Source organism: Rhizobium rosettiformans, assembly GCF_016806065.1.
In the GTDB taxonomy this organism is placed as follows: Bacteria; Pseudomonadota; Alphaproteobacteria; order Rhizobiales; family Rhizobiaceae; genus Allorhizobium.
Genome location: NZ_CP032405.1, coordinates 852,501 through 1,308,148 on the forward strand (window position 1 = coordinate 852,501; position 455,648 = coordinate 1,308,148).

Consider the following 455,648-nt stretch of genomic DNA (forward strand, 5'->3'; position numbering starts at 1 on the left):
ACCGCGACCTGATGCGCTCGCTTGGTGGTGAGCCTCCGATCCTGGCCGACGGTCTTCGTGCGCCCGATCGCCGGGAGATCTCCCTGCGCTGGCTGTCCGGCACCTTCCTCACCGGCATCACCTCCTGCATTCTGATGGGCGTTGCCTTGTTTGCCGCACTCGACGGCCGCCAGCAGCTCGCCATCCCGGCCGAAGCCTTTGCCGTGGTGCCGCCCGATCTCGGCGACGGTTCCGCCGAGGAAACCATGCGTGGCGACAGGATCTTCGCCCCCAAGATCGCCGCCCGCCCGGTCGACAAGGCCATTCTCGACGTGCCAACCGTCTTCAAGGACGGTGAGCGCGAGGTGGTCCGCAAGCTGCCCTTCGCCCATGTGAAGATGGTTCTTGCTGCCGACTATGCCAATCAGGAGCGCTATCCGCGTTTCGACCCGCTGGCGATCTTCGCCACCGACGACACGCCCCCGGCGGTCGCCAATCGCACCGGCTCGCTTTATGGTTCGGATGTCGAGTCCGAGGTCATCCTGAAGTCGAGCCCTTTTCCGACGGTTCCGAACAAGCCACTGGCCGGCGAAATGACTTTCGACGAGGTCGAAGAGAATGTGCGCTCGAACGGCTCCGTGCTGACCGACGGCAATGCCCAGGTCGCGGCCCTCTACTATATCGATCCGCGTCGCTTCGATGCCGAGGAAACGGGGCTCGATCTCTCCGTCGGCATGGCCGCGCGCATCGTTGAAGAAAACATGAGCGTTGCCGAACCGGAGATCATCACACCGATGACACCGGAATATGCCGACGACATCCTGCCGGTCCGACGACCGCAATCGGTGGCCGCGCTAATGCAGGCCGCCGGCTACCCTGAGTCCAAGGCCGAGGATGTCGGCAAGGCACTGGCGCCTTTCATGAAGGGCGACGAGCTCGTCGAGGGCGACGTGATCCGCGTCGGGCTCTTGCAGCGTGGTGAAGAGGTCCGCCTTGTGCGCTTCTCCCTCTACCACCGGGCCGATCATATCGTGACGATGGCCGTCAATGACGTAGGCCGCCTCGTCGAGGGTGCCGAACCGCCGGAACTCGATGCCGTGGCGGGTGCCTTCGAGACCTCCCAGCCGGCGCTGATGTCCGGCCGCGATCTGCCACGCGTCTATGACGGCATTTATCGCGCTGCCCTGTCCTACGGGATGAACCAGGATCTGACGGCCCAGGTCATCCGGCTTCTCGCCGCCAATGTCGATTTCCAGGCACAGTTGAAGCCGACCGACATGCTCGAAGCCATCTTCTCCGTCACCGACGATGAAGGTCGCGCGACCGAGGACAGCGATCTCCTCTATGTGCGCGCCCGCTTCGGCGACTCGATCACCCAGTTCTACCGCTTCCAGGATCCCGAAGACGGATCGATCGACTATTTCGACGAAAACGGCAAATCGATCCGCCAGTTCCTGCTGAGAAACCCCGTTCCGAACGGCCGCTTCACCTCCGGCTTCGGCATGCGCCGACATCCGATCCTCGGTTACTCGCGCATGCATACCGGCGTCGACTGGGCAGCTCCGCGCGGCACGCCGATCATTTCCGCCGGCAATGGCGTCGTCGAGAAAGCCGGCTGGGCATCCGGCTACGGCAATCAGACGCTGATCCGCCATGCCAATGGTTATGTCACCTCCTATAATCACCAGAGCGGCATCGCCAAGGGAGTCGTACCCGGCGCCAAGGTCACTCAGGGCCAGGTGATCGGCTTCGTCGGCTCGACCGGCGCATCGACCGGCTCCCACCTACATTACGAACTGATCGTCAACGGCACGAAGGTCGACGCGATGAAGGTCCGCCTGCCGGGTGGCAAGGCGCTCGAAGGCACAGCACTTGCCGCCTTCCAGCAGGAGCGCCAGCGTATCGACACCCTGTTGCAAACCGGTGGACGCCCGGCCCAGGTCGCAAGCCGGTGAATTGAACCATCAGCGCGTCGGACAAACGAAAAACGGCGGCCCACAAGGACCGCCGTTTTGGTTTTGTGCAGACGAAGCGATTGGGCTTAAGCCGCAGCGCTCACCGAAGCCTTTGGAGAGATCAACAACCGGTCGCTGCCCGCCTCGATCGTCACATCGGATCCATCGAGCACCTGACCGGAGAGGATCTGCTCGGCGAGCGGGTCCTGCAGGTATTTCTGGATCACCCGCTTCAGCGGACGAGCACCATAGACCGGGTCATAACCCTTGTCGGCGAGCCAGGCGCGGGCGTCCGGAGCGAGATCGATGCGGATTTTGCGCTCCGAAAGCAGCGACAAAAGCCGCTTCATCTGCATATCGACGATCGCGCCCATCTCCGTCCGGCGCAGCCGGTGGAAGAGGATAATCTCATCGACACGGTTGAGGAATTCCGGTCGGAACGAGGCCTTGACCACGTCCATCACCTGCTCACGAACCTGGTCGACATCCTGATCCTCGCCGAGGCTGGTCAGATAATCGGCCCCGAGATTCGAGGTCATGATGATGATCGTGTTCTTGAAGTCGACCGTCCGGCCCTGCCCGTCCGTCAGACGCCCGTCGTCGAGCACCTGAAGGAGAACGTTGAAGACGTCAGGATGTGCCTTCTCGATTTCGTCGAACAACACGACCTGGTAGGGCTTGCGCCGCACCGCTTCCGTCAGCGCTCCGCCTTCCTCGTAACCGACATAGCCCGGAGGCGCTCCGATCAGCCGGGCGACCGAGTGCTTCTCCATGTATTCCGACATGTCGAGGCGAACCATGGCCGTCTCGTCATCGAACAGGAAGCGCGCAAGCGACTTGGTGAGTTCGGTCTTGCCGACGCCGGTGGGGCCGAGAAAGATGAACGAGCCGATCGGCCGATTCGGATCCTGCAGACCGGCACGCGCACGGCGCACCGCACGCGACACCGCTTGCACCGCATCCCCCTGACCGACGACCGATTTGGCCAGGTCGTCTTCCATTCGAAGCAGCTTGTCGCGCTCGCCTTCCAGCATCTTATCGACAGGGATACCGGTCCAGCGCGAGACGACATGGGCAATGCCGTCGGGGTTGACCACCTCCTGTACCATGTTGCCGGCGGCCGAACCATCCTGCGCTTCGGCATCCACCAGCTCCTTTTCGAGCTTCGGGATCACGCCATAGGCGAGTTCGCCGGCGCGCTGGAATTCACCCTGACGCTGCGCGATCGCAAGCTCGTTGCGGGCTTCGTCGAGCTGCCGCTTGAGATCGGCGGCAAGGCCGAGCTTCTGCTTTTCCGCCTGCCAGCGGGCCGTCAGTGCATCCGCCTCTTCCTCAAGCGAGGTGAGCTCGGTCTCAAGACGCGCGAGCCGGTCGGCGGAGGCCGCATCGGTTTCCTTCTTCAGCGCTTCGCGCTCGATCTTCAGCTGAATGATGCGGCGATCGAGTTCGTCGAGCTCTTCGGGCTTGGAATCCACCTGCATCCGGAGCCGCGAGGCGGCTTCGTCCATCAGGTCGATCGCCTTGTCGGGCAGGAAGCGGTCGGTGATGTAGCGGTTCGAGAGCGTCGCGGCAGCAACCAGAGCGGAATCGGAGATCCGCACCTTGTGATGCTGTTCATACTTTTCCTTCAGGCCGCGCAGGATCGAGATCGTATCCTCGACCGTCGGTTCCTCGACCATGACAGGCTGGAAGCGCCGGGCAAGCGCCGGGTCCTTTTCGACATGCTTGCGGTATTCGTCGAGCGTGGTCGCGCCGACGCAGTGGAGTTCACCGCGCGCCAGCGCCGGTTTCAGGAGGTTGGAGGCATCCATGGCGCCATCGGCCTTGCCGGCACCAACAAGCGTGTGCATCTCGTCGATGAACAGGATGATCTCGCCGTTTTCGGCCTGCACCTCGTTGAGCACGGCCTTCAGCCGCTCCTCGAATTCGCCGCGATATTTGGCACCGGCAATCAGGGCACCCATGTCGAGTGCCATCAGCTTCTTCTCTTTCAGGCTTTCCGGCACATCGCCATTGATGATGCGCAGCGCCAGACCCTCGGCAATCGCCGTCTTGCCGACGCCGGGTTCGCCGATCAGAACGGGATTGTTCTTCGTGCGACGCGACAGAACCTGGATCGTGCGCCGAATCTCGTCGTCACGTCCGATGACCGGATCGAGCCTGCCTTCGCGCGCTTCAGCCGTCAGATCCCGCGCATATTTCTTCAAGGCGTCGAAGCCCGCTTCGGCATTGGCGCCGTCAGCGGTCCGGCCCTTGCGGACCTCGTTGATCACCTGGTTGAGCGCATTCGCAGTCACGCCGCCCTTCTTCAGCGAAGCCGAAGTAGAAGCGGAAGACTCGATCGCAAGCGCCAGCAGAAGACGCTCGACAGTGACAAAGCTGTCGCCGGCCTTCTTGGCCGCGTCTTCTGCGGTCGAAAACACCTTGGCAAGCGGCTGCGCCAGATAGACCTGGCCATTGCCCCCGGACACTTTGGGCAGCTTGGCAAGGGCTGCATCATTGGCGATCCGCACGGCCTTGGCATCACCGCCAGCACGGCTGATCAGCGAGGAGGCCATGCCCTGCTCATCATCGAGCAGAACCTTCAACACATGTTCGGGTGTGAACTGCTGGTGCCCTTCCGACAGGGCATAGGTCTGCGCCGATTGCAGAAAACCGCGCACGCGTTCGGAATATTTCTCGATATTCATAGTCACTCTCCGTTTCCCCGCCCTGCCCGCAATCGGCACAGGTCGGTTGGTGTGGATGAGGTCCCCGGAAGCGGCGGACCCCGGAGCGGAAACCGCTCCCCTGACCGAGATATGGGAGCGGGATTTTGCCCTTTAAAGAGGCAGATAAACGAAAAACTCCGGGTCTGAGCCCGGAGTTTTGCAATCGTCAAATCGAGCTCGAAAAGCTCATTCCGAAGCGGCTTCGGCAAGAGCGGGTGCTTCGCCGCCGTCGCCGTTTCCACCTTCGCCAGCTTCACCACCTTCGCCGCCTTCATCACTGGCAGCGCTGCGGCGCGGCTGACGACGCGGACGGTTGCCGGCATTGCGACGGCGCGGCTGGCGCTCGGCACCGGCTTCCGCCTGGCTCTCGGCAGCAGCGGCTGCGGCTTCCACCGGCATGTCTTCGATGACCGGCTGCGGCCCCGTACCGGCGATTTCCGCCTGCGGCTGCGGCTGGGCCTGTGGCTCGCGCGGCTCCCGCTGACGACGCTCGTGCTGCTGACGGTTTTGTTGCTGCGGCTGCGGGGCCTGCTGCTGCGGACGCTCGCTGCCCTGGGCGGCATTGTCGTCCGAGCCGTCGAAATCTTCGCCGTCCCGTTCGTTGTAGTCCTGTCGGTCGTCGCCGCCATCGCGGTCGTCACGCTGGAAGCGTTCCTGCATCTGCGACTGAGCGGCCGCAATGATGCGGTTATAGTGCTCGGCGTGCTGCAGGTAGTTTTCCGCCATGACGCGGTCGCCGGCGCTCTGGGCATCGCGAGCGAGCGTGGAATATTTCTCGGCGATGTGCTGGGCGGTGCCGCGGATCTTCACATCGGGGCCGGAGCTGTCATAGGTCCGGGTGAGCGGGTTCTGGCCCTTGCGGTTGAAATTGTTTCCACCGCCGCCGCCACCGCCGCCATTGTTGTTACGCCCCCGACCACGCTTATTCTGCTGTCCTGGCCTCATAGATGATTCACCTGAATGTCTTTGTTGTGCTGATAAAGGGCAACGTCATTGGCTCTGGTTGAACCGGACCAAGTCTCCACGCGCCGCCGACAGACCGCGCTCTCGCCTTGCTCGCCGCTGGTGAAAGTCGAGTTTACTGAGTACGCAACAGTCCCGTCGTGCTTCGCCGAGTTCGACAGCGAACCTTTTTCGAAGCCGGCCCAGTCGCGAACGAATCTTCGTTCTTTCCCCGCCGCCCGTTGCGTGCCCGCAAACTATTACGCTTCATCCGGAAAACCAAGCCTTTTTCTATGTTTCCCGTAATTATCCTTAGCAGCCGCAGCAAAGGCGCTAATCAAGCCGCTTCGCAAACACCAGGACACGGTCGTTATCGCCGTAATCGCGGCGCTCTTCGACAAGGGAAAAACCTGCCAGTTCAAATATTTGCGTTACGTCCTCGCGCTGGTCGAAACCGATCTCCAGACCGATGAGCCCTTGATCTTCGAGGTGTCTCGACGAGCCCTCGGCAATCGCGCGATAGGCGTCGAGCCCATCCGGACCACCATCCAGCGCGGCCATCGGATCAAACTTGGTTACTTCCGGTTCCAGTCCCTTGACCACATCGCTGCGGATATAGGGCGGATTGGAAACGATGAGGTCGAAGCGTTCGGTCGTCTTGTCGAACCAGGGACCTGCCAGCGTGGCAAACCGTGACGCCAGCCCGTTGCGCTCGGCATTGTCAGCGGCTGTCTTCAAGGCATCTTCGGAGATATCGATCCCGACAGCCTCGGCCTCGGGACATTCGTGAAGCAGCGCAAGCGCGATTGCTCCGGTTCCCGTTCCAAGATCGACAAGTCTCGGCTTGCGACCTTGCGCCACCATAGAGTTGAGATGTGGCAGGATAACGTCAACCAGGATTTCCGTATCCGGTCGCGGTTCGAGCGTGCCGGCCGACAGCGCGAGATCGAGCCCGTAGAATTCACGCCGGCCGAGGATACGATGGACCGGTTCGCGAGCGAGCCGCCGAAGTACGCCCGCCTCCACCCGTGCCGCGCCTTCGGATGAAACCGGCTTCTCATCCTCGAGCAACAGGGACGTGGGGCTAAGCTCGAGAAGGCCACAGACAAGAACCCGCGCATCACCAGCAGCATCGTCCAATCCGGCCGCCTCGAATCGCCGCCGCGCCTCCACGATCAGAGACTTAGCCGAGGGCGCGGCGTCCATCACTGGTTTTCGCCCAGCTGCGCAAGCTGCCCGGCCTGGTAATCCGAGATCAGCGCATCCAGCATTTCGTCGAGATCGCCTTCGATCATCCGGTCGAGCTTGTAGAGTGTCAGGTTGATCCGGTGATCGGTCACGCGCCCCTGCGGGAAGTTATAGGTGCGGATACGCTCGGAGCGGTCGCCCGAACCAACCTGGCTCTTGCGGTTGGCCGATCGCTCGCTGTCCAGCTTCTGCCGTTCGATGTCGTAAAGCCTCGAGCGCAGTACCTGCAGGGCCTTGGCGCGATTCTGGTGCTGTGATTTCTCCGAGGATGTCACGATCAGTCCGGTCGGCAAATGCGTGATGCGCACGGCCGAGTCCGTCGTATTGACGTGCTGGCCACCGGCACCCGAGGCGCGCATCGTGTCGATCCGGATGTCTTCAGGCTTGATCTCGATGTCGATGTCTTCGGCTTCAGGCAACACTGCAACGGTTGCTGCAGAGGTGTGAATACGTCCGCTCGCTTCAGTCTCCGGCACGCGCTGCACGCGGTGTACGCCGGACTCGAACTTCAGTTTGGAAAACACGCCACGACCGCTGATCGTGGCGATGATTTCCTTGTAGCCGCCGGCTTCCCCTTCGCTGGCGGAGAGCACTTCGACCTTCCAGCCCTTGGTCGAGGCAAAGCGCTCATACATCCGGAACAGGTCACCGGCAAAGAGTGCTGCCTCGGACCCGCCGGTTCCGGCGCGGATTTCGAGGATCGCGCTCTTTTCGTCGGCCGCGTCCTTCGGCAGGAGCAGGATCTGCATCTCGTCTCCGAGTGCCTCGATCCGGCTTTCGAGTTCGGGTAGCTCCATCTCCGCGAGCTCGCGCATCTCCCGGTCTGTCGCCTTGTCGGACAGCATGGCGCGCAAGCCGTCGGCTTCGTCGATCGCTGCCTGGTATTCGCGGATCTTCTTCACGACCGGCTCGAGTTCTGAATATTCCGATGCGAGCTTCACATAGACGTCGGCTGCCGGTCCCGCAGACATTCGCGCTTCGATCTCGCCGAAGCGGCGTTCGAGTTCGCGCATTTTCTCGACAGGAAGCTTCGCCACCCTTCACTCCAAGGTCAGTCGTCAAAGTCAGACGGGGATGTTGTGCTCTTCCGCATGGCGAAGGAGCAGGTCGCGCACTGACACGCCCGGGGTGTCGTCGTCAAGCGCAGCCATCAGAACCTCGGAGAGCTGACCGATGTCGAGACCGAGCAGCATTGCCTTGACCGGACCGATCGCGGTCGGCGACATCGAGATCGAACGGAAGCCGATGCCGAGCAAAGCCATGGCCGAAAGCGGCTTCGACGCCATCTCACCGCACAGCGTCACCGGCGTCTTGTTACGCTCTCCGGCCCGAACGATATCCCTGAGGATCCGGAGGAACGGCCGCCCGAGCACGTCGAAGCGGTCCGAGACCCGGGCATTGCCGCGATCCACGGCCATGGAAAACTGGAACAGGTCGTTCGATCCGACCGAGACGAAATCCACCTCGTCCATCAGCTCGTCGAGCTGCCAAAGCAGCGCCGGCACTTCGAGCATGGCGCCGAATTGCAGCTTTTTCGGCAATTGATGGCCGAACTTGGAGATGTGCTGGATCTCCTTCTGCATCAGTTCGCGCACGGCCCGGATCTCCCAGACCTCTGTGACCATGGGCAGCATCATCTTCAACTCGGCGCCGGAGGCTGCCTTCAACAGCGCGCGCAGCTGCGTGCGCAAAAGTCCCGGCCGATCGAGCGACAGGCGGATCGCCCGCCAGCCAAGCGCCGGGTTCTCTTCTTCCTGGGAGCGAAAATAGGGAACAACCTTGTCGCCACCGATATCGAGCGTGCGGAAGGTGACCGGACTGCCAGCGGCCTGTTTCAGCACACTGCGGTAAAAGCTCTCCTGCTCCTCGCCCTTCGGCATGGTCGAGGAAATCATGAACTGCAACTCGGTGCGGAACAGCCCGATGCCATCGGCACCGGAATCGGCCAGTTGCGGCAGATCGACCAGAAGGCCCGCATTCATCTGCAGCTTGATCCGGTGACCGTCCTTGGTGACAGGCTCGACATCGCGCAGCGCGCGGAACTGTTCCTGCCGCTTGGCCCGGAGCTTGACCTTTTCCTCATAGGCCTTCTGCAGGTCGGCGACCGGGCGCACATGCACCTTGCCGTCGTCACCATCGATGATGACGGGATCACCGTTTTCAGCGAGCGCCACGGCACCCGCCGCCTGGCCGACGACCGCAATGCCCATGGCGCGCGCAACGATCACGACGTGGCTGGTGACGGCGCCTTCTTCGAGCACGAGGCCGCGCAAATTCGCACGCGGATAGTCGAGCAATTCTGCCGCCCCCATCGCGCGGGCAAAGACGATCGCGTCGTTCGGGAAGCCTTCGGCAGCACTGTGCGGCGAAAAGCCGGTGAGCTGGCGCAGCAGGCGGTTCGCGAGATCGTCGAAGTCGTGCATGCGTTCGCGCAGATAGGGATCGGTGAGGCGCATCATGCGCGCCTTGGTGTCGCTCTGCACCTTCTCGACCGCAGCTTCCGCCGTCAGGCCGTTGTGGATCGCCTCTTCCATGCGCCGCACCCAGCCCTGATCATGAGCGAACATGCGGTAGGTTTCGAGCACGTCGCGGTGCTCGCCTTCCATGGAAATCTCGCGCCGCGACAGCATGTCGTCGATCGAGATGCGGAGCGATCCGAGCGCCGTTGCCAGACGGCGTATTTCCGTCTCGCTGTCTTCGTTCAAAAGATTGGTGACGACGATGCGCGGCTCGTGCAGCACGACGTAGCCGAGGCCGATGCCCTCGGAATAGCTGTCGCCGTCGATCGAAACGGGTCGTGTCAGATCAAGTTCGAGGCCAGGACGAGTGATCTTCTTGAGCTCGCCGGTGGCGATCATTTCCGCAATCACCATCGCAGTCGTTTCGAGCGCTTCGAGCTCGTCCTCGCGATAATTGCGCTGCGCCTTGTTCTGCACGACGAGAACGCCGAGGCTTCGCCCGGCGCGCAGGATCGGCACACCAAGGAAGGAGTGGTAGATCTCTTCGCCGGTTTCCGGCAGGTAACGGAAGGCCGGATGCGCCTGGGCATCCGAAAGATTGAGCGACTGGGCAGAGGCCGCGATCGTGCCGACGAGACCCTGACCCATCTTCAGCTGCGCCAGGTGAACAGCGTCCTTGTTCAGACCTTCGGTCGCATAGAGTTCGAGAACGCCGTCGGAGCGCAGCACATAGACGGAGCACACCTCTGCGACCATGTTGTTCGCGATCTGGCGAACGATCCGATCCAGTCGCTCCTGCGGCTCGAGCGGCTCCGCCATCAATTCGCGCAGCCGCTTGAGGAGGACGCGGGGACCCGCAGAAAGGTCTCTCATCCCGATTTTGCTCCACTTCCCATTGGTCAGCGGATTGTTACCCTTACCTTTTCAGGGGTCGGGTCACGCGAGTCCGCTCTCAGGAATCAATTCTTATCCAGACCGTAGCAGGAATGCAAAGTGCGAACCGCAAGCTCGGCATAGGGGCCGTCGATCAGGATCGAGATCTTGATCTCGGAGGTTGTGATCGCCTTGATGTTGATGCCCTTCTCGGCCAGCGCCCGGAAGGCGGTCGCGGCAACGCCTGCATGGCTGCGCATGCCGATACCGATGACGGAAACCTTGACGAGACCCTTCTCGCTCTGGACGACGTCGAAGCCGATCTTCTCCTTGTTGGAGCCGAGAACGGCGAGCGCCTTGTCCACGTCACCAGATGGCACGGTGAAGGTCATGTCGGTCTTCGAACCGTCTTCCGAGATGTTCTGGACGATCATGTCGACATTGATATGGGATTCGGCCAGCGGCCCGAAGATCGCAGCGGAAACACCCGGCCGGTCGGCCAGACGACGCAGCGAAATCTGGGCTTCATCCTTGGCATAGGCAATACCGGTGACGACTTCCTGTTCCACGATCTCTTCCTCATCGCAAATCAACGTACCGGGCGGGTTCATCAGATCACCCATGCCCGGCGCATCGGGATCTTCAAAGCTGGAGCGCACAAAGGTGCGGACCTTGTGTACCATGGCGAGTTCGACGGAGCGGACCTGCAGCACCTTGGCGCCGAGCGAGGCCATTTCGAGCATTTCCTCGAACGCGATCTTCTTCAGGCGACGCGCCTTGGGCTCGATGCGCGGATCGGTCGTGTAGACGCCATCGACGTCGGTATAGATGTCGCAGCGGTCGGCCTTCACGCCAGCGGCAATCGCAACGGCCGAGGTATCCGAGCCACCACGGCCGAGCGTCGCGATGCGGTTATCAGGGCCGATGCCCTGAAAACCGGCCACGACTGCCACCTGGCCCTCGCCCATGCGGCGAATGATCTCGGTGCCGTCGATCTCCTGGATGCGAGCCGCACCATGAGCGTTGTCGGTCTTGATCGGGATCTGCCAGCCCTGCCAGGAGCGCGCATTAATGTCCATCGACTGGAGCGCAATCGCCAGCAGGCCAGCAGTCACCTGTTCGCCCGAAGCCACGACGGCATCATATTCACGCGCATCGTAAAACGGCGAAGCGGCGCCGGCGACCTTGGGCATATTCTGCACCCAGTCGACCAGCTCGTTGGTCTTGCCCGACATGGCCGAGACGACGACGGCCACTTCGTGACCCGCATCGACTTCGCGTTTCACATGGCGCGCGACGTTATAGATGCGATCCAGATTGGCGACGGATGTTCCGCCGAACTTCATGACGATGCGAGCCATAGACTTGAACCATATGCCCTTGAAAGACGCCGGAACCCCGGCACAGAAACACCGACCTGGGCGGAAAGCCTCAGGTTGCGGGGCTTTTAGTCTATATGTTCCCGGGGCGCAACGGCCACTTGCCCCCCAAACGGTACGGTAAAGCGCGGTTTTTTCGATGCAGCAACGCCCCTGGAACCCTGCCATAATTTGGATCGAATTCGGGAGCCAACCATGACACGACGCTCAGGCTGGGAGGCTGGGCTGTCGCATACGGGTCGACCGATACCGGACAGGGCGTCATGAAAGTTGCAGACGAATTTCCCGAGGCTCTCGAGGGTGACACGCTCCCGCCGCCCTCTTTCTTCAACAGGCATGCGAAGTCGATCGCAGCGATCATGGCTTTCGTCGTCTTCGCCGCCGTCGGCTATGCCGTTTACCGACTGACGGAAGAGGTCAGCTACGCGGATGTCCTGCGGTCGCTGGCCGCGACGAGCGCCGCCTCGATCGCACTTGCGATCATCTTCACCATGCTGAGCTTCTTGACGCTTTGCTTCTACGACCTGAACGCACTCTCGTTCATCGACCGCAAGCGCCCCTGGCCGGAAGTCGCGCTCACCGCCTTCAGCGCCTATGCCGTCGGCAATGTCGCTGGTTTCGGAGCCCTGTCGGGCGGCGCGATCCGGTACCGCGCCTATTCCCGCGCCGGCCTCTCACCGGATGAAATCGGCCGCATCATCGCTTTCGTCACGCTTTCCTTCTCACTTGGCCTCGCAATTTTGACCACCGGAAGCCTGATACCGATGGCGGGCGAAATCGCGCCGCTCCTCGGCATGACCTCCGAGACGCTTGCGACGGTCAGCACCGTGATCCTGCTCGCGATCTTCTTGCTTCTCGGCATCGCCCGGCGCGGCCGTCTGAAGATTGCCGGCCGTACGCTGAACCTTCCCGATACCGGCACCCTGTCGCGGCAATTCTTGGTGACCGTTCTCGACGTCGCCTTCGCCGCCTCCGTACTTTACGCTCTGTTGCCGACAGAAGCGCAGATCTCCTGGCCGGCCTTCTTCGTTGTCTTCGCGGTTGCCATCGGCATCGGCGTCGTCAGCCATGTACCGGCAGGTCTCGGCGTCTTCGAAGCCGTCATGCTCGCCGCCTTCGGCTCCGAGGTACCGGCCGATGCCTTGCTAGCCTCGCTCGTCGTCTACCGCGCGATTTACTATGTCCTGCCGCTCGTCATCGCGATCCTCCTGGTCACGGTGACGGAATTGCAGCGGCTGAAATCGAGCCCGCTGGCATCGGGTGCGGCAAGAACTGCCGGCCGCCTTGCGCCGACCCTTCTCGCGGCCCTCGCCCTCGTTCTTGGCGCCATGCTCGTCCTGTCGAGCGTCACGCCGACGCCCGGCGACAATCTCGACCTGCTCGCCAGGTTCCTGCCGCTCCCCGTGGTCGAAGGTGCGCATTTCCTCGCCAGCATTCTCGGCTTGATGCTGGTCATCGTCGCCCGCGGCCTCGCCCAGAGACTGGACGGTGCCTGGTGGGGCGCCCTCGTTATCGCGCTGCTCGCTCTGGTCCTGTCGCTTGCCAAGGCGGTCGCCATCTATGAAGCGGCCCTTCTGGCCATTCTGGTCCTCGCGCTCCTGCCGAGCCGCCGGCTGTTTCATCGCAAGGCGTCTCTCGGCCAGGCGCTGACGTCTTCCTGGCTGCTCGCCGTCGCCGTCCTGATTGGCGGCGCGATCATCGTGCTGCTCTTCGTCTATCGCGATGTCGAATACAGCCATGCGCTCTGGTGGCAGTTCGCCTTCGATGCCGAAGCGCCGCGCTCGCTGCGCGCCATGCTCGGCCTCACCGTGGTTGCCATGGGCATCTGCCTCTTCAGCCTCATGCGCCCGGCAGCCCCGGCCATCCGTCCCGCAAAAGAGGAAGAACTGGCCAAAGCCGTCGCCATTTCAGACCGGAACGACGTGGCCGACGCCAATCTCGTGCGCACCGGCGACAAGTCGGTAATGGTCTCGCCCGATGGCGAAGCCTTCCTCATGTACGGACGTCAGGGGCGCTCGCTGATCGCGTTTCTCGATCCGATCGGGCCGAAAGCCTCTCGCGACGAACTCGTCTGGCAGTTCGTCGAGAAAGCCCGCGCGAGCGGATGCCGCGCCGTCTTCTACCAGGCGTCACCCGCCATCCTGCCGGTCATTGCCGATGCCGGCATGAAGGCGTTCAAACTCGGCGAAATGGCCGTGGTCGATCTCCAGCGCTTCGACCTCAAGGGCGGCAAATGGGCAGGCCTGCGCCAGACCGCTGCCAAGGGCGAGCGCGACGGGCTCACCTTCGAGATCATCCGGACGGAGAGTGTCACTCCGATAATCGATGATCTCCGCCAGATCTCCGACGCCTGGCTCGACCATCACCGGGCGAAGGAGAAGGGCTTTTCCCTCGGCGCCTTCACCGATGCCTACATGACAGCACAACCGGTCGCCATCCTGCGCCACGAAGGCCGCATCGTCGCTTTCGCCAATCTGCTTCTGACGGACACCCGCGAGGAAGCCTCGATCGATCTGATGCGCTTCGCCCCGGATGCCCCGAAAGGCGCGATGGACTTCCTCTTCGTCCGACTGATGACGACGCTCCGCGATCAGGGCTACCGCCATTTCAACCTCGGCATGGCGCCGCTCTCCGGTCTCTCACGCCGCGAGGTCGCCCCTGTCTGGGACCGCGTCGCCAACACCTTCTATGAACACGGCGAACGCTTCTACAACTTCAAGGGCCTTCGCGCCTTCAAGTCCAAATTCCATCCCGACTGGCAGCCGCATTACCTTGCGGTCGCCGGTGGTCTCAATCCCGTACTGGCCCTGCTCGACGCGACACTGCTGATCGGCGGCGGCCTGAAAGGCGTAGTGAAGAAATGAAATTCCTGCTGCGGACGACCATCCTCGCTCTTCCTCTCCTCGCGGCTCTCACGCACCTCATCCCGCACAATGCCTATGCGGAGGGTCCCCCGCTCGACACCGGCATGATCCCCTCGCCCCTCACTCTCATGCCCGACGGTGATCCCCAGGCGCTCGTGGTGCTGCTCTCCGATGCACCAGGATGGCAGCCGTCAGACCAGCTGGAAGCGGAAGGGCTCCAAGCCAATGGCGCAATCGTCGTCGGCATCGACACACCCAAATACATCGCATCCCTCTCGCAGGACAAAGGCGACTGCATCTACACGGTTTCGGATATCGAGGCACTTGCCCACCAATTGCAGCGCAGGGCCGGAAATTCCAATCTCCTCCCGCCCATCATCGCAGGTCGCGGCGAAGGCGGCGCTCTCGCGCTTGCCATCCTCGCCCAGACACCGAAGGCGACGATCGGCCAGACGCTCGCCCTCGATCCCGAGGCCGGCATCCCCCTCACCAAACAGTTCTGCACCCCGGCGGAGAAGAAGGTTGTCGGCGACAGGATGATCTACGGCCTCACCCCGGGCGACCTGCCCGATCCCGCAACCGTCCTGTTCAGTCCGGCAGCCAAGGCCGATGCCCGCGCCCAAGTGGCAGCGCTCGAAACCAGCCATCCGGACATAGACCAGCGCGACGTCGGCAGCGATCCGTCGAAATCCTTCTCCGACACCATCGACGAATTGATCGCCGCCGGCAACGCCACCGAAACGCCGCTCGGTCTGCCGCTCACTGTCCTCGACGCTGTGCCGACCCGTGACACGATGGCCGTGATCTATTCCGGGGATGGCGGCTGGCGCGACCTCGACAGCCAGGTCGGCACCCATCTCCAGTCGTCCGGAATCCCTGTCGTCGGCGTGGATTCGCTGCGTTATTTCTGGACGAAAGAGACACCCGAACAGACAGCCGCCGATCTCGCCACGATCATCCACACCTATGAGAAGCGCTGGAAGGTGAAGCATGTGCTGTTGATCGGCTATTCTTTCGGCGCAGACATCCTACCCGCCGCCTACAATGGCCTGCCCGAAAAGCTAAAACCGCGCGTCACCCAAATGAGCCTGCTCGCACTCTCGCATCAGGCAGACTACGAGGTCTCGGTCTCCGGCTGGCTGGGCACAGGCAACAGTGGTGGATCCGATCCGCTGACAGACGTGGCGAAGATCAATCCGTCGATCGTTCAGTGCATGTTCGGAACGGAGGAAGAAGATGATGCCTGCAAGCAGCTGGTCGGCGGACCGGTCGAGACGATCGGCATCAAGGGTGGCCATCACTTTGACGGGGACTACCCGGCGCTCGCGAAGCGGATCCTCGACGGCCTCGACAGTCGAATGGCCAAATAGAAAGAGGGAGCGTCTCGCTCCCTCTCCAAGTGATGGTCGATAGCCTTAGCGGCAGGCGCTCGGGTCCCGTTCGCAACGCTGCTGCATCATTCGACCGGGTGGAAGCCGGCCGCGGTCCTCCTGCTGTTGCATGTTCTACCGCGGACGCCGGTCTTCGTCGCGGTCGCGCCGGTTATCGACGCGACGATCACGATCACGATCACGACGATCGTCGCGCCAGCCGTCACCATCCCGCCAGCGATCCCGATCACGATAGAACGGTCGGCTGCGGTAATGATCATCCCAATAGCGACCGATGCTGAAGGTCACGGTCGGAATGCCGAGCGGGCGATAATACTGCGGCCCAACATTGACGCGACGCTGCGAATAGGTCGTTTGCAGGTAGGAGCCGGAAACCCAGCCACGATAGCCAGCAAAGGCCACGTCGCACCAGTTGGCGCTGGAGAGGCAGCCCTGAATGTTCACGCGGCTGCCCGACGGGATCACGATGACCGCCGGATACTGCGTGCTGGGCCCTGACCGCATGTTGACATTGGCCGTCGAGAAGGCCGGGGCCGCTTCGGCAACGGCCGGCAAACCTCCTGCGGATGCAGCCAGTGCTGCAGCGAACCAGATTGACTTCATGATGGTGATCTCCTGTCTGCGCAAAACCGGCGAACCAGTGTTGTCTAGCCGACCAACGCATGATCGCGTCTGCCGGTTCCGCTTAGGCGACGCACCTGCGACGTCTCCACCCTTGACTTTAAAGGTCATCGAGACGACTTCATGACCAAACGCGCCAGGAGGTTCCGTCATGAGTGCAGAGGCCCGCACCACCATCGATCAGTCCGAAGTCGACCGCTTTTCCGCCATGGCGGCCGAGTGGTGGGATCCGACCGGCAAGTTCAAGCCCTTGCACAAGATCAATCCGGTGCGCCTTGCCTATATCAGGGACAAGGTGGTCGAGCATTATGGCCGCGATCCGAAGAGCCCCCGCCCGCTAGAGGGCCTGCGCATCCTCGACATCGGTTGCGGCGGCGGCCTTCTGTCCGAACCCGTTGCCCGCATGGGTGCGAGCGTGCTCGGCGCCGACGCCTCCGAGAAGAACATCAAGATCGCCATGACCCACTCCGCCCAGAGCGGCGTGGAAGTCGATTACCGTGCCGTGACGGCCGAAGCGCTCGCAGCCCAAGGCGAGACCTTCGACATCGTGCTGAACATGGAAGTCGTCGAGCATGTTGCCGACGTCGATTTCTTCCTCTCGACCTGCGCCTCCATGGTACGCCCCGGCGGCCTGATGCTCGTCTCTACCATCAATCGGACGCTGAAAGCCGCAGCCCTTGCCATCGTCGGCGCCGAATATGTCCTGCGCTGGCTGCCTCGCGGCACCCATCAATACGAGAAGCTGGTCCGCCCCGAGGAAATCGAACGGCCCCTCTCGGCAAATGGCATGCAGATCCTCGAAACCAAGGGTGTCTTCTTCAATCCACTGCAGAACCAGTGGAACCTCTCGGCAGACATCGATGTCAACTACATGATGCTGGCGAGCCGCCCGGGATCGGCGACATGACGACACCACAGACGATCATCGACTTCTGGCTGCGCCACGGCCCGGAAGCCTGGTTTTCGCGCAACGAAGCGCTCGACGCCGAAATCGAAGCGGACTATGCCGAGCTGCATTTCCAGGCTTCGCGCAACGAATTGTCGGATTGGCAGGAGACCCCGGAAGGCACCCTCGCTCTTCTCCTGCTGCTCGACCAGTTCCCGCGCAATCTCTTTCGCGGCAGCGCGCATTCCTATGCAACCGATCCGCTCGCCCGCACGATTGCGCATCACGCTTTGGCCAAAGGTTTCGACAAGCAAGTCGAGCCGATCCTGCGGCCCTTTATCTACCTGCCATTCGAACACTCGGAAGACATGGAAGACCAGCGCTACAGCGTCTCGCTTTTCGAGAAGCATCGCGACGAGACCGGGGACGCAGAAGCGCTGAAATGGGCCGTTCTGCATCTGGATCTGATCGAGCGCTTTGGCCGCTTTCCACACCGCAACGCCGCTCTTGGCCGCAAAACGACGCCCGAAGAGCAGGCCTATCTCGACGAAGACGGTTTCAAGGGCTGAGCCCTTGATCAGACGGGCAAGGCTTTGACGGCTGACATCAGATCGGCCTGCGCTTCGAGATTTTGAGCGGTCAGCTGCTTGATGCGCTCTCGATTGACGAGATAGGGGTCACCGTCGGCAGTGAAGGCACTTTTGAAATTGAAGGCGTCCGGACAAGGCCCCTGATCTGCCAGAACCTCGAAGCGCCGCACCGCCTCGCTCCAGCCGGGTGTCTCTCCCGCCTTGACCCAGAAGAGCACCAAAGGCGGCCAGGCCTGCCGCTCGTTCCACTGACGCGCATGCTTCAGGGCATCCGCATGCACCCCCGCATAGGTGAAAGCGACAAGGCTTTCGATGTCGAGCCAGAGCGAGAGTGACGACACACCGCTCTCCCGACCGATCTCCCTCAGAAAGCGTGGAAAGACCTGTTCGCCCCAGCTTTCAGGCCCCGGCTCACCCGCATAGCCCGAGCGACCGACAAAACCGGTCGCACGGCTTGCAGCCTCGAAGTTGAAGGGTTCTCTGAGCGAAAACCCCTGCACAGACCCGGTGAGATAGGCGTCCGTATGAACGCCGAAGTTATAGATCGCGAGATGATGCGAGGCGGTTGTCAATTCACGTCATCAGGCAGGACCGGCAGCGGCGCGATCTCGATGCCTTCCTCGATCAGCGATTTGACCTCCACGGGCGAGGCCTGGCCGATGATCCCGCGTGCTTCCGCCTCGCCATAGTGGATCTTGCGGGCTTCCTCGGGAAACTTCTCACCGACATCCTCACTGCTCGCGCGGATCTCCCGGATCGCTTCCTTGAGCTTGACGAAGGCCTGTTTCTGCACCTCGGAGACGGCCAGTGCCTGGGTCTCTTCCTTCTGACGCGCCGTCGAGACTGCCGGTGCCATCAGCACCTTGCCCACCTCGGCCGATCCGCAGACGGGGCAAGTCAGGTAACCCGAAGCCTTCTGCCGGTCGAATTCGGCACTCTCCGAGAACCAGCCCTCGAATTCATGCGCCTTCTCGCAGCACAGCGAATAGCGGATCAAACTGTGACGCCTCCCTTGGCAAGCACAGGCGCGATGTCGAGCGCAAAGTCGCGACCGTTCTTCAGGTTCGGGATCTTCGCCCGGCAGGCCTTCACGGCTTCGAGGTCGATCTCGGCGACGACCACGTCCTCGCCCGTGCCGCCGGCAGACGCCAGCACCTTGCCCCAGGGCCCGACGATCATCGAATGACCGAAGGTCTCGCGCCCGTCTTCATGCACGCCTGCCTGGGCGGCCGAGATGACATAGGCACCGTTCTCGATCGCGCGGGCTCGAAGCAGGATCTCCCAATGCGCCTCGCCGGTCTGCTTGGTAAAGGCGGCCGGCGTCGTGAGGATCTGCGCCCCCGCCATGGCTTCCGCCCGGAAGAGATGCGGGAAACGTACGTCGTAGCAAACGCCGAAGCCGAGCTTGGCGAAGGGCAGATCGGCGACGACCGCCCGCTCGCCCGGACGATAGACCGCGCTTTCGCGCCAGCTCTCGCCATTGTCGAGATCGACGTCGAACATGTGGATCTTGTCATAGGACGTGATCTTCTTGCCATCAGGCCCGAACAGGAAAGCCCGGTTGGCGATCTTGCCATCGGCAAGCTTGATGGCAGTCGAGCCGACATGCAGATGGATGCCGAGCTCCTTGGCAAGCTCAGACGCCTTTTTGACAATGAGATCGGTTTCTTCGTCGCGCAACACGGCGGCAAGACCGGCCCGATCCTTCTGCACCGCGCCCGTCATCTCCGGCGTCTGGACATAGATCGCCCCGCGCCGGGCGGCCTCGCGCACGAGCCGTGCCATGCTTTCGGCATTCTTCTCCGGATCGACCCCGGAGCACATCTGGACGGCGGCAGCCTTGAATACCATGACCAATCAGTCCTTACTTTGCGAGAAGTGGGTCGAGCTTGCCGGCCCGGTCGAGCGCATGCAGATCGTCGCAGCCGCCGACATGCTGGCTGCCGATGAAGATCTGCGGAAAGGTATTGCGGCCGGACTTGGCGATCATTTCCTCACGCAGATCCGGCTTGCCTGTCGCGTCATGCTCGACATAGCCGACGCCCTTCTTGTCGAGCAGCGCCTTGGCGCTGGCACAGTAGCCGCAGAATTGCCGTGTGTAGATCGTGACGTCAGCCATGAAGTTCTCCGCCGAAAAGCGTCGGGTAGACAGGGGTTTGGTCCCCTCATATAGGCCCGGCGAGTGCCCTTGCAAAGGTCAAAACAGTGACATCCTGAGCGCCTGCCTTTTTCAGGGCAGTCGTCGCCGCACTGACCGTCGCCCCCGTCGTATAGACATCGTCAACCAGCACCAGACGCTTGCCGAAGACGAGATCCTGTCGTGCTTCCGGCACCTCGAAGGCACCACGCACGTTGAGCGAACGCTGGTTCGCCGTCAGGCCGACCTGTTGTTGCGTGCGCTTGCGCCGCACAAGCACGTCCGCGAGAAACGGTTTGCCCGATTGCCACGCCACATGCCGCGCCAGTTCCGCCGATTGGTTGAACATGCGCCGAAATATCCGCATCCGGTGCAGTGGCACGCAGACGATGGCATCGCAGGCGCCAATTTCCACCGAGGCCGCCCGCAGCATCCAGCCGGCCATCATCGGCGCCAGATCCACCCGGTCACGATACTTGAGATCATGAACCAGATGCCGCGCCACCCCCTCGTGCAGCGCGACCGAACGCAGGCGATCGAAGACGGGCGGTTGGGCGATCGCCTGCGGCGAAACCATCCCCTCGCCTGGATCATGAGCAAAGGGCAGGCCGAGAACCGGACAATAGGGCTTGTCGATCAGCCGCATGTCGCCCCAGCACGCGGCACAGAGCGCATGATGGCTGGCCACACGGACATGGCAATGGGCACAGGCCGGTGGATAGATGAGATGAAACAGCCCGCGCAGTGCCGATCCGGCATGATGCCGGCTGACGGATGCGCTTTTCTGCACTAAATGAGCCCACATGCATCGACTTTACGCCCGCTCGGGCGTTCGGCCAATGCCGGAATAAGGCAGCAATCCAGGATTCCCGCCATGAACGCGCTTTTCGACGAAGCCCTGATCGCCCGCAACCGTGCGCGTGCGCTGGCCCGCAACGCAGCCGGCAGCGATTTCCTGCTGGAGCTGACCGCCCGCGAACTCGCCGACCGCTTGGCCATCGTCCAGCGCAGCTTCGACGATGCCGTAGAACTCTTCGGCGGAACCGGGCTCACCGCCAGGGCTGCGCTCGCGACCGGCAAGATCGGTACGCTGCGGCGGATCGAAACCGATGCGAATTTCGGTGATGCCGAAAACCCGGTCGCCGTCTCCGGTTACGAAAGCGTGCCACTCGAACCGCAATCGGTAAACCTCATTCTCTCGCCGCTCTCGCTGCATCTGACCAATGACACGCCCGGCATGCTGATCCAGATGCGCCGTGCGCTGAAACCCGACGGCCTGCTGCTTGCTGCCATCCCTGGTTCAGGAACGCTTTCCGAATTGCGCGAGGTTCTACTGGCAGCCGAAACGGAGATCTATAGAGGTGCAAGCCCCCGCGTCATCCCCTTCGCCGACATCAGGGACATTGGCTCGCTCTTGCAGCGCGCGGGGTTTGCCCTTCCCGTCGTCGACGAGGAAAGCTTCACCGTCCGCTATGATCACATCTTCGCGCTGATGCGGGATCTCAAGGCCATGGGCATGGCAAATCCACTGCTGGGACGCAGCCGTCGCCCCGTCTCCCGCAGGTTTTTCCTCCGGGCAGCGGAACTCTATGCCGAACGCTTCGCTGATCCGGATGGCCGCATCCGCGCCACCTTCTCGATCGTCTTCCTGTCGGGATGGGCCCCGCATGAGAGCCAGCAGAAACCGCTGAAGCCCGGTTCTGCAAAGATGCGCCTCGCCGACGCACTTGATCCAGTGCGACGCCCCGACCAGCCCTGACCGCAATTGTCAGTTATTGGCTTCGGTGATGTGGGTTTCCACAGTGTTGAACGTGCTGAGCAGCGAGCCCGTGAACGCGCTGTAACCGGAAAGCAGCGCGACGCTGATAATCGCGGCGATCAGACCGTATTCGACGGCGGTCGCGCCACGAAGGTCAGACATCAACTGGCGTAAAAGACGCATTCTCGCTCCTGACAGTCTGGATCCGAGATGGTTGCCCCCGCCCCGGCCAATGGGAATTAGCAGCCCGGGCCGGGGCCGTAGCCGTCGATGATGCAGACGGAACCGGGTGTCTTCTGAAGCACGCTGCGGCGGATCGTATACCGTTTGCCGCTCTCGTCCCTCGGGATCGACCCCGTAGTGATCATGTCGAATTCGTCAGGCTGGAAAGCCAGCGTCTTGCGGTCGGTCTTGGAGGCGAGCATGGGCGTCAAGACGAGCGAAAGGGCGATCGCAGCCGTGCCGAACAGCAAGGCGATATTCAAGATCCCGGTCCTGCCCGTTTTGACCGAAGACCGCTCTCGGGACCGTGCGGCCTTCCAGAAATCCTCGTTTACCATATTACGCTCCACACACGTATCCGACGCATGAACAGAGCGTATATTGCGGTCAGGGTTATAAACTTTTGATTAACGACGTGGCTTAAATCAGACGTTTCTCAGAGAAGATCCTGGAGAACCGGAATGAGCGGCTCGTCCGCCGGCGGCATCGGATACTCACGAAGCGCCTTGGCCTTGACCCACTTGATCGCCTGCCCTTCCCGCCCCTGCGGAATGCCCTCGTAGCGGCGGCAGATATAGAGCGGCATCAACAGGTGAAACGTCTCGTAGGTGTGGCTCGCAAAGGTGAGCGGTGCAAGGCAGGCCACCTTGGTCTTGATCCCGAGCTCTTCCTCGAGTTCTCGCACCAGGGTCTCCTCCGGCGTTTCCCCGGCCTCGACCTTGCCGCCTGGAAATTCCCAGAGGCCCGCCAGAGACTTTCCCTCGGGACGCTGGGCAAGCAGGATGCGATTGTCGGTATCGACGAGTGCACAGGCCGCGACCAGCAGGATGGGCTTCTTCACATCGCTCATGCGGAAGCCTTCCGCCAATAGGCATAGCGATAGGCCTCCTCGAAGCCCATCTTCGTGTAGAGCGCCATCGCTTCCGTGTTGTCGGCAACCACCTGCAACCAGGCGGTGCGGGCGCCGCGCATCCGGGCCCAGCGCAGCGCCGAACTCAGGATCTCGATGCCGAGCCCCTGTCGACGGTGATCGGGACGGACAGCGAGCGACATGATGCCTGCAAGATCATTGTCCTGCACGCAGAGAGCTGCTGCCAGCGGCCCCTTGACGGAGGCCTCGATGACGAAGAGGCCAGACGCCGGCTTGATGTTTCCGAGGATCTCCGCCAGCGCCGCCTTCAAACCCGGATCGCTGCCATGCACCACGATATCGGCATCGACATAACGACCGACATCCTGGGTCGGCAGATGGTCCAGCGTATCGGGAAAAGTCATGCGCCCGAGATCGGCCGTCATGGTGACGACCTCCTCGAAGCATTCCCAGCCATTAGAGGCCAGAAAGTCGATCAGAGGCTTCGGCGAAAGAGGGGTCTGCCGCACCAGAAGCGGTCGCCCATGCGCCTCGAAACGCTTGCCCGCCTTTTCGATCCGCAGCGCGATGTCGCGGCTATCGGAGGGATCGAGCGGCACGACGCAATTCAACCGCTTGCCGGGATGTCCCCCGGTCAGACGCACCTGCCAGCTTCCGTCGTACACCACGCTGCTTGCCGGCCAGGCCCTGAAACCGACCGCTTCGAGGCGCCGAACGAGCGGCAGATTGGGATCACTTACCATTGCATGCATTCGGGCATCAGCTCCGATAATCGCCATTGATGGCGACATATTCCTTTGTCAGATCACAGGTCCAGACCGTCGCCGTGCCCGACCCGAGACCGATGTCGACGGTCACGGGGATATCCTCGCGCTCCATCACGGCGGTGGTCGCCTCTTCCGAATAGGCCGGATCGCGCTCGCCATTCACGGCTACGCGCACATCGCCGAACCAGATTGCCAGCCGATCGCGATCGGCCATCTCGCCGGACTTGCCGACAGCCATGACGATACGGCCCCAATTGGCATCTTCGCCGGCAACGGCAGTCTTCACCAGCGGCGAATTGGCGATCGACATCGCGATCTTCTTCGCTGCGAGATCGTTTTCGGCACCCTTGACGGTGATCTCCACCATCTTGCGCGCACCTTCACCGTCGCGCACGACCTGCAGCGCCAGATCCTTGAGCAGATCGTTCAGCGCCGCCCGGAAGTCGCAGAGACGGGCATCATCTGCCCCCTCGATCTTCGCCTGGCCATCGGCCGATGCGGCACCGGTCGCGAACAGCATCAGCGTATCCGAGGTCGATGTATCGCTGTCCACGGTGATGGAATTGAAGCTCGGCTCGACGCCTTCAGACAGAAGCCCCTGAAGGGCTACGGGCGCGATATCCGCATCCGTGACCACGAAGGAGAGCATGGTCGCCATGTCAGGCGCGATCATGCCGGCACCCTTGGCAATGCCGTTGATGGTGACGGTCACGCCATCGATCACAGCGCTGCGCGTCGCGACCTTCGGATAGGTATCCGTGGTCATGATAGCCTTGGCTGCCTCGAACCAGAAGTCACCGGTTGCATCTTTCGCCATCTGGTCGAGCACGCCGGAGAACTTGGTCGCATCCAGCGGTTCGCCGATGACACCCGTCGAGGCGAGATAGATCTCGTTCTCCCCGCAGCCCAGCGCCGCCGCTGCCGATTTCGCCGTAAGCTCGGTCGCGGCCCTCCCCTTCACGCCGGTAAAGGCATTGGCATTACCCGAATTGACGACGACGCCGCGCGCCACGCCATGCGCCAGATTCTGCCGGCAGAAATCGACCGGGGCCGATGGGCACTTCGACTTGGTGAAGACACCCGCCACCGAAGCCGGCTCATCAAAGGCCACCAACAGCACATCGGTGCGGTTCTTGTACTTGATGCCCGCAGCCGCGGTCGCCATCCGCACACCGCGGATCTGGGGCATTTCGGCATAGGTTTTCGGAGCGAGGGGAGAAATGCTGGAAGACATGGCGCGGCCCGTAATGGAAGGCCCGCAAACTGCGGGCCTTGGAACAAACAACGATTGGGGAAGAGCTTACTGCTGCTCTGCCTTGTTGGCTTCTTCGTAGCCCTTGCGCAGGGCTTCGTCGACGATCTCGATCGTCTGCTCGGTCTTCGCCTTTTCGATCAGCTCGAGATACTTGTCGCGCATCACGAGCTGGCGAACCTGCTGCTCGACGGCTTCGAAGGCCGGCGGCGGAGCATCACGCTTGTCTTCGACAAGGATAACGTGGAAGCCGAACTGGGTCTGAACCGGGGTCTTCGTGTAGGTGCCCTTTTCGAGCGCGAAAGCCACCTCTTCAAACTCGGGGACCATGCGGCCCTTCGTGAAATAGCCGAGGTCGCCACCTTCCGTTTTGTTCGGGTCGGTCGACTTTTCCTTGGCGATTTCGATGAAGTCCTTGCCGGCATCGAGATCGGTGATGATCTGCTTCGCCTCTTCCTCGGTCTTCACCAGGATGTGGCGGGCGCGCACTTCTTCCTGCTTCGGAAGCGCTGCAACCTCCTGGTCGTAGCGCGCCTTCACTTCGTCTTCGGTCACGGCATCAACGACGTTCTTCTTGAAGAAAGCGTTGTGCAGTTCGCGCTCGGCGATAAAGGCCATGCGGCGCTTGTATTCCGGATCGTCCTGCAGACCTTCCGCCGTCGCGTTTGCCGCGAGCAGCTTGACGTCGATGGCGCCGGAAAGGGCTGCGACCTTCTTCTGCTCGTCGGGAAGCTGCGACAGCTGCGGATCGAGGTTGGCGACCGCCAGGTCGAGTTCGGACTGGGTGATCTCGAGATCGCCGACCTTTGCGACGACAGTGGCGTCCTGAGCGAAAGCCGCACCGGTGAGGGCCGAGAGGGAAACGCAGGCGGCAAGCACGATTTTATTGAGGCGAAGCATGAAAGACCTTTCGGATGGTGAACCGTTTCAAGACCGTTCGAATCGGGCAAAATATTGTCAGATGCCCGGCGACCGAGGGGATTTGGTACCAGCCTGCGCCGTTGACATCATTCGACCCCCCTCTTATCTGTCACGCAACCTCGCGTCCAGAGTAGTTTCAGGACGCCTTGTGCCTATTCGTCCACGCTAATGGTGGTCTGAAGGGTACGTCAACGATATGACGAAGGTCAGAAAGGACCATCGATATGGTCAGTCTTGGTGGACTTGCGCGCAAAATCTTTGGCTCGTCGAACGAGCGCCGCGTGAAATCCTATAACCCTCGAGTAGCTCAGATCGCAGCCCTCGAGGAGAAGGTTAAGGCGCTGACCGACGAACAGCTCGCCGCCAAGACCGGCGAGTTCCGGGCAGAACTGGCCGCCGGCAAGACACTGGACGATATCCTGGTACCCGCCTTTGCCGTCGCCCGCGAAGGTGCCCGCCGTGCACTCGGCATGCGTCCCTTCGACGTTCAGCTGATCGGCGGCATGATCCTCAACGACAATTCCATTGCCGAAATGAAGACCGGCGAAGGCAAGACGCTGGTTGCGACGCTCGCCGTCTATCTGAACGCACTCGCCGGCAAGGGCGTGCATGTCGTGACCGTCAACGACTACCTCGCTCGCCGTGACGCAGCCACCATGGCGAAGATGTACAGCTTCCTCGGCATGACCACAGGCGTCATCGTCCACGGCATGTCCGACGACGAGCGCCGTGCGGCCTATGCCTGCGACATCACCTATGCGACGAATAACGAGCTCGGCTTCGACTATCTGCGCGACAACATGAAGTATGAGCGCGGCCAGATGGTGCAGCGCGGCCACAACTTCGCGATCGTCGACGAAGTGGACTCGATCCTCGTCGACGAAGCCCGCACGCCTCTGATCATTTCCGGCCCGCTCGACGACCGCTCGGACCTTTACAACACGATCGACGCCTTCATCCCGATGCTGTCGGAGGAAGACTACGAGATCGACGAGAAGCAGCGCGCGGCCAACTTCTCGGAAGTCGGCACCGAAAAGCTCGAAAACCTGCTGCGTGAAGCAGGTCTCCTGAAGGGCGAGAGCCTCTACGACGTCGAAAACGTCGCGATCGTTCACCACATCAACAACGCGCTGAAGGCCCACAAGCTCTTCCAGCGCGACAAGGACTACATCGTCCGCAACGGCGAAATCGTCATCATCGATGAGTTCACCGGCCGCATGATGCCGGGCCGCCGTTACTCGGAAGGCCAGCACCAGGCGCTCGAAGCCAAGGAAAAGGTGCAGATCCAGCCCGAGAACCAGACGCTCGCCTCGATCACCTTCCAGAACTATTTCCGCATGTACAAGAAGCTCGCCGGCATGACCGGTACGGCAGCAACGGAAGCGGAAGAGTTCTCCAACATCTACGGTCTCGACGTCTTGGAAGTCCCGACCAACCTGCCGATCAAGCGTATCGACGAGGATGACGAGGTCTACCGGACCGTCGAGGAAAAGTTCAAGGCAATCATTGAAGAGATCAAGGCCGCGAACGAGCGCAACCAGCCGGTTCTCGTCGGCACCACCTCGATCGAAAAGTCCGAACTGCTCGCCAACATGCTGAGCCAGTCCGGTTTCAAGGACTTCAAGGTTCTGAACGCCCGCTATCACGAGCAGGAAGCCTATATCGTCTCGCAGGCCGGCGTCCCCGGTGCCGTCACGATCGCCACCAACATGGCCGGCCGCGGTACCGACATCCAGCTCGGCGGCAACCTCGACATGCGCCTCGACCACGAACTGGCCGACATGGAGCCGGGTGCGGAGCGCGACGCCAGGGCCGAAGCCATCAAGGCAGAAATCGCCGCCCTCAAGCAGAAGGCGTTGGAAGCCGGCGGCCTCTACGTCATCGCCACCGAGCGCCATGAAAGCCGCCGTATCGACAACCAGCTGCGCGGCCGTTCCGGCCGCCAGGGCGACCCGGGCCGCTCGAAGTTCTACCTGTCGCTCCAGGACGACCTGATGCGCATCTTCGGCTCCGACCGCATGGACAGCATGCTGCAGAAGCTCGGCCTGAAGGATGGTGAAGCGATCGTCCATCCCTGGATCAACAAAGCGCTCGAACGCGCGCAGAAGAAGGTCGAAGCCCGCAACTTCGACATCCGCAAGAACCTTCTGAAATATGACGACGTCATCAACGACCAGCGCAAGGTGATCTTCGAGCAGCGCATCGAGCTGATGGACGCGACCGATGTCTCCACGACTGTCACCGACATGCGCCATGAAGTCATTGAGACCATGGTTGCCATTCACGTCCCGCCGAACGCCTATGCCGAACAGTGGGATGTCGCCGGCCTCAAGCAGAAGGTCGCGACCACCCTCAACCTTGACCTGCCGATCGATGCCTGGGCCGCCGAGGAAGGCATTGCCGAGGACGACATCTACAACCGCATCATGGAAGCCGCCGACAAGGCCTATGCCGACAAGGCAGAGCGCTTCGGCGCCGAGCTGATGACCTATGTCGAACGCTCCGTCGTGCTGCAGACCATCGACAACCTGTGGCGCGAGCACATCGTCAATCTCGACCACCTGCGCTCGGTCGTCGGCTTCCGCGGCTACGCCCAGCGCGACCCGCTGCAGGAGTACAAGGCCGAAGCCTTCGAGCTCTTCCAGGCCCTGCTTGCCAACCTGCGCGATGCCGTGACAATGCAGATGTCGCGCGTCGAGCTGGTCCGCGATCCGCCGCCGGCGCCGACCCCGCCGCCGATGCAGGCCCACCACATCGACGCCACCACCGGCGAGGACGATGTCGGCGAAGGGTCGGCCGTTCCTGCCGGCGATCGCGATCCCCAGGATCCGAAGAGCTGGGGCACGGTCGGCCGCAACGAGCCCTGCCCCTGCGGCTCCGGCAAGAAGTACAAACACTGCCACGGCGCGCTCGAAGCGTGACCGTGACGGCTTGAGGCTTTCTCAACCTTTCGCTCTTAGCCTCTGAAAAAAGGGGAACCGCGCCAAACGGCCCGGTTCCCCTTTTCCTTTGGAGGGCTTGATGTCGGCTGTGACAGCGCGGGAGCACCAGTGGGATTGGCTGCGCGCCTTCCTGATGCTCCTCGGCATCCCCTACCACGCCGCCATGGCCTACAACGCCCGCGTCCTCTGGGACATTCAATCGCCCGAAAAGAGCGAGATCCTGACCTTCCTGAGCGGCGTGCTCGTCACCTTCCGCATGCCCGCCTTCTTCATCGTGGCCGGATACTTCGCGGCCATGATGCTGGAGAGACGCAAGCCCGCATCCTGGCTTCGCGGCCGGATCATCCGCCTCGGCATCCCCTTCCTTACCGGGCTGGTCCTGCTCGCCCCGATCCAGATTGCCGTGATCGACCTCGAAAGCGCGCTTCTCGGCAGAAGCTCTATGACCGTGGCGCTCGATCAGGTAGGCCGGGATCTCGTCCATCCCGGCGCCAACTGGATCATGCATCTCTGGTTCCTGCCGGCGCTCCTCGCCTATAGCGGGCTCTTGGTGCTGCTCATGGCCGGACGCCGTTTTGCACGATTGGATCACGTCATCGACCGCACCGAGGCGATCTGCCGGGCGCGCCCAAGGCTGGCGCTACTGTCTCTGGTCCTCGCGACGGCAGCATGGGAGATGATGATCCACCTCTCGCATCAGGACATGCTGGCGCGACCGGGTGCCCTTCCCTATCTCCTCGCCCACGGCATCGATCCCTATCTACGCTACCTGCCCTTCTTCCTGATCGGCGCCGTCCTCAGGCCATCGCCGGATATCCGCCAGGCCCTCGTCTGGACGAAGGGCTACGGCCTTCCGGCATTCGGCATCACCGCCGCGATCCTTGCCGCAGCACTGCGCGGGGCAGAAGCCGGCACTTCGGGCATCGCCTACAACGCGTTCGACGGCGTGGCTGCAATCCTCCTGAGCCTCATTCTCATCGGCATCGCCGAACGCTTCTCGAACCGACCGGATCCTCGCATCGACCGCATCGTCGATGCCTCCTTCAGTATCTACCTGCTGCACCATCCCATCATCTACGCGCTTGCGGCGCTCTTCATCCTGATGCAGTGGCCGCCGGTCGTGGAGTTCCTCCTGATCTGCCTCGCAACCTTCGCCTTGTCCTATGGCATCCACCGGCTGATCCGGCGCTCGCCCCTGGCGCTTTTCCTCTTCAACGGCGTGCGACCCGCCCTCAATCCGGGGAACACCGACCGGCCGGATAGGCGGCTGCCCACACTTCGTTAACCCTGATCTGTCATCACTGATCACTCTATTCCGACCCAGCGAGAAGTATTGCGTCCCTACCGATGACTGTTCTGGAAGCAGCGGAAAAATGGTTGCCCGCGGGCCCGCGTCTCGTGCGCGCGCTGCGTGCCGAAGACGATACGGCCCGCGCCCAGCGCATGGCCGCGATCGCCTTTGCCATCCGCATCGTCAGTGCCGCCATCGCTTTCATCTCGCAGATCATTCAGGCCCGCCTGATGGGCGAGTTCGAATACGGCATTTTCGTCTTCGTCTGGGTTCTCGTCGTTCTCGCCGGCAATTTCTCCTGCCTCGGCTTCCACACCGCCGTCATTCGCTTCCTGCCGCAATACGTCCAGGACAAGGCCGATGCAGAGATCCGCGGCTTGACCTCCACGGCACGCCTCTTTGCCATGACGAGCGCAAGTATCCTGGCCCTATCAGGCATCGCGGCCCTGCATCTCTTCGGCAACAGCATCGAGCACTATTACCTCGTCCCCCTCTTTCTCGCCGTCTTCGCCCTGCCGATGATCGCACTTGGCGACGTGCTCGACGGCACCGCCCGGGCCAATCGCTGGGCCGTGCTCGGCTTGAGCCCCACCTATATCGTCCGTCCGACCCTGATCCTGGCCATCATGCTTCTAGCCGTCAGCGGCGGTGCGCCCGCAACCGCGGTCACCGCCATGCAGGCCGCCCTTGTCGCAACCTATCTCACGACCCTCGGCCAGTTCCTGCTCGTCGACCGCCGCCTGTTGAACCGCTACGCGCGTGGCGATCGCAAGATCGATTTTGCCGGCTGGTTCAAGGTCGCCCTGCCGATCTTCTTCATCGAAGGCTTCGGCTTTCTCCTAACCAATTCCGATGTCATCGTCGTCGGCCTTTACCTGCCGCCGGACCAGGTCGCCGTCTACTTCGCCGCCGCCAAGACAATGGCGCTCATGCAATTCGTCTTCTTCGCCGTGAAAGCCGGCGCGACGCCGCGTTTCTCCAGCCTGATGGCCGAAGGTGACCGCCGCGGACTGAGCGGCTTTGCAGGCACGGCTGCGCGCTGGAGCTTCTGGCCCTCACTGGCCGTCGGCATCGTCGTCCTGATGCTTGGCGAGATGTTGCTCGGTCTCTTCGGCTCCGCCTTTACCGCCGGATACCTGCTGATGGTGATCCTCTTTGCCGGCAATATGGCGAAGGCCTTGGTCGGTCCGGCCGAAATGCTCCTGACCATGGCCGGGCGCCAGCAGCTCTGCGTCGCGGTCTATGCGGTGGCTCTCGCCTGCAATATCGGCCTCAACATCACACTGATCCCCGCCTGGGGCCTGGCCGGCGCGGCAACCGCGACCGCCACGGCCATGGCCGTCGAAGCCGTGCTCCTGCACATCGCGGTCCGCCGCGCACTCGGCATCGTAGTCTTCGCCTTTGCCGATCCGCATGCCCTGACGCCCCGCACGGAGGCCGTCCGCCCATGACCGACAGCATCTACAACGAGAGCATGAACAGCGGCGCCAACCGCCTGGTCGGCAGCCTTGCCGGTGCCCGCGTGAAGCCCGTGGCGGAAACGGAGGTCGCGACCGGCCGCGCCGGCCGCCGGCTGAGCATCTATCCGAGCCAGATGGGCTACGAGCTCCAGGACGAACTCGACTACCTGACCTACCGGGTCATGGAAGCCAATGTCTTCTTCGCTCCGCGCTTCCTCGCCCCGGCCATGCCGCGGCTCGAGGAGCGTCAGGTGCGTTTTGCCGTCATCCGTGACGAGGACGATCGCCGCTCGCGCCTGCGTCTCCTCTTTCCCTTCTCGATCGAAAAGCCCGGCTTCTCCGTCGGCCCATCCATCATTCGCGTCTGGGCCAATCCCTTCGGGCCGCTCGGCACGCCTCTGGTCGACGCCGAAGGGGCGGCGGAGACGATCGACAACATGTTCGATGCCCTTGTGACGCCGGACATGCGCCTTCCCAATGTGCTCGTCATTCCGGATCTGCGCCTTGAAGGACGCTTCACCCAGCTCGCCCGTGCCGTGGCGCTGGCCCGCGACCTGCCCCTGACCGTCACCAACGAATATCAACGGCCCATGCTGCAGAGCTATGTGGATGGCCCCGCCTATCTGCAGTCGACGCTCAGCAAGAGCCACCTGCGCGAAATGCGCCGCCAGGCGAAGCTGCTCTCAGCACAGGGAACGTTGAGCTACAGTGTCGCCCGCCAGCCGGAAGAGATCCGTCTGCGCATGGAAGAGTTTCTGGCGCTGGAAGCCAGCGGCTGGAAGGGACGCAAGCGCTCAGCCATGGTCAACGACCGACTGCGCGCGGCCTTCGCCCGCGAGGCCATCACCAATCTTGCCGAGGCCGATGCCGTGCGTATCCACACGCTCGACCTCGATGGTAGGGCGATCGCCTCCATGGTCGTCTTCATCATGGCCGGCGAGGCCTATACCTGGAAGACCGCCTATGACGAGCGCTATGCAAGGTTCTCGCCCGGCAAGCTGTTGATGGCGGATCTCACCGAATGGCATCTCGACGATGCCAACATCGAGCGCACCGACAGCTGTGCGGCCCCCGATCACCCGATCATGAGCCGCTTCTGGACGGAGCGCGAGGCCATGGGCACCCTGGTGATCGGCCTGAAACCCAATGTCGATCGTGACGTCCGCCAGGTCGGTGCACAGCTGCACATGTACCGCAACACGCGCAACATCGCCCGCATCCTGCGCGACAAGGTACTCAATCGCCGCTTCGGCGGCTGATCACCGCGACCGCAGCAAGCGATCCTTGCCCCGTCAGCTGGCCTTGGCGATCTCCTGATCCCGCAACAGCCGACGGATCACCTTGCCGCTGGTCGTCAGCGGAAGCTCGGTGACGAATTCCACCTCGCGCGGATATTCGTGCATCGACAACCGGTTCTTCACCCAGTCGCGGATCTCCGCCGACAATACCGCCTGCGCCGTGTATCCGTCCTGCAGCACGACGAAGGCCTTGACGATCTCGGTCCTCAGAGCATCCGGCTTGCCGATGACGGCTGCGAGCCGGACGGCCGGATGCCCGATCAGGCAGTCCTCGATTTCCGCCGGTCCGATTCGATAGCCAGACGAGGTGATCACATCATCGTCGCGGCCGAAAAACTGCACATAGCCCTCTTCGTCCTGCCGTCCGAGATCGCCCGTCTTCATCCAGTCGCCGATGAACTTATCCTCGGTCGCCTTGGGATTGTTCCAGTAGCCGAGGAACATCACCGGATCCGGTCGCTTGATCGCCACCTGCCCGGTTTGGCCGGCCGGCAATTCCCGCCCCTCGGCATCGATGATCGCCACCTCATGCCCCGGCACGGCCTTGCCGATGAAGCCGCCCTTGGAAACACCGAGATGCGCCGCCGAAGACAAGACGAAATTGCACTCCGTCTGGCCATAGAACTCGTTGGGCACGATGCCGAGGGCCGCCTTCACCCATTCATAGGTTTCCCGCCCTAGCGATTCGCCGGCCGACCCGATGCTGCGTAGCACGAGATCATAGGCCTCGCGGGGCTTGTCGACCGCCTTCAGGAGCCGGAGCGCCGTCGGCGGGATGAAGGCATTGCGCACCTTCATCTCGGCCATGATCCGGAAGGCCATATGCGGATCGAATTTCTGCGCCGGCGAGGAAACGACCGGCACCCCGAGCATCAGCGCCGGCAGAAGCGCATTGAGCAGACCACCGGCCCAGGCCCAGTCGGAGGGTGTCCAGATCTTGTCGTCAGGCTGCGGCAGATAGTCATGCGCCAGCTGGAAGCCGGGGATGTGACCGGCCAGGACGCGATGTCCGTGCAGCGCACCCTTGGGCGGCCCCGTCGTGCCCGAGGTGTAGATCATTAGTGCCGGCGTATCGGGTCCGGTGTCGACAATGTCGAACAGGCCGGACCGGCCCTCGATCATCGAACGGAAACCGATGACATTGGGACCGGAGCCATCGACCGAAATCACCGTCTGCAGCGCGGGCAGGCGCGCCTTGATGGCCTTCAGCCGCTGAAGGCCGAAGCTGTTGGTGACGATCACGCGGGCGCCGGCATCCCTGAGCCGGTATTCCAGCGCCTCTTCGCCAAAGAGCAGTGCAAGCGGCAGCGTAATCGCACCCATCTTGTAGATCGCGACATGCGCAATGACCGTTTCAAAGCATTGCGGCATGAGAAGCGCCACACGGTCACCCCTGATGACGCCAAGCTCGGTCAAGGCCTCGGCCAGTGCCGAGGACTGCGACGAGAGTTCGCCATAGGTCATCGAAAGATGCCGGCCATCGGGCGAGAAGTGCTGAAGGCACACGCGCTCGGGGTGCCTCGCCGCCCAATCGTCGGCGACCACGCGCCCGATGTTAAAATCGTTGGGAATTTTCCAGCGGAAGTCGCGGCGCAGGGCCTCGAAGGTCTCGCGCGGCTCAAGCAGCATGGCTGAGTGTCCCGATCGTCATGTTGTCAGTGCTAACATTCATCTCGCAAGTGCACAACAAGCGGCACACATTAGCGTGAACGACCGGCAAACGGGAGAAGGCGACAGGCTGGGCAATAGGCGAGGAACCGGCAAGAGGCGATGACATCAGCTCTCCAAAGGCAGAGCAACGCCCCTCCATGCGCGCGAACTGCCTTGAAAGATCAGCCCTTGGCTTGGGCGCCCTCTGCGCGCATCAAGGCAACCAGCGCCTTGAGCTCGCCGGCACGTACCATCTGCGCCGGCGTGCGCCCGGCAAAAGCCTCGAGCTTCTGGCTGCGATACCACTTCTCTGCCGCCTCCTTCGCGCCGAGCCGCTTCATCGCAAGCGTCAGAACCAGCGTCTTTGCATCGGCAGCCGACACGGTACCGGCCTCGATAGCTGCATCGATACGGGCGATCTGCGTCTGGACAGACTGCTGCCGAAGCTTCTGGCGCATGGCCGCAACCTGCGGCGCAACCGGTGCCACGATGTTGATCTTCTGCTTGCCATCAACAGGAGCGGCAGGCGACGCGGTCAGGGATGCAGCCGCCTGCGGCTTGCCTTTGCCCTTGGCGGCAACGGGCTGCGCCGGCGCCTTCGGCAACAGGCCGGCATCCACCACCACCTGCTGGACAGGTTGCGCCATACGGATCTTCTTCCCGGTGTTGCTCATGCCTTCTGCCTTTTTGAGAATGTGGTGCCCCATGCCGGAATCGAACCAGCACTCCTTTCGGAACTCGATTTTGAGTCGAGCGCGTCTACCAGTTCCGCCAATGGGGCACATGAGCGTCGGATGGACAGCGCCGGACTATACGAGCCGGGGTGTTTCGGTCAACGCCTTTTTCGAGCATCACTTCACGCAATCGTTCACTGCTTGCGTCCGACGGCGTGGCGGCACCATTTACAGGCGGCCATGCGCACCCTAGAACGCCGTGAACCATCTACCCACGGAAGTCTCAATGCTGCGTCGAATGTATGATTGGACGATGTCGCTCGCCGGCACGCGCCACGCCGATCGGGCCCTTGCTGGCGTGTCCTTCGTCGAAAGCTCCTTCTTTCCGATTCCGCCGGATGTTCTGCTCATTCCCATGGTCATCAGGCGCCGGGACCACTGGTTCAGGCTGGCACTCCTCTGCACGCTCGCGTCCGTCCTCGGTGCATTCCTCGGTTATGCCATCGGCATGTTCCTGTTCGAGGCGATCGGACGCCCCATCCTCGCCTTCTACGGCAAAGAGGACGCCTTCGAACAGGTGGCGGGCTGGTACAACACCTGGGGTGGCTGGGGTGTGCTGTTTGCCGCGATCACACCTTTCCCCTACAAGGTCCTGACGATCTTCTCCGGGGCAACGGGGCTGAATTTCCTCGTCTTCACCATTGTCAGCATCATTGGCCGTGCATTCCGTTTCTTCCTCGTCGCCTTCCTGCTGAAGCTCTATGGCGAACCCATTCGCCTCTTCATCGAGAAATATCTCGGTCTTCTTTTTACCCTTTTCATGCTGCTGCTGATCGGCGGCTTCTACCTCGTGAAATTCGCCCTGTGAGAGTGCTGCAGATGAATTCGATCCTGACACCCCTGAAGTCCGATGGCGCGCTCGCCGCCTTGCTTACCTTCGGCATGGCGCTCGTTGTGGGCTCCGCCCTCGGCTTCGAGCATATTGGCGGCTATATCCCCTGTGCGCTCTGCCTGATGCAGCGCAATCCCTACTATATCGGCATCGGTATCGGTATTCTGGCCGTCCTCTCTGCCGTCTTGCGCCTCCCGCCAGTCTTCACGAAGGTACTGCTGATCGCCATCGCCATCACCATGCTGATCAGCGTCGGCATGGGCATCTATCATTCCGGCGTCGAGTGGAAGTTCTGGGAAGGCCCGTCGACCTGCGCGATCGGCGCCACCGGTGGCGATACGCCGGTCAACGTGCTGGAAGCGTTGAACGCCACGAAGGCTCCCTCCTGCACGGAGGCGACGCTTCGCGTGCTCGGCCTGTCCTTCGCCGGCTGGAATGTTCTGACGAGTGCCGCCCTTGCAGCTCTCGCGCTCTGGGGCGTCTTCCGCAAGCCCGCTATCTGACTCGCATCCGAGGCGGCGCAATCTGTGCCGCCTCCAGCCGCCTGCCGCCTTACTTCAAGGCTGCAATTCAGTATCCCAGTAGAGATAGTCCATCCAGCTTTCGTGTAGGTAGTTCGGCGGGAAGAGCCGGCCATTGTTGTGCAGGTCCTGCACCGTCGGCCGGTAGGGTGACTGATGCGGATGCATGCCGGCCTGCTTGGGGAGCTTCGATCCCTTGCGCAGATTGCACGGTGAGCAGGCCGCAACGACATTCTCCCAGGTCGTCTCGCCGCCATGAGCGCGCGGGATGACATGGTCGAAGGTCAGGTCTTCGGGCGAACCGCAATACTGGCATTCGAACTTGTCGCGCAGGAAGACATTGAAGCGGGTAAAGGCCGGGTTCCGGGTCGGCTGAACATAGGTCTTGAGGCTGACCACGCTTGGCAGTCGCATCGAGAAACTCGGCGAGCAGACGGAGTGTTCATACTCGGCGATGATGTTCACACGGTCGAGGAAGACCGCCTTGATCGCGTCCTGCCAGGACCAGAGCGACAAGGGATAATAACTCAGTGGCCGGTAGTCGGCATTCAGGACGAGCGCCGGCAGGGCCTGGGGAGAAACTGCAATCGTCAAGGGGTACTCCTGATCGATTCGGCATCTGCCCCTCTATATTAGGTCCGTTGTTACAGCATTGTGAAGCCTGAATCTTTGAGACGCATTGCGACCTCTCGGCGCGCCCTTCACCGGGGCAAAGCGGTGCGGCCGGTGATCAGGGCATAATGCGCCCAGAATAGCCGTGCAGCGACCGATCGGACAGGCGCCCAGGCTTCGGCCAACTCCGCCACAAGTTCGGGAGCTGGCCGTTCTCCGGCGAAAAAAACATCGCCCACCGAGATCCTGAGTGCCACGTCGCCGACCGGGAAGATGTCCGGATGGCCGCCGCAGAACATCAGATAGACCTCGGCCGTCCAGGGGCCGATGCCCTTGAGACCGGTCAGCGCTGCCATCGCGGTCTCCGCCGGCATTTCTGCCAGCTCGTCGAGCCGGAAGGGTCCGCCGAGATCGGCCTTGGCGGCCTCTTCGAGTGCCTGCGCCTTGCCGCGCGACAGGCCGAAGGTGCCGATCAGTTCAGGGCCAAGCGCCAGATAATCCTCCGCAAGCGGCCTGTTTCCCAAAACCGCTGTCATCCGCCGCCAGATCGCGTCGGCACTGGCGCGCGACACCATCTGCGAAACGATGATCGAGGCGAGCCCCGCAAATCCCGGCGGCGACAGGCGAAGCGGCAGCGGACCGCAGGCGTCTGCGATGGGACAGAGCCGGGGATCGCGTGCCAGCAAAAGGGAAAGCCCCGCAGCGAGATCGGCCTCGCATCGGATCGTCGTCAAACCCGTCCCCTTTTCCTCATTCCACTCTCATGCGAAGGAAAAGCATGACCGAACGCGATCGTCAAACCACCGGACAGGATGCCCCCGTCTTTCGTTTCGCACCGAGCCCCAACGGCAGGCTGCATCTCGGCCACGCGCTGTCTGTCCTGTTGAACGCCGACATGGCCGATAAAATGGGTGGGCGCCTGCTGTTGCGGATCGAGGATATCGACCTGACGCGCTGCACGCCGGACCTCGAACAGGCGGTCATCGACGATCTCATGTGGCTGGGAATCCCCTTCGAACGACCCGTCCGCCGCCAGTCGGAACACTTTCCGCTTTACCGCGAAGCCCTCGACCGGTTGAAGGCCATGGGGCTGGTATATCCCTCATTTCTCACGCGTGGCGAGGTGAAAGCCCGTGTTTCGGCTTTCGAGCGCGAAGGCGGCCCCTGGCCACGGGACCCGGACGGCGCGCCGCTCTATCCGACAGAGGAGCGAGCCCTTTCAGATGCCGAGCGGGCCGAAAGGCTGGCGACAGTCGAACGCTACGCCTGGCGGCTCGACATCGACAAGGCACAACGTCTGCTTGGGGGACCTTTGACCTGGCAGGAAACCGGCGACGGGCCGACCGGGGAGATCGAGGCGGATCCTGCCGCCTGGGGCGATGTGGTGCTCTGGCGCTCCGATGCGCCGGCAAGTTACCATCTGGCCGTCACGGTGGATGATGCAGCCCAGGGCGTGACCAACGTCGTGCGGGGCCTAGACCTCTTCCATGCCACGTCGATCCATCGCCTGCTGCAGACCCTGCTCGGTCTGCCCGCGCCCGTCTACCACCACCACCGGCTGATCCTGGGCCCCGATGGCCGCAAGCTCTCCAAAAGCCTCGGCGACACGGCGCTGTCGGCGCTTAGAGCAGAGGGCAAGACGCCGTCAGATATTCGCGCCATGGTCGGGATTTGAGATCCCGCCTTCCGGCAGGGTCTTCACTGGCACCACCCGGAATTTCATCAGCGCCGCGTTGAATTCTGCGCCGATGATGAAGATCGCACCGACCATGTAGAGAAAGACCAGCACGATCATGATCGAAGCAAGACCGGCATAGGTTGCGGCGTAATTCGCGAAAGAGGCGAGATAGTAGGCAAACAGAAGCGCACCGACCAGCCAGAGCGCCAGCGTCAAGAGGACGCCGGGCAAGACGTCGATGAGTCTCCGCCGCCCGGCAGGCAGACCGAGATGGAAAACCACAAGCGCCAGGACGAGAAACAGAACGGTTCCGTAAACACGCCAGTTGGCGACGGTCGCGAGAAAATCCTTGAGGAAAGGAAAGAGTCTCTCTGCATAGGCGAGCGCCACCGGCACGGCGACGAGGAGCGCGCTGATCGCCGCCAGCACCACGACGGCGGCAAGCACGAAACCGAGGCTCACCAGTCGGGTCACATACCAGGGGCGCGTCTCTGCCACGCGATAAGCGCGGTTGAGCGAGACGCGCAGCGCCTCAACACCGTTTGAGGCAAAATAGGCGGCCGCCAGCACCGAGATGGTCAGAAGCCCACCGCGCGGGATGGTCAACACCTGCACCACCTGGTCGGACAGCGGCTTCGCAATGGTCTCCGGCCAGGTGTCGAAAATCAGATGCACCGCCGTCTCGGCGAACTGGTCGGCGCCAAGGAAACTCGCAAGCGCCGTGCCGAAGATCAGGAAGGGGAAGAGCGCCAGAATTGCCGACAGCGCGACATGGCTCGCCATCGCCCAGCCGTCGTCCTCGGTGAAATGCCAGAACGCGTCAAAGCCGACCTTGTAGAGCATACGCAGGAAAGTCGGCATCCAGTCTCCTCAAGAACGCGGGGCACGATTGCAGGCTCGGGCCGAATATGGGAAACCCATCGCCGTTTGCAAAGCAATAACGAGGTTATCCCCGTGAAGAGCATCATCGTCACCGGTTGTTCCTCCGGCATCGGCGCCTATTGTGCCGAGGCCCTCAAGCGCGACGGCTGGCGGGTCTTTGCGACGGTGCGCAAGCGGGAAGACTTGGGCGCGCTCGAGGCGAAGGGCATTGAGGCCCTGCTCATGGATTACACCGATCAAGCCAGCATCGAAGCCCTTGTCGCCACGGTCTTCGAACGCACCGGCGGCCGGCTCGATGCCCTCTTCAACAATGGCGCCTATGGCCAGGCGGGCGCCGTGGAAGATCTGCCGACGGAAGCGCTGAGGGACCAGTTCGAAACGAATCTTTTCGGTTGGCACGATCTGACCCGCCGGGTGATCCCGGCGATGCGGGCGCAAGGAGAGGGCCGCATCGTGCAATGCTCTTCGATCCTCGGTATCGTGCCCTATCGCTGGCGCGGCGCCTATACGGCCTCGAAGTTTGCGCTGGAAGGTTTGTCGCTGACGCTTCGCATGGAGCTCGAAGGCTCCGGCGTGCAGGTGAGCCTGATCGAGCCCGGCCCGATTGAAAGCCGCTTCACCGCCAATGCGCTCCACCACATCCGCCGGGTGATCGATCTTGAAAACTCCGTGCATGCCGACGACTACCGCCGGCAGCTGGCGCGACTGGATGGCACGGGGCCCGTCAACCGCCACAAACTGGGGCCTGACGCGGTCTACAAAGTCCTCACCCACGCCTTGACCGCCCGCCGCGCCCGCCCACATTATCTCGTGACCAAGCCGGCGAAACAGGGGGCCCTGATCAAGCGCTGGCTGCCGGCCGACCTCTTCTATCGACTGATGCGCTCGCTGGACTGACCGGCGACGAACAAAGGCTCATCCCACGTTATGTCCACATTCACCTATGTCCTCGCCATCATCGTCATGGGGCTCGTCGCCCTCGTCCTCTTGCGAGGCCTCTTCAACATGCTGAAGGGCGGCGACGGCAATACATCCAACAAGCTGATGCAGGCCCGTATCGTGCTGCAGGCAATCGCAATCGCGCTGATCATGTTGACACTCTGGCTGACGGGCGGGGGACGCTGAACCATGGTCAAGCTCAACAAGATCTACACCCGCACCGGCGATGACGGCACCACGGCACTGGTCACCGGCCCGCGCCGCCTGAAACACGACCTGCGCGTCGATGCCTATGGCACGATCGACGAGACCAATTCGGCGATCGGCATCGCCCGGCTGCACACGGCCGATATGCCGGAGCTCGACGCCATGCTGATGCGCATCCAGAACGACCTCTTCGACCTCGGCGCCGATCTGGCAGCCCCCGAAACCGGGGAAGTGCTCTCCTACGAACCGCTGCGCGTCATCGAAGCGCAGGTCGACCGGATCGAGAAGGAGATCGACCAGCTGAATGCCGATCTCGACCCGCTCAAATCCTTCATCCTGCCCGGCGGCACGCCGGCGGCCGCCTATCTGCATCTCGCCCGAACCACCTCGCGCCGGGCCGAACGCATCATGGTCGAACTCTCCCGCTTCGACGGCGAGGAAGTCGGCGAACCCGCGCTGAAATATGTGAACCGGCTGTCTGACTTTCTGTTTGTCGCGGCGCGCCACGCCAATGACGGCGGCAAGGCGGATATTCTATGGGTGCCGGGGAAGAATAGGTAGGCAGCGAATCCCCCTCTCCCCCTTGTATGAGAGGTTACAAAATCGAGGGCTTAGCCCGATCAGGGCTAAACCTCAGATTTTGTTGGTGAGGGGATCGGTGCTGCGGGCATGGAGAACGGACCCCCTCACTTGCGATTTCTGATGTTTAGGCGGCTTGCGCTCGCCTAATTCATCGAAATCGCTTTCTCCCCCACCAAGGGGGAGATGGGCGTCGCGCATTCCTCGCCCCTCATGCTGAGGTGCCCGCGTGAAGCGCGGGCCTCGAAGCATCCCTCTTAATGTACCTGTGGCTTCGCCCTTCGAGGCCGGGCAGGCCCGGCACATCAGTGTGAAGGGAAAACCGACTTGTCAAAAATCCCAAGCTTCGCCGCCGGTCGGGATTAACTCCCTCCGGGTCAGTCTCATGCTTGTCCTCGGGCTTGACCCGAGGGGTCGGACGAGGCGCCAGAAGCAACCTGTCTAAGTAATTTTATGTGGCTCCTTCCGGCGCCTCGTTCGGCGTCTATTCCCGCTGCATGCGTCTCTCTGGCAAGGCGGCGACGGTCCTCGTCATCCTCGGGCTTGACCCGAGGACCGAGGAATGACCGGGCGCGGGTCCGGCTGCGGCAGAGTCCTCCGAAGAGTGTTCTGCCAGAGCCTGGCCGGTGGCCCGGGAGGTTCCCGCCGGATGGTGCACCATGCCGACCGGGACCCTCGCCCGGGGGATGATCGTCCGGCCATTCGCGACCTCACCATCATCCCCGCCGTTTTGTCCGCCCCGCCGTCTGGATGTTCGCGACGGCGTGGGCGCCTTGTCTGTGTGCCTCTGAGGCACGTCCTTCCGTTCGGGGTATCCGGTGAGGAGGCATCCGACCTCGTCACCTTCGTTACCAGCCCCACGTCCGGAGGGAGACCGTTGCAGCGGGCCGGGGATTTGGATCTGCGATAACCCTCGCCCCCGGCGCCGGCCCCGCCTCGCCTGACATCGCATCGTCAGGTGTATCCGAGGGCGGGACAGGGACTAGGGTAAGGGCGTGGAAATGGGCGAGGATGAAAAAAGTTGTGACGTTGATTTTGTTGGGGAATTTTCGAAAGTCGTCCCCCTTTTTTTTCGGAAAAGGCCGAGTTCGTGGCTTTGCCCCTCACCCTACCCTCTCCCCGCAGGCGGGGAGAGGGGGGCGCAAGCGTCGGCCGTCCTGGCCTTCTCCCCGCGAGCGGGGAGAAGGTGCCCCGAAGGGGCGGCTGGGGCAATGGCATCTTGCGCCACGTTCCATCTCCCCCCTTGCGGGGGAGACTTCGGAGCGGTGGCCGAAGGCCAGAAATCGATCCCCGCGCGAAGGCTGTGAGAGGAATTGGCCCGAACAGGGCCAAAACTCAGATTTCGCAAGAGAGGGGCTTGGTGAGGTGAGCGCCAACTGAACCGTGCCCCCCTCCAGGAAAATCTGAAGTTTAGGCGGCTTGCGCTCGCCTAAGCCTTCGATTTTCCGTCCTCCCCCGCTTGGGGGGGAGGTGGGGGCCGCATACGTTGCGACCTGCCCCCTGTCCCCATCCCCCAAGCTGCGCTAGTTTCTACCCACCCATCACCGGCGAAACCGACGAGGCGCGATGTTCATTCCCCTGCACGACCGAAACGCGCTGAAGCACATCCGCAAGCAGTATGTGACCCTGGGGCTGATCCTTGCCAATGTCGTGACCCATGCGCTGGCGACGCTGGCACCCGATGCGCTCTACGAGGTCGGGGTTTATGGCATGGGCTTCATACCGGCTGTTGCCTTCAACATCGCCGAGCTCGACCCGCGCTTCGTGCTGGTGCCGGAAGGTGCGACCTACGTCACCTATTCCTTTCTGCATGGCAGCTGGCTGCATCTCGGTTCCAACATGCTGTTCCTCTGGGTCTTCGGCGACAATGTCGAGGACGCGATGGGGCACTTCAAGTTTCTGTTCTTCTATCTCGCCTGCGCGGCCGCCGGTGCCTTTTTCCATGCGCTGGTGGTACCAGCAAGCCAGGCCCCACTGATCGGGGCGTCAGGCGCCGTCTCCGGTGTGGTGGCTGCGTATCTGATGCTGCATCCCAAGGTGCGCGTCTGGGTGCTGGTCTTCATGCGCTTTCCGCTACCGCTCCCGGCCTTTATCCCGCTTCTCTTCTGGGTCGGCCAGCAATTCGTGATGCTGGTCATTGACCGCGACAGCAATGTCTCTTGGGGCGCCCATGTCGGCGGCATCATCGCCGGGGCGATCCTGGTGCTCTTTTTGCGACGTCCGGGTGTGCCGCTCTTCGATCGGGCGATCGTGACACCCAAGGCCGTCGAACACGCAGCGCCCACCGTGGATGTCGCGACAGTCGGGCCCTGGGGCCAGAGACCGGCCGGCGACCCGAGAGCCCGGGAGAGGGACGAGGCCGAAAACGGCGCGAAAACCCCGGCATCGCAACCGGTTCGCAAGGTCACCCATTGGGGACGATGACAAGAGGTCGCGGCGGCGAAGTATTGACGTGAACGTCAACGTAAATTATTGCTGTCCGTCAAACGGCATCGATCGTTGTGTTTGGGAAAAAAATGCGTATCGATGTCGCCAATCGACAAACGGCGGAGCGCATCAACGCGCATTTTCCGGCAGAAGATTTGAAGAGAGGAACCCATGAAGATACTCGTCCCAGTCAAGCGGGTTGTGGATTACAACGTCAAGATCCGCGTCAAGCCGGATGGTTCCGGCGTCGAGCTCGCCAACGTCAAGATGTCCATGAATCCTTTCGACGAGATCTCGGTCGAGGAAGCCCTGCGACTGAAGGAAGCCGGCAAGGCTGAGGAAGTGGTGATCGTGTCCATCGGCCCTGCTAAGGCCGAGGAAACCATTCGCACCGCACTCGCCATGGGCGCTGATCGCGGCATCCTGATCGAGACCGACGAGACCGTCGAGCCGCTCGCGGTCGCCAAGCTCCTGAAGGGCGTGGTGGAAGCCGAGGCTCCGGGCCTCGTCATCGTCGGCAAGCAGGCAATCGACGACGATTCGAACCAGACCGGCCAGATGCTGGCAGCGCTGCTCGGCTGGGGCCAGGCGACGTTTGCCTCCAAGCTCGAACTCGGCGCCGACAAGGCGACCGTGACCCGCGAAGTGGACGGTGGTCTGCAGACCATCGACGTCACGCTGCCCGCGATCGTCACCACCGACCTGCGCCTGAACGAGCCGCGTTATGCCTCGCTGCCGAACATCATGAAGGCCAAGAAGAAGCCGCTCGACAAGAAGGCTCCGTCCGACTTCGGCGTCGACGTTGCCCCGCGCCTCAAGGTTCTGAAGACCGAGGAGCCGGGTGGCCGCAAGGCGGGCATCAAGGTGAAGTCGGTGGCAGAGCTTGTCGACAAGCTCAAGAACGAAGCCGGCGTATTGTAATCGGAACGGACAGGAGAAACGTAAAATGGCTATTCTTCTTCTCGCAGAACACGACAACGCGACCGTTTCCGAACAGACCGCGAAGGCGCTGACGGCTGCCACTCAGATCGGTGGCGATGTGCATGTGCTAGTCGCCGGTTCCGGCGCAAAGGCGGCCGCTGATGCTGCTGCCAAGCTCTCGGGCGTCTCCAAGGTGCTGCTCGCCGACGACGCTTCGCTCGGCAACAACCTGGCAGAGCCGCTGGCCGCGCTCATCGTCTCGATCGGCGACTCCTACGACACGATCATTGCGGCTGCCACCTCGGTCGGCAAGAACGTGATGCCGCGCGTCGCAGCCCTGCTTGACGTCATGCAGGTGTCTGAAATCACCGAAGTGGTTTCGGCTGATACCTTCAAGCGTCCGATCTATGCCGGCAATGCGATCCAGACGGTGCAGTCGACCGATGCCAAGAAGGTGATCACCGTCCGCACGGCCTCCTTCGCCGCCGCCGCTGAAGGTGGTTCGGCTGCTGTCGAGACCGTTTCTGCTGCCGCAAACCCCGGCGTTTCCAGCCACGTCTCCGACGCGCTGTCCTCGTCCGACCGTCCGGAACTGGCGTCTGCCAAAATCATCATTTCCGGTGGCCGCGCACTTGGCTCCTCGGAGAAATTCCAGGAAGTGATCCTGCCCGTCGCCGACAAGCTGGGTGCCGCCGTTGGCGCCTCGCGCGCGGCTGTCGACGCCGGCTACGCCCCGAACGACTGGCAGGTCGGCCAGACCGGCAAGGTTGTTGCCCCGCAGCTCTACATCGCCTGCGGCATCTCGGGTGCCATCCAGCACCTCGCCGGCATGAAGGACTCGAAGGTCATCGTCGCGATCAACAAGGACGAGGAAGCGCCGATCTTCCAGGTCGCCGATTACGGCCTCGTCGCCGACATCTTTGAGGCCCTGCCGGAGCTCGAGAAGGCACTGTGATCACCCTTTCGCAACTGCGAAAGGACTGGTCAAAGAACCCTTTGCGGTCTATCAATCAGCCGGGCCCGCGATAAACGGGCCCGGCATTTTCTTGGGTGAAGTCTGGAACGGGTGAGGAGCGAGACGATGACGGGTAAGATCAGCAACGTGGGTGTCGTGGGTGCCGGCCAGATGGGCTGCGGCATCGCGCAGGTCTCCGCTGCCGCCGGCTACAAGGTCACGATCTACGACCTCTCCAAGGACAGGATCGAAGCCGGTCTCGCCACGATCAACGGCAACCTCGCCCGCCAGGTGACCAACGGCAAGATCACCGATGAACAGCGCAAGGCAGCCCTTGCCCTGATTTCGGGCTCGTCCGATGTCAACGATCTCGCTCCATCAGATCTCGTCATCGAGGCGGCAACGGAAGACGAGAGCGTCAAGCGCAAGATCTTCGCGGCCCTCTGCCCGGTGCTCAAACCCGAAGCGCTGATTGCGACCAACACCTCCTCGCTGTCGATCACCCGCCTTGCCTCTGCCACCGATCGGCCAGAGCGCTTCATGGGCATCCATTTCATGAACCCGGTTCCGGTCATGAAGCTCGTCGAACTGGTGCGCGGCATTGCGACCGACGAGACCACCTTCGCCACCGCCAAGGACTTTGTCTCCTCGCTCGACAAGACGATCACGGTGGCCGAAGACTTCCCGGCCTTCATCGTCAACCGCATCCTGCTGCCGATGATCAACGAGGCGATCTACACGCTGTATGAAGGCGTGGGCTCGGTCGAGGCGATCGACACGGCCATGAAGCTCGGCGCAAACCACCCGATGGGCCCGCTGCAGCTGGCTGACTTCATCGGTCTCGATACCTGTCTTTCGATCATGCAGGTGCTGCATGAGGGCCTGTCGGACTCGAAGTACCGTCCTTGCCCGCTGCTGGTCAAATATGTCGAGGCCGGCTGGCTCGGTCGCAAGTCTGGCCGCGGCTTCTACGACTATCGCGGCGAAGTGCCGGTTCCGACGCGCTGATGGACCATTCCGGCGGGGGACCCTCCGGCGGAAAGATATTTGCCCCTCCGGGCAATCATTGGTCGGCCATTCCTCGGAAGAGACGGGCCGACCCTCTAGTTTGCGGGGCAGATAGAGATCCCCCGCATACCGGAGTACCAGTCCATGAAACGCCTCCTCCTCTTGAGCGCCGCCCTCGCAGCACTTTCCCTGCCGGTTTCAGCCAGCGCCGCAGACAAGCTGCTCAACGCCTCCTATGACATCGCACGCGAAATCTTTGCAGCCCAGAATGAAGCCTTCATCAACGCCAATCCGGGTGTGACCATCGACCAGTCGCATGGCGGCAGCTCGCGTCAGGCGCGTGCGATCGTCGAGGGACTTGAAGCTGACGTGGTCACCTTCAACCAGGTGTCGGACGTCGAATTCCTCGCCAAGAACGGCTTCATCAACGAAGGCTGGCAGTCGGAATTCCCGAACAACGCCTCGCCCTTCTATTCCTTCCCGTCCTTCCTGGTGCGTGCCGGCAATCCGAAGGGCATCAAGGACTGGGACGATCTCGCCCGTGACGACGTGCAGGTGATCTTCCCCAACCCGAAGACCTCGGGCAATGCCCGCTACACCTATCTCGCGGCCACGGCCTACGCGAAGGAGAAGTTCGCCGACGACGAAGCCAAGGTGACGGAATTCGTCGACAAGATCTTCGACAACGTGCCGGTCTTCGACACCGGTGGCCGCGCCGCAACGACGACCTTCGTCGAGCGCGAGATCGGCGACGTGATCATCACCTTTGAAGCCGAGACCAAGTCGATCGCCAAGCAATATGGCGAAGACAAGTTCCAGCAGGTGGTTCCCTCTGTGAGCCTGCTCGCCGAATTCCCGGTCGCGATCGTCGACAAGGTTGCCGATGCCAAGGGAAGTCAGGAACTCTCCAAGAAGTATCTCGACTTCCTTTATTCGCCGGAAGGTCAGAAGATCGCCGCTGAATTCGGTCACCGCGTCCATGACGAGGCGGTTGCTGCCGAATACAAGGACCAGTTCCCGGAGATCCGCCTCGTGACCGTCGAAGATGCGTTCGGTGGCTGGGCCAAGGTTTCCGAGGAGCATTTCGCCGAAGGCGGCATCCTTGATGGAATCTATGGCAGCCGCTAAGCACGGTATTCGATCGATGTCAGGACCGGCGGATCATCCGCCGGTTTTCTCATGAAAGGACGACGACGTTGACACGCCGCATATTGCCGGGCTTCAGACTGTCCCTCGGGATCACGCTGGTCTATGCCGCGATCATCATCCTGTTGCCGCTGGCAGCCCTGATCTTCAAGGCAGCAAGCCTTGGACCCGCAGACTACTGGCGCATCGTATCTTCCGAACGCGCCGTGGCGAGTTATGGCGTGACGGTCGGCTCGGCGCTGGTGGCGACCCTATTCAATCTCGTCTTTGGTCTCGCGCTTGCCTGGGTTCTCGTGCGTTATCGCTTTCCCGGCCGCCGTATTGTCGACGCGCTGGTCGACCTGCCCTTCGCGCTCCCGACGGCCGTTGCCGGTATTTCGCTGACGACGCTGTTTGCCTCGAACGGCTGGTTTGGCTCGGCGCTTGGCGAAATCGGCATCAAGGTCGCCTATACGCCGCTCGGCATCATGGTCGCCATGGCCTTTACCAGCCTGCCCTTCATCGTGCGCACGGTACAGCCGGTGCTGGAAGAGCTCGACCCGGCGCTTGAAGAAGCCGGCCAGACGCTCGGCTCCAGCGACTGGTCGATCTTCCGCCGCGTGATACTGCCGCTTCTGACGCCTGCCTTGCTTGCCGGCACCTCGCTCGCCTTTGCCCGCAGCCTCGGCGAGTTCGGCGCAATCATCTTCATCGCCGGCAACCAGCCCTTCTCGACCGAGATCACGGCCCTTCTCGCCTTCATCCGGCTCGAGGAATACGACTATCCGGCATCGGCCGCGATCGCCTCTGTGATGCTGTTTGCCGCTTTCGTCATGCTGGCGGTGACCAACTACCTGCAGGCCCGCGCCCTGCGCTACACGGTGAAAGGCTGAACCATGAGCCAGTCAACCTCGGGACGACGCCCGCCCCGCGTCGGCGATGCGCCCCTTTTCAAATACGCGCTGATCGGCGCGGTGCTGCTTCTCGTCCTGTTCTTCGTGGTCGCCCCAATGGCGGTGATCGGCCTAGAGGCCTTTTCCAGGGGCGTGCCGTTCTTCCTCGAGACGATCGCTGCCCCCGACACGCGCCATGCCATATGGCTGACGGTGATGACGGCGCTGATTGCGGTACCGATCAACACCATCTTCGGCGTGGCGGCCGCCTGGGCGATCACCAAGCATGATTTTCGCGGCAAGCGCTTGCTGACGATCCTGATCGAGATTCCCTTCTCGGTCTCGCCTGTTGTCGCCGGCGTCGCCTATCTCTTCGTCTATGGCCTGCAGGGCATATTCGGCCCCACCCTCGACAGCGCCGGCCTGAAGATCCTCTTTGCCCTGCCGGGCATCGTGCTCGCCTCGATGTTCGTCACCGCACCCTTCGTCGCCCGCGAACTGATCCCGCTGATGCAGGCGCAGGGGCGCGATCTCGAGGAGGCTGCAACCTCGCTGGGTGCGAGCGGTTTGCGCACCTTCTTGTCGGTGACGCTGCCCAACATCAAATGGGCGATGCTTTACGGCGTCGTGCTCTGCAATGCCCGTGTCATGGGTGAATTCGGCGCCGTGTCGATCGTCTCCGGCAACATCCGTGGCCAGACGAATACGCTGCCGCTGCATATCGAGCTGCTTTACCAGGACTACAACGCCGTCGGCGCCTTCGCTGCCGCCTCAATGCTCGCCGCGCTGGCACTGGTCACGCTGGTGGCCAAGGTTCTGCTCGAACGCCAGGGCGCAGGACGCCGGAACCGACCGGCCACGCTCGCCGGCAATACTTCGGAGAAGATTTCGTGAACATTCGCCTCGACACGGTCGTCAAGACCTTCGAAACCTTCCGCGCCGTGCATGGCGTCTCGCTCGACATCAAGAGCGGCGAACTGGTGGCGCTGCTCGGCCCCTCGGGCTCCGGCAAGACGACCATCCTGCGCATGGTCGCCGGCCTCGAATTTGCCGATGGCGGCCAGATCCATTTCGGCGAAGAGGATGCGACAGACATTCCCGTGCGCGATCGCGGCGTCGGCTTCGTCTTCCAGCATTATGCGCTTTTCCCGCATATGACGGTCGCCGAGAATATCGCCTTCGGCATGAAGGTCTCGAAGCTGAAGCGCTCGACCGCCGACATCGATCGGCGGGTCGAAGAACTGCTCTCCCTCGTCCAGCTCGCTGGATTGGGTGAGCGCTTTCCCGGCCAGATCTCCGGCGGCCAGCGCCAGCGCGTGGCGCTTGCCCGTGCGCTTGCGGTCGATCCCCGCGTGCTTTTGCTCGACGAGCCCTTCGGCGCGCTCGACGCCAATGTGCGCCGCGACCTGCGCCGCTGGCTACGTTCCATCCATGACGAACTCGGCATCACCACGCTCTTCGTCACCCATGACCAGGAAGAAGCGCTCGACCTCGCCGATCGCGTCGTCATCCTCGACAAGGGCAAGATCGTTCAACAGGGCACGCCGGAAGAAGTCTGCCGCCATCCGGCCAACGCCTTCGTCATGCGCTTCCTCGGCGACACCAATGCGCTGAAGGCGAGTGTTGTGAACGGACAGGCGACCGTCTGCAACATGACCTATGCGGCGGACGGCCTGAAGGATGGACCGGCCGAGCTTCTCTTCCGTCCGACCGATGTCGTCTGGAGCGAAGATGCCTCAAAGGGTGTCGCGGCAACCATCCAGCGGGTTCTGGATCGCCCAGGCTCGCGACGGGTGCTTGCCGGAACGACAGATGGCACGACCGTCGAATTCGACGTCTCCCCCGACTTCGCCAAGGCGAAGGGCGATGAGGGCTTCATCGAAATCCTCAGGCCGCGGCTGTTTCAGGACTGACCGATAGCGGGCAGCGGTTCAGCTGCCCGTCGCTGCCGCCATCACCAACGCCTTGGCGTCCGCGCCGTCCCAGACGGCCGGACCGTTCATGCTACCGAGCAGGCACCCCCTGCCATCAACGAGCAGCGTGACCGGCAGACCGAAGGCAAGGCCCTCGCGCTTCAACTGGTTGAAGACGCCCATGGAAGCGTCGCGATAGAGACCGAGTGCGTCGACGCCGGTTTCCTCGAGGAAGGTCTGTGGCTTTTCGACATCGCCGGTGTCGATATTGATCGCAAGCACCTGAAACGCCTCACCCCCAGCCGCCGTCTGCAGGTTGTTGAGAGCTGGCATTTCCTCACGGCAGGGCACACACCAGGTCGCCCAGAGATTGATCAGCACCGTCTTGTCGGCAAAGTTTGCCATGGTCATCGGTGTACCTTCCTTGTCCTGGAAGGTCAGCCCCTGGATGAGCTTCGGTTCGCTGACCGGGATCATGGCCGCGACATCGCCCTTCAGATAGGGCGTCAGCGCCTCCGCCCTGGCGACGGATCCCTCGCATTGCGCGGCATCTGCGGTCTCCACGGCATTGCCAGACATGGTCTGATTCACGTATACCGCAGCCGCGCCGGCGACGATGCCGGCCACCGCCGCAATCGCAACCAGCTTGGTAGGGAAGAGGCCCGCGGGTTTCTTTTCTGTCATGTCATTCTCCAGGACGGGCACTTCATGGCCGAGGACATCAAGGACACCAAATCCTCCAACCAGATGTGGGGCGGTCGCTTCGCCTCGGGCCCTTCGGCCATTATGGAGGAGATAAATGCCTCCATCGGTTTCGACAAGAAGCTTTACGCCCAGGATATCCGCGGCTCAAAAGCGCATGCGACCATGCTGGCGCAACAAGGCATTATCTCGAACGAAGATAAAGACAAGATCCTTCACGGCCTGGACACGATCCTGTCAGAGATTGAAAGCGGTCAATTCGTCTTCTCGCGCAAGCTCGAAGACATCCATATGAACATCGAGGCGCGCCTTGCCGAACTGATCGGCCCGGCCGCCGGCCGCCTTCATACCGCCCGGTCGCGCAACGACCAGGTGGCGCTCGATTTCCGCCTCTGGGTGAAAGAAGAACTGCAGAAGACGGAAGCAGCTTTGTCCGGTCTGATCGCAGCCTTCCTCGACCGAGCCGAAGAACATGCCGACACCGTCATGCCTGGCTTTACCCATCTCCAGACAGCCCAGCCGGTGACCTTCGGTCATCACTGCATGGCCTATGTCGAGATGTTCGGCCGTGACCGCCAGCGCGTGCGCCATGCGATCGAGCATCTGGACGAAAGCCCGATCGGGGCCGCAGCGCTTGCCGGTACCGGATACCCGATCGACCGCCACATGACGGCGGCAGCCCTCGGCTTCCGCGAGCCGACCCGCAATTCGATCGATACCGTCTCCGACCGTGACTTTGCGCTCGAATTCCTCTCGATCGCTTCGATCTGCGCGGTACACCTGTCGCGTCTCGCCGAGGAAATCGTCATCTGGTCGACGCCGCAATTCGGCTTCATCCGCCTGTCGGACGCCTTCTCCACCGGCTCGTCGATCATGCCGCAAAAGAAAAACCCTGACGCCGCCGAACTGGTGCGCGCCAAGACTGGTCGCATCAACGGCTCGCTGATTGCCCTATTGACCGTCATGAAGGGCCTGCCGCTCGCCTATTCCAAGGACATGCAGGAAGACAAGGAACAGGTCTTCGACGCCGCCGAAAGCCTGGAACTGGCGATTGCCGCGATGACCGGCATGGTCACCGACATGACCATCCGCACCGACAAGATGAAAGCGGCTGCGGGCTCCGGTTACTCGACCGCGACCGACCTTGCTGACTGGCTGGTGCGGGAAGCCGGCCTCCCCTTCCGTGACGCCCACCATGTGACCGGCAATGCCGTTGCCATGGCCGAGAAGAAGGGCTGCGATCTCGCGGAGCTTTCGCTGGAAGAACTGCAGAGCATCAATGCGGCAATCACGGCCGACGTCTTCAACGTCCTGACGGTTGAAGCCTCGGTCGCCAGCCGCAAGAGCTTTGGCGGCACGGCGCCTTCCGAAGTCAGGAAGCAGATTGCCTGGTGGCGGGCCCGCAACTGACAGGGCAATCGATCACGCGCACATGCGCGACACATCACGAGATCAGGGGTGCACAAGCGCCCCTTTTTTCTGTACACGCTAGCACAACAATATCTTCATGGACCGGGTCATGGTGAATTCGCTGAAACGCACGACGCTTACGCTCTCTATTGTGCTGGCCGCCTCGCTGGCTCTGTCCGCCTGCGGCCGCAAGGGCGATCTAGATCCGCCGAGCACACCTGCGAGCCAGCAGAACCAGCGCGGTGCCGAGGCGCCGGCAACGCCGGACAGCCCCTTCCTTCTCGATCCGCTTCTTTGACAGGGCTTAACCCGTGAACCATTTCGAGTATCGCGACGGCGTCCTCTACGCCGAAGGCGTGGCCATCCCCGAGATCGCGCGCGCCGTCGGCACGCCCTTCTACTGCTATTCGACGGCGACGCTGGAGCGTCACTACAAGGTCTTTTCCAAGGCTTTTGATGGCGTCGATGCGCTCGTCTGCTACGCGATGAAGGCCAATTCCAACCAGGCCGTTCTGAAGACGCTGGGTCGCCTCGGCGCCGGCGTAGACGTAGTCTCGGAAGGCGAACTCCGCCGCGCGCTGGCAGCCGGCATCCCGGCAGAGCGCATCATGTTCTCCGGCGTCGGCAAGACGCCGAGCGAGATGGATTTAGGCCTCGAAGCCGGCATCTACTGCTTCAACGTCGAGAGCGAGCCGGAACTGGAAATCCTGAACCAGCGCGCCATCAAGGCCGGTAAGAAGGCGCATGTCTCCTTCCGCATCAATCCTGACGTCGATGCCAAGACCCATGCTAAGATCTCGACCGGCAAGAAGGAAAACAAGTTCGGCATTTCCTACGAGCGCGCCCGCGCCGTCTATGCCCGTGCAGCGACGCTGGAAGGCATCCAGGTCTCCGGTATCGACATGCATATCGGCAGCCAGATTACCGATCTGCAGCCCTTCGAAGACGCCTTCCGCCTGCTGCGCGAACTCGTAGAGACGCTGCGCGGCGATGGTCACAGCATTGACCACGTCGATGTCGGCGGAGGCCTGGGCATCCCCTACAAGGACGACAACAATCCGCCGCCCGAGCCCGACGCCTATGCGAAGATCGTCAAGGACCAGCTTTCGGAGCTGAACTGCCGCATCGTGACCGAGCCCGGCCGCCTGATCGTCGGCAATGCCGGCATCCTGGTGACCGAGGTCATCTATGTGAAGGACGGCGGCGACAAGACCTTCGTCATCGTCGACGGCGCGATGAACGACCTGATCCGCCCGACGCTCTACGAGGCCTATCACGAGATCAAGCCGGTGGTGATTTCGGCAGCGAACGCCCCGCGTATCAAAGCCGATGTCGTGGGCCCCGTCTGCGAGACCGGCGACTATCTGGCGCTCGACCGCGAAATGGCAATGCCGAAGCCGGGCGATCTGATCGCGGTCGGCTCCGCTGGAGCCTATGGCGCCGTCCAGGCCGGAACCTATAACACCCGCAGGCTGGTGCCGGAGGTGCTGGTCAACGGTAACGACTTTCACGTGATTCGCCCGCGTCCGACCTATGAGGACCTGATCGCACTCGACAGCGTCCCGGACTGGCTCGCCTGAACCATTCACAATTCGGCGATGAGGCGGGAAAAACTCCCGCCTTTTATGTGTCGCCCTCGTCTTCGCCACAAAGACTGCTATCTTCGAGAACAATCAGCCGTGACAATGCGCGGCGCTCTCGGAGACCAGACGGATGAGCTCTTCCCGCCCGGCCGGCCACAGGAAAGGCGCCTTGAAGGACGACCCGAAGCTTGCGCGGCGCGTCGGCGTCAAGCGTGTGCTCGCTCGCTCCGTGCTGTTTGCCGAACGCCTGCTGCCGCTTTTCCTGCCAGTCTTCGGCATTGCCGCCCTTTTCGTCGCGCTCGCCTGGTTCGGCGTTTATCGTGAGGTCCCGGATCTCGTCCGCCTCGCGATCGTCTTTATCCTCGTCTTTGCCTTCGTCGCCTCCTTCCTGCCCTTCCTCAAAGTTCGTCTGCCGAGCATTCCGGAAGCCGACAGGCTGCTTGAAGAGCGCAATGGGCTGGCCCACCAGCCGGTGGCGGTGCAGGACGATCAGCTCTCCGCCGACACGCCCTTCGCCCGCGCCCTCTGGCAGGAACACCAGCGGCGTATGGCCGAGCGCATTGCAGCGCTCGATGCAGGCCTGCCGCAGCCGGACATCGCCCGCTACGACCGTTATGCCCTGCGCGCCGTGCCGGCCCTGCTCTTCGTGACGGCGCTCGCCTATTCCGGCTCCAATGGCGCAGGCCAGATTGCCGACGCCTTCCGCCAGCATGTGCCGGAAAGCGAGGCACCGGCACTTCGCATCGACGCCTGGATCACGCCACCCGGCTATACAGGCCAGCCGCCGGTCTTCCTGTCTGGCCTCGGCACCCAGGACGTGGCCGGCGTAACCGTGCCGCAGAAGTCCAAGGTCACCGTGCGCATCAGCGGCGGCCCCTCGGACGAGAAGGTTCTGTTCGTCAAACAGGCGGACGGCACAGTTCTCGACGTCGCCGAGAAGGACGATGCTGCCCGCATGCCAACGGCAGGCTCCGAGATTGACGCAAGGAGTCAGACGGCCGTTCCGACGCCGCCCCCGGCCCCGGCTCCGAACGCCCCGATGGTCGCGCGCACCCATGAGCTGGAACTGAACGAGGCCGGCGAACTGCGCGTGGCCGACCGAACCTGGACGATCGGTGTCACACCGGACAGGGCACCCGAGATCGCCTTTGACGGCACACCGCGCCGCGCCATCAACGGCGCACTCGAAATCGCCTTTACCGCCAAGGACGACTATGGCCTGCAAAAGGCCCATGCCGAGATCCTCCCGCTGGAGGAGCAAGCCGGCGCGACGCCGCTCTATCCGCATCCGGACTACAAGCTTGACCTGCCGCGTCACAATGCCCGTGACACCAAGGGCGTGGCGAGCCGCAACATCACAGAGCATCCGCTCGCTGGCCAGATGGTGAAAATCACGCTGGTGGCGACCGACGGTGCGGGCCAGACCGGCCGCAGCGAGCCGATCGAGATGCGGCTGCCCGGCCGCAATTTCAACGAGCCGCTCGCAGCAGCCGTTGCCGAGCAGCGCAAGGTCTTTGCGCTCGACACCCGCCAGATGCCGCAGGCGATCGCGCTGAACGAAGCACTGGTGCTGCGCGCAGACGAGACGATCCCCGATCTCGGCAACTTCATTGCGCTGGAAAGCGCCCGCGCCCGCATGAACATGGCGCGCGGCGAAGAACAGCTGAAGGATACCGCCGACTATCTCTGGGAAATCGCGCTCGGCATCGAGGATGGTGACCTGTCACTCGCCGAACGACGCCTGCGCGACGCCCAGCAGGCGCTGTCCGATGCCCTGGAAAACGGCGCCTCTGATGAAGAAATCCAGCGGCTGATGGCAGAGCTGCGCTCGGCAATGCAGGAATTCCTGCAGGCCCTCGCGCAGCGCATGCCCAACCAGCAGGGCCAGCCGCAGCAGAATGCCCAGAACATGCTGCGCCAGCAGGATCTCGACAACATGCTCGACCAGCTGGAGAACCTCGCCCGCTCCGGCAATCGCGACCAGGCACAGCAGCTGCTCTCGGAACTGCAGCGGATGATGAACAACCTGCAGGCCGGACGCCCGCAGCAGGGCCAGCAGCAGCAGAACAGCGAAGCCCGCCGCCAGATCGACAAGCTCGGCGAGATCATGCAGGAGCAGCAACGGCTGATGGACGAGACCTTCCGTCTGGATCAGGCGCTGCGCGACCGCATGCAACGCGGCGATCCGCAGCAGGGCGAAGAAGGCGCTGAAGGCCAGCAGCAGCAGGGTCAGCAGCAACAGGGCGAGCAGGGGCAGCAGGGCCTGGACGGCATAACCGCCGAGCAATTGCGCGAGGCGCTCCGACAGCTGCGTGAACAACAGGAGCAGCTTGGCCAGCAGCTTGGCGAATTGCAGGAAGGCCTCGAAGGCATGGGAATGGAGCCCGGCCCCGGTTTCGGCGAAGCCCAGCAGGAAATGCAGGGCGCCGGCGAGGCGCTTGGCCAGGGTCAGGGCGGCCCGGCCGTCGAAGGCCAGGGACGCGCCATGGAGGCGCTTCGCCAGGGCGCTCGCGACATGATGAACCAGATGATGCAGGCGCAGCAGGGCGAGGGTGGCCAGGGTCCGCAGATGGGTCAGGGTCAGGGCAATCAGGATGGTCGCGATCCCCTCGGCCGCCCCCGCGCCACCAGCGGTCCGGATTTCGGCGAGCAGGTCAAGGTTCCCGACGAGATCGATGTCCAGCGTGCCCGCGAAATCCTCGAAGCGATCCGCGAGAAACTCGGCGAGAACTCGAGCCCCGAGATCGAGCGGCGTTATCTGGAGCGATTGCTCGACATCCAGTGAGGCCGTAGCGGTTTTACAGAAACGACAACGCCCGCATCAGCGGGCGTTTGTTTGTTGAGCGATGTAGTCGGCTGCCTCAGCCGGCAAGCGCCGAAGCAACGGCCTTGCGAATATCCGGCAGCGCGAAGGGCTTCGAGACGACATCGACGATCTTTGCCGAGAGGTCGTCTGCGCGTTCGCGCTGCTCGGCATAGCCGGTCATCAGCAGAATTTTCATGGCCGGAAATTCGGAATGGGCGCGATGCGCAAGCTCGATGCCGTCCATGACGGGCATGCGGATATCCGACAGAAGCAGGTCAAAGGCCCCTTCGGAGAGCTTTTCGAGACCTTCCGCGCCATCGGCGGCTTCATGCGTCTCGTGACCGTCGAGGCGGAGCGCACGCGCCACGAAGGAGCGCAGGGAGTCTTCGTCTTCGGTGATGAGGATTCTCGCCATGGTTGAAGTCTTCTCCCGCGTTCTTTTCAGCCTTGCGAGAGGCAAATCACCAGACTTTCCTTGTCGAGTGGTAAACGCCGGACTGGTCGTCCGGCGTGATGGTTAACAGCTCACTGCCGTCAGGGGGCGAGATGTTTCCTTTTGAAACGGCTCACGCGTCGCCGGTGACGACGCCAACGAAGGGCAGTTCGCGGAAGGCATAGGCCACATCCATGCCGTAGCCCACGACGAAATAGTCGGGGCATTCGAAGCCGACATAGTCAGCCTCAAACTGTTCTTTTCGCTTCACTTTCTTGTCGAGAAGCACGGCGATCGTGACATTGGCGGCACCCCGCTCGAACATCAGTTCCTTGGCGAAAAGCAGGGTGCGGCCGGACTCCAAAATATCGTCGATCAGGAGGATATTGCGCCCCTTCACGTCGCTGTCGATGTCCTTGATGATCTTCACGCCCTGGGAGACCATGCCTGTGCCATAGCTGGACAGGGTGATGAATTCGACTTCGGGGGCGAGGCCGACATCATGCAACGCACGAATGAGGTCGGCGGCGAAGATGAACGAGCCCTTCAGCACCGAAATGACCAGGAGGTCGTCGCAGGGGCCCTTGATGATATCCTGGGCGAGTTCGAGATTACGCTGCCGGATCTGCTCGGCGGTAAAGAGCGGTTCGATGTTCTTTCCGCGAACTACGGGCATGGGGAACTCCTCGCTTGTCGACCTCAGGTCCTTGGCCGGCGGCATGCCGGAAAGGCAAGGGCCTTAGCACACTGGCAAGGGCTTAGGCACCCGACTCTTCGAAGGAAAGCCGGACTTCCGGCGTTTTTCCACCGGGATGCTGGAGACGGGTGACGATGCCGCGGCTCTCGCCGCCATCGAGGCTCGACACTGGCGGCTCGATATAGGTGCTGGCGATCACCTGCCCGTCGATGAGAAGATCGGCACGAAGCTTGGGCACCGACACTTCCCGGGCGGTGCGGTTCTCGACGATGGCATTGAGCAGGAGAACACGCATCCCGTTGCGGTCCTGTGGCGTCAGGTTGACATGCGTGAAGTCAAGCGGCTTGGCGGCAATCTCCGGATGCTCACCGTCGCCGAAGACCAACTGCCCGGCAAGCGAGAAGATGGAAACGAAGGCAATCGCCACCAGAAGGGAGAAAGCGACGTCCGACAGCCGTTGCAGACGCTGTTCGATGGCGTAGACTGCGGTGCGGAGGATCGCGCTCAGATCGGGAGTTAGTGATGCCGAAGACGCGGATGCAGCCGGGCGCGGCGATGCCTTCGGGGTCTCACGGACCGTGACGAACTGCGCATCGACGACTTCGTGACGCGCGGCACGCTGGTGCTGGTGATCGATCCGTCGGCGGGCACGATCCGGCGGCAGGAGATCGAGGTCCGCGGCGGCGGCCTGCTTCTGGTGACGGAAAGCGCTCATGTGTGCGGACCTTTCGCACAGCCAAAATCGGATACCCCGAAAGTCGGCGGTTGAAACGAATCCTCACCAGTCGTAAATTCAATTGGTTAATGCTTCGGAAAGACGGCTGAGAAAGCCAGGCGCCCTGGGGCATGTTTACCGGCCGTTTACGATCGTCGTTTACGCGCCCCAGACCTCGGACACGTCAGACTGGGCCCCCTTTGATCCATTTCGAAAATGTCGGCCTGCGCTATGGGATGGGACCGGAGATCCTCCGCGACCTGACCTTCGACCTGCCGAAGGGGTCCTTCCAGTTCCTGACCGGCCCGTCGGGCGCCGGCAAGACGACGCTTCTACGTCTGCTCTTCATGTCGCTGCAGCCGACGCGCGGACTGATCAAGAGCTTTGGCCGCGATATCACCAGCATACCCCGCAATGAACTGCCGATGCTCCGTCGTCGCGTCGGCATCGTCTTTCAGGATTTCCGCCTACTCGACCACCTGACGACCTATGAGAACGTGGCGCTCCCCTTGCGCGTACGCGGCAAAGCCGAACAGACCTACAAGCAGGATGTCATTGAACTCTTGAAATGGGTGGGCCTCGGCGAGCGCATCAACGTGCTGCCGCCGGTGCTTTCGGGTGGCGAGAAGCAGCGCGTGGCCATTGCCCGCGCGCTGATCGACCGGCCGGAGATCCTCCTCGCAGACGAACCGACAGGCAATGTCGATCCGCCCATGGCACGCCGGCTCCTGAGCCTCTTCCTGGAGCTCAACCGTCTCGGCACGGCGGTGGTGATTGCCACCCATGATCTGGCCTTGATGGACCAGGTGGATGCACGCCGCATGATCCTCACCGACGGGCGGCTCGACATCTATGAATGAGATCCCCCAGAACCCAAACCAGACGCCTGGTCAAAAGAAGCGCCGCATCGAGATGACGGTGAGGCCGACAGGTCCGATCCTGCCGCCGTCGAACATCCAGGGCAATGCGCTGATGGTGGTGATCGCCATCATGGCCTTTCTCGCCTGCCTGACGCTTGGCGGCGTTTCCATGGTCCGCGCCACGGCCGCCGGCTGGCAGAGCGAGATCTCTCGCGAGATTACCATCCAGATCAAACCCGAAGAAGGCCTAGACATGGGGGCCGCCCTTGTGAAGGCGCGCGATCTGGCGCTGACCTTCGTCGGCACCCGTGACGGCCAGATCATGGATGACAGCGCAACAGCGCGCCTGCTCGAACCCTGGCTCGGCACGGGGCTCAACCTCGAAGACCTGCCCGTTCCACGACTGATCGTGATCACCATCGACGAGACCAATCCGCCAGACTTCGACGCCATGCGCGCGCTTCTGAATGAAGAAGTGCCACAGGCCTTCCTCGACGACCATCGCACCTGGGTCGACCGGCTGGTGCAGATGGCCCGCACGACGGTGCTGATCGGCTCGGGCATCCTGATCCTCGTCTTCACCGCGATGGTGCTGACGGTGGTCTTTGCGACGCGCGGTGCCTTGTCGGGCAATCGCCACATAATCGAGGTGCTGCATTTCGTCGGCGCGGAGGGCAGCTTCGTCGCCCAGGAGTTTCAGAAACACTTTCTGAAGATCAGCATGAAGGGCGCAGCCGTCGGAGCCGTGCTGGCAGCAAGCTTTTTTGCACTTGCCAGTTTCTGGCAAAGCCGCTCGCTGGCAACACCGGAAAGCGACCAGGCGACGGCACTCTTCGGTACCTTCACGATCGGCTGGGGTGGCTATCTCGGCATCTTCGCGACGATGATCGTGATCGCGCTTCTGACCACCATCACGGCGCGCCTGACGGTCATGCGCACGATCTATGAAATCGATCTCATTCGCTCCGATCCGGCCCGCACGGACGGCCTTCTCGACGATTGATGAAATCTCGCATGTTGACTTGCCTTAAAGCCGCCTGTTCGCTGTGGGAAATCCCGGCTATTCACGGGCTATGAGCATGGATCGGATGACCTCGAATCAACCGCTGCGTGACGGCGACCGCCCTCCTTCCGGAGACGGCCTCTTTGCGCGCAAAGGCCTGATACGCCGGGCTTTGCGCTATGGCGGGATGCTCGTGATCCTCAGCGCCGCGGTGCTGGTGGCCGGCTTTCTGATCTTCGCTGATTCGGTGAGCAACATGCGTCCGCCCGAGACGGTGAAGGCAGATGCGATCGTCGTTCTGACCGGAGGGTACCAGCGCATCGAGCAGGCGATCGATCTTCTGAAGCGCGGCTACGGCGAAAGACTTCTGATCTCGGGGGTCAATCCCGCGACCACCGCAGGCCAGATCCGCAAGGCGACGCGCACCTCACCCGACCTCTTCGACTGCTGCGTCGATATCGGCTATGCCGCGATCGACACGATCGGCAATGCCAACGAGACGGCGATCTGGATCCGTGACAAGGGCTATCGCTCCATCCTAGTCGTCACCAGCAACTACCATCTCTCCCGCAGCCTGATGGAATTGCGCCGCAGCGATCCAGACACCGAATTCATCGGCTATCCCGTGGTCAATGCCGATCTGAAGACGCGCGCCTGGTACAGCGAGCCGGATGCGATGCGCACCATGCTGGCCGAATACGGGAAGACGGTGATTGCCTATGTCAGGGGCGTGACCGGATGGAGCCGTGATCAGGGCCTGCGTCCGGACGGAGAAATCACCGAATCTGGACGCACATCCTGACCAGCAAGAAGAAGCTAGCGCTTTTGCTGGCGGGACTTTTGCTCTAATGACGGTTTCGCCCGCCCTCGAGAGCCCCACGATATGATTGCCCTGCGTTCCATTCTCTTCAACATCGCCTTTTACGCGAACCTCATCCTCAGGATGATCGTGCTGTCGCCGATCTACTTCCTCTTGCCGCGCAAGAAGGCCTTCTTTGTGCCGAAGGACTGGGCACGCGCCAATCACTGGCTGATGGAGAAAATCGTAGGTACAACGTTTACGGTCGAGGGGCTGGAGAACATTCCTAAGAGCGGCGGCTATATTCTGGCGCCCAAGCACCAGTCCTTCTGGGACACCTATGCGCTGCTTCCCTGGCTGGATGATCCGGTCTACATCCTGAAGCGCGAGCTGATGTGGATCCCGGTCTTCGGTTGGTATGTCGCCAAGCAGCGGATGATCCCGGTCAATCGCGGCGCCAAGGGCAAGGTCATGGCTCAAGTGATCGAACGGACCAAGTTGGAAATGGCCAATGGTCGCCAGCTGATCATCTATCCCGAGGGCACCCGCCGCCCGCCGGGCGCGCCGCCGGAATACAAATATGGCATCGCCCGTCTCTACCGCGACATCAACGTGCCCGTCGTGCCCGTCGCCATGCATCCCGGTCTCTTCTGGCCGCGCCGCAAGTTCCTGCGCTTTCCGGGTCACTTCGTCGTCCGCATCCTGCCGCCGATCGAGCCGGGTCTCGATCCCGACGTCATGCAGGCAACCCTGATGGAACGCCTGGAGGCGGCAAGCGACGAATTGCTGATCAAGACGGCCAAGGATAACCCGCAGCTGCCGCTGCCTCCCACGGCCGTGAACAGGCTGAAGGAACTCGGAGCGCTCTAAGCGCATTCAAGACAGGAATGCGTTTGGGGCTTCAGGCTCCGTTCGCGGTGATGGCGGAAGCCACGCTCTCGAGCCAGTGGTCGCGGATGCCGATTTCCCTGAGATGGGCGACGGTATTGGCGACATAGACCGGATTGGGACCAGAGCGACCGACGGCGCCCTCGACGATCTGCGCCGCCTCCTCGACCGTGACGGCGCCTGCATATTGCGGGTGGGCCCGATCGATGACGTAGGTGAGCGCCCGGACAGAGCGGCCGTCGGAAAGCTGGGTGCGGACGTGGCGCTCGAGATAGACGCTGGTGACGAGTTCGCGTTCGCGCAGATAGTCAACGGTGGACTGCCACGAAGATGGCGCGACCCGAAAGGCGACACCCTTGCAGGAGCCGCCGCGGTCGAGCCCCAGCACCAGGCCGGGCCTATCTTCGGTTCCGCGGTGAACATAGGAGCGCACACAGAGGGAACGACGATAACCGCCGAGCCGGGCAAGCACTCTTTCTTCATAGGGAAAGCCCGGATTCCACATCAGCGATCCGTAGCCAAAGACCCAAAATTCGTCCATATCGCACGCCAATCCAAGACACGTGAAGTGATCGCAACGAGGAGCATCCCATGGCCATGTCGACCGCGCCGGAAAGCACGATCAGCCGAAAGGTTGTCCGGCTCGGCGTTTTGATCGTCCTCGTCATCGCTGTCTATAGTGTCGGCTGGTATTTTGCTGCGGAATTTCTGAAGAAACGCATTCTGACCTTCTTCGGCGGCGGAAATCCGGCAGGCGTCACCGCGACCTGCGAGGACGCGACGCTTGGCGGCTATCCCTTCCGCTTCCGGCTGAACTGCACGCGACTTGCCTTCGACGATCACTTCCAGGGCGTGGCCGCCTCCTTCGGCTCGATGCGCGCGGCAGCCCAGATCTACAACCCAGGCCATGTCGTCTGGGAGCTGGATGGCCCGGCGGAAATACGCTCCGCGCTCGGCTTCAACACCGCCATCGACTGGACCAACATGCAGTCCAGCTTCCGCATCGGACTGTCGGGCCTTTCGCGCAGTTCGCTGATGATGGAAGGGCTGAATGCGACGGTCACCTCGACGGTCTCGAACATGCAGGTGCAGATGACGGCGCCGAGCGCCCAGTCGCATGTCCGCCAGAACGAAGGCAATCTCGATTATGCGACGCTGGTCCGCGATATGTCGGTCTCGATTGGCGGCACCCAGATTGCGCTTCCGCCCATCTCGGCAAGCCTCGACGCCACCTTCGCCGACAAGGGCGGACTGCTCGATCCCCGTGTCGCGCAGGAGCAGAAGCTCTACGGCACCAGGGGCGAGGTGCGCCGCATGGTGGTCGACATGGGCGAAGGCCGTGTTCTGACGCTGAGCGGCCCCTTCGAAGTGGGTGAGGACGGCCTGATCTCGGGGCGGATCAAACTGCAGGTCGAACAGGTCCGTGCCTGGCGCGATGCCATGAAGACGGCCTATCCGGAACAAGCCAGCATGATCGACAATGTCGCCAACGTGCTGCGGGCACTCGCCTTCGGCCGGGACGACAGCGAAGCCGAGATCACCATCCAGAACGGGGTGGCATCGCTTGGCTTCATTCCGCTTGGACAGATCCCGCCGCTTTAAGGCGGCGGAATTGGCTCACTTGTCGAGCGCGTGACGGCCGAAGTCCGGCACGTCGACATCCTGGCCTGCCTGAACGATGGAACGGCGTATGGTGCGGGTGCGCGAAAAGAGTTCGAACAGCTTGTCCCCTTCGCCCCAGCGGATCGCCCGCTGCAGATAGGCAAGGTCCTCCGAAAAGCGCGCCAGCATTTCCAGGATCGCATCCTTGTTGTGCAGGCAGACATCCCGCCACATGGTCGGGTCCGAGGCGGCCAGACGCGTGAAATCGCGGAAACCCGAAGCGGAATACTTGATGACTTCCGATTCCGTCACCGCTTCCAGATCATCCGCCGTGCCGACGATGTTGTAGGCGATGATGTGCGGCAAATGCGAAACGATGGCGAGCACCTTGTCGTGGTGCTGCGGATCCATCTCGTCACACATCGATCCCAGCGCCTCCCAGAAACCGCGCAGACGGGCCATCGCTTGAGCATCCGTGCCTTCGAGCGGCGTGAAGATGCACCAGCGGCCCTTGAAGAGACCTGGAAAGCCGGCGTCGGGACCAGACTTCTCCGTACCCGCCAGCGGGTGTCCGGGAATGAAATGCACGTTGTCTGGCATATGCGGCGCCATCTGCGCGATGACGGATGCCTTGGTCGAGCCGACATCGGTAACGATGGCGCCGGGTTTCAGGTTGGGTGCGATCTGCTGCGCCACCGCTTCCGAGGCGCCGACCGGCACGGAGACGATGACCAGATCGGCATCCTTCACGGCATCGGCTACGGAGGCGACATAAACCGTGCCGAGCTCCAGTTCTTCCGCCCGCTTCAGCGTCTCGGGGCTGCGGGTCGAGATGACCACATCCTTGGCCAGGCCGAGCTTCTTGATGTCCCTTGCGATCGACGAGCCGATGAGGCCGATACCGATCAGGGCGATGCGGTCGAACAGGATTTCAGACATCAGGAGCGTTCCATGAATTCGGTGAGGGTAGCGATCACGCCGGTATTGGCCTCCTCGCTACCGATCGTCATGCGGAGTGCATTGGGAAAACCATAGGACGAGACGGCGCGCAAGACGAAGCCGCGTTCTGTCAGGAAAGCATCGGCATCGGATGCCCGCTTTCTGTCCTGATCGGGGAAGTGGATCAGGATGAAATTGGTCACCGAGGGCGTAACCTCCAGGCCGAGAGCGGTAAGCGCCTCGGACACCCGCGCGAGCCAGACTTGATTGTGTTCGACGGCTTTCGCCACATGTGCCTGGTCGCGCATGGCGGCAGCCCCGGCGAGCAGAGCCGGTGTGTTGATGTTGAACGGTCCGCGCACCCGGTTCATCGTGTCGATGATCTCGGCGGGGCCATAGATCCAGCCGATGCGCAACGATGCCAGCCCATAGACCTTGGCGAAGGTCCGGGTCATCACGACGTTGCGGTTGGCGGAGACCAGCTCGATACCGGCCTCATAATCGTTGCGGCGGACATATTCGGCATAGGCGGCGTCGAGCACGAGGATGACATGCGGCGGAAGCTCCGCATGCAGCCGCTTGATATCGGCATAGGGCACATAGGTGCCGGTCGGGTTGCCGGGATTGGTGAGGAAGACGATCTTCGTGCGCGCGGAGACGGCGGCAAGGATCGCATCGACGTCGACGCGCCGATCGGTTTCCATGACCGTCACGGGCGTGCCGCCGGCAGCCAGGATCTGGATGCGGTAGAGCAGGAAGCCATGTTCGGTGATGATGGCTTCGTCGCCGGGTCCGAGATAAATGTTGGCGAGCAGAGCCAGCAACTCGCCCGAACCATTGCCGCAGAGGATGTTGGCCGGGTTAAGCCCATGCACCTCGGCGATCGCATCACGCAGCACGCGCGCCTGTCCGTCGGGATAGATCTCAAGCGTTTCAGCCGCCATTCGAAAAGCGTCCATGGCCTTCGGGCTTGGACCCACCGGCGTTTCATTGGACGACAGCTTGAAGACGCGGGAAGCCCCGCCCGCATGGTCCTTGCCAGGAACATAGGCGGCGATCTCCATGACCCCGGCACGGGGTGTCGGCTTCGTCGAGGCGTTCATGAGGCGCATTCCCGGCCATCGGATGGCAAGAGGCCACCCCTTCACATGGGATTGGGATTACTGCGGAAAACGCGCTTTGTCGAGGCTGGCGAGCGCCGCAGCCTGGCGAGGGGACATCCGACACTCTACGCTTTTCAGACCTCGGGAGACCGATTGCGGGTCGTCGGCACGCCCTGTGGTGCGAGCACCGGCGCAAAGACGCGGCGCGAAGCACGCGCGGCAACGGGCAGTCCCTGATAGAGCCGCTTCTGCGCCTCGACGACGATGACACCGGAAAAGGCCGGCCAGAGAACCCGGCCAAGCCGCTCGAAGCCGCGGCGAAGGCGCAGGACTGCACGGATCTTCGACGGCGGGAAGAACAAGGCCTCTGCCGAAGCGCCGGGTGTGAAGTTGGTCTCGCGCAGCAGCGCGGTGAGCTGGCCGCGCGAATAGGGACGGCCCGAACCGAAGGGCGTGTGCTCCATGCGTGCCCAGACACCACGACGATTGGGTACGACGATGACGAGGCGGCCGCCGGGTGCCAGCACGCGCCAGACTTCCTTCAGCGTTTCGCGCGGATTCTCGGCGAATTCGAGGGAATGAACCATGAGAACGCGGTCGACCGAACTATCGGGTAGAGGCAGTTCCTCGTCGAAGACCAGCGCCGTGGCCGAGGGTTCGCCGACCGGCCAGTTCACCGCGCCCTGCCCTGCCGGCATGAAGGCCATGGTGCGCTCGGTGTCGGCACGGAAGCGTTCGAGAAAGGGAATACAGTAGCCGAGGCCTACAAGCCGTTCCTGCGGCAGGCGCGCCCAGACCGAGGAAATCGCCAAGGCAACCGATTGCTCCGCCACTCGGCCGAGCATCGTATAATAAAACTGCCTCAGATCGACGATATCGACATGCATGAACTTATTGTTAGCAGCCCATCCTTGGACTTCAAGCTGCAAGAGGGTACATTCCCGGCAACGAGGTGGGACATAAAAAGCGGGTCGACAATGAAATCACTGCAGATCGAGGTATTCCTCTGCCGAAGTGACAACTTCGGCGTGCTCCTGCATTGCCCGGAAACCGGGGAGACTGCGTCGATCGACGCACCGGAATTCGGTCCAATCGTGGCATCGGCGGAGAAGCGGGGCTGGACGATCACTCATATCTTCACGACCCATCACCACGGTGACCATGTCGAGGCCAATCTGGCATTGAAGGAAAAATACGGCTGCGAGATCATCGGGCCGCGCAACGAGGCGGCGGTGATCCCCGGCATCGATCGCACCGTGGGCGACGAAGACGAGTTCACCTTTGCCAAGCGACCGGTGCGGGTGATCGAGACGCCGGGCCACACGGCGGGGCACATCTGCTACTACCTGCCCGAGGATATGCTGCTCTTTGCCGCCGACACGCTCTTCGCCCTCGGCTGCGGGCGTCTCTTCGAACGATCCGCGCTCGACATGTGGCATTCCCTGCAGAAGCTTGCGGCGCTGCCCGACGAGACCATTGTCTATTTCGGCCATGAATACACACTCTCCAATGCCCGCTTCGCACTGACGGTCGATCCGGAGAATGCAAGGCTCAGATCCCGCGCCGAACTGATCGAAATGCAGCGCAAGCGCGGCGACTTCACCATTCCAACGACCATCGGCCTGGAGAAGGAAACCAATCCCTTCCTGCGCGCCGGCGACCCGGATATCCGGAGCACGCTCGGCATGGAAGGCGCGACTAACGACGAGGTCTTCGCGGAAATCCGCAAGCGCAAGGACTCTTTCTGATGCAGGCAGCCGATATCATCGAAACCCTCGGCATGCAGCGCCATCCCGAGGGCGGCTGGTATGTGGAAACCTATCGGGACGAACACGGCGGGCCCCGGGGCCATTCAACGGCGATCTACTATCTCCTGCAGGCCGGCGAACGGTCTCACTGGCACAAGGTCAAGGATGCCGCGGAGGCCTGGCACTTCTATGCCGGTGCGCCACTTGCCCTGCACCGTTCGAAGGACGGCGTGACGCAGGAGACGGTCGTGCTGGGGCTCGATCTCGCAGCCGGTCAGCGTCCTCAGGCGATCATTGATGCCGATGAATGGCAGGCGGCGGAAAGTCTCGGCGAGTTTACCCTTGTCGGCTGCACCGTAGCGCCCGGCTTCGACTTTTCCGCTTTCGAAATGGCGCCGCCAGGCTGGGCACCGGGCGCATAAGCCCGCCAATCAGACCTCGGACAGCGTCAGCGTCAGGATCACCTGCGCGGCATAATAGGTCACCCAGACAAAATAGGCGGCCATGCCATCGATCGGATGATCGGGGCCCGTCCAGTATTTGCGGATCGTCAGCACGATATCCGAGAGGATGAAAAGCGCCGCGCCGACAAAGGCTAGCGGATTGGCGAGGCCGAGCGTCAGCCAAACAAGCACCATGAACAAGAAGACATAGACGCCGATGGGCAGCGCCAGTCGTCCGGCAGGCTTCCAGATGCGCACAAGCACGCCGAAGGTCAGGATCGCGACAAGCGCGCCGGCGATCACCCGCCAGGGATCGGCAAAGGCAATGTCGAGGTCGGTGAGCGTCGCGAGCAAGGCCACATAGGCGATGTGGGCTGAGAGGAAGGCGGCGACACCACCGACAAAGGCACGGTCTCCCTCAAAGGCGAGCGACCAGTCGCCAAGGGCTCCGAACAAAAGGGCGGCAACCAGCAGCGGATGGGCGCCGACGGCATAGGCATAGAGAGCGAGAAGCAGGACAGGCAACGTCTTCCAGACGGCCCGGAACACTGTTTTCTCCCGCGGCAGGATCCAGAGATAGCTGGTACCGAGCGCGACCGAAAGCCAGAGGATGCCGGTCGCAGTGGCCATTCAATCTCCCGTCAGGTCGCGCGCTCCGATTTGCGGAAAACCATATCGCGAGCCGCGAGCACAGCGCCACCTGTGATAAGCAGGCATGAAAGGCCAATTCTGACGCTAATCTCGCCAAAGCCAAAAATGATCAGGATCAGCGTGGACAGAAGCGGCGCGGCATAGCTGGAAACACCGAGGATCTGGATGTCGCCGTTCTTCACCCCATAGTCCCAGACATAGAAGGCAAGCCCGACCGGAAGCAGCCCAAGCCCGATCACCGCGGCCCATTGCGCCATCGTATCTGGCCAGACGGTGGTTTCGAGCGCGAGATGGCAGAGAAGCGATAGAGCCGATGTCGCAAGGCAGAAGCCGGTGACGACATCGGTCGACACCTTCTCGAACTTGCGACTGATCAGCGAATAGGCGGCCCAGGTGAAGGCGCAGAGCAAGGCGGTGAAATAGCCGAGGCTATAGGCCGGATCAAAGGCGAAGCCGTTCTTGCCGACAATGAGCGCGGTTCCGGCAAGGCCACACAGCGCGCCGACGATATGGTGCCAGCCGAGCCTTTCGCCCGGCAGGAGCGCCGAGCCGACGACGATCAGAAGCGGCCAGAGATAGGCGATCAGCCCGGCCTCGACGGCCGGGGCATTCCGGAGTGCGGTGAAATAGAGAAAATGATAGCCGAAGAGGCCACCGACGCCGGCGAGCCAGACCTTCGGCGGCTGGCGGAGCTCCTTCAACCGCTCCGGTTTGGCGATGAACAACAGGATGCCGGGCAGGCTGCCGATCGCAAAGGTGACGGCCGAAAGCTGGAAGGGCGGCATGGTGCCCGAGGCCGCCGTCATCAGCGCAAGAAAGGACCACATCAGGATCGCAGTGAACCCGATCAGCGTTGCCTTGGTCTTCATGAAATCCCCTGATGCGGGGCTCGCCCGCTGAAACTAGCCGTCGAACTTCTCTGCCGTCACATGCACGGTTCCGTAGCGGGTCGGGATCCGCGCATAGACAGGTGCATATAGCTGCAGCGTCGCAGTCTTGGCAAACCAGATCTCCATGCCGCTCACCGACTTCAGATATTCGATGTCCTTGCGGCCCTGGCGGTAACCGGACTTCGGCACGTAGCGGACCGAACAGACGATGGCCTCGCCCTTGGCACTGCCGGCGGAGAAGGTTGCGGAGCGGTTCGGCGAGAGAACGAGATCCATGCGGCTTTCGCCGTCATAGACGGGCAGGGTCTGGCCGCAGACATCGGAATTGCCGGGGATGAGGAGAGCGCCGATCGGATCGAGGACCGACTTCAGGTCACCGGGTTGGACGTGCACCCAGGTATCCGGTTTCGGCCGCTCCGGTGTGACCTTGGTTTCCACCACATTACCGCCAGCGAAAAGCACCTCGTAGGTATGTTTCCGCTTGCCGCTCTTGTAGTCGAGCACATAGCGCTCCGGGTTCATGCTCCCGCCGGACATGCGACCGGACACGGTGCTGTCGGCAGACACCTCGCGCACGATGTCGACGAGGCTCGACGAATGAAACTGGCCGGAAATCGTGTATCGCTCGTTTTCGACGGCCGTCTGAAAGGTCATGCGCGCAATCGGCAAGACGCCGAGAGAAACCTTGTAGGATGTGTCGTAGCGATAATCGGCAGCCCCGGCGCCACCGGCGGCAAGGACGAGGAAGGCGGTAAGGAAGCCGGTCGGACGCAAATGCCATCTCCATCATGGGAATGCCGGCGGACCGGCGTCTGGAAGATGCATACTCGCCGTGGACTGTGGCAAGAAAATATCCTACACCTGCCCTGGCGCCCGGAAAATCCAAGGTTTGGCTTGACGCGCCGGTTCTCACTGACTATAGAACCGCAACTTTCCAATCAGACGCTGTTGGATTGCCTCGCCGGCATTTGGCCGGAAGCGATGCGATGGCCTAGAAAAACAATAGGTGTACCATGTCCCGCAGTTGCGAATTGACCGGCAAGGGCGTCCAGTCGGGCAACAACGTGAGCCACGCGAACAACAAGACCAAGCGCCGGTTCCTGCCGAACCTGTGCGACGTCACGCTGATCTCGGACGCTCTGAACCAGCGCTTCCGCCTGCGCGTTTCGGCTGCTGCCCTGCGCACGGTCGAGCATCGCGGTGGTCTCGATGCATTCCTGATCAAGGCTTCTGAAAACGAACTGAGCATGCGCGCTCGTCTGCTGCGTCGCCAGATCGTCAAGAAGACCGCTGAAGCCGCTTAATAGCGTCATTCGGCCAGACTTTCGAAAGGCTTGACCGGTTCGCCGGGCAAGCCTTTTCGTTTGGAATGTCAATGCATGTGAAATGCCTGGCATTGCACCCGTCCTTTTTACAGTATTGTCCCTCCAACTGGTGGCATCACCCAGGATAAAAAAATGCTGAACAAGCGCTATTTCTTTGCCTACAGCCTGCTGATGACGACAATCGTCGTCGCCTCGAACTTCCTCGTCCAGCACCCGGTCGATGGCGTTCTGGCCGGCATCAATCTTGCCGACCTCCTGACCTTCGGTGCCTTCACCTATCCGATCGCCTTCCTCGTCACCGACCTGACCAACCGTCAGTTCGGCCCTCAGGTTGCGCGCCGCGTCGTGCTCGTCGGCTTCATCGCAGGCGTTCTCTTGTCGATCCTGCTCGCCACGCCGCGCATCGCGATCGCATCGGGCTCGGCCTTCCTCGTCGGCCAGTTGCTCGACATCTCGATTTTCAACCGGCTGCGCCAGCAGACCTGGTGGAAGGCGCCGCTGATGGGCTCGCTGATCGGCTCCGTGCTCGACACGATCATCTTCTTCTCCCTGTCCTTCGCACCCGTCTTCGGCTTCATCGGCCCGAACGACGACTTCGCGATTGCCGCAGCCCCGATCCTCGGCGTGATGTCGACAGAAGCGCCACGCTGGATCTCCTGGGCGATCGCCGACTTCGGCGTGAAGATGCTGATCGGCTTCATCATGCTCCTGCCCTACGGCGCGCTGATGAGTGTCGTCCGGCCCATGCCGACAGCGTCGCGCACGGCCTGACAGCAGCGAATTCAAGAGATCGACAACAGCCTCGGGAAACCGGGGCTGTTTCGTTTTCCAGGTTGAAGACGTCAGGACTGAGGCGCGGAGAGCCGGAATTCCAGCATCAAGGTCCGCTGCAGGATCGAATGGTTGTCGTCGGAGACGACGATCAGCCGAACGGAGCCGTTGGGCTCGGGGATGGCATCGATGCCTTCCATATTGTCGATCTGCGATCGGTAATTGGCCTCGAACAGGATCTCGCCATCAAGAACAGCATCCGGTCGAATGCTGTCCCCATCGACGCGGCGCAAACGCATGCCCACACCTCTGGCGATGGTGAAGCGGCGCTCGAGCAGCAGGAGATCCCCATCCGGCAGGAAAGTCGCATCGGTGATGTCGAAGTCGTCACGCGGACGCACGCGAAATTCGCCGGCAAGCGGACCGCCGAGGATGGCCGCATAGATATTGCCGTTGTCGTCGTAGCTCTTCTCCGAAATCGCGACCAGCGCACCACCGAGCGGACCGTCCTTTTCGGCAAGCACCAGCGACTCCAGACCGCCATTGCTGCGCAGGACATCGAGATCGAAGGGGAAGGCGAGCGGCTCCGACGGCACTGCTTTGCCGAGGTCGGACAGGGGTTCATAGGACACGACGCGGTGACGCTGTTCAAAACCGACGAAGGCGCGATCACCGTCCACGACAAGGCTCTCCGCATCGACGTGGAACTTGGAGGGGCTTTCGCGCCCGGATGCGTCGAGAAGCGGCGCCAGCTTCACAGTCTCGATGCCGGCAAGCAGACCCTCGGCATCGCGCCTGATCTGCCCCTCGATCCAGTAGCCGGTGTCGAACACGCCGAGGAAGCGCTTGTCGTCCAGGAACCGGATCGACGAAAAGGCACCAAACAGCGGCTCGGAGGATGAGAGCTCGACACCCCCTAGGAAGGTCAGCTCCGGCGCCATGGTCGGGTTGCCACCGAGCTGGGTAATCACACGGCTGTCGACCGGGATGGACAAGGTCTCACCGGCGGGAATGACCGCAGGCGTACAGGCGGAGAGTGCAAGGAGGCCAGCCAGCGCACAGCTCAGGCCGAGGCGGCGCCGATAGGTTGAGCGCTCAGGCACGCAGACGCGCCCGGCCGCTGCCGCCGGAGGGCTGCTCTTCAAAGAGCGAGGCAAGCTGTTCGGTCATCGCGCCCGCCAGTTCGTCGGCATCAACGATGGTGACGGCGCGGCGATAGTAGCGCGTGACATCGTGACCGATACCGATCGCGAGCAGTTCGACCGGAGACTTCGTCTCGATCTGCTCGATCACGGCGCGCAGATGCCGCTCAAGATAATTGCCGGGGTTCACCGACAGCGTCGAATCGTCGACCGGGGCGCCGTCCGAGATCATCATCAGGATCTTGCGCTGCTCACGGCGGCCGATCAGGCGGTTATGCGCCCACATCAGAGCCTCACCGTCGATGTTTTCCTTGAGCAGGCCCTCACGCATCATCAGGCCGAGATTGCGGCGCGACCGGCGCCAGGGGGCGTCTGCCGACTTGTAGATGATGTGGCGCAAATCGTTGAGGCGGCCGGGCGCCGGCGGCTTGCCGCCCGCGAGCCACTTCTCTCTGGACTGTCCGCCCTTCCAGGCCTTGGTGGTGAAGCCGAGGATCTCGACCTTGACGCCGCAACGCTCGAGCGTGCGCGCAAGAATATCGGCGCAGGAGGCGGCAACCGTGATCGGACGGCCGCGCATCGAGCCGGAATTGTCGATGACGAGCGTCACCACAGTATCGCGGAACTTGGTGTCCTTCTCCTTCTTGAAGGAGAGCGGCTGCATAGGGTCGATGATCAGGCGGGTGAGACGCGCCGGATCAAGATAACCCTCTTCCAGATCGAAGTCCCAGGAGCGGTTCTGCTGCGCCATCAGGCGGCGCTGCAGGCGGTTTGCGAGCCGGCCCACGGCACCCTGAAGATGCGCAAGCTGCTTGTCGAGGAAGGCACGCAGCCGTTCCAGCTCCGCCTCGTCGCAGAGCTCTTCGGCGGTGATTTCCTCGTCGAATTCCTGGGTGAAGATCTTGTAGTCGACCTTCTCGTTGAAATCATCGAAGGGGGTCGCCGGACGGCGCATCTCGCCGGGCGTCTCGCTATCATCGTCGCCCTCGTCCGACATCTCCTCTTCAGAGATCTCGGCACCGTCCATCTCGCCGTCGTCGAGCTGTTCCTGCGAAGCTTCGCTTTCCTCGGCGGGTGCGGAGTCCTGACCGGCTTCGTCTTCCGACGTCTCCTGATCCTGCTCGCCGCTGCGCGGCTGCTCCTCATCGGTGGACTGCTCGTCCTCACTCTGCTCCTGGTCGTCGCCCATATCCTCGGCCATCTCCATGGCCGACAGCATGTGGCGGATCACGCGGGAAAAGGCCTGCTGGTCTTCAATGACGGACGAGAGATTGTCGAGGTCGGCACCGGCCTTGTCCTCGATGAAGGGGCGCCAGAGGTCGAGCACCTTGCCTGCCGATTCCGGGGCCTTCTGACCGGTGAGCTTCTCGCGCACCAACATGGCAACGGCTTCGCCGATTGGCGCATCTTCCTGACGGCTGATGGTCGAGAAATTGGCTTTCGCGTATTTCTCGGTGTTCATCGACTGAATGTTGGAGGCCACACCCGGCATGCGCAGCGAACCAAGCGATTCCACGCGTGCCTGCTCGACCGCATCGAAGATGGCGCGCGCATCGGCCCCCTGCGGCGCCATGCTGGCATGGACCTTCTGGTCATGGCAGGCGAGCCTGAGCGCCATGGAATCGCCGAGACCGCGGGTCACGGCAAGCTCATGGGCGGTCGGACGCTTGGACAGTTCCGGCAGGCGGATGCGCTCGCCGGCAATCCCCGGGCGATCATTGGCAAAGGCCACCTCGACCTGCGGATCACCCGCGATCGAGCGGACGCAGCCGGTGATGGCACGACGCATCGGCTCCGTATCCACCCCGCCGCCGGCTCTCGCCTTCGAATTATCGCCGCGCCCTGCCATGCTTCTCAGTCCTTATGCGCCGAGTACGATATTGGCCGCACTTTCCTTGAGTTCCACGCCGAAGGCGCGCTGATACTGCTCGGCCACCAGTGTGCGCTCAAGTTCATCGCACTTGTTGAGGAAGGTGACGCGGAACGCGAAAGCGACATCGCCGAAGATCTCGGCGTTCTCGGCCCAGGTGATAACGGTACGCGGGCTCATGACGGTCGACAGATCGCCGTTGACGAAGGCGGCACGCGTCAGATCGGCAAGGCGCACCATGCGCGAAACCGTGTCACGACCCTCGGCGGTGGAACCGAAGCTCTTCACCTTGGCGGAAACGATATCGACTTCCTTGTCATGCGGCAGGTAGTTGAGCGTGGTGACGATGGACCAGCGGTCCATCTGCGCCTGGTTGATCTGCTGCGTGCCGTGATAGAGGCCGGTCGTGTCGCCGAGACCAACCGTATTGGCGGTCGCGAAAATACGGAAGGCGGGATGCGGACGGATGACGCGGCTCTGGTCGAGCAGGGTCAGGCGGCCCGAGCTTTCCAGAACGCGCTGAATGACGAACATGACGTCAGGACGACCGGCATCGTATTCGTCGAAGACGAGCGCGACATTGTGCTGGTAGGCCCAGGGCAGGATGCCGTCCTTGAATTCGGTGATCTGCTTGCCGTCCTTGAGGACGATGGCGTCCTTGCCGACGAGATCGATACGGCTGACATGGCTGTCGAGGTTGACGCGCACGCAAGGCCAGTTGAGGCGGGCTGCGACCTGCTCAATATGCGTCGACTTGCCCGTGCCGTGGAAGCCGGAGACCATGACGCGGCGGTTATGCGCAAAACCGGCGAGGATGGCGAGCGTGGTTTCACGGTCGAAGAGATAGTCCGGATCAAGATCCGGGACATAGGCGTCACCCTTGGAATAGGCAGGCACCCGGATGTCACTGTCGATACCAAACACGTCGCGCACCGACACGGTGGTGTCGGGGAGATTGGTAATATCAAGATCAATTTTGCTCATCGTTTCTCCATGCCGGGCGCCACCGACCGGCCGCATCTCATCGCTGCTGTGTGTTCGGATTAACAGAAACCGGCCTGCTTTAACAATTTGTAGGCTTCAATAACAGCGCGAAAACGCTCTTCCGAAGCCCTGTCTCCGCCATTTGCGTCGGGATGGTGTTTTTTTACAAGCTCCTTGTAGCGGGTCTTGATGTCGGTCGGCGTGGAGCTGACGGTAAGCCCAAGCGTATCCAGCGCTTTTGCCTCCAGCGTCTTCAATTTCCGATCCGCCGCCTGATAGCGCGACGCACCGCCGCGCCCTTGCTGCACGAAGCCGAACGGGTCCTTCATGCGCGCCTGCGACGCAGCCGAACCGGAACGCATGGTGGAATGAAGCGGGCTCGCCTTCGCCGCCTTGTTGACCCCCACGGTCCAGGTGGGGCGATGACCGGTGATCGCCTCCTTCTGGTAACGCGCGATCTCGGTGTCCGAGAGGCCGGAGAAGTAGTTATAGCCCTTGTTGTAGTCCTTCACGTGCTCGAAGCAGAACAGGAAGAACTGGCCTTCGGCATGGCGGCCCACGGGTGCGCGATGGGCCCCCGGCTTGTCGCAGCCGTCCCATTGACACACAGGTTTGGATGGTTCGGGCTCCGCTGCCCGCTTTCGCCGGGTACGTATCCCGTCGAAATATTTCGAGTCGAGTTTCATGCGCTAATTATGGGGCGCAGGAAGGGGTCGGACAAGAATTGACAAACCGGTTTGTTGCGCGCTTTGTGGGGCGTTTTGCGAAGCAGCAGAAAGAGGCAGACCATGTCGGTAAAGAGCCGGATTGAGACCCGTCTGACGGAGGCTTTCAGCCCCGAACGCCTTGTCGTGATTGACGAGAGCCATCACCATGCGGGTCATCAGCCTGACATCACCGGCACCGGCGAGACACATATGCGTGTTCGCATCGTCGCATCCGCCTTTGCCGGCATGACACGGCTCGCGCGCCACAGGGCCGTGACCGATCTGCTGAAACCAGAACTGGACGCCGGCCTGCATGCGCTGGCCATCGAGCCCGCCGCCCCCGGCGAGCCCACACGCTGGTAGTCTTCGGCTAAGATCAGACCTGCGGCTCGGCCGCGTCGATCGGCCGGATGCGCAGACGCGTGATGCGGTTCTTCTCCCGCTTCAAGACGATGAAACGCTTGCCGTAGAAGGTGAAGGCCTGGCGCTCCTCGGGGATCGACTTCGACTCGTGGATGACGAGACCGGCAATCGTGGTGGCCTCCTCGTCCGGCAGCAGCCAGTCCATGGCACGGTTGAGGTCACGGATCGGCACCCCGCCATCGACGACGATCGAGCCGTCGCTGTCCTGACGCACGCCCTGGATCTCGAGATCGTGTTCGTCGGAGATGTCGCCGACGATTTCCTCGAGAATGTCTTCGAGCGTCACCACACCCTGCACTTCGCCATATTCGTCGACGACGACGGCAAAATGGGTCTTGCGGCGCAGGAAGGCGTTGAGCTGGTCCTTGAGGTTGGTGGTATCGGGCACGAACCACGGCTTCTGGGCGACCTTGACGATGTCGATGTCCTGCGGCTCGACATTCGGCTCGGCGAGTGCGCGGATCAGGTCCTTGGCATGGATCACACCGATGATGTTATCGGTCGAGCCACGCCAGACCGGCATGCGGGTGTAAGGACTTTCGAGAATGTTGCGGATCGCGGTTTCCGGCGGTTCGTCGGCATTGACGGCCCGCATGGCCGTGCGGTGGATCATGATGTCGGAGACTTCGAGCTCGCCGAGATCGAGGACACCGCCGAGGCGGTCGCGGTCGGCCTTGATCACCGATCCCTCGCGGTGCAGGAGCGCCACGGCGCCGCGCAGTTCTTCATGCGCAGACAGCATGGAGGCTTCGCCCGAAATCGAGACGCCGAACAGGCCGAGTAGCTTGCGGACGATCCAGTTGACGAAGCTGGAGAGCGGACCGACGATGGCCACGAAGGGCCGGACGAGTGGCGCAACGACGAGGGCAAAGCGCTCGGGCGCGGAGATCGCCCAGCTCTTCGGCAGCACTTCCGAAAAGATGACGAGAAGAACGGTCATCAGCAGCGTGGCGATGGCAACACCGGAATCGCCGAACAGGCCGAGAAACAGGCTCGTCGTCAGCGACGAGGCAAGAATATTGACCAGGTTGTTGCCGATCAACAATGCACCAATCAGGCGGTCGCGCCGTTCGATCAGCATATTCACCACGCCTGCACGATCGTCTCCATTGACCTCGAGCGTGTGCATGCGCGCGCGCGACGTGGCGGTCAGCGCCGTCTCCGACCCGGAAAAGAAGCCTGAGCAACAGATCAACAGAAAGATGGCGAGGATGGTGAGCCAGTACTCGGCAAGGCCGGCCAGGATTTGCTCGATCATGATGGGCGCATCTCCTCGATGAAACGCTGAACTTCCGATGCCGGTACGTCGTCGGCGACGAAGGATTGGCCGAGACCACGGGTGAGGATGAAGGTGAGCTGACCGCTCTTGACCTTCTTGTCCTGGGCGATGGCATCCATCAGGACACCGGTTGGCGGCAATTCGCCGGGGATCTGATCCATCCGGGTGGGCAGGCCGACAGCCTTCAGATGCGCCTCTACGCGATCCGCGAGATCTGGACTGGCGAGGTTCATGCGCGCCGAGAAGCGATGCGCGAGCACCATGCCGATCGAAACCCCCTCGCCATGCACGAGCCGGCTACTGTCATACTGGGTCGCGGCTTCCAGCGCATGGCCGAAAGTATGGCCGAGATTGAGGAGCGCACGGCGCCCGTTTTCGCGCTCGTCGGCAGCGACCACGTCGGCCTTGGCCTGACAGGAGACGGCGATCGCCTCGATACGGGCAGCACCGCCGGCAAAAACCTCGCGCCAGTTCTTTTCCAGCCATTCAAAAAAGTCAGGCTTGTCGATCAGGCCATATTTCGCCACTTCCGCATAACCGGCGCGAAATTCGCGCTCAGACAGCGTGTCGAGCACGTCGGTATCGGCGAGCACCAGATCCGGCTGATTGAAGATGCCGACAAGGTTCTTGCCCTGCCGCGCATTGATGCCGGTCTTGCCGCCAACGGAGCTGTCGACCTGCGAGAGCAGCGAGGTCGGGATCTGCACGAAACGCACACCACGCCGGACGATGCCGGCGGCAAAGCCGGTGAGATCGCCGATAACGCCGCCGCCGAGCGCAATCACCGTATCATTGCGCTCGATGCGCGCTTCAAGCAGCACGTCGCAGACCTTGGTGAGATAGTCGAAGCTCTTGGTCTTCTCGCCGGCGGGAAGCGTGACCGAGACTGCCTCGATGCCATCGGTCTGCAGACTGTCCATCAGCCCATCGAGATAGCGCGCACCGACATTCTCGTCGGTGACGATGGCGGCACGGCGACCCTTGATGCGGGTCGAGATTTCGCCGCCGGCACGCGCCATCAGGCCAGGCCCGATGAGAATGTCATAAGAGCGCTCACCCAAGGGCACATGCACCAGGCGTTCCAGGGTCTCGACCTTCGTCATTGCGTCTTGTCCTTGCCGATATGTTCGATCACCGAGGTCAAGACCTCGTTGGCGATCACTTCCTTACGCACGTCACGCGACTGGACCGTGATATCCGCTAGCGCATAGATCGGATATCGCTTGTCCATCAGATCCTTCAACGTCTGCTTCGGGTTTTCGGTCTTCAGCAGAGGCCGGTGATCGCGCTTGTTCACCCGCTCCCAGAGAACGTCGAGATCGGCATTGAGCCACACCGAAAGCCCACCACGCTCGATCTGCTTGCGGGTCCTCTCGTTGATGAAGGCGCCGCCGCCGGTGGAGACGACACGCGGGCCCGTGCGCAGCAGGCGCTTGATGACACGGGTTTCGAGCGCGCGGAACTCTTCTTCGCCATAGGCAGCAAAGAGCTCGGCGATCGTCATCCGCGACACCCGCTCGATCTCCGTATCGGTGTCGATGAAGGGGAGACCGAGTTGCTGCGCGACAATCCGGCCGATCGCCGACTTGCCGGCCCCCATCAGACCAACGAGAACAAGATTGCGTTTGCCGAGCGCCGTCTTGGCACGCACACCCAGACTGGGAGCAAGGTTGAGGATCGTTTCGGTCATCGGCCTGTTCACGACTGTTTCATGACCTATTGACATATAGAGGGCTAGCGTCAAGCCATGGCAGCATTTCCGCAAGGCCTGTCCCGGCCTTGGTAAACTCCATGTTTCGACCTATTTATTTCGAGAACCGGCGAAGGACCGACCATGCCCACTCTGTTTCGCTTCCTGTTCATCTGCGGGACCATCGCCGGTCTGGTCTATGTCACCATGTGGTCCTTTGCCGTCTTCGTCGAGCCGCGGGAACGCGACGTGACGGTGCGCATTCCTTCCGAGCGTATCAATCCGGTCGAACAGTAGCGGGAAGCAAGATATGTCGGATCTGAGCCGGGCTCGCGTCGAGGCCTTTCTGGAGATGCTGAGCGCCGAGCGCGGAGCAGCCCAGAACACGCTCACTTCCTACGAGCGCGACCTCGACGACCTCGCCGATTTTCTTTCCGGCCGCAAGGTGACGCTGGGTGCAGCGACCCGGGAAGATCTGGCCGCCTATCTTTCCGATCTCGCGCGACGCGGCTTCCAGCCGACGTCCCAGGCAAGACGCCTGTCGGCCATGCGCCAGTTCTACAAGTTTCTCTATGCGGAAGGGCTGCGCGGCGATGATCCGACCGCGATCCTCGACGCGCCGAAGAAGAGCCGCCCCCTGCCCAAAGTGCTGACGGTCGAGGATGTCACCGGGCTTCTGTCGCTCGCCGAGCAGGAAGCAAAGATCGAAGGACCGGACCAGCCGGTGCGCATCCGGCGACTGGCGCTGATCGAACTCCTCTATGCAACCGGCATGCGCGTGAGCGAACTGGTCTCGCTGCCGGTGAAGGTGCTGACGCAGGAGGGGCGCTTTCTGCTGGTGCGAGGCAAGGGCAACAAAGAAAGGCTCGTCCCCCTGTCGCGGACGGCGATCGAAGCCCTGGCAAGATACGGTAAAGTTCGTGGGGCCGATCCCGTTCACGCCGACAGCCCATTTCTGTTTCCCGCCGCCAGCAAGGAAGGCCATCTGCCCCGCCAGGTCTTTGCGCGCGACCTCAAGGATCTCGCGATCAGGGCCGGGTTATCGGCGAATGCCGTGTCTCCACATGTTCTGCGACATGCCTTTGCCAGCCATCTTCTCGGCAATGGTGCGGACCTTCGCGCCGTGCAGGAACTGCTCGGCCATAGCGACATTTCAACGACACAAATCTATACGCATGTGCTCGACGAGCGCCTGCAGCAACTGGTGCATACGCATCACCCCCTTGCAAAACAGGCCAAAAACCCCGATTAGGGCCGGCAAAGCCGGTTCCTGCGGGCGGCGAGCGCCAGGAACGAACGATCGGAACGGAGTTCATGCACAACTATCTCGACTTCGAAAAGCCCATCTCCGACCTCGAGGCCAAGATCCGCGAACTGAAGAAGATCGCGGAAGAGGACGAGAGCATCGACACCTCGGAGGAGATTAGCCGGCTGGAAAGCCGCGTCGACGAGGCGATGGTGGAGATCTATTCGAAGCTCAACGCCTGGCAGAAGACGCAGGTCGCGCGCCATCCGCAGCGCCCGCATTTCGTCGACTATGCCGAAGCGCTGTTCACCGAATTCACACCGCTGGCCGGTGACCGCAAGTTTGCCGAGGACGCCGCCATCCAGGCCGGCCTCGCGCGTTTCCGCGGCCAGCCCGTGGCCGTGATCGGCCAGGAAAAGGGCAACGACACCAAGTCGCGCATCAAGCACAACTTCGGCAGCCCCCGTCCGGAAGGCTACCGCAAGGCGATCCGCGTCATGGAAATGGCCGACCGCTTCGGCCTGCCCGTCATCACACTGATCGATACGGCCGGCGCCTATCCGGGCGTTGGAGCAGAAGAACGCGGCCAGGCGGAAGCCATTGCCCGCTCCACCGAGATGTGCCTCGGCCTCAAGGTGCCGATGGTCTCCGTTGTCATCGGTGAAGGCGGCTCAGGCGGCGCGATCGCGATTGCCACCGGCAACCGCGTCTACATGCTCGAGCATGCGATCTATTCGGTGATCTCGCCGGAAGGTGCGGCCTCCATTCTCTGGCGCGATTCGACCCGCGCCAAGGAAGCTGCGACCAACATGAAGATCACAGCGGAAGACCTTAAAGGTCTTGGCATCATCGACGCCATCATTCCGGAGCCCGTCGGCGGCGCCCATCGCGCACCGGATCGGGTGATCGGCATGACCGGCGACGTGATCGCGACCGCGCTTGCGGAACTGACACCAATTTCCGGCGACCAGCTGCGCACTGACCGCCGCCAGAAGTTTCTCGATATCGGCCGCAACCTCTAAGATCTGAGGCTGCGGCTGCGGCAATTTGCCATCACTCCGCCGCTTTGCAGCGGTAGCGGCGGAAGACGGATGGCGAAATCGGCGGTCATTGGTTTATAATTTGTGAAGAAAGCAGTTCTAAACTACGCATGATCGGCTCGGTTCGAGCCACCAACATGTGTTTCTGGAAAAAGCCTTCGCGCATGCGTTTGACATCAACGGCCCTGGTTCTGGTTTTCGCCGCCGCCCTCGCAGGCTGCAACGACACGTTGGAGAGTGCTGCTTACGATACGCCGCGCGTCGCCAACAAGGTCGCGCAGCCACTCCCCGCCCGCCTGATTTCCGAAATCCAGAAGAAGGGCATGGATCGCAACTCGCCGATCATGATCCGCATCTTCAAGGAAGAGGGCAAGCTCGAGGTCTGGAAGGCAAAGACCAACGGCCGCTTCGACAAGGTCGTGGAATACGATATCTGCGCCTGGTCGGGTCGCCTCGGGCCTAAGGTGAAGGAAGGTGACCGCCAGGCGCCGGAAGGCTTCTATCCGCTGACGCCGTATCACCTGAACCCGAATTCCAAGTATTTCCTGGCGATCAACACCGGTTTTCCGAACCAGTTCGACCGCGCCAATGGCCGCACCGGCACGCATCTGATGATCCATGGCGCCTGCTCGTCGTCAGGCTGCTATTCGATGACCGATGCGCAGATGCTGGAGATCTACGCATTCGCCCGCGACGCCTTCAAGGGCGGACAGCAGGCGGTGCAGTTGCAGGCCTTCCCCTTCCGCATGACCGCTGAAAACATGGCGCGTCATCGCCACAGCCCGCACTTCGATTTCTGGAAGATGCTGAAGGTCGGCTACGACAATTTCGAGGTCACCAAACGGCCGCCCGAGGTGAATGTCTGCGAGAAGAAATACGTCTTCAATCAGTCGGTTCCGGCCGGCTCGAGCTTCAATCCACAGGGCGCCTGCCCGGCCATGAGCACGCCTCCGGCACTCTCGGTCGCGCTTAACGGCTTCAACGAAGCCTATGACGCTGCCTATGCCAAGGCGCTGAAGAAATATGACGGCAAGATCTGGTATGACCCGACGGAAGCCGAGCGCAAGGCGCTGGTGGCCGACCTGCGCAGATCGCGTTCGCACGATCTCGCTTTCGCCCCGACGGGCTCTGCCCTGAAGGCCGGCAGGCTGCTTAACATCAACGATGCGGACCAGTCTGCGCCTCCGGCTGCCAATGGCACGGCCGCTGTCAACCAGATGGCGACCAACCCGAACGGCGACCCGCAGGCGCAGGCCGCAGAGACAGCGGCGCCTGCAGCGCCGGCCACCTCCGCCGTCCCGGTGCCGCAGCCCAATCCGCTTGCACCTCAGACAGCCGAGGCCGCAGTTGCATCACCGGCGCAAGCACAGGCACCGGCCGGCAAAAAGCCCTTCTGGAAGCTCTGGTAAGGGCATGAGCGAGACGGTGATCTATGATCTGAGGGGGCTGAAATGCCCCCTTCCCGTTTTGAAGACCCGCCGACGCATGGCCGACATGAAGCCTGGGGACGAACTGGTGGTGGAGACCAGCGACCCGCTCGCCGGCATCGACATTCCGCATTTCTGCAACGAGGACGGTCATGAACTGGTCGCGCAGGAGCGGCTCGACGCCGGTCACCGCTTTCACATCCGAAAGGGCGGTATCAAGCCTGCCTAGAACTTGAGGCCGGGAACCGACAGCGGATTGTCCATCATCGCCGCGCGATCCGGCCGGTCGATCGCGACCTTGCCAGTGAAGGCCCCGAACAGATCCCGCACATAGCTTTCCGACAGGTCCCTGGTGATCAGCACGAGCCGCGTCTTGCGGTCGGAGCCTTCAGGCCAGGCCGGAAGGCGCACGGGCGGATGGAAGATCGACTGCACGCCATGCAGCACCAAAGGCTTGTCGGGCCGGTCGGTGAGCGCCACGATCGCCTTCATCCTCAGAAGCTTCTCGCCATGGGTCGAGCGTAGGAGATCGATGAACATGTTGATCGCCATCGGATCGATCGGCTCGTCGTGAAGGATGGAATAGGAGCGGATCGAGGTACCGTGCCGGTTAACGTCATGATGGTGGTGATGGCCGTGCGAGTGCCCGTGGCTATGATGACCGTGATCATGATGATGATTATGGTGGTCATGGTGCTGGTGATCGCCGACCGCAGCCATTTCGTCCTTCAGCCAGCGATCGACATCGGCGATCTTGCTTGAGGCGTCGTAAAGCCCGTTGATCAGCATCGCGGCCGAGCCGGCATCCTCAGCATCGCCATCGGTGATCGGCGCACGGGGGTTGAGCATGCGCAGGCGCTGCGTGATGGCTGAGACGGCGGCCTCGTCGGCGAGCGTCTTCTTGGTCAGGATCAGCCGATCGGCGACCGCGACCTGCTTGTAGGCCTCCGGAAAGGCATCGATGGTCGAGAGGCCATTGACCGCGTCGACGACCGTCACGACACCGTCTAGATCGAAGTGCTGGGCGATCGACGGATGGCCCATGACCGACTGCATCACGGGTGCCGGATCGGCAAGGCCCGTCGTCTCGATGACGACGCGCGACAGCGGCTTCACCTTGCCGGTCTGCATGCCGTCGATCAATTCCGCCAGCGTGTCGACGAGCTCACCGCGCACGGTGCAGCAAAGGCAACCGTCCGCCAGTTCCACCACCGCATCATTCGAGGTCTCGACCAGCAGATGATCGATACCCACTTCGCCGAACTCGTTGATGATGACGGCCGCGTCCTTCATCGCCGGGTCCTTGAGCAACCGGTTGAGAAGCGTCGACTTGCCGGCGCCGAGGAAGCCGGTGAGGATGGAGACGGGAATGCGCGACTGGGTCATCAAGTTACTCAGAATGTGGGACGAGGCCTCGGGATCGGCACATTGGCGATCTGGCCCGCGCCGGAGCCCTGTTTCGTCTCAACCGGCTCACTGCCGGGAATGAGGCCGGCAAAGCTCATCGCCGGCGGGCGGCCCATTTCTTTTATGTAAGGAGACGTCAGCTTCATGCGCCCAGCCTCGTCACGGCCTTCGCTACGGATCTGGCGCGCCTTCGGATTGCAGATCTCGGCGCTGATGTCGGTCACCTGATCCTGCCCTTCCCCATAGGGCGCGAGCTGATCCAGCCGGTTGCCGGCGACCGAAGACGTTAGGCCCTTCTGCAGGAGATCGGCGGAGAGATCGGCGCGCGCACCGAGGCTGTCGGCGCCGAGCACCACCGAGATCACGGTGCGTCCATTGCGCGTGGCGGACGAGACTTGGTTGAAGCCGGAGGCGCAGACATAACCCGTCTTCATACCGTCAGCGCCGGGGAAACGACCGACGAGCAGGTTGAAGTTCGGATAGTCCTTCTTCCCGGTGGTCACGCCTTCCAGTGCAAAATAACCCGCATATTCAGGGAATTCGCGACGGATGGTCGTCGCAAGCAGGGCCATGTCGCGAGCGGTCGTGTACTGGCCCTTGCCCGGCAGGCCATTCGGATTGACGAACCGCGTTGAGGTCATACCGAGCCGGGCGGCCTCCTGGTTCATGCGCTGGACGAAAGCCGCTTCGCTGCCGCTGACGGTCTCCCCGATGGCGACCGCGACGTCGTTGGCAGACTTGATGATCAGAAGCTTCAAGGCACTGTCGAGCGTCAGCTTGGAGCCCGGCCTGAAATACATTTTGCTTGCCGGCTGGTCAGCCGCATGTTTGCTCATGACCACCACCGTCTCGGGCGAAAGCTCGCCCGAGCGCATGGAGCGGAAGGTCGTATAAGCCGTCATCAGCTTGGTCAGCGAGGCCGGATACCATTTGCGGAAGGCTTCTTCATGGGCGATGACCCGGCCACTGCCGACATCGACCACCATCATCGGATTCGCGGCAGCCAGACCCGGCAGAACCATCGCCACCAGCGAGACGGCGACCGCCAGTCGGCGGGCGGATCCGGTTGAAGACAACATGCGGGGACGTTTCGCTAACACGACTTCGATCCTCTTGTTCGGCTGGGCTCTCATCAACGCATGACGAGATCTTATGTAGGGAAGGAATGGCAAAGCCCATTGAATACGTCAATTGAAAGGCGCACATTCATGCCGACAATCACGTGATCCGCGCGACCGTGATCTAGAATGAACGCAGGAAGAGAGAATGCCGCTTCTGAACCGTGCTTCCGAACTCCAGTCGGAAGCCACCGAATGGCGCCGCCATCTGCATGCCAATCCGGAAATCCTTTACGACGTTGAAAACACGGCAGCCTTTGTCGAGGCGAAGTTGCGGGAATTCGGCGTCGACGAGATCGCAACCGGCCTCGGCCGCACGGGAGTCGTCGGCATCATCAAGGGCTCTGGCGGCGAAGGCAGGACAATCGGCCTGCGCGCCGATATGGATGCGCTTCCTCTCGACGAAATCACCGGCAAGCCCTGGGCTTCGACCATTCCAGGCCGCATGCATGCCTGCGGCCATGACGGACACACGGCCATGCTGCTTGGAGCAGCGAAATATCTTGCCGAAACCCGCAACTTCACAGGCCAGGTGGCGGTGGTGTTCCAGCCGGCCGAGGAAGGCGGGCGCGGCGCGCTCGCCATGGTCGAAGACGGAATGATGGAGCGCTTCGGCATCGGGGAGATCTATGGCATGCACAACATGCCCGGAAAACCTGTCGGCACCTTCGCCATCCGCAAGGGTGGCATTATGGCGGCTCCAGACAAGTTCCAGCTCAAGCTGACCGGCGTCGGCGGCCATGCTGCCGAACCGCACAACACGGCAGACACGATCGTCATTGGAGCACAGATCGTCGGCGCCCTTCAGACCATTGCTGCTCGCAACGCCAATCCGCTACGCTCGGTCGTGGTCTCCGTCACCCAGTTTCATGCCGGCACGACCCATAACATCATTCCCGAAGAAGCCTTCATCTCCGGCACAGTACGGTCGCTGGACGAAGGCGTGCGCGATCTGGCGGAGCGGCGCATTGGCGAGATCGCAACCGGCATTGCGGCTGCCCATGGCGCCACCATCGAATACGAATACGAGCGCGCCTGCCCCGTCACCGTCAATCATCCTGCCGAGACGGACTACGCCGCGCGTGCAGCGATCGACGTGGTCGGCCCTGACAACGTCGACACCGAAGTGGATCCGAGTATGGCCGGCGAGGATTTCGCCTTCATGCTCCAGTCGCGCCCCGGCGCCTACATCATGATCGGCAATGGCGAGACGGCGGGCCTCCACAATCCGGCTTACGACTTCAACGACGAGGCGATCGCAGCGGGGATATCGTATTGGGTGCGTCTGACCGAGCAACGCCTGCAACGCTGAACACGACATTTCAACCGCGCAAAACCGCTTGGCTTGAAGCCTGTGCTTTTGTATGGAGGAAGAAGTGGTCCCGTAGCTCAGCAGGATAGAGCATCAGATTCCTAATCTGAGGGTCACGCGTTCGAATCGCGTCGGGATCACCATCAACTGACCACCCACATCTTGCCATTACGAATCTAGGGTTGCGTTCGTGCCGTTATACGGCATGATGGTTCCATGCCACGCCGACGGGTGCTTATTCTTTTTATCGTCGGCCTCGAACGGAGGGAATGCCATGGCACCAAGACCCCCGGGCAAGAGCAATGACGAACATGCGATCGTGGAACGGGCCGTACGGCGGTTGTACGAGCGCAAGCATACCGACAGGCATGTCCAGGAAAATGCCGAAGCGCTCGTCAGCTATCTGGTGAAGAGCGGCATTCGTGACGAAGACGATCTCGTCGAACTCGCGAGCATCGCGAATGGTAAGCGTTACGACCCGAACAACGGCAGTTTCCTGTAACGACGAATACGGCACCGATGTCTATCGGTTGCCGCCATAGGGGCTGGTATCTGCCCTTTCATCTTTTTCATACAGCTCCCTCGTGGCCGCGTCTTGATTGATGCGCTCACGGGCGCTGAGCCGTCTCTGCCGCATGATGGCATAAAAGACGGCAACACCGAGCAGAATCGGCCCGAGCGCGACGACAAACAACCATAAATAGTTGGTCATGAAATACCCTTTCCTCAAATCTGGATGCACATTCAAAAGTGCAACCCATCGCGGGAGGAAAAGGTTCCGAGGGGAATCAGGTCGGCGTCTTGGAGGGCGCAACCTTTTCATCGAGGGCCGATTGCAACTCTTCGGCAAGGGCGATCAGGTGCTCCGGCACTGCTTCACGGCGCGTCTCGTGCATCAGCAGGTCCAGCTTGTCGCGTACGATGCCGCCCGTCCTGTCGCGTCGCGTCTCCGGAGATGAGATTTTCAGTTCTTCCATGTGGACCTCCGACTTGAGGGCATTGCTGGCGGGTTGAGTTTGATTTGTCCCTGATGCTTCAATACGTCATCCGGTCCATCTCGGATTAGTCTTTTTGCCGAAATCAACCGCCTTGGTCAGTTGACGCCCCTTTCCGCTTCAGGAAAGGCTTCGATCAGCTTCTGGCGATCCGTGTATTCCAGCGGCTCAGCTTGAAGGATTACGCTGATGCTGTCGGATACGTCCAGCTGGCCATCGTGCTCGAGTTCAGCTCGCCCGCCCGATGCGAACACCAAGGTGGCGCGCGTCTCGAAGCCTTGGCGAATCAGCCAATCTCGCGGCGCCTGAATCTCGACCTTCGCGGTATAGCCTTCTCCCCGTCGCTCCACTGCGACGTGATAGCTGATGGGTGATACGCGTTCGCCGATCAGCAACTGGCCCTGGCCGTCGACATTCTGCACATGTGTCATGCTTCTCCCTCTCGCTTTCGGATCTTTCGGGAAAGAGAACATCCGGAGACGCTCTCGGTTCCGTCGGAAAAAGCGGTGCAGGGCCGGGAACCACTGGCTGACAGAGGCGTTCCATCAACGGGTCAAGGGGAGGAATGACAACAAGCGAGACACACCATGAGCAGTGCGCGTCAAACGACGGACCATGATGAGATACGCCGCTGGATCGAGGAGCGGGATGGCATGCCGACGCGCGTCAAGGACAGCGGCGAAGGCGGCATCCTGCGAGTGGATTTCGGCAAGCCGGAGGAAACGCTGGAAAAGGTCGAATGGGAGGAGTTCTTTCGAATCTTCGAAAAGAACGATCTCGCCTTTCTCCATCAGGACAAAACTGCCGACGGCAAACTGAGCCGCTTCAGCAAGTTCGTAAGCCGTAGCTGACATGGTCGCCGGCTTGGCCGACCGTTCACAATTTCGGGAACCAAGGCATGGGACGCGCGTTTTTGCGTCGTTCTGCCTGGTACCACAGACATCGGAGGATGGCGATCTTGACGACCCGTAGAGCCGAGCTTGCCGCACAATCTGAAGTGGTCGAGTTGATACCGGCATTGCGCGCCTTTGCGCGGACCTTTTGCCAGAAGCCTGAAGAGGCAGATGATCTCGTCCAGGAAACCCTGACAAAAGCGCTGGCCAATCTTGACAAATTCGAGCCGGGAACACGCCTGAAGTCCTGGCTGTTCACGATCATGCGCAACACCTTCTGCACCCGTTTCAAGAAGAGCAGCCGCGAGACCATCGGCTTGCCCGAGGGTGTGGCCTCGCGGCTGACCAGCGAGGCGAGCCAGGAGTGGACCGTGCAGGCCGAGGAGGTTCGCCGGGCTCTCAACCGACTGCCCGAACATCACCGGGAAATGCTGGTGCTGATCGTAATGCTCGGCGAACGCTACGAAGATGCGGCCGAAATCTGTGGCTGTGCCGTGGGCACGGTGAAAAGCCGCCTCAGCCGGGCGCGGCAGCAATTGCGCCGCGAACTCGGTGAAACCGGGACGGACAGCCCCGTCGGATGAGCAAGACCGATAGCGAGGATGCAGAGGTAACTGCCGGACCTCCTCCGTCGACGGACGATGTGCCCGAACTCACCGAGATCGGTTTGGTCTACGGCACCGATGCGGAGCTTGGCATCAGTCGCCGCCGCCGCGGCAAGGGTTTTTCCTATCATCTTCCGGACGGCACGGTCGTTGCCGACCAGACTGTTCTCGCCCGCGTCCGCAAGCTCGCGCTGCCACCGGCCTATGAACGGGTCTGGATCAGCCTCGAGCCCCGCAGCCACCTTCAGGCCACGGGGTACGACGCCAGGGGACGCAAGCAGTATCGCTATCATCTCGACTGGGCCGCGTGGCGCAGCGAGCGGAAATTCGATGATCTCATCGGCTTCGGCGAGGCGCTTCCGACGATCCGGCGCAAGATCGCCCGCGACATCGCCGAACATGCCGATTCAAGTTACTTCCTGCTCTCAGCTCTGATCAGTCTGCTCGACGTGACCTATATGCGCGTTGGCAACCGCGCCTATGCCGAGGAAAACAAGACCTATGGCGCAACCACGCTTCAGAAACGTCATCTGACCTTCGAGCCCGATGGCATCCGGCTGAGCTTCATAGCCAAGGGCGGCAAGCGGGTGCGCCGAAAGCTTCGCCATCCGAAACTGCAAAAGATCCTCGAAGAGATTGCCGACCTGCCCGGACGGGACCTGTTTTCGTGGCGGGACAAAGACGGGCAGCTGCATCGCATCGATTCGGGCCGTCTCAACACCTATCTCGCTGAGATCACCAACATGCGGCTTTCGGCCAAGACCTTCCGCACCTGGGGCGGATCTGTCGCGGCATTTGCCGAAGCATGGAAGCATATCGAGGCTTCGGAACGTCCCACAATCCGGCAGATGTGCCAGATGGCCTCCGACCGCCTGCACAACACGCCGACGATCTGCCGCTCAAGCTATGTGCATCCGGCGATCCTCAACCTTGCCGACAAGAGCACGGACCTTGATGCTGTGCGTGACCTGGTGCGGACGGGACCTTCACGCGCCCTGCTTCGCGCCGACGAAAACCGGCTGATGGCTTTTCTGCAGGATCATTATGCCCGGAAGGGCTCAGCCAAGGACTGAGTGCGCGAACGCAAAGTCAACCCGCACGGAAAAAGGGGCCGGAACAGATCCGACCCCTTGCTTCGATTGGCAGCGATCAGGCCGCCTTCTTCTGGGCTGCGGCATTGACCGCCGTTTCGGCAAGCTTGGTCAGCGCCTCGTCGGTCTTCGATTCTTCCGCCAGCGTCTCGTCGAGAAGCTTGACAGCATCCTTGTAGCCGAGCTGCTGGGCCCAGGTACGCAGCGTGCCGTAGCGGCTGATTTCATAGTGTTCGACGGCCTGAGCGGCGGCGAGCAGACCGGCATCGAGGGCGGGCGAACCCTTGAACTCTTCCATGATCTCTTCGCCCTCTTCGACGATGCCGTCGATGGCGGCACAGGTCTTGGCACGCGGACGCTTGCCGATGATCTCGAACACCTGCTGCAGGCGCTCGACCTGGCCCTCAGTCTCTTCCTTGTGCTGCAGGAAGGCGGCCTTCAGCTTCTCGTCCTGCGCGCCACGTGCCATTTTCGGCAGGGCCTTGAGGATCTTGCGCTCAGCATAATAGATGTCCTTGAGGGTCTCGTGAAAAAGCTCTTCCAGTGTCTTGGTAGCCATGTCGTTATCTCCTCGGTTATCGGTTATGGCGAGAAAAGAACCGGCCGGATGGCGCTTTGTTCCTGACTTGTTTTTCAGGTTTTCACCGGAACGATCCACGGCTCCGCAGGGTTAGATTCGCAGGTGGCGCACGACGCTGCCCTCCAGACCCGAAGGAGGAAACAATGGTCAATCGCAACGACAATTGGGACGCCGGAGACGGCCGGAACCGGAATCGCAACACGCGCCACAGCCCGACCGGTGACTACGGCCCCGGTGACAGCGGCTTCGTTCGCGGCTATGGCGACAACCGCCCCGATGCCGATCGCTATGACGCCATGCGCCAGCGCGACTACGGCATGGATGGCGGTTACGGCGCCAGCGGATCGCGCTATCCGCGCATGGGACGCTCCGACTGGACGACCGACGATCTGGGCTATGACGGCGAGCTCAGTGACCGCGGTTACGGAGATGACGAACGCCGCTATGCCCGGGGTGCCGGACGCGGCCATTATCCGTCAGACAACAATCGCGGCTATCGCGGTCGTTACAATCGAGGCAATCGCGATTACGACGACGAACGCGGCTTCGTTGACCGCGCCAGCGACGAAGTCGCATCGTGGTTCGGTGACGAAGAGGCCGCACGGCGTCGCGAGATGGACAGCCACCGCGGCAAGGGTCCCAAGGGCTACCGCCGTTCGGATGCCCGCATCCTGGAAGACGTCAATGACCGTCTGGTCGACGACCCCGCCGTCGATGCCTCCGATATCGAGGTGACCGTGAAGGATGCCGAAGTGACACTGTCCGGCCATGTGACGGATCGCTTCGAAAAACGCCGCGCTGAAGACTGTGCCGAGCGCGTCAGCGGCGTTGCCCATGTGCAGAACAATCTGCGTGTGCGGATTTCAGGCGAAGGCAGCGTCATGACGCAGGCCTGAGGCCGACCTAGCTCCGAAGAGCGCGCAAGGCGTTGAGGATGACGGCGACGTCGATGACCTCCTGCAGCAGCGCACCCTGAACGGGCGTGAGATAACCGAAGGCAGCGAAGATCATCGCGCCGCCGGAGAGAATCAGCCCGGCAACCGCACTTTGCCGGGCGATGTTGCGGGATCGCCTCGCGATGCCACAGGCCAGCGGCAGGCGTGACAGATCATCCGCTAGCAGCACCGCATCGGCCGCTTCCGACGAAGCCGCCGAACCCCGCGCACCGATCGCCACGCCGACATCGGCCAGCGCCAGCGCCGGCGCATCATTGACCCCGTCGCCGACCATCATCACTGTGCCCGTGTCACGCTCGCGACGGATCAGCTCCACCTTCCCTTCCGGCGTCAGATCACCCGAAACGGCGTCGAGACCAAGAGTTGCGGCCGCCTTTTCGGCAACATCGGTCCTGTCGCCGGACGCCATGACGATCCGCCCTATGCCCTCAGCCCGGAAACCGGCGATCGCATCGCCGGCATCGTGCCGGAGCGGATCGGAGAGCAGGACAAGCCCTGCGGCACGTCCGTCGATACCGACCGCCACGACGGCGGCACCATTCTCCACATTTGCGCGATCGAACGCCTCCCCCGCCACCAGGTGTGACAGCACATAGCCGCTGCCGCCCAGCACCACCCGCCGCTCACCGACGAGCCCTGACAAGCCGCGGCCGGCATCTTCAGCCACACCCTGCGGCAGGGTGAGGGCGAGGCCACGCGCGGTGGCGGCCCGTACGAGAGCTTCGGCCGCGACATGGCTCGAAGCCTGATCCAGCGAGGCGGCAAGCGCGAGCACCTGATCCACCGTGAAACCGGCTTCCGCCCTGACATCTGCGACCTCGGGGCGTGCCGAGGTGACAGTGCCCGTCTTGTCGACCACAACGGTGGTGACGGCGGCCAGCGCTTCCAATGCACCGGCCGTCTTGACCAGCACGCCCTGGGACGCAGCTCGAGACATGCCGGCAATGACGGCAACGGGCACGGCGAGGATCAGCGGACAGGGGGTGGCCACCACGAGCACCGCAAGCGCCCGCGTCGCCTCGCCGCTCCACCACCAGGCGCCGCCGGCAAGCAGCAGCGTGATGGCGAGAAAGACGAGTGCGTAGCGATCGGCCAGTCGCGCCATCGGAGCACGGCTCGCCTGCGCCTGTTCGACAAGGCGGACGATGCCGGCATAGGTGCTCTCTTTCGATTCCCTGAGAACCAGAAGATCGAAGGCATCCCCGACTGCCGTTGCGCCACTCGGCACCTCTGCGCCGAGCGTGATCGAGACCGGGAGGGACTCCCCCGTCAGTGCCGACAGGTCGAGCACCGAGGACGGTGCAAGTAGACGACCATCGACGGGCACGACTTCGCCCTTGCGGACCAGGATCCGGTCCTGCGGCTTGAGCGCTTCGATCGCCACGCTGTCGAGATTTGTGCCGCGATACAGCATTGCGGTTCGCGAGACACGGCCGAGAAGCGCGGTCATGTCGCGCCGGGCACGGCCCTCGGCAAAACTTTCGAGCAATTGTCCGCCGGCATACATCACGGCGACAATCGCGGCCGCGAGGTTTTCGCCGAGCGCGAGACCGACGCCGATCGACAGCGCCGCGATCGCATCAACCCCCATGCGCCCTTGCAGAAGTGCGCGAAGGATATCGAAGACGAGAACGACGAGAACGGCGGCCGCACCGATCATCCAGACCTGCGCCGCCTGTTCTGGCAAGGCGGCGAGGAACAGCACCCCGCCGCCGGCGAGACAGAGAAAGGCGAGCGCTGCACGGAGGACCGGCAGGCTCTCACGCAATCGTGTCGGCTGCAGAACGTCCGGCATCGTCACATTCCCAAAGGCGCTGCCGATCGGTCGAAACTGACCTCTCTTGCTGGTCTTCTCTTTCCCTTGTAGAGCCTTCTGAGCATGAAGCAATCGGACGTAAGCAGCATGATCGATAACGACCGGCCCCGCCGCCTTACCATCCTTGGCTCGACGGGTTCGATCGGCGTGAACACGCTGGACGTGATCGAACAGCTAGGCGGTCGCGATAGCTTCGCAGTGATGGCGCTCACCGGCAACGGCAATCTCGATCTGCTCGCCGAACAGGCCCGCCGCACCGGCGCCAAGCTCGCCGTCACCGCCGACGAGAGCCAGTATAGGACGCTCAAGGATCTGCTGTCGGGATCCGACACAGACGTCGCCGCAGGCGCAAGCGGACTGGACGAGGCCGCTGACATGGACGCCGGCTGGGTGATGGCGGCGATTGTCGGCACGGCAGGTCTGGCACCGACCTTGAAGGCGGCCGCGCGCGGTGCCGATATCGCGCTCGCCAACAAGGAATGCCTTGTGTCTGCAGGCCCTCTCTTTGTCGATGCGGTAAACAAGGGCGGCGGGCGCCTGATCCCGGTCGACAGCGAGCACTCGGCGATCTTCCAGTGTCTGGAGCAAGACCAGCGCCACGCGCTGGAGCGTATCGTGCTCACGGCCTCGGGTGGCCCCTTCCGCACCCACACGCGCGAGCAGATGGCGAATGTCACGGTGCAGACGGCACGCACCCATCCGAACTGGTCGATGGGTCTGAAGATCTCCGTCGGCAGTGCCTCGATGTTCAACAAGGCGCTGGAGATGATCGAGGCCAAGCACCTCTTCGACGTCCGCCCCGACCAGATCGAGGTCGTCGTGCATCCGCAATCGATCATTCATTCCATGGTCGGCTATACCGACGGTTCCGTCATCGCCCAGCTCGGGGTTCCGGACATGCGCACGGCGATCGGCTATGCGCTGACCTATCCGAAGCGCCCGGCGCTCAATGTCGACAGGCTCGACTTTGCCAAGCTCGCAAGGCTCGATTTCGAGGCGCCGGACGAGACGCGCTTCCCGGCCCTGAGACTTGCCCGCACCGCGCTTGTGCGCGGCGGATTGCAGGGCGCCATCCTCAACGCAGCGGAAGAGACCGCCTTCAACGCCTTCGTCGAGGACAAGATCCGCTTCCTGGACATGGCCGAGGTCGTGGAGACGGTGATGGACGCGATGGTCGAAGGGGTGCCGGCGGACACGATCGCCGACGTCTATGCCGCTGATCGCGAGGCAAGGCGGAAGGCGGCAGAGGTTATTGCGGCGCGGTAAGCTCTGGCTCACCGATCATAGACCGCCGCCCGCAGCATTTCCGGATAGGCCCCGTTGCAGCCTTCAAGCGCGTTGTTGGTGAGGCTGATGACGGTCAGCTTCTCCTTCAGATCGATGAACCAGGTGTTTCCGTAGACGCCGCCCCACTGGACCACGCCTTTCTGCAGAGCAGTTTGCGCCGCCTCGGGATCGGTCACCAGGCCCCCGACGAAGCTGAAGCGATAGCCGGGCTCGCCCTCGATATCACCGATCTGATTGGAAAGCGCGGCACACGCCATCTCGGGCGAGAGCAGATTGCCGCCATCGGTCCGCAGCATTTCCAGGAGCCGCAAAAAGTCCTTCGCTGTGCCAACCATGCCTGCGCCGCCGGACTGGAACGCCTTGGGGTTGAAGATGCGGCCGGGCGAAAAGACGGTGCGCCAGTTCTCCTCTTCGCCGCTCACCCAAGGGTCTGGCATCCGCATGGGTCGACCCGGATGATCGGCATAGGCAACTGCGAGGCGCGCAGGATCAGTCACATGAAAGCGCGCATCGGCCATGCCGAGCGGGTCGGCGACATGATGGACGACGGCATCCTCCAGCGTCCCGCCATGCACGGCGGCGAGCACACCGCCAAGTATGTCGGTCGCGAAGGAATAGCCCCAGCGGCTACCCGGCTCGAAGGCAAGCGGGATGGCATTGTGTCGGCTGAAGTTGTCCTCGAGGCTGAGATCCGTATTGCCAAGGCCGAGCGTCATGCGCTGTGCTTCGGGCAGAAGCTCCAGTGCCGGATCATAGAGCAGACCGGACGTATGGGTCAGCAGATGGCGGATGGTGATCCGAGCTTCCACGCCGTCTGCCGTCTTCGGCCGGAACCAGGGCAGGTATTGCGAGATCCGATCGTCAAGCCCGATCAGCCCCTTCTCGACCATGACAAGCGCAGTGACTGCGACGATCGGCTTGGTGACGGAGGCATAGCGGAAGATCGTGTCGAGACGGACAGGCACGCCAGCCTCACGATCCGCAAAACCAGCGGCCTTTTCGAGGATAGGCTGGCCATCCTGATAGACCAGAACAACGGCGCCAGTAATGCGCTCTTCCTCAACGACCCGATCAACAAGGTCATTCACACGCGGGGAAATGGACACGTTCTCAAAACCTCCCAAAGAAAAATGCGGGCTCCGTTTCCGGAACCCGCATCTTTATGAAGGTCTGTTATCTGGCGATCAAGCCACGGCGCGGGCGAGCGCGCAACGCGACCAGAGCTGGTGCAGCGAGCCGACGAGGTGTTCGAGATCGGCATCAGTATGCAGAGGGGTGGGCGTGATGCGCAGCCGTTCGGTCTTTTTCGGGACCGTCGGATAGTTGATCGGCTGCACATAGATGGAACAGTTGTCGAGAAGCAGGTCGGAGATCCACTTGCACTTGGCGGCATCGCCAACCATGACCGGCACGATATGGCTCGGATTCGGCATATGCGGAATGCCGGCCTTGTCGAGCATGAACCGCAGGCGACGCACGCGCTCCTGATGGGCGAAGCGCTCCACCTGGCTGGTTTTCAGATGGCGGATCGAGGCGACAGCGCCGGCAGCGAGCGCCGGCGGAAGCGCCGTCGTGAAGATGAAGCCCGAGGCAAACGAGCGGACGAAATCGCAAAGCGCGGTCGAGGCAGCGATGTAACCACCCATGACGCCGAAGGCCTTCCCGAGCGTGCCTTCGATCACCGTCAGGCGATGCATCAGGCCTTCGCGTTCGGCAATACCGCCGCCGTGAGCGCCGTACATGCCGACAGCATGGACTTCATCGAGATAGGTCATCGCACCATACTTATCGGCGAGATCACAGATCTCCTTGATCGGCGCGATGTCGCCATCCATCGAGTAGACGGATTCGAAGGCAATCATTTTCGGCGCGCGCGGATCGGCAGCGGCGAGCTTCGCTTCCAGATCCTTGACGTCGTTATGCTTCCAGATGACGCGCTCGGCCTTGGAATGGCGAATGCCTTCGATCATGGAGGCGTGGTTGAGCGCATCCGAGAAGATGATCAGGCCCGGGATCTTGGCGCCCAGCGTGCCGAGCGCTGCCCAGTTGGAGACATAGCCCGAGGTGAAGATCAGCGCCGATTCCTTGCCGTGCAGGTCGGCCAGTTCGCGCTCGAGAAGAACATGGTAGTGGTTGGTGCCAGAGATATTCCGGGTGCCTCCCGCACCCGCGCCACAGTCATCGATGGCCTGTTTCATGGCGTCGATGACGAGCGGGTTCTGGCCCATGCCGAGATAGTCGTTGGAACACCAGACGGTGACTTCCTGGGTGCCGTTTTCGGTGTAGCGGGTCGCGCGCGGGAAGTTGCCGCGCTGGCGTTCCAAATCAGCGAAGACGCGGTATCGGCCTTCCTCGTGAAGCCCCGCGAGCTGATCCTTGAAAAACGCCTCGAAATCCATGCCTGTCACTCCAGTCTTTCAGCCTCTTTTGGGTCCGTCCGCGGTTCCGGTCAACCCTGCTTGTGTATATTCATTCTAAACTGCGACAAAAGGCGCGAATTTCAGAACTTTCTCACATAAATCCTAACGGATTGCAGCTGGCAAAAATTGATCTGCGTCAAGCCGCAGAGAAAAAGGACGACAACGGCCGCCCTTTTCCGTTTTTGGTGACAGACCCAGGCATCAAGACGCCTGGACGGCGCGCTTGGCCATGACCCGGATGAGATTGGCACGGTATTCGGCCGTGCAATGCAGGTCCGACATCAGCTCCGACGAATCGATCTCGACACCTGCGACTGCCTCCGGTGACCAGTTGGCGGACAGTGCAGCCTCGAGACCTGCGTGGCGGAACACGCCTGATGAGCCCGCACCGGTGACCGCGACACGCACCCCCCCTGCACCTTTCGACACGAAGACACCGGTCATCGCATAACGCGAGGCCGGGTTGGCGAACTTCGCATAGCCTGCCTTTTCCGGAGCGTCGAAACGGATCGCTGTGATGATCTCGTCTTCGGAGAGCGCCGTCTCGAACAGGCCGACAAAGAAGTCGTCGGCTGCGATCTCGCGGATATTGGTCACCACCGTCGCCCCGAGGCCGAGAACCGCCGACGGATAGTCGGCTGCCGGATCGTCGTTGGCGACCGAGCCGCCAATCGTACCCATGTGCCGGACATGCGGATCACCGATCATTGAGGCAAGATTTGAGATCGCCGGGCACACCGCGCGGACGGCCGCCGAAGAGGCGACCTCGGCATGGGTGGTGGCAGCGCCGATCGTGACGCGGCGTCCCTCGACCTTGATGCCCTTGAGGGCATCGATGTGCCGGAGATCGACGAGATCTGTCGGCTGGGCGAGGCGCTGCTTGAGCGCCGCGATCAGTGTCTGTCCGCCGGCGATGAACTTGCCGTCTTCGGCACCGGAAAGAAGTTTTCCGGCATCCTCGATCGACGAGGCGCGGTGATAGCTGGTGGAATAGAGCTGCATGGTTCTCTCCTTCCTTATTCGGCGGCCTGGCGGGTCGCATTGACCTGGAGCGCGCTCCAGACGGCAAGCGGCGTCGCCGGCATGTTGAGATTATTGTTGCCGATCGCATCGGTGATCGCATTGATCAGCGCCGGCGGCGAACCGATGGCGCCGGCCTCACCGCAGCCTTTGATCCCGAGTGGATTGCCCGGGCATGGCGTGTTCTGGTGCGAGACATTGAAGGACGGCAGGTCGTCGGCACGCGGCATCGCATAGTCCATGTAGCTCGCGGTCAGAAGCTGGCCGGTCTGCGGATCGTAATGCACGCCTTCGAGCAGCGCCTGGCCGATGCCTTGCGCAATGCCGCCATGCACCTGGCCCTCGACGATCATCGGATTGATGATATTGCCGAAGTCGTCGGCGGCAACGAACTGGATGATGTCGGTCTTGCCGGTTTCCGGATCGACCTCGACCTCCGCGATGTAGCAGCCGGCGGGGAAGGTGAAGTTTGACGGATCGTAGAAGGCGCCTTCCTTCAGGCCAGGCTCCATGCCGGACGGCAAATTGTGCGCGGTATAGGCAGCAAGCGCCACTTGGAACCACGGCACAGACTTGTCGGTCCCGGCGACCTTCAGCTCGCCATTGTCGATGACGATGTCGCTCTCGTCGGCTTCCATCAGATGCGCGGCGATCTTCTTGGCCTTGGCCTCGACCTTGTCGAGCGCCTTGACAATGGCCGACATGCCGACGGCGCCGGAACGGGAACCATAAGTGCCCATGCCCATCTGCACCTTGTCAGTATCGCCATGGACGATGGAGACATTGTCGATCGGCAAGCCGAACCGTTCGGAGACGAGCTGGGCAAAGGTGGTTTCATGACCCTGGCCATGGCTATGCGAGCCGGTGAGCACTTCGACGGTGCCGACCGCATTGACGCGGACTTCAGCCGATTCCCACAAGCCCACACCAGCACCAAGCGAACCGACCGCCGCCGACGGCGCAATGCCGCAAGCCTCGATATAGCAGCTCATGCCGATGCCGCGCAGCTTGCCGCGCCGTGCCGCTTCCGCCTTGCGCGCCGGGAAACCGTTCCAGTCGGAGGCAGACATAGCGGCTTCCAGCGAGGCATCGTAATCGCCGGCGTCGTAGCACATGATGACGGGCGTCTGGTACGGGAAGGTGCGCACGAAGTTCTTGCGACGCAGTTCCGCCGGGGAGATGCCGAGTTCGCGGGCTGCCGTTTCGACGGTACGTTCGAGGAGATAAGTCGCCTCCGGACGGCCTGCCCCGCGATAGGCGTCGACCGGCACGGTATTGGTATAGACGGTCCGCACATTGGCATGGATCGCCGGGATCGCATACTGGCCCGACAAAAGCGTGGCGTAGAGATAGGTCGGGACCGAGGACGAGAAGAGCGACATATAGGCGCCAAGATTGGCGATCGTGTCGACCTTGAGCCCGATGATCTTGTGATCCTTGTCGAAGGCCATCTTCACCTTCGAGACATGGTCGCGGCCATGGGCGTCGGTGAGGAAGGCCTCGGTGCGGTCGGAGGTCCACTTGACCGGTACGCCGGTCTTTTTCGAGGCCCAGAGACAGACGACCTCTTCCGGATAGATGTAGATCTTCGAGCCGAAGCCACCGCCGACATCAGGCGCGATGACGCGCAGTTTGTGCTCGGGCGCCACGTTGTAGAACGCACTCATCACCAGGCGCGCGACATGCGGGTTCTGCGAGGTCGTGTAGCAGGTGAAGTGATCTTCCGCCGTGTCGTAGATTCCGAGTGTGGCGCGCGGCTCCATCGGGTTGGGCGACAGGCGGTTGTTGAGGATCTCGATCTCGGTGACATGGGCGGCGCTGGCAATTGCCGCATCGGCGGCAGCGCTGTCGCCGATTTCCCAGTCGAAGATCAGGTTGCCCGGCGCTTCCGGGTGAAGCTGCGGCGCGCCAGGCTTGAGTGCATCGACGGCACCGGTCACAACTGGCAGCTCTTCATACTCGACAGCCACGGCTTCCGAAGCATCGCGCGCCTCGCCGACGCTGTCAGCGATGACGATCGCAACGGCGTCACCGACATAACGAACGGTCTCATGCGCGAGGGGACGCCAGGCGCCCATCTTCATCGGCGTGCCGTCTTTCGAATGGATCATCCAGCCGCAGATCAGGTTGCCAATGCCATCGGCCAAGAGCTGCTTGCCATCGAGGACATCGATGACACCGGGCATCGCCTTGGCAGCGGCGACATCAATCGACTTGATCTTGGCATGTGCATAGGGCGAGCGGACGAAATAGGCATATTTCATGCCCGGGACGACCATGTCGTCGGTATACCGGCCCTTGCCGGTCAGGAAACGCTTGTCTTCCTTGCGCGCCACACGCGCGCCGATTCCTTCAACACCCATTGTCTTCTCCTCCAGAAGTGAGCGAATAGCGAATGGCGAATAGAGGGCGGAGTGAGTTGATGTGATGTCGCCATGCGACGGACCATTCGCTACTCACTATTCCCTATTCGCTTGAAGTCACTCGGCGGCCTGGCGGCCGGCGGTCATCGCTTCATTGGCCGAAAGCACGGCCTTGACGATGTTGTGGTAGCCCGTGCAGCGACAGATATTGCCTTCGAGCTCGTGGCGGACGGTGGCCTCGTCGAGCGCACCGTTGTGGCGACAGATCATGTCGAGCGCCGTCATCACCATGCCCGGAGTGCAGAAGCCGCATTGCAGGCCATGATGCTCCTTGAACGCTGCCTGAACCGGGTGAAGCTCACCGCCGGAAGAGAGACCCTCGATCGTCGTGATCGACGATCCCGAGGCCTGGACGGCCAGGATCGAACAGCTCTTGATCGACTTGCCGTCCATGTGAACGACACAGGTGCCGCATTGGGTGGTATCGCAGCCCACATGCGTTCCCGTTAGACCAAGTTTTTCGCGAATGAAATGCACGAGCAGGGTGCGATCCTCGCACTCTCCGCTCACTGTCCGGCCATTCACCGTCAGTGTCACTTTAGCCATGTTGTTCCTCCTCGTGTCTCTCCCGGACACGGGAAGCATGGTGTGAGTTTTATGTGACATGTGCAACTGTTCAGAAGGTCGCAAACGAAAAATTATGTGCCGCATCGCAGCATCAAAGCGCCTGTAAATCCTGGGTTCATCTTCCGTGTCTCATGCAATGGAACACCCCATCGGGTGTGAGCCACGGCCATGGACTTTCCCATGGCCAAGATTATGCTCATGAAAGCCTCAAGCCGCGTGGGGAGAGCTCGAGCGGCGAGGCATAGTGTGACAACAAGACCGGTTCGACCGGGCGCGTGGAACTTGGAGAGAAGAAGATGAAGAAAGCTCTTGTGCTGATGCTGGTCGGCCTATCGGTCGCAGGCTGCACCCAGACGGAACGCGGTGCCGGCATCGGCGCTGCCTCTGGCGCGATTATCGGTGGCATTGCCACGGGCAATGTCCGGGGTGCCGCAGTCGGCGCAGCCATCGGCGGCGTAGCAGGCGCCGTGATCGGCCGCGTCTCGGAGCAGCCGGGCCAGTGCTACTACCGCGACCGTTACGGCAACCGCTATATCGACGCTTGCCCGCGCAGCTACTGACGCATTTGCCGCAAACGAGACAGGGCGGGAAGCAACACTTCCCGCCTTTTTTCATGAGCGCTTAAAAAGGGGGTATGCTATGAGGCGCATTTCCGCCTAAGTTGTCCGGCGGGTGGGGAGTGCCTGACGGATCGCGATGAAAGCGACATGCCGAGACCGAGTGGATGGACATTGCCGAAATTTAGTCATGCGTTCCGGCTCGGGCTTTTACTGACCGTCGCGAGCCCCCTGTCCATCGGCATAACCTCGCAGGCCCACGCTTTCGAGCTGTTCGGAATCCGTCTTTTTGGCAGCGACGAAGTCGACCGCGACATCATCGATCCCGTCGATTACAGCATTGTCCTCGATACCGGTGAGGCCGATCGCGCCCTGAAGAAATCCCTGGAACGCACGTCGTTGCTGGTCGCTGACGAAGATCAGCCGGTGTCCGGCGATCTTGGCCTCGTCATCAAGGCCCGCGATGATCGCGATCGCCTCATCGCGACACTTTATGAAAACGCGCTCTATGGCGGCATTGTCACGGTGACGATCGACGGTCGCGACATCGATACCCTGCCGCCGAACCCCATCTTCGATCGCTCACGCCCCGTCCCGGTCGCCATCACTGTGCAGCCCGGTCCGACCTTTGAATTGGGTGATATCAGCCTCGAGGGCGATGCGGCGCGTCTAGACCCCACAGATTTCGATCTGGTGCCCGGCGGCAATGCGGGTTCGTTGGTGATTCTGCGCGCGGCGGAACAGATAGCCGAGCGCCTGAAGGAAGAAGGCAGGCCCCTGACGGAAGTGACCCGCCGCCAAGTTGTCGCCGATCACGAGACCAACACCGTCGACGTGACAATCGCGGTCGAGGCTGGCCCTGTCGCGCCGCTCGGCGCCGTCACCGTCAAGGGCGCTCGGGCAGTCGATTCAGAATTTATCGCCTATTACTCGCGGCTGCGACCGGGCCAGACCTATTCGCCCGAACAGCTGCGAAAAGCAGGCGAGAGACTGCGCACACTCGGCGTCTTCTCCTCTGCGACCATCAACGAGGCGGACGGACTGGACCCGAGCGGATCCCTGCCGATCGGCATCACCGTCTCGGAAGGCAAGCATCGCTACTTCGGCGTCGGAGCGAGTTACTCTTCGCTCGATGGCGGCGGCGTCGAAGGCTATTGGGGCCACCGCAATCTGTTCGGCCAGGCGGAATCGCTGAGGATCGAAGGCGCGGTGCGCGGGCTTGGAGAATTGAAGGACGTCAGCGACGTCACCTCGCTCGACTACACGGCCGGCATCACTTTCATAAAGCCGGGCGCTTTCGTCCCCTCGGGCACGCTTGAGGCCAGCATCAAGGGCAGCACGCTCAAGACCGACTATTACGACGCTGCGACGGTGACGGGCAAGGTATCCTATGCCTATGAATTGACCGATACCGACATCGTCAATGCCGGCGTCTCCCTTGCCTATGACAGCATCGACGATGCCTTCGGCGACGACAACGAATACCTGACCTTCGGCGTGCCGCTCGGCTACATCAGGGACACCCGCGACAACCGGCTGAACGCCACCGAGGGTCATTACGGCACCATCTCGCTGACACCGAGCTACGATTTCTTCGGCCAGACCTTCTTCACCTCGCTCGAGGGTTCGATCTCGGCCTATCTAGGCTTCGGCGAAGAAGACCGCTTCGTCCTCGCCGGCCGTCTGAATGCGGGCACGCTGGTTGGCGGCGGCGATCTCTCGGCCATTCCGGCGACCCGACGCTTCTTCGCCGGAGGCGGTGGCTCGGTGCGCGGCTATTCCTTCCAGGAAATCACCCCGAAGACCGCCGCCGACGAGGGCACCGGCGGCCGATCCTATGTCACGGCCAATCTTGAAGCCCGCATCGGAGTGACCGATACGATCGGCATCGTGCCCTTTTTCGACATCGGCACGGTCACCGACACCACAGTGCCTGATTTCTCCGATATCAAGATGGGCGCAGGGGTCGGTCTGCGATACATGACCCCCTTCGGTCCTTTGCGGCTTGATGTAGCGGTTCCTCTGGACCCGTATGACGGCGGCAGCCGTTATGCAATCTATGCCGGCATCGGCCAGAGCTTCTGACCGGGCGAGACAGGACAATAGTAAACATGATCTGGTTGAAGCGCATCCTGACCTGGACGATTCGCCTGCTGGGCGGCTTGATGGCTGCGCTGATCGCGCTCTTTGTGGTCATCATTCTCGTCGGCGGCTTCTCGCGCACGGGAAGCCAATTTCTCGCCGACCAGATTGCCAAGCTCATCTCGGCCGACAATCAGCAGATCACTTTGACCGGCACCGGACCGCTGCTCAGCAGCAAGTTTTCCGTCGATCGCATCACGATTGCAGACAGCCAGGGCGTCTACGCGACCGTCGATGATCTTTCGCTCGACTGGACCCCGCGCGATCTGATCCGCAAGCGGTTTACAGCGGATCGCATCACGGCTCGCCAAGTGACTGTCGACCGTGCGCCGCTTCCCTCCGAAGAACCGCAAACGGATGAACCATTCTCCTTGCCGGTCGAGATCGACGTCGCGTCCGTCGATTTGCCGTCGATTGCAATCGGGGCAGCCCTTGCAGAACAGGACCTGGACCTTTCCGCACTGGGATCCCTGACGATTGTCGGCGAGACGATTGCAAGCCGACTGACAGCGACACGGCTGGACGAGCCCGGCAACAATGCCGTGGTCGACCTGCTCTATGCGCCGAACGACAACCAGCTGCGCATCAACCTCGATTATCAGGAGCCGGCGGCAGGTCTTCTCGGCGAAAGGCTGCAGCTTCCTGGTCTCCCGGCGTTCGCCATCAAGGTGGATGGCGACGGCCCGCTCGATGACTGGGCTGGCGAGGTCACAGCGTCGCTCGACGGCGAACGCACGATCACGGTCGACGTCACCCATAAACTTGGCGAGAACGGAATGCGCATGCTGACCGCAAATGGCGGCGGCCTGTTCTCCGGTCTTGTCCCGCCGGAACTGCGGGATGTCCTCGCCGGAGAGACAACGATCGATGTCGCTGCCCAGCTGGGCGCAGACGGATCGGTTGCGATCGAACGGGGCAGGTTCTCAACGGCCTCGGCCGAAGTCGAAGCCGCCGGGCGCTACGATCCAAACGGGCAGAACGATATCAGACTGACGGCCCGCGCAACCGGTGAGCCCGTCAGCATTACCTCGCAGTCGCCCGATTTCACCGGCGGCGTCAGATTGCGGAGCCTTGCACTCGCCGTCACCGGCCAGGCACCGGCCGCAAGCCTGTCGCTGCGCGCCGATCTGGCAGAGTTCACCGTCCCGCAGGGCCGCCTCTCGGATGTGACGCTATCGGCCGACAGCGACAGCTTCGATCTTGCCAATCAGGCGGGACCGATCAACCTCCAGGCATCGGTGCAAGAGACAGACATCCGCGACGAGTCCATTCGCCCTTATGTCAGGGGTCCGCTAACGCTGGCAGCGCCGCTGACCGTGAGCGCGGAGACGATCACCTTCGAGCAGCTGGTTTTCGATAGCAATGGTCTCGACCTGCAAGGCTCCGGCCAATATTCGCTTGCCGACAACGGATTTTCAGGGCGTCTCGCCGTTCGGGCAGAACCCGAAATGCTTCCTCCCGCACTTTCAAACCGGCTCAACGGGCCCGTGGACCTGTCCGCCCGGGTCGATTACGTCGCACCGGGCGCGGTGGCGCTGCGGGAGATCGTGGCCACGAGTGACATTGCCCAGGCCGAAGGCTCCCTCTCCCTCGATCAGGACGGCATGATCGCCACCGACCTGACCGGTCAGCTTCGGGACATCGGGCTTTTCGTTGAACGACTTGAAGCGCCTGCTTCCTTCAACCTCTCGGCATCCGGCCCACTCGATGCGATCGAGGCGTCCGTCACCCTTGTGGTCGAGGAGGGCCAGGCAGCCGGTTATCGCATCGACGATCTGACGCTCCAGCTCGACGGCGTGGCAAATCGCCAGGCGCCGTCCGCCAACCTGACCGCACGCGGCCAGATCGATGGGAAGCCGGTCGATGCGAAGGCGCAGGTCGTCAGTGCCGATGGCGTGACGCGGGTCGAAGCACTGGATCTTGCCATCGGCCCGAACCGGCTGACGGGTGCGCTCGACCTCGGGCCGGGCATGCTGCCGAGCGGCGACGTTGCATTCGACTTTCCGGATCTGAGCCTGCTTGCTGCACTTGCCGGTCAGACCGTAGCGGGCGATCTCAAGGGAGAGGTGACGCTCGCCTCTCGCGAGGGCCGGCTCGCGGCTGACGTTCAGGCCTCCGGCACGGCAATCCGACAAGGTGCGCTGACGATTGCAGAGCCGACAATCGATCTTCGGCTGTCCGACGTCATGGCGCTTGCCGCCGAGGGCACGATACGCGCAGCGAGTATCGCATCCGGCGCCAACCGCCTGGATGCGGTGACAGTAGCCTTTACGCGATCGGGCACCGATACGGATTTCGACGTCACCGGGCGATACGACAATGCTCCTGTTCGCCTCCGTGGCGCACTGAACCAGGGAGACGCAGGCCTCGCTGTCGCGATCGAAGAACTGAACGCTGCACCGCGTGGCATTGCACTCGCTTTGGCGTCTCCCACCTCTATTCGCCTGACGGACGGGCAGGTCTCGATCGCCGAGACAGTCATTTCCGCAGGTTCAGGCCGGATCGCCCTGTCGGGCACGGTTGGTGAAAGGCTGGATCTCGCAGCCGACATCACCGCCCTTCCCGCCTCGCTCGCCGCGGCGCTTGCACCCGAGATCGCGCCGGAAGGCACGATTTCCGGCACGGTCACGGTGCGTGGTACGACAGCGGCGCCCGTTGCCGATTATCGCCTCGACTGGCAGAATGCGGCGATCGCCCAGACCCGGGGCGCCGGGGTGCCTCCGCTCGGCATCACGGCAAACGGCCGGTTCGAAAACCAGAACCTGACCCTGGACAGCCGTATCAGCGGGGCTGGCATCGGCCTCGCGGCTGGCGGCACCGTCTCGCTCCAGAACGGTCCCGGCCTCGACATCCGGGTCCAGGGCGATGTGCCGCTTTCCGCCGCCAACGGCCAGCTGGGTGCGCAGGGTTTCGTCGCCGAGGGCAATGCAAGCGTTAACCTCACGATCGGCGGAACCGGCGCACAGCCGAACATCAGCGGTACCGTATCGACCAGCGGCGCCCGTATCGTCGACGTGAGGCGCAACCTTGCGATCGAACAGATTGCAACGACAGTGAACCTCACCGGCACGCGCGCCGAGATCGGCAGCCTCACCGGAAACCTCGCGACCGGCGGACGGGTATCCGCAAGCGGTTTCATCGACATCGCAAATCCGGGCCTGCCCGCGGACCTGACGATCAACCTCGACCAGGCCGTCTATGTTGACGGCACTACGGTGACCAGCACGGCGGATGGCCGGCTTACCCTGACAGGGCAATTGCTGAACGGCCCGACGCTGGGCGGCACCATCAACCTTTCGCGCACATCGGTCACACTCCAGGAGAGCCGCCCTGCCAGCCTCCAGGCGCTGGACATCGAACACCGCCACGCCCCGCCGGCAATCCTCAGGCAACAACGCGAGCAGGCGCCGGCCGAAGGCCGTTCCGCCAGCGCACCCATTGCGCTCGACCTGACGATCTCCTCTCCATCCCAAACCTTCATTCGGGGCCGAGGCATCGATGCGGAACTGGGCGGGACGATTCGCCTGACCGGCAGCGCTGCCGCGCCTGTGGTTTCGGGCGCCTTCGAACTGCGGCGCGGTCGCATGCAGATCCTGACCAAACGGCTGGACATCACCCGCGCCACGATCACCTTTGGTGGCGATCTCGTGCCACTGCTCGACCTCGAGGCGACCACCACCTCCGGCAACGCAACCATCGTCATTCTGTTGACAGGGCTCGCCAGCAATCCGCAGGTGACCTTCACTTCGACCCCTTCGCTGCCTCAGGACGAGATCCTGGCCCAGCTGATTTTCGGTCAGTCGCTGTCGCGCCTCTCGCCGCTGCAGATCGCCCAGCTGGCCGATGCAGCGGCCCAGCTGGCCGGCGGACAGGGCACATCGCTCTTCCAGTCCCTGCGCAGCACACTCGGCATCGACGATCTCGATATCTCGACCGACGAAACCGGGGGCACCAGTATTAGTGCCGGGAAATATCTGAACGACCGGACCTATATCGAACTGGAGCAGAGCGGTGCCGGCGAGACGAGGGCAACAATCAACCTGGATATCGGCCGGGGATTGAAGCTGAAAGGCGAAGCCGGTGGCGACGGTGCGGGCGGCGGCATCTTCTACGAGAGGGAATACTGAGCGGTCGCCGATGGCGTATAAGATCAGGCGACCTTGCTGGTCTTAAGGAGAATATTGGTCTCCGTGAAGTTGATCCCTTCGATCAACCGGATCCGGCGCAATGTTGCGTCGAAACTCGCGAGATCCCGCTCCTCCAGCTCGGCAATGAAATCCCACTTGCCGTTGGTGCTGTGCAGGGAACGCACCTGCGGCATGCCGCGCAATTGATGGGCCACCCGGTCGTGAAACTTCCCGACCACTTCAATCATGATGATCGCCCGGACACCGCTGGGCTGGATCTCGCTGCCCGTCAGGATGGTGAAGGCCGCAATCGTGCCGTTCGCCACCAGCCGGTCGATTCGGGCCGAAATCGTCGCGCGCGAAGCCCCCGTCATCGCCGCAAGCGAAGCAACGGGCAGGCGAGCGTTCTGGCGTAATGCGCCGAGGATGGTGCGATCGAGGTCGTCCATTTTTACAAACTGTCACATCACGGTTGCGATCTGCGCAAACTATAGCGCTTTGTGACGAAGTTCCACCTTTTTGACAACGTCGCTTTGCCCGATCATGCGGGTCAGTGAAGAGAAGGACGAGACATGGCCATGCAACAGAAGACTGTCGCCCTCATCGGGGTACCGCTCGAAGAGGGATCGGGCCGCGGCGGATGCGCCATGGGGCCTGCGGCCTATCGCATCGCGGGGATCGGTCCGGCCATGCGTGACCTCGGCTATCAAGTTGAGGATCGCGGCGATCTTCGGCCGGAGCCGGCGACGGATCTGGCGGACATGCCACGTGCCAAGAACCTGCCCGTCGTCGGCGCCTTCACCCGCGCAATCGAGGCCGCCACCTATGAGGCGGCCACAAGCGGTGGCGTCCCGATCCTGCTCGGCGGCGATCACAGCCTCTCCATGGGCAGCGTTTCCGGCATGGCGCGTTATGCAAGTGAGGTGGGCCGACCGCTCTACGTGCTTTGGCTGGATGCCCATTCGGACTTTAATGCGCCGGAGACCTCTCCGTCGGGTAATATCCACGGCATGCCCGTCGCGTTCTTCTGCGGCAAGGCTGAATTTGCCCCGATCCTTCCCAAAGAACGGCCCTTTGTCGATCCACGCCATGTCTACCAGGTCGGCATCCGTTCAGTAGACGAGGAGGAACGCCGACTGATCTCGGAGAATGCCGTCAATGTCTACGACATGCGCGCGATTGATGAAGAGGGCATGGGAAGCATCGTCAAACGCATCCTGGCCGATGTCCGCGAGGCCAACGCTCTGCTGCATGTCAGCCTCGATGTCGACTTCCTCGATCCCGACGTTGCACCCGGCGTTGGCACCACGGTTCCGGGCGGCGCGACCTTCCGCGAGGCGCATCTGATCATGGAGCTTTTGCACGACAGCGGGCTTGTCTCCTCCCTCGACCTCGTCGAGCTCAACCCGTTTCTCGATGACCGAGGCCGCAGCGCCCGTGTCATGGTGGAACTGGCTGCGAGCCTCTTCGGCCGCCGCATTCTGGACCGTCCGACGAGGGGTGGTTAGGTCATCGCTTGTATATCTGCTGGCACCGGTATGAATGATTTCCCGCAGCCAAATTGAAATTTGTTAGCTTTACCCCCCTAAAAAATATCAGAAATGAGCGATTTTTACTCACGGGCATTTGCCCACAGCACAAAACATTGACCATTGCTTAAGATGGAATGGCTAATATTCGCCGTGAGCACCAATGGCGGTGCACGCTTATTGGGGGGCCGACATGGCACTGATTGCATTTCCCGGACTGGAATCGAAAGCGGTGCTGGATGCACTCGGTCGCTCGCAGGCCGTCATCGAGTTCAAACTGGACGGCACCATCATCACCGCGAACGAGAATTTCTGTCGTGCGCTCGGTTATAGCCTGGAAGAGATCAAGGGGAAGCATCACCGCATCTTCTGTGATCCCGCCTACACCGCCACCGCTGACTACCGAGAATTCTGGGCTATGCTCAATTCCGGGAAATTCGAGAGCCGCGAATACAAGCGTTTCAGGAAGGATGGCAGCGAAATCTGGATCCAGGCCTCCTACAATCCTGTCTTCAGGAACGGCAAGCTCTGGAAGATCGTCAAGTTTGCGACCGACATCACGGCAGCCAAGCTGAAAACGGCGGAAGACAGCGGCAAGCTCGAGGCGATCTCCCGCGTGCAGGCGACGATCGAGTTCACACCGACAGGCGAGATTCTGACGGCCAACGAAAACTTCCTGTCGACTCTCGGCTATTCGCTGGGTGAAATCGCCGGCAAGCACCATTCTATGTTTTGTGAGCCAGACTACGCGCGAACAGACGCCTATCGCGACTTCTGGAAGACGCTCGCTGCGGGAAAATTCGTCTCCGAGGAGTTCAAGCGCATCGGCAAGGGCGGCAAGGTCGTCTGGATCCAGGCCTCCTACAATCCGATTTTCGATGCCAGCGGACGGGTATTCAAGGTCGTGAAATATGCGACTGATATCACCGGCCGCGTCAACGCCGTTGAGGAGATCGCCAGAGGTCTGACGGCGCTCGCCAACGGTGATCTGACGGCGACCATCGACAAGCCCTTTATCCCGTCGCTCGAACAGATCCGCACCGACTTCAATGCCGCCATGACACGCATTGCAGCCGCAATGCAGAATGTCAGCCACAATACGGATGCTATTGCCTCAGGCTCCTCGCAGATCCGCGAAGCTTCGGACAATCTCGCCAAGCGCACCGAACAGCAGGCCGCAGCCGTCGAGGAGACGGCGGCCGCACTGGAGCAGATCACCCAGACCGTCGCCGATAGTTCCAAGCGCGCCAATGAGGCTGGCCAGCTGGTGGCACGCACCAAGGAAGGTGCCGAGCGCTCGGGTCATGTGGTCAAGAACGCCATCGAAGCAATGGGCCAGATCGAGAACTCCTCGAAGGAGATCTCCAACATCATCGGCGTGATCGACGACATCGCCTTCCAGACGAACCTCCTCGCCCTGAATGCGGGTGTCGAGGCTGCCCGCGCAGGTGAAGCCGGTAAGGGCTTTGCCGTGGTTGCCCAGGAAGTACGTGAACTGGCGCAGCGTTCGGCAACGGCCGCCAAGGAGATCAAGGCGCTGATCAACACCTCCTCGGATCAGGTGAAGACGGGTGTCCAGCTGGTGGGCGAGACGGGCAAGGCGCTCGAGCAGATCGTCATTGAAGTCAAGGACATCAACACCAACGTCGCAGCGATCGTCGAAGCCTCGCGCGAACAGTCGACCGGACTGTCGGAGATCAACAAGGCGGTCAACGCCATGGACCAGAACACCCAGCAGAATGCCGCCATGGTCGAAGAATCGACTGCCGCGAGCCATAGTCTTGCAAAACAGGCGGCTTCACTGCGCGAACTGGTGTCGCAGTTTAGAATTGGGCAACACTCTTCGCATAAAGTCATGGAAGCGCGTCCCGATGCTTCACCTGTGGCATCACCGGCACGCAAGCTCATGGCGAGTGTCGCTCGCGCCACAGGTGGCGCCGCCGCCGCCAAGGTACAGGAAGGTTGGGAAGATTTCTAATGGCAACTATCAGCTCCACCAGCTTCGGCAGTGAGACCCTCGAGATCATCGCCTTCCGGCTTCATGATCAGGAATTCTGCGTCAAGACTACGACCATCCGCGAAATCCGCGGCTGGGCACCCTCGACGCCGATCCCGCATGCGCCGGCCGATGTCATCGGTGTGATGAACCTGCGCGGCTCGGTTATCCCGATCATCGACTTGGCCTACAAGCTGGGCATGAAGAGCACGGTTGCCAACGAGCGTTCGGCGATCGTCGTGGCCGAAGTCCACAACATGGTCATCGGCATGCTGGTCGACCGCGTTTCGGACATCCTGACCATCCCGTCGAGTCAGGTACAGCCGGTGCCGGAAGTTTCCGCCTCCTTCGACAAGACCTTCTCGGAAGGCATCATCGCCAACGAGAACGGCATGATCTGCTTCCTGAACCTCGCCAAGATGTTCAAGGGCAGCGATCTCGAAGATCTGGCCGCCTGATCACGGCGACAGTTCACTGATTTTGAAAGGGCAGCGCTGTCAGGCGCTGCCCTTTCGCGTTTCGAAGCCCGGTTGATCTCAGCGTAGCCCTGCCCTACCAGATGACGACAAATCCGGGAGGCGAGAATGAAACTGCTGCTGATCCACACGGGTGGAACGATCGGGATGGCCGAGACATCCGAGGGCCTGGCACCCCGCAAGGGACTCGTGGAAGAAGCGACTGCGGAACGCCTGCCCGCTGGCGCGGTTTTGACCGCTGACGTCTTCGACCCCCTGCTCGACAGTGCCGATGTCGGTCCTGCCCACTGGAACCGAATGCTCGAAACGGTCCGCCGCCACCCCGACGCAGCCGTGATCATCACCCACGGCACCGACACCATGGCCTTTACCGGTGCAGCGCTGAGCCAGGCTCTGGCGGGAGAGAGCCGTCGTGTCATCCTCTGCGGCTCGATGCTGCCGCTCGGCCACAACGGCGATGCCGAAGGCAATCTCGATCTCGCGATCTCGGCTACGGCAAGCAAAGAGCCCGGCGTTTTCCTGGCCTTCGCCGGCAAACTTCTCGCCGCTGACGGCCTGGTGAAACATGACAGCCACGAAGCGGATGCGTTTCGCGCGCAGCCGCAGGCGACACCCGACGTGCCGCAGCGTCGGACTTTTGAGGACCGAAAGCTCGCGATCCTGACGCTCTCCCCCGGCATTCCGGCAGAAGCCGTGAAGGCGATGCTAGAAAGACTGGACGGTGCGGTGCTGCGTATTTTCGGCGCCGGCACGGCGATGAACGATACCATTCTGCTGTCGGTGCTCGCCGAAGCAGTGAGAAACGGAAAGCGGCTGCGGGCGGTGAGCCAGTGCGAGGCAGGCGGCCTGTCACCGGGCGCCTATGCGGCCGGCGCCGGTCTCTGGAGCAAGGGCATCGAAAACGGTGGCACCGAGACACCGGAAGCCGCGCTCATCCATCTCTGGCTGAACTGACGAAAGCTCTTCGGTCATTCCGCGTGTTTCAACAGACATCGCCCACTGGGGGCGGCACCTCGCTTAGCGCGTAGTCTCCGGGATGCTCGGCTCCGATAGCGATTCGCCTGCGGCAACACCTTTGCCGCCGGGTGCACCATCGGCGGCCTCCCGCCCAAGGCCGACGGCGGTGGCATCCGGCGCGCCGGGGCGTTTGATGCCGCTGGCGGCCTCGATCACCAGCGGCAGAAAACCGGCATCGGGGATCGCCACCAGTTCATGGAAACGCCGACGCATGCGGACCTCCCAGAACTTGTTGATATGCGTGGCCACCCCCTCCGCACGAACCTCTTCCGGCTGCGACAGAAAAAAAGTGGCGATCTGGTTCGCCATGCGGATCAGCTTGGCATCCGTGCCGGTTTCAGACATGCAGCGCTACTCCCTCAGCCACCCGGTCGGGCCGGGTGAAAATCTCGAAATCCTCGTCACGCGCGATCCCGATCAAGGTGATCCCGGCTTGCGCCGCCGTGCGGATGGCAAGTGCCGTCGGCGCGGAAATGGCAATCAGCAGCGGCGCGCCAAGGGCCGCCGTCTTCTGCACCATCTCGACGGACAGACGACTCGTCACCACGACCGCCCCTTGGGCAGGGCCCCAGCCGCCGATAACAACAGCACCGACGAGCTTGTCGAGCGCATTATGACGGCCGACATCCTCGCGAATCGCGACAAGCCCCTGATCGGGAATATAAAAGCCGGCGCCATGCACGGCACGCGTCTGGCAGTTGAGGTCTTGCGCTGCACCGAGGCGCACCATGGCGTCGGCGATCTCACGCGCGGTGATGCGCAAACCCTCTGCCCCGACAGGCCGGACAGGGCGGCTCGCCTGTTCGATCGACTCGATGCCGCAGAGACCGCAGCCGACAGGGCCGGCCATCCGCCGACGCCTGGCAACCAGCGCCTCGGCCGTCATCTCCTTCAGGGTCACCTGGACGTCGATCCCCTCACCCACTTCGATTGGGTCGATGGCAAGTACATCCTCGGCACTCTCGATGATGCCTTCGGCGAGCGAAAAGCCGACGGCGAAGTCTTCGAGATCATCGGGCGTCGCCATCATCACGGCATGGGTGGTGCCGCCATAGGAAAAAGCAATCGGCACCTCCTCCGGCACGAGCCGGCTGCTGCTCGAAACGAGCCCGCGGCTCGCCTTGAGCCCGCCGACCATGCGCGCCGTGGAGCCGATCAGGTCGCTCATTCCGCCGCTTCCAGCTTGCCGACGATCCGCCGCGACTGACGCGACAGTTCTTCATACTCTTCCTGCCATTCGGTAGGGCCGTTCGACGGCGAGACCTGTACGGCGGTCACCTTGTATTCCGGGCAATTGGTGGCCCAGTCGGAGAAGTCGGTGGTGATGACATTCGCCTGCGTATTCGGATGGTGGAAGGTCGTATAGACCACGCCCGGCGCGACGCGATCGGTAATCAAGGCGCGAAGCGTCGTATCGCCGGAACGGCTGGCAAGCTTGATCCAGTCGCCATCCTTGACGCCGCGCTGTTCTGCATCGTGCGGATGGATCTCCAGCCGGTCTTCCTCATGCCAGACGACATTGTCGGTACGCCGCGTCTGCGCCCCGACATTGTACTGGGAAAGGATGCGACCTGTCGTCAACAGCAGCGGGAAACGCGGTCCGGTGCGCTCGTCCGTCGCGACGTATTCGGTGCGGATGAACTTTCCCTTGCCGCGCACGAAGCCGTCGACATGCATGATCGGCGATCCCACAGGGAACTTCTCGTTGCAGGGCCACTGCACCGAACCCATCTCTTCCAGATAGTCGTAGGAGACGCCGGCAAAGCTCGGGGTCGTCGCCGCGATCTCGTCCATGATCTGCGACGGATGGGTGTAGTTCCAGGCAAGACCCATGGCTTGGGCGAGCTTCTGGGTCACTTCCCAATCCGCATAGCCGTTCTTCGGGCTCATCACCTTGCGCACGCGGTTGATACGGCGCTCGGCATTGGTGAAGGTCCCGTCCTTTTCGAGGAAGGTCGAACCCGGCAGGAAGACATGCGCGTAGTTTGCCGTCTCGTTGAGGAAGAGGTCGTGGACCACGACGCATTCCATGGCAGCGAGTCCCGCCGAGACATGCTTGGTATCGGGATCGGACTGCAGGATGTCCTCGCCCTGGATATAGATCCCCTTGAAGGAGCCATCGACGGCAGCGTCCAGCATGTTGGGGATGCGCAGGCCAGGCTCGTTGCTGAGCTCGACACCCCAGAGTTTTTCGAAGGTCTCGCGAGTCGCATCGTCGGAGACGTGGCGGTAACCCGGAAGCTCATGCGGGAAGGAACCCATGTCGCAGGAACCCTGGACATTGTTCTGGCCGCGCAGCGGATTCACGCCAACGCCGGGGCGGCCGATATTGCCGGTGACCATGGCGAGATTGGCGATCGCCATAACCGTGGTGGAGCCCTGGCTGTGTTCCGTGACGCCGAGGCCGTAATAGATGGCGCCATTGCCGCCGGTGGCAAACAGGCGGGCGGCACCACGGAGTTCGGCAGCAGGCACGCCGGTGAACTTCTCGGTTTCCTCCGGCGAATGTTGCGGCTCGGAGACGAAACCGGCCCAATCCTCAAACTCCGACCAGTCGCAACGCTCGCGGATGAAGCGCTCATCGAACAGGCCTTCGGTGACGATGACATGGGCCAGTGCCGTCAAGACGGCGACATTGGTGCCAGGCTTCAGCGGCAGATGGTGGGCCGCTTCCACATGCGGGGTGCGCACAAGATCGATGCGGCGCGGGTCAATCACGATCAGCTTGGCGCCCTGGCGCAGCCGCTTCTTCAGCCGCGAGCCGAAGACGGGATGGCCATCGGTCGGGTTGGCGCCAATGACGACCACGACATCGGAATGCTCGACCGAATCGAAATTCTGCGTACCGGCAGAGGTGCCGAAAGCCTGGCCTAGGCCGTAACCGGTCGGCGAATGGCAGACGCGGGCGCAGGTGTCGACATTGTTGTTGCCGAAGCCGGCGCGGATCAGCTTCTGGACCAGATAGGTCTCTTCATTCGTGCAGCGCGACGAGGTGATGCCGCCGATGGCTTCCCGGCCATACTGATACTGGATCCGCTTGAACTCGGAGGCGACGTGCGCATAGGCCTCTTCCCAGGTCACTTCGCGCCAGGGGTCGGTGATCTTCTCGCGGATCATCGGGTTGAGGATGCGGTCCTTGTGGCTGGCATAGCCATAGGCGAAGCGGCCCTTGACGCAGGAATGGCCGCGATTGGCCTGGCCATCCTTCCACGGCACCATGCGCACCAGCTCTTCGCCGCGCATCTCCGCCTTGAACGAACAGCCGACGCCGCAATAGGCGCAGGTGGTGACGGCGGAATGCTCCGGCTGACCAATGGCGATGACGGACTTCTCCGTCAGCGTCGCGGTCGGGCAGGCCTGCACGCAGGCACCGCAGGAGACACAATCCGACGAGAGGAAGGCTTCATGCGCGCCGGGTGACACGCGGCTGTCAAAGCCACGGCCCTCGATGGTCAGCGCAAAGGTGCCCTGCACCTCTTCGCAGGCGCGGACGCAACGCGAACAGACGATGCATTTCGACGGATCGTAGGTGAAATAGGGATTGCTCTCGTCCTTCGGCATCCACTGGGCATTGATACCACCTTCATTGGAGCGCGCCTTGACGTGGTTCTCGCCCTCGTAGCCGTAGCGCACATCACGCAGGCCGACAGCCCCGGCCATGTCCTGCAGCTCGCAGTCGCCATTGGCCGCACAGGTGAGGCAATCGAGCGGATGGTCGGAGATATAGAGCTCCATCACGCCCTTGCGGATGGCCTTCAACCGCTCCGTCTGGGTGTGAACGACGATCCCGGGTGCGACCGGCGTCGTGCAGGAGGCGGGCGTGCCATTGCGGCCTTCCACCTCGATCAGACAGAGACGGCAGGAACCGAAGGCATCGACCATGTCGGTGGCGCAGAGCTTCGGCACCTGGATGCCGGCCTCCATCGAGGCGCGCATGATCGAGGTGCCCTCGGGAACCGTGATGTCTCGGCCGTCGATGGTGAGTGTCACCATCTTCTCGGAGCGTGAGGCGGGCGTGCCGTAGTCGATTTCATGGATAAGAGACATGCCGCTCACCTTTCCGCCGTCATCCTCGGGTTTTTCCCGAGGATCTGCTGCGTCTGAACTTCGGGAGCCGGTTCAGCAATGAACGTCACCCGCATGACAAAGTCGGTAGATCCTCGGGACAAGCCCGAGGATGACGAAAGACAACCGTCGCTCATTCCGCAGCCTCCCGAACCGGGGCCGGCACAAAATCTTCCGGAAAATGCGTCATGGCGCTCACGACCGGATACGGCGTGAATCCCCCCAGCGCACAGAGCGAGCCGAACTTCATGGTGTTGCAGAGATCCTCCAGCAGCACCTTGTTCTTCTCTGGCTCGATGCCCCGAGCAATCTTGTCGACCGTCTCCACACCACGGGTGGAGCCGATGCGACAGGGCGTGCACTTGCCGCAGCTTTCGACCGCACAGAACTCCATGGCGAAACGCGCCTGTTTCAGCATGTCAGCCGTGTCGTCGAAGACCACGACGCCGGCATGGCCGATCAGGCCACCGGCAGCGGTAAACGCCTCGTAGTCGAAGATCGTATCGAACAGCGACGGCGGGAAGTAGGCACCGAGTGGTCCACCGACCTGCACGGCCTTGACCGGACGCCCCGAGATCGTGCCGCCACCGATCTCGTTGATCAGCTGGCCGAGCGGCAAGCCGAAGGCGGTCTCGTAGAGGCCGCCATGCTTGAGATTGCCGGCAAGCTGGATCGGGATCGTGCCATGCGAACGACCAACGCCGAAATCGCGGTAGAACGCAGCACCCCGATCCATGATCACGGGGATCGAGGCAAGCGACATCACGTTGTTGACGACGGTCGGCTTGCCGAACAGGCCCTGCAGCGCTGGCAGCGGCGGCTTGGCGCGCACCACGCCGCGCTTGCCTTCGAGGCTGTTCAGCAGAGAGGTCTCTTCGCCGCAGACATAGGCGCCGGCGCCCATGCGCACTTCCATGTCGAAGGCATAAGCCGAACCCATGACGGATGCGCCGAGGATACCCTCGCGCCGCGCGATCTGGATCGCCTCTTCCATCATGGCGATGGCATGCGGATATTCGGAGCGGGTATAGACATAGCCCTTGGTGGCGCCCACCGCGATGCCGGCAATCGCCATGCCTTCGATCAGCACGAAGGGATCACCCTCCATGATCATCCGGTCGGCAAAGGTGCCGCTGTCGCCCTCGTCTGCATTACAGACGATGTATTTCTGGTCGGCCTTCGCGTCCGCAACCGTCTTCCACTTGATGCCGGTCGGGAAGCCGGCACCGCCACGACCGCGCAAGCCGCTGTCGGTGACCTGTTTGACGATCTCGGCCGGCGCCATGGCAATCGCATTGGCGAGACCCTTGAGGCCCTGATAGTGGCGGTAGTCATCAAGCGACAGTGGATCGGTGACGCCACAGCGGGCGAAGGTCAGCCGCGTCTGCCCCTTGAGGAAGGGGATGTCGTGGGTGAGGCCATGGCCGAGCGGATGGTCGCCCCCATGAAGGAAACCGGCATCGAACAGGGATGGCACATCCGAAGCCTTGACTGGACCATAGGCGACACGGCCCTTGTCTGTGCGGACCTCGACCAGCACTTCTAGCCACAGCATGCCGCGTGAGCCATTGCGGACGATGTTGACATCCTGGCCGCGCGCCCTGGCTTCGTGCTCGATGGCAGCCGCCACCTTGTCGGCACCGACGGCAAGCGCTGCGGCATCGCGAGGGACGAAAACGGTAACGCTCATGAGCGCACCTCCGCCAGAATGTCGCTAAGACAGTGCTCGTCGAGCCGGGCGTGCAGCTCACCATCGAGCATGGCGGCTGGCGCCTGGGCGCAGAGGCCGAGACAGAAGACGGGTTCGAGGGTGACAGCACCATCCGCCGTCGTCTCGTGCCAGTCGATGCCGAGCTTGGCCTTGATCTTGTCCGCAAGAGGCTCGCAGCCCATCGACTGGCAAGCCTCGGCGCGACAGAGCTTCAGCACATGCCGTCCGGCCGGCTGGGCGCGGAAGTCGTGGTAGAAGGTGATGACGCCATGCACCTCGGCGCGCGACAGGTTCAGCGCGCTGGCGATGATCTGCTTTGCGATCTCAGGGATATAGCCGAATTCCTCCTGCAGACGGTGCAGGATCGGCAGCATCGGCCCCTCCAGATGCTGCAACTCGGCGATCACGGCCGATATGCGGGCGGAGACGTCGTCCGCAGCCACACGAATATTCATCGAAATCCTCCTCGCCCGCCGAGCTCTGACAGGTTCGTCTATCGGAAGATGATGATGGGTCTGATGTCAGGAGGTCAATACGGCGCTTCCGTCGCTCGATAGAAGATTTCTATCGAAGGCATGCGAGGCCGCCAGCAAGCGTGCCTCATGCAACAGGCCGGAGACGAGCGGGGTGAAGGGTTCGCGATGGGTGGCGACCAGTCCCACCAGATGCTCGGCGTCCGGGGAAGTGATCGGGATCATCCGGATCTCCTCGCCGAAGCCAAAGGATTCAGCCACGTTTCTCGGCATGATCGAGGCCCATTTGCCGGTGCGGATATGGGAGAAAAGCACGATCATCGAATTGGATTCGAGTGTCGGCATGGGCGACACGCCCGCCTCAGTCATGTGCTGGTTTATGATCCGGCGGTTCTGCATGTCGGCAGTCAGAAGACAGAGCCTGAGATCGGCAACCTCGCTCCAGGTGACGCTGTCGCGATCGGCAAGCGGGGTACCGACACCGGTGATCAGGTGGTAGCGCTCGGAATAGAGCGGCACGCTTGTCACCCGCCCGAGCGGCTCGTTGTCGAGATAGGTGATGCCGGCGTCGATCTCGAGATTCTCAAGTAGGCTCAACACCTGCAGCGAGGTGCGCGACACGACGGAAAAAGTGACGTCCGGATGCCGGGCCTGGAAGGGTTCGGTGAGCTTCTGCACCATGGCAAGCGCGGTGGGAATGACCGCGAGCCGGATATGCCCCGCAAGACCGCGCCGGGCAGCGCGCATTTCTTCGCGCATGGTGCGTGTATCGCCAACGATCCGCCGCGCCCATTCGAGCACCCGCTGGCCTTCCGGGGTGAGACCGAGAAAGCGCGAACCGCGCTGCACCAGCATGACGCCCAGCTGCTCCTCGAGCTGTCGGATGCCGGCCGACAGCGTCGGCTGCGTCACACCGCATTCCTCGGCTGCGCGACCGAAATGCTGCTGGCGGGCGAGCGCGATGAAGAATTCCAGCTTGTCGATCATGCCCCGCCCTTCGATGCCCTATCGGGCTTACGCCTCGGTGAGCGCCGCCGCCTGACTGAGCGTGACAGGTGTCGGGCCGCAATACATCTTGTAGAGCACGGAGATCAGTTCGGCGAGTTGTGGATCGGCGATCCGATAGTAGATCTGCCGTCCTTCGCGGCGGGTCTGGACAACCTTGTCGCCTCTGAGCCGCGCGAGCTGCTGCGAAACGACGGCCTGCTGGATTCCGAGGAACTGTTCGATTTCGGTGACCGTCTTCTCGCCCTGGCAGAGCATGCAAAGCATCAACAGACGCGTCTCGTGCGATAGCGCCTTTAAAAGCCCGCTTGCGGCGCGCGCCTTCAGCAGGAAATCATCGAGAGCCTCAGGGGTGAGTGGCGGCATTTCGTCCATCAAGTGATCCAGAAATCGGAGCGCAGTATCTGATCGTCGCGGCGCTTCTGCGCCTGCATATCCCGCCATTATATAGGCAGTTCCCCCTATAAAGGAATGGCGTCGGCTCGTTCCTTCAAAAGCGACGCACTGCGGTTCAAGGCCGCATACTCCTCGTCGTCGAGATCGGGAAACAGATCGGCGACGACACCTTCGGCACCGACCACGCGCGGAATTGATAGAGCGACATCACGAACGCCAGCCACCTCCGGGGTTGTGATGGAAACGGACAGCACATCGCGCTGATCACGCGCGATCGCCTTGACGATACGGGCGAGACCTGCGCCGATCCCGTAATAGGTCGAGCCCTTGCCGTTGATGATCTTGTAGGCCGCGTTGCGCACGCCGTCGTCGATCTGGGCGCGGACTTCCGCCGTAAGCGGGGACCCGACTTGCGCGGCAAAGGAAGACAGCGGCACGGAGCCTGCACGGGCACTCGTCCAGGCGAGAACCTCGCTGTCACCATGTTCGCCGAGCACATAGGCATGCACCGATTGCGGGGAAATCCCGAGATGCCGCCCGACAAGGCTGCGGAAACGCGCGGTGTCGAGAATGGTCCCGGAGCCGATCACCCGGCGAGGATCGAGCCCGGAAAGTCGTGTGGTGATCTGGGTCATGATATCGACGGGGTTGGAGGCGATCAGCAGAATTGCATCCGGTGCGACCGGCAACACCTCGGCAAGCACGGAACGGAAGACCGCAGCGTTGCGCTCCAGAAGCTCGAGGCGTGTTTCGCCGGGTTTCTGGCTCACACCGGCGGAGAGGATGACCACACCCGCGCCCTCAAGATCCCGGTACTGCCCGGCATTCACGATGGTCGAGGACATGAACGGTACCGCATGGGCAATGTCTTCCGCCTGCGCGATGGCGAGTGCCTCATTGCGATCGATGAGCACGATCTCGCTGGCAAGCCCCATCAGCGCCAGCGCATAACCCGCCGAGCTGCCGACCATTCCCGCACCCACGATACCGACCTTCATGCCGTTTCCCCCGAAAGCATAAAATGCTGGTTCCTTATCTCATCGGTCACCCGACACTTTCAATCAGCTATACCGGAAAGCATGACACATTCGCGTCAAAACTGCATGGCGCAGGTCTGTGGCCTCTGATTTAATCATCAAAGGCTCATCGGAGCATCACGAGGGATCATGAGACGACTGCCGGCGCTATCCGCGATGAAGGTATTTGAGGTGGTCGGTCAGACCCGCAGCTTCACGCGTGCAGCGGAATTGCTGAACCTTACCCAGAGCGCCGTCAGCCGTCAGGTGCGCAATCTCGAGGAACAGCTCGGCGAACCCCTTGTCATCCGCAGGCACCATCACCTGGAACTGACGCCGTCCGGTACAGAACTGCTCGCCTCGCTGCAGCAGGCCTTCCACACGGTGGAGACGACGGTTCGCAACATCCGCGAGAAGAGCAATCCCCGCCGTCTCCGGATCAACGTGCCGCCGACCTTTGCCAAGCGCTGGCTGATGCCGCGGCTGATGAGCCTCAGAGCCTTCCTGCCCGACGTCGATCTGAGTATCACCACGGATGTCGAGGACAATCTCTCCGAACGCGGCATGCTCGACTGCGCGATCCGTTTCGGCGACGGCGAATGGCCGAGCCTGCGCTCGGAACGTCTCTTCACCGAACGCCATATCGCCGTCTGCGCCCCACACCTGATGGAAGGGATGCGGGATGGCGAAGCGATCGATCTCTCCCGCTTCACCTTCCTGCATGTGCTGGCCTCTGCCGACCAGCGGTATCTCACCTGGCAACGCTGGCTGGATGCAGCGGGCCTCACAGAGACCGACACGCAAGGCGGATTGGAATTCGACCTGCTGGATCTCGTCATCGAAGCCGCCTGCAATGGTCTTGGTGTCGCCGTCGCCGATCGGTCTATGGTTGCACCGCTGATGCAGACGAGCGCACTCACCCAGGTCCTGGATGTGGAAGTGGAGGGGCACGAATCCTACTGGCTGGTGACACGCACCGACCGGGCGCTGTCTCCGCATGTCGAAGCGCTCAAATGCTGGCTGCGGCAAGAAATCACCGAAGGCTCGATTGCACAGCTCAAACAAGCGCACGCTTGAAGCATTCCTTTTTGGAATGCTCGACCCGACAATAAGTCGCTTGCGAAGCAGGAAGGGCAACTTCCTACTGCTGGCGAACTGACCTTAGTCGGAGTGCCTGCCATGTCCACCTTCCACAACTTCATCGCCGGATCCTTTCGCGAGACCGGTTCCCGCCAGCCGATCGAGGTGAAGAACCCGGCGACCGGTCGGGTCTTTGCGTCAGTGACATCGGCGACAGAGGCTGATGTGATCGAGGCGGTGGACGCTGCTGCTATTGCCCAGAAGCCCTGGGGGCGTCTGCCCGCCATTGAGCGCGGCAATGCACTCCGCAGGCTCGCCGACGCCGTGGAGCGCCACCAGCAGAAGATTGGTGCAGCACTGGCTGAGGAATCCGGCAAGAGCCTCGAGGATGCCGTGGCCGAAACCGGTTACGGCGTGGAACTGATGCGCTACCACGCCGAATGGGCGCGCCGCGTCGAGGGCGAGGTGATCGAGAGCGATACGCCGGATGAAACCTTGATGCTGAAGCGGGCACCGATCGGCGTCGTCGCCTGCTTGATCCCCTTCAACTTCCCGATCTACACGCTGGTGCGCAAGATCGCCCCGGCCCTGATCACCGGCAATGCCGTGGTCGTCAGGCCCAGCAACAACACACCGAGCTCCGCATTTGTGTTTGCCGAAGCGATCCAGGAGGCAGATCTCCCTGCGGGTCTCGTCAGCATCATGACCATGAGCCATGAGGTGGCAGAAGTCATGTGCACCCGCCGCGAAGTCGGCATGATCACGCTGACCGGAAGCGTGGCTGCCGGCCAGGTGGTTCTCGACTATTGCAAGGCAAACATCGCCAAGCCCTCGCTGGAACTCGGCGGCAAGACACCTGTCATCGTCGAGCCGGATGCCGATCTCGATGTGGTGACGAAAAGCGTGCTTGCGGCCAAGACGGCCCATTGCGGCCAGGTCTGCACCTCCGTCGAGCGTCTTTACGTACATGCCTCCGTGCATGGCCCACTTCTCGCCAAGCTCAAGGATGCCTTCGAACGCCGCCATTATGGCGACCGCGCCGAGGATCCGACACGCATGGGACCGCTGGCCAATGCCGCAGCCCGTCTCAGGGTTCATCACATGGTGGAACGTGCCAAGGCAGACGGCGCCGTCATCGAGACGGGCGGATTCCTGCCTGCAGGCGACGGCTATTTCTATCCGCCGACCCTGCTCTCCGACTGCCGCCAGGACATGGAAATCGTCCAGGAAGAAGTCTTCGGCCCCGTACTCGCAGTCATTCCCTACACCGATTTCGACGAGGCATTGGACATGGCCAGCGACCACCAGTTCGGCCTCGCCTCCGTCGTCTTCACCGAAAACTACCGCAAGGTGATGAAGGCGGCGAACGAGATCGAGGCGGGTGAGCTCTACATCAACCGCTTTCCGGCCGATCCCTACCAGGGCTACCACGCCGGCTGGAAGCGCTCCGGTCTCGGCGGCGATGATGGCAAGCACGGCATGCTGGAGTTCACCCAGACCCGCCTTGTCATCCTCAAGCACTGATCGCCGATTAGCCGGCTCAAGAATTCTTCATCGGGGGCATCTATGAAAGTCGCTTCGCTCAAGACACACGTTGTCGCAACGCCCGCACCGCATATCGGCGGGATGTACTGGATCTTTGTCGAGCTGGAGACGGCCTGTGGCATCAAGGGCGTCGGTGAAATCTACTCGACCGCCTTTCACCCCTCTGGCATCGCCGTCCTCGTCGAAGACGTCTTCACCCGCTATCTCGAAGGTCATGATCCGCACCAGATCGAGCGATTCTGGCGCGCTGCCTATTCGAGCGGCTTCACCCAGCGGCCCGATCCGACTATGGTCGGGATCATCTCGGGTCTCGAAATCGCCTGCTGGGACATCATCGGCAAGGCAGCCGGGCGACCGGTCGCCGATCTGCTCGGCGGCCCCGTCCACGACAAGCTGCGCGCCTATACCTATCTCTATCCGAAGAATTCAGCCGGCGAATACGACTACAACGATCCGGATCTTGCTGCCGAAGAGGCAATCCGCATGGTCGAGGCCGGCTTCACCGGGCTGAAATTCGATCCGGCCGGCCCCTACACCAACTATTCCGGCCATCAGCTGTCGCTGCCGGTCATGGACCGCTGCGAGGAGTTTTGCCGCAAGATCCGCGATGCGATCGGCAACCGCGCCGACATCCTCTTCGGCACCCATGGCCAGATGGTGCCCTCTTCGGCAATCCGGCTGGCCAAACGCCTTGAGAAATACGATCCGCTCTGGTTCGAGGAGCCTGTACCGCCCGGCCAGGAAGCAGCGATGGCCGAAGTCGCGCGCGCCACTTCGATCCCTGTCTCGACTGGCGAGCGGCTGACGACAAAGTATGAATTCCAGAGGGTATTGCAGCACGGCTCTGCGTCCATCCTGCAAATGAATGTCGCGCGCGTCGGCGGCTTGCTGGAGGCGAAGAAGATCGCCGGGATGGCCGAGGCCTTTTATGCGCAGATTGCGCCGCATCTCTACAACGGCCCGGTCGGGGCAGCCGCTTCGATCCAGCTCGCAGCCACCTGCCCGAACTTCCTTATCCATGAGGCGATCATGGATTTTGGCGGCTTCCACGCCGAGGTGCTGAAGACAAAGCTGAGCTTCGACGACGGCTATCTCATCCCGTCACGCGAGCCGGGCCTCGGCATTGAGCTGAACCACGAGGTCATCGCCCGCCACACGCCCTATACCGGCGAGCGACTGCACCTGCAGATGGCGCCGGAGCATGCCGATGTGAAGGCCTTCATGCCGGCCAAGGGCTAAAGGATCCCGCCCATGATCTTCGATTTCATCGTGGTCGGTGCAGGCTCGGCAGGCTGCATCGTGGCGAGCCGCCTGAGCGAAAGCGGGCGTCATTCCGTGCTGCTCATCGAGGCGGGTGGCGAAGACAAGTCCTTCTGGTTCAAGATCCCGGTCGGCTACGCCAAGAGCTACTACAATCCCAAGGTCAACTGGATGTACCGTACCGAGCCGGAGGCAAACCTTGGCGGGCGGCGGATCTACGCCCCGCGCGGCAAGGTGCAGGGCGGCTCCGGCTCGATCAATGCGATGGTTTTCGTGCGTGGCGCAGCCGAAGATTTCGACGACTGGCGCGACGCCGGAAACCCGGGCTGGGGCTTCGATGACGTGCTTCCCTTCTTCCGGAAGCTGGAAACCCATGCCCGTGGCGAAAGCCGCTGGCATGGCGGAAGCGGCCCGATCCATGTGACACCGATGCGTGGCGCCACGCATCCGGTAAGCGACGCCTTCCTCGATGCCTGTAACGAGCTCGACATCCCGCTGAACGAGGATTTCAACGGCGAGACGCTTGAGGGGGCCGGCGTCTACGACGTCAATACAAGGCGCGGCCAGCGTTCGCATTCCAGCGCCGAATATCTGCGCCCGGCGCTCAAACGACCGAACCTGACAATCGAGCGCGAGGCACATGCGCGGCGTTTGCTGGTCGAGACGGATGGCAGGGTGTCGGGCATCGAGGTCATGCAGCATGGCCGGGTGAGAACTTTCACCGCGCGCCGCGAGGTCATACTGGCGGCCGGCGCCGTCGATACGCCAAAGCTGATGCAGCTTTCAGGCTTTGGCGATGGATCGATGCTCTTTGCGCAGGGCATCGAGACCCGCAAACATCTGCCGGCGGTCGGCCAGAACCTTAAGGACCATCTCTGCGCCAGCTACTACTTCCGTTCGAAAGAGCCCACACTGAACGGCGATTTCGCGAGCCTCATTGGCCAGGTGCGCTTCGGACTGACATGGCTCCTGAAGCGTACCGGCCCCTTCGCCATGAGCGTCAATCAGGCCGGGGGCTTCTTCCGCGGATCGCCTGAGGAGACGCGCCCGAACATCCAGGTCTATTTCAACCCGCTCTCCTACCGCATTCCGGACAACCCGCGCGCGGGCCTGACACCGGAGCCCTATCCCGGTTTCCTGATCGCCTTCAATGCCTGCCGCCCGACCAGCAAGGGCACGATCTCGATCGCCTCGCCCGACGCTGCCGACGCTCCGCTCATTCGACCAAACTACCTGTCGACGGATCGCGATATCGAGGAAGTCTTGCAAGGCAGCCGGTTGATGCGCCGCATCGTGGACGCGCGGGCGCTGGAAGGCTGGGTCGAGGAGGAAGTGTCGCCATCCAAGGCTGCCGATACAGATGACAAGCTGCTCGACTATTTCCGTCTCAACAGCGGCTCGATCTATCACCTCTGCGGCACCTGCGCGATGGGTGCCAATCCGCATGAGGCTGTGGTGGATGCGCGGCTCCGCGTGCATGGCGTGCCGGGTCTCCGCATCGTCGACGCCTCTGTATTCCCCAACATTACAGCCGGCAACATCAACGCCCCGACCATGATGGTTGCGGAAAAGGGTGCTGCGATGATCCTCGAAGACGCCGTCTCCGCCTGACCTAAGGGCATTAAAAAAGCCGGACCCAAAGGTCCGGCTTCAATTCTTGTCCGTCGTCCGAAGCCGATCAGGCAGCGACGAGAACGCCGTTCAGATTGGTCAGCTCGGCAAGATACTGCTCGAGCTTGGTACGGTGCTCGTGATGCTCGACGCCTTCGAGTTCCTTGCGGGCCTCGTCGATGCGCTTGGTCAGCGTATCCGGAGCGATTTCGGCCAGCGGGACGGCCGATTCGGCAAGCAGCGTGCAGCCGGTCGGCAGAACGTCGGCAAAGCCGCCGAAGACCACGTACTTCGTGACCTGACCGGAAGCGAGCTTCACAGTCACGACGCCCGGCTTGATCGTCGTCATGGTCGGCGCATGATTGGCCATGACGGTCATTTCGCCTTCCGTTGCCGGAATCACGACTTCGCTCACCAGTTCGGAGAGCAGAAGACGCTCGGGCGAAACGAGCTCAAAGTTGAAATTGTCGGCCATGGTCGTTCACTTCTCTCATGAAGGATGAGGCGGCACGCGAGTTGATCCCGCGTGCCGGCAGTCCCTGTACTTAAGCGGCTTCGGCAGCCAGGCGCTTGGCCTTCTCGATGGCTTCCTCGATGGAGCCGACCATGTAGAAGGCAGCTTCGGGCAGGTGGTCGTAGTCGCCGTTGACCAGGCCCTTGAAGCCCTTGATCGTGTCTTCGAGAGCAACCAGCTTGCCCGGCGAACCGGTGAAGACTTCGGCAACGAAGAACGGCTGCGACAGGAAGCGTTCGATCTTACGAGCGCGGGCAACGGTCTGCTTGTCGTCTTCCGACAGTTCGTCCATGCCGAGGATCGCGATGATGTCCTGAAGTGCCTTGTAGCGCTGCAGGGTCGACTGAACCTTACGGGCGACTTCGTAGTGCTCTTCGCCGATGATCATCGGGTCGAGCATGCGCGAGGTCGAGTCGAGCGGGTCAACGGCCGGGTAGATACCCTTTTCGGCGATCGAACGCGACAGAACGGTCGTTGCGTCCAAGTGGGCGAACGAGGTGGCCGGAGCCGGGTCCGTCAAGTCGTCGGCGGGAACGTAGATGGCCTGAACCGAGGTGATCGAGCCCTTGGTCGTGGTGGTGATGCGTTCCTGCATCTGGCCCATGTCGGTGGCGAGCGTCGGCTGATAACCAACGGCCGACGGGATACGGCCGAGCAGAGCCGACACTTCGGAACCTGCCTGGGTGAAGCGGAAGATGTTGTCGACGAAGAACAGAACGTCCTGGCCCTTGTCGCGGAAGTCTTCAGCGATCGTCAGACCGGTGAGAGCAACGCGAGCGCGGGCGCCCGGCGGTTCGTTCATCTGGCCGTAAACGAGCGCCGCCTTCGAGCCTTCGCCACCGCCGTGCTTGTTGACGCCGGACTCGATCATTTCGTGATAAAGGTCGTTGCCTTCGCGGGTACGTTCACCCACGCCAGCGAACACCGAGTAACCGCCGTGTGCCTTCGCAACGTTGTTGATCAGTTCCATGATCAGAACGGTCTTGCCAACGCCGGCGCCGCCGAACAGGCCGATCTTGCCGCCCTTGGCGTAAGGAGCGAGCAGGTCGACAACCTTGATGCCGGTGACGAGGATCTGCGATTCCGTCGACTGTTCGACGTAGGACGGCGCTTCCTGGTGGATGGCGCGGCGACCTTCGGTGACCAGCGGGCCGGCTTCGTCAACCGGATCACCGATGACGTTCATGATGCGACCGAGCGTTTCCGGACCAACCGGAACGGTGATCGGAGCGCCCGTGTCGGTTACCGGCTGACCGCGGACGAGACCTTCGGTCGAGTCCATGGCGATCGTGCGGACCTGGTTTTCACCGAGGTGCTGCGCAACTTCGAGAACGAGGCGGTTGCCGCCGTTGTCGGTTTCCAGCGCGTTCAGGATCGGGGGCAGTTCGCCTTCGAACGAGACGTCGACGACGGCGCCGATGACCTGCGTGACCTTGCCGAGAGCGCCGGCTGCGGACTTCACCGCCTTAGACTTGGGGGTAGCTGCCTTAGCCATTTATCTTACCCTCTTTCCTTAACCTCAGAGCGCTTCCGCGCCCGAAATGATTTCAATGAGTTCCTTGGTGATCTGCGCCTGACGCTGGCGGTTGTACGAAAGCGTCAGCTTATTGATCATCTCACCGGCATTGCGTGTCGCATTGTCCATGGCGCTCATCTTGGCGCCCATTTCACCCGCGACGTTCTCGAGCAGGGCCCGGAAAATCTGAACCGAGATGTTGCGCGGGATGAGATCCTCGAGGATCCCAGCCGCATCCGGCTCATATTCATAGAGAGCCGATGCGCCACCCTGCGGAGCAGCCTCGGCCGGGGCGGCCGGGATGATCTGCTGGGCGGTCGGGATCTGGCTGATCACCGACTTGAACTCGGAGTAGAACAACGTGCAGACATCGAATTCGCCGCGATCGAACATGCCGATGACCTTGCGACCGATGGCATCCGCATTGGTGAAGCCGACACGCTTCACTTCACGCAGATCCGTTCGTTCGACGATCATGCCCGCGAATTCGCGACGCAGGCTGTCGTAACCCTTCTTGCCGACGCAGAAGAACTTCACCGTCTTGCCCTGGGCCAGGAGCTTGCGCGCATGGTCACGGGCGAAACGGGCGATCGACGAGTTGAAACCGCCGCACAGACCACGCTCGGCAGTGCAGACGACGAGCAGATGCACGTCGTCCTTGCCAGTACCGGTCATCAGGCGGGGTGCGCTGTCGTCCGAACCCACGGCTTGCGCGATGTTGGCCAGGACGACACCCATGCGCTGCGAGTACGGGCGGGCAGCCTCGGCCGCTTCCTGCGCACGACGCAGTTTCGCCGCGGCGACCATCTTCATCGCCTTGGTGATCTTCTGCGTCGCCTTGACGGAGGCGATCCGGTTTTTCAGATCCTTAAGTGAAGGCATCCGTTATCCGTCCTTGGCTTGAGCCTGAATTAGGCGAAGTTCTTCGCGAAGCTGTCGAGGGCGGCCTTGAGCTTGCCCTTGGTGTCGTCGCTGATCGCCTTTTCGGTGCGGATCGAGTCCAGGATCGCCTTGCCTTCCGAACGAAGGTAGGAAAGGAAGCCCTGCTCGAACTTGCCGACGTCGCTGACGGGGATCTTGTCCAGATAACCGTTCACGCCAGCAAAGATCACCGCAACCTGTTCTTCCGTCTTCAGCGGCGAGAACTGCGGCTGCTTCAGGAGTTCCGTCAGACGGGCACCACGGTTCAGCAGGCGCTGGGTGGCGGCATCGAGGTCGGAACCGAACTGGGCGAAGGCGGCCATTTCACGATACTGGGCGAGTTCACCCTTGATCGAGCCGGCAACCTGCTTCATCGCCTTGATCTGCGCGGCAGAACCGACGCGCGATACCGACAGACCGACGTTAACGGCCGGACGAATGCCCTGATAGAACAGGTCGGTTTCAAGGAAGATCTGACCGTCGGTGATGGAGATGACGTTGGTCGGAATGAAGGCCGAAACGTCGTTACCCTGGGTTTCGATGACCGGCAGAGCGGTCAGCGAGCCGGCACCGGCAGCGTCACCCATCTTGGCGGCGCGCTCGAGCAGACGGGAGTGCAGATAGAAGACGTCGCCCGGGTAAGCTTCGCGGCCCGGCGGACGGCGCAGCAGCAGCGACATCTGACGGTAAGCAACAGCCTGCTTGGACAGGTCGTCGTAAGCGATCAGGGCGTGCTGGCCATTGTCGCGGAAGTATTCGCCCATGGCGCAACCGGCGAACGGTGCGAGATACTGCATCGGAGCCGGGTCCGAAGCGGTAGCAGCGATGATGATCGAGTACTGGAGAGCGCCACGCTCTTCGAGAACCTTCACGAACTGGGCGACAGTCGAACGCTTCTGACCGATAGCGACGTAGACGCAGTACAGCTTTTCAGCGTCAGGACCGTTGTCGTGGATGGCCTTCTGGTTGAGGAAGGCGTCCAGAATGATGGCCGTCTTACCGGTCTGACGGTCACCGATGACGAGCTCGCGCTGGCCACGGCCGACCGGGATCAGGGCGTCAATGGCCTTGAGGCCGGTCGACATCGGCTCATGAACCGACTTGCGCGGGATGATGCCCGGAGCCTTCACGTCGACGCGCGAACGGCGGGTCGCGTTGATCGGGCCCTTGCCGTCGATCGGGTTGCCGAGCGCGTCGACGACGCGGCCGAGCAGCTCCGGACCAACCGGAACGTCAACGATGGCGCCGGTCCGCTTGACGATGTCGCCTTCCTTGATGCCACGGTCGGCACCGAAGATAACCACACCGACGTTGTCGGCTTCGAGGTTGAGCGCCATACCGCGGATGCCGCCCGGGAACTCGACCATTTCGCCGGCCTGAACGTTGTCGAGGCCGTAGACGCGGGCGATACCGTCACCGACGGACAGAACCTGGCCAACTTCAGAGACTTCCGCCTCTTTGCCGAAGTTCTTGATTTGATCTTTAAGAATTGCGGAAATTTCCGCGGCGCGGATATCCATCAGCCAACCTCTTTCAGTGCAAGCTTAAGGGTGGAAAGTTTGGTGCGAAGGGACGTGTCGATCTGGCGGGAGCCGATCTTGACGATCAGGCCGCCGAGCAAGGACGGGTCGACCGTGACGGAGATCGAAACTTCCTTGCCGGTAACGCCCTTCAGCGCCGCTTTCAGTTCAGTTTCCTGCTCGGCCGAAAGGGCATGAGCAGACGTGACGTCAGCCGTCATCTCACCCTTGTGACGGGCGAGGATCTGGCGATAGGCAGCCACCATGCCGGGAACGGCAAACAGGCGACGATTGCTTGCGACGACCTTCAGGAAGTTCAACACCAGCGCGCTGAAACCGGCCTTTTCGCCGATGACGCTGATAGCCTTGACCTGGTCTTCGGCCGTGAAGACGGGCGACTGTACCAGGCGCTTCAGATCGGCGCTTTCGTCGATCATCGCCTGGAAACGGTTGAGATCGGCGGCGACGGCGTCAAGCACGCCGGCTTCGAGCGCAAGCTCGAAAAGCGACGATGCGTAACGCTCCGCCACGCCTGAAATCACTTGGGATGCGTCTGCCACGGGCAAAAAATTCCCTGATCTTGATCCAGGGCGCCGGACACCTCTATCGAGGCCTCTCAAGCTCCTGATATCGTTTTGTTTTTCCCCAAAAACACAAGCATGTTGCACTTGCGTTTTCCGAATTTCGCGGTTCGTCTAGCATAGCAGGTCTAGACTCGCAACACGCGTATTAACGGTTTGCTCCTTGAGAGCAAGGCCTTGGGGCTTTTTTTGTCCGAAACTGCGTCAAATTGACGAGATATCGGCCAAGCCCTGCCACAAACCGAAGATCAAGTCAGACCAAAGACATAGGCAAGGGCGAGGGAAGCGATGACCGCTTGCACAACCAGGAGGAGAAGGTTGCGCCAGGTGCTGCCCTGGTCGGACATGATGGATAGGACCCGGGCGAAGGCGGACAGCCCGACGGCGGCGCCAAATGCCAGATAGACCGTCGGCTGGCCAAGCAGCAGCGCAGTCCCGGCAAAGCCGACGATCAAGCCGCCGATGGATCGCGCAGCTCCCAGCCCTTCCGGGCGGCCGTCTGCCGGAACAAGCGCAAGCGCCTTCAGGGTGAGGCCTGGGGCAAAGAGCACGAAACATCCGATGAGCGCTGCGACAGAAGCCGCAAGAAAGGCGAGCTGCTCGCCGAGTTCGATGGGAAAGTAGAATTCCATGGATCAACCCGCTTGGAAACAAACCGCGCGGCTTATGCCACGAAACGCGCGCTTGCGGTATGGCTCCGAGCCCTAATTCGCCGGTGATGCGACGCAATCTTTACCGACTGGCTCAAAGGAAGCTCTGAGGATCGACATCCACCTGCACCTGGATCGACCGTCGTTCTTTCGGCCCGCGCTCGAGCATGCTGCGCACGAAGGCCTGCATGTCGCTGTTGCGGCGCCCATGGACGAGCAGCCTGAAGCGATGCCGACCACGGATGAGCGCCAGCGGCGCTTCGGCGGGGCCGAGGATCATGATGCCGCTTTCATGGGGTGCCGCCTGTCGCAGCCCGCGCGCATGCCCTTCCGCCTCGGCGCGGCTATCGGCGGAGACGATGATCGACACGAGACGACCGAAGGGTGGCAGTTGCGCCCGCTCGCGCTCCAGAATTTCGCGCTCATAGAAAGCGGCGGCATCGCCTGAAATGATCGCCTGCATGACAGGATGCTGGGGCTGGAACGTCTGCAACAGACCAAGGCTCTTGCGTCCGGTACGGCCGGCACGACCGGTCACCTGGGAAAGCAATTGAAAGGTTCGCTCGGCAGCACGTGGATCGCCGTTGGAAAGGCCGATATCCGCATCGATGATTCCGACCAAGGTCATCAGCGGGAAGTTATGGCCCTTGGCGACGAGCTGCGTGCCGATGACGATATCGGCCTCGCCATTGGCGATCGCTTCGAGCTCCAGGCGTAAACGTTTGACGCCGCCGATGTCGGAGGAGAGCACCAGTGTGCGTGCATCGGGAAAGTGCTTCTCGACCTCCTCGGCGATACGCTCGACCCCGGGACCACAGGCGACGAGGTGGTCAAGGGTCCCACATTCCGGGCAGGCATTCGGCGTCGGCTCGTGATAGCCGCATTGGTGGCACTGGATCTGGCCACGAAAGCGATGCTCGACCAGCCAGCTTGAACATTGCGGGCACTGGAAACGATGGCCGCAGACTCTGCAAAGCGTCAGGGGTGCGTATCCCCGTCGGTTGAGGAAGAGCAGGGCCTGTTCGCCCCGTTCCACGGCTTTGCCGACGGAGCGGAGCAGGATCGGCGACAGAAAGCCGCCCCGTTCGGGCGGCGCACGCCGCATGTCGATGAGATGCAGATCAGGCATGGCCGCATCGGCAAAGCGTGTCGGCAGATGGATGCGGGTGTAGCGGCCCGCGATACAGTTGACCTGGCTCTCGACGGAGGGCGTGGCCGAGACGAGCACGACCGGGAAGCCCGCGATGCGGGCCCGCACGACCGCCATGTCCCGCGCGTTATAAAAGACGCGGTCTTCCTGCTTGAAGGCGGGGTCGTGCTCTTCGTCAACGATGATCAGGCCGAGATTCTCGAAGGGCAGGAAAAGCGCCGAACGCGCACCGGCCACGACACGGATCTCGCCGGTCGCGACCTGGCGCCAGACCTTTTCACGGGTGCGGGTCGCAAGGTCCGAATGCCATTCACCGGGCTTGGAGCCGAAACGATCCTGGAAGCGTTCGAGGAAATTGGCTGTCAGCGCGATTTCCGGCAGCAGGATCAGCACCTGCTTGCCCTGTTTCAGTGTCTCGGCAATCGCCTCGAAATAAACCTCCGTCTTGCCCGAGCCCGTCACGCCATCGATCAACGAGACGTGAAAGCCGCCCTTGCTCAGGCTCTGAAGGATCTCTTCGGCCGCCTCCTTCTGCGGGCCGGCGAGCCGGCTTTCGGCATAGTCAGGATCCGGAGCGGCGACCAGCGGCGGCGGCGGCAGGAAAACCTGTTCGAACACGCCCTGCTTCACGAGACCATCGATGACGCTGGTCGAGACGCCACTCGCATGGGCAAGTCCGCTCTTCGTCCAGGAGAGGCCATCCGCTGCTATCTCCAGCACCTTCTGGCGCGCAGGTGTCAGCCGCTCTGGCTCATAGCCGGCATATCGCAGGCCCTCGATCATCGGATCCGGGTCCAGGGCGGCAGGCGCCCGGAGCGCCATGCGGGCGACATAGCCGGGCGGCGACAGCGTATAGGCGGCCACCCAATCGAGGAAGGTGCGCATATCCTGGTCGAGCGGCGGGCAGTCGAAGACCTTCGTGATTTCCCTGAGCTTCTTCGGATCGACTGATGTGTCCTCGCCACCGTCCCAGACGACGCCGATGACCTGACGGGGCCCGAGCGGCACCTGCACGATGGCACCCGGCTCGATCGTCAGCCCATCGGGCACGGCATAACTATAGGCCGTTGGCGCAGGCATGGGCACGAGCACCGGCACCACCGCGCGGCGCGGTGTGTCGAACAGCTCCCCGAACAGGCTTTCCGAATCGTCCTTCATCGGGCTGCAACTTGCCCCCTGAGGACAGGAAAGAAAACAGGCTTTATCTAAAGGGAGAAATCAGCGGAAACTGCGGTCGGGATCGGCAGGCAAGCCGTGGACGGTAAAGTCCTCCAGCGCCTTGGTCACCTCGGTGGGATCGCCGTCGAGAGCTTCGACCGGGATGAGGTTGCCGACCGTGAAATCGAAGCGACCGCCGCGCTTGTTCAGAAGCTCGTAGAAGACGGTCATGTCGCGCAGTTCGGTCGACCAGCGGGCGAACCAGTAAAAGAGGCCCGAATTGCGGGCCTTCATGTTCACCGGCAGGATCGGCAGATTGTATTTGCGCGCGAGCGATATCGCGGACGTCTTCCAGGGCCGCTCGTTGAGCTTTCCCTCGTCCCAATAGGCGATGCGGCCCGAGGGAAAGAGGATAGTGACCCTGCCCTCTTCTATGGCGCGCGTGGTGAGCTTCAGCGTCTCGCGCGCCTTGAGCTTCGACTTGTGCTCTTCGCGCCATTCGACCGGAATGATGATTTCGGCAAGCCGCGGGTTGACCCTGATGGCATCGCGGTTGGCGAAGAAGGTCATGTCGGGACGGCGATCTTTCAGCAGGTCATACATCGCGACCCCATCGGCAATGCCGGTCGGATGATTGCTGACCAGGATGAATCCACCGGATGACGGGATGCGGTCGGCGTGACGGACCTGGATATCGAGGCCAAGTGCCGCACTCAGATAGTCGAACACCTGCGGCCCCGGGAGATTTGCGACATCATTGGCGAACTGGATCGCCTTGTCATAGCGCAAAACGCTATAAAGAAAGGGACGCATTGCGGGCCAGAGCGGATGCTCCACCAGCCTTTGCCCGCGCTCGGCGATCAGCGTGTCGACGATATGTCCGGGGCGCCCGTGAGACAGGAGCGACAGGGTGTCGGTAACGCTCGACAAGGCGGAAGCGGGAGAGCGGCGCATCAGCATTTACCTCGCCAGAATTCCAGAGGTCTTGTGGCAGCCATCTGTGATCTGTTCATGACAGCCCCGGAATTCGTCTTTCGTTAACCCTCCCGCGCCATCGTGAGCCGGGTGGCCAACAGCCAACAACGCAAAAGGCGCGCAATTGATCCCCGCAGACGAAAAACTTCTCGGCGAACGCGCCGCATGGCTGGAGAGCCTCGGTGCCGAGCGCCGCCTGTCGGCCAACACGCTCGACGCCTATGAACGCGACACGAGGCAATTTCTGCAATTTTTGTCAGGCCATGTCGGGGGGCCGGTGAAGATCGATGATATCAAGGCCTTGCGCCCGGCAGATCTGCGCGGCTTCCTCGCCCATCGCCGCAAGGAAGGGGACGGCGCCCGGTCTCTCGGCCGCCATCTCGCCGGCCTGCGCTCCTTCCTGCGCCATCTTGAGCGCAAGGGGCTGGTGAATGCAGCGGGTGCCAGCGCGATCCGGTCTCCGAAGCAGCCGAAATCCCTCCCCAAGCCGCTGAGTGGGCGCCAGGCATTGGCCGTCGTCGCGGTCGATACGCAGATGAACGAGGAGCCTTGGATCGCGGCGCGCGACGCCGCCGTGCTTTCGCTTCTCTACGGCTGCGGTCTTCGCATTTCGGAGGCACTAGGGCTGACACCCGACGTCTTCCAGGGCCGGCCGACCAGCCTGCGCATCACCGGCAAGGGCGGCAAGACGCGGCTGGTGCCCCTGCTTCCCGTCGTCATGGAGGCGGTAGAAACCTACTACAAGCTCTGCCCCTATCATCTCGAAGCCGGCGCACCGCTTTTCCGAGGCGCCCGGGGCGGCCCGCTTCAGCCGGCGATCATCCAGCGGGAAATGCAGAAGCTGCGGTCGGCGCTCGGCCTGCCGGATTCGGCCACACCTCATGCTCTTCGCCACTCCTTCGCGACCCATCTACTCGGCAGCGGTGGCGACTTGAGGACGATCCAGGAACTGCTTGGCCATGCAAGCCTCTCGACCACGCAGATCTATACCGGCGTCGACAGTGCAAGGCTTCTAGACATCTACGATCGCGCCCATCCCCGCGCCTGACGCGTGCAACCAGACCTGCGTTAACCAAGGTCGTTAATCGAACATGAGGGCGATCACTCCTATTGTCCGCAACGTCTGACAGGAGATGACATGAACGCGCACCGCCTTTTTCCTACGCGGCCGAGCTTGCCGCGCCTTTCGCTGTCCGAGATCGGTCTCTGGATCACAGGCGCACTGCCTCTTATGGTTTTCGCCCTCCTGCTCGCTGCACTTGTGGCGGTCGCGCCCGCCCGTGCCTCCGACGTCGCTTGCCATGGCGAAAACCTGCTTCTCGCCATGGAGACGGAACAACCGGAAGAGCTCGCGAAGATCCGCGCCGAGGCGGCCAAGGTTCCGAACGGCCAGGGCATTTTCTGGAAGATTGAAAAGGACGGGCTTAAACCCTCCTACCTGCTCGGCACCATGCATGTCACCGACCCCCGCGTTCTCACCATGCCGCAAGGCGCCAGTGAGGCGGCCGCCGCCGCTGATGTCGTGGTGATCGAATCGGATGAGATCCTCGACGAGAAGAAGGCCGCGGCCTCGCTTCTCATGCATCCCGAACTGACCATGTTCACCGATGGTAAGTCGGTGAAGGACCATCTCGACGCCGAGGAACTCCAGCGACTGGAAGCCGGGCTGAAAGAGCGTGGCCTGGCGCTTGGCGCTGTTGCCAAGATGAAGCCCTGGATCCTGGCAAGTTTCGTTGCGCTACCGGCCTGCGAGCTTTCGCGCAAGGCGGCCGGCGCATCCTTCCTGGACAAGAAGATCGCCGAAGATGCCGTTGCCGCAGATAAGCCGGTGGCCGGCCTCGAAACGCTGGTCGAGCAGCTGGAAGCCATGGCTGACCTGCCGGTCGATTTCCATTTCAAGGCGCTGATCGAAACGATCGAACTCGGCGACAAGATGGAAGACGTCATCGAAACGATGACCGAACTTTACCTCGCCGGTGACATCGGCATGACCATGCCTTTGCTGAAAGTCGTCGCCCCCACCGCCGCCGGTGAAGACGAGAGCGCCTATGCAGCTTTCGAGACCCGGATCGTCCGAGATCGCAACCTTGTCATGGCGGAAGGCAGCAAGAAGCATCTGGAAAAGGGCAATGCCTTTATCGCCGTCGGTGCTCTGCATCTCCCGGGCGAAGAAGGCCTCGTCGAACTGATCCGCAGCCAGGGTTATACCGTCACGCGGATCGACGGCTGAGACCTCTTGAAGCGGCAAAACGCTTCAGAAATGTCTTCACGATCAGCTTGTGGAACGGCGTGACGACGAGGATGTAGACCCGGCCGAAGAGATTGTGGCGCTGAACGAGGGTCGTCAGCGACACATGCTGATGTCCGGTGCCCTCCGGTTCGACTGCAACGATGATCCGGAAATCGAGATGCTTGTCGTTGAAGCCGAGCAGCACATGATCGCCGTCATGGGCAATGACCGGAAAGCCACCGATCCGGTCCTGGCCCGTCAGCTCCAGCTCAGCTGATTTCAATCCGAAAAAACCGACGATCAGGTTCCGAATCTTCAGGAGAGCTCCGACCCAGCGCGGCGCTCGACCCATCAGATCCCGGGCGACCTCCATCGGGTCGAGATCCGATCCATCGAGCCGGACGCCATAGCTGTCCGCCCAGTCAGCTTCGGGGAGGTCGGGATGCGGCAACGCGACCTGTTGCTCGACAACGACACCCATCCTGCACCCCCATCTTCGCTCACCCCCGCGTCATTCGCGTGGCGACCGGCGTCTTCCAGTAGAACTGGTGTACCAGAAGCGCGAGGATATGCACCGCGATCAAAAGCCACATCAGGCTCTTCAGCGGGCCGCCATGCACGAAACCCGCCGTCTCGTTGCCGAAGTAATAGGCGCCGATGCCACTAAGCGGCAGAAGGAAGAAGAGCGCATAGAAGGTGCCATGGGCGAGTTTGGCAGCGAGACGCAAGACCGGTGGCTCTTCCGGCGGTGCCGAAGGCGCGCCTTTGATGAGCCGCAAGACGATACGGATGGCCCCGAGACAGAGCACGGCGATCCCGACATAGGCATGGATGTTCGCGAAGGTAAGATCGTCAGGCGACGGCACCTCGCCGCGTTCATAGGCTTCGGCAACCTCCTCCATCGCCTCGGCGAAGAGGAGGTTGAACAGGATGAGCAGGGCCATCAGCCAGTGAAGGGCCTTCTGCGGGATGGAATAGGAGGCGGGTGCGACATGGTCCATGGGCTTGCCTTTCGGGAGGAGCAAAGGGAGGCACTGCCCACACATGATAAAGGCCACCGCTTGGGGCACAAGCGACGGCCTTCAACCTTACCGAAATATAATAATTGGCCTATGTTAGGTCGGCAACCTTACATGTGCAGCGGCTTGAAGAAGGTCGCGAGTGCGGCTTCCTTTACGGCTTCCGACATGGTCGGGTGGGCGTGGCAGGTGCGGCCCAGATCTTCCGACGAACCACCGAATTCCATCAGCACGGCAGCTTCGTGGATCATCTCGCCAGCGCCGAGGCCGATGATGTGGACGCCGAGGACGCGGTCGGTGTCCTTGTCGGCCAGAACCTTGACGAAGCCGTCCATGGCCTGCATGGCGCGCGCACGGCCATTGGCGGTGAAGGGGAATTTGCCGACCTTGTAGGCTACGCCGGCAGCCTTCAGTTCTTCCTCGGTCTTGCCGACGGAAGCGACTTCCGGCTGGGTGTAGACGACGCCGGGGATGACGTCGTAGTTCACGTGACCATGCTGGCCGGCGAGAATTTCGGCGAGTGCCACGCCTTCATCTTCTGCCTTATGGGCGAGCATCGGACCCTTCACCACGTCGCCGATGGCATAGATGCCGGCAACATTTGTGCGGTAGTGGCCGTCGATCTCGACGCGACCACGATTGTCGAGGGCAACGCCGGATTCTTCGAGGCCGAGGCCTGCCGTATAGGGCTTGCGGCCGGTGGCGACGAGAACCACGTCGGCGTCGAGCGTCTGGGCTTCACCGCCCTTGACCGGCTCGAACGTGACCTTGGCGCCTTCGCCCGACTTCTCGACGCCGGTGACCTTGGCGCCGAGGTTGAACTCGATGCCCTGCTTGGCGAGAATGCGCTGGAACTGCTTGGACACTTCGCCGTCCATGCCGCCGAGGATCGTGTCGAGATATTCGACAACGGTGACCTTGGCGCCGAGGCGCGACCAGACGGAGCCGAGCTCGAGGCCGATGACGCCGCCGCCGACGACGATCATCTTGCCCGGAACCTTGTCGAGCGCGATACCGCCGGTCGAGGAGACGATGATCTTCTCATCGATATCGACATTGACGCCCGGAATGCCGGCGACGTCGGAGCCGGTTGCGATGACGATGTTCTTGGTTTCAAGAACCTGGACTTCGCCCTTGTCGTTGGTGACTTCGACCTTGCCGGCGCCGAGGATCTTGCCGGTGCCCTGGATGCCGTCGATCTTGTTCTTCTTGAACAGGAAGGAGACGCCCTCGACGTTCGACTTCACGGTCGCGTCCTTGTGCGCCATCATCTTGGAAAGGTTCAGCGTCGGTGCGCCGACTTCGACCCCGAGATCAGCCATGCCATGAGCCGCGTGGTGGAAGACTTCCGACGCGTGCAGCAGGGCCTTGGACGGAATGCAGCCGATGTTGAGGCAGGTGCCGCCATAGGTGGCGCGCTTTTCGACCACGGCGACCTTCATGCCGAGCTGGGCCGCCTTGATGGCGCAGACATAGCCGCCGGGGCCGGAGCCGATAACGATGACATCATAAGACATGGGGAGCTTCCTTCGTTTTCGACGGTTACCGACCGCCGCTGACATTCAAAAGGGCACCCGTCACATAGGATGCCTGAGGCGAGAGGAGATAAAGAACGCTGTCGGCCACTTCGTCGGCCGTTCCGGGCCTTTGCATCGGAACGATCGGGGCCAGATCGCGCGCCCTGTCCGGCAATCCGCCGGATGCGTGAATTTCGGTATCGATGATGCCGGGCCTGATGGCATTGACCCGGATGCCCTCGGTCGCGACCTCGCGGGACAAGCCCACAGTAAATGTATCAACCGCAGCCTTGGCGGCGGCATAGTCGACATACTGGCCCGAACTGCCGATGACGGCGGCCATGGACGAGATATTGACGATCACGCCACCCTGCCCGCCATGTTTTGTCGACATGCGCTTCACGGCTTCCGTGGCGCAGCGGATCTTGCCGATGACGTTGACGGCAAACATCCGGTCGAGCCGCGCCCGGTCGAATTCCTCGACCCGCGCCGTGGCATCGACAACACCGGCATTGTTGACGAGACCGTGGAGCGATCCAAGGCGGTCAACCGCCTGGAAGATGCTTTCGATGCCAGCCTCTGTCGCGGTATCGCCCTGGACAACCTCAGCATTCGCGCCGAAAGCCCTGCAGTCAGCCGCAACCGCCTCAGCCGCAATTGCGTTCGAGTGATAATTGACCAGCAGGTCATAACCCTGCGCTGCCGCCTTTCGGCAGACGGCTGCACCAATACCACGGCTACCGCCGGTGACGAGGAGAAGGGGACGGTTGGTCATGAGGCGCATCCCTTGAATTCGAAGACATCCCAGGGCGCGCGTTCCATCGTCTTGCCGACAGCAGACGACAGGATGGCAGGGCCAAAGCCGGGCAAGAGAAGTGCATCCGGTGCGTCGGCGCCTTCCGGCGGAAGCAGGTCCACATGGCCGGTCGTCTCGTCGATCCCGTAGACGATACCCTTCCAGACGGTGCAGGCGGCAATCGTTGCCCCAGTCACGTCGCCCTCGGGGCAATTGTTCATCAGCATGCCAATGGGACGCTCGATCTCGGGATCGAACATCACATGGCCATCCAGCTTGAACGAGCCGATCTCGGTGCGGAAACCATGGGAAACAGGCGTGTTTTCGCCGCTGGCGGCAGCAAAAACAAGTTCGAGCCCCGTTTCGGCTTCGCGGTAGGTGGCTTTTTCAATCCGGCAATCGGCGGCCATAGCCGCATCAGACAGCGCGAGCGCGGCAAGAAGAACCATTGCTCTCGACGACGCGCCCATGCCTCACCTCAAAACGCCAGCGCGAGGAACATCAAGCCGAGGCCACCCATGGCGCCAGTCCAGACCAGCGAACGGATATAGGGAATGCCTGCCAGATAGAGCGGATAGTAGACGATACGCCCGACGAACCAGACGACCGCACCGGTCAGACCGAGACCTGAGGTCTCCCCCGTGAACAACAACCCCGCTGCAAGCGCGACAAAGGCGGGATAGGTCTCGCGGAAATTCGAGGACGCCCGCTCAGCGCGACCGGCGAGCTTGCTCGCCGGTTGCTTGTTGTCGTCACGCGGGCCGGCATTCCACTCCGTGCCCAGCTCCTTGGTGGCCATCATGCCCTGCACGAGGACATGCGCAACCAGCAGGACCACGCTCCATGCAAGGAGCGTGACGAGCAGAGACGCGGAAGCGGATACCGGCTCCATCTTGGACTTTCCTTAGAGGTCGAGAACCAGACGTTCCGGATCCTCGAGGCTTTCCTTGACGCGGACGAGGAAGGTCACGGCTTCCTTGCCGTCGACGATGCGGTGATCGTAGGAGAGGGCGAGATACATCATCGGACGGATGACGATCTGGCCGCCAACGACGACCGGGCGCTCCTGGATCTTGTGCATGCCGAGGATACCCGACTGCGGTGCATTCAGGATCGGCGAGGACATCAGCGAACCATAGACGCCACCGTTCGAGATGGTGAAGGTGCCGCCCTGCATGTCGGCCATCGACAGCTGGCCGTCACGGGCAGCCTTGCCGAGGCGGCCGATTTCCTTCTCAATCTCGGCGATCGACATCTGGTCGGCATCGCGCACGACCGGAACGACGAGACCCTTGTCCGTGCCGACAGCAACGCCGACATGGCAGTAGTTCTTGTAGATGATGTCGGTGCCGTCGATTTCGGCGTTGACGGCCGGCAGTTCCTTCAAGGCGTGGGTCACGGCCTTGGTGAAGAAGCCCATGAAGCCGAGCTTCACGCCGTGCTTCTTTTCGAAGATGTCCTTGTAGCGGTTGCGCAGATCCATGACCGCCTTCATGTCCACCTCGTTATAGGTGGTCAGCATGGCGGCCGTGTTCTGGGCATCCTTCAGGCGCTTGGCGATCGTCTGGCGCAGACGGGTCATCTTGACGCGCTCTTCACGGGAGGCATCGTCACCGGAAGATGCCGGACGCGGAGCAGCCGGGGCTGCGGTCGGCGCCGGAGCGGAGCTGCCCTTGGCGATGGCGGCGAGCACGTCACCCTTCAGCACCTGGCCACGCTTGCCGGAACCATCGACATCGGCGGTCGCGATGTTGTTGTCGGCAGCGAGCTTGGCGGCAGCCGGAGCAGCCGGCATGGCGGAAGAAGCGGCCGGAGCAGCAGCGGCCGGAGCAGCAGCGGCCGGAGCCGGGGCTGCAGCAGGTGCAGGCGCAGCAGCGGGAGCCGGGGCAGCAGCACCGGCGGAACCGGCAGCGCCTTCAGCGATCTGGCCGAGCAGCGCGCCGAGACCGACGGTCTCGCCGTTCTGGGCGACGATTTCGGTCAGCACGCCCGAGGCGGGAGCCGGGACTTCAACGGTCACCTTGTCGGTTTCCAGTTCGACGATCGGTTCGTCGGCCTTCACGGTGTCGCCGACCTTCTTGAACCAGGTGCCGACAGTGGCTTCGCTGACGGATTCGCCGAGGGTGGGTACGCGGATTTCAGTGGCCATGATCTCAATTCCGTTGGTCAGAGAACGTTACGGTCTGCGAGGAGAAGACTGGGCGGATCAACCGCCCAGAGCGTCCTCAAGGAAGGCTTCGAGCTGGGCGAGGTGCTTCGACATCAGGCCCGTTGCCGGCGAGGCAGCAGCCGGACGACCGGTGTAGCGAACGCGCTGGTACTTGGCGTCGATATGGGCAAGCACCCATTCCAGATACGGATCGATGAACGACCAGGCGCCCATGTTCTTCGGCTCTTCCTGGCACCAGACCATCTCCGCATTGCGGAAACGCGACAGCTCGTTGATGAGCGCCTTGGCCGGGAACGGGTAGAGCTGTTCGATACGCAGCAGGTAGATGTCGTCGATGCCGCGCTTTTCGCGCTCTTCGAGCAGATCGTAGTAGACCTTGCCCGTGCACATGACGACGCGGCGGATCTTTGCATCCTTCTGAAGCTTGATCGGGCCGTCCTTGATGACCTCGGCATCGTCCCACAGCAGGCGGTGGAACGAGCTTTCGCCGGCCATTTCGGCAAGGCTCGAGGTTGCCCGCTTGTGGCGCAGCAAGGACTTCGGCGTCATCATGATCAACGGCTTGCGGAAGTCACGCTTCATCTGACGGCGCAGAATGTGGAAGTAGTTCGACGGCGTCGTGACGTTCGCGACCTGCATATTGTCTTCGGCGCACATCTGCAGCCAGCGCTCGAGGCGGGCCGAAGAGTGTTCCGGACCCTGGCCTTCATAGCCGTGCGGCAGCAGGCAGACGAGACCGGACATGCGCAGCCACTTGCGTTCACCCGACGAGATGAACTGGTCGAAGACGACCTGCGCACCGTTGGCGAAGTCGCCGAACTGGGCTTCCCAGAGCGTCAGCGCATTCGGACGGGCGAGCGAATAGCCGTATTCGAAGCCGAGAACGGCCTCCTCCGACAGCATCGAGTTGATGACTTCGTAGCGCGCCTGGTTCGGGGCGAGATTGGCGAGCGGGATGTAGCGTTCTTCGGTGTCCTGATCGTAGAGAACCGAATGGCGCTGCGAGAAGGTACCGCGTTCGCAATCCTGACCGGACAGACGGATCTTGTGGCCTTCGACGGCAAGCGAACCGAAGGCGAGAGCTTCGCCCATGGCCCAGTCGATGCCTTCGCCGGTTTCGATCATCTGCGCGCGGTTGTCCATGAAGCGCTGGATCGTGCGGTGCGCCTTGAAGCCCTCGGGAATGATCGACAGCTTGCGGCCGATCTCCTTGAGCTGCTTCATCGGCACGGCGGTCTTGCCACGACGCTGCTCGTCGGCATTGTCGGCGGTCCTCAGACCCGACCAGACGCCGTCCAGCCAGTCGGCCTTGTTCGGCTTGTAGCTCTGACCGGCTTCGAACTCCTGCTCGAGATGGGCGCGCCAGTCGGCCTTCATCTTCTCGAGTTCGCCCTCGGTGATCAGGCCCTCGGCGATCAGACGCTCGCCATAGATGTTGACCACGGTCTTGTGGGCGCGGATTTCCTTGTACATCTTCGGCTGCGTGAAGGACGGCTCATCGCCTTCGTTATGACCGAAGCGGCGATAGCAGAACATGTCGACGACGACAGGCTTGTGGAACTTCATCCGGTATTCGGTCGCGACCTTGGCCGCGTAGACCACGGCTTCCGGATCGTCGCCGTTGACGTGGAAGATCGGCGCTTCGATCATCTTGGCGACGTCGGACGGATAAGGTGACGAACGCGAGAAGGCCGGATTGGTGGTGAAGCCGATCTGGTTGTTGATGATGACGTGCAGCGTACCGGCCACGCGGTGACCGCGCAGGCCCGACAGACCGAGAATTTCCGCTGTGACACCCTGGCCGGCAAAGGCTGCATCACCATGCAACAGAAGCGGCAGTACCTTGGCGCGCTCCTTGAGCGGGATGACGTCGCCTTCCCAGGTTTTGGCGATCTGGTCCTGCTTCGCACGGGCCTTGCCCATCACAACAGGGTTGACGATTTCAAGGTGCGAAGGATTGGCCGTCAGCGACAGGTGAACCTTGTTGCCATCGAACTCGCGGTCCGAGGAGGCGCCGAGGTGATACTTCACGTCGCCGGAGCCTTCGACTTCGTCGGGCTTGAACGAACCGCCCTTGAACTCGTGGAACACGGCACGGTGCGGCTTTGCCATGACATTGGTCAGGACGTTCAGGCGACCACGATGGGCCATGCCGAGAACGACCTGTTCAAGGCCTTCCTGGCCACCGCGCTTGATGATCTGCTCCAGCGCCGGGATCAGGGATTCACCGCCGTCGAGACCGAAACGCTTGGTGCCCTTGTACTTGACGTCGATGAACTGCTCGAAGCCCTCGGCCTCGATCAGCTTCTGAAGGATCGCCTTCTTGCCGTTCGGCGTGAATTCGACGCCCTTGCCAGGGCCTTCAATGCGTTCCTGGATCCAGGCTTTTTCTTCCGGATTGGAGATGTGCATGAATTCGACGCCGAGCGTCGAGCAATAGGTGCGCTGCAGGATGTCGAGCATCTGCGGGATCGTGGCGTATTCCAGACCCAGCACGTTGTCGATGAAGATCTTGCGGCTGTAATCGGCTTCAGTGAAGCCGTAAGCGGTCGGCGAAAGCTCGTTGTAGTCATCAACCGGAGCGGCGAGACCGAGCGGGTCGAGCTTGGCGTGCAGGTGACCGCGCATGCGATATGCACGGATCATCATGATGGCGCGAACGGAATCCCGCGTTGCCTGCAGGACTTCAGCTTCCGAAACAGACTTTCCGGTCGAAGCGGCGGTCGCTTCTGCCTTGGCCTGAACTTTCTTTTCGATGACCTTTTCGACCACGCCCCAGTTACCGTCGAGCGCGTTGACGAGATCGCCACCTTCGGCGATCGGCCAGTTTTTGCGCTGCCAGGACGCGCCCTTCGCGGCTTTCTTCACATCGGTCGGATTGTCGGCCAGCGCCTTGAAGAAGGCCTGCCACTCGTCGGAAACCGACGAGGGATCTTCCTCGTAGCGCGCATAAAGCTGCTCGATATAGGCCGCATTCGATCCGTCGAGGAAGGACGTGATCAGAAACTGCTCGTTGGCTTCTTGCCTACCCATGGTGTTTTGCGAACCTCTCGGCTCGCCTCCCGACTAGAATTGATGGCCGGATGCCCGGCCTGCCGCTCGCGATCGTCAAAGATTGCGAATCGTCCCAGATATGCGAAGTCCAGGCGAAGGATTGGCGGACCAACCCTTCGCCTGGCTTGATTTTCGTCAGGTCTCAGCCCTTGAGGACTTCGACCAGGGTCTTGCCCAGACGTGCCGGCGAAGGCGAAACCTTGATGCCAGCTGCTTCCATGGCTTCGATCTTCGATTCTGCATCGCCCTTGCCGCCGGATACGACAGCACCGGCATGACCCATGGTGCGGCCCTTCGGAGCAGTCCGGCCCGCGATGAAGCCGGCCATCGGCTTCTTGCGGCCCTTCTTGGCTTCGTCGATCAGGAACTGGGCTGCATCTTCTTCAGCCGAACCACCGATTTCGCCGATCATGATGATCGAGGTCGTGGCTTCGTCAGCGAGGAACATTTCGAGCACGTCGATGAACTCGGTACCCTTGACCGGGTCGCCACCGATACCGACAGCAGTCGTCTGGCCGAGGCCTTCATTCGAAGTCTGGAACACCGCTTCATAGGTCAATGTTCCCGAGCGCGAGACGATACCGACCGAACCCTTGCGGAAGATCGAGCCCGGCATGATGCCGATCTTGCATTCTTCCGGTGTCAGGATACCCGGGCAGTTCGGACCGAGAAGGCGCGACTTGGACTTGTCGAGCTTGGCCTTGACCCGCACCATGTCCATGACCGGGATGCCCTCGGTGATGCAGGTGATGAACGGGATCTCGGCGTCAATCGCCTCGATGATGGCGTCAGCAGCGCCTGCCGGCGGAACGTAGATCACGGATGCGTCGGCACCGGTCTTTTCCTTGGCTTCGGCAACGGTTGCGAAGATCGGCAGGGTTTCACCCTTGGAGCCGGTCCAGTTTTCGCCACCCTTCTTCGGATGGATACCGCCGACCATCTGCGTGCCATAATAGGCAAGCGCCTGTTCGGTGTGGAAGGTGCCGGTCTTGCCGGTCAGGCCCTGAACGAGGACCTTGGTGTTCTTGTTTACAAGAATGGACATCGAATAGGTTCCTCAGATTAGCCGTTGATCGCCGCGACGATCTTCTTGGCAGCGTCGTCCAGATCGTCGGCCGCGGTGATCGCGAGACCGGATTCGTTCAGGAGCTTCTTGCCAAGTTCGACATTGGTGCCTTCGAGGCGCACGACGAGCGGAACCTTCAGGCCGACTTCCTTCACGGCGGCAATGACGCCTTCCGCGATGACGTCGCACTTCATGATGCCGCCGAAGATGTTGACGAGGATGCCCTCGACCTTAGGGTCAGCGGTGATGATCTTGAAGGCAGCCGCGACCTTCTCCTTGCCAGCGCCACCGCCGACGTCGCAGAAGTTTGCCGGCTCCTTGCCGTACAGCTTGATGATGTCCATCGTCGCCATGGCGAGACCGGCACCATTGACCATGCAGCCGATATTGCCGTCGAGCGCCACGTAAGCGAGATCCCACTTGGAGGCTTCGATTTCCTTGGCGTCTTCTTCGGTCTCGTCGCGCAGCGCGCGAACGTCGTCATGGCGGAACAGCGCGTTGCCGTCGAAGGACATCTTGGCGTCGAGCACGCGCAGATGGTCATTCTTCATGACGATCAGCGGGTTCACCTCGAGCAGAGCCATGTCCTTCTCGACAAAGGCCTTGTAGAGGATCGGGAACAGCGCCTTGGCGTCTTCCGCAGCAGCGCCGGTCAGTTCGAGCGCAGCCGAGATCTTCGCAACGTCGGCATCGGTGACGCCGGTTTCCGGGTCGATCGCGATCGTGTGGATCTTTTCCGGCGTGTCATGGGCGACGGCTTCGATGTCCATGCCGCCTTCCGTCGAGACGACGAAGGCAACCTGGCCGACCGAGCGGTCGACGAGCAGCGAGCAATAGAGTTCGCGGGCGATGTCGGCACCGTCTTCGATGTAGAGACGGTTGACCTGCTTGCCGGCGTCGCCGGTCTGGGCCGTCACCAGCGTGTTGCCGAACATTTCCTTGGCATGCGCCTTGGCTTCATCGATCGAGAAAGCGAGGCGAACGCCGCCTTTGGCGTCCGGCGACAGTTCCTTGAACTTGCCCTTGCCGCGGCCACCAGCGTGGATCTGGCTCTTGACGACATAGAGCGGGCCCGGCAGCTGCTTTGCGGCAGCTTCGGCTTCTTCCGCGGAGAAGATCGCCACACCCTCGGCGACCGGTGCACCAAAGCTCTTCAGAAGAGCCTTGGCCTGATATTCATGAATGTTCATTGTCGTGTCCCTGTTCTGGGTCGCCCGATAGTGGGGCTAAGGCAATTACTTGAGAGCCGGAGCGATGTTGATGCACGCTTCGCAGAGGCCGGCAACGGCGCCGACTGACTTCTGGAAGGCTTCTTCTTCGGCCTTGTTCAGGTCGATTTCGATGATGCGCTCAACGCCGCCTTCACCGATGACGACGGGAACGCCGACATACATGTCCTTCACGCCGTACTGGCCGGTTAGGTAGGCGGCGCAAGGCAGGACGCGCTTCTTGTCCTTGAGGTAGGACTCGGCCATCTCGATGGCGGAAGCAGCCGGTGCGTAGTAGGCCGAGCCGGTCTTCAGCAGACCGACGATCTCGGCGCCACCGTCACGGGTGCGCTGGATGATTTCTTCGAGGCGTTCCTTGGTGACCCAGCCCATCTTCACGAGGTCGGTCAGCGGGATGCCGCCAACGGTCGAGTAACGAGCGAGCGGCACCATGGTGTCGCCGTGGCCGCCGAGAACGAAGGCGGTGACGTCCTGGACGGAAACGTTGAATTCTTCAGACAGGAAGTGACGGAAACGACCGGAGTCGAGAACGCCGGCCATGCCGACGACCTTGTTGGTCGGCAGGCCCGAGAACTTCTGCAGGGCCCATACCATCGCGTCGAGCGGGTTGGTGATGCAGATGACGAAGGCGTTCGGGGCATACTTCTTGATGCCGGCGCCGACCTGTTCCATGACCTTGAGGTTGATGCCGAGCAGGTCGTCGCGGCTCATGCCGGGCTTGCGGGCAACGCCGGCAGTGACGATGCAGACGTCAGCACCTTCGATGGCGGCGTAATCGCTCGCGCCGGAAAGCTTGGCATTGAAGCCCTCGACCGGACCGGACTGGGCGATGTCGAGACCCTTGCCCTGGGGGATGCCGTCAGCAATGTCGAACAGGACGATGTCGCCCAGTTCCTTCAGACTGGCGAGATGCGCCAGCGTTCCACCAATCATTCCAGAACCGATAAGAGCGATCTTTTTGCGCGCCATTGTAGACTTCCTTTTGGATCCGCGACCAAGGTCGAGACAAGTTTTAGCCTGCCCTTGTGGACAAACCGCATAGCTCCAAAGGGTGTAAATCGCAAACGATAATTTTCAGTGTATCAATTTCAATCGGTTAGAAGATAAAATTCTTACGTAAACGTCAAAAATTATGTCACTGAGCCGTCATGATTTTGACGTTTTGACTGATGCAGCGCGAGGTAATCTGCGCTGCGCATTTCGAAAAGACGCGAAACTGTTCGATCAAATTCAAAGCCTTCGGTGCCCTTCTTTTCCGTCAGAAGGGCTTCCGGCATCGCAACGGCGGACGCGAACAGCCGCACACCGGCGTCATAAAGAGCATCGATCAGGATGATGAAGCGTTTCGTCTCATTCCGCTTCTCGGGGCCGAGATGCGGAATGTTCTCGACGAAAACCACATCGAAGCGCTTGGCGATCGCCAGATAGTCGGATGCGCCGAGCGGACGCTCGCAGAGATCGCGGAAGCTGAAGCGCGCAGCCCGGCCAGCCGCACGCGGGATCTCGATGGTCCTGCCCTTCATCTCGATCGACGTATCAACCTCGGGCGCACCTTCAGTCACACGTCTCCAGGCAATGTCCATCATCTTCGGCGCGTCGTCGAGCGGTGCGATGTAGACCGGAAGGCTCTCCATCTTTTCCAGACGGTAGTCGGTCGGAGAATCGAGCGTCGAGACATCGACATTCTTTTTCAGCAGATCGACGAAGGGTAGAAACAGTCCACGGTTCAGCCCATCCCGATAGAGGTTGTCAGGCTCGACATTTGACGTTGCCACCAGCGTGCAACCCCGCGCAAAAAGCTCGGTGAAAAGTCGTGCGAGGATCATCGCATCGGCGATATCGGTCACCGTGAACTCGTCGAAGCAGAGGAGCTGCGCTTCTTCGCGAAGTGCTGCCGCGACCGGCGGCACGGGATCGGCCTGCTTCGTTTCGCCGGTCTTCAGTTTCTGGCGATGAGCATGAATCCGCGCATGCACGTCGGCCATGAACTCGTGGAAATGCGCGCGGCGCTTCTTCTCGACGGGTGCGAGCTTGAAGAACAGGTCCATGAGCATGGTCTTGCCCCGACCGACGCTGCCATGGACATAAAGACCCTTAATGGGGATTTCCTGTTTGCGCCGCTGGGCAAACATCCAGCCCAGCGCGCTCTTCTTGGCAGCGGGCTTGCGCGCCTTGAACTCTGTCAGGATACGGTCAAGCTTCTCGGCAACGCCGAACTGATGGCGATCAGGCTGAAGTGTTCCCGCCTCCGTCATCGCGCGCAACTGCTCGACGACGCTCAAGCCGTAGTCAGGAACTGGCTGCATGAATGAATGTCCCGCCGGGAGGGTGGCCCAAGGCGGGCCACCGCAGGAATGAGAAGAGGATCAGCGGCTGAGGCTGACCGGCTGGCCGGACGCGGTGCTGCCGTCGAACCTGGCATCGGCGGTCTTGTAGAGGCTGCCGATCGTATTGCCGTTGCGGTCCTTGAGCACGACCTGCTTGCCGCCCGCCACTTCCCAGGAACCCATCGTCGTGAGTTCGCCAGCACAGCCGCGGGTGCCGCCACGCGAGCCGCTGCCAAGATTGGTGAGGGTCAGGAACATGTCGCAGCTTGCGCCAGCGCTCTGGACGCGCCAGTTGCCGACCATCGATTCCTTGGTGACGTCGAGCGCGGTGGCTGGAGCGCCAGCAGCGCCGACGGCAGCCGCCGTATTCGTTGCCGGAGCAGCAGGGAACTGATTGGGGTCAGCCGAGCCGGGCGGCGGAAGCTGGCCGGACTGCACCGAGGGTACCGGCTGTGCCTGCAGCGGCGGAAGAGCGCTGTTGGCGGAATTCATGTTGCTGTAGGATGTACGCTGGCACCCCGCGAGCGCCAGAAGGATGGCTGCTCCGGTGACTGCATGGCTGAATTTCATCATTATACTCCCGCTCTCGCGACCTGCGCCGCAACCTGCCGTACAACTGGGTTTTAAATATGTTACGTGAATATGGTTAATCAAGTTCCATATCGCGCCCGATCGATAGCCGGCACTATAAGGATAAATTAAGGCCGCCCGAAACAGTTCCGGACGGCCTCTCATTCTTTTGACAATGTGGCTCAGGCGCGACGCTCGACCATCATCTTCTTGATTTCCGCGATCGCCTTAGCCGGGTTCAGCCCCTTCGGGCAGGCCTGCGCGCAGTTCATGATCGTGTGGCAACGATAGAGGCGGAAGGGATCCTCGAGATTATCGAGGCGCTCGCCGGTCGCTTCGTCGCGGCTATCGATCAGCCAGCGATAGGCCTGCAGCAGCACGGCCGGACCGAGATAACGGTCACCGTTCCACCAATAGCTGGGACAGGAGGTCGAGCAGCAGGCGCAGAGAATGCACTCGTAGAGACCGTCGAGCTTCTGGCGATCCTCGTGGCTCTGCTTCCATTCCTTCGCCGGAGGCGGCGACACCGTCTGCAGCCAGGGCTCGATCGAACGATGCTGGGCATAGAAGTTCGAGAGGTCAGGCACCAGATCCTTGACCACAGGCATATGCGGCAACGGATAGACCTTAACGGTCCCATTCACCTCATCCATGCCCTTGGTGCAGGCAAGCGTGTTCGTGCCATCGATGTTCATCGCGCACGAGCCGCAGATGCCTTCACGACAGGAACGGCGCAGCGTCAGCGTCGGGTCGATATTGTTCTTGATGTAGAGAAGGCCATCGAGAACCATCGGGCCGCAATCGTCGACATCGATGTAGTAGGTATCGATGCGCGGATTGGCGCCATCATCCGGGTTCCAGCGATAGACCCGGTATTCGCGCACGTTCTTGGCGCCGGCCGGCTTCGGCCAGACCTTGCCTTCGGTGACCTGGGAATTCTTGGGGAGAGCGAGTTCTACCATGATGAGTTCCTCAAATCAGTAGACGCGAGCCTTGGGCGCGATCTTCTGGGGATCGATGCCTTCAGCGATGAGCTCGGTATGAACAGGACGGTAGTCGAGCTTGACGTCGCCCGCTTCCGAAACCCAGGCCAGCGTATGCTTGCGCCAGTTCTCGTCGTCGCGACCGCCAAACGGACCGGAGGTGTAGTCTTCGCGCGCATGCGAACCACGGCTCTCCTTGCGGGCCTCGGCGCCATAGACCGTGGTGATCGCATTGGCCATCAGGTTGTGCAGCTCGAGGGTCTCGACCAGATCCGAGTTCCAGATCATCGAACGGTCGGTGACCTTGATGTCTGGCAGCTCCTTCCAGATCGCCGACAGACGCTGGCAGCCACTTTCAAGCGATTCCTGCGTGCGGAAGACGGCCGCGTCTTCCTGCATGGCGCGCTGCATCTTGTCGCGCAGCACGGCGGTCGGGGTCTGGCCCGAAGCGTGACGCGTGTTGTCGAAGCGGTCCATGATCTTGTCGCAGGCAGCGACATTGAGCGCCGGGATCGGCGAGGTACGGTCGATGACCTCAGCAGCCCGGATAGCTGCAGCGCGACCGAAGACGACAAGGTCGATCAGCGAGTTCGAGCCGAGACGGTTTGCCCCGTGAACAGACGCGCAACCAGCTTCACCGACGGCCATCAGGCCCGGAATGATGCGTTCCGGATTGTTGGAGTCGGCGTTCAGCACTTCGCCCCAATAGTTCGTCGGAATGCCGCCCATGTTGTAGTGAACAGTCGGCAGAACCGGGATCGGCTCGCGGGTCACATCGACGCCGGCAAAGATCTTGGCCGATTCCGAGATACCCGGCAGTCGTTCGTGCAGGACGGCGGGATCAAGGTGGTCGAGATGCAGGAAGATGTGGTCCTTGTTCTTGCCGACGCCGCGGCCTTCACGGATTTCCATCGTCATGCAACGCGAGACGACGTCACGCGAGGCAAGATCCTTGGCGGACGGGGCGTAACGCTCCATGAAGCGCTCGCCTTCGGAGTTGACGAGATAACCGCCTTCGCCGCGTGCGCCTTCGGTAATCAGACAGCCGGCGCCGTAGATGCCGGTCGGGTGGAACTGGACGAATTCCATGTCCTGCAGCGGAAGACCCGCGCGGGCAATCATGCCGCCGCCGTCGCCGGTGCAGGTGTGCGCGGACGTCGCCGAGAAGTAGGCGCGGCCATAACCACCCGTCGCCAAAACGACCATCTTCGCGGAGAAGCGATGGATGGTGCCGTCGTCGAGGTTCCAGGCAACGACGCCGGTGCAGCGGCTGCCATCGTCAGACATGATCAGATCGAGCGCGAAATACTCGATGAAGAACTCCGCATTGTTGCGCAGCGACTGGCCGTAAAGCGTGTGCAGGATGGCGTGGCCGGTACGGTCGGCAGCAGCACAGGTGCGCTGTACCGGCGGGCCTTCGCCATAGTTCTGCATGTGACCGCCGAAGGGGCGCTGATAGATCTTGCCTTCTTCATTACGCGAGAAGGGAACACCGTAATGCTCGAGCTCATAGACCGCCTTCGGCGCTTCCATGGCGAGATACTGCATGGCATCGACATCACCGAGCCAGTCGGAACCCTTGACGGTGTCATAGAGGTGCCACTGCCAGCAGTCGGGCGTCATGTTGTTCAGCGAAGCGGCAATACCGCCCTGGGCCGCAACGGTGTGTGAGCGGGTCGGGAAGACCTTGGTGATGCAGGCCGTCTTGAAGCCCTGTTCGGCCATGCCGAGCGTCGCGCGAAGGCCAGCACCACCGGCGCCGACGACCACGACGTCGTAGGAATGGTCAACATAGGTATAGGCTTTGCCGGTCTGGGCGAAGTTATGAATGGTTGCCATGTTGATTTACCCTACGAATGCGATCTTCAAGATGGCGAAAAGACAGAGACCACCAATCAGGATCGCGAAGAACGTGTTCAGCATCAGAAGCAGAAGCTTGGCGATCTCCGCATGGACATAGTCCTCGATGATCACCTGCATGCCGAGCTTCATATGGATCAGGGCCGAAAGCACGACCAGACCCATGACGACGGCAACGAGCGGGTGCGACAATGCGCCAACCACCTCGGCATAGGGCGCGCCGTTGTACATGACCAGAAAGCCGACGAAGAAGAGGATCAGCGGGATGTTCGAAACGGCCGTCAGACGCTGACGCCAGAAGTGCTCTGTGCCTTCCTTGGCCGAGCCGAGACCGCGGACCTTGCCGAGCGGAGTGCGCATATCCATGAAATGGTGCCTCAGGTGCGAATGATATAGGCGACGACCCAGACGAGGATCGTCAGGACGACGGACGCGATGATGTTCGCCTTGGCGAGCTTCGTCGAGAAATGCTTCTCGAAGCCATAGCCGACATCCCACATCAGGTGGCGAAGTCCGCCAAGCATGTGGTGGATCAGTGCCCAGGTATAACCGAACAGGATCAGGCGACCGATGATGGTTCCCATGAACCAGTTGACCCATTCGAAGTACTCGGCGCCGGTGGAGGCTGCCACGAGCCACCAAGCCACGAGGATCGTGCCGAAATATAGAGCCGCACCGGTGATGCGGTGCAGGATCGACATGACCATGGTGGGGATCGGCTTGTAGATTTGCAGGTGCGGCGACAGGGGCCGGTTTTTAGTCACATTCGCCATCTAAACCTCGCGGCGTCTCGATGCGGTCCGAGAGTCCGGACATATTGTTTGCAATGCGTCATAACGTTTGTGGCATTGCATCAGGGGGACGTTTAATCCTCGAAACCCCGGACGACAAGCACATTCGCTTGACGATTTCAATTTAATCGATTCGCGTGAACAGACCTTAAGCGTCCATGCGAACCGCATTCCTCCATACGAAAAAAGCGTTGAGATGGATGACTTTAGCAACCAGTTGCGGCATGTTGCGTTAACGATTTGTTAACTGCGTTCCGGAGGTTGCCGCATGCTAAAGTATGGTTCCGTTTTGACAGCTGCGGCCATCGCGCTCATCTCCACCGCCGACGGCGGCCTCGCCGGGGAGCGGCATGACCGAGGCCATGGCCATTACAAATCCCAGGGCCAGGCCGTGATCGGCAGCAACGGTCTTCCCTCTGTCATCCCCGGCATCGGCACCTTCGTCGGCAGCGTCTCGGGCCTGCGCATCAAAGGCAACGGCGTGTTCCTGGCCATCGACAGGGGGGTGAGGCCGCAAGTCATAGCCTACCGCGCGCCCAAGGCGAAAATCATTGAAATTTCTGCCGAAAATCCGGATGAGGCCTGCTCGTTTGAAGCCGGCGTATGCGTCATCAGACCGAAGAACTAGAGAAATTTCCAGACGGTCGTCTTCTTGATCTCGCTGTCTTCCAGAATGCGCGTGACCGGCACCTCATAGGTCGCCAGAGGCTCTAGGTGTTCGGTCGGGCGATAGCTTCGCCCGGGATCGCCGACAAGCACCAGACAACCGTCTTTCGCCATGTCCGCGAACCAGGTGACGAGCGCCCGAGCGAAGTCGCTTTCGTAAAAGACGTCACCGGCCAGGATCACCTCGAAATCGACGGATCGACCAATGAGATCCTCGGTGGTGAAGTCGACGCTTACATCGTTGAGGGCGGCATTCAGCCGCACCGCACTTCTGGCCCAAGGATCGATATCGGCGGCTAGCACTTCTGCTGCACCGGCTTTCGCCGCAGCAATGGCTACCATGCCGGAGCCACTGGCGAAATCCAGCACACGCTTGCCCCGAACCGTCTCCGGATGATCGAGCACAAAGCGCGCAAGCCCCTGGCCGCCCGCCCAGGCAAAGGCCCAGAACGGCGGCGGCAGCCCGATCGCCTCCAGATCCTCCTCCGTCTTCAGCCAGAGATCATGCACCTCGCTTGCCAGATGAAGCCGGATTTCCGGCACATGCGGCGGCGAGAGCACGCTGGTGCTTTCGAGGATGAAGCGATCGGGATCCGTCTTCACAGGTGTGTCACACGGGCGGATTTTCGAGGCCGCCCATGCGGCAGACCTCGAAATACTCGTCTTCCGTCACCGGCTGAACGGAAAGCCTCATGGAGGTGACGAGCGCCATCTTCGACAGCTTCTCATTCGCCTTCACGTCCTTGAGGCTGACCGGTTTAGGCATGTCGCAGACGGCGCGGATGTCGACGCAGTCCCAGCGCGCGTCACCCTCGGCGGTCGAATCCGGATGCGAGAGCGCACAGACTTCGACGATCCCAACGATTTCGAGCCCCTCGTTCGAGTGGTAGAAGAAGCCCTTGTCGCCGATCTTCATCGCCCGCATGTTGTTGCGCGCGAGATAATTGCGAACGCCGGTCCATTCCTCGCCGACGTCGCCCTTGGCCTTCTGCATTTCCCAGGACCACTTGAACGGTTCGGACTTGTAGAGCCAGAATGCCATGCCGCTCACGCCTCCGGATTGTTGAAGACCCAGTTATAGGGCTTGATCTCGACCGTTTCGAAGAGGCCGGCTTTCGCATAGGGGTCCTGTGCGGCGAGTGTCTTTGCAGCCTCGATGTCGTCGGCCGCGATGATCAGCATCGAACCGCAGGGCTTGCCCTCGGCATCGAGGAAGGGGCCGGCAATCTTCAGCTGGCCGGCAGCATTCAGCCCGTTCAGCCACTCGACATGCGGCGGACGCGTTTCCATCCGAAGGTTCAGGTGTCCGGGCTTGTCGGCGCAGATGACGGCAAACAGCATCTTGTCTCTCCTAAGGGATCTCTTATTCGGTGGTGATCGGTCGTGACATCAGTTGGGTGATCGCGGTCGGTATGTCCAGCCTGCCGTCGATGATCGCCGCAACGGCCTGCGTGATCGGCATCTCGATCTGGTGACCTTCGGCGAGGCGGGCAGCAACCGCAGCTGCAAAGGCACCCTCGACGAGCGAACCACGCTGGGCTGCGATTGGCTCGCCATGGCCAAGCGCGATGCCGAAACGGAGGTTGCGGGACTGGTGGCTGGTCGCGGTCAGAACAAGGTCGCCGAGGCCAGACAAGCCCCGCACCGTATCCCCTCGCCCGCCCATGGCATCGACCAGTCTAGACATCTCAGCGAGGCCACGGGCGATCAGCGCCGCACGCGCCGAATCACCGAGCCCCATGCCCTCGACGATGCCGCAGGCAATCGCCAGCACGTTCTTCAGTGCGCCGCCGAGCTGCACGCCGATCCGATCATCGGAGGCATAGAGCCGGAACGTCTGGCCGGAAATCGCCTTGGCGAGGTGTTCGGCAAGGGACAGATCCTCTGCAGCAATCGCCATGGCCGTCGGCAGCCCCTTGGCGATATCAGCCGCAAAGCCCGGACCTGACAGCATAGCGATCGGATGATCGGGAAGTGCCGCCTCCAGCACATCGGTCAGAAGGCGAGACGTCTGCTTCTCGATGCCTTTCGCGCAAATGACAACAGGCGCGCCCGGCTTCAGATAGGGACCGTAGGTCTCTGCCGCAGCGACCTGTGCCTGCGAGGGCATGACGAAGAGGACGATATCCGCTGCGGTCAGCTCTTCCGGTCTGGCAGAGAAGGCCAGCGCCTCGGGCAAGCGAATGCCGGGCAGTGCCGCCTCGTGCATCCGACTTTTCGCAAGATCGGCCATCACCGACGCGTCGCGGCCGATCAGAATCGCCTCGGCCTTGCCGGTCTGGGCAATCACGGCGGCAAGCGCCGTCCCGAAGGCGCCTGCACCGATGACGGCGATACGTTGTATCTCGCTCATGCCTTGGCGCCCCGCTTTCCATAAGCGAGCAAGGCCTTGGCATCCTGGTCGAGCGGCCAGCGTGACCGGGGTGCCACAGCAAGATCATCCGAGGGCATGCCAAGCGACATGCGCTCAAGACCCGCCCAGGCGATCATCACGGCATTGTCGGTGCACAGATGATGCGGTGGAGCCACGAAGCGGAAGCGATGCTCGCCGCAGAGCGTGTCGAGCGTTTGGCGTACTTCCTTGTTGGCAGCGACACCGCCGGCGACGACCAGCGCGGGCTCGGCGACTTCGGGATAAGTTTCCTTGAACCGCTGAAGACCTCGGCCGATGCGATCCTTCAGCGTGCGCGAAATGGCATGCTGGAACGAGGCGCAGATATCGGCGATGTCCTGCTCGGTAACAGGCGCGATGCCTTCTGCCGCCTGGCGCACGGCGGTCTTGAGCCCCGAGAAGGAGAAATCGAGGCGCGCCTCGCCGACCAATGGCCGGGGAAAGGCAAACCGCTTAGGATTGCCCGTGGCCGCCGCCCGCTCGACGGCGGGCCCACCCGGATAGGGAAGACCAAGAAGCTTTGCGGTCTTGTCGAAGGCCTCGCCCAGCGCATCGTCGATCGTGGTGCCCCAGCGCTCGTATTCGCCAACGCCTTTGACCAGAACCAATTGCGTGTGGCCGCCCGAAACAAGCAGCATCAGATAGGGAAAAGCGACGCCATCCGTCAGGCGCGCCGTCAGCGCATGACCTTCGAGATGGTTGACGGCGTAAAGCGGCTTGCCCGTCGCCCGCGCGATTGCCTTTCCGGTCATCAGGCCCACCAGCAAACCACCGATCAAGCCAGGGCCCGAGGTAGCAGCGATGGCGTCCACCTCGGCGAGCGTAATGCCGGCCCGGGTCAGGGCCTCCTCGATCAGCGTGTCCAACGCATCGACATGCGCACGCGCCGCAATCTCCGGCACCACGCCACCATAGGCGCTGTGCTCATCGAGCTGGCTCAAGACGACATCAGCCTCGGTGACGGCTGAGCCGTCCGCAAGCCGCGTGACGACAGCCGCTGCCGTCTCGTCACAGCTGGTTTCGATGCCGAGGATGCGCAGTTTGGATGTCATGGAACCTGTTCATTGATTGCGGTCGCCGAGAAACCGGTCTACGAAATCTGTCGGTAACAACGGACAAGTTCGGATGCAAACAAAACCTTTCCGCATCGGCACGCGGGGCAGCCCGCTCGCTCTCGCCCAGGCTTCTGAGACACGGGCACGCCTCATGGTCGCCCATGGGCTACCGGAGGAGATGTTCGAGATCGTGGTGCTCTCGACCAAAGGCGACCGGATCACAGATCGTGCGCTGTCTGAAATCGGCGGAAAGGGACTGTTCACCGAGGAGCTGGAGGATCAGCTTCTCTCGGGCGATCTCGACTTCGCAGTCCATTCGTCCAAGGACATGCCGACCAAGCTGCCGGAAGGGCTGTTTCTCTCGGCCTTCCTGCCACGCGAGGATGTTCGTGATGCCGTCGTTGGCCGCACGGCTCCGACGCTGAAGGAGCTCCCGCACGGTGCGACCGTCGGCTCGTCTTCGCTGCGTCGCCAGGCCCTCATCCGCCGCATCCGTCCCGATATCAACGTCATCACCTTCCGCGGCCTGGTCGACACTCGCCTACGCAAGCTTGCCGACGGCGAAGTAGATGCGACCTTGCTTGCCTTTGCCGGCCTGAAGCGGCTCGGCAAGCCCGAGATCCCGACCGAACTGCTCGACCCGAGCGACTTTCCGCCGGCACCGGCGCAAGGCGCGATCTGCATTGAGAGCCGCATCGGCGATACCAGGGTCAACGATCTGCTCGACGCCATCAATGACCGCGACACCTTCGACGCCGTCAGCTGCGAACGCGCCTTCCTCGGCGCCCTCGATGGCTCCTGCCGCACGCCGATTGCAGGCCTTGCAACAGTAGAGGGCGACGCGATCCGCTTTGCCGGCATGATCCTGACGCCCGACGGCAGCCGCTGGCATGACGTGGAGATCGAGGGAAGCCGGACAGAGGCTGCCGTGCTCGGCGCAAGAGCCGGCGGAACGGTCCGCAGCGCGGCCGGCAGCGACTTCTTCGACAGCTGGAACTGACGGATGCGCGTTCTCGTGACGCGTCCCGAGCCGGCCTCGGCCAGAACCGCCGCCGAACTCGAACGCCGTGGTCATGAGCCCGTGCTCCTGCCCCTGATGCAGGCGCTGCAACAGCCCGAGGCACTCGCTGCCCCTCCCGCACCCGACACAGCTTTCCTTGCCGTGACCAGCGCCGAAGCGATGCGCGTGGTGAAAACGCTTCCGGACGATGCAAGACGCCTCTTCCTCGCCCTGCCCCTCTTCGCCGTCGGTCGCGCGACCGCACGGGCAGCAAGAGAGGCCGGTTTCACGGATGTTTCGGTTGCCGACGGTGACGGACACTCCCTGGCTGGACTGCTCATCGCGAAGTCGGACCAGAATCCGGGCGCATCGATCCTTTATCTGACCGGCACTCCACGCTCTCCAGACTTCGAAGCCAAGCTGCAAGAGGCGGGACGCATGGTGGACGTACGAGAATGTTACCGGATGGTTCCGTCCATCTATCCCGACGCCGCCGTAATCGACAAGCTCACCCCGATGCCGGACACAATTCTTGTCTACTCCTCCGAAACGGCAAGGCGTCTCGGGGAGTTGCACGAACGTTCGAGCGAAGTGCTCGACTGGCCCCAGACACGGTTTCTCTGCCTGAGTGAAAAGATTGCCGACGCCCTGCCGGCAGATTTTCACGCCAGAAGCTGTTGGCCGATGGAACCTCGCGAGGATCTGCTCCTTCTTCTGCTTTGATGCAGTGCCGCGTGAAATGGAACCTCGGGCCTTCCCTTCGCCATGAGGACTGACTAGGTTTAATCACACGCGCGAAATGAAGAGGTTGCCATGGTTTCCGGAAAGCCACCCCGTCGATCGAAAGCCACCGATGATCCGGTGACAATCGACCTGACCGCTGAGGAAACCAAATCCGCCGCGGATTCCGGCAATGCCGAGGCCGATGCTGTCCCATCGGATGCCCCTGCCTCGTCTGCCGTGGCTGACGAGCCGACCGCAAGCAATACAGCTTCGAACGACGCTCCGGCTGAAACGCCAGAAGATCCCTGGACACCTACGCCGGAGCCGACGGCTGAAACCGCCCCTGTCGATGACACGGAAACGCGTGCTGAAACGACAGCGAAGAGCGAGACGACCACCAGCCGGGAACCCGTTCGCCAGTCACCTCCGACCTCGACCCTGGTTGCCTCCGGCATCTTCGGCGGCCTCGTGGCACTCGCTCTTGCCGGCAGCATGCAATATGCCGGGATCGTTCCCGGCCTTGGCCCGGAACAGACGGTCCAGGCTCCCGCCGTGGGCACAGCAGAGCTTGACGCGTTGAAGGCCGAAGTCGCGCGCCTGGCGGCACAACCGGCAGCGCCGGCCACCGACCCTGCACTTGCCGAGCGGATTACCGCGCTTGAAACCAGCGTCGCCAATGCGGGCTCCGAGCCGACCGCCGATGCCGCCGCTGTCGAAGCACTCAAGACGCAGCTGGTCGCTGCAGAACAGGCGATTGAGTCCCTGCGTGCGGAAATCGCCAGCAACAAGCAGGCGCTCGACCAGAGCTCTGCGCGACTTGATGAAGCCGAGCGCAAGCTGGACGAGCCACGCAGCGACGTTGAAATGGCGCGCGCCATCGCCCTTTCCGGCCTGAAGACCGCCATCGATCGCGGCGGCCCGTTCCTGTCAGAGCTTGACGCCTTGAAAAGCGTTTCACCCGAGGATCCGGCGGTTGCCGCACTCACACCGCTTGCAAGCAACGGCGTGCCGTCTCGGTCGGACCTGACACGGCAGTTCAACCAGGTGGCGGAGGAAATCCTCGCCGCCATTCACCAGCCGGAGCAGGGCGAAGGCTGGACGGATCGCCTGATGGCCAGCGCCCGCTCGCTGGTCAAGGTCCGGCCCGTCGGCAATGTCGAGGGCGACACGCCTGAAGCCATCGTCGCCCGCGTTGAGAACAAGTTGCAGAATGGCGACCTCAAGGGCGCGGCCCTCGAATGGGAGACGCTGCCGGAAGCCGGCAAGGCGGCCTCATCCGAGTTTGCGACAACTCTGAAGAACCGGATCGAGGCCGAGGAGCGGGTGTCTGCGGCTCTGTCTCAGACCGTGGCCGGAAATGGAGGCTGACGCATGACAACCATCCTCAAGGTCCTTTTCTTCTTCGCCTTCATCCTGGCGCTCGGCTTCGGCTTCTCCTGGATCGCGGATCGTCCCGGTGAAATCTCGCTGATCTGGGAAGGCCAGCAATACAATACCGATCTCATCGTGGCCGTAACGGCGCTCGTCGCACTCGTCGCCGCTATCATGGTGACCTGGTGGCTGCTGCGCACGCTCTGGACATCGCCCCACTCGGTCCGCCGCTTCTTCCGCGCCCGCAAGCGCGACCGCGGCTATCAGGCGCTCTCCACCGGTCTGATTGCCGCAGGTGCTGGCAATGCCATCCTGGCCCGCAAGATGAGCGCCCGCGCGAGAAGCCTGATCCGCGCCGATCAGGAGCCGCTGATCCGCGTGCTGGACGCTGAGGCCGCTTTGATCGAGGGGCGCCACGACGAGGCACGTCGCCTGTTCCAGGAGATGTCCGACGATCCGGAAACGCGCGAACTCGGCTTGCGCGGTCTCTATGTCGAGGCAAACCGTCTGGGAGCCCATGAGGCAGCCCGGCAATATGCCGAAACCGCGGCGGAAGCTGCCCCCTACCTGCCGTGGGCGGCCAAGGCCACCCTCGAACACCGTTGCCGCGTCGGTCATTGGGATGATGCGATCCGACTGCTCGACCAGCAGAAGATCGCCCATGTTCTTGAGCGCCACGAAGCCGAACGCTTGAAGGCCGTACTTTTGACAGCAAAGGCCGAAGATCAGCTGGAAGCCGAACCGGCATCAGCACGCGACAGCGCCTTGAAGGCGCTGAAGCTCGCCAAGGATCTGGTGCCAGCCGCGATCGTCGCCGCCAAGGCCTATATGCGTGAAGACAACCTGCGCAAGGCGTCCAGCACGCTTGAGCAGGTATGGAAACTCGACCCGCATCCGGAAATTGCAAGGGCCTATGTGCGGGCGCGCAGCGGTGACAGCGCCGTCGATCGTCTGAAGAAGGCAGAAAAGCTCGAAGCCCTGAAGCCGAACAATTACGAGTCGCTGCTCATTGTCGCCGAAGCAGCCCTCGATGCCCAGGATTTCAAGAAGGCACGCACCAAGGCGGAAGCCGCAGCACGCATCGCCTCGCGCGAACGCGTCTATCTGCTGCTTGCGGATATCGAGGAAGCCGAGACCGGTGACCAGGGCCGCATCCGCCACTGGATGGGCCAGGCGCTGAAGGCGCCGCGCGATGCCGCGTGGGTGGCCGACGGCCATGTCTCGGAGCGCTGGATGCCGATCTCACCGGTCACCGGTCGCCTCGATGCCTTCGAATGGAAGACGCCTTTCGACCAGCTGGCGGGTCCGATTGAGGAAGGCAATGTCTCCGAAGGCGAAAAGGCACTTGCCTCCCTGCCGCCTGTTGCAAGAACCGAAGCAACGGCGCGACCCGAACCTGAGTTCGAGACGGCAAAGCCGAAAATCGTGCAATCGGAAGCCCGGGTGATCGATGCCGAACCTCAGGCAAAAGCGATCGAACCGGAGACCCCTCCGGCGAAGCCAGCAAAGCCGGTCAAACCCGTAGTGATCGCATCTGGAGATGCCACTCCCGCTACCCAGGAACAGGCGGTTGTTGAGCCTTTCTTTGGCCGGCCACCCGATGACCCGGGTGTCAAGGATCCGGCGCTCGCAGCACCGGAAGCCAAGACGCGCCTGAAACTCTTCTGACGGGATCCGCATGCTCGACCGCTTGCAAGCCTTTTTCCAATCCGTGATGCAGGACCGCCCCAGGGCGGTCTTTGCCCCCGACGACCCGCGGATCGCAGTCGCTGCCCTCTGTCTTCAGGTCATGGAAGCCGATGGCGTCGTCCGCGACGCCGAACGAGTGAAGCTGCGCGAAATCCTGAAAGAGCAATACGAGCTGGACGACGCAGCACTCGACGCATTGATCGCTGCCGGGCAGGACGCAGAGAGCGAAGCCGTGGACTACTATCGCTTCACCACGGAACTGAAGCGACAGCTGAACGAGGAACAGCGCCAGCAGCTCGTCGGTCTGCTCTGGGACATTGTCTATGCCGACGGCAACAGGAGCGAGATGGAAGACCACGCCATCTGGCGGGTCGCAGATCTCCTCGGCGTGTCGGCCCGGGAGCGGATCGTGCAGCGACAGGAGGCGGCGGAACGCGCCGGTCTCGGAGCAATCGACGATGCCTCGTGACCTTCGGTCGCGTCTAAGCGATCGCAAACAACCGGTTCTCATCGTCCTGCATCAGGAGCGTTCAAGCTCCGGCCGGGTCGGCCAGATGCTGGAAGAAAAAGGCTATGCGCTGGATATCCGCCGCCCGGTGCTCGGCCAGGACCTGCCGAAGACAATGGCGGATCATGCCGGCGCGGTCGTCTTCGGCGGTCCGATGAGCGCCAACGACCCCGAGGACTACATCAAGACCGAGATCAACTGGCTTGACGTGCCCCTGAAAGAGAACAAGCCGTTCCTCGGCATCTGTCTCGGCGCCCAGATGCTGGTTCGCCACCTCGGCGGCAAGGTGGAGGCCGACCGCGAGGAGCGCACCGAGATCGGCTGGTATCCGATCCGACTGACGGAGCATGGCCGCCTGCTGATGCATTGGCCGAAGATGGTCTATCACTTCCATCGCGAGGGCTTCAGCCTGCCACATGGTGCAAAATTGCTGGCGACCGGCGACATCTATCCGAACCAGGCCTTCCGCTATGGCGAGAACGCCTGGGGCGTGCAGTTCCATGCCGAACTCACCCGCGCCATGATGCATCGCTGGGTGGTCCACGGCGCCCATCGCTTCGTGCTGGCCAATGCACAGCAGGGTCGGGAGCATCTGGAAGGCCGGATGATCTTCGACGCCCCTTTGCGGGCCTGGCTGTCGGATTTCCTCGACCTGATCTTCGAGCGTGATCAGCGCGCCCCCTGACGCTCCGGCGCCTCGAGACTGTCGATCTTGCGCAGCTGCGGGAAGCCGAGCGCCCAGACGACGGCGACTGCGAGCGTCCCGAAGCCACCGATCACGACGGCCGGGACGGGCCCGATGAAATGCGCCATGGTGCCGGCGCGGAATTCGCCGAGCTCGTTGGACGCACCGACAAAGACCATGTTGACGGCATTGACGCGCCCACGCACCTCGTCCGGCGTCCAGAGCGCGATCAGCGTCTCGCGCACATAGACCGAGGCCATGTCCGCAGCCCCCATCAGCATCAGGGCGACGATCGAGAGCCACGCATATTCGGACAATCCAAAGACGATCGTGCCGGCCCCGAACAGCGCAACACCGATGAACATGAAGATCCCGGCATTGTGGCGGATTGGAAAGCTTGCAAGCGCGATCGCGACGATGATCGCCCCAATTCCGGGTGCTGCGCGCAACAGGCCGAGCCCCCAGGGGCCGAGATCGAGAATGTCGCGCGCAAAGACCGGCATCAGCGCGACGGCACCGCCCAGCAGCACCGCGAAAAGGTCGAGCGAGATCGCGCCCAGGACCACCTTCTCACCGAAGATGAAGCGGAAGCCGGCAAACAGGGCGTCGAGGCTGACGGCCTTCTCCGACTTCCGCTGCGGCGGACGCTTGACGAGGAAAACCAGGATCGACGCGGCCGCAAAGAAAGCAAATGAGACGGAATAAGCGACAACAGGACTTGCTCCGTAGAGCAGACCACCGGCCACGGGGCCGACGATCGACGCTGTCTGCCAGGAGGACGAATTCCAGGCGACCGCGTTCGACAAGTCCTTCTGCGGCACGAGGTTGGGCGCAAGCGACTGTACGGCGGGAGCGGCAAAGGCGCGCTCGATGCCGAAGACGACGAGAATGGCAAAGACGATCGTCGGCTCGAAGGCATCGGCAATGGTGAGCCCAAGCAGCGCTCCGGCGCAGATGGCACTGATGATCATGCAGATCGAGACGATGGCGCGTCGATTGTAGCGGTCAGCGACGGAACCGGTGACGAGGATCAAAAGCAGCGACGGCAGGAACTGCACCAGGCCGATCAGGCCGAGATAGAAGACATTGCCCGTCATGTCGTACATCTGCCAGCCGACGGAGACGCTGAGGATCTGGGTGGCGAAGGCTCCCAGGAAGCGGGCAAAGAAGAAACGAGTATAGGAGGAATGCCGAAATGCCGCGAAACGATCGTCGGCCGAGGACGGGTGCATCGAAGTGACCTTGAGCTGCGGGCAGGCCCGCCGTTAAACATGATTCGGATTGCGTGGGCCCCATCCACTTGTCCGTTAAGTCGCCAATGTCTACATCTCTGTCAACCGAGAAATGGAGACCTGAATGTACGCCCTGTTTCAGACGATTGACCTTGCCTTGAGCATCTTCACCTGGATTCTGATCGGGAGTGCAATCTTCTCCTGGCTCTACGCTTTCAACGTGATCAATTCCAGCAACCGCTTCGTCGCAGCACTTGGACAGTTTCTCTACAATGTGACCGAGCCGGTTCTGCGCCCCATCCGCCGCTTCATGCCGGATCTCGGCGGTATCGATATCTCGCCGATCATAGTCCTGCTGATCATCTTCTTCCTGCGTTCCTTCCTCTGGAACAGCATCTACCCGCTGGTGGCGTGACAAGCCCCTGCCGTCTAGGCCATGACCATCTCCTGCTCGCCGTCCGGCTGACACCGAACGGCGGGCGCGATGCGTTTGACGGGGTGGAGGTCACCGCTGACGGGCTCGCACATCTGAAGGCGCGTGTGACCGCCGTGCCGGAAAAGGGCAAGGCCAACAAGGCGCTTGTCGCGCTACTCTCGAAATCCTTGAAGGTCCCGAAATCGATGATCACAGTCGTTTCCGGCGAAACCTCAAGACAAAAAATCCTCCGGATCGAGGGCGACCCGGAGGATTTGAAATTGCGGTTAGACGCTCTCGCGTCCGCCTGAGAACTTACTTGGCTTCGTCCTTGGCGCGCTGGATCGAGTCCAGAATGATCTGCTTTGCAGCATCGACATCCATCCAGTCGCCGATCTTCACCCACTTGCCGGGCTCCAGATCCTTATAGTGCTCGAAGAAGTGCTGGATCTGCTTCAGCGTGATTTCCGGAAGATCCGTGTAGTTGGTGATCTTGTCATAGCGACGCGTTAGCTTCGGCACCGGAACGGCGAGGATCTTCTCGTCCATGCCGCCATCGTCTTCCATCATCATGACGCCGATCGGGCGGACATTGATAACGCAGCCCGGAACGAGGGGGCGCGTGTTGCAGATCAGAACGTCGAGCGGGTCGCCGTCCTTGCAAAGCGTGTGCGGCACGAAGCCGTAATTGCCCGGATAGGTCATCGGGGTGTAGAGGAAGCGGTCGACGACGAGCGTGCCAGCATCCTTGTCCATCTCATACTTGATCGGCTGGCCGCCGACAGGAACTTCGACGATGACGTTGATGTCTTCCGGCGGGTTCTTGCCGATGGCAATTGCATCAATACGCATATTATTGGACCCCGTAGAGTGTTGAATTCCTGCGCTACCTAAAGCGAATTATGGCGCAATGCAACACGGCTTTCGGCGGACACAAGCGGCGCGGTGTGGGGTCACACACAAAGGGGTACATTGCCGGCATGATCAGGGACACAGAAAATCTGCCCGCAGGATTGCACGAACTGGCTTTTGTTGCAGTCCTCGCCGGTCCGCAAGCGCAGCGACCTTGTCAGCCACCGGATGTCAAGCTGGCCCGAGGGTTATGTCGTGGAATAGACGCGTAGCGCCGTCTCAGTTCCAGATGAAGCCGAGTTTCTTCAGGTGGACGTCGTCGAAGTCTTCCATCCCCTCGACTGCATCCGTACCGCCGTTCGTCCGGAAGAAATTCGCGGCGATCTCGCTATCTTCAAGGCACCAGACGACCATGCCGTTGCAACCGAGCGACTTCAGAATCCGCCGCGCCTCGTGGAACAGCTTATAACCGAGCCCGATACCCTGATATTCGGGCCGGAGATACAATTCATAGATCTCGCCCTCATGCGGCAAGGCGCGTGCCCTGTTGTAGCCAAGCGAGGCGTAACCGGCGACTTGACCTGCCACTTCGGCAACGAGGATAGTGGCCGGACCACGCGTCGCCTTGCGCCACCAGCTCTCGCCACGGCGCTCGATCATCCGGGTCAGCGCACGATAGGGAATGATACCGGAATAGGCGTGCATCCAGGCATTGCGATGGGCATCCGCGATCGCGGCGGCATCACCGGGACCTGCCAAGCGCATGTCGATCGACAACGTCTTCATAACGTAAACCCACTCTGGCGCGCCTGACTGATGAGGTGCGGAGCCTGGACCTGCATCGGCCCAACGAGAAAATTTAACGCTTTTTTAAGATTACCCGCAAGGCAGAAGGCGGAAGATGCACAAACAAAACCCCGGCCTTTTGGACCGGGGTTTCAAAACGATACACATTTTCAGAGACTTGTGTCTCAGATGGCAGCCTTGGACTTTTCCATGCGCTTGCGGTCGTTCGCGTCGAGGAACATCTTGCGCAGGCGGATCGACTTCGGCGTGACTTCCATCAGCTCGTCGTCCTGGATCCAGGAGAGCGCGCGGTCGAGCGTCATGCGGATCGGCGGGGTCAGCTTGACAGCTTCGTCCTTGCCGGCCGAACGGATGTTGGTCAGCTGCTTGCCCTTGAGAACGTTGACTTCAAGGTCGTTGTCACGCGTGTGGATGCCGATGATCATGCCGGCATAAACCTTTTCGCCTGGCTCGATGATCATCGGGCCGCGGTCTTCCAGGTTGAACATCGCGTAGGCAACAGCTTCACCCGACTGGTTGGACAGGAGAACGCCGTTGACGCGGCCGGTGATCGCACCCTTGTAAGGCTGATAGTCGTGGAACAAGCGGTTCATGATCGCCGTGCCGCGTGTATCGGTCAGCAGTTCCGACTGATAGCCGATAAGGCCACGGGTCGGCGCGTAGAATCGCAGACGAACGCGGCTGCCGCCGGACGGGCGAAGCTCGACCATCTCGGCCTTGCGCTCGGACATCTTCTGAACGACGACGCCGGAATGCTCTTCGTCGACGTCGATCACGACTTCTTCGATCGGCTCCATGGTCTGGCCGTTCTCGTCCTTGTGCATGACGACGCGCGGACGCGATACGGCAAGCTCGAAGCCTTCGCGACGCATGGTTTCGATCAGAACGGCGAGCTGCAATTCGCCACGGCCCGACACGAAGAAGGAGTCCTTGCCGTCGGATTCTTCGATCTTCAGCGCGACATTGCCTTCGGCTTCCTTGAAGAGGCGATCGCGGATAACGCGCGAGGTGACCTTGTCACCTTCGGTACCGGCGAGCGGGCTGTCGTTGACGAGGAAGGACATGGTAACCGTCGGCGGATCGATCGGCTGTGCGGTCATGGCTTCGGTGACCGAAGGATCGCAGAAGGTGTCGGCAACGGTGCCCTTGGAGAGGCCGGCGATGGCGACGATGTCACCAGCATGGGCCTCTTCGATCGGCTGGCGCTCAATGCCGCGGAACGCGAGGATCTTCGAGATACGGCCGGTTTCGACCGTCTTGCCGTCCTGGGAGAGAACCTTGACCGCCTGGTTCGGCTTGATCGAGCCGGAAGCGATGCGACCGGTGATGATACGGCCGAGGAAGGGGTTGGCTTCGAGAAGCGTACCGATCATGCGGAACGGGCCTTCTTCGACCTTGGGCTCCGGAACATGTTCCAGCACGAGGTCGAGAAGCGGCGCAAGACCTGCATCCTTCGGACCTTCAGGATTGACGTTCATCCAGCCGTCGCGACCAGAACCGTAAAGGATCGGGAAGTCGAGCTGATCGTCGGTCGCGTCGAGATTGGCGAAGAGGTCGAAGACTTCGTTGATGACTTCTTCGTGCCGGCCGTCCGGACGGTCGATCTTGTTGATCGCGACGATCGGGCGAAGACCGACCTTCAGCGCCTTGCCGACGACGAACTTCGTCTGCGGCATTGGGCCTTCCGAGCTATCGACCAGAACGATCGCGCCGTCCACCATCGAGAGGATACGCTCGACTTCACCGCCGAAGTCGGCGTGGCCGGGTGTGTCGACGATGTTGATGCGGTGACCCTTCCACTCGATGGAGGTCGCCTTGGCCAGGATCGTGATGCCACGCTCCTTTTCGAGGTCGTTCGAGTCCATCATGCGCTCGGCGGTGCGCTGGTTCTCACGGAAAGACCCCGACTGCTTCAGAAGCTCGTCCACAAGGGTCGTTTTTCCATGGTCGACGTGCGCGATAATCGCGATGTTGCGCATTTTCATGTTTGTGATCTCTGATAGCTGGGGCGCAATACGGGAGAGTGGCGCCGATTTACTTTGGCGCGCTCATACCTTGTTTTTTGCATTTGCGAAAGGGGGAAACGCCCGATGCGCCGGCGATGGTTACCGCCGGCGGCAAATTTCGGGTGCGTTGCAGGGCTTAAGCAGCAAGCCCTTTCTTTTTCAGCATCGCCTCCGGACTTGGCAGTTTGCCGCGGAACGCCTTGTAGGCATCCTCCGGATCGACCGATCCACCCGAGGCATAAATGTGGGTCTTGAGCTTCGACGCCATCTCTGGATCGAAGGGATTGCCGGTCTCCTCGAAGGCCGAGAAGGCGTCGGCATCGAGGACTTCCGACCACATGTAGGAATAGTAGCCGGCAGAGTAACCGTCGCCGGAAAACACATGCTGGAAGTGCGGCGTGGCGTGGCGCATCACGATCGAAGCGGGCATACCGATCTTCTCGAGCACCTCGGTTTGGACTGCAATCGGATCCTCGACCGCCCCGCCTGTGTGGAAGGCCATGTCGACCAGCGCCGACGAGGTGAATTCGACGGTGTTGAAGCCCGCGTTGAAGGTTCGGGCCGCGAGCACCTTGTCGAGCAGGGCTTGCGGCATCGGCTCGCCCGTCTGGTAGTGGACCGCATAGGTCTTGAGGATTTCCGGTACCGTCAGCCAGTGTTCGTAGAGTTGCGACGGCAGTTCGACGAAGTCACGCGATACGCCCGTGCCGGAGACGGAAGGATAAGTGACATCCGACAGCATGCCATGCGCGGCGTGGCCGAACTCGTGGAAGAGGGTCCGGGCATCGTCGAGCGAGAGAAGCGCCGGCTTACCGGCCTCGGGCTTGGCGAAATTGCAGACATTGTAGATGATCGGCAGCTCACCCTCGCGGCCGTTCTTCAGCGGCAGCCGGTGCTGCGCCTGGAAGCTGCTCATCCAGGCCCCGGAGCGCTTCGACGAACGGGCGAAATAGTCTCCGAGGAACAGCGCCACCAGCTTGTCGTTCCGGTCGCGGATCTCGAAGACGCGCACGTCAGGATGATAGCCAACCACATTCGTGAGCGGCACGGCGCGGATGCCAAAGAGCCGGCCCGCAACGTCGAAGCAGGCCTCGATGATCTTTTCGAGCTGCAGATAGGGCTTCAGCTCGGTTTCGGAGAAATTGAACTTCTGGGCCCGGAGCTTTTCGGCATAGTGGCGCCAGTCCCACGGCGCTACCTCGTGGTTCTTTCCCTCTTCGGCAATCAAGGCGGCAAGCTCGGCCTCTTCGGCGCGCGCCTGAGAGACCGCCTTTTCCCAGACCTGCATCAGGAGACCGTTCACCGCTTCCGGTGTCTTCGCCATCGTGTTGTCGAGCTTGTAGGACGCATAGTCCTTGTGACCGAGCAGAGCCGCCTTCTCGGCCCTGAGCGCCAGAGTTTCCTTGACGATTTCCCGGTTGTCGGTAGCGCCGCCCTTGATGCCACGCGAGGTCCAGGCCTTGAAGGCGATCTCGCGCAAGTCGCGGCGCTCGGAAAACGTGAGGAAGGGCTCGATGATCGAGCGCGACAGCGTCACCACGTGGGCGTGTCCGCCGCCATGGGCGGCAGCGGCAGACGCCATGGCGTCGCGCAGGAAGGCGGGAATACCGGCGAGATCCTCTTCCCCGACAAGCGGCAGGGTCCACGACGATTCGTCGCCGAGAACATTCTGCCCGAAACTGGCACCGAGGCTCGCCAGCCGTTCGTTGATCGCCGCCAGCCGCTCCTGCTCGGCCTTCGGCAGCTTGGCACCCGCTTTCACGAAACCCTTCCAATGGCGCTCCAAAACGCGCGTCTGTTCAACCGAAAGCCCAAGATCCGCCCGGCGCGTCCAGAGGTCGTCGATACGGCGGAACAGCGCCGCGTTCATGCCAATCTTGGAATAGTGGCGAGACATCTTCGGCGCGATCTCGCGCTCCAGAGCCTGAATCCCGGGATTGGTATGGGCACCGGCCCGATTCCAGAACAGGGCCGACACTCGAGAAAGCGCGTCACCTGCGATCTCCAGCGCAACGATCGTGTTTGCGAAAGTCGCCGGTTCAGGATTCTCCGCGATCGCATCGATTTCTGCGTCATGCTCCTTCAGCGCCGCTTCAAAAGCCGGTGCGTAGTCGTCGTCGCCGACCTTCTCGAATTGCGGCAGGCCAAACGGCCCCTGCCAATCGGTGACGGCGGGATTGAAAACAGACGACTGAACCATGTGAAAACCTCCTGACGCATCGCACCGCAAACGGGCGAAGCAATGATTTTCCACCATGTTATCCCGGCAAGACATGGGTGAGCACGCAAAAATCGGTGAACAAGGCCAGATTTTTCCACCAAGGGTTCAGCCGCTAATTGACGTAGTTTCGAATAAGAACATAGATCGATACATCCTATGAAAGGACGGTCACGGCCATGGAAATCTTTCCGATCCAACCGGTAGGCGCATACTCCCTTCGCGTCAAAGAAAGCAGCCCGCAATCCAATGTCGGCATGCCTGAGCTTTCGCCCAAGATAGCAAACTCGAAGGAAACCGAGGTTTTCGAAGAGGCGTTGTCGGTCTTCGCCAGCATGACACCGCGTCGCTTGCGCGAGATTGCTTCGGAGAGTTTTCAACGAGAAGAGATCGATGCCGACACCTATCGCGAGCTCTCGACGGAGCTGCCTTTGCAGATCGTTGATCGCAACGGCAACATGATGGATCTGTCGACACTGACCGACGATTCCCATTTCGACTATGCCGAATACTACCGCACTCAACAGTCGCTTGCCGAGATGATCGGCGACATGGACATGGCGGGCTCCTATGCGAAAGTTCTCGATTTCTTTTCGAAATCGACCTGATTGCGCAGGAAGCGACAACTGGCACTCGATCCCGGACCACAATCGCACTAAGTCATCAGCAGGAGGCGCCGCAGTGGCGCCTTTCTTCTTGATGCCGGACAATGACTGATGACCCCACTGCGCATGAGCGAGCGTCGCACCACCTTTCTCGGTGCGTTCCTGACCACGCTCGGCCCCATCTCCATGGCAATCTACACGCCGGCGATGCCGGAGCTGGTGCGCGCTTTCGGCACGACCGATGCGGCAATCAAGCTCAGCCTCTCGATGTTCTTTGCTGGCTTCGCCCTTGCCCAGCTGGTCGCAGGCCCCCTCGCCGATGCCCTCGGACGCAAGAAGGCGACCTTGATCTTTCTGGCAATCTATCTCGCAGGCTCACTGCTGGCGACGCTTGCCCCAAGCGTGGAGTTCATCCTCGCCGCGCGCCTTGTGCAAGGCATCGGCGCTTCCGTCGGCGTTGTCGTCGGGCGCGCGATCGTGCGAGACCTCTATACCGGCGCGGATGCCGCCCGCATTCTCAATACGATCGGCATCTTCCTCGCGGTCGGTCCGGCCATGGGACCAACCCTCGGTGGCCTGACCCTCGCGGCCTTCGGCTGGAATGCGGTTTTCCTGCTGATGGTTGGCTTCGGCGCCATGGCCGTGGGCTTTACCATGCTGCTGCTGAAAGAAACGATCATTCCAGATCTTGGACGCCTCCGCCCTGCCCAGTTGCTGCGCAACTATCTGGAGGTCGCCGGCAATGCCCGCTTCCTCGCAGCATCGCTCGTCCTGAGTGGCACCATCGGCGCGCTCTATGCGCAGTCGACCATGCTGCCCTTCGTCCTCATCAACGAGGTCGGCCTGACACCGACCGCGTTTGGCCTGGGCATGCTGATGCAATCGGGCGCATATCTGACAGGATCACTGACCCTGAAGCTCGTTTCCCGCAGGATTTCCGGGCTGACGGCGTCGCGGATAGGCATCGCCCTCTGCGGCAGCGGTGCTGTCATCATGGCGCTCTCGGTCGCATCCGTGCCGCCCTTTTTCCTTTCCGTCATGGCCCCGGTGGCCATCTGCACCTTCGGTCTCGCTTTCCTGAGCCCTCATGTCGTGACGACGAGCATGGCACCCTTCCCGCATATTGCAGGATCGGCATCCGCCTTGACAGGCTTCCTACAGATGAGCGCAGGCTTTGCCGGCGGTGTGGCAGCCGCGTCGATCGGCGATCCCTTGACCGCCTTCGGCATCATCATACCCTTCATGGAGTTGAGCGCTGTCGCCGGTTTCTTCTGGCTCCGCCACCTCGAACGCCAGGCATGAAAAAGCCCGCCTCCCCAAACGGGGAGACAGGCGATCTTGAATACATGAGCTGGCTTACTTGCCGAAATTGCGCTTGGCGAGCGTGCGCAGACGCAGCGCGTTCAGCTTGATGAAGCCGGCTGCATCCTTCTGGTCGTAGGCGCCCTGGTCGTCTTCGAACGTGACGAGCTGGTCGGAATAAAGCGACTTTGCCGATTCACGGCCGATGACCATGACATTGCCCTTGTAGAGCTTCAGCGTCACTTCGCCTTCGACATGCTCCTGGCTCTTGTCGATCAGGGCCTGCAGCATCTCGCGCTCGGGGGAGAACCAGAAGCCGTAATAGATCAGCTCGGCGTAGCGCGGCATGATCTCATCCTTGAGGTGGGCAGCACCACGGTCGAGGGTGATCGATTCGATCGCACGATGGGCCGAAAGCAGGATCGTGCCGCCGGGGGTCTCGTAGACGCCGCGCGACTTCATGCCGACGAAGCGGTTCTCGACGAGGTCGAGGCGACCGATGCCGTTATCGCGGCCATAGGAGTTGAGTTCGGCCAAGAGGGTTGCCGGGCTCATGCGCACGCCGTTGATCGAGACGGCATCGCCCTTTTCGAAGCCGATCTTGATGATGGTCGCCTTGTCCGGGGCGGCTTCCGGCGAAATCGTGCGCATATGCACATATTCAGGTGCTTCGACCGAGGGATCCTCGAGAACCTTGCCCTCGGACGAGGAGTGCAAGAGGTTGGCGTCGACGGAGAACGGCGCCTCGCCCTTCTTGTCCTTGGCAACCGGGATCTGGTGCTGCTCGGCGAAGTTCAGGAGGTCCGTGCGGCTCTTGAAGGCCCAGTCGCGCCAGGGAGCGATGATCTTGATGTCGGGGTTCAGGGCATAGGCCGAGAGTTCGAAGCGAACCTGGTCATTGCCCTTCCCGGTCGCACCGTGGGCGATGGCATCGGCACCGGTCTTCTTGGCGATATCGATGAGGTGCTTGGAGATCAGCGGACGGGCAATCGAGGTGCCGAGCAGATAGACGCCTTCATAGACGGCATTGGCGCGGAACATCGGGAAGACGAAATCGCGGACGAATTCTTCGCGCACGTCCTCGATGAAGATCTCCTTGATGCCGAGCATCTCGGCCTTCTTGCGGGCCGGCTCGAGCTCTTCACCTTGACCGAGGTCTGCAGTGAAGGTGACCACTTCAGCACCGAGTTCGGTCTGTAGCCATTTCAGGATGATCGAGGTGTCGAGACCGCCGGAATAGGCGAGGACGACTTTCTTCACGTCTTTGGGGAGTGCCATGTCGATGTTCCGTCTGGAAGGAGCGAGGCTCAAACCCCGCCTGGATCAAGAATGGCGGCACTTTTAGCGAGATTCCGCTGGCGTGCAAGGGCGGGAGGCAACTGGGTCAGAGATGGCGACCGATATTCATGCGCTGGTGGAGGATGCGGATAATTTCAACAGTCTGCTTTCGCTGCGCGTAGATGATAAAGTGGGATCCACAGGCGAGACTGAGATAGCCGCGCTTGGCGATAGCCAAGGGTCTGCCAGCCTTTCGTCCGGCCTCAAGATCTTCGAACGCTTCGATGATCGCCATGTAATAGTGGTCGGCCTGGTCTTTAGACCAACGCTCCCAAGAATATCGCCATATGCCTTCAAGATCCCTCCGCGCTTGCGGTGAAAGCCTGTAGGCAGCCATATCAGGCTCCGTATTTGCTGTGCATTTCGTCGAGAAACCGCCTGGGGTCAAACGGCTGCGGCTCACCAGAGGCCTCGCCCTCCTCAATGGCCGCCTGGATAGCGGCAAGACCATCGACCTCATCGCGCAACAGGGCGAGCGCGGCCTCAATGACCTCGGCTTCCGAGGCATACTCCCCGGCAGAAATCTTGGCTTCGATGAACTCCGCCAGTTCCCCGGAGACCGTGACGGTCGTAACCTTGTTCATGGGCAGCCTTGCCTCCATCGAGCGCTGTCACGTTGACGATGTCCCGGCAGGATACCATATCGCGACCAGCCACAACACTACAGGTTCTGAAGGAGTTCGCCCATGACGCCCCAGCATCCCGCACTCGTCAAAGGCCATGTCGCCGTCATCACCGGTGCCGCCTCGGGCATCGGCCTTGCGGCCGCGACAGCCTTTGCGCAAATGGGTCTCTGCGTCGTGCTCGTCGATCTCGAGGGAGACCGGCTGGCCAGCGCGGCCGTAGAAGTCACAGCTCTTGCAGCCGGCGGCGAAGCCGATGTCGTGGCGATCGGCACCGACGTTTCGAAATTGGACGAACTTGAATCCCTTGAGCGCGCCGTCATCCAGCGCTTCGGGCGCGTGCACGTGCTGATGAACAATGCCGGGATCCAGCCGGGCAGCGCACTGTTCGGCCCGCAGGCCAACTGGGACAATGTCCTCGGCGTCAACCTGATGGGCGTGATCAACGGCACCCGCACCTTCGGTCCGGGCATGGTCGCCCACAAGGATGCGGCCCTCATCATCAACACCGGCTCCAAGCAGGGGATCACCACGCCGCCCGGCGATCCGGCCTACAATGTCTCCAAGGCCGGCGTGAAGGCCTTCACCGAGGCGCTTCAACACGAGCTGCGAAACACGCCAGACTGCAATGTCACCGCCCATCTCCTGATCCCCGGTTTCGTCTTCACGGGTCTGACGGCAAACGGCCGCACCGAGAAGCCAGCCGGTGCGTGGACGCCGGAGGAAACGGTCGATTTCATGCTGCAAAGCCTCGTTGCGGGCGATTTCTACATCCTCTGCCCCGACAATGAAGTGACCCGTGCGCTCGACGAGAAGCGTATCGCCTGGGCTGCCGGCGACATCATCGAGAACCGCCCGCCGCTGTCGCGCTGGCATCCCGAACATGCCGACGCCTTCAAGACCTACCTGTCCGTCCCCAAAGGCTGATTGGCAAGGTCGGTGAAGGCCGTTAAGGATGAAGTTCCCGCAGGTCGCGGGTGCTTCATCATGCGGTGACCACCATGGATTTCATCCCGAGCCTTCCCGTCTTTCTCGCCTTCAGCCTGGCGCTCCTTCTCCTCGCCATTACGCCCGGTCCCGACATGACGCTGTGGATCAGCCGCTCACTGCGCGATGGTCGCGCGATCGGTCTGATGACGCTTGCCGGCACAAGCTTCGGGATCTCGATCCACACCCTGCTGGTCGCCTTCGGCATCTCGGCGCTTATCGTTGCCTCGCCGACGGCCTTCATGCTCCTGAAGACCGGTGGCGCTGCCTATCTGCTCTGGCTGGCGCTTCAGGCTATCAGGCACGGCTCGAACTTTGTCATCAAGGCGGATGGTGATGTGGTCGTCTCGAAGAAGGGCGCCTTCCTGAACGGGCTCTGGGTCAATCTCTTGAACCCCAAGGTCATCATCTTTTTCATGACCTTCCTGCCGCAATTCGTCACCGCTAGCGACCCTCATGTGACGGGCAAGCTGATCTTCCTCGGTCTCTGGTCGATCATCCTGTCGCTGCCGATCGGCATCGGCATCGTCTATGGCGCGGATTTCATGTCGAGCTGGCTGCAGGCGAACCGCAAGGTGCTGCGTGGCATCGACTACACCTTCGCAGGTGTCTTCTCGATCTTCGCGGTGAAGATCTTCATGACTCAGGCCAAGTAAGCTGCACGGCGGGACAGCGGCCCCGCCTCACCCTCAATCGTCGTCTTCGCCGTGATTGGCGATCATCATCGCTTCAAACGCCAGACGCTCGGTCTTGCGCATACGCTCCGATTCCGACTTCAGCTGGCCGCAGGCAGCAAGGATATCGCGGCCACGCGGTGTGCGGATCGGCGATGCGAAACCGGCCTGGTTGATGAAGTCGGCAAACTTCTCGATCTGCGCCCAGTCTGAGCACTGGTAGTTCGTGCCCGGCCAGGGATTGAACGGGATCAGATTGATCTTGGCCGGCACGCCCTTGAGCAACTGGATCAGACCCTTGGCATCCTCGAGGCTGTCGTTCACGTCCTTCAGCATCACATATTCGAAGGTGATACGGCGGGCATTCGACAGGCCCGGATAGTTGCGACAGGCCTCGATCAGCTCCTTCAGCGGATACTTCTTGTTGATCGGCACCAGCATGTCGCGGAGCTCATCGCGCACCGCATGCAGCGAGATCGCCAGCATCACACCGATCTCTTCGCCGGTCCGGTAGATCTCCGGCACGACGCCCGAGGTCGACAGCGTGACGCGACGCTTGGACAGCGACAGGCCGTCGCCATCAGTCGCGATCAGCAGCGCCTTCTTCACCTCTTCGAAATTGTAGAGCGGCTCGCCCATGCCCATCATGACGACATTGGTGATCTTGCGATCGCTCGACGGCATCATGGTGCCGACGGGGATCTCGCGGTCCGGGAAATCGCCGAGGCGATCGCGGGCAAGCAGAAGCTGCGAGAGAATTTCCTCGGCCGTCAGATTGCGCACCAGCTTCTGGGTGCCGGTGTGACAGAAGGAACAGGTGAGCGTGCAGCCGACCTGGCTCGAGATGCAGAGCGTGCCGCGGCCCTCTTCCGGGATATAGACGCTTTCCACTTCGACCGGACGGCCGGCACCGCGCGGAGGAAAGCGCAGCAGCCACTTGCGCGTGCCGTCGTTAGAGACCTGCTCTTCGACGATCTCCGGGCGCGCGATGGTGAAATGCGTCTTCAGCATTGCGCGCATGTCCTTGGAGACATTCACCATGTGGTCGAAGTCGGAGACGCCGCGCACATAAAGCCAGTTCCAGATCTGCGCCACGCGCATCTTGATCTGCTTCTCGGGCACACCCTTGTCCCGCAGAGCAGCGCCCAAGGCTTCACGATCGAGGCCGATCAGGCTCGGCTTCTCGAGGGAAGCGGCCGGGCGAACCGGGGCCGCAGTCTGGCTACGCTCTGGAAGCGTCACGGTGACAGTCATCGTCTGGACCTCTGGACCATAGGGAGAAGGACGCTCGGATGGAGCGCTTACCGCCTGGCAGATATGGATTCACGGAACTTGCGAACAGGGCCAAGGACCCATCGCCTTCATTTGCAGCGGCCAATAGCAGCTTTTTTGCCTTCCGTCACCCCGACCCCATGAAGGGTGGTCATGCAAAAATGAAGGAGGCCGGCGATGTTTCGCCGGCCCCCCAAACCAAACAGGCAATGCAGACTTACCTGCAGTTCTGGATCTTCTGCAGCGCGGCAGAGATACCCGAAAGCGAGTAAGTGTAGCTTGTGGCCGTACCACGAGCCGAAGTCGCCTTGACGGTCATGGTCGAACCGCCCCTCATGGCGGCGACGAGTGCCGGTTCTTCGGCTGCGTTTTCAACCCATGCCGAGCTGTCCTTGACGAACAGCACGAAGTTCTTGTTGTCGATCGTCACATTGACCTTGGAGTCGCCCTTCATCGGGTAACCCATCATAGCCTGAGGCTCATACGAGATGTTCTGACCCGGGCGCTGCGAGACGACAAAGAAGATGTCGCCATGATTGACACTCGCCGGCTCCTTCGCCGTCGGAACGGAAAGCACGTAGCACACGGTGCCGCCATTCGACTTGTAGGAGTAGGCACCCCAGGCCCTGAACTGCTCGATTCGCGTGGGCGATTGCGCGTTGGCGAGCCCGCTGCTCGCCAGGAGGATTGCCAGTGCGGTTACGCTACTTCTTACGAACATGTCTTCCTGCCGGTTGTTTCCATCCATCACCCAGCCATGCGACCGGGCGCTCATCGTCAAAACCTGTGTTCAGTTTGACTTAATTTACCTTACCAAACGATGAACGACGCACGCCTTGTTGTCACATTCGGTGTCGACATTCCGTCTGGCGCCCCGAAATCCGGCATAAAACGGTTTTGGGACCTCGGTCCTGCCGACGATGTAGAAGGAAAGAAAAAGGCAAGAGTTGGGCTGTCTGGAGACCAGAGCAGCCACAAAATCGTTTAGGCGGGCAACTCATGTTCAGCGAGGGCCGCATCGGCAGCATCGTAGTGCCGATCCTTGATGTGCCTGTTAATCAGGGCGATGGCCGTTGTCAGCACAGCAATGTCATCAGTGAAGCCGACGACAACAAGCATGTCAGGGATCATATCGATTGGCAGGACAAAGTAGCCGAGTGCAGCCAGCAGGATTCCCCGGACGCGAAACGGTGTCTCACGGTCCGTGGCACAGTAATAAGCGGCCACCAGATCCCGCGAAAACGGTATCTGCCGGGCAGCCTTTTTGAAGGTCGGCCAGAAACGGCTACGAACCTTCGCTTCCTGCTTCTCCTGCGTCTTCTCATCGCCGGGAAGCAGGATCTCACCGATCTTCACGTCATCCATAGCCCATCGATCCTTTCGTTCGGACCCGATCAATCATATGTGAATGGCAGCCTGGAATTTCAATTACCGTCACCCGTTTCGGACAGCCGCCAGATCCATGAGAACGGCGAGCTTGAAATCGAGTTCCGTCACCCCACCGGCAGAATGGGTGGTGAGGGTCACATCGACCTTTTTATAGACGTTGAACCATTCCGGGTGATGATCGAGCTTCTCGGCCGCCAGCGCACTTTCCGCCATGAAGCCGAAGGCCTGGCGAAAATCGCGGAAGACGAAGTGTTTCTCGATTACGGCACCATCACGCCCCAGCGCCCAGCCATGCAACTCCTCCAACCGCGCGGCAATGGACGTCGTATCCAGTTTCTCGTATTTCATGCTGAAACTCCTCCTTCTGGATCGACCGATGCCGGCACCATCCATTCTCTTCGTCTGCCTGGGCAACATTTGCCGGTCACCGCTGGCAGAAGGAATCTACCGCCACCTCACCGCAGGGACCAGCGAAAAGCCCGTGATCGCCTCGGCCGGAATTGGCAACTGGCATGTCGGCAATCCACCGGATCGGCGGTCGATCAAGGTCGCGGCGACAAACGGGATCGACATCTCCCGGCAGCGAGCCCGTCAAGTGCAGCCGCAGGACTTCGACAGGTTCGATCTGGTGGTCGCCATGGACAGAAGCAATCTGGCCAGGCTGCAGTCGCTTCGACCGCAAAACGCGACAGCCAGCCTGCATCTCTTCGCCGAGCTCGCATTCGGGACACAAGAAGATGTGCCCGACCCCTACTACGGTGAAATCGAGGATTTCGAGCGTGTCTACAGCATGCTCTTTTCGGGCTGCAGCGCGGTCGTCTCGAAATTCGAGTAGCCACCCGTCTCATAGAGAGGGAAAATCTCCTCGGTGAGATAGGGACCGCCGCCTACGGATTCCCGGGACGACAGGAGCACGAAGCGTCCAACGCCGAATGGCATTGTATGAAAGTTGCCGCGACCGCTCAGGTAGTGAACGACGTCATCGAGGCGTGAGGCCTTCAAGCGGGCAAGTGTCACGTGCGGGGTGAACTTGCGCGGGTCCGGCGGCAAGCCGATGCGCTGGCAAATGCGCTCGATCTCTCCTTGCAGCGCGAAGAGTTCCGGAGCCGGGGAGACACCTGCCCAAATCGAATGCGGCTTCTTTGAACCGAAGGATCCGATACCGTTCAAACTCAGGGAAAACTCGGGGCGCTCGATCCGATCGAGCCTGTCGACGACTTCGTCCGCCGTTCGGCCATCCACATCACCGATGAAGCGCAGCGTGATGTGGTAATTCTCCACATCGATCCAGCGAGCCCCGGGGAGACCACCGCGCAGCAATGAAAGGCTCATTGCTGCGCTGCGCGGAATTTCGAGGGCAGTGAACAATCTCGGCATGGAGCGCTCCCCGAATCTTTTGCAGGTGCTCACAGCGAATCATGCAATGACATCAGGCGCAAGCGTTTAGTTTGCCTGCCCCTTGATGCCGGCCACCCAAGATTCGGCGAGGGGCAGCATGCGCTCGGCCATGAGCTTCAGCCCCTCGGTATTGGGATGCATTCCATCGTCGAGCAGGAGGCTGCGTTCGGTGATGACGCCGTCGAGCACAAAGGGGTAAAGCGGCAGGGCGTACTTTTCGGCAAGCCGTGGATAGATCGCATTGAACCTCTGGCCGTAGTCATCACCCATATTCGGCGGCGCCAGCATACCCACGAGCAGGATCGGGATATTGCGCTCTTTAAGCCGGATGATGATCTGCTCCAGGTTCTTCTCGGTCTGCTCCGGCGGGATCCCCCGCAAGGCATCATTGGCTCCGAGTTCGAGAATGACGCCATCGGTTCCCTCGGGCACAGACCAGTCGACACGTGACAGGCCGCCTGAGGTGGTATCGCCGGATACGCCTGCATTGGTAATGACGACGTCGTGCCCCTTGGCTACCAGCTGACGCTGAAGCTGGGCCGGCAGCGCATCTCCCTGCGGCAGCTGATATCCGGCCATCAGGCTGTCACCGAGGCCGACAAGCTGCAAAGGCTCGGCCGCAGCAATCCGCGTACCGGCAATGACCGCCAGCAGGATCACGGCGAAATGAAGGAACTGAGCTTTAAAAGTCATGGGGCCTTTCCTAGATTGCTGGGAATGCCGCACTGCGGCGAAGCTTCGTCTTGCCAGATATAGGATGGTCGAGTGTGAGAAACAGCATCATTGAACTGAAAAGCGCCGATCTCACCCTTGGCAACGCTGCAGCCTCCGTTCACGTTTTGAAGAGCATCGACCTGTCGATCGCGGAGAGCGAAGCCGTCGGTATCGTCGGGCCGTCAGGCTCCGGCAAGTCGACGCTTTTGATGGTGCTGGCCGGACTGGAACGCCTCGACAGCGGCGAGATCCACGTTCGCAACACGCCGCTTCACACGCTGAGCGAGGATCGGCTCGCCGATTTCCGCGGCAAGAACATCGGCATCGTCTTCCAGTCCTTCCACCTGATTGCCAACATGACGGCGCTTGAGAATGTCGCCGTCCCCCTGGAACTCGCGAATGTGAAGGGCGCCTTCGACATCGCACGCAAGGAGCTCGAATCCGTCGGTCTCGGCGAGCGTCTCAGCCACTATCCCGGCCAATTGTCCGGTGGCGAGCAACAACGCGTGGCAATCGCACGTGCATTGGCTCCCTCGCCGGCTGTTCTGATCGCCGATGAGCCGACAGGAAACCTCGACACGGAGACCGGCCGGCAGATTGCCGACCTTCTGTTTTCCAAGCAGCAGGAACGCGGCATGACACTGATCCTCGTCACGCACGATCCGTCGCTTGCCGCCCGCTGCACCCGGCAGATCAAGGTGGCATCCGGCCGCATCGCCGGCGACAGCCGAACCGAGCAGACCCGTCTCGCTTCGGTGTCCGCATGACGTCCTTCGGCACCCGTCTGTCCATCGCTTTCCGTATAGCTCTGCGCGAACTGCGTGGCGGCCTGAGCGGCTTCTACATTTTCCTCGCCTGCATTGCACTTGGCACTGGCGCGATCGCAGCCGTGAACTCCGTTTCGACGGCGATCACCAATGCGATTTCCTCGGAGGGACGGACGCTTCTGGCAGGTGACGTTCGCTTCGAACTCGACAATCGCGAGGCGACATCGGACGAACTGGCCTTCCTCGAAGGTTTCGGCACTGTCTCGGTCACCACCAACCTGCGCTCCATGGCGCGCCTGCCCGACGGATCGGATCAGTCGCTCGTCGAAATCAAGGCCGTTGATGAGGCTTATCCGCTCTATGGCAGACTGATCGCCGACCCCGACCAGCCACTTTCCGAATTGCTCGTTGCGGACAATGGCGCTTATGGCGCGGTTGTCGCCCCGCTCCTGCTTGAGCGGATGAATATGAAGGTCGGCGACGAACTGCTGGTCGGCAATAGCCGATTCAGGATCAGTGGCACCATCGTCACCGAGCCGGATGCTATATCCGATGGCTTCGGTTTTGCGCCGCGCTTTCTGACGAGCCGCGAAGGGCTCTTCGCCAGCGGCCTCGTGGCGACCGGCAGCCTCGTCGAACACGCCTACAAGATCCGCTACACTGACCCCGCACCGTCGGCGCAAGCCATTCGCGAACGCGCTCAAGCCGAATATCCGACGGCAGGCTGGTCGATCCGCAGCAGTGATCGGGCAGCTCCTGCCCTGACTGAAAATGTCGAGCGCTTCTCGCAATTCCTGACCCTGGTCGGCCTGACCGCGCTCGTGGTTGGCGGCGTCGGCGTTGCCAATGCCGTTCGCGCCTTCCTCGATTCCAAGCGAACCGTGATCGCCACACTGAAATGCGTCGGCGCACCCGCCTCGGTCGTTGTCATGGTCTATCTGATCCAGATCACGCTTGTGGCGTCCGTCGGCATTCTCGCCGGCTTGGTCCTCGGCGCAATCGCACCCCCGATCGTTGCAAATTATCTCTCCGGCATCCTGCCGATCTCCGCCGAAGCGACGCTTTACCCACGCGCCCTTCTGCTCGCGGCCCTCTTCGGCATGCTCGTCACCTTTGCCTTTGCCATCCTGCCGCTGGGCCATGCCCGCAAGGTGCCGGCGACAGCCCTGTTCCGCGAGCAGGGCTTTGAGGCGTCAGGCCTGCCCTCCTGGCCTTACCTTCTCGCCATGGCTCTGGCGCTTGCCGCATTGGCAGCTCTTGCCATCTTCACCTCCGAACAACAGCGGATCGCGACGATCTTCCTAGGCGCCATGGCGGCTGGATTTGTGCTGCTCCGTGTGGTTGCCATGGGCATCGCCTGGCTTGCGAAACGCAGCCCGCGCATCAATTCGGCGGCACTCAGGCTTGCGGTCGGCAACATTCACCGCCCGGGCGCTTTGACCCCTGCAGTCACCCTGTCGCTCGGCCTTGGCCTCAGCCTGCTCGTGGCGCTGGCGCTGATCGATGGCAATCTGCGGCGAGAACTGACCGGCAATCTGCCGGAAAGGGCACCGAACTTCTTCTTCGTCGACATCCAGAGCGGCGAGATCGACGGCTTCCGCAATCTCGTTGAAGGCATGGCGCCCGAGGGCAAGCTGATCGAGGTACCGATGTTGCGCGGCCGTATCGTCGAGCTCAACGGCACCGATGTCGCCAAGGTCGAGGTGCCGCCGGAAGGCCGCTGGGTTCTGCGCGGCGATCGCGGTCTGACTTATGCGCGAAACGTGCCGGAAAACAGCACCTTGACCGAAGGCGAGTGGTGGGCCGACGGCTATGAAGGCGAGGCTCTCGTTTCCTTCGCCGAGCAGGAAGGGCGCGAACTGGGACTGAAGATCGGCGACACGATCACCATCAATGTGCTCGGGCGCAACATCACGGCGAAGATCGCCAATTTCCGCACCGTCGAATGGGAAAGCCTGTCGATGAACTTCGTCATGGTGTTCTCGCCGAACACCTTTGCCGGCGCTCCCCATGCCTGGTTGGCGACGCTGATCGACCAGGATGCGACCGCCGCCGAGGAAGCCTCGATCCTGCGATCGGTCACGCAGCAGTTCCCGACAATCACGACCGTGAGGGTAAAGGATGCGCTCGATGTCGTCGATCGCCTCGTCGGACAGTTGGCAACGGCGATCCGTGCAGCCGCTGCCATCGCGTTGATTGCATCGGTGCTGGTTCTGTCGGGGGCGCTCGCAGCCGGCAACCGGGCACGCACCCATGACGCCGTGATCCTGAAGACGCTGGGGGCGACCCGCGCCATGCTGATCCGCGCCTTCACCTACGAGTACATGCTGCTCGGCGCAGCCACCGCGATCTTCGCGCTCATTGCCGGTGGCGGCATCGCATGGTTCGTGCTCAGCCAGATCATGAAACTGCCGTCCAGCTTCCTGCCCGATGTGGCCGCGATGACCCTTGTCATAGCGCTGGTGGTCACGATCGGCATCGGGCTCGCCGGAACCTGGCGCATCCTCGGGCAGAAAGCCGCTCCTGTTCTTCGCGAGCTTTGAGGCCAAGAGCGGCGGGCCTTGCCCCGCCGCCTGCAGTATTACGGCGATTTAAGATTGTGGCCCTTGTCGTAGACACGGGAACCTCTCATATTGAAAGCACGCATGCTGGGCTTCGCAGCGGCGCGGGAGCCAATCCGGGCTCCGCTGTCCATTTTCGAAGCTTTGAGAGAGGAAAACATGTCCGAACTTCGCAACTATCAGAGCCGTCAGGGCCAGACCCAGTCGGCCACGATGATCGACGAAGGTCTGCGCGCCTATATGCTGAAGGTCTACAACCTGATGGCACTGGGCCTCGCCATCACTGGTATCGCAGCCTTCGCTACCTTCCAGTTGGCAGTATCAGGCGGTCAGCTTACGGCCTTTGGCCAGGCGATCTTCCTGAGCCCGCTGAAGTGGGTGGTCATCCTGGCACCGGTCGCCATGGTCTTCTTCCTGAGCTTCAGGATCCACAAGATGAGCGTCGCAGCCGCACAGACGACCTTCTGGGTCTATGCCGCGATGATGGGCCTGTCGCTTTCGTCGATCTTCCTGATCTATACGGGAGCAAGCATCGTCCAGACCTTCTTCGTCACGGCCGCCTCCTTCGGCGCCCTGTCGCTTTACGGCTACACCACCAAGCGTGACCTGTCGGCGATGGGCTCATTCCTGATGATGGGTCTCTTCGGCCTGATCATCGCTTCGCTGGTCAACCTCTTCATGGCCTCCTCGGCCCTCGACTTCGCGATCTCGGTGATCGGCGTGCTGATCTTTGCCGGTCTGACCGCCTATGACACGCAGTCGATCAAGGAGTCCTACCACGAGAGCAATTCGAGCGAGATGGCTGGCCGCAACGCCATCATGGGCGCCCTGCGTCTCTACCTCGACTTCATCAACCTCTTCCTGTTCCTTCTGCGTTTCCTTGGAAACCGGAACTGACGGTTAAAGGCAGTCTTTGGGAAACCCCGCTTCGGCGGGGTTTTTCTTTGCCCTGGCGACCGAACCGAACAAGTCAGCCACAAAAAAACCTCCGGTTTTCGCCGGAGGTTTTTTGATGACAGTGTCGAAACGACTTACGCCGCTTCTTCCTGAGTATCGTCTTCTTCGATCGTCTTGCCGCGCTTGGGACCCTTGGCAAGGTTGACCTCGACAAGGCGAACGGCCTCCGTCTCGGACATCTTGTTCACGGCAGCGATTTCGCGTGCCATGCGATCGAGAGCAGCTTCATAGAGCTGACGCTCGGAGTAGGACTGCTCCGGCTGGTTCTCGGCGCGGTAGAGGTCGCGAACGACTTCAGCGATGGAGATCAGGTCACCGGAATTGATCTTGGCATCATATTCCTGAGCGCGACGCGACCACATGGTACGCTTCACGCGAGCCTTGCCTTGAACGACCTTCAGCGCGCGATCGACAAAATCCGTCTCGGACAGCTTGCGCATCCCGATGCTCACGGCCTTGGCAACCGGAACCTTCAGACGCATCTTGTCCTTTTCGAAATCGATAACAAAAAGCTCGAGCTTCATGCCGGCGACTTCTTGCTCTTCGATGGTGGTGATGGTACCCACGCCATGGGCAGGGTATACGATCGACTCGCCGGTCTTGAAGCCATGGCGTGCCGAGGAAGTCTTCTTCTGCTGGGTCGTCATTCTATTCAAATACTCCCTGTTTTGCTCCCGGCGTGATGCCGGCGCCGGGTCGGTCAGGCCCGGATGAGACGACGAGGTTACGAAACTTGTCGTCCTGATCCAGTCCGCGACACAATCAAACGTCACCCTCGTCGCGACTGAGACACGACACAAAAGTGTCGCCGATGTCACGTATATCGCGCGGTGGTGAATTTGCTTTCGTGATGGTTCAGGGCATAGCTATGCCGCAAAGTGGAACAGTTTCAGGAAGCTATCACAAAAAGACGAGGAAATCAATATTTTAGTGCAGTGCGCCACAATCATGGCGCACGCGACGGCGAATCTGACGCCAAGTGATGGAATTTTGGGCAGGATTCCATCTCACCCCACGGGCGGAAAGGTCTCAGTCGCCGGAGCCCGGCTTCTCGGAGAAGAACTGCTCGAACTTGCCATCAACGCCGTCCATTTCCTTGGCTTCCGGCATCGGGTCCTTCTTGACCGTGATGTTCGGCCAGATCTTGGCGTATTCCGCATTGATCTTCAGCCACTTGTCCAGCCCCGGCTCTGTATCGGGCTTGATCGCCTCGGCAGGACATTCGGGCTCGCACACGCCGCAATCGATGCACTCGTCCGGGTGGATGACGAGGAAGTTCTCGCCTTCATAGAAGCAGTCGACAGGGCAGACCTCGACACAATCGGTGTATTTGCAGCGAATGCAGTTATCGGTGACGATATAGGTCATGCGGCACTCCAGGATGGCGTTCTCGAACGGCAGGAGAAAGACGAACGTGGGTGGTTCCGTCGGGAATACGACCCCGTTTGGAACGGCCCGCGCCCTACCGGAAATTTCTGTCGGACGGCAAGTGAGCTAATGCGGAATCCCTGCCAAGGCAAGGATAAACACCCTCAATTCGGGCGCCTTTGTAGAAATTTTCTAATCAGCGGACCAATCCGGCTCGCCGCGCAGATCATCCAGCGCCCGGCGCTCCTTCTTGGTCGGCCGGCCCGCCCCTGGAGCTCTGACGCCTGGCTCGGATGGACTGAAAGGCTTCTTCTCGGGCGGCGGCGTAAGATCCTCATAGAGGAGCCTCGCTTCCTGGTAAGGACCACGCCTCTCACCCGGCAACTTCACGACCAGCACCAGGTCACGCTCGGGCATGGCGATATCGAGACGGTCGCCGACCTTGACCTGATGACTGGGTTGACGAACCTTTTGCCCGTTGACACTGACATGGCCCGCAGCCACCCGCTCTTGCGCGAGGCTGCGTGATTTTGCCACACGGGCGAAGAACAGCCACTTGTCGATGCGCTGGCGCGAACCGCTTGGTGGCTGCTTGTCGTCCATTACTTCTTCAGCTGCTCCTTGAGAGCCGCGAGTTTGGCGAAGGGCGAATCCGGGTCGAGTGGCTTCTCCTTGCGCGGCGGCTTTGCCTCGAAGCGTGCCGGCTGCGACTTGTTGTTGTCGCGCTCCGGCCGCGGACCACGGTCCTTGCGGTCGCCACGATCCTGGCGGTCGCCCTTGCCGGCAAACTTGCCGCGATTGTCATCACGACGCTCGCCACGATTGTCCGAGCGCCGATCGTCACGACGACCTTCGCCACGCTTCTCGCCACCCGCCTCGCCGCCTTCACGGGGAGCCGCGTTACGCTGACCCTGCGGACGACGGTCACCACCCGGACGACCGGTGCCACGCTGATTGTCGCTACGGCCACCTGGACGCCAGAGAAGAACCGGCTTCGGCTCGGTGGATTCGGCAGGCTGCTCCGCCGAGGCGGCATCTTCCGCTGCTGCTGCGGGCTGCTCTTCGGCAACGGCCGCAGGGGCTTCACCTTCGCTCGCCGTTTCGCCAGCCTGATCGGCATCGTCGACGCTGTCGTCTTCGTTCTTTTCGGTAGCTGCGGCCTGCGTGGGGGCCGAGCCAGTGTGCGCCGCAAGGAACGCGGCCGCCTCTTCCGCAGAGATGCTATCCGCACGATAGCCGAGACCCTTCAGGATCTCTTCCATATCATCAGGGGTCGCACCGAGGATCGACAGCATTGCAGTCGTCGTGGTGAAGCGACGACCATCATATGCACCGTCAGGACGCGCCGGCGAACCCGGCTTCCACTGCAGGAGCGGACGAATGAGATCGGCGAGACGCTCGAGGATGTCGATACGCACGGCACGCTTGCCGAGGAACCGGAAGCCGGCGAGCTTGTAGAACATGCGCTCATAGCTCGGATCGGTCACGACCGAGGTACGGCCGGCAGCCAATACGGGGATCAGATCGCCGTAACCCGGCTTGTCGAGGCCGTCATGCTTCAGCGCCCAGAGGAGCGTGATGAGTTCGGCCGGAGCCGGCTTCAGAAGGGCCGGCATAAAGATGTGGTAGGCACCGAAGCGCACACCATAACGGCGCATCGATGCGCGGCCATCCTGGTCAAGGGTCTTGACGTCATCTGCGACATCACGGCGGAACAGAACGCCGAGATTTTCGACCAGCTGGAAGGCCAGCCCCTTGGCAAGCCCCTGCAGGTCTTCGGCGCGCGACAGATCGTCGAGCGGCTTCAGGACCGTCGAGATATGGTGATTGACGAAACGTTCGATGCGGGCAGCAACGTGATCCCGGGCCATGCCGGTCAGTTGTTCATCGGCCAGCAGGATGACACGGGGATGCAGGATGTGATCCGTCCCGATCAGACGCGCAACCGGATCGCCCAGCCAGCGAACGAGACCGTCCGAGCCGATGGCAAGATCATTATTGCCGGAAGCGTGCAGGCGCGCGGCGCGCGCCTCGAATTCGAGCGCCAGCGCCTTGTAGGCGGCAGCCTGAACGGCCTTCGCGTCCGGGCCCTCCATGCCGGAGATCGGCGTGAACCGGAACCCCGCAAGTTGTCCCATGGCATGACCTTCCACGAAGACATCGCCGTTCACACTGATTTCAGCTTCCAACATCGCATTCTCTCTCAAGCGCTTCATGAGCACAGATGTCCTGCGATCAACAAAGCGTTTCGTCAACCGTTCATGTAACGCATCGGACAATCGGTCTTCGATTTCCCGCGTCTTTTCTTGCCAGTGTGTCGGATCGGCAAGCCAGCCGGGCCGGTTCGACACATAGGTCCACGTTCTGATCTGCGCGATCCGCGCCGACAGTGTATCGATTTCGCCATCGGTGCGATCGGATCGGCGCACCTGCTCGGCGAGAAAGTCCTCGTTGACGGTGCCCCGCCTGACCAAATCAAAATACAGACTCTGAATCAGATCAGCATGCTGTGCAGGCGTAATGCGCCGATAGTCGGGCAGCGCGCAGGCTTCCCAGAGTTTTTCCACCCGTTCGGGCCGATCGGTGATGTCGGCGATCTCGGGATAGCGCGAAAGATATTCCAGCGCCTGCTGATCAGTCGCCGGCAGCGCGCGCGTCAATCCTTCGACACGCGGCACTGCATCGAGGCTTCTCTGCAGGCCAGCAATCGACGAGAAATCGAATTTTTCAGTCCGCCATTGCAACACTTTGACGGAATCGAATTGATGCGTTTGCAGCCGTTCGACCAGCTCTTCGTCGAAGGGAGCCACCCGTCCGGTCACGCCGAACGTGCCATCCTTGATATGACGCCCGGCACGACCCGCGATCTGGCCGAGCTCGCCCGGATTGAGGTTGCGAAACTGATAGCCGTCGAACTTTCGATCCTGCGCAAAGGCGACATGGTCGACATCGAGGTTGAGACCCATGCCGATGGCATCGGTCGCCACTAGGTATTCGACATCGCCTTCCTGGTAGAGACCGACCTGGGCATTGCGCGTCCGCGGGCTTAGAGCGCCCAACACGACGGCCGCCCCGCCCCGTTGGCGGCGAATCAGCTCGGCAATCGCATACACTTCTTCCGCGGAGAACGCGACGATGGCTGTCCGCTGCGGCAGACGCGTGATCTTCTTCTGGCCTGCATAGAAAAGCTGCGACAGGCGGGGCCGCTCGACGATGGTGATCCCGGGCAAGAGCTGAATGAGGATCGACTTCATCGTCGCCGAACCGAGAAGCAGCGTTTCCTCGCGCCCCCTCAGATGCAGCAGACGATCGGTGAAGATATGCCCGCGCTCAAGGTCGCCCGCGAGCTGTATCTCGTCGATGGCGACAAAGGCCGCCTTGGTTTCACGCGGCATCGCCTCGACCGTGCAAACGGAGAAGCGCGCTTTCGGCGGGCTGATCTTCTCCTCACCTGTCACGAGCGCCACGTTTTGCGCACCGACACGCTCGACTACGCGCGTATAGACCTCTCGTGCAAGCAATCTCAGCGGCAGACCAATGATGCCAGACCCGTGCGCGACCATGCGTTCGATGGCGAAATGGGTCTTGCCGGTATTGGTTGGCCCCAGCACAGCACTGACGCCGCGGCCACTCAGGATCATGGGTTGCGTATTCAAAGACCGCTCCGCTAGTCGGGACCGCGCTTTTCCGCACACCGGCACCCTCGGCCAACACATGGCGACGAAGGAGGGCAAAGGCAAGGCGCTTGATGCATTCATCCCAGAATTCGGCAGAAAGCTGAGTCCGATCAGAGCCTTGCGTGACCGGAACAGGCTGCGAACGAATCAGCGACGAATCGATGACTCCGGCAGATTCAGGCTTTGTTCCCGGCCGGGTTCCGGCCCGGTTCTGGCCTAAGATGACAGCAGATCGAATACCGGCTTCGAGAGATGCGACGCAGATGGAACAATTGCGAAGGCCGTTACGTTGCGCCGCCGAGGTGAAACCTGATGACATTGTCCCCGCCGCCCGCCGAATGGATTGGAGAGAACGACCTGCCTCAGGACTTTGTCCTGATTCACGGCATGGTCATGGCCCCGTCCTTCTGGCGCACCTATTCCCCTGATGTCGTGCGGCGGGCACGCAGTGCCGCTTACGCCCTGCCAGGACATCATCCCTGGAAACTATCCGAGCCAGGCCAGGCGATCACGCCCGAAGCCGTCGCTTCCGCCTATGCAGAAGCGATCCGCCGAGACTTCGGCGGCAGGCCGGTGACGCTGATCGGCCATTCGACCGGCGGCTTCGTGTCTCTCCTGATCGCCCGGCATTATCCTGAACTCGTGAAGTCGATCGTTCTGATCGGCGCTTTTGCATGCGGCCGTTTCGAAGGCCAGGAACGGCTGCCGGCCAAACTGCTGCGGGTGCCGCGCGTAGGACCATTCCTGTTTCGTCAGTTCTTCCGGCGCTGGATCTCCACCAGCGAGCAATTTCGCTGGGGATCGATCGAATGCGTCTTCGACAAGGACTGCCCCTGGCAGAACGAACGCGCCGTGGCGGCCATGGAAGATGTGCGGCTGCAACTGCAGCAAGCCCGGCCCGAGGACATCGCCGCCTGCATTCGCTTCATGTCCGCAACCACCCTGGTGAACGACCTGTCCGAGATTCATCGGCCGGTGCTCAACATCGTCGGAGCCGAGGACGCGATCGTCCCTTCGGCGCACCAGTTACGGGTGTCGAAGCTCCTGCCTGAGGTGCAGACCGTACTCCTGCGCAATTGCGGCCATCTGCCGATGGTGGAACATCAGACAATGACAGCGGGGATCATAAGCGCGTTTGTCGATGGCATGGCCACGATCGAGGAAAAGCGACAGCGCCAGATCACCGTTTCCGCTGGAAAGGCCGCAGCCGATCTGTTCCGCCTGATGGGTCTCGGTCTTCGTCGGACGGAACAATCTGTCTCCGGTCGCGTTCAAACGGCACAACAAATTATCTTTCATCCAGGCTCAGGAGAGGGTCCAAATGAGTACAATTCTCATCGTCATTCTAATTCTGCTTCTCATCGGCGCTCTGCCGAGCTGGGGCTATAGCCGCGGCTGGGGCTACGGTCCGTCCGGAGGTCTCGGCCTCGTACTGCTCATCCTCATCATCCTGATGTTGATGGGTCGAATTTGACCTGAAGTGAAATCCAACTCTACGTGAAAAGGTATAGGACGATGAAAAAGACCCTTCTGGCACTCGCACTGATCGCCCCGCTCGCATCCTGCACAGCCACGGAACGCGGCGCCGGTATCGGCGCAGCTTCTGGCGCCGTCATCGGTGGTGTAGCCACCGGCAACGTCCGCGGCGCAGCGATCGGCGCAGGCGTGGGTGGTGTTGCTGGCGCGCTGATCGGCAACTCGCAGGAGCGCGCTGGCTATTGCGTGTATCGCGACCGCAACGGCCGCACCTACGAAGCACGCTGCCGCTAACAGCTGCCTCATCCCAAAAGAAAGCCGTCGGACGTCACCGTCCGGCGGCTTTTTCGTTGCCGCATTAACCTCTCGACCAAAGCCGGAACGAATCAACGACGAATCGCGGACTCGCCAGTCTTCCTGGTTTGTTCACTGCTACATATGGTGGAATAACAATTGATTAACCATAGACTTCGGTGGATATTAAGAGTTTCGCGCACCGTTGCAGCGTTCAGCTGTTAACAGGGAGCCCGAGCCTTCCGCACAAGGCGCGATACTGTCCCGGATTGGTCTCGGACATTGCTTCTTCCCTATCCGAGGGCAGATCCTGGTAGCCGATTGGATCAGCGAACTGGTCTGACGTGAAGTCGAAGCGCTGCCCGTCAATGAGGTTGTAGAAGTGGAGCCCCTGCTGAAGGGGGGTCTTCAAAATCTGACCGCCAAACACATCCTGGACGACAAGACTGGTGACGCCACACTGGCCCCTCGCCGGATTGTCCAACGACCAAAGGCTGGAGGTCTCGCGCGACCAAGCTTTTGCGAGGCGTTCGGCAAAATGAGCGAGATCGACGGCCGAATAAACCATGGCACTTCCCAAGAACGAACAAGGCCGGCGCAAGGCCGGCCTTGAAGTCGAAACCTCTCACGGAACTTACACGAAAAACTGACCACCATTGGCGGAGATGGTCGAGCCCGTGATGAAGCCTGCATCATCAGAGGCGAGGAACACGACGCAACGGGCGATTTCTTCGGGCTCGCCAAGACGGCCGACGGGGATCTGTGGAATGATGCGCTCGTTCAACACCTTTTCCGGGATGGCGCGAACCATCTCGGTCCCGATATAGCCCGGGCAGATGGCATTGACCGTGATGCCCTTGGCGGCACCTTCCTGGGCGAGCGCCTTGGTGAAACCGAGATCGCCGGCCTTCGCCGCGGAATAGTTGGCCTGCCCCATCTGGCCCTTCTGGCCGTTGATCGAGGAGATGTTGATGACGCGACCGAAGCTGCGGTCACGCATGCCTGTCCAGACCGGGTGGGTCATGTTGAAGAGACCGGTGAGGTTGGTGTTGATCACCTCGCCCCACTGCTCGGGCGTCATCTTGTGGAACATCGCGTCGCGGGTGATGCCGGCATTGTTGACGAGCACCTCCACGGGTCCGAGTGCCGACTCGACGGCAGCGATGCCATCGACGCAGGCCTGGTAATTGGAGACATCCCATTTGAACACCGGAATGCCGGTCTCGGCTTCGAAGGCCCTGGCCTTTTCTTCATTGCCGGCGAAGTTCGCCGCAACCTTGTAGCCTGCATTCTTCAAGGCGACCGAAATCGCCGCACCGATGCCGCGTGTGCCACCAGTCACCAAAGCTACTCTGCTCATGCTGTCCTCCCCGTTCTTTTTCTATGGGTTCCCATCTGGATCACCGCCGCGTTCCCGTCGCGCCGGCATGACTTGGCCACCCCGGCGGAGAGCCGGGACGGAAATTCGTCAGGTCAAGGGCGAGCGGCCGCCATTCGAAGAGGCCGGATCAGAATGCCTCGAGGCACATGGCGACACCCATGCCGCCGCCGATGCACAGCGTGGCAAGGCCCTTCTTGGCGCCGCGACGCTTCATCTCGAACAGCAGCGTGTTGAGAATGCGGGCACCGGACGCGCCGACCGGATGACCAATGGCGATTGCGCCGCCATTGACGTTGACGATCGAAGTATCCCAGCCGAGATCCTTGTTGACGGCGCAGGCCTGTGCCGCAAAGGCTTCATTGGCTTCGACGAGATCGAGATCCGTGATCTTCCAGCCGGCCTTTTCGAGCGCCTTGCGCGAAGCCGGGATTGGGCCGGTGCCCATGATCTTCGGATCAACACCTGCGGTTGCCCAGGAGACGACACGGGCGAGCGGCGCGATACCACGACGCGAAGCCTCTGCCTCGGTCATCAGCAGAGCGGCCGCCGCGCCATCATTGATGCCGGAGGCGTTGCCGGCGGTGACCGTGCCTTCCTTGTCGAAGGCGGGTTTCAGCTTCTGCATGCTTTCGAGCGTCGCACCGATGCGGATGTACTCATCCTGATCGACAGTGACGTCGCCCTTGCGGCCGGGCACGATGACTGGAACGATCTCATCCTTGAAACGGCCGGCCACCTGGGCGGCCTCTGCCTTGTTCTGCGAAGCGACTGCAAAGGCGTCCTGTTCGTCGCGGGTCAACTGCCACTGGCGGGCGACATTCTCGGCGGTCGTGCCCATGTGATATCCGTAGAAGGCATCGGTGAGGCCATCCTTGATCATGGTGTCGACCATCTTCAGGTCGCCCATCTTGGTGCCGTTCCGCAGGTGCGCGCAGTGCGGCGCCATCGACATCGATTCCTGCCCGCCCGCAATGATAATCTTCGCATCGCCCGTCGCGATCTGCTGCATGCCGATGGCGACGGCACGCAGGCCGGAACCGCAGAGCTGATTGAGCCCCCAGGCCGTCGCCTCCTGCGGAATACCGGCCTTCATTGCTGCCTGGCGAGCCGGGTTCTGGCCCTGCCCTGCGGTGAGGATCTGCCCGAGAATGACTTCGTCGACTTCGCCAGCCTCGACGCCGGCGCGCTCCAGCACGGCCTTGATGGCGATGGCGCCGAGATCATGCGCTGCGACGGATGACAACGCCCCGTTGAAAGATCCGACCGGGGTTCTGGCAGCGCTCGCGATAACGATGGACGGGGTGCTCATGGAGGTCTCCTCGGGTTTTGTGATTGAGGAGAAACTGACAAAGACTGCCTCCGGTGTCAAACAAGATAAGCCCGGCATTCTCGTTCTTTGGTTGCGCTTTCCTGTCTTTCGTCAAATGCCGATCCTGCATCGCACAAAGAGATTGTCACCGGACTGAATTTGCGCTTACACTTGACTTCGGGAAGAGCAAAAACAATCGAAAAACGACGGGTTAGGAGACTGAAATGGCCAAAGCCGATGGCGAAATCGTTATCAAGAAGTACGCCAATCGACGCCTCTACAACACCGGGACCAGCACCTACGTCACCCTTGAGGACCTTGCCAAGATGGTCAAGAAGGGCGAGGATTTCGTGGTGCAGGATGCCAAGTCCGGTGACGACATCACGCATTCCGTCCTGACCCAGATCATCTTCGAGCAGGAATCCAAGACCGGCAACACCCTGCTGCCGATCTCCTTCCTGCGCCAGCTCATCAGCTACTATGGCGACCAGATGCAAATGGTCGTCCCGAGCTTCCTGGAACATTCGATGAAGGCCTTCACCGAACAGCAGACCCAGATGCGCGAGCAGATGACCAAGGCCTTCGGCGACCATCCGCTGTCGAAGAACCTGCAGATGCCGATCCAGCTGATGGAAGAGCAGGTCAAGCGCAATACCGAGATGTTCCAGCAGGCCATGCAGATGTTCTCGCCCTTCCTCGGCGGCCAGCAGCCGGCCAAGGAAACCAAGAAGGCGGAAGCCAAGGATATCGACGAATTGAAGGAGCAGTTGCGCTCCCTGCAGAACAAGCTCGACAACCTCTGATTCAGGACAAGGCCCCGGATGGGGCCTTTTTCGTATCCGGATCAGAGCCCGATCGAAACGTCCCGTCCGGCGGCCCGGTTGGAGATCGTGAAGCCAGCGACGACGTCGATGAAGGCGATGACCATCAGGCTGAAGAAAAGCTGCGTTGCTGCGTCGCGCACCAGCAGGAATTCGACGAGAAAACCGATAAAGACCACCATCGAAAACATGTGGTTCATCAGCGATCCGCGGGTACTCAGCGTTGCTTTCAACACCTCGAAAAACAGGGCAATCAGCGCTGACAGGATGACGAGATCGCCGAGCGTCATCGTCCAGACGGCACCCGACAGCATCGGCACGGTCATGATCACGCTCGAGAAGGCGGCAATCCCGCTTCCGAGCATCACGGCGTTGTAGAAGATGAAGGGAACGATCATCAGCGGCACGGCAATCAGCATGCGGAATCCTTCCTTGCACTGCGATCCCGTCCGGCTCCGCAGCGGGCGCGGCGCGATTTAACTATGCCTAGTGACAAATGAAAAGGCCGGCGCAAGCGCCGGCCCTTCAAACTAGTCAGTCAAAGCGCAGGAATTATGCGCTTTCCTTCGGCGTCAGAACCTGACGGCCGCGATACATACCGGTCTTCAGATCGATATGGTGCGGGCGGCGCAGTTCGCCAGAGTTCTTGTCTTCGACATAGGTCGATGCCTTCAGCGCGTCAGCAGAGCGGCGCATACCGCGCTTGGACGGGCTTGTTTTTCTTTTCGGTACAGCCATTTTCGTTACTCCACGTGACGGACAAGACGGGTTTATGCGGCCTCGATGAGGCCGGACAGAACCTGTCTCGATCTCGGAATTTGGCGGGCTTATACATGCCCGAAGTGGGTTTGACCAGTCCCCAGGTCACTTTTTTCGAATCTAAGCGAGGCCCGTTCAGGCCTCGTCTTCGGCCACGATCCAGGGTTCAGCAAGTGCTGCCGTCTCCCAGCTACGCCAGGCCGGATGCGCTCGCATGGCATCCATATAGGCGATCGTCTCCGCATCACTTACCAGATCATAGGCTGCAAAGCGATTCACGACCGGTGCGAACATGGCGTCGGCTGAGGAGAATGCGCCAAACAGGAAGGGTCCGCCCGAACGTGTCCGCATCTCGCGCCAGATCGCCTCGATGCGCGCAACATCGGCCGTCACGCCCGCGGGCAGCGGGATCGCCTTCACGGGCCGCCGCAGGTTCATCGGGCAGGCGCCACGCAAGGCCCGAAACCCGGACAGCATTTCCATCGAAATGGAACGCGCAAGCGACCGGCTCTCGCGATCAGCAGGCCAGAGCCCGGCATCGGGATAGAGCTCGGCGACATATTCGATGATCGCGAGCGATTCCCAGACACGGACAGAGCCGTGATGCAGCACCGGGACCTTGCCGGTCGGCGATAGCGCGCGGAATTGAGGATGCGTCGCACCCGGGCCGAACGGGATCAGTTCTTCGCGAAACGGGATGCCGGCGGCGGTCATCGCGATCCAAGGTCGAAACGACCAGGAAGAGTAGTTCTTGTTGGCGATGTAGAGGATCAAGTCGTCCATGGCGCGCTCCGCGTTATCGAGAACCGATCCTAGACGCGCGACATCGGTTCCGACCAACGAAAGCTTCTGATCTCAGCCATAAAGACAAGTGATGTAATCACCGGAGGCGCGCGCACGACGTTCGACGACCCCGGCCAGACGCTTCAGACCCGGCCCCGGCTTGCTCGCGACTCGATCGATCGGGTTTGGCAGCGACACGGCGAGAAGGGCTGCCTGCTGGCGGCTGAGCTTCGCGGCCGACGTCTTGAAGTGGTGCTGCGCGGCCGCTTCGATGCCGTAGATGCCAGGCCCCCATTCGGCAATGTTGAGGTAGATCTCCATCGTCCGCTGCTTGGGCCAGGCGGCATCCAGCACCAGCGCCAGCGGCAGTTCGAGGCCCTTGCGAATGAAAGAGCGCCCGTTCCAGAGGAAAAGGTTCTTGGCGGTCTGCATGGGGATCGTGCTGGCACCGCGCGTCGCCTCGCCCGCCATTGCGTCGTCGATCACGGACTGCAGCTGGGCCCAGTCCACGCCGCCGTGATTACAGTACTGGCCGTCCTCCGACATCATCACCGCCCGAACGAGATTCGGCGAGATATCCTCGAAGTCCACCCAGCGGCGGTCATAGCCCTGCAAGGTGACGAGATCCGCAAGCATCAGCGTCGAGACAGGCCGGACGAAATCCAGCCGGTAGAGCAAAATCAGGAGGTAAGGCGCGGCGAGGAAGAGGAAGAGCGCGATAAACACGGCCCGGAGGATACGGGGCCGACGCCGCCGCTTCGGTTCCGGCGCAAACTTCTCGTCTTGCTCCAATGCCTCGACTTCCAGTGTCAATGAAGTGGGGTCCGTGATCGATGATGGACCCTCATAGCCGCCCTCTTGGCAAATGACCAGTCTGGCTGCGCGCATCCGCCTCTTTCCTCGGCTCAATTTCCCGTTGCCTGACCAGGGGTAGCGTGCCAAATAGCCGTGATGACCAAGAGCGCCGATGCCTTTGAAAAAAGCCTGAATACCCACGCCACGCTCGTCGAGGCGAGGCTCGACATCCTGCTGGACGCAACGCCGCGTCCGGCGGAAGTCGTCCGCCCCAAGCGGCTGATCGAGGCCATGCATTACGGCGCCCTGAACGGCGGCAAACGCCTTCGGCCCTATCTGGTGATGCAGGCGACCCGCCTCTTCGGCGGAAGCGAAGAGGCTTCCCTGCAGGTCGGCTGCGCGCTCGAATGCCTGCACAGCTATTCGCTCGTCCATGACGACCTACCCGCCATGGACGACGACGATCTGCGCCGCGGCAAGCCGACCGTGCACAAGCAGTATGACGAAGCAACCGCGATCCTCGCCGGTGACGGACTCTTGACATACGCCTTCGACATCATCGCTTCACCGCAAACACCCCTGCCCGACACAGCCAAGGTGGCCCTCGTGCTCGAACTGTCCCGCGCAGCCGGGATTGGCGGTATGGCCGGCGGCCAGATGCTCGATCTCGCTGCCGAAACCGATCAGCCCGACGAAGCAGGCATCGTGATGCTGCAGGCCATGAAGACGGGCGCACTTCTGCGCTTTGCCTGTGAGGCAGGCGCCATCATTGCCGGTCGCCCGGCGGAAGACCGCGATCGCCTGCGCCGCTTTGGCGAAATCATTGGCCGCGCCTTTCAGCTGGCCGACGATCTGCTCGACATCACCTCGGATGCAGCAACCCTCGGCAAGGCGACCGGCAAGGACGCGGCCAAGGGCAAGGCGACGCTGGTTGGCCTCAAAGGCACCGACTGGGCCCGCGCCGAGCTCGACCGGCTGGTCACCGAAGCAAACGCCCTTCTTGAGCCCTACGGCGAACAGGCCGAACCGCTCAAGGAAGCCGCCCATTTCATCGCCTACAGGAAGAAATAGCATGAGCCGTTTCTGGTCGTCCGCCATCCATGCGCTGGAACCCTATGTCGCCGGCGAACAGCCGAAGATCCCGGGCCTTGTGAAGCTCAACACCAATGAGAGCCCCTACGGGCCCTCGCAGAAGGTGCTGGAAGCGATCGCGGCCACGTCCGGGGAGCGTCTGCGCCTTTATCCTGATCCGGCGTCCACGGGCCTGCGCGAGGCCATCGCGAAGCGCTTCGATCTGGCCATGAACGAGGTGTTCGTCGGCAACGGCTCGGACGAAGTGCTTGCCTTCACCTTCGCGGGTCTCTTGAAGCACGACGCGCCGCTGCTTTATCCCGACATCACCTACAGCTTCTACAAGACCTATGCCCGGCTCTTCGAGGTCAAGGTCGAGGAGATCCCGCTGGATGATGAGCTTCAGATACGTGTCGGCGACTACAGCCGCCCCTGTGGCGCAATCATTCTGGCCAATCCAAACGCCCCGACCGGCATCGCTCTCCCCCTCTCGGAGGTCGAAAAGCTGGTCGCCTCGCACCCGGATCAGGTCGTGGTCATCGATGAGGCCTATGTCGATTTCGGCGCAGAGACGGCAGCTTCGCTGATCCCGCGCTACGAGAATTTGCTCGTTGTCCAGACCTTCTCGAAATCCCGCTCGCTGGCGGGCCTGCGCGTCGGTTTCGCGCTCGGCCAGCGGCCGCTGATCGAGGCACTGGAGCGGATGAAGGACAGCTTCAACTCCTATCCCGTCGACATGCTGGCCCAGGCCGCTGCAACCGCAGCGATCGAGGATGAAGCCTGGTTTGACGAGGCCTGTGGCAAGATAATTGCCAACCGCGAGATGGTGACCAAAGCGCTCGAAGTTCGTGGCTTCGAGGTCCTGCCGTCGTCGACCAACTTCGTCTTCGCCCGTCATCCGGCGCATCAGGGGGCAGATCTGCAGAAGGGTCTGCGCGAGCGCGCCGTCCTCGTCCGGCATTTCAACAAGCCGCGCATTTCGGACTTCCTCCGCGTGACCATCGGCACGACAGAGGAATGCCATCAGTTTCTGAAGGCGATCGATCAAATCATCTGAAGTGTCGCTCGCGTCGAAAAGCGGTACGCTCCTGCAACCTTTAGTGAGAGCCGGAGCGTGCCCGTGACTGAAATCCTGCAACACTGGCCTCAGGTCGTGGCCGCCTACCTGGTCTACCTCGTCGCGGTCTTGAGCCCCGGCCCGGCCACCATGGCCATCGCCTCCGCCTCGCTTGGCCAGGGGCGTCGCCATGGCCTGACGATCGCGTCCGGTATCTTCTGCGGATCCATGACCTGGGCCATCGCGGCCTCCCTGGGGTTGGCCGCGATCCTGTCGCAGTATGCGCAGGCGCTGATCCTGATGCGCATCCTCGGCGGGCTCTATCTGCTCTATCTCGCCTGGCGTGCCTTCCGCTCCGCCGCGAGCAGCATCGACCCGCTCTCGCTGACGAAGGCCGCTTCGAGCCTGAAACGCACTTTCCTGATGGGCTATGCGATCCACCTGACGAACCCCAAGGCGATCTTTGCCTGGCTCGCCATCATCTCGCTCGGCCTTCCGGCCGGTGCAACACCAACGGCCGTCGCGATCATCGTCTGCGGTTGCCTTGCGACCGGCTTCGCCGTCTTCATGGGCTATGCGCTGTTGTTCTCGACCCCCGGTTCACTGCGCATCTACCGCGCAGCGCGCCGTTACATCGATGGGACGCTGGCGGTCCTGTTTGCCACTGCCGGCGTCAAGATGCTGACCTTCCGCTGAAACTAAAAAGGCGCCGCACGAATGGCGGCGCCTTGCATGTGGTCGATCGCCGATCAGCCCTGTGTGAGCGGCGAGATCTGGATTTCGACGCGGCGGTTCTGCGCACGGCCGTCCGGAGTGGCGTTCGAGGCAACCGGCTGGTTCGGGCCGAAGCCGACGGCAGAGACGCGCCGCGGATCGACACCCTGACCGTTGAGGTAACCTGCAACCGACATGGCGCGACGTTCGGACAGACCCTGGTTGTAAGCCTGGCTGCCGGTCGAATCGGTGTGACCGTTGATGTCGATCAGGGTCCGGTCGAACTTGCGCAGCACGATCGCAACCGAGTTCAGCGTCGGGTAGAACTGCGGCATGACCGCATCCTGATCGGTGTTGAAGGTGATGTTCGACGGCATGTTGAGGATGATGCGATCGCCGACACGGGTGACCGAAATGCCGGTGCCCTGCAGCTGCGCACGCAGTTCCGATTCCTGCTGGTCCATGTAATTGCCGATCGCGCCGCCTGCGAGCGCGCCAACACCGGCACCGATGAGCGCGGCATTCCGACGTCCGACCGGCGAACCGCCGACGGCCAGGCCTCCAAGCGCACCGACGGCCGCACCGATCGCGGCGCCACCCGCCGTATTCGAAACCTTCTGCTCGCCCGTATAGGGGTCGGTCGTGGTGCAGGCGCTGAGATAGGTTGCGCAAAGCGCGATGATGGCGATCTTCTTGATCATGCTCGGTGTCCCTCCAGTATTCGGCTGATAATCCGTCAACCGTGAAATTGCGGCAACATAAAGTTGGCCAGCACGCTCACTCGGCCGCCGATTTCTGGCCATAGCGCTTCTCGATATAGTCGGCCACCAGCGCCTCGAAATCGGCTGCGATGTTCGGACCGCGCAAGGTCATCGCCTTCTGGCCATCAATAAACACGGGAGCCGCCGGGTTTTCACCGGTCCCTGGAAGCGAGATGCCAATATCGGCATGCTTGCTTTCGCCGGGGCCGTTGACGATACAGCCCATGACCGCAACGTTCAGGCCTTCGACACCCGGATACTTGTCGCGCCAGACGGGCATGTTCTTGCGAAGGTCATCCTGGATCTTCTGCGCGAGTTCCTGGAAGACCGTCGAGGTGGTGCGACCACAGCCGGGACATGCCGCGACAACAGGCACGAACTGGCGGAAGCCCATGACCTGCAGCAGTTCCTGAGCTACCTGAACCTCGCGTGTGCGATCGCCGTTCGGTTCGGGGGTGAGCGAAACGCGGATCGTGTCCCCAATACCATGCTGCAACACGTAGCCCATGGCTGCCGACGAGGCGACGATACCCTTCGAGCCCATGCCCGCCTCGGTGAGCCCGAGATGCAGCGCGTGGTCCGAGCGATCCGCCAGCATCGAATAGACAGCGATCAGGTCCTGCACCTGGCTGACCTTGGCCGAGAGAATGATGCGGTTGCGCGGCAGGCCAATCTCCTCGGCAAGCTCTGCGGACAGCAATGCCGACTGGACGATCGCTTCACGCGTGACCTGGCGCGCCGAAAGCGGTGAACCATTGGCCGCGTTCTCGTCCATCAGCCGGGTCAGGAGCTCCTGGTCGAGCGAGCCCCAATTGACCCCGATGCGGACAGGCTTGTCGTAGCGGATCGCCATTTCGACGATCTCGGCGAACTGCTTGTCCTTCTTGTCCTTGAAGCCGACATTCCCGGGATTGATACGGTACTTGGCGAGCGCCTCGGCACAGGCCGGGTGATCGGCGAGCAGCTTGTGGCCGATATAATGGAAATCGCCGATCAGCGGCACGTCCATGCCGAGCCGGAGCAGGCGCTCGCGGATCTTCGGAACGGCGGCGGCACTTTCGTCACGGTCGACAGTGATGCGGACGACCTCGGAGCCTGCCTTGTAGAGGGCAGCAACCTGGGCAACGGTCGCGTCGATGTCTGCGGTGTCGGTATTGGTCATCGACTGAACGACGACGGGAGCTCCACCGCCGATGATGACGCCACCCACTTCAACCGCGACCGACGAACGGCGCGGTTTGGGGTCAAAGGCATCGGCGGGCTGGATCAGGGGTGCGGTCATGGCTGTTTCTCTGCAAGCCTCAATCGCCATGGAGGTGGATCAAAGCCGATCGCTTGTCAACCGCAACACGCCGATGCGCGATCACATGCGCGTCTGCAGCCGCCGAGAGCGTCCACATACGAGGTCCGGGTCAATGGCCGCTCGCCCGGTCTGCATGGCGCGCAAGCCGGGATAGCCCAAGCACAACGATCAGCAGAGCTGGAATCGCTGTGTAGACACTCGACAGCGACGTGTGCTCGGCCACAAACCCGATCAGAGACGGGGCAAAGAGGATGCCGGAATAGCCCATGGTGGTGACGACGGAGAGGCCGACTCCCGGAGCAAGCCCCGGAATATTGCCGCCAGCCGAAAAGGCGATTGGCACCATGTTCGAGATGCCGATTCCGGTGATGGCAAAGCCGATCAGCGCAAAGGTGACGCTGGAAGACTGGCCCGCCATGACGAGCCCGATGATCGCAGCCACGCCGCAGAAGCGCAGCGTGTTGACGGCGCCGAAGCGGTCACGGATGAAGTCGCCCGCAAAACGGCAGACCGCCATGGTCAACGAGAAGGCGGCAAAGGCGAAGCCCGACATTTCCGTCGAGGCATTTAGCTCGTTGCGCAGGTAGAGCGCGCTCCAGTCAAGCACGGTGCCCTCAGGGATCATGCAGAACAACGCGATTGTGCCGATCAGCCAGGGCAGCGGCGTCATCGGCAGCTTGGCCTTGGCCGGTTCGTCGGTTGGATGTGGCGCGTCCGATAGGATCATCGGGCGGGCGACCAGGAAGAGGACGACGCAGACGGCTGCCAGAAGCAGCACGTGACCAGTGACACCGAGCGAGGCAATCAGGAAACCACCGGTCGCCGCACCGCAAAGGCCACCCAGGCTCCAGAAGGCGTGACAGGAGGACATGATCGAGCGGCGCATGCTGCGCTCGACCGCAACGGCATTGGCATTCATCGCCACATCCATCGCTCCGGTCAGGCCGCCGAACAGGAATATGGCGATGGCTCCGGTCCAGAGATTGTCGACCAGCGTTACCAGAACGATTGTGGGGATGAACAGGATTGTCGTGATCTCGACCACGCGACGCGAGCCGTAGCGTGCAATCTGCATGCCGGCGATTGGCATCAGTACCAGCGACCCCACGCCGAAGACGAAGATCATCACGCCCAGCATCAGCTCCGACAATCCGAGCGCCTCTGAGAAGAACGGAATTTTCGGCGCCCAGGCTCCGATGACGAGGCCATTCAGGAAGAAGAGCAGCGCAACCGCCACCCGCTCCCTGGTGACGATCGGTGCCGGTGCGGCGGTGGAAGTGATGGTGTGGGCGATGTCATTCATGTCCTGCTCCCATAGTCGGGCGCACTGTAATTAAATCGATTTAAACGACAACATGCCCCGCACGTCCCAACTGTAAATTTTTGTTTCGCACGACAACAATGTCGGAGATCCGGACGGGGATTGACAGAACCCGGCCAACGCCTGACACAGATAGCCATTGCGGACCTCCCCCTGTGCCGCCCGACCCGAAAGACGCTTCCGTGAAAACCGCAGTTGGTGCTGGTATTCTCCTCTCCAGCCTCGCTTATCTCTGCTTTGCCATGCATGACGCCATGATCAAGCTGCTGGTGGAGACAACCACCGTCTGGCAGATCCTGTTTTGCCGCAGCATTGCGATCCTGCTTGGCTGTTACATCCTCGGTGGCCGCTCACTCGCCCGGGAGACGGTGACGTCGCCGGCGCTTCGCCCGATGATGCTGCGCAGTCTTTTCCTGCTCGCCGCCTGGCTCTGTTACTTTAACGCGGCCAAGCATCTGCCCCTCGCAGATCTGACGACACTCTATTTCGCCGCACCGATCGCAGCGATCCTGCTCGCCATCCCGATCCTGGGCGAACGCGTCCCCATCAGCAGCTGGATTGCCGTCATGACCGGCTTCGTCGGCGTGGTCATCGCCAGCAATCCGACAGGCCTTGCGACCGGCTGGCCCGTCTACCTCGCCCTCATCGCGGCCATCTGCTGGGCGATCGCCACGACGCTGCTCAGAACCACCAGCAAGAGCGCCAGCAGCATGGTTCAGATGACGATGACGAATGTCTTCTTCCTGGCCCTGACGACACCCATGGCCATCCTCTCCTGGACCACGCCAAGCGGTCCGACGCAGATAATGCTGCTGGCCGTCGGCTTCATCGGCGGTCTTGGCCAGATGAGCTTTTTCGAGGCGCTGCGCCGCGCCCCGATCTCGGTGATTGCACCCCTGGAGTATACGGCACTCGTCTGGGCCTTCGCGCTCGGCTACACGATCTGGGGAGACATCCCGGGACCGAATGTCTGGGCCGGCGCCGTCCTGATCGCCGGCGCAGGCCTCATCATTCTCTTTGCCCAGCGGCGCAAGATGCCCGCTCAGGACCTCGAGAGATAGCGCTCGGCAAGTTCCACCCAGAGGGTGGTCCCGACCGGCAGGATATCGTCGTTGAAGTCATAGCGCGGGTGGTGCAGCGGCGGATCGTTGGGTGTCCGCTGCGTTCCGAGGAAGAAATAGCTGCCCGGGCGCTTGGCGAGCATGTAGGCGAAATCCTCGCTCCCCATCATCGGGCGCGGCAGGTCATAGACCTTGTCCTGTCCAGCAAAGCTCACCGCGAGATCACGGACGAAATCGGTTTCGGCCTTGTGGTTGATGGTCGGGTCGTATCCCCTTTCATAGTCGATGGTCACGCCCATGCCGTAACTCGCCGCCTGACCTTCGGCCACCGCGCGAATGCGCTGCTCAAGCTGGTCGCGGACCTTGGGATCGAAGGAGCGGATCGACAGCACCATCTCTGCCCGCTCCGGAATGACATTGCTCGCCGCACCCGCATGGAACCCGCCGACGGTGATGACGGTCGGATCGAGCGGGTGGATGTTGCGCGACACGATCGTCTGCAGCGCCATCACGATGGACGCGCCACACACAATGGGATCGGCCGTCGATTGCGGTTCGGCCCCGTGACCACCACGGCCGTTGACGGTGATCTTGCACTCGTCGACGGCAGCCATGATCGGCCCTTCCCGGAGCGCGATATGGCCGAACGGGATCTCCGGATCGTTATGCAGCGCGAAAACCGCATCGCAGGGGAAGCGATCGAAAAGGCCGTCCTCGATCATGATCCGCGCGCCGCCGAAATTCTCTTCCGCCGGCTGAAAGATCAGGTGAATGACGCCGTCGAAATTCCGTCGCTCGGCAAGGATCTTCGCCGCGCCGAGAAGCATCGCAGTATGGCCGTCATGACCACAGGCATGCATCACGCCCGGTATCTCGCTCGCATAGGGAAGGCCGGTCTCTTCGAGGATCGGCAGAGCGTCGAAGTCGGCGCGAATGCCGATGCTTCGCTCGCTCGACCCGTTTCTGAGGGTGGCGACAATACCGGTCTTGGCAAGCCCGCGCGTCACCTCATAGCCGAGCGCGGTCAGCTGCTCGGCGACATAGTCCGATGTCTTGAATTCCGACAGGCCGATCTCCGGAAACCGATGCAGATGATGTCGCGTCGCGAGCACTTCAGCCATCACATTGGGCGCATGGATCGTCATGGAAATTGCCTTTCGGTCGTCTGGGCATGAGCAATGAAGCGCGGACTGTGGCACTTGCCGGTCCGTTGTTCAACCGTATAAAAAGACGTCCGCGGCTGACGAAAACAAGCCGCCTTACCCGTGCCGGAGAGACCACCATGACACGACGCACGTTCCAGCGTGCCGGTGAAGCCGAGCGCCGGAAGGATCTGATCGCGGCGACCCTGGACAGCGTTTCCGAACATGGCCTGGAAGGCGCAACCGTCCGCGACATCGCCGCCAGAGCCGGCGTGACCGGCGGTTTGATCCGCCATTATTTTTCCGGCAAGGACGAGATGGTTCAGGCTGCCTATCGCGAAATGCTGGCGGGCATGACCGGCTCCGCCGTCGATGCCATGGCAGAAGCTGGCGCGAACCCGCAGCGGCGCCTGCATGACTTCATCGTCGCCAATGTCAGCCCACCGATCGCCGACCCGAAGGCGTTGTCCCTCTGGGCAGCTTTCATCGGACGTGTGCGATCGGATGAGGAACTCGCCCGTATCCATCGGGAAAACTACATGGTCTTCATCGGCATACTCGAAGAGCTCGTCGGAGCCGTCCTGGAGGCACGACAACACGAACCACCCTTCTCCGAAGTCCGCCATCTCGCGGTCGCGATCAACGGGCTCATCGACGGTTTGTGGCTTGAGAATTCGCTCGCGAGCGACCTCTTCGACGAGGGACGGCTGCCGCAGATCGCACTGGATGCGGTCGAGGCCATGCTGGGCGGATTGTCGTTGAGAGGCACGAACTGAGCAATCCGACCCGCGTCGCGAACACGCATTAGGGCTCCGAGCATTCGGGATCTGGTAACCTCACCGACAGATCGCTTGCCCGCGAAGTTTGACCCTGCTTCATCGCTGCGCGGCGGCTGCGAGCAAGCCCCTTGGACAGCAGCTTGAAATAAGGCATAAAAACGCCAATTCACCTGCCTGGATGCGAAAGTCGCAAAGAGTGTCCGTCCGCCTCTGTTAACCGTCGTATTACGGCCTCTTTCTGCCTCGATTGTTGGTCAATAACCCAATTTTGTGCAATGAGGCGCGGCGGCAAAGACCAGACGGTCGGACCACAACGGCTTTCTATTGAACCATCGAACCGAGAACCTATTTTTCATGACGCTGCATGTCCCATCGCGCGACCTCGAAACCAAGCAGATCGACCACAACGATTCCATTCGATCTGCCTATTTTACGATCGAGGAGTTGCGGGAGAGCGCCGCTTCCCTGGCGCTGAACGGCGTCGAAGAACTTCCGGGTCTGATGGACTTCGACTTCTTCGCCCGGCACAAGGAAAACGAGCGCGAGATCCTGCGCGTCTATCGCGCGACGGCGGCTGACGTCGAAGCCGGGGCTGCGATCACGCCCGCAGCAGAGTGGTTGCTCGACAACCACTACGTTATCGAAGAAGCGATCCAGGAAGTTCGCCGCGACTTCCCGAAGAAGTTCTATCGGCAGCTCCCGACGATGAAGATCGGAAGCCGCGAAATTCCGCGAACCATGGCTCTGGCCTGGCTCTACGTGGCCCACACCCATTCGACGGTCAGCCAGGAAAGCATGACGGCCCTGGTCGAAGGCTATCAGCAGCACCAGACGCTGGAGATCGGCGAACTCTGGGCGCTGCCCTCGATCGTCCGATTCGTGCTGACCGAAAACCTCCGCCGCATCGCGACCCGCGTCGATCGTTCGCGCCGGATGCGCCGCCGGGCCAACGAGGTGGCCGACGAGATCATCCGCTTAAACGACCCGGTCGCGGCCGCGACCTATCTCAGCCAGATCGAACAGCTCGCCGACGACAACACCTTCGCGACGCAGTTCCTCTACCGCCTGCGCAATGGCTCGCAGAACACGAGCTTTGCCGTCGAATGGCTGGAAAGCCGACTGGAAGCGGCCGGCCGCAACGCCCAGGAGGCGATGGACGCCGAGCACAACCGTCTCTCCTCCGGCAATGTCACGATGGGCAACATCGTGCGCGGCCTGCGAGAGATCGACGACAAGGAGTGGTCGGTCTGGGTCGAAGAAGTCAGCCATGTCGACCGGGTTCTCGGCCAGCACACGGATTACCGCGAACTCGATTTCGGGTCGCGCAATGCCTACCGCAACACGATCGAAAGGCTGGCGCGTCGTTGCGACCAGAGCGAGATCGAGATTGCCCAGACCGCAATCGACCTGGCGACACAGTCGGTAGGCACTGATGGACATCTTGACGTCGGAAGCTATCTCGTCGGCAACAGACGGACCGAGCTGGAAAGCGCCATCGGTTACAGCCAGCCGCTCTCCCGGATCCTGAGCGACGGCATTAAGCGGCTGAACTGGCTCTCCATCGCGATCCCGGTCATTGCGCTCACCGTCGCAGCCCTTGCCATCATTGGATACTTCCTCAACCATGCCGGCCTACAGACCTCGCTCATCCTGATCCTGCTGCTCATGGTGTCACTGCCGGTATCCGAAGGCGCGACGGGACTGTTCAACACGCTCGTCACCTTTTTCGTCAGACCCGTTCGACTGACCGGCTACGAATTCAAGCAGGGCATTCCTGAAGAAGCACGCACCCTCGTCGTTGTACCCTGCATGATCACCAAGCGCGACGACGTCGACGAACTCGTCCGCAACCTCGAAGTCCACTACCTGACCAACCCGCATGGCGAGATCTATTTCGCGCTGTTGAGCGACTGGAAGGACAGCCAGACGGAAGAAACCCCGGCCGATCTCGAAGTCCTCGATTATGCCAAGCGCGAACTCGCCCAACTCAATGGCCGCTACGATTTCGGGGGCAAGACCCGCTTCTACCTCTTGCATCGTCGTCGTCTCTACAACGAAGCCGAAGGCTGCTGGATGGGCTGGGAACGCAAGCGCGGCAAGCTGCACGAGTTGAACCTCCTGCTGCGGGGCGATCGCGACACGTCTTATCTGCCGGGCGCCAACATGGTGCCGGAGAACGTGCGTTACGTGATGACGCTCGATGCCGACACCCGCCTGATGCGCGACGCCGTCACCAAGCTCGTCGGCAAGATGCACCATCCAATCAATCGTCCGGTTCACGACGAAAAGACCGGTCGCGTGATCAGCGGCTACGGCGTCCTGCAGCCGCGCGTCACACCCTCGCTGACGACGGGCAAGGATGCCTCGGTCTTTCAGCGCATCTTCTCGATGAACCGCGGCCTCGACCCATACGTCTTCACGGTTTCAGACGTCTATCAGGACATCACCGCCGAAGGCACCTTTACCGGCAAGGGCCTTTACGACGTCGACGCCTTCGAGACGGCGATCAAGGGCCGGATCGACGAGAACAGCGTTCTCAGCCACGACTTGCTCGAAGGCTCCTTCGCCCGCTGCGCCCTCGTCACCGACGTCGAGCTGGTCGAAGACTTCCCGACCCGCTACGAGGTGGAAATCTCGCGCCAGCACCGCTGGGCCCGCGGCGACTGGCAGCTCATTCCCTATATTGGCGACACCAGTCGCGGCATCACCAGCCTTGGCCGCTGGAAGATGGTCGACAACCTGCGCCGTTCGCTGACGCCGATCGCCTGGTATGCCGCCTCGGTTCTCGGCTGGGCCACCATGGAGCCGGTGGGCGCCACCATCTGGCAGCTGCTCTTGATCTTCAGCCTATTCGTCGCCCCGACCCTGTCACTTCTGTCGGGCATCGTCCCGCGCCAGACCGATATCGTTCCGGCGGCGCATTTCCAGACGCTGTGGTCGGAAGTCCGCTCGATCAACGCCCAGGTCGCGCTCCGCATCGTCTTCATCGCCGACAATGCCTGCATGATGGCTGACGCCATCGCCCGTTCTCTTTATCGCATGTTTGTCAGCCGCAAGCTGCTGCTCGAATGGCGCACGGCTGCCAGCGTCCAGTCGGCCGCCCAGGGCACGATCGCCTCCTATTACGAGAACATGCGCCATGCGCCGATCCTGGCCATCCTCTCGGTCGGCGTCGCGGCACTGCCGGGCGGCTATGGCTATCTGATCGGTCTTCCCTTCGCCTTCCTTTGGGTCCTCTCCCCGCTGCTCGCCTGGTATGTCAGCCAGTCGGCCGAGACCGAAGACAGCCTGGAGGTGCCGGAAAACGTCTCCTACGAGCTGCGCAAGATCGCGCGCCGCACCTGGCGTTATTATGAGACATTCACGACCGCCGGGGACAACTATCTGCCCCCGGACAATTTCCAGGAAACGCCAGAACCGCTGATCGCCCATCGCACCTCGCCGACCAATATCGGCGTCTATTTGCTCTCCGTCGTTTCCGCGCGGCACTTCGGCTGGCTGAGCTTCGAACAGACGATCGAGCGCATGGAGCAGACAATCTCCACCGTCGAACGGATGGAGAAGTATCGGGGTCATCTCTACAACTGGTACTATACCGACACGCTGCAGACCCTTGGCCCAAAGTATATTTCGGCGGTCGACAGCGGCAATCTCGCCGGCCATCTGATCGCGATCGCCTCGGCCTGCCGCGAATGGGCGGAGGCTCCGTCCGCACACCTTCAGGGCAACTTCGACGGCATCGGCGATGTCGGCGGCATCCTGCTCGAAATCCTTGAGCAACTGCCCGACGACCGAAAGACGGTGCGTCCGCTGCGCAAGCGTCTGGAAGAGCGCATCATCGGATTCAACACGGCGCTTGCCGCCGTCAAGCGCGAGCATGAATTCGCCTCGATCCGCATCATCAATCTCGCAGTGCTTGCCCGTGACGCACAGAAGCTGGCGGCAAATCTCCACCACGAGATCCGCTCCGAAGCGAGTGCCGAAGTCGTACGCTGGACGGAAGCGCTGGTCTCGGTTTGCGAAGCCCACATTGCAGACACCGCCTTCGACCTGTCGAACATCGATCCGCTGCGCCAGCGCTTGAGCCAGCTCTCTGAGCGCGCCCGGAACCTCGCCTTTTCGATGGACTTCACCTTCCTCTTCCGTCCGGAGCGCCGCCTGCTGTCGATCGGCTATCGCGTCGACGCACGCGAACTGGACGAGGCCTGCTACGACCTGCTCGCGTCGGAATGCCGTCTGACCAGCCTGTTTGCGATCGCCAAAGGTGATCTACCGACGGAACACTGGTACCGACTCGGTCGCCAGGTCGTGCCGATCGGTGCCCGCGCAGCGTTGATCTCCTGGTCGGGCTCGATGTTCGAATATCTGATGCCGCCGCTCGTCATGCAGGAGCGGCAGGGTGGCATTCTTAACCAGACGAACAATCTCGTGGTCATCGAACAGATGAACCACGGCCGCCGGCTGAACATCCCCTGGGGCATCTCGGAAGCGGCCTTTAACGCCCGCGACCACGAGATGAATTATCAGTACACCAACTTCGGTGTGCCGACGCTCGGCCTCAAGCGTGGCCTGGGCCAGAACGCCGTCGTGGCCCCCTATGCCTCGATCCTTGCGAGCCAGTATTATCCGGAAGCCGCACTCGAGAACCTGACGCGACTGCGCAAGCTGGGCGCTCTCGGCCCCTTCGGCTTCCATGATGCCGTCGACTTCACCCCGACGCGCCTGCCGGACGGCAAGAAGTGCGCCGTCGTCAAGAACTACTATGCCCACCATCATGGCATGTCGATCGCAGCCATCGCCAACGTCGCCTTCAACGGCCGTCTGCGTGCGCTATTCCATGCCGATCCGGTGATCGAAGCGGCAGAACTTCTCCTGCAGGAGAAGACGCCTCGCGAAATCCCGGTCATGAGCGCGAAATACGAGCCGCAGACCCCGGCCAAGGGCCAGGCAGACCTTCTGCGCGCCGAAGTCCGCACGATCGAGGATCCCGCGACCAAGGACCGCGAAGTCGTATTCCTGTCGAATGGCCACTATTCGGTGATGATGACAGCCACCGGCTCCGGTTTCTCGCGCTGGAATGGTCAGGCCGTCACCCGCTGGAAACCCGATACGACCGAAGACCGCTGGGGCACCTTCCTCTTCCTGCGCGACACCGCAACAAACGAGTGGTGGTCCGCGACTGCAGCCCCGCGCCGTGCAGCGGACGAACAGACCAAAGTCATCTTCGGCGACGACAAGGCGGAGTTCTTCAAGACCGTGGGCGACATCTCCACCTCGGTCGAATGCATTGTCGGCACCGAGCATGATGCCGAAGGCCGCAGGCTGACGATCCTGAACACCGGGACGGAAGACCGCTACATCGAGGTTACGTCCTACACCGAGCCGGTGCTGGCTTACGAGGACAGCGACAACGCCCATCCGCTCTTCTCGCGCATGTTCGTCAAGACCGAATTCGGTCGTCGCCGCGACGTCATTCGGGCCGAGCGCAACAAGCGCAGCCCATCGGATCCGGATATGTGCGTCGCCCATCTGGTGGTCGACAGCGCCGGACAGGGCCGCCCCACCGAGTTTGAAACCGATCGCCGCAAGTTCCTCGGTCGTGGCCGCAGTCTCGGCGAGGCAGCAGCGTTCGATCCCGGCGCAAACCTCTCCGGCTCGGAAGGCTTTACGCTCGATCCGATCTTGAGCCTTCGCCGCGTGGTGCGCGTGCCGGCCGGCAAGAAGGTTCAGGTCATCTTCTGGACCATGGCGGCACCCAGCCGCGAGGAAATCGATCAGGCAATCGAGCGCTACCGTCATCCGGATTCCTTCAGCCACGAGCTCATCCATGCCTGGACGCGTGCCCAGGTCGAGCTTCGCCATATCGGCATCACCTCGCAGCAGGCGGCTGCCTTCCAGCATCTCGGCCGTTACCTGACCTATCCCGACAACCATCTGCGCGCGGATCCGGAAACCGTCCGCAAGGGACTGAGATCGCAGTCGGCACTCTGGCCCATGTCGATTTCGGGCGACTTCCCGATCTTTGCGCTGCGCATCAACGACGACATGGACATGGACATTGCCCGGGAAGCGATGAGTGCGCTGGAATATCTGCGTCGCCGCGGCGTAGTCGCCGATCTCGCGATCATCAATGAGCGCGCGACATCCTATGCGCAGGACATGCAGCATGCACTCGACCAGATGGCAGACAACCTGCGCCACCGCCTGCCGGGTGGCCGCCAGCATGTCTTTACAGTCCGCGACGACCTGCAGGACGAAGGCGCGACGCTTGCGGTCCTCGCGGCAGCCCGTGTCGTGCTGCACACCCGCAACGGCAAGATCGTCGATCAGGTGAACCGCGCCGTCTCGCTCTTTGCGACACCGCGAACCATCGACGGCGAGCCAGAGTGGGCAGGCCTTCCGCCAGTGCTGCCGGCACCTGCAAAGGCGACATCGCCGGTCGACGGTTCCGACCTCGACTTCTGGAACGGCTTCGGCGGCTTCTCGAAAGATGGTTCGGAATATGTCGTGCGTCTCAATGGATCTGCGACAACGCCGCAGCCCTGGATCAACGTTATCGCCAACGAGAACTTCGGCTTCCACGTATCCGCCGAAGGCGCCGGCTTCACCTGGAGCCAGAACTCGCGCGACTACCAGCTGACGCCCTGGACCAATGATCCCGTGGTAAACCGTCCGGGCGAGGCTTTCTACGTGACCGATCTCGGCAGCGGACGCGCCTATGCGACCGTGAGCGCCCTGAACCTCGATCCGGCAGCGACCTTCGAGACGCGCCATGGCATGGGTTACTCGACCTTCATTAGCCAGCACGGCGATCTCCAGATCGAACTGACCCAGACCGTGGATCGCGAGCGGCCGGTCAAGCTCACAAAGATCCGGCTGAAGAACGCGAGCCCTGAGCCACGCAAGTTCCGCATCTACGGCTATGCAGAATGGGTCCTCGGCAACAACAGCGCCCGCACCGCCCCCTTCATTCTGTCGAGCTTCGACGAAGAGACCGGGGCGCTCCTCGCCTCCAATCCCTATGACATCAACTATTCGGGTCGCTTTGCCTTCCTGGCCGGACCGGAACAGCCGGACGGCTACACGACAAGCCGTCGCGAATTCATCGGACGCAACGGCACGATCAAGCTGCCACAGGCCGTCGCCCGCGCCTCCGGGCTCACAGACTCAATCGAGAGCGAAAGCGACCCTTGCGCCGCCATCGCCTTCGATGTCGAGCTGGCACCCGGTCAGTCACGCGACATGACCTTCCTGCTCGGTGAAACCGAGACAGCGGAAGCAGCAGTCGATCTCGTGAAAACGGTCCGCGGTTCAGGCTTCGAGACGGTCCTCAAGGCCAACCGCGATTTCTGGACAGGCTTCACCGGCAAGCTCTCGGTGGAGACCGGCGACAAGTCCTTCGACAATCTCGTCAATCGCTGGCTGCCCTATCAGGCGCTGGCCTGCCGGATCTTCGGGCGCGCCGGCTTCTACCAGGCAAGCGGTGCTTACGGCTTCCGTGACCAGTTGCAGGACACCCTTGCCTTCCTGACCGTGGAACCACAACTCGCCCGTCGCCAGATCCTGAACGCCGCCGCGCGCCAGTTTGTCGAAGGAGACGTACAGCATTGGTGGCTTCCGCAGACGGGCGCGGGTGTCCGCACCATGATCTCCGACGATGTCGTCTGGCTCGCCTATGCGATCGATCAGTATGTGTCGGCCACAGGCGATGAAACGGTCCTTGCCGAACAGATCCCGTTCATCGAGGGACCGCAACTCACGCAGGATCAGCATGACAGCTTCTTCCTGCCGAATGTCGCCGCCGAAACGGCCGATCTTTACGAACATGCGGCCCGCGCGCTCGACCTCGCCATTGCCCGGACCGGCGAGCACGGTCTGCCGCTGATCCTTGGCGGCGACTGGAACGACGGCATGAACCGTGTGGGCATCGAAGGCCGCGGCGAAAGCGTCTGGCTGGGCTGGTTGCTCGCCGCCACATTGGACCGCTTCAGGCTGCAGGCCGACAAGCGTGGCGACCAAGACCGCAGTGCCCGCTGGAGCGAGCATGTCGCCAAGCTGAAAACGGCTCTGGAAACGGCCGGTTGGGACGGAGACCATTATCGTCGTGGCTATTTCGACGACGGCTCACCGCTCGGTTCGAATGACTCACGCCAGTGCCAGATCGACTCCATTGCCCAGTCCTGGAGCGTTCTGTCCGGGATGGGAGATCCTGCCCACACCGAAAGGGCACTCGATTCCGCCGTCTCGAAGCTTGTCGATGGAGAGAATGGCATCGTCCGCCTCTTTACGCCGGCTTTCGAAAAGCCTGAGATCGATCCGGGTTACATCGGTGCCTATCCGCCCGGCGTGCGTGAAAACGGTGGCCAGTATACCCATGCGGCGATCTGGCTCGGCCTGTCCTTGGTAAAGGCGGGTCGCCTCGCCGATGCCTGGCGCGTCTTCGAACTGTTGAACCCGATCAATCATGCGAAAACGGCAGACGAGGCGGAACGTTATCGCGTCGAGCCTTATGTCGTTGCGGCCGATATCTATGGCGGCGACGGCTATGCCGGACGGGGCGGTTGGACCTGGTACACGGGATCTGCCGGCTGGCTCTATCGTTTCGCGGTCGAAGGCTTCCTCGGCATTCGTCGCAAGGGCGGTGTGCTTGTCGTGAACCCGGCCCTGCCGGAACATTGGCAGGGCTTCAAGGCCAAGGTCGACCTAGACGGCCGCAAGGTAGACGTCGCCGTGACACGCAATGCTGCGGGCTACGATGTGACCCTCGATGGCAAGATGCAGGCGACCAGTGCGGATCTGCCGCCTGCACCGCCGCCAGCCAAGAAGCCGGCGCGCAAGCCGAAGATCAAGGCAGCCGAATAGGCAGCCAATTCAGCAAACGAAAGAGGCCCCGCCATCGCTGGCGGGGCCTCTTTCTTTTTGGCTTATCGCCCCGGCTGTCAGGCCGAGTAGACGATCAGCAGATCCTTGGCGTCGATCTGGTCACCAATCCGCACGAGCACTTCCGAAATCACCCCGTCGCGGTCGGCATGCAGCGCCGTTTCCATCTTCATCGCTTCGATCGAAAGCAATACGTCGCCAGACTTGACGGTCTGGCCGGCAGACACGGAAACCTGCGAGATGACACCCGGCATCGGCGCACCGAGCTGTGCGGCATTACCGGTCTCCGCCTTGCGACGGATGGCGCTACCAGAGGCACCATGAGCGCGGTCCGGAACCTTGATACGGCGAGGCTGGCCGTTGAGCTCGAAGAACACGGTGACCATGCCCTTCTCGTCCGTATTGCCAATCGCCTGATTGACGATGACGAGCGTCTTGCCTTTTTCGAGGTCGACGAAAAGCTCCTCGCCGGCCGGCAGTCCATAAAAATACTGCGGCGTCGGGATGACCGAGACCGGACCATACATGTCGGCCGCAAGCGCGTAGTCGGTGAAGACCTTGGGATACATCAGGTAGGACGCGAATTCGAAGCCGCTGACCTCGCGACCGAGCTTTTCCTCGATCAGCTTGCGTTCGGCGTCGAGATCGGCTGGCGGCAACAGGGAACCGGGCACCGCCGTATAGGCCTGCTCACCCTTGAGCGCCTTTTTCTGCAATGCTTCCGGCCAACCGCCGGGCGGCTGACCGAGATCACCCTTCAGCATCGACACGACCGAATCCGGGAAGGCGATGTCCTTGGCCGGGTTCTCGACGTCCGCCACCGAAAGATCCTGGCTTACCATCATCAGCGCCATGTCACCGACGACCTTGGACGACGGCGTTACCTTGACGATATCGCCGAACATCTGGTTGGCGTCGGCATAGGCCTGAGCGACTTCGTGCCAACGGGTCTCAAGGCCGAGCGAACGGGCCTGTTCCTTGAGGTTGGTGAACTGGCCGCCCGGCATTTCGTGCAGATAGACTTCCGAAGCCGGCCCCTTGAGATCGCTCTCGAAGGCCGCATACTGCGTGCGCACGGCTTCCCAGTAGAAAGACAGGCGCCGGATCCAGTGCGGATCGAGACCTGGATCACGTTCGGAGCCGCGCAGGGCCTCGACGATCGAGCCAAGGCAAGGCTGCGAAGTATTGCCCGAGAAGGCGTCCATGGCGGCATCGACCGCATCGACACCCGCTTCGACTGCGGCCAGCACAGTCGCAGCCGCAATGCCGGAGGTGTCATGGGTGTGGAAATGGATCGGCAGACCCGTCTCTTCACGCAGGGCCTTGAACAGCACCTTGGCGGCGGCAGGCTTCAACAGGCCCGCCATGTCCTTGACCGCGATGATATGCGCCCCGGCCTTTTCCAGCTCGGCGGCAAGCGCGGTGTAATACTTCAGATCGTATTTCGGACGAGCCGAGTTGAGGAGATCGCCAGTGTAGCAGATCACCGCCTCGCAGAGCTTGTTCTCCTCGATGACGGCATCCATCGACACCCGCATGTTGTCGACCCAGTTCAGGCAGTCGAAGACGCGGAAGAGGTCGATCCCGCCCTTGGCCGCCTGGCGGACGAAATACTTCACGACATTGTCGGGATAGTTCTTGTAGCCGACGCCGTTCGCGCCGCGCAGCAGCATCTGCAGGAGCAGGTTCGGCGCGCCTTCACGCACCAGGGCCAAACGCTCCCACGGATCTTCCGTCAGGAAGCGCATGGAGACGTCGAAGGTCGCCCCGCCCCAGCATTCCAGCGAGAAGAGGTTCGGCAGCGCGCGGGCATAGGTGTCAGCGATTCTCGCGATATCATGTGTGCGCACCCGCGTCGCCAGCAGCGACTGGTGGCCGTCACGCATGGTCGTGTCGGTCATCAGGATGCGCTTTTCGTTGCGCATCCAGTCGCCGAACTTCTTCGGCCCAAGCTCGTCGAGCAGCTGCTTGGTGCCCGGCTTGATATCGGCATCGATATAGGGAACGACCGGCTCGGCGGCATCGGTCGGCGGCTTGGGACGTCCCTTGACTTCCGGATGGCCGTTGACGGTCACATCAGCAAGATATGTCAGGAGCTTGGTCGCGCGGTCCTGGCGCTTCACCTGCTGGAAGAGCTCCGGCGTCGTGTCGATGAAGCGGGTCGTATAGGAATTGTCGCGGAAGCTCGGGTGGCCGATGATCGCTTCGAGGAAGGTCAGGTTGGTGGCAACACCACGGATGCGGAACTCGCGCAGCGCGCGATCCATGCGGCTGATCGCTTCCTGCGGCGTGCTGCCCGACGCCGTCACCTTGACCAACAGCGGGTCATAGTAGCGGGTGATGATCGCACCCGAATAGGCGGTGCCACCGTCGAGACGGATACCGAAGCCGGCCGCCGAACGATAGGCGGTGATACGGCCATAGTCGGGAATGAAGTTCTGTTCCGGATCCTCGGTGGTGATACGGCACTGCAGCGCGTGACCGTTGAGGCGGATATCGGCCTGATCAGGCACACCCGATTCCGGCGTCCCGATCGCGTGGCCATCCAGAATGTGGATCTGCGCCTTGACGATATCGATGCCTGTCACGACTTCCGTGACCGTGTGCTCGACCTGTATGCGCGGATTGACCTCGATGAAGTAGAATTTGCCGGTATCGGCATCCATCAGATACTCGACGGTGCCGGCGCCGATGTAGTTGGTGGCTTTGGCAATCTTGAGCGAATAGTCGGCCAATTCCTGGCGCTGCGCTTCGTTCAGATAGGGCGCCGGCGCCCGCTCAACGACCTTCTGGTTGCGGCGCTGGATCGAGCAGTCGCGCTCGAAGAGATGCACAACATTGCCATGCGTGTCGCCGAGTACCTGGCTCTCGACGTGACGGGCGCGCTCGACAAGCTTTTCGAGATAGACCTCGTCCTTGCCGAAGGCCGCCATCGCTTCGCGCTTGCCTTCCGTGACCTCGCGCAGCAGGTCCTTCGGATCACGGATCGCGCGCATGCCGCGACCGCCGCCGCCCCAGGAAGCCTTGAGCATGACCGGGTAGCCGATTTCTTCAGCCAAGCGATGGATCTCGGCCTCGTCGTCCGGCAGGGGGTCGGTGGCGGGCACGACCGGCACACCGACGCTGATGGCGAGATTGCGGGCGGCAACCTTGTTGCCGAGCTGGCGCATCGTATCGCTTTTCGGGCCGATGAAAATCAGACCTGCATCGTTGCAGGCATCGACGAATTCGGGACTTTCCGACAGGAGGCCATAGCCCGGATGAATCGCATCGGCGCCCGACAATTTGGCGACGCGGATGATTTCATCGATCGAAAGATAGCTTTCGATCGGGCCAAGATCCCTCTCCAGATGCGGGCCGCGACCAACCTGGTAACTTTCATCCGCTTTGAAGCGATGCAGCGCGAGTTTGTCTTCCTCGGCCCAGATGGCGACCGTTTTCAGACCGAGCTCGTTGGCGGCGCGAAAGACGCGGATCGCGATTTCCGAACGGTTGGCGACAAGGATCTTGGATATTGGCAATTCGATCTCCCCAAAACGATATGCCAGGGCATTGTGCACCTGCGAAGAAAAGTCATAGCGCGTTGTTTTAGGAAGTTCAATTTGCCTTGGTCGACCTCGAGAAGATTCCGCTCCGTCTCAGGTCACCAGGCCGAGACGAAACGACAAAGCCACGACATGCTGGCGATTTTTCGCATTTAGTTTGTCCTGAATACCATTCATGTACCAGTCGACCGTGTGATTGGAAATTTTCAGGATCTTGCTGATCTCGTTGGACGTCAGCCCATCTGCCAGGTAGTTCAGCACTTCCATTTCGCGACGCGTCATCCGCGTATCGATCGGCTTGGCAGCCTCCGTTTCGTTCGCATGCTTGAACTCGAGCAGACGCCAATAGGCCTTCTTCGCCACAGCATCGAACAGCGCGATCTCAGTTGGCGACAGATCAACAGGACGCCCGCCGACCGTCATGTTGCCCAGCAGACCTGTGCGTCCATGAACGGGGAAAATGTAGCCATCCATCAGCCCGAAACGCATGCTGTCTCCGAGCATGCGCTCCATCCGCTTGCGATGCGGATCGGCGCGGAAGGCGTACAGCGCGTCGCGCCAGCGGAATCCGGCATGCGCCTGTCCGAGAAAGCGGATCGTCGGATCGATCAGGACGTATTTCTTGGCGATGTAGAGCTGCGGCCAACCTTCGGGCCAGTGGCCGGTGAGGACGAGGTTCATCGGGTTCTCGTCCGGCTTCGGCTGGCGAACAACCCCATAATACTCGAAGCCATAGCCTCGAACCAGTTTCTCCAGCTCCGAAACAACCTCGGCTGCCGATCGGCATTCGTCGACGATGACAAGGAAATGCAGCAATTGGTTGATATTCACAAAGTCTCTCCAAAATGCGCGTCTAAAATTACCATTAAAAAGCCACGAGCGACGGCTTTTTCGGCCACGCGAAGCAATTTGAACGTTTACCGTCAAAATGGGTTATTGGAAACCTATGGCGGCGTGCGGAATTCTAGCTTCGACCGACCATCAAGCGCTGTCTGGCGTCGGTGGGATCTTGCGGCAGCATGGCTGTCGCATTAGGCATCCTTTCTGGCTGGCGGACTGCGCGAGCGGAAAATTCGGCGAGTTTCGCGACATCAGACAAAGGTAAACCCAGTTGTCCCTGCTCCAAGTCTATTTCAAAGCCCTGAAATACCTTGCAAGTTACAAGTTGCGAGTTTCCCTCGTCGTCGCCGCGAACGTCGTTCTCGCTGTCATTACGATCCTGGAGCCCATTCTTTTCGGTCGCATCATCGATGCGATCTCGGAAAAGCGCGACGCCACTGGAATCCTGATCGCCTGGGGCTGCTTCGGTGTATTCAACACGGTCGCCTATGTGCTTGTCGCCCGCCAGGCCGATCGACTGGCGCATGGCCGCCGCGCCGATCTGCTGACCGAATCATTCGGCAAGATCATTTCCATGCCGCTCAGCTGGCACCACACGCGCGGCACGTCGAATGCCCTGCATACTTTGTTGCGCGCAGGTGAGACGCTGTTCGGGCTTTGGCTGGAATTCATGCGCACGCATCTGGCGACCGCCGTCGCCCTCGCCCTGTTGATTCCGACGGCCTTCTCGATGGACGTGCGGCTCACATCGATCCTGATCATCCTCGCTGTTCTCTATGTCATCATCGGCAAGACCGTGATGAACAGGACCAAGGAAGGCCAGGCCTCGGTGGAAGGCCATTATCACACGGTCTTCTCCCATGTGAGCGACTCGATCAGCAACGTCTCGGTCCTGCACAGCTACAACCGCATCGAGGCCGAAACCCGGGCGCTCAAGGAATACACGACGAAGCTGCTCTCCGCCCAGTACCCGGTTCTCGACTGGTGGGCGCTGGCGGGCGCCCTGAACCGTATCGCCTCGACACTCTCGATGCTGGTCATACTCGTGATCGGCACGCTTCTGGTCCAGCGAGGCGAATTGAAGGTCGGCGACATCATTGCCTTTACCGGTTTTGCCGGTCTGCTGATTGCCCGCCTCGACCAGATGATCACCTTCATCAACCAGATCTTCGAGGCACGCTCGAAGTTAGAGGACTTCTACAAGCTGGAAGACGCCGTCCAGGAACGGGAAGAGCGCGCCGGAGCCGCCGATCTGAAGCCGGTCAAGGGTGATGTCGAGTTCCGCGATGTATGCTTTGACTTTGCCTCGACCACGCAAGGCGTACGCGACATTTCCTTCCACGTCCGTGCCGGCCAGACGGTCGCGATCGTCGGACCAACGGGCGCCGGGAAAACCACGCTTATCAATCTGTTGCAGCGGGTCTACGATCCGCAGTCGGGCCAAATCCTGATCGACGGCCAGGACATCGCCAAGGTGACCCGCAAGTCGTTGCGCCATGCGATCGCAACCGTCTTTCAGGATGCGGGCCTCCTGAACCGCTCGATCAAGGAGAATATCCGCCTGGGACGCGAAGACGCGACCGAGGAGGAAATCATTCAGGCGGCCGAAGCCGCAGCAGCGACCGACTTCATTGAAAGCCGCATGATCGGCTTCGACACCCATGTCGGCGAGCGCGGCAACCGGCTGTCGGGTGGCGAGCGCCAGCGCATTGCCATCGCCCGCGCAATCCTGAAGAACGCGCCGATCCTCGTCCTCGACGAAGCGACCAGTGCGCTTGACGTGGAGACCGAAGCCCGGGTCAAGCAGGCGATCGATCGGCTCAGAAAGAACCGCACCACCTTCATCATCGCCCACCGCCTCTCAACCATTCGCGAAGCCGACCTGGTCATCTTCCTCGATCACGGTCGGGTCATCGAAAAGGGCAATTACGACGAGCTGAGCGCTCTCGGTGGCCGATTCACCTCACTTCTGCGCACCAGCGGCCTGCTCAAGGAAGAGCCGAGCCCGGCGATCTGAACGGTAACACCGCTCAGATCGTATTGAGCGTCTCAAGCACCTGGGCGGCATGCTTGCGAATGGCGTCCTGCTTGAAAGGATCCATCCGCCGCCAGGTCGCATACATGTTGGAAAGCCGCGGATTGCGCGCCAGCTTCTCCGTATTGCGATCGAGGAAGTCCCAGTAGAGCGCGTTAAACGGACAGGCCTTTGGGCCCGTCGTCAGCTTCGGATCGTAACGACAGCCGCCGCAGAAATTGCTCATCCGGTCGATATATTTGCCGCTCGCCGCATAGGGCTTGCTCGCCATGATCCCGCCGTCGCCATAAAGCGCCATGCCGAGCGTATTCGGCAATTCGACCCATTCGTAGGCATCGGAATAGACGGCAAGATACCATTCGCAGACTTCTGCAGGATTGATCCCGGCCAGCATCGCGAAGTTGCCCGTCACCATCAGCCGCTGGATATGATGCGAATAGGCGTGTTCGATCGTATCGCCGACCGCACCCTTCATGCAGGCCATGTCGGTCTTCGCCGTCCAGTACATCTGCGGCAACGGACGGGTGGCGACAAGATGGTTGAGCGCCGCATATTCGGGCATCTCTGTCCAGTAAATACCGCGGACATATTCGCGCCAGCCGAGGATCTGCCGGATAAAACCCTCGACGGCATTGAGCGGTGCGCGACCCTCGAACCAGGCGGCCTCCGCCCGGCGGATGACGTCGATCGGCATGAGTAGGCCGGCATTGATGTAGGAGGAAACAAGCGAGTGATAGAGATAGGGCTCGCCTTTCACCATCGCGTCCTGATAGTCGCCAAAATTGGGCAAGATCTCGTCGATGAACTGCTGAAGCTCCATCTCCGCCTGATCAGCGGTCACGGCAAAATGGAAACTGTCGAGCGAGCCCATGTGGCCGGCGAAGCGCTCTTCGACCAGAGCCAGCACGGACTTCGTGATCGCATCCTTTCGGTGGCTGATCCGATTTGGCCCCTTCAGCCCCTCTGCCGGTGGCTTGCGGTTCTCGGCATCGAAGTTCCATTTGCCGCCGACGGGCTCCTCGCCTTCCAGCAGCACGCGGTGACGCCGGCGCATGTCGCGATAGAAATACTCCATGCGCAACTGTTTGCGGCCCTTGCGCCATTCCCGGAAGTCTTCGATCGAACAGAGAAAGCGATCATCCTCGCGGATCTCGACCGGCACACCGAGAGCGGCTTCCCAGCCCCACATCTCGTCCGCCAGACGCCACTCCCCGCATTCCGTCACGACGACGGAGGTTGCGCCGATCTCGGCTAGAGCGCGGACAAGCTCGCCTTTCAGGCTCTGCGTGTTTTCGGGATCGTCCAGGGTGACGTAACGGACGGTAAGCCCCTTCTCTCTCAAGTCCTCGGCAAAGTGCCGCATGGCGGAAAAGAGAAAGGCGATCTTCTTCTTGTGATGCTTCACATAAGTCGCCTCGCTCATGACTTCCGCCATGAGCACCAGCGAGTTTTCAGGTTCGACATCGGCGAGCGCTGACAGGGAGTGACTGAGCTGATCCCCGAGAACGAGATGGATACGCGACGCCTTCACCATTCGATCGGCTGGCCGTCATAGGCAAAGAAGCCGCCCGTCTGCGACGGTTCAAGCTGATCCAGCACCGACAGCATCATGGCGACGCTCTCGCCCGGCTGGATCTTGTCATGTGCCTTGGAGAAGCCGCCCGAGAAGCCAGTATCCACCGAACCCGGATGCAGCGCCACCACCACACTCTTCGGTCGCAGACGAGCGATCTCGATCGCCGAGGTGCGGGTGATCTGGTTTAGAGCCGCTTTGGCCGAGCGGTAGGAGATCCAGCCGCCAAGCTTGTTGTCGCCGATCGACCCGACCCGCGCCGAGAGCGTGGCGAAGACGCTCTTGCCCTCGTTGGAAAGGAGCGGTGCGAAATGCTTCAGCGCCAGAGCCGGGCCGATCGCGTTCAGGGCGAACTGCGCCGCCATCACATCGCCCTGGATCGCCTTGATCGTCTTTTCCGGGCCATTGCCATCGATCACGAGCGCGCCGGTGGCGCAGAGGATGAGATCGAATTTCAGGCCCGCTTCCGAAAGCTTCGCGGCCGCAGCACCGACAGACGCATCATCCGTGATGTCGAACCCGTCAACGCTGCGGGAGAGTTCGACCACGCTGCCGCAATTCGGATCGGCCTTGATCGCAGCCGCAAAGGCGCCGCCGATACCTCCACTCGCCCCAAGCACGAGCGCACGGTAGCCGGGATTGAGGGACGTCATTCCGGAAAAGTCGGACATCTGGATCTCCTGCAGGTCTGTGCTACCCATTACGGCAGGCAGCCAGACCGGATCAGGCGCAGATTGTCTCAGAGGCGTTCGATGGCACCGTCGAAATCCGGCATGGCGCCGGGATCGATCTCCATAAGCCGGCAGACAAGCCCCGCAATCTCGGTTTGCTTGATCGGGGCATCGGAACCGAGTCGGAATCCGACCGTGTAAAACGGCACTTCGGTCTCCTGGGGCGTCGGCCCCGCATGATTGCCGTCATCACCCATCCCATGATCGGCGGTGACGATCACCGTGTAGCCGGCCTCGACCCAATCAGGCACATGCCGTGCAAGCAGATCACCCTGCGTCCGGGCCGCGTTGCGATAACCGATGCTGTCGCCACCATGCTTGTGGCCAGCATCATCGACATTCATCGGGTGCAGCAGAAGAAAGTCGGGCGCCATGGACCGGATAAGCCATTCGGCGTCGGCGAAGAGATGGCTGTCGGGATAGGCATCGTCCCAGTAGAAAATGCCATGGGTGATATCGCCGGTCCCATCAACGAGAATCCGGTCGCAGTACCGGTCGAACGGGCAGGAGACATAGAGCTCCGAAACCCAGTGATAGGCGGCGGCTGCCGTCACGCCACCCTGTGCCCTGACTCGCGCGAAGAGATTGTCCCCCATGGAACGGCGCACCACGCCATTGCTGACCACGCCATGGTCCACGGGCTTTCGCCCCGTCAGCAAGGTCTCATAGAGCGGCCGCGACATGGCCGGCAGCTCGCAGGTCAGCTTGCGCACATCGGCGCGCCCCGCAGCCACGAGCCCTTCCATATAGCCGAGACAGGTACGGGCCGCGTCGTAACGCAGCCCGTCGAGAACGATCAGGATCACTTTGTTCATGGCGCGCAACTTGCCACGCCGCGCGCCAAAGGCAAGACCGACTTAGATGATGGGCTTGCCGCCTGTGACGGCGATCGTCGCGCCGGACACATAGCTGGAGAGCGGATCGGCGAGCATGACATAGGCCGTCTGCAATTCGGCCGGTTGCCCGGGGCGCTGCATCGGCACCTGTTTGCCGAAGTTCTTCACCTTGTCCTCCGGCATCGTTGAGGGAATGAGCGGCGTCCAGATCGGACCGGGTGCCACAGCATTGGCCCGGATGCTCTTTTCCGCCAGCATCTGCGCAAGCCCAGCGGTAAAGTTCTGGATCGCGCCCTTGGTGGTCGCATAGGCGAGAAGATGCGGGCTGGGACTGACGGAATTGATCGAGGCCGTGTTGATGATCGAACCGCCGTTTTTCATATGCGGCACGGCCGCCTTGGTCAGATAGAACATGGCGTGGATATTGACGCGGAAGGTCAGCTCCCACTCCTCATCCGGGATTTCGGTGATGTCGTCAAAAGTCGCCTGGTGGGCGGCGTTGTTGACGAGAATGTCGACGCCGCCGAGTTCACGAACCGCTATGTCGACAATCTCTCGGCAATGATCAGCGCTCTGAATGTCGCCTCGGACCAGCACGGCCTTGCGCCCAGCCTTTTCAACCCAGCGCGCGGTGTCCTTGGCGTCCTCGTCTTCCTCGATATAGGAGATCAGCACGTCGGCACCTTCGCGTGCATAGGCGATTGCCACCGCCCGACCGATCCCGCTGTCTCCACCGGTGATGATCGCATTCAGCCCTTCGAGCTTGCCCGAACCCTTATAGCTTTCTTCGCCATGATCGGGCCGCGGATTCATGTCGGCGGTCCGGCCCGGCATCGGAACCTTTTTCTGTGGAAAGGGCGGCGTGGGATAGTCGGCCATGGGTCATCTCCTCGTTGCTGATGTCGAGGGTCAAACCGGTGAGCCATGGATGGGTTCCGGAAAACGGTACCAGCAAATGAACAGGGCCGGCGTGACGCCGGCCCTCGAACATGTCGAAATCAGGCACGCCAGGCGGCGAGCGCCTGCGGTCTCAGGACCCTCTCACCCAGTACGGGAACGGCACCTTCAGGGAGCGTCCAGTCTTCTGTTCCGTAGTTGAAGGCAAAGACCAGATCGCCGCGACGGCGGATACGAATGAAGTCCGGCACCGGCAGCGTGGCAACACCGGCCTTCTTCGTCGCCAGTTCCAACACCTCGGCCAGCAGCCCTGCATCCGCCCAGCAGGCAAGATAGAGCACATTGTCTTTTTCGGTGAGCGCCGGATCACCATTGTCGAAGGTGGCGAGCACCGAAGCCGATGTCTCGACATATTCCCGCCAACGGATCGCATGACCCGACACTTTGCCAGAAACGCGATCCGAGAGCCCGGGGCGCATCGAGGAAACCTGAATGACGCGATTGCCCGTGAGTGCGCCCAGCGGACCCGGCGGCAGGTTTTCCGGAATGCGGAAATTGCGGTCGCGCGAACCCGTGCGCGCACCGATCACTAGGACACCCCCAGCCTTTTCAAGCTCGGCGCGTGCCGCTTCAGTGACTTCCGTCATGCAGGGCACGACAACGAGCGGATAGCCCTCGAGCGAGACGCCCGGACGGACGAAATCGACGTTGAGGCCGAGATGACGCAGGGCCTCGTACCAGCGGAAGCAGAGTTCCTCGTAGCGGAAATCCTTGCCCTGCGGCTGGATCATCGTCGACCAGTAGCTCTGATAGTCGAAGACCAGCGCGACAGGTGCCTGGCTCGTTTCGGGAAGCGCGCCGAGCGCAGCCAGCTCGTCAGAGACCTGCATGGCTTCCTTGCCGCCCGGCGACCACTCGTCGAGGCCGGGAAGGTTCAGGCCCGCATGCATCTGTTCCTGCGCGAAGGGCGCCTGACGCCAACGGAAGTAACTGACGACATCAGCCCCATGCGCGAGCGCCTCCCACGTCCACAGCCGCACCATGCCCGGCTTCGGCACGGGGTTCCACGGCGCCCAGTTCACCGGACCCGGCTGCTGCTCCATCACCCAGAAGCGACCCTTGCCGACGGCGCGGTAGAGATCGTGGTGATAAGGCGCGATATCGGGATGCGAGGTCTCGGCCCAGCGATTGCGCTCTTCTTCGGTGAAGGGGAACTTCTCGACGAAGCCAATCGGATAACTGTCCCAGGAGGCGAGATCGAGATTGTCGCCGACCTTGAAGTGGTCGAAATCAGAGACGAAGCCCATGAAGTTATGGGTGATCCAGCGACCGGACGAATGCTTGCGGATGATCTCGCACTGCATCTTGTCGTAAGCCGCGACCTGGTCGGAATGGAAACGCCAGAAGTCGAGGCGCGTCGCCGGGTTCGGCTCGGTCACAGTGAGGTTCGGCAGAGCGACGTCGTCGAAGCTTGTGAGCTCCATCGACCAGAAGACCGAACCCCAGGCCTCGTTGAGCTGATCGGTCGACTGGTAGCGCAGGCGAAGCCAGCGCTTGAAGCTCTTCAGATCTTCAGGACCCCAGGAAACCGTCGTATCGTGACAGCCATACTCATTGTCCGTCTGCCAGCCGACGATACCGGGGTGCTCGCCATAGCGCTTGGCGACGATCTCGACGATGCGCGCGCTCTCCTTCCACCAGGTCTCCGATGAAAAGGTATAGTGACGACGCGAGCCGAAGCCGCGCGGGCGGCCCTGTTCGTCATAGGGAATGATATCGGGGCATTCGTCCACGAGCCACTTGGGCGGAGTCGCGGTCGGCGTGCCGAGCACGACCTTAAGTCCCGCTTCATGCAACACGTCGATTGCCCGGTCGAGCCAATCGAAGGTGAAATTGCCGCGCGAGGGCTCCAGACGAGACCAGGCGAATTCACCGATGCGCACGAAGGAAATGCCGAGTTCGCGCATCCGGCGCGCGTCGGTTCGCCACCGGCTTTCGTCCCAGTGTTCCGGATAGTAGCAGACGCCCAGCATTATCGTGTCAGATCCCCATTGATGACGGCCTTGCCGTCCTTGTCGAACAGATGGCAGGCCTTGGCATTGATGCCGAGGCGCAGCGTCTGGCCGGGCTTTTCGCTGGCCAGACCATCGGCCTTCACCGCAAGCTCCGAGCCGTCGGCAAGCGTGACGAAGAACAGCGTCTCCGAACCGAGATATTCGGCGAGCTTGACGGTCGCGTCGATGACGACATCGCCCTTGCCGGTTGCGTCGATATGCTCGGGACGCAGGCCGAAGGTCAGCTCCCCAGCCGGCACGCCCGCCCCATGCGTCGGGATCGAGATCTCCGCCCCGGGCAGACGCACCACGGCAACACCGTCGGCAGCCGAAGCCTGAACCTTCAGGAAATTCATCTTCGGCGAGCCGATGAAGCCGGCAACGAAGAGATTGTTCGGGCGGTGGTAGAGTTCGAGCGGCGAGCCGACCTGCTCGATCTTGCCGGCAGACAGGACGACGATCTTGTCGGCCATCGTCATGGCCTCGACCTGGTCGTGAGTCACGTAGATCATCGTTGCCTTCAGATCCTGGTGCAGCTTGGAAAGCTCCGTGCGCATCTGGACGCGCAGTGCTGCATCGAGGTTCGACAGCGGTTCGTCGAACAGGAAGACTTCCGGATTGCGGACGATGGCGCGGCCGATGGCCACGCGCTGGCGCTGGCCGCCCGAAAGCTGGCCGGGCTTGCGCTGCAAAAGCGGCTCAAGCTGTAGCATCTTGGCGGCAACGGCGGTGCGCTCGGCGATCAGGGCCTTGGAATGGCCGGTCATCTTCAGGCCGAAACCGATGTTTTCCTCGACGGTCATGTGCGGATAAAGCGCATAGGACTGGAAGACCATGGCAACGCCACGCTCGGACGGGCCGATGCTGGTCATGTCCTGGCCACCGATCGCAAGCGAACCGGAGGTGATCTCCTCGAGGCCCGCAATCATGCGCAAAAGCGTGGACTTGCCGCAGCCGGAAGGGCCGACGAAGACGCAGAACTCGCCGTCCTTGACGTCGAGATCCACACCCTTGATGACGCTGAGTGCGCCGAACTGTTTCTTGACGTCACGCAGGCTCACGTCAGCCATGGGTCTTGCCTCCCTTGATCGATTCGAGTTCGAGGAGAAGTGCACTTTCGGGCATCAGCATCGGCAGCGGCAGTCCGGCAAGACCGGCACTGGAAAGCGCGAAACTGACACCGCCGGAAAGCAGCGCTTTCTGGCCCTCGGAGATACGGATGAATTGCGGTTCTGCCGGCAGCACGGTCTTGATCCGCCACTGGCCACCGAACTGGGTGATCTCATCGGGCAGGCGCAGAGGTGCTGGCTGTTCGCCCACCATCTGCGGCCCCTGAGCGACGATCACCACGATTTTCTCGGCCGAAGCCGCACCCCAGACATAGCGACCGTCCAGCGGCTCCATGCGGAAACTGGCGCCCGGCGCATGGAAGAGGTCACGCAGTCGCTTGTAGGTCTCGATATAGACCTTCAGCTCGGCGCGCTCCTCCTCCGCCAGTTCCAGCGGATTGAGCTCGACACCGAGATGATAGGCAAGCGCCACCAGCGCCCGGAAGGCGAGTGTATGCCGACGGCCCGTCTGGTGGTTCGGTGAGGCCGAGATATGGCTGCCGAGAATTTCCGGCGGCACGAAGACCGAAGCGCCGCGCTGGATTTCCAGCCGCTCCAGCGCATCCGTGCAATCGGACGTCCAGACGCGATGGGTGCGCTTCAACGCACCATAATCGATACGCCCGCCCCCGGAGGCGCAGCTTTCGATTTCGACATTGGGATGAGCGGCACGAACGCGGTCCATCAGCGCATAGACGGCACGGGTCTGGGCAGCAGTCTTCGCTTTGCCGTCGCGACCCGCGGCATGCGTCAGATCGCGGTTCATGTCCCACTTGATGTAGGAAACGGCGTGGTTGGAGAGCACCGCATCGATCTTGCTGAAGAGATAGTCGGAGACTTCGGGGCGGGTCAGATCCAGCACCAGCTGGGTGCGCGATTCGAGGATCGGACGACCCTCGACCGTCAGCGCCCAGTCGGGATGCGCCTTGTACAGTTCGGAAACCGGGTTCACCATCTCAGGCTCGAACCAAATGCCGAACTGCATACCAAGGCCTGTGACATGGTCCACCAGCGGCTTCAAGCCGTCGGGATATTTGCGGGCATCGATATCCCAGTCGCCAAGGCTCGTTGTGTCGTTGTCGCGCTTGCCGAACCAGCCGTCGTCGAGCACGAAGCGCTCGATGCCGAGTTCGGCAGCCGCTGTCGCCTGGGCTTTGAGCGAGTCCATCTGGTGATCGAAGTAATTGCCTTCCCAGGTGTTGAGCGTCACCGGGCGCGGGCTCATTTGGCCGCCCGGCCAAGTGGTCAGTTCTTCGCGCACGAAGGCATGGAAGTCTTCCGTATCGGCGCCTGCATAGGCAAGCGGGCTTTCATAGCTTTCGCCCGGAGCGAGGGTCATCTCACCCGGCTCGAACAGCTCACCGAGATGTACGAGGCGCCGTCCGTCATCGGTGCGGTCGATGACCATCTGGTGGTTGCCGCTGAAGCCAAGCGTGACGCCGAAGATCTGGGTCTCGCTTTCGATGAACAGCATCGGAAAGCGATCATGGGACGTACGCCCACGACGATTTTCCTGGATCCAGGTGCCATTGCCGAGCAGCTCGCGCCGCGTCTGGAACTCACGCCCCCAGATGCCGGTAAAGCTCATCACCTGCAGGTCACCTGCCGGTGCAAGGAAGGTGCCGGCCATGCAGCGATCGAGCTGATAGTCCGTGTCGCCGCGATTGGTCAGCTTCGTCGCCATCGAAATGAGGCCGGAGGTATGCGCCGTCAGCGTGATGGCAAGCGATAGATTCGCGACGGCATCGATACCGGTCAGCACCGTGCGATTGCCATCTCGGCTAACAGTCCAGCCGCCGAACTGTGCGACGAAGTCACGCCCCCCACGATGACCTGCAATCGCCGGCCAGCCGAAGAAGCCCATGCCGCCTGTCGGCAGGAGAACGGACGAGGGTACCGCCACGTCCATGCCGTTGACGCGGCTTGACCGTTCGATCGCGAACAAGGAATCGGGTTCGACAGGCTCCGCCCCGAAGGACAGGATCTCCGGCATGCCGAGGTCCGGCAGGCGCAAGCTCAGCGACAGCTGGCCCGAATCGATGATGATTATTTCACTCATCCCTTGGTCGCTCCGAGTGTGAGGCCAGCGATGAAGTGGCGCTGCATCAGGAAGAACATGGCGACCGGCGGCAAGGCCGCGACGATCGAGCCGGCGGAGACGAGATGCCAGGCGGCCACCCACTGGCCGTTCAGCGAATAGAGCCCGGCGGTAACCGGCATGGCATGCTGACCCTGCACGAGAACCGTCGCCCAGAAGTAGTCGTTCCAGACGAAGGTGAAGATCAGCACGGACAGCGCTGCAATCGCCGGGCGCATCAGCGGCAGCACGATATAGCGGAAGATCCGCCATTCCGAGACGCCCTCGACGCGGGCCGATTCGATCAGCGCAAAGGGCAGGCCCTTGATGAAATTGCGCATGAACAGCGTGCAGAAGCCGGTCTGGAAGGCGACATGGAAGAGCACGAGGCCCATCGTCGTGTCGTAGAGACCGGCACGCAGCGTCATGTCACGCACCGGCACCATCAGGATCTGGAACGGGATGAAGTTGCCAGCGACGAACATGAAGAACAGGACGAGATTGCCCTTGAACTTGTAGACCGCAAGCGCAAAGCCGGTGAGGCAGGAGAGTGCTACGGCGCCGATCACCGTCGGGATCGTCACCTTGAACGAGTTCAGTATGTAATAGCCGATCGGCGAGTTGTTGAAGACGGCCGAATAGTTCGCGAAGCCGGCAAAGCCGGAGGGGATGCCGAAATAGTTCCCGGCGGCCAAGTCACCCGCGGGGCGCACTGACGTGATGGCAACGCCGATCAGCGGCAGGAGCCAGAGGAAAAGCGCCACCGGCAGCAGGATCTTGTAGGCCGTCTGCGCAAAGGGCGAGGCCTTCTGGATCGGAGTGGGGAACATCAGGCGTTCCTTTCCTGGGCGAGCATGCGGACGATGAAGAGCGAGATGAAGACCATCATGATGAGGAACAGCACGACCGCGATCGAAGCGCCGTAACCCATGCGGAAGCCGTATTCGGAGAGTGCCTGCTCATACATGAAGTAGGAGAGCACCTGGCTCGACCCGTAGGGTCCGCCGGCCGTCATGATGGAGACAAGGTCGAAGGAACGCAGCGAGCCGATGACGGTCACGACCATGGCAATGAAGGTGGCCGGAGCCAGCTGCGGCAGGATCACGTACCAGAGCAGCTTCAGACCCTTGGCGCCGTCCATGCGCGCGGCTTCCACCTGTTCCGGATTGATGTTGTTGAGACCGGTCAGATAAAGGATCATGCAATAGGCCGTCTGCGGCCAAAGGCCTGCGACGATGATGCCGTAGGTGACGTAGCGCTCATCGGCGAGCACAGCGATCTGGCTGCCAAACAGCACTTCCGTGAGCTTCGCGAACAGGCCGAAATCCGGCGCGTAAAACCACGTGAACATCAGACCGACGACGACCTGGCTGATCACGAAGGGAAAGAAGAACAGCGACTTGTAGAGCCGGATGCCGGTGACCGTCTGGTTGAGGAAGAGCGCAACGGCCAAGCCCGCCGGGATCGACAGGAGATAGAGCACCAGCCAAATCACGTTGTTGTAGAGCGACGTGTAAAAGGAATCATCATCCATGAGCTCGGCATAGTTGCCGAAGCCAATCCAGGTCATGGCGCCGAGACCGTCCCAGTCGTGAAAGCTGATCCAGATCGACTCGAAGATCGGGACGAGCACGTAGATCAGGAACATCAGCATGCCGGGCGCCAGGAACAGGAACGGCGCGTATTTTTGCTGGTTTCGCTTCCAGAAGCCGGACGACGAAGGAACGGTGTTGCTCATGGCGGCACCTCTGAAGGTCAAGGGAAACGGCAACCGGATGCCATGGGCCCCAGGGAGACCCACAGCACCCGGCGCAGGGAGCTCTATGGCTTACTTGTGAACGCGGGCCCGAACCTTTTCGAGACGCTCCAGGATGGCGTCCAGACGCTCAGGCTTGACCATGAACTCCTGGAAGCCTTCCATGCCGGCCTTTGCCATTTCGGCATTGGCATCGCGGTCATAGAACTGTGCGAGCGCGTAAGCATTCGACAGCATCTCGAAACCGGCATTGAGGAACGGGTCCGCCGGCTTCTCGGCCTGGTTGTTCACCGGCAGCTGGCCGAGCGTCGCGTTCATCTTGGTCTGCGCTTCCGGCGAAGCGAGGTAGGCGAGGAACTTCTTCGCGTCTTCCTTGTTCTTCGCGCCCGACGGGATGTGGAACGTGTCGGTCGGGGCCTCTTCCGACATCGGAATGCCAGCCGTGATTTCCGGGAACTGCATGAAGCCGATCTGGTCTTCCGTCAGGCCGCCATCCTTCATCGTGGCAACCGCGAAGTTGCCCATCAGATACATCGCAGCCTTGCCCTGAACCATTTGCGGAATGGCATCCTGCCAGTCGATCGCGGCATGGTTTTCGTTGAAGTAGCCGGCATTGACCAGCTCGCCCCACTTCTCGAACACGGCCTTCACGCGCGGATCGGTGTAGGGGACTTTGCCCGAGGTCAGTTCCATGTGGAACTCGTAGCCGTTGACGCGCAGGTTGAGATAGTCGAACCAGCCGCCGGTCGGCCAGAGCGCCTTGGTGCCAATGGTGATCGGTGTGATGCCGGCCGTCTTCAGCTTTTCGCAGGCGGCCAGGAATTCGGCCCAGTTCTTCGGCGGCTCGATGCCCTGTTCGGCGAAGATGTCCTTACGGTAGTAGATGCCCCACTGGTAATAGGTGTAGGGCACGCCCCACTTCTTGCCATCGATGGTCATCGAAGCGGAAGCGGACTTCAGCTGCTCGTTCAGGCCATTGGCTTCCCAGACGTCGGAAACGTCTTCGAACAGGCCGGCCTTGACGAAGGGCTCCATGCGGTTGCCAGCATACCATGCGGCAACATCGGGCGCGTCAGCGGTCAAGAAATTGCGGATGGCGGACTTGTAGCCTTCGTGGTCGAAGTTGTTCCACTTGACCGTGATGTCTGGGTTAGCCTTCTGGAAATCGGCGATCAGCTCTTCCATCGCCTTTTTCGGCGCCGGATCAGAGTGGTCGGAATTGAGAATGATCTCACCGGCAAAAGCGGTGGACGACAGAAGGGCAGCACCCAGAGCGAATGCGCTCAGGCTTTTGAAAAGGGTCATGTTTTCCTCCCTATGACCGTTATGCATGGCATTGCGGAGCTCTGGCCCCGGATCCCACCGGAGCGGACTTCCCAGCTCTGCTTGATCATCGGGCTCAAACCCGTAATAATCTACCGAGTTTTCATCGAACTTTTCCGGGATCCTAAGATTTGGAACATGTGAAGCCGCTTCTAGAGGACGAATCAGTTCCGGTTCATCCGGATCACGACCCACGGCACCCGCTGGTCATCTTCGGCGACCACCGGTTTTGTGCTGGCGAAAATCTGACGGTCCAGCGGATGGCAGGCCCGCACATGCACAGCCAGATCGAACTCAACTTCGTTCTATCGGGCCATATGACCTACTGGTTCGATGGCCGTGAATTGACGGTGGACGAGGGACGCCTTTGCCTGTTCTGGGGCATGATCCCGCATCAGGTGATCGACAGACAGGAGGGCACCCGCTTCGTCTGCCTTTACGTGCCGATGTCGGTCTTCCTTGGCCTGGCCAATCTGAGCCGGTTCCGAGATGCCGTCTTTCGCGGCGCGATGATCGAAGCGCTTGAGATCCGGTCCTGGGACCGTGATATCTTTCAGCGCTGGCGCGAGGAACTTCTGGCCGGCGACGAGAACCTGACCGAGATTGTGCGCAACGAACTGACGGCACGCGTCCTCAGGATCGAACGGGACGGCTGGCGCGATCTGCGCGAAGAAGGCTCGGCGATCGCGAGCTTCAGCGCCAACGACAGCGAACGCGTCGAACACATTGAACGCATGCTGCGCTTCATTGCCGAACATGCGCTCGAAAACATCTCCGCAGATGACGTGGGCAATGCGGTGGGCCTTCACCCGAACTACGCCATGTCGATCTTCAAGCGCGCCGTGGGCCACACGATCAACCAGGCGATCGTGCGCCATCGCCTCGACACTGCCCAGTCCCTGCTGATCTCGACCGATCTGTCGATCACCGATGTCGCCTTCGAAAGCGGCTTCGGATCGGTCTCTCGCTTCTACGAGGCCTTCAGCCAGCGTTTTGTCGAAAAGCCGACCGCCTTCCGTCGACGCATGCGCTCGAAAGGCGCGCCGCCGGCCTGAGCAGCTATGCCGTTATCGAGCGGCAATCGCCGAAAGCTTCGGCATGGCGACGTAAGGGCACCAGTCCTTGAAACCGATGATGCGGCGGACGATCTTTTCTGCGTGGTTGCCGGCGATATCGCACAATCTGTGGTCCAGATAGGGATTGAGAAAACGCTCGAGCGTGGTCGCGACATAGGCCTCGGCCTCCGCGCCCAGACCATGCAAGCGGAAACCGGGCACGACTTCCTCGCGGTAAATCTCCTCCAGTTCAGCACGGATCGCGGGATCGGCCAGGATATCCTTGACGCATTCCGTCTGCGGCCGGCCTTGCCCCTGCCAGCTATCGGCAAGCACGGTATGGCCGAGATTGAGAATATGCAGCTTCAGCCTCTCATACAGCGTCAGTTCGTCGACGAGCTTGATGCAAGGATGCTCGCAGGGAAGGGTCAGTCCAGGCTGGCGCTCGATCGCCCAGATCGCATAGGGCTCCGCAATCGCACCCGCAGGCTCGATCGGCTCGGAGACGATGCGGTCAACCAGCGTGTTTCCCCAGATGACACGGTCCGTCAGCCAGGAAACGAACAGCGCGTCGGGAATATGCCTGCTTGCGAGATCAACGATCAGTCGCCGAAGAACCTCGCCGTTTCGCGAGATCAGCTCACAGGGCAAGATGGTCACCGGCATCCCGCCGCTGCGGAAACGCGCATGCAGCAATGCCAGGAGCTTCATCGGAAAAGAACGCGGAACACCGTCGACCGTGTCCCCGTCAACCAGCGCATAACCCTTGTCTCCGGTATTGCTGAGAATGACACGCGCCTCTTCGACGAAGATCCGGGTGACCTCCTCCCAATTGGCCGCGGTGGACAGCGACCGACTGACCGATCGCACGCGCAACTCCCGCTCCACGGGCTTTCCGTCTTCCAGCCCCCTGATGATGACCGGAAACCCTTCGGGCGCCGACAAGGCCCCGATCCGCCCGGCCCGGGAGGCATCGCCGCTCGTCTGCACGACGGTGATCGGTCCCAGCGCCCTTCCCGTCTTCATCGCTTCGCTGACAAAGAGATCGGCATGCGCCTGGAGAAATCGGCTCGTGCCGAATTGCAGGATCGGCGTCGTCATGGCTCAGGCGGGCTCCTGGATGGATTGCAGCAATGTTTCGCGCGCCGATTTCAGGTGCTGCCGGCAGGCCTTCTCGATCGCCGCCGCATCGCGAGAAAAAAGCGCGCCGATATAGTCGAGGTGCTCTTCCAGCGCTCGCTGGTTGCGCGCCCGCGCATTCGTCTTGTTCCACTGGTAGTGATAGTGGAAGACGATCGCGATAATGTCGTAGAAATCGATGATGAAGCGGTTGCTCGATGCCTTCTGGACGAGCAGGTGGAACCGCTCGTCGAGCTCCGAAAACTCCGTGTAGCGATTGTCGATATCGGCCAACAACGCATGATGCTGTGCCTCGACGGCCTTTAGCTCGGCCCAGGCCGGATGATCCGCCGCCAGATGGACGAAAGCGGCCGCAGAGCGCAGTTCGAACATCTCGCGGACTTCGGTGAGTTCGAGCGCAAACTCACGGGTGAAGCCCTTCAGCACCCAATGGCTGTTCGGCCGTTTCTCGATCAGTCCGAAGCGACTGAAGCGAATGAGGAATTCCCGCACGCTGGTCGTTCCAATGCCGATTTCACGAGCGAGCTCCAGCTCGTTGATCTGCATGCCCGGCTGCGCACCGCCGGCCAGGATCCGGCGCATGAAGCTACGCTCGATGATTTCCGACAGAGAGTTGGTTTCTTCGTCCGGGAAATAGTCGCCCTGCCCCGGCCGACGCAGCACCGTCTTGGATCGCTTGTCCCAGGCAACCAGCCCGACTTCGCCGAGCCGCGTCAGAACGGCCCGCACTGTGGTCCGGCTAACGCTGAGCAGCCCGCAAAGCTCCGGCTCCGAGGGAAGTGTGTCCGTTTCCTCGATCAGCTTCAGCGTGCGGTTGTAGGCGTCCTTGAAGACGGTGTTCTGCTTGGCCATGGCTCTGCCTAGGTTGAAATGATGCACACGTGACGATCTTTTGCCTCATGGCGCAAGACGTGGCTTCGCGCAACGGAAACCACCGATTGCGGTGGCCCTGCCTCCGCGTGGTCTTGGTCTAAACCTCCCGCTCCCGATCAAAGCAAATTGTTCTTTATCGATATCATACCCATTGACGACCAACTGTCTATTGCCGATAAAAGACAAAACACAGGATCCGGTACTGCCGGACGCATGGGAGAAACATCGGGTGTCAAAACCAGCCTGCATCCTGCTGTCGCAGGACGATAATGTTGCCGTGACCACTGTTGCGATCGAAGCCGGGCATGTCCTGCCGGGCGGCGCGCCGGCAGCGGCGAAGATTGATCCTGGCCACAAGGTGGCGGTTCGAGCCATCCACAAGGGCGAGCCGGTCGTCAAATATGCCCAGGCGATCGGTCGCGCCACGACGGACATTGCAGCCGGCGACCACGTCCATTCCCACAATCTCGCCTTCGATGAAGATCGCCTCTCGGTGAGCGGCCTTGCCCAGCCCGAAACGGCGACGGCTGCCGACAAGGGCCGCACCTTCATGGGCTATCGACGTGCCGACGGACGCGCTGCAACCCGCAACTACATCGGTATCATCGCCAGCGTGAACTGTTCCACCACCGTCTGTCGGGCGATCGCGGATGCCGCGAACCGCACCATCCTGCCGCATTACGAGGGCATCGACGGCTTCGTGCCGATCGTCCACGACCAGGGCTGCGGCATGAGCTCAACCGGCGACGGCATGCGCACGCTGCACAGAACGATAGCCGGCTACACAAGACATGTGAATTTCGGCGGCGTACTGATGGTCGGCCTAGGCTGCGAAGTGAACCAACTGACGCTTTACGGCCAAAGCGGAGCAGGTGCTTCGAAACGTCACTTCAACATCCAGGATGCAGGCGGATCCCGCCGCGCGGTGGAGAACGCGCTTTCGATCCTCAAAGAGATCGCAGCCGAAGTCGGCACCATGCGCCGCGAGCCGATCTCCGTCAGCGAAATCATCGTTGGCCTACAATGCGGTGGCTCCGATGGCCTGTCCGGCATCACCGCCAATCCGGCGCTCGGCGTTGCCGTCGATATTCTGGCAGGAGCCGGCGGCACAGCGATCCTCTCCGAGACCTCGGAAATCTATGGCGCCGAACACCTCCTGCGCAGCCGCGCCGTCAACGAGGACGTCGCTATCAAGCTCGACGGCCTGATCTCCTGGTGGGAGGCCTATGTCGCCCAGCATGGCGCATCCCTCGACAACAATCCCTCGCCCGGCAACAAGAAAGGTGGCCTGACCACCATTCTCGAGAAATCCCTCGGCGCCGTGGCCAAGGGCGGACGCTCGCCGCTGACCGCCGTCTACAATTACGCGGAACGCGTCACCGAACACGGCCTCGTCTTCATGGACACACCCGGCTACGACCCGGTTTCGGCGACCGGCCAGGTGGCAGGCGGCGCAAATGTGATTGCCTTCACCACCGGCCGTGGCTCCTGCTTCGGCTCGCGCCCCGTGCCGTCGATCAAGCTGACGAGCAACACAGCACTCTACAAGTCGATGGAAGAGGACATGGACATCGACTGCGGCGTCATCGCCACGGGTGACGCCAGCGTCTCGGGCCTCGGCCGCGACATCTTCGACCTGATCATCGAGACCGCCTCCGGCCAGAAGACCAAGAGCGAACTCTTCGGTTACGGCGACAACGAATTCGTGCCGTGGCACCTCGGCGCCACGCTCTGACGTCGACAACAGGACACTGGATACCAGCATGAAGACGAGACGCATCGGAAAGACCGCCCTCGAAGTGACCGAATACTCATTCGGCACGGCCCCACTCGGCGGCCTCTATCGCCCCTGCCCCCGCGATGTCGGCATCGCTACCCTGCAGGCCGCCTGGGATCACGGCATCCGCTATTTCGATACGGCGCCCCATTACGGCTTTGGCCAGGCCGAGCGTTATGTCGGCGACTTCCTGCGCGACAAGCCGGAGGACAGCTATGTGCTCTCGACCAAGGTTGGCCGTCTGCTGGCGCCCGTGCCGAAGGACCAGATCCCGAATGTCGGCTTTGTCGATCCGCTGCCCTTCAAGCTGGTTTACGACTACAGCTATGACGGCATCATGCGCTCGGTCGATTTCAGCTACGCCCGCCTCGGTCTCAATCGCATCGACATCCTCTATGTCCACGATATCGGCGTCTATACCCATGGCCGCGAGGTCAACGATCGCTATGTGAAGCAGTTGCGCGACGGCGGCTACAAGGCGCTCGACCAGCTGAAATCCTCTGGCGCGATCAAGGCCTTCGGCCTCGGCGTCAATGAAGTCCCCGCCTGCCTGGAGATGATGGCTGACATCAATATCGACGTCATCCTGATGGCCGGCCGCTATTCGCTGCTCGACCGCTCTGCCGTCGAGGAACTGCTACCGCTCTGCGAAAAGCGCGGCACCTCGATCACCGCCGGCGGCGTGTTCAATTCCGGTATCCTGGCGACAGGTGCCGTTCCAGGCGCGCATTTCGACTATACCCCCGCGACCGACGAGGTGCTCGCCAAGGTGCGCGCCATGGAAGACCTGGCGAAACAAGCCGGCAAGCCTCTCGCCCAGTTTGCAATGCAGTTCCCGCTGCACCATCCGGCCGTCGCCTCCGTCATCATCGGCACGGCAAAGCCGGAAAGCCTCGATCGCAACATGGCGCTGACATCAGAAGAACTGCCTGCCTCCGCCTTCGCGCCGTTCGACGCTCACACACTGGTCGCCCCGCCGCTCGGCGACGCGCCAGTGCGGGAATAGGGGGCGTATCATGCTGAAGGGCATCCACCCCCTGCTCGGACCCGATCTGCTGCATGCCATCGCCACCATGGGCCATGGCGACGAGATCGTCATCGCCGATGGCAACTTCCCTGCCTCCACCATGGGACCGCCGGTGATCCGGGCAGATGGCGTCGGTGCCGTCGAGATTCTGGAAGCGATCCTCGCCCACATGCCGCTCGACCAGTTCGTCGAGGATGCGGCCTGGCGCATGCAGGTGGTCGGTGACCCGCATGCGGTCCCGGAGATCTGCGCCGAATTCCAGTCGGTGATCACGAAACTGGCCGGCGACGTCCAGCTGGAAAGCCTTGAACGCTTCGCCTTTTATGAGCGTGCACAGACAGCGGCCTACATCGTAGCCACCACGGAATTACGGATCTACGGCAACGTCATCCTGAAGAAGGGTGTCGTCTATCCGGAAGAGGTTCACCGCGTCTGAGAAGGCTCGGAATGCCCTGGAAATGAGGGCGAAAGAGGTTTGGAGGAGACCGCTTTTGCCAGCTTGCAATCTCCAGAATGCTGGAGTAGCGTGCCTCGATAAAATGTTTTTTATCGATAAAGATCGTTCTGGTTGCGTACTGCGGCACGATCTCACCGGAGGAACAGGACGCGTTGAGAGGAGAACCCAAATGACCATTCTGAAGAGCATGACTCGCCGCGCCCTGATGGGGATCGCCGGCGCTGCAATGATGACGTCGATGATGCCGGCCACGTCCTTTGCACAGGACGTGACCATTCCGATCATCGTCAAGGACACCACGTCCTTCTACTGGCAGATCGTGCTCGCCGGCGCCCGCCAGGCCGGCAAGGACCTCGGCGTCAACGTGCCTGAACTCGGCGCTCAGTCCGAATCCGACATCAACGGCCAGATCAGCATTCTTGAGAACGCCGTTGCTGGAAGCCCCGCAGCTGTCGTCATCTCGCCGACCGAGTTCAAGGCCCTCGGCAAGCCGATCGACGAAGCCGCCAAGTCTGTTCCGATCATCGGTATCGACTCCGGCGCGGACTCCCAGGCCTTCACATCGTTCCTCACCACCGACAATGTCCAGGGTGGCCGCATCGCCGCTGACGGCCTCGCAGCCGCCATCAAGGAAGCGACGGGCAAGGAAGAGGGCGAAGTCGCCATCATCACCAGCCTGCCGGGCGTCGGTTCGCTCGACCAGCGCCGCGAAGGCTTCCTCGACCAGATGAAGACGAAGTATCCGGGCATCACCGTGGTGGTCGACCGCTTTGCCGATGGTCAGGCGACGACCGGCCTCAACATGATGACCGACCTGATCACCGCCAACCCGAACATCGTTGGCGTCTTCGCCTCGAACCTGATCATGGCGCAGGGCGTCGGCCAGGCGATCGCTGAAAACAAGCTCGGCGACAAGATCAAGGTCATCGGCTTCGATAGCGATGAAAAGACCGTCGGCTTCCTCAAGGAAGGCGTTCTCGCCGGCCTCGTCGTCCAGGATCCGTACCGCATGGGCTATGACGGCGTGAAGACCGCGCTCGCAGTTTCCAAGGGCGAGAAGGTCGAAACCTTCGTCGATACCGGTGCAAACCTCGTCACTCAGGCCAACATGACCGAGCCGAAAATGGATGCCCTTCTGAACCCGAAGGTCAACTGATCGAGATTTCGGCACGCGCGGCCCATGTCGCGCGTGCCGAACCGGAAAGGGCGGGCGCGGGAGGCGCCGGCCGCTTTCCCTGCTCTACGGGAGGAATGACATGACTTCGCTGCACGATCTGAGCCACCGGCACGACGACCAGCCGGAACTGCTGGAAACCGACCATATCCCGCCGGGAACGCCAATCCTCGAGCTCGTCGGATTGCAGAAGAAGTATGGGGCCGTCGAGGCTTTGAAGCCCGCGACAGTCACCTTTCTTGCCGGTGAAATCCACGCCATTGTCGGCGAAAACGGTGCTGGCAAATCCACCCTCATCAAGCTCCTGACCGGCGTCATTCCGCGCACGTCGGGCGAGATCCGTTGGTGCGGCAAGCCGGTCGCGCTCGCGACCCCGAACGAGGCGATCCAGCGCGGCATCAATGCGGTGCATCAGGAAGTCGTTCTCTGCTCGCATCTCTCGGTCGCCGCCAACATGTTCCTCGGCGACGAGATGTCCTCCGGCGGCATCATGCGAAAGCGTGCCATGACCACGGCTGCGCAGAATGTGCTCGACGATCTCGGCTTCAATCTGCCCGCCGGCGAAATCCTCGGCAACCTGACGATCGGTCAACAGCAGCTGATCGCCACCGCCAAAGCCGCCATGCGCGGTATCCGTTTTATAATCTTCGACGAACCGACGGCCTATCTGACCCGCCAGGAATCCGCCCAGCTCTTCCGCCTCATCCGCCGCCTGCAGTCGGAAGGTGTGACGATCGTCTATATCAGCCACCGCATGGAAGAGGTCTTCGAACTCGCGGACCGCGTCTCGGTCCTGCGCGACGGCACCCATGTCGGCACCCGCCTGATCGGCGAGACCAATGACGCTGAACTCATTTCGCTGATGATCAACCGCTCGATCGAGCAGATCTACCACAAGGAAAAGCTGCCGATCGGTGCCACCATCCTCGAAGCGAAGGGACTTTCCGGTCCGGGCTTCTCGGATGTCTCGCTTTCGGTCCGCTCGGGCGAAATCGTCGGCCTCTACGGCCTCATCGGCGCCGGCCGCAGCGAATTTGCACTCGGCCTCTATGGCCGTCACAAACTGACCGCCGGCGAAATCTTCTGGGACGGCAAGAAGGTCGTCATAGACACCGAGCGCAAGGCCATGGATCTCGGCATCGCCTTGGCACCCGAAAGCCGCCGTGACCAGGGCCTCTGCCTCAACCTGCCGATAGGCCTCAACATCAACCTGCCGGTTTTCGGACGTCTGAGCCGGGGGCTGACCATCAGCCCGAAACTGGAAGCCGGCAATGCCGACAAGCAGATCAACGACCTGAAGATCAAGACCCCCACCCGTGCGGTGCTTGCCTCGGCCATGTCCGGCGGCAACCAGCAGAAGATCGTGATCGGCAAGTGGCTGAGCCACGGCGCCCGCCTCTTCATTTTCGATGAACCGACCGTCGGCGTCGACGTCGGCACGAAGGCGGAAATCTATCGCCTCTTCGCAGAACTGCTGAAGCAGGGTGCAGGCATCATCCTGATCTCGTCCTATCTGCCCGAGGTCTACGAACTGGCCGACCGACTGCATGTCTTCCGTCAGGGGAAACTGGTGGCGAGCCATGACTATCGAACCGCATCGCATGAAGACGTGCTGACCGAGGCGATCGGCGTCTGAGACGAGATCCCCGCAAACACCGATATGAAAAGACGACTGGGAGGACAAAGATGAGCACCGACACCACCGAGACCAAGGTCGCACCGAAGAGGGGCATGAGCATCCTCTTCAGCCTCACGCTGCTCGGCCTCCTGCTCTTCCTGTGGCTGCTCCTTGGCTTTGCCACCAACAGCTTCTGGACGCCCAACAACATCAGCAATTTGCTGCGTCAGGGCTCGATGACGGCAATTCTCGCCGTCGGTCAGACCTTCGTCATCATCACCGCCGGCATCGATCTCTCGGTCGGCGCAGTCGTCGGTTTTGCCAGCGTCATTCTGGCCTGGCTGCTGGCCGCAGGCCTGCCGGTCTGGCTGGCGATCATCCTCACCCTCCTGATGGGCGTGGCAATCGGCAGCTTCCACGCCTTCGGCATCGTACGCATGGGTCTTCCCGCCTTTATCATCACGCTCGCAACCCTCACCTCGCTGCGTGGCATCGGCCTCCTGATCACTAATGGCTCGACCATCTCGATCTCGAACGAGGCTTTCACCAACTTCGCGCGCGCCGACTTCCTCGGTGTACCCAGCCTCTTCTGGATGGTCATTGTGGTCGCGGTGCCGGCCTATATCTTCCTGCACCTGAGCCGCTGGGGCCGCTATCTCTTCGCGGTCGGTTCGAACAGCGAAGCGGCCCGCCTCTCCGGCGTCAACGTCAACCGCACGATCTACATGGCCTATATCCTGTCCTCGACCTGTGCGGCCTTCGTCGGCATCCTGCTCGCCTCGCGCATCGGGATAGGTAACGCCACCCAGGCCGAAGGCTGGGAACTGCAGGCAATCGCCTCCTCGGTCATCGGCGGCACCAGCCTCTTCGGCGCGGTCGGCTCGGTCCAGGGTCCGCTGCTCGGCGCCTTCATTCTGGCGACGATCAACAACGGCGCCAACCTGATGAACGTCAACTCCTTCTGGCAGCGCATTATCACCGGCGCCCTGATCATCCTGATCGTCTATTTCGACCAGCTGCGCCGCCGCGGCAGCCGCTGAGAATTTCCCAAGGTGGGGGTGCCGCGAATGGCATCCCCTTTTTTTTCTTCGAACCGGGCAGCCGAAAGGAATAAGCATGAAGGCCGCATTGTGTGTCGAACCAGGCCGTCTTGAGATCGTCGATCGCGATCCGGCACCGAGCCCGAAATCCGGCGAGGCCCGTATCGCCATCAGCCATGTGGGCATCTGCGGTACCGACTATCATATCTTCGAAGGCAAGCACCCCTTCCTCGAATATCCGCGCGTCATGGGCCACGAGATCTCGGCAACCGTCGTGGAGGCGGGTGAGGGCGTAGACTTGGGCCTCGGCACAAAGGTCATCGTCAATCCCTATATCGCCTGCGGCACCTGCATCGCCTGCCGCAAGGACAAGCCCAACTGCTGCACGAATATTCGCGTGCTCGGCGTGCATACCGATGGGGCAATGTGCGAGGAAATCACGGTCCCCGCCGTCAACCTGTATCCCGCCGACGATCTTTCGCCAGAAGCTGCCGCCACCGTCGAATTTCTGGCCATAGGCGCCCATGCGGTCCGCCGCTCGTTGACACCTTCGGGTTCGAGGGCCCTGGTGATCGGCGCCGGCCCGATCGGGCTTGGCACGGCGATCTTCGCCCGCATTGCCGGACATGACGTGACCCTGCTCGACACCAGCAGCGAGCGCCTCTCCATGGCAGCGGACCGCCTCGGCTTCACTTCGGGTCTCATCGCGGACAATCATCTGGAAGCGGCTGTTGCCGAATTGACCAGAGGAGACGGCTTCGATGTCGTCTTCGACGCCACCGGCTATCGCCCCTCGATGGAACGCGCCTTCCGCTTTGTCGCCCATGGCGGCAGCCTCGTCCTCGTCAGCGTCGTGAAGGAGGACATCACCTTCTCCGACCCGGAATTCCACAAGCGCGAGATGACCCTGATCGGCAGCCGCAACGCGACCCGCGTCGATTTCGATCACGTCCGCAAGTCAATCGCGGATGGCCTCGTGCCGATCGACCAGCTGATCACGCATCGGACGACCCTCACAGATCTCGCAACGGATCTACCGCGCTGGGCAAGAGAGAAATCCGGACTGATCAAGGCCCTCATCCGGATTGGTTGAAGTCCGAAACGCAAGAGGCCCGCGGTACTGCCACGGGCCTCTTGCATTCGGTCTATCTGACATCAGGCCTTCTGCAGGTAAGCTGCAATGGCATCGACCTCGCCCTGCGAGACCTCATGACCGCCCTGATGCAGGAATGTCTCGACCTGAGCACCTTGCGCCTCGAAATAAGCCGTCAGCCGCTCGGTCAGCGGCAGAGGGCAAATCGGATCACGCTGACCGGCAGTCACGAGCACCGCAACATCCGAAAGTCCCGGCTGTGCCGACGGATCGAACGGGATCAACGGATGCATCAGGATCACGCGGTCGAAGAGGTCGGGAGCTTCGAACAGAACTGAAGCCAGAATGTTGGCGCCATTCGAGTAACCGAGCCCGTAAATCGGCCGATCCGGGTTCGTCTCCTTGTGAGCGCGGATGAAACCCGCCATCTGGACCGTCCTCTCTGCGAGATCGGCCATGTCATAGACACCTTCGCCGGTGCGCTTGAAGAAGCGTGCTGCTCCGTATTCCGAGACGTCACCGCGCGGCGAGACGATACCCGCCTCGGGTAGGATCCGATTCACCAACCCCGGAAACTGATGTTCGTCTCCGCCGGTCCCATGGAAGGTGAAGACCAGCGGTGCGGCACCCTGCGGTGCCTGGTAGAAGTGGATATAGCTATCGATTGCCATGATGCTTTCCTCCGCAAGAGGGACGACGCTGTCAGGCATCGTCCCTTCTGTGCGATTAGTCTTGGATCGGGGGCAGATGGGCTTCGATCTGCGAGCGATACTGCTGGTAGCGGGTCGGCAGCTTCAGCGCCTCGCCGAGGTGAGCGGTGTCTTCGTCGCGGTTGAAGCCGGGTTCGTTCGTGGCGATTTCGAACAGCACACCACCCGGCGTGCGGAAGTAGATCGCCCAGAAGTAGTCACGGTCTATGACAGGCGTCACCTGATAACCCGTGTCGAGCAGCGCCTTGCGCACCTCGAGTTGGGCGGCGCGGTCTTCAACGGCGAAGGCAACATGGTGGACCGAACCTGCACCCTGCTGGGCATGCGATGCACCCGGCAGCACTTCGAGATCGATAAAGTCGGCACCATTGCCGCCGGGGACTGCGTAGCGAACGAAGTCACCCTGTTTATCGACCGGCTGATAGCCCATGAACTTCAGCAGTTCACCCGTGGCACCTTCGTCGCGAAGCCGCATGGTGACGCCCCGGAAGCCATGAATGCCTTCCGAGACCGCAACTGGGCCGGCAAACGGCACGCGATTGTCGCCATCGACTTCGGCCAGCGCGAAACCATCCCCATCGGGACCCGCAAAACGCAGGCGGTCCTCGCCGAAGAGCGAATAGGAGCCGAGCTCCTTCACGCCTTCCTTCTGCAGGCGTTCCTGCCAAAAGCCGAGCGTGCCCTTCGGCACGGAGAAGACGGTCTCCGAAACTTCACCGGTGCCGCGACCACCCTTGCCCATATTGGCAAAGGGAAAATAGGTCATGACCGATCCTGCATTGCCGACTTCGTCGCCGTAATAGAGGTGATAGACATCGGGAGCGTCGAAATTGACAGTCTTCTTGACGCGGCGAAGGCCAAGCGTCTTGGTGAAGAAATCGTTGTTTTCCTGGGCATCCGCAGCCATCGAGGTAACGTGATGCAGGCCTTTGATCTGGGTAAGCATGGCTCTGATCCTTTCCCGGCACGTCCGCCGGTCTTGTTCTGTTGAACCGAATATGGGCCATGACTTTACCCAAGAGAATAGCGATAATATCGCGAATATTATTACGCTTGGAGCAATAATCTCATGGGTGAACTCGAAGCCATCCGGACCTTTCTCACCGTTGCCGAACAGAGCAGCTTCAGCGCCGCCGCCCGTCGTCTCGGTATGACGCCGGCATCCGTTACGCGCACTGTGTCCGGATTGGAGGAGGAACTCGGCGTTCAGCTGCTCCTGCGGACCACGAGAAAGGTCTCCCTGACCTCGGCGGGCGCCGCCTATGCTGCACGCGTCGCACCGCTGGTTCAGGGCCTTGCTCGCGCAACGGAGGAAACCCGGGATCTGCAGAAGGTTACGGCGGGCTCGCTACGCGTCTCGGCCCCGATGTCGCTCGGCATGAAAGTCCTGCCGACCGTCCTGTCGCAATTTTCCATCATCCACCCTCGCACGAGTGTGGCGATCGAGCTGTCAGACCGTTTCGTCGACATTCTGCAGGAAAACTATGATCTCGCGATCCGCATCTCCGGCCCGCCGACGGACAAGTCGACGATCTGGCGCAAAATCCGGCCAGTCCCGAGGGTTTTGGTCGCCTCGCCCTCGTTCCTGGCCCGCAACGGCATCCCGAAGGTGCCGGAAGACCTGACGACGCTCGAATGCCTGAGCTATCACGACCAGTCGAAGACCGAGACTTGGGAACTCAGCCGGCCCGGACAGAGCCGCATCGTTGAAGCCAAAGGACGTTTTTCGATCAACAACGGCGACTTCCTCGGTCGGCTTGCCGTCGCGGGAGAGGGGATCGCCCTCCTGCCGCGGTTCATTGTCGAGGAAGATCTTGCCGCCGGCCGTCTGGTCGAGGTGCTTCCGGGCTGGAGCACGCCGGAAATCTGGCTGACGCTCTTCTATCCCCCTTACGAGCAGCTGCCGCTCAGGGTCGCGACCTTCTCGGATTTCTTCGAAGCCTTCATCAGGGAAAGCTGGGATGCCGGTGCACCAACCTGAGACGCGTCAGCGATCGCGCGCCAGGAATTCGCCGATTTCTTTGGCGATCCGGTCGGTCGCGATCGGGGCCTCGACCTTCTTGACCTTCTCGAACAAGGTCTCAGGGATGGCAGCCTTGCGTGCCTCCGCCAGCCCCTCGAAGAAGCGCGGCGAAAACTCCGGATGCGGCTGGTAGGAGAGACCCCAGTCGCCGTAGCGGATGACGGCGTTCTCGCAGGTGTCGGTCTTGCCGACGACTTCAGCTCCTTCGGGCACCTTGATCACCTGATCCTGATGCCAGGCGAGCAGAACCTGCTCTTCGCCCGTATCGGAGCGCTTGTAGGTCACAGGCCCGGCAGACCAGCCACCCTTGAACTTCTCGACCTCGCCGCCGAGAGCCTTGGCCATTACCTGGTGCCCGAAGCAGATCCCGACCATCGGCACCTTCGCCGCATGCACCTGCCGAATGAAGTCCTCGAGCTTGCGGATCCACTCATGGTCCTCGTAGACGCCGAACTTGGAGCCGGTCAGCAGCCACCCGTCGACTTCCGTCGGGCTCGCCGGAAACTCGCCGTCGACGACGAAGTAGCGCTTGAACGAGAAGTCGAAATCGCCCAGCAGCGCGGCAAACATATCGGCATAATTGCCATACTCGCTTGTGAGTTCGGCGGGCGAGTGACCCGTGACGAGAATGCCGATGGTCTTGGCGGTCATGTGGGCTTCCTGAAATAGGCGAAAAGAGCAACGCGGGGGCCTTGCACTCGGTCCATCTATACCAAATGCTAGTTTGATCAAATTTCAAGAGGGCGCACGGCTATTCCGCACGCCCTGACAACGATAGCGACGAAAAGGCGGGATCTCGATCTGACCCATGGCACTTGAAGAGGGCAAGGCGGAAAAATCGTTGAAGCAGCGGGTCTACCGGACCTTGCGCAATCGTGTGATGTCCGGCGCGGTGGCTCCCGGCCTGCCGATCACCATCAACGGTGTCGCCGAAGATCTGGCCGTCAGTGCCATGCCGGTCCGCGAAGCCCTGCACCGGTTGGTCGCCGATGGTGCGCTCGAATATCTCGACAACCGCCGCGTGCGCGTACCGGAAATGACGCTCTCCAAATTCGAGGAAATCATTGCGGCCCGCATCGCGCTCGAGACACTCGCAGCGACCAGGGCCCTGCCGCATATCGACGCCGAGCGCCTTGAACGCCTGCAGGTGATCGACACCGCGATTGACGAGGCCTATGCAGCGAATGATCTGCTGCAATCGACCGAACTCAACTTCCTTTTCCATCGTACGCTTTACGAGCCCGGAGCGAGTGGCGTCCTTCTCGATCTGATGGAGTCTGTCTGGTTGCGCCTCGGCCCGTTCATGCGCCTGGCCACGGCCAAACTGGAAGAAAGCTATCGAATCGACCGACATGCCGAGGCCCTCGACGCGATCCGGGCCAGGGATGCAGTCGCGCTTTCGGCAGCTATCGAAGCAGACATTCAGGATGGGGTCGGTCACCTCGGGCGGCACTTCCTGAGGGAAGCAACCGTTGCCGCCCGATGACTTGTGGCGCATGGTGCCTAGGGAGCTGCGTCAGCCCCGATTGCGGAATGCCAAACGCATCTGCTTTTCGATTTCCACGAGAGCAAAGAACACCGCACCGATCCCGACGATCAGCAATCCGTCCTGCAAGGGAACGCTCTGCGTCCCGAACAGGGATTGCATGAAGGGCAGATAGGTGACCGCAAACTGGGCAGCGGTGACTGAGATTACGCAGATCCAGACGACCTTGGTCCCGCGCACGGCCTGCCACGTGAGCGATGTGCCGTAGATGTTGCGGATGAAAAAGACATTGAAGATTTCCATGACGACCAGGGTATTCATCGCCATCGTCCGTGCGAGTTCGATCGGATAGCCCCTGTCCAACGCGTAGAGGAATATTCCGAAAACCGCAGCGGCAAAAAGCACTGAGACGAGCAGGACATTCCAGATGAGGTCGGCGGTCAGCAGCGCCTCCTCCCGGCGGCGCGGCGGTCGCCGCATGGTGCCCTCTTCCGACGGCTCGAAGGCAAGCGCCAATCCGAGCGTGATCGCCGTGACCAGGTTGACCCAGAGAATCTGGATGGCCGTGACCGGGAGCGCCAGGCCGACAAAGAGCGCGATGATGATCGTCGCCGCCTCGCCCGCGTTGGTCGGCAGAGTCCAGCTGATCACTTTCTTGATGTTGTCGTAGACGGTACGCCCCTCGCGCACGGCAGCGGCGATGGAAGCAAAGTTGTCGTCCGCCAGAACCAGGTCGGCGGCTTCCTTCGCCGCTTCGCTGCCCTTCACACCCATTGCGATCCCTGCATCGGCCCGCTTGAGGGCCGGCGCATCGTTGACACCGTCACCGGTCATCGCGACGGTCAATCCCTGGGATTGGAGTGCGGTAACCAGCCGCAACTTGTGCGCTGGCGAGGTCCGGGCAAAGATGTTGGTCTCGGCAGCGGCAAGTGATAGCGTGGCATCATCCATGCGGTCGAGATCCGCTCCGGTGAGCACCCGGTTGGTGTTCTTCAATCCGATCATTCCGGCGATCGCCCGGGCGGTCGCGGCATGGTCGCCGGTGATCATCTTCACTCGGATGCCCGCCTGATGGCAGTCGGCCACAGCGACAATCGCTTCCGGACGAGGCGGATCGATCAGGCCCACCAGGCCGATCAGCGTCAGCGTGCCGGGAAGGTCGGCCTGTACAAGATGGGCGCCGCCACTTGGCGGATCACCAACAGCAACGGCAAGCACGCGCTGCCCTTCAGCAGCAAGGACCTCGACCATGTTTTCCCAGTAGGGCGCGTCGAGTGCTGCCGACGAACCATCCGGCATGCGTTGGGTGGCGCAAAGATCGAGAACGGCCTCTGGCGCACCCTTCACATGGATATGCTTCTTGTTTTCGTCGTCGACATGAAGGACGGCCATGTAGCGATGCGCGGCATCGAAGGGGATGGCATCGATCCGCCGCCAACCTGCGGTGAAGGGATCGCTGCCGCCCCCGGTGATCTTGCCCGCCAGCGCCATCAAGGCTCCTTCCATGGGGTCGCCTTCCACCCGCCAGGCGCCATCAGCCGAATGCAGCACAGCGTCGTTGCAGAGCCCGGCTGCGCGCGCGAATTCGGAGAGAACAGCGTGGTCTTGCGGATTAACATCGGCGTCATTCCAGCGGACGGCACCTTCCGGTGCATAGCCTTCTCCATCAACGGCATAAACATGGCGCGCCGCCACGAGGCTTGCCACGACCATTTCATTGCGCGTCAGCGTACCGGTCTTGTCGGTGCAGATCACGGACACCGAACCCAGCGTCTCGATCGCTGGCAGCCGTCGAACGATCGCATTGCGTCCAGCCATCGCCTGGACACCAACGGCAAGTGTGATCGTCATGACCGCTGGGAGACCTTCCGGGATCGCTGCGACGGCGAGACCGACAATGGTCATGAACAGTTCATCGAAAGGCAGATGCCCGACAACCAGCCCGTAGGCGAGCAGCAAGCCGGATATGATGAGGATGAAGAGGGTCAGCCAGCGCGCAAAGACATCCATCTGCCGAACGAGCGGCGTCGAGAGAGACTCCACCGCCTCCAGCATCCCGCTGATCTTGCCGATTTCCGTTGCCATGCCGGTTGCAACCACCACACCCTTGCCCGTCCCCGTGGCAACCAGCGTTCCGCTGAACAGCATGGAACTGCGATCCCCGAGAACGGCATCAACCGAGACGGCTTCGTGGGTCTTGTCGACAGGCACCGATTCACCCGTCAGGGCCGCCTCCTCGACCTTCAGGCTTCGCGCTTCCAGCAGTCGCAGATCAGCGGGAACGCGATCTCCAGCCTCGACCAGCACGATGTCTCCTGGCACGAGATCGGCGGCATCAACGGAAGTCCGGCGGCCGTCGCGCAGCACCGCAGCGTGCGGCGCCAGCATGACCCTGATTGCATTCATCGCATCTTCGGCACGACCTTCCTGCAGATAGCCTACGACGGCATTGCCAAAGACGACCGCGAGGATGACGCCCGTATCAATCCAGTGCTGCATGAAGCCTGTGACCGCTGCGGAAGCCAGCAGGACGTAAATCAACACATTGTGGAACTGCGACAGGAAGCGGACGATGGGGCTGCGCTTGGGCGCTGCAGGAAGGCGATTGGCGCCATGAACCTCAAGCCTCCTTGTGGCCTCCTCTGTCACAAGCCCCGCGACATCGGTCTCCATCGAATGGAGCACATCCTGGGGCGGCAACGCATGCGGCATCAAATCCATTGTTCTGTCGGTCATCCCAGTCCTCTGCGCATTTCCATTTGAATCAGGCCGGCTGAAAAATGGCCTCGGCAGCCCTTGCGGGCACTGCATCGCTGCAGTCGGCGGGAGAATGTCGCCCTGATGGGCCCGTCACCTTGATCTATGACAATTTTGGAGATGCCGGCCGCAGCTTCGTGGCTCGAATTGCCCTTCGACGAGAACCAACCGGGAGGTGTGGAAGCACAGGCTCAGGCAAGCCTTGCATCTTAAAAGCAGGTCGTCCTGCGCGATGTCTTGAAACCCGCGGGGCAAGACTTTGTGCCGGAAGGTGTTGAAAAGGTTGAGACGCATTGCCTCGATCGGCGGTATGCCAACCGGCGGAACACTTTTGAGCACATTCGTTTCAGAACAAGAGGCCGATAGCGATGACGTCGATTTCCCTGCTCAGCCCAGCCCAGATCCGGGCGCTCCCCAACTCGACGGTTAGCTCCTGGTCAGACGACGAAATCAGCCAGCTTTCGAGCACGCAGGTCAGCGCCCTGACGTCGTCACAGATTTCGGCGCTGCAGACGGAAGCCGTCGCAGGCCTGTCGACGTCGCAATTGAGGGCAATCGCTCCCCGTTCGATCACCGGCCTGACGCTGGACCAGATCACCGCTCTATCGACCGAAGATGTTTCAAGTCTGGTCGTCTCACAGATCGCCGCGATGTCGGCAAGCCAGCTTGGCGGCCTGTCTTCCGAGCAGTCCGAAGCCTTGACACCGGCACAGGTCGCCCGATTGACTGCAACGCAATTGAGCGCCTTCAGCGCCGAAGATCTCGCGACGTTTTCGCCGGAAGATATCGCCGCGATCAACACGGCTGCCTTGAGAGGACAATCTCCCGAAAGACTGGCGGGGCTGAGCACCACTCAGATCGCGGCCTTGAAGCCAAACCAGATCGCGACGCTCACGCCGACCCAGATTGCAGCGCTCACACCCCAACAGCTCGGTGCCTTTTCGAACCAGCAGATGGCAGCCCTGAGTGCAACCCAGGTTGCCGCTCTGACGGCCGACCAGCTGGGCGCCCTCTCCACGACACAATTCGCGGCCATTTCGCCGCGCGCGATCGTGGGCCTCTCGACCACTCAGATTGCAACGCTTGGCAATGAAAAGGTCGGTGCGCTCACCGCCGCGCAGATGGCAACGCTTACATCGAAGCAACTGCCGGCCTTCACCACCGAACAAGTGGCCAACTTCTCGATGAGCCAGATTGCGGCGATCAATCCGCGCGCCATGTCGGGTCTTTCGGCCGATCAGATCGCGGCTTTGTCACCGCAGCAGATGGCGAGCCTCACTGGTACGCAAATCGCGGCCCTGAGCCGCACGCAGATGGCCGCCTTCAGCGGTGACCAGTTATCGGCACTCACCACAACCCAGATCAGAGCACTGAGCGCGACGCAGATCGCGGCCATACCGCCAGCGACGGTCGCAGGCTTTGGCGCAACCCAGATCGCAGCTCTCACACCGAAGGCTGTCGCCGGACTGAATGCCGAGCAACTCGCGGCCATGAGCGTCGATCAGCTCAAGGGGCTCAGCACCTCTCAGGTCGCGGCCATGACCGCAACCCAGATCGGAAACCTGTCGGGCGATCAGATCGCCGGCCTTTCGAACGCTCAGATCGGTGCAATGAGTGCCTCTGCCGTCACGGGCCTCACACCGTCGCAGATCTCCGCGCTCACTCCCGGTCAGATCGGAGCGATGTCGAGCACGCAGATCTCGGCCCTGAAGACCACACAGGTCGCGGCCTTCACGGCAGACCAGATCACGGGGTTGACCCCGACACAGATCCGCGGACTGACCGGCCCACAGATCGCCGCCATGTCCGAGAACTTTGTCACGGGCTTCTCCGAGGAACAGATCGCGGCCTTGAGCGCGCGCGCCATCGCTGGCCTGACGGCCGATCAGATTGGCGCACTGTCAATGGATCAACTGGATGCATTGAGCAACACCCAGATCGGCGCGCTGAATGCCACTCAGATCGCAGCGATGCCGCAAGAGGCAATCGCAGCGATGAGCCCGGCAAAGATTGCGGCGATCAGCGCGAAGGCGATCACCGGTTTGACGTCGGAAAATCTGGCATCGCTTGCGCCGAACCAGATCGCAGCCTTGACCACCACCCAGATCAGAGGCCTCAAGGCCGACCAGATCTCCGGTCTGACGGCGTTCCAGACCGAAGCGATGACCAACAGTCAGATCAGCGCATTGTCGGCGGCGCAGCTGTCGGCTCTGTCGGTCAACGCGGTAAAGGCGTGGTCGCCCTCCCAGATCGGCGCCATCTCTTCTGCTTCGATCAGTGGACTGACCACCGATCAGCTCACGGCTCTGAATGACAATCAGATCGACAGTCTGACTGCCGCACAGATTGCCAGGATGAACGGCGCGCAGATCGGTTCGCTGTCTGAGCAGCAGCTGGCGACCTTCCTTCCGGCCGAAATCGCGGCTATTTCGCCCAGCGCCATCTCATCCATATCGCCCGACAAGATTGATGGACTGAGCCTCGAGCAGATCGCAAGGCTGACCACGGCGCAGATCGCGGCGATGAAGAGCGAACAGCTCGTGGCCTTCACGCCCACGCAGCTGGCCTCGTTGAGCTCCAGCCAGTTGCAGGCAGTAACCTCCGCCCAGATCGCAGCGCTCTCTCCGAGCAACATTGCATCGCTGTCACGGGAGCAGATTGCCAGCCTCTCTGCACGCAGCATCGCCTCTCTGAGCACGGAACAGATCGCCGCCATGTCCGCCGATCAGATCGATGCCATGACGGCCACCCAGATCGCGGGCCTCACGGCAAGCCAGCTCGACGCGATGCGCAAGGCTGATATTCTCGCCTTCCTGCCGGCAGAAATCGCGGCCATTAACACCAGTGCCTTGAGCAGCCTCGACGCAGAGACCATCGCAGCACTCAACATTGACCAGATTGCAGCCATGACCCCGGCACAGCTGGGCGCCCTGAGCAGGGACCAAGTCGCGGCGCTTACGCCAACGCAGCTCGATGCCATGAGCGCGAAACAACTGGCAGGCTTTGGTGCAACGCAGGCAACGGCGCTGACGACGGCCGCGCTGGGAGCCTTGACCCCGGAACAGATTGCCGGCCTGAGCACGGCCGCGATTGCCGCGCTCTCGACGACCCAGATTGCGGCCCTGTCGACAAACCAGATCGAAGCCCTGACCACCGCACAGATGGGCGCATTGACGGCCGCACAAGTGGCCGCCCTGACACCGACCCAGCTGAACAACCTGCCCACGGCAAAACTGGCGGCGATCAGCCCAACCGCCATTGCCGGACTGACGACCCAGCAGATCGCGGGCCTCGGTTCGGACCAGATTAGTGCCTTGACCGCTACGCAGATCGCGGCGTTGACCCCGGAACAGGTCGGCGCGATGACGCCCCAGCAGGTCACACTTCTGTCGAACACCCAGATCGGAGCCTTGGGCGCCACCCAGGTCGCCGCCTTGTCGAACGACGCCCTGGCCACACTGACAAGCGAAAGGATCGCGGCTCTCACTGCCAAGGCGATCCCTGGCCTGACGGCGACCCAGATCGCCTCCATGTCGACAACGCAGATCGACAGTCTGAGCCAGACCCAGATTGCCGCTCTCACCTCGACGCAGATCGGAGCACTTTCGTCGGCGCAGCTGGCAACCTTCTCCAATGCCGAACTCGCCGCGATCGCTCCTGCAGCGATTCCCGGACTGTCGGCCGGAAATATCGCTGGCCTGAGCCAGGAGCAGATCGGCGTCCTCACGGCCGCCCAAGTCGGCGCCTTGACCTTCGATCAATTGAACGCCCTGCGTCCGGATCAGCTGGGCGTGATGAACGCTACCCAGATCGGAGCTCTGACCGCGACCCAGCTTGCATCGCTGTCGGCAGGGACCATTTCCGGTCTGTCAGCGACCCAGATCGCGGCCATTTCGACCAAGGCCATCCCCGGTTTGAGCACGGCCCAGATCGCGACACTGACCCCAAGCCAGATCGATGCGATGACATCGGCCCAGTTCGGCGCCCTGAGTGCGACCCAACTGTCGGCCTTCAGCCCAGCAGCGCTGGAAACGCTCACCTCTGCCGACATTGCAGCACTCTCGCCAAGCGCTGTGGGCGGACTCTCGCCCACGGTCTTCGCCACGCTGCAGCCAGAGCAGATCGCGTCCCTGACAACAGGTCAGGTGGCAGCGCTGAGCTATCACCAGCTTCGAGCGATGACCCAGGATCAGGTCGGCGCCATGACGCCGGCACAAATCGGGGCGATGAACGCCGTGCAGCTGGCAACACTGGGAACAGACAGGGTCGGCTGGCTGAGGACGGATCAGATCGCGGCCATCGATCCCAAGGCCATTGGCGGTTTGAGCGTGACCCAGGTCAGCGGCCTCACGGCCGCCCAGGCGGAAGCCCTGACGCCGTCTCAGGTCGCAGGTCTCAGTTCGGCGCAGCTGACGGCGCTTGGCGCAAACAACCTGCGGACCTTCTCGACCGAGGATCTGGCAGCCATCAGTCAGCAGGCGATCCCCGGGCTGACAGTCAGCCAGATTTCCAACATGACGTCGGCGCAGCTTCAGGCGATCACGGCGACTCAGTCCAACTACCTGAGCCCGGACCAGATTGCCGCCGTCCTCGCGGCCTACCAGTCGGCTGGATGATGAAAGTCTGGATGAGGTCGGCCAGCGGTCGGCCTCAGCTCAGTTTCGAATCGTGAACTGCACACGATCTGCCGGGAAACGGGTTACCGCATACTGGATCGGACGGGCTGCCGGATCGGTATTCAGCGCCCGGGTCACCAGCACGATGGCACCCGGCGTCAATTCGAGATGAACGACGTCATCAGGCTCTGCGTGGACGGCTGAGATCTCGGTGACCTCACGGACGTAGTCGTCAACTCCACAGCGCGTAAGCGCGCGGGTAATCGAACCCGTTTCGGCAAATGCCGTGTCGATGCCAGCAAACCGCTCTGCCGGAAACCACATGGTTGAGCGTGAGACGGCACGACCATCGGCCTTTCTGATGCCATCGAGCCTCAGGACCTCTTCGCCTGGATTGAGTTTCAGGCGCTTGGCGAGATCGGCGGAGGCAATTTCGCGAGCGGACGACAGCAAGATCCCCTTGAGATCCCGCGCCTGCTCGCCAATGCCTTCGCTGAAGCGGGTACGCCTCCCGATCGGAAAGTCGAACTTGTCGCGCTGGGTAATCATCGTGCCGCGCCCCTGGGCCGCCCGCACGATGCCCTCCTGAGCAAGCGCCGCAAGCGCGGCACGCACGGTATGCCGGTTCACCCCGAACTCTTCGGCCAGCGCCGTCTCCGCCGGAACCATGCCCGTCTTGTCATAGAGACCTGCAAGAATATTGGCGCGGATCCGATCGGAAATCTGGCGCCAGAGGGCGACCCCCTTCTGTCTCTGCATCACGGAAATACCGGCTCCCTGTCACAAGCTTGTCACGACCGCAGGTTACTCATACAGTAACTTGTATGGTTGTCTATATTACTAGACATTTCGAGGACTGACAATGGAAAAAGCCACGCAAATCAATCCCGGCGCTCAGACCGACAGAAAGCGGATCGTCGATCTGCTTGCGCGGGCCACGCCTGCCGAACTCGAAGACGCCATGTCCGCCTTCGACCCGGTTCCGGCCTACACCGCCCTTCGCGGTCCGGAGACCGGTCTCGTCATGGTCAAGGGCCGCATCGGCGGCGGCGGTGCACCCTTCAATCTCGGTGAAGCGACCGTCAGTCGCGCAAGCATCCGTCTCTCGGACGGCCGCATCGGCCATGGCTACAGGCTCGGAACGGACCGCAAGTCCGCAAAGCTTTCTGCCGTTCTCGATGCTGTGGCGCAGGATGAAGCAGCCGGCGCATTGCTCGAAACACGCCTCCTGACACCGCTCGAAGCACGCCTCGCGGCGGAAGCTAAGAAGCTCGAGACCGAAACGGCCGCCACGAAGGTCGATTTCTTCACCATGGTTCGCGGAGAAGACTGATGCTCGAAGTGACTGAAAGCCTCGACGGCGGTTTCCCGGATGCCGTTACCCATGCCCAGACTGTCTTCCGCAGCGTGATGGACGCCATGGCCCGCCCCGGCAGCATCGGCCTCGTCGATGTGCCCGTCGCACCACCCGCACCGCTTGGCATCGCGGCAGGCGCCCTGCTGCTGACACTCTGCGACCACGACACGCCGATCTGGGTCACGCCTGTTCTCGCCAAATCCGCCCTTTCAGGCTGGATCGGCTTCCACACCGGCGCCAGCCTGACGTCGACAAAGACCGATGCCAAATTCGCCTTCGTTGAAGCAGGCGCGCCGGTCCCATCGCTGACACAATTTGCGCTGGGAACCCAGGAATACCCTGATCGTTCGACGACGCTGGTCGTCGAGGTCGCGTCGCTCGAAGGCGGCCAGCCTCTGCAACTGTCAGGCCCCGGAATTCGCGACACCGCCATCATCGCTCCGAAAGGTCTGCCCGCAACCTTGCTGCGCCAATGGGCCGATAATCGCGCCCTGTTCCCGCGCGGCATCGACCTGGTGCTGACGGCAGGTCGACGCTTCATCGCGCTGCCGCGCACGACCAAGATCCGCGAGATGGAGGCCTGAGCCATGTATGTAGCCGTCAAGGGTGGCGAAAAGGCCATCGCCAACGCCCACAAGCTGCTTGCCGACCGCCGCCGTGGTGACAGGTCGCTGCCGTCGGTGACGATCGATCAGATCGTGGCCCAGCTCGGTCTCGCCGTCGACCGTGTCATGGCCGAGGCCTCGCTCTACGATTGCACGCTCGCAGCCCTCGCCCTCAAGCAATCGCGCGGCGATATGATCGAAGCGATCTTCCTGCTGCGCGCCTACCGCACCACATTGCCACGCTTCGGCACGTCCCGTCCGATCGAAACGGGCCGGATGCGCGTCGAGCGTCGCGTCTCCGCCACCTATAAGGATCTGCCCGGCGGACAGCTGCTCGGCCCCACCTTCGACTATACCCATCGTCTCCTCGATCCCTCGCTGCTCGATGACGAGACGGTGGATATGGGCGAGCAGCGCGAGGAAGGCCTGGAGCATGTCATGCGGGTCTCGGACATTCTCGACGGTGAAGGCCTGATCGAGCCGGATGGCGAAATGCCCGAGGATCACATCGCCGGCGACATCACCCGCGAGCCGATGGAATTTCCGATGGCCCGCGACCTTCGGCTGCAGGCACTGGCCCGCGGCGACGAGGGCTTTCTGCTGGCCCTCGGCTATTCGACCCAGCGCGGTTATGGCCGCTCTCATCCCTTCGTCGGCGAAATCCGCATGGGCCTCGTGGAGATCGAATTCGACGTGCCGGAACTCGGCTTCGCCGTCTCGCTCGGCGAAATCCGCGTCACCGAATGCCAGATGGTCAACCAGTTCAAGGGCTCGGCCAAGGCCCCGCCGCAGTTCACCCGCGGCTATGGCCTCGTCTTCGGTCAGAGCGAACGCAAGGCCATGTCCATGTCGCTTGTCGACCGGGCACTGCGCACGCAGGAATTCGGCGAGGATGTCGTGGCACCTGCCCAGGACGAGGAATTCGTAATCTCCCATTGCGACAACGTCCAGGCGACCGGTTTCGTCGAACATCTGAAGCTGCCGCACTACGTCGATTTCCAGGCCGAACTGGATCTCGTCCGCCGCATGCGGGCAAAGCACGACGCCAACAAGACAGATCCGACCGACCTGAAGGAGGCCGCAGAATGAGCGCGCCGGCAACCGAACTCGCCACCTACAATTTCGCCTATCTGGACGAACAGACCAAGCGCATGATCCGCCGCGCGATCCTGAAGGCAATCGCCATCCCCGGCTATCAGGTCCCCTTCGCCTCGCGCGAAATGCCGATGCCCTATGGCTGGGGCACGGGCGGCGTGCAGGTCACCGCCTCGATCATCGGTCATGACGACACGCTGAAGGTCATCGACCAGGGCGCCGACGACACGACCAATGCCGTGTCTATCCGCGCCTTCTTCCAGAAGGTCGCAAACGTAGCCGTCACCACCAAGACCAGCGAAGCGACGATCATCCAGACCCGCCACCGCATTCCGGAAGAGATGCTGAGGGAAGGCCAGGTTTTGGTTTACCAGGTGCCGATCCCGGAACCGCTGCGTTTCCTGGAGCCGCGCGAGACCGAGACGCGCAAGATGCATGCACTCGAAGAATACGGCCTTATGCATGTGAAGCTCTACGAAGACATCGCCAGGCACGGCCGCATCGCCACGACCTATGCCTATCCGGTGAAGGTCGAGGGCCGCTACGTGATGGACCCCTCGCCGACGCCAAAATTCGACAATCCGAAGATGCACATGTCGGAGGCGCTTCAGCTCTTCGGCGCCGGCCGCGAGAAACGGATCTATGCGGTCCCGCCCTTCACTGAAGTCGTCAGCCTCGACTTCGAGGACCACCCCTTCGAGATCCAGACCTTCGACAAGCCCTGCGCGCTCTGCGGCGCCCACAACGTCTATCTCGACGAGGTCGTGCTCGACGACAAGGGCGGCCGGATGTTCGTCTGCTCCGATACCGATCACTGCGAGACGCGCCAGGCCGATGGCCATGTCGGCGAAATGCTCGCCCAGCAAAAGGAGGCCGCCGAATGAGCGACCAGCCGCTTCTGAAAGTTCGCAACCTCTCCAAGTTCTACGGCAGCCGGATCGGCTGCTCCAACGTCTCCTTCGACCTCTGGCCGGGTGAAGTGCTCGCCATCGTCGGCGAAAGCGGCTCGGGCAAAACGACGCTTCTGAACTGCCTCTCGACCCGGCTGATGCCGACGACCGGCAGCGTCGACTACCACATGCGCGATGGCCAGTACCGCGAGCTCTACCATATGGGCGAGGCCGAGCGCCGCTTCCTGATGCGCACCGACTGGGGTTTCGTGCACCAGAACCCGGCTGACGGCCTGCGCATGACGGTCTCTGCCGGCGCCAATGTCGGTGAACGTCTGATGGCCGTCGGCGATCGCCACTATGGCCGCATCCGCCAGACGGCGAGCGAATGGCTGGAGCGCGTCGAGATCTCGACCGATCGTATCGACGACCAGCCGCGCGCCTTCTCCGGCGGCATGCGCCAGCGTCTGCAGATTGCGCGCAATCTCGTCACCGGCCCGCGTCTGGTCTTTATGGACGAACCGACCGGCGGCCTCGACGTCTCGGTCCAGGCCCGCCTCCTCGATCTTGTCCGCGGCCTCGTCAACGACCTCGGCCTCTCGGCCATCGTCGTCACCCACGACCTTGCAGTCGCCCGCCTACTCTCGCACCGAATGATGGTGATGAAGGACGGCCATGTCATCGAGCAAGGCCTGACCGACCGCGTCCTCGACGATCCGCGCGAACCCTATACCCAGCTGCTCGTATCCTCGATCCTTCAGGTCTGACGGACGTCGCGAAAGGAAAACACCATGCCGACCCCGCTCATCGTTTCGGAAGTCGCGAAAAGCTTCACCATGCATTTGCGCGGTGGCCTCGTCCTGCCCGTCGTGGCCAATGTCTCTTTCTCCGTCGCAGCAGGGGAATGCGTCGTGCTCGGCGGCCCCTCGGGCATCGGCAAGAGCTCGATCCTGAAGATGCTCTACGGCAATTACGCCGTCGACCAGGGCCAGATCCTCGTCAACCACGGCGGCCGCATCGTCGACATCGCCTCGGCCGATCCCCGCACGGTGCTTGAAGTCCGCCGCGGCACGCTGGGTTATGTTAGCCAGTTCCTGCGCACCGTCCCGCGCGTCTCGACACTCGACGTAGTCGCCGAACCGCTCGTCGCACGCGGTGTGCAGGCAGACGAAGCACGCGAACGGGCGAGTGAACTCTTAAGCCGGCTAAACTTGCCGCGCGATCTCTGGCAACTGCCGCCCTCCACCTTCTCGGGTGGCGAGCAGCAGCGCGTCAACATCGCCCGTGGCTTCATCACCGACCACGCCGTGCTGTTGCTCGATGAGCCGACCGCCTCGCTCGACGCAGCCAACCGCGCAGTCGTGGTCTCGATGATCCGCGCCAAGAAGGAAGCCGGTGTAGCCCTGCTCGGCATCTTCCATGACGAGGAAGTGCGCGAAGCCGTCGCAGACCGCATTCTCGACGTCATGCAGTTTTCGCCGCGAAAGGTCGCGGCATGACAAAAAAACTCGGTACTACGCCTCTGGTCCACGAGACGGCGCGGGTCGTCAATTCGACACTCGGACGCTACACGGAAGTCGCCGATCGATGCCGCCTCGATGAAGTCGAGCTGGGTGATTATTCCTACATCATGCAGGATGGCTCTGTCTGGTGCGCGACGATCGGCAAATTTGCCAACATCGCAGCCGCCGTCCGCATCAACGCCACCAATCACCCGACCTGGCGCCCGACACTGCACCACTTCACCTATCGCGCGGCGGACTACTTTGACGGCGCCGACAACGACCACGACTTCTTTGCCTGGCGTCGCGACAATCGCGTCGTGATCGGCAACGATGTCTGGATCGGCCACGGCGCGACAGTGCTGCCGGGGGTGACCGTCGGTGACGGTGCGGTGATTGGCGCCGGCGCCGTGGTCTCCCGCAACGTCGAGCCCTACACTATCGTCGGCGGTGTGCCGGCCAAACTCATTCGCGAGCGATTTCCACGTCCGGTGGCAGAACGCATGCAGGCGCTCGCCTGGTGGGACTGGGATCACGACCGGCTCTTCGCAGCACTCGACGATTTTCGTCACCTGGAGGCAGAAGAATTCGTCCAGAAGTACGCCTAAGCCAAATAACTTCAATGGCTTGGATGATTTAACAAATCCGACACAAAACTGACATTGGCGCTTCACGGGTCCCCGCTAATGCATGTCCAGCACCGCAATCAATGACGGCGAAGGAAAGACGATGCGCTTCAGGCTGGACAACCTCACTCGCCAGTTCGGGACCAACAAGGCCGTGGATTCCGTGACCCTGGAAATCCCCGCAGGCCAGATGGTCGGCGTCATCGGTCGCTCAGGCGCCGGCAAGTCGACGCTTCTGCGCATGATCAACCGCCTCGTCGATCCGACCTCCGGCAGCATCCGCTTCGGCGATCTCGAGATCTCCAATCTGCATGGCACGGCGCTGCGCAACTGGCAGCGCGACTGCGCCATGATCTTCCAGCAGTTCAACCTGGTCCCACGCCTCGACGTACTGACCAACGTTCTGCTTGGCCGGCTGAACCATCGCTCGACAGCCCTTTCGATCCTCAACGTCTTCTCTCGCGAAGAGCGCCTGATGGCGATCGCAGCCCTCGAGCGGCTCGGCATCGAGCAGACCGCCCTCCAGGCCGCTGGCACGCTTTCGGGTGGCCAGCAGCAGCGCGTGGCGATTGCCCGTGCGCTCATGCAGTCGCCTAAGATGATCCTTGCCGACGAGCCGATCGCCTCGCTCGATCCCCTGAACGCCAAGATCGTCATGGACGCGCTGCGCGACATTAACGAGCGCGAAGGCATCACCGTCATGACCAACCTGCACACGCTCGATACGGCCCGCAATTACTGCGAGCGCATCATCGGCATGGCACGTGGCCGTGTGGTCTTCGACGGCACACCGGCCGAACTGACGGCGGAAGCCGTGCACGAGATCTACGGCGCCGACCAGTATGGCGCCGGCATCGATGAAACGATGACCTCGACGAGCATCACCATCGCGCATCAGGACAACGAACAGCGCAAGATTCCATCCGCTGGCCTGCGCCCTCTCGCCGTTGCCGAGGCCTGAGCCACGAAGATCGCTGGCCCTGCGACAAGGGCGACACGTCAAGACATATCCTCATCCTACGAAACAGGAGATGAACTCATGTTGAAGAAGACCCTGCTCGCCACGGCGGCTCTCGTTGCCCTTGCTTCCGGCGTCCATGCCGAAGACCTCAAGGAATTCCGCATCGGCATCCTCGGCGGCGAAAACGAAGCCGACCGCCTGCGCAATTTCCAGTGCATGACCGAAAAGCTGCCGGCCGCTCTCGGCGTCGAAAAGGTCTCGCTCTTCCCGGCCGCCGATTATGACGGCGTTGTTCAGGGCCTTCTCGGCGGCACGCTCGATTACGCCGAACTCGGCGCTTCCGCCTACGCCAAGGTCTATCTTGCCAAGGCTGACGCCGTTGAGCCGATCCTGACCACCGTCCAGACCGACGGCTCCAGCGGCTACTATTCGATCATGGTTGCTCGCAAGGATTCGGGCATCTCCAAGATCGAAGACGTCAAGGGCAAGAAGCTCGGCTACGCCGATCCGGACTCGACCTCGGGCTACCTCGTTCCCCTCGTCACCCTGCCGGAAGCCCTCGGCGCTCCGGTTGATCAGGTTGTCGCCTCCACCGGTTTCGGCGGCGGCCACGAGAACCTCGTTCTCGAAGTCGTCAAGGGCACCTTCGACGTCGGCACCACCTGGGGTTCGGGCGTCGGTGATTTCAAGGATGGCTACACCTCCGGTAACCTGCGCAAGATGGTCGACAAGGGCGTCCTGAACATGGACGACCTCGTCGAAGTCTGGAAGTCCCCGCTGATCCCGAACGGACCGATCGTCGTCCGCACCTCGATGAACGAGGACATGAAGACGAAGTTCAAGCAGTTCATGGTCGATCTTCCGAAATCTGATCCGGACTGCTTCTCGGCGGTCCAGGGTGGCGATTTCTCGGGCTACACCGAAGTCAACGTCGACTTCTACAAGCCGATCATCGACGCCCGCAAGGCGACCATCGGCGGCTGATCGCTGACGGTACAAATGGGACCGCCGGTCGGGACACCGCCGGCGGTCTTTCCTTGAAGTCTTTTCCAGAGGATTTGCAGTGATGGCCATGACGGCGACACAGCCCACACTGAGCGAGCGCGGCGCAGTCGTCGAGCGCCATTGGCAGGAACTGGCGGCGAAAAGGCGCATCTATACCGGCCTTGGCGCCGTGATCCTGCTCCTCGCCGTGACCGGTTCACTCTGGTTCGCCAACGAGACCAATGCCGGCAAGTTCTTCGACCGGCTGCCCTACCTTTTTGACTTCGTGGGCGAACTCGTTCCCCGCGACGGTTGGGAGATCTGGCGGGCCCTGTTTGACCTGCCCTCCCCCTATGACGACGGCAGCTTGAAATACAATTATCCGGAGGGTCGGTTCTACATCACCGACAGCCTCTACATCCCCGAATACTTCCACAAGATGCTGGAGACGGTGAACATCGCGCTCCTGTCCACCGTGATCGCGATGATCTTCGGCTATGCGCTCGCCTTCCTTGCAGCCAAGAACACCATGCCGAGCGCCTGGATCCGCTGGCCGGTGCGCCGTTACATGGAGATCCTGCGCGCCTTTCCGGAAGTGGTCATCGCTGGCTTCTTCCTCGCAATCCTGTCGCTTGGTCCCATCCCCGCCATCATCGCGGTGACGATCCACACCATCGGCGCACTCGGCAAGATGTTCTTCGAAGTCATCGAGAATGCCGACATGCGACCGGATGAGGGCCTGCGGGCTGTCGGAGCCAACTGGTTCGAGCGCGTCTGGTTTGCCATCACGCCCCAGGTGATGCCGAATTTCATGAGCTACTTCCTGCTGCGTCTGGAGATCAACGTGCGCGCCTCCACGATCATCGGCGCCGTCGGCGGCGGCGGGATCGGCGAAGCCCTGCGCCTGTCGATCGGTCAGGGCCACGAAGCCAAGACGCTCGCCATCATCCTTCTGCTTTTGTCGACAGTCATCGCCGTCGACCAGTTCTCCGCATGGCTGCGCCGCAAGCTTGTCGGCGAGCAGTCTTTCCAGTCGGTCACGTGAGGTTTCGATGTCGATGATGAACGCTGCCGAACTGAACCGTCTGGCCGAACGCTATCCGCAGGTGCTGGAGCGCAGCCTCTGGCAACGCTATCGGATCCCGTTTTCGATCTGCACGCTTGCGCTTTATTTCCTGTTCTGCTGGTGGTTCTTTGCCATCGGCAAGACGATGTCGGAGGCAAACTGGGGCATCGCCGGCAACTATCTTGCCGATTGGGTCTCCTATGAGATTCGCCCGGAATTCGACATCGACCGCGACGGGGCGTTGACGATCAGTTATCCGCGCTTCGATCCCATCGGGCCGAACCCAAACCCGGACTGGATCGAGACGAAACGCGAAACGATCACCCGGTCCGAGCCGCAGACCCCCGTGGCTGCAGCGCCGGCACCAACGGCCCCCACGCCGAACTCGACCTTCAGCTTCATGGCGTCCCCGAATCCGCAGGCATCAACTGCGACCTCGGGCACAGAGACCAATGTCGCCGCAGCCCAAGTGACGTCCGAGGAAGTGATCACCGAAGCACAGGTGGCACTCTCCGGCACGGCCCGTATCGACATTGCCGGTGATCGCGTCACGCTTGTACGCGGCGAAGAAACGGTGACCCTGTTGCTCGATCCTGCCAAGGACACCGTGACGGTCGAAGGCGCACGTCCCGACTGGGTCGAGCAGCGCCTCGAAGGCGGCCGTGTCATCGCCTATTTCGGCTCCGCAGGCTGGATCGACGTGTCCTCTGATCGCGTCCGCGTCCGCAAGCGCTTCTTCGGCTGGGAGAGCTTCGTCTTTGACACCAACTCGCCCTTCTTCGGCCTCTCGTCCGGTGAAGTCTGGCAGACAATCACCTCCGGCGAACGCATCGACCCAAAGATGAGCAATCTGGCGCTGGCCTGGAACAACATCCTCTACAATGCGTCTTGGCAGCATCTCGACGTCTGGACCAAGCTCTTGCAGACCATCGTCATGGCCTTCATGGGTACGTTGCTTGCCATGCTGGTCGCCTTCCCGCTGTCCTTCGTCGCCGCGCGCAACATCACCCGCAACCGCCCGGTCAACCAGCTGACCAAGCGCTTCTTCGACTTCGTCCGCTCCGTCGACATGCTGATCTGGGCGCTGTTCTTCACCCGGGCCTTCGGCCCAGGTCCGCTCGCCGGCATCTCTGCGATCTTCGTGACCGACTCGGGCACGCTCGGAAAGCTCTATGCCGAAGCGCTCGAAAACATCGACGACAAGCAGCGCGAGGGCGTCAAATCGGTCGGCGCGCCTTCGGCGGCGGTGCAGCGCTTCGGTGTCCTGCCGCAGGTCATGCCGGTCTTTGCCTCCCAGGCGCTCTATTTCTGGGAATCGAACACGCGATCGGCAACCATCATCGGTGCCGTCGGCGCCGGCGGCATCGGCCTCAAGCTCTGGGAAGCCATGCGCACCAATTCCGACTGGGAAAATGTCGCCTACATGGTGCTCCTGATCCTGATCGTGGTGTTCCTATTCGACGGCATCTCCAATAGCCTGCGCTCCCGCCTGATGGGCAAGAGCCGCCACTGATTCTGAGAGCGGGGTCCATTCCCGCGCCACCACACACGAAAGACATAGCCTTGCGTTACGCCTTTTACTTCGCACCCTGCGCCGACGCACCGCTGAGCCAGACGGCGGCGGCTTGGCTGGGACGCGATGCCTTCACCGGGATTGAACATCCAAGAACGGCCGAAACGGATTTTCCGGCGGAAGAACTGGATGCTCTGACGGCCGATCCCCGGCGATACGGCTTTCACGCGACGCTCAAGGCGCCCTTTCACCTGGCCGAAGGCATGAGCGAAGCCGATTTGCTTGCCGAATTTGCCGCGTTCGCCGCGAAAACGGCGGCCTTCGAAGTCCCCTCGATTATCGTCGGCCAGCTTGGGCCGTTCTTCGCTCTGCTTCCCGAGACACTTCATCGGCCGCTGCAGCAATTCGCAGCCGATGTCGTAGAAACCTTCGAGCCCTTCCGCGCCCCGCTCTCCGAAGCGGATGTCGCAAGGCGCAAGGCGGACACACTGCCGCCGAGTCAGCGCCAAAATCTGCTGAACTGGGGCTACCCTTACGTCTTCGATGAGTTCCGCTTCCACATGACGTTGACCGGGCCTGTATCGGACGCCCAGTCGCCTGCCATGGCCAATGTGCTCAACCTCCGCTTCGCCGATTTCATCGGCCGCCCTCTCCGGATCGACGGCCTCGCGCTCTTCGTTGAGCCCGAGCGCGGCGCACCTTTCCTCGTCCATTCATGGCTGCCCTTAAAGGCCGCCCAACAAAACGGCTGACCCCATGTCCGAACAGATCTTTTCCAATGCCCGCATCGTTCTCGAAGACCGGATCGTCGACGGCACAGTCGTGGTCCGTGATGGCCTGATCGCCGAAATCGAGGAGGGCCCGAGCCGCACCGGCGAGGACTTCGGCGGCGACTACCTGATCCCGGGCCTCGTCGAACTGCACACCGACCACCTGGAATCGCACTACTCCCCGCGTCCCGGCGTCCGCTGGCACATGACTTCGGCCATCCAGGCCCATGATGCGCAGATCGTCACCTCGGGCATCACCACGGTCTTCGACTGCCTGCGCATGGGCTCAGACGAGGACGGCGGCTTCGACAAGGGCGAGATGCGCGACATGGCGGATGCCATCCAGGCCGCGGAACGGGACGACAGGCTGCGGGCCGAGCACCTGATCCACCTGCGCTGCGAAGTTGCCTCAGACAACGTGCTGGAGCATTTCTCTGACTTTGAGAACGATCCGCATGTGCGTCTCGTCTCGCTGATGGACCATTCCCCGGGCCAGCGTCAGTTTCAGACGATGGAACAGTACACACTCTACTACAAGACCAAACGCGGCCTGACCGACGAGCAGTTCGCCCGCTTCGTCGAAAGCCGCCTCTCGCTGTCGGAGCGCTTTTCGACGGTGCATCGCGACACTCTCGCGAGGTCCTGCGCCGAGCGCGGGATCACGGTCGCCAGCCATGACGACGCAACGCTGGCCCATGTCGAGGAAGCCAAGGGGCACGGCGTCAAGCTCGCCGAATTCCCGACCAGCATCGAAGCCGCGGAAGCCTCGCACCAATCGGGCATGAGCGTGCTGATGGGCGCCCCCAACGTGGTCCGCGGCAAGTCGCATTCCGGCAACATCGCCGCCCGTGATCTCGCCAAGCGCGGTGTGCTCGACGTGCTTTCTTCCGACTATGTGCCGCTCAGCCTCCTGCATGCGAGCTTCGTGCTGGCCGACGAGATCGACGGCATTTCGCTGCCCCAGGCGATCGCCATGGTGACGGCGACGCCGGCGCGAACGGTAAGCCTTGACGACCGCGGCCGGATAGAAACCGGCCTTCGCGCAGATCTCGTGCGCGTCCGCCGCGACGCAGGCGTGCCGGTGATCCGTGCCGTCTGGCGGGAAGGGCGCCGGGTGGCCTGATGATGCATGCAGCGACAGGCATGGCACTAGAACGGGATGCGTCACGCGGCACGGTCATTGCCGTTGTCGGCCCGAGCGGCGTCGGCAAGGACAGCCTCATGGATTTCGCACGCCGGCACTTTTCCGGCACAGAAGACATTCTTTTCGTCCGCCGCATGATCACCCGCCCGAAGGACTCCATCGGCGAGGATCATGAACCCGTCACTGCTGAGACCTTCGAGGCCTTGGTGCGGTCACGCGCCTTTGCCGTGTACTGGAAGGCCCACGGCCTCGGCTACGGCATTCCGGCCGATGTCCACGACGATCTCGCTGCCGGTCGCGTCGTCATCGTCAACGGTTCCCGCTCCGCCCTCGAGGGGTTTCGGGCCGCATTTCCGCAGCTGCTGGTCGTGAACGTCACTGCCCGTCCGGACGTGTTGGCCAAGCGTCTCGCCGCCCGCGGACGCGAAACGGCAGCCGATATCGAGGCAAGACTCGCCCGTGCAACGGACCCCTTGCCCGAGGATGTAAAGGTCGTAACGATCGACAACAGCGGGGATCTGGCCGTAGCAGGCAGGCGACTGGTGGACCTGATTGAAGGTTTGCGGAGCGAAGTCTGAGCGCAATTGCGCGCGAAAATCGATCATGGTGCCACACGGCACGGCCTAAGCGCTGCGCGCGCTGGCTTTTTGCCGCTTTCTCCTTGACACTCCGCCCACCCTCACGTATGCGACGCTCGACTTAAAGCGTAGGCGAACTGCGCCTTCTGTTCTTCGCCTCCGGCGATGCTCAACCGGCAGGATCAAAAATCCTGCTCCTCCGACTGACAAAAAGACGGCCCCTCGCAAGGGGAGAGCCGGAACGAACATGAAAGGATAAAAAATGTTCGCAGTCATCAAGACCGGCGGTAAGCAGTACCGCGTAAACGCCAACGACGTGCTGACCATCGAAAAGCTGGAAGCCGAAGCTGGCGCAACCATCGAATTCACCGAGATTCTCGTGGTCGGCGAAGGCGAAACCGCAACCATCGGCGCGCCCTTCGTGGCTGGTGCCAAGGTTACGGCCGAAGTGGTCGAACAGACCCGCGGCAAGAAGGTCATCGCCTTCAAGAAGCGTCGTCGTCAGAACTCCAAGCGTTCGCGCGGCCATCGTCAGCACCACACTGTGGTGCGCATCACCGACATCGTCGCAGCCTGAAACGCGGATAACAAGGTTTAAAGGAGCAATCCAATGGCACACAAAAAAGCTGGCGGTTCCTCGCGCAACGGTCGCGATTCCAATTCCAAGCGCCTCGGCGTGAAGAAGTTCGGCGGCGAAGCCGTCATTCCGGGCAACATCATCGTGCGTCAGCGCGGTACGCAGTGGCATCCCGACGCCAATGTCGGCATGGGCAAGGATCACACCGTATTTGCGCTCATCGAAGGCAATGTCGCGTACCGTACCAAGGCCAACGGCAAGGTATACGTGTCCGTAATGCCGAAAGCCGAAGCAGCAGAATAAAGCCGGTAGCGTTTAACAGCCGGCGTCTCATCGACCCGGCTGACCGCACCAGGTTCAGTCTAGAAAAAAGGGGAGATGGGGCGCCATCTCCCCTTTTTTCTTGTCCAACGAAGGAGACTGAACCATGGAAAGTCTGATGTTGAGGGATGACCAATCACGGTCGCCCGAAGAACGGCCAAGGCCCGATCGGCCGAGGAGCGATTGCCCTGTCTTACTGTCGCAAAGGCTCGTCCTGCGCGCTCCCCACATCGAAGACATCGACGCCCTTGCCCATCTCGCCAACAACGCCGCAATTGCCACCATGGTGGCGCGCATGCCGCATCCCTACACGGCAAAAGACGCGGCCGACTTCGTGCGACGCACGAATATCGGCGAGATCGGCAAGTGCGTCTATGCCATCACGAAAGCGGACAATGGCGAATTCCTTGGTTGCTGCGCGCTGGAGCCCAATCCGGCTGACGATACCACCCTGGAAATGGGTTACTGGCTGGGGGAACCCTACTGGAACAAGGGTTACGCTACGGAAGCGGCCCATGCACTGATCGACATGGCCTTCCGCACCCGTGAATGGGTGAGCCGCATCGATGCGCGCTGCCGGGTGACCAACATCGCCTCACGCCGCGTCATCCAGAAGTGCGGCTTCCAGTTCCAGGGCACCGGCATGGTCGGCAACCTGGCCATGGGCGGAACAGTCCCCGTCGAATGGTACCGGCTGGATCGCAAGACCTGGCTGTCCCTGAAGAGCTGGGGGGAAATGCGATGAGCGCGCTTGTTGCAGAAAGAGCGGTGCTCGCAACGCCCATGCCGGGACCCTGCCCGGTCATCGAAACGGCACGCCTCACCCTGCGTCCACATCGGATGCAGGATGCCGATGCGATTGCCGGGTCGCTCGGCGACTTCGAAGTCGCTCGCATGCTGACGCGTGTGCCTGTTCCCTATGATCGGGAGGACGGTCGCGATTGGTTGAACATGGTGACATCGGGCCTGAAGTCCGACTGGCATTTTGCAATCACCCTGGATGGGGTGCATGTCGGCGTCGTCTCTCTGGAGGTCCGCCATGGTCTTTGGCACGTCGGCTACTGGCTGAACCGCTTCTATTGGGGCAAGGGCATCATGTCCGAAGCGCTCGAGGCAGCGCTCGAGCGCTTCTTCCGACGCATGCCGGGGGTCGAGATCGCAAGCGGCGCCTTTGCCGATAATCTGGCCTCGCGCCGGGTGCTGGAAGGGCGCGGATTCCGGATCGTCGGGGTGCGCGACGTCTATTCGAAGTCGCGCGCGCAGATGGTGTCGCTGGTCGAAATGCGGCTCGGCCAGACGGATTTTGCCAGCCGCAGTCACAAAGCATAGCCGACTTTCCTCCGGGCGCTCCGCGCCCGGAGTCACTACTCCCCGAGCTCGACCCAGACCGGGAAATGGTCGGATCCGACGGCCGACCGATCCACATGGCAGTTCCTCAGTCGACCAACGAGACCGCCACTGACGAAGCAGTAATCGAGATGCATGCGCCGCGAACCATCCTCGCTGACCCAGCTATAGCCGTCCGCAGGCCGCGAATTCAGATGCGCTTCGGCATCGACGGGAAAGCTCGCTCTCGGCGCCCGCCCGTAATAGGCATCCTTGCGACCGACCATAGCAGTGTATTCGGGGCTTTCCGGCTCCATGTTGAAGTCCCCCATAATAAGGAAGTCCTCCGGCAGCGGCGGATCGGTAACGGCGAATTCGATCGCACCCGTCAGCGCTCCGCCCTCGGAGAGATAACCGAAGACACGCTCCTTGAGATAGGCGATCTGGGCGATGCGCTCGTCCGGCGAGACATGATCGAGATGGACGGAATAGACGCGCAGCGCTCCGTCAGGAGCATCGATGACGGTCTCCAGCGCGCCGCGCTGCAGGTTCAGCTTGTCGAATGTGCGGTTGCGCGGCAGAAGCAGGTTGCGGCTCGATCGGATCGGATAACGCGACAGGACCATGTTGCCGAACTGGAAGCGCCGCTCACGGAGGCGACCGTCAATCGTGGTATTATCCACCAGCACGTCGCAGGCCGGACCGAAGGCCGCAAAGTAGTCCGGAAACAATGCGGAAAAGGTCTCGACCAGATCGGCGTAACCGTTCCGGCTATAGCCACGGGTCACCTCCTGCAGAGCGATCACGTCCGCATCGCGGATGCTGTCGGCGATCCGATCAGGGTCAAAACGCCCGTCCTGGCCGACGCCATACTGGATGTTGTAGCTTACGAACTTCACGATACTCTTTGACCTCCGCGCCAAGCGGCTATATCGATGGCCGCAACTCTCCGCGCAGAACCTGACAGAAGAATTGACGGCAGCAAGATGAAATTTCTCGACGAGGCTAAGGTATATATTCGCTCGGGCGACGGCGGCGCCGGTGCTGTTTCGTTTCGGCGCGAAAAGTTCATCGAGTTCGGCGGACCTGACGGCGGCGACGGCGGCCGGGGCGGTGACGTCTGGGTCGAGGCCGTCAACGGCCTGAACACCCTCATCGACTTTCGCTTCCAGCAGCATTTCAAGGCGAAGACCGGCACCCACGGCATGGGCCGCAACCGCACGGGCGCAAACGGCGAAGACGTGACACTCAAGGTGCCTGTCGGCACCCAGATCTTCGAGGAAGACAACGAGACCCTGATCGTCGATATGACGGTCGAGGGCCAGCGTTTCCGCATCGCCAAGGGCGGCAATGGCGGCTTCGGCAACGCCCATTTCAAGACCGCGACCAATCAGGCACCGGACTGGGCCAATCCAGGCCTCGAAGGTGAAGAAAAGACCGTCTGGCTGCGGCTGAAGCTGATCGCCGATGCCGGTCTCGTCGGCCTGCCCAATGCCGGCAAGTCGACTTTCCTGGCATCCGTCACCCGTGCTCGACCGAAAATCGCCAACTATCCCTTCACGACCCTGCACCCGAACCTGGGTGTGGCCACCGTCGACGAACGCGAATTCATCCTCGCCGATATCCCGGGCCTGATCGAAGGCGCCCATGAAGGTGTCGGTATCGGCGACCGTTTCCTCGGCCATGTGGAGCGCACCCGTGTCCTCCTGCATCTCGTTTCCGCCCAGGAAGAAGAGGTCGGCAAGGCTTACAAGACGGTGCGCTACGAGCTTGATGCCTATGGCGGCGGCCTGGATGACAAGCCGGAAATCGTTGCCCTCTCGCAGATCGACGTGCTCGATGAGGCCGAACTGAAGAAGAAGGCGGCGGAACTGAAAAAAGCCTGCGGCCAGACACCGCTCCTGCTCTCGGCCATCACCGGCAAGGGCATGACCGATGCGCTGCGTGCCCTGCGCGATATCATCGTCGCCGCCCAGGGAAACCAGCCCCTGCCCGAAAAGCGCGAGAAGAACCGCCGCAAGCGGGATGACGACGGAAATCTGGAAGCCGGCCTCGACGACGGAGAAGGCGACGATTGATGTCCACCCGGCTCCGCTCGCTTTCCCGCGTCAAGCGGGTCGTCATCAAGATCGGGTCCGCCCTTCTGGTCGATCGAGGGTCCGGGATCCGCAAGCAATGGCTCGATGCGATCTGTGACGATATCGCAGCCCTGAAAGCCCGTGGGACCGACGTTCTCGTCGTGTCCTCAGGTGCGATTGCGCTCGGTCGAACCGTGCTCGACATGCCCTCCGGTGCCCTCAAGCTCGAGGAGAGCCAGGCCTGCGCTGCTGTCGGCCAGATCGCATTGGCCCGCCACTGGTCGGAAAGCCTTTCGCGACACCAGATTGTTGCCGGCCAGATCCTGCTGACGCTCGGCGACACCGAGGAACGCCGGCGTTACCTGAACGCCCGCGCCACCCTCAGCCAGCTCTTGAAGATCGGCGCCATCCCGATCATCAACGAGAACGACACGGTCGCGACCACTGAAATCCGTTATGGCGACAATGACCGGCTTGCCGCTCGCGTGGCCACCATGGCCGGCGCCGACCTGCTTGTGCTGCTCTCCGATATCGACGGCCTCTATACCGCCCCGCCGCACCTCGATCCTGAGGCGCAGTTTCTCGATACGATCGAGGAAATCACGCCCGCCATCGAAGCCATGGCTGGAGGGGCTGCCTCCGAGCTCTCCCGTGGAGGCATGCGCACCAAGATCGATGCCGGCAAGATCGCAACCAGCGCCGGCTGCGCCATGATCATCGCTTCCGGCAAGACGATGAACCCGCTGTCATCGATCGAAAACGGAGCACGCCATTCCTGGTTTGCAGCCTCCAAGTCGCCCGTCACGGCACGCAAGACCTGGATCGCTGGTCAGCTACAGCCGGCAGGCACGCTTCAGGTCGACAACGGCGCCGAAGGCGCGCTGCGCTCGGGCAAGAGCCTGTTACCGGCCGGTGTGCGCTCCGTCTCCGGCGCCTTCCATCGCGGCGATACCGTATCGATCGTCACGATCGAAGGACGCGAGATCGCCCGTGGACTGGCGGGTTACGACGCCGACGAGGCGCGCCGCATCTGCGGCCGCAAATCCAACGAAATCGAGCAGATCCTCGGTTATGCAGGTCGCGCTGCGATGATTCATCGCGACGACCTCGTCATGACCGAACTCGGCCAGCGCGAAAGCGCAGCCGGTGACCGGAAGGATGCCGCCCATGCATGATACCGTGTCGAACCAGAACTCTGTCGAAGGCCTGATGCTCGACATCGGCCGCCGCGCCCGAGCCGCCGCTCGTCCCCTGGCGATCGCATCGACAGAAGCGAAGAACCGGGCCCTGCTCGCAATGGCCGACGCCTTGATGGCGGCCGAGGCCGAGATCCTCGCTGCGAATGCGATCGACCTCAAGAATGTGGCAGAGTCGGGTCTCGCCGCATCCTTCATCGACCGTCTCACTCTCAATTTCGCCCGCGTTGCCGCGATCGCCCAGTCGATGCGCGAGATCGCCGATCTCCCCGATCCCGTCGGCACCGTCATCACCGAATGGGACCGTCCCAACGGCCTGCATATCGAGCGCGTGCGTACGCCGCTTGGCGTCATCGGCGTGATCTACGAAAGCCGCCCGAACGTGACGGCCGATGCCGGAGCACTTTGCCTGAAGGCCGGCAATGCCGTGATCCTGCGCGGCGGCTCGGATTCGGCCAATTCATCGCGTGCTATTCATGCCTGCCTGGTGAAGGGCCTCCTCTCCGCCGGCCTGCCCGCTGACGCCATCCAGCTTGTGCCGACTACCGACCGTGCCGCCGTCGGTGCGCTGTTGTCCGGCCTCGAGGGATCGATCGACGTGATTGTGCCGCGTGGCGGCAAAAGCCTCGTCGCGCGGGTTCAGCAGGAAGCACGCGTCCCGGTCTTTGCCCATCTCGAAGGTCTCTGCCACGTCTATGTCGACGGCTCCGCCGATCTGGAGATGGCGAAGAAGATCGTCGTCAACGCCAAGATGCGCCGCACCGGTATCTGCGGTTCGGCTGAAACCCTGCTGATCGACAGTGCCGCAATCGGCACCCATCTGCAGCCCCTGATCGAGGCGCTGACCGAAGCGGGCTGCGAAGTCCGCGCCTCTGCAACAGTGCTCCGGGTCATGCCAGGCTTCAAGCCGGCAACGGAGGAGGACTGGCGCACGGAATATCTCGACGCGATCATTTCCGTCGCGGTGGTCGATGGCATTGGTGGTGCGATCGACCATATCGCTCGCTATTCTTCGAACCACACCGAAGCCGTGATTGCAGAAGACCCCGCCGTCGTCGAACGCTTCTTCAACGAGATCGATTCGGCCATCCTGCTGCACAACGCATCGACCCAGTTCGCTGATGGCGGCGAATTCGGCATGGGCGCCGAGATCGGCATCGCGACCGGCAAGATGCATGCGCGCGGGCCCGTGGGCGTCGAGCAGCTGACATCTTTCAAGTACCGCGTCCGCGGCACCGGCCAGGTCCGTCCCTGACGTGGCGGAAGAGGCGGTCGCCCATCGTCATCTGGTGATGCCGCATGTCGAGCGCGGCATGGTGATCGGCCTCTTCGGCGGTTCCTTTAACCCGCCGCATGCGGGGCACCTTCTGGTCGCCGAGATCGCTTTGCGTCGCCTTGGTCTTGACCAGCTCTGGTGGCTGGTGACACCGGGCAACCCGTTGAAGAGCCGAACGGAGCTGATGCCTCTCGCAGAGCGTCTGAACGCCTGCGAGCAATTGGCCACGGATCCGCGCATCAAGGTCACCGCCTTCGAGAAAACGCTCGGAACGAGTTACACCGCACGCACGCTCGAGTTCATTCGTACTCGCAATCCGCATGCCCATTTCATCTGGATCATGGGGGCCGACAATCTCGCCGGTTTCCATCGCTGGCAGCGCTGGCAGAAGATCGCCACCACCTTCCCGATCGCCGTGATCGACCGACCTGGCTCGACGCTCGCCTATCTCTCCTCGAAGATGGCCCGCACCTTCGACTATGCACGTGTCGATGAGGAGGATGCAGGCGTACTCTGGCAGAAGCGGGCGCCGGCCTGGACCTTCATTCACGGACCCCGCTCGACGCTGAGTTCGTCGGCGATCCGAGCGGCCGCAGGCACCGTGCGACAATGACGACGCAAAGCCCCCGCATCTGCGACCATGCCTTGAAAGTTTAATGGATCGATGCCACCTTTTGTCGGTGATCTCAGTTATGAGAATCGCAGACGTGCTGTTCTGTTTTGCCAAGGAAAGGACGAACTCTGACAACAGTACACACCAAGGGACGCGCCTCCCGCGCTATCCCGAAGAGCATGGAACGTGGCGCCGATGCTGCAGCCCGTGCGCTTGAGCTGGTCCTCGCAAGCCTCGAGGACTCGAAAGCAGAAGACATCGTCTCCATCGACATTGCCGGCAAATCGGCGCTGGGCGACTACATGGTGGTCGTATCCGGACGCTCGAACCGTCATGTCTCGGCGATCAGCGAACACCTCATCTCCGACTTGAAGGACGAAGGCCTGGGTTCCGCCCGCGTCGAAGGCCTGGAGACCGGCGATTGGGTTCTGATCGACACGGGAGACATCATCGTGCATGTGTTCCGACCTGAAATCCGCGAATTCTACAACCTGGAAAGGATGTGGGCAGCGCCGGATATCGAGGATCGCCTGCACTGAAAACGGCCGGCCGTCCGTCGGACGGTCCCGAAGCCGGATTGACACGGCAGTGCTCTTGCTGCCGATAGAGATGGTTTTGTGACCTGAACCTGGGACTGCCCGCATGAAAATTGGCATCTACGCCGTGGGCCGGCTGAAAGCCGGTCCGGAGAAGGAACTCGCGTCCCGCTATCTGGACCGCTTCGCCAAGGCTGGACCGCAATGCGGCCTGGAATTCACGCGCTCCGTGGAGCTGAATGAAAGCCGCGCCGGCAATGCCGACACGAGAAAGCGCGAGGAAGCCCAGGAGCTTTCCCGCCAGATCCCTGACGGCGCGCTGATTGTCGTCCTCGACGAGCGCGGCAAGGCCTTTGACAGTACCGAATTTGCGAAATTCGTCGGCGATGCTGCCGATAACGGCCAGCGCGACATGGCCTTCGTCATCGGCGGCGCCGATGGTATCGACCCCGACCTGCGAGATCGTGCCCGGCTCGTCCTCAATCTTGGCAAGCTGACCTGGCCGCACCAGCTCGTGCGCATCCTGATTGCCGAGCAGCTTTACCGGGCCGTGACCATCCTGACAGGACATCCCTATCACCGTGTTTGAGGCGCTGATCACGATCGGCACGGCATACCTTTGCCTTGGTCGCAAATCAGCGTATTTTCCCGCCGAACCGGATGAAGCCTTTGCCCACTGCAGCCAATGACAATGCACGTCTGATCGACGGCAGCCGCCGCAAGGCTGGCCTGACGGCGGCCTGCGTTCTGGCAGCACTGGTGGCATCGGCATCACCGCTTTCGACCCGTGCACAACAGCCCTCACCTCCGAGTGAGGCGATTGAAACCCCTGCCGATGCTGAGACCACCACCGGTGCCCTGCCGCCGGGCCCCGCGACGACGGGTGATCGCGTCGTATTAGGTCCAGCGCCTGATCCAGCCCTCGAACTGCGCGCCAAGCGGGATCAGGTGAGCTCGGAATTGCAGGAAATCGCCGCCAGCATGAAGCTGTCGGAAGAAAAGGCGACCGAACTCGAGAACAGCATCGCAGAGCTGGAGAAGACCTCCGAGAGCCTGAAGACCGCACTGATCGAATCCGCCAAACGCCGCAAGGACATCGAAAAGCAGATCAGCGAGGGCGAAAAACGGCTGGCCGATATCGGTCTGCGTGAGGATGAGATCCGCGCGTCCTTCCGCGAGCGCCGGTCGATGCTCGCCGAAGTCCTCGCTGCTCTCCAGCGGATGGGCCGCAATCCGCCGCCGGCCCTTCTGGTCAGTCCCGAGGACGCACTCGGCTCCGTCCGCACAGCGATCCTTCTGGGTGCTGTCGTCCCCGGCATTCGCCACGAGACGGACAAGCTGGCCGCCGATCTCGAAGAGTTGATCGCGCTCAGGAATGCGGGGAAGCAGGAGATGGACGGCCTCGTCGCGGCCATCGCCAACCGCCAGGAGGAAGAGCGGCGGATGGATCTTCTCGTCGTCGAAAACGATCGGCTCGCCCGCACGAATTCGCTGCAGCTGCAGGCAGAACGCAAGCAATCGGAGGCACTTGCCGAGCGTGCCTCAACGATGGAGGCCCTGATCCAGTCGCTCGAAAGCGAGATCACCTCGGTGCGTCAGGCGGCAGAACTTGCCCGCGCCGAGGAGGCACGACGCAGCCAGATGAGCGAGGAGCAGAGAGCCCGCGCGCTGGAGCTTGCGCAGTCCGGACTGCCCGATAAAAACCGCATTGCGCCAGCATATCCGTTCTCTGAGCTGAAGCAGAAACTGGACTTGCCGGTTGCCGGCGAAACCCTGCGACAGTTCGGCGATCCGGACGGGACAGGCCACCAGGCGCAGGGCATCGTCATTGCCTCACAGCCCGGTTCGCTGGTCACTGCACCGGCCGATGCATGGGTAGTGTTTGCTGGAAATTTTCGAAGCTACGGCCAGATGATCATTCTGAATACGGGCGACGGCTATCATATGGTGCTGTCCGGCATGGACCGGATCAGCACGAGCCAAGGCAAGTTCGTCCTCTCTGGGGAGCCTCTGGCGACCATGGGTGAGAAAAGAGTGGCAAGCGCGACGGTATTGGCGCTGGAAACCGATCGGCCGACGCTTTACATTGAACTTCGGAAAGACGGTAAACCGGTTGATTCCCGTCCCTGGTGGGCCGGAGGCGATTCTGGAAAGGCACAGAATGATACGTAGGGTCTCTCTTCTCCTCGTCGGCGCATTGATGGGCGCAACCGCGATGAGCGTCATTTATTCGGCGGGTGTTCCGGCGCAGGCTGCGGGCAATTCCACCTATCGTGAACTGTCGATCTTCGGCGATGTCTTTGAGCGCATTCGCGCCCAATACGTGACACCGCCGGACGAGAACAAGCTGGTTGAAAGTGCCATCAACGGCATGCTGACCTCGCTGGATCCGCACTCCGTCTACATGAACGCCAAGGATGCGGCCGACATGCAGACACAGACGCGCGGTGAATTCGGCGGCATCGGCATCGAAGTCACGATGGAGGAAGAGCTCGTCAAGGTCATCACGCCGATCGACGACACGCCCGGCGCCAAGGCCGGCATTCTCGCCGGCGACTTCATCTCCGAAATCAACGGCGAAAGCGTGCGCGGCCTCAAGCTCGAGGAAGCTGTCGAAAAGATGCGTGGGGCGGTCAACACGCCGATCAAGCTGACCATCCTGCGCGAGGGTGCCGACAAGCCGTTGGACATCACCGTGACCCGCGAGATCATTGCGATCCGCGCCGTCAAGTCGCGCGTCGAGGGCGATGTCGGTTATCTGCGCGTCATCTCGTTTACCGAGAAGACCTATGACGATCTGGAAGCGGCGATCGAGAAGATCAAGAAGGAAGTCCCGGAAGACAAGCTGAAGGGCTATGTCCTTGACCTGCGTCTCAACCCGGGTGGCCTGCTCGATCAGGCGATCTATGTCTCCGACGCCTTCCTGGAGCGTGGCGAAGTGGTTTCGACCCGTTCGCGCGATCCGCAGGATACCCGCCGCTTCAACGCCACCGCAGGCGATCTGACCGACGGCAAGCCGGTGGTCGTCCTGATCAATGGCGGTTCGGCATCGGCATCGGAAATCGTGGCCGGCGCGCTGCAGGATCTGAAGCGTGCGACCGTGCTCGGCACCCGCTCCTTCGGCAAGGGTTCCGTGCAGACCATCATCCCGATGGGCGACAAGGGCGCATTGCGCCTGACGACGGCACTCTATTACACGCCCTCCGGCAGTTCGATCCAGGGAACCGGCATCGAGCCCGACATCAAGGTCGAGCAGCCGCTTCCGGAAGATCTCCAGGGCAAGGTGCGGACCGAAGGCGAATCCTCTCTTCCTGGCCACATCAAGGGCCAGAACGAGAACGAGGAAGGCTCCGGCTCGGTTGCCTATGTGCCGCCGGAAGCCAAGGACGACGTCCAGCTCAACTATGCACTCGACCTGCTGCGTGGCGTGAAGACCGATCCGGCCTTCCCCGCCGATCCGCAGAAGGCCGCTCTGCAGTAAGCATCTGATCTGACCGCCCGCGTATCCCTGATGCGCGGGCGGTCTTTCTGTATCCGGACTGCCGACATCACTGGAAGTATCGCATGGATCTTCATGCACCGCTCGGTCAGGAGCGCAAGGACAAGAAGCCAGGCAAAGGCAGCTCTGCTTTGTCCAGTCTTGCGGCTGCCCTTGCCGTCGTCTCCCTTGCAGGCTTTTCCGCATGGACGGCCCTGTCACCGGCAAACCTGCGCGCGGTCCCGCCGATCAATCTCACCCCTGCACCACCGGAAACCGCCGAGGCGCCAGACACGCCGGCAAGCCGCGAACCGCAGCAGGAGGCAGCCGGCATCGTCAGGAGCGGCCCGAACGACGGAGCCGTGCTCCGCCGCACCACCACTCCGGACGGGAATGTCGTAACGACCTTCAGCCCGACGGGTCGACAGGGGCCTGTCATCATCGGCACCGCCTCGACCCAGGATCCGCGTCTGGCAGGCCAGCCGAATGAAGACTTGATCGAACTCACCGATGCGGGCGGACTGCCTGCCGTGTCGGCCTCCGGCCTCCGCCCCGTCGATTTCTATGCAAGACCCTGGTCCGGCGCACGCGGCACACGGATCGCGATCGTCATTGGCGGCATCGGTCTCAGCCAGACCGGCAGCCAGAAGGCGATCCGCGAACTGCCCGAGGACATCACCCTCGCTTTCGCCGCAACGGGCAACAGCCTGCAGCGCTGGATGCAGGAGGCGCGCCGCAAGGGACACGAGATCGTTCTTCAGGTGCCGATGGAGCCCTTCGATTATCCGGCAAACGATCCGGGACGAGGCGCTCTGCTGGCCGAGAAGACGGCTGCGACCAACGTCGCCAACCTGCACCAGGCCATGGCGCGGATCACCAACTACACCGGCATCATGAACTATATGGGCGCCCGCTTCCTCGCCGACGACAAGGCCATGGACCCAGTCATGCGCGACATTGGCAAACGCGGGCTGATGTTCCTCGACGACGGATCCACCGCGCGCTCGCTGTCGGGTGATTTCGCCAAGGCGATCGGCTTTCCGCATGCCTATGCGGACGTGATGATCGACGCGCAGTTGGACCGCCAGGCAATCCTGGCAAAGCTCGATGAATTGGAGCGGATTGCGCGACGCAACGGCCAGGCGATCGGCGTCGGTGCGGCCTTCGACGAGACCATCGCAGCGGTCGCCGAATGGCGTAATGAAGCAGTCGCCCGCGGTATCGAATTCGTCGGCGTCTCAGCGCTCGCCAACGACAACAGCCCCTGAGGATATCATGACCGAGCTCCAATCGACCAAGCCTCAGGTGAAGGCCGAAGATCTGCCCTATCGCCCCTGCGTCGGCATCATGGTGCTGAACCGCGAGGGTCTCGTCTGGGCGGGACGCCGCCTTTCCGAAGGCAATTCGGAATATGACGGTTCGCCCCAGCTCTGGCAGATGCCGCAGGGTGGGATCGATCCGGGCGAAGATCCGCTACCGGCCGCCATGCGCGAGCTTTATGAGGAGACCGGCATGAAATCCGTATCCCTGCTCGCCGAAGCCGGCCGTTGGATCAATTACGACCTGCCGGCCCATCTGATCGGCATTGGCCTGCGCGGCAAGTTCCGCGGCCAGACCCAGCGCTGGTTCGCCTTCCGCTTCGAAGGCGACGAGAGCGAAATCGCCATCAACCCACCGCCGGGCGGCCATCAGGCAGAATTCGACGCCTGGGACTGGAAACCGATGCAGGACCTGCCTGGTCTCATCGTGCCCTTCAAGCGCCGGGTTTACGAAGAGGTCGTCGCCGAGTTCGCCCATCTGGCAGGATGAGCGAACCTGTGGCCAGGATCAGGCCCCGCTTTCGATCTCGAAACCTTCATCCGCCCAGCCGGTCATCCCGCCGATCATCACCTTGACCCGACGCCCGAGCCGAGCAAGCCTGAGCGCCGCCCGATCCGTGCCGTTGCAATGCGGCCCGGCGCAATAGACGACGAACAGCGTGTCCTCGGGCCATTCCGCCATCTTTCGCTCGGTCATCTTGCCATGCGGCAGGTTGATGGCGCCGGGCACATGCCCCCTTTCGTAAAGCTTCGGTCCGCGCACGTCGAGAAGCACGAAGTCCGCCTCGCCACGGCTCATCACCTCATGCACATCCCAGCAGTCGGTCTCGAAGGTGAGCCGCGCCTGATAATACTGAGCGACAAGGGCCGGATCGGCGGCGGGAATTTCACTGACGAGACTTGGCATGGCAGGCTCCTGTTCGGTCGTTGATATCTAGACCTTGCCTTTACCCGGGAATTCGGAAAACTGGCGTAAATGACAACATGCGTAAAGATCACGCCAATGACGCCGGCATCGCCTTGTCCATCCTCGCTGCTCACAGGACCACGTGTGGTGACGCTCGCCTATGACGGCCTCTGCACCTTCGAATTCGGGGTTGCCGTGGAAGTCTTCGGCCTTGCGCGACCGGAAATGGGAAAGGGCTGGTATCGTCATGCAACGGCGGCGATCGAGCCCGGCCCTCTGAGTGCTGCCGGCGGTCTGACGGTCAGCGCTTCAGGTGGGCTGGAACTCCTCAAGGAGGCGGATCTGATCGTCGTGCCCGGCTGGCGCGGGATCGACGAGCCTGTTCCGGTGTCCTTGATCGAGGCGCTGCGGGCGGCCCATGCCCGGGGTGCGCGTCTGATGTCGCTATGTTCAGGCGTAGCGGTGCTGGCCGCAACCGGCCTGCTCGACGGCCGGAAAGCCACGACCCACTGGCGCTATGCCGACACAATTTCGCAAAGACATCCCGAAATCCATCTCGATCCCGATGTGCTCTATGTCGACGAGGGTCTGATCCTGACGGCCGCAGGCAGTGCTGCCGGCATCGATCTCTGTCTGCATGTCGTCCGCCGCGATTTCGGTGCGGATGCCGCCAACAGCGTGGCACGCCGCCTTGTGGTCCCGCCACATCGGGAAGGCGGGCAGGCGCAATTCATCGTAAGGCCGGTGCCCCAGGAACGCGAAGGACAGCGGATGGGGCCGCTGATCGACTGGATCGAGGCCAATCTGCAGCGCGAGGTGACACTCGCCGAGATGGCAGCGCGGGCCGGGATGAGCAGCCGGACCTTCCAGCGCCGCTTCCGCGACCTGACAGGTCACAGCCCCGGCGAGTTCTTGCTGACCCGGCGGCTGCGCCATGCCTGCGATCTTCTGGAGCGCCAGGCTGCCCTGTCGCTCGACGACATCGCTACCGCCTCAGGCTTCGGCACCCCGGCAACGCTGCGCCATCATTTCCGCACACGGCTTTCGACGAGCCCGGCCGCCTATCGGGCCAGGTTCGGGCATACAGGCAAGAATGGATAGCCGGACCTACCGGTCGGCAGCGGCGGCCTCTTCGGCACTTTCCTCGATGCGCTCCATGTCGTCATCGGAAAGGCCGAAATGATGGCCGATCTCGTGGATCAACACATGGGTGATGATATCACCCAGCGTTTCCTCGTTTTCAGCCCAGTAGTCGAGGATGGGGCGGCGATAGAGGATGATGCGGTTCGGCATCATGCCCGTTTCCATCGAGAAGCGTTCAGAAATCCCGCGCCCCTCGAACAGACCGAGCAGGTCGAAGGGCGTTTCAAGCGCCATGTCTTCGAAGACTTCGTCCGTGGGGAAATCGGCAATCTCGATGATGAGATCGCGGCTGAGATCGCGGAACTCCTGCGGCAGGTGCCCATAAGCCTCGATCGCCAGCGACTCGAATGTGCTGATCGTCGGGGCGTGTCGTTCGCGCCAATCCTCGCTCTGGTCTATGCGGGCCATGAATACTCCTTACTGCCCGGAGATATAGGATGTTTGCGACGGTATTTCGAGAGTGAATTCAACCGAGGAATAAATTCTCATTTGAATCCGGTTGACTCTTCCGCGAAGCTCTGGAATCCATAGGAACAAATAGAGAACAATTCATCAGGAGACATCGTCATGGGCGAGAGCCCTCAGGCGCGCGAGACGCTTTTTGCCTTGCGAGAAGCAATAGCCCGGATCGAGGGAAAGCCCGACCATGCCGCACGCCTGACGGTCCAGCCTACCGGCGCGGCCTCGAAACAAAGGGCCATGAATGAAAGGCTCGAGCAACGCGATCTCTTGGACAGCATTGTGGGTGAAAGCCTGGCCCGGGGGACGTTGATCGAAGTGAGGGGACAGAGGCTGCAACAGGCGGGAACCGTGACCGGTTTCGGGCTCGCCCTTGCTCTGATGGCCGCGGAGAACAATCAGACGCAGAGGCAGCGCCTCCTCTTCATCGCCGATCCCCAGGTCGTCCGGGAAGCGGGTCTCGCCTATGGTCCTGGCCTCCTCGATTTCGGCCTGTCGTCGACCGCATTGGTGCATGCCCTGCCTCGCCGGATCGAGGACGCGCTCTGGCTGGCTGAGGCAGCGCTTGCCTCCCGTGCCTTTTCCACCGTGCTCCTGGAAGTACAGGGCAATCCGAAGAAATTCGGCCTCACCGAGAGCCGGCGCCTGAGCCTCAAGGCACGCGCCACCGGTGGCAGGCTGTTGATCCTCCGTCAGGCAGGCGAGGAAGAGGCGTCGAGCGCTCTTCTTCGCCTGTTTGTCGAACCCGCGCCGGCGGCGGCGCGATCCCTCGCCGACGGGTCCCCGCTGGGCGGCAGCATCGGGTCGTCAGTCTTTCGCATCACACCTGAGAAATCCCGCATTCCGGGCTCACCCGAACTCATTCTGGAGTGGAATTCCGATGACCGCCGCCTTCAACTTTTCGAGCAGCCCGAACCCGCAAGCCTTGGATCGCCGCATTCTTTCGCTGTTTTTCCCAAGGCTCCCGACCGACCGCATCGCCCGACGGCGCTGGGGTCTATCGTGGCGTTTGCACCAAGGCTCGACCGAGCATCCTGACCGGGCGCCACTGGCCTGCGCCGGCCGTTCCGCCAATGCCATGCGGATCACCGCACTGGATGATATGGCGGAAGGCTTCGGCCTGCGGATCGGACAGGGGCTGGCGGAAGCCCGTGCCATTTGTGCGGATCTCGACGTGATCGAAGCGGATCCGGCCGCCGACCGCGCGCTTCTCGATGCCATCGCCGACTGGTGTGACCGCTACACGCCGCTGGTGGCTCTCGACGGCGATGACGGACTGATGCTCGATATCACCGGCTGCGCCCATCTCTTCGGCGGCGAGGAAAGGCTGATCGAGGACGTTGAGCGCCGCATGACCGCCTTCGGCCTTGCGGTCAAGATCGCGGTCGGCCCGACCCCTGGTCTCGCCCGTGCCTGCAGCCGTTTTGACGGCCCCCGGCGCGTCGCCCCATCCGAGGCCGCAGCCGCACTCGCTCCCCTGCCGATCGCGGCCCTCCGGCTCGAACCGCAGATCGTCATGAATCTCGCCCGTGTCGGCTTGAAGACATCAGGGGATCTTCTCGCAGCCCCGCGTGCGCCGATCACCCGCCGCTTCGGTGCGGGTCCGATCCTTCGCCTCGATCAGGCGCTGGGACACGAGGGAGAACCCATTTCGCCGCGACGCCACCTGCCTCTGCTTTCGGCCGAACGGCGTCTCGCAGAACCGATCATGACCGAAGATCAGGTCCTCGATCTCGCCGGCCGCCTGGCTGCCGGCTTGAAAACCTCGCTTGAAGCCCGCGGCGAAGGGGGCCGTCTGTTCGAACTTCTGGTCTTCCGTGTCGATGGCAAGGTCTTTCGGATCGAGGTCGGAGCCTCCGCCCCCTTGCGCGATCCAGGCCGCATCCGGGTCCTGTTCGAGGAGCGCCTTTCCGTCATCCATGACGAGCTCGATGCCGGCTTCGGCTTCGAACTCGTGCGCCTCAATGTCCTCCTGAGCGAGGCCTTTGAAGTGCGCCAGTCCGCCCTTGCCGACGAGGAGGACGGCAGCGAGGATCTCACGCGCTTCCTCGATCAGGTGGCCGCCCGCCTGGGAGAACGGGCGCTTCGCCTGCCCGTGCCGCTGGCCAGCCACTGGCCGGAGAGAGCGTCGACACATGCCCCCGCCGCCGATGCGCTCAAGACGGCAGATCTCTCTTTGCCTCGATCCCAGAGGTCTGCGAGACAGGCGCGTGCCTTGCGTCCCTTGCGCCTCCTCCACCGGCCTGAAGAGGTCGAGGTCATGTCCGTGGTCCCGGATGGTCCACCGGCCAGCTTCCGCTGGCGCCGTGTGCAACGACGTATCCTGAGAGCCGAAGGTCCGGAGCGCCTAACGCCGGAATGGTGGTCTGATGGCGAGGATGCCCCGCCACGCGATTATTTCCGCATCGAGGATACCGATGGCCAGCGCTTCTGGCTGTATCGCGAGGGTCTTTATGAGCGGCGGACCGTGACGCCGAGCTGGTTCCTTCAGGGCTTCTTTGCGTGAAGCAGGATCCGTGACGATGCAGAGGTTTTACGAAATCGGATTGCGCAGCAATTTCTCCTTCCTCGACGGCGCATCCCATGCCGAGGAACTGGTGGAACGCGCGCTGCTTCTCGGCCTTTCGGGCCTTGGCCTCGCCGATCGCAACACGGTCGCCGGTGTTGTCCGCCTGCATGCCGCGGCCAAATTGAATGGTCTCGAATTCCGCCCCGGCGCCCGCCTCGTCTTCGACGACGACACGCCTGAACTTCTTGCCTATCCCTTGAACCGCAAGGGATGGGGCAATCTCTGTCGTTTGCTGAGCGAGGGAAACCTGCGCTCGAAAAAGGGCGTTTGTACGCTCTGGGAAAAGGATCTTCTGGCATGGTGCGAGGATCTTCTGTTCATCGCCATGCCACCCCCGCTGGCAAGCCATGCCGATGTCGAAACCTTTGAAAGCCGGCTCGCCTCTCTCCGCCCTCGCCTGGCGGATCGTCTGTATCTCGCCCTCGTTCCCCGTCACGATGGCGCAGACCAGAGAAACTTCGCGGAGCTTGACGGAATTTCGAAACGGCTCGGCCTTCCCCTGATCGCCACCAACGACGCCCTTTACCACGCTCCGGATCGCAAGCCGGTTGCCGATGTGGTCATCGCAATCCGCGAGCATGTGACGATTGCCGAAGCCGGACTTCGCCTGCACGCCCATGCCGAACGACACCTGAAAAGCCCAGAGGAAATGGCCCGGCTGCTGAGAGCCTGGCCGGAGGCCCTGGACAACAACATCAATTTCTTTAGCCGGCTTCGGTTTTCTCTCGATGAGTTGTCGCACCAGTACCCCGATGAGATCTTCGACGGAGAATCTCCGTCTCTGGCCCTCCGACGGCTGACCTATGAAGGCGCGCGCAACCGCTATCCGGAGGGTATTCCACAAAAGGTCCTCGGTCTCCTCGACTACGAACTGAAGCTCATCGCGGAGAAGCGCTACGAACCCTACTTCCTGACCGTCTACCGGATCGTCTGCCACGCCAGGGAGGCAGGCATTCTCTGCCAGGGCCGTGGCTCGGCCGCCAATTCCGCCGTCTGTTTCTGCCTTGGCATCACGGAAGTCGACCCGCAGAAGACGACGCTGCTGTTCGACCGCTTCATCTCGACGGAACGCGACGAGCCGCCGGATATCGATGTCGATTTCGAGCATGAGAAGCGGGAGGATGTGATCCGCTTCATCTACGAAACCTATGGTCGCCAGCATGCTGCCCTGACAGCGGCCGTCATCAGCTATCGCGCCCGGTCTGCCGGCCGCGAGGTGGCAAAGGCCTTCGGCATGTCGGAAGATGTGCAGTCCGCGCTTGCCGGTTCGATCTGGGGCTGGTGGACCAGCGATTTCACCGAGGAACAGGCAAAGGCTGCCGGCCTCGACCTCAAGGATGCCACCACCCGGCGCGTGCTTGATTACGCCCAGGCCTTGCAGGGCTTTCCCCGCCATCTCTCCCAGCATGTCGGCGGCTTCGTCATCACCCGCGACCGCCTCGACGAGGTCGTTCCGATCATGAACACGGCCGATGGCCGCTACATGGTCGAATGGGACAAGGACGATCTCGACACGTTGAAGATCCTGAAGATCGACGTTCTTGCGCTTGGCATGCTCACCTGCCTCGCCAAGGCCTTCAAGCTGCTGGCACTTCATTACGATCGTCACGAGACGCTGGCCTCGGTCAATCAGGACCAGTGCCCTGAGGTCTATGACATGATATGCCGCGCCGACACGATCGGCGTCTTCCAGATCGAAAGCCGTGCCCAGATGAGCATGCTGCCGCGGCTGAAGCCCCGCAAGTTCTATGATCTGGTGATCGAGGTGGCGATCGTCCGGCCAGGCCCCATCCAGGGCAACATGGTCCATCCTTACCTGAAGCGGCGCGAAGACCTGCTGGCCGGCCGGCCGATCGGCTATCCGAGCGATGAACTGCGCACCGTGCTGGAGCGCACGCTGGGTGTGCCCCTTTTCCAGGAACAGGCCATGCAGATCGCCATCACGGCTGCCGGTTTCACCCCGGGAGAAGCTGACAAGCTGCGCCGTGCCATGGCCACCTTTCGCCGCACCGGCCAGGTCTCCAGCTTCCAGAAACGCATGATCGAGGGCATGGTGGCCAATGGCTACGATCCGGATTTCGCCGCCCGCTGCTTCAGCCAGATCGAAGGCTTCGGCGAATACGGCTTCCCGGAAAGCCATGCCGCCTCCTTCGCCCTGCTCGTCTATGTCTCCTGCTGGTTCAAGGCCTTCTATCCGGATGTCTTCTGTGCCGCGATCCTGAATTCACAGCCCATGGGCTTTTACGCCCCCGCCCAGCTCGTGCGCGATGCCCGCGATCACGGCGTCGATATCCGCCCGGTCGATATCAACCACTCGACCTGGGACTGCCTTCTCGAAGGGGAAGAGGCGGGCGATTTCGATCCGGCCCGCATCGCCAGCCGTCATCGGTCCATGGCCGGCGTGATCAGGTCGAAAAAGGCCGTTCGCATCGGATTTCGCCAGATCAAGGGCATACCGAAGGAGGCCATGGATATCCTCGTTTCGCAACGCGGTAAGGGTTATGATTCCGTTCGCGACCTGTGGCTGCGCACGCGGCTTGCCCGCCCCGTCATCGAGAAACTCGCCGATGCCGACTGCTTTTCCTCTCTTGGCTTATCGCGTCGCGAGGCACTTTGGGCGGCTCAGGCCCTCGATGGAGAGGCGGCCGTCGAAGTCCTGCCGCTCTTCGAGGCAGCCCCCCAGGAAGATCTGCAGCGCGAGGCGGAAATGATCCTCCCCCGCATGTTGCCGGGCGAAGAGGTCTTGAGCGATTACCGCAGTCTGACCTTCTCCCTGAAGGCACATCCCGTTTCATTCCTTCGCCAGGCCATGCAGCGGGCCGGCCTCAAATCGGCAACCGATCTCGAAAATCTTTCCCATGGCGCCAAGGTGGAGATTGCAGGCCTGGTCCTTGTCCGCCAACGACCGGGTTCGGCCAAGGGGGTCATCTTCATGACGCTGGAGGACGAGACGGGCACAGCCAATGTCATTGTCTGGCCGAAGGTGTTCGAACGTTACCGCCCGGTCGTCATGGGCGCGCGGCTGGTCGCCCTGCGCGGGCGCCTGCAGAAGGCGCATGGCGTCATCCATGTGGTTGCAGACCATCTGGTCGACGCAAGCGCCCGGCTCGGTCTGCTGCTCGAAGAGCTCAAGACCTTCGACACGCTCGCCCATGCGGATGAGGTTCGTCGCCCGGGTGTCGATCAGCGCCAGGCAAAGCGGGAAAAGGTCCCACGTCTCCCCCCACCGGCCGCCCCTCCGCCCGGCCATCCTCGCCGCAGCGCCATGGCGGACCTGATGCCGAAAGGACGCAACTTCCATTGACGGTGCGACACCTCGAGGGGCGATCACATCTGCAGCCCTATCCGCGATTTTTCTTGACAAAGGCCATCTGGTTTACGAGAAAGGCGAGAGTGAATGTCATGTTTGACGAGTGCCCCGTCCATGCTGGTCTGCAGCTGCAATTACATCACCGACAAAGACATCAAGTCAGTCATCAATGAGATGCTGGATGAAGACTGTTGGCAGTTGATTGTTCCGGGTAAGGTCTACCATGCCATGAACAAGCGCGGCCGCTGCTGCGGCTGTTTTCCGAATGTTGTCGACCTGATCATTCGCACCACCGAAGAATATCACGCCCTCCGTCAGACCGAAGAAACCAAGGTCATCAACTTCATGGAACGCCTCAAGCAGTTCCACGAGGAGCAGAAGGCAGCGCTGGCCGAACGGCGCCAGGCCATGCTGACAGCCAAGCGCGCGGCCGGCTGAGACGCCTGCATCTGCATCAGCCGCTCACCTAGGCCGCCAGATCCATTTCCCTAACCGTCACGCACCAGTTCTCAGACGCTACGCAGATTGAACCTGCCCTGTCGATCTGGCCACTGAAACCTGCTTGCCACTCCCAAGAATTAGAATACTTCTAAAAAGGGCTCGACAGGCGACAGCGCTGGCGCTAGAGTTGCACCATTCAATTCATACAAGGGACGAATATTATGAAGGGTGATCCGAAGGTCATTGAACGGCTCAACGAAGCGCTGTTCCTCGAACTCGGCGCGGTCAATCAGTACTGGCTGCACTACCGCCTGCTCAACGATTGGGGCTACACGAAGCTCGCCAAGAAGGAGCGGGCCGAGTCGATCGAGGAAATGCAGCACGCCGACAAGATCATCGATCGGATCATCTTCCTCGAAGGCCATCCGAACCTCCAGACCGTTGCACCGCTGCGCATCGGCCAGAACGTCAAGGAAGTGCTCGAAGCCGACCTTGCCGGCGAATACGACGCCCGCACCTCTTACAAGGCCTCGCGCGACATCTGTTACCAGGCCGGCGACTATGTCTCGATGAAGATCTTCGAACAGCTGTTGATCGACGAGGAAGGCCATATCGACTTCCTGGAGACCCAGCTCGAGCTTCTCTCCAAGATCGGCGAAGAAAAATACGGTCAGCTCAACGCGGACTCCGCCGACGCTGCCGAGTAAACCGCCCTCCACTCTTCCAGAAAGCTCCGCTTGCGGGGCTTTTTTCGTTTTGTGCGATTAAACCCTACCGCGGCTCTTAGCGTCTCCGCGCAGGTGCGAACTCAGCGATCGCGGCGCGCCATGAAGGCGAGGCGCTCGAACAGATGCACATCCTGCTCGTTCTTCAGAAGCGCGCCATGCAGCTTCGGCAGCGCATTCTTCGCCTCGCCGCGCAGATCGGCGGGATCGACGTCTTCGGCCACGAGCAAGCGGATCCAGTCGAGCGCCTCCGAGGTGGACGGCTTCTTCTTCAGCCCGGGCGTCTCGCGGATCTCGTAAAACTGCGTCAGCGCGTTGCGCAGCAGCGTCTTCTTGATCCCGGGATAATGAACCTCAACGATCCGCTCCAGCGTTTCTGCATCGGGAAAGCGGATGTAGTGGAAGAAGCAGCGCCGCAAAAAAGCATCCGGCAGCTCCTTCTCGTTGTTCGAGGTGATAATGACGATCGGGCGGATCTTTGCGCTGACCGTCTCCCCGGTCTCGTAGACGTGGAACTCCATCCGATCGAGTTCCTGCAGCAGATCGTTGGGAAACTCGATATCCGCCTTGTCGATCTCGTCGATCAAAAGCACGCATTTCATTTCCGTGGCAAAGGCCTGCCAGAGCTTGCCCTTGCGGATATAGTTCTTCACGTCATTGACGCGCTCGTCGCCGAGCTGGCTGTCACGCAGGCGCGAAACGGCATCATACTCATAAAGCCCCTGCTGCGCCTTGGTGGTCGATTTGACATTCCACTCCAGGATATCGAGCCCGAGCGCAGCTGCCACCTGCCGGGCAAGCTCGGTCTTGCCGGTTCCCGGTTCTCCCTTGACGAGCAAAGGCCGCTCCAGCCGGATCGCAGCATTGACCGCAATCATCAGATCCTTGTCTGCCACATAGTCTGCGGTACCCTGAAACTGCATCGTGCCTGAGCCTCATTCATCTTCGGCCACAACCTAATGACGCATCCGACAGGGTGCAAGCAAAGGCACGGCTTTCGCCCGCTTACCAGAAAAAGCTTGTATTTTCCCGGCAATCTGACAGGCTGCATTCCATGAACGCTGATGCTTGTCCGTCTGCAAGTGCCCCATCCGCAAGGACGGAATTTCGGGCTCCGGACATCACCGACCTTCTCCTAGACCCCACATCCGCAGTCTGGACCAATTGGTCCGGCCGCAATGCCTCGTAGAACGGCAGGCTCCTATAGACCGGCGGGACGTTTCGTCCGAACCGCAGGTCACAAAGGATGTCTGTCCCGACCGCAGCCTCCCAGCTGCAGGAGATCCCCATGACCAGACACCTGTATTCCATCGGCGACACAGTGACGCTGAAAGACGGCCCTGTCCGCCTCGCCCGCAGCAATGGCGCCTGCAAAGTGCTGGCGACGCTCCCCGAGACCGGCGGAAGCCGCCAGTACCGCGTCCGCTTCGAAAGCGAGAGCTTCGATCGCTGCATCGCCGAAACCGATATTGATCCCAGCCGCAGCAACGCGTCCGCCCGGACGGCGGCTCCCGCAAGCACCCCGAAAAAGGAAAGCACATCATGGCTAAAGGCCAACAGCGTTCGAACCGCGAAGTAAGAAAGCCGAAGCAGGACAAGGCCAAGCCGGCGGCGACCCCGGTTTCGACCTTCACCACCCAGATCAAGAGTGCAGAAGCCGCTTCTCCCAAGAAGCGCTGAAATCGCTCGACCCGGACTGTGCCCGAAACGGCTGGTCCGGGGAGCCGTTCGACAAGCAGCCAAGCACAGTCTGCGACGCATTCGCCTTTCCCTTTTTGGCGAAGATGCGCTAAGGGCAGGCGCATGACCACGACCTCTTTCACCCTTCTTCTCGGCGGAAGCCTCGCCGTTACCGACCGCCTGCGGGCGCTGACCGGAGGAAGCCGCGTGATTGCGGCCGATGGCGGCATGCGCCATGCAGAAAGCCTCGGCGTGACCCCGGAGCTCTGGGTCGGAGACTTCGACAGCAGCGACACCGGATTGATCGCCCGTTTTCCGACTGTGGAACGCCGCAGCTATCCGGCAGCAAAGGCCGTCACCGACGGGGAAATCGCGGTTGCGGAAGCAATCGCGCGCGGCGCCACCCGGTTGATCTGCGTCGGCGCCCTCGGCGGCGAACGCTCCGATCACGCGCTGCAACATTATCTGAACGCCCTCGGCCTCGTCGAAGACGGTTATGAGGTGGTCCTGACCTCCGGCGAGGAAGAAGCCTATCCTTTCGCCGCGGACAGCGAACTGGCACTCGAAATGCCCAGAGGCGCGCTTTTCTCGGTGCTCGGCTTCACCACGCTCGAAGGACTGACGATCCGCAACGCACGCTATCCTCTGCAGGACTTCAGTCTGCCCTTCGGCTCATCGCGCACGATATCCAACATCGCCGAAGGACCGATCTCGGTCTCGCTGTCCCGTGGCAGAGCAATTCTGCTCGCCCGCCCCTACGATCTTTCCGGAGCCTGATCCCTTGGCACCTCCCATTCTGAAACTCGACGATATCCAACTCTCCTTCGGCGGAACGCCTTTGCTCGCCGGTGCCGGCCTGCAGGTGGAGCCTGGCGACCGCATCTGCCTGGTCGGCCGCAACGGTTCGGGCAAATCAACGCTGATGAAGATCGCCGCCGGCCTCGTCGAAGCGCAGTCCGGCGAGGTGTTCCGCCATCCGTCCTCGACCATCCGCTACCTGGAACAGGCACCGGATTTTGCCGGTTATGCCACGGTCCAGGCCTATGCCGAGGCGGGATTGGGACCGGGCGACGATCCCTACCGCGTCACCTATCTGCTCGAGCATCTCGGCCTGACCGGCCAGGAAGATCCGACCCGTCTCTCCGGTGGGGAAGCCCGCCGCGCAGCCCTTGCCCGGGTGCTGGCGCCCGAGCCTGATATCCTGATGCTCGACGAGCCGACCAACCATCTCGACCTGCCCACCATCGAATGGCTGGAAGGCGAATTGTCCAAGAGCCGCAGCGCGCTTGTCCTGATTTCACACGACAGACGTTTCCTCGAAAAGATCTCGACCGCCACGGTCTGGCTCGATCGCGGCCAGTCGCGACGACTGAACCGTGGCTTTGCCCATTTCGAGGAATGGCGTGACCAGGTGCTGGAAGAGGAAGAGATCGAACAGCACAAGCTCGGTCGCCAGATCGAGCGCGAAGAGCACTGGCTGCGCTATGGTGTGACCGCACGCCGCAAGCGCAACATGCGCCGCCTCGGCAACCTCCAGGCTCTGCGCGCCAATTACCGTGGACACAAGGGTCCGCAGGGCACGATCCAGGCCACGGCCACCGAAGGCAAGGAAAGCGGCAAGCTCGTCATCGAGGCGGATAAGATCACCAAGACTTATGGCGATCGGATCATCGTCGCGCCCTTCTCGATCCGCGTTCATCGCGGTGATTGCATCGGCCTGATCGGCCCAAACGGTGCCGGCAAGACGACGTTGCTCAAGATGCTGACGGGCCAGCTCTCGCCGGACGAAGGTGTGGTCAAGCTAGGCACCAATCTCGAAATCGCCGTTCTCGACCAGAAGCGCGAGGACCTGAATCCTGATGACACGCTCGCCCATTACCTGACAGACGGACGCGGTGAAAACCTACTCGTCAACGGTGAACAGAAGCATGTCACCGGCTACATGAAGGACTTCCTCTTCCAGCCGGAACAAGCCCGCACCCCGATCCGCAACCTCTCCGGCGGCGAGCGCGCGCGCCTGATGCTGGCGCGCATCATGGCAAAGCCCTCGAACCTGCTCATCCTCGACGAACCGACCAACGACCTCGACATCGAGACCCTCGATCTGCTGCAGGAAATCGTCGCGGGCTATTCCGGCACCGTGATCCTGGTCAGCCACGACCGCGACTTCCTCGACCGCACCGTGACCTCGACCATCGCACCGGCCAACCCCGACGCACCCGATGGTCGCTGGATCGAATATGCCGGCGGCTATTCCGACATGCTCGCCCAGCGCAAGGGCGTCGAGGACGAACGTAAGCGGGTCGAAAAGGCCGAGAAGGCCAAGGCCCAGGAAGCCTCGGGCGGCAAGCCTGCCGGCAGCGCAAACAGCAAGGGCAAGCTTTCCTTCAAGCAGAAATTCGCGCTCGAAAATCTGCCGAAGGAAATGGAAAAGGCCGAAAAGGAAATCGCGACCCGCGAAGCCAGGATGGCCGATCCCAACCTCTTCACCAAGGATCCGGCGACGTTCAACAAGCTCGCCGCCGAAATGGAAAAGCTGCGTGCCGACATCACGCGCATGGAAGAGGAATGGCTGGAGCTCGAAATGCTGCGCGAGGAGCTTGAGGGCTGAGGCTCTCCAGCGTCTCTCATCAGGCCCTGATCTCCCCACTTCTCCAACTGCCCGGTTCCGGCGAGCGCGCCTGAAGCCGACTGCGCATGCATTGCCCACCTTGCGCTCGCCGGTGACGCGCGCTATCTCCACAGTGCTCTAACGGGGTGCCTTTCGATCCTTCGGGACCGAAATGCTGAGAGGCGTCAGCCAACCCGCGGAACCTGATCCGGTTAACACCGGCGGAGGGATTAGACGCGTCGATCGCAAACGCCCTATCCCGACAGCAATGATGATGAAGGAGGAGGGCGCCATGCGACCCACGACTGTTTCCATGTTTATCGGCGGCGTTGCAGCCGCCATGATCGGCTTCGTCTCCCCGACGCTCGCTGCCGACAAGACGCTGACCGTCTACACCTATGAGAGCTTTGTTTCCGAATGGGGTCCCGGTCCCAAGGTCAAGGAAGCCTTCGAACAGACCTGCGACTGCACCGTCAATTTGGTCGGCGTCGCCGATGGCGTGGCGTTGCTCACACGCCTGAAGCTGGAAGGCGAGACCTCGAAGGCCGATGTCGTGCTCGGCCTCGACACCAATCTTGTCGAGGAAGCCAAAGAGACCGGCCTCTTCGAAGCCCATGGCGTTGATGCCGCCAATGTCCAGGTGCCCGGCGGTTTCAGCGACGATACCTTCCTGCCTTACGACTACGGCCATTTCGCCGTGATCTACGACACCGAGACGATCCAGAACCCGCCGACGAGCCTAAAGGACCTGGTCGAGGGCGACCCGGCCCAGAAGATCGTCATCCAGGATCCGCGCACCTCGACGCCGGGTCTCGGCCTCCTGCTCTGGGTCAAGTCAGTCTATGGCGACCAAGCGCCGGAAGCCTGGGCCAAGCTCAAGGATCGCGTCCTGACCGTGACACCCGGCTGGTCGGAAGCCTATGGCCTGTTCACCAAGGGCGAGGCACCGATGGTGCTCTCCTACACGACCTCGCCTGCCTATCACATGGTCGCCGAAGAGACCGACCGCTATCAGGCAGCCGAATTCTCCGAAGGGCACTACATCCAGATCGAGGTCGCAGGCCTTCTGAAGAATGCGCCGGAAAAGGAGCTCGCTCGCCAGTTCCTAACCTTCATGCTTGAGCCCGGCTTCCAGGACACCATCCCCACCAACAACTGGATGATGCCGGTCGCCGCAACCTCCGAGCCCCTGCCGGAGGCCTTCGGCAAGCTCGTTCAGCCAAAGACCACCTTCCTGATGGACCCGGCCGAAGTGGCGGCAAACCGTCAGGCCTGGATCGACGAGTGGCTGACGGCAATGACGCTGAAATAAGGCAAGATGCTCCGACCGCTTCACCAGTCGAGACGTCAGAGGCTGCCCGCATTCGCGGGCGGCCTTTTGGTTTTGCTGGCCGTGGCGGCTTTCGTCGGTATCGCCCTGTCCGCATTGCTCGCCGGGAGAATGACCGGTGGCATTCTGCAGGCCTTCGGCGATCCCGTCGTTCGTTCGGTGCTGTCATTCACCCTATGGCAGGCGTTTCTCTCGACGCTCCTCTCCGTCGGTCTTGCCCTGCCCGTGGTCAGCGCGCTTGCCCGTCAGCCGGCTTTTCCCGGACGTATCTGGCTGATCCGCCTGATGGCCGTTCCCATGGGTCTGCCGGTTCTGATCGGTGCTCTGGGTCTGATCGGGATTTTCGGCCGCAACGGCATCGTCAACGATGCCTTGAGCAGCCTCGGTCTCTCGCAGCCCATCTCCGTCTACGGCCTGACCGGAATTCTGATTGCCCATGTCTTTTTCAACCTGCCGCTTGCCACGCGACTGATGCTGTCTGCCCTGGAGCGCGTGCCGGCTGAATATTGGCGAATGTCGGCGAGCCTCGGCCTGTCACCGATCGCCACCTTCCGCTTCATCGAGTGGCCCGTTTTGGCGCGCGTCATCCCTGGGGCCGCGGGGCTGATCTTCATGCTCTGCGTGACGAGCTTCACGCTGGTGCTGATCTTCGGTGGCGGCCCTGCCGCAACAACGATCGAAGTCGCCATCTACCAGGCTCTCCGCTTCGACTTCAATCCGGAGCGCGCCGTATCGCTGGCGCTGCTGCAGATCACGGTCACCGGCGTCATCCTCATCGGCCTCAGCCTGTTGCCGGCAGCCTCCGACACCGGTGTCACCAGCGGGCGACGCTTCCCCCGTTTCGATGGCCGACGCCCGATCGTCCGCTTGGTCGACGCGCTGCTGCTTTCGCTGGCCGGCCTCTTCCTCGTCCTGCCACTTGGCCAGGTCGTCGTCTCGGGGCTACAGGCAGACCTCGCTCGGCTGATATCGCAAGCGGCCTTCCAGCAGGCGGCCCTGACCAGCCTACTCGTGGCACTCGTATCAGGCACTACGGCGACACTGCTTGCCTTTGGCGCGGTCGCAGCAAGGACCGAAATCGACACGCAGCGAAACCGGAATGCCGGCAATCGCCTCATGTCGATCGCACTTGCCTCGTTGTCGTCGCTGGTTCTGCTTATCCCGACGAGCGTACTTGCCACCGGCTGGTTTCTGGCGCTCCGGTCGAGCGGTGAGGTCGCACGCTTTGCCCCCCTGATCGTCGCTGGCATCAACGCGCTGATGGCCCTGCCTTTTGCCGTACGCGTGCTGGAGCCGGCCTATCGCGAGCACCGCGCACGCACGGGGCGCCTTGCCGAAAGCCTGGGTCTCTCCGTTGCTCAGCGTCTGCGCCGCGTCGACTGGCCGGAGCTGAAGCGCCCATTTCTCACCGCGCTCGCCTTTTCCATGGCACTCTCCCTCGGAGATCTCGGAGCGGTCGCCCTGTTCGGCTCGGAAAACATCATGACTCTACCCGCCCTCATCTATGCGTCCATGGGAAGCTACCGCAGCACGGATGCCGATGGACTTGCCCTGCTGCTCGGAATGGTCTGCCTCCTCCTCGCGCTCCTCGGGGCGCCGGGAACCCGTCAGGCAAGTAAGCGGGAGGCCCCCGATGCGCGATGAGACTTCGACGGCGATCCACCTCGATGCGGTGCGACTGACACTCGGCCAGCGCGACTTTCATTTCGACTTCGGTTTCAATGCCCGCAAGATCACCGCGATTGTCGGCCCGTCCGGATCGGGCAAGTCCACCCTGCTCAACCTCGTCTCCGGCTTCGAGCAACCCGACACGGGTCGGATCGAAATCGCGGGACAAGATGTGACGGATCTGGCGCCGGCGGAGCGGCCGGTCTCGCTGGTCTTCCAGGACAACAACCTCTTTGCCCATCTCGATCTTTTCACCAATATCGGCCTTGGAGTTCATCCGGGCCTGCGCCTGGCGCCGGCCGACCGCAAGGCGATCTCCGCCGCTCTGGTGCGCGTCGGCCTTGCAGGCTACGAGCGGCGGCTGCCGGGTTCGCTCTCGGGCGGAGAGCGGCAGCGGGCAGCCTTCGCTCGCGCTTTAGTCCGCAGCCGCCCGATCCTGCTCCTCGACGAGCCCTTCGCCGCACTCGATCCGGGTTTGCGGAGCGCGATGGTTGACCTGCTTGTAGAACTTCATGCCGAAACGGCGGCCACCATCCTGCTCGTCACCCACGATCCTCGCGACATCATGCGTTTGGCGGACCATGTCGTCTTCCTCGAAAACGGTCATGTGCTGGTGAATGCATCGAAGAGTGATTTTCTCACGAGAACCGATGTCACAGCCGTACGCGACTTCCTCAGCGTGGCACCGATTGCATCCGAATCGCCTTAATTTGGTCGCCCGCGCCTGCCATGCGCGTTTGGAATGGTTGTTCCTTCAGCAAGAGCATTGGTCATTTGCTTCGGCGTGACTATCTTCTGGAGCGAGCGGTGGTTTCGCACTATGTGAAATGCTGCCGGATCAGCACAATGCGGTTTGGCGCAAGGCAATTGGATGCTGCACCCGGATGTCACCGGCTTGGTGGTCGTTCGGGAACAGGGTGAAGGGGCAGGATGCAGTTTTTGAGCCGGAACAGCGCGATAGCTGCCGAAATGGATCGGCGGCGCCGGCCCTTCAGGCTTGCGTCGAGTGTTGCCGTGCTCGTCTCGGCCGGTCTCGTGCTCTCGTCCTGCCAGTCAGTGTTCGAACAGGCCTACGAGCCGTCCGTTGCGCCCTCCAGCAATCCGCAGATCGTCGACGAAGTCCAGAAGGGCGACCCACGCGCTCAGATGGGTGCCCGTGAACACCCGCGCATCGTCGCATCCTATGGCGGCGAATATTCCGACGCCAAGACCGAACGCCTGGTGGCGCGCATCGCCGGGGCCCTGACGGCGGTCTCGGAAAACCCGAATCAGTCCTATCGCATCACCATCCTGAACTCGCCGGCGATCAACGCCTTCGCCTTGCCGGGCGGCTATCTCTACGTGACACGCGGTCTCCTGGCGCTCGCCAACGACGCGTCGGAAGTGGCAGCCGTACTCAGCCACGAAATGGCGCACGTCACGGCTAATCACGGCATCGAACGGCAGCGACGCGAAGAGGCGGAAGTGATTGCGAGCCGCGTCGTTGCTGAAGTGCTCTCCAGCGACCTCGCCGGCAAGCAGGCGCTGGCGCGCGGCAAGCTGCGCCTCGCCGCCTTCTCGCGCCAGCAGGAGCTGCAGGCTGACGTCATCGGCGTACGCACACTCGGCGAAGCCGGTTACGACCCCTATGCTGCCGCGCGCTTTCTCGATTCCATGGCCCGTTACAGCCAGTTCAGCTCTGTCGATCCCGATGCCGACCAGAGCCTCGACTTCTTGTCGAGCCATCCGAACGCCCCGCAGCGTGTGGAGCTGGCAAAACGCCATGCCCGCGCCTTCGGTCCGGAGGGCAGCCATGGCGAAACCGGCCGCGACTATTACCTGAACGGCATTGATGGCCTGCTCTATGGCGACAGCCCCCAGGAGGGTTTCGTTCGTGGCCAGACCTTCCTGCATGGGCAACTCGGAATTCGCTTTGACGTGCCCCAGGGCTTCCAGATCGACAACAAGGTCGAGGCCGTCCTCGCCACCGGACCTGGCGATGTCGCCATCCGTTTCGACGGCGTGGCCGACAGTCAGAAGATCAGCCTGCCGAACTATATCTCGAGCGGCTGGGTAACCGGTCTCCTGCCGGATACGATCCGCACCATCAGCGTCAACGGACTGGAAGCGGCGACCGCCCGTGCCTCGGCCGATCGCTGGGATTTCGATATCACCGTGATCCGGATCGGGCCGCAGATCTTCCGCTTCCTGACAGCAGTGCCCAAGGGCAGCCCGGCCCTCGAAACAACGGCAGCCCAGCTGCGCGCCTCTTTCCGCCGGATCACGCCGCAGGAAGCAGCCTCGCTGAAGCCGCTCCGCGTCCGCGTGGTGACGGTCGGTTCCAACGACTCGGTCGGAACCTTGTCGGCACGCATGATGGGCACCGATCGCAAGCTTGAACTCTTCCGGCTGATCAACGCGCTCGGCCCGACCTCGACGGTCACCCCAGGCATGCGCGTCAAGATCATCTCGGAGTGACAAAGTCGCGCCCTGGCCCTCCCAGACGAATCCACGGGAAGACTGCAGATATCTGAAGCCGGCGACTGCCGTATCCTCCGTTGGTGAAAGCCTGCGTGCGGGAACAAGACTGCCTATCAGTTTGACGGCCCTCGGAATTGACAACATAAATGTCATTATGACATCATAGTTGTCATGAAAAAATATGAACAGCTTTATCGCCTCATATGGTTGTCGCGTCCGCTCATGCAGGCCGCAGAGGCGCGTGTCGAGAGAGGGTTGGACGGCACCGGGCTGACCGTTCGCATGCGGGCAGTTCTCGAAATTCTTCACGCCCATGGGAGCGCCAGCGTACCCGAAATCGCGATGAAGCTTGAGATCAAACGACAGTATGTGCAGCTGATGGTCAACGAAACGCTTGCGGAAGGCCTCACAGTCGGCCGCACCAACCCGCGTCACAAGCGATCCACGATGATTGCGCTTACCCCCAAAGGCCAGAGCCTGATCGAAGAGGTCGTGATGCGTGAAAAACGGCTGGTGGAACAGCTCGGTGCGGAGATTGATGCGAGCGATATCGAGACAGCACTTCAGGTGGTGAGGATTCTACTTGAGAAACTGAAGGTCGAGGGGGAGGAGCAAGCGAAGTGATAGGCCAGATTCTCACCATAGCCGCCCTTTCCGGGCTTGTTTGGCTTGCGAACGGCGTCAGAAAGATCGGTGCCGTCAGTCCCGGCATGCCTATTGGCAGCCGTCCCGGGACAGCACTGCTCCTGATCGATCTGCAATCCGTGTTCTGGGACGAAGGTCCCTATGAGGACGTAGCAAAGGCGGATGCGATGTCAGCCATCCTCGCCGAAGTGGCGAAGGCGAAGGCCGAAAATCTGCCGATCATCGCGGTGCGCCAAGAGTGGTCCATCCTATCGACAAAGATCATCGCGCGCCTGACAATGAGAGGCCAAGCAATTGAGGGAACGCCCGGAACCCAGATCGCGAAGCCCTTTGCAGGGCTTGCCGAACACGTCCTTGTCAAGAGAGTTCAGGACGCATTCGAGACGGGCGAGCTGGACGAGCTTCTGGAAAGGCTCGACGTGGGTAAGCTCCGAATTGTGGGGCTGGATTTCCGATATTGTGTCGCAAAGACCGCCCTTGCCGCCCGCCAGAGGGGGTATGCAGTCGAAGTCGTCACCCGGGCAACCTTGTGCGTCAATCAAACTGCTGGCGATCAAACCCGCGGGATACTCTCCTCAAATGCTGTCATTCTGAGATAGGGGGCGCCCAGAGCCTCTTCCTTGATAAGGCCCGTCAGGCATTGAAGTTCGCATGAAAAAGCCGGCATCTCCGCCGGCTTTTTCATTGTGATCTGTGATTGCCGCTCACATTGCCATTTCAAGGCGAGCTGCAGTCGGCGCCTTATCCGTGAGGGCGACTTTCAGTTTTTCCAAGGCCCGGGTTTCGATCTGGCGGACACGTTCCTTGGAAATCCCGAGCTCGGCGCCGAGTTCTTCCAGCGTTGCGCCATCTTCCGTGAGGCGCCGCGCCTTGATGATCCGGCTTTCACGCTCGTTGAGGCGGTTCATCGCATCCTTCAGCCAGCCATTCCAGCGCTCGCCATCGATGATGGACGTGACCTGCTCGTCCGGCAGCGCCTCGTTGCTCTCCAACATCTCGAGCTGTTCGGTACCTTCGCCATTGCGACCAGCTACAGGGGTCTGAAGCGAGGCGTCGTTGCCGGAGAGGCGTGCATCCATCGACTGAACGTCGGCGAGACTGACGCCGAGCGCCGAGGCAATTTCCTGATGGATCGCCTGATCGGACAGGCGATTGTCGCCCTGAGCGAGCTTGGCGCGCAGGCGACGCAGGTTGAAGAACAGCGCCTTCTGACTGGAGCTGGTGCCACCGCGGACGATCGACCAGTTGCGCAGGATATAGTCCTGCATCGAGGCCCGGATCCACCAGCCGGCATAGGTCGAGAAGCGCACTTCGCGACCAGGGTCGAAGCGGGCAGCCGCTTCAAGAAGGCCGATATAGCCTTCCTGGATCAGATCGTTGAGCGGCAGACCAAAACCACGGAACTTGGAGGCCATGGCAATGACCAGACGCATATGCGCCTGGGCGATGCGGTTTCGCGCACCCTGATCGTCATTTTCCTTCCAGCGGATCGCAAGGTCGAGCTCTTCCTCGCGCTCCAAATAGGGCTGTGACATGGCATACTTTATGATGTGTCTGTCAGCGGATGTGGCTTTCATCGAACATCTCCATGGTCTCTCGGGACCGCTGGCCTCTCGCAGGCCTATTTGCCGGCATTGTTTGCTGAACGGTTTAGTCTCGGTCAGGTTCCAACAATGTCGAACAGGGCGGTGGTTGCATCACTCTCATCTGCTTGTCTGACCACCATTACGCCACGCATGACCCATCGGATTGCCGCGTGGGGTGCGACCTTCTGTCGAACAGGGGTGATCACGGTGAAGTGAGAGAAAGGGTGAGGCCAAAGCTGGTCGCGACGACGCCGAAACGCAAAACGGCGCGGGTTGCCCCGCGCCGTCAAATCAGACCTCAGATGGTTGGATCAGGCCGAAAGAGCCTTGAACTCTTCGAGGATCGCATCGCCCATTTCGACCGTGCCGACCTGGCGGCAACCGTCAGCCATGATGTCGCCGGTGCGGATACCCTTGTCGAGCACGTTGGCAATCGCCTTTTCGAGACGGTCGGCTTCCGTGACCATGTTGAACGAATAGCGCAGGCACATGGCGAAGGAGGCGATCATCGCGATCGGGTTGGCAATCCCCTTGCCGGCGATGTCGGGTGCCGAACCGTGCACCGGCTCGTAAAGCGCCTTGCGCTTGCCGCTCTTCGCATCCGGGGCGCCGAGCGAGGCCGACGGCAGCATGCCGAGCGAACCGGTCAGCATGGCGGCAACGTCGGAGAGCATGTCGCCGAAGAGGTTGTCGGTGACGATGACGTCGAACTGCTTCGGGGCGCGCACCAGCTGCATGCCGCCGGCATCGGCCAGCATGTGGTCGAGCTTGACGTCGGAGAACTTCTCCTTGTGGGTCGCGGTAACCACCTGGTTCCACAAGACGCCCGACTTCATGACGTTGCGCTTTTCCATCGAGCAGACGGCATTGTTGCGGGTGCGAGCCAGTTCGAAGGCGACGGCGGCGATGCGCTCGATTTCGTAGGTGTCGTAGACCTGCGTATCGACGGCGCGCTTCTGGCCATTGCCGAGATCGGTGATGGTCTTCGGCTCACCGAAATAGACGCCACCGGTCAGCTCGCGGACGATGAGGATATCGAGACCCTCGACCAGTTCCGGCTTCAGCGAGGAAGCGTTGGCGAGCGCCGGATAGCAGATGGCGGGCCGCAGATTGGCGAAGAGCTCGAGATCCTTGCGCAGACGAAGCAGGCCGGCCTCCGGGCGAACCTCGTAAGGGACGTCGTCCCACTTCGGGCCGCCAACGGCACCGAAGAGAACGGCGTCGGCAGCAAGCGCCTTAGCCATGTCTTCTTCGGAAATTGCCGCGCCATGGGCATCATACGCGGAACCGCCGACGAGACCTTCGTCGGTGACGAAGCCAGCGCCCTGCGCCTCGTTCATGTAGCCGATGATCTTGCGAACTTCGGCCATGGCCTCGGGGCCGATGCCGTCACCGGGCAAAAGGAGAAGATTGCGAGCTGTCATGGAAACCCTCCACTCGAAAAGAAGTTGCGGTGTCTTACGCGCGGGTCAGGGTCATTTCAAGCGAGATAGGCCCGAAACGGTACGGTTCCGGCCATTCCAAGCAGGGGCTTCCCGGTTGACCCGGCTGTTTCCGAGGTCCAAAAGATCTGCATCCCTCCAGCATTCCCGAGTGCCCCATGCCCCTTTCTCCCCTTCATATCGAAACGCCACTCCTGCGCACTTCCGCCGACTACAGCAAAAGCGGCCTGCCTCTCTGGCTGAAGCTCGATGCCTTGCAGCCTTCCGGCAGCTTCAAGCTGCGCGGGGTGGGACTGCTCTGCCAACACGAGGTGGCCAAGGGCGCGAAGGAGATCTACTGCGCCTCTGGTGGCAATGCCGGCATTGCCGCGGCCGTTGCTGGCAAGGCGCTTGGCGTACCAGTCAGCATCGTCGTACCGCAAACAACGTCCGCCGAGGTCCGCACGAGGATTGCCGCAACGGGCGCAAATGTCCTGGTGCACGGGTCAGTCTTCGACGAGGCCAATGCCCATGCGGTGGCACTCGCGGCGGAACGCAAGGCCGCCTACGTCCATCCTTATGATCATCCGCTGTTATGGGAAGGTCACGCAACGCTTATCGACGAGGTGGTCAAATCAGGTGCCGAGTTCGATTGCGTGGTGACGAGCGTCGGCGGCGGTGGGCTGCTCGCTGGCATCGTCGAAGGATTGCGCCGAAACGAGCTTAGCGATGTGCCCGTCATCGCAGTCGAGACGGAAGGCGCCGCTTCCCTGAACGCTGCCGTTCTCGCAAAGGAACGGGTGACGCTGCCGGCCATCACCTCGATTGCCAATTCGCTCGGCGCGCGCCAGGTCGCGCAACATGTCTTTGATCTTCTTAAAACCCACCCGATCGAAAGCGTCACGGTGACCGACGCCGAGGCTGTGGCAGCTTCACTGAAATTCGCCGATGCCCAGCGCATCCTCGTCGAGCCCGCCTGCGGTGCGGCACTTGCGGTGGCGGACGTCCATTCCGATCTGCTGTCGCGCTTCAAGGCACCGCTCATCGAAGTCTGCGGCGGGATCGGCGTATCGCTCGCCGCACTTGAAGCCTGGCGCGCCCGTTTCCTCTGAGGCCAAAGAAAAAGCCGGGCGCGAGCCCGGCTTCATCAATTCAGCACTTGAGACCGGCTCAGGCCCAGGGACGCTGGGCGGCGTTGGACTGCTCGAAGGTCGAGATACTCGTCGCCTTCTCGAGTGTCAGGCCGATATCGTCGAGGCCGTTCAGCAGGCAATGGCGCTTGAAGGCATCGATTTCGAAGGAGATCTTGCCTCCGTCAGGACCGGTGATTTCCTGAGCTTCCAGATCGACGGTCAGCACGGCGTTCGAACCGCGCGACGCATCGTCCATCAGCTTGTCCAGGTCTTCCTGGCTGACGACGATCGGCAGAATGCCGTTCTTGAAACAGTTGTTGTAGAAGATGTCGGCAAACGACGTGGAGATCACGCAGCGGATGCCGAAGTCGAGAAGCGCCCACGGGGCATGCTCGCGCGAGGAACCGCACCCGAAATTGTCGCCGGCAACGAGGATCTGCGCATTGCGATAGGCCGGCTTGTTAAGAACGAAATCCGCGTTCTCCGAACCGTCTTCCTTGTAGCGAGCCTCGGCGAACAAGCCGGTGCCGAGACCGGTGCGCTTGATCGTCTTCAGGTAATCCTTGGGGATGATCATGTCCGTGTCGACATTGACGACCGGAAGCGGTGCCGCGACACCGGTGAGCTTTACGAACTTGTCCATCAGTCTGCCTTCGATCTGGCTAATGCGCGTGTGATGCCCCGCCCATAGAGCAAAACCGCAGAAATTTGAAGGAGAATCTTGAAGAGGCTCTGTCGCCGTCTTCCGCACGCAAAGGAGATCTCACCCGATGGACGGGTGAGACGATGGATCGGCCTGCGGCCAGATCAAAGATCGATGATCGTGCCCTTGCCGTCGTTCCAGACGCGGACATCATCGCGACGCTTGGCCTTCACATAAACCGGTGCACGCTTCGTCTTGCCCATCAGCATGCGGGCGCCGAGCGTCACGGTCAGGAGTGCGCCGATCACCAGAGTGAGCGACACCGCGAAGGCGGCGGCGAGGCCGACAAAGGCGAGGCCAACGAGGGCATAGGCGGCGGAGCGGATGTTCTGCATGTTCGTGTCCTTTCGCACTTTCCAAAGTGGTCCTTATCCCAAGGCTTTGCAAGGGCCTTTCACCCAATTGTCATCTTGCGTGGCCGGCCAAAGCTTGCCAGAACTCGGCCATGACATCAGAGGCCTCCTCCTTTCGGTTCCACCACCCGTCCCGCCTTCGCCGATCCGTCCTCACGGTGCCCGCGATCAACGACCGCGCCCTGGACAAGGTGACGGGCCTCGATTGCGATGCCGTCATCTTCGATCTCGAGGATTCGGTCGCCGAAGACCGGAAAGCAGACGCCCGGCACAAGCTTCTAGAATTCCTGCAAAATGCCGACCTTGACCATCGGGAACGCATCATCAGGATCAATGCCTCCGACACACCGCATTTCCGCGAGGACATGCGCCTCGTCTTGCAGTGCCTGCCAGACGCCGTGCTGCTTCCCAAGGTCGAGGAACCGGTCACGGTGCAGGACGTGGCGGATCTGCTCGGCGAACAGGATGCGGCGGAAGGTCTCAGGATCTGGGCCATGATCGAAACGCCCCGCGGTGTGCTCAACGCGGCAGCGATTGCCTCTTCGGGGCGAACCAGCGACAGCCGGCTCGACGCCTTCGTCGTTGGGCTGAACGACCTGCGCAAGGCGACCGGCATTCCGGCAGCCCCCGGACGCACCTACCTGGTTCCTTACCTGATGCAGGTCGTGCTCGCCGCTCGCGCCTATGGTCTCGACGTGATCGACAGCGTGTCGAACGATTTTCGCGACCTCGAAGCCTTCTCTGATGAAAGCGCTCAAGGGAGGGCCATGGGCTTCGACGGCAAGATGCTGATCCATCCGGCGCAGGTCGAACCCGCCAACCACCATTTCGGCCCTTCGGAGCCTGCCATCGCCGAGGCCCGTCTGGTGGTAGAGACCTTTTCCGACCTGGCCCATGCGGGCCTCAACGTCATCAACATCGATGGGCGCATGATCGAGCGGCTGCATGCCGAGGAGGCCGCCCGCCTCCTTGCCAAGGTCGACATGATCACCGCCAGAAAGGACAAGCCATGAAAGTCTATCGTTTCCTCACCGGCCCGGATGATTCGAGCTTCTGCCACCGCGTCACCGACGCGCTCAACAAGGGCTGGGAACTGCACGGATCGCCGAGCCACACCTTCAACGCCGCCGAGAACAAGCTGTATTGCGGCCAGGCCGTGGTGAAGACTGTGCATGGAAAGGAATACGATCCGTCGATGAAGCTCGGCGAGCAGTAAGGCGCTGCATCATGGGAGAGGGGCTCTAAGCTTGCGTCTCGATGCCCTCATGCTGAGGTGCCCGCGAGAATCGCGGGCCTCGAAGCACCCCTCTTATTCTTCAGTAACTGTGGCCTGGCCCTTCGAGGCCCGACGATGTCGGGCACCTCAGGGTGAGGGGATATGTCGATGTCAAAAACCCCAAGCCTCGCCGCCGGTCGGGATCGCTCCCTCCCGTTCGGGTGATGCTTGCCCTCGGGTTAAAGCCGAGGATCCGACGAGGCGCCAGAAGCACTCACCCTTGCGGGTGAGGTGGGCAAAGGCAGCGATTGCCTTCCCCATTGATTCGCATCCCCGACAGGGGTAAAAAGGCCACGTGTTCCGTGGTGATTTGGCCGGCCGGCTTGCAGCCACGTAAAATAAGTCGCTAAAGGGCCGAGGCGAGTTTGAAGACTTTCCGAGGACCGGTGGCGATATGAAAGCTGCCGGTATTTTTGTTTCCGCGGTCTGAAACCGCCGTGACAAGGAAAGTCGAGAGTAAGATGCCGATTAGGATCCCCGATACGCTGCCCGCCTTTGAGACCCTCGTGCATGAGGGCGTGCGGGTGATGACCGAAACCGTGGCCATCCGCCAGGACATTCGCCCGCTGCAGATCGGCCTGCTCAACCTCATGCCGAACAAGATCAAGACCGAGGTGCAGTTCGCCCGCCTGATCGGCGCCTCGCCGCTCCAGGTGGAACTGACGCTGGTGCGAGTCGGTGGCCACAAGGCCAAGAACACGCCGGAAGAGCATCTTCTTTCCTTCTACCAGACCTGGGACGAGGTGAAGGATCGCAAGTTCGACGGCTTCATCATCACCGGCGCACCGGTCGAGACTCTACCCTTCGAGGAGGTGACCTACTGGCCGGAACTGGAAGAGATCCTTGATTGGACCGAGACCAACGTGCATTCGACGATGAATGTCTGCTGGGGCGGCATGGCGGCGATCTATCACTTCCACAAGGTGCCGAAGCATGCCCTGAAGGAGAAGGCCTTCGGGGTCTATCGCCATCGCAATCTCGCGCCCTCCTCCGTTTATCTGAACGGCTTTTCCGATGATTTCCAGGTTCCGGTCTCCCGCTGGACGGAAGTCCGCCGGGAAGACATTGAGAAGGTGCCTGACCTGGAGATCCTGCTCGAATCCGACGAGATGGGTGTCTGCCTGGTGCAGGAGAAGCGGGCAAACCGGCTCTACATGTTCAACCATGTCGAATATGATTCGACCTCGCTGGGCGACGAGTATTTCCGTGACAAGTCGGCGGGGATCCCGATCAAGCTGCCGCACAATTATTTCCCGCATAATGACGACACGCTGACGCCGCTCAACCGCTGGCGCGGCCATGCGCATCTCCTGTTCGGCAACTGGATCAACGAGATATACCAGATGACGCCTTATGATCTGAACGAGATCGGCAAGGATCTGGCAGGCTGACAGCGGTACGGGAGCGGATTTTGCCAGGACAGGCGGGTTCCTCTGTGACAGGATGCCGCCGCCGATGAACCGAGCCATTTTCGTCCGATGTTCCTGCCGTTTTTTCTGCGCCTGAAAGAAGAGAAGGTTCCCGTGACCCTGCGGGAATACCTGGCTTTGCTCGAAGGCCTTGAGGCGGGGCTGGTCGACTTCGATCCCGAAGGTTTCTACTATCTCGCCCGCACCATCCTGGTGAAGGACGAGCGCTTCATCGACCGCTTCGACCGAGTGTTTTCCGAGGTTTTCGGCGGCATCCTGAGCGAGGGTGCTGCTGACGGTATCGGTCCCCAGGTGATCCCGGAAGACTGGCTGCGCAAGATCGCCGAAAAGCACCTCTCGGACGAGGACAAGAAGCTGATCGAAGCGCTCGGCGGCTTCGACAAGCTGATGGAAACGCTAAAAGAACGCCTCGCCGAGCAGAAGGAACGCCACCAGGGCGGCAACAAGTGGATCGGCACGGCCGGCACCTCACCCTTCGGCGCCCATGGCTACAATCCGGAAGGTGTGCGCATCGGCCAGGAGGAAAGCCGGCACCGCCGCGCGGTAAAAGTCTGGGACCAGCGCGAGTTCCGCAATCTCGACGACCGCGTCGAACTCGGCACCCGCAACATCAAGGTCGCGCTTCGACGGCTGCGCCGCTTTGTGCGCGAGGGAGCTCCGGAAGAACTGGATCTCTCCGGCACCATTCGCTCGACCGCAGAGCACGGATATCTCGACGTGAAGACCCAACCCGAACGACGCAATGCCGTGAAGTTGCTGATGTTCTTCGATATCGGCGGCTCGATGGACGACCATGTGCGCGAGGTCGAGGAGCTGTTTTCGGCGGCACGCTCAGAATTTCGCCATATGGAATATTTCTACTTCCACAACTGCCCCTATGAACGCGTCTGGAAGGACAATCAGCGCCGCCATGCCGATACCATTCCGACATCCGACGTCATCAGAACCTTCGGCGCCGACTACCGGCTGATCTTCGTCGGCGACGCGGCGATGAGCCCTTACGAGATCACCCATCCGGGCGGGTCGGTCGAGCACTGGAACACCGAAAGCGGGGCGGCCTGGATGACGCGATTGACCGACCATTTCCGGCGGCATCTCTGGATCAATCCGCTTCCGCAGGCGAACTGGGACTATACGATGTCCGTCGGCCTGATTCGCCGGCTGATCGGCGACCGGATGTATCCGCTGACGCTGGGCGGGCTCGAAGCTGCCGCCCGTGAATTGGCGCGATGACCGACAGACAAAAGACTTTGATGAATTGAGGCGAGGAAACAACAGAATGATGAAGACGATATTCGGCGTGATGCCCGCGGGCGAGGCGGTCGAGAAGGTGGTGCTGAAGGGTGGAGGCCTGACAGCCTCGATCATCACCTTTGGCGCAGTCCTGCAGGACCTGCGTCTGGAGGGACACGATGCACCACTGGTGCTCGGCTTCGAGGATCTCGCCGGCTATCTCGACCATTCCCCCTATTTCGGCGCGACACCCGGTCGCTGCGCCAACCGTATCGGCAACGGGCGATTCACCCTGGATGGCGTCGACTATCAGTTGGAGTTGAACGAGAAGGGGACCTCCCACCTGCATGGCGGCTCTGACGGCATGGGCCGACAGAACTGGACGATCCTCGATCATGGCAGCGATTTCGTCGTGATGGAGGTGACCGATCCGGACGGTCGTGCCGGCTATCCGGGGACCACACGCACCCGAGCCACATTTGCGCTGAAGCCAGGCGGCGTGTTCTCGGCGCTCTATGAAACCGTGACCGACAAGCCGACCATCGCCAATGTCTGCCACCACGCCTATTTCAATCTTGATGGCCGTGCAGACATCCTCGGCCATGATCTGATGATCGCCGCCGATCATTATACGCCGGTCGACGAGCGGCTGATCCCCACGGGGGAAATCAGGCCCGTCGAGAACACCGCTTTCGACTTCCGCGAGATGCGACCGATCCGGCTCGAAGTCGAGGGCGAACAGCTCGGCTATGACCATAATTTCTGCTTCTCGAGCAGCCGGGTCGCCAAGCGCAGCGTCTCCCTGGCACGTAGCGTCAATTCCGGCGTGACGATGGAAATCCTGACAACGGAACCTGGCGTGCAGTTCTATGCCGGCGGCAAGGTGGCACCGGCTGTTCCCGGCCTCGAAGGCCGGCGCTACGGCGCCTTTGCGGGCTTTTGCATGGAAACCCAGGTCTGGCCGGACGCAATCAACCATCCGAACTTCCCGAACGCGGTACTGCGGCCGGGCGAAGTTCTGCGCCAGGAAACGGACTACGTCTTCTCGAAGAGCTGAATGAAGAAAACCGGCTGCGGGGCAACCTGCGGCCGGCGACACATTGCAGCCAGCACGGCGCCAAGGCGCCAAAATTCCCACGAAAACGATAAAGTCTAGAGGAAGAATGGAGCGGGTGAAGCGATTCGAACGCTCGACCCCAACCTTGGCAAGGTTGTGCTCTACCCCTGAGCTACACCCGCTCATAACCTCGATCCTGGGGTAGTGTCTGGATCGTGGGCCGTCCGTCTTGCGGCGACGGGCGCTATATGGCCCAACCGATTTTCAAATGCAACAGGGAAATGACGGATCGGCGCGAAAAAAATTCGACAAGGGCACAACGACCTGAGAAAGCTCAGCTTTTCCAGGGTTTCGCGGCTTACGAAAGATTGCGAAACGTCGGTCCTGGACCTATTGCTGAGGTGGAAATCCGATAGTGGGAGCGCAAGGCCCCGGACGATTCAGAGTGAGAACAGCCATGACGACAGCCAAAACCGCCGAAGACCTCTTTCGTTACCTCGACGAACTCGGGATCGCCCACAAGACGAAGACCCACCCGCCGGTTTTCACCGTCGCGGAATCGGTCTCGCTGCGCGACGAGATTCCCGGCGGCCACACCAAGAACCTGTTCGTCAAGGACAAGAAGGACAACTTCTTCCTGCTGACGGTCGAGGAGAATGCATCGGTGGACCTGAAGACGGTGCACACGATCATCGGCGCCGCCAGCAAGGTCTCGTTCGGCAAGCCGGAAAAGCTGATGGAGTATCTCGGCGTCGTTCCGGGCTCGGTGACGGCCTTCGGTGCGATCAACGATACGGGCAAGAATGTCACCTTCGTGCTCGACAAGGATCTGATGGAGCATGACATCATCAATGGCCATCCGCTCTCCAATGACGCGACGACATCGATCGGCCGGGATGACCTCATCCGCTTCATGGAGGCAACCGGCCACACGCCGCTTGTCTTGAAAGTCTCAGGCTGACATACGATCTTAACAGCAAGAACGTCAGCCTCCCCAAAGGCTGCGAAACAGGCGGGAGATGCGAGAAGATGAGCGACTACGGCAACCCTTACGGCAGCTACGGCAACCAGACCATGACAGCCAAGGCGGAGTTCGGTGGCGCTTCCCCGGCCGCGCCCGCAGCCGGCGACCTGATCAAGGACACGACGACAGCAAACTTCGCCCGCGACGTCATGGACGAATCGCGCAACCAGCCGGTGCTCGTCGATTTCTGGGCCCCCTGGTGTGGTCCGTGCAAGCAGTTGACCCCGATTATCGAAAAGGCGGTCAATGAAGCTGGTGGCCGCGTCAAGCTCGTCAAGATGAACATCGACGACCATCCGTCGGTTGCCGGCCAGCTCGGCATCCAGTCGATCCCGGCGGTGGTTGCCTTCGTCAACGGCCGTCCGGCCGACGGTTTCATGGGCGCGCTGCCTGAGAGCCAGGTGAAGGCCTTCATCGACAAGGTGGCGGGTCCGGCCGGTGCCGACCAGGCAGCCGAGATCGCGGCAGTGCTTGAAGAAGCCGCAGGCTTGCTTGCAGCTGGAGACATCGATGGCGCCGCCCAGCTGTTTGCCGCGATCCTCCAGGCCGACCCCGACAACACAAAGGCGATTGCAGGGCTTTCCGACTGCATGATCGGGGCGAACCAGCATCAGCGTGCCCGCGAACTGGTCAGCCAGCTGCCCGAAGATCTGGCCAAGGCCGCCGAGATCCAGGCCGTTCTCACTCGGCTCGATCAGATCGACGAGGCACGCAAGCTCGGTGATCCCGTGGCGCTGGAGCATACGCTGTCGCTGAACCCGGACGATCACGAGGCGCGCTTGAAGCTCGCCAAGATCCGCAATGTCGAAGGTCGCCGCGAGGAAGCCGCAGAACATCTGCTGCTGATCATGAAACGCGACCGCACCTTCGAGGACGACGGTGCGCGCAAACAGCTGCTGCAATTCTTCGAGGTCTGGGGTCCGAAGGATCCGGCCACCATCATGGCGCGACGCAAACTCTCGTCGATCCTCTTTTCGTGAGCCGCGGCCGGCCTTGAGTTTTGGCTGGCGCGACCCAGATAGAAGCAGGAATGAACGCCGGAATTTTCCGGACAGGATGTGCTTCGATGCAAGTGGGAAATGCCCGATATCTGACGGCTGGTGACCTTCCCGAGACGGTCCCGGTCTTCCCTATCTCAGGGGTGCTGTTGCTGCCCGGCGGCCAGCTGCCGCTGAACGTCTTTGAACCGCGTTACCTCACGATGCTGGATGCGGCACTCTCCGGCAACCGACTGATCGGCATGATTCAGCCGGCGATGTCGGAGGTGCAGGCCAACATTCTGCCCGAGCGCCCGCAGCTTGCGCCCGTCGGCTGCCTTGGCAGGATTACCTCCTTCACCGAAACCGGCGATGGCCGTTACATCGTGTCGCTGGCAGGGGTATGCCGTTTCCGGCTGATGGACGAGGTGACGACCAGCAAGCCCTTCCGCAGCTTCCAGATCGCACCTTTCATCGCCGATCTGAGTTCGGCGGAAGACGAGGCACAGGTCAACCGTGCCGGCCTCCTGGCGGCCTTCAAGGCCTATCTGGAGGCAAACAAGCTTGAAGCCGATTGGGAAAGCGTCGAGCGCGCATCGAACCTGACGCTGGTAAACTCCCTGTCGATGATGTCGCCCTTCGGCCCGCCTGAAAAACAGGCGCTTCTGGAGGCGCCCGACCTGAAGACCCGCGCCGAGACCCTGATCGCCATCACAGAAATCGTTCTGGCTCGCACCTTCGGCGACGCCGACACCATTCTCCAGTGACCCATGGCCGATAATCCGACCAGCCTCATCGATCCGAAGATGCTCGAACTTCTGGTCTGCCCTCTGACGCAGGGCACCCTGAAATGGGACCGGGAGAAGAGCGAGCTCGTCTCCGAGAAAGCGCGTCTTGCCTACCCCATCCGCGACGGAATACCGATCATGCTGGTTTCGGAAGCCCGCAAGCTGGAAATGCCCGCCTGAACAGGCCTGGCCTCTGCCAGTTCCTTCAATGAGTCTCAGATGCTCTGGCCACCCAGAAGCCGCGGCCCGGCATGCCCGGATGTGCCCGCAGCTTCGCGGATGAAATAGTTCTTCAGGCCCGGGATCCGATCAACGACGCCAAGGCCGAAATCGCGCAGCACCCGGATCGGTGTCACGTCGTTCGAGAACAGCCGGTTCAGCACATCCGTCGTGACACCCATGCGGAACGTGTCGAAGCGCCGCCAGATCTGGTAGCGCTCGAGCACATTGACCGAGCCGATATCGAGACCCAGGCGGTCGGCCTCGACGATCGTCTCAGCAAGGGCTGCGACGTCCTTGAAGCCGAGATTGAGGCCCTGACCGGAGATCGGATGGATACCATGCGCCGCGTCACCGGCAAGCGCCAGACGCGGCGCAATAAAGGCGCGGGCAAGGGTCAAGCCGAGCGGGAAGGCCCGACGATCCGGCGTCGCACGGATGGTGCCGAGCTTGTGGCCGAAGCGGCGCTCCAGCTCCGCCTCGAACAACAGGTCATCGGAGGCGACGAGCCTGTCGGCATCTTCCGTGCGCTCCGTCCAGACCAGTGACGAACGGTTGCCCTTGAGTGGCAGGATGGCAAACGGACCGGCCGGCAGGAAGTGCTCCTCCGCCACGCCGTCATGCGGCCGCTCGTGCTCCACGGTGGTGACGATGCCGGATTGGCCATACTTCCACGTGACGGTCTTGATGCCGGCGAGATCGCGCAGCTTGGATCGCACGCCGTCGCAGGCAATCACGAGGCGTGACGAAACGACGCTGCCATCCGAGAGCGTCAGTTCGGCACTCGGTCCGGTATCGCGGAAACCGGTTGCCCGCAATCCGTGCCGGATGGTGATGCCGCGTTCCTCGCAGGCCTGGCGCAACGCGGCGACCATGCTGACATTCGGAATCATGTGCGCGAAGGGTTGACCGTCTTCGACAGCACCATCGAAGGTCAGGAAGACCGGGCGCACGGGATCGGACGTTTTCGAATCGGTCACGATCATCCGGTTGATCGGCTGCGCATCCGGCTCGATCCGGTCCCAGAGCCCGAAAACATCGAGCATCTTGGTCGCAGCCGCAATGATCGCCGAAGCCCTCGGATCCTTCTTCCAGGCGTCCTCGGGCGCCGCTTCGACAACCTCGACGGCGAGATGCGGGGCCGCCTGCTTGATTGCGACCGCAGCGGAAAGACCGACATAGCCACCGCCGACGACGAGCACATCCAGCATGGCAAATTCCTTTGTTCTTGTAGACCTGATGACACCTATATAGATCAGCCTTGAACGGGTGCCTATAAGCGGAGCAATGCAATATGTCGCAGCCAGCTGGACAGACCAAACCGATGCAAGACCTGATCGAACGTCTCGATCTGGAAAAGCTCGAGGAAAACCTGTTTCGCGGCAGCAGTCCGCAGAACGGCTGGCAGCGGGTCTTCGGCGGCCTGGTCATCGCACAGGCCCTGATGGCGGCACAGCGCTGCGTCGATCCGGATCGCATCGTGCATTCGCTCCATGCCTATTTCATGCGCCCGGGCGATCCGTCCATCCCGATTGTCTACCAGGTCGAGCGCATCCGAGACGGCTCATCCTTCACCACACGCCGCGTCGTCGCGATCCAGCATGGCAAGGCGATCTTCTCGATGTCAGCCTCCTTCCAGATCGAGGAACCGGGCTTTGACCACCAGGTGAAGATCCCGAACGTAGCCGCACCGGAGCAGTTGATGGGAGAAGACGAGTTTCGCGCCGCCTTCCTGGCCCAAGCACCGGATACGGTGAAGAAATACTGGGGTCGCGAACGACCGATCGAGATCCGCCCGACATCGCTGACCCACTATCTGTCCCGCGAGAAACTGGAACCGGAGGCTCATATCTGGGTTCGTGCATCCGGCATCGTGCCCGACGACAGGCATTATCAGGCGGCAATCCTTGCCTATCTCTCGGACATGACCCTGCTCGACACATCGCTCTATGCGCATGGCACCTCAATCTTTGACCCCGAACTGCAGGTGGCCAGTCTCGACCATGCCATGTGGTTCCACCGTCCCTGCCGGCTGGATGACTGGCTGCTCTATACGCAGGACAGCCCCAGTGCGGCAGGCGCCCGTGGCATGACCCGCGGCAGCATCTTCACCCGCGACGGACGGCTGGTCGCTTCGGTGGCCCAGGAAGGGTTGATCCGCAAACGGGCAAATGACTAAATTTAAGCCATCAGTCATATTATGCACAATTTCTGTGCGCTCATTGCACGCTCATTTGCCTGTTTATTGGCTGCGCTTTTCATAACCTTTACATTTCAATAACTTATAGAGAATTCTGAATCTGGCACGCCTTTTGAATGTCATTCTCCAGTCGCTGCGCGAATGTTGCTGCGGGCGGCAAGGAGAGTCGGCTCCGAGCCGAGGACAAGCAAAGGATGGGAAACCAGATGAAGATTGTGATGGCTATCATCAAGCCGTTCAAGCTGGACGAGGTACGCGAGGCCTTGACGGCTGTGGGGATCCAGGGCCTGACCGTGACCGAGGTCAAGGGCTACGGACGCCAGAAGGGGCACACCGAAATCTACCGCGGCACCGAATACGCCGTCAGCTTTCTGCCGAAACTGAAGATCGAGATCGCAGTCTCGTCCGAGCTTGCCGACAAGGCCGTCGAAGCCATCGCTTCGTCCGCCAAGACCGGTCAGATCGGCGACGGGAAGATCTTTGTCTACGCGATCGATCAGGCCGTGCGCATCCGCACCGGCGAAACCAATACCGAAGCGCTGTAAGAACGGCTGTAAGGGGAGTTGTTACTGATGTCATTTGCCAATCTGAATTCCAATCTCGTGCGCCTTGGCGCCGCGTCTGCAGCAGTGCTGGCGCCGGTTGTCGCCTTCGCGCAGGAAGCAGCGCCCGCTGCAGCCGAGGCAGCTGCCGCGGCTCCGGATGTCGCCCCGCATGTCGTTTACATCATGAATTCGCTGCTCTTTCTTGTCAGCGGCTTCTTGGTGTTCTTCATGGCCGCCGGCTTCGCCATGCTCGAAGCAGGTCTCGTACGCTCCAAGAACGTCTCGATGCAGCTGACGAAGAATGTTGCACTCTTCGGCATTGCAGCACTTCTCTACCTGCTGGTCGGCTACAATCTGATGTATCCCGGCGATAACTGGACGATCCTCAATGTCATCGGTGCATTCAGCATCACATCGCTGCAGCCGGTTGGCGCCACTGCCGCAGATGTCGATGTCGGCTATGCATCGGCCGGCTCCGACTTCTTCTTCCAGCTGATGTTCTGCGCCGCGACCGCCTCGATCGTCTCGGGCACGCTTGCCGAACGCATCAAGCTTTGGCCCTTCCTCGTCTTCACTGCCATCCTGACCGGTCTGATTTATCCGATCCAGGCATCCTGGAAATGGGGCGGCGGCTTCCTGGATACCAATTTCGGCTTCCTCGACTTCGCTGGTTCGACCGTGGTTCACTCCGTTGGCGGCTGGGCGGCACTTGTTGGCGCCATCATTCTGGGTGCGCGCGCCGGCAAGTACGGTGCGAATGGCCAGGTCAACCCGATCCCGGGCTCGAACATGGGCTTCGCGACCCTCGGCACTTTCATCCTCTGGCTCGGTTGGTTCGGCTTCAACGGCGGCTCGCAGTTGGCTATGGGTTCGATCGGTGACGTGACCGACGTATCGCGCATTTTTGCCAACACCAACATGGCAGCCGTAGGTGGCTCGTTGGCAGCTATGGCCTTGACCCAGATCCTCTACAAGAAGATCGATATCACCATGGTGCTGAACGGTGCACTCGCCGGTCTTGTCTCGATCACCGCCGAACCGCTCACCCCGAGCCTCGTATCCGCCGTCTTGATCGGCGCCGTCGGCGGTATCCTGGTCGTGGTTTCGGTTCCGCTGCTTGATAAGCTCAAGATCGATGACGTCGTCGGCGCGATCCCGGTCCACCTGGTCTGCGGCATCTGGGGCACGATTGCCGTCGTCTTCACAAACCCGGACGCCACGCTCTTCGGCCAGCTCGCCTCGATCGTGATCGTTGGTCTCTTCGTCACCATTTCGTCGGCGATCGTCTGGACCATCCTCAAGGCGACCATGGGGATCCGTGTAAGCGCGGAAGAAGAGATGACCGGCCTCGACGTCGTCGAAATCGGCGTAGAAGCCTATCCGGAGTTCACCAAGCGCTGAGATCGACGCTTGGGTGACTGACCTTTCGTTGTCCGCAGGGATGACGAACTGATGACGAGCCCGGGTCTTTGAGGCCCGGGCTCGACTGTTTCCAAGAGACATTGGTCGCAACGCGCATGGTTAATGCAGCATTAACCCTCGATCCTGTAGTCTAGCGGGTGGTGATCTCCGTCCCGGGCGGGGATCAAAGGCATCACCGGCAACAGGACGGACAGAAACCCCATGAGCAGAAGCCATTCAGCAACGCTTCCGGAGCACTCGACGCGCTCGGCGTTGTCCGCCTTCCTGCTGCGCCAGATCATGGCACTGACCGGCTTTGGGCTGTTTCTCCTTCTGGTGCTCGCAGTCGCAGCACTCGCCACCTGGAACGTTTCGGATCCGAGCCTCTCCTATGCGACGGACAACCCGCCGACCAATATCCTCGGACTGCCCGGCGCCGTCTTTGCCGACCTGATGATGCAGTTCTTTGGGCTGGGCAGTCTGCTGGCGCTCCTGCCGGTCATGGCCTGGTCCTTCGCCCTCATCGGCGGACGCCGCGTGACCCGCATCCCGGCCCGTCTCGGTGCCTGGGTTGCAGGTGCCCTGGTTGCAGCTGCCGCAGTCGGCTGTTTTCCACCGCCGCAGACCTGGCCCCTGCCAAGTGGAACAGGCGGCGTGCTCGGCGATCTCATCCTGCGCTTTCCAGCCCTCTTCATCGGCGCCTATCCGACGTCGACATTCGCCATGATCCTGGGTGCGGTGCTGGCCCTGCCGGCGACCTGGCTGATGCTGTTTGCGGCCGGCATTGTCGGCAAGGCTGTCGAGCCGGCGGATGACGAGGAGCCTGTCGCGCCGCTCATGCGCGCCAAGCCAAAGGCACCCGTCTTCGAGGACGATGAGGAAGACGACGAACGCGAAGGCCCGATCGCCCTGGTCATGGGTGCGGTAACTCACAACTGGTACACGACGCGCGCCCGCGTCCGACGCCTGTTCGGCCTGACCACCAGCGATCGTCGCGAACGCGATTTCGAACAGCCCTATGATTTCAACGATGACGAATTCGGGACACTCAACGAGCCGGTGCGCGCCAAGGCACCACCGCTCAATGCCCGCGTCGAACCCTCCCTGGATGGCGCACCACTGCGCCCGACCGGCCGCTCGATCGTATCCCCGCCGCCCATGTCGGCGGGACACTTCGATGACGATGAAGACGATTTCGGTCTCGACGATCTGCCGCGGCCGGCCGGCATCCTCTCCGACGACGGCGTGCGATCGGCGCCGGCAAAGCCTGCCGGAGCCTCGCCGCGCGTTGCGGCACCCGCAGCACGGCCCAAGCCGGGCCCACGCATGGAGCGCGACGCGCAAGGATCGCTTCTGCGTCCCGAAGGCTTCCAGCTGCCGTCCGTCCATCTCCTCGCCGAGCCGCGCGCCATTACACGCGACGCGACGCTGTCGGCCGAGGCGCTGGAACACAATGCCCGCCTGCTCGAAGGCGTTCTCGACGACTTCGGCGTCAAGGGCGAGATCATCCATGTCCGGCCCGGTCCTGTCGTCACGCTCTACGAGCTCGAGCCTGCACCCGGCATCAAGTCGTCCCGCGTCATCGGCCTTGCCGACGATATTGCGCGTTCGATGAGCGCAATTGCCGCCCGTGTTGCAGTGGTCCCTGGCCGCAACGCGATCGGTATCGAACTGCCCAACCAGACGCGCGAGACCGTTTACCTGCGTGAACTGATCGGCAGCCGCGACTTCGATGGCAACAAGGCAAAGCTCGCCATGGCGCTCGGCAAGACGATCGGCGGCGAACCCGTCATCGCCGACCTCGCCAAGATGCCGCATCTCCTCGTCGCCGGTACCACCGGCTCGGGTAAGTCGGTCGCCATCAACACGATGATCCTGTCGCTGCTCTACAAGATGACGCCGGAGCAGTGCCGCCTGATCATGATCGATCCGAAGATGCTGGAACTCTCCGTCTATGACGGCATCCCGCATCTTCTCTCGCCTGTTGTCACGGATCCGAAGAAGGCTGTGGTGGCGCTCAAATGGACCGTCCGCGAGATGGAAGAGCGCTACAAGAAGATGTCGAAGATCGGTGTCCGCAATATCGACGGCTTCAATGCCCGTGTTGCCCAGGCGCTTGAGAAGGGCGAGGTGCTGACCCGCACCGTGCAGACCGGCTTTGACCGCCAGACGGGCGAAGCGATCTACGAGACGGAAGAATTCGACCTGCAGCCCCTGCCCTATATCGTCGTCATCATCGACGAAATGGCAGACCTGATGATGGTGGCCGGCAAGGACATCGAAGGCGCCGTGCAGCGGCTTGCCCAGATGGCCCGTGCAGCCGGCATCCACGTGATCATGGCAACCCAGCGCCCATCGGTCGACGTCATCACCGGTACGATCAAGGCGAACTTCCCGACCCGAATTTCCTTCCAGGTGACGTCGAAGATCGACAGCCGCACCATTCTCGGCGAGCAGGGGGCCGAACAGCTGCTCGGCATGGGCGACATGCTCTATATGGCCGGCGGCGGGCGCATCCAACGTGTCCACGGTCCCTTTGTCTCCGACCATGAGGTCGAAGAAATCGTCGCTTACCTCAAGACACAAGGCTCGCCGCAATATCTGGAAGCGATCACCGTCGACGACGATGAGGATGGCGAAGATGGCGGCGGTCCGCTTGGAACCGGAAACCTCGGCGAATCCGACGATCCCTATGATCAGGCGGTCGCCATCGTGCTGCGTGACGGCAAGGCGTCGACCTCCTATGTCCAGCGTCGTCTCGGCATCGGCTATAACCGTGCCGCCTCCCTGATCGAGCGCATGGAGAAGGAGGGCATCATCGGCCCTGCGAACCATGCCGGGAAACGCGAAATTCTGGTGCCGACCGAAGAGTAGGCACCGAATCGGTTCCGGTATGGAACAAGCGGGCGGCTGGACGAGTTGCCGCAGCGGCTAAGGCGATGACGGCCATGAAGCCGCCGCCTTTTTCGGCGAGACCGAAGCATATGAAGGAGTATCGCATGAAAGAAACCAAGGAACGCGACGCCCGCCTCCCGATGATGGCCAGCCGTCGCCAGTTCGTGCTGGGAACGGCTGCGATGATGGCTTGTGCCGCTCTGCCGTTTCCAGTCTTTGCACAGGCGGGTGCGGCCCAGCAGATCGCCGACCACTTCTCGAGCGTGAGCACCATGATGGGCGAATTCGTCCAGTTCGGTCCGCGTGGCGAGCAGACAGGGGGCAAGTTCTTCATCGAACGTCCCGGCAAGCTGCGCTTCAACTATGAACGCCCGTCGCCGATGCGCGTGATTTCCGATGGCAAGAATGTCGTCATCGGCAATACCAAGCTGAAGACCTGGGACCTCTACCCGCTCAACAAGACGCCGCTGAGCCTGCTTCTCGCCAACCGCATCGATCTCGGCAACCAGATGGTCCGCGACGTCAAGCAGGAAGCCGACCTGACCACCATCGTGCTCGGCGACCGGACGATCTTCGGCGACTCGACGATCACCCTGATGTTCGATCCGAAATCCTACGAACTGCGCCAATGGACGATCACCGACGTGCAGAAGAAGGATACGTCGGTGATGATCTTCAATGTTCAGAACGGCGTGAAGTTCGACCCGAGCGTCTTCGAAATTCCCTATGCCGAAGTGCATGGCCAGCGGCGCGGCGGCTGAGGCAATCTGTTTCGACTTGTGGAGAAGGCGGCTGATCGCAAGCGACCGGCCGCCTTTTCCTGTTCATGGTCAGCTGAATCTCCTAAACAACCAAGGGAACATTCAAGGCGGCCACGATGACACTTGCGATCACGACCTGGAACATCAACTCGGTGCGTTTGCGCCTGCCGATCGTCCAGGACTTCCTCAAGCGTGAAAATCCGGACATCCTGTGCCTGCAGGAGATCAAGTGCCAGAACGACCAGTTCCCGGCAGCGGAGATCGCCGAGCTCGGTTATTCCAACATCGTGATCCATGGCCAGAAGGGCTATCACGGGGTCGCAATCTGCTCGAAACTGCCATTGGCCGAAGATCACCGGCAGGATTACTGCGGCGTCGGCGACAGCCGTCACATCTCGGCAGTCTTCGAATGGGCCGGACGGCGGATCCGCCTGCACAACTTCTATGTGCCGGCCGGCGGCGACGAGCCGAACCGCGAGATCAACCCGAAATTCGGACACAAGCTCGACTTCATCGAGGAGATGAAAGCCCTGTCCGCCGAGGCAGAAGCGAATACGGGCTCCATTCTGGTCGGCGATCTGAACATCGCGCCGCTCGAGCACGATGTGTGGTCCCACAAGCAGATGCTCAAGATCGTCAGCCACACGCCGGTCGAAACCGAAGGCTTGCTCGAGATCATGCGTCAGGGCAAGTGGGTCGACCTGATGCGCCAGCACGTACCGGCTTCGGAAAAGCTCTATACTTGGTGGAGCTATAGGGCGAAGGATTGGGCCGCAGCGGATCGAGGCCGCCGTCTCGATCACATCTGGTCGTCATCGGATCTCGCACCCCTTCTGTCGCGCGTCGACATCCTCAAGGAAGCGCGTGGCTGGAACCAGCCATCGGACCATGTTCCGGTGACAGCCCGCTTTCAGAGTCCATAGCAGGCGATGTAACGCCAGCTATCTAGGAGAATTTCGGCGCCAGCGCTTCCGCGCCGTCGATCAGGGCAGCAAGCGACTGCTTGATCCGTCCTTCGACCTGCCGCGCCATCTGCGGATACTCCTCGAGCAGTCGGTGGAAGAGCGTGCGGGTGATCCGGATGACGTCGACATCCTCGACCGCAACGGCGGTATATTTCCGCTCCACCATGGTAATCAGGGCAAGCTCGGACAGCATGATTCCGGGACCGACCCGGGCTTCCAGATGCGGCTTTCCATCCCGGCCGATGACATAGAGCTCGATCTCGCCGCGAACGACGACATAGGCACACTCTGCCGGCGCCTTTTCCCGGAACAGAGCCTGACCCGCCGCGACCTGCCTGTGCTCGGCACCGAAGGCGATCAGCCGCAGTTGATCCTTATCCAGACCGGAAAAGAGAGGCAGAGCCGACAGAAGCTCGATATCGTCGCTGAGTGACATGACGTTTCCTGGTCCGATCGGGCATCGTCGTTACGCCCGCTGTCAGTCCATAACGCAAAACGGGGATGAAAACGACACAGAGGTCGCCTTCATCCCCGTCGCATTCTGATCCGTCGCTCAGGGGACGATCTTGTAGCCGCCGTTTTCCGTGACCAGGATTTCGGCATTCGAGGGATCGCGCTCGATCTTCTGGCGAAGCCGGTAGACATGGGTTTCCAGCGTATGGGTTGTCACGCCGGAATTGTAACCCCAGACCTCTTCCAGCAGCACATCGCGCGTCACCACCTTCTGGCCGGCACGATAGAGGTAACGGATGATCGCCGATTCCTTTTCGGTCAGGCGGATCTTCTTGCCGTCCTCGGTCGTCAGCAGTTTCTGGCTCGGCTTGAAGAGATAGGGGCCGACCCCGAAGGTCGCGTCCTCGCTCTGCTCGAACTGGCGCAATTGCGCACGGATACGGGCGAGCAGAACGGCAAAGCGGAAGGGCTTGGTGACATAATCATTGGCGCCCGCCTCAAGGCCGAGGATCGTGTCGGAATCCGTGTCGTGACCTGTCAGCATGATCACCGGCGACTTGAAGCCGCCCTTGCGCAGGAGCTTGACCGCTTCGCGGCCATCCATGTCCGGCAGCCCGACATCCATGATCATCAGATCGATCTGGGAGGCTTTTGCCGTCTGCATGGCGCGGGTCGCATTGCTTTCCTGCATGAGCGAAAACTCTTCATAGAGAGAGAGCTGCTCGACCAGGATCTGCCTCAGATCGTCGTCATCATCTACAAGCAGAATGGTCCGCGTCGTCATCCGTCATCCTTCCGAATTGGTCCCGTGTTCGGGTCTTGCTGCCCAAGTACACTGGATGTAAGCCTTACTCGCAGCCGTTTAAGGGCTATGAATACAACAATATTCACGAACAAGGCAAAAAGTCGTGACCAAGAGGCGGAAGGCAGCGAAAATCGCCGGTTCGGCAGTCAAACGACTGTTAATCCGCCCCGCTCCTGGAAATCAAAGGCAGGCTATTCTTCAGGCGGGATCGCTGACCTTCCGAGCGGCCCTCGGACGCGGCGGGCGTACCAGTCGCAAACGTGAGGGCGATGGTGCGACACCGATTGCGGTCATGCCTCTGCTCTCTGCCTATCGCCGGGGTGACCGTGGGCCCTGGCCTTCAACCCTGTTGAGCATGCGGAGATCATCATCCGACATGCTCTGGTGCGACGCGGTCGGCGATCCGAACTACAATCGCCCCGTCCGCGCACCCTTCAGCCCCAGCCATGAGACCTTGCAGCGGAACGACGAACTGTATGATGTCTGCATCGTGCTCGACTGGAATCTGCGAAGCCGCAAGCGCAGATGTGGCTCTGCAATCTTCCTTCACATCGCAAGACCCGGTTACACACCGACAGAGGGCTGCGTCGCCATCAGTCCTCGGGACATGCGGCGCCTGCTCCCGCATCTCGGTCCCAGCACTACGCTTCAGGTTCTTTGAACCAAGATTAAGGGCTTTTGGGCGGGCCGGGCCTTTCACCGATGGCGGAGCAGCCTAGATACCGAGGTGGCGGACGGCATTTTTTTTGCGCCTCTTCGTGACCGCCAACGATTTCGCGCTGAGCGCAACCAATGACACATCTGGAGATTTCCGCTGATGACAGACCAGACGCATATTGCCCTGAACGACGGCGCCCGCATTCCCCAGGTGGGACTGGGCGTCTGGCAGACACCGAACGACGAAGCGGCTCCGGCCGTCAAGGCCGCACTGTCGGCCGGCTATCGCCATGTCGACACGGCAGCTGTCTATGAAAATGAAGAGGGCGTCGGCGAAGGCATCCGTCAGTCTGGGATCGACCGGTCCGATATCTTTCTCACCACCAAGCTCTGGAACACCGAACAAGGCTATGACCAGACGCTGAAAGCCTTCGATGCCAGCCTGAAGCGGCTGGGAACCGACTATGTCGATCTCTATCTCATCCATTGGCCCTCGGCCCATCGGGGCCTGTTCGTCGACACCTGGAAGGCATTTGTGAAGCTGAAGGAAGAAGGGCGGGCGAAATCCATCGGTGTGTCCAATTTCTACCCGGAGCATATCGAGAAGATCGTCGCCGAGACCGGCGTTGTGCCGGTCATCAACCAGATTGAACTTCATCCGGATTTCCAGCAGCGCGAGGCACGCGCCTTCCATGAAAAGCATGGTATCGCAACGCAATCCTGGAGCCCCTTGGGCCAGGGCAAGCTTCTCGGTCACCCTGCAATCGCTGACATCGCCACCAAGCTTGGTCGTACGCCGGCTCAGGTCATCATTCGCTGGCACATCGACAACGGTCTTGTGGTCATTCCGAAATCGGTCACACCGTCGCGGATCAACGAAAACTTCAAGGTCTTCGACTTCAAATTGTCGGCGGAAGATCTGGATACCTTGAACGGTCTCGACGATGCGGGCGCCCGTATCGGACCGGATCCCAAGACGGCAACCTTCTGATTCACGTGAGACACGGCTGATCGACATGAAACGGGCCGCCACCCGAAAAGGGGGCGGCCCGTTTGCCGTTCACTGTTTGACGGCAGAATCCCAGTGCTCGTCGGCCTTGCCGTCGACGATCCGCCAGGTGTCATACCAGGTGGTGGTATAGGTCTTGGACGGATCCTGAGGATCCTTCTCCTCGCGGACGATGCCGACGGTCACCAGATCGCCCTCGGCTGTGACGAAGGCCACCGGGGTCGAAAGCTTTTCGGGCAGCGGCTTCTTCTCGACTTTCAAGACCTCGGTGAAAAATGCAACGACGGCATCGCGGCCGGAGGCGACGTTCGGATTGTGCTGGATGTAGCGCTCGGTCAAGAAGCGGTCGGCCTGATCCCAGTGCCCGGCCTCTAAAAGGTCGCGCATGATGTGATAGACGACCTGCTTGTTGGCATGCAGCTTCGGATCGGGACTCGTGAACAGGGCCTCCTTGTCGGCCGCGGCAACCACCGCTTCCTGAGCGAAAACCGGGGCGGGATGGGCCGACAGTGAAAACAGGCTGAGGGTAACGGCAAGAATGGCCGATTGCTTGATCATGGTTTCATCCTCGGAGACAGAAGGGGATATCATCCGGTGATACCGCTTGCTGGCCGAAGCAGGTAGAAGGCAGTTTTTTCAGCCGAAGTCTGCAAAACAGAACCGGCACTATGTCTGCTCCACAAGAACTGGGAGCCGGAGATGGTCTCTGGCATGGGCAGTTCTTGCCATCCCTGAACAAGATGTGACACTGTGCGCTGCCACAATTCGGGAGATTTCCATGTTGTTTCGCCGCGCTGTCCTTGCCGGTCTCTCCGCTCTTGCCCTGCTGCCTCTCGCTGCCAACGCCACCGACCTGCCGGATTTGGGCGGCAAGACGGTCGTCGTTGTGACGGAGAATGCCTATCCGCCGCTGCAGTTCGTCGACCCGAAGTCCGGCCAACAGATCGGCTGGGAATATGACGCGATGAACGAGATCGCCAAGCGGCTCAATTTCACGGTCGAGTATCAGAACACCTCCTGGGATGCGATGATCCAGGCCGTGTCGGATAACCAGTTCCAGATCGGCATGACCGGCATCACCATCAAGGAAGACCGCAAGGAAAAGGTGGATTTCTCCGAGCCCTATATGCGCTCCGAGCAGTTCATGCTGGTTCGCGGCGACGAGAGCCGGTTCAGCGACGGCAAGAGCTTCGCCGAGTTCGAAGACGGCCTTGTCGGCGCACAGCCGGGCACGACCCCCTTCTATACAGCCGTCTATGAGATCCTCGACGGCAATGAGCAGAACCCGCGCATCAAGCTGTTCGAGACCTTCGGCGCGACTGTCCAGGCACTCAAAACCGGCGACGTCGATGTCGTGCTGACGGACGGCACGGCGGGCAAGGGCTATGTCGATGCCTCGAATGGCGGCCTGAAGCTCGTCGGTGGCCCGCTCGGTTCGGAAGACTTCGGCTTCATCTTCCCGAAGGGCTCGGAACTCGTCGCGCCCGTCAATGCCGCGATCGCCGCGATGAAGGCCGATGGCACCATCGAGACGCTGAACAAGAAGTGGTTTCTAGACTACAAGATGGGCGAATGAACCGCGTCCAACCCTGCGACCTGAAAGCGGGTAACTGATGGCATTTCAGACCCTTCCGCAGGGTGATCAAAAAGGCGATCGGCCCTGGTGGCTGATCGCCTTCCTTGTGCTGGCGGCAGCACTTGCCGGCGTCATCTTCGTCAGCGACCTCTATGCGCAGGTCTTCAACACGGTGGCCAAGGGTCTCTGGGTGACGATCTTCGTCACGCTGGTCGGCTTTGCCCTGGCGACGGCTCTCGGCCTGCTGATTGCACTTCTTGGAATGTCGGACAGCGTGGTCCTGCGCCAAATCGCCCGGTTCTACGTCGAGGTCGTCCGCGGCATTCCGATCATCGTCCTGCTCTTCTACATCGCCTTTGTCGGCGCGCCCGGCCTTGTCGCGCTCTATAATTTCATCACGTCTCCACTCGTATCGGCAGGCCTCGCGGAGCCTATGGTGGTGCGTGACATCTCCCTGATGTGGCGTGCGATCATTGCGCTGATGATCGGCTATTCTGCCTTCATCGCCGAAATCTTTCGCGCCGGGATCCAGTCGATCGACAAGCGGCAGATCGAGGCGGCCAAGGCGCTGGGCTTGAGCCGCGGCCAGCGCTTTCGTCTGGTGGTGTTCCCCCAGGCGATCCGCGTCATCTTCCCCCCACTGTCGAATGACTTCGTCGCCATGGTGAAGGACTCGTCCCTCGTCTCGGTCCTCGGGGTTGCCGACATCACCCAGATGGGCAAGGTTTACGCCTCCGGCTCGTTTCGCTTCTTCGAGACCTATTCGATCGTGGCCTATGTCTATCTCGTGCTGACGATCGGCCTTTCGATCCTCCTGCGAGGCTTTGAACAGCGCATGAGGGCGCGGCATCGATGAAGCTCCCTGCGCTCGATAAAACGGCAAAGACCATAAATCGCGTGCGCTACTATGCAGCCGGCATCACACGACATGCGGTGCCGCGCGAATGGTATCTGCAGCGGTGCAGACAGATCCTCGGCGAGCTCGAGGCATCACCCGAGCTCGAAGAGCTGATGCGAAGGGCGAACTACTACAACAGATTGCCCCCATGCTCCGTCGAGCCCGGCACGAGATTGAACGCGGTGGACCGGGCCCAGAGCCGCTATTACTTCGATCTCGACGAGTATCTGCGCTATTTTCCCTGTCGGTTGAAGGTCGATTATCTCTTCGGCGACGTGACATGGGTTCCAAACACGCCAAGCATCGTCAAGAGCCGCCCGACCGGAGGGGAGAACGGAAACTCCGTGCTTCTGAACCTCGACAAGCTCCGGCATTTCCGGCTATGCGCCGACGACACGCCCTGGGAGAAGAAGAAGCCGATGGCCGTGTGGCGCGGAGCGCTCAACAATCCACTCCGCATGGAATTGCTACGCCGGCATCATGAGAGCGCGTCTGCTGATGTCGGCCATATCGGAGAAACAAAAGACGGTGTCCAGGCCAAAGGCTTCCTCAGCCCGCAGGACCAGATGGGCTATCGCTATATCCTGTCCATCGAGGGCTTCGACGTCGCCACCAACCTGAAATGGATCATGGCTTCGCGCAGCGTCTGCGTGATGCCGAAGGGGCGCTACGAGACATGGTTCATGGAAGGCGGCCTGATCCCCGACCATCACTTCGTCGAAGTACGCCCTGATTTCAGCGACCTCGAGGACAAGATCGCCGAGCTGGAACGCAATCCGCAATGGGCGCAGGACATCGTGGCCAATGCCAATGCCTATGTCGCCTCGTTCTGCGATCGCAAGACCGAGCGCAAGGTCTCCCTGCTGGTGCTTCAGAAGTATTTCGAAGCGACGGGGCAGCTTCCCCCGTCAGCCTTCAGCCCGCTGTTCTTTCAGCAGACGCGCGAATTACAGCCTGCATGACCCGTCAGTAGGTTTCCGGAACATACATATCCGCCGGCACAGGATGGCGGATGTAGTCTGCATTGCGCACGCGTGCGGGAAGCTCGATCGCTTCCTTTGGCACATGCTCATAAGGCACCTGCGTCAGGAGATGCGCGATCATGTTGAGCCGAGCCTTCTTCTTGTCGACGGCCTGGACCACCCACCAGGGCGCCTCCGGGATATGCGTGCGCTCCAGCATCTCTTCCTTAGCGCGGGTATAGCTTTCCCAGTGTATCCGGCTTTCGAGATCCATCGGCGAGAGCTTCCACTGCTTCAGGGGATCGTTGATCCGCATCCGGAAGCGAAATTCCTGCTCCTCGTCCGTAATCGAGAACCAGTATTTGACGAGGATGATACCGGAGCGCACCAGCATGCGTTCAAACTCCGGGACGGAGCGGAAAAACTCCTCCAGTTCGTCCGGTGTGCAGAAACCCATGACCCGCTCGACACCGGCGCGATTGTACCACGAGCGATCGAACAGAACCATTTCGCCGGCCGTTGGCAGATGCTGCACATAGCGCTGGAAATACCACTGGCTGCGCTCGCGCTCGGTCGGCGCCGGCAGAGCGACGACCCGGCAGACGCGCGGGTTGAACCGCTGGGTCACGCGCTTGATGGCGCCGCCTTTGCCAGCCGAATCACGACCCTCGAACAGCACGACCATTTTCAGCTTCTTGTACTGCACCCAGTCCTGCAGGCGGACCAGCTCATGCTGGAGGCGGAAGAGTTCGCGAAAGTAGATCTTCCGGTCGATCATGGGTTCGGACATGCCGTCGGCGACAAGCTGGTCAAGCCGATCCTCTTCCAATTGCTGCTCAAGCTCCTCGTCGAAGCTGTCGAGGAGTTCGGTTTTGATGCGGTGGATCTCTTCGTTCATTGCGCCGGTTCCGAGAGGGTGCGATACTGACGAAGATCAATCATGCTTACGCGAAAGCTTCATGACAGCCGCATGTCATGGGGTACTCGAACCAATTGCCGACATCAGCGAAAACTGGTATGACGCCGCCCATGGGATCGAAATTCGGATGCCTCGCGAACCAGTTTATCGTGCTGCAGGACCACAAGCGTCTGCCGGCACGCTTCTTCGCGCGCGTTCAAGGGGCCCTTGCGAGCCTTCGCGGCTGAGCTCCTGCGACCGGAAGACCGGCGCGATAAGACCTCACACTTCAAGAAATCCCTTATACTCAGTCTGGATGGAACTCACCCATGAGCGCACCCCGCACCCTTTACGACAAGATCTGGGACGACCACGTCGTCGATCGCCAGGATGACGGCACCTGTCTTCTCTACATCGACCGTCACCTCGTGCATGAAGTGACGAGCCCCCAGGCCTTCGAAGGTCTGCGCATGGCTGGCCGCAAGGTCCGCGCGCCGCAGAAAACGCTTGCGGTCGTTGACCACAACGTGCCGACCTCGCCGGACCGCCACCTCGGCATCAAGAACGAGGAAAGCCGCATTCAGGTCGAGGCGCTCGCTACGAACGCAGCCGAATTCGGCGTCGAATACTACTCGGCTTCCGACAAGCGTCAGGGCATCGTGCACATCGTCGGCCCGGAACAGGGCTTTACCCTGCCCGGCATGACCATCGTCTGCGGCGATAGCCACACCTCGACGCATGGCGCCTTCGGAGCGCTGGCCCATGGCATCGGCACATCAGAGGTCGAGCACGTGCTCGCCACCCAGACGCTGATCCAGAAGAAGGCGAAGAACATGCTGGTGCGTGTGGATGGCGTTTTGCCCGACCACGTCACTGCCAAGGACATCATCCTCGCCATCATCGGCGAGATCGGCACGGCCGGCGGCACCGGCCACGTCATCGAATTCGCCGGCGAAGCCATTGAGGCGCTGTCGATGGAAGGTCGCATGACCGTCTGCAACATGACGATCGAGGGCGGCGCCCGCGCCGGTCTCATCGCCCCCGACGAAAAGACCTTCGAATACATCAAAGACAAGCCGCGTGCGCCGAAGGGCGAAGCGCTCGAGCAGGCGATTGCCTACTGGAAGACGCTGAAGTCCGACGAAGGCGCGCACTTCGATCGCGTCGTCGTACTCGACGCGGCCAACCTGCCGCCGATCGTCTCCTGGGGCTCGTCGCCGGAAGACGTCGTATCGATCGAGGGCGTCGTCCCGAACCCCGACGACATCCAGGACGAGACGAAGCGCACCTCCAAGTGGCGTGCGCTCGACTATATGGGCCTGAAGCCAGGCACCAAGATCACCGACATCGCCATCGACCGCGTCTTCATCGGCTCCTGCACCAATGGCCGCATCGAGGACCTGCGCGAAGTGGCGAAGGTCGTTGAAGGCAAGACGGTGGCATCCACGGTATCGGCCATGATCGTTCCGGGCTCCGGCCTGGTGAAGGAACAGGCCGAAGCCGAAGGTCTCGACAAGATCTTCAAGGCGGCCGGCTTTGACTGGCGCGAGCCGGGCTGCTCCATGTGCCTCGCCATGAACGACGACCGCCTGAAGCCGGGCGAGCGCTGCGCATCGACCTCGAACCGCAACTTCGAAGGCCGCCAGGGCTTCAAGGGCCGCACACACCTCGTTTCGCCGGCCATGGCCGCTGCAGCCGCTGTAGCGGGTCACTTCGTCGACATCCGCAGCTTCAAGTAAGCGCAAGCGACAATCGACCGATTATCAACCGCCCGCTGTAAAGCGGGCGGTTTCTTTTTGGCTGCCCGTTGCAAACAGACGTGAAGCGACTATCGTCGCGCTGTCACAAAACTGTCATCTGCCGCTTGCGGGTCTCTCATGAAAACCAGTGAATTCGCCAACTCGATCCGCAGGCTGCGGTCGTGAGTGCTGTTGCCGTAGGGTTGGCGCTTGTCGCCGCGATCTTGCACGCCAGTTGGAACGCCTTCCTGCGGACAGGAGCAGATCGTCTCTGGTCGATCACCGTGATGAGCCTGGCGGGCAGTATCATCACCCTCCCCCTGCTTTTTACGGTGCCTGTGCCGGGGGCAGCCGCGTGGCCCTATATCCTGCTCTCCGCAAGCCTTCAGGTGGGCTACAGCCTGTTTCTGGTGGCGGCTTACCGGCATGGCGAACTCGGTCAGGTCTACCCGATCGTTCGTGGCACGGTTCCTCTCCTGGTCACGATCGGCGGCTTTGTCTTCTTCGGAGAGGTCTTGGGGCCATGGCAGACCCTCGGCGTCATCATGATTGCGACCGGCATCATGAGCCTGTCGCTTGGCAAGACCCGGGCTGCGACCTCATCGATCCTGTTCGCGCTGACCACTGGCCTGATCATCGCCTGCTATTCGACCGTCGACTCGCGCGGTGTGAAGCTGGTCGAAGAACCCATCGCCTATGCGCTCTGGGTGCTGTTTCTTTTTGGCATCATGATCACGATCGCCTTTGCCGTGGCACGTCGGGGCCTGATCATCGATCTGCGCTCGCCGCTGACCTGGAAGGCGGCCGCTGGAGGCGTCGTCGCCATGCTGGCCTATGGCCTCGTCGTAGTGGCCTATGCCTATGCCCCTGCAGGGCTTGTCACGGCAGTCAGGGAAACAAGTGTCGTCTTCGCCGTCTTGATCGGCGCCCTCCTGCTGGGCGAGCCTCTCACCGTCCGCCGGCTTCTCGCCTGTCTGATCGTTGCCGGCGGCGCAATCAGCGTCAGTCTCTGACAGAAAGCCAAAACGAAAAAAGGCTCCGGAAACCGGAGCCTTTCGTCATGCGATATGCTGGCAGCTGCTTATTCGGCAGAAGCTTCGGCAGCGGCTGCAGCTTCTGCAGCAGCGGCCTTTTCAGCGGCTTCGGCTGCTGCCTTTTCGGCGGCCAGTGCCTGTGCTGCTGCGACCTTCTCAGCTTCCAGACGTGCCTTTTCCTCGGCAACGGCGGCGCGCTCGGCGTCGTTCAGCTTGCGGGCGCGGGTACCGGTGTTCTCGACGATACGAGCCGACTTGCCGCGACGATCGCGCAGGTAGTAGAGCTTGGCGCGACGGACCTTACCACGGCGAACGATTTCGACGCTTTCGACGAGCGGCGAGTAGACCGGGAATACGCGCTCGACGCCTTCGCCGTAGGAGATCTTGCGAACCGTGAAGCTTTCGTTGATGCCGCCGCCCGAACGAGCGATGCAAACGCCTTCATAAGCCTGTACGCGGGTACGGTTGCCTTCCTTGACGGTGACGTTGACGCGGAGCGTGTCGCCCGGGGAGAATTCCGGAAGCTTGCGCTTGGCTTCGATCTTGGCGGCCTGTTCGGCTTCCAGCTGCTGAATGATGTTCATGTCTAACCTCGGTTTTCTTCTGAAACAGCCAGAGCGCTCAACGATCATCCCTTGGAACGAGCCTGAGGATATTGACCCTGACGGGCCGGAGCGAATTCGCAGTTCTTTGTTGTGGCAGACGGGCGAAGAGCCCATTTCCGAGGCGGCCAATACACCAAGACGCTCCGCTTGTCACCCCTGGCGCTGCGAAATTTTGCATGTGCGTTGTGGCGCGAAGCCTTGCGGCGCAGGAACTCTCCTCCTATCACGTCCTCCTCATCATGGAGGAGATGATACATATGTCGATGGCTCTGATCGCGCTGCTCTTTGCGGCGGGCTTCCTGTCTGGCGCTGTCAATGCGATCGCCGGCGGCGGGACCTTCCTCACTTTCGGCGCACTGACACTTGTCGGCCTTCCGCCGATCAGCGCCAACGCCACCTCCTCGGTCACTCAGATCCCCGGCTACATCACATCGACGCTCGCCTATGGCAAGGAATTGCGGGCCATGGGACGCGGGGTATGGGTCCTCGCTGCCGTTTCGGCCGTCGGGGCTCTCGGAGGCGCGCTGTTCCTGATTTCGCTCTCCAATCCCGCCTTCCGAACCATGGTTCCCTGGCTGCTGCTCGTCGCGACAGTGATCTTCGCGGCGGGGCCGAAGTTGAGGCCGAAGACACAAGGCGAGAGCCATCCGGCCAGCCCGCTCGGGCTTGCGCTGCAGGGTGTGACGTCCTTCTATGGCGGCTTCTTCGGCGCCGGCATGGGCATCATGATGCTGGCATCACTGGGGCTGGCGAGCGGCGGTGACTATCACCGCCTCAACGCGCTGAAAAACTTCCTGTCGATCGTCATCGCAGCCGTCGCGATCGTCGTCTTCGTCGGTGCGGGCGCGCTCTCCTGGCTTCACGCCCTGATCATGATCCCGGCCGTGGCCGCCGGCGGCTATGCGGGCGTGGCGATGGCCAGAAAGGTCCCGCAGGCTGTCTTGCGTTGGATCGTGGTCGCCGCAGGTCTGGCGCTTGCCGCCTACTACTTTGTAACCGGCTGATCGGGCAACAGGTCAGGGCGCCGCTCGCCGGTAAGCTTCACCGCCTGCTCATGTCGCCATTTTTCGATGGCGGCATGATTTCCAGATGTAAGAACTTCGGGAATCGCCCGCCCTTCGAAGACCTGGGGACGCGTGTATTGCGGATGTTCGAGCAAACCACCCTCGAAACTTTCATGCACGCCGGACAACTGGTTGCCCATCACGCCGGGCAGGATGCGTACCACCGCATCGAGTAGCGTCAGCGCCGCGGGCTCACCACCCGAGAGGATGTAATCGCCGATCGAGACTTCTTCGAGTTGGCGCGCATCGATCACCCGTTGGTCGACGCCCTCGAAGCGCCCACAGACGATCACTACGCCTTCACCTGCGGCAAGTTGTCGAACCCGCTCCTGCGTCAGCGGACGACCCCGCGGGCTCATCAGCAGGCGAGGACGTCCATCGTCGGCTATGGAATCGATGGCACGCGCCAGCACATCGGGACGCAGCACCATGCCGGCACCGCCACCCGACGGGGTATCGTCGACGCTGCGATGTCTGTCTTCGGCGAAATCGCGGATCTGCACCGCCTCCAGGGCCCAGTCGCCACGCTCCATCGCCCGGCCCGCGAGCGCCAGACCGAGATGGCCCGGAAACATGTCCGGATAGAGCGTCAGGATGGAAGCCTTGAAAGGCATGGGACGCTCAGCGGCCATTGTTCGGCCGCGGCTTGCCGCCGGCATTGCCGTAGGGCTTCTCTTCCCCGTCATCCTTCAGACCGGCTGCAATCGGATCGACGAGCAGACGGCCGCCTTCGAGATCGATCTCGAGCACGGCGGCTTCGGAAAAAGGAATGAGCACGGGCCGCTTGCCGGGGCCCTTCAACTCGAGCAGGTCACCGGCGCCGAAATCATAGACGGCGGTCACCGCGCCGTAGTGATTGTTCTCGGCGTCATAGACCTCGAGGCCTTCGAGATCGGCATAATAGAATTCGTCCTCGTCGAGATCGTCATCCGGCAGCGCATCCCGGTCGACAAAAAGCTCGGTGCCGTTGAGTGCTTCGGCGGCGTTGCGATCGTTGACCCCGCGGAAACGGACGAGGGCCACCGTCTTGCCGTCACGGATCTCGAGGATCTCGAACTTTCGACCATCGGCCGCATAGAGGAAGCCGTAGTCGCCGAGACCGAGCGGATCTTCGGTGAAGGTCTTGACCCGCACCTCGCCCCGGAGCCCCTGGGCGGCACCGATCACGGCCATCAGTATCGGATTTTCAAGCTTGCTCATGAGTGGGAACGGTCCTGCACACGTCTCGGTTCGACATTCCTTTTATACCAAGTGTCGATGATAGAAACCCATAGGATCGGCTCGACCGCCCTTTCTGGCTAGGAGAGGTCCGAAGAGCGATGCTGGCGCATCGGTCAAGGAGCTCGACGACGCCAGAACGGGCGGGAAGCCGACCAAAGGTGGCTTATTGTGGGCCTCTGGCGTTGTTGCGCTGCTTGGCCGATGCGACAGCATCGCCCGGCGCGCCGCGCCTAGCCAGAAACCCACAATAAGCCATCCTATCGGTTCCTATCATCGACACTTGGTATTAGGCGGAAGCGACCGGAAAGAAAACGCAAAAACGGGCGGTGGGATGACCCACCGCCCGCTGAAAACGGCTATTTGCCGATTATTCTGCAGCGGCTTCCGAAGCGGCGGCAGCAGCGTCAGCGGCCTTCTGGGCACGCTCGGCAGCGCGCTCCTGAGCCTTCTTGCCCGGCTTTGCCTTGTCCGGGTTGCTGCGGGCGGCGCGCTCGGCGAGACCAGCTTCAGCCATGAAGCGAAGAACGCGGTCGGTCGGCTGTGCGCCCTTGGCAACCCAAGCCTTGATGGCTTCTGCGTCCAGCTCGACGCGCTTTTCGTTGTCCTTGCCCAGCATCGGGTTCCAGGAACCAACCTTGTCGAGGAAACGGCCGTCGCGCGGCGAACGGGCGTCGGCAACGACGATCTGGTAGTACGGGCGCTTCTTGGAACCACCGCGGGCGAGACGAATCTTGAGGGACATTGCATTACTCCTTAGGTTTTCGATGCAGGCTGCCGGGGCATACCTGTTTTTCTTGTTGAGGCCGCCGTCAGGCGGTCTTTTCGGTTGCACCGCCATGTTCGGCGGCAATGGCTTCATGATGCCGGATGACTTCCTTGATGATGAAGTTCAGGAACTTCTCGGCGAAATCCGGGTCCAGATTGGCATCCTGAGCCAGATGGCGCAGGCGGGTGATCTGGTATTCCTCGCGCGCCGGATCGGCGGGCGGCAATTCGTGTGTGGCCTTCAGCACGCCGACGGCCTTGGTGCAGCGGAAGCGCTCCGCCAGCATGTGGACCAGCGCCGCGTCGATATTGTCGATCGACTGGCGATAGCCTGACAGTTGCTCCTTGACGGACGAATCAATCATCGGCGCCCTCTCACTTCTTCTTCGGCAGGCCTGGAAGGCCGGGGAAACCGCCACCACCGAGGCCGGGAAGTTTCTGACCCCCAAGACCCGGCAGGCCGCCAGCGCCCAGACCGGGCAAGCTGCCAGGCTTCATGCCGGCCGCTTCCGCCTGCTTGGCAAGCGCCTCAAGCTGCTTCGGATCCATTTTCGACAGATCCGGCATGCCCATGCCGCCGAGGCCCATCTTGGAGGCGAGACCGCCCATCATCTGCTTCATCATGCCGCCGCCCTTCTTGCCGCCCATGGCTTTCATCATGTCGGCCATCTGGCGATGCATCTTCAAGAGCTTGTTGATGTCGGAGGCATCAGTGCCGGAGCCGGCCGCGATGCGCTTCTTGCGGGAATGCTTCAAGACGTCAGGATTGGCGCGTTCGGCCTTGGTCATCGAAGAGATGATTGCGAGCTGACGCTTGAACACCTTGTCGTCGAGACCGGCGGCCGAGATCTTGTCCTTCATGCCGGCCATGCCCGGCATCATGCCCATGATCCCGCCCATGCCGCCCATGGCCTGCATCTGCTTGATCTGTTCGGCGAGGTCGTTGAGGTCGAACTTGCCCTTGGCCATCTTCTCGGCCATGGCGCGGGCCTTGTCCGCGTCGATGTTCTCGGCGGCCTTTTCGACCAGCGAAACGATGTCGCCCATGCCGAGGATGCGGTCGGCGATACGGCGGGGATGGAACTCATCGAGCTCCGACATCTTTTCGCCGACACCGATCAGCTTGATCGGCTTGCCGGTGACGGCACGCATCGAAAGGGCAGCACCACCACGGCCATCGCCGTCCATGCGGGTAAGAACGAGGCCTGTGATGCCGACGCGTTCGTCGAAGTTGCGGGCGAGATTGACGGCGTCCTGACCGGTCAGCGAGTCTGCGACGAGCAGGATTTCATGCGGCTTGGCGCGAGACTTGATCTCGGCCATCTCGATCATCAGCGGCTCGTCGATATGCGTACGGCCGGCGGTGTCGAGGATGACCACGTCATGGCCGCCAAGCTTCGCGGCTTGCACAGCACGCGATGCAATATCGGTCGGCGACTGGCCGGCAATAACCGGCAGCGTATCGATGCCGGTCTGCACGCCGAGCTGGCGAAGCTGTTCCTGAGCGGCCGGACGACGCGTGTCGAGCGAGGCCATCAGGACCTTCTTCTTGTCGCGATCCGTCAGGCGCTTGGCGATCTTGCCAGTGGTGGTGGTTTTACCCGAGCCCTGCAGACCGACCATCATGATGACGACGGGCGCTGCGGCATTGAGATCGATCGACACACCTTCCGTGCCGAGCATTTCGACCAGCTCGTCATGGACGATCTTGACGACCATCTGCCCGGGCTTGATCGATTTCAGGACCGAGGCGCCAACGGCCTTTTCGCGGACCTTTTCGGTGAAGGCGCGGACCACTTCGAGGGCCACGTCGGCCTCGAGAAGAGCACGACGGACCTCGCGCAGAGCAGCCGAGACATCCGCCTCGGACAGCGCGCCACGGCCGGTCAGTCCATTCAGAATGGATCCAAGACGGTCCTGGAGGTTCTCAAACATCGGCTCTTCCTTGCATGGTTTCGGACACCCGAAACCTCGGTCTTCTCCGCGCGGAAAACAAGACGCAAAGCCAAAAAGCACCCGAGGGCGCAACGCGCTGTCGGGTGTTGACCTCCGGGATCTCTTTATACCTTCACGGGTCCCGGTCGGCGGCTCGGAGTGCTCGTCTCTTCGCAGATTGCGGCGGATAAACAGGAAAACGGCCGGGAAGTCAAGCGAAGTCCGGAGGAACAAGGACTTCACGCGGAGTTGACGATCTGCGGCACGCCCATTGTCGTACAACCGACGAAACCACATATGGGTATGCCATGAACAGACGCAGCTTTCTCAAATGGTCGGGCTTCGGCCTTGTTGTCGCAACACTCGGAGGTCTCGGCTTGCGCGAGGCACATGCGGGCAACCGCTATTATTCCGGCCCCATGTCGGATCATTTCGATGGCAAGGTTTTCTTCAACCCGGGTGGCGAAGAGCCCCGTGGTCTCTCCGACCTGCTCCGCTGGCAGTTCGAAGGCGGCAAGATGGAATGGCCGAAACCGGTCACGGCCGCCGACGTCGTCACCACGAAGCCGGAACCCCGCATCGAAGGAAGCCGGCTTGTCGTCACCATGGTCGGCCATGCAACGCTGCTCATCCAGACGGCCGGCTTGAACATCCTGACCGACCCGGTCTGGTCGGAACGCGCGAGCCCCGTGCCCTTTGCCGGGCCGAAACGCAACAATCCGCCCGGCGTCGCCTTCGATGACCTGCCGAAGATCGACATCGTGATCGTAACCCACAATCACTACGACCATCTCGACGTCGCGACGCTCAACAAGCTGGTGCGTGCGCACAATCCGCAAATCATCACACCGCTCGGCAATGACACGATCATTCGCGCGGCAAATCCATTTTCTCGAACCACTGTCATGGACTGGGGCGATCGGCTCGATCTCGGAGGTGGATTCGTCTTCCACTGCGAGCCCTGCCATCACTGGTCCGCACGCGGCATGGGTGACCGGCGCATGGCACTCTGGGCCGCCTTTGTCATCGAGACCCCGGCCGGCAAGATCTACCATATCGGCGACACCGGCTATGCCGAGGGCAAGCATTATCGCGAAGTCAGGGAAAAGCATGGCGACATCAGGCTCGCGATCATGCCGATCGGTGCCTATGAGCCGCGCTGGTTCATGAAGGCGCAGCACCAGAACCCGGAGGAGGCGATTTCAGGCTTTCGTTCGAGCGGCGCGGCTTTCGGCATCGGCCACCATTTCGGCACCTTCCAGCTGACCAATGAAGGCATCGACGATCCGCCGAAGGCGCTCGCGACAGCGATGTCTGCTGCCGGGATCGGCAGCGGGCGCTTCAAGGGCCTGCGCCCCGGCCAGCAGTTCGAGGTGCCGCGCGCCGGCGCCTGAGGCCCGAAGGCTCCCCAAAGGCTCGTTGACAGCAGCCGAGCTTTTGGCCAGACTTGAAGCATTCACCAGGGGTGTCCCGACAAGGGGCTGAGATTTCGCTACGCCAAACCGCAAGGGACGAGCAGCGCGATGACCCGTTGAACCTGATCCAGTTCATACTGGCGTAGGGACGGTGCGAGCGCTGCAGAACGACGATTCGAAAACCCGAATCCCGTGGCGTCTTTCCATCATTCCGGCTGACATGACTGGGTCTCCAACCTGAACACTTGGAGCTCCATGATGAACATTGCCCCTAACTTCCCAAAGCCCGACGTCACCACCGGGCCGCTTCCCGCCTCGACCAAGATCTTCTTAGCAGGAGACATGCATCCGGACATTCGCGTACCCCTGCGCCAGATCGCGCTGCACCCGACTTCGGGCGAACCACCGGTTAATGTCTACGATTCCTCAGGTCCCTACACAGATCCGCTGGCAACCATCGCAATCGATCAAGGCCTTGCCCGCCGCCGTCTGGATTGGGTCAGGCAGCGCGGCGATGTGGAGGCCTATGACGGCCGCGATGTAAAGCCAGAGGACAACGGCTTCGTCTCCGCAGAGAAACTCACGCCGGCGTTTCCCGTGAAACATCAGCCGCTTCGCGCAACGGGCGGCAAGGCCGTCACACAGCTCGCCTATGCCCGCGCCGGCATCATCACGCCGGAAATGGAATATGTGGCGATCCGCGAAAACCTTGCCCGCAAGGCCATGAAAGAAGCGCTCATCCGCGACGGCGAAAGCTTCGGCGCCGCGATCCCCGATCACGTGACGCCGGAATTCGTCCGCCAAGAGATCGCTCTGGGCCGGGCAATCATTCCCGCCAACATCAACCATCCCGAACTGGAGCCTATGATCATCGGCCGGAATTTCCTGGTGAAGATCAACGCCAATATCGGCAACTCGGCCGTCACCTCCTCCATGGCTGAGGAAGTCGAGAAGATGGTCTGGGCGATCCGCTGGGGCGCCGACACGGTCATGGATCTCTCGACCGGCCGCAACATTCACAACATCCGCGACTGGATCCTGCGCAATTCACCCGTGCCGATCGGCACCGTGCCGCTCTACCAGGCGCTGGAAAAGGTCGGCGGCATTGCCGAGGATCTGACCTGGGAGGTCTATCGCGACACGCTGATCGAACAGGCCGAGCAGGGCGTCGACTACTTCACCATCCATGCCGGCGTGCGACTGCATTACATCCCGCTGACCGTCAACCGCGTCACCGGCATCGTTTCGCGCGGTGGTTCGATCATGGCCAAGTGGTGTCTGCATCATCACAAAGAGAGCTTCCTCTACGAGCATTTCGAGGAAATCTGCGACATCTGCCGCGCCTACGATGTCTCCTTCTCGTTGGGCGATGGCTTGCGCCCCGGCTCGATTGCCGATGCCAATGATGCCGCCCAGTTTGCCGAGCTGGAGACGCTGGGTGAGCTGACCAAGATTGCCTGGGAGAAAGATTGCCAGGTGATGATCGAGGGTCCCGGCCATGTTCCCATGCACAAGATCAAGGAAAACATGGACAAGCAGCTGAAGACCTGCGGCGAGGCCCCCTTCTACACGCTGGGGCCGCTGACGACGGATATCGCGCCGGGTTACGACCACATCACCTCGGGCATTGGGGCGGCGATGATCGGCTGGTTCGGCACGGCCATGCTCTGCTACGTCACGCCGAAGGAGCATCTGGGTCTTCCCGACCGTGACGACGTCAAGGTGGGTGTCATCACCTACAAGATCGCGGCGCATGCCGCAGACCTCGCCAAGGGTCATCCGGCAGCGCAGCTGCGCGACGATGCGCTTTCCCGCGCCCGCTTCGAATTCCGCTGGGAGGACCAGTTCAATCTGTCGCTCGACCCGGAGACGGCGCGCTCCATGCATGACGAAACACTGCCGAAGGAGGCACACAAGGTCGCGCATTTCTGCTCGATGTGCGGGCCGAAATTCTGCTCGATGCGGATCTCGCATGATATCCGCGCCGAGGCCCAGAAGGAGGGTCTGACCGCCATGGCGGAGAAGTACCGCGCCGGCGGCGATCTCTACATGACGGCAGACGAGATCGCGGCACTTGAGACGGGGGAGCAGTCATGACGGTTCTCGTGAAGGGCGCCGGTGTCGCGGGGCTGGCGACGGCGCTGGAACTGGCGCGCAGGGGTGTCTCCGTCGAGGTCGTGGAGCGCCGAGCCGATATCGGGCTTGGCGCCTCCCATTGGGCGGGCGGCATGCTTGCCCCCTATTGCGAGCGGGAGGCGGCGGAAGAGATCGTGCTGACATCAGGTCTCTTGGCTGCCGACTGGTGGGACGAGGCCGTGCCCGGTCTCGTCCAACGCCGGGGCACGCTGGTGCTGGCCAATCCCCGCGATCTTGCCGACCTCAAGCGATTTGCGACCCGCACGCGCGGTCATCGCTGGCTGGGCGAAGAGGAGATCCGAGACCTGGAGCCGGATCTCGCCGGGCGTTTCGGCACCGGCCTTTTCTTTGCAGAGGAGGCCCATCTCGATCCCCGCAAGGCATTGCGGGGTCTTTATCAGGCAGTGCGGCAGCTGGGTGTCTCCTTCCGCTTCGGCGAGGAGGCGGGTGATGCGGGAGCCTATTCGAGCGTCGTCGATTGCCGGGGGCCGCAGGCGATCAGTGAGATCGAAGACCTGCGCGGCGTGCGTGGCGAGATGCTCTATCTCGAGACAAGCGATGTCACCCTCTCCCGCCCCGTGCGCCTCCTGCATCCCCGCCACCCCCTCTACATCGTGCCGCGCGGCAACGGGCTGTTCATGCTGGGCGCGACCATGATCGAGACAGAGGATGACGGGCCGATCACGGCGCGCTCGATGATGGAACTGCTCAACACCGCCTATGCGCTGCACCCGGCCTTTGCCGAGGCGCGCATCGTGGAAACCGGTACCGGCATCCGCCCGGCTTTCCCGGACAATGTGCCCCGCCTCGTCGAGACGGCAGAAGGTTTGGCGGTTGCGGGCATGCATCGCCACGGCTTTCTGCTCGCTCCGGCATTGGCCCGTGAAGCCGCAGATAGGCTTTCGACCGCCCACGCCCTGGAGAAAAGGAGGACCGCATGAAGCTCACCGTTAACGGAGAAACCCTGGAGCTCGATGCAGGCAATCTCGCCGATCTGCTCGCAAAGCTCGACTACGAAGGCGACTGGCTGGCAACCGCCATCAATGGCGAGCTGGTTCACCGCGAGGAGCGGGCCGCCCACCCTTTGAACGATGGCGACCGGATAGAGATCCTCTCGCCCATGCAGGGAGGCTGAGATGGCACTCGAACTCTACGGCAAGACAGTCGCCTCGCGCCTATTGCTCGGCACCGCGCGTTACCCCTCGCCTGCGGTGCTCGCAGAGGCCGTGCGGCGCTCGAAGACCGAGATCGTCACCGTCTCGCTGCGCCGGGAGACCGCGGGGGGCAAGGCGGGCGGCGCCTTCTTCCAGCTGATCCGTGAGCTCGGCGTTCACGTCCTGCCCAACACCGCCGGCTGCCACAGCGCCCGCGAAGCGGTGCTGACGGCGAAGATGGCGCGCGAGGTCTTCGGCACCACCTGGATCAAACTCGAGGTGATCGGCCATCACGACACGCTGCAGCCTGACGTTTTCCAACTGGTAGAAGCGGCGAAGATCCTCGTTTCAGAGAGCTTCGAGGTTTTCCCCTACACGACCGACGATCTGGTGGTCGGGGAGAAACTGCTCGCCGCTGGCTGCCGGGTGCTGATGCCCTGGTGCGCGCCAATCGGCAGCGCCATGGGGCCGCAGAATCTGCCGGCACTCAAATCCATGCGGGCGGAATTCCCGGATGTGACGCTGATCGTCGATGCCGGCATCGGTCGCCCGTCCCACGCCACCACCGTGATGGAACTCGGTTATGACGCCGTGCTGCTCAACACCGCCGTCGCCAGCGCCGGCGATCCGGCTGCCATGGCCGAGGCCTTTGCCAAGGCCATCGAGGCAGGGCATATTGCTCATGGAGCAGGCATGCTGGAACCGCGCGACATGGCCGTGCCATCCACCCCCGTGATTGGAAAGGGGGTCTTTGCATGAAGCTCGATCCCTTCTACCTCATCGTCGACAATGCCGACTGGATTGAGCGGCTTGTGCCGCTGGGGGTCAAGCTGGTGCAGCTGCGGATGAAGGATACCGAGGAGAGCGTGCTTCGCCAGCACATCCGCCGCGCCCGGCAATGCTGTGCCGACCACGGCTGCCAGCTCATCGTCAACGACTTCTGGCAGCTCGCCATCGACGAGGCCTGCGACTTCGTCCATTTGGGACAGGAGGATCTGGCAACGGCAGACCTCGCCGCCATCCGCAGCGCGGGCCTGAAGATTGGCCTCTCAACGCACGACGAGGCCGAGCTCGAAACGGCACTCGCCGCCAAGCCTGACTATATTGCCCTCGGCCCGGTCTATCCGACGATCCTGAAAAAAATGCCCTGGGCGCCACAAGGCCTGGAACGGCTGACATCCTGGAAGGAAAAGGTCGCCCCCCTGCCCTTGGTCGCGATCGGCGGGCTTCGCCCTGACCGGCTTCCCGGCATCTTTGCAGCCGGGGCAGACAGTGCCGCCGTCGTGACGGACATCACGCTCAATGCCGATCCCGAGGCGCGAACCCGGGAATGGCTTGATGTGACCGAGCCGCGGCGTTGACCATGGTCGCGCAGTTTTGCCCGCTCTACTGGTAATTCCGCTGCATTTCCGCCATATAGGCTGAAAGTGCAGTTGTATGGAGTGACGATGTCGGATCGGGTCGAATTCGCGAGGATGAACGGGCTTGGCAACAAGATCCTGGTCGTCGACATGCGCGGTCGCACCGACCGGGTGACCCCGGCTGCCGCAGTCGCGCTCGCCGCCGACCCCGCGACCGCCTTCGATCAGATCATGGCCATCCATGATCCCAAGGTCGATGGTACCGACGCCTATATCGACATCCTGAACTGCGACGGCTCTAAGGCCCAGGCTTGTGGTAATGGCACCCGCTGTGTGGTGCAGGCGCTTGCCAGCGAAACCGGTCGCAAGAGTTTCACCTTCCAGACGATCGCCGGCATCCTGAATGCCGTCGAGCATCAGGATGGCACAATCTCCGTTGACATGGGCAAGCCCGTCTTTGCCTGGGACAAGATCCCGCTCTCGGAAGAATTCCACGACACCAGCCGCATCGAACTGCAGATCGGCCCGATCGACGCGCCGATTCTGCATTCGCCCTCGGCCATGTCGATGGGCAATCCGCATGCTGTGTTCTGGGTCGATCGCGATCCGATGACCTATGATCTGGAACGCTTCGGGCCGCTCCTCGAAAACCATCCGATATTCCCGGAAAAGGCCAATATCACGCTGGCCCAGATCACCTCGAAGACAACAATGGTAACACGCACCTGGGAACGCGGAGCCGGCCTGACGCTCGCCTGCGGCTCTGCAGCCTGTGCCGCCGGCGTGTCCGCAGCGCGCACAGGCCGCACCGAGCGCAAGGTGACGATCACGGTGGCGTCGAGCCCCAATCGCGGCACGCTAACCATCGACTGGCGTCCCGATGATAAGGTCGTCATGACCGGCCCCGCCGAATGGGAATGGTCCGGCATGGTTGATCCGGCAACCGGCAGCTGGCAGCGCGACACAAGCGCCGATGCAGAGGCCGCCACCCAGTGACCTCCGCGCGACACGGCGCCGTCGAGGTCATCACCTTCGGCTGTCGCCTGAACACCTATGAATCAGAAGTCATGAAGGCCGAAGCCGCCAAAGCCGGCCTCGACAATGCGATCCTCGTCAACACCTGTGCGGTGACCTCGGAAGCTGTGCGCCAGGCCCGCCAGGCGATCCGCCGGGCGCGGCGGGAAAACCCGCAAGCGCGTATCATCGTCACCGGCTGCGCGGCCCAAACGGAAGCGCAGAATTTCGCCGCCATGCCCGAGGTGGACGCCGTCTTGGGCAACGAGGAAAAGCTCAAGGCCGAGCACTATCGCCGCCTGCCGGATTTCGGCGTCTCGGCGGAACAAAAGGTTGCCGTCAACGACATCATGAGCGTCACCGAAACGGCACCGCAGATGGTGGCGCATATCGACGGGCATGTGCGCGGCTTCCTCCAGGTGCAGAACGGCTGCGATCACCGCTGCACCTTCTGCATCATTCCCTATGGCCGTGGCAATTCGCGCTCCGTGCCGATGGGCGCTGTCGTCGAGCAGGCGCGAAAACTCGTCGAAAACGGCTATCGCGAAGTGGTGCTGACAGGCGTCGATGCGACGAGCTATGGCGCGGACCTGCCCGGCATTCCGACGCTCGGCCTTCTCGCCAAGACACTGCTGAAACAGGTGCCGGATATCCAGCGCCTGCGCCTTTCCTCGATCGACAGCATCGAGGCCGACAGCCATCTCTTCGACCTGATCGCCGATGAGCCGCGCTTCATGCCGCATCTGCATCTGTCGCTGCAGCATGGCGACGACATGATCCTGAAGCGCATGAAGCGCCGGCATTCGCGTTCCGATGCGATCGCCTTTGCCGAGCAGGTCCGGCGCCTGCGCCCCGGCTTTGCCTTTGGCGCCGACATGATCGCCGGTTTTCCGACAGAGACCGAGGAGATGGCGGCAAACTCCGCGCGCCTTGCCAAGGAGATCGGCATCGCACATCTGCATGTATTCCCCTACAGCCCCCGCCCCGGCACGCCGGCAGCCCGCATGCCGCAGCTCGACCGGGCGCTCGTCAAGGCACGGGCGGCCGGGCTTCGGGCCGTGGCCGAGAGATTGCAGGCTATGCATCTCGCCTCCCGAGTTGGGACCCGGCAGAAGCTGCTGGTCGAGCGCAACGAAATGGCGCATACGGAAGACTTCACCCTCGTTGCGACACCGGGCATGACACCTGGCAGTCTGATAGAGGTTTCGATCGGCGGGCATACCAGCCGCCATCTGACGATTGCATCGGCAGCGGCAAACGCTGCTGCCTGACAGACGGAATAGAGTGACCATGGCCCTCGGCTTCATTAAGAAAGTCTTCACCTTCGGCAAGGAGAAGCCGGCAGAAACGCCTGCAGCGCCGCCGGAGCTGACGGCTGAAGAGAAGTCCGCGATTTTAGCCGAGAGTGAGCCGAAGGGTCGCGACGAAGACTTGCCCATTGCAGAAGATCCCGTTCTCGCCGAGGAAATGGCAACAGCTGGCGGTTCGGCAGTGGATCTCGAAGCGGATCAGGACGAGCCTGATGCATCGGAACTGACGATAACAGCGGCGACCGATCTTAGCATGGTGCCGCTGGAGCTTCTCGAAGCGGAAGAGGCCGTCGAGCAGGACTTGGGCGGCGGGGACACCGAGCCGACGCCGCCCCCAACGCCGACCTTCCACGAAAACCCTGTGCAGCCCGCCGATATATCGCAGGGTGTGATCGCCGACGCAGTCGATCCTACGGAGACACCTATAGCTGTCGCTCTGCCGAAGGGTTTTTCTGCGGCGGAGACTGCGCCGCCGCCAATCGATGTGGTTCCGCAGGTCAAGCAAACCTGGTTTCAGCGCCTGACGGCAGGCCTCTTCCGCACTTCCTCGCAGCTGACTGGCCAGATCACCGCGCTATTCACCAAGCGCAAACTGGATGACGAGACGCTGGAGGAACTGGAAGACCTGCTGATCCAGGCCGACCTCGGCGTGGAAACGGCGCTCCGCGTCACCGACACGCTGGCCTCCGAGCGCTATGGCAAGGACGTGACCGGCGAGGACGTGACCAAGATCATGGCGACAGAGATCGTCAAGGTGCTGAAGCCGGTCGCCAAGCCGCTCGCTCTCGATCTCAGCCACAAGCCGCATGTCATTCTCGTCGTTGGTGTCAACGGCACCGGCAAGACGACAACCATCGGCAAGCTGGCCGCCAAGCTGTCGGGCTCGGGGCTGAAGGTGATGCTGGCGGCCGGCGATACCTTCCGTGCGGCCGCCATCGAGCAGCTGAAGATCTGGGCCGACCGCACCGGCTCGACCTTCATTGGCACCAAGCTCGGCGCCGATGCCGCAGGCCTCGCCTATGAGGCCTTCGAGAAGGCCAAGGCGGAAAAATCCGATGTCCTGATTATCGACACCGCCGGCCGTCTGCAGAACAAGACGGAGCTGATGGCGGAACTCGAAAAGATCGTCCGCGTTCTCGGCAAGCTGGATCCGGATGCGCCGCATACGGTGCTGCAGACGCTGGATGCCACGACAGGCCAGAACGCCCTCCAACAGGTCGAGATCTTCCGCAATGTGGCGGGCGTCAACGGCCTGATCATGACCAAGCTCGACGGCACGGCGCGCGGCGGCATTCTGGTTGCCATCGCCGCCAAACACAAGTTGCCCGTCTATTTCATCGGCGTCGGCGAAGGCATCGACGACCTCGAACCCTTCGAGGCGGAAGACTTCGCCAGTGCCATCGCCGGCATCGCGCGCTGAGCGCCGGAAACGTTAGGAAACGACATCATGTCGGACACATCCACCGATACCCACGCCTCCAAGGCCGAGAAACAGAACCCGCTGCTGAAAATGGCCCTGGAACTCGGGCCGCTCCTGATCTTCTTCTTCGGCAACCTGCGCGGCGAATGGCTCGCCAGAACCTTTCCGGAACTGACCGCAATCGGCGGACCGCTCCTGATCGCGACCGCCCTCTTCATGGTCGCAACTGTGATCTCGCTGATCATTTCGAAGATCGTCTTCAAGCACCTGCCGGTCATGCCCTTCGTGTCGGGTATTGTCGTTATGGTCTTCGGCGGCCTGTCGATCTGGCTGCAAGACGACACCTTCATCAAGATGAAGCCGACCATCGTCAACACGCTCTTCGGCGTCGTTCTGCTCGGGGGCCTGGCCTTCGGCACCTCGCTGCTGGGTTACGTCTTCAACGCGGCCTTCCAGCTGGACGCTGAAGGATGGCGGAAGCTGACGCTCCGCTGGGGCATCTTCTTCCTCTTCCTCGCCGTGTTGAACGAGGTCGTCTGGCGCAATTTTTCCGATGATGTCTGGGTCAGCTTCAAGGTCTGGGGCACCATGCCGATCACCATCCTCTTTACGCTCGCCCAGATGCCGCTGATCATGAAGCACTCGCTGGAAGAGAAGGAAGCGGAATGACCGATACGACCAGCCAGGCGGGCGAGAACTCGACGACGCGTTTCTGGCTGGCGGTGACCTTCGTCATCATCCTCGTTCAGGTTGTCTCCCAGTATCTGATGGGGCGACTCTGGATCTGCGAATGCGGCTATGTGAAGCTCTTCGAAGCGGGCGTGAATACGCCCGGCAATTCGCAGCACCTGTTCGACTGGTACACGCCATCGCACATCATCCATGGCTTCCTCTTTTATGGCCTCGGCTGGCTCGTGCTGCGCAGGAAGCCGCTGACGGCAAAGCTCGCGCTGGCGGCCCTGATCGAAGCCGGCTGGGAAATCCTGGAAAACTCGCCTCTTGTCATCGACCGCTACAGGACGGCCACCATGGCGGTCGGCTATAGCGGCGACAGCATCCTGAATTCCGGGATGGACATGGTGGCAATGATCGCCGGATTCTTCTTTGCGGTGCGCGCGCCGATCTGGCTGACGGTGGTGCTCACGATCGCGTTCGAAATCCTGACGGCCATCGTCATCAGAGACAACCTGACGCTCAACGTCGTCATGCTGGTTTGGCCGATCGAGGCGGTGAAGACATGGCAGGGAGCTCTCTGATCGAGGAGGCTCAGCTGCCGGCAAGCGCCTTTTCGATCGCCGGCATCAGCTGAGTTTGAAAGCTCTCCGGATCGAAGGGACCGACCTTCTTGTAGAGGATCATGCCATCGGGTCCCACGAGATAGCTTTCCGGAATGCCATAGACGCCCCAATCGATGGCAGCCTTGCCATTTGGATCAACCCCGATCGCGTCGTAGGGATTGCCGAGTTCGCCAAGAAACCGCAGGGCGTTGTCGTTGCGATCCTTGTAATTGATCCCGACGACATTGACGCGCGGGTCCTTGGAGAGTTCGAGCAGCATCGGGTGTTCCTGGCGGCAGGGCACGCACCAGGAGGCAAACACATTGACCAGCGTCAGCTTGCCTGAAATGGCAGCCGTGGTCAGTGCTGGGAGCTCGGAGCCCTCAAGGGCAACAAGGTCAAGCATGGGAGCCTTCGTCCCAATCAGTGCCGACGGGATCTCCGATACGTCGCGACCGGACTGGAGCTGCGTCATGAAGACCGCTGCCAGGCCGACAAACAGCAGAAGCGGCAGGGCGGCAATCAAGTACCGTCCACGCCCCTTGGAACCGGCTACATCGGGTTCTGTACGCTCGGTCATGCCGACGTGTCCTGTCCGGCAGGGGCCGAACGGCGGCGAATGCCCTGTCCTTCCAGTGCTTTCAGTTCCGCCCGCCGCGCCCGACCGTCGAGATAGATCCAGACGCCCAAGCTGAGACAGATCGCGGCTGTCAGTACATAAGATCCAATGACGTAGAAGGCGTGCGTCATGCCTGATGCTCCCGGCCAGCCTGACGGGCTGCCATGCGGCGCTGTGCGCCGACACGGCGGCGCCAGATCTCGTTGCGCATCGCCATCAAATGGAGCGTGAAAAAGAGGAGGGTGAAGGCCAGAGCCATGACGAGGAGTGGCCAGAGAAACTCGGGATGAATGGTCGGACCATCGAGGCGCATGACGCTGGCCGGCTGATGCAGCGTATTCCACCAATCGACCGAGAACTTGATAATCGGAATGTTGACGAAGCCGACCAGGATCAGGACGGCGCTGACCCGCGCGGCCTTGGACGGATCATCCATGGAGCGATTGAGCGCAATTAGGCCTAGATACATCAGGAACAGCACGAAGACTGACGTGAGGCGCGCATCCCAGACCCACCAGGTGCCCCACATGGGCTTGCCCCAGAGCGAACCGGTGACGAGAGCAATCAGGGTGAAGGCAGCACCGAGCGGGGCAGCCGCCTTGTGGCTGACATCCGCCAGCGGATGACGCCAGACCAGCGTCCCGATCGCCGAGATCGCCATCACGGAGTAACACATCATCGAGAGCCAGGCGGCAGGCACATGCACATACATGATCCGCACGGTATCGCCCTGCTGATAGTCGGTCTCGGACGTGAAACCAAGATATAGCCCCACGACAAAGAGGAGCGCGGTGATGCCGACGAACCACGGCAGAGCCCGCTCGACAAAAGCGAGGAATCGCGTCGGGTTGGCGAGATCGATAATCTTGGTCAGGGCAAGGCTACTGTCGGTCATGTCTTGTTCTAGCGTGTCTCAGGCGGCCCTGCAATTGATCCTGGTCAAGCTGAGTTGTCTCAATCGCCCGAACTGCGCAAGGCCGCGGCTGCCCCCACGGGTCCGATCACGGCAAAGAGAAGCGTGATGGCCGAGAGGAACATGAAGGGCGGCAGGAAGGGCGCAGGATCCTCGACCGCCGCATAGGAGGCACTGACCCCGAAGATCAGCACGGGGACGGCGAGCGGCAGCACGAGAATGGAGACCAGCAGACCGCCGCGGGGCAGGGCGATGGCCACCGCCGCGCCGGCCGCACCGATGAAGGTGATGGCCGGCGATCCGACCAGCAGTGTCAGCATCACGGCGCCGATGGCAACCTCATCCATGTTCATGAAGAGACCGAGCAGCGGCGAGGCGATCACGAGCGGCAGACCAGTCGCAACCCAATGTGCCAAGCATTTCACAAGCACTGTGAGCACGAGCGGTGTTTCCTGCATCAGCAGGATGTCGAGCGACCCGTCGTCGCGTTCGGCCTGAAACAGCCGATCGAGGCCGAGCAGGGCAGAGAGCAGGGCCCCGATCCAGACGATGGCAGGTCCGATTCGCGAGAGGAGATTGAGATCCGGCCCCACACCGAAGGGGATGACGGCAACGACGGTGGTGAAGAACAGGACCCCGATCATCGCGCCGCCGCCGGCACGGACGGAGAGTTTCAGATCGCGGAGAAAGAGCGCCATCATGCGGAATACTCCAGTTCGACGCCATCGAAGCCGAGCATCTCCAGCGTCTGGGCTCCATCCATCCCGAGCGGCTGATGGGTTGCGGCAAGGGCGATGCCGCCCGCTTCCCGGTGACGACGCACCAGACCTTCGAACATCGCGTCGGCCTTGCGATCGAGTGCGGCCGTCGGCTCGTCGAGGATCCAGACCGGGCGATGCGCGACAAGAAGCCGCGCCATGGCGAAGCGCCGCTGCTGACCGGCAGAAAGATAGCCGTACGGAAGATGCGTGATGCCGGAGAGATCGACGGCCGCAGCAGCCTCCTCCACGCTAAGGCCCGTTCCTCCGCCGATATCGCCGAGGAAGGATTTCCAGAAGGCGAGGTTCTCGGCGACCGTCAGCTCGCGTTTCATCCCGTTTCGATGGCCGAGGTAATGGCTGAATTCTCCGGCTGGCCGGGCCTCTCCGTCCGCGTCGGAGACACAGACCGCCCGGCCTGTCTCCGGACGAAGCAGTCCGGCAATGACGCGCAGAAGCGTCGATTTCCCGGAGCCGTTTCGGCCCGTCAGAACCATCGCTTCTCCTGGAGCCAACTTAAAGGAAACATTAACGAAAATCAGATCCTCGCCACGGCGCGCTGAGAGATTTTCGGCTTCGAGCCTGATCATGGTCGCCTTCTGGCAGGATGAGGCCTGCCTCATAAAAAATTCCGTTTTCGTCCTTCGTCGGTCTGGCGCCTTTCTTAGAAATTATCTATAAGACCTGCAACCACGCCAGCGGCCGGCGTGAAGTTCATCCTTGTGCCGAACTTGAATATCGCGAGGAGCGGTTTTCACGTGCGGACAGCGGAAATGGTCGTACCCGCATCCTGATGTGCATGAAGTGCATAGGCGTCCGCACGATTGTGTTGGCTATCAGAATATGCGGGGTTCTATCCGTGGCTAAATCTCTCGACAGTTTCAATTGCCGGTCGGTCCTGACCGTCGACGGCAAGGACTATGTCTACTACAGCATCCCGAAGGCCGAAGCGAACGGTCTCGCCGGTGTATCGAAGCTCCCATACTCGATGAAGGTGCTTCTCGAGAACCTTCTCCGCAACGAGGATGGCCGCTCGGTCACCAAGAAGGACATTCAGGCCGTCGCTGAATGGCTTGTTAACAAAGGCCTGGCCGAAGCGGAAATCGCCTACCGCCCGGCCCGCGTGCTGATGCAGGACTTCACCGGCGTTCCCGCCGTTGTCGACCTCGCCGCCATGCGCGACGCCATGGTCAATCTCGGTGGCGATCCGGAAAAGATCAATCCGCTGGTTCCCGTCGACCTAGTCATCGACCACTCTGTGATCGTCGACGAATTCGGCACGCCAACGGCCTTTGCCCGCAACGTCGAGCTCGAATACGAGCGCAACGGCGAGCGCTACCGCTTCCTGAAGTGGGGCCAGCAGGCATTCAAGAACTTCCGCGTCGTGCCGCCCGGCACCGGCATCTGTCACCAGGTCAATCTGGAATACCTCGGCCAGACCGTCTGGACCAAGGATGAGGACGGCGAAACCACCGCTTACCCGGACACCTGCGTCGGCACGGACAGCCACACCACGATGATCAACGGTCTCGGCGTTCTCGGCTGGGGCGTTGGTGGTATCGAAGCCGAAGCCGCCATGCTCGGCCAGCCCGTCTCCATGCTGCTGCCGGAAGTCATCGGCTTCAAGCTGACAGGCAAGGTGAAGGAAGGCGTGACCGCGACCGACCTCGTTCTGACCGTGGTGCAGATGCTGCGCAAGAAGGGCGTCGTCTCCAAGTTCGTCGAATTCTTTGGCCCCGGCCTTGATTCGATGTCGCTCGCAGACCGCGCCACGATCGGCAACATGGGTCCGGAATACGGCGCGACTTGCGGCTTCTTCCCGGTTGACGGCGAAACCATCAACTACCTGACGATGTCCGGCCGCACCAAGGACCGCATCGCCCTCGTCGAAGCCTATTCCAAGGCACAGGGCATGTGGCGCGATGGCGACGGTTCGGACCTCGTCTTCACCGACACGCTCGAACTCGACCTCGGCGACGTCGTGCCGTCCATGGCCGGCCCGAAGCGTCCGGAAGGCCGTCTGCCGCTCGAAACCATTGCTCCGAACTTCGCAACGGCTCTCGAGAACGACTACAAGAAGCCGGGTCAGCTGACCAACCGCTACGCGGTCGAAGGCACCGACTATGATATCGGCCATGGCGACGTGGCGATTGCGGCCATCACCTCCTGCACCAATACCTCGAACCCGAGCGTTCTGATTGCGGCTGGCCTGCTGGCCCGCAATGCCGTCGCCAAGGGCCTGAAGTCGAAGCCGTGGGTGAAGACCTCGCTGGCACCGGGATCCCAGGTTGTTGGCGAATATCTTGCCAAGTCCGGCCTTCAGACGTCGCTTGATGCTCTCGGCTTCAACCTCGTTGGCTTCGGTTGCACGACCTGCATCGGCAACTCCGGCCCGCTGCCGGCGCCGATCTCGAAGACGATCAACGACAAGGGCCTGATCACGGCCGGTGTGCTCTCGGGCAACCGCAACTTCGAAGGCCGCATCTCGCCTGACGTCCAGGCCAACTATCTGGCATCGCCGCCGCTGGTCGTCGCCTACGCACTCGCCGGTACCGTCCAGAAGGACCTGACCACCGAGCCGCTCGGCGAAGACCAGAACGGCAACCCTGTGTTCCTCAAGGACATCTGGCCGACCTCGCACGAGATCCAGGAATTCATCCTGAAATACGTCACGCGCGAACTCTACGAATCGAAGTATGCCGACGTCTTCAAGGGCGACGAAAACTGGCAGGCCGTTCAGGTTCCTGCCGGTCAGACCTATGCCTGGGACGACAAGTCGACCTATGTGCAGAACCCGCCTTACTTCGTCGGCATGGGCAAGACCGGCTCGGGCCTGAAGGACATCAAGGGCGCCCGTGTCCTCGGTCTCTTCGGCGACAAGATCACCACCGACCACATCTCTCCGGCCGGTTCGATCAAGGCAGCGTCTCCGGCAGGTGCCTACCTGACCGACAACGGCGTCGCTGTGGCGGACTTCAACCAGTACGGCACGCGCCGTGGCAACCATGAAGTCATGATGCGCGGCACCTTCGCCAACATCCGCATCCGCAACCACATGCTCGGCCCGAACGGCAAGGAAGGTGGCTACACGGTCCACTATCCGTCCAAGGAAGAGCTGTCGATCTACGATGCGGCCATGATGTACAAGGAAGAGGGCGTTCCGCTCGTCATCTTCGCGGGTGTCGAATACGGTAACGGTTCGTCGCGTGACTGGGCGGCCAAGGGCACCAACCTGCTCGGCGTCAAAGCCGTGATCGCACAGTCCTTCGAGCGTATCCACCGTTCGAACCTCGTCGGCATGGGCGTCGTGCCCTTCACCTTCGAGGACGGCACCACCTGGGCCTCGCTCAACCTCAAGGGCGACGAGATCGTCACGATCGAGGGCCTGGAAGGCGACATCAAGCCGCGCGAGAAGAAGATCGCCAAGATCACCTACTCCGACGGCACCGTGAAGGACGTACCGCTGCTCTGCCGCATCGATACGCTCGACGAAGTCACCTACATGAACAATGGTGGCATCCTGCAGACCGTTCTGCGCGATCTCGCCGCCTGATCCGTCTAAGGCACAAGACCATGAGAGGCCGTCGGGAAACCGGCGGCCTTTTCTTTTGCATCAGCACGCTCGGCCGGTGCCGAAAGTTTCACCCCATCGTGACTTCCCGCACGGCGCTCTTGGCGCTATCAGTGCTGCACTCAAGTGAAGGCATCTCGATAGCATGCGGCACAAGAACTCTGACAAGACAACGGCATGGGTCACGGCATGGGCAATGGTCGCCCTCGCTGCGTCAATGCTGTTCCTCTTTCCGGGGCAAGGCACGGCCGAGGAATTTGTCGAACCAAAAGGTGTCGTAGAGCTTTTCACCTCGCAGGGCTGTCGTTCATGCCCGCCTGCCGATCGCGCCTTTGAGAAACTGGTGCGCCAGGGAGAAGTGGTGGCACTCTCCTATCACGTCGATTACTGGAATTATCTCGGCTGGGCCGATACGCTTGCCACGCCAGAGAACACAGAGCGGCAATATGCCTATGCGAAGGCTTTTGGCCGGAGCGGCGTTTATACGCCCCAAGCGGTTCTCAACGGTCGAGAGCACCTGAAGGGTACGGATGCAACGGATATCGACCGTCGTCTTCAGAAGCTCCAGTCTGCCGGCAATGGCCTGCTCGTACCCATCCGCGCCTCGCGGCACGACGACCAGTTGACGATCTCCGTCGGCGCGGGTCACGGCAAGGCCAATGTTGTCGTCGTCTACTTCCGCCAGCACCAGACCGTCGAGGTCCTCAAGGGTGAAAACACCGGACAGAACCTGGACTACTGGCACAGCGTGACGGATGTGCAGACCGTCGGCATGTGGGACGGCAAGGCTCTGGACCTCACGCTGCCCGCCAGACGCATGGGCGACGACAAGAGCGACGGCTGCGCTATCCTACTGCAGGCAGCGGATGAGAAAGGAAACCCATCTCACATCGTCGGTGCGACGATGATGATGGTGAAGCCGAAGACTCTGTAAGGGAAAAGAACCTGGTGTGGTCCGGCCCAGAAGCATTGGGGGGCTGGGGGTAAGGGGTCAATGCGCCAGACCGGACCGTTTGGCGCACCGCGCCAACCAAGTTAGTTATATACTATCGCAAAAAGCGGCGCAGGTATGTTCAAATTTGGGCAGCCGCACGTTTATCTGATTTGACGCGTGACAACGGTCACACACGATCGCCAAAAGTTGAAACGAAAAAAGCCCGTCCGGCAGGCGGACGGGCTTCTGATGCAATTGCCGTGGTCGCGACTTAGCCCTGCAGGGCGTCGTAGGCCGCAACGCTTCTGACGGCACGCTCGCCAATCAGCTTGGCATCGTCGCCCGGCTTGTACAGGCTGGAGCCGAGGCCGAACGCACGAACGCCGACTTTCCAGTAATCGGCGAAGTTGGCATCGGAGACACCACCAACAGCACCGATCGGCAGGTTCGGTGGCAGGATCGCCTTGATGGCCGAAATGCCGCCTGGTCCGAGCACGCTTGCCGGGAAGAACTTCAGCGCTGCAGCGCCAGACTTGGCGGCAAGAAGCGCTTCGGTCGGCGTGAAGACGCCCGGCATTGCCACCATGCCATGGGCGACGGCACGCCTGATGACGTCGGGTTCGACATTCGGCGTCACGAGCAGATTTCCACCAACGTCGTGAAGGCGATCGACCTGGGCGACCTCGAGAACGGTGCCCGCACCGATCAGAACGTTTGCGGGCGCGCGCTTGCGCGCCTTCTCGATCGAGACGAAGGGATCAGGCGAGTTCAGGGGAACTTCGATCGCTTCGAAGCCAGCCTCGATGAGAGCATCGACGGTTGCCTCGATCTCGGTCGGCTTGATGCCGCGCAGGATGGCAACGAGGTTGCGGCGAAGGGCGGGCCAGGCAACGGAGGCGGTCATCGTTCAGTCCTTGAATTCATGATCGAAAAGCGAAAGCGCGGAGGCAAGCAGGCCACGGCGCACCAGCAGGCCGCCATCAAGCAGGACAGGCTCACCGCCGGCCTTGGTGATAGCGCGCGCATAAAGACGCGTCAGCTTTCCCGTGCCGATCAAATAGGCCTTTCCGTGGCGCAGAAGGTCTTCTCGGATGGCAGCGATCTCGGCACCGATGAGCAGGCCGGAAAGACGAGCTGCCGGATTGACCTTTGCCCCTTGGCCCGCAAGCAGGCTTTCGGCACGGATTGAGAACAGCACGGATGTCAGAGCAAATCCGGGCTGCAGCGCCTGATCGACGGCAGCGTCGAAAATGTCGGGATCCGCCTCCGTATCCCCATCTTCAGGAACGGACAGCCGCAGGATCGATTGCCGGCTAATCAGATTAAACAACTCACCGGTCATGACCGTCGAGAAGCGCCTGACCTGACCACCCTCGACCAAGGCCCATTTGGAATGTGTACCAGGCAGGCAGAACAGAGCGTTATCCAGGCCCTGCTCCAGCGCGCCGGCCAATTGCGTTTCCTCGCCGCGCATGACGTCAAAGGCGCCACCTTCGCGCTGGCAGACACCCGGAAGGATATAGACCGGGCGGTTGACGCCCTCGGGCTGGACGGCATGCTGGAAGAGGCCCACCAAAGGCGCTGGCGTTTCCACATAGGGTGCTTCGCGCCAGCCAGTGCGTGCTCCCGCCATACCAGCGACGACGACCGGTAGATCTGCAGGCGCGCCAAGCGCCGACAGGTGTCCCTCCAGCACCGCGGGATAGGCAGCCTTCTCCAGGCTGCCCATTCCCTCGGGCGACTGTCGTTCACCGATCACCGCACCCTGGCTGTCGACGAGCCAGATACGCAGGTTGCTGGTGCCCCAATCGACGAGCGCGGCAAACGGTGATCCAGTCACGTCGGCTCCTTAAGCCAGATCGATCGGCAGCAGGGCCGCCGGGATGTCCTGGTAGCAGACCGGCCGCAGGAAGCGGCGGATCGAGAGCGTACCGACAGAAGTCGCACCGAAGTTCGTGGACGCCGGATAGGGGCCACCATGAACCATGGAATCGGCCACTTCGACACCCGTCGGGAAACCGTTGGCGAGCACGCGGCCAGCCTTGCGCTCCAGGATTGGCATCAAACGCTTGCCAAGCGCTTCATCACCGGCGTCTACATGCAGAGATGCCGTCAACTGGCCGGAAAGGCTGCGGGCCATGGCGACCATTTCGTCTTCGCTTTCCGCGATGACAACAAGGCCGAGCGGGCCGAAGACTTCTTCGCCGAGCACGTGATTGTCGAGCCAGTCCTTGGCGGTGGTCTGGAACAGGTACGGTGTCGCGTTGCGCAGGTCGCAGGTAGATGTCAGCACCGAGCGCACGCCCTCGGTACCGGCGATACGTGTGGCACCGTCACGATAGGCCTTGGCGATGCCGTCGGTCAGCATGGTCTGCGGTCCGACACCCGAAAGGGCCTCGGTTGCGGTCTCGACAAACTTGTCGGCATCGGCGCCCTTCAGCAGCACAACGATACCAGGGTTCGTGCAGAACTGGCCGGCACCCATGGTCAGCGAACCGACCCAACCCTTGGCGATGGCTTCGCCACGGTTGGCAATCGCCTTCGGCAGCATGAACATCGGGTTGACCGAGCCGAGCTCGCCGAAGAACGGGATCGGTTCAGGGCGCTGGGCGCAGAGATCGAAGAGCGCGCGACCACCACCGAGCGAACCGGTAAATCCGACAGCCTTGATCAGCGGATGCTGGACCAGGGCCTGACCGACATCGCGGCTGCCGCCATGCACGAGCGAGAAGACGCCCGGGTGCACGCCGCAGCGCTTAATCGCGGCATCAATGGCGGACGCCACGATTTCACCCGTGCCCGGATGGGCATCATGCGCCTTGACGACAACGGGGCAGCCGGCAGCGAGGGCCGCTGCCGTGTCGCCACCGGCCGTCGAGAAGGCGAGCGGGAAGTTCGAGGCGCCGAAGACGGCAACCGGGCCGATTGGGCGCTGGACCATCTGAAGGTCCGGACGCGGAAGCGGCTTGCGGTCGGGCAGGGCTTCGTCGTGACGACGATCGAGATAATCGCCCTTGCGGATATGCGCCGCGAACAGGCGAAGCTGGCCGACAGTACGACCGCGCTCACCGATCAGCCGGGCTTCCGGCAGGCCGGTTTCCTGGGAGCCGATCTCGGTGATCGCATCGCCACGCGCATCGATTTCTTCTGCGATGGCATCCAGGAAAGCGGCACGCTCTTCGCGCGTCGAATAGGCATAGGTTTCGAAGGCCTCTTCAGCGGCCTTGACCGCCTGATCGACCAGGGCAGGCGTGCCCTTCGAGAAGGTGTGGGAGGAGCCCGTGGCAGGCGACGAGGCGAAGGTGTCCGTGCTGGCAATCCAGTTGCCGGCGATCAGGTGTTTTCCAGTCGGTGTATAGGCCATGGGTCGGGCCTCCTTTTCTTCTCAGTCTTCGAAGTGAGCGACGACTTTTCGTTCCCCGCAGAGGAATGAATCCGCCACGATTCGCAGCGGCTGATAGTCGGTGTCGCTCTGGCGGGAGCGGATGAGGTGGGCAAAGCGTTCGTAGATTCCCGCATATTCGCGGTCCGGGCCGGACGCCTGTTCCTTACCCCCGATATAGAGTTCCGAGCCGCCCTTTGAAAGGCGCAACTCGCCGGCATTCGTCTGGACTGTGATGTCCCACGTCTGCGGGCCTTCCTGTCGCCAGTCGAATTCGGCCGAGATGGGCGCGCCTTCGACGGTCCGCATGGCGATGGAAGCGGCGATCGGCTGCTTCTTGTTTTCCGGGAACTCCAGAGTGGATTTTTCCACCATGATGTGCCCCGGCACGATCTCCGTCAGGATGGAGAGTGCATTGATACCCGGATCGAAGACGCCAAAGCCGCCCGGCTCCCAGATCCAGGCCTGGCCGGGATGCCAGCGACGCACGTCTTCCTTCCAGACGATCGAGATCGACTGGATGAGCTTATCTGCGAGCCACTGCTTGGCAGGTTCGACACCGAGGGCAAAGCGCGAATGCCAGGTGGCAAACAAGGTGACGCCGCACTTGGCCGCAAGCGCCGAAAGGGCCTCGGCTTCGCCAAGCGTCGTTGCCGGCGGCTTTTCCATCAGCACATGGCGACCGGCAGCAATTGCCGCCTTTGCCATGTCGAAGCGGACTTCAGGCGGCGTGCAGAGCGACACGACCTTGATGTCCGGCCGTGTAGCCAGGAACTCATCAAAATCGGTGAAGTTCTCCGCACCGTCAACCTTGCCATGCCGGCTGACGCCGACGGCAACGACGAAGTCGTCACCGCCTGCGATCGATGGAATATGCTGGTCGCGGGCAATCTTGCCGATACCGACCAGCGCCAGCGGGATACGTGCTGCCATCTTGATGTCCCTCAGTGTGCGTCCTTGCCGACCGGCGAGCCGCGGCAGCCCTTTAGGAAGTCGAAGTCGGCACCGGTATCGGCACCCTCGACGTGATCATGGAAGAGCTTGGCATAACCGCTTGCCGGCGGTTCGACCGGCGGACGCCATTCGGCGAGGCGACGCTGCATTTCCTCGTCTGAGATATCGAGATGCACGCGGCGCGATTCGACATCGACTTCGATGAAGTCACCATTCTTGACGATGGCGAGCGGTCCACCGCGCGCCGCTTCCGGCGAGGTGTGCAGGAGCACGGTGCCGTAAGCGGTGCCGGACATGCGCGCGTCGGAAATGCGGACCATGTCAGTGATCCCCTTGCGCAGTACCTTCGGCGGAAGGCCCATATTGCCCACTTCCGCCATGCCCGGATAGCCACGCGGACCACAGTATTTGAGGACCATGACGCAAGTTTCGTCGATATCGAGCGCCTCGTCGTTGATCTTCGCCTTGTAGTCGTCGATGTCTTCAAAGACCACGGCGCGGCCGCGATGCTTCATCAGATGCGGAGAGGCAGCCGACGGCTTCAGCACGCAGCCCTTTGGCGCCAGATTGCCGCGCAGGACAACGATACCGCCCTGCTGGGTGAGCGCCTTGTCGACCGGCAGGATGACGTCCTCGTTCCAGTTGCGAACGTCCTTGACCTCGTCCCAGATGCTTTCGCCGGAGACCGTCAGTGCATCCTTGTGCAGCTTGCCGGCTTCGCCGAGCATCTTGATGACGACAGGCAGACCGCCCGCATAGAAGAACTCTTCCATCAGGTATTTGCCCGACGGCATGAGGTTGACGATCGTCGGGATGTCGCGGCCGAGGCGATCCCAGTCATCGAGCGTGATATCGACGCCGACGCGGCCGGCCATCGCCAGAATATGCACGACGGCATTGGTCGAGCCGCCGATGGCGCCATTGACGCGGATCGCGTTCTCGAAGGCTTCCTTCGTCATGATGTCCGAGGGCTTGAGGTCGTCCTTGACCATCTGCACGATGCGACGGCCCGAAAGCTGCGCCATCACCTTGCGGCGGCTGTCGACGGCCGGGATCGCGGCGTTTCCGGAGAGCGCCATGCCGAGGGCTTCAACCATCGACGCCATCGTCGAGGCAGTACCCATGGTGTTGCAGGTACCACTGGAACGCGACATCGATGCTTCGGCCTCGACGAATTCCTCCTGCGTCATCTCACCCGCCTTCACGGCTTCGGAGAACTTCCACAGATGCGTGCCGGACCCGACGCGCTCACCGCGGAAATAGCCGTTCAGCATCGGACCGCCAGTCACGACGATCGAAGGAATGTCGGTCGAAGCGGCGCCCATGACAAGCGAAGGGGTTGTCTTGTCGCAGCCGACCAGCAGCACGGCACCATCGATCGGCTGGCCGCGCATGGCTTCCTCGACGGCAAGCGCCGCAAGGTTGCGATACATCATTGCTGTCGGGCGGAAGGTGTTTTCCGATGCCGAGAAGACCGGAACTTCGACCGGAAACCCACCGGCTTCCCAAACGCCGGCCTTCACCTTTTCCGCCAGTTCGCGCAGATGGCCGTTGCAGGGGGTGAGGTCAGACCAGGTGTTGAGAATACCGATGACGGGACGGCCGTCGAACAGGTCGTGCGGGTGGCCCTGGTTCTTCATCCAGCCACGATGATAGATCGTGTCGCGGGACGTGCCCCCGTACCAGTGCTGCGATCTCAGTTGGCGCGGCCAGGCCGCCGGTTTGAACTTGCTCATGGCTTTCGTCCTGTCTCTGGAAAATGGGCGGGTCGGGAGGCCGATCCGCTCAGAGCATCTTGACCTTGACGGTCTCTGCAGCAGCCTTTGCGAGGCGATTGCGCAGCGGAAGACCGAATTGCGGGGACTCGATTTCGAACACGTCGCCTTCCTGCGTCACGAATCCATCAGCCACGGACAGTGTTGCCGTGCCGTACATGTGAACGTGAAGGTCGCCGGGCTGGCAGAACAGCGCATACTTGAAGTGGTGATATTCAAGGTTCGCGATCGTGTGAGACATGTTCGCCTCGCCCGAAAGGAAGGGCTTTTCCCACACTGTCTTGCCGCCACGCAGGATGCGCGAGGTGCCTTCGACGTGATCGGGAAGGGCGCCGACACGAAGCTCCGGACCGAAGGAGGCCGGACGCAGTTTGGAATGGGCCAGGAAGAGATAGTTGATCTTCTCGGTCACATGGTCGGAGAATTCGTTGGCAACGGAGAAGCCGAGACGATGCGCGGTGCCATCGTCACCGATGATGTAATAGCCCGCCATTTCCGGTTCTTCACCGCCATCGAGAGCGAAAGACGGCGAGACGAGGTCGTCACCGGGTGCGACGGCGTTGAAGCCGTTGCCTTTGTAGAACCACTCGGGCTGAACACCGGTTTCGCCGGGCTTCGGCTTGCCGCCTTCCAGACCCATGCGGAACATCTTCATCGAGTCGCTCATGCCGGCGGTATCCGCATGCATGTTGTCTCGCGCGGATGCCGAGCCCGTATGGGTGAGACCCGTACCGGTCAGGTACATATGGGCCGGATCGGGATGGCGGACCGGGCAGTCGAGCTTGCCTTCGGCGGCGAGCGCCACGAGGTCGACAGTGTCGCCTTGGCCCTGCTTTTCGATCAGGGCTGCAACGGTGGTCCCGGCGGCAATCGCCGCCTTGGCCAGTTCGTAGGTGGAGTTAAATCCTGGGACAAGGCGCGCAGCCTCACCCTGGCGGCAAATGATGCCGCCAGCCTTCAATTGCGAGAGAAACATAAGCCTATCCTCAGACTGCTTTGTTCTTGTTGTAAACGTCGAAGAAGACAGCAGCCAAAAGCACGAGGCCCTTGATGAGCTGCTGGTAGTCGATGCCGATACCCATGATCGACATGCCGTTGTTCATGACACCCATGATGAAGGCGCCAATGACTGCACCGGTAATCTTGCCAACGCCGCCGGATGCCGAGGCGCCGCCGATGAAGCAGGCCGCGATGACGTCGAGTTCGAAGCCGACGCCCGCCTTCGGCGTTGCCGAATTGAGGCGCGCCGCGATGATCATGCCAGCGAGAGCCGCAAGCACGCCCATGTTGACGAACGCATAGAAAGTGAGCCGCTCGGTGTTGATGCCAGAGAGCTTGGCCGCCTTCTCGTTGCCACCCAGCGCATAGATCCGGCGACCGATGGTCGTCCGTGTGGTGACGAAGGAGTAAAGCGCAATCAGGATGCCCATGACGACGAGCACGTTCGGCAGGCCGCGATAGGTTGCCAGCTGATAGCCGAGGAAGATCGCGACGACGCTGATGATGCCCATCTGCACGGCGAAGAAGACGAAGGGTTCGTTTTCAGTGCCGTGCTCTTCGTTCAGGCGACGATGCTTCATGCCGTTGAAGATCGCCAGAGCCACGAGCAGCACGACGACGATGATGGCGACATGGTTTGCGATACCCGTCGTTGCAGTGTCCGTCAGCGGCAGGAAATCCGGGATGAAGCCGGTCGACAGCAGGGTGAATTCCTTCGGGAACGGACCGATCGGGCGTCCCTGCAGGACCACATAGGTCAAACCGCGGAAGACCAGCATGCCGGCCAGTGTAACGATGAAGGACGGGATCTTCTGATAGGCGACCCAGTAACCCTGGGCAGCGCCCATGATGCCGCCAAGCATCAGACACAGCGGAATGACCAGCGAGAAATGCCAGCCCCATTTGACCAGCATGATCGCCGATATGCCGCCGATGAAGGCGACGATCGAGCCGACCGACAGGTCGATATGCCCCGCCACGATGATCAGCAGCATGCCGAGCGCCATGATGACGATGAACGAGTTCTGCAGCACCAGGTTGGTGATGTTGACCGGGCGGAAGAGAACGCCATTGGTCAGGAATTGGAACAGCAGCATGATGACGACGAGCGCCAGCAGCAGTCCGTATTCCCGGATGTTGTTGCGCAGGTAGTCGCCCACGGAGACCTTGGGGGTTTCGGTTCTTGTGTCGATGGCCATTAGTGTTTCTCCCCAGAGCGCATGATGGCACGCATGATGGACTCTTGGCTTGCTTCTTCCTTGGACAGTTCCGCGACGATGCGACCTTCGTTCATGACGTAGATGCGGTCGCAGGTGCCGAGCAGTTCCGGCATTTCCGATGAGATCATCAGAATGCCCTTACCTTCGGCGGCAAGCTGGTTGATGATGGTGTAGATTTCGAATTTCGCGCCGACGTCGATGCCGCGGGTCGGCTCGTCGAGGATCAGGATCTCCGGATTGGTGAACAACCACTTCGACAGCACGACCTTCTGCTGGTTGCCGCCGGACAGGTTGACCGCTTCCTGATAGATCGAATGCGACCGGATCCTGAGCTTCTGCCGGTAATCGGCAGCCACCTTGGCTTCCTTGCGATCGTCGATCACTGTGCCACTGGACACGCCATTGAGATTGGCGAGCGTGGTGTTTTCCTTGATATTGTTCTGCAGGACGAGACCGAGATGTTTGCGGTCTTCCGTCACATAGGCAAGACCTGCACCGATCGCCTTCGGGATGGTCGAGACGTCGACCGGTTTACCGTGCATCCACACATCGCCGGTGATCTTGTGACCCCAGGACTTGCCGAAAATGCTCATCGCCGTCTCGGTGCGGCCGGCGCCCATGAGACCGGCGATGCCGACGACTTCGCCGGCCCGAACGTTGAAGGCGACATCATGCAGGAACTGGCGATCACGGTGGTTCTGATGGAAGACGTTCCAGTTCTTCACTTCGAGAAGCATCTCGCCGATCTTCGGTTCGCGCTTCGGATAGCGGTCTTCCATGTCACGACCGACCATGCCCTTGATGATCCGGTCTTCCGTGATTTCCTGCGTATGACAGTCGAGGGTTTCGACCGTGCCGCCATCGCGAATGATGGTGATCTGGTCGGCGACCTTTCGGATTTCGTTGAGCTTGTGGGAGATGATGATCGAGGTCATCCCCTGTTTGCGGAATTCCATCAGAAGCGTGAGCAGCGCGTCCGAATCCGTTTCATTGAGCGAAGCGGTCGGCTCGTCGAGGATGAGCAGCCGGACCTTCTTTGACAGCGCCTTGGCGATTTCGACCAGCTGCTGCTTGCCGACGCCAATGTCGGTGATGCGCGTGGACGGAGGATCCTTCAGGCCGACCTTCGCCAGCAGCTCTTTCGTCCGCGCGAAGGTCTGGGGCCAGTGGATCACGCCATTGTCGGCGATCTCGTTGCCAAGGAAGATGTTCTCGGCGATCGACAGGAGCGGCACGAGCGCCAGTTCCTGGTGAATGATGATGATGCCGAGTTCCTCGCTGTCGGAGATCCGGCCGAAGCGACGGACTTCGCCGTCGTAATAGATATCGCCGTCATAGGTGCCCGCGGGATAGACGCCGCTCAGGACCTTCATCAGCGTGGACTTGCCGGCACCGTTTTCGCCGACCAGCGCGTGGATCTCTCCCTCGCGCACCTTGAAGCTGACATTGTCCAGCGCTTTCACGCCGGGGAATGTCTTTGTGATGCCGCGCATCTCGAGAATGATGTTGTCCATGTACAGAATTCCTGCGCCAAGCCAGCGATCCTACCTGGATCCAGCCGGAGGCGCGAGCTCCCTCAATGCGTATAGAAAAGGGGTCCGCGACGGATCGCGGACCCGGATGCGATCCGAAGGATCAGTTGTCGATCTGCTCGGCCGTGTAGTAGCCGGCATTGACCAGAACGTCCTTGGCATTGGCCTTGTCGAGAGCGACAGGCTTCAGCAGGTAGGACGGAACGACCTTGACACCGTTGTTGTAGGTCTCGTTGTCGTTGATCTCGGGCTCCTTGCCTTCCATGATGGCTTCTACCATCGAGACGGCAACTTTGGCGAGTTCGCGGGTGTCCTTGAAGACGGTCGAGTACTGCTCGTCGGCAAGCATCGACTTGATCGAGGGCAGTTCGGCGTCCTGACCGGTAACAACCGGCATCGCCATGTCGCCCGAACCGTAGCCTACGCCCTTGAGAGCGGACAGGATACCGATGGAGAGACCGTCATACGGCGAAAGAGCGCCGTGCAGCTTGTCTTCGGTGTAGGTCGAGGACAGCAGGTTTTCCATACGAGCCTGGGCAACAGTACCGTCCCAACGCAGCGTACCGACCTGGTCCATGCCCTGCTGGCCGGACTTGATCACGATGTCACCGCTGTCGATGAGCGGCTGCAGAACCGACATGGCGCCGTCGTAAAAGAAGAAGGCGTTGTTGTCGTCAGGCGAACCGCCGAAGAGTTCGACGTTCCACGGCTTGGTGTCCGGGAACTTGGCCTTGAGGCCATCAACGAGGCTGGTTGCCTGGAGAACGCCGACCTGGAAGTTGTCGAAGGTGGCGTAGAAGTCGACATTGCCCGAGTCACGGATCAGGCGGTCATATGCGATGACCTTGACGCCGGCATCAGCAGCCTTCTGCAGGATGTCGGAGAGCGTGGTGCCGTCGATGGCGCCGATCACGAGAACCTTGGCACCCTTGGTGACCATGTTTTCGATCTGGGCCAGCTGGTTCGGAATGTCGTCGTCAGCAAACTGCAGGTCCGGCGTGTAGCCAGCGTCCTGGAACAGCTTTTGCATGGTCTCGCCATCGGAAATCCAGCGGGTCGACGTCTTCGTCGGCATTGAAATGCCGACCATGCCCTTGTCCTGTGCGAAGGACGCGGGCGCGAATGATGCGATGCCGATTGCGAGCGACGCAATCAGGGCGCCAAGTTTCTTCATGGTAACCTCCCTGGTCATACCGTGCGAGGCCAAGCTCCTCCTGGCACTCGCTGAAACAAGAACGAGCGGCTGACGCGGCAGCCCCCAGCTCCGTGGCGAGTCTTATCGTGGCCAATATACCGATCAAATGATTATTTTGACTTTCTGCATACCATGGTTGATATGTTCCTTATGGCCGAAATTCATGTCCACCGATTGCAGCCGAAGCATCTGAACCTGATCCGCTCGATCGCAGAGCTCGGGCAATTAAGCTTGGCTGCTCAGGAACTTGCGCTGACGCAGCCTGCGGCTTCCCGCATGCTGGGCGAAATCGAACGCTATGTCGGGTCACCAATTTTCGTCCGCACACCGAAAGGCATGGAGCCGACGGCCGTCGGCAGCGCACTCGCCCGCCGGGCTCAGAACGTGCTGGAGGAAATGCGCGAAGCTGCCCGCGAGGTCGAAGCCATTCAGCGCGGCTTGACGGGTAAGGTCAGGATCGGCGCCGTCACCGGCGGCGCAGTCGGTTACGTCGTGCCCGCCATCCGGGCGTTGAAGGCTGAAGCCTCCACCGTCGACATCCATGTCGACGTTGCACCGAGCGGCGAGATGATCCGCGATCTTCTGTCCGGCCAGTACGACTTCGTTCTCGGGCGCATCCCGGCCGGCATCGACGCCCGGCAGTTCCATGTCGACGGCGCGACCATGGAAGAGGTGGAGATCGTCGTGCACCGCAGCCATCCTCTGGTCAACGTGGACAGGCTGAACATCTCCGACATGGCGCATTTCCCCTGGGTCATGCAGGCGCCCGGCACCCCCCTGCGCCAGGCGGTGGAGAATGTCTTCATCGAGGAAGGCGCCCCCATTCCGCGCAACATCGTCAACACCACATCTCTTCTGGTCATGATCGCGATGCTCGCCTCGTCCAACGCGATCGCTCCGATGTCGCGTGAAGTCGCCGATCTTCTCTGTCGCCAGACCCCCGTCGGCGACCTCACAACGCTGAAACTCGACACGCCGATCGAAGTGACGCCCTATCATCTGATCACCCTGAGCGGCAAACGTTTGTCGCCGATCGCCGCAAGGCTGCGTGAGCTGCTGCTCAGTCGGTTCCTCAGCAGGGGGCGCTGAGACCATGGTCGCGGGACCCCGATAAGCTTGCAATTTCGGGCATGTCAGGCACACTGTCACCCAGCCGTCATGAATCGCAGCTCATGGAGCATTGATGACAGAGCAGCCGGAAGGGCAGCGCCGTGAAGACGAGGGAGCCGAGAAGAGCGCCACCGGCGTAGTCGATCTCGGCATCTACAGACAATCCCTCGACCCTCTTCCCGTCACGTTTCATCGCCGCGAACTGGACGCGATCCTCTGGATCTATGGCCGCATGGTCGGGGAAGGTGAATGGCGCGACTATGCGATCGATCACCTCAAGGACCGCGCGGTCTTTTCCGTCTTCAAACGGTCAGGTGAGTATCCGCTCTACCGGATCGAAAAGAACCCGAAGCTCGCCGCCAAGCAAGGTGCCTTTTCGGTTGCGGCCACGGATGGCCGGATCCTGAAGCGCGGTCACGATCTGCGCCAGGTCCTCAAGGTTTTCGACAAGGCGCTGAAAGCCCTCGACTGACGATCAGGGCATCGTGCCGGGATAGCTGGACAGATCCGGCATGGTCGAATTGCCCTCGCCAAGCGCTTTCTGCATGAAGACGGTGTCGAGCCACAGATCATGCTTGAAACCGGTACCCACCAGCCGTCCGGCGGGCTCGAAGCCACAACTGCGGTGCACGGCCATGGACGCCTCGCTCGCACCGCCGATGACGGCGACCATCTGGCGAAAGCCCAGCTTCTCGCACTGGATCAGCAATTCCCTCAGCAGGGCCTTGCCGACACCGCGGCCACGGGCGGCGGGTGCGATGTAGATCGAATCTTCGACGAGCCAACGATAGGCGGGTCGGGTTCTAAAAGCCGAAGCATAGGCATAACCGGCAAGCGATCCCTGTTCGTTGATGGCGGCGAGGTACGGATAGCCCTTGACCTTGAGGGCGGCAAATCTCGCCGACATTTCGTCTAGATCCGGCGCAACGAGCTCATAGCTCGCGGTTCCATTGACCACAGCGTCCGCGTAGATCGCAGTCACCTGCGAAAGGTCATCAGGGATCAGATCGCGAATTTCGAGATTCATGCAATTACTCCGGTCAATCTCCTTCTTTATCCACGCGCGGAGAGGCGAGACAAGCGCCGGCGTGTCATGGTGACATCGCCGTCACCGAGATGGCCTTCGCTTTTCGCCTGAGCTGGCGGTCAGTCGGCTTGACTCGTGCTGAAAACCTTGTAATTCCTCGCCGCGAAGAGGAATTCGGTCCATGCACGCTTTCGGGCAACCCTTTGCGGTCTTCCACCTCCTGCAGCAGTCTGCTGCCGGTGGCGCATGCCTTTCTCTTGCATCCACGACCAAGGCCAAAACGACGACGAAAACCGTCTGACGTCTTCGGCCACCGCTCTCTCCCCGGCACGGCCGGGGACAAGGAAGGTTGCGTCTGTTCGCGAACTTCCCCCTCACCATCCGCGGAGAGACAGAAAGAGAGCATAGACATGGGTTTCAAGATTGCAGTCGTAGGCGCAACCGGCAATGTCGGGCGCGAAATGCTGAACATCCTCTCCGAACGCGGTTTTCCGGCATCGGAAGTCGTGGCACTCGCATCGGCGCGTTCACAGGGCACGGAAGTCTCCTTCGGTGACAAGGTCCTGAAGGTTTCCAACCTCGAGAACTACGATTTCTCCGATACGGACATTTGCCTGATGTCGGCCGGCGGCACGATTTCGCAGAAGTGGTCGCCGAAGATCGGCGCACAGGGCTGCGTTGTCATCGATAACTCCTCGGCCTGGCGCTACGACGCCGAGGTTCCGCTGATCGTTCCGGAAGTCAATCCGGACGCCATTGTCGATTTCAAGAAGCGCAACATCATCGCCAATCCGAACTGCTCGACCGCCCAGCTCGTCGTGGCCCTGAAGCCGCTGCATGACGTGGCCAAGATCAAGCGCGTCGTCGTATCGACCTACCAGTCGGTTTCCGGCGCCGGCAAGGAAGGCATGGACGAACTGTTCACGCAGACCCGCGCCGTGTTTGTCGCCGATCCGGTGGAATCGAAGAAGTTCACCAAGCGCATCGCCTTCAACGTCATTCCCCATATCGATAGCTTCATGGAAGACGGCTATACGAAGGAAGAGTGGAAGGTTCTGGCCGAGACGAAGAAGATGCTCGATCCGAAGATCAAGGTGACCTGCACGGCCGTGCGCGTTCCGGTCTTCATTGGCCATTCTGAGTCCGTCAACATTGAGTTCGAGAACGAGATCACAGCCGATCAGGCCCGTGACATCCTGCGCGATGCTCCGGGTTGCCTTGTCATCGACAAGCATGAAAACGGCGGCTACATCACGCCCGTCGAATGCGCCGGCGAAGACGCCACCTACATCTCGCGTATCCGCGAAGATGCGACGGTGGAAAACGGCCTTAATATGTGGGTCGTCTCCGACAACCTGCGCAAGGGTGCAGCCCTCAACGCCATCCAGATTGCCGAGTTGCTCGTCAATCGCGGCTTGATCAAGCCCCGCACGGCCGCTTGATTTATCAAAGCAGAGGCTTCCTGATCGAACGCGGGAAGCCTCGCACGGCGCTTTCAGCTGAAAGTGATCCGATTTGAGACCTTCGTGGCCCTACATTAGCTTACGACGGATGACAGAGTCATCTTTCACTGGCATGGTGCGGCCGAATCGCCCCTCCACAGTCTGTTATGAGGCATCAATGCGACTGACATCCACTTTGTCGGCGGCTTTCGTTTCCGTCGTCGCGCTGTTCGCCGGCACGCAACACGCCGCCGCCGCTGCTTGCAGCAACACCTCCGCTGGCTTTGAAGATTGGAGCGCCGCTTTCAAGCAGCAGGCTGCCGCCCAGGGCTTCAGCCCGCGCATGCTTGACAGAGTATTCTCTACGGTCAGCTATAGCCGCAGCACGATCAGTGCCGACCGCGGTCAGAAGAGCTTCAAGCTGTCCTTCGACCAGTTCATGCAGAAGCGCGGCGGGCAGACAATCATCAACCGCGGCAAGACGATGAAGAAAAACAACGCCGCGCTCTTCGCACGACTTGAGCAGCGCTATGGCGTGCCCCCCGGCCCGCTGATCGCCATCTGGGGCATGGAGACGGGCTTCGGCTCCTTCCTTGGCAAGGAGCACACCCTTTCGGCCGTCGCCACGCTCGCCTTCGATTGCCGCCGCAGCGCATTCTTCACCGACCAGTTCTACGCCGCGCTGGAACTCGTTCAGGCCGGCAACCTCGACGTGAACGCCAAGGGAGCAGCCCACGGCGAAATCGGCCAGACACAGTTTCTCCCGCGCAACGTCATTCGCTTCGGTGTCGACGGTGACGGCGATGGCCATATCGACATGGTCCGTTCGCGCGCCGACGCTCTCGCATCGACCGCAAACTTTTTGCGCGGCCATGGCTGGCAGCCAGGCGCCGGCTATCAGCAGGGTGAGCCGAATTACGCCGCCATCCAGGGCTGGAATGCCGCAGGCGTCTACCAGCAGGCAATTGCCTATATCGGCGCGCGGATCGACGCCGAATAATCGACAAGCAAACGGCGGCCACGGGCCGCCGTTTCGCATTTCAGGTGATGCAAGCGCCTGACCGGCTGATCAGTTGTTCGGCTCTGCTCCGAGCCGCTCGAAGTCCTTGGTCTTCGGGTCCATGACCCACAATTCCCCATTGCTGATGTCGAACCAGGCACCGTGGATGCGCAGTTTGCCGCGCTCCTCGAGGATCTTCACACACGGGAATGTCCGCAGATTGGCAATCGAATTGCGGATGGAGATGCGCTCAAGCGCCGTCTGGCGCTCGGCTGGGGTCATGGTCGAATTACCCTGGATCTGCTCGGCAGCGGGCGCGACGAGGTTCATCCATTTGCCGATGAAATCGCCCGGCGATAGTGGCTCTGCGTTCGGGTCAAGGGCTGCACGAATACCGCCGCATCGCCCATGGCCCATCACGATAATGTCCTGCACACGCAGCGCCTGAACGGCGAATTCAAGGGCGGCCGAGGTCGAGTGATACTGGCCGTCCGGTTCGTAGGGCGGCACCATATTGGCGACATTGCGGACGACAAAGAGCTCGCCCGGAATGGAATCGAAGATCACCTCGGGCGCTGCCCGGGAATCGCAGCACGCAATCACCAGCGTATTGGGCTTTTGCCCCTGCTCGGCGAGCGCCCGGTAGCGATCACGCTGATCGTGATACCGGCCGCTCATGAAGTTGCGATAGCCGTTGAGAAGTGCGGAGGGAAATTGGCTCATCGCTACCGATTACAGCGCGTGAACGGCGCTGGCAACTGATTGCAGCCACAGAATTGCCTGGGAAATCAGGGCCGGGTGCTGGGCTTACGCGGGGCCGGATGCAGCAGGCGGCGCATCTGTACCATGGCCATGGGCGTCGAAAGGCTGGTGGCGTCACTCTCCAGAGTAAGCTCGTCACCGCAGCGCTTGGCAGTTTGCATCAGAATTTCGAAGACACTGGCCGTCGCCAATTGCAGCGCCTTTTCTTCGTCCAGGCCTTCGAGAAGACGTGCCAGAAAGACGGCGGCGAGAAGATCGCCCAACCCGTTTGGCGGATTGTCGATAAGCCGGTGTTCGGCAAGCAGAGCCGATCGGCCACTCAGCAGGAGGTTTCCCGTCCCCTTCGCCATCATTGGCACTGCGGAGGTGACAAGCATGCGTTTCGGTCCGAGATCGCCTGCCGCTTCAATGATGGCCTGGTTGCTTGGCAGTTCGCGCCCTGCCAGCCACTGCAGTTCGTAGCGATTGGGTGTCGCAAGATCGGCAAGCGGAATAAGCTGTTCTCGAATGGCCGTTGCAGTTTCGACTGGAACGTAAAGCCCTCCGAGATCGCCGATTACGGGGTCGCAAACATAGAGCAGATCCGGATTTTTCTGTTTGGCAGCCTCAACGAGACGAGCGATAGCGGCTGGCTGGCGGGCGCTGCCGAAGTATCCGGACAAGATTGCGGAAACCTCTCCGAGCCAGGGCGCCCGGATCAGGTCATCAATTGCGCTGTCGAAGTCGTCATCGGGAAATCGCAGCCGTGTCGCCGGACCATGTCCCGGATGCCAGGGAAGCACGATTGTCGGAAGTGCCCAGATCGGCCGACCGAGGGCCTCTAGGGCGAACACGGCAGCTCTGTTGCCCACAGATCCACGGACAACATGGCTTGAGATGACGATAACTGCACCCTTGTTTATTTCGCGCATTTTGTGTGATTCACCTTATCGCCCAGCAATCGAACTGGAAAAACACCATCTGGTACAAAAATTTCCTGAGTTTTACGAATTTGACCGCATATTTTCGCCTGATTTTTTCCTATTTCTGTTCCATACATACTTTTGCAAGCCATTTGCGTGAAGATTACGCGCAATGGCGCGATTTACGGAGGGGTACATGGGCAGGACCGGGTTCAGCAAGCGGGACGAATTGCTGGAAAATGCGGAGCAGATGGCGCGAGAAACGGGCGATGCCCATGTGTCGCTGAAAGTCATATTCGGAAGAGCAAGCAACGACGACCTCGATCGCTACGATGCGTCGATGCTGGCACGATCGGCTTCGAGAGCCGCAAATGACATTGCGGCTTGGGATCGCACGACGCCCCATATCAGCATCGATACCATCGAGGGAGTGAGCCCGAACGGCATTCCAGTCAGCGTTCTCTCCATTGTCGACCACAACAAGTCCTTCCTCTACGATTCGCTGATGGGCGAGGTGACCAGCCACTATCGCGACATCTATATGGCGGTTCATCCTATCCTTGCCGTAACACCGCGCGGTGACATCTCACTGTCGAACCCGGACTCCGATCCGGAAGGCGCGATCAAGGTCAGCTATATTCAACTTCATCTTGCGCCGCTCTCAGCGGAGCAGTCCGCCGATCTGATAGGGCGGCTCCAGAACGTGCTGGCGCAGGTCAAGATGGCGGCGACCGACTGGAAGCCGATGCTGAATTTGCTGGAAACAGCGCTTTCGGAGCTTCGCGATCTGTCTGCCGGACGGACCGAAGCTGAGCGCGACGAAGCGGTCGCGTTCCTCGAGTGGTTGCGCAACAACAATTTCACCTTCCTGGGCATGCGCGAATACACCTATTCAGGCGATGGAGCGGAAGCGACCGTTGAGCGCGAGAAGGGCAGCGGCCTCGGCATTCTCTCGGACCCTGATGTTCGCGTGCTTCGCCAGGGGCAGCACCAGGTCACGACCACCCCCGAGATCCTGGCCTTCCTGCAAGGTCCCGACTACCTCATCGTCACCAAGGCGAATGTCAAATCCGTCGTCCACCGCCGCGCCTACATGGATTATATTGGCATCAAACGCTTTGGTCCGAACGGCAAGGTCGCGGGCGAGCTCCGCATCGTCGGCCTGTTTACAGCCACTGCCTATACGCGCTCGGTCAATCAGATCCCCCTTTTGCGCGCCAAGGTCGAGAAGGTCGTCTCCCACTTCGACTTCGACCCCCGCAGCCATTCCGGCCGGATGCTGCAGAACACGCTGGAAAACTATCCCCGCGACGATCTCTTCCAGATCACACCGGACCTGCTGGCGAAATTCTGCGAACAGATCAACGATCTCTCGGAGCGCCCGCGCGTTCGCGTCTTGCCCCGCATCGACCATTTCGATCGTTTCGTCTCGCTGATCGTTTACGTGCCCCGCGAAGACTACAATTCGATGGTTCGCGAGAAGATCGGCCTCTATTTCCAGTCCGTCTACAACGGGCATGTTTCAGCCTTCTATCCGGCCTTCCCTGAAGGCGGCGTGGCCCGCGTGCATATCATCATCGGCCGACGCGAGGGAGCGACACCTCAGATCCCTCAGGCGGCGCTTGAAGAGGCGGTGCGCCAGATCACGGCTCGCTGGTCGGATCGGTTCGCGGCCCTTGCCGGCAAAGGTGCTCCGACGCTCGAAGTGGGTCAGGCATTCGAGGAAGCCTTTACCCCGGAAGAGGCGGTCAGCGATCTCAGGCACATCAACGCCTGCATCGCAGGCGCCCCGCTATCGCTCGAATTCCACCAGGTGACGGACGAGCGCGGCCCACTTCTCTATCTCAAGATCTTCCATGTGAGTGATCATCTTCCCCTGTCGCGTCGTGTGCCTCTGCTCGAAAACCTCGGATTCCGGGTGATCAGCGAACGCACGTTCGACATCGGCATCGGTCGCTCCGACGAAGAGCAGCGTGTCATCGTTCTCCACGACATGGAACTGCAGGTCCCAGATGGGGTGAACTTCGACATCAAGCAGCATGCGACACCGGTGGAAGAAGCCTTTCTTGCCGCCTTTACGGGCGCCGTCGACAACGACGCATTCAACCGCCTGATCCTCGCAGCAGGCGTCACTGTCCGCGGGGCATCTGTACTGAGGGCCTATGCCGCCTATCTTCGCCAGGCAGGTGCGGTCTATTCACTGACCTACATGGCGGAAACGCTGACCAAACACCCGGCCATCGCGGCCGACCTGGTGGCCCTCTTCAAGAACCGCTTCGATGTCTCGCTGGCAGAGAAGAACCGCAAGAGCCGCCACGCTGAACTGCTTGACGCGCTGGAAAGCAAGCTGAACGACGTCAAGATCCTTGATGAGGACCGGATCGTGCGTCGCTACATCAATGCGATCGAGGCGACACTCAGAACCAATTTCTACCAGAAGGGCTATCAACAGAGCGATCGCCCGATGCTCGCCTTCAAGTTCGATCCGCACAAGCTGGACGGCCTGCCCGAACCCCGTCCGTTCCGCGAGATCTTCGTCTACGGCGTCGAGGTCGAAGGCGTTCATCTGCGCTTCGGCAAGGTGGCCCGAGGCGGTCTGCGCTGGTCGGATCGCGCGCAGGACTACCGCACGGAAGTGCTCGGTCTCGTCAAGGCGCAGCAGGTCAAGAATGCCGTAATCGTGCCGGTCGGTGCGAAGGGCGGCTTCTTCCCCAAGCAGCTCCCGCCTGCGACCAACCGCGAAGCCTGGTTCGCCGCCGGTACGGAAGCCTACAAAACCTACATCCGCACCCTCCTGTCGATCACCGACAACATCGTTGCCGGTGAGATCGTCCCGCCAGCGAACACCCTCCGGCCGGATGGCGACGATCCCTATTTCGTTGTTGCCGCCGACAAGGGCACGGCGACCTTCTCGGACACCGCGAACGGGCTGGCCCAGGAAGCGGGCTTCTGGCTCGACGATGCCTTTGCCTCTGGTGGCTCTGCTGGATACGACCACAAGAAGATGGGCATCACCGCCCGCGGCGCCTGGGAAACGGTCAAGCGCCACTTCCGGGAAATCGATACCGATATCCAGACGACGCCGTTCACTGTGGCGGGCGTCGGTGACATGTCGGGCGACGTCTTCGGCAACGGCATGCTGCTCTCGGAAAAGATCAGGCTGATTGCAGCTTTCGACCATCGCGACATCTTCATCGATCCCAACCCGGATCCGGCCACCTCGTTTGCCGAGCGCAAGCGCATGTTTGATCTGCCGCGTTCCAGCTGGCAGGACTATGACCGCTCGACGCTGTCGGCTGGCGCGATGATCATTTCTCGTGCCGAGAAATCCGTCAAACTCACCCCGGAAGCGGCTGCGGCCATCGGTCTTGAAACGACCACCGCCACGCCGATGGATATCATGACGGCAATCCTCAAGGCGCCGGTGGATCTCCTGTGGTTCGGCGGTATTGGCACATACATCAAGGCAGCAGCCGAGACCGATGCCGAAGTCGGTGACCGCGCCAATGATGCAATCCGCGTCAACGCAGCCGATGTCCGCGCCAAGGTCATCGGCGAAGGCGCCAATCTGGGCGTGACCCAGAAGGGCCGCATCGCCTACGCCTTAAACGGTGGCCGCTGCAACTCCGATGCGATCGACAACTCGGCCGGGGTGAATTCCTCGGACGTCGAGGTCAACATCAAGATCGCCTTGAGCCCGGCCATGCTGGAGGGGCGTCTGCCGCGGGAGAAACGCAATGTGCTGCTCGCCGAGATGACGGACGAAGTGGCAGATCTCGTTCTGCGCAACAACTACCTCCAGTCGCTGTCGATCTCGCTCACTGAAGCCAAGGGTGCCGGCAATCGCGAAGAGCTGAGCCGGCTCATGGATTATCTCGAGGGCATGGGGCGCCTCAACCGCAAGGTCGAGACACTTCCGGATTCCTCCGCTGTTGCGGAGCGCTATGTCTCGGGCAAGGCGCTGACGCGACCGGAAATCGGCGTGCTGCTCTCTTATGCGAAGATCGTGCTCTTCGATCAGCTGATTGACTCGGACCTTCCGGACGACAGCTATTGCGAGGCGACTCTGTTCAACTACTTCCCGGCCGCCATGCGCGACAGCTTTGCGAGCGACATCGCCGGTCATCGCCTCCGCCGTGAAATTATCGCGACGGTTCTCGCCAACCACGCCATCAATCGTGGCGGCCCCGGCTTTGTCGTTTCGGTCTGCGACGCGACGGGGAGCTCGCCGGACACCGTCGTCAAGGCAGCACTGGTCACCCGCGAGGCGCTCGGTCTGACGCCGCTCTGGGACAAGATCGACGCCCTGGACGCCCGCATCCCGGGGCAGACCCAGAACCGGCTCTATGCGATCATCTCCGAGATCTATGCGGCCATGACCCGGCTGCTGATCGACACCGGCTACGTGAAGGGTTCGATCGGCGATGCCGTGGCGCAGTTGAAGGCCGCGGTCGCTTCGGCGTCTCCCGTGTTCAAGAAGACGGTTCCGACCGCCCTTCGTCAGCACTTCGACGACCAGATCGCTGCCCTGATCGAAGCCGGCGCACCGGAAGCATTGGCATCCGAGGTCGTCAATCTGCAGACGATGCAGCTGCTGCCCGAGATCCTGCAGATTGCCGAACGCACCGGCACCGATTTCGCCGGCGCCATGCGCGGCTTCTTCGCAGTCTCCGAAGCCTTCCGCATCGGCCGGATCATCGAGAATGCGGGACGGATCCAGACGGCCGACCACTACGACAGCCTGGCGCTGACACGCAGCCTCGACCGAATCGGTCAGGCGCGCAGACAGATCGTCTGTGTGGCGCTGACGAGCCACGGCAAGGAGCCGCAACCGGTTCAGGCGTGGATTGCGACGGACAGAAACCGCGTCGAGCGGATCGGCAAAGAACTGTCGTCGATCGTCGACAGCGGCGAACCGAGCATTTCCAAGCTCGCTGTCGCCGCCGGGCTTCTGGGTGATCTTGCACAGGACCACGTGAGGTGACACTGTCCCGGGGCTTTAGAGGCTCCGGGGGTGCGCGTGACGACACGTACAGACATGAAGACCAGCCACGGCACCATCGACAGGGGTGTTCGTGGCTGGATGTTTTTTGACTGGGCAGCACAGCCCTTCTTCACCGTGGTCACGACCTTCATTTTCGGTCCCTACTTCGTCTCGCGGATGACCGATGATCCGGTGAGCGCCCAGACGGCCTGGAGCAATGCGGCGACAATTTCAGGCGTCATCATTGCCATCCTCGCACCCATCCTCGGTTCAATCGCCGACGAGTCCGGATCCAGGAAGCCCTGGATCGCCTTTTTCGCGCTGATCAAGATCGCCTGCCTCGCCCTTCTCTGGACAGCCGCTCCGGGATCGCCTGTCGCCTTCGTGATGCTGCTGATGATCCTCGCCAGCATCGCCGCGGAATTTTCCATCGTCTTCAACGATTCCATGATGCCGCGCCTCGTCAGCCAGCAGGATGTCGGGCGCGTGTCCAACATTGCCTGGGGCATGGGCTATATGGGCGGCATGATCGTGCTGATCTTCGTGGTGCTCTTCCTTGCCGGCAACCCGACGACCGGAAAGACGCTGATCGGGCTCGATCCCCTGTTCGGTCTTGATCCGGCAACCGGCGAAGATGCGCGCATCACGGGCCCGATTTCCGCGGTCTGGTATCTGATCTTCATCTTGCCGATGTTCTTGTTCACCCCGGACGCAGCGAAGGGCAAAGCTCTAGGCGCGGCCGTCCGGTCGGGTCTTCGCGAGATCCGCTCGACACTTGGCGAACTCCGCCATCGCAGCAACATCTTGCGTTTCCTGATTGCCCGGATGATCTATCAGGACGGCGTCAATGGACTTCTCGTGCTGGGCGGTGTCTTCGCTGCCGCCATGTTCGGCTGGTCGACGATGGAAATCGGCATCTACGGGATCATTCTCAATATCGTCGCGATCTTCGGCTGCCTCGTGGCCGGTCGCGTGGATAGGGCACTCGGGTCCAAGGTGGTGGTCATGGTGAGCCTGGGATTGCTGATCGTTGCCACCTTCGGGATCATCTCTACCGGCGTCGACTTCACTCTCTTCGGGCTGGTGAGCCTGCCCATCACAGGCACCGACGGACTGTTCGCCACCCCCGCCGAAAAGGCTTATGTCCTCTACGGCCTGTTGATTGGTATGTCCTTCGGCCCCGTCCAGGCCTCCTCGCGCTCCTATCTCGCCCGCAGCGTCGAACTGCACGAAGCCGGCCGTTATTTCGGCATCTACTCCCTGTCAGGCCGCGCGACGAGCTTTCTCGCGACGCTGTCCTTTTCAGTGGTCACCGCATGGTCGGGCTCGCCGCGCGCCGGCATGGCCACACTGCTAGTGTTTCTGATTGGCGGCCTCGTCCTTCTCTTGAGGACGAATTACCCGGCAACGGACGACGGTAAAGCCCTATAAAAATGGCCGCTGGATCGCTCCACCGGCCATTCAGTTTCTCTGCGATCGGGCTTCCTCAGTGGCGGAAGTGACGGACGCCGGTAAAGACCATTGCCACGCCATGTTCGTCGGCAGCTGCAATCACTTCTTCGTCGCGCATAGATCCACCCGGCTGGATGACAGCCGTGGCACCCGCAGCGATCGCGGCCAGAAGACCGTCCGCGAAGGGATAGAAGGCCTCGGAGGCAACCGCTGAGCCCTTGGTCAGCGGCGCCGCCAGGCCGAGCGCCTTGGCGGCGTCTTCGGCCTTCAGCGCTGCAATGCGGGCGGAATCGACTCGGCTCATCTGGCCGGCGCCGATGCCGGCCGTCTGGCCGTCCTTGGCATAGATGACGGCATTCGACTTCACGTGCTTGGCGATCTTGAAGGCGAACTTCATATCCTCGAGCTCGGTCGCGGTCGGCGCGCGCTTGGTCACCACCTTGAGGTCGAGATCCTCGACCATGACGTTGTCACGGCTCTGGACAAGCAGACCACCGGAGACCGTCTTGGCCATGACGCCGCGGGCACGCGGATCGGGCAGGGCGCCCGTGGTCAGCAAGCGCAGGTTCGGCTTGGCGGCGATGATCGCCTTGGCCTCGTCGGTGACTTCAGGGGCAATGATCACTTCGGTGAAGAGCTTGACGATTTCCTGCGCGGTCTCGGCATCGAGGATCTGGTTGAGCGCGATGATGCCGCCGAACGCTGAGGTGCTGTCACAGGCCAGTGCCCGCTTGTAGGCCTCGACGAGGCTCGAGCCTGTGGCGACGCCACAAGGATTTGCATGCTTGATGATTGCGCAGGCCGGGCCGTTTTCCGGCGGAAACTCGGCAACCAGTTCGAACGCCGCGTCCGTATCGTTGATGTTGTTGTAGGAAAGCTGTTTGCCCTGCAGCAGCGTCGCGGTCGCAACACCCGGACGGTTGTCGCCAGTCACATAGAAGCCCGCGCTCTGATGCGGGTTCTCGCCGTAGCGCATCTTTTCCTTCAACACGCCCCCGACGGTCCGGTAGGCGGGCATGTCGATCTCGAGTGCCTCGGCAAACCAGTTGGAAATTGCCGCGTCATAGGCGGCGGTACGGGCATAGGCTTTGGCCGCCAGGCGCTGACGCAGCGCATAGGTCGTCTGGCCGTCATTTTCGGAGAGCGCGGCAATCACCTCGGCATAGTCGGCCGCATCGGTGACGACGGTGACATAGGCGTGGTTCTTCGCCGAAGCGCGGATCATGGCGGGTCCACCGATGTCGATGTTTTCGACGGTGGTCGGATAGTCGCCGCCGGCGGCACGAACCTGTTCGAACGGATAGAGATTGATCACGGAAAGATCGATGGCCTCGATGCCGTGCGCCTTCATCGCCTCGACATGCTCTGCATCGTCCCGGATCGACAGCAGACCGCCATGGACCAGCGGATGGAGCGTCTTGACGCGGCCATCCATGATCTCGGGAAAGCCGGTGATCTCGGAGACGTCGATGACCGGCAAGCCGGCCGCAGCAAGAGCCTTGTGGGTGCCGCCAGTCGACAGAAGACGCACGCCGCGCTGGTGCAGCGCCTGGGCGAATTCGACGATACCGGTCTTGTCGGACACCGAGAGAAGTGCGGTACGCACGCGCACGAGGTCAGGGGCGGGGATCTTCTTGGAAACGACGGCCATGGTTCACTCCGAGCTGGCGGGCGCCCGGAAATGCGGCAGCGGGCGCGATGCCGCCGCCTAGCACAGCTTCACCTGTGAGGAAACCGCCAGATGCCTGCGATCAGGCATGATGCGCGAGAAACCAGCGTATTTCCGGCCCCTCGAAGACGATCTCCAGCTGCTGCGACGGGCGGATGCCCGAAACATCGGCGAAGAAGACGTCTTCTCCAACGGCGATTTCGCCGACCGGGATGGAGAAGGACCAGCTCTCACCATCAGGAGCCACGAGCCGTATCTTCCGGTCGTCGGAACGTTCCACCGTGATTGTCGGATGCACATGGAAACGCGCGATAACCTCTGCACCCGGCAGATTGGGTGTCGGTAACCCGTCCGGCAACAACAGGCGATCCCGCCCGGCGATCTTGGTACCCTGCTCGTTGATGCGGATCTCGCGCTCGTGCAAGACACCGAAGCGCTTCACATAGCCGTCGTGCCGTGCGGACAGTCGGTCACTGCCATCGGGACCGGTCTGTCGTTCGACCTCGATTTTGGAGGGACCCGATAGCATGATCTTGCCGAGGCGGGACGACTGCGCGATCCGCGCCGAGGAAACGTCACCGATGCACACGGTGCTATGGGCTGCCGTGGCACGGGCAAGTTGACGGAGGCGTTCCCCTGCGAAGCGCGGTGACCCGCTGTTGATCAGGAAGCGGTTCCGTCCCGAAGACAGTTCGAACGAGAGACAACCGGCATGCGCCGTGCTCGATAGCCGCGCCGAGAGGGGTTTGCCGGTGTCGACCAGGATCGTGGTGTCGCCCCCGGAAAGCCGATGATAGCCGCCATGCGGCAGGGCCTTGAAGGGCTGTCCCGCCGTTTCGTCATATCGGAGGACACTCATGAGATCGGTGGCGAGCGACGAACTGGCGCCATTGAAGAGGGCGAGGTCGCCGCTGCTGTGACGGAAGAAGCGCACGGCCGGGTACATCCGGTCGATGACCGGAATGAGCTTGGCGGGAACCTCGTGACCGAGATTGATGTAGCTTTGGCGCAGCGGCAGAAGATCGAATAGCAGATCGACAGAGGCCTGCGGATTGCGAGAGACATGGCTGCCATCTGCCAGAACCTGCCGCTCGAGCTCCCGGTCAAGCAATCGCCCCGCGCGACGAACGGCAGCAGGGCGCGCCTCGGCCGCGATCGACGCCATGGCGATGGCAATGCGGGCCTTCAGGCGCGGGAGACCCTCGGGCATTGAATCGGCGCGGCGCTGAAGGTGGCGCACCTGCTGCCCAAGAGACGACGTGAACCGGCGATAAAAGCCAGCGTCGGCTTCGTGCAGCACGATCGGTGAATGCGAAAGCCAGCTGATGATCCGCCGGGACACGACCTCACTGTCCCAGGCGACGCCCTTGCTGCGGCCGCCATGAAGGGTGATCCATTGGTCCGTGATCCATCGGGCATTCTCGCAGGCGGGTGCCGTCTTGTCGGCGCGAATATGGCGCAGCCAGCCGAAGCCGTGCAGGCGGCGTGCAAACTGGACGGACGGCAACTCCAGTTCGAAGGGAGATTGCCCCTCGGTATCGAGAACGCGTCCGGCAAGTGGAAAGCGCCCGTTGAAGATCTCATCCGCCACAAACGAGTCGATCGCCCTGAGATCGGTCGGCGCTACGACGACTCGATTGAGGCGGAAAGCTCCCCGCTGCACGGCAGAAGGCATCACGATGGCAGCCGCCTGCCGCATACGCCGCCAGGATTCGGCGACGTGGAGCGAGATCAGTCGGACGCGATCATTGATTCGCATAATGGTTCCTGTCACCAGATCATGATGATCCAGCCATTCCGGTTGTCCGAGCCCAAGGAGTTCGAAGGGATAAGGCCTTCGGGCTCCTGACGTGGGCACGAAATGACAAGTCATATAGCCGCGCCCCGGCCATGCGGAGCGACGGTCCACGTTCACGCAGACTTCCCAACAGGTTTATTGAGATATTAGTTAAATTTTAGCAATGACCGCGGCGTAGAAGCCGTCAAGCCCGCCAATTTCTCGAAGCATGTCGGGCGTGGTCCTGAATTCACCCTTGGCGGTGATGGCTGCTTCCAGCCCGGGCCAGTCTGCCGGGTCGATCGGCTGCAGTTGCAGACCGGGGACCTCCGCCAACACTCGGGCAACAATCTCTTCGCCTTCGGAAGGATCGATGGAGCAGTTGGAGAAGACCAGACGGCCACCCGATTTCAAGAGTGTCACGGCATGACGCAGCAACTTCTCCTGCAGTTCGGCAAGCTTGGCGATATCCGCCGCATTCTTTGTCCAGAGAACATCCGGGTGGCGACGTGTCGTACCGGTCGATGAACAGGGTGTATCGAGCAGGATCGCATCGGACGTCTCTGTCGCATTGAGGTCGAGCAGGTTCGCACAGCGGATTTCGACCGAAAGTCCGAGGCGCTGAAGATTGGACTCCAGACGCTTCAGACGAGACTTCGATTGCTCGACAGCCAGGACATCACCGCCGGCGAGCACCAGCTGTGCCGTCTTGCCGCCGGGTGCGGCGCAAAGATCGGCAACCCGCTTTCCCGTGAGATCACCGAACAGCTTTGCAGGGATCGCGGCTGCGGCATCCTGCACCCACCACGCACCATCATCGAAACCTTCGAGCGCGGTCACAGACCCACGAAACCGCTCGAGACGCACACTGCCGGTCGGCAAGACCTGTCCGCCAAGCCGCGTCGCCCAGCCAGCCGCATCCGACTTCACGGTCAAATCGATCGTCGGGGGCTCCAGCTGGGATGCAGCGATCGCAAGCGCCTGTTGCTCGCCATAGACTTCCGTCAGGCGCGCCATGAACCAATCCGGCATGCAGGGAAGATCATCCACGGCAGCGAGAAGCTCTGCCTTTTCACGCCCGATGCGGCGCAGGATGGCATTGACCAGCTTGGAGAAACGGCGACTTCTGGGATCGCCATTGGCCTGCTCCACGGCAAGGTCAACAGCCGAATGATCGGGCACATCAAGATAGAGCATCTGCGCCGCAGCCACGATCAGAAGGTGATGCAGGGAGCGGGCACCGTCCGGCAGCGGAGTGTCGAGCAATTCTCCGATAATCGCCTCGATCCGCGGCAGATGGCGCAGAGCGCTCTGAAGGATCGCCTTCACGAGGCTGCGATCGGCATCGTTCAGTGGCAGGAATGCGGGATTGCCATGCTCTGTATCCAGCATGCCGTCGAGCGACGTCTTCCGATCGATCACCGCTGCCAGAATTCGGCTTGCGGCAATTCGGGCTTCGAGCCCCGGCTTCAAGGGCTGCCGAGAGGCGCGATCTCCATGCTTCCTGCTGCCGTTGTGCTTGCTTTTCGGTTTACCCGTCGATGTGTCGTTCAAGACCATGGTCCCTTGGGTGGTTCGGCTTTGCCGCGTCCCCAACCGGTGGTCGGAACAGAACGCGCTGTGCGCGATGCCTTAACAGGGGCCTCCGGCGGCGTCGATCCCTTAGGACCGATATCGCTCATGGCCAATAGCGCTTCGATACGATTGCGCGTGTTGGGATGGGTCGAAAAGAGATTGTCCATCCGCTGACCGTTCAAGGGATTGATGATGAACATGTGAGCTGTTGCCGGATTGCGCTCCGCGTCCACATTCTCAATGTGAGACGCGTCGCCGGCGATCTTCTGCAGGGCCGATGCGAGCCAGCGCGGCTGACCGCAGATCTCTGCCCCGCGGCGGTCGGCCGCATATTCGCGCGTCCGACTGATTGCCATCTGGACCAGCATGGCAGCCAGGGGAGCAACGATCATGGCGATAAGGACACCGACAAAGCCGAGCGGATTGTTGCGATCGTCACGCCCGCTGGAAAACAGGAAGGCGAAATTCGACAGCATCGAGATCGCACCAGCGAGCGTTGCCGTGATCGTCATCGTCAGCGTGTCGCGGTTCTCGATATGGGCAAGCTCATGGGCCATGACGCCTGCGACCTCTTCCGGGCTGAGCCGCTGCAGCAGTCCCGTCGACGCAGCAACGGCGGCGTTCTGAGGATTGCGACCAGTCGCAAAGGCATTCGGCTGCGGGTTGTCGAAGACATAGACCTTCGGCATCGGCAGACCCGCATTGCGCGCCAAATCCCGCACCATGATGTAGAATTCGGGAGCCGCCCGCTCGTCGACTTCCTGGGCCCGATAGGCCCGAAGCACCATCTTGTCGGAATTCCAGTAGGAGAAGAAGTTCATGCCCGCGGCGATGACGAAGGCGATCATCATGCCGCCCCTGCCACCGATCAGGAAGCCGACGCCCATGAAGAGGGCAGTCATGAAGGCGAGCAGCATGGCAGTCCGCATGGTATTCATGTCGTGGTCCTCTAAAAGCAGCGGATGGCAATGTTCTTGCCGTTTTCGTCTGTTGATTTAAAAAGTGCGCAACCCAATTTCAATGTTTGCGCATGAAATGCCGTCTCAGCAAAGGACGATGTGATGTCAGAAGATCGTGAAGCCGAAGTCGACGTGGAGCTGCCGCGTGAATTGAGCCCGGCCGCGAAACGGGCACTGGCCGAAGCAGAGGAAAGGCGCCAGCGCGAAGCAGCGCAGCAGATGCCGCCAGAAATTGGAGGCCGAGGCGGCGCTGATCCCGCCCGTTTTGGCGATTGGGAAATCAAGGGTCGCGCAATCGACTTCTGAGGAATTATTACCCATTGAATCGCGCCCGATATCGGAATATGTTCCTATTATGTTCCGATCAGCACTCCCATTTATGACAATCTTCCTGATGCTGGTGTCCGTCGCGCCGTTAAGTGCAGCGAGCCGCCAGATTGACGGGCCAGTCGCGGCCGAAGTGGTCAAGGTCATCGATGGCGACACGGTTCTCGTCGAGGCCATGCCTTGGCCAGATCACAAGGTCAGCACCTATGTGCGCCTGCGCGGCATCGATGCGCCTGAGCTGAAGTCGAAATGCGCCGCCTTCCGCGAGGCGGCGCTCAAGGCAAAAAGCGAACTGACAAGCCTGGTAAATGGCCGTGTGACGGTTCAGCTAACCGCAATCTCTGGCGATAAGTATTTCGGACGCGTCGTTGCAGATCTCACTCTGGCAGACGGCAGTCGCCCGGCGGACCGACTTCTGGCCGCTGGTTTGGCCGAACCATATGCGGGAAAGCAAAAGGCCAAGAGAGTTTGCCCCCGCGGATTGTAGGGGATTTGTAGACAGCTGCCGCCAGTTGCTGCTTGATGCAAAGCATGTCGATTCGTCAGGCTTTTTTGTTCAGACCCGCATTTTTTCTGGTTTTGCTTCTTTTGGCGCAGGCAGGATCCAGCGCGCATGCACAGACAAGCGCAATTGAACTGGCAGCGCGATCCTGCAAGCAGGTCTCAAGTTGCGAGGAAGCGGTCATCCTGTGGTGCAACGGGTATCGACGCGCCGATGGCGACAATGACGGTATACCCTGTGAGAACGTCTGCTCGTCAGTGGAGCAGGTCAATGAAATCCGCCGTGTGATCGGATGTTGAGACCACCGGGAGCTTGAGGAAGCTCCCGGTGGTCTTTTTTGTCAGGCGCTCTTGTTCTGGCGATTGGCGATCAGATCGTCGACGACAGCCGGATCGGCCAGCGTCGAGGTATCGCCAAGCGCGCCAAAATCGTCCTCGGCGATCTTGCGCAAGATGCGGCGCATGATCTTGCCCGAGCGGGTCTTCGGCAGGCCGGGTGCGAACTGGATCTTGTCCGGCGTAGCGATCGGCCCGATTTCCGTCCGCACATGCTTCACCAAATCGGCTCTGAGCGCATCATTGCCCTCGTGACCCGACATCAAGGTGACATAGCAATAGATGCCTTGGCCCTTGATAGTGTGCGGATAGCCGACGACAGCCGCTTCGGAAACGAGATGGTGCGAGACCAGCGCCGATTCGACTTCCGCCGTTCCCAGACGGTGACCGGACACGTTCAGGACGTCATCGACGCGACCCGTGATCCAGTAATAGCCGTCTTCGTCCCGGCGGCAGCCGTCACCTGTGAAATACTTGCCCTTATACGTGGAGAAGTAGGTCTGCACATAACGGTCGTGGTCGCCATAGACAGAGCGTGCCTGACCCGGCCAGCTGTCGGTGATGCAGAGATTGCCGTCGGTCGCACCCTCCAGCACATTGCCTTCATTATCGACAAGCTCTGGCTTGATTCCGAAGAATGGCATGGTCGCCGAACCAGGCTTCAGTGCCGTCGCACCCGGCAACGGCGTGATCATGATCCCACCGGTTTCGGTCTGCCACCAGGTATCGACTACAGGCGATTTCTGCTCGCCGACGACGTTGTAATACCATTCCCAGGCTTCCGGATTGATCGGCTCGCCGACCGAGCCGAGAAGGCGCAGCGACGAGCGATCCGAACGCTTGACGAAATCGTCACCCGCACCCATCAGCGAGCGGATGGCGGTCGGTGCGGTATAGAAGATGTTGACCTTGTGCTTCTCGATCACTTCCCAGAAGCGGCCCTGGTCCGGGAAGGTCGGAATGCCCTCGAACATCAGTGTTGTGGCACAGTTCGCAAGCGGCCCGTAGACAATGTAAGAATGCCCAGTCACCCAGCCGACATCGGCCGTGCACCAGTAAACGTCCCCATCTTGATAATCGAAGACATATTCATGCGTCATCGAGGCATAGACGAGATAACCGCCCGTCGTGTGCATGACGCCCTTCGGCTTGCCCGTCGAACCGGAGGTGTAGAGGATGAACAGCGGATCCTCCGCCTTCATCTTGACCGGCGGGCAGTCTGCCTTGACCGTGTGCACTTCCTGGTGATGCCAGATGTCGCGGCCCGGCGCCCAGCCGATTTTGCCGCCGGTGCGGCGCACGACGAGCACCTTGTTGACGATGACATACTGCTTCGCGGCGATGTCGATCGCGATGTCGGTGTTTTCCTTGAGCGGTACCGGCTTGCCGCCGCGCACGCCTTCATCGCAGGTGATCACGAAGGTTGATTCGCAGTCGACGATACGGCCGGCCAGCGCTTCCGGCGAGAAGCCGCCAAAGACCACCGAATGGATGGCACCGATGCGGGCGCAGGCGAGCATCGCATAGGCCGCTTCCGGAATCATCGGCATGTAGATGGTGACTCGATCACCCTTCTTGACGCCGTGCTTCTTCAAGACGTTCGCCATACGGCAAACATGCTCGTAGAGCTCGTTATAGGTGATCTTCTTGTCGATATAGGGGTTGTCGCCTTCCCAGATGATGGCGGTCTGTTCGCCATGCGTCTTCAGGTGGCGGTCGATACAGTTATAGGAGACGTTGGTGAGGCCGTCTTCGAACCACTTCACGGGAACCTTGCCCTTGAAGGACGTGTTCTTGACCTTCGTATACGGCTTGAACCAGTCGATCCGCTTGCCGTGTTTGCCCCAGAACTTCTCGGGGTCCTCGATGCTCTCCTGATACCATTTCTGGTACTTGTCTTCATCGATCAGAGCGCGAACTTTTGCCGATTTCAGCACCGGATAGGTTTTGGCTGACATGAATTCCTCCTCATGTTGACGGGCCACAACTGGCGACCAGGACCGTCCTCCCCGGCCTATCGCCGACATACATAGCAGGTGCAACATGGCCAGCAATTAGACAAAGGTCATTCGCGACTTCGCGAATTGCAATTTCGTTACATAATCGCTATAAGGACGCCGAATTCCCGGAAATAGTGGTTTAAACCCACGGCCCGCGACAACCGGCGCGGACCCTCAGAAGGATTGTATCCATGGCCCAGACACTGCTCATGCCGAAGGCGACCGCTGTATGGCTCGTCGACAATACCGCGCTGTCATTCGACCAGATCGCGCAGTTCTGCAAGCTGCACCCGCTTGAAGTGAAGGCGATTGCGGACGGCGAAGCAGCCCAGGGCATCAAGGGTCTCGACCCGATTGCGACCGGCCAGCTCTCGCGCGACGAAATCGCGCGCGCTGAAAAGGACGTGAACTACAAGCTTAAGATTTCCGAACCCAAGGTTCGCGTTCCCGACTCGAAGCGCCGCGGCCCGCGTTACACACCGGTTTCGAAGCGCCAGGATCGCCCGAACGCCATTCTCTGGCTGGTTCGCAACCATCCGGAACTGAAGGACGCCCAGATTTCGCGTCTCGTCGGCACCACGAAGTCAACCATTGAGCAGATCCGCGAGCGCACCCACTGGAACTCGGCCAACCTCGCGCCGATGGATCCGGTCACACTCGGCCTCTGCAGCCAGATCGACCTCGATCTCGAAGTCGAAAAGGCATCCAAGGGTCGTCCGCTGCCGACCGCTGCCGAACTCGGCGCGACGCTCCAGTCTGCAAGCGAGACTGAAAACCTCGGCTTCGGCTACGAGCGCGAAGAAGAGAAGGAAATCGACGCCAACGCCGTCTTCGCCAAGCTGCAGTCGCTCAAGTCCGACCGCAACAACGACGACGAAGACGACCAGTACTGATTAGAGATCTTTACAAGCGATGGACCCCGGCAGCCCAAGGCGGCCGGGGTTTTTTATTGTCCGCCTTATGATTCAGGCGCTTGCAGCCGCCTTGGCAGATGCCGGGACCTGACCATGCGCCTGCAACACGGCGGTGATCTCGTCGAGGATTGCAGGATCGTCGATCGTCGCGGGCATCTGCCAGGGCAGACCGTCGGCGATCTTCTGCATCGTCCCACGCAGGATCTTGCCTGACCGCGTCTTCGGCAAGCGATCGACCATCAGCACCATCTTGAAGGCTGCCACCGGCCCGATTTCATCGCGCACCAACTGAACGACTTCCTTGGCGATTACTCCATGGTCGCGATGCACGTTCTTTTTCAGGATGAGGAAGCCGCAGGGGATCTGTCCCTTCAACTCATCGGCAATCCCGATGACCGCACATTCCGCCACATCGGGATGCATGGCGCAGACCTCTTCCATGGCGCCGGTCGACAGACGGTGACCGGCACAATTGATGATGTCGTCGGTGCGGGCCATGACGAAGACATAGCCGTCTTCGTCGATGACGCCGGCATCCGCCGTTTTGTAGTAACCGGGGAACTCTTCAAGGCAAGAAGTGCGAAAACGCTCGTCGGCATTCCAGAAGGTCACCAGGCAACCCGGGGGCAGGGGAAGCTTTGCAACAATGTTGCCGAGTGTTCCAGGGGCCACCGGATGTCCTGCATCATCAAGCACTTCGAGCGCATAGCCCGGCATGGCCTTGGTTGGTGAGCCATGTTTCACGGGAAGCAGTCCGAGGCCTGCGGGATTGGCGGCAATCGCCCAGCCCGTCTCAGTCTGCCACCAATGATCGATGACAGGGATCTTCAGGATCCGCTCCGCCCATTTGAGCGTTTCCGGATCGGCCCGTTCACCGGCCAGAAAGAGAGCACGAAGGCCAGAGAGATCATAGCGCGCGACATGTTCACCCTCCGGATCGTCACGACGGATCGCGCGGAAGGCCGTCGGCGCCGTGAACAGCGCCTTCACATCATGGTCGCTCACCACACGCCAGAAGGTCCCGGCATCCGGCGTGCCCACCGGCTTGCCCTCGAAAATCACGGTGGCATTACCGGCCAAGAGCGGACCATAGACAATGTAGGAATGGCCGACGACCCATCCGATGTCAGAGGCGGCCCAGAAGACTTCTCCAGGCTTGACGCCATAGATGTTCTTCATCGTCCAATTGAGAGCCACCATATGGCCGCCATTGTCGCGGACGACGCCCTTGGGCTGACCTGTGGTTCCCGAGGTGTAGAGAACGTAGAGCGGGTCCGTCGCGGCCACCGGCACGCATTCGACAGACGAGCCGTTGATCTTTTCCTGTTCGATAGCCTGGGCCAGATCGACATCGCCGTGTTCGTAACGCAGCGGAGCATGATACTGGTCGCGTTGCAGGATAAGGCAATAATCGGGCTTCACCTTGGCCATGTCGATCGCCTGGTCGAGCATCGGTTTGTAGGGAACGATACGTCCGGGCTCGAGGCCGCAGCTTGCGCCGATCACCACTTTGGCGCCGGAATCGTCGATGCGGGTTGCGAGCTCATGCGCCGCAAAGCCGCCGAAGACCACGGAATGCACGGCGCCGATACGTGCGCAGGCAAGCATCGAGAAGACGGCTTCCGGGATCATCGGCATGTAGATGATGACCCTATCGCCCTTGACGACGCCGTGATTGCGCAAGACGGCCGCGATCGCGCTGACTTCCGTCAGCACCTGGTCATAGCTGTAGCGGGCCGTCTGACCGGTCATCGGACTGTCGTAGATGACGGCCGTGTCAGCACCACGCCCGGCTTCCACATGACGGTCGATGCAATTGTAGCAGGTATTGGTCTCGCCGCCGGCAAACCAACGGCCATAGGTGCCTTGTGAAGCGTCGAAGACTGCCTCCGGCGCCTTGAACCAATGAATTTCCTCCGCAGCCGTGGCCCAGAAGCCGTCCGGGTCTACCTTCCAGGAATCGTAGATGTCCTGATAGCTCTCGCGCATGTCGATCCTCCCATGACAACGCTTTAGGCTTTCGCCTTTACCGGCATTTTAGGATCGACGAAGGAAGGAGGAAAGAGAGACCAAAGCGCTATGCCGAAGGTCTAAGGCAACTTAACGTGTGCCAAAAATTGCCGATCCGACTCTGACGCTCGTTGCTCCGAAGCCGATGGCGGTCTCAAAATCGCCGGACATGCCCATCGACAGCTTCGAAAGCCCGTTTTCCTCGGCGAGTTTGGCAAGCAGCGCAAAATGCGGCCCCGGGTTCTCATCGACCGGCGGGATGCACATGAGGCCCTCGACCTGCATCGCGAGTTCATCGAGGCAGAGTGCCACAAAGGACCGAACATCATCGGGCGAAATCCCGGCCTTCTGCGGCTCGAGACCGGTATTGACCTGAATGTAGAAGCGGATCGACCGGCCCTGCCGCTTCGTCTCGTCTGCGAGCGCCCGGGCGATCTTCTCGCGATCGACTGTCTCGATGACATCGAACAGGGCGACGGCATCGGCTGCCTTGTTCGACTGAAGCGGGCCGATCAGATGCAGTTCGAGATCAGGAGTTTCCGCCTTCAGATCAGGCCATTTCCCCTGGGCTTCCTGCACGCGGTTTTCCCCGAATACCCGCTGACCCTTAGCAATCGTCGGGCGGATATGCTCGGCATCGAAGGTCTTGGAAACAGCAACGAGTGAAATCGAATCCGGCTCACGACCGGCCTCCTGCGCAGCCTTAGCGATTTTGCCCCGGACGTCCTGGAGCCGCTCTTCAACCGACATGCCCAACCCTCGTTTTCATCTGCCCGATATCTGGTGTGTTCAGATCTTTCGCCATGGGGTTAATGGCAGGCTGCGGCCATGGCAAGCGCTTGGCGGGAAAGGCCTTGCGAATGCCTCAAAAACTTGACGCTTGGCCGGTTTCGTGATGAAGGTCGGCCCTCTCTTTTTGATGCTATTCCCGGAAATGCGATCCATGGCTACCGAACGTTACAATCCGCGCGACGCCGAACCCCGTTGGCAGGCGAAATGGTCCGAAGACAAGGTCTTCGAGACCGACAATGCTGACCCGCGCGAGAAATACTACGTGCTTGAGATGTTCCCCTATCCGTCGGGACGCATCCATATGGGCCATGTCCGCAACTATGCGATGGGCGATGTCGTGGCGCGCTACAAGCGTGCCCGTGGCTACAACGTGCTGCATCCGATGGGCTGGGACGCCTTTGGCATGCCGGCGGAAAACGCCGCGATGAAGAACAAGGTCCACCCCAAGGCCTGGACCTATGAGAACATCGCGACCATGCGCGGTCAGCTGAAGTCGATGGGTCTGTCGCTGGACTGGTCGCGCGAATTCGCGACCTGCGATGTCGATTACTATCACCGTCAGCAGCACCTCTTCCTGGATTTCCTGGAGAAAGGTCTCGTCTACCGCAAGAACTCCAAGGTCAACTGGGACCCGGAAGACATGACCGTGCTCGCCAACGAGCAGGTCATCGATGGCCGTGGATGGCGCTCCGGCGCGCTGGTCGAACAGCGTGAACTGACCCAGTGGTTCTTCAAGATCACCGACTTCAGCCAGGACCTGCTCGACGCGCTCGACGAACTCGATAACTGGCCGGAAAAGGTCCGGTTGATGCAGAAGAACTGGATCGGCCGCTCGGAAGGCATGGCCATCCGCTGGGAGGTCGCCTCCGGCAGCGAAGCCGGCGAAGTGACCGTCTACACCACCCGGCCCGACACCCTCTTTGGCGCCTCTTTCCTGGCGATTGCCGCTGATCACCCCTTGGCCAAGGAAGCGGCTGCACGAGACGCAGCGGTCGACGCCTTCTGCCAGGAATGCCGCCACGCCGGCACGTCGCTGGCAGCACTGGAAACGGCCGAGAAGAAGGGCATCGACACCGGTATCCGCGTGAAGCACCCGCTCGACCCGAGCTGGGAGCTGCCGGTCTATGTCGCGAACTTCGTCCTGATGGACTACGGCACGGGCGCGATCTTCGGCTGCCCTTCCGGCGACCAGCGCGACCTGGATTTCGCTCGCAAATATGACTTGCCCGTCGTCCCGGTTGTCATGCCGAGGGATGGTGATGCCGCAAGCTTTGCGATCGGCGACACCGCCTTCACCGATGATGGCGTGATGATCAATTCGCGTTTCCTGGATGGCCTCTCGACGACGGATGCCTTCGAAGAAGTGGCGAACCGCTTGTCGTCTCAGCAACTGAACGGCGCGCCGCAGGGCGAACGCAAGGTCAACTTCCGTCTGCGCGACTGGGGCATCTCCCGACAGCGCTATTGGGGTTGCCCGATCCCAGTCATCCATTGCGATGACTGCGGCGTCGTGCCGGTCCCGAAGAAGGACCTGCCGGTCAAGCTTCCCGACGACGTGAGCTTCGACAAGCCGGGCAATCCGCTCGACCGTCACGCGACCTGGCGTCATGTCGCCTGCCCCCACTGCGGCAAAGACGCCCGTCGCGAGACGGACACCATGGATACCTTCGTCGATTCGAGCTGGTATTTCGCGCGTTTCACGGCACCCTGGGAAGACAATCCGACGGATCCCTCCGTTGCCAACCACTGGCTGCCGGTCGACCAGTATATCGGCGGCATTGAGCACGCGATCCTGCACCTGCTTTATTCGCGCTTCTTCACCCGCGCCATGCGCGAAACCGGTCATCTCGATCTGAAGGAACCCTTTAAGGGGCTCTTCACGCAGGGCATGGTCGTGCATGAGACCTACAGCATCGGCGAAGGTCTGCAGCGCGAATGGGTCGCCCCGGCAGACCTGCGTATCGAAGAGACCGATGGTGCACGTCGCGCATTCCTGCTCAGCAATGGCCAGGAAGCCAGGATCGGCTCGATCGAAAAGATGTCGAAGTCGAAGAAGAACGTCGTGGATCCCGATGACATCATCGGCTCCTACGGCGCCGATACGGCCCGCTTCTTCGTGCTCTCGGACTCACCGCCGGATCGTGACGTTATCTGGTCCGAATCGGGCGTCGAAGGCGCGCACCGCTTCGTCCAGCGCGTCTGGCGTCTGGTCTCGGAGGCCGCCGAGCGGCTGAAGTCCGTACCTTCGAATCCGGCTAAGGACGGCGACGGGCTGGCAATCTCGCAGGCGGCGCACAAGACCTTGAAGGCTGTCCAGGGCGACCTCGACAAGCTGGCCTTCAACAAGGCGATTGCGCGCATCTACGAGCTGGTCAATGCACTGGCTGCACCGCTGACGAATGTTGCGGCAGGGCAGGGAGATGCAACTTACGTCGCTGCTGCCCGCAACGCGGCGGAGATCCTGGTACATCTGATCGCGCCAATGACGCCGCATCTCGCCGAGGAATGCTGGTCGGTCCTCGGAAACGACGGCCTGATCGCCAAGACGGACTGGCCGCAGTTCGACGAAGCGCTGGTCGCAGAGAACGAGATCGTTCTGCCGGTGCAGATCAACGGTAAGAAGCGTGCCGAATTGACAATCGCGCGCGACGCAGACCAGAATGCCGTCCAGGAAGCCGTTCTGGCGCTCGACGCCGTCAAGGCCGTTCTCAATGGCCAGGCCCCGAAGAAGATCATCGTTGTCCCGCTAAGGATCGTGAACATTGTCCTCTGAATTCAAGCCTTCCAAGCTGCTTCGGCGCTCGGTTCTGATCGGCGCGGCTCTGCTGATGGCGGGCTGCCAGGCACGTCCGCTCTATCAGGACACCAACGGCGAAACCCGCGGTGCATTGGCTGCGATCGCCTATTCCGAAGCGACCAGCCGCATAGGCCTCGAGACGCGCAACCGATTGATCTTCTTGACCAGCGGCGGTGACGAAACGAAGACCCCGGAATATCGGGTCGACCTGACTGTCAGCGGTGGTGTCGAGGGCATCCTTCTCGATGAAACCTCCGATACGGCAAACGCGGGTCGCGCCGTCGTCACGGGCACCTACACGCTGAAGCGGATATCCGACGACACGGTTCTGAAGACGGGTCGCCGATCGGGTGTCGCCCTCTTCGATTATCCGCGCCAGGAGTTCGCAAAGCTCCGTGCCGTGCGTGATGCCGAGACACGCGCCGCCCGCGAGCTTGCCGAAATCATCTATGCCGACCTCGCCATGGCTCTCGGTCGCTGATCTGCGGCCATGGTTGAGGTCAAATCCCACGAATTCGAAGGGTTCCTGGCCAAATCGGCCAGGCACTACCGGATGTTCGTCATCTACGGACCGGATCGGGGTCTTGTTGCAGAGCGCGCGTCCCAGGTTGCCAAGACAACCGGTGTCGATCTCAATGACGGCTTTGCACTGATCCGTCTGGATGCCTCGGACGTTCAATCCGATCCCGGTCGCCTCATCGATGAGGTGAACGCCTTCGGGCTGTTTGGCGGTGAGAAGCTGATTTGGGTCCGGGGCGCCGCCAACGAGAAGCAGTTGGTCGACGGATTGGCGCATCTCGCCTCACACCCTCCCGAAGGCAGCCATCTTCTGATCGAAGCCGGCGATCTCAAGAAGGGTTCAGCACTTCGCAAGGTCGCCGAAGGCGAGCGCAGCGTCGTCTGCATCGCCTGTTACCAGGATGATGCAAGGGCGCTGAATGGCCTGATCGACGCCGAACTGGCAGGCGCCAATCTGCGCATCACGCCGGCGGCACGAGAACTTTTGCTGGAATCGATCGGCGGCGATCGCATCGCCTCCCGCAACGAAATTCAGAAACTGGTCCTCTACTGCATGAAGGACGAGTTGATCGACGAGAACCATGTGCTCGAGATCGTTGGCGATGCGAGTGCTGTATCGACCGACGAGGTCGTCGACGCGGTGCTCTCAGGTGATCCCGACGGATTTCTGCATGCCGTCCAGAAAGTCATTGCATCCAAAACGGCTGTCTTCCTCGTCCTGCAGGGCACGATGAAGCAGGTGCAGCTGCTGGAGACCATGCGCCTGGAGATGGAAGAGCGCCAGCAGCAGGCTTCTCAGGTCATGCAGACGCATGGGCGGGGAATTCACTTCAAGCGCAAACCGGTGATCGAGAAAGCGTTACGGAACTGGAATAGTTCGGATCTGGCGCGGGAAAGCGCAAGACTGAACGCGGCCATCCTTCAAAGCCGCCAGAACGCGCAACTTGAAGACAATCTGGCGATCCAGACGCTTCTTGCGACGACACTTCAGTCAGCACGTCGCAATCGCCGTGGCTGATCAGCGGGCTTCGAGCAGGCGGCAGATCTCTTCCAGCTGGTCGAGCGTCTTGTAATTGATCTTCAACTGACCGCCGCCGCCCTTGTGGTTGATCGATACGGACAAGCCGAGCCGATCCGAAAGGCTGCGCTCCAGAGCGATGGTATCAGAATCTTTGGATTCGCGTACTTCCGTCGGGGCAGGGGCATTCTGTGCCTTGATGTGGTTCTGCGCCAGCTTCTCGGCGTCGCGAACGGAAAGCCCCTTCTGGGCAATCGTCTTGGCAAGAACAACGGGATCGGGAGTGGAAACAAGCGCACGCGCATGACCCGCCGACAGGCTGCCGTCGGCCAGCATGTCGCGAACCGGATCGGGGAGCTTCAATAGTCGAAGGCTGTTGGCAACATGGCTCCGGCTTTTGCCGATGATCTCACCCAGATCGTTCTGGGTATAGCCATGTTCTGCGATAAGCTGCTCATAGCCAAGCGCTTCTTCGAGCGGATTGAGATCGGCACGCTGGACGTTTTCGACGATGGCGAGCTCAAGAGCTGTCCGATCATCGACATCGCGAACGATGACGGGAATTTCAACGAGGCCGGCGAGTTGTGCCGCACGCCAGCGACGTTCGCCGGCAATGATTTCGTACCGATCGCTGCTCGTCGTCCGAACGACGACAGGCTGAACGATTCCGTGCTGGCGAATGGATCCGGCCAGATCCTGAAGTTCGGCCTCGTCGAAATACCGGCGAGGATTCTTGGGGCTACGGGCCACGAATTCGATCGGAACAGTCCGGTCCGCACTAACGGTTGGACGCGTCTCGCCTACGGGAACTGGCTGATCCATCTCGCCAATCAGCGCTGCAAGTCCGCGCCCAAGGCGCCGTTTCGATACGTCTTCGCTCATACTCACACCCTTGTACGAAGATTAGGCGGCTTTGCGCTGCCGTTCGCGCTGAATGACTTCAGAAGCCAGTTGGAGATAGGCCTGGCTACCGGCGCATTTGAGATCGTAAAGGATAGCCGGCTTACCATAAGACGGAGCCTCAGAGACCCGAACATTTCTGGGAATGAGCGTCGCGTAAACCTTCTCGCCGAGATGCTCCCGCACATCGCTGACCACCTGTTGCGCGAGATTATTGCGGGAATCGAACATTGTCAGCACGATACCCTGGATATCCAGAGACGGATTCACGGTCTGCCGTACCTGGTTGATGGTGTCGAGCAACTGGCTAAGACCTTCCAGCGCAAAGAATTCGCACTGCAACGGCACCAGGACTGAATGGGCTGCCGCCATGGCATTCATCGTCAAAAGGTTGAACGATGGCGGGCAATCGAGCAGCACATAGCTATAAGCGCGCGCATCATCCTGATTGAGAGCCCTCTTCAGACGAAAGACCCGATCGGCCTGCTGCGAGATTTCCATTTCGAAACCGAGCAGGTCCATCGTGGATGGGACGATCGAAAGGTTCGGCACTGCCGTTTCAAGGACCGCCTCGCTGACCGAATGAGTGCCGATCAGCACATCGTAAGAAGACAGGCGCCGATCACGACGGTCGATACCGAGGCCGGTACTCGCATTTCCCTGCGGGTCCAGGTCAACGATAAGCACCCGCTCTCCGATCGCCGCCAGGGCTGTCGCCAGGTTGATCGCTGTCGTGGTCTTGCCCACACCACCCTTTTGGTTGGCGATGGTGATGATGCGGTTTTTCTCGAGACTCATTTGGCACCCGAACCGTTAAACCCTGCGCGTCAGAGAGGTGATCTCCAAGATCACGGAATCTTCCTCGACAACGCTTTGATGTTTTACCAGATCGAAGTCCCAGCGACCACGCGCTTTATCGATCTCGGACTGATAATCCCGACCTTTATGGAAGATCAACTTGAGATTTGGATTGGCAAGTGCCCAGGGGTGGGCATAGGCGAACAGCAAATCAAGTTCGGCAAGGGCGCGCGCGGATATGAAGTCAGGCGCTGGCAGCTTCGAAGCGGCGTCCTCGATCCGGAGAGGGTGCACGGACGCCCGAGCGCCTGTCTCCAAAATCGCCGTCCGCAGGAAGCCGCACTTCTTGTTGTTACTTTCGACAAGATCTACCCATCCAGCTTGGCTTTCCGCGAGGGTGATCGCCGTGATGATACCCGGAAATCCCCCGCCGCTCCCAAGATCGATCCACCGGCCCGAAGTCGGCACAATGTTTCGGAGTTGCAACGAGTCTGCAATATGGCGCGTCCATAGCTGTTCCAGCGTTGAAGGCGCTATGAGATTGATTCTAGCAGCCCATTTCAGAAAGAGGTTTGCAAAGCGATCAAGGCGCTCCTGCGTTTCACGTGAAACATCGATTCCATACGGAGCACTTTTCGTTCTTTGCATATCAAGATGCCAATTTACTAACTTGGGTTTTGCGCAGATGCGCGACAAGCAAAGCGACCGCCGCAGGGGTCATTCCTTCAAGTCGACTTGCCTGGGCGATATTGCGGGGCTTTCTGGCCATCAACTTGGCCTTCAACTCATTAGAGAGACCAGATAGCAACGAATAGTCGAAATCATCGGGGATCACGCGCTCTTCTTCAGCCCGCAAGCCCTCGATATCCGCCGACTGCCTTTCGAGATAGACATGGTACAGGCAGTCGATCTCGACGGCGGCAGCGATCTTCGCATCAGTGGCCTTTAGTTCAGGCCAGACTTGAACAACCTGATCCCAGCTTATGTCCGGGTACGACAGGATCTCTCGCGCCGAACGACGACGGCCATCCTGATTGATCGCCACTCCGGCAATAGCCATCTCATTGGGCGAGGCGGTAAGCGCACCAAGCTGCTCGTATAGTCCTTCACGCTGCGCGCGATAGGTCTGGAATTTTCTGGACCGTTCAGAAGACACGCAACCCAGCTCAATGCCATAGGGCGTGAGCCGCATGTCGGCATTGTCAGCCCTCAATGACAGGCGATACTCGGCCCGGGAGGTAAACATACGATAGGGCTCTGCTACCCCGCGCGATGTCAGATCATCGATCATCACGCCGATATAGGAATCCGTACGGCTGAAGGAGAAACCACTTTGACCGGCTGCAAGCCGTGCGGCATTGATCCCCGCCAGCAACCCTTGCGCCCCGGCCTCTTCATAACCAGTGGTGCCATTGATCTGACCAGCGAGGTACAAACCCTTCACACCTTTAACAGCCAGCGATAGGTCGAGCTGCTGTGGATCGACATAGTCATACTCGATGGCATAACCGGGCTGGAGAATTCGGACATTCTCCAGACCCGGGATCGACCGTATGAATAGCTCCTGCACATCTTCCGGCAGCGAGGTCGAGATCCCGTTCGGATAGATCGTGACATCATCCAATCCTTCAGGCTCCAGAAAAATCTGATGACCATCACGATCGCCGAAACGATTGATCTTGTCCTCAATGGACGGACAATACCGCGGACCGACACCTTCGATCTGGCCGGAATACATGGCCGAGCGGTGGATGTTCTCCCGGATGATCCGATGGGTTTCAGCCGTCGTTCGCGTGATGCCGCAAGCGATCTGTGGCGTCGTGACGACTTCCGTCATGAATGAGAATGGGATCGGATTCTCATCCGCTTCCTGAACTTCAAGCTCGTCCCAGCGGATTGTATTGCGATCGAGGCGCGCGGGGGTACCGGTCTTGAGGCGACCGAGCTTCAGGCCCAACGCTGCCAAGTCATCACTGACACCCAGGGCAGGGGCCTCGCCAACACGGCCAGCAGCAATCTTTGTGTCACCGATGTGGATCAGACCGTTGAGAAAAGTACCAGTTGTCAAGACGACTGCAGCAGCACGGAGCTGCTGCCTGTCACCAAGAATCACACCATTTATTTCGGAAGAGTCACGAACAAATCCGACCACGCCACCTTCGATGATGTCGAGATTAGGAATCTCCGCGAGCAGACGCTGAACAGCCAGTCGATAGAGCTTTCGATCCGCCTGGGTGCGCGGCCCCCAAACAGCCGGACCCTTCTTCCGGTTCAGCATACGGAATTGAATTCCGCCTTCGTCCGCCGCGCGACCCATAATGCCGTCAAGCGCATCGATCTCACGGACAAGATGCCCTTTTCCCAAGCCGCCAATCGCCGGATTGCAGGACATGACGCCGATTGTTGCAGCCTTGTGGGTCACGAGCGCGGTTTTAGCACCCATTCGTGCAGCCGCTGCGGCTGCTTCGGTACCCGCATGACCGCCACCAACAACAATTACATCGAAATGTCTCTCAGACATGATCGCGGTACAGCCTGTTTCACGTGAATCACTTCCCGACACAGAATTCGGAGAAGATTTTACCCAAAAGCGTTTCGGTATCGATTCGACCGGTCACTCTCGCCAGTTCGACGGACGCCAGTCGCAGCTCTTCGGCACGGATCTCGAGGGGCAAGAAACTACCCTCGAGCGCGGACGCAAGATGTCTCGACGCCAGCCGAAGGCGCTCTGCATGCCTCAAACGACTGGGAATTGCAAGGCTCTCGACCTGCGTATGGCTACGCACCGCATCAAGCAGCCGTAGCCTCAGGGTTTCCAACCCTTCTCCTGACGCGGATGAAACGTGGAAAGCGCAAGCAGAGCTAGGCACTAGATTGCTGGCAAGGTCGCTCTTCGTCCCGATACACAGTGTGGGGCGGTCGAAATCTATCGGCTGCGCTTTCGGCTGCTCGGACAGATCGATCAGATGCAGAACAAGGTCTGCATCATTGATCGTCCTGAAGGCACGACGGATCCCCTCTTGCTCAACCACATCGTCTGTGTCTCTGAGACCAGCAGTATCGGAGAGTTCAAACTTATATCCGTCAATATCCAATTCACAACGAACTACATCGCGCGTCGTGCCGGCTACAGGTGTCACAATCGCCACGTCGCGCTGTGCCAGCGCATTCATCAGGCTTGATTTCCCGGCATTCGGCAGACCGGCCAGCGCCACCTTGAAACCATCGCGGATGATCTCGCCGGCCCGAAGATTTCCGATTGCCCGATCCACCTGTAACTTAAGATCCTCGACATCGGCCCAGATACGATCGGACACCGAACCTGGGATATCGCCCTCGTCGCTGAAGTCCAATTCGGCTTCGAGCATGGCGCGCACGAAAACAAGTTTCTCACGCCATTCATCGTAGACCGCGGACAAATGACCATTGGCCTGTTCACCCGCAAGCCTTCTCTGCATCTCGGTCTCGGCGCTCAGAAGATCGGCGAGACCTTCGACCTCTACAAGATCCATCTTGCCGTTTTCAAACGCGCGTCTCGAGAACTCGCCCGCTTCGGCCAATCTAATCCCGTTGAATCCGGCTAATGATCGAAGTGCCGCGTTCACGACGGCACGGCCGCCATGCAGATGCAATTCCACACAGTCTTCGCCGGTGAACGAATTGGGCGCTGGGAAAATGAGAACGAGACCCCGATCAAGAAACTCGCCGCTCGTCGTCCGGATCGTCCGAAGACCTGCCAGGCGCGGCTCCGGCAGCGACCCGACCATCTTGCTGACAACTTCGAAGCTTCCTGGACCGCTGACCCTGATAACAGCAACGCCGGCGGGTAGACCGCCGGACGCAAGGGCACAAATAGTATCGGAACGAGCGGTCACGAGATCACTCACAGGCGAAGCCTGAGGCTGCCGGCCGGAACCGGCAGAACATCAGGTGTTCATCGAGTCGAAGAAGTCGCCGTTGTTCTTCGTCTGCTTGAGTTTGTCGATGAGGAATTCGATGGCGTCGGTCGTGCCCATCGGCGCAAGAATACGGCGCAGAACGAAAATCTTCTGGAGATCCTGGCGCGGAACCAAGAGATCTTCCTTACGCGTACCGGACTTGAGGATGTCCATCGCGGGGAAGATGCGCTTGTCCGCGACCTTGCGATCGAGAACGATTTCCGAGTTACCCGTGCCCTTGAACTCTTCGAAGATGACTTCGTCCATGCGGCTACCTGTGTCGATCAGCGCCGTTGCGATTATCGTCAGCGAACCGCCTTCTTCGATGTTGCGGGCTGCACCGAAGAAGCGCTTCGGACGCTGCAATGCATTGGCATCGACACCACCGGTCAAAACCTTGCCGGAAGACGGGACCACGGTGTTGTAAGCACGGCCGAGGCGCGTAATGGAATCGAGCAGAATGACGACGTCTCGGCCGTGTTCGACAAGACGCTTGGCCTTTTCAATGACCATTTCGGCCACCTGCACGTGACGAACCGCGGGTTCGTCGAACGTTGAAGAAACGACTTCACCGCGGACCGAACGCTGCATGTCGGTCACTTCTTCCGGACGTTCGTCGATCAGAAGGACGATCAGATAACATTCCGGATGGTTGGCCGTGATCGAATGCGCGATATTCTGCAGAATGACGGTCTTACCGGTGCGCGGCGGTGCGACGATCAGGCCGCGCTGGCCCTTGCCGAGCGGCGCCACGAGATCGATGACGCGCGCAGACAGATCCTTCGACGTCGGAACATCGAGTTCCATCTTGAAGCGCTCGTTTGGATAGAGCGGCGTCAGGTTGTCGAAATGCACCTTGTGGCGGATCTTTTCGGGATCCTCGAAATTGATCGTGTTGACCTTCAGCAGGGCGAAATAGCGCTCGCCTTCCTTCGGTCCCCGGATTGGACCTTCGACGGTATCGCCGGTCTTCAACGAGAAGCGGCGGATCTGTGAGGGCGAAATATAGATATCATCAGGGCCGGGGAGGTAATTCGCGTTTGCAGAACGCAGGAAACCGAAGCCATCCTGCAGAACTTCCACGACGCCTTCGCCGATGATCTCAACATCCTGGCTCGCCAGCATCTTCAAGATCGCAAACATCAGCTCCTGCTTGCGCATCGTGCTCGCGTTTTCAACTTCGAGCGATTCAGCAAAGGTCAGGAGATCGGTCGGCGATTTGCTTTTGAGTTCTTGTAGCTTCATTTCAGCCATGAAGAGGGACCACGTCAGATAGAATTTTCAAGGGGAACGGCGAGCTGGTGGAATTCGGTACGATCGCGAGAGCCGCAAATGACTGAATAGTACGCAAGCCAAAAGAAGGAAGTGGCGCGAAAATAGCGACTCGCGGATTCGACCGCAAGCGAAAAGCCGCCACCGGCAAAAATAAAGCGTGATCGGACCGAGATCAGAACGGTTTGACGATGGCAAGCACCACAATCAGGATCATCAGCAGGGTCGGCGCCTCGTTCATCATGCGCCAGTACCGCGGCGTTCCCACGTAGTCGCCGCGCCCGAACGATTTGACCGCCTTGGCGAAATAGCCGTGAACACCGGACAGTGCGACCACGGCTGCGATCTTCGCATGCAGCCAACCACCTTGGAAACCAAAGACCTGCCAGGCCAGATATAGTCCCAGGATCCATGACACGATCATCGCCGGGGTCATGATGACCTTCATGAGCCTGGTTTCCATCACGGCAAATGTCTTTGCCTGCTGCGACGACGGCTCGCAGTCGGAATGGTAGATGAAAAGCCGCGGCAGGTAGAGCATGCCTGCCATCCACGAGATGATGGCGATCACATGCAGCGCCTTGATCCAGGGATAAGCTTGGTCTGGTCCAGCCAGCATGATGCCGGCGCCGACGATGCCGAAGAAGACGAGAGCCGACGCGGCCTTGCGCGCTGCCCGCCTCCCGGGCTTGTCGTCGATCTGTTTTTCCATGGTCAGCCGAAACTCCGAACCTGAGCGACGAGCTCGGTTACATGCTCCGGATCAGCCTGCGGCGTGATCCCATGGCCGAGATTGAAGATCAGCGGTCCATGACCGAGCGCCTGCAGGATCGCATCGATCCCGTCCTTGAGCGCTGGGCCACCAGCCACGACACGCATCGGATCCAGATTGCCTTGAACAGGGCCATCCTTCTGCAGCTCGACAGCGAGGCTCAAGGGAACCGACCAATCGAGACCGATGGCGTCGGCGTTCGTGTCCTGGCGATAATTCTTCAGCAAGATCCCCGCGCCCTTGGCAAAGGCAATCACCTTCGCCTGAGGGCGACGAGACTTCACCGAGTCGATGATGCGCCGAACCGGCCGCACGGCGAAAGCCTCAAATTCAGTCTCGCCGAGAACACCTGCCCAAGAATCAAAGATCTGAACAGCATCCGCACCGGCATCGATCTGCTCGACGAGGTAATCGGCCGAGACGTCAGCTAGAAAATCGAGCAGACGGGCAAAGACCTCAGGATGGCGATAGGCGAAGAGACGGGCAGGGGCCTGGTCTGGCGTGCCATGTCCAGCGATCATGTAGGTCGCCACCGTCCAGGGAGCGCCACAGAAGCCAAGCAGGGTCGTTTCGCTGGGCAGTGCCCCACGCAGCCGTGAAACCGTCTCCATGACCGGCTTGAGGTGATCCAGGACGCCTTCCTGAGAAAGCGCCAGTATGCCGTCCGTATCGATGGGGTCCATCTGCGGACCATGGCCTTCGGTGAAGGTCACGTTGCGATGAAGCGCATCCGGGATAACCAGAATATCCGAAAACAGGATAGCTGCATCAAAGCCATATCGGCGGATCGGCTGAAGCGTCACTTCGGTCGCATACTCGGGTGAGTAACAGAGATCGAGAAAGCTCCCGGCCTTCTTCCGTGTTTCCCGATACTCCGGGAGATAACGGCCTGCCTGTCTCATGAGCCAGATGGGCGGCGGCGTGACCGTTTTCCCATTCAGAACGTCGAGGACTTTTCGGTTCGGCGTGCTCAAGGCTCAGGCCCTTTCAAAAAAGAAAAGAGATATTGAATCTTCTTCTATTTCTAAGAGTCTCTGACTATCAAGGATTAATCGACGATCACAGCTTGTTCCCAATCCGGGATTTCAGTCGATAGTCGAGGCACCAAGTTCGCTCCGGCTCTGGGATAATGGGGATAACTGCAAATTAACCCATGATTCCATGAATTTGCGATCCGAACAGAAATCGGATTAACGGAGGAGGAGGAGTCGAAATGCGCAGAACGCTCTTGGGTCATCACCGTAATTCACAGCCCCCTGGAATCGAGAGCCTCTCGGGGTGCAATTGTGGATAAATCGGCACTTTTCCCACCCCTGATCCGCCCCGCCCGCCATGGCCTCTGTTTATCCCAGACTATCAACAGGGTGCGGTGAAGAACGTGGAGAACCGGAAAAACTTCTTCCATCTCCATCTGATTTCTGACTCGACGGGGGAGACTCTGATCTCGGCAGGTCGAGCAGCCGCCGCGCAATTTCGCGGTTCCAATGCCATCGAGCATGTTTATCCCCTGATCCGCAGCAAGAAACAGATCAAGGCGTTGATCGATGCGCTCGATCGCGAACCCGGTATCGTGCTCTACACGATCGTCGACCAGGATCTCGCAGCACTTGTCGAAACGGGATGTCATGAACTGGGCTTGCCCTGCGTCAACGTGCTGGCCCCGATCATCGAGAAGTTTCAGGATTATCTGGGTGCGCCGTCCCGCGGGCGTGTCGGTGCTCAACATGTTCTGAACGCCGAATATTTCGCACGCATCGAAGCGTTGAATTTTACCATGGATCATGACGATGGCCAGGCGCCGGAAGATTACGATCAGGCCGATGTCGTGATCATCGGCATCAGCCGCACCTCCAAGACCCCGACGAGCATCTATCTCGCCAATCGGGGCATCAAGACTGCGAACCTGCCGATCGTGCCGGGCGTTCCGCTGCCCGAAGGATTGTTGAAAGCAACACGGCCGCTGATCGTCGGACTCATCGCCACGTCGGACCGCATTTCCCAAGTTCGCGAGAACCGGGTCCTAGGCGCGACGATGGGCTATGACCGAAGCGAATATGTCGACCGCGCCTCGATCACGGAAGAGCTGAAATATGCCCGCTCGCTGTGTGCGCGCAACAACTGGCCTCTGATCGACGTGACGCGCCGTTCAATCGAGGAGACGGCGGCGGCCATTGTTGCTCTGCGTCCCAAGCCGCGCTAATTCAGGACACTACCATTACGAAGGTCTCAGCATGGGTTCACCCTTGATTCTCGCGTCGGGCAGCACGGCGCGCCAGATGCTTTTGAAGAATGCCGGCCTCGACTTTGTCGCGATCCCTGCAACGGTGGATGAAAGAGCCATCGAAGACAATCTTCCGCTCGCAGGACGAGACCCCGTATCGGTTGCCCGGCATCTGGCACTGGCCAAGGCTACGAATGTGTCGGAGCGCTCTCCAGGCGCCTTCGTCATTGGCTGCGACCAGACCATGTCTCTCGGCAACCGGATCTTCCACAAGGCTGCTTCTCTGGACGAAGCTCGGCAGACCTTGATCAGCCTGCGCGGCAAGGCACACTTCCTGAACAGTGCAGTCTGTCTGGTTCGGGATGGTGAGCTGCTCTGGAGCGATGTGACCAAGGCCTGCATGCAGGTTCGCGATTTCTCGGATGAGTTCCTGGATGGCTATATCGAGCGGAATGGCAAGTCGATCTTATCCAGTGTCGGCTGCTATCAGCTTGAAGGGGAGGGCGTTCAGCTCTTCGATGCGATTGCCGGTGACTATTTCACCATCCTTGGTCTACCGCTTCTGCCGCTCCTCGCGGCTCTTCGTGAGCATGAGATTAACCATGCGTGATTCACGTGAAACATTTTTGCCCCGTGCTTTTGTCGCCGGCTATCCAATCAAGCATTCTCGCTCCCCGATGATCCATGGACACTGGCTCGAAACCTATGGTCTGTCCGGTTCCTACGAGAAGATCGCGGTCGCGCCGGAGGGCTTTGCCGACTTCATGCTTCGTTTGAAAGACGCGGATAGTCCCTATCGTGGTGGCAATATCACGATCCCGCACAAGGAGGCCGCGAGCAAGCTTGCCGATCGGATAGACCCGGTCGCCGAAGAGCTCGGAGCGGCCAATACGCTCTGGCGGGAAGACGGGCTTCTGCATGCGACCAACACCGACGGCATCGGCTTTGTTGCCAATCTGGATTCGCAGCACCCGGGATGGGACAAGGTCGAACGCGCTGTGGTCTTGGGAGCAGGCGGCGCCAGCCGCGCAATTCTGCAGGCTCTTCGTGATCGTGGCATACCCGAAGTTCACGTGGTCAACCGAACCGTCGAGCGCGCGCAGGAACTCGTAGACCGCTTCGGGGCACCGCTCCAAGCTCACGGGATGGACGCCCTTAACTCTCTCCTGGAGGGCGCCGGGCTCTTCGTGAACACGTCATCCCTCGGGATGGATGGAACGGCAGCGCCCGTTCTTCCCTTCGACAGGATGAGGGAAGATGCCGTTGTCACCGATATCGTCTACGTGCCGCTGAAGACGCCGTTCATTCAACAGGCAGAGCAGATTGGTCTGCCGACGGTCGATGGTCTGGGCATGCTTTTGCATCAGGCTGTGCCGGGGTTTGAACGATGGTTCGGACAAAAGCCCGAAGTTACCGCCGCCTTGCGCCAGCTCGTGCTCGATGACATCAAGGCGCATGCATGATCATCGTGGGGCTCACAGGCTCGATCGGCATGGGCAAGTCCACGACTGCCGCGCTCTTTGCCGACGAGGGTGTGCCCGTCAATGACGCTGATCGCGTGGTTCACGAACTGTATCGGTCGGAAGCCGTGGCACCCATTGCGGGCCTCTTTCCCGACGCCATCGTCGACGGCATTGTCGATCGCGCGAAGCTGTCGGCGAATCTGGCAAAGAATCCGGCTAAGTTTAAAGAGCTAGAGGCCATCGTTCATCCCCTCGTGCGCGACAAGGAACACGCTTTCCTTGACGAGCAAAGCGCACTCGGCCATGCCCTTGTCCTTCTCGACATTCCCCTCTTGTTCGAGACCGGTGGCGAAAAGCGTGTGGACCGGATCGTTGTCGTCAGTTGCGAACCTGAGCTGCAGAGAGAAAGAGTGCTGGCACGACCGGGAATGACGGAAGAGAAATTTCAGCTGATCCTATCGAGGCAGGTTCCGGATGCACAAAAGCGTGCCCGGGCCGATTACGTCATTGATACCGGCCACGGGATTGACAGCGCGCGCGCCCAAGTCAAAACGATCGTCAGAGAACTACGCGAACAGGCGGAGCGGACAGACAATGCGTGAGATCATCTTCGACACGGAAACGACCGGGCTCGACAACAAGGCTGACCGGGTCATCGAAATCGGTGGCATCGAATTGCTCAATCATTTTCCGACCGGTCGCACCTTTCATGTCTATATCAATCCCGGCGACCGCAAGGTTCATCCCGATGCATTGGCGGTGCACGGCATCACCGACGAATTTCTGAAAGACAAACCGGTGTTCGCCGAGATCGTTTCCGACCTCCAGGAATTCTTCGAAGGGGCGAAGTGGATTGCTCACAACGCCTCATTCGACATGGGCTTCATCAACGCTGAATTCGACCGCTTGAGCCTCGCGCCGGTTCCTTCCGACATGGTCATCGACACGCTGGCGCTCGCACGCCGGAAACATCCGATGGGGCCGAACTCGCTGGACGCCCTCTGCCGTCGATACGGTATCGACAACTCGCATCGTACGAAGCACGGCGCTCTACTCGACTCCGAACTGCTCGCCGAAGTCTATATCGAGATGCTGGGTGGTCGGCAGGCGGCACTGGGTCTGACGACCATCGAGACGCGGCGGAACCAGTCGAACGAAATCGATGATGTGATCGAGATCAGCTATGATCGCCCGCGCGCTCTTGCGTCCCGCCTATCCGCAGCGGAGGTGGAAGGTCACGCCAAACTCGTCGGCCGTCTCGGCGGTAAGGCCATCTGGTCGAAATACGACGCATGAAAAAAGGGCCCGCGAGGGCCCTTTGCTTTGGCATATACGGAATGCTCGCTCAGTTCGGCGCGGCCTGCGTCTTTGCGCGAGACTGTTCTTCTGAAACACGCTGAGCGAACATCTGGGCAAAGTCGATCGGATCGATCATCAGCGGCGGGAAACCACCGTTGCGTGTCGCGTCGGCGATGATCTGACGAGCGAAGGGGAAGAGCAGGCGCGGGCACTCGATGAAGAGAACCGGCAGCATGTGTTCCTGCGGGAAGCCGGTGATCCGGAAGACGCCGCCATAGATGAGTTCGGTGACGAACACGACCTTGTCGCCATCCTTGGCTTCTGCATTCAACGCCAGGACGACATCGAAGTCGGTGTCCGAAAGCGGGTTTGCATTGACATTGACGTTGATGTTGATGGCCGGCGCCTTGTCGCGCGCCTGAAGCGAGCGGGGTGCACCTGGATTTTCAAACGAGAAATCCTTGATGTACTGGGCGAGAATGTTGAGGGACGGAGAAGCCGTTCCCTGATTGTTGTCGGCCATAGGGCGTGTCCTTGAAGATGAATTGCTAAGGCCATCTAACATTTGAAACTTGCGCTTACAACCCTGCGCGCCGGTGCGTCAGGGGGTCACTCGCGGCCGATCCGTGGATCGCGCCAGGGCGAGTTCCGGTCGGGTTCGCGCTGATATTCGTCGTCGCCGAGGTCGACCACATTTTCGTCACTGGGACGGCTCGTCCTGAAACCGGCGTCAGAAAAACTACTGCGGACAATGAGCCGCGGCTTGATCAGACGCCAGGCGAGATCACGAACGAAAGGCAGGAAGAGTAGAATGCCGATGATGTCGCCGAAGAAGCCGGGCACGATCAGAAGAAAGGCGGCCACCACCAGAAGGGCACCGTGAACCAGTTCCCGTCCGGGATCCATGCCGCGCTGCGCCTCGCTCTGCAATCGGCGCAGGATACCCGCCCCTTGATAGCGGAGCAGTATGACACCTGCGAAAGCCGCAAGAATGATCAACCCCAGGGTCGGCAAGACACCGATGGCTTGCCCGACCAAGATAAAGCTGGCGATTTCAACGAGGGGTGCGATGAGAAATAGCACCAGGGGAAGGCGCATGGGCTGCTCCAAACGCCTTTGTGATCCGGATATCGCAAGAGTCGGCGCTTACTCGATGCAAAGAATGCATTGCGCCATTTGAATGATGCAGCGCTCCGGACTATATGGGAGAAGGAAAAATCAAATTCAATCAAGCCTGGCGGTATTCATGGGGTCTAGTGATTTCGTTACATTGTTCTTCCTGGTCGCAGCGGTTCTGATCTTCTTTCAGCTCCGCAGCGTTCTTGGACGACGCACGGGCCACGAAAAGCCGTCGTTCGATCCGTTCGCACAGCGTGATCTGGCCAAGGGGGCAGCGCGTGATGATGGCAAGGTTGTCACCCTTCCGCGCCGCGAGGACGGCAACGCTGAAGATCGGTTTGTCGCCGTGGATGCTTATTCACCCGCCGGCACGCCCCTGAACGATCAGTTGCGCGAACTTCTGCACCACGATCCGAGCTTCAACCCGAAGGAATTCCTCAACGGTGCGAAGATTGCCTACGAGATGATCGTCATGGCTTATGCCGACGGCGACAGGAAGACCTTGAAAGGCCTTCTGTCCCGCGAAGTCTTTGACGGTTTCGAAAGCGCAATCGCCGATCGCGAGAGCCGCGGCGAGGTCGTGAAGTCCACATTTGTCGGCATCGAGAAGGCGGACATCATACAGGCATCCGCTCGCGAGAACGAAGAGCAGGTGACCGTTCGCATCGTCAGCCAGTTGATTACGGCGACCTACGACAATGCAGGTGCCATGATTGATGGCGATGCCGAGGCGGTATCCGAGGTGAACGACGTGTGGACCTTCGCCCGCGATGTGCGCTCGCGTGATCCAAACTGGAAGCTGATCGCGACCGAAGCAGAACAATGAGCGATCTCAGCGCCTGTCGCCTGAGGCCGGCATCCTTCGATGATCTGCCCGGCTGGTCATCCGACGATCCTTCATCCCTTTGGCCTGCCTTGACCGACTGTAGGAGATACCTGCAGTCGGTCAAACCATATAAGCCAGGTGCATTGGGACTGACCGCCGAAGATCTGATGCCTCTGCTGGACGCTGCATCGACGCACAGTCCGGACAACGCAGCTCAGGCACGGCTTTTCTTCGAACAGCAAACGCGACCCTTCCTGGTAGAGCCCGGCGGCCAAAACGCAGGTCTGGTCACGGCATTCTACGAGCCTGAGGTCCCCGTCAGCGATCGGCCTGACGACGAATACCGCCACCCCTTCTATCGCCGTCCTCTGGATCTTGTGGACGTGGATGATGGCAATCGACCAGCCGACCTTGAGGCCGGTTACGCCTTTGCCCTTCGAACCGACAATGGCCTGAAGCCCTATCCCGATCGTCGGGACATCGATCAAGGCTGGCTTGAGGGCAGGGGGCTTGAAATTGCCTGGGCCCGCTCGAGGGTCGATGTGTTCTTTGCCCATGTCCAGGGTGCTGCACGACTACGATATCCCGATGGACGCGTCCGCCGGATAACCTATGCGGCAAAGGCCGGGCACCCCTTTTCCGGCATCGGCCGCCTGCTGATCGATATGGGTGAGATCTCGGAAGCGGATATCTCCATGCAGTCGATTAGGGCCTGGCTCGCTGCCCATCCCGACCGGTTGGACGAGATCCTCTGGCACAATCGATCCTACATCTTCTTCCGGGAAGCGGAGGTCGACGATCTCACCCGTGGTCCGATTGCCGCCGCCAAGGTACCGCTGATTGCGGGTCGATCTCTCGCGGTCGATCGCCAGATCCACACCTTCGGCTTTCCATTTTTCATCCATGCGAAGGGATTGACCCATATGGATGGCGGACGCGATTTCGCCCGGACCATGCTGGCGCTCGATACCGGATCTGCGATCGTCGGACCGGCGCGTGGGGATATCTTCACGGGCTCCGGAGATGAGGCAGGCGAGTTGGCGGGGGCCGTGCGCAACGCAGCCGACTTCTATATACTCATCCCGAAGCAGGCGGCAGAGAGGTTTGTCTGAGTGTCGGGTGGACCAAAGCTCAATCCGGAAGATCGCATCCTCTGGGGCAAGGTCGCGCGTTCGACCCGCCCGATGCCCGGGCGTATGGAAGACCTGCTGAGTTTCGAGGAGCAGTTCGAGACGCCGGTCGAAGAGAAGGTCGTGCCTGCCCTCAATCGTGCCGTAGTCTCCCCGTCGAACTCGAACTCAGATGCCGAGCGAAAGTCCGCAGCTCGAATCCACCACCCCTTGGAAAAGCCGGTCAAGCGCAAGCTCTCCCGCGGCCATCTGGCGCTTGAAGCACGGATCGACCTGCACGGGCTGATCCAGAGTGAGGCGCATGGAATGCTGCTCGATTTTCTCATCCGGGCCCATGATCGGGGCCTGCGCCACGTCCTCGTAATTACCGGCAAGGGAAGCTCGCTTGGAAGTGAAGGCGCACTAAAGCGCGCGGTGCCGCTCTGGTTTTCCCTGCCGGAATTCCGTTTCCTGATTTCCTCCTATGAGCCTGCGGCACGTCAGCATGGCGGGGAGGGGGCACTTTATGTGCGGCTCTCCCGCCGCGGACAGGAGCGCTGATGACGCCCTTCGGTGATGCGTTGCGGCAGTTGCGGGAACGAAAGGGTGTCTCTCAGAAGGAGATGGCCGCAGCGATCGGGGTCTCGCCCGCCTATCTCTCGGCACTAGAGCACGGCAGGCGCGGCCTGCCCAATTTCGATTTTCTCCAGCGTGTTGCTGGCTACTTCAACATCATCTGGGACGAGGCCGAAGAGCTCTTCTCGACGGCGGGCCGCTCCGATCCCCGCGTGGTGGTCGATACCTCCGGGATGAAGCCGGAATATACGGCCTTCGCCAACGATCTGGCGAAGCTGATTCGCCAGCTCTCTCCCGATGTGATAGGAGAAATGCAGGATATTCTGGATAGCGCCAAAAAACGGCCTTGAAGGGGTTGAAAAGCCCAATCTATCCACGAGAAACGACGCCCTCGCCTTTGGAACTCAGGCCAAAACCCCTATAGTCGGGCCACTTGAAGCTGCTGATTCGAATCAGCCGGGCCTTTGAGAATTGACTGGAAAGATTGCTGAATGACCGACTTGCCGATCGCGGAGAATGGTGGACCGGCCGAATATGGCGCGGATTCGATCAAGGTTCTGAAGGGACTGGACGCCGTCCGCAAGCGCCCCGGCATGTATATCGGTGATACCGACGACGGCTCCGGCCTCCATCACATGGTCTACGAAGTCGTCGACAACGCGATCGATGAAGCGCTGGCCGGTCATGCCGACATCGTCACCGTCACGCTGAATGCCGATGGCTCCGTCACCGTGACGGACAACGGTCGTGGCATTCCGACGGACATTCACACCGGCGAAGGCGTCTCCGCCGCCGAGGTCATCATGACCCAGCTGCATGCAGGCGGGAAGTTCGACCAGAATTCCTACAAGGTCTCCGGCGGTCTGCACGGCGTCGGCGTATCCGTCGTCAATGCGCTTTCGGTAAAGCTCACCCTGAAGATTCGCCGCAACAACAAGCTGCACGAAATCAGCTTCACCCATGGCGTAGCCGATGGCCCGCTGAAAGTGATCGGCGAATATGAGGGCCGTTCGGGAACGGAAGTGACCTTCCTGCCCAGCACCGAGACCTTCACCAATGTCGATTTCGATTATGGGACGCTCGAGCATCGCCTGCGCGAGCTCGCCTTCCTGAATTCCGGTGTCCGCATTCTTCTGACCGACAAGCGCAAGTCCGACATCCGCCAGGAAGAGATGCTCTACGATGGCGGTCTGGAAGCCTTTGTCCGCTATCTCGATCGCTCCAAGAAGCCGCTCGTCGACAAGCCTGTCGCCATCAAGGGCGAGAAGGACGGTATCACCGTCGAAGTTGCAATGTGGTGGAATGACAGCTACCACGAGAACGTGCTCTGCTTCACCAACAACATTCCCCAGCGGGACGGCGGCACGCATATGGCCGGCTTCCGCGCCGCTCTGACCCGTCAGGTGACGTCCTATGCAGATAGCTCGGGCATCACCAAGAAGGAGAAGGTGTCGCTGCAGGGTGAAGACTGCCGCGAAGGTCTGTCTGCCGTCCTCTCGGTAAAGGTACCGGATCCCAAGTTCTCGTCCCAGACGAAAGACAAGCTCGTTTCTTCGGAAGTTCGCCCGGTCGTCGAAAACCTCGTCAACGAAGCGCTCAGCACCTGGTTCGAGGAACACCCGACGGAAGCCAAGATCCTTGTCGGCAAGGTCGTTGAGGCTGCGGTTGCCCGCGAAGCCGCTCGCAAGGCGCGTGAACTGACCCGCCGCAAGGGTGCCCTCGACATCGCCTCGCTGCCAGGCAAGCTCGCCGACTGCTCGGAGCGTGACCCGGCAAAGTCCGAACTCTTCCTCGTCGAGGGTGACTCGGCAGGTGGCTCCGCGAAGCAGGGCCGTTCGCGCGAAAACCAGGCGATCCTGCCGCTGCGTGGTAAGATCCTCAACGTCGAGCGCGCCCGCTTCGACAAGATGCTCTCGAGCCAGGAAATCGGCACGCTGATCACAGCCCTCGGCACATCCATCGGCAAGGACGAGTTCAACGCCGACAAGCTGCGCTACCACAAGATCATCATCATGACCGATGCTGACGTCGACGGCGCACATATCAGAACGCTTCTGCTGACATTCTTCTTCCGTCAGATGCCGGAGCTCATCGAGCGCGGCCATCTCTACATCGCCCAGCCGCCGCTCTATAAGGTCTCGCGCGGCAAGTCCGTTCAGTACCTGAAGGACGAGAAGGCGCTGGAAGACTATCTGATCACCATGGGTCTCGAAGAGGCAACGCTGACGCTCGCCAATGGCGAAGTCCGCGCCGGCCAGGACCTGCGCGACGTAATCCAGGATGCCTTGCGTCTGCGGTCACTGATCGATGGCCTGCATTCCCGCTACAACCGGAATGTCATCGAGCAGGCAGCAATCGCCGGCGCGCTCAATCCCGAACTGACAGGCAACCGCCAGCAGGCCGAGGCGACCGCAGCGCTGGTCGCGAGCCGTCTGGACATGATCGCCGAAGACACCGAACGCGGCTGGCAGGGTTTCGTCACCGACGAAGGCGGCCTTCGCTTCGAGCGCATGGTCCGCGGCGTCAAGGAAGTGGCCTCCGTCGATGTCGCCCTGATCGGTTCTGCCGACGCTCGTCACATGGACCAGATGTCCGCCCGCCTGCGCGAGATCTATTCCGAGCCGCCGGTACTCACCCGGAAGGACGGCCGTAACGACATGCCGGGCCCGCGCGCCCTTCTGGATTCGATCTTCGCAACTGGCCGCAAAGGCCTCTCCATGCAGCGATACAAGGGTCTCGGCGAAATGAATGCCGAGCAGCTTTGGGAAACCACGCTCGATCCGAACGTTCGCTCGCTACTGCAGGTCCGTGTCAACGACGCGACCGATGCCGACGGCCTGTTCTCGCGCCTCATGGGCGACGAGGTCGAACCACGCCGCGAGTTCATTCAGGACAACGCGCTCAGCGTCGCCAACCTCGACATCTGAGATCGGTAGATCGCAAATCAAAAGGGCCGCTCTTCGGTAGCGGCCCTTTTTCTTGATCAACAGGTTTAGTTGTTGAGATGGTTAACGTGATTCACGTGAAACCATGAATGTGTGCGCTCAGAAACGTCCCTCGAATGCCACCTCTGCAAGCGGCTTGCGACCATTCGGCGTTTCCTTCGAACGCAGACCCTCTGGCAAAGCTTCCTTGTCACCCAGCTTGCCGATGGCCACCGCTGCATTGATGTGGAAACCATCAGGCGCGCCAAGCTCCGAGACGGCCCGATCGAAGTCGAAGCCGGTCATTGCGTGGGCGAAATAGCCCGACTTGATGGCCTGAACCGAGAGCAGACCCCAGGCAGCACCCGCGTCGAAACTATGGCTGCGATAGGACTTCGGCTCCGAACCATCGGCCGGACGGCTCAGTGTGTCCGAGAAGATGAAGACGAGCGCGGCGGCATTCTTGGCCCAGCCCTGGTTGAACTCGATCAGGATATCGAGAAGCTTGTCGAACTCAGGTGTTCCCTTCAGGGCGTAGATGAAGCGCCAGGGCTGGTAGTTGAACGCTGATGGCGCCCAATGCGCCGCATCAAGGATGGTCAGGAGATCTTCCTTCGGCATCGTGCTTCCGTCAAAGGCACGCGGCGACCATCGATCGAGAAAGATCGGATCGACATTGTATTCGGACTGGCGGTGATTGCTGCTGGTCATGGTGTTCCTTCACGCATGTCTTGGGATGACGGATGGAACAAACATCAATTTGCAAGCCTCGGAAAGGGTCGCGGCTGCAAATTCGGGTGAACAATGTGATCGTCGATTAACCCATCAAGGGGAGGGAACCTTAAGCCTTTTCGAACATCATCCGAAGTCATGAGACTTCATGTGCTGCGAAAGGAGGGATAATCCGGGCTTTTGCGATGCACAAAGTCTGTTAGTGTAGCGAATGAACGCGGACCCTCTGGTCCGACAAAAAGGTACAGAACCCATGTTCTATCAGCTCTATGAACTGAACCATGCATTCATGGCGCCATTCCGGGCAACAGCGGACGCGATGAACCTGGCATGGAGAAACCCGCTCAACCCTTGGTCCCATACGGTCGTTGGGCGTTCATTCTCAGCGGGCTTTGAAGTGTTCGAACGTGTGACGCGCCGCTACGGCAAGCCGGCCTTCGGTCTCCCGACAACCCGGATCGGGGATGAAAGCGTCACGGTCGAAGAAGAAATCGTCTGGCGCAAGCCTTTCTGCGACCTGATCCATTTCAAGCGCCACCTTCCGGCCGGCGCCGAAAAAGGTCCCCGCATCCTGATCGTCGCACCCATGTCGGGTCACTACGCGACCTTGCTCCGCGGGACGGTCGAGGCGCTGCTGCCGAGTGCTGATCTTTACATCACCGACTGGATCGATGCCCGTATGGTGCCGGTGACCGAAGGCGATTTTGATCTCGACGACTACATCGACTACGTCATCGACATCCTTCATCACCTGGGCCCTGACACCCATGTGGTCGCAGTCTGTCAGCCCTCCGTTCCCGTGCTGGCCGCTGTCGCCGTCATGGAAGGTGAGGGGGACGTCTGCGCACCGTCCTCGATGACACTGATGGGTGGACCGATCGACACGCGCATCAACCCGACGGCCGTCAATCAGCTGGCCCAGGACAAGCCGCTCGAATGGTTCCGCGACAACGTCATCATGCAGGTGCCGTGGCCGCAGCCCGGCTTCATGCGACAGGTCTATCCGGGCTTCCTGCAGCTCTCCGGGTTTATGTCGATGAATCTCGATCGGCACATGATCGCCCACAAGGACTTCTATATGCACCTCGTCAAGAATGACGGGGACTCGGCCGAGAAGCACCGCGACTTCTACGATGAATATCTGGCGGTCATGGACCTGACGGCGGAATTCTATCTCCAGACCGTCGAGACGGTGTTCATCAAGCACTCCCTGCCCAAGGGTGAGATGATGCATCGCAACAAGCGCGTCGACACGACGGCGATCCGCAACGTCGCGCTTTTGACAGTCGAAGGCGAAAACGACGACATCTCGGGTCTCGGTCAGACCAAGGCGGCGCAGACGATTTGCACCAACATCCCCGACGATATGCGTATGCATTACATGCAGCCTGATGTGGGCCATTACGGCGTTTTCAATGGCTCGCGTTTCCGCCGCGAAATCGCGCCGCGCATTGTCGAGTTCGCTCGCACACACGGCAAGAAGGCCAAGATCACGACCCCGGTCAAGCGCGTCATCAAGGGCGGCAAGGCTCTCTGACATTTTCGTCATTCCGAATTTAAGAAGCGGATTCAGTCGGTTCTCCGATTGGGTCCGCTTCTTTCTTGAAGGGCAGGGCGGCATTTCCCACATCGAAACTATCGGGCGGCATTTCGCCGTCCGCGCAAAACGAGGTTATCGATGATGAACCAGTCAGCACTGCTCCGGCCGGATTGGACTCCGGCAACCGTCGCCTTGATGGTGCTCGGCTTCGTGGTCTTCTGGCCGCTCGGTCTGGCCATGCTTGCCTACATCCTGTTCGGCGAGAAGTTTCAGAACTTCAAGCGGGAAGCCAATCAGAAGGCGGATAGTGCCTTCGCCTGGTGCCGCTCCAACAGCTATACTGCGCCTGCCTCCACCGGCAACGTCGCTTTCGACGACTGGCGCAAGACAGAACTCGAGCGTCTAGACGAAGAACGCCGCCGTCTCGATGAGATGCGTGCCGAATTCGACAACTACGCCCGCGAACTGCGCCGGGCGAAGGACCAGGAAGAATTCGACCGCTTCATGCGCGAGCGCCAGCAGATGAAGACTTCTGGCGAGGGCGGTCCCGCCCAGGGTTTCACCGGCAACTGACCGGTCGAGCCATCCTGTCGCAACCGGGGTCGGCGCTCGTGCGCCGGCCTTTTTTGTTGCAAGAAGAGCTCCCGAATCGGCTAGAACAAACGCATGTTTCCCCTGCTGAAAAAGCTGACACCGCAGAGAGCCCCGGCGATCCAGCTGGAGCGGGCGATTGCCGTGGATGGAAGGTCGGTTCCGCTCACGATCCGCAAGAACAGCCGTGCGACCCGCATTACCCTGCGGATCGAGCCCGGCGGTCGCGCCTTGAAGATGACCATTCCGCCGGGGCTGCGCGAACGCGATATCGAGGACTTTCTCGATCGTCATCAGGGTTGGCTCAGCACCAAGCTCAAGCGACAGAAGACCGCTGGAAACATTGAGGACGGCGGCGAGATCCTACTTCGTGGCATTCCCCATCGCATCGTCCATACCGGACAGCTGCGCGGCCTGACCCAGTCGATCGACAGCGAGATCGGCCATATCCTGAGCGTCAGCGGTCTCGAGGATCATCTGCCACGTCGCGTCGCCGATTTCCTGAAGAAGGAAGCACGCCGCGATCTCGAGCGGCTCGTGACCGTGCATGCCGGCAATGTCGGCAAACCCGTGAAGAGCATGACACTGAAGGATACCCGCAGCCGCTGGGGATCCTGTTCCTGGGATGGCAAGCTCAGCTTTTCCTGGCGCATCGTCATGGCCCCGCCGCTCGTCATCGACTATCTCGCGGCCCACGAAGTCGCGCATCTGCGCGAGATGAACCATGGTCCGGCCTTCTGGGCGCTCTGCCGCAAGCTCTGCCCGGAAATGGATGAGGCCAAGGCCTGGCTGAAGCGTCATGGCTCGGCCCTTCACGCCATCGACTTTGACTGATGGACCCCGCGACCTTTCAGCCTCTGTCGCAAATTGGCTCGACTCTTTTTTGATTTCGTGCGACTTCGCTGCCATGAGACCCGATATCAAGATCTGCGGACTGAAGACGCCGGAGGCGGTCGATCGTGCGGCTGACCGCGGCGCGAGCCATATTGGCTTTATCTTCTTTGAAAAGAGCCCGCGCAACATCGAGCCTGATATCGCCGGCACGCTCGCCGACCGCGTTCGCGGCCGGGTGAAAAGCGTTGCGGTGACTGTCGACGCCGACAATGACGATCTCGACGAGATCATCGCCTTGATGCGTCCGGATATCTTGCAGTTCCATGGTCACGAAAGCCCCGAACGCCTGCTGACAGTCAAAGCGGTCACCGGTCTTCCGATTATGAAGGCATTTTCCATCCGCGATGCCGATGATTTGAAGCGTATCGAGCCCTATATTGGGATTGCCGATCGTTTTCTTTTCGATGCCAAACCGCCTGTGGGCTCCGATTTGCCTGGCGGAAATGGCGTGACTTTCGATTGGCGTCTCTTGCGTTCGCTTGACGACAGCGTCGATTACATGCTTTCCGGAGGCCTCAACAAGGCCAATATCGCAGAGGCCCTGCGGGAAACTGGAGCACGGGCAATCGACGTTTCCTCCGGCGTGGAATCTGCGCCGGGCGTCAAGGATCTGCAGACAATGGATGAGTTTTTTGCGGCCGTTGCCGAGGCAAGTCGTGCACAGCCGGTTTCAGGGAGTGTCAAGTGAATCAGTCACCGAAACCCAATTCCTTCCGTGAAGGTCCAGACGAAGACGGCCGCTTCGGCATCTTCGGTGGCCGTTTCGTCGCCGAGACGCTGATGCCGCTGATCCTCGACCTGCAGGCGGAATGGGAAAAGGCGAAGACTGATCCGGAATTCCAGGCGGAGCTCGCGCATCTCAACACCCACTACACCGGTCGTCCGAGCCCACTCTATTTCGCCGAGCGTCTGACGGAAGAACTCGGTGGCGCGAAAATCTACTTCAAGCGCGACGAGCTGAACCACACCGGTTCGCACAAGATCAACAACTGCCTCGGCCAGATCCTGCTCGCCAAGCGCATGGGCAAGACCCGCATCATCGCCGAAACCGGCGCCGGCCAGCATGGCGTGGCCTCGGCTACGGTCGCTGCCCGCTTCGGCATCCCTTGCGTCGTCTACATGGGCGCGACCGACGTCGAGCGCCAGGCGCCGAACGTTTTCCGCATGAAGCTGCTCGGTGCCGAGGTGAAGCCGGTAACCTCTGGTCATGGCACCCTCAAGGACGCCATGAACGAGGCGTTGCGCGACTGGGTCACCAATGTCGACGACACCTATTACATGATCGGCACAGCCGCCGGCCCGCATCCCTATCCGGAAATGGTCCGCGACTTCCAGTCGGTCATCGGCCGCGAAACGCGCGAGCAGATGCTGGCTGCCGAAGGCCGCCTGCCGGACATGCTGATTGCTGCCGTCGGTGGTGGTTCGAACGCGATCGGCCTCTTTCATCCCTTCCTGGATGACGAGAGTGTCCGCATCGTTGGCGTCGAAGCCGGTGGCAAGGGTCTTGAAGGCGAGGAGCACTGCGCCTCGTTGACCGCAGGCACGCCCGGCGTCCTGCATGGCAACCGCACCTATCTGCTGCAGGACAGCGACGGCCAGATCAAGGAAGGTCACTCGATCTCCGCCGGCCTCGATTATCCCGGCATTGGCCCGGAGCATTCCTGGCTGAAGGATATGGGCCGTGTCGAATACGTGCCGATCAGGGATGACGAGGCGCTCGCTGCCTTCCAGTTGCTGACCCGCACCGAAGGCATCATCCCGGCGCTCGAGCCGAGCCATGCGCTTGCCGAAGTCATCAAGCGCGCGCCCAAGATGGACAAGGACCAGATCATTGTGATGAACCTCTGCGGCCGCGGCGACAAGGACATCTTCACTGTCGGCAAGATTCTCGGTATGGGGCTCTGATCATGACTGCGCGTATGGACCAACGTTTCGCTGCCCTGAAGGCAGAAGGCCGCCCGGCTCTCGTCACCTATTTCATGGGTGGCGACCCGGACTACGACACGTCGCTCGCGATCATGAAGGCGCTGCCGGAAGCCGGAGCCGACGTCATCGAGCTCGGCATGCCCTTTTCGGATCCTATGGCTGACGGCCCGGCGATCCAGCTTGCCGGCCAGCGGGCCCTGAAGGCCGGCCAGACGCTCGTGCGCACGCTCGATCTGGCGCGCGAATTCCGCAAGACGGACAACGAAACGCCGATCGTCATGATGGGTTACTACAACCCGATCTACGTCTATGGCGTCGAGCGCTTCCTTGACGACGCATTGGCTGCCGGAATCGATGGCCTCATCGTCGTCGATCTGCCGCCGGAAATGGATGACGAACTCTGCATCCCGGCCCGCAGCCGTGATATCAACTTTATCCGCTTGGCAACCCCGACGACCGATGACAAGCGTCTGCCCACCGTTCTCAAAAACACCTCGGGCTTCGTCTATTACGTCTCGATGAACGGCATCACCGGTTCGGCACTGCCGGATCCTTCGCGTGTTGCCGGCGCGGTGCAGCGCATCAAGGCGCATACGGATCTGCCGATCTGCGTCGGTTTCGGCGTCAAGACCGCCGAGCATGCCCGCCTGATCGGTGCCAATGCCGACGGCGTCGTGGTTGGGACCGCGATCGTCAACCAGGTTGCTACAAATCTCACAGCCGATGGCAAAGCGACGGCGGATACGGTTCAGGCCGTCGCCACGCTGGTGCGCGGACTGGCAACGGGCGTGCGGTCTGCACGCCTTGCTGCTGCCGAATAAGCACCCCATATGGGCTTTAAATATCAGGAGTAAGCCGCGTGAACTGGATCACCAACTATGTGCGCCCGCGCATCAATTCCATGCTGGGTCGCCGCGAAGTTCCGGAAAATCTGTGGATCAAGTGCCCGGAAACGGGCGAGATGGTCTTCCATAAGGACCTAGAAGAGAACAAGTGGGTGATCCCGGCCTCCGGCTATCACATGAAGATGCCGGCAAAGTCGCGCCTGATCGATCTCTTCGACGATGGCCAGTTCGAGGCCCTGCCGCAGCCGAAAGTCGCGCAGGATCCGCTGAAGTTCCGCGATTCCAAGAAATACACTGACCGTCTTCGCGACAGCCGCGTGAAGACGGATCAGGAAGACACGATCGTTGCCGGCGTTGGCACAGTGCAGGGTCTGAAGCTCGTCGCTGTTGTCCACGAGTTCAACTTCATGGGTGGTTCGCTTGGCATTGCCGCTGGTGAAGCGATCGTGAAGGCTTTCGAGCGCGCCATCAAGGAAAAGTGCCCGCTCGTCATGTTCCCGGCTTCGGGTGGCGCGCGCATGCAGGAGGGCATCCTCTCGCTGATGCAGCTGCCGCGCACCACGGTTGCCGTCGACATGCTGAAGGAAGCCGGCCAGCCCTATATCGTCGTCCTGACCAACCCGACAACCGGTGGCGTGACGGCATCCTATGCCATGCTAGGCGATCTCCATATTGCAGAGCCGGGTGCCGAGATCTGCTTTGCCGGCAAGCGCGTTATCGAGCAGACGATCCGCGAGAAGCTGCCGGAGGGCTTCCAGACCTCGGAATACCTGCTGGAACACGGCATGGTCGACATGGTCGTCAAGCGTCACGACATTCCGGACACGCTCGCGCGTGTGCTGAAGATCATGACCAAGCGCCCTGCGAACGACACGGCCGTACCTGCGAAAGTGGCCGAGCCGGTCGAGAAGGCCTCGGCCTGAGCCGCGTTTTCTGTGAGGCCGCGCTCGCGGAACGAATGTGATGACAGCCCCCATCGTCAGTCAGGCCGATGCCGAGATCGAAAAACTCATGGGGCTGCACCCCAAAGGTTATGATCTTTCGCTCGACCGTATCCGCCGCCTCCTTGAGGTTCTGGGTAACCCGCATCTGAAGCTGCCGCCGGTCATTCATGTAGCCGGCACAAACGGCAAGGGCTCGGCCTCGGCCTTCTGCCGGGCGCTTCTGGAAGCCCAAGGCCTGTCTGTCCATGTCCACACCTCGCCGCATCTCGTGCGCTGGCATGAGCGCTATCGCATCGGCGTAAAAGGTGGCCCCGGGCAGATCGTAGATGATGAACTGTTTGCCGATGCCCTTCGCCGCGTTGCCGAGGCAAACGGTGGCAAACCGATCACCGTCTTCGAGATCCTGACGGCAGTGACATTCATTCTCTTTTCCGAACAGCCTGCCGACGTCGTCGTTTTGGAGGTCGGTCTTGGCGGCCGCTTCGACGCCACCAACGTCGTCGAAAAGCCCGCTGTCTGCATCATTCAGCCGATCTCGCTCGATCACCAGGCCTATCTCGGCGATCGTGTCGAACTGATCGCCGCAGAAAAGGCCGGCATCATGAAGCGCGGCGTGCCCGTGGTTATCGGTCACCAGGAGTTCGACGGCGCCAAGGATGTGCTGATCAGCACGGCCGAACGCCTCGGCTGTCCGCACGCGGTCTTCGCCCAGGATTTCCTCGCCTATGAAGAATTCGGGCGGCTCGTCTATCAGGACGAGTTCGGTCTGATGGATCTGACTCTGCCGCGACTGCCGGGTCGCCACCAGATCGGCAATGCCGCAACCGCAATCCGCGCCGTGAAGGCCGCCGGCTATCCGGTCACGGAAGAGATCGCCGAAAAGGCCATGCTGTCGGTCGAATGGCCGGGCCGCCTGCAAAGGCTGACCGAAGGCCGGCTGGTGGAGCGTGCGCCCCAAGGTGCGGAAATCTGGCTCGATGGCGGGCACAACCCGGGTGCGGGCGAGGTGATCGCCGAAGCCATGGCGGCCATGGAAGAACGCCAGGCGCGGCCGCTGCATCTGGTCATCGGCATGATCAATACCAAGGACCCGATCGGCTTCTTCCGCGCCTTCGTCGATATCGCCCACAATGTCTACACCGTCCCGATCCTGGGCTCGGACGTCGGCCTCGATCCGGTGGCGCTCGCCCAGTCTGCAGCAGAGGCCGGTTTGAAAGCTCTTCCGATGGGCTCGCTGGCTCAGGCGCTTGATGCCATCCGTGAGCGCAGCGAAGGCGGCATTCCGCCGCGCATCATGATTGGCGGCTCGCTCTATCTTGCGGGCAATGTGCTCGCTGAAAACGGCACCATACCCAAATGAAAAAAGCCCGGCAAAACCGGGCTTTTTCTTTAGTCGTCAATGATGTGAGCCTTATGCCGCGCCGGCGATCCAGCTGGACAGCGCGGTCTTCGGGGCTGCACCCACCTTAATGTCGGCCACTTCGCCACCCTTGAAGACGGCCAGCGTCGGGATCGAGCGAACGCCGAACTGGGCAGCCAGTTCCGGGTTCTCATCAATGTTGAGCTTGGCGATCTTCACCTTGCCGGCGAGCTCGTTGGAGATTTCTTCGAGGCTCGGTGCAATCATCTTGCACGGGCCGCACCATTCGGCCCAGAAATCCACGACAACCGGTTCGGAAGCGTTGAGCACCTCGGCCTGGAAATTGGACTTGTCGACTTTAACGGTAGCCATGGGGCTCTCCCTTCATAAATACGGAATTGACTAGATATGTGATGCCGGGCGGCAGCGATTTCAATATGCGGTATCTCACGATGTTTCGAGGTCGGCAAGGGACCGCTTAAGAAGGCTGTCATCGAGCGGAATGAGGCTGCCGTTTTCCGTGTAGATTAGCCAGCATTCGATCCGTTTGCCGGGATAAAGCGGCTGCAGGATCTCGCGATAGATCGCAAGCTGCACCCGGTGGGAGAGGGGGGCTTGCGCGGCCTCCAGCGGCGGATTTCGATTGGTCTTGTAGTCGGCGATGATCACCCGGTCGCCAAGCACCGCCATGCGGTCGATCCGGCCGGAGACGGCACGCAACTCGCCCTTCAGCCGCATGGTCCCCATGACCGAGACTTCGGCACGGCTGCCGGCATCGAAGAGTGGGTGAAGCGCCTTGTCTTCCAGAACAGCCATGACGGTAGAAACCAGTCGCTGGCGCTGCTCTCCCGGCCAGAACCGGGCGGCCCGTTCCGCATAACGCTCGGCTGCCTCACGGCGGTCACCCTCCGGAAAGCCCGGCAGGTTCTGCAGCATCCGATGGATGAGCCGCCCGCGCTGGAGGGCGAGATCCGCTTTCTCCGACGCGGAAAACAGCGCCGAGGCCGTCAGCACATCCTCGTCTTCGTCCACGGTGATGCTGCCGGCACCCGATGGGCTGAGCGGTCTCGGCAGGCTGACCGGGGGCGGCAGCGGGTTCCAGAGCGTCGAGGGCAGGCTATGGCCCTCCTCAGCCTCAGCGCGCTCTTCCGTGACGGGGAGATCATCATTTGCCTCGCCGAGAGACCAGCGCAATCCGGCCCAGCTGCCATCCGGCCCGGTGAATTCGGCCTGTTTGCAGCGCGTTTCGTCGGCGCTCAGCGCCCGCGCGATCATCTTGTGCCAGATCTCGCCCGTGTCCTGCACGCCGCGATAGCCGCCAACGATCAGACGGTCGGCAGCGCGCGTCATCGCGACATAGAGCAGCCGGCGATATTCCTCCTCGGCCTGGTCCTTGCGCTGATCCATGTCGGCAGCGGCGACAGAATTGCCGAGCGACTTCGACGGCACCCAGATCGGGAAGGGCATGCCTTCAGCCGTCCCGATGATTCGCAGCTTTGCCACATGGTTCGAATTGAAGGGCTTCGAGCCGCCATCGATCAGGAACACGATCGGCGCCTCAAGTCCCTTCGAGGCATGAACCGTCATGATCCGGACTTCGTTGCGTTCCTTGTCCTGCTCGCGCTTGACCTCCGGCGCTTCCATCTCGAGCGTCGAAACGAAGGATTGCAAGCCGGGCAGGCCGCTGGTCTCGAAAGCGAGCGCAAAGGTCAGGAACTCGTCGAGGATGTCGCTGACCTCCGAGCCGAGGCGCCCGAGATAGGCCCGCCGGCCTCCATGGACGCTGAGAACCCGGGCGTAGAAATCATGGACCGAGAATTCCCGCGCCTGTTCGAGAAACAGATTGAGCCTGTCGCATGTCTTCTTCCATGCCGCCTCGGTCTCAGCCTGCTCCATCATCCTCGACCAGAGGCTCTGTCCTTCAGGCCGCTCGGCCGCGAGGTCCATCAAAGCATCTTCGCTGTGGTTGAAGAGCGGGCTCTTCAATAGCGATGCCAGTGAAAGATCGTCGCCCGGCAGCAGCAGGAAGCGTCCGAGCGCCAACATGTCCTGCACGGCGATATGGCTTGTCAGCTTCAGACGGTCGGCACCGGCGACTGGGATGTTATATGGGCGTTTGAGCGCGCGGGTCAGCGCGTTGACGAAGCCGTCGCGCTTGCGCACGAGCACGAGAATGTCGCCCGGGCGGATCAGCCGCTTGTTGGCCTTCTCGATGATCGTCTCGCGTCCGACCAACTGGCTGATCTGGTGCGCGACGCGCCTTGCCAGAATGGCGGAGGGCGCACTTTCCGGCGTCGCGTCGAAGGGGGCGGTCCAGTCTTCGTCCTTCTCCTGCTTTTCGGCTGCGATCATGTCCCAGACGTCGACGGTGCCGGGATGTCCGATGCGGCTCGACTGGTGGATGACTGGGTCCCCACCGGCGCTGAGGCCCCGGCTGTTTTCCGGCAGGCTGAAGACCTGATCGACGGCGGCAAGGACCGATTGCGTCGAGCGGAAGGACAGCGGCAGGCGCACCGTGTTGAAGCTCTGGCCGCTTTCGATAACCGCACGCGCGGTATGGCTTGCCTCCTGAGAAAACTGCTCCGGGCGTGCGCCCTGGAAGGAGTAGATCGACTGCTTCTCGTCCCCCACGGCAAAGAAGGTGCGGATCCCGGGCCGGGCGCTGAGACCCGTAAAAAAGTCCTCGCGCAGCGACCGGATGACATCCCATTGTACCGGGCTCGTGTCCTGTGCTTCGTCGACGAGGATGTGGTCGATGCCCTGGTCCAGCTTGTAATGCACCCAGGCACCGACATCGCCACGCGTCAGAAGCCGCGCGGTTCGCACGATCAGATCCTCGAAATCGAGCTGCGAGCGCCGTTTCTTTAGTTCTTCATAGTCGGTGTCGAGACGCACGGCGAGGGTGAGAGCCGAACGCGTCGCCTCATACATGCGGAAAATCCGCAGCCTGTCCCGCATGGCGACCACGTGGTCGCGGGCCGCAATCACGGCATCCTTGAGATCCGGCGCGACCTTGGTCATGGCGGCGGCAATCAGCGAGCTGTCGGCCTTGGGCGCCTCCTGCGCCGTCAGGAAAGCCTGGTCCAGAAGCTTCGCGCGCGCCAGCGGATCCGCCTCCACCAGCGCCCGTTCCAGCACTTCCGCGACGGCCCGCACCTTCTCGCCACCCTTTTCGAGGGCAAGCTGGATGTAGCGGCTGAAATTGCCACCCGACAAACCGGCAAGCGGCCAGTAATCCTCGGCACGGCTGATCTCGCTCTCCAGCGGCCCGATACCAAGACCCTTCCGCAGCGTCGCATCAAGGCCACCCGTCCGTTCCGCCCGCTGCCGGAAGTCCCTGACAGCATGGCGGTTGGCCACGGTGTCGGCAATCAAGCCTTCGAGCCCGCTTTCATCGGCGATGCTCAGCACCTGCGAGAAGGCTTCGGCGAGCGCTGCATCGTTCTCCGTCGACGTCGCCGTCAGCAGCGATCGCCGTGCTTCGGCAAGAACCGTGACGGCGGCCCGATCGTCGAGCACGTTGAAATGCCCGGCGACATTGGCCTCCAGGGGAAACTGGTGCAGCAGCGCTTCGCAGAAGGCGTGAATCGTCTGGATCTTCAGGCCACCCGGCGTTTCCAGGGCCTTGGCGAACAGCCGGCGTGCGGCCGCAAGCGTCGCCCGATCCGGCTCCTTCTGCTCGATGGCCGCAATCCGCTTAGCCAGCTCCTGATCGTCAAGCGTCGCCCATTCCGCCAGCCGCTCGAAGACGCGGTTCGACATTTCGGACGCTGCGGCCTTGGTATAGGTGAGGCAGAGAATGGACGAGGGGCGGGCGCCGGCCAGCAGAAGCCGGATCACCCGCTGCGTCAGCACATGCGTCTTGCCTGAGCCGGCATTGGCAGACACCCAGGCCGACTGGCCGGGATGGGAGGCGCGCGACTGGGCCAGCGTCGTCCAGCCGAGCCAGACGGTGGGATCGCTGCCGGTCGGTAGCTCGTCGAGGGCAAAGCGCTGATCACTCATCGCCGGCTCCTTCCTCGGCTTCCGCCGTCGACCACTCCGCAACACGCGCCAGATGGTCGTATTCGCCGCCATAGGCGTTCTGTTCCGCCGGGATGAGGCGGGAGACATAACCCCGCTCGCCGCTCTGCAGCGCCTGCACGAAACGGCCAAGTTCGTCGACCGATTGCGTCGCAAGCTCGAGGGCCGATTTCTTGCTGTCGCCCCGCGTCGCCATCTCGTTGTTCACCTGGTCGGCCGAAAAACGATCGCCGGGTCGCAGACGGACATAGACAAGGTTGAGCGGCTTCATGTCTCCGGCGGGCTTGAAGGCGCCTTGGAGAAGGGCTGCAGCTTCGAGAGCCAATTGCGGGTCGAGCAGGCTGCGCGCCTGGTTGGCGCTCGGATTGAGCCCCGTCTTGTAGTCGATGATGTCGGCGAATCCGCCCCCCCGGATATCGATCCGGTCGGCGATCCCGCTGATGGTGATATCGACGGGCCGGAGCAGCACATTGCCCCTGACTTCCGTCAGTGATCGCTTGATCTCCGGCCTCCGCTGCCGCTCCCAATCGAGAAATGCCGAGGCGACACTGTAGAAGCGTTGGCGCCAGACGATGTCGATATGCAGCGGCAGGGCTTCTTCCAGAAACTCCTCGTCGGTGATCCGGTGCAGGATATCGAGCGCGTCCAGCCGGGCCGGATCATGGTCCTCGCGGATGAAGCGCTCGACGATCCGGTGATAGAGCGTCCCGCGTTCGGCAGCCCCCGGATCCTGGTTGAAGGGATCGACGGGATCAAGACGCAGGATTCGCCGCGCATAGATCGAATAGGGATCCCGCCGGAAGCGACCGACTTCTGAAAAGCTGAAGGAGCGCGGCTGCAGTTCGACGCGAGGGCGCGGTGCGGGGCGCTGAGCCGGAGCCTGGTTCTCGCCCTGGTCGATGAGATCGGCGTAACGCCGGTAGATCTGGCCGCGCTTTCGCATCTCGTCTTCCAGCAGGGTGCCGCCGAGCGCCATCAAACGCTGGAGCCAGCGCGAGGCAACCGTCGGCGCAGACCCCTGGCGCAGCGAACGCGAAAAAATCAGTTTCCGCGTGCCACAGGCCATCTGGAAGTCATGCGCCACCTGGCCGATCTGCCGTTCCGGCGGCTCAAGCCCCACTTCCGTCTTCATGACACGCGAGAGGAAGGGATTGTTCTTGGTCTGACCAGGCCAGCTCCCCTCGTTCATGCCCCCGATCACCATCATGTCAACATTCTGCAGGCGCGCTTCGAGCGTGCCGAAGATGAAGACGCGCGGATGCCGCATGGCGCGTGGCTTGACCGCCTGGCCGGCCATCAGCGCGGTCAGGATATCCACCCATTGCGCACCGTCCGCCTCGATCTGCCCATCCGTCTCCAGAACTTCGGCGAGAAGCCGCGCCAGAGCCTCGCCTGCCGCATCGCCCCAGAGACCGGCCAGATCACCGCGCTCGTCGACCGTCACGGCTTCCAGAACGCGGCCCGTGCGCTCGGCCCAGTCACTGACGGTCAATGTCTGCGACAGCACACGCCCGTCAGTTGACCGGATGACCGACGAGACGAGGGGTTCGACCGCCTTGGTTACCCGGCTGGCCAAAAGACGAGCAAGCTCGATCTCCTCGGCCGCAATCGAGATGCGCCATTGTGGCTTATGGCGGTCGGCCAGATGCGCTTCGAGCCCTTCGGCAAAGAGCGGTTCCATCTCGGCAAGATCGAGGCTTTTCAGACCTCCACGCAGGGCGATCCGTTCCAGGGCATCGGCAGCCTTGCGCATGTCTTCGGCCGTGAAGCCGAACCGTGCCAGAGGATGCTTGATGAGCGAGACGATCGCCACCGGATCACCCGGACGCAGGCAGGCCTCGACCACCACCTGGGTCAGCATGGCAGCCTGGGTTCCGGTCATCGGCGTACCCGCCGAATCATCCGCCTCGATCCCGAACCGCGCGAGTTCGGACATCACACGCCGCGCCAGCGCGCGATCCGGCGTGATCAGCGCCACCCGGCTTTCGGGATTGTCGGAAGCCTCTTCGAGCCCCAGTCGAAGCGCAATCGCAATGGCTGTGGCTTCTTCACGCTCGTTCGCCGTCTCGATCAGCGAGACATCGCGAAATGCCGCGAGTACGCGGGAATCGTCAATGTCCTGCCGCCAGGCCTTCCAGGTATCGGTCGCCTCGGCGGGTGCCATGGCACGCGACAGAAACTCGGCCCGATCCTGAAGCGCCGGATCGGAGGTTTCGAGAACCCGCACGTCAGCACGTTCGAATTTCATATGCCGCAAGAGATGCGCCAGACCGTATTGCGGATGTCCGCGCACCGCAGGGCTCGGACGGACCACCGAGATCTCGCGGTCGTTGAGTTTCGCCCAGTCCTCATCCGGCATGTCCAGATCAAGCCCGGGCAGCACCACGACACCCTGGTCGAGCTCGGCAATCGCGGCAATCAGTTCGGCTGCTGCCGGGATAGAGCCGGTGGAGCCCGCAACGATGACGGGACCGGAAGCACCCTGTCTGCGGAATCGCTCCGCCTCGGCCCGGAGCACGGCGTCGCGGTGACGGGCCGGTGATGACCGCACCAGTTCCTGCAGCCGCGCCGGCCAGAACAGGGTCGCAATTTTCAGAAACTCCAGCGTCAGCTGCCACCAGGAGCCGAAATCCGCTGATTGCAGCTTTTCGAGATCCTTCCAGTCGCAGCCTTCCGTCTCGGCCGCTTCGATCAGTTCGACCAGCGCCCGAGCAAGCCAGACGGCATCCGCCGGGCTCGCGGGTGCAACCAGCGGCGTATCCGAATGGATCGACCGGACGATCTCCGGCAACTGGTTGCGCCAGGCGAGGATCAGCCGGGTGAGTTCCAGAAGCATGACTGTGCCGCTCACCGGCGGGGCAAGATCCATCAGCTGCGGTGCATCGAGATCGAAGAAGCCGCTGTCGTCGTCCGTTTCACCCAGCGTGCGAATATCGGGAAGGATCGCCGCGCGACCACCAAGCAGGTCGACGAACTCCGACCGCAACACGCGGGCTGCGCGCCGGGTCGGAACCAGCAGAGTGACGCCGGCCAGCGTAAGCGGATCGGAGGGGTCATAGCGAAAACCGTCGATCAGACGGCCGTCGAGCAGCGCTTCCGTCAGCGTCCTGAGAAAGGGCCGGCCCGGAGGGATCGTCAGCAGACGCGGCGCCTTGCTCACCATCTCAACGGCTCCCGCCGTATCGAGCGACCACGGCTTCGGCATGCGCGATCGCGTCAGGCGTCCCGACCGTCAGCCATTGACCATTGAGGCCGGTGCCGAACAGCCGGCCTGCGGCGATCGCACGATCGAAATAGATGTTGAGGTTGAAAGGGCCATCCGGCGCGTCGTCGAAGAGATCCGGCATCAGAGCTAAGGCCCCGGCATAGACGACCGGGTGCGGCGCCCCCGGGACGTAACGGGTAAGCTTGCCGTCACACGCCATCGAGAAATCGTTCTTGCCGTTATGCCCTGTGGTCCGTTCCTGCTCGACGCAGAGCATCGCAATGTCCATCCGGGAGGGATCGAACTGCTGCGCCAACCGGACAAGATTGCTTGGCTCATCATCGCGCTCGCCGACCCAGAAGAGATCGGCATTCATGACCAGTGCCGGCTGGTCCTGGTCGAGCAGCTTGAGACCCTTTGCGAGCCCCCCGCCCGAATCCATCAAAAGATCGCGTTCGTTCGAGATCCGGATCTCGGCCCGCGTCTCCTTCGCCAGATGGGCTTCCATCTGGTCGGCATGGTGATGCACGTTGACCACGACCGTCTCGACGCCGGCCTCCACGAGTGCGCCGAGCACATAGTCGATCATCGGCTTGCCGCCGATGCGGACCAGCGGCTTCGGCATCGTCTCTGTAATGGGGCGCATCCGCGTGCCGAGGCCGGCCGCGAGCACCATGGCTTGCTTGATGATCATTTTGCCTATGCCGGTGATTCGGGAAGCTCGATTCCAGCCTCTATGCACCAGTTCCGCAAGGGGGCGAGGACAGGATGTTCGAAAGCGACGCTCAAGTGCCAGAGTGTCCGGGGAAGATGGCGCATATAGCCCGGCTTGCCATCCCGTTCCTTCAGTCGCACCCAGAGCCCGTTCAGCTTGCAGGCGCGCTGCGCCGACATGATCGCCCAGCTTTTCAGGAATGCCGCCTCTTTGAAATCCGGTTTCTTGGCGCGCGCAGTCAGATAGTCGGCCATCAGCTGATCCATCAGCGGCCGCTCGATGGTGACCCGCGCATCCTGCACCAGCGAAACGAGATCATAGGCCGAGGGGCCGATCATCGCGTCTTGGAAATCGATCAGACCGACTCGGTCATGACCTTGGCGAGCATCGCGCCAGATGATGTTGGGCGAATGAAAGTCACGCATGACGATGGATGTGTCGGAGCCCGCCAACTCGTCGATCAGCTGGTCCCAGATGGCGAGAAAGCGTGAGCGCTCTTCCGCTGTCGCCGACTGTCCGCCCCGTTTCCAGGGCAGGTGCCAGTCGAGAAGCAGTTCGACCTCGAACTTCATCGCCGCGCGGTCGAAATCCGGGATGGTGTGGCGGTGACCACCGGGGATGACGATCTCCCGATCGAAGGGCGTGTCATGAATGGCGGCCAGGCAGGCAGCACTGGCCCGATAGCGCTCGGCGATCGGTTTGCCCTGAGCATCCAGTACGCCGTCCTCACCGAGATCTTCGAGCAGCAACAGACCTGCGTCGAGATCCTGTGCCAAGACTTCGGGAGCGGCAAAGCTGCGCTGGCGCAATGCCTGTCCGATGGCCACAAAGGGACGCACATCCTCGGCCAGATGCACGAGCTGCGAATAGGGCTTGCCATCGCGGATCGGCGGACCGTTCGGCCGCTTGGGCGCATCCATCAGGACGAGGCGGGCACTGCCGTCGGCAGGATTGATGTGCTCATAGGCCCGGTTGGAAGCGTCGCCCGTCAAATGCCGTCGATGAGCATCACCGTATCCGTTCGTCTGCAGGAAGCGGCGGATTTCATCGACGCGGCGAAGCCGAGCCAGTTTTGCTTCGGGCGCGTGGATAACGAGGTCCCGCCCGCCATCGGAAGCAAACTGAAACTGGATCTCGATCCGGTTTTTCGGAAGCGCGCGGCCGGCCTTGCCCGGCCACTCGAGAAGGCAGATGCCGTCTGCCAAGGCCTCTTCAAGCCCCAGTTCATCGAGTTCGCTCGGATCGGAGAGCCGGTAAAGGTCAAAGTGGGCGACAGGGATTTTGAGGTCGTAATTTTGGACGAGCGTGAATGTCGGGCTCGGCACTTCGAGATCGGGATCATCGGCCAAAGCCCGAATGAATGCCCGGCTCAAAGTCGATTTTCCGGCCCCGAGATCACCGTCGAGTGCAACGCAATCGCCGATCTGAAGTGCCAGCAACAGATCCTCGCCGAACAGGGCCGTGGCGGCATCGTCGGTAAGGTGAACGACAAGCGGGGACGGCTCGGGGTTCATTCTGCGGCGGCGATCATCTGCGGTATGCTGGCATTGGGAATGCGGCAATGAACCGTGGTTCCCTGACCGGGCTCGCTCTCGATCTTGACGTCACCCTTGTGGAGATTGACGAAGCTCTGGACAATTGAAAGGCCAAGACCTGGTCCGCTGCGCTTTCCACCCTTGGCACTTGTCGAGAAACGATCAAACGCCGAGGAAAGAAGATCGGCGCTCATGCCGCAGCCGCTGTCGCTGACCGAGAACGAGAAGTCGGTACCGTCGCGCCAGCATTTCATGGAGACAACGCTGCCTTCGGGTGCGAAATTGACGGCGTTTGTCAGTATCTTGATGAGGATCTGTTTCAACCGCTGCCGGTCTGCGATCAGGTGACCGAGCAGGGCAGGGGCCGCAATCTCGAGCGTCACGCTGCCTTCCTGCAGCCGGTCGGTCATCTGCATCGAGACATCGTCGAGCAGGTCGCTCAGATCGATCTCCGAATAGTCGAGCTGCATGATCCCGGCATCCACGGTCGCGAGATCGAGGATGTCGTTGACGATGGTCAGTAGGACGGAAGACGACGTCGAGATGTGATCGATGTACTCGGCCTGCCGCTCGTTGAGCGGACCGATCGTCGGTGTCTTCAGAAGATCGGTGAAGCCGATGATGTTGGTCAGCGGCGAGCGCAGTTCGTAGGAGACATGCTGAACGAAATCGTTCTTCAGCTCGTCGGCCTTCCGCAGCGCTTCGTTCTTCTCCTTGAGAGCCCTTTCCGCCCGGACACTGTCCGTCATGTTGACGAAGGTCAGCATGGTCTGTGCGTTGGGCAGTGGCGTCACTGCATAGTCGAGCACCAGGCCGGAATAGAGTTCGAGAGTCCCCTGGCTCGAAGGACGTTCGTCCTCGAAGCTGGTGATCATCTTGCCGTAGGCCTTCCAGCCGTCCGGCTTGTCATAGGACGGCGCACAGGCGGCTTCGAGCAGACGGATATGTGTGCCGACCGCAGCCTGGCTCTCGGTGATGCCCCACAGCGCCCGGAAGGCGGGGTTGGAGAGCTGGATTCGGCCATCGGGCCCGAACACGGCAACACCCTCCGACAGATGGTCGATGGTTTCGCCCTGCACCTGGACCAGCGTGTTGTAGCGGGTTTCCAGATTGAACTGTTCGGTCAGGTTTTCAAAGACCCAGGTCGCACCGCCTTGTGGGTGCGCGGAGGCGATCACGCGCAGCGTCTGGCCGTTGGGAAGGTGCCACAGGTCGGTCTGGGTTTCGAGCGCACGGTAGACAGAAAGGCAATTGTCTTTCCAGGCCTTCCAGCTCAGCTGCTCGGGCAATTTGTGTGCATCGCGAAGGCGATCAAGCAGTTCGGCATGATCCGGCCGGCTCTCGAGGAACTTGGTCTCGAGACCCCAGAGCTGGAGGAAAGCCTGATTGTAGAACTGCAGGCGACGATCAGAGTCGAAGATCGCAACCGGGGTTGCGAGATGATCGAGCGTATCGGCGTGGCTCTTGAGCGTCCGCGCAAGTTCCTCCCTGAGTGTCTCGGAGGAGGACACGTCGATCGCCATGCCGCAGGAGCCGCCGGGACCCCGCACATCGACGACGTCGAAGAAGGTGCGTGCGCCGCGGACGGCGGTCGAAACGGTATCGTGGAACGGTGATTCCGGCGTTGCGGAAGCCTTGATCTTCTCGCGCGTCAGAGTGCCCAGGATCTCGCGTCCTTCTTGCACTGCCTGTTGCGGTGATGTGGATTCGACGGCATCGCTATAGGCCTGGTTCACCCAGACGAGACGCCCGTCGCTGTCCCTCTGCCAGACCGGCTGTTCGATCGAATCGAGCAGTGATTCGAAGGTCGCAATCGAGCTTCGCAAGCGGTTGCGTTCGATCTTGAGTTCGGCGAGTTCGGCGCGCAGGTTGTCCAGCGCCACGAAATGCGCATAGGCGCGGCCACCGTAGAGATTGCCCTGAACCTCCAGAACGTCTCCGCGCTGGGTTTCGACCACGAGATCGAAAGACTTGGCGTTAAGCCGCAGCCCCTCGATTGCGCGCTCCACCTCGCTGGCGGAATGGGGCTTCAACCAGCGGCCGAAGGCCAGGAAATCCGGATCCTGCTGGGGAGCACCCGTCTCTGCTGGAAGCTGTCCGAGAAGTTCGGCCTTGCCGTTGTGACCTTCCCAGATCACCGTGCGGCGGTTCTTGTCGGCAATCAGTGTCTGATAGCGCGAGATCTTCTGCTGGCTGTCCGAATAGGCGGAGCGCAGTTCGCGCACTTCGACATCGAGTTTGTTGCGCTGACGCAGGAGAACAGCCGCAAAGATCAGGGCGGCTGAAACCGAACCGAGAAGCACCGCATATCCGGTGACGTCGACACTGTCGAAACCGCGCATGGCATTGGTTGCCTGCGCATGGGCAAGACCCGGAACGAACAGACTTGCGAGCGCACTTCCGCACGACAGAACACGCCTCGTCACGGACAGGCCGGGACGATGGGTCAGCTTGCGAAGCTTCCCGTATTTCTGCTCAGAAACTGGCCGCCAGAGGCTCGAAAAACCGGCCGTCATGGCCGTATCCCGCGGAAGCGGGGTGCGTTGATCTACCGACATTCTCGGTCTGTCTCCGTCTCATTATGTGCCGCATCGTCGACAAGACATCCGTACCCGTGGACTGCTCGTCCAGCCCACGAATCAAGTTCTAAAACAATACCGCCGATGGAATGGGTCGGGAAGGCCGGCGCCCAAAAAAGAAAGCGGCGCCTTTGTCAAGGCGCCGCCCACTAGATGTAGATATTATCCAGCTATATTTTAATAGCGGTAGTGTTCTGCCTTGAACGGGCCCTGCGGCGTGACGCCGATATAGGCGGCCTGTTCGTCCGAAAGCGTCGTCAGCTTCACGCCGAGCTTTTCCAGATGCAGGCGAGCGACCTTTTCATCGAGGTGTTTCGGCAGGACGTAGACGCCCGGCTTATACTCGTCGGTCTTGGCGAAGAGTTCGATCTGGCCGAGAACCTGGTTGGTGAACGAGGCCGACATCACGAAGGACGGGTGACCCGTTGCATTGCCGAGGTTCAAGAGACGACCCTCAGACAAGAGGATCATGCGGTTGCCCTTCGGAAACTCGATCATGTCGACCTGCGGCTTGATGTTCGTCCAACGCAGGTTCTTCAGAGAAGCAACCTGAATCTCGTTGTCGAAGTGGCCGATATTGCCGACGATCGCCATGTCCTTCATCTCGCGCATATGCTCGATGCGGATGACGTCCTTGTTGCCGGTCGTGGTGATGAAGATGTCGGCCGAGGAGACCACGTCTTCCAGCGTGACCACTTCAAAGCCGTCCATGGCAGCCTGCAGGGCGCAGATCGGATCGACTTCCGTCACCTTGACGCGGGCGCCAGCGCCACGCAACGAGGCAGCCGAACCCTTGCCGACGTCGCCGTAACCGCAGACGACGGCGACCTTGCCGGCCATCATCACGTCGGTACCGCGGCGAATGCCGTCGACCAGCGATTCCTTGCAGCCATACTTGTTGTCGAACTTCGACTTGGTGACCGAGTCGTTGACGTTGATGGCCGGGAAGGGGAGGAGGCCCTTCTTGGCGAGTTCATAAAGGCGATGCACGCCGGTGGTGGTTTCTTCGGTGACACCCTTGATCGCATCACGCTGCTTGGTGAACCAGCCAGGCGAAGCGGCGAGGCGCTTCTTGATCTGCGCAACCAGGATTTCTTCTTCTTCCGACTGCGGATTGGAAAGAACGTCCTCGCCGGCTTCAGCGCGGGCGCCGAGCAGGATGTACATGGTGGCATCGCCGCCATCATCGAGAATCATGTTGGAGAAGCCGCCGTCGGTCCACTGGAAGATCTTGTCGGTGTATTCCCAGTAGTCGGTGAGCGACTCGCCCTTGATCGCAAAGACCGGGATGCCGGCAGCAGCGATGGCAGCGGCAGCGTGGTCCTGGGTGGAGAAGATGTTGCAGGATGCCCAGCGGACATCGGCGCCCAGCGCGACGAGGGTTTCGATCAGAACGGCAGTCTGGATCGTCATGTGCAACGAACCGGTGATCCGCGCACCCTTCAGCGGCTGGCTCGCGCCGAATTCTTCGCGGCAGGCCATCAGGCCCGGCATTTCGGTTTCAGCGATGCTGATTTCTTTGCGGCCGAAATCGGCAAGACCGATATCAGCGATCACATAGTCATGTTTGCTCATGGGATTCTCCGGCTGGATCCGACCCGATCCGCATCTCATGGCGGATGGATTAACTGGCTCTCCCGCAGTCAAGGCTGCAGGGCTGGCGATCTTCTAGCAGGGAATGGCGGCAAAGGCAATCTGACATAAAGAAGTCTTTATGTCTTTATGTCGCGATGCTTTACATCTCTTCACCAAAGCGGTCCGCGACCAGGGCGGCGAGTGCGTTCACCACGTCCTCTGCCTGATTGCCGGATGCCGAGACGCAGATCGAGCAGCCCGGGCTTGCCGCCAGCATCATCAATCCCATGATCGAGGTGCCGCCGACAGTCGTTCCGTCCTTGGAGACGCTGACGGTCGCATCGAACCCGCTGACAGTCTGCACGAACTTCGCGGACGCGCGCGCATGCAATCCGCGCTTGTTGATGATCAGGAGATCGCGGGAGATTGCGTCGGCCATAGCAGTCATTTGCCACTCAAGACGCGGCTTGCAACATTGATGTATTTGCGCCCAGCCTCGGAGGCCTCGACAAGGGCGCGATCCATGTCGTTGTCGCCGCGAACGCCGGCAAGCTTGATCAGCATCGGGAGATTGACCCCGGCGATCACTTCGATGCGGCCGGTGTTCATCACGGAGATCGCGAGGTTCGAAGGCGTACCACCGAACATGTCGGTCAGAATGATAACGCCATGGCCATCGTCTGCACGTGACACGGCATCAAGAATGTCCTGACGACGCTGATCCATGTCATCTTCGGGGCCGATCGAGACGGTCTCGATGCATTTCTGTGGGCCTACGACGTGCTCCACCGCGTGGTGAAACTCTTCAGCCAGCTTGCCATGCGTGACAAGCACAAGTCCGATCATTCTCTACTGCCCCTTAGCGCAATTCTCGCCAAATAGCTCAAGATTGGCGTTTCGTCCATCAGTAGGACGCCATCTTGTCGATCAAAGCGGGAAGTGCAAGCCAAATCAGCGTGTAAATTGCCGGTTCGCTGCAAGGCTTCGAATACGCGCCAATATCAGGCTGAGTGGAAAACGGCTCCACATCGGCACCCTGACGACCGGAAGGCTAAGTCCCGCGACAAGCTCGGCTTGCTCGTCGTCCGGCGGCAACCGATGTCTTTCATCCGCGCCGACCGGCAGCACGATATAGCTCAGTTCGGCGCGGTCCACATGATCGACGGAGACGATACCGCTATACCGGAGTTCGATCAGGCCGCGGATCGGTTCGGGGCAGGAGGCAAAGACCTGGCCGTTCTCAAGCGATACGATGACACGGTCATCCGAGATGAGCGCAGCCGGAATGTTGGCGAGCCTGGCTTCTGCTAGGCAATCGAAAGCAAGGCTCGACTTGCCGCTACCCGATGGCCCGACAAATGCCAAGCCGACACCATCGACGCTGATCGCCGTCGCATGAATGTTGTGGGTCTCGGCCGTCATGCCGCAGTTTCTACGGGCAGGGACAGGACAAAGCGGGCGCCGGTGATGCGGCCTGATGCCGGGTCCATGACGTTTTCAGCCCGCAAGGTTCCGCCATGAGCCTCGGCGATCTGTCGGCTAATCGATAGCCCGAGACCGGAATTCTGGCCGAAGCTCTCGCCTTCAGGGCGGTCAGTATAGAAGCGCTCAAAGATTCGGTCGATATCTTCCGCCTGAATGCCGGGCCCGTTGTCCTCCACCTGGATCTGGCAGCGGGTGCGATTGCGCGACAGCTTGACGAGGATCCGGCCGCTGTCTTCGGGCACGAAGGACCGTGCATTCTCGATCAGATTGGTGACGATCTGCCCGAGACGCAGGTCGTGCCCGTGGACGACGAAATGCTGGTTCGATCCGGGTTTCTGATCGATCACATAATCGATCTGAACGGCCTTCTTGCCGCTTCGGATTTCCCTGGAGATGTCGACAAGGCTGGACACAAGGATCTCGAGATCGACGGGCTTTGCATCCGAGCGCGCCAGTTCCGCGTCGAGGCGCGACGCGTCCGAGATGTCGCTGATCAGACGGTCGAGACGGCGAACGTCATGCTGAATGATGTCCATCAGTCGCTGCCGGGACTGCTCTGTTTTGGCAAGTGGCAGGGTTTCGACGGCCGAACGCAGCGAGGTCAGCGGGTTCTTCAGTTCGTGGCTGACATCGGCGGCGAAACTCTCGATCGCATCGATGCGGTCGTAGAGTGCTGTCGTCATTTCGCGAAGCGCGATGGAAAGGTTGCCGATCTCGTCCTGCCGGATGGAGAAGTCAGGAATTTCCTCACGCTCCTTGGCGCCACGGCGAACACGGATGGCAGCAGCCGAGAGGCGGCGCAGTGGGTTGGCGATGGTCGAGGACAAGAGCAGCGACACGACGATATTGACGAGGGTCGCAACCCCGAACACCCGCAGAATCGCGAGGCGTTCCGCATGGACGATCTTGTCGATGTCGCCTGCCTGGGTCGAAAGCAGGAGCACACCAAGCACGGCGCGGGAGCGCTGTACCGGTACTGCGACAGAGACGATGAGCTCCCCCTGGTCGGTTACGCGTACCACCGCACCGCGCACACCGGTCAGCGCGTTCATGACCTCGGGATAGATCGAGCCATCACCGCCCGGCGCTTCGCGATAGACCGGCAGATTGCCGGGCTGCAGGATCGTATTGAAAAGGCGGGTGATCCAGTCGGTAAAGCTGGTGGAATCATTGTCGACCGGCGGCAGGTCGAAGCGCAGCACCTGGCCGCGGGAATAGAGATGCCGCGAATCAAGCAGCAGGTTGGCATCGGCATCGAAGAGTCGGGCCCGAATGCGCGTCGGCGATATCAAACGCCGCAGCACGGGTGCCACGCGCTCGGGATTGATCGGAAACTCGAGATCCTCGTCGTTCGGAACCGGCGTTATGCTCTGTCCGGCCTGCAGCTCGAGCAGTTTCTCCGGATCGATGGTGATCGAGTTCGTATCGACGGAGGCGGAGGCCGATACGGCCGCCGCGATGATCTCGCCCTGGGTCAAAAGGCTCTCGACTCGCGCATCGATCAGTCCCTCGCGGAACTGGTTGAGATACATGATGCCGCCGACGAGCACGATGAGTGCGGCGAGATTGAAGAAGACGATCCGGCGCGTCAGGCTGGAAAACAGCGCGTGGCCGAAGATCCGGCGGATGAGCGTGAAGGGATGACTGAACAGCCGACGCCGCTCGGAGCCGGAATCCGTCTCCTCCAGATGTCCCTCGTCAACCTGCTGGGTCAAACCTTTGCCTTTCGCCCGTCTCGTCAGCTACCAGGGCCGCTACGACGAGATCTTACGCTGCTTCGCGGAAGCGGTAGCCGACACCGTAAAGCGTTTCAATCATGTCGAAGTCGGTATCGACCATCTTGAACTTCTTGCGCAGCCGCTTGATGTGGCTGTCGATCGTGCGGTCGTCGACATAGACCTGCTCGTCATAGGCCGCGTCCATCAGGGCGTCGCGGCTCTTGACCACGCCGGGGCGCTGCGCCAGCGACTGGAGAATGAGAAATTCGGTCACGGTCAGCGTCACCGGATCACCCTTCCAGGTGCAGGTATGGCGTTCCTGGTCCATCACCAGCTGTCCGCGCTCCAGCGTGCGGGCCTGTTGCTCCGGGCTGCCCTTGGCGGGGCCGTTACCAGCCGCAAAGCTCTCGCGGCTTGCAGACCGTCGCAGGATCGCCTTGACGCGCTCGACCAGCAGGCGCTGCGAGAAGGGCTTGGTGATGAAATCGTCGGCGCCCATCTTCAAGCCGAAGAGCTCGTCGATTTCCTCATCCTTGGAGGTCAGGAAGATCACCGGGATATCGGACTTCTGGCGCAGGCGACGCAGCAGCTCCATGCCATCCATGCGCGGCATCTTGATGTCGAAGATGGCGAGCTGTGGCGGTCGGGCCAGAAGACCATCGAGAGCCGAGGCGCCATCGGTGTAGGTTTCGACCTTATAACCTTCCGCTTCGAGTGCGATGGAAACCGAAGTCAGAATATTGCGGTCGTCATCCACGAGGGCGATCGTCTGCATTGGGTACGTCTCCGTCATCGTTGCGCTGCTCCTGGTCTGTCCAGCCCAGCTCTGGTTCCATGGCAGTGCGATATGGGGATAAAGGTGGAACAAATTGTGGCAGAGGGGAAGGGGCAGAAACAGCGGATTTCGTTTCGTCCGTCGTTTTCCGTCCATCGCGGCCTCCGATGATAGCGGAATAGAAGCGGAACTAAACGATTTAAAAAGAGAGTTTTCCGTTTTAAATCGATTAAATAATTGATATCATTATATTTTTTGCGCTACTGCCTTGCTTTTCGCTGCTCTGCCGTTTAGGTTTCGCTCATTCAAAGTTCTGGCCCATGTGAGAGGAAAGCGGACCATGGAGGAATTCGGCGTGAGGAACCCGGCTGCGGGGATCGCGGAAATCGGCTTGGGGAAGGCTGCCAGCGTTCGCTACAACTTCCTGGAAGCGGCTCTTTATGAAGAGGCGATCCGTCGCGGTGAAGCGGAGCTGACGGCCGATGGTGCGCTGCGCGCCCTGACCGGCCAGCACACGGGTCGTTCCGCCAAGGACAAGTTCGTTGTCCGTGACGACAAGACGGACGACCAGATCTGGTGGGACAACAACAAGCCGATGTCGCCGGAGCATTTCGCTCTGCTCCATCAGGACATGTTGGCTCATGCCGCAGGCATGGATCTCTTCGTCCAGGACCTGATCGGTGGCGCGGACGAAAGCAATGCGCTGCCAACGCGGGTCGTGACCGAATTCGCCTGGCACTCGCTCTTCATCCGCAATCTGCTGATTCGTCCCGAGCGTGACGCTCTGGAAGGCTTCCAGCCGAAGCTGACGATCATCGATCTGCCGAGCTTCCGCGCCGATCCGGCCCGTCACGGCTGCCGGACCGAAACCGTCATCGCCTGCGACCTGACCAATGGCATCGTCCTCATCGGCGGCACGTCCTATGCCGGCGAGATGAAGAAGTCGGTCTTCACCGTTCTCAACTACCTGCTGCCGTCGAAAGGCGTCATGCCGATGCATTGCTCGGCAAATGTCGGTCCCGATGGCGATGCGGCTGTTTTCTTCGGCCTGTCCGGCACCGGCAAGACGACGCTCTCGGCGGACCCCAAGCGCACACTGGTCGGTGACGACGAGCATGGCTGGGGCGAAAACGGCATCTTCAACTTCGAAGGTGGCTGCTACGCCAAGACCATCCGTCTCTCGGCCGAAGCCGAGCCGGAAATCTACGCGACCACGAAGCGTTTCGGCACCGTGCTGGAAAACGTCGTGCTCGACGAGAACCGCGTGCCCGATTTCAACGATGGCTCGCTGACAGAAAACACCCGTTGCGCCTACCCGCTGCACTTCATCCCGAATGCATCGGAAACCGGAATTGCGCCGCATCCGAAGACGATCATCATGCTGACGGCGGATGCTTTCGGCGTGTTGCCGCCGATCGCGAAGCTGACGCCGGAACAGGCCATGTACCACTTCCTCTCCGGCTATACTGCGAAGGTAGCCGGCACTGAAAAGGGCGTGACCGAACCGGAGGCGACCTTCTCGACATGCTTTGGCGCCCCCTTCATGCCGCGCCACCCGACCGAATACGGAAACCTGTTGCGTGATCTGATCGCCCGTCACCAGGTCGATTGCTGGCTGGTCAACACCGGCTGGACCGGTGGTGCCTACGGGATCGGTAATCGTATGCCGATCAAGGCGACGCGCGCGCTGCTGACGGCTGCACTGACCGGAGAACTGAAGAAGGTAGAAATGCGCACCGATGCGAACTTCGGTTTCGCGGTTCCGGTCGCCGTTGATGGCGTCCATAGCAAGATCCTCGACCCGCGTTCGACCTGGGCCGATGGAGTGGCCTACGACGCGCAAGCCAAGAAGCTGGTCGGCATGTTCATTGATAACTTCGCCAAGTTCGAAGCCCATGTCGATGGCAAGGTTCGTGATGCGGCCCCGGGCATTCGCCTCGCCGCCGAGTGAACGGCTGATTTGACGACCATGAAGAGGCCCGGCATGTTTGCCGGGCCTCTTCTGCTTCCGGCTTGCCTTTGGAGTCTTTGCGGCCGATATGAAAGCCGAGAAAGAGACCGATGACATGGCAAGCGAACCGCTAGAGATCAACAACCGCATCACGATCGCCGGCTGGGAACTGACGGAGCAGTTCGTGCTGGCCGGTGGCCCGGGTGGCCAGAACGTCAACAAGGTCTCGACCGCCGTTCAGCTCTTCTTCAACCTGCTCGGATCGCCCTCGCTGAACGACCGCGTGAAACAGAACGCGGCGAAGCTTGCCGGCAAACGCCTGTCCAAGGAAGGCGTGCTGATGATCGAGGCGAGCCGCTTCCGCAGCCAGGATCGCAACCGGGAAGATGCGCGCGAACGGTTGAAGGAATTGCTCCTCGAAGCCGCCAAGCCGCCACCGCCGCCCCGCAAGAAGACGAAGCCGACAAAGGGTTCGATCGAACGGCGCCTCAAGGCGAAATCCGGTCGCTCGGATGTGAAGAAAATGCGCGGGAAACCGACGGGAGACTGAGCATGGCCGCAGCGAAAGCCGAGATCAGCCTTTCATCCGGTCTTCGTTACCTGCCGGGTCGGCTGTCGCGCGAAGAACAGGAAAACCTCGTCGAGACCATCCGCGGTGTCGTTACCGAGGCGCCGCTCTACGTGCCGGTCATGCCGGGCTCCGGTCGCCCGATGTCTGTCCGGATGACGAATTGCGGTCCGCTCGGCTGGGTGACGGACAAGGAGCGCGGCTATCGCTATCAGCCGACCCACCCGATGACGGGCAAGCCCTGGCCCGCGATCCCGCAAGTGCTCCTAGATCTCTGGCGTGAACTCTCGGCTTATCCGAAAGACCCCGAGGCCTGCCTCGTCAATTTTTATGCTGACGACGCCAAGATGGGCCTGCATCAGGACCGCGACGAAACGGAATTTGCGGCACCGGTGCTTTCGATCTCGCTCGGCAATACCTGCCTGTTTCGCATCGGGGGACTGGCGCGAAGCGATCGCACCCAATCGCTGAAGCTGGAAAGCGGCGATGTCTTCTTGCTCGGCGGGGAGGGGCGCCTCTGTTTCCACGGCGTCGACCGGATCTATCCCGCGACCTCGACACTGCTGAAGTCGGGTGGACGCATCAACCTGACGCTCCGTCGCGTCAATCCATAGCCGGCGATCGATCGCCTACAGTTTTCTGAGCGCGACCGTCTCGACGAGATGATTGTCACCCTTGCGGAGGATCAGATCGGCGCGTGGCCGCGTCGGTAGGATGTTTTCCCTCAGGTTCTTCAGGTTGATATTCGCCCAGAGCCCCTCGGCGATTTCCTTGGCCTCATCCTCACTGATGGTCGCATAGCGATGGAAGTAGGAGTTGGGATCGCGGAACGCCGTCTGCCTGAGCTTCATGAAGCGGTCGACATACCAGCGGTGGGTCGCGTTCTCGTCCGCGTCGATATAGATCGAGAAATCGAAGAAGTCCGAGACCATCGGCACGATCTTGCCGTCTGCCGGCAGATTGCGCGACTGCAGGACGTTGATGCCCTCGAAGATCAGAATATCAGGCCGGTCGACCACCCGGTGTTCGTTCGGCAACACGTCATAGGTGAGGTGCGAATAGCAGGGCGCCTTGACGTTCGGCAATCCAGCCTTGATCGCCGACAGAAAGCGCAATAGCGCGCCAACGTCGTAGCTTTCGGGAAAGCCCTTGCGGTTCAGGATCCCGTTCTTCACCAGATGCGCGTTCGGATAGAGAAAACCGTCGGTGGTGACGAGGTCGACCTTGGGGCTCGAAGGCCAGCGTGCAAGCAGTTCTTTCAGAACACGCGCTGTCGTGGACTTTCCAACCGCCACCGATCCGGCAATGCCGATGACGAATGGCGTCTTGAAGACGTCGGAAAGGCTGAGGAAGCGGTTACGCTGCTCGAACAGAAGCTGCGACGATTCTACATGTGAGGACAGCAGTCGCGACAGCGAAAGATAAATGCGCCTGACTTCATCAAGATCGATGGGGTCATCGATCGAGCGCAGCCGGTGAACTTCGTCGGCTGTAAGGGTCAGCGGCGTATCGGCGCGGAAATGCGCCCATTCCTCGGAATCGAAGAAGTGATAGGGGGAATAGCCGTTCGCCTGGAAATGGTCGAGGACGTCTGGCGTTTCGGGGTCCCGCATAGCTATCGTCATGGATCCTGCCGACTGGCCTTCTCGCTCAGGCCTGTCTGAGCAGTCCGGCGCTCGAGTTCCTGCATCACTGCTTGTAACGGGATGTCCGCAATTTTCAATACGACCATCAGGTGATAAAGGAGGTCCGCGCTCTCGTAGACGAGGTTCTCGCGGTCTTGCCTGACCGCAGCCATCACAGCCTCGATCGCCTCTTCGCCGAGTTTCTTGGCCGCCTTGTCCTGGCCGCCTGCCACGAGTTTCGCCGTCCAGGATTGGTCTGGATCCGCCTCGGCGCGGCTCGCCACAATGGCTTCGAGATCGTCAAGAGTGAAACTGCTCATCACGGGTCCTTCCGCGTCAGTCGAGACGCATGGCGATGCCGGCTGCGGCCATATGCGCCTTTGCCTCTGCAATCGAATAGGTGCCGAAGTGGAAGATCGAGGCGGCAAGAACCGCAGTGGCATGCCCATCGCGAATACCCGCGACCAGATCATCCAGATTGCCGACGCCGCCGGAGGCAATGACGGGCACACGGACACTATCGGCAATCATACGGGTGAGGCCGATATCGTAACCGCTCTTCGTCCCGTCCCTGTCCATTGAGGTCACCAGAAGTTCGCCGGCCCCGCGCTCGACCATCTTGATCGCGAATTCGACCGCATCGATCCCGGTCGGCTGGCGTCCGCCATGGGTGAAGATCTCCCAGCGATCCGTTTCGCCGGCAGCGGACACCTTCTTTGCATCGATCGACACGACAATGCACTGGTTGCCGAACTTGTCGGCGGCTTCCGCCACAAAATCGGGGTTCTTCACCGCTGCCGAATTGATCGACACTTTGTCGGCGCCGCAGAGCAGGAGCTTGCGGATATCGGCGACGGCGCGAACACCACCGCCGACCGTCAGCGGCATGAAGCAATGGTCGGCCGTCTGGGCCACGACGTCGAAGATCGTATCGCGGTTGTCGGAGGACGCGGTGATGTCGAGGAAGCAGAGCTCGTCGGCGCCAGCGGCGTCGTAAGCCTTGGCAGCCTCGACCGGGTCACCGGCATCGATGAGATCAACGAAGTTGACGCCCTTGACGACGCGGCCGTCCTTGACGTCGAGGCAGGGGATCACGCGGGCCTTGAGTGTCATGGTCTTGTCCTCAGCCTCTCGCAGCCTTGATCAGCGCGAGCGCTTCCGCAGGGTCGATACGCCCATCATAGAGCGCGCGACCGGAAATCGCACCCTCGAGCTTCCTCGCATCAGGTTCAAGCATGCTCTTGATGTCTTCGATCGAGGCAAGACCGCCCGACGCAATCACCGGGATCGATACGGCAGCGGCCAGTTCCAGCGTCGAGGCCCAGTTGATCCCGGTCAGGATCCCGTCTCGGTCGATGTCGGTGTAGATGAGCGCCGCAACGCCTGCGCCTTCGAAACGCTGTGCAAGTTCGATCACGCCGAGTTCGGAGGCTTCCGCCCAGCCCTCGACGGCAACCTTACCGCCTTTGGCGTCTATCCCAACGGCGACCTTGCCCGGGAAGCGCTTGCAGGCTTCAATGACGAGGGCCGGATCACGCACGGCGACCGTACCGAGGATCACGCGCGACAACCCGCGCGACAGCCAGCTCTCGATATGGTCGAGCGTGCGAATGCCGCCGCCGAGCTGCACTGGGTTCTTCGTCGCCTTCAGGATCGCATCGACGGCAGCGCCATTGACGCTTTCACCAGCAAAGGCACCGTTGAGATCAACGACATGCAGCCATTCGAAGCCCTGGTCTTCGAAAGCGCGCGCCTGGGCGGCCGGATCGGGGTTGTAGACGGTCGCCTGCTCCATGTCGCCCAGCTTGAGGCGAACGCACTGGCCGTCCTTGAGGTCGATGGCGGGGAAAAGGATCATGAGTACTATCCGTGCCCGTCAGGGCGTCCAGGTCAGGAAATTGGCGATGAGCTTCAGGCCGAGTGTCTGGCTCTTCTCGGGATGGAACTGCGCACCCACCATGTTGTCGCGCCCGACAAAGGCCGTCATTGCGCCACCATAGTCGGTTGTTGCAATCACGTCCTCGGGCTTGCGCGCAGCGAGGTGATAGGAGTGCACGAAATAGGCGTGCAACCCGTCAGCGCCGGTCGGAATGCCGTCGAACAACGGATGCGGGCGGTTGAGTATCAGCGTGTTCCAGCCGAT

427 protein-coding genes, 3 tRNA genes, 1 pseudogene and 3 riboswitches (2 of these 434 cut by a window edge) are annotated in these 455,648 nt (G+C 61.5%); of the genes and pseudogenes, 218 read left to right on the forward strand and 213 right to left on the reverse strand.

Annotation, left to right across the window (positions count from 1 at the left end):
* A protein-coding gene (locus tag D4A92_RS04085; RefSeq protein WP_203018291.1) for a M23 family metallopeptidase crosses the window boundary here: on the forward strand, positions 1-1,934 show its 3' portion. 10 nt of this gene lie to the left of the window's left edge; 1,934 of the gene's 1,944 nt are visible here — the last part of the coding sequence; its start codon lies off the left edge, out of view; it ends in the stop codon at positions 1,932-1,934.
* An 86-nt stretch (positions 1,935-2,020) separates the two neighbouring features.
* Here the strand turns inward: D4A92_RS04085 and clpB are convergent, their stop codons facing one another.
* The 6 genes from clpB to D4A92_RS04115 all read right to left on the reverse strand — a co-directional run bounded on the left by clpB (position 2,021) and on the right by D4A92_RS04115 (position 11,528).
* Positions 2,021-4,624 carry an ATP-dependent chaperone ClpB gene (gene clpB / locus D4A92_RS04090; protein ID WP_203018293.1) on the reverse strand — a complete coding sequence of 868 codons (2,604 nt, stop codon included), beginning with the start codon at positions 4,622-4,624 and terminating at the stop codon, positions 2,021-2,023.
* A 207-nt stretch (positions 4,625-4,831) separates the two neighbouring features.
* A complete protein-coding gene (locus tag D4A92_RS04095; RefSeq protein WP_203018294.1) occupies positions 4,832-5,590 on the reverse strand; it encodes a DUF4167 domain-containing protein in 759 nt (252 codons plus the stop codon).
* A 330-nt stretch (positions 5,591-5,920) separates the two neighbouring features.
* Complete coding sequence (gene prmC / locus D4A92_RS04100) at positions 5,921-6,793, reverse strand: peptide chain release factor N(5)-glutamine methyltransferase (protein WP_203018295.1); 873 nt, start codon at positions 6,791-6,793, stop codon at positions 5,921-5,923.
* Positions 6,793-7,872 (reverse strand): peptide chain release factor 1, encoded by a 1,080-nt coding sequence (prfA, locus tag D4A92_RS04105; RefSeq protein ID WP_203018296.1) that lies wholly within the window; start codon positions 7,870-7,872, stop codon positions 6,793-6,795. Before prfA ends, prmC begins: the two co-directional genes overlap by 1 nt.
* A gap of 27 nt (positions 7,873-7,899) precedes the next feature.
* A complete protein-coding gene (ptsP, locus tag D4A92_RS04110; RefSeq protein ID WP_203018297.1) occupies positions 7,900-10,167 on the reverse strand; it encodes a phosphoenolpyruvate--protein phosphotransferase in 2,268 nt (755 codons plus the stop codon).
* Between the two features lie 86 nt (positions 10,168-10,253).
* Positions 10,254-11,528: an aspartate kinase gene (locus D4A92_RS04115; protein WP_148167934.1), complete on the reverse strand. Its 1,275-nt coding sequence runs from the start codon at positions 11,526-11,528 to the stop codon at positions 10,254-10,256.
* Between the two features lie 281 nt (positions 11,529-11,809).
* On the opposite strand from D4A92_RS04115, the gene mprF reads away from it, so the two are divergent.
* Positions 11,810-14,410: a bifunctional lysylphosphatidylglycerol flippase/synthetase MprF gene (mprF, locus tag D4A92_RS04120; protein WP_203018298.1), complete on the forward strand. Its 2,601-nt coding sequence runs from the start codon at positions 11,810-11,812 to the stop codon at positions 14,408-14,410.
* Positions 14,407-15,780 (forward strand): virulence factor family protein, encoded by a 1,374-nt coding sequence (locus D4A92_RS04125; protein WP_203018299.1) that lies wholly within the window; start codon positions 14,407-14,409, stop codon positions 15,778-15,780. The genes mprF and D4A92_RS04125 overlap by 4 nt, the downstream gene beginning before the upstream one ends.
* 138 nt (positions 15,781-15,918) lie before the next feature.
* Here the strand turns inward: D4A92_RS04125 and D4A92_RS04130 are convergent.
* A pseudogene (locus D4A92_RS04130) lies at positions 15,919-16,404 on the reverse strand (SH3 domain-containing protein); the annotation flags it as partial.
* Positions 16,405-16,573: 169 nt separating this feature from the next.
* Here D4A92_RS04130 and ubiG point away from each other — a divergent pair.
* The gene (gene ubiG / locus D4A92_RS04135) at positions 16,574-17,329 is read left to right on the forward strand and encodes a bifunctional 2-polyprenyl-6-hydroxyphenol methylase/3-demethylubiquinol 3-O-methyltransferase UbiG (RefSeq protein ID WP_203018301.1); all 756 of its coding nucleotides are present in this window, start codon (positions 16,574-16,576) and stop codon (positions 17,327-17,329) included.
* Positions 17,326-17,877 carry a DUF924 family protein gene (locus D4A92_RS04140; RefSeq protein WP_203018303.1) on the forward strand — a complete coding sequence of 184 codons (552 nt, stop codon included), beginning with the start codon at positions 17,326-17,328 and terminating at the stop codon, positions 17,875-17,877. The genes ubiG and D4A92_RS04140 overlap by 4 nt, the downstream gene beginning before the upstream one ends.
* Positions 17,878-17,885: 8 nt before the next feature.
* On the opposite strand, the gene D4A92_RS04145 is transcribed toward D4A92_RS04140, so the two are convergent.
* The 5 genes from D4A92_RS04145 to D4A92_RS04165 are packed head-to-tail and all read right to left on the reverse strand — an operon-like array spanning position 17,886 to position 20,840.
* Positions 17,886-18,470: a DUF3291 domain-containing protein gene (locus D4A92_RS04145; RefSeq protein ID WP_203018305.1), complete on the reverse strand. Its 585-nt coding sequence runs from the start codon at positions 18,468-18,470 to the stop codon at positions 17,886-17,888.
* Positions 18,467-18,895, reverse strand: a complete 429-nt coding sequence (locus tag D4A92_RS04150) for a DUF1178 family protein (protein ID WP_006728740.1) — start codon at positions 18,893-18,895, stop codon at positions 18,467-18,469. Before D4A92_RS04150 ends, D4A92_RS04145 begins: the two co-directional genes overlap by 4 nt.
* Positions 18,892-19,749: a carbon-nitrogen hydrolase family protein gene (locus tag D4A92_RS04155; RefSeq protein WP_006728741.1), complete on the reverse strand. Its 858-nt coding sequence runs from the start codon at positions 19,747-19,749 to the stop codon at positions 18,892-18,894. Before D4A92_RS04155 ends, D4A92_RS04150 begins: the two co-directional genes overlap by 4 nt.
* Before the next feature lie 13 nt (positions 19,750-19,762).
* Positions 19,763-20,017: a glutaredoxin 3 gene (gene grxC / locus D4A92_RS04160; protein ID WP_203018307.1), complete on the reverse strand. Its 255-nt coding sequence runs from the start codon at positions 20,015-20,017 to the stop codon at positions 19,763-19,765.
* Between the two features lie 46 nt (positions 20,018-20,063).
* Entirely contained in the window at positions 20,064-20,840 is a 777-nt protein-coding gene (locus D4A92_RS04165) for a ComF family protein (RefSeq protein ID WP_203018309.1), read from the reverse strand.
* Positions 20,841-20,909: 69 nt separating this feature from the next.
* On the opposite strand from D4A92_RS04165, the gene D4A92_RS04170 reads away from it, so the two are divergent.
* On the forward strand, positions 20,910-21,794 hold the full coding sequence (locus D4A92_RS04170) for a methyltransferase domain-containing protein (RefSeq protein WP_203018311.1): 885 nt from the start codon (positions 20,910-20,912) through the stop codon (positions 21,792-21,794).
* 9 nt (positions 21,795-21,803) lie between these two features.
* Here the strand turns inward: D4A92_RS04170 and D4A92_RS04175 are convergent, their stop codons facing one another.
* From D4A92_RS04175 to D4A92_RS04200, 6 genes are all read right to left on the reverse strand, one after another.
* Positions 21,804-21,977 carry a Flp family type IVb pilin gene (locus D4A92_RS04175; protein WP_203018313.1) on the reverse strand — a complete coding sequence of 58 codons (174 nt, stop codon included), beginning with the start codon at positions 21,975-21,977 and terminating at the stop codon, positions 21,804-21,806.
* A 56-nt stretch (positions 21,978-22,033) separates the two neighbouring features.
* Entirely contained in the window at positions 22,034-22,354 is a 321-nt protein-coding gene (locus D4A92_RS04180; RefSeq protein ID WP_203018314.1) for a hypothetical protein, read from the reverse strand.
* A 98-nt stretch (positions 22,355-22,452) separates the two neighbouring features.
* Positions 22,453-22,866 carry an 8-oxo-dGTP diphosphatase MutT gene (gene mutT / locus D4A92_RS04185; RefSeq protein WP_006728747.1) on the reverse strand — a complete coding sequence of 138 codons (414 nt, stop codon included), beginning with the start codon at positions 22,864-22,866 and terminating at the stop codon, positions 22,453-22,455.
* On the reverse strand, positions 22,863-23,666 hold the full coding sequence (locus tag D4A92_RS04190; RefSeq protein WP_203018315.1) for a GNAT family N-acetyltransferase: 804 nt from the start codon (positions 23,664-23,666) through the stop codon (positions 22,863-22,865). Before D4A92_RS04190 ends, mutT begins: the two co-directional genes overlap by 4 nt.
* Complete coding sequence (gene argJ / locus D4A92_RS04195) at positions 23,647-24,888, reverse strand: bifunctional glutamate N-acetyltransferase/amino-acid acetyltransferase ArgJ (RefSeq protein ID WP_203018316.1); 1,242 nt, start codon at positions 24,886-24,888, stop codon at positions 23,647-23,649. Before argJ ends, D4A92_RS04190 begins: the two co-directional genes overlap by 20 nt.
* A gap of 66 nt (positions 24,889-24,954) precedes the next feature.
* Positions 24,955-25,806 (reverse strand): peptidylprolyl isomerase, encoded by an 852-nt coding sequence (locus D4A92_RS04200; RefSeq protein ID WP_006728750.1) that lies wholly within the window; start codon positions 25,804-25,806, stop codon positions 24,955-24,957.
* Positions 25,807-26,051: 245 nt separating this feature from the next.
* Between D4A92_RS04200 and secA the strand changes: the two genes are divergently transcribed.
* The 4 genes from secA (at position 26,052) to D4A92_RS04220 (ending at position 32,779) form a co-directional block, all read left to right on the forward strand.
* Entirely contained in the window at positions 26,052-28,748 is a 2,697-nt protein-coding gene (secA, locus tag D4A92_RS04205; RefSeq protein WP_203018317.1) for a preprotein translocase subunit SecA, read from the forward strand.
* A 100-nt stretch (positions 28,749-28,848) separates the two neighbouring features.
* Positions 28,849-30,054: an acyltransferase family protein gene (locus tag D4A92_RS04210; protein WP_203018318.1), complete on the forward strand. Its 1,206-nt coding sequence runs from the start codon at positions 28,849-28,851 to the stop codon at positions 30,052-30,054.
* A 62-nt stretch (positions 30,055-30,116) separates the two neighbouring features.
* A complete protein-coding gene (locus D4A92_RS04215; RefSeq protein ID WP_203018319.1) occupies positions 30,117-31,511 on the forward strand; it encodes a lipopolysaccharide biosynthesis protein in 1,395 nt (464 codons plus the stop codon).
* Positions 31,508-32,779, forward strand: a complete 1,272-nt coding sequence (locus tag D4A92_RS04220) for a GNAT family N-acetyltransferase (protein WP_203018320.1) — start codon at positions 31,508-31,510, stop codon at positions 32,777-32,779. Before D4A92_RS04215 ends, D4A92_RS04220 begins: the two co-directional genes overlap by 4 nt.
* A 33-nt stretch (positions 32,780-32,812) precedes the next feature.
* On the opposite strand, the gene D4A92_RS04225 is transcribed toward D4A92_RS04220, so the two are convergent.
* From D4A92_RS04225 to D4A92_RS04235, 3 genes are all read right to left on the reverse strand, one after another.
* Positions 32,813-34,447, reverse strand: a complete 1,635-nt coding sequence (locus tag D4A92_RS04225; protein WP_203018322.1) for an AMP-binding protein — start codon at positions 34,445-34,447, stop codon at positions 32,813-32,815.
* Between the two features lie 203 nt (positions 34,448-34,650).
* Entirely contained in the window at positions 34,651-35,142 is a 492-nt protein-coding gene (locus D4A92_RS04230) for a hypothetical protein (protein WP_203018324.1), read from the reverse strand.
* Positions 35,143-35,164: 22 nt separating this feature from the next.
* Positions 35,165-35,249 (reverse strand) — tRNA-Leu (locus D4A92_RS04235).
* A gap of 179 nt (positions 35,250-35,428) precedes the next feature.
* Here D4A92_RS04235 and D4A92_RS04240 point away from each other — a divergent pair.
* Together D4A92_RS04240 and D4A92_RS04245 are read left to right on the forward strand one after the other, a co-directional pair.
* Positions 35,429-36,010 carry a YqaA family protein gene (locus D4A92_RS04240; RefSeq protein WP_040300934.1) on the forward strand — a complete coding sequence of 194 codons (582 nt, stop codon included), beginning with the start codon at positions 35,429-35,431 and terminating at the stop codon, positions 36,008-36,010.
* A gap of 11 nt (positions 36,011-36,021) precedes the next feature.
* The gene (locus D4A92_RS04245; RefSeq protein ID WP_203018326.1) at positions 36,022-36,537 is read left to right on the forward strand and encodes a disulfide bond formation protein B; all 516 of its coding nucleotides are present in this window, start codon (positions 36,022-36,024) and stop codon (positions 36,535-36,537) included.
* Positions 36,538-36,591: 54 nt separating this feature from the next.
* On the opposite strand, the gene D4A92_RS04250 is transcribed toward D4A92_RS04245, so the two are convergent.
* Together D4A92_RS04250 and D4A92_RS04255 are read right to left on the reverse strand one after the other, a co-directional pair.
* Positions 36,592-37,149, reverse strand: a complete 558-nt coding sequence (locus D4A92_RS04250; RefSeq protein ID WP_203018328.1) for an HNH endonuclease — start codon at positions 37,147-37,149, stop codon at positions 36,592-36,594.
* 107 nt (positions 37,150-37,256) lie between these two features.
* Positions 37,257-37,901, reverse strand: a complete 645-nt coding sequence (locus D4A92_RS04255; protein ID WP_203018330.1) for a DNA-3-methyladenine glycosylase family protein — start codon at positions 37,899-37,901, stop codon at positions 37,257-37,259.
* A 44-nt stretch (positions 37,902-37,945) separates the two neighbouring features.
* Here D4A92_RS04255 and gluQRS point away from each other — a divergent pair, with 44 nt between their 5' ends.
* Entirely contained in the window at positions 37,946-38,842 is an 897-nt protein-coding gene (gene gluQRS, locus D4A92_RS04260) for a tRNA glutamyl-Q(34) synthetase GluQRS (protein ID WP_203018331.1), read from the forward strand.
* Here gluQRS and D4A92_RS04265 read toward each other — a convergent pair.
* Positions 38,813-39,706: a YihY/virulence factor BrkB family protein gene (locus D4A92_RS04265; RefSeq protein ID WP_203018332.1), complete on the reverse strand. Its 894-nt coding sequence runs from the start codon at positions 39,704-39,706 to the stop codon at positions 38,813-38,815. The two genes, gluQRS and D4A92_RS04265, sit on opposite strands and share 30 nt — an antisense overlap.
* 93 nt (positions 39,707-39,799) lie before the next feature.
* Between D4A92_RS04265 and D4A92_RS04270 the strand changes: the two genes are divergently transcribed.
* The 11 genes from D4A92_RS04270 (at position 39,800) to D4A92_RS04320 (ending at position 50,694) form a co-directional block, all read left to right on the forward strand.
* On the forward strand, positions 39,800-40,624 hold the full coding sequence (locus D4A92_RS04270) for an SDR family oxidoreductase (RefSeq protein ID WP_203018333.1): 825 nt from the start codon (positions 39,800-39,802) through the stop codon (positions 40,622-40,624).
* Between the two features lie 30 nt (positions 40,625-40,654).
* On the forward strand, positions 40,655-40,852 hold the full coding sequence (locus tag D4A92_RS04275) for a twin transmembrane helix small protein (RefSeq protein ID WP_006728764.1): 198 nt from the start codon (positions 40,655-40,657) through the stop codon (positions 40,850-40,852).
* Positions 40,853-40,855: 3 nt separating this feature from the next.
* On the forward strand, positions 40,856-41,434 hold the full coding sequence (locus D4A92_RS04280; protein ID WP_203018334.1) for a cob(I)yrinic acid a,c-diamide adenosyltransferase: 579 nt from the start codon (positions 40,856-40,858) through the stop codon (positions 41,432-41,434).
* A 1,584-nt stretch (positions 41,435-43,018) separates the two neighbouring features.
* A complete protein-coding gene (locus D4A92_RS04285) occupies positions 43,019-43,876 on the forward strand; it encodes a rhomboid family intramembrane serine protease (protein WP_203018335.1) in 858 nt (285 codons plus the stop codon).
* 174 nt (positions 43,877-44,050) lie between these two features.
* Positions 44,051-44,800, forward strand: a complete 750-nt coding sequence (locus tag D4A92_RS04290; protein ID WP_203018337.1) for an electron transfer flavoprotein subunit beta/FixA family protein — start codon at positions 44,051-44,053, stop codon at positions 44,798-44,800.
* A gap of 25 nt (positions 44,801-44,825) precedes the next feature.
* Complete coding sequence (locus D4A92_RS04295) at positions 44,826-45,755, forward strand: electron transfer flavoprotein subunit alpha/FixB family protein (RefSeq protein ID WP_203018339.1); 930 nt, start codon at positions 44,826-44,828, stop codon at positions 45,753-45,755.
* A gap of 126 nt (positions 45,756-45,881) precedes the next feature.
* Complete coding sequence (locus D4A92_RS04300; RefSeq protein WP_203018341.1) at positions 45,882-46,763, forward strand: 3-hydroxybutyryl-CoA dehydrogenase; 882 nt, start codon at positions 45,882-45,884, stop codon at positions 46,761-46,763.
* A gap of 144 nt (positions 46,764-46,907) precedes the next feature.
* Complete coding sequence (gene cysP / locus D4A92_RS04305; protein ID WP_203018343.1) at positions 46,908-47,891, forward strand: thiosulfate ABC transporter substrate-binding protein CysP; 984 nt, start codon at positions 46,908-46,910, stop codon at positions 47,889-47,891.
* 68 nt (positions 47,892-47,959) lie between these two features.
* The gene (gene cysT / locus D4A92_RS04310) at positions 47,960-48,781 is read left to right on the forward strand and encodes a sulfate ABC transporter permease subunit CysT (RefSeq protein WP_203018345.1); all 822 of its coding nucleotides are present in this window, start codon (positions 47,960-47,962) and stop codon (positions 48,779-48,781) included.
* 3 nt (positions 48,782-48,784) lie between these two features.
* Positions 48,785-49,675: a sulfate ABC transporter permease subunit CysW gene (gene cysW / locus D4A92_RS04315; RefSeq protein ID WP_203018347.1), complete on the forward strand. Its 891-nt coding sequence runs from the start codon at positions 48,785-48,787 to the stop codon at positions 49,673-49,675.
* Positions 49,672-50,694: a sulfate/molybdate ABC transporter ATP-binding protein gene (locus tag D4A92_RS04320; RefSeq protein ID WP_203018349.1), complete on the forward strand. Its 1,023-nt coding sequence runs from the start codon at positions 49,672-49,674 to the stop codon at positions 50,692-50,694. Before cysW ends, D4A92_RS04320 begins: the two co-directional genes overlap by 4 nt.
* A gap of 18 nt (positions 50,695-50,712) precedes the next feature.
* On the opposite strand, the gene tlpA is transcribed toward D4A92_RS04320, so the two are convergent.
* Positions 50,713-51,378: a thiol:disulfide interchange protein TlpA gene (tlpA, locus tag D4A92_RS04325; protein WP_203018352.1), complete on the reverse strand. Its 666-nt coding sequence runs from the start codon at positions 51,376-51,378 to the stop codon at positions 50,713-50,715.
* Between the two features lie 24 nt (positions 51,379-51,402).
* Between tlpA and argH the strand changes: the two genes are divergently transcribed.
* The 4 genes from argH (at position 51,403) to D4A92_RS04345 (ending at position 57,174) form a co-directional block, all read left to right on the forward strand.
* The gene (gene argH / locus D4A92_RS04330; protein WP_203018354.1) at positions 51,403-52,806 is read left to right on the forward strand and encodes an argininosuccinate lyase; all 1,404 of its coding nucleotides are present in this window, start codon (positions 51,403-51,405) and stop codon (positions 52,804-52,806) included.
* 109 nt (positions 52,807-52,915) lie between these two features.
* A complete protein-coding gene (lptM, locus tag D4A92_RS04335) occupies positions 52,916-53,104 on the forward strand; it encodes an LPS translocon maturation chaperone LptM (protein WP_203018356.1) in 189 nt (62 codons plus the stop codon).
* A gap of 13 nt (positions 53,105-53,117) precedes the next feature.
* Entirely contained in the window at positions 53,118-54,386 is a 1,269-nt protein-coding gene (lysA, locus tag D4A92_RS04340) for a diaminopimelate decarboxylase (RefSeq protein WP_203018358.1), read from the forward strand.
* Positions 54,387-54,519: 133 nt separating this feature from the next.
* Positions 54,520-57,174: a TIGR02302 family protein gene (locus D4A92_RS04345; RefSeq protein ID WP_203018360.1), complete on the forward strand. Its 2,655-nt coding sequence runs from the start codon at positions 54,520-54,522 to the stop codon at positions 57,172-57,174.
* 76 nt (positions 57,175-57,250) lie between these two features.
* Here the strand turns inward: D4A92_RS04345 and D4A92_RS04350 are convergent, their stop codons facing one another.
* The 3 genes from D4A92_RS04350 to D4A92_RS04360 form a co-directional block, all read right to left on the reverse strand.
* Positions 57,251-57,610 carry a response regulator gene (locus D4A92_RS04350; protein WP_006724553.1) on the reverse strand — a complete coding sequence of 120 codons (360 nt, stop codon included), beginning with the start codon at positions 57,608-57,610 and terminating at the stop codon, positions 57,251-57,253.
* A gap of 151 nt (positions 57,611-57,761) precedes the next feature.
* Complete coding sequence (hpt, locus tag D4A92_RS04355; protein WP_203018361.1) at positions 57,762-58,304, reverse strand: hypoxanthine phosphoribosyltransferase; 543 nt, start codon at positions 58,302-58,304, stop codon at positions 57,762-57,764.
* Between the two features lie 82 nt (positions 58,305-58,386).
* Complete coding sequence (locus D4A92_RS04360) at positions 58,387-59,040, reverse strand: hypothetical protein (RefSeq protein WP_203018363.1); 654 nt, start codon at positions 59,038-59,040, stop codon at positions 58,387-58,389.
* Positions 59,041-59,240: 200 nt separating this feature from the next.
* Here D4A92_RS04360 and ftsE point away from each other — a divergent pair, with 200 nt between their 5' ends.
* The 4 genes from ftsE (at position 59,241) to D4A92_RS04380 (ending at position 62,572) form a co-directional block, all read left to right on the forward strand.
* The gene (gene ftsE / locus D4A92_RS04365; RefSeq protein WP_054149910.1) at positions 59,241-59,900 is read left to right on the forward strand and encodes a cell division ATP-binding protein FtsE; all 660 of its coding nucleotides are present in this window, start codon (positions 59,241-59,243) and stop codon (positions 59,898-59,900) included.
* A complete protein-coding gene (locus D4A92_RS04370; RefSeq protein ID WP_203018365.1) occupies positions 59,893-60,903 on the forward strand; it encodes a cell division protein FtsX in 1,011 nt (336 codons plus the stop codon). The genes ftsE and D4A92_RS04370 overlap by 8 nt, the downstream gene beginning before the upstream one ends.
* 85 nt (positions 60,904-60,988) lie before the next feature.
* Positions 60,989-61,705: a YdcF family protein gene (locus D4A92_RS04375; RefSeq protein WP_203018367.1), complete on the forward strand. Its 717-nt coding sequence runs from the start codon at positions 60,989-60,991 to the stop codon at positions 61,703-61,705.
* A gap of 81 nt (positions 61,706-61,786) precedes the next feature.
* Positions 61,787-62,572, forward strand: a complete 786-nt coding sequence (locus D4A92_RS04380) for a lysophospholipid acyltransferase family protein (RefSeq protein ID WP_203018369.1) — start codon at positions 61,787-61,789, stop codon at positions 62,570-62,572.
* Between the two features lie 31 nt (positions 62,573-62,603).
* On the opposite strand, the gene D4A92_RS04385 is transcribed toward D4A92_RS04380, so the two are convergent.
* Positions 62,604-63,131 (reverse strand): gamma-glutamylcyclotransferase, encoded by a 528-nt coding sequence (locus tag D4A92_RS04385; RefSeq protein ID WP_203018371.1) that lies wholly within the window; start codon positions 63,129-63,131, stop codon positions 62,604-62,606.
* Between the two features lie 50 nt (positions 63,132-63,181).
* Between D4A92_RS04385 and D4A92_RS04390 the strand changes: the two genes are divergently transcribed.
* Entirely contained in the window at positions 63,182-64,192 is a 1,011-nt protein-coding gene (locus tag D4A92_RS04390; RefSeq protein WP_203018373.1) for a DUF2125 domain-containing protein, read from the forward strand.
* A 15-nt stretch (positions 64,193-64,207) separates the two neighbouring features.
* Here the strand turns inward: D4A92_RS04390 and D4A92_RS04395 are convergent, their stop codons facing one another.
* The 3 genes from D4A92_RS04395 to D4A92_RS04405 form a co-directional block, all read right to left on the reverse strand.
* Positions 64,208-65,131 (reverse strand): prephenate/arogenate dehydrogenase family protein, encoded by a 924-nt coding sequence (locus tag D4A92_RS04395; RefSeq protein ID WP_203018375.1) that lies wholly within the window; start codon positions 65,129-65,131, stop codon positions 64,208-64,210.
* Positions 65,131-66,234 (reverse strand): histidinol-phosphate transaminase, encoded by a 1,104-nt coding sequence (hisC, locus tag D4A92_RS04400; RefSeq protein ID WP_203018377.1) that lies wholly within the window; start codon positions 66,232-66,234, stop codon positions 65,131-65,133. Before hisC (D4A92_RS04400) ends, D4A92_RS04395 begins: the two co-directional genes overlap by 1 nt.
* Before the next feature lie 134 nt (positions 66,235-66,368).
* Positions 66,369-67,121 carry a class I SAM-dependent methyltransferase gene (locus D4A92_RS04405; protein ID WP_203018379.1) on the reverse strand — a complete coding sequence of 251 codons (753 nt, stop codon included), beginning with the start codon at positions 67,119-67,121 and terminating at the stop codon, positions 66,369-66,371.
* A 90-nt stretch (positions 67,122-67,211) separates the two neighbouring features.
* Here D4A92_RS04405 and gloB point away from each other — a divergent pair, with 90 nt between their 5' ends.
* Both gloB and D4A92_RS04415 read left to right on the forward strand, forming a co-directional pair.
* A complete protein-coding gene (gene gloB / locus D4A92_RS04410) occupies positions 67,212-67,982 on the forward strand; it encodes a hydroxyacylglutathione hydrolase (protein ID WP_203018381.1) in 771 nt (256 codons plus the stop codon).
* A complete protein-coding gene (locus tag D4A92_RS04415) occupies positions 67,982-68,404 on the forward strand; it encodes a cupin domain-containing protein (RefSeq protein ID WP_203018382.1) in 423 nt (140 codons plus the stop codon). Before gloB ends, D4A92_RS04415 begins: the two co-directional genes overlap by 1 nt.
* Positions 68,405-68,413: 9 nt before the next feature.
* On the opposite strand, the gene D4A92_RS04420 is transcribed toward D4A92_RS04415, so the two are convergent.
* The 3 genes from D4A92_RS04420 to D4A92_RS04430 are packed head-to-tail and all read right to left on the reverse strand — an operon-like array spanning position 68,414 to position 70,740.
* The gene (locus tag D4A92_RS04420; RefSeq protein WP_203018383.1) at positions 68,414-69,055 is read right to left on the reverse strand and encodes a lysoplasmalogenase; all 642 of its coding nucleotides are present in this window, start codon (positions 69,053-69,055) and stop codon (positions 68,414-68,416) included.
* 11 nt (positions 69,056-69,066) lie between these two features.
* Positions 69,067-69,945 (reverse strand): aromatic amino acid exporter YddG, encoded by an 879-nt coding sequence (yddG, locus tag D4A92_RS04425; protein ID WP_203018384.1) that lies wholly within the window; start codon positions 69,943-69,945, stop codon positions 69,067-69,069.
* Between the two features lie 33 nt (positions 69,946-69,978).
* Entirely contained in the window at positions 69,979-70,740 is a 762-nt protein-coding gene (locus D4A92_RS04430; RefSeq protein ID WP_203018385.1) for a DUF3108 domain-containing protein, read from the reverse strand.
* Between the two features lie 239 nt (positions 70,741-70,979).
* Between D4A92_RS04430 and rpmB the strand changes: the two genes are divergently transcribed.
* Both rpmB and D4A92_RS04440 read left to right on the forward strand, forming a co-directional pair.
* Positions 70,980-71,270 (forward strand): 50S ribosomal protein L28, encoded by a 291-nt coding sequence (rpmB, locus tag D4A92_RS04435; RefSeq protein ID WP_166600339.1) that lies wholly within the window; start codon positions 70,980-70,982, stop codon positions 71,268-71,270.
* 153 nt (positions 71,271-71,423) lie between these two features.
* Positions 71,424-72,062 (forward strand): VUT family protein, encoded by a 639-nt coding sequence (locus tag D4A92_RS04440; protein WP_203018386.1) that lies wholly within the window; start codon positions 71,424-71,426, stop codon positions 72,060-72,062.
* A 71-nt stretch (positions 72,063-72,133) separates the two neighbouring features.
* On the opposite strand, the gene D4A92_RS04445 is transcribed toward D4A92_RS04440, so the two are convergent.
* Genes D4A92_RS04445 through D4A92_RS04460 form a run of 4 tightly spaced genes read right to left on the reverse strand, consistent with a single transcriptional unit; the run spans position 72,134 to position 76,744 of the window.
* The gene (locus tag D4A92_RS04445) at positions 72,134-73,165 is read right to left on the reverse strand and encodes an esterase-like activity of phytase family protein (RefSeq protein WP_203018387.1); all 1,032 of its coding nucleotides are present in this window, start codon (positions 73,163-73,165) and stop codon (positions 72,134-72,136) included.
* Complete coding sequence (gene cobT, locus D4A92_RS04450) at positions 73,158-75,053, reverse strand: cobaltochelatase subunit CobT (protein ID WP_203018388.1); 1,896 nt, start codon at positions 75,051-75,053, stop codon at positions 73,158-73,160. The genes D4A92_RS04445 and cobT overlap by 8 nt, the downstream gene beginning before the upstream one ends.
* 12 nt (positions 75,054-75,065) lie before the next feature.
* Positions 75,066-76,058 carry a cobaltochelatase subunit CobS gene (gene cobS / locus D4A92_RS04455; protein WP_203018389.1) on the reverse strand — a complete coding sequence of 331 codons (993 nt, stop codon included), beginning with the start codon at positions 76,056-76,058 and terminating at the stop codon, positions 75,066-75,068.
* Positions 76,059-76,117: 59 nt separating this feature from the next.
* Complete coding sequence (locus D4A92_RS04460) at positions 76,118-76,744, reverse strand: J domain-containing protein (protein ID WP_203018390.1); 627 nt, start codon at positions 76,742-76,744, stop codon at positions 76,118-76,120.
* A 102-nt stretch (positions 76,745-76,846) separates the two neighbouring features.
* Here D4A92_RS04460 and D4A92_RS04465 point away from each other — a divergent pair, with 102 nt between their 5' ends.
* Positions 76,847-77,128 (forward strand): BolA family protein, encoded by a 282-nt coding sequence (locus tag D4A92_RS04465; protein ID WP_203018392.1) that lies wholly within the window; start codon positions 76,847-76,849, stop codon positions 77,126-77,128.
* A gap of 13 nt (positions 77,129-77,141) precedes the next feature.
* Here D4A92_RS04465 and D4A92_RS04470 read toward each other — a convergent pair whose 3' ends face one another.
* Genes D4A92_RS04470 through D4A92_RS04480 form a run of 3 tightly spaced genes read right to left on the reverse strand, consistent with a single transcriptional unit; the run spans position 77,142 to position 80,157 of the window.
* Positions 77,142-78,446, reverse strand: a complete 1,305-nt coding sequence (locus tag D4A92_RS04470) for an HlyC/CorC family transporter (protein WP_203018393.1) — start codon at positions 78,444-78,446, stop codon at positions 77,142-77,144.
* Positions 78,443-79,570, reverse strand: coding sequence for a 3-dehydroquinate synthase (gene aroB / locus D4A92_RS04475; protein WP_203018394.1), 1,128 nt, complete (start codon positions 79,568-79,570; stop codon positions 78,443-78,445). Before aroB ends, D4A92_RS04470 begins: the two co-directional genes overlap by 4 nt.
* Positions 79,567-80,157, reverse strand: coding sequence for a shikimate kinase (locus tag D4A92_RS04480; protein WP_203018395.1), 591 nt, complete (start codon positions 80,155-80,157; stop codon positions 79,567-79,569). The genes aroB and D4A92_RS04480 overlap by 4 nt, the downstream gene beginning before the upstream one ends.
* Before the next feature lie 144 nt (positions 80,158-80,301).
* Here D4A92_RS04480 and D4A92_RS04485 point away from each other — a divergent pair, with 144 nt between their 5' ends.
* From D4A92_RS04485 to D4A92_RS04505, 5 genes are all read left to right on the forward strand, one after another.
* Entirely contained in the window at positions 80,302-80,454 is a 153-nt protein-coding gene (locus tag D4A92_RS04485; RefSeq protein WP_203018396.1) for a hypothetical protein, read from the forward strand.
* Between the two features lie 13 nt (positions 80,455-80,467).
* On the forward strand, positions 80,468-81,409 hold the full coding sequence (xerD, locus tag D4A92_RS04490) for a site-specific tyrosine recombinase XerD (protein WP_203018397.1): 942 nt from the start codon (positions 80,468-80,470) through the stop codon (positions 81,407-81,409).
* A gap of 62 nt (positions 81,410-81,471) precedes the next feature.
* On the forward strand, positions 81,472-82,425 hold the full coding sequence (locus tag D4A92_RS04495) for an acetyl-CoA carboxylase carboxyltransferase subunit alpha (RefSeq protein ID WP_203018398.1): 954 nt from the start codon (positions 81,472-81,474) through the stop codon (positions 82,423-82,425).
* Positions 82,426-82,607: 182 nt separating this feature from the next.
* On the forward strand, positions 82,608-83,852 hold the full coding sequence (locus D4A92_RS04500) for a L,D-transpeptidase family protein (protein ID WP_203018399.1): 1,245 nt from the start codon (positions 82,608-82,610) through the stop codon (positions 83,850-83,852).
* Between the two features lie 4 nt (positions 83,853-83,856).
* Complete coding sequence (locus D4A92_RS04505) at positions 83,857-84,099, forward strand: sulfurtransferase TusA family protein (RefSeq protein ID WP_203018400.1); 243 nt, start codon at positions 83,857-83,859, stop codon at positions 84,097-84,099.
* Here D4A92_RS04505 and D4A92_RS04510 read toward each other — a convergent pair.
* Both D4A92_RS04510 and D4A92_RS04515 read right to left on the reverse strand, forming a co-directional pair.
* Positions 84,096-85,256: a CobW family GTP-binding protein gene (locus D4A92_RS04510; RefSeq protein ID WP_203018402.1), complete on the reverse strand. Its 1,161-nt coding sequence runs from the start codon at positions 85,254-85,256 to the stop codon at positions 84,096-84,098. The genes D4A92_RS04505 and D4A92_RS04510 overlap by 4 nt on opposite strands.
* 8 nt (positions 85,257-85,264) lie before the next feature.
* Positions 85,265-86,356 (reverse strand): D-alanyl-D-alanine carboxypeptidase family protein, encoded by a 1,092-nt coding sequence (locus D4A92_RS04515; protein WP_203018404.1) that lies wholly within the window; start codon positions 86,354-86,356, stop codon positions 85,265-85,267.
* 187 nt (positions 86,357-86,543) lie between these two features.
* On the opposite strand from D4A92_RS04515, the gene D4A92_RS04520 reads away from it, so the two are divergent.
* The 3 genes from D4A92_RS04520 (at position 86,544) to D4A92_RS04530 (ending at position 88,209) form a co-directional block, all read left to right on the forward strand.
* Positions 86,544-87,707 carry a M20 aminoacylase family protein gene (locus tag D4A92_RS04520; RefSeq protein WP_203018406.1) on the forward strand — a complete coding sequence of 388 codons (1,164 nt, stop codon included), beginning with the start codon at positions 86,544-86,546 and terminating at the stop codon, positions 87,705-87,707.
* Between the two features lie 66 nt (positions 87,708-87,773).
* Positions 87,774-87,850 (forward strand) — tRNA-Arg (locus D4A92_RS04525).
* Between the two features lie 131 nt (positions 87,851-87,981).
* Positions 87,982-88,209, forward strand: a complete 228-nt coding sequence (locus D4A92_RS04530) for a hypothetical protein (protein ID WP_203018407.1) — start codon at positions 87,982-87,984, stop codon at positions 88,207-88,209.
* Positions 88,210-88,230: 21 nt separating this feature from the next.
* Here the strand turns inward: D4A92_RS04530 and D4A92_RS04535 are convergent, their stop codons facing one another.
* The 3 genes from D4A92_RS04535 to D4A92_RS04545 form a co-directional block, all read right to left on the reverse strand.
* Positions 88,231-88,419 (reverse strand): hypothetical protein, encoded by a 189-nt coding sequence (locus D4A92_RS04535; RefSeq protein ID WP_203018408.1) that lies wholly within the window; start codon positions 88,417-88,419, stop codon positions 88,231-88,233.
* A gap of 76 nt (positions 88,420-88,495) precedes the next feature.
* Positions 88,496-88,684 (reverse strand): hypothetical protein, encoded by a 189-nt coding sequence (locus D4A92_RS04540; RefSeq protein WP_203018409.1) that lies wholly within the window; start codon positions 88,682-88,684, stop codon positions 88,496-88,498.
* A 116-nt stretch (positions 88,685-88,800) separates the two neighbouring features.
* A complete protein-coding gene (locus D4A92_RS04545; protein WP_203018410.1) occupies positions 88,801-89,133 on the reverse strand; it encodes a hypothetical protein in 333 nt (110 codons plus the stop codon).
* Positions 89,134-89,289: 156 nt separating this feature from the next.
* Here D4A92_RS04545 and D4A92_RS04550 point away from each other — a divergent pair, with 156 nt between their 5' ends.
* The 3 genes from D4A92_RS04550 (at position 89,290) to D4A92_RS04560 (ending at position 91,273) form a co-directional block, all read left to right on the forward strand.
* The gene (locus D4A92_RS04550; RefSeq protein WP_006724513.1) at positions 89,290-89,553 is read left to right on the forward strand and encodes a hypothetical protein; all 264 of its coding nucleotides are present in this window, start codon (positions 89,290-89,292) and stop codon (positions 89,551-89,553) included.
* A gap of 98 nt (positions 89,554-89,651) precedes the next feature.
* The gene (locus D4A92_RS04555; protein WP_203018411.1) at positions 89,652-90,179 is read left to right on the forward strand and encodes a sigma-70 family RNA polymerase sigma factor; all 528 of its coding nucleotides are present in this window, start codon (positions 89,652-89,654) and stop codon (positions 90,177-90,179) included.
* Complete coding sequence (locus D4A92_RS04560; RefSeq protein WP_203018412.1) at positions 90,176-91,273, forward strand: DNA topoisomerase IB; 1,098 nt, start codon at positions 90,176-90,178, stop codon at positions 91,271-91,273. The genes D4A92_RS04555 and D4A92_RS04560 overlap by 4 nt, the downstream gene beginning before the upstream one ends.
* Before the next feature lie 76 nt (positions 91,274-91,349).
* On the opposite strand, the gene D4A92_RS04565 is transcribed toward D4A92_RS04560, so the two are convergent.
* Complete coding sequence (locus D4A92_RS04565) at positions 91,350-91,850, reverse strand: ferritin-like domain-containing protein (RefSeq protein ID WP_006724510.1); 501 nt, start codon at positions 91,848-91,850, stop codon at positions 91,350-91,352.
* A gap of 164 nt (positions 91,851-92,014) precedes the next feature.
* On the opposite strand from D4A92_RS04565, the gene D4A92_RS04570 reads away from it, so the two are divergent.
* Positions 92,015-92,767: a BON domain-containing protein gene (locus tag D4A92_RS04570; RefSeq protein ID WP_246754027.1), complete on the forward strand. Its 753-nt coding sequence runs from the start codon at positions 92,015-92,017 to the stop codon at positions 92,765-92,767.
* 7 nt (positions 92,768-92,774) lie between these two features.
* On the opposite strand, the gene D4A92_RS04575 is transcribed toward D4A92_RS04570, so the two are convergent.
* A complete protein-coding gene (locus D4A92_RS04575; RefSeq protein ID WP_203018413.1) occupies positions 92,775-94,622 on the reverse strand; it encodes a heavy metal translocating P-type ATPase in 1,848 nt (615 codons plus the stop codon).
* 108 nt (positions 94,623-94,730) lie between these two features.
* Between D4A92_RS04575 and dxr the strand changes: the two genes are divergently transcribed.
* Complete coding sequence (dxr, locus tag D4A92_RS04580; RefSeq protein WP_203018414.1) at positions 94,731-95,909, forward strand: 1-deoxy-D-xylulose-5-phosphate reductoisomerase; 1,179 nt, start codon at positions 94,731-94,733, stop codon at positions 95,907-95,909.
* A gap of 8 nt (positions 95,910-95,917) precedes the next feature.
* Here the strand turns inward: dxr and D4A92_RS04585 are convergent, their stop codons facing one another.
* From D4A92_RS04585 to D4A92_RS04605, 5 genes are all read right to left on the reverse strand, one after another.
* Positions 95,918-97,036 (reverse strand): serine hydrolase domain-containing protein, encoded by a 1,119-nt coding sequence (locus tag D4A92_RS04585; RefSeq protein WP_203018416.1) that lies wholly within the window; start codon positions 97,034-97,036, stop codon positions 95,918-95,920.
* A 78-nt stretch (positions 97,037-97,114) separates the two neighbouring features.
* Positions 97,115-98,329: a 5-aminolevulinate synthase gene (gene hemA / locus D4A92_RS04590; protein ID WP_203018417.1), complete on the reverse strand. Its 1,215-nt coding sequence runs from the start codon at positions 98,327-98,329 to the stop codon at positions 97,115-97,117.
* A gap of 222 nt (positions 98,330-98,551) precedes the next feature.
* Positions 98,552-99,352 carry an FAD binding domain-containing protein gene (locus D4A92_RS04595; protein ID WP_203018418.1) on the reverse strand — a complete coding sequence of 267 codons (801 nt, stop codon included), beginning with the start codon at positions 99,350-99,352 and terminating at the stop codon, positions 98,552-98,554.
* A 14-nt stretch (positions 99,353-99,366) separates the two neighbouring features.
* The gene (locus tag D4A92_RS04600; RefSeq protein WP_203018419.1) at positions 99,367-101,733 is read right to left on the reverse strand and encodes a xanthine dehydrogenase family protein molybdopterin-binding subunit; all 2,367 of its coding nucleotides are present in this window, start codon (positions 101,731-101,733) and stop codon (positions 99,367-99,369) included.
* Between the two features lie 117 nt (positions 101,734-101,850).
* On the reverse strand, positions 101,851-102,339 hold the full coding sequence (locus tag D4A92_RS04605; protein WP_054149870.1) for a (2Fe-2S)-binding protein: 489 nt from the start codon (positions 102,337-102,339) through the stop codon (positions 101,851-101,853).
* A gap of 317 nt (positions 102,340-102,656) precedes the next feature.
* Between D4A92_RS04605 and D4A92_RS04610 the strand changes: the two genes are divergently transcribed.
* The 3 genes from D4A92_RS04610 (at position 102,657) to D4A92_RS04620 (ending at position 109,186) form a co-directional block, all read left to right on the forward strand.
* Positions 102,657-102,920, forward strand: coding sequence for a glycine zipper domain-containing protein (locus D4A92_RS04610; protein ID WP_006724501.1), 264 nt, complete (start codon positions 102,657-102,659; stop codon positions 102,918-102,920).
* Between the two features lie 147 nt (positions 102,921-103,067).
* Positions 103,068-105,002, forward strand: coding sequence for an autotransporter assembly complex protein TamA (locus D4A92_RS04615; RefSeq protein ID WP_203018420.1), 1,935 nt, complete (start codon positions 103,068-103,070; stop codon positions 105,000-105,002).
* A gap of 26 nt (positions 105,003-105,028) precedes the next feature.
* A complete protein-coding gene (locus tag D4A92_RS04620) occupies positions 105,029-109,186 on the forward strand; it encodes a translocation/assembly module TamB domain-containing protein (protein WP_203018421.1) in 4,158 nt (1,385 codons plus the stop codon).
* A 23-nt stretch (positions 109,187-109,209) separates the two neighbouring features.
* Here D4A92_RS04620 and D4A92_RS04625 read toward each other — a convergent pair whose 3' ends face one another.
* Positions 109,210-109,635, reverse strand: a complete 426-nt coding sequence (locus D4A92_RS04625) for an Lrp/AsnC family transcriptional regulator (protein WP_203018422.1) — start codon at positions 109,633-109,635, stop codon at positions 109,210-109,212.
* Positions 109,636-109,758: 123 nt separating this feature from the next.
* Between D4A92_RS04625 and rocF the strand changes: the two genes are divergently transcribed.
* From rocF to D4A92_RS04645, 4 genes are all read left to right on the forward strand, one after another.
* Complete coding sequence (rocF, locus tag D4A92_RS04630; protein WP_203018423.1) at positions 109,759-110,694, forward strand: arginase; 936 nt, start codon at positions 109,759-109,761, stop codon at positions 110,692-110,694.
* A gap of 214 nt (positions 110,695-110,908) precedes the next feature.
* The gene (locus D4A92_RS04635; RefSeq protein ID WP_203018424.1) at positions 110,909-112,693 is read left to right on the forward strand and encodes a methyl-accepting chemotaxis protein; all 1,785 of its coding nucleotides are present in this window, start codon (positions 110,909-110,911) and stop codon (positions 112,691-112,693) included.
* The gene (locus tag D4A92_RS04640; protein ID WP_006724495.1) at positions 112,693-113,169 is read left to right on the forward strand and encodes a chemotaxis protein CheW; all 477 of its coding nucleotides are present in this window, start codon (positions 112,693-112,695) and stop codon (positions 113,167-113,169) included. Before D4A92_RS04635 ends, D4A92_RS04640 begins: the two co-directional genes overlap by 1 nt.
* 126 nt (positions 113,170-113,295) lie before the next feature.
* Positions 113,296-114,141 carry an asparaginase domain-containing protein gene (locus D4A92_RS04645; RefSeq protein WP_203018425.1) on the forward strand — a complete coding sequence of 282 codons (846 nt, stop codon included), beginning with the start codon at positions 113,296-113,298 and terminating at the stop codon, positions 114,139-114,141.
* A 63-nt stretch (positions 114,142-114,204) separates the two neighbouring features.
* Here D4A92_RS04645 and D4A92_RS04650 read toward each other — a convergent pair whose 3' ends face one another.
* From D4A92_RS04650 to D4A92_RS04685, 8 genes are all read right to left on the reverse strand, one after another.
* Positions 114,205-114,549: a formate dehydrogenase subunit delta gene (locus tag D4A92_RS04650; protein ID WP_203018427.1), complete on the reverse strand. Its 345-nt coding sequence runs from the start codon at positions 114,547-114,549 to the stop codon at positions 114,205-114,207.
* Complete coding sequence (gene fdhD / locus D4A92_RS04655; protein ID WP_203018429.1) at positions 114,542-115,372, reverse strand: formate dehydrogenase accessory sulfurtransferase FdhD; 831 nt, start codon at positions 115,370-115,372, stop codon at positions 114,542-114,544. The genes D4A92_RS04650 and fdhD overlap by 8 nt, the downstream gene beginning before the upstream one ends.
* The gene (fdhF, locus tag D4A92_RS04660; RefSeq protein WP_203018431.1) at positions 115,369-118,251 is read right to left on the reverse strand and encodes a formate dehydrogenase subunit alpha; all 2,883 of its coding nucleotides are present in this window, start codon (positions 118,249-118,251) and stop codon (positions 115,369-115,371) included. Before fdhF ends, fdhD begins: the two co-directional genes overlap by 4 nt.
* 151 nt (positions 118,252-118,402) lie before the next feature.
* Entirely contained in the window at positions 118,403-119,959 is a 1,557-nt protein-coding gene (locus D4A92_RS04665; RefSeq protein ID WP_203018433.1) for a formate dehydrogenase beta subunit, read from the reverse strand.
* Positions 119,956-120,435 carry a formate dehydrogenase subunit gamma gene (locus tag D4A92_RS04670; protein ID WP_140829549.1) on the reverse strand — a complete coding sequence of 160 codons (480 nt, stop codon included), beginning with the start codon at positions 120,433-120,435 and terminating at the stop codon, positions 119,956-119,958. Before D4A92_RS04670 ends, D4A92_RS04665 begins: the two co-directional genes overlap by 4 nt.
* 66 nt (positions 120,436-120,501) lie before the next feature.
* Positions 120,502-121,440, reverse strand: a complete 939-nt coding sequence (locus D4A92_RS04675; RefSeq protein ID WP_203018434.1) for a LysR family transcriptional regulator — start codon at positions 121,438-121,440, stop codon at positions 120,502-120,504.
* Positions 121,441-121,467: 27 nt separating this feature from the next.
* Positions 121,468-121,833, reverse strand: a complete 366-nt coding sequence (locus D4A92_RS04680; RefSeq protein WP_203018435.1) for an ArsR/SmtB family transcription factor — start codon at positions 121,831-121,833, stop codon at positions 121,468-121,470.
* 86 nt (positions 121,834-121,919) lie between these two features.
* Positions 121,920-122,852 (reverse strand): L-lactate dehydrogenase, encoded by a 933-nt coding sequence (locus D4A92_RS04685; protein ID WP_203018436.1) that lies wholly within the window; start codon positions 122,850-122,852, stop codon positions 121,920-121,922.
* A gap of 168 nt (positions 122,853-123,020) precedes the next feature.
* Here D4A92_RS04685 and D4A92_RS04690 point away from each other — a divergent pair, with 168 nt between their 5' ends.
* The 4 genes from D4A92_RS04690 to D4A92_RS04705 all read left to right on the forward strand — a co-directional run bounded on the left by D4A92_RS04690 (position 123,021) and on the right by D4A92_RS04705 (position 128,366).
* Positions 123,021-123,947 (forward strand): LysR substrate-binding domain-containing protein, encoded by a 927-nt coding sequence (locus D4A92_RS04690; RefSeq protein WP_246754028.1) that lies wholly within the window; start codon positions 123,021-123,023, stop codon positions 123,945-123,947.
* Positions 123,948-124,049: 102 nt separating this feature from the next.
* Complete coding sequence (aldA, locus tag D4A92_RS04695) at positions 124,050-125,474, forward strand: aldehyde dehydrogenase (RefSeq protein WP_203018437.1); 1,425 nt, start codon at positions 124,050-124,052, stop codon at positions 125,472-125,474.
* Positions 125,475-125,516: 42 nt separating this feature from the next.
* Positions 125,517-126,734: a mandelate racemase/muconate lactonizing enzyme family protein gene (locus tag D4A92_RS04700; protein WP_203018438.1), complete on the forward strand. Its 1,218-nt coding sequence runs from the start codon at positions 125,517-125,519 to the stop codon at positions 126,732-126,734.
* Positions 126,735-126,746: 12 nt separating this feature from the next.
* Positions 126,747-128,366, forward strand: a complete 1,620-nt coding sequence (locus D4A92_RS04705; protein ID WP_203018439.1) for a GMC family oxidoreductase — start codon at positions 126,747-126,749, stop codon at positions 128,364-128,366.
* Positions 128,367-128,433: 67 nt separating this feature from the next.
* Here the strand turns inward: D4A92_RS04705 and D4A92_RS04710 are convergent, their stop codons facing one another.
* The 8 genes from D4A92_RS04710 to D4A92_RS04745 all read right to left on the reverse strand — a co-directional run bounded on the left by D4A92_RS04710 (position 128,434) and on the right by D4A92_RS04745 (position 137,333).
* Positions 128,434-128,841 carry a F0F1 ATP synthase subunit epsilon gene (locus tag D4A92_RS04710; protein ID WP_006724481.1) on the reverse strand — a complete coding sequence of 136 codons (408 nt, stop codon included), beginning with the start codon at positions 128,839-128,841 and terminating at the stop codon, positions 128,434-128,436.
* A 70-nt stretch (positions 128,842-128,911) separates the two neighbouring features.
* Entirely contained in the window at positions 128,912-130,375 is a 1,464-nt protein-coding gene (gene atpD, locus D4A92_RS04715; RefSeq protein ID WP_203018440.1) for a F0F1 ATP synthase subunit beta, read from the reverse strand.
* Positions 130,376-130,399: 24 nt separating this feature from the next.
* Positions 130,400-131,278, reverse strand: coding sequence for a F0F1 ATP synthase subunit gamma (locus D4A92_RS04720; protein ID WP_203018441.1), 879 nt, complete (start codon positions 131,276-131,278; stop codon positions 130,400-130,402).
* A gap of 29 nt (positions 131,279-131,307) precedes the next feature.
* Positions 131,308-132,837 carry a F0F1 ATP synthase subunit alpha gene (gene atpA, locus D4A92_RS04725; RefSeq protein WP_203018442.1) on the reverse strand — a complete coding sequence of 510 codons (1,530 nt, stop codon included), beginning with the start codon at positions 132,835-132,837 and terminating at the stop codon, positions 131,308-131,310.
* Entirely contained in the window at positions 132,837-133,403 is a 567-nt protein-coding gene (locus D4A92_RS04730; RefSeq protein WP_203018443.1) for a F0F1 ATP synthase subunit delta, read from the reverse strand. Before D4A92_RS04730 ends, atpA begins: the two co-directional genes overlap by 1 nt.
* Positions 133,404-133,666: 263 nt before the next feature.
* Positions 133,667-134,050, reverse strand: a complete 384-nt coding sequence (locus D4A92_RS04735) for a DUF4345 domain-containing protein (RefSeq protein WP_203018444.1) — start codon at positions 134,048-134,050, stop codon at positions 133,667-133,669.
* 112 nt (positions 134,051-134,162) lie between these two features.
* Entirely contained in the window at positions 134,163-136,376 is a 2,214-nt protein-coding gene (locus tag D4A92_RS04740; RefSeq protein ID WP_203018445.1) for a primosomal protein N', read from the reverse strand.
* Between the two features lie 60 nt (positions 136,377-136,436).
* Positions 136,437-137,333 carry a GNAT family N-acetyltransferase gene (locus D4A92_RS04745; RefSeq protein ID WP_425958729.1) on the reverse strand — a complete coding sequence of 299 codons (897 nt, stop codon included), beginning with the start codon at positions 137,331-137,333 and terminating at the stop codon, positions 136,437-136,439.
* 142 nt (positions 137,334-137,475) lie between these two features.
* On the opposite strand from D4A92_RS04745, the gene D4A92_RS04750 reads away from it, so the two are divergent.
* Positions 137,476-138,399: a tyrosine recombinase XerC gene (locus tag D4A92_RS04750; RefSeq protein WP_203018447.1), complete on the forward strand. Its 924-nt coding sequence runs from the start codon at positions 137,476-137,478 to the stop codon at positions 138,397-138,399.
* A gap of 183 nt (positions 138,400-138,582) precedes the next feature.
* On the forward strand, positions 138,583-139,581 hold the full coding sequence (locus D4A92_RS04755) for a TraB/GumN family protein (protein ID WP_425958731.1): 999 nt from the start codon (positions 138,583-138,585) through the stop codon (positions 139,579-139,581).
* On the opposite strand, the gene D4A92_RS04760 is transcribed toward D4A92_RS04755, so the two are convergent.
* The 17 genes from D4A92_RS04760 to sdhC all read right to left on the reverse strand — a co-directional run bounded on the left by D4A92_RS04760 (position 139,562) and on the right by sdhC (position 156,945).
* On the reverse strand, positions 139,562-140,062 hold the full coding sequence (locus D4A92_RS04760; protein WP_203018449.1) for a DUF2867 domain-containing protein: 501 nt from the start codon (positions 140,060-140,062) through the stop codon (positions 139,562-139,564). The genes D4A92_RS04755 and D4A92_RS04760 overlap by 20 nt on opposite strands.
* Before the next feature lie 19 nt (positions 140,063-140,081).
* A complete protein-coding gene (locus D4A92_RS04765) occupies positions 140,082-140,582 on the reverse strand; it encodes a cytochrome b (protein ID WP_203018450.1) in 501 nt (166 codons plus the stop codon).
* A gap of 128 nt (positions 140,583-140,710) precedes the next feature.
* Complete coding sequence (gene lpdA, locus D4A92_RS04770; RefSeq protein WP_203018451.1) at positions 140,711-142,117, reverse strand: dihydrolipoyl dehydrogenase; 1,407 nt, start codon at positions 142,115-142,117, stop codon at positions 140,711-140,713.
* Positions 142,118-142,142: 25 nt separating this feature from the next.
* A complete protein-coding gene (locus tag D4A92_RS04775; protein WP_203018452.1) occupies positions 142,143-142,892 on the reverse strand; it encodes an SDR family oxidoreductase in 750 nt (249 codons plus the stop codon).
* On the reverse strand, positions 142,889-143,383 hold the full coding sequence (locus D4A92_RS04780) for a hypothetical protein (RefSeq protein ID WP_203018453.1): 495 nt from the start codon (positions 143,381-143,383) through the stop codon (positions 142,889-142,891). Before D4A92_RS04780 ends, D4A92_RS04775 begins: the two co-directional genes overlap by 4 nt.
* A gap of 8 nt (positions 143,384-143,391) precedes the next feature.
* The gene (locus D4A92_RS04785; RefSeq protein WP_203018454.1) at positions 143,392-143,805 is read right to left on the reverse strand and encodes an MAPEG family protein; all 414 of its coding nucleotides are present in this window, start codon (positions 143,803-143,805) and stop codon (positions 143,392-143,394) included.
* Positions 143,806-143,817: 12 nt separating this feature from the next.
* Complete coding sequence (odhB, locus tag D4A92_RS04790; RefSeq protein ID WP_203018456.1) at positions 143,818-145,062, reverse strand: 2-oxoglutarate dehydrogenase complex dihydrolipoyllysine-residue succinyltransferase; 1,245 nt, start codon at positions 145,060-145,062, stop codon at positions 143,818-143,820.
* Positions 145,063-145,119: 57 nt separating this feature from the next.
* On the reverse strand, positions 145,120-148,116 hold the full coding sequence (locus D4A92_RS04795) for a 2-oxoglutarate dehydrogenase E1 component (protein ID WP_203018457.1): 2,997 nt from the start codon (positions 148,114-148,116) through the stop codon (positions 145,120-145,122).
* A gap of 163 nt (positions 148,117-148,279) precedes the next feature.
* Positions 148,280-149,182 (reverse strand): succinate--CoA ligase subunit alpha, encoded by a 903-nt coding sequence (gene sucD / locus D4A92_RS04800; RefSeq protein ID WP_203018459.1) that lies wholly within the window; start codon positions 149,180-149,182, stop codon positions 148,280-148,282.
* 17 nt (positions 149,183-149,199) lie between these two features.
* On the reverse strand, positions 149,200-150,393 hold the full coding sequence (gene sucC / locus D4A92_RS04805; RefSeq protein WP_203018461.1) for an ADP-forming succinate--CoA ligase subunit beta: 1,194 nt from the start codon (positions 150,391-150,393) through the stop codon (positions 149,200-149,202).
* Between the two features lie 45 nt (positions 150,394-150,438).
* On the reverse strand, positions 150,439-151,401 hold the full coding sequence (mdh, locus tag D4A92_RS04810; protein WP_054150409.1) for a malate dehydrogenase: 963 nt from the start codon (positions 151,399-151,401) through the stop codon (positions 150,439-150,441).
* Positions 151,402-151,562: 161 nt separating this feature from the next.
* Complete coding sequence (gene zapE / locus D4A92_RS04815) at positions 151,563-152,738, reverse strand: cell division protein ZapE (protein WP_203018463.1); 1,176 nt, start codon at positions 152,736-152,738, stop codon at positions 151,563-151,565.
* A gap of 60 nt (positions 152,739-152,798) precedes the next feature.
* The gene (locus tag D4A92_RS04820) at positions 152,799-153,329 is read right to left on the reverse strand and encodes a protease inhibitor Inh/omp19 family protein (protein ID WP_006724459.1); all 531 of its coding nucleotides are present in this window, start codon (positions 153,327-153,329) and stop codon (positions 152,799-152,801) included.
* Positions 153,330-153,511: 182 nt separating this feature from the next.
* Entirely contained in the window at positions 153,512-154,291 is a 780-nt protein-coding gene (locus tag D4A92_RS04825; protein WP_006724458.1) for a succinate dehydrogenase iron-sulfur subunit, read from the reverse strand.
* Between the two features lie 15 nt (positions 154,292-154,306).
* Positions 154,307-156,151, reverse strand: coding sequence for a succinate dehydrogenase flavoprotein subunit (gene sdhA / locus D4A92_RS04830; protein WP_006724457.1), 1,845 nt, complete (start codon positions 156,149-156,151; stop codon positions 154,307-154,309).
* Positions 156,152-156,157: 6 nt separating this feature from the next.
* Complete coding sequence (gene sdhD / locus D4A92_RS04835) at positions 156,158-156,538, reverse strand: succinate dehydrogenase, hydrophobic membrane anchor protein (RefSeq protein WP_006724456.1); 381 nt, start codon at positions 156,536-156,538, stop codon at positions 156,158-156,160.
* 11 nt (positions 156,539-156,549) lie between these two features.
* The gene (gene sdhC / locus D4A92_RS04840) at positions 156,550-156,945 is read right to left on the reverse strand and encodes a succinate dehydrogenase, cytochrome b556 subunit (RefSeq protein WP_203018464.1); all 396 of its coding nucleotides are present in this window, start codon (positions 156,943-156,945) and stop codon (positions 156,550-156,552) included.
* Positions 156,946-157,252: 307 nt separating this feature from the next.
* Between sdhC and D4A92_RS04845 the strand changes: the two genes are divergently transcribed.
* Positions 157,253-157,591, forward strand: a complete 339-nt coding sequence (locus D4A92_RS04845) for a hypothetical protein (RefSeq protein ID WP_246754029.1) — start codon at positions 157,253-157,255, stop codon at positions 157,589-157,591.
* On the opposite strand, the gene D4A92_RS04850 is transcribed toward D4A92_RS04845, so the two are convergent.
* The 5 genes from D4A92_RS04850 to tsaD are packed head-to-tail and all read right to left on the reverse strand — an operon-like array spanning position 157,588 to position 161,073.
* Positions 157,588-158,232 carry a class I SAM-dependent methyltransferase gene (locus tag D4A92_RS04850; protein ID WP_203018466.1) on the reverse strand — a complete coding sequence of 215 codons (645 nt, stop codon included), beginning with the start codon at positions 158,230-158,232 and terminating at the stop codon, positions 157,588-157,590. The genes D4A92_RS04845 and D4A92_RS04850 overlap by 4 nt on opposite strands.
* A 7-nt stretch (positions 158,233-158,239) precedes the next feature.
* The gene (locus D4A92_RS04855; protein ID WP_203018467.1) at positions 158,240-158,671 is read right to left on the reverse strand and encodes an EVE domain-containing protein; all 432 of its coding nucleotides are present in this window, start codon (positions 158,669-158,671) and stop codon (positions 158,240-158,242) included.
* 5 nt (positions 158,672-158,676) lie between these two features.
* Positions 158,677-158,970 carry a YciI-like protein gene (locus D4A92_RS04860; protein WP_203018468.1) on the reverse strand — a complete coding sequence of 98 codons (294 nt, stop codon included), beginning with the start codon at positions 158,968-158,970 and terminating at the stop codon, positions 158,677-158,679.
* 22 nt (positions 158,971-158,992) lie between these two features.
* Entirely contained in the window at positions 158,993-159,982 is a 990-nt protein-coding gene (locus D4A92_RS04865) for an NAD(P)H-dependent glycerol-3-phosphate dehydrogenase (protein WP_203018469.1), read from the reverse strand.
* On the reverse strand, positions 159,979-161,073 hold the full coding sequence (gene tsaD, locus D4A92_RS04870; RefSeq protein WP_203018470.1) for a tRNA (adenosine(37)-N6)-threonylcarbamoyltransferase complex transferase subunit TsaD: 1,095 nt from the start codon (positions 161,071-161,073) through the stop codon (positions 159,979-159,981). Before tsaD ends, D4A92_RS04865 begins: the two co-directional genes overlap by 4 nt.
* A gap of 73 nt (positions 161,074-161,146) precedes the next feature.
* Between tsaD and hemC the strand changes: the two genes are divergently transcribed.
* From hemC to D4A92_RS04900, 6 genes are all read left to right on the forward strand, one after another.
* Positions 161,147-162,076 (forward strand): hydroxymethylbilane synthase, encoded by a 930-nt coding sequence (gene hemC / locus D4A92_RS04875; protein ID WP_203018471.1) that lies wholly within the window; start codon positions 161,147-161,149, stop codon positions 162,074-162,076.
* 3 nt (positions 162,077-162,079) lie between these two features.
* Positions 162,080-162,799: a uroporphyrinogen-III synthase gene (locus tag D4A92_RS04880; RefSeq protein WP_203018472.1), complete on the forward strand. Its 720-nt coding sequence runs from the start codon at positions 162,080-162,082 to the stop codon at positions 162,797-162,799.
* 90 nt (positions 162,800-162,889) lie between these two features.
* A complete protein-coding gene (locus D4A92_RS04885; RefSeq protein ID WP_203018474.1) occupies positions 162,890-164,167 on the forward strand; it encodes a mitofilin family membrane protein in 1,278 nt (425 codons plus the stop codon).
* 3 nt (positions 164,168-164,170) lie between these two features.
* Positions 164,171-165,838, forward strand: a complete 1,668-nt coding sequence (locus tag D4A92_RS04890; RefSeq protein WP_203018476.1) for a heme biosynthesis protein HemY — start codon at positions 164,171-164,173, stop codon at positions 165,836-165,838.
* 10 nt (positions 165,839-165,848) lie between these two features.
* Positions 165,849-166,328 (forward strand): TerB family tellurite resistance protein, encoded by a 480-nt coding sequence (locus D4A92_RS04895; protein ID WP_203018478.1) that lies wholly within the window; start codon positions 165,849-165,851, stop codon positions 166,326-166,328.
* Positions 166,318-167,052 (forward strand): glutamine amidotransferase, encoded by a 735-nt coding sequence (locus D4A92_RS04900; RefSeq protein WP_203018480.1) that lies wholly within the window; start codon positions 166,318-166,320, stop codon positions 167,050-167,052. The genes D4A92_RS04895 and D4A92_RS04900 overlap by 11 nt, the downstream gene beginning before the upstream one ends.
* On the opposite strand, the gene D4A92_RS04905 is transcribed toward D4A92_RS04900, so the two are convergent.
* Positions 167,037-168,284 (reverse strand): MFS transporter, encoded by a 1,248-nt coding sequence (locus tag D4A92_RS04905; RefSeq protein ID WP_203018483.1) that lies wholly within the window; start codon positions 168,282-168,284, stop codon positions 167,037-167,039. The two genes, D4A92_RS04900 and D4A92_RS04905, sit on opposite strands and share 16 nt — an antisense overlap.
* 124 nt (positions 168,285-168,408) lie before the next feature.
* Here D4A92_RS04905 and D4A92_RS04910 point away from each other — a divergent pair, with 124 nt between their 5' ends.
* Both D4A92_RS04910 and D4A92_RS04915 read left to right on the forward strand, forming a co-directional pair.
* The gene (locus tag D4A92_RS04910) at positions 168,409-168,699 is read left to right on the forward strand and encodes a YggT family protein (RefSeq protein ID WP_203018485.1); all 291 of its coding nucleotides are present in this window, start codon (positions 168,409-168,411) and stop codon (positions 168,697-168,699) included.
* Positions 168,696-169,010, forward strand: coding sequence for a DUF167 domain-containing protein (locus D4A92_RS04915; RefSeq protein ID WP_203018486.1), 315 nt, complete (start codon positions 168,696-168,698; stop codon positions 169,008-169,010). The genes D4A92_RS04910 and D4A92_RS04915 overlap by 4 nt, the downstream gene beginning before the upstream one ends.
* A 4-nt stretch (positions 169,011-169,014) precedes the next feature.
* Here the strand turns inward: D4A92_RS04915 and ppa are convergent, their stop codons facing one another.
* From ppa to D4A92_RS04935, 4 genes are all read right to left on the reverse strand, one after another.
* The gene (gene ppa / locus D4A92_RS04920; protein ID WP_203018487.1) at positions 169,015-169,551 is read right to left on the reverse strand and encodes an inorganic diphosphatase; all 537 of its coding nucleotides are present in this window, start codon (positions 169,549-169,551) and stop codon (positions 169,015-169,017) included.
* A gap of 279 nt (positions 169,552-169,830) precedes the next feature.
* The gene (locus D4A92_RS04925) at positions 169,831-170,337 is read right to left on the reverse strand and encodes a GNAT family N-acetyltransferase (RefSeq protein WP_203018488.1); all 507 of its coding nucleotides are present in this window, start codon (positions 170,335-170,337) and stop codon (positions 169,831-169,833) included.
* 185 nt (positions 170,338-170,522) lie between these two features.
* Entirely contained in the window at positions 170,523-172,343 is a 1,821-nt protein-coding gene (gene typA / locus D4A92_RS04930) for a translational GTPase TypA (RefSeq protein ID WP_006724436.1), read from the reverse strand.
* A 157-nt stretch (positions 172,344-172,500) separates the two neighbouring features.
* The gene (locus tag D4A92_RS04935) at positions 172,501-174,564 is read right to left on the reverse strand and encodes a M3 family metallopeptidase (protein ID WP_203018489.1); all 2,064 of its coding nucleotides are present in this window, start codon (positions 174,562-174,564) and stop codon (positions 172,501-172,503) included.
* Positions 174,565-174,761: 197 nt separating this feature from the next.
* Between D4A92_RS04935 and D4A92_RS04940 the strand changes: the two genes are divergently transcribed.
* Both D4A92_RS04940 and D4A92_RS04945 read left to right on the forward strand, forming a co-directional pair.
* Positions 174,762-175,190 (forward strand): hypothetical protein, encoded by a 429-nt coding sequence (locus D4A92_RS04940; RefSeq protein WP_203018490.1) that lies wholly within the window; start codon positions 174,762-174,764, stop codon positions 175,188-175,190.
* A 108-nt stretch (positions 175,191-175,298) separates the two neighbouring features.
* Positions 175,299-176,489 (forward strand): multidrug effflux MFS transporter, encoded by a 1,191-nt coding sequence (locus tag D4A92_RS04945; RefSeq protein WP_203018491.1) that lies wholly within the window; start codon positions 175,299-175,301, stop codon positions 176,487-176,489.
* A 54-nt stretch (positions 176,490-176,543) separates the two neighbouring features.
* Here the strand turns inward: D4A92_RS04945 and D4A92_RS04950 are convergent, their stop codons facing one another.
* The 3 genes from D4A92_RS04950 to D4A92_RS04960 all read right to left on the reverse strand — a co-directional run bounded on the left by D4A92_RS04950 (position 176,544) and on the right by D4A92_RS04960 (position 178,411).
* Positions 176,544-177,767, reverse strand: a complete 1,224-nt coding sequence (locus D4A92_RS04950) for an argininosuccinate synthase (RefSeq protein WP_203018492.1) — start codon at positions 177,765-177,767, stop codon at positions 176,544-176,546.
* Positions 177,768-177,873: 106 nt separating this feature from the next.
* Positions 177,874-178,164 (reverse strand): type II toxin-antitoxin system RelE/ParE family toxin, encoded by a 291-nt coding sequence (locus tag D4A92_RS04955; RefSeq protein ID WP_203018493.1) that lies wholly within the window; start codon positions 178,162-178,164, stop codon positions 177,874-177,876.
* A 1-nt stretch (position 178,165) separates the two neighbouring features.
* A complete protein-coding gene (locus D4A92_RS04960) occupies positions 178,166-178,411 on the reverse strand; it encodes a type II toxin-antitoxin system ParD family antitoxin (protein WP_006724430.1) in 246 nt (81 codons plus the stop codon).
* A gap of 102 nt (positions 178,412-178,513) precedes the next feature.
* Between D4A92_RS04960 and D4A92_RS04965 the strand changes: the two genes are divergently transcribed.
* Together D4A92_RS04965 and D4A92_RS04970 are read left to right on the forward strand one after the other, a co-directional pair.
* Positions 178,514-179,377 carry an SDR family NAD(P)-dependent oxidoreductase gene (locus D4A92_RS04965; protein ID WP_203018495.1) on the forward strand — a complete coding sequence of 288 codons (864 nt, stop codon included), beginning with the start codon at positions 178,514-178,516 and terminating at the stop codon, positions 179,375-179,377.
* Between the two features lie 74 nt (positions 179,378-179,451).
* Positions 179,452-180,093 carry a LysE family translocator gene (locus D4A92_RS04970; protein WP_203018497.1) on the forward strand — a complete coding sequence of 214 codons (642 nt, stop codon included), beginning with the start codon at positions 179,452-179,454 and terminating at the stop codon, positions 180,091-180,093.
* A 33-nt stretch (positions 180,094-180,126) separates the two neighbouring features.
* On the opposite strand, the gene rlmN is transcribed toward D4A92_RS04970, so the two are convergent.
* The 4 genes from rlmN to D4A92_RS04990 form a co-directional block, all read right to left on the reverse strand.
* Positions 180,127-181,365 (reverse strand): 23S rRNA (adenine(2503)-C(2))-methyltransferase RlmN, encoded by a 1,239-nt coding sequence (gene rlmN, locus D4A92_RS04975; protein ID WP_203018499.1) that lies wholly within the window; start codon positions 181,363-181,365, stop codon positions 180,127-180,129.
* 235 nt (positions 181,366-181,600) lie between these two features.
* Entirely contained in the window at positions 181,601-182,104 is a 504-nt protein-coding gene (locus D4A92_RS04980; protein ID WP_203019837.1) for an invasion associated locus B family protein, read from the reverse strand.
* 263 nt (positions 182,105-182,367) lie between these two features.
* The gene (locus D4A92_RS04985) at positions 182,368-182,748 is read right to left on the reverse strand and encodes a YkvA family protein (protein WP_203018501.1); all 381 of its coding nucleotides are present in this window, start codon (positions 182,746-182,748) and stop codon (positions 182,368-182,370) included.
* A 69-nt stretch (positions 182,749-182,817) separates the two neighbouring features.
* Positions 182,818-183,120 carry a 4a-hydroxytetrahydrobiopterin dehydratase gene (locus tag D4A92_RS04990; protein WP_203018503.1) on the reverse strand — a complete coding sequence of 101 codons (303 nt, stop codon included), beginning with the start codon at positions 183,118-183,120 and terminating at the stop codon, positions 182,818-182,820.
* A gap of 28 nt (positions 183,121-183,148) precedes the next feature.
* Between D4A92_RS04990 and D4A92_RS04995 the strand changes: the two genes are divergently transcribed.
* Complete coding sequence (locus tag D4A92_RS04995) at positions 183,149-183,607, forward strand: low molecular weight protein-tyrosine-phosphatase (protein ID WP_203018505.1); 459 nt, start codon at positions 183,149-183,151, stop codon at positions 183,605-183,607.
* On the opposite strand, the gene thpR is transcribed toward D4A92_RS04995, so the two are convergent.
* Both thpR and D4A92_RS05005 read right to left on the reverse strand, forming a co-directional pair.
* Complete coding sequence (thpR, locus tag D4A92_RS05000) at positions 183,556-184,149, reverse strand: RNA 2',3'-cyclic phosphodiesterase (protein WP_203018508.1); 594 nt, start codon at positions 184,147-184,149, stop codon at positions 183,556-183,558. The two genes, D4A92_RS04995 and thpR, sit on opposite strands and share 52 nt — an antisense overlap.
* 66 nt (positions 184,150-184,215) lie before the next feature.
* Positions 184,216-184,863: an arylesterase gene (locus tag D4A92_RS05005; RefSeq protein WP_203018510.1), complete on the reverse strand. Its 648-nt coding sequence runs from the start codon at positions 184,861-184,863 to the stop codon at positions 184,216-184,218.
* A gap of 74 nt (positions 184,864-184,937) precedes the next feature.
* Between D4A92_RS05005 and D4A92_RS05010 the strand changes: the two genes are divergently transcribed.
* From D4A92_RS05010 to D4A92_RS05020, 3 genes are all read left to right on the forward strand, one after another.
* Positions 184,938-185,651 (forward strand): ABC transporter ATP-binding protein, encoded by a 714-nt coding sequence (locus tag D4A92_RS05010; RefSeq protein WP_006724419.1) that lies wholly within the window; start codon positions 184,938-184,940, stop codon positions 185,649-185,651.
* Positions 185,648-188,194, forward strand: a complete 2,547-nt coding sequence (locus D4A92_RS05015; protein WP_203018512.1) for an ABC transporter permease — start codon at positions 185,648-185,650, stop codon at positions 188,192-188,194. Before D4A92_RS05010 ends, D4A92_RS05015 begins: the two co-directional genes overlap by 4 nt.
* 177 nt (positions 188,195-188,371) lie before the next feature.
* A complete protein-coding gene (locus D4A92_RS05020; RefSeq protein WP_203018514.1) occupies positions 188,372-189,109 on the forward strand; it encodes a Bax inhibitor-1/YccA family protein in 738 nt (245 codons plus the stop codon).
* Positions 189,110-189,243: 134 nt separating this feature from the next.
* Here D4A92_RS05020 and D4A92_RS05025 read toward each other — a convergent pair whose 3' ends face one another.
* From D4A92_RS05025 to D4A92_RS05040, 4 genes are all read right to left on the reverse strand, one after another.
* Positions 189,244-189,816 carry a CarD family transcriptional regulator gene (locus D4A92_RS05025; RefSeq protein ID WP_054150347.1) on the reverse strand — a complete coding sequence of 191 codons (573 nt, stop codon included), beginning with the start codon at positions 189,814-189,816 and terminating at the stop codon, positions 189,244-189,246.
* 382 nt (positions 189,817-190,198) lie between these two features.
* Complete coding sequence (gene fdxA, locus D4A92_RS05030; RefSeq protein ID WP_006724415.1) at positions 190,199-190,537, reverse strand: ferredoxin FdxA; 339 nt, start codon at positions 190,535-190,537, stop codon at positions 190,199-190,201.
* A 192-nt stretch (positions 190,538-190,729) separates the two neighbouring features.
* A complete protein-coding gene (locus tag D4A92_RS05035) occupies positions 190,730-191,140 on the reverse strand; it encodes an RNA-binding S4 domain-containing protein (RefSeq protein WP_203018516.1) in 411 nt (136 codons plus the stop codon).
* Positions 191,140-194,178, reverse strand: coding sequence for a helicase-related protein (locus D4A92_RS05040; RefSeq protein WP_203019838.1), 3,039 nt, complete (start codon positions 194,176-194,178; stop codon positions 191,140-191,142). The genes D4A92_RS05035 and D4A92_RS05040 overlap by 1 nt, the downstream gene beginning before the upstream one ends.
* Positions 194,179-194,526: 348 nt before the next feature.
* Here D4A92_RS05040 and D4A92_RS05045 point away from each other — a divergent pair, with 348 nt between their 5' ends.
* From D4A92_RS05045 to D4A92_RS05055, 3 genes are read left to right on the forward strand one after another with little or no spacing between them, the layout of a single operon-like run.
* Positions 194,527-195,603, forward strand: coding sequence for an alpha/beta fold hydrolase (locus D4A92_RS05045; RefSeq protein WP_203018518.1), 1,077 nt, complete (start codon positions 194,527-194,529; stop codon positions 195,601-195,603).
* Entirely contained in the window at positions 195,536-195,688 is a 153-nt protein-coding gene (locus tag D4A92_RS05050) for a DUF3309 family protein (RefSeq protein WP_082511155.1), read from the forward strand. The genes D4A92_RS05045 and D4A92_RS05050 overlap by 68 nt, the downstream gene beginning before the upstream one ends.
* Before the next feature lie 41 nt (positions 195,689-195,729).
* Complete coding sequence (locus tag D4A92_RS05055) at positions 195,730-195,984, forward strand: glycine zipper domain-containing protein (protein WP_203018520.1); 255 nt, start codon at positions 195,730-195,732, stop codon at positions 195,982-195,984.
* Positions 195,985-196,198: 214 nt separating this feature from the next.
* Here the strand turns inward: D4A92_RS05055 and D4A92_RS05060 are convergent, their stop codons facing one another.
* From D4A92_RS05060 to D4A92_RS05070, 3 genes are all read right to left on the reverse strand, one after another.
* Positions 196,199-196,552 (reverse strand): YunG family protein, encoded by a 354-nt coding sequence (locus D4A92_RS05060; protein WP_246754030.1) that lies wholly within the window; start codon positions 196,550-196,552, stop codon positions 196,199-196,201.
* A 66-nt stretch (positions 196,553-196,618) separates the two neighbouring features.
* On the reverse strand, positions 196,619-197,344 hold the full coding sequence (locus D4A92_RS05065) for a beta-ketoacyl-ACP reductase (protein WP_203018524.1): 726 nt from the start codon (positions 197,342-197,344) through the stop codon (positions 196,619-196,621).
* Between the two features lie 148 nt (positions 197,345-197,492).
* Positions 197,493-198,674, reverse strand: a complete 1,182-nt coding sequence (locus D4A92_RS05070; protein ID WP_203018525.1) for an acetyl-CoA C-acetyltransferase — start codon at positions 198,672-198,674, stop codon at positions 197,493-197,495.
* 224 nt (positions 198,675-198,898) lie between these two features.
* On the opposite strand from D4A92_RS05070, the gene phaR reads away from it, so the two are divergent.
* Positions 198,899-199,477, forward strand: a complete 579-nt coding sequence (gene phaR, locus D4A92_RS05075) for a polyhydroxyalkanoate synthesis repressor PhaR (RefSeq protein WP_006724404.1) — start codon at positions 198,899-198,901, stop codon at positions 199,475-199,477.
* Positions 199,478-199,518: 41 nt separating this feature from the next.
* Here the strand turns inward: phaR and D4A92_RS05080 are convergent, their stop codons facing one another.
* The 4 genes from D4A92_RS05080 to mtgA all read right to left on the reverse strand — a co-directional run bounded on the left by D4A92_RS05080 (position 199,519) and on the right by mtgA (position 201,925).
* A complete protein-coding gene (locus D4A92_RS05080) occupies positions 199,519-199,914 on the reverse strand; it encodes a hypothetical protein (protein ID WP_203018526.1) in 396 nt (131 codons plus the stop codon).
* A 133-nt stretch (positions 199,915-200,047) separates the two neighbouring features.
* Positions 200,048-200,233 carry a 50S ribosomal protein L32 gene (rpmF, locus tag D4A92_RS05085; RefSeq protein WP_006724402.1) on the reverse strand — a complete coding sequence of 62 codons (186 nt, stop codon included), beginning with the start codon at positions 200,231-200,233 and terminating at the stop codon, positions 200,048-200,050.
* Between the two features lie 156 nt (positions 200,234-200,389).
* Entirely contained in the window at positions 200,390-201,037 is a 648-nt protein-coding gene (locus D4A92_RS05090; protein WP_203018527.1) for a glutathione S-transferase family protein, read from the reverse strand.
* A gap of 72 nt (positions 201,038-201,109) precedes the next feature.
* Entirely contained in the window at positions 201,110-201,925 is an 816-nt protein-coding gene (mtgA, locus tag D4A92_RS05095; RefSeq protein WP_203018528.1) for a monofunctional biosynthetic peptidoglycan transglycosylase, read from the reverse strand.
* 63 nt (positions 201,926-201,988) lie between these two features.
* On the opposite strand from mtgA, the gene D4A92_RS05100 reads away from it, so the two are divergent.
* The 3 genes from D4A92_RS05100 (at position 201,989) to D4A92_RS05110 (ending at position 204,656) form a co-directional block, all read left to right on the forward strand.
* The gene (locus tag D4A92_RS05100) at positions 201,989-202,903 is read left to right on the forward strand and encodes a polyprenyl synthetase family protein (protein ID WP_203018529.1); all 915 of its coding nucleotides are present in this window, start codon (positions 201,989-201,991) and stop codon (positions 202,901-202,903) included.
* A 1-nt stretch (position 202,904) separates the two neighbouring features.
* The gene (gene hisC, locus D4A92_RS05105) at positions 202,905-203,960 is read left to right on the forward strand and encodes a histidinol-phosphate transaminase (RefSeq protein WP_203018530.1); all 1,056 of its coding nucleotides are present in this window, start codon (positions 202,905-202,907) and stop codon (positions 203,958-203,960) included.
* A 63-nt stretch (positions 203,961-204,023) separates the two neighbouring features.
* A complete protein-coding gene (locus D4A92_RS05110) occupies positions 204,024-204,656 on the forward strand; it encodes a LysE family translocator (protein WP_203018531.1) in 633 nt (210 codons plus the stop codon).
* Positions 204,657-204,709: 53 nt separating this feature from the next.
* On the opposite strand, the gene D4A92_RS05115 is transcribed toward D4A92_RS05110, so the two are convergent.
* The 3 genes from D4A92_RS05115 to D4A92_RS05125 form a co-directional block, all read right to left on the reverse strand.
* Positions 204,710-205,375 (reverse strand): OmpA family protein, encoded by a 666-nt coding sequence (locus D4A92_RS05115; protein ID WP_006724396.1) that lies wholly within the window; start codon positions 205,373-205,375, stop codon positions 204,710-204,712.
* 76 nt (positions 205,376-205,451) lie between these two features.
* Positions 205,452-206,717, reverse strand: a complete 1,266-nt coding sequence (ispG, locus tag D4A92_RS05120; protein ID WP_006724395.1) for a flavodoxin-dependent (E)-4-hydroxy-3-methylbut-2-enyl-diphosphate synthase — start codon at positions 206,715-206,717, stop codon at positions 205,452-205,454.
* 130 nt (positions 206,718-206,847) lie between these two features.
* Positions 206,848-208,041 carry an MFS transporter gene (locus D4A92_RS05125; RefSeq protein WP_203018532.1) on the reverse strand — a complete coding sequence of 398 codons (1,194 nt, stop codon included), beginning with the start codon at positions 208,039-208,041 and terminating at the stop codon, positions 206,848-206,850.
* Between the two features lie 200 nt (positions 208,042-208,241).
* Between D4A92_RS05125 and D4A92_RS05130 the strand changes: the two genes are divergently transcribed.
* Complete coding sequence (locus tag D4A92_RS05130; protein WP_203018533.1) at positions 208,242-209,120, forward strand: DMT family transporter; 879 nt, start codon at positions 208,242-208,244, stop codon at positions 209,118-209,120.
* Here the strand turns inward: D4A92_RS05130 and D4A92_RS05135 are convergent.
* Positions 209,102-210,265, reverse strand: a complete 1,164-nt coding sequence (locus D4A92_RS05135) for a M20 aminoacylase family protein (RefSeq protein ID WP_203018534.1) — start codon at positions 210,263-210,265, stop codon at positions 209,102-209,104. The genes D4A92_RS05130 and D4A92_RS05135 overlap by 19 nt on opposite strands.
* A gap of 137 nt (positions 210,266-210,402) precedes the next feature.
* Between D4A92_RS05135 and D4A92_RS05140 the strand changes: the two genes are divergently transcribed.
* Both D4A92_RS05140 and D4A92_RS05145 read left to right on the forward strand, forming a co-directional pair.
* The gene (locus D4A92_RS05140) at positions 210,403-211,038 is read left to right on the forward strand and encodes a TetR family transcriptional regulator C-terminal domain-containing protein (protein ID WP_203018535.1); all 636 of its coding nucleotides are present in this window, start codon (positions 210,403-210,405) and stop codon (positions 211,036-211,038) included.
* A 357-nt stretch (positions 211,039-211,395) separates the two neighbouring features.
* On the forward strand, positions 211,396-219,903 hold the full coding sequence (locus tag D4A92_RS05145) for a GH36-type glycosyl hydrolase domain-containing protein (protein ID WP_203018536.1): 8,508 nt from the start codon (positions 211,396-211,398) through the stop codon (positions 219,901-219,903).
* Between the two features lie 77 nt (positions 219,904-219,980).
* Here D4A92_RS05145 and pyc read toward each other — a convergent pair whose 3' ends face one another.
* Positions 219,981-223,442: a pyruvate carboxylase gene (gene pyc / locus D4A92_RS05150; RefSeq protein ID WP_203018537.1), complete on the reverse strand. Its 3,462-nt coding sequence runs from the start codon at positions 223,440-223,442 to the stop codon at positions 219,981-219,983.
* A 117-nt stretch (positions 223,443-223,559) separates the two neighbouring features.
* Positions 223,560-224,297 (reverse strand): LuxR family transcriptional regulator, encoded by a 738-nt coding sequence (locus D4A92_RS05155; RefSeq protein ID WP_203019839.1) that lies wholly within the window; start codon positions 224,295-224,297, stop codon positions 223,560-223,562.
* A gap of 280 nt (positions 224,298-224,577) precedes the next feature.
* Between D4A92_RS05155 and D4A92_RS05160 the strand changes: the two genes are divergently transcribed.
* The gene (locus D4A92_RS05160) at positions 224,578-226,323 is read left to right on the forward strand and encodes a glucan ABC transporter ATP-binding protein/ permease (protein ID WP_203018538.1); all 1,746 of its coding nucleotides are present in this window, start codon (positions 224,578-224,580) and stop codon (positions 226,321-226,323) included.
* A 13-nt stretch (positions 226,324-226,336) separates the two neighbouring features.
* On the opposite strand, the gene D4A92_RS05165 is transcribed toward D4A92_RS05160, so the two are convergent.
* From D4A92_RS05165 to D4A92_RS05210, 10 genes are all read right to left on the reverse strand, one after another.
* Positions 226,337-227,875: a cryptochrome/photolyase family protein gene (locus D4A92_RS05165; RefSeq protein ID WP_203018539.1), complete on the reverse strand. Its 1,539-nt coding sequence runs from the start codon at positions 227,873-227,875 to the stop codon at positions 226,337-226,339.
* On the reverse strand, positions 227,869-228,585 hold the full coding sequence (locus D4A92_RS05170) for an SDR family oxidoreductase (protein WP_203018540.1): 717 nt from the start codon (positions 228,583-228,585) through the stop codon (positions 227,869-227,871). The genes D4A92_RS05165 and D4A92_RS05170 overlap by 7 nt, the downstream gene beginning before the upstream one ends.
* 68 nt (positions 228,586-228,653) lie before the next feature.
* Complete coding sequence (locus D4A92_RS05175; protein ID WP_203018541.1) at positions 228,654-229,460, reverse strand: alkaline phosphatase family protein; 807 nt, start codon at positions 229,458-229,460, stop codon at positions 228,654-228,656.
* 42 nt (positions 229,461-229,502) lie between these two features.
* Complete coding sequence (locus D4A92_RS05180; protein ID WP_203018542.1) at positions 229,503-230,360, reverse strand: SDR family oxidoreductase; 858 nt, start codon at positions 230,358-230,360, stop codon at positions 229,503-229,505.
* A 119-nt stretch (positions 230,361-230,479) separates the two neighbouring features.
* Complete coding sequence (locus tag D4A92_RS05185) at positions 230,480-232,411, reverse strand: beta-galactosidase (protein WP_203018543.1); 1,932 nt, start codon at positions 232,409-232,411, stop codon at positions 230,480-230,482.
* Positions 232,411-233,502 carry an ABC transporter ATP-binding protein gene (locus tag D4A92_RS05190; protein WP_203018545.1) on the reverse strand — a complete coding sequence of 364 codons (1,092 nt, stop codon included), beginning with the start codon at positions 233,500-233,502 and terminating at the stop codon, positions 232,411-232,413. Before D4A92_RS05190 ends, D4A92_RS05185 begins: the two co-directional genes overlap by 1 nt.
* Positions 233,495-235,600, reverse strand: a complete 2,106-nt coding sequence (locus D4A92_RS05195; protein WP_203018547.1) for an alpha-galactosidase — start codon at positions 235,598-235,600, stop codon at positions 233,495-233,497. Before D4A92_RS05195 ends, D4A92_RS05190 begins: the two co-directional genes overlap by 8 nt.
* Positions 235,597-236,448 carry a carbohydrate ABC transporter permease gene (locus D4A92_RS05200; RefSeq protein ID WP_203018549.1) on the reverse strand — a complete coding sequence of 284 codons (852 nt, stop codon included), beginning with the start codon at positions 236,446-236,448 and terminating at the stop codon, positions 235,597-235,599. The genes D4A92_RS05195 and D4A92_RS05200 overlap by 4 nt, the downstream gene beginning before the upstream one ends.
* Positions 236,448-237,356 carry a carbohydrate ABC transporter permease gene (locus tag D4A92_RS05205; RefSeq protein ID WP_203018551.1) on the reverse strand — a complete coding sequence of 303 codons (909 nt, stop codon included), beginning with the start codon at positions 237,354-237,356 and terminating at the stop codon, positions 236,448-236,450. Before D4A92_RS05205 ends, D4A92_RS05200 begins: the two co-directional genes overlap by 1 nt.
* 90 nt (positions 237,357-237,446) lie before the next feature.
* On the reverse strand, positions 237,447-238,679 hold the full coding sequence (locus D4A92_RS05210) for an ABC transporter substrate-binding protein (RefSeq protein WP_203018560.1): 1,233 nt from the start codon (positions 238,677-238,679) through the stop codon (positions 237,447-237,449).
* Positions 238,680-238,972: 293 nt separating this feature from the next.
* On the opposite strand from D4A92_RS05210, the gene D4A92_RS05215 reads away from it, so the two are divergent.
* On the forward strand, positions 238,973-239,752 hold the full coding sequence (locus D4A92_RS05215) for a helix-turn-helix domain-containing protein (protein WP_246754031.1): 780 nt from the start codon (positions 238,973-238,975) through the stop codon (positions 239,750-239,752).
* Between the two features lie 12 nt (positions 239,753-239,764).
* On the opposite strand, the gene D4A92_RS05220 is transcribed toward D4A92_RS05215, so the two are convergent.
* Both D4A92_RS05220 and D4A92_RS05225 read right to left on the reverse strand, forming a co-directional pair.
* A complete protein-coding gene (locus D4A92_RS05220; RefSeq protein WP_203018564.1) occupies positions 239,765-240,853 on the reverse strand; it encodes a mannitol dehydrogenase family protein in 1,089 nt (362 codons plus the stop codon).
* A gap of 3 nt (positions 240,854-240,856) precedes the next feature.
* Positions 240,857-241,744 (reverse strand): GntR family transcriptional regulator, encoded by an 888-nt coding sequence (locus D4A92_RS05225; RefSeq protein ID WP_203018566.1) that lies wholly within the window; start codon positions 241,742-241,744, stop codon positions 240,857-240,859.
* A 250-nt stretch (positions 241,745-241,994) separates the two neighbouring features.
* Here D4A92_RS05225 and D4A92_RS05230 point away from each other — a divergent pair, with 250 nt between their 5' ends.
* The 7 genes from D4A92_RS05230 (at position 241,995) to D4A92_RS05260 (ending at position 249,951) form a co-directional block, all read left to right on the forward strand.
* Positions 241,995-243,500 carry a UxaA family hydrolase gene (locus D4A92_RS05230; RefSeq protein WP_203018568.1) on the forward strand — a complete coding sequence of 502 codons (1,506 nt, stop codon included), beginning with the start codon at positions 241,995-241,997 and terminating at the stop codon, positions 243,498-243,500.
* A 28-nt stretch (positions 243,501-243,528) separates the two neighbouring features.
* A complete protein-coding gene (locus D4A92_RS05235; protein WP_203018570.1) occupies positions 243,529-244,548 on the forward strand; it encodes an aldo/keto reductase in 1,020 nt (339 codons plus the stop codon).
* Positions 244,549-244,558: 10 nt separating this feature from the next.
* Positions 244,559-245,005, forward strand: a complete 447-nt coding sequence (locus D4A92_RS05240; RefSeq protein WP_076396929.1) for an RbsD/FucU family protein — start codon at positions 244,559-244,561, stop codon at positions 245,003-245,005.
* Positions 245,006-245,195: 190 nt separating this feature from the next.
* The gene (locus D4A92_RS05245; RefSeq protein ID WP_203018572.1) at positions 245,196-246,182 is read left to right on the forward strand and encodes an ABC transporter substrate-binding protein; all 987 of its coding nucleotides are present in this window, start codon (positions 245,196-245,198) and stop codon (positions 246,180-246,182) included.
* Between the two features lie 100 nt (positions 246,183-246,282).
* Positions 246,283-247,836: a sugar ABC transporter ATP-binding protein gene (locus tag D4A92_RS05250; protein ID WP_203018574.1), complete on the forward strand. Its 1,554-nt coding sequence runs from the start codon at positions 246,283-246,285 to the stop codon at positions 247,834-247,836.
* Between the two features lie 50 nt (positions 247,837-247,886).
* Positions 247,887-248,858, forward strand: coding sequence for an ABC transporter permease (locus D4A92_RS05255; protein ID WP_054150306.1), 972 nt, complete (start codon positions 247,887-247,889; stop codon positions 248,856-248,858).
* Between the two features lie 76 nt (positions 248,859-248,934).
* Entirely contained in the window at positions 248,935-249,951 is a 1,017-nt protein-coding gene (locus D4A92_RS05260) for a zinc-binding alcohol dehydrogenase family protein (protein WP_203018576.1), read from the forward strand.
* Between the two features lie 62 nt (positions 249,952-250,013).
* On the opposite strand, the gene D4A92_RS05265 is transcribed toward D4A92_RS05260, so the two are convergent.
* Entirely contained in the window at positions 250,014-250,622 is a 609-nt protein-coding gene (locus D4A92_RS05265) for an alpha/beta hydrolase (RefSeq protein WP_203018578.1), read from the reverse strand.
* Between the two features lie 55 nt (positions 250,623-250,677).
* Positions 250,678-251,607 carry a ring-cleaving dioxygenase gene (locus D4A92_RS05270; protein ID WP_203018580.1) on the reverse strand — a complete coding sequence of 310 codons (930 nt, stop codon included), beginning with the start codon at positions 251,605-251,607 and terminating at the stop codon, positions 250,678-250,680.
* 123 nt (positions 251,608-251,730) lie between these two features.
* Here D4A92_RS05270 and D4A92_RS05275 point away from each other — a divergent pair, with 123 nt between their 5' ends.
* Complete coding sequence (locus tag D4A92_RS05275) at positions 251,731-252,642, forward strand: LysR family transcriptional regulator (RefSeq protein WP_203018581.1); 912 nt, start codon at positions 251,731-251,733, stop codon at positions 252,640-252,642.
* A gap of 6 nt (positions 252,643-252,648) precedes the next feature.
* Here D4A92_RS05275 and D4A92_RS05280 read toward each other — a convergent pair whose 3' ends face one another.
* Positions 252,649-253,335 carry a type 1 glutamine amidotransferase gene (locus D4A92_RS05280; protein ID WP_203018583.1) on the reverse strand — a complete coding sequence of 229 codons (687 nt, stop codon included), beginning with the start codon at positions 253,333-253,335 and terminating at the stop codon, positions 252,649-252,651.
* A 157-nt stretch (positions 253,336-253,492) separates the two neighbouring features.
* Between D4A92_RS05280 and D4A92_RS05285 the strand changes: the two genes are divergently transcribed.
* Complete coding sequence (locus tag D4A92_RS05285) at positions 253,493-254,170, forward strand: GntR family transcriptional regulator (protein ID WP_203018585.1); 678 nt, start codon at positions 253,493-253,495, stop codon at positions 254,168-254,170.
* Between the two features lie 30 nt (positions 254,171-254,200).
* On the opposite strand, the gene D4A92_RS05290 is transcribed toward D4A92_RS05285, so the two are convergent.
* The gene (locus D4A92_RS05290; protein ID WP_203018587.1) at positions 254,201-256,906 is read right to left on the reverse strand and encodes a cation-transporting P-type ATPase; all 2,706 of its coding nucleotides are present in this window, start codon (positions 256,904-256,906) and stop codon (positions 254,201-254,203) included.
* A 389-nt stretch (positions 256,907-257,295) separates the two neighbouring features.
* On the opposite strand from D4A92_RS05290, the gene D4A92_RS05295 reads away from it, so the two are divergent.
* Positions 257,296-261,543 (forward strand): hypothetical protein, encoded by a 4,248-nt coding sequence (locus D4A92_RS05295; RefSeq protein ID WP_203018588.1) that lies wholly within the window; start codon positions 257,296-257,298, stop codon positions 261,541-261,543.
* 39 nt (positions 261,544-261,582) lie between these two features.
* Here D4A92_RS05295 and phnF read toward each other — a convergent pair whose 3' ends face one another.
* Entirely contained in the window at positions 261,583-262,302 is a 720-nt protein-coding gene (gene phnF, locus D4A92_RS05300) for a phosphonate metabolism transcriptional regulator PhnF (protein WP_203018590.1), read from the reverse strand.
* A gap of 103 nt (positions 262,303-262,405) precedes the next feature.
* On the opposite strand from phnF, the gene phnG reads away from it, so the two are divergent.
* The 18 genes from phnG (at position 262,406) to D4A92_RS05390 (ending at position 276,861) form a co-directional block, all read left to right on the forward strand.
* Positions 262,406-262,876, forward strand: a complete 471-nt coding sequence (gene phnG, locus D4A92_RS05305; RefSeq protein ID WP_203018591.1) for a phosphonate C-P lyase system protein PhnG — start codon at positions 262,406-262,408, stop codon at positions 262,874-262,876.
* Entirely contained in the window at positions 262,876-263,484 is a 609-nt protein-coding gene (gene phnH, locus D4A92_RS05310) for a phosphonate C-P lyase system protein PhnH (protein ID WP_203018592.1), read from the forward strand. The genes phnG and phnH overlap by 1 nt, the downstream gene beginning before the upstream one ends.
* A 3-nt stretch (positions 263,485-263,487) precedes the next feature.
* Positions 263,488-264,594: a carbon-phosphorus lyase complex subunit PhnI gene (locus tag D4A92_RS05315; protein WP_203018593.1), complete on the forward strand. Its 1,107-nt coding sequence runs from the start codon at positions 263,488-263,490 to the stop codon at positions 264,592-264,594.
* The gene (locus tag D4A92_RS05320) at positions 264,591-265,484 is read left to right on the forward strand and encodes an alpha-D-ribose 1-methylphosphonate 5-phosphate C-P-lyase PhnJ (RefSeq protein WP_203018594.1); all 894 of its coding nucleotides are present in this window, start codon (positions 264,591-264,593) and stop codon (positions 265,482-265,484) included. Before D4A92_RS05315 ends, D4A92_RS05320 begins: the two co-directional genes overlap by 4 nt.
* On the forward strand, positions 265,481-266,257 hold the full coding sequence (gene phnK / locus D4A92_RS05325) for a phosphonate C-P lyase system protein PhnK (protein WP_203018595.1): 777 nt from the start codon (positions 265,481-265,483) through the stop codon (positions 266,255-266,257). Before D4A92_RS05320 ends, phnK begins: the two co-directional genes overlap by 4 nt.
* Before the next feature lie 24 nt (positions 266,258-266,281).
* Positions 266,282-266,989 carry a phosphonate C-P lyase system protein PhnL gene (gene phnL, locus D4A92_RS05330; protein WP_203018596.1) on the forward strand — a complete coding sequence of 236 codons (708 nt, stop codon included), beginning with the start codon at positions 266,282-266,284 and terminating at the stop codon, positions 266,987-266,989.
* Complete coding sequence (locus D4A92_RS05335) at positions 266,986-267,600, forward strand: DapH/DapD/GlmU-related protein (RefSeq protein WP_203018597.1); 615 nt, start codon at positions 266,986-266,988, stop codon at positions 267,598-267,600. Before phnL ends, D4A92_RS05335 begins: the two co-directional genes overlap by 4 nt.
* 121 nt (positions 267,601-267,721) lie before the next feature.
* The gene (gene phnC, locus D4A92_RS05340; RefSeq protein WP_203018598.1) at positions 267,722-268,579 is read left to right on the forward strand and encodes a phosphonate ABC transporter ATP-binding protein; all 858 of its coding nucleotides are present in this window, start codon (positions 267,722-267,724) and stop codon (positions 268,577-268,579) included.
* Between the two features lie 78 nt (positions 268,580-268,657).
* A complete protein-coding gene (phnD, locus tag D4A92_RS05345; RefSeq protein ID WP_203018599.1) occupies positions 268,658-269,563 on the forward strand; it encodes a phosphonate ABC transporter substrate-binding protein in 906 nt (301 codons plus the stop codon).
* Between the two features lie 82 nt (positions 269,564-269,645).
* Entirely contained in the window at positions 269,646-270,608 is a 963-nt protein-coding gene (gene phnE, locus D4A92_RS05350; RefSeq protein WP_203018600.1) for a phosphonate ABC transporter, permease protein PhnE, read from the forward strand.
* A 7-nt stretch (positions 270,609-270,615) separates the two neighbouring features.
* Complete coding sequence (phnE, locus tag D4A92_RS05355) at positions 270,616-272,142, forward strand: phosphonate ABC transporter, permease protein PhnE (protein ID WP_203018601.1); 1,527 nt, start codon at positions 270,616-270,618, stop codon at positions 272,140-272,142.
* A 50-nt stretch (positions 272,143-272,192) separates the two neighbouring features.
* The gene (locus D4A92_RS05360) at positions 272,193-272,894 is read left to right on the forward strand and encodes a DUF1045 domain-containing protein (protein ID WP_203018602.1); all 702 of its coding nucleotides are present in this window, start codon (positions 272,193-272,195) and stop codon (positions 272,892-272,894) included.
* Positions 272,895-272,898: 4 nt separating this feature from the next.
* Positions 272,899-274,035 carry an alpha-D-ribose 1-methylphosphonate 5-triphosphate diphosphatase gene (locus D4A92_RS05365; RefSeq protein ID WP_203018603.1) on the forward strand — a complete coding sequence of 379 codons (1,137 nt, stop codon included), beginning with the start codon at positions 272,899-272,901 and terminating at the stop codon, positions 274,033-274,035.
* A 20-nt stretch (positions 274,036-274,055) separates the two neighbouring features.
* The gene (gene phnN / locus D4A92_RS05370) at positions 274,056-274,634 is read left to right on the forward strand and encodes a phosphonate metabolism protein/1,5-bisphosphokinase (PRPP-forming) PhnN (RefSeq protein ID WP_203018604.1); all 579 of its coding nucleotides are present in this window, start codon (positions 274,056-274,058) and stop codon (positions 274,632-274,634) included.
* Positions 274,635-274,896: 262 nt separating this feature from the next.
* Positions 274,897-275,211: a 50S ribosomal protein L21 gene (rplU, locus tag D4A92_RS05375; protein WP_054150254.1), complete on the forward strand. Its 315-nt coding sequence runs from the start codon at positions 274,897-274,899 to the stop codon at positions 275,209-275,211.
* Between the two features lie 33 nt (positions 275,212-275,244).
* A complete protein-coding gene (gene rpmA / locus D4A92_RS05380; protein ID WP_054158048.1) occupies positions 275,245-275,514 on the forward strand; it encodes a 50S ribosomal protein L27 in 270 nt (89 codons plus the stop codon).
* 124 nt (positions 275,515-275,638) lie between these two features.
* Positions 275,639-276,277, forward strand: coding sequence for a GNAT family N-acetyltransferase (locus D4A92_RS05385; RefSeq protein ID WP_203018605.1), 639 nt, complete (start codon positions 275,639-275,641; stop codon positions 276,275-276,277).
* Positions 276,274-276,861, forward strand: coding sequence for a GNAT family N-acetyltransferase (locus tag D4A92_RS05390; RefSeq protein ID WP_203018606.1), 588 nt, complete (start codon positions 276,274-276,276; stop codon positions 276,859-276,861). The genes D4A92_RS05385 and D4A92_RS05390 overlap by 4 nt, the downstream gene beginning before the upstream one ends.
* A 35-nt stretch (positions 276,862-276,896) precedes the next feature.
* Here D4A92_RS05390 and D4A92_RS05395 read toward each other — a convergent pair whose 3' ends face one another.
* Positions 276,897-277,757, reverse strand: a complete 861-nt coding sequence (locus D4A92_RS05395) for an endonuclease/exonuclease/phosphatase family protein (protein WP_203018608.1) — start codon at positions 277,755-277,757, stop codon at positions 276,897-276,899.
* Between the two features lie 87 nt (positions 277,758-277,844).
* Between D4A92_RS05395 and obgE the strand changes: the two genes are divergently transcribed.
* From obgE to D4A92_RS05445, 10 genes are all read left to right on the forward strand, one after another.
* A complete protein-coding gene (obgE, locus tag D4A92_RS05400) occupies positions 277,845-278,936 on the forward strand; it encodes a GTPase ObgE (protein WP_203018610.1) in 1,092 nt (363 codons plus the stop codon).
* Positions 278,936-280,111, forward strand: coding sequence for a glutamate 5-kinase (gene proB, locus D4A92_RS05405; RefSeq protein WP_203018612.1), 1,176 nt, complete (start codon positions 278,936-278,938; stop codon positions 280,109-280,111). The genes obgE and proB overlap by 1 nt, the downstream gene beginning before the upstream one ends.
* Positions 280,104-281,387 (forward strand): glutamate-5-semialdehyde dehydrogenase, encoded by a 1,284-nt coding sequence (locus D4A92_RS05410; protein ID WP_203018613.1) that lies wholly within the window; start codon positions 280,104-280,106, stop codon positions 281,385-281,387. The genes proB and D4A92_RS05410 overlap by 8 nt, the downstream gene beginning before the upstream one ends.
* 37 nt (positions 281,388-281,424) lie before the next feature.
* On the forward strand, positions 281,425-282,021 hold the full coding sequence (locus D4A92_RS05415; RefSeq protein WP_246754079.1) for a nicotinate-nucleotide adenylyltransferase: 597 nt from the start codon (positions 281,425-281,427) through the stop codon (positions 282,019-282,021).
* 179 nt (positions 282,022-282,200) lie between these two features.
* Complete coding sequence (rsfS, locus tag D4A92_RS05420; RefSeq protein ID WP_246754032.1) at positions 282,201-282,560, forward strand: ribosome silencing factor; 360 nt, start codon at positions 282,201-282,203, stop codon at positions 282,558-282,560.
* Between the two features lie 103 nt (positions 282,561-282,663).
* A complete protein-coding gene (gene rlmH / locus D4A92_RS05425) occupies positions 282,664-283,146 on the forward strand; it encodes a 23S rRNA (pseudouridine(1915)-N(3))-methyltransferase RlmH (RefSeq protein WP_203018616.1) in 483 nt (160 codons plus the stop codon).
* A gap of 71 nt (positions 283,147-283,217) precedes the next feature.
* Positions 283,218-284,729 carry a murein hydrolase activator EnvC family protein gene (locus tag D4A92_RS05430; protein ID WP_246754033.1) on the forward strand — a complete coding sequence of 504 codons (1,512 nt, stop codon included), beginning with the start codon at positions 283,218-283,220 and terminating at the stop codon, positions 284,727-284,729.
* A complete protein-coding gene (locus D4A92_RS05435; RefSeq protein WP_203018617.1) occupies positions 284,719-286,038 on the forward strand; it encodes a S41 family peptidase in 1,320 nt (439 codons plus the stop codon). The genes D4A92_RS05430 and D4A92_RS05435 overlap by 11 nt, the downstream gene beginning before the upstream one ends.
* Positions 286,039-286,121: 83 nt before the next feature.
* Positions 286,122-287,303, forward strand: a complete 1,182-nt coding sequence (locus D4A92_RS05440; RefSeq protein WP_203018618.1) for a divergent polysaccharide deacetylase family protein — start codon at positions 286,122-286,124, stop codon at positions 287,301-287,303.
* 7 nt (positions 287,304-287,310) lie between these two features.
* Complete coding sequence (locus D4A92_RS05445; RefSeq protein ID WP_203018619.1) at positions 287,311-287,844, forward strand: RNA pyrophosphohydrolase; 534 nt, start codon at positions 287,311-287,313, stop codon at positions 287,842-287,844.
* 18 nt (positions 287,845-287,862) lie between these two features.
* On the opposite strand, the gene D4A92_RS05450 is transcribed toward D4A92_RS05445, so the two are convergent.
* Positions 287,863-288,261: a rhodanese-like domain-containing protein gene (locus D4A92_RS05450; RefSeq protein WP_203018621.1), complete on the reverse strand. Its 399-nt coding sequence runs from the start codon at positions 288,259-288,261 to the stop codon at positions 287,863-287,865.
* Positions 288,262-288,330: 69 nt separating this feature from the next.
* Between D4A92_RS05450 and ftrA the strand changes: the two genes are divergently transcribed.
* Entirely contained in the window at positions 288,331-289,362 is a 1,032-nt protein-coding gene (gene ftrA, locus D4A92_RS05455; protein ID WP_203018622.1) for a transcriptional regulator FtrA, read from the forward strand.
* 6 nt (positions 289,363-289,368) lie between these two features.
* Here the strand turns inward: ftrA and D4A92_RS05460 are convergent, their stop codons facing one another.
* Complete coding sequence (locus D4A92_RS05460; RefSeq protein ID WP_006724327.1) at positions 289,369-289,812, reverse strand: metallopeptidase family protein; 444 nt, start codon at positions 289,810-289,812, stop codon at positions 289,369-289,371.
* A 159-nt stretch (positions 289,813-289,971) separates the two neighbouring features.
* Between D4A92_RS05460 and D4A92_RS05465 the strand changes: the two genes are divergently transcribed.
* The 5 genes from D4A92_RS05465 to bfr all read left to right on the forward strand — a co-directional run bounded on the left by D4A92_RS05465 (position 289,972) and on the right by bfr (position 296,890).
* Positions 289,972-290,901 (forward strand): hypothetical protein, encoded by a 930-nt coding sequence (locus D4A92_RS05465; protein ID WP_203018624.1) that lies wholly within the window; start codon positions 289,972-289,974, stop codon positions 290,899-290,901.
* Between the two features lie 40 nt (positions 290,902-290,941).
* The gene (locus D4A92_RS05470; RefSeq protein ID WP_246754080.1) at positions 290,942-292,369 is read left to right on the forward strand and encodes a Y-family DNA polymerase; all 1,428 of its coding nucleotides are present in this window, start codon (positions 290,942-290,944) and stop codon (positions 292,367-292,369) included.
* A 16-nt stretch (positions 292,370-292,385) separates the two neighbouring features.
* The gene (locus D4A92_RS05475; protein ID WP_203018626.1) at positions 292,386-295,736 is read left to right on the forward strand and encodes an error-prone DNA polymerase; all 3,351 of its coding nucleotides are present in this window, start codon (positions 292,386-292,388) and stop codon (positions 295,734-295,736) included.
* A gap of 120 nt (positions 295,737-295,856) precedes the next feature.
* Positions 295,857-296,180 carry a hypothetical protein gene (locus D4A92_RS05480; RefSeq protein ID WP_006724323.1) on the forward strand — a complete coding sequence of 108 codons (324 nt, stop codon included), beginning with the start codon at positions 295,857-295,859 and terminating at the stop codon, positions 296,178-296,180.
* Positions 296,181-296,404: 224 nt separating this feature from the next.
* Positions 296,405-296,890, forward strand: coding sequence for a bacterioferritin (gene bfr, locus D4A92_RS05485; protein WP_054150235.1), 486 nt, complete (start codon positions 296,405-296,407; stop codon positions 296,888-296,890).
* Between the two features lie 101 nt (positions 296,891-296,991).
* Here bfr and D4A92_RS05490 read toward each other — a convergent pair whose 3' ends face one another.
* Positions 296,992-297,831: an AAA family ATPase gene (locus tag D4A92_RS05490; RefSeq protein ID WP_203018628.1), complete on the reverse strand. Its 840-nt coding sequence runs from the start codon at positions 297,829-297,831 to the stop codon at positions 296,992-296,994.
* Between the two features lie 365 nt (positions 297,832-298,196).
* On the opposite strand from D4A92_RS05490, the gene D4A92_RS05495 reads away from it, so the two are divergent.
* The 10 genes from D4A92_RS05495 (at position 298,197) to D4A92_RS05540 (ending at position 307,901) form a co-directional block, all read left to right on the forward strand.
* Positions 298,197-298,487: a hypothetical protein gene (locus D4A92_RS05495; protein WP_006724320.1), complete on the forward strand. Its 291-nt coding sequence runs from the start codon at positions 298,197-298,199 to the stop codon at positions 298,485-298,487.
* Complete coding sequence (locus tag D4A92_RS05500; RefSeq protein ID WP_167494915.1) at positions 298,451-298,588, forward strand: hypothetical protein; 138 nt, start codon at positions 298,451-298,453, stop codon at positions 298,586-298,588. Before D4A92_RS05495 ends, D4A92_RS05500 begins: the two co-directional genes overlap by 37 nt.
* A 123-nt stretch (positions 298,589-298,711) precedes the next feature.
* Positions 298,712-299,365, forward strand: a complete 654-nt coding sequence (locus tag D4A92_RS05505; RefSeq protein ID WP_203018630.1) for a thiamine diphosphokinase — start codon at positions 298,712-298,714, stop codon at positions 299,363-299,365.
* A gap of 4 nt (positions 299,366-299,369) precedes the next feature.
* On the forward strand, positions 299,370-301,199 hold the full coding sequence (locus tag D4A92_RS05510; protein WP_203018632.1) for an ABC-F family ATP-binding cassette domain-containing protein: 1,830 nt from the start codon (positions 299,370-299,372) through the stop codon (positions 301,197-301,199).
* A 132-nt stretch (positions 301,200-301,331) separates the two neighbouring features.
* A riboswitch (TPP riboswitch) is annotated at positions 301,332-301,446 on the forward strand.
* A 66-nt stretch (positions 301,447-301,512) separates the two neighbouring features.
* Complete coding sequence (thiB, locus tag D4A92_RS05515) at positions 301,513-302,511, forward strand: thiamine ABC transporter substrate binding subunit (RefSeq protein WP_246754081.1); 999 nt, start codon at positions 301,513-301,515, stop codon at positions 302,509-302,511.
* Between the two features lie 6 nt (positions 302,512-302,517).
* Positions 302,518-304,173: a thiamine/thiamine pyrophosphate ABC transporter permease ThiP gene (locus D4A92_RS05520; RefSeq protein WP_203018636.1), complete on the forward strand. Its 1,656-nt coding sequence runs from the start codon at positions 302,518-302,520 to the stop codon at positions 304,171-304,173.
* On the forward strand, positions 304,163-304,906 hold the full coding sequence (locus tag D4A92_RS05525; protein WP_203018638.1) for a thiamine ABC transporter ATP-binding protein: 744 nt from the start codon (positions 304,163-304,165) through the stop codon (positions 304,904-304,906). Before D4A92_RS05520 ends, D4A92_RS05525 begins: the two co-directional genes overlap by 11 nt.
* 221 nt (positions 304,907-305,127) lie before the next feature.
* Complete coding sequence (locus D4A92_RS05530) at positions 305,128-306,654, forward strand: M48 family metalloprotease (protein WP_425958673.1); 1,527 nt, start codon at positions 305,128-305,130, stop codon at positions 306,652-306,654.
* A 174-nt stretch (positions 306,655-306,828) separates the two neighbouring features.
* Positions 306,829-307,281 carry a MarR family winged helix-turn-helix transcriptional regulator gene (locus D4A92_RS05535; RefSeq protein WP_203018640.1) on the forward strand — a complete coding sequence of 151 codons (453 nt, stop codon included), beginning with the start codon at positions 306,829-306,831 and terminating at the stop codon, positions 307,279-307,281.
* 86 nt (positions 307,282-307,367) lie between these two features.
* The gene (locus D4A92_RS05540; protein ID WP_246754082.1) at positions 307,368-307,901 is read left to right on the forward strand and encodes a cysteine hydrolase family protein; all 534 of its coding nucleotides are present in this window, start codon (positions 307,368-307,370) and stop codon (positions 307,899-307,901) included.
* Positions 307,902-308,006: 105 nt separating this feature from the next.
* Here D4A92_RS05540 and D4A92_RS05545 read toward each other — a convergent pair whose 3' ends face one another.
* Both D4A92_RS05545 and leuB read right to left on the reverse strand, forming a co-directional pair.
* Entirely contained in the window at positions 308,007-308,879 is an 873-nt protein-coding gene (locus D4A92_RS05545) for an RNA polymerase factor sigma-32 (RefSeq protein ID WP_203018642.1), read from the reverse strand.
* Between the two features lie 320 nt (positions 308,880-309,199).
* The gene (gene leuB, locus D4A92_RS05550) at positions 309,200-310,312 is read right to left on the reverse strand and encodes a 3-isopropylmalate dehydrogenase (protein ID WP_203018643.1); all 1,113 of its coding nucleotides are present in this window, start codon (positions 310,310-310,312) and stop codon (positions 309,200-309,202) included.
* A 176-nt stretch (positions 310,313-310,488) separates the two neighbouring features.
* On the opposite strand from leuB, the gene D4A92_RS05555 reads away from it, so the two are divergent.
* Positions 310,489-311,421, forward strand: a complete 933-nt coding sequence (locus D4A92_RS05555; RefSeq protein ID WP_203018644.1) for a pyridoxal-phosphate dependent enzyme — start codon at positions 310,489-310,491, stop codon at positions 311,419-311,421.
* Positions 311,422-311,479: 58 nt separating this feature from the next.
* Here the strand turns inward: D4A92_RS05555 and leuD are convergent, their stop codons facing one another.
* Together leuD and D4A92_RS05565 are read right to left on the reverse strand one after the other, a co-directional pair.
* Entirely contained in the window at positions 311,480-312,085 is a 606-nt protein-coding gene (gene leuD / locus D4A92_RS05560; RefSeq protein WP_203018645.1) for a 3-isopropylmalate dehydratase small subunit, read from the reverse strand.
* Between the two features lie 164 nt (positions 312,086-312,249).
* A complete protein-coding gene (locus D4A92_RS05565; protein WP_203018646.1) occupies positions 312,250-312,480 on the reverse strand; it encodes a hypothetical protein in 231 nt (76 codons plus the stop codon).
* Positions 312,481-312,590: 110 nt separating this feature from the next.
* On the opposite strand from D4A92_RS05565, the gene D4A92_RS05570 reads away from it, so the two are divergent.
* The 5 genes from D4A92_RS05570 to D4A92_RS05590 all read left to right on the forward strand — a co-directional run bounded on the left by D4A92_RS05570 (position 312,591) and on the right by D4A92_RS05590 (position 317,494).
* Positions 312,591-313,511 carry an HpcH/HpaI aldolase/citrate lyase family protein gene (locus tag D4A92_RS05570; protein ID WP_203018647.1) on the forward strand — a complete coding sequence of 307 codons (921 nt, stop codon included), beginning with the start codon at positions 312,591-312,593 and terminating at the stop codon, positions 313,509-313,511.
* Positions 313,508-313,714, forward strand: coding sequence for a DUF1737 domain-containing protein (locus D4A92_RS05575; RefSeq protein ID WP_069042784.1), 207 nt, complete (start codon positions 313,508-313,510; stop codon positions 313,712-313,714). The genes D4A92_RS05570 and D4A92_RS05575 overlap by 4 nt, the downstream gene beginning before the upstream one ends.
* Before the next feature lie 352 nt (positions 313,715-314,066).
* Positions 314,067-314,144: riboswitch (SAM riboswitch) on the forward strand.
* 91 nt (positions 314,145-314,235) lie between these two features.
* Positions 314,236-315,165 (forward strand): homoserine O-acetyltransferase MetA, encoded by a 930-nt coding sequence (gene metA / locus D4A92_RS05580; RefSeq protein WP_203018648.1) that lies wholly within the window; start codon positions 314,236-314,238, stop codon positions 315,163-315,165.
* Positions 315,166-315,252: 87 nt separating this feature from the next.
* Entirely contained in the window at positions 315,253-316,437 is a 1,185-nt protein-coding gene (locus tag D4A92_RS05585; RefSeq protein ID WP_203018649.1) for a vWA domain-containing protein, read from the forward strand.
* Between the two features lie 46 nt (positions 316,438-316,483).
* Positions 316,484-317,494 carry an aldose epimerase family protein gene (locus tag D4A92_RS05590; RefSeq protein WP_425958679.1) on the forward strand — a complete coding sequence of 337 codons (1,011 nt, stop codon included), beginning with the start codon at positions 316,484-316,486 and terminating at the stop codon, positions 317,492-317,494.
* A gap of 107 nt (positions 317,495-317,601) precedes the next feature.
* On the opposite strand, the gene D4A92_RS05595 is transcribed toward D4A92_RS05590, so the two are convergent.
* A tRNA-Gly gene (locus D4A92_RS05595) sits at positions 317,602-317,676 on the reverse strand.
* A 275-nt stretch (positions 317,677-317,951) separates the two neighbouring features.
* Between D4A92_RS05595 and D4A92_RS05600 the strand changes: the two genes are divergently transcribed.
* The 4 genes from D4A92_RS05600 to D4A92_RS05615 all read left to right on the forward strand — a co-directional run bounded on the left by D4A92_RS05600 (position 317,952) and on the right by D4A92_RS05615 (position 320,463).
* The gene (locus D4A92_RS05600) at positions 317,952-318,455 is read left to right on the forward strand and encodes a prolyl-tRNA synthetase associated domain-containing protein (RefSeq protein ID WP_203018650.1); all 504 of its coding nucleotides are present in this window, start codon (positions 317,952-317,954) and stop codon (positions 318,453-318,455) included.
* A 68-nt stretch (positions 318,456-318,523) separates the two neighbouring features.
* On the forward strand, positions 318,524-319,498 hold the full coding sequence (gene trxA, locus D4A92_RS05605) for a thioredoxin (protein ID WP_203018652.1): 975 nt from the start codon (positions 318,524-318,526) through the stop codon (positions 319,496-319,498).
* An 86-nt stretch (positions 319,499-319,584) separates the two neighbouring features.
* On the forward strand, positions 319,585-320,262 hold the full coding sequence (locus D4A92_RS05610) for an LON peptidase substrate-binding domain-containing protein (RefSeq protein ID WP_203018654.1): 678 nt from the start codon (positions 319,585-319,587) through the stop codon (positions 320,260-320,262).
* Positions 320,263-320,265: 3 nt separating this feature from the next.
* Complete coding sequence (locus tag D4A92_RS05615) at positions 320,266-320,463, forward strand: Trm112 family protein (protein WP_054149805.1); 198 nt, start codon at positions 320,266-320,268, stop codon at positions 320,461-320,463.
* Between the two features lie 35 nt (positions 320,464-320,498).
* Here the strand turns inward: D4A92_RS05615 and D4A92_RS05620 are convergent, their stop codons facing one another.
* Entirely contained in the window at positions 320,499-321,713 is a 1,215-nt protein-coding gene (locus tag D4A92_RS05620; RefSeq protein ID WP_246754034.1) for a ubiquinone biosynthesis hydroxylase, read from the reverse strand.
* A gap of 83 nt (positions 321,714-321,796) precedes the next feature.
* Between D4A92_RS05620 and tesB the strand changes: the two genes are divergently transcribed.
* From tesB to D4A92_RS05650, 6 genes are all read left to right on the forward strand, one after another.
* Positions 321,797-322,681 carry an acyl-CoA thioesterase II gene (gene tesB, locus D4A92_RS05625; RefSeq protein ID WP_203018655.1) on the forward strand — a complete coding sequence of 295 codons (885 nt, stop codon included), beginning with the start codon at positions 321,797-321,799 and terminating at the stop codon, positions 322,679-322,681.
* A 215-nt stretch (positions 322,682-322,896) separates the two neighbouring features.
* A complete protein-coding gene (locus tag D4A92_RS05630; RefSeq protein ID WP_194842755.1) occupies positions 322,897-323,247 on the forward strand; it encodes a P-II family nitrogen regulator in 351 nt (116 codons plus the stop codon).
* 27 nt (positions 323,248-323,274) lie between these two features.
* Positions 323,275-324,648, forward strand: a complete 1,374-nt coding sequence (locus tag D4A92_RS05635; RefSeq protein WP_203018656.1) for an ammonium transporter — start codon at positions 323,275-323,277, stop codon at positions 324,646-324,648.
* Between the two features lie 222 nt (positions 324,649-324,870).
* The gene (locus tag D4A92_RS05640) at positions 324,871-327,522 is read left to right on the forward strand and encodes an FtsK/SpoIIIE family DNA translocase (RefSeq protein ID WP_203018657.1); all 2,652 of its coding nucleotides are present in this window, start codon (positions 324,871-324,873) and stop codon (positions 327,520-327,522) included.
* 110 nt (positions 327,523-327,632) lie between these two features.
* Positions 327,633-328,304, forward strand: coding sequence for an outer membrane lipoprotein carrier protein LolA (locus D4A92_RS05645; protein ID WP_420804537.1), 672 nt, complete (start codon positions 327,633-327,635; stop codon positions 328,302-328,304).
* A gap of 116 nt (positions 328,305-328,420) precedes the next feature.
* Positions 328,421-329,227, forward strand: a complete 807-nt coding sequence (locus D4A92_RS05650; RefSeq protein WP_203018658.1) for an exodeoxyribonuclease III — start codon at positions 328,421-328,423, stop codon at positions 329,225-329,227.
* 22 nt (positions 329,228-329,249) lie between these two features.
* Here D4A92_RS05650 and D4A92_RS05655 read toward each other — a convergent pair whose 3' ends face one another.
* Entirely contained in the window at positions 329,250-329,705 is a 456-nt protein-coding gene (locus D4A92_RS05655) for a cyclic nucleotide-binding domain-containing protein (protein WP_054149799.1), read from the reverse strand.
* A gap of 117 nt (positions 329,706-329,822) precedes the next feature.
* On the reverse strand, positions 329,823-330,506 hold the full coding sequence (locus D4A92_RS05660; protein ID WP_006724290.1) for a response regulator transcription factor: 684 nt from the start codon (positions 330,504-330,506) through the stop codon (positions 329,823-329,825).
* Positions 330,507-330,657: 151 nt separating this feature from the next.
* Between D4A92_RS05660 and D4A92_RS05665 the strand changes: the two genes are divergently transcribed.
* Both D4A92_RS05665 and D4A92_RS05670 read left to right on the forward strand, forming a co-directional pair.
* Positions 330,658-331,188 (forward strand): L,D-transpeptidase family protein, encoded by a 531-nt coding sequence (locus D4A92_RS05665; protein WP_203019845.1) that lies wholly within the window; start codon positions 330,658-330,660, stop codon positions 331,186-331,188.
* Between the two features lie 156 nt (positions 331,189-331,344).
* Entirely contained in the window at positions 331,345-332,175 is an 831-nt protein-coding gene (locus D4A92_RS05670; protein ID WP_203018659.1) for an aldo/keto reductase, read from the forward strand.
* A gap of 69 nt (positions 332,176-332,244) precedes the next feature.
* Here D4A92_RS05670 and D4A92_RS05675 read toward each other — a convergent pair whose 3' ends face one another.
* A complete protein-coding gene (locus D4A92_RS05675) occupies positions 332,245-332,751 on the reverse strand; it encodes a nuclear transport factor 2 family protein (protein ID WP_203018660.1) in 507 nt (168 codons plus the stop codon).
* Between the two features lie 220 nt (positions 332,752-332,971).
* Between D4A92_RS05675 and D4A92_RS05680 the strand changes: the two genes are divergently transcribed.
* Genes D4A92_RS05680 through D4A92_RS05690 form a run of 3 tightly spaced genes read left to right on the forward strand, consistent with a single transcriptional unit; the run spans position 332,972 to position 335,629 of the window.
* Positions 332,972-333,769 (forward strand): transporter substrate-binding domain-containing protein, encoded by a 798-nt coding sequence (locus tag D4A92_RS05680; RefSeq protein WP_203018661.1) that lies wholly within the window; start codon positions 332,972-332,974, stop codon positions 333,767-333,769.
* A gap of 37 nt (positions 333,770-333,806) precedes the next feature.
* Positions 333,807-334,625, forward strand: a complete 819-nt coding sequence (locus tag D4A92_RS05685; protein ID WP_203018662.1) for an amino acid ABC transporter permease — start codon at positions 333,807-333,809, stop codon at positions 334,623-334,625.
* Positions 334,622-335,629: a glycosyl transferase family 90 gene (locus D4A92_RS05690; RefSeq protein ID WP_203018664.1), complete on the forward strand. Its 1,008-nt coding sequence runs from the start codon at positions 334,622-334,624 to the stop codon at positions 335,627-335,629. Before D4A92_RS05685 ends, D4A92_RS05690 begins: the two co-directional genes overlap by 4 nt.
* A 4-nt stretch (positions 335,630-335,633) precedes the next feature.
* Here D4A92_RS05690 and ppk2 read toward each other — a convergent pair whose 3' ends face one another.
* Positions 335,634-336,527, reverse strand: a complete 894-nt coding sequence (gene ppk2, locus D4A92_RS05695; protein ID WP_203018666.1) for a polyphosphate kinase 2 — start codon at positions 336,525-336,527, stop codon at positions 335,634-335,636.
* A 329-nt stretch (positions 336,528-336,856) separates the two neighbouring features.
* On the opposite strand from ppk2, the gene leuC reads away from it, so the two are divergent.
* Together leuC and D4A92_RS05705 are read left to right on the forward strand one after the other, a co-directional pair.
* Positions 336,857-338,266, forward strand: a complete 1,410-nt coding sequence (leuC, locus tag D4A92_RS05700) for a 3-isopropylmalate dehydratase large subunit (protein ID WP_203018668.1) — start codon at positions 336,857-336,859, stop codon at positions 338,264-338,266.
* 182 nt (positions 338,267-338,448) lie between these two features.
* Positions 338,449-339,279 carry a DMT family transporter gene (locus tag D4A92_RS05705; protein WP_203018670.1) on the forward strand — a complete coding sequence of 277 codons (831 nt, stop codon included), beginning with the start codon at positions 338,449-338,451 and terminating at the stop codon, positions 339,277-339,279.
* Between the two features lie 68 nt (positions 339,280-339,347).
* Here the strand turns inward: D4A92_RS05705 and rplS are convergent, their stop codons facing one another.
* Positions 339,348-339,884 carry a 50S ribosomal protein L19 gene (gene rplS, locus D4A92_RS05710; protein ID WP_006724279.1) on the reverse strand — a complete coding sequence of 179 codons (537 nt, stop codon included), beginning with the start codon at positions 339,882-339,884 and terminating at the stop codon, positions 339,348-339,350.
* 278 nt (positions 339,885-340,162) lie between these two features.
* On the opposite strand from rplS, the gene D4A92_RS05715 reads away from it, so the two are divergent.
* Positions 340,163-340,909, forward strand: coding sequence for a sulfite exporter TauE/SafE family protein (locus D4A92_RS05715; RefSeq protein WP_203018671.1), 747 nt, complete (start codon positions 340,163-340,165; stop codon positions 340,907-340,909).
* Here D4A92_RS05715 and trmD read toward each other — a convergent pair.
* From trmD to ffh, 5 genes are all read right to left on the reverse strand, one after another.
* The gene (gene trmD / locus D4A92_RS05720; protein ID WP_203018672.1) at positions 340,891-341,583 is read right to left on the reverse strand and encodes a tRNA (guanosine(37)-N1)-methyltransferase TrmD; all 693 of its coding nucleotides are present in this window, start codon (positions 341,581-341,583) and stop codon (positions 340,891-340,893) included. The two genes, D4A92_RS05715 and trmD, sit on opposite strands and share 19 nt — an antisense overlap.
* A 7-nt stretch (positions 341,584-341,590) precedes the next feature.
* A complete protein-coding gene (rimM, locus tag D4A92_RS05725) occupies positions 341,591-342,169 on the reverse strand; it encodes a ribosome maturation factor RimM (RefSeq protein WP_203018673.1) in 579 nt (192 codons plus the stop codon).
* Positions 342,170-342,557: 388 nt separating this feature from the next.
* Positions 342,558-342,932, reverse strand: coding sequence for a 30S ribosomal protein S16 (gene rpsP / locus D4A92_RS05730; RefSeq protein WP_203018674.1), 375 nt, complete (start codon positions 342,930-342,932; stop codon positions 342,558-342,560).
* A 67-nt stretch (positions 342,933-342,999) separates the two neighbouring features.
* The gene (locus tag D4A92_RS05735) at positions 343,000-343,320 is read right to left on the reverse strand and encodes a chorismate mutase (RefSeq protein WP_203018675.1); all 321 of its coding nucleotides are present in this window, start codon (positions 343,318-343,320) and stop codon (positions 343,000-343,002) included.
* A gap of 10 nt (positions 343,321-343,330) precedes the next feature.
* The gene (gene ffh / locus D4A92_RS05740; RefSeq protein WP_203018676.1) at positions 343,331-344,890 is read right to left on the reverse strand and encodes a signal recognition particle protein; all 1,560 of its coding nucleotides are present in this window, start codon (positions 344,888-344,890) and stop codon (positions 343,331-343,333) included.
* A 308-nt stretch (positions 344,891-345,198) separates the two neighbouring features.
* Here ffh and D4A92_RS05745 point away from each other — a divergent pair, with 308 nt between their 5' ends.
* The 11 genes from D4A92_RS05745 (at position 345,199) to D4A92_RS05795 (ending at position 355,956) form a co-directional block, all read left to right on the forward strand.
* Complete coding sequence (locus D4A92_RS05745; RefSeq protein WP_203018677.1) at positions 345,199-346,284, forward strand: MBL fold metallo-hydrolase; 1,086 nt, start codon at positions 345,199-345,201, stop codon at positions 346,282-346,284.
* 57 nt (positions 346,285-346,341) lie between these two features.
* Positions 346,342-346,472, forward strand: a riboswitch (TPP riboswitch).
* Positions 346,473-346,563: 91 nt separating this feature from the next.
* Positions 346,564-348,402, forward strand: a complete 1,839-nt coding sequence (thiC, locus tag D4A92_RS05750; RefSeq protein WP_203018678.1) for a phosphomethylpyrimidine synthase ThiC — start codon at positions 346,564-346,566, stop codon at positions 348,400-348,402.
* Positions 348,399-349,382: a glycine oxidase ThiO gene (thiO, locus tag D4A92_RS05755; protein ID WP_203018679.1), complete on the forward strand. Its 984-nt coding sequence runs from the start codon at positions 348,399-348,401 to the stop codon at positions 349,380-349,382. The genes thiC and thiO overlap by 4 nt, the downstream gene beginning before the upstream one ends.
* The gene (gene thiS / locus D4A92_RS05760) at positions 349,379-349,576 is read left to right on the forward strand and encodes a sulfur carrier protein ThiS (RefSeq protein WP_203018681.1); all 198 of its coding nucleotides are present in this window, start codon (positions 349,379-349,381) and stop codon (positions 349,574-349,576) included. The genes thiO and thiS overlap by 4 nt, the downstream gene beginning before the upstream one ends.
* Position 349,577: 1 nt before the next feature.
* The gene (locus D4A92_RS05765) at positions 349,578-350,354 is read left to right on the forward strand and encodes a thiazole synthase (RefSeq protein WP_203018682.1); all 777 of its coding nucleotides are present in this window, start codon (positions 349,578-349,580) and stop codon (positions 350,352-350,354) included.
* Positions 350,351-350,956 (forward strand): thiamine phosphate synthase, encoded by a 606-nt coding sequence (locus D4A92_RS05770; RefSeq protein WP_203018683.1) that lies wholly within the window; start codon positions 350,351-350,353, stop codon positions 350,954-350,956. Before D4A92_RS05765 ends, D4A92_RS05770 begins: the two co-directional genes overlap by 4 nt.
* An 87-nt stretch (positions 350,957-351,043) precedes the next feature.
* Positions 351,044-351,952: a diaminopimelate epimerase gene (gene dapF / locus D4A92_RS05775; RefSeq protein WP_203018684.1), complete on the forward strand. Its 909-nt coding sequence runs from the start codon at positions 351,044-351,046 to the stop codon at positions 351,950-351,952.
* Between the two features lie 71 nt (positions 351,953-352,023).
* Positions 352,024-353,241 (forward strand): tRNA (N(6)-L-threonylcarbamoyladenosine(37)-C(2))-methylthiotransferase MtaB, encoded by a 1,218-nt coding sequence (gene mtaB / locus D4A92_RS05780; RefSeq protein ID WP_246754084.1) that lies wholly within the window; start codon positions 352,024-352,026, stop codon positions 353,239-353,241.
* Positions 353,242-353,260: 19 nt separating this feature from the next.
* The gene (ftsY, locus tag D4A92_RS05785; RefSeq protein WP_203018686.1) at positions 353,261-354,700 is read left to right on the forward strand and encodes a signal recognition particle-docking protein FtsY; all 1,440 of its coding nucleotides are present in this window, start codon (positions 353,261-353,263) and stop codon (positions 354,698-354,700) included.
* A 27-nt stretch (positions 354,701-354,727) separates the two neighbouring features.
* Positions 354,728-355,369 carry a septation protein A gene (locus D4A92_RS05790; RefSeq protein ID WP_203018687.1) on the forward strand — a complete coding sequence of 214 codons (642 nt, stop codon included), beginning with the start codon at positions 354,728-354,730 and terminating at the stop codon, positions 355,367-355,369.
* A complete protein-coding gene (locus D4A92_RS05795) occupies positions 355,366-355,956 on the forward strand; it encodes a DUF2585 domain-containing protein (protein WP_203018688.1) in 591 nt (196 codons plus the stop codon). The genes D4A92_RS05790 and D4A92_RS05795 overlap by 4 nt, the downstream gene beginning before the upstream one ends.
* A gap of 10 nt (positions 355,957-355,966) precedes the next feature.
* Here the strand turns inward: D4A92_RS05795 and D4A92_RS05800 are convergent, their stop codons facing one another.
* The 5 genes from D4A92_RS05800 to ccmA are packed head-to-tail and all read right to left on the reverse strand — an operon-like array spanning position 355,967 to position 358,854.
* Complete coding sequence (locus tag D4A92_RS05800; RefSeq protein WP_203018689.1) at positions 355,967-356,557, reverse strand: DsbE family thiol:disulfide interchange protein; 591 nt, start codon at positions 356,555-356,557, stop codon at positions 355,967-355,969.
* Complete coding sequence (ccmD, locus tag D4A92_RS05805; protein ID WP_203018692.1) at positions 356,554-356,727, reverse strand: heme exporter protein CcmD; 174 nt, start codon at positions 356,725-356,727, stop codon at positions 356,554-356,556. The genes D4A92_RS05800 and ccmD overlap by 4 nt, the downstream gene beginning before the upstream one ends.
* Positions 356,724-357,491, reverse strand: a complete 768-nt coding sequence (locus D4A92_RS05810) for a heme ABC transporter permease (protein ID WP_203018694.1) — start codon at positions 357,489-357,491, stop codon at positions 356,724-356,726. Before D4A92_RS05810 ends, ccmD begins: the two co-directional genes overlap by 4 nt.
* A gap of 59 nt (positions 357,492-357,550) precedes the next feature.
* Positions 357,551-358,210 (reverse strand): heme exporter protein CcmB, encoded by a 660-nt coding sequence (ccmB, locus tag D4A92_RS05815; RefSeq protein ID WP_203018696.1) that lies wholly within the window; start codon positions 358,208-358,210, stop codon positions 357,551-357,553.
* Positions 358,207-358,854 carry a heme ABC exporter ATP-binding protein CcmA gene (ccmA, locus tag D4A92_RS05820; RefSeq protein WP_203019847.1) on the reverse strand — a complete coding sequence of 216 codons (648 nt, stop codon included), beginning with the start codon at positions 358,852-358,854 and terminating at the stop codon, positions 358,207-358,209. The genes ccmB and ccmA overlap by 4 nt, the downstream gene beginning before the upstream one ends.
* 272 nt (positions 358,855-359,126) lie before the next feature.
* Between ccmA and acnA the strand changes: the two genes are divergently transcribed.
* Positions 359,127-361,820 carry an aconitate hydratase AcnA gene (gene acnA / locus D4A92_RS05825; protein WP_203018698.1) on the forward strand — a complete coding sequence of 898 codons (2,694 nt, stop codon included), beginning with the start codon at positions 359,127-359,129 and terminating at the stop codon, positions 361,818-361,820.
* A 235-nt stretch (positions 361,821-362,055) separates the two neighbouring features.
* Positions 362,056-362,772 carry a DUF1223 domain-containing protein gene (locus tag D4A92_RS05830; protein ID WP_246754085.1) on the forward strand — a complete coding sequence of 239 codons (717 nt, stop codon included), beginning with the start codon at positions 362,056-362,058 and terminating at the stop codon, positions 362,770-362,772.
* Between the two features lie 271 nt (positions 362,773-363,043).
* Here the strand turns inward: D4A92_RS05830 and D4A92_RS05835 are convergent, their stop codons facing one another.
* The 9 genes from D4A92_RS05835 to chvE form a co-directional block, all read right to left on the reverse strand.
* Complete coding sequence (locus D4A92_RS05835; protein ID WP_203018700.1) at positions 363,044-363,676, reverse strand: 2-dehydro-3-deoxy-6-phosphogalactonate aldolase; 633 nt, start codon at positions 363,674-363,676, stop codon at positions 363,044-363,046.
* 3 nt (positions 363,677-363,679) lie between these two features.
* Entirely contained in the window at positions 363,680-364,612 is a 933-nt protein-coding gene (locus D4A92_RS05840; protein WP_203018702.1) for a 2-dehydro-3-deoxygalactonokinase, read from the reverse strand.
* A 9-nt stretch (positions 364,613-364,621) separates the two neighbouring features.
* A complete protein-coding gene (locus tag D4A92_RS05845) occupies positions 364,622-366,136 on the reverse strand; it encodes an aldehyde dehydrogenase (NADP(+)) (RefSeq protein ID WP_203018704.1) in 1,515 nt (504 codons plus the stop codon).
* Positions 366,137-366,157: 21 nt separating this feature from the next.
* A complete protein-coding gene (locus D4A92_RS05850) occupies positions 366,158-367,087 on the reverse strand; it encodes a Gfo/Idh/MocA family protein (protein ID WP_203018706.1) in 930 nt (309 codons plus the stop codon).
* A gap of 11 nt (positions 367,088-367,098) precedes the next feature.
* Complete coding sequence (araD, locus tag D4A92_RS05855; RefSeq protein WP_006724249.1) at positions 367,099-368,844, reverse strand: L-arabinonate dehydratase; 1,746 nt, start codon at positions 368,842-368,844, stop codon at positions 367,099-367,101.
* 49 nt (positions 368,845-368,893) lie between these two features.
* Positions 368,894-369,859 (reverse strand): AraD1 family protein, encoded by a 966-nt coding sequence (gene araD1 / locus D4A92_RS05860; protein WP_203018708.1) that lies wholly within the window; start codon positions 369,857-369,859, stop codon positions 368,894-368,896.
* 10 nt (positions 369,860-369,869) lie between these two features.
* Positions 369,870-371,081, reverse strand: a complete 1,212-nt coding sequence (gene mmsB / locus D4A92_RS05865; RefSeq protein ID WP_006724247.1) for a multiple monosaccharide ABC transporter permease — start codon at positions 371,079-371,081, stop codon at positions 369,870-369,872.
* Positions 371,081-372,616, reverse strand: a complete 1,536-nt coding sequence (gene mmsA, locus D4A92_RS05870; RefSeq protein ID WP_006724246.1) for a multiple monosaccharide ABC transporter ATP-binding protein — start codon at positions 372,614-372,616, stop codon at positions 371,081-371,083. The genes mmsB and mmsA overlap by 1 nt, the downstream gene beginning before the upstream one ends.
* Before the next feature lie 121 nt (positions 372,617-372,737).
* Positions 372,738-373,808, reverse strand: coding sequence for a multiple monosaccharide ABC transporter substrate-binding protein (chvE, locus tag D4A92_RS05875; RefSeq protein ID WP_006724245.1), 1,071 nt, complete (start codon positions 373,806-373,808; stop codon positions 372,738-372,740).
* A gap of 171 nt (positions 373,809-373,979) precedes the next feature.
* Here chvE and D4A92_RS05880 point away from each other — a divergent pair, with 171 nt between their 5' ends.
* Both D4A92_RS05880 and D4A92_RS05885 read left to right on the forward strand, forming a co-directional pair.
* A complete protein-coding gene (locus tag D4A92_RS05880; protein ID WP_203018710.1) occupies positions 373,980-374,918 on the forward strand; it encodes a LysR family transcriptional regulator in 939 nt (312 codons plus the stop codon).
* Positions 374,919-375,012: 94 nt separating this feature from the next.
* A complete protein-coding gene (locus tag D4A92_RS05885) occupies positions 375,013-375,411 on the forward strand; it encodes a DUF2794 domain-containing protein (RefSeq protein ID WP_203018712.1) in 399 nt (132 codons plus the stop codon).
* A 3-nt stretch (positions 375,412-375,414) separates the two neighbouring features.
* On the opposite strand, the gene D4A92_RS05890 is transcribed toward D4A92_RS05885, so the two are convergent.
* A complete protein-coding gene (locus D4A92_RS05890) occupies positions 375,415-375,966 on the reverse strand; it encodes a GNAT family N-acetyltransferase (RefSeq protein WP_203018714.1) in 552 nt (183 codons plus the stop codon).
* A 410-nt stretch (positions 375,967-376,376) separates the two neighbouring features.
* Here D4A92_RS05890 and D4A92_RS05895 point away from each other — a divergent pair, with 410 nt between their 5' ends.
* Positions 376,377-377,408: an aspartate-semialdehyde dehydrogenase gene (locus D4A92_RS05895; RefSeq protein WP_203018716.1), complete on the forward strand. Its 1,032-nt coding sequence runs from the start codon at positions 376,377-376,379 to the stop codon at positions 377,406-377,408.
* 178 nt (positions 377,409-377,586) lie between these two features.
* Positions 377,587-378,408, forward strand: coding sequence for a lytic murein transglycosylase (locus D4A92_RS05900; RefSeq protein ID WP_203018718.1), 822 nt, complete (start codon positions 377,587-377,589; stop codon positions 378,406-378,408).
* A 69-nt stretch (positions 378,409-378,477) separates the two neighbouring features.
* Here D4A92_RS05900 and D4A92_RS05905 read toward each other — a convergent pair whose 3' ends face one another.
* Together D4A92_RS05905 and pdxY are read right to left on the reverse strand one after the other, a co-directional pair.
* The gene (locus D4A92_RS05905; RefSeq protein ID WP_203018720.1) at positions 378,478-379,131 is read right to left on the reverse strand and encodes a carbonic anhydrase; all 654 of its coding nucleotides are present in this window, start codon (positions 379,129-379,131) and stop codon (positions 378,478-378,480) included.
* A gap of 65 nt (positions 379,132-379,196) precedes the next feature.
* Positions 379,197-380,081 (reverse strand): pyridoxal kinase PdxY, encoded by an 885-nt coding sequence (pdxY, locus tag D4A92_RS05910; RefSeq protein WP_203018722.1) that lies wholly within the window; start codon positions 380,079-380,081, stop codon positions 379,197-379,199.
* A 187-nt stretch (positions 380,082-380,268) separates the two neighbouring features.
* On the opposite strand from pdxY, the gene D4A92_RS05915 reads away from it, so the two are divergent.
* The gene (locus D4A92_RS05915) at positions 380,269-385,056 is read left to right on the forward strand and encodes an NAD-glutamate dehydrogenase (protein WP_203018724.1); all 4,788 of its coding nucleotides are present in this window, start codon (positions 380,269-380,271) and stop codon (positions 385,054-385,056) included.
* A gap of 54 nt (positions 385,057-385,110) precedes the next feature.
* Positions 385,111-386,487 carry an MFS transporter gene (locus tag D4A92_RS05920; RefSeq protein WP_203019851.1) on the forward strand — a complete coding sequence of 459 codons (1,377 nt, stop codon included), beginning with the start codon at positions 385,111-385,113 and terminating at the stop codon, positions 386,485-386,487.
* 55 nt (positions 386,488-386,542) lie between these two features.
* Here the strand turns inward: D4A92_RS05920 and purH are convergent, their stop codons facing one another.
* The 4 genes from purH to htpX form a co-directional block, all read right to left on the reverse strand.
* Complete coding sequence (gene purH, locus D4A92_RS05925; protein WP_203018726.1) at positions 386,543-388,159, reverse strand: bifunctional phosphoribosylaminoimidazolecarboxamide formyltransferase/IMP cyclohydrolase; 1,617 nt, start codon at positions 388,157-388,159, stop codon at positions 386,543-386,545.
* A gap of 100 nt (positions 388,160-388,259) precedes the next feature.
* Positions 388,260-389,936, reverse strand: a complete 1,677-nt coding sequence (locus D4A92_RS05930) for a heparinase II/III family protein (protein ID WP_203018728.1) — start codon at positions 389,934-389,936, stop codon at positions 388,260-388,262.
* Positions 389,937-390,125: 189 nt separating this feature from the next.
* Complete coding sequence (locus D4A92_RS05935; RefSeq protein ID WP_203018730.1) at positions 390,126-391,514, reverse strand: RsmB/NOP family class I SAM-dependent RNA methyltransferase; 1,389 nt, start codon at positions 391,512-391,514, stop codon at positions 390,126-390,128.
* Positions 391,505-392,467, reverse strand: coding sequence for a zinc metalloprotease HtpX (gene htpX / locus D4A92_RS05940; protein ID WP_203018731.1), 963 nt, complete (start codon positions 392,465-392,467; stop codon positions 391,505-391,507). Before htpX ends, D4A92_RS05935 begins: the two co-directional genes overlap by 10 nt.
* A gap of 123 nt (positions 392,468-392,590) precedes the next feature.
* Between htpX and D4A92_RS05945 the strand changes: the two genes are divergently transcribed.
* The 3 genes from D4A92_RS05945 (at position 392,591) to D4A92_RS05955 (ending at position 393,616) form a co-directional block, all read left to right on the forward strand.
* Positions 392,591-392,794, forward strand: a complete 204-nt coding sequence (locus D4A92_RS05945) for a DUF1674 domain-containing protein (protein ID WP_203018732.1) — start codon at positions 392,591-392,593, stop codon at positions 392,792-392,794.
* A gap of 73 nt (positions 392,795-392,867) precedes the next feature.
* The gene (locus D4A92_RS05950; protein WP_203018733.1) at positions 392,868-393,302 is read left to right on the forward strand and encodes a thermonuclease family protein; all 435 of its coding nucleotides are present in this window, start codon (positions 392,868-392,870) and stop codon (positions 393,300-393,302) included.
* A 44-nt stretch (positions 393,303-393,346) separates the two neighbouring features.
* Complete coding sequence (locus tag D4A92_RS05955) at positions 393,347-393,616, forward strand: excalibur calcium-binding domain-containing protein (RefSeq protein WP_083872802.1); 270 nt, start codon at positions 393,347-393,349, stop codon at positions 393,614-393,616.
* A gap of 41 nt (positions 393,617-393,657) precedes the next feature.
* On the opposite strand, the gene acs is transcribed toward D4A92_RS05955, so the two are convergent.
* The gene (acs, locus tag D4A92_RS05960) at positions 393,658-395,610 is read right to left on the reverse strand and encodes an acetate--CoA ligase (RefSeq protein ID WP_203018734.1); all 1,953 of its coding nucleotides are present in this window, start codon (positions 395,608-395,610) and stop codon (positions 393,658-393,660) included.
* A 233-nt stretch (positions 395,611-395,843) separates the two neighbouring features.
* Here acs and D4A92_RS05965 point away from each other — a divergent pair, with 233 nt between their 5' ends.
* Positions 395,844-396,545 carry a DUF1013 domain-containing protein gene (locus D4A92_RS05965; protein WP_006724228.1) on the forward strand — a complete coding sequence of 234 codons (702 nt, stop codon included), beginning with the start codon at positions 395,844-395,846 and terminating at the stop codon, positions 396,543-396,545.
* Between the two features lie 72 nt (positions 396,546-396,617).
* Here the strand turns inward: D4A92_RS05965 and D4A92_RS05970 are convergent, their stop codons facing one another.
* On the reverse strand, positions 396,618-398,555 hold the full coding sequence (locus D4A92_RS05970; RefSeq protein ID WP_203018735.1) for a propionyl-CoA synthetase: 1,938 nt from the start codon (positions 398,553-398,555) through the stop codon (positions 396,618-396,620).
* 111 nt (positions 398,556-398,666) lie between these two features.
* Positions 398,667-399,326 carry a YggS family pyridoxal phosphate-dependent enzyme gene (locus D4A92_RS05975; protein ID WP_203018736.1) on the reverse strand — a complete coding sequence of 220 codons (660 nt, stop codon included), beginning with the start codon at positions 399,324-399,326 and terminating at the stop codon, positions 398,667-398,669.
* Between the two features lie 193 nt (positions 399,327-399,519).
* Here D4A92_RS05975 and leuS point away from each other — a divergent pair, with 193 nt between their 5' ends.
* The 3 genes from leuS to holA are packed head-to-tail and all read left to right on the forward strand — an operon-like array spanning position 399,520 to position 403,702.
* Positions 399,520-402,141, forward strand: coding sequence for a leucine--tRNA ligase (gene leuS / locus D4A92_RS05980; RefSeq protein ID WP_203018737.1), 2,622 nt, complete (start codon positions 399,520-399,522; stop codon positions 402,139-402,141).
* Positions 402,131-402,646 carry an LPS assembly lipoprotein LptE gene (locus tag D4A92_RS05985; protein ID WP_006724224.1) on the forward strand — a complete coding sequence of 172 codons (516 nt, stop codon included), beginning with the start codon at positions 402,131-402,133 and terminating at the stop codon, positions 402,644-402,646. Before leuS ends, D4A92_RS05985 begins: the two co-directional genes overlap by 11 nt.
* 9 nt (positions 402,647-402,655) lie before the next feature.
* Positions 402,656-403,702, forward strand: coding sequence for a DNA polymerase III subunit delta (gene holA / locus D4A92_RS05990; RefSeq protein ID WP_203018739.1), 1,047 nt, complete (start codon positions 402,656-402,658; stop codon positions 403,700-403,702).
* Here holA and D4A92_RS05995 read toward each other — a convergent pair whose 3' ends face one another.
* The 8 genes from D4A92_RS05995 to hemE form a co-directional block, all read right to left on the reverse strand.
* Positions 403,703-404,584 carry a ParB/RepB/Spo0J family partition protein gene (locus tag D4A92_RS05995; RefSeq protein WP_203018741.1) on the reverse strand — a complete coding sequence of 294 codons (882 nt, stop codon included), beginning with the start codon at positions 404,582-404,584 and terminating at the stop codon, positions 403,703-403,705.
* 21 nt (positions 404,585-404,605) lie between these two features.
* Positions 404,606-405,400 (reverse strand): ParA family protein, encoded by a 795-nt coding sequence (locus tag D4A92_RS06000; RefSeq protein WP_203018743.1) that lies wholly within the window; start codon positions 405,398-405,400, stop codon positions 404,606-404,608.
* Between the two features lie 15 nt (positions 405,401-405,415).
* Positions 405,416-406,048, reverse strand: a complete 633-nt coding sequence (rsmG, locus tag D4A92_RS06005) for a 16S rRNA (guanine(527)-N(7))-methyltransferase RsmG (RefSeq protein WP_203018745.1) — start codon at positions 406,046-406,048, stop codon at positions 405,416-405,418.
* 1 nt (position 406,049) lies between these two features.
* Positions 406,050-407,921 carry a tRNA uridine-5-carboxymethylaminomethyl(34) synthesis enzyme MnmG gene (mnmG, locus tag D4A92_RS06010; RefSeq protein WP_203018747.1) on the reverse strand — a complete coding sequence of 624 codons (1,872 nt, stop codon included), beginning with the start codon at positions 407,919-407,921 and terminating at the stop codon, positions 406,050-406,052.
* A gap of 28 nt (positions 407,922-407,949) precedes the next feature.
* Positions 407,950-409,275, reverse strand: coding sequence for a tRNA uridine-5-carboxymethylaminomethyl(34) synthesis GTPase MnmE (mnmE, locus tag D4A92_RS06015; RefSeq protein WP_203019853.1), 1,326 nt, complete (start codon positions 409,273-409,275; stop codon positions 407,950-407,952).
* A 51-nt stretch (positions 409,276-409,326) separates the two neighbouring features.
* Positions 409,327-410,592 carry a transcription termination factor Rho gene (gene rho, locus D4A92_RS06020; protein WP_085942900.1) on the reverse strand — a complete coding sequence of 422 codons (1,266 nt, stop codon included), beginning with the start codon at positions 410,590-410,592 and terminating at the stop codon, positions 409,327-409,329.
* A 193-nt stretch (positions 410,593-410,785) separates the two neighbouring features.
* Positions 410,786-411,322 (reverse strand): protoporphyrinogen oxidase HemJ, encoded by a 537-nt coding sequence (gene hemJ / locus D4A92_RS06025; RefSeq protein WP_203018749.1) that lies wholly within the window; start codon positions 411,320-411,322, stop codon positions 410,786-410,788.
* Positions 411,323-411,324: 2 nt separating this feature from the next.
* Positions 411,325-412,356, reverse strand: coding sequence for a uroporphyrinogen decarboxylase (gene hemE / locus D4A92_RS06030; protein WP_203018751.1), 1,032 nt, complete (start codon positions 412,354-412,356; stop codon positions 411,325-411,327).
* A gap of 404 nt (positions 412,357-412,760) precedes the next feature.
* Here hemE and D4A92_RS06035 point away from each other — a divergent pair, with 404 nt between their 5' ends.
* Genes D4A92_RS06035 through dnaQ form a run of 5 tightly spaced genes read left to right on the forward strand, consistent with a single transcriptional unit; the run spans position 412,761 to position 416,362 of the window.
* Positions 412,761-413,582, forward strand: coding sequence for a pyruvate, water dikinase regulatory protein (locus D4A92_RS06035; protein ID WP_203018752.1), 822 nt, complete (start codon positions 412,761-412,763; stop codon positions 413,580-413,582).
* A gap of 31 nt (positions 413,583-413,613) precedes the next feature.
* Positions 413,614-414,213, forward strand: a complete 600-nt coding sequence (locus D4A92_RS06040; protein WP_203018754.1) for a Maf family protein — start codon at positions 413,614-413,616, stop codon at positions 414,211-414,213.
* Positions 414,206-415,066: a shikimate dehydrogenase gene (locus tag D4A92_RS06045; protein WP_203018756.1), complete on the forward strand. Its 861-nt coding sequence runs from the start codon at positions 414,206-414,208 to the stop codon at positions 415,064-415,066. Before D4A92_RS06040 ends, D4A92_RS06045 begins: the two co-directional genes overlap by 8 nt.
* Positions 415,063-415,668 carry a dephospho-CoA kinase gene (coaE, locus tag D4A92_RS06050; RefSeq protein ID WP_203018758.1) on the forward strand — a complete coding sequence of 202 codons (606 nt, stop codon included), beginning with the start codon at positions 415,063-415,065 and terminating at the stop codon, positions 415,666-415,668. The genes D4A92_RS06045 and coaE overlap by 4 nt, the downstream gene beginning before the upstream one ends.
* On the forward strand, positions 415,661-416,362 hold the full coding sequence (gene dnaQ / locus D4A92_RS06055; protein WP_203018760.1) for a DNA polymerase III subunit epsilon: 702 nt from the start codon (positions 415,661-415,663) through the stop codon (positions 416,360-416,362). The genes coaE and dnaQ overlap by 8 nt, the downstream gene beginning before the upstream one ends.
* A 49-nt stretch (positions 416,363-416,411) precedes the next feature.
* On the opposite strand, the gene secB is transcribed toward dnaQ, so the two are convergent.
* The gene (gene secB, locus D4A92_RS06060; protein WP_006724209.1) at positions 416,412-416,888 is read right to left on the reverse strand and encodes a protein-export chaperone SecB; all 477 of its coding nucleotides are present in this window, start codon (positions 416,886-416,888) and stop codon (positions 416,412-416,414) included.
* Between the two features lie 86 nt (positions 416,889-416,974).
* Positions 416,975-417,463, reverse strand: a complete 489-nt coding sequence (locus D4A92_RS06065; protein WP_203018761.1) for an FxsA family protein — start codon at positions 417,461-417,463, stop codon at positions 416,975-416,977.
* Between the two features lie 148 nt (positions 417,464-417,611).
* Here D4A92_RS06065 and D4A92_RS06070 point away from each other — a divergent pair, with 148 nt between their 5' ends.
* The 5 genes from D4A92_RS06070 (at position 417,612) to gyrB (ending at position 422,922) form a co-directional block, all read left to right on the forward strand.
* Positions 417,612-418,310 (forward strand): Tim44/TimA family putative adaptor protein, encoded by a 699-nt coding sequence (locus tag D4A92_RS06070; RefSeq protein ID WP_203018762.1) that lies wholly within the window; start codon positions 417,612-417,614, stop codon positions 418,308-418,310.
* Complete coding sequence (gene mltA / locus D4A92_RS06075) at positions 418,307-419,422, forward strand: murein transglycosylase A (protein ID WP_203018763.1); 1,116 nt, start codon at positions 418,307-418,309, stop codon at positions 419,420-419,422. The genes D4A92_RS06070 and mltA overlap by 4 nt, the downstream gene beginning before the upstream one ends.
* A complete protein-coding gene (locus D4A92_RS06080) occupies positions 419,423-419,980 on the forward strand; it encodes a Smr/MutS family protein (RefSeq protein ID WP_203018765.1) in 558 nt (185 codons plus the stop codon).
* On the forward strand, positions 419,980-420,345 hold the full coding sequence (locus D4A92_RS06085) for a helix-turn-helix domain-containing protein (RefSeq protein ID WP_006724204.1): 366 nt from the start codon (positions 419,980-419,982) through the stop codon (positions 420,343-420,345). The genes D4A92_RS06080 and D4A92_RS06085 overlap by 1 nt, the downstream gene beginning before the upstream one ends.
* A 141-nt stretch (positions 420,346-420,486) precedes the next feature.
* Positions 420,487-422,922, forward strand: a complete 2,436-nt coding sequence (gene gyrB / locus D4A92_RS06090; protein ID WP_203018766.1) for a DNA topoisomerase (ATP-hydrolyzing) subunit B — start codon at positions 420,487-420,489, stop codon at positions 422,920-422,922.
* A gap of 117 nt (positions 422,923-423,039) precedes the next feature.
* Here gyrB and D4A92_RS06095 read toward each other — a convergent pair whose 3' ends face one another.
* A complete protein-coding gene (locus D4A92_RS06095) occupies positions 423,040-423,630 on the reverse strand; it encodes a nitroreductase family protein (RefSeq protein ID WP_203018768.1) in 591 nt (196 codons plus the stop codon).
* Positions 423,631-423,904: 274 nt separating this feature from the next.
* Here D4A92_RS06095 and D4A92_RS06100 point away from each other — a divergent pair, with 274 nt between their 5' ends.
* The 8 genes from D4A92_RS06100 to D4A92_RS06135 all read left to right on the forward strand — a co-directional run bounded on the left by D4A92_RS06100 (position 423,905) and on the right by D4A92_RS06135 (position 431,751).
* Positions 423,905-425,188 (forward strand): polyhydroxyalkanoate depolymerase, encoded by a 1,284-nt coding sequence (locus D4A92_RS06100; protein ID WP_203018770.1) that lies wholly within the window; start codon positions 423,905-423,907, stop codon positions 425,186-425,188.
* A gap of 144 nt (positions 425,189-425,332) precedes the next feature.
* On the forward strand, positions 425,333-425,764 hold the full coding sequence (locus D4A92_RS06105) for a DUF2852 domain-containing protein (protein ID WP_203019855.1): 432 nt from the start codon (positions 425,333-425,335) through the stop codon (positions 425,762-425,764).
* Positions 425,765-425,857: 93 nt separating this feature from the next.
* On the forward strand, positions 425,858-426,616 hold the full coding sequence (locus D4A92_RS06110) for a M48 family metallopeptidase (protein ID WP_203018772.1): 759 nt from the start codon (positions 425,858-425,860) through the stop codon (positions 426,614-426,616).
* A gap of 73 nt (positions 426,617-426,689) precedes the next feature.
* Entirely contained in the window at positions 426,690-427,364 is a 675-nt protein-coding gene (locus tag D4A92_RS06115; RefSeq protein ID WP_203018774.1) for a phosphoribosylanthranilate isomerase, read from the forward strand.
* A complete protein-coding gene (trpB, locus tag D4A92_RS06120) occupies positions 427,361-428,581 on the forward strand; it encodes a tryptophan synthase subunit beta (protein WP_203018776.1) in 1,221 nt (406 codons plus the stop codon). The genes D4A92_RS06115 and trpB overlap by 4 nt, the downstream gene beginning before the upstream one ends.
* 2 nt (positions 428,582-428,583) lie before the next feature.
* A complete protein-coding gene (gene trpA / locus D4A92_RS06125) occupies positions 428,584-429,423 on the forward strand; it encodes a tryptophan synthase subunit alpha (RefSeq protein WP_069042723.1) in 840 nt (279 codons plus the stop codon).
* 38 nt (positions 429,424-429,461) lie between these two features.
* Complete coding sequence (gene accD, locus D4A92_RS06130; RefSeq protein WP_203018777.1) at positions 429,462-430,370, forward strand: acetyl-CoA carboxylase, carboxyltransferase subunit beta; 909 nt, start codon at positions 429,462-429,464, stop codon at positions 430,368-430,370.
* 40 nt (positions 430,371-430,410) lie between these two features.
* Positions 430,411-431,751 (forward strand): bifunctional folylpolyglutamate synthase/dihydrofolate synthase, encoded by a 1,341-nt coding sequence (locus tag D4A92_RS06135; protein WP_203018778.1) that lies wholly within the window; start codon positions 430,411-430,413, stop codon positions 431,749-431,751.
* Between the two features lie 51 nt (positions 431,752-431,802).
* On the opposite strand, the gene trxA (D4A92_RS06140) is transcribed toward D4A92_RS06135, so the two are convergent.
* The 12 genes from trxA (D4A92_RS06140) to D4A92_RS06195 form a co-directional block, all read right to left on the reverse strand.
* Entirely contained in the window at positions 431,803-432,123 is a 321-nt protein-coding gene (gene trxA / locus D4A92_RS06140; protein ID WP_006724193.1) for a thioredoxin, read from the reverse strand.
* A gap of 75 nt (positions 432,124-432,198) precedes the next feature.
* Positions 432,199-435,756 (reverse strand): double-strand break repair helicase AddA, encoded by a 3,558-nt coding sequence (addA, locus tag D4A92_RS06145; RefSeq protein WP_203018779.1) that lies wholly within the window; start codon positions 435,754-435,756, stop codon positions 432,199-432,201.
* Positions 435,749-438,937 carry a double-strand break repair protein AddB gene (gene addB / locus D4A92_RS06150; RefSeq protein WP_203018780.1) on the reverse strand — a complete coding sequence of 1,063 codons (3,189 nt, stop codon included), beginning with the start codon at positions 438,935-438,937 and terminating at the stop codon, positions 435,749-435,751. Before addB ends, addA begins: the two co-directional genes overlap by 8 nt.
* Position 438,938: 1 nt before the next feature.
* On the reverse strand, positions 438,939-439,673 hold the full coding sequence (locus D4A92_RS06155) for a nucleotidyltransferase family protein (protein ID WP_203018781.1): 735 nt from the start codon (positions 439,671-439,673) through the stop codon (positions 438,939-438,941).
* A 5-nt stretch (positions 439,674-439,678) separates the two neighbouring features.
* Positions 439,679-441,208, reverse strand: coding sequence for a tRNA (adenosine(37)-N6)-threonylcarbamoyltransferase complex ATPase subunit type 1 TsaE (gene tsaE, locus D4A92_RS06160; protein WP_203018782.1), 1,530 nt, complete (start codon positions 441,206-441,208; stop codon positions 439,679-439,681).
* Positions 441,205-443,745, reverse strand: a complete 2,541-nt coding sequence (locus D4A92_RS06165) for a sensor histidine kinase (RefSeq protein ID WP_203018783.1) — start codon at positions 443,743-443,745, stop codon at positions 441,205-441,207. Before D4A92_RS06165 ends, tsaE begins: the two co-directional genes overlap by 4 nt.
* A gap of 240 nt (positions 443,746-443,985) precedes the next feature.
* Positions 443,986-445,383 carry an adenosylhomocysteinase gene (gene ahcY, locus D4A92_RS06170; RefSeq protein WP_006724187.1) on the reverse strand — a complete coding sequence of 466 codons (1,398 nt, stop codon included), beginning with the start codon at positions 445,381-445,383 and terminating at the stop codon, positions 443,986-443,988.
* A 160-nt stretch (positions 445,384-445,543) separates the two neighbouring features.
* Entirely contained in the window at positions 445,544-445,831 is a 288-nt protein-coding gene (locus tag D4A92_RS06175) for an HPr family phosphocarrier protein (RefSeq protein ID WP_203018785.1), read from the reverse strand.
* Positions 445,828-446,229 (reverse strand): PTS sugar transporter subunit IIA, encoded by a 402-nt coding sequence (locus D4A92_RS06180; protein ID WP_006724185.1) that lies wholly within the window; start codon positions 446,227-446,229, stop codon positions 445,828-445,830. The genes D4A92_RS06175 and D4A92_RS06180 overlap by 4 nt, the downstream gene beginning before the upstream one ends.
* 105 nt (positions 446,230-446,334) lie before the next feature.
* The gene (locus D4A92_RS06185) at positions 446,335-446,805 is read right to left on the reverse strand and encodes an HPr kinase/phosphorylase (RefSeq protein ID WP_203018787.1); all 471 of its coding nucleotides are present in this window, start codon (positions 446,803-446,805) and stop codon (positions 446,335-446,337) included.
* Positions 446,802-448,583, reverse strand: coding sequence for a sensor histidine kinase (locus D4A92_RS06190; protein ID WP_203018789.1), 1,782 nt, complete (start codon positions 448,581-448,583; stop codon positions 446,802-446,804). The genes D4A92_RS06185 and D4A92_RS06190 overlap by 4 nt, the downstream gene beginning before the upstream one ends.
* Positions 448,584-448,635: 52 nt before the next feature.
* A complete protein-coding gene (locus D4A92_RS06195) occupies positions 448,636-449,361 on the reverse strand; it encodes a response regulator transcription factor (protein WP_006724182.1) in 726 nt (241 codons plus the stop codon).
* A gap of 340 nt (positions 449,362-449,701) precedes the next feature.
* Here D4A92_RS06195 and D4A92_RS06200 point away from each other — a divergent pair, with 340 nt between their 5' ends.
* From D4A92_RS06200 to D4A92_RS06210, 3 genes are all read left to right on the forward strand, one after another.
* Positions 449,702-451,312: a phosphoenolpyruvate carboxykinase gene (locus D4A92_RS06200; RefSeq protein ID WP_203018791.1), complete on the forward strand. Its 1,611-nt coding sequence runs from the start codon at positions 449,702-449,704 to the stop codon at positions 451,310-451,312.
* 115 nt (positions 451,313-451,427) lie between these two features.
* Positions 451,428-451,862 carry an alternative ribosome rescue aminoacyl-tRNA hydrolase ArfB gene (arfB, locus tag D4A92_RS06205; RefSeq protein ID WP_054149985.1) on the forward strand — a complete coding sequence of 145 codons (435 nt, stop codon included), beginning with the start codon at positions 451,428-451,430 and terminating at the stop codon, positions 451,860-451,862.
* Between the two features lie 2 nt (positions 451,863-451,864).
* On the forward strand, positions 451,865-452,494 hold the full coding sequence (locus tag D4A92_RS06210) for an alpha-ketoglutarate-dependent dioxygenase AlkB family protein (protein WP_203018793.1): 630 nt from the start codon (positions 451,865-451,867) through the stop codon (positions 452,492-452,494).
* Between the two features lie 15 nt (positions 452,495-452,509).
* Here the strand turns inward: D4A92_RS06210 and coaA are convergent, their stop codons facing one another.
* The 5 genes in view from coaA to hisH are tightly spaced (at most 18 nt apart) and all read right to left on the reverse strand, a layout consistent with a single transcriptional unit that may run on beyond the window.
* Positions 452,510-453,505 carry a type I pantothenate kinase gene (gene coaA / locus D4A92_RS06215; RefSeq protein ID WP_203018795.1) on the reverse strand — a complete coding sequence of 332 codons (996 nt, stop codon included), beginning with the start codon at positions 453,503-453,505 and terminating at the stop codon, positions 452,510-452,512.
* Positions 453,502-453,825 carry a phosphoribosyl-ATP diphosphatase gene (locus D4A92_RS06220; protein ID WP_203018797.1) on the reverse strand — a complete coding sequence of 108 codons (324 nt, stop codon included), beginning with the start codon at positions 453,823-453,825 and terminating at the stop codon, positions 453,502-453,504. Before D4A92_RS06220 ends, coaA begins: the two co-directional genes overlap by 4 nt.
* A 16-nt stretch (positions 453,826-453,841) precedes the next feature.
* The gene (gene hisF, locus D4A92_RS06225; protein WP_142072245.1) at positions 453,842-454,618 is read right to left on the reverse strand and encodes an imidazole glycerol phosphate synthase subunit HisF; all 777 of its coding nucleotides are present in this window, start codon (positions 454,616-454,618) and stop codon (positions 453,842-453,844) included.
* Positions 454,619-454,628: 10 nt separating this feature from the next.
* On the reverse strand, positions 454,629-455,363 hold the full coding sequence (gene hisA / locus D4A92_RS06230) for a 1-(5-phosphoribosyl)-5-[(5-phosphoribosylamino)methylideneamino]imidazole-4-carboxamide isomerase (RefSeq protein ID WP_203018799.1): 735 nt from the start codon (positions 455,361-455,363) through the stop codon (positions 454,629-454,631).
* 18 nt (positions 455,364-455,381) lie between these two features.
* A protein-coding gene (hisH, locus tag D4A92_RS06235) for an imidazole glycerol phosphate synthase subunit HisH (protein ID WP_203018800.1) crosses the window boundary here: on the reverse strand, positions 455,382-455,648 show its 3' end. 384 nt of this gene lie beyond the right edge of the window; only the last 267 of its 651 coding nucleotides appear in the window; the start codon falls outside the window, past its right edge; its stop codon occupies positions 455,382-455,384.

Bases quoted from the DNA above. Each gene is read 5' to 3' on its own strand.
- clpB (WP_203018293.1), bottom strand. From the start codon at position 4,624: ATGAATATCGAGAAATATTCCGAACGCGTGCGCGGTTTTCTGCAATCG.
- D4A92_RS04095 (WP_203018294.1), bottom strand. From the start codon at position 5,590: ATGAGGCCAGGACAGCAGAATAAGCGTGGTCGGGGGCGTAACAACAAT.
- prmC (WP_203018295.1), bottom strand. From the start codon at position 6,793: ATGGACGCCGCGCCCTCGGCTAAGTCTCTGATCGTGGAGGCGCGGCGG.
- ptsP (WP_203018297.1), bottom strand. From the start codon at position 10,167: ATGAGAGACCTTTCTGCGGGTCCCCGCGTCCTCCTCAAGCGGCTGCGC.
- D4A92_RS04115 (WP_148167934.1), bottom strand. From the start codon at position 11,528: ATGGCTCGCATCGTCATGAAGTTCGGCGGAACATCCGTCGCCAATCTG.
- mprF (WP_203018298.1), top strand. From the start codon at position 11,810: ATGAAAGTTGCAGACGAATTTCCCGAGGCTCTCGAGGGTGACACGCTC.
- D4A92_RS04125 (WP_203018299.1), top strand. From the start codon at position 14,407: ATGAAATTCCTGCTGCGGACGACCATCCTCGCTCTTCCTCTCCTCGCG.
- ubiG (WP_203018301.1), top strand. From the start codon at position 16,574: ATGAGTGCAGAGGCCCGCACCACCATCGATCAGTCCGAAGTCGACCGC.
- D4A92_RS04140 (WP_203018303.1), top strand. From the start codon at position 17,326: ATGACGACACCACAGACGATCATCGACTTCTGGCTGCGCCACGGCCCG.
- D4A92_RS04155 (WP_006728741.1), bottom strand. From the start codon at position 19,749: ATGGTATTCAAGGCTGCCGCCGTCCAGATGTGCTCCGGGGTCGATCCG.
- grxC (WP_203018307.1), bottom strand. From the start codon at position 20,017: ATGGCTGACGTCACGATCTACACACGGCAATTCTGCGGCTACTGTGCC.
- D4A92_RS04165 (WP_203018309.1), bottom strand. From the start codon at position 20,840: ATGTGGGCTCATTTAGTGCAGAAAAGCGCATCCGTCAGCCGGCATCAT.
- D4A92_RS04170 (WP_203018311.1), top strand. From the start codon at position 20,910: ATGAACGCGCTTTTCGACGAAGCCCTGATCGCCCGCAACCGTGCGCGT.
- D4A92_RS04175 (WP_203018313.1), bottom strand. From the start codon at position 21,977: ATGCGTCTTTTACGCCAGTTGATGTCTGACCTTCGTGGCGCGACCGCC.
- D4A92_RS04180 (WP_203018314.1), bottom strand. From the start codon at position 22,354: ATGGTAAACGAGGATTTCTGGAAGGCCGCACGGTCCCGAGAGCGGTCT.
- mutT (WP_006728747.1), bottom strand. From the start codon at position 22,866: ATGAGCGATGTGAAGAAGCCCATCCTGCTGGTCGCGGCCTGTGCACTC.
- D4A92_RS04190 (WP_203018315.1), bottom strand. From the start codon at position 23,666: ATGGCGATTATCGGAGCTGATGCCCGAATGCATGCAATGGTAAGTGAT.
- argJ (WP_203018316.1), bottom strand. From the start codon at position 24,888: ATGTCTTCCAGCATTTCTCCCCTCGCTCCGAAAACCTATGCCGAAATG.
- D4A92_RS04200 (WP_006728750.1), bottom strand. From the start codon at position 25,806: ATGCTTCGCCTCAATAAAATCGTGCTTGCCGCCTGCGTTTCCCTCTCG.
- secA (WP_203018317.1), top strand. From the start codon at position 26,052: ATGGTCAGTCTTGGTGGACTTGCGCGCAAAATCTTTGGCTCGTCGAAC.
- D4A92_RS04210 (WP_203018318.1), top strand. From the start codon at position 28,849: ATGTCGGCTGTGACAGCGCGGGAGCACCAGTGGGATTGGCTGCGCGCC.
- D4A92_RS04215 (WP_203018319.1), top strand. From the start codon at position 30,117: ATGACTGTTCTGGAAGCAGCGGAAAAATGGTTGCCCGCGGGCCCGCGT.
- D4A92_RS04220 (WP_203018320.1), top strand. From the start codon at position 31,508: ATGACCGACAGCATCTACAACGAGAGCATGAACAGCGGCGCCAACCGC.
- D4A92_RS04225 (WP_203018322.1), bottom strand. From the start codon at position 34,447: ATGCTGCTTGAGCCGCGCGAGACCTTCGAGGCCCTGCGCCGCGACTTC.
- D4A92_RS04230 (WP_203018324.1), bottom strand. From the start codon at position 35,142: ATGAGCAACACCGGGAAGAAGATCCGTATGGCGCAACCTGTCCAGCAG.
- D4A92_RS04240 (WP_040300934.1), top strand. From the start codon at position 35,429: ATGCTGCGTCGAATGTATGATTGGACGATGTCGCTCGCCGGCACGCGC.
- D4A92_RS04245 (WP_203018326.1), top strand. From the start codon at position 36,022: ATGAATTCGATCCTGACACCCCTGAAGTCCGATGGCGCGCTCGCCGCC.
- gluQRS (WP_203018331.1), top strand. From the start codon at position 37,946: ATGACCGAACGCGATCGTCAAACCACCGGACAGGATGCCCCCGTCTTT.
- D4A92_RS04265 (WP_203018332.1), bottom strand. From the start codon at position 39,706: ATGCCGACTTTCCTGCGTATGCTCTACAAGGTCGGCTTTGACGCGTTC.
- D4A92_RS04275 (WP_006728764.1), top strand. From the start codon at position 40,655: ATGTCCACATTCACCTATGTCCTCGCCATCATCGTCATGGGGCTCGTC.
- D4A92_RS04280 (WP_203018334.1), top strand. From the start codon at position 40,856: ATGGTCAAGCTCAACAAGATCTACACCCGCACCGGCGATGACGGCACC.
- D4A92_RS04285 (WP_203018335.1), top strand. From the start codon at position 43,019: ATGTTCATTCCCCTGCACGACCGAAACGCGCTGAAGCACATCCGCAAG.
- D4A92_RS04290 (WP_203018337.1), top strand. From the start codon at position 44,051: ATGAAGATACTCGTCCCAGTCAAGCGGGTTGTGGATTACAACGTCAAG.
- D4A92_RS04295 (WP_203018339.1), top strand. From the start codon at position 44,826: ATGGCTATTCTTCTTCTCGCAGAACACGACAACGCGACCGTTTCCGAA.
- D4A92_RS04300 (WP_203018341.1), top strand. From the start codon at position 45,882: ATGACGGGTAAGATCAGCAACGTGGGTGTCGTGGGTGCCGGCCAGATG.
- cysP (WP_203018343.1), top strand. From the start codon at position 46,908: ATGAAACGCCTCCTCCTCTTGAGCGCCGCCCTCGCAGCACTTTCCCTG.
- cysW (WP_203018347.1), top strand. From the start codon at position 48,785: ATGAGCCAGTCAACCTCGGGACGACGCCCGCCCCGCGTCGGCGATGCG.
- tlpA (WP_203018352.1), bottom strand. From the start codon at position 51,378: ATGACAGAAAAGAAACCCGCGGGCCTCTTCCCTACCAAGCTGGTTGCG.
- argH (WP_203018354.1), top strand. From the start codon at position 51,403: ATGGCCGAGGACATCAAGGACACCAAATCCTCCAACCAGATGTGGGGC.
- lptM (WP_203018356.1), top strand. From the start codon at position 52,916: ATGGTGAATTCGCTGAAACGCACGACGCTTACGCTCTCTATTGTGCTG.
- D4A92_RS04345 (WP_203018360.1), top strand. From the start codon at position 54,520: ATGAGCTCTTCCCGCCCGGCCGGCCACAGGAAAGGCGCCTTGAAGGAC.
- D4A92_RS04350 (WP_006724553.1), bottom strand. From the start codon at position 57,610: ATGGCGAGAATCCTCATCACCGAAGACGAAGACTCCCTGCGCTCCTTC.
- hpt (WP_203018361.1), bottom strand. From the start codon at position 58,304: ATGCCCGTAGTTCGCGGAAAGAACATCGAACCGCTCTTTACCGCCGAG.
- D4A92_RS04360 (WP_203018363.1), bottom strand. From the start codon at position 59,040: ATGAGCGCTTTCCGTCACCAGAAGCAGGCCGCCGCCGCGGACCTCGAT.
- D4A92_RS04370 (WP_203018365.1), top strand. From the start codon at position 59,893: ATGAATGAGATCCCCCAGAACCCAAACCAGACGCCTGGTCAAAAGAAG.
- D4A92_RS04375 (WP_203018367.1), top strand. From the start codon at position 60,989: ATGACCTCGAATCAACCGCTGCGTGACGGCGACCGCCCTCCTTCCGGA.
- D4A92_RS04380 (WP_203018369.1), top strand. From the start codon at position 61,787: ATGATTGCCCTGCGTTCCATTCTCTTCAACATCGCCTTTTACGCGAAC.
- D4A92_RS04385 (WP_203018371.1), bottom strand. From the start codon at position 63,131: ATGGACGAATTTTGGGTCTTTGGCTACGGATCGCTGATGTGGAATCCG.
- D4A92_RS04390 (WP_203018373.1), top strand. From the start codon at position 63,182: ATGGCCATGTCGACCGCGCCGGAAAGCACGATCAGCCGAAAGGTTGTC.
- D4A92_RS04395 (WP_203018375.1), bottom strand. From the start codon at position 65,131: ATGTCTGAAATCCTGTTCGACCGCATCGCCCTGATCGGTATCGGCCTC.
- hisC (WP_203018377.1), bottom strand. From the start codon at position 66,234: ATGAACGCCTCGACGAAGCCGACACCCCGTGCCGGGGTCATGGAGATC.
- D4A92_RS04405 (WP_203018379.1), bottom strand. From the start codon at position 67,121: ATGCATGTCGATATCGTCGATCTGAGGCAGTTTTATTATACGATGCTC.
- gloB (WP_203018381.1), top strand. From the start codon at position 67,212: ATGAAATCACTGCAGATCGAGGTATTCCTCTGCCGAAGTGACAACTTC.
- D4A92_RS04415 (WP_203018382.1), top strand. From the start codon at position 67,982: ATGCAGGCAGCCGATATCATCGAAACCCTCGGCATGCAGCGCCATCCC.
- D4A92_RS04420 (WP_203018383.1), bottom strand. From the start codon at position 69,055: ATGGCCACTGCGACCGGCATCCTCTGGCTTTCGGTCGCGCTCGGTACC.
- yddG (WP_203018384.1), bottom strand. From the start codon at position 69,945: ATGAAGACCAAGGCAACGCTGATCGGGTTCACTGCGATCCTGATGTGG.
- rpmB (WP_166600339.1), top strand. From the start codon at position 70,980: ATGTCCCGCAGTTGCGAATTGACCGGCAAGGGCGTCCAGTCGGGCAAC.
- D4A92_RS04440 (WP_203018386.1), top strand. From the start codon at position 71,424: ATGCTGAACAAGCGCTATTTCTTTGCCTACAGCCTGCTGATGACGACA.
- cobT (WP_203018388.1), bottom strand. From the start codon at position 75,053: ATGGCAGGGCGCGGCGATAATTCGAAGGCGAGAGCCGGCGGCGGGGTG.
- cobS (WP_203018389.1), bottom strand. From the start codon at position 76,058: ATGAGCAAAATTGATCTTGATATTACCAATCTCCCCGACACCACCGTG.
- D4A92_RS04460 (WP_203018390.1), bottom strand. From the start codon at position 76,744: ATGAAACTCGACTCGAAATATTTCGACGGGATACGTACCCGGCGAAAG.
- D4A92_RS04465 (WP_203018392.1), top strand. From the start codon at position 76,847: ATGTCGGTAAAGAGCCGGATTGAGACCCGTCTGACGGAGGCTTTCAGC.
- D4A92_RS04470 (WP_203018393.1), bottom strand. From the start codon at position 78,446: ATGATCGAGCAAATCCTGGCCGGCCTTGCCGAGTACTGGCTCACCATC.
- aroB (WP_203018394.1), bottom strand. From the start codon at position 79,570: ATGACGAAGGTCGAGACCCTGGAACGCCTGGTGCATGTGCCCTTGGGT.
- D4A92_RS04480 (WP_203018395.1), bottom strand. From the start codon at position 80,157: ATGACCGAAACGATCCTCAACCTTGCTCCCAGTCTGGGTGTGCGTGCC.
- D4A92_RS04485 (WP_203018396.1), top strand. From the start codon at position 80,302: ATGCCCACTCTGTTTCGCTTCCTGTTCATCTGCGGGACCATCGCCGGT.
- xerD (WP_203018397.1), top strand. From the start codon at position 80,468: ATGTCGGATCTGAGCCGGGCTCGCGTCGAGGCCTTTCTGGAGATGCTG.
- D4A92_RS04495 (WP_203018398.1), top strand. From the start codon at position 81,472: ATGCACAACTATCTCGACTTCGAAAAGCCCATCTCCGACCTCGAGGCC.
- D4A92_RS04500 (WP_203018399.1), top strand. From the start codon at position 82,608: ATGCGTTTGACATCAACGGCCCTGGTTCTGGTTTTCGCCGCCGCCCTC.
- D4A92_RS04505 (WP_203018400.1), top strand. From the start codon at position 83,857: ATGAGCGAGACGGTGATCTATGATCTGAGGGGGCTGAAATGCCCCCTT.
- D4A92_RS04510 (WP_203018402.1), bottom strand. From the start codon at position 85,256: ATGACCCAGTCGCGCATTCCCGTCTCCATCCTCACCGGCTTCCTCGGC.
- D4A92_RS04515 (WP_203018404.1), bottom strand. From the start codon at position 86,356: ATGTTGTCTTCAACCGGATCCGCCCGCCGACTGGCGGTCGCCGTCTCG.
- D4A92_RS04520 (WP_203018406.1), top strand. From the start codon at position 86,544: ATGCCGCTTCTGAACCGTGCTTCCGAACTCCAGTCGGAAGCCACCGAA.
- D4A92_RS04530 (WP_203018407.1), top strand. From the start codon at position 87,982: ATGGCACCAAGACCCCCGGGCAAGAGCAATGACGAACATGCGATCGTG.
- D4A92_RS04535 (WP_203018408.1), bottom strand. From the start codon at position 88,419: ATGACCAACTATTTATGGTTGTTTGTCGTCGCGCTCGGGCCGATTCTG.
- D4A92_RS04540 (WP_203018409.1), bottom strand. From the start codon at position 88,684: ATGGAAGAACTGAAAATCTCATCTCCGGAGACGCGACGCGACAGGACG.
- D4A92_RS04545 (WP_203018410.1), bottom strand. From the start codon at position 89,133: ATGACACATGTGCAGAATGTCGACGGCCAGGGCCAGTTGCTGATCGGC.
- D4A92_RS04550 (WP_006724513.1), top strand. From the start codon at position 89,290: ATGAGCAGTGCGCGTCAAACGACGGACCATGATGAGATACGCCGCTGG.
- D4A92_RS04555 (WP_203018411.1), top strand. From the start codon at position 89,652: ATGGCGATCTTGACGACCCGTAGAGCCGAGCTTGCCGCACAATCTGAA.
- D4A92_RS04560 (WP_203018412.1), top strand. From the start codon at position 90,176: ATGAGCAAGACCGATAGCGAGGATGCAGAGGTAACTGCCGGACCTCCT.
- D4A92_RS04565 (WP_006724510.1), bottom strand. From the start codon at position 91,850: ATGGCTACCAAGACACTGGAAGAGCTTTTTCACGAGACCCTCAAGGAC.
- D4A92_RS04570 (WP_246754027.1), top strand. From the start codon at position 92,015: ATGGTCAATCGCAACGACAATTGGGACGCCGGAGACGGCCGGAACCGG.
- D4A92_RS04575 (WP_203018413.1), bottom strand. From the start codon at position 94,622: ATGCCGGACGTTCTGCAGCCGACACGATTGCGTGAGAGCCTGCCGGTC.
- dxr (WP_203018414.1), top strand. From the start codon at position 94,731: ATGATCGATAACGACCGGCCCCGCCGCCTTACCATCCTTGGCTCGACG.
- hemA (WP_203018417.1), bottom strand. From the start codon at position 98,329: ATGGATTTCGAGGCGTTTTTCAAGGATCAGCTCGCGGGGCTTCACGAG.
- D4A92_RS04595 (WP_203018418.1), bottom strand. From the start codon at position 99,352: ATGCAGCTCTATTCCACCAGCTATCACCGCGCCTCGTCGATCGAGGAT.
- D4A92_RS04600 (WP_203018419.1), bottom strand. From the start codon at position 101,733: ATGGGTGTTGAAGGAATCGGCGCGCGTGTGGCGCGCAAGGAAGACAAG.
- D4A92_RS04605 (WP_054149870.1), bottom strand. From the start codon at position 102,339: ATGGCTAAAGTGACACTGACGGTGAATGGCCGGACAGTGAGCGGAGAG.
- D4A92_RS04610 (WP_006724501.1), top strand. From the start codon at position 102,657: ATGAAGAAAGCTCTTGTGCTGATGCTGGTCGGCCTATCGGTCGCAGGC.
- D4A92_RS04615 (WP_203018420.1), top strand. From the start codon at position 103,068: ATGCCGAGACCGAGTGGATGGACATTGCCGAAATTTAGTCATGCGTTC.
- D4A92_RS04620 (WP_203018421.1), top strand. From the start codon at position 105,029: ATGATCTGGTTGAAGCGCATCCTGACCTGGACGATTCGCCTGCTGGGC.
- D4A92_RS04625 (WP_203018422.1), bottom strand. From the start codon at position 109,635: ATGGACGACCTCGATCGCACCATCCTCGGCGCATTACGCCAGAACGCT.
- rocF (WP_203018423.1), top strand. From the start codon at position 109,759: ATGGCCATGCAACAGAAGACTGTCGCCCTCATCGGGGTACCGCTCGAA.
- D4A92_RS04635 (WP_203018424.1), top strand. From the start codon at position 110,909: ATGGCACTGATTGCATTTCCCGGACTGGAATCGAAAGCGGTGCTGGAT.
- D4A92_RS04640 (WP_006724495.1), top strand. From the start codon at position 112,693: ATGGCAACTATCAGCTCCACCAGCTTCGGCAGTGAGACCCTCGAGATC.
- D4A92_RS04645 (WP_203018425.1), top strand. From the start codon at position 113,296: ATGAAACTGCTGCTGATCCACACGGGTGGAACGATCGGGATGGCCGAG.
- D4A92_RS04650 (WP_203018427.1), bottom strand. From the start codon at position 114,549: ATGTCTGAAACCGGCACGGATGCCAAGCTGATCCGCATGGCGAACCAG.
- fdhD (WP_203018429.1), bottom strand. From the start codon at position 115,372: ATGAGCGACCTGATCGGCTCCACGGCGCGCATGGTCGGCGGGCTCAAG.
- fdhF (WP_203018431.1), bottom strand. From the start codon at position 118,251: ATGTCTCTTATCCATGAAATCGACTACGGCACGCCCGCCTCACGCTCC.
- D4A92_RS04665 (WP_203018433.1), bottom strand. From the start codon at position 119,959: ATGAGCGTTACCGTTTTCGTCCCTCGCGATGCCGCAGCGCTTGCCGTC.
- D4A92_RS04670 (WP_140829549.1), bottom strand. From the start codon at position 120,435: ATGAATATTCGTGTGGCTGCGGACGACGTCTCCGCCCGCATATCGGCC.
- D4A92_RS04675 (WP_203018434.1), bottom strand. From the start codon at position 121,440: ATGATCGACAAGCTGGAATTCTTCATCGCGCTCGCCCGCCAGCAGCAT.
- D4A92_RS04680 (WP_203018435.1), bottom strand. From the start codon at position 121,833: ATGGACGAAATGCCGCCACTCACCCCTGAGGCTCTCGATGATTTCCTG.
- D4A92_RS04685 (WP_203018436.1), bottom strand. From the start codon at position 122,852: ATGAAGGTCGGTATCGTGGGTGCGGGAATGGTCGGCAGCTCGGCGGGT.
- D4A92_RS04690 (WP_246754028.1), top strand. From the start codon at position 123,021: ATGAGACGACTGCCGGCGCTATCCGCGATGAAGGTATTTGAGGTGGTC.
- aldA (WP_203018437.1), top strand. From the start codon at position 124,050: ATGTCCACCTTCCACAACTTCATCGCCGGATCCTTTCGCGAGACCGGT.
- D4A92_RS04700 (WP_203018438.1), top strand. From the start codon at position 125,517: ATGAAAGTCGCTTCGCTCAAGACACACGTTGTCGCAACGCCCGCACCG.
- D4A92_RS04705 (WP_203018439.1), top strand. From the start codon at position 126,747: ATGATCTTCGATTTCATCGTGGTCGGTGCAGGCTCGGCAGGCTGCATC.
- D4A92_RS04710 (WP_006724481.1), bottom strand. From the start codon at position 128,841: ATGGCCGACAATTTCAACTTTGAGCTCGTTTCGCCCGAGCGTCTTCTG.
- atpD (WP_203018440.1), bottom strand. From the start codon at position 130,375: ATGGCTAAGGCAGCTACCCCCAAGTCTAAGGCGGTGAAGTCCGCAGCC.
- D4A92_RS04720 (WP_203018441.1), bottom strand. From the start codon at position 131,278: ATGCCTTCACTTAAGGATCTGAAAAACCGGATCGCCTCCGTCAAGGCG.
- atpA (WP_203018442.1), bottom strand. From the start codon at position 132,837: ATGGATATCCGCGCCGCGGAAATTTCCGCAATTCTTAAAGATCAAATC.
- D4A92_RS04735 (WP_203018444.1), bottom strand. From the start codon at position 134,050: ATGGAATTCTACTTTCCCATCGAACTCGGCGAGCAGCTCGCCTTTCTT.
- D4A92_RS04740 (WP_203018445.1), bottom strand. From the start codon at position 136,376: ATGAAGGACGATTCGGAAAGCCTGTTCGGGGAGCTGTTCGACACACCG.
- D4A92_RS04755 (WP_425958731.1), top strand. From the start codon at position 138,583: ATGGTTTTCGCCCTCCTGCTCGCTGCACTTGTGGCGGTCGCGCCCGCC.
- D4A92_RS04760 (WP_203018449.1), bottom strand. From the start codon at position 140,062: ATGGGTGTCGTTGTCGAGCAACAGGTCGCGTTGCCGCATCCCGACCTC.
- D4A92_RS04765 (WP_203018450.1), bottom strand. From the start codon at position 140,582: ATGGACCATGTCGCACCCGCCTCCTATTCCATCCCGCAGAAGGCCCTT.
- lpdA (WP_203018451.1), bottom strand. From the start codon at position 142,117: ATGTCTTATGATGTCATCGTTATCGGCTCCGGCCCCGGCGGCTATGTC.
- D4A92_RS04775 (WP_203018452.1), bottom strand. From the start codon at position 142,892: ATGACCAACCGTCCCCTTCTCCTCGTCACCGGCGGTAGCCGTGGTATT.
- D4A92_RS04780 (WP_203018453.1), bottom strand. From the start codon at position 143,383: ATGGGCGCGTCGTCGAGAGCAATGGTTCTTCTTGCCGCGCTCGCGCTG.
- D4A92_RS04785 (WP_203018454.1), bottom strand. From the start codon at position 143,805: ATGGAGCCGGTATCCGCTTCCGCGTCTCTGCTCGTCACGCTCCTTGCA.
- odhB (WP_203018456.1), bottom strand. From the start codon at position 145,062: ATGGCCACTGAAATCCGCGTACCCACCCTCGGCGAATCCGTCAGCGAA.
- D4A92_RS04795 (WP_203018457.1), bottom strand. From the start codon at position 148,116: ATGGGTAGGCAAGAAGCCAACGAGCAGTTTCTGATCACGTCCTTCCTC.
- sucD (WP_203018459.1), bottom strand. From the start codon at position 149,182: ATGTCCATTCTTGTAAACAAGAACACCAAGGTCCTCGTTCAGGGCCTG.
- sucC (WP_203018461.1), bottom strand. From the start codon at position 150,393: ATGAACATTCATGAATATCAGGCCAAGGCTCTTCTGAAGAGCTTTGGT.
- mdh (WP_054150409.1), bottom strand. From the start codon at position 151,401: ATGGCGCGCAAAAAGATCGCTCTTATCGGTTCTGGAATGATTGGTGGA.
- zapE (WP_203018463.1), bottom strand. From the start codon at position 152,738: ATGCAGCCAGTTCCTGACTACGGCTTGAGCGTCGTCGAGCAGTTGCGC.
- D4A92_RS04820 (WP_006724459.1), bottom strand. From the start codon at position 153,329: ATGAAATTCAGCCATGCAGTCACCGGAGCAGCCATCCTTCTGGCGCTC.
- D4A92_RS04825 (WP_006724458.1), bottom strand. From the start codon at position 154,291: ATGGTAGAACTCGCTCTCCCCAAGAATTCCCAGGTCACCGAAGGCAAG.
- sdhA (WP_006724457.1), bottom strand. From the start codon at position 156,151: ATGGCAACCATTCATAACTTCGCCCAGACCGGCAAAGCCTATACCTAT.
- sdhD (WP_006724456.1), bottom strand. From the start codon at position 156,538: ATGGATATGCGCACTCCGCTCGGCAAGGTCCGCGGTCTCGGCTCGGCC.
- sdhC (WP_203018464.1), bottom strand. From the start codon at position 156,945: ATGGCGAATGTGACTAAAAACCGGCCCCTGTCGCCGCACCTGCAAATC.
- D4A92_RS04855 (WP_203018467.1), bottom strand. From the start codon at position 158,671: ATGGCATTCTGGCTCTACAAGTCCGAACCGTTCAAGTGGTCCTGGGAA.
- D4A92_RS04860 (WP_203018468.1), bottom strand. From the start codon at position 158,970: ATGCTGTTTGCCGTCATCTGCGCCGACAAGCCCGGACACCTGAACCTT.
- D4A92_RS04865 (WP_203018469.1), bottom strand. From the start codon at position 159,982: ATGAGCGAGATACAACGTATCGCCGTCATCGGTGCAGGCGCCTTCGGG.
- tsaD (WP_203018470.1), bottom strand. From the start codon at position 161,073: ATGACATCCAAACTGCGCATCCTCGGCATCGAAACCAGCTGTGACGAG.
- hemC (WP_203018471.1), top strand. From the start codon at position 161,147: ATGCAAACAAAACCTTTCCGCATCGGCACGCGGGGCAGCCCGCTCGCT.
- D4A92_RS04880 (WP_203018472.1), top strand. From the start codon at position 162,080: ATGCGCGTTCTCGTGACGCGTCCCGAGCCGGCCTCGGCCAGAACCGCC.
- D4A92_RS04885 (WP_203018474.1), top strand. From the start codon at position 162,890: ATGGTTTCCGGAAAGCCACCCCGTCGATCGAAAGCCACCGATGATCCG.
- D4A92_RS04890 (WP_203018476.1), top strand. From the start codon at position 164,171: ATGACAACCATCCTCAAGGTCCTTTTCTTCTTCGCCTTCATCCTGGCG.
- D4A92_RS04895 (WP_203018478.1), top strand. From the start codon at position 165,849: ATGCTCGACCGCTTGCAAGCCTTTTTCCAATCCGTGATGCAGGACCGC.
- D4A92_RS04900 (WP_203018480.1), top strand. From the start codon at position 166,318: ATGCCTCGTGACCTTCGGTCGCGTCTAAGCGATCGCAAACAACCGGTT.
- D4A92_RS04905 (WP_203018483.1), bottom strand. From the start codon at position 168,284: ATGCACCCGTCCTCGGCCGACGATCGTTTCGCGGCATTTCGGCATTCC.
- D4A92_RS04910 (WP_203018485.1), top strand. From the start codon at position 168,409: ATGTACGCCCTGTTTCAGACGATTGACCTTGCCTTGAGCATCTTCACC.
- ppa (WP_203018487.1), bottom strand. From the start codon at position 169,551: ATGCGTATTGATGCAATTGCCATCGGCAAGAACCCGCCGGAAGACATC.
- D4A92_RS04925 (WP_203018488.1), bottom strand. From the start codon at position 170,337: ATGAAGACGTTGTCGATCGACATGCGCTTGGCAGGTCCCGGTGATGCC.
- typA (WP_006724436.1), bottom strand. From the start codon at position 172,343: ATGAAAATGCGCAACATCGCGATTATCGCGCACGTCGACCATGGAAAA.
- D4A92_RS04935 (WP_203018489.1), bottom strand. From the start codon at position 174,564: ATGGTTCAGTCGTCTGTTTTCAATCCCGCCGTCACCGATTGGCAGGGG.
- D4A92_RS04940 (WP_203018490.1), top strand. From the start codon at position 174,762: ATGGAAATCTTTCCGATCCAACCGGTAGGCGCATACTCCCTTCGCGTC.
- D4A92_RS04945 (WP_203018491.1), top strand. From the start codon at position 175,299: ATGACCCCACTGCGCATGAGCGAGCGTCGCACCACCTTTCTCGGTGCG.
- D4A92_RS04950 (WP_203018492.1), bottom strand. From the start codon at position 177,767: ATGGCACTCCCCAAAGACGTGAAGAAAGTCGTCCTCGCCTATTCCGGC.
- D4A92_RS04955 (WP_203018493.1), bottom strand. From the start codon at position 178,164: ATGGCTGCCTACAGGCTTTCACCGCAAGCGCGGAGGGATCTTGAAGGC.
- D4A92_RS04960 (WP_006724430.1), bottom strand. From the start codon at position 178,411: ATGAACAAGGTTACGACCGTCACGGTCTCCGGGGAACTGGCGGAGTTC.
- D4A92_RS04965 (WP_203018495.1), top strand. From the start codon at position 178,514: ATGACGCCCCAGCATCCCGCACTCGTCAAAGGCCATGTCGCCGTCATC.
- D4A92_RS04970 (WP_203018497.1), top strand. From the start codon at position 179,452: ATGGATTTCATCCCGAGCCTTCCCGTCTTTCTCGCCTTCAGCCTGGCG.
- rlmN (WP_203018499.1), bottom strand. From the start codon at position 181,365: ATGACTGTCACCGTGACGCTTCCAGAGCGTAGCCAGACTGCGGCCCCG.
- D4A92_RS04980 (WP_203019837.1), bottom strand. From the start codon at position 182,104: ATGTTCGTAAGAAGTAGCGTAACCGCACTGGCAATCCTCCTGGCGAGC.
- D4A92_RS04985 (WP_203018501.1), bottom strand. From the start codon at position 182,748: ATGGATGACGTGAAGATCGGTGAGATCCTGCTTCCCGGCGATGAGAAG.
- D4A92_RS04990 (WP_203018503.1), bottom strand. From the start codon at position 183,120: ATGAAATACGAGAAACTGGATACGACGTCCATTGCCGCGCGGTTGGAG.
- D4A92_RS04995 (WP_203018505.1), top strand. From the start codon at position 183,149: ATGCCGGCACCATCCATTCTCTTCGTCTGCCTGGGCAACATTTGCCGG.
- thpR (WP_203018508.1), bottom strand. From the start codon at position 184,149: ATGCCGAGATTGTTCACTGCCCTCGAAATTCCGCGCAGCGCAGCAATG.
- D4A92_RS05005 (WP_203018510.1), bottom strand. From the start codon at position 184,863: ATGACTTTTAAAGCTCAGTTCCTTCATTTCGCCGTGATCCTGCTGGCG.
- D4A92_RS05015 (WP_203018512.1), top strand. From the start codon at position 185,648: ATGACGTCCTTCGGCACCCGTCTGTCCATCGCTTTCCGTATAGCTCTG.
- D4A92_RS05020 (WP_203018514.1), top strand. From the start codon at position 188,372: ATGTCCGAACTTCGCAACTATCAGAGCCGTCAGGGCCAGACCCAGTCG.
- D4A92_RS05025 (WP_054150347.1), bottom strand. From the start codon at position 189,816: ATGACGACCCAGCAGAAGAAGACTTCCTCGGCACGCCATGGCTTCAAG.
- fdxA (WP_006724415.1), bottom strand. From the start codon at position 190,537: ATGACCTATATCGTCACCGATAACTGCATTCGCTGCAAATACACCGAT.
- D4A92_RS05035 (WP_203018516.1), bottom strand. From the start codon at position 191,140: ATGGACGACAAGCAGCCACCAAGCGGTTCGCGCCAGCGCATCGACAAG.
- D4A92_RS05040 (WP_203019838.1), bottom strand. From the start codon at position 194,178: ATGATCCTGAGTGGCCGCGGCGTCAGTGCTGTGCTGGGGCCAACCAAT.
- D4A92_RS05045 (WP_203018518.1), top strand. From the start codon at position 194,527: ATGACATTGTCCCCGCCGCCCGCCGAATGGATTGGAGAGAACGACCTG.
- D4A92_RS05050 (WP_082511155.1), top strand. From the start codon at position 195,536: ATGAGTACAATTCTCATCGTCATTCTAATTCTGCTTCTCATCGGCGCT.
- D4A92_RS05055 (WP_203018520.1), top strand. From the start codon at position 195,730: ATGAAAAAGACCCTTCTGGCACTCGCACTGATCGCCCCGCTCGCATCC.
- D4A92_RS05060 (WP_246754030.1), bottom strand. From the start codon at position 196,552: ATGGTTTATTCGGCCGTCGATCTCGCTCATTTTGCCGAACGCCTCGCA.
- D4A92_RS05065 (WP_203018524.1), bottom strand. From the start codon at position 197,344: ATGAGCAGAGTAGCTTTGGTGACTGGTGGCACACGCGGCATCGGTGCG.
- D4A92_RS05070 (WP_203018525.1), bottom strand. From the start codon at position 198,674: ATGAGCACCCCGTCCATCGTTATCGCGAGCGCTGCCAGAACCCCGGTC.
- phaR (WP_006724404.1), top strand. From the start codon at position 198,899: ATGGCCAAAGCCGATGGCGAAATCGTTATCAAGAAGTACGCCAATCGA.
- D4A92_RS05080 (WP_203018526.1), bottom strand. From the start codon at position 199,914: ATGCTGATTGCCGTGCCGCTGATGATCGTTCCCTTCATCTTCTACAAC.
- rpmF (WP_006724402.1), bottom strand. From the start codon at position 200,233: ATGGCTGTACCGAAAAGAAAAACAAGCCCGTCCAAGCGCGGTATGCGC.
- D4A92_RS05090 (WP_203018527.1), bottom strand. From the start codon at position 201,037: ATGGACGACTTGATCCTCTACATCGCCAACAAGAACTACTCTTCCTGG.
- mtgA (WP_203018528.1), bottom strand. From the start codon at position 201,925: ATGCGCGCAGCCAGACTGGTCATTTGCCAAGAGGGCGGCTATGAGGGT.
- D4A92_RS05100 (WP_203018529.1), top strand. From the start codon at position 201,989: ATGACCAAGAGCGCCGATGCCTTTGAAAAAAGCCTGAATACCCACGCC.
- hisC (WP_203018530.1), top strand. From the start codon at position 202,905: ATGAGCCGTTTCTGGTCGTCCGCCATCCATGCGCTGGAACCCTATGTC.
- D4A92_RS05115 (WP_006724396.1), bottom strand. From the start codon at position 205,375: ATGATCAAGAAGATCGCCATCATCGCGCTTTGCGCAACCTATCTCAGC.
- ispG (WP_006724395.1), bottom strand. From the start codon at position 206,717: ATGACCGCACCCCTGATCCAGCCCGCCGATGCCTTTGACCCCAAACCG.
- D4A92_RS05125 (WP_203018532.1), bottom strand. From the start codon at position 208,041: ATGAATGACATCGCCCACACCATCACTTCCACCGCCGCACCGGCACCG.
- D4A92_RS05135 (WP_203018534.1), bottom strand. From the start codon at position 210,265: ATGACGATCCATGCGCCCAATGTGATGGCTGAAGTGCTCGCGACGCGA.
- D4A92_RS05140 (WP_203018535.1), top strand. From the start codon at position 210,403: ATGACACGACGCACGTTCCAGCGTGCCGGTGAAGCCGAGCGCCGGAAG.
- D4A92_RS05145 (WP_203018536.1), top strand. From the start codon at position 211,396: ATGACGCTGCATGTCCCATCGCGCGACCTCGAAACCAAGCAGATCGAC.
- D4A92_RS05165 (WP_203018539.1), bottom strand. From the start codon at position 227,875: ATGGTGAAGGCGTCGCGTATCCATCTCGTTCTCGGGGATCAGCTCAGT.
- D4A92_RS05170 (WP_203018540.1), bottom strand. From the start codon at position 228,585: ATGTCCGACTTTTCCGGAATGACGTCCCTCAATCCCGGCTACCGTGCG.
- D4A92_RS05175 (WP_203018541.1), bottom strand. From the start codon at position 229,460: ATGAACAAAGTGATCCTGATCGTTCTCGACGGGCTGCGTTACGACGCG.
- D4A92_RS05180 (WP_203018542.1), bottom strand. From the start codon at position 230,360: ATGGCCGACTATCCCACGCCGCCCTTTCCACAGAAAAAGGTTCCGATG.
- D4A92_RS05185 (WP_203018543.1), bottom strand. From the start codon at position 232,411: ATGCTGGGCGTCTGCTACTATCCGGAACACTGGGACGAAAGCCGGTGG.
- D4A92_RS05190 (WP_203018545.1), bottom strand. From the start codon at position 233,502: ATGGCTGACGTGAGCCTGCGTGACGTCAAGAAACAGTTCGGCGCACTC.
- D4A92_RS05195 (WP_203018547.1), bottom strand. From the start codon at position 235,600: ATGAGTGAAATAATCATCATCGATTCGGGCCAGCTGTCGCTGAGCTTG.
- D4A92_RS05200 (WP_203018549.1), bottom strand. From the start codon at position 236,448: ATGTTCCCCACTCCGATCCAGAAGGCCTCGCCCTTTGCGCAGACGGCC.
- D4A92_RS05205 (WP_203018551.1), bottom strand. From the start codon at position 237,356: ATGAGCAACACCGTTCCTTCGTCGTCCGGCTTCTGGAAGCGAAACCAG.
- D4A92_RS05210 (WP_203018560.1), bottom strand. From the start codon at position 238,679: ATGACCCTTTTCAAAAGCCTGAGCGCATTCGCTCTGGGTGCTGCCCTT.
- D4A92_RS05215 (WP_246754031.1), top strand. From the start codon at position 238,973: ATGCACAGCCAGATCGAACTCAACTTCGTTCTATCGGGCCATATGACC.
- D4A92_RS05220 (WP_203018564.1), bottom strand. From the start codon at position 240,853: ATGACGACGCCGATCCTGCAATTCGGCACGAGCCGATTTCTCCAGGCG.
- D4A92_RS05225 (WP_203018566.1), bottom strand. From the start codon at position 241,744: ATGGCCAAGCAGAACACCGTCTTCAAGGACGCCTACAACCGCACGCTG.
- D4A92_RS05235 (WP_203018570.1), top strand. From the start codon at position 243,529: ATGAAGACGAGACGCATCGGAAAGACCGCCCTCGAAGTGACCGAATAC.
- D4A92_RS05240 (WP_076396929.1), top strand. From the start codon at position 244,559: ATGCTGAAGGGCATCCACCCCCTGCTCGGACCCGATCTGCTGCATGCC.
- D4A92_RS05245 (WP_203018572.1), top strand. From the start codon at position 245,196: ATGACCATTCTGAAGAGCATGACTCGCCGCGCCCTGATGGGGATCGCC.
- D4A92_RS05250 (WP_203018574.1), top strand. From the start codon at position 246,283: ATGACTTCGCTGCACGATCTGAGCCACCGGCACGACGACCAGCCGGAA.
- D4A92_RS05255 (WP_054150306.1), top strand. From the start codon at position 247,887: ATGAGCACCGACACCACCGAGACCAAGGTCGCACCGAAGAGGGGCATG.
- D4A92_RS05260 (WP_203018576.1), top strand. From the start codon at position 248,935: ATGAAGGCCGCATTGTGTGTCGAACCAGGCCGTCTTGAGATCGTCGAT.
- D4A92_RS05265 (WP_203018578.1), bottom strand. From the start codon at position 250,622: ATGGCAATCGATAGCTATATCCACTTCTACCAGGCACCGCAGGGTGCC.
- D4A92_RS05270 (WP_203018580.1), bottom strand. From the start codon at position 251,607: ATGCTTACCCAGATCAAAGGCCTGCATCACGTTACCTCGATGGCTGCG.
- D4A92_RS05275 (WP_203018581.1), top strand. From the start codon at position 251,731: ATGGGTGAACTCGAAGCCATCCGGACCTTTCTCACCGTTGCCGAACAG.
- D4A92_RS05280 (WP_203018583.1), bottom strand. From the start codon at position 253,335: ATGACCGCCAAGACCATCGGCATTCTCGTCACGGGTCACTCGCCCGCC.
- D4A92_RS05285 (WP_203018585.1), top strand. From the start codon at position 253,493: ATGGCACTTGAAGAGGGCAAGGCGGAAAAATCGTTGAAGCAGCGGGTC.
- D4A92_RS05290 (WP_203018587.1), bottom strand. From the start codon at position 256,906: ATGACCGACAGAACAATGGATTTGATGCCGCATGCGTTGCCGCCCCAG.
- D4A92_RS05295 (WP_203018588.1), top strand. From the start codon at position 257,296: ATGACGTCGATTTCCCTGCTCAGCCCAGCCCAGATCCGGGCGCTCCCC.
- phnF (WP_203018590.1), bottom strand. From the start codon at position 262,302: ATGCAGAGACAGAAGGGGGTCGCCCTCTGGCGCCAGATTTCCGATCGG.
- phnG (WP_203018591.1), top strand. From the start codon at position 262,406: ATGGAAAAAGCCACGCAAATCAATCCCGGCGCTCAGACCGACAGAAAG.
- phnH (WP_203018592.1), top strand. From the start codon at position 262,876: ATGCTCGAAGTGACTGAAAGCCTCGACGGCGGTTTCCCGGATGCCGTT.
- D4A92_RS05315 (WP_203018593.1), top strand. From the start codon at position 263,488: ATGTATGTAGCCGTCAAGGGTGGCGAAAAGGCCATCGCCAACGCCCAC.
- D4A92_RS05320 (WP_203018594.1), top strand. From the start codon at position 264,591: ATGAGCGCGCCGGCAACCGAACTCGCCACCTACAATTTCGCCTATCTG.
- phnK (WP_203018595.1), top strand. From the start codon at position 265,481: ATGAGCGACCAGCCGCTTCTGAAAGTTCGCAACCTCTCCAAGTTCTAC.
- phnL (WP_203018596.1), top strand. From the start codon at position 266,282: ATGCCGACCCCGCTCATCGTTTCGGAAGTCGCGAAAAGCTTCACCATG.
- D4A92_RS05335 (WP_203018597.1), top strand. From the start codon at position 266,986: ATGACAAAAAAACTCGGTACTACGCCTCTGGTCCACGAGACGGCGCGG.
- phnC (WP_203018598.1), top strand. From the start codon at position 267,722: ATGCGCTTCAGGCTGGACAACCTCACTCGCCAGTTCGGGACCAACAAG.
- phnD (WP_203018599.1), top strand. From the start codon at position 268,658: ATGTTGAAGAAGACCCTGCTCGCCACGGCGGCTCTCGTTGCCCTTGCT.
- phnE (WP_203018600.1), top strand. From the start codon at position 269,646: ATGGCCATGACGGCGACACAGCCCACACTGAGCGAGCGCGGCGCAGTC.
- phnE (WP_203018601.1), top strand. From the start codon at position 270,616: ATGTCGATGATGAACGCTGCCGAACTGAACCGTCTGGCCGAACGCTAT.
- D4A92_RS05365 (WP_203018603.1), top strand. From the start codon at position 272,899: ATGTCCGAACAGATCTTTTCCAATGCCCGCATCGTTCTCGAAGACCGG.
- phnN (WP_203018604.1), top strand. From the start codon at position 274,056: ATGGCACTAGAACGGGATGCGTCACGCGGCACGGTCATTGCCGTTGTC.
- rplU (WP_054150254.1), top strand. From the start codon at position 274,897: ATGTTCGCAGTCATCAAGACCGGCGGTAAGCAGTACCGCGTAAACGCC.
- rpmA (WP_054158048.1), top strand. From the start codon at position 275,245: ATGGCACACAAAAAAGCTGGCGGTTCCTCGCGCAACGGTCGCGATTCC.
- D4A92_RS05385 (WP_203018605.1), top strand. From the start codon at position 275,639: ATGGAAAGTCTGATGTTGAGGGATGACCAATCACGGTCGCCCGAAGAA.
- D4A92_RS05390 (WP_203018606.1), top strand. From the start codon at position 276,274: ATGAGCGCGCTTGTTGCAGAAAGAGCGGTGCTCGCAACGCCCATGCCG.
- obgE (WP_203018610.1), top strand. From the start codon at position 277,845: ATGAAATTTCTCGACGAGGCTAAGGTATATATTCGCTCGGGCGACGGC.
- proB (WP_203018612.1), top strand. From the start codon at position 278,936: ATGTCCACCCGGCTCCGCTCGCTTTCCCGCGTCAAGCGGGTCGTCATC.
- D4A92_RS05410 (WP_203018613.1), top strand. From the start codon at position 280,104: ATGCATGATACCGTGTCGAACCAGAACTCTGTCGAAGGCCTGATGCTC.
- D4A92_RS05415 (WP_246754079.1), top strand. From the start codon at position 281,425: ATGCCGCATGTCGAGCGCGGCATGGTGATCGGCCTCTTCGGCGGTTCC.
- rsfS (WP_246754032.1), top strand. From the start codon at position 282,201: ATGGAACGTGGCGCCGATGCTGCAGCCCGTGCGCTTGAGCTGGTCCTC.
- rlmH (WP_203018616.1), top strand. From the start codon at position 282,664: ATGAAAATTGGCATCTACGCCGTGGGCCGGCTGAAAGCCGGTCCGGAG.
- D4A92_RS05430 (WP_246754033.1), top strand. From the start codon at position 283,218: ATGAAGCCTTTGCCCACTGCAGCCAATGACAATGCACGTCTGATCGAC.
- D4A92_RS05435 (WP_203018617.1), top strand. From the start codon at position 284,719: ATGATACGTAGGGTCTCTCTTCTCCTCGTCGGCGCATTGATGGGCGCA.
- D4A92_RS05440 (WP_203018618.1), top strand. From the start codon at position 286,122: ATGGATCTTCATGCACCGCTCGGTCAGGAGCGCAAGGACAAGAAGCCA.
- D4A92_RS05445 (WP_203018619.1), top strand. From the start codon at position 287,311: ATGACCGAGCTCCAATCGACCAAGCCTCAGGTGAAGGCCGAAGATCTG.
- D4A92_RS05450 (WP_203018621.1), bottom strand. From the start codon at position 288,261: ATGCCAAGTCTCGTCAGTGAAATTCCCGCCGCCGATCCGGCCCTTGTC.
- ftrA (WP_203018622.1), top strand. From the start codon at position 288,331: ATGACAACATGCGTAAAGATCACGCCAATGACGCCGGCATCGCCTTGT.
- D4A92_RS05460 (WP_006724327.1), bottom strand. From the start codon at position 289,812: ATGGCCCGCATAGACCAGAGCGAGGATTGGCGCGAACGACACGCCCCG.
- D4A92_RS05465 (WP_203018624.1), top strand. From the start codon at position 289,972: ATGGGCGAGAGCCCTCAGGCGCGCGAGACGCTTTTTGCCTTGCGAGAA.
- D4A92_RS05470 (WP_246754080.1), top strand. From the start codon at position 290,942: ATGCGGATCACCGCACTGGATGATATGGCGGAAGGCTTCGGCCTGCGG.
- D4A92_RS05475 (WP_203018626.1), top strand. From the start codon at position 292,386: ATGCAGAGGTTTTACGAAATCGGATTGCGCAGCAATTTCTCCTTCCTC.
- D4A92_RS05480 (WP_006724323.1), top strand. From the start codon at position 295,857: ATGCTGGTCTGCAGCTGCAATTACATCACCGACAAAGACATCAAGTCA.
- bfr (WP_054150235.1), top strand. From the start codon at position 296,405: ATGAAGGGTGATCCGAAGGTCATTGAACGGCTCAACGAAGCGCTGTTC.
- D4A92_RS05490 (WP_203018628.1), bottom strand. From the start codon at position 297,831: ATGCAGTTTCAGGGTACCGCAGACTATGTGGCAGACAAGGATCTGATG.
- D4A92_RS05495 (WP_006724320.1), top strand. From the start codon at position 298,197: ATGACCAGACACCTGTATTCCATCGGCGACACAGTGACGCTGAAAGAC.
- D4A92_RS05500 (WP_167494915.1), top strand. From the start codon at position 298,451: ATGGCTAAAGGCCAACAGCGTTCGAACCGCGAAGTAAGAAAGCCGAAG.
- D4A92_RS05505 (WP_203018630.1), top strand. From the start codon at position 298,712: ATGACCACGACCTCTTTCACCCTTCTTCTCGGCGGAAGCCTCGCCGTT.
- thiB (WP_246754081.1), top strand. From the start codon at position 301,513: ATGTTTATCGGCGGCGTTGCAGCCGCCATGATCGGCTTCGTCTCCCCG.
- D4A92_RS05520 (WP_203018636.1), top strand. From the start codon at position 302,518: ATGCTCCGACCGCTTCACCAGTCGAGACGTCAGAGGCTGCCCGCATTC.
- D4A92_RS05525 (WP_203018638.1), top strand. From the start codon at position 304,163: ATGCGCGATGAGACTTCGACGGCGATCCACCTCGATGCGGTGCGACTG.
- D4A92_RS05530 (WP_425958673.1), top strand. From the start codon at position 305,128: ATGCAGTTTTTGAGCCGGAACAGCGCGATAGCTGCCGAAATGGATCGG.
- D4A92_RS05535 (WP_203018640.1), top strand. From the start codon at position 306,829: ATGAAAAAATATGAACAGCTTTATCGCCTCATATGGTTGTCGCGTCCG.
- D4A92_RS05540 (WP_246754082.1), top strand. From the start codon at position 307,368: ATGCCTATTGGCAGCCGTCCCGGGACAGCACTGCTCCTGATCGATCTG.
- D4A92_RS05545 (WP_203018642.1), bottom strand. From the start codon at position 308,879: ATGAAAGCCACATCCGCTGACAGACACATCATAAAGTATGCCATGTCA.
- leuB (WP_203018643.1), bottom strand. From the start codon at position 310,312: ATGACAGCTCGCAATCTTCTCCTTTTGCCCGGTGACGGCATCGGCCCC.
- D4A92_RS05555 (WP_203018644.1), top strand. From the start codon at position 310,489: ATGCCCCTTTCTCCCCTTCATATCGAAACGCCACTCCTGCGCACTTCC.
- leuD (WP_203018645.1), bottom strand. From the start codon at position 312,085: ATGGACAAGTTCGTAAAGCTCACCGGTGTCGCGGCACCGCTTCCGGTC.
- D4A92_RS05565 (WP_203018646.1), bottom strand. From the start codon at position 312,480: ATGCAGAACATCCGCTCCGCCGCCTATGCCCTCGTTGGCCTCGCCTTT.
- D4A92_RS05570 (WP_203018647.1), top strand. From the start codon at position 312,591: ATGACATCAGAGGCCTCCTCCTTTCGGTTCCACCACCCGTCCCGCCTT.
- D4A92_RS05575 (WP_069042784.1), top strand. From the start codon at position 313,508: ATGAAAGTCTATCGTTTCCTCACCGGCCCGGATGATTCGAGCTTCTGC.
- metA (WP_203018648.1), top strand. From the start codon at position 314,236: ATGCCGATTAGGATCCCCGATACGCTGCCCGCCTTTGAGACCCTCGTG.
- D4A92_RS05585 (WP_203018649.1), top strand. From the start codon at position 315,253: ATGTTCCTGCCGTTTTTTCTGCGCCTGAAAGAAGAGAAGGTTCCCGTG.
- D4A92_RS05590 (WP_425958679.1), top strand. From the start codon at position 316,484: ATGATGAAGACGATATTCGGCGTGATGCCCGCGGGCGAGGCGGTCGAG.
- D4A92_RS05600 (WP_203018650.1), top strand. From the start codon at position 317,952: ATGACGACAGCCAAAACCGCCGAAGACCTCTTTCGTTACCTCGACGAA.
- trxA (WP_203018652.1), top strand. From the start codon at position 318,524: ATGAGCGACTACGGCAACCCTTACGGCAGCTACGGCAACCAGACCATG.
- D4A92_RS05610 (WP_203018654.1), top strand. From the start codon at position 319,585: ATGCAAGTGGGAAATGCCCGATATCTGACGGCTGGTGACCTTCCCGAG.
- D4A92_RS05615 (WP_054149805.1), top strand. From the start codon at position 320,266: ATGGCCGATAATCCGACCAGCCTCATCGATCCGAAGATGCTCGAACTT.
- D4A92_RS05620 (WP_246754034.1), bottom strand. From the start codon at position 321,713: ATGCTGGATGTGCTCGTCGTCGGCGGTGGCTATGTCGGTCTTTCCGCT.
- tesB (WP_203018655.1), top strand. From the start codon at position 321,797: ATGTCGCAGCCAGCTGGACAGACCAAACCGATGCAAGACCTGATCGAA.
- D4A92_RS05630 (WP_194842755.1), top strand. From the start codon at position 322,897: ATGGGAAACCAGATGAAGATTGTGATGGCTATCATCAAGCCGTTCAAG.
- D4A92_RS05635 (WP_203018656.1), top strand. From the start codon at position 323,275: ATGTCATTTGCCAATCTGAATTCCAATCTCGTGCGCCTTGGCGCCGCG.
- D4A92_RS05640 (WP_203018657.1), top strand. From the start codon at position 324,871: ATGAGCAGAAGCCATTCAGCAACGCTTCCGGAGCACTCGACGCGCTCG.
- D4A92_RS05645 (WP_420804537.1), top strand. From the start codon at position 327,633: ATGAAGGAGTATCGCATGAAAGAAACCAAGGAACGCGACGCCCGCCTC.
- D4A92_RS05650 (WP_203018658.1), top strand. From the start codon at position 328,421: ATGACACTTGCGATCACGACCTGGAACATCAACTCGGTGCGTTTGCGC.
- D4A92_RS05655 (WP_054149799.1), bottom strand. From the start codon at position 329,705: ATGTCACTCAGCGACGATATCGAGCTTCTGTCGGCTCTGCCTCTCTTT.
- D4A92_RS05660 (WP_006724290.1), bottom strand. From the start codon at position 330,506: ATGACGACGCGGACCATTCTGCTTGTAGATGATGACGACGATCTGAGG.
- D4A92_RS05670 (WP_203018659.1), top strand. From the start codon at position 331,345: ATGACAGACCAGACGCATATTGCCCTGAACGACGGCGCCCGCATTCCC.
- D4A92_RS05675 (WP_203018660.1), bottom strand. From the start codon at position 332,751: ATGATCAAGCAATCGGCCATTCTTGCCGTTACCCTCAGCCTGTTTTCA.
- D4A92_RS05680 (WP_203018661.1), top strand. From the start codon at position 332,972: ATGTTGTTTCGCCGCGCTGTCCTTGCCGGTCTCTCCGCTCTTGCCCTG.
- D4A92_RS05685 (WP_203018662.1), top strand. From the start codon at position 333,807: ATGGCATTTCAGACCCTTCCGCAGGGTGATCAAAAAGGCGATCGGCCC.
- D4A92_RS05690 (WP_203018664.1), top strand. From the start codon at position 334,622: ATGAAGCTCCCTGCGCTCGATAAAACGGCAAAGACCATAAATCGCGTG.
- ppk2 (WP_203018666.1), bottom strand. From the start codon at position 336,527: ATGAACGAAGAGATCCACCGCATCAAAACCGAACTCCTCGACAGCTTC.
- leuC (WP_203018668.1), top strand. From the start codon at position 336,857: ATGAGCGCACCCCGCACCCTTTACGACAAGATCTGGGACGACCACGTC.
- rplS (WP_006724279.1), bottom strand. From the start codon at position 339,884: ATGAACATCATTCAGCAGCTGGAAGCCGAACAGGCCGCCAAGATCGAA.
- D4A92_RS05715 (WP_203018671.1), top strand. From the start codon at position 340,163: ATGTCGATGGCTCTGATCGCGCTGCTCTTTGCGGCGGGCTTCCTGTCT.
- trmD (WP_203018672.1), bottom strand. From the start codon at position 341,583: ATGCCTTTCAAGGCTTCCATCCTGACGCTCTATCCGGACATGTTTCCG.
- rimM (WP_203018673.1), bottom strand. From the start codon at position 342,169: ATGAGCAAGCTTGAAAATCCGATACTGATGGCCGTGATCGGTGCCGCC.
- rpsP (WP_203018674.1), bottom strand. From the start codon at position 342,932: ATGTCCCTCAAGATTCGTCTCGCCCGCGGTGGTTCCAAGAAGCGCCCG.
- D4A92_RS05735 (WP_203018675.1), bottom strand. From the start codon at position 343,320: ATGATTGATTCGTCCGTCAAGGAGCAACTGTCAGGCTATCGCCAGTCG.
- ffh (WP_203018676.1), bottom strand. From the start codon at position 344,890: ATGTTTGAGAACCTCCAGGACCGTCTTGGATCCATTCTGAATGGACTG.
- D4A92_RS05745 (WP_203018677.1), top strand. From the start codon at position 345,199: ATGAACAGACGCAGCTTTCTCAAATGGTCGGGCTTCGGCCTTGTTGTC.
- thiC (WP_203018678.1), top strand. From the start codon at position 346,564: ATGAACATTGCCCCTAACTTCCCAAAGCCCGACGTCACCACCGGGCCG.
- thiO (WP_203018679.1), top strand. From the start codon at position 348,399: ATGACGGTTCTCGTGAAGGGCGCCGGTGTCGCGGGGCTGGCGACGGCG.
- thiS (WP_203018681.1), top strand. From the start codon at position 349,379: ATGAAGCTCACCGTTAACGGAGAAACCCTGGAGCTCGATGCAGGCAAT.
- D4A92_RS05765 (WP_203018682.1), top strand. From the start codon at position 349,578: ATGGCACTCGAACTCTACGGCAAGACAGTCGCCTCGCGCCTATTGCTC.
- D4A92_RS05770 (WP_203018683.1), top strand. From the start codon at position 350,351: ATGAAGCTCGATCCCTTCTACCTCATCGTCGACAATGCCGACTGGATT.
- dapF (WP_203018684.1), top strand. From the start codon at position 351,044: ATGTCGGATCGGGTCGAATTCGCGAGGATGAACGGGCTTGGCAACAAG.
- mtaB (WP_246754084.1), top strand. From the start codon at position 352,024: ATGAAGGCCGAAGCCGCCAAAGCCGGCCTCGACAATGCGATCCTCGTC.
- ftsY (WP_203018686.1), top strand. From the start codon at position 353,261: ATGGCCCTCGGCTTCATTAAGAAAGTCTTCACCTTCGGCAAGGAGAAG.
- D4A92_RS05790 (WP_203018687.1), top strand. From the start codon at position 354,728: ATGTCGGACACATCCACCGATACCCACGCCTCCAAGGCCGAGAAACAG.
- D4A92_RS05795 (WP_203018688.1), top strand. From the start codon at position 355,366: ATGACCGATACGACCAGCCAGGCGGGCGAGAACTCGACGACGCGTTTC.
- D4A92_RS05800 (WP_203018689.1), bottom strand. From the start codon at position 356,557: ATGACCGAGCGTACAGAACCCGATGTAGCCGGTTCCAAGGGGCGTGGA.
- ccmD (WP_203018692.1), bottom strand. From the start codon at position 356,727: ATGACGCACGCCTTCTACGTCATTGGATCTTATGTACTGACAGCCGCG.
- D4A92_RS05810 (WP_203018694.1), bottom strand. From the start codon at position 357,491: ATGACCGACAGTAGCCTTGCCCTGACCAAGATTATCGATCTCGCCAAC.
- ccmB (WP_203018696.1), bottom strand. From the start codon at position 358,210: ATGATGGCGCTCTTTCTCCGCGATCTGAAACTCTCCGTCCGTGCCGGC.
- D4A92_RS05830 (WP_246754085.1), top strand. From the start codon at position 362,056: ATGCTGTTCCTCTTTCCGGGGCAAGGCACGGCCGAGGAATTTGTCGAA.
- D4A92_RS05835 (WP_203018700.1), bottom strand. From the start codon at position 363,676: ATGACCGCCTCCGTTGCCTGGCCCGCCCTTCGCCGCAACCTCGTTGCC.
- D4A92_RS05845 (WP_203018704.1), bottom strand. From the start codon at position 366,136: ATGGCCTATACACCGACTGGAAAACACCTGATCGCCGGCAACTGGATT.
- D4A92_RS05850 (WP_203018706.1), bottom strand. From the start codon at position 367,087: ATGGCAGCACGTATCCCGCTGGCGCTGGTCGGTATCGGCAAGATTGCC.
- araD (WP_006724249.1), bottom strand. From the start codon at position 368,844: ATGAGCAAGTTCAAACCGGCGGCCTGGCCGCGCCAACTGAGATCGCAG.
- araD1 (WP_203018708.1), bottom strand. From the start codon at position 369,859: ATGTTTCTCTCGCAATTGAAGGCTGGCGGCATCATTTGCCGCCAGGGT.
- mmsB (WP_006724247.1), bottom strand. From the start codon at position 371,081: ATGGCCATCGACACAAGAACCGAAACCCCCAAGGTCTCCGTGGGCGAC.
- mmsA (WP_006724246.1), bottom strand. From the start codon at position 372,616: ATGGACAACATCATTCTCGAGATGCGCGGCATCACAAAGACATTCCCC.
- chvE (WP_006724245.1), bottom strand. From the start codon at position 373,808: ATGAAGAAACTTGGCGCCCTGATTGCGTCGCTCGCAATCGGCATCGCA.
- D4A92_RS05880 (WP_203018710.1), top strand. From the start codon at position 373,980: ATGGCCGAAATTCATGTCCACCGATTGCAGCCGAAGCATCTGAACCTG.
- D4A92_RS05885 (WP_203018712.1), top strand. From the start codon at position 375,013: ATGACAGAGCAGCCGGAAGGGCAGCGCCGTGAAGACGAGGGAGCCGAG.
- D4A92_RS05890 (WP_203018714.1), bottom strand. From the start codon at position 375,966: ATGAATCTCGAAATTCGCGATCTGATCCCTGATGACCTTTCGCAGGTG.
- D4A92_RS05895 (WP_203018716.1), top strand. From the start codon at position 376,377: ATGGGTTTCAAGATTGCAGTCGTAGGCGCAACCGGCAATGTCGGGCGC.
- D4A92_RS05900 (WP_203018718.1), top strand. From the start codon at position 377,587: ATGCGACTGACATCCACTTTGTCGGCGGCTTTCGTTTCCGTCGTCGCG.
- D4A92_RS05905 (WP_203018720.1), bottom strand. From the start codon at position 379,131: ATGAGCCAATTTCCCTCCGCACTTCTCAACGGCTATCGCAACTTCATG.
- pdxY (WP_203018722.1), bottom strand. From the start codon at position 380,081: ATGCGCGAAATAAACAAGGGTGCAGTTATCGTCATCTCAAGCCATGTT.
- D4A92_RS05915 (WP_203018724.1), top strand. From the start codon at position 380,269: ATGGGCAGGACCGGGTTCAGCAAGCGGGACGAATTGCTGGAAAATGCG.
- D4A92_RS05920 (WP_203019851.1), top strand. From the start codon at position 385,111: ATGAAGACCAGCCACGGCACCATCGACAGGGGTGTTCGTGGCTGGATG.
- purH (WP_203018726.1), bottom strand. From the start codon at position 388,159: ATGGCCGTCGTTTCCAAGAAGATCCCCGCCCCTGACCTCGTGCGCGTG.
- D4A92_RS05930 (WP_203018728.1), bottom strand. From the start codon at position 389,936: ATGCGAATCAATGATCGCGTCCGACTGATCTCGCTCCACGTCGCCGAA.
- D4A92_RS05935 (WP_203018730.1), bottom strand. From the start codon at position 391,514: ATGGTCTTGAACGACACATCGACGGGTAAACCGAAAAGCAAGCACAAC.
- htpX (WP_203018731.1), bottom strand. From the start codon at position 392,467: ATGAATACCATGCGGACTGCCATGCTGCTCGCCTTCATGACTGCCCTC.
- D4A92_RS05945 (WP_203018732.1), top strand. From the start codon at position 392,591: ATGTCAGAAGATCGTGAAGCCGAAGTCGACGTGGAGCTGCCGCGTGAA.
- D4A92_RS05950 (WP_203018733.1), top strand. From the start codon at position 392,868: ATGACAATCTTCCTGATGCTGGTGTCCGTCGCGCCGTTAAGTGCAGCG.
- D4A92_RS05955 (WP_083872802.1), top strand. From the start codon at position 393,347: ATGTCGATTCGTCAGGCTTTTTTGTTCAGACCCGCATTTTTTCTGGTT.
- acs (WP_203018734.1), bottom strand. From the start codon at position 395,610: ATGTCAGCCAAAACCTATCCGGTGCTGAAATCGGCAAAAGTTCGCGCT.
- D4A92_RS05965 (WP_006724228.1), top strand. From the start codon at position 395,844: ATGGCCCAGACACTGCTCATGCCGAAGGCGACCGCTGTATGGCTCGTC.
- D4A92_RS05970 (WP_203018735.1), bottom strand. From the start codon at position 398,555: ATGCGCGAGAGCTATCAGGACATCTACGATTCCTGGAAGGTAGACCCG.
- D4A92_RS05975 (WP_203018736.1), bottom strand. From the start codon at position 399,326: ATGTCGGTTGAAGAGCGGCTCCAGGACGTCCGGGGCAAAATCGCTAAG.
- leuS (WP_203018737.1), top strand. From the start codon at position 399,520: ATGGCTACCGAACGTTACAATCCGCGCGACGCCGAACCCCGTTGGCAG.
- holA (WP_203018739.1), top strand. From the start codon at position 402,656: ATGGTTGAGGTCAAATCCCACGAATTCGAAGGGTTCCTGGCCAAATCG.
- D4A92_RS05995 (WP_203018741.1), bottom strand. From the start codon at position 404,584: ATGAGCGAAGACGTATCGAAACGGCGCCTTGGGCGCGGACTTGCAGCG.
- D4A92_RS06000 (WP_203018743.1), bottom strand. From the start codon at position 405,400: ATGAGTCTCGAGAAAAACCGCATCATCACCATCGCCAACCAAAAGGGT.
- rsmG (WP_203018745.1), bottom strand. From the start codon at position 406,048: ATGCAAAGAACGAAAAGTGCTCCGTATGGAATCGATGTTTCACGTGAA.
- mnmG (WP_203018747.1), bottom strand. From the start codon at position 407,921: ATGTCTGAGAGACATTTCGATGTAATTGTTGTTGGTGGCGGTCATGCG.
- rho (WP_085942900.1), bottom strand. From the start codon at position 410,592: ATGGCTGAAATGAAGCTACAAGAACTCAAAAGCAAATCGCCGACCGAT.
- hemJ (WP_203018749.1), bottom strand. From the start codon at position 411,322: ATGGAAAAACAGATCGACGACAAGCCCGGGAGGCGGGCAGCGCGCAAG.
- D4A92_RS06040 (WP_203018754.1), top strand. From the start codon at position 413,614: ATGGGTTCACCCTTGATTCTCGCGTCGGGCAGCACGGCGCGCCAGATG.
- D4A92_RS06045 (WP_203018756.1), top strand. From the start codon at position 414,206: ATGCGTGATTCACGTGAAACATTTTTGCCCCGTGCTTTTGTCGCCGGC.
- coaE (WP_203018758.1), top strand. From the start codon at position 415,063: ATGATCATCGTGGGGCTCACAGGCTCGATCGGCATGGGCAAGTCCACG.
- dnaQ (WP_203018760.1), top strand. From the start codon at position 415,661: ATGCGTGAGATCATCTTCGACACGGAAACGACCGGGCTCGACAACAAG.
- secB (WP_006724209.1), bottom strand. From the start codon at position 416,888: ATGGCCGACAACAATCAGGGAACGGCTTCTCCGTCCCTCAACATTCTC.
- D4A92_RS06065 (WP_203018761.1), bottom strand. From the start codon at position 417,463: ATGCGCCTTCCCCTGGTGCTATTTCTCATCGCACCCCTCGTTGAAATC.
- D4A92_RS06070 (WP_203018762.1), top strand. From the start codon at position 417,612: ATGGGGTCTAGTGATTTCGTTACATTGTTCTTCCTGGTCGCAGCGGTT.
- mltA (WP_203018763.1), top strand. From the start codon at position 418,307: ATGAGCGATCTCAGCGCCTGTCGCCTGAGGCCGGCATCCTTCGATGAT.
- D4A92_RS06085 (WP_006724204.1), top strand. From the start codon at position 419,980: ATGACGCCCTTCGGTGATGCGTTGCGGCAGTTGCGGGAACGAAAGGGT.
- gyrB (WP_203018766.1), top strand. From the start codon at position 420,487: ATGACCGACTTGCCGATCGCGGAGAATGGTGGACCGGCCGAATATGGC.
- D4A92_RS06095 (WP_203018768.1), bottom strand. From the start codon at position 423,630: ATGACCAGCAGCAATCACCGCCAGTCCGAATACAATGTCGATCCGATC.
- D4A92_RS06100 (WP_203018770.1), top strand. From the start codon at position 423,905: ATGTTCTATCAGCTCTATGAACTGAACCATGCATTCATGGCGCCATTC.
- D4A92_RS06105 (WP_203019855.1), top strand. From the start codon at position 425,333: ATGAACCAGTCAGCACTGCTCCGGCCGGATTGGACTCCGGCAACCGTC.
- D4A92_RS06110 (WP_203018772.1), top strand. From the start codon at position 425,858: ATGTTTCCCCTGCTGAAAAAGCTGACACCGCAGAGAGCCCCGGCGATC.
- D4A92_RS06115 (WP_203018774.1), top strand. From the start codon at position 426,690: ATGAGACCCGATATCAAGATCTGCGGACTGAAGACGCCGGAGGCGGTC.
- trpA (WP_069042723.1), top strand. From the start codon at position 428,584: ATGACTGCGCGTATGGACCAACGTTTCGCTGCCCTGAAGGCAGAAGGC.
- D4A92_RS06135 (WP_203018778.1), top strand. From the start codon at position 430,411: ATGACAGCCCCCATCGTCAGTCAGGCCGATGCCGAGATCGAAAAACTC.
- trxA (WP_006724193.1), bottom strand. From the start codon at position 432,123: ATGGCTACCGTTAAAGTCGACAAGTCCAATTTCCAGGCCGAGGTGCTC.
- addA (WP_203018779.1), bottom strand. From the start codon at position 435,756: ATGAGTGATCAGCGCTTTGCCCTCGACGAGCTACCGACCGGCAGCGAT.
- addB (WP_203018780.1), bottom strand. From the start codon at position 438,937: ATGGTGAGCAAGGCGCCGCGTCTGCTGACGATCCCTCCGGGCCGGCCC.
- D4A92_RS06155 (WP_203018781.1), bottom strand. From the start codon at position 439,673: ATGATCATCAAGCAAGCCATGGTGCTCGCGGCCGGCCTCGGCACGCGG.
- tsaE (WP_203018782.1), bottom strand. From the start codon at position 441,208: ATGAACCCCGAGCCGTCCCCGCTTGTCGTTCACCTTACCGACGATGCC.
- D4A92_RS06165 (WP_203018783.1), bottom strand. From the start codon at position 443,745: ATGACGGCCGGTTTTTCGAGCCTCTGGCGGCCAGTTTCTGAGCAGAAA.
- ahcY (WP_006724187.1), bottom strand. From the start codon at position 445,383: ATGAGCAAACATGACTATGTGATCGCTGATATCGGTCTTGCCGATTTC.
- D4A92_RS06175 (WP_203018785.1), bottom strand. From the start codon at position 445,831: ATGACTGCTATGGCCGACGCAATCTCCCGCGATCTCCTGATCATCAAC.
- D4A92_RS06180 (WP_006724185.1), bottom strand. From the start codon at position 446,229: ATGATCGGACTTGTGCTTGTCACGCATGGCAAGCTGGCTGAAGAGTTT.
- D4A92_RS06185 (WP_203018787.1), bottom strand. From the start codon at position 446,805: ATGACGGCCGAGACCCACAACATTCATGCGACGGCGATCAGCGTCGAT.
- D4A92_RS06195 (WP_006724182.1), bottom strand. From the start codon at position 449,361: ATGCAGACGATCGCCCTCGTGGATGACGACCGCAATATTCTGACTTCG.
- D4A92_RS06200 (WP_203018791.1), top strand. From the start codon at position 449,702: ATGGAGGAATTCGGCGTGAGGAACCCGGCTGCGGGGATCGCGGAAATC.
- arfB (WP_054149985.1), top strand. From the start codon at position 451,428: ATGGCAAGCGAACCGCTAGAGATCAACAACCGCATCACGATCGCCGGC.
- D4A92_RS06210 (WP_203018793.1), top strand. From the start codon at position 451,865: ATGGCCGCAGCGAAAGCCGAGATCAGCCTTTCATCCGGTCTTCGTTAC.
- coaA (WP_203018795.1), bottom strand. From the start codon at position 453,505: ATGACGATAGCTATGCGGGACCCCGAAACGCCAGACGTCCTCGACCAT.
- D4A92_RS06220 (WP_203018797.1), bottom strand. From the start codon at position 453,825: ATGAGCAGTTTCACTCTTGACGATCTCGAAGCCATTGTGGCGAGCCGC.
- hisF (WP_142072245.1), bottom strand. From the start codon at position 454,618: ATGACACTCAAGGCCCGCGTGATCCCCTGCCTCGACGTCAAGGACGGC.
- hisA (WP_203018799.1), bottom strand. From the start codon at position 455,363: ATGATCCTTTTCCCCGCCATCGACCTCAAGGACGGCCAGTGCGTTCGC.